This window comes from Roseibium porphyridii, assembly GCF_026191725.2.
GTDB classification, from domain to species: domain Bacteria; phylum Pseudomonadota; class Alphaproteobacteria; order Rhizobiales; family Stappiaceae; genus Roseibium; species Roseibium porphyridii.
Genome location: NZ_CP120863.1, coordinates 5105736 through 5567108, shown reverse-complemented (window position 1 = coordinate 5567108; position 461373 = coordinate 5105736). Strand labels below are relative to the sequence as shown.

Genomic DNA, 461373 nt, shown 5'->3' with positions numbered 1-461373 from the left:
TTCGAAACTGTCGATAGTGAAACCACCGAGTTGGGCAAGCAACCGGCCCGACTTGTCTTCCCGATAGTCGACATGATCGGGCGGCGAGCAGACCCCGGTCAGGTTGGGCGACTTTCCAGTTGCGTAGGATGACAGCGAACAGCGTCCCTCGGTCATAACGCAAAGCCCGCCAAAGACGAACACTTCGGTTTCGACGTCGATGTCCCGATTGAGTGCTGCGATTTCCGGAACTGAGAAAACACGGGGTAGCACCACGCGCTTGACGCCGAACGTATCGGCATAAAAATGGATTGCTTCAGGTGAGTTTGCTGCCGCCTGTACCGACAAATGAAGCCGCCGCTCCGGGTGCTTTTCAGCCGCGTGTTCAAGCACGGCAAGATCGGCGGCTATGATTGCATCTGCGTTACACGCCGCGGCATCATCCACCGCCTGGCGCCAGAGATCGATATTGCCCGCCCTGGCAAAGGTATTGATTGCGACAAGCACCTTGGCGCCCTTTGCGTGCGCATAGACAACACCTTCAGCAAGCTCTTTCGGCGAGAAATTCAGGCCTGGAAAGTTTCGGGCATTCGTCTCATTGGCAAACCCGCAATAGATGGCATCGGCACCGGCGTCCGCCGCCGCTCGCAATGCGGCAGGTGTTCCGGCCGGGCAGACAAGCTCCATCCGCGTTTTTTCGTTGCTCACCACTGCCCGCCCTGCTCAAGAGAGCTGGTGTGCCGGCTTTGGTTCCCGGTTAGCCTCTTGGCTTTGTCGAGCAACGTTCCGCTAAAGCCATTCATCCACTGCGCCGGTTTTCCACTCAAACCGAAAAATTCTCCAGGCGTCAGATCAGCTTCTTCCAGTGTGTTGCGCAGTGCCAGCACATGTTCGGTCCTGCCCTCGATTCTAAGGTCCCGCGTGAAGAACAGGGCGTCGGCGTCATATGTTCCATCAAGCAGTCCCAATAGGACCAGGAAGGGTGCCCTGACAACAGCCTTGGCTCGCGTGATTTGGTCCTTGTTGCAGATTTCGACGTTGGATTTGTCATTGTCCAAAGACAGAAGAAATGCATGTGGCATATCATCTGGAACAATGGCGATCGGCACTTTGACAACAGCACCTAGCCTTTGAAGCAGCTCCGGTCGGCGCGCTAACAGGCGCCGCGTAAATCTTGTCAGAAGAACCTCCATCGGCGTTTTCGGCAAGGGAGCGATCAAGGTTGAAATAAGGGGGGGCAGACTGAGGGCAGGCGCAGTGGTTTGCATTTGGGGTCTCACTTTCAGCGCCGAATGTAATTCGCGCAAACGCCCGAATGACTTGACAAAGATCAAGGTTCAACCCCGTCCGTTCAGGACAATCGATCGTCTTGAGTGAGGGCATAAGCATCAGAGCTGAATGCTTGAAAACTCCTTTGACAGCAAAGCGATACGATGTCCGGCCGCGACTTGCCGAAATTTCATAACCTTCAGGAATTTATGACGTTTTTAGCTTCCGAAGAGGAGTTGAAACATCTTTCTGAACCCGTTGATATTCATCTGGAAGCGACAGCTTTGCACCAGCGGGTCATCCGTGACGGTGGGCCTGCATTGCTGCTGAAGGCTCCCAGAAGTGGGGCCCGGGTGCAATTTGCCGCATCCCTGCTTGTGAACATTTTCGGGACGCGAAAAAGGGTCGCAAACGGTCTTGGCGTCCATCCTGATCAATTGCCGGACCTGGGACGGTTTCTGGCCGCATTGCGCGCGCCAGAACCCCCGGCGTCTCTGCGTGATCTGCCAAGCCTGTTTCCTGTGGCCAAAGCCGGGTGGAACACCCGTCCCAAAAAAGTTGCTGCCTCCAAAGATCTGCATGATGTTGCACCGAACCTTTCGAGCCTACCCGTTCAGACCTGTTGGCCAGAAGACGCCGGACCGCTGATCACCTGGGGGCTTGTCATCACAAGGCCACCCGGGGAAGACGATCCACGGCTGTATAATCTGGGCATTTACCGAATGCAGGTTCTGGACGGCCAACGTGCCATCGTGCGCTGGCTACCGTTTCGCGGTGGGGCGCAGCACTACAGGCAATGGCAGGGCAAGGGCCAAGCGATGCCCGTTGCCGTCGTCATCGGTTGCGATCCAGCGACACTTCTTGCCGCCGTGATCCCGGCTCCGGGCAATATCAGTGAACTGGCGCTCGCTGGCATTTTTAACGGCAGGCCCGCGCGTCTTGCGCCCTGCCGCAGCATTCAGATGCATGTTCCAGAAGGTGCGGAAATCATACTGGAAGGTGAGATCCATCCTGATGAGACGGCTGTCGAGGGTCCATTCGGTGATCACACCGGCTATTACAATGACCCTGCCGATTATCCGGTCTTTCATCTGAAGGCGCTCCGAATGCGCGAAAATGCGGTTTATCTATCGACCTTCACAGGGCGTGCGCCCGACGAACCATCGGTTATCGGCGAGGCCATGACAGATCTCTTTCGCCCGATCCTGCAGCAGGCCTTGCCGGAAATTCTGGATGTCTTTCTGCCACCGGCGACCTGTTCCTACCGGTTTGCCATTCTCAAGCTCGACAAGTCATATCCGGGACAGGCACGACGCGCGATGATGGGTTTCTGGTCGTTGCTGCCGCAATTCTCGATGACCAAATACGTCATCGTGGTCGACGCCGACATCGACATTCGAAACTGGGACGAGGTGATGTGGGCCGTCGCGACCCGATCCGACCCGGAACGCGATCTTCTTGTTCTCAACTCCACGCCGGTTGACCAGCTCGATTTTGCAAGTCCAAGAGAAGGCCTGGGCGGTAAACTCGGGTTGGATGCAACCATCAAGATCGGTTCAGAAACCGCGCGGCCATTTTCGAAGAAACTTGTGATGCCGCGGGATGTGGAAACGCGAGCGGAAGGTCTCTTCCGCAAACTGAATTCTCCTAAGTGTGTGGAATCCCCAAGACTATGACTTCATCAAGACGCGTCATCATCGGCATATCCGGGGCGTCGGGCGCTGCCATTGCACTTGAGATGCTGCGCGTGTTGGCGGCCCTTCAGGTTGAACGATATGTCATCGTTACCCGCGGGGCGGAGCACACAATCAATCACGAACTGGGTCCAGATGGCCGCGAGCAGATCGGTGCATTGGCGACAGTTGAACATCCACAGTCGGATCTTTTCGCACCTGTCGCAAGTGGGTCGTACGTAATGGACGCGATGCTGGTTGCACCATGTTCCATGCGAAGTCTTGCCTCGATCGCCTATGGAACAGGCGAGGGGCTCTTGTGCCGCGCTGCGGATGTGACGCTGAAAGAGCGTCGGCCTCTAGTTCTATTGGCCCGCGAAGCGCCACTCCACGAAGGACACCTGGAAGCCATGCTGAAAGTAACGCGCATGGGAGCAATCGTCTCGCCGCCCGTGCCGCCCTTTTATGCCGGTTTGACCGATCTGGACGATCTTGTCCGCCAGACCGCCGCCAGGGCCCTGGCAACTGCCGGTATCGATCCACAGACAAACCTGCGCAGATGGCAGGGTGCCACTGAGCAGGTTGTCAGCCCCTTGCTGAAAGGATCTGAGTCAGCTTGACGATGGCCAGAAACGGACAACCCGGTAGGCGCTTTAAACCCGGATTGCTGGTTGCCAACCGGAATATCTGAGAGCCGTTGAATCGATTTTGTTCTTGTTTTATTCTCCTCTTTTTCAGGAGAAACAACAATGTCAGTGATCAGTCATATCACGCTCGGCACCAACGATATCGAACGCGCTGGTGGTTTCTACGATAAAGTTCTCGGGGTCCTTGGTTTCGAAAGACTGCCCAAGCCACCCGGTAAGCCGCCGGCTTATGAAAAAGGCGGCATGCCGACCATTTATCTCTATCCGCCCGAAGATGGTCGGCCAGCCACCTGGGGAAATGGCACTCACGTTGCGTTCGTCGCTGAAACGAACGAAGCCGTCAGAGCTTTCCACCAAGCCGCATTGCGCTTGGGAGGAAGCTGCGAAGGTGAACCTGGTAGGCGTCCACACTATGGGGACAAATATTACGCTGCCTATGTTCGAGACCCTGACGGCAACAAACTCCAGGCCGTCTGTTACGCAGACGTGGACGAGTAACACAAGGTCGCTGGTGTCAGAGAACCACCGAAATTTGAATAAAATGGGTAAGTTCCTGAAATGCTTGCGCCCAGTGGACTGAGATCGTGCAAGTCTGGCACTTGGGTGCTTCTGATACAGTGACCAGGTCGTTGTTTTTTACACAATTGATGACCGTCACAATGCTCGAAGATGAAGAATAGTATCGATTGACTGTTGAGTGATCCTGATCGGTTTATTTTAATTCGTCTATGTCTAGCGCTCAACCCCATTCACGTTCAGAAAAACCGAATAGAGCGAGCTTGTGCCGGTGATGAACAGGCGGTTGAGTTTGTCGCCGCCGAAGCAGACGTTGGAGACGATTTCGGGGATGTGGATCTTGCCGATGAGGTCACCGCGGGGATTGAGGCAGTGGACGCCGTCGGCGGCGGATGTCCAGATGCGGCCATCCCTGTCGAACCGGAAACCATCGAAAAAGCCGTTGGTGCAGTGTGCGAAAACCTCGCCGCCGTGAAGCGTCTTGCCGTCGCTGCCGATCTCGAATTTCCGGATATGCGCCGGCCCGTCTTCCTGGTGGGTCCCGCCCGTGTCGGCGATGAACAGGGACTTTTCATCCGGAGAAAAGGCCAGGCCATTCGGCTTGACGAAGTCAGTGGAAACCGTCTCGACGATGCCGGTGTCAGGGTCTGCACGGTAGACGTGGCAGGCTCCGATTTCACTCTCCGCGCGTTCGCCTTCATAGTCCATCAGGATGCCGTAGGAAGGATCGGTGAACCAAACCGAACCATCGGATTTCACAACGACATCATTGGGCGAGTTCAACCTTTTGCCGTCCCACGTGTCGGCAAGAACCTTGATGGATCCATCGTGTTCGGTCCGCGTCACGCGCCGGGTCAGGTGTTCACAGGAGACAAGGCGGCCCTGTCTATCCGTCGTGTTGCCGTTTGAGTTGTTGGACGGCGCGCGAAAGACGGAGACAGAACCATCAGTTTCGTCCCATCGCATCATCCGATTGTTCGGAATATCCGACCAGACCAGATAGCGGCCTGCCGGAAACCAGGCAGGGCCTTCAGACCATCTGGCACCGGTCCACAGCCGTTCAACCCTTGCATGACCGATAAAGCAGGCTGCGAACTCGGGTTCGATGACTTCAAATCCGGTTCCTTCAAGCACGCCGAACATTACATATCTCGCTTCTTGCTATAAGGCTCAATGCTGGAATGAGGCGCTTGCACCTTGTCCTTGAGCCTTGTCATCCGATTGCCCGGGTGAGACGGGTCAGGCCCCCAAATCGCCTGATAGGTGTCAAAGGCCCAGCCTCTTTTTTCAAGGACAAAGGCCACAAAGAGCAAGCCCAGCCACCACGATGACAGAAAAATCCACATCCATTTGGGGGCATTTGCCTGCCAGAGGCCACTGACAAAAGCACCTATCATCAGGATCAGTGCGATGTAACCCAAAAGCTTGTGATAGGTCTCGAAGAGTTGTCTGCGCAGCGTCATGTCATAGTGGTCACCACGCAGTGACCCGTCTGCTGCACGGCTTGTCGGCCCGCCCTTGCTGCCGCGCAAGAGGCCGGAAAGCGCCTGGAAGAGACCAAGCACCAGAACGCTGTAGCCAAATGTCCGGTGCAGGAGGGCAGCACCGGTATTTTGTTCCGACACCAGGATCAGGCCGAGGCCAATGGCGGATAGCACCAGAACCAGGCTTTGCGATATCCAGTGCCAGCGCCACCAGGTCTTGTTGTCCAGTTCCTTCGGCCATTTCTGCCCCGGCAGCACCTTGAAATATCGCGCGGCGATCACCGCCGATGGTGCCAGCACTCCCCAGCCGAGGACCATGGTGCGGGCGTGCCAGGACAAGGCCACTCCCACATCATGGGCCCGGGCCGGGTCCGCCGGGGAGAGCAGCCAGTCCCAGATCATCCCTTGACGGCCCCTGCCGTCATTCCGGTGATGATCTGCTTTGATGCAACAAAGGTGAAGAGGATCGGCGGAATCGCCAGCAACATGCCGGTCGCCATGATCACTCCCCAATCAATGTCATATTCGGTAATCGAGTTCACGATCGTGACCGGTACTGTTCTGGTTGATCTGCCGGAGAGAGCGTTGGCCAGAAGAAACTCGTTCCAGGCGATGCGGAACGTGAAGATCGCCGCAGCTGCGAGCCCGGGCTGAATAATCGGCAGCACCACCAGAAAGAAGACCTGGAAGGGGTTGGCCCCGTCCATGCGGGCAGCCTCTTCCAGCTGGATCGGTACCTGTACAATGAAACTCTGCAGGATCCAGATCACGAATGGCAGGTTCATGGCCGTATAGATCAGAATGATGCCGGTGTAGGTCTGGTCCAGACCGAACTGGAAGGTCCAGATACCGAATACAGGCACCAACAGAACCGCCGGTGGAACCATGCGCATCAATAGGGTGGTCATGGAGACCGTACCGCGTCCCATGAAGCGGAAGCGCACCAGCGCATAGGCCGCCATGCAGCCGATCACCAGCGTCAGCCCAGTTGAGATCAGGCCGACGATCAGGGAGTTCTTCAAGGCGCGCCCGAAGGTCGGGTCGCAATAGTCCACATGCGCCGGCTCATACCACAGAACATTGCACAAAACGGTTTCGTAGTTCTGGATTGTCGGCGTGAAGAAGAATGCGGAAACCGAAGCGTCGTAGACGTCGACATTGGTCTTGAACGAGGTTGCCAGCATGAGCGCAATCGGGCCCGCGCTCATGAACACAAGTGCTGCGATCAGGGCGTAAAAGGCAGGATTGCGGGTCTGTGTTTGGGACGCCATCAGTCATCTCCCTTTTCGGCAATCGCCCGTTGCCTGGCAGCGCGCGCTTCCTGCACGCGGTTGTAAGCAAACATCCCGATTGTGATGGCCATGAGCAGCATCAGGAGGACATTCGACATGGCCGCGGCCTCGCCGAGCTCCTGAAATTCCTGAGCGGTTCTGAAGATCCTCAGCGCAAGAATTTCAGTTGAAAGACCAGGACCGCCATTTGTCAGAACCAGAATGACTTCCAGAACCTTGAACGCATCAATAAGGCGCAGAAGCAGCGTCACGATCAGGACCGGCATCATCAGGGGAAGTTTGATGAGAATGATCTTCTGCCACTCGCTCGCCCCGTCGATCTCGGCAGCCTCCAGCGCGGACCGGGGCAGGGATTGCATTGCAGCGAGAGCGAGGATGAAAATGAAGGGGGTCCATTGCCAGACATCGGCGATCACGACTGCAATGAACGACCATGTACTGTCGGAAAGCCAGGGGATGCCTTCCAGTCCCATGTCCTTGAGGGTGCGGTTGAAAATCCCGACGGTCGGGTGGTACATATAGCGCCACATGAGACCGACAACGATGGGCGCGATCATCATCGGCAGGATGAAAACCGTGCGCAGGACGGCCATTCCGGGAATGTTGCGATCCAGAAGCAGTGCCAGCCCGACGCCTAACGCCATTTCCAACGTCACGACAACCGCAGCAAATCGGATGGTGACCCAGAAACTCTCGCGAAAGGCTTCATCGCTCATCAGATTGATGTAGTTGCGCAATCCGATGAATTCGGCCTGGCCGATCCGTTGGCTGGGGCTCCAGTCCAGAAAACTGGCATACACCATGTAGCCGATCGGATAGAGCAGCGCGATGATGAGGATGATCCCGGCAGGCGCCAGAAACAGATAGGGGGTCAGCCTGTTGGCCTTGATCGCAACGCTCATTGCTGATCGCTTTCAATGTCACGATTGAATTGGAGGCCCCCACGGCTGGGCCGTGGGGGACAGGATTTTATTGGGTCCAGGTGTAGTAACCGGCCTCATCCATGAGGGCACGGGTCCGTACCGAGACGCCTTCGAGGGATTCCTGGATCGGGAAGTCGTCGACGATGATCTTGGAGAGCGTGGTGCCCAGATCAGCGTTGATCTTACCCCAGACAGGGATAATCGGACGCCAGTCGGGATCGGCATTCTTCAATGCTTCGCCGAAGGTTTCCATGTGCGGAAACTTCTCGTTCACTTCAGGATCAGAGTGCGTCGAATAACGGGACGGATTGCCACCTGCGAGCGCAATCAGTTTGTCGGCTTTTTTCGATGTCAGCCACTGCATCAGCAGGAAGGCTGCGTCTTTGTTCGGCGCGTTTTTCGGAATGCCGATGCCAAAGCCACCGGTTTGGGAGCCGGCGCGCACGCCAACGGGGTGCGGAGCCCAGCCAATCTTGCCAACCACCTTAGATTTGTCGGGATTGTTGACCTGACCGGCAAAGACGGTGGAGTCGAGGAACATTGCGGAATTGCCCTGCAGGAAAGAAGCGCCTGCTTCAGCAAAGCCGAATGTCTTGGATCCTTCAGCACCGCAGTTCACGATCTTTTTCAACGCCTCGGCCGCTTTGACACCGGCTTCGTTGTCGACGATCGGGTTCCACTCGTCATCGAAAATTCTGCCGCCAAGCGGAGCAAGGTGAAGCAGGAAGGCGTGGCTGGCGTGGTGACCTGAAGCGGCACGTGAGGCCAAACCGCCCATGCCTGGTTCCAGTTCGGGGATCAGGCAGGCAAGTTCGAGAAGCTCATCATAGGTTTCGGGAACCTTGAGGTCATGCTTTTCGAAAATGTCCTTCCGGTAACCGAGGATGGATGTTTCCGATCCAAACGGCAGGCCGAACAACGAGCCGGTCGGGCCCGGAAGATATCCCTTTTTGCCACCCGCGACGCCGATATTGGCGACGTATCCATCGATCAGATCTTCTGCGTCGAAATTCGGGTCAGCAAGCTTCGGGTTCATGAAATAGCGTGCAAGATTTTCCAGCTGATCGGCATAAACATAGTCAGCCTTGGAAAAGACGACATAGGCGATCAGGTCGTAGTCGCCCTTGTTCTTGGTCAGCTCAAGCGTCTGACGTTCGCGCATTTTCAGATATTGAAGCTGGTCGACTTCAACATTGATGCCTGTTTCCTTGGTGAATTCCGGCAGCACCTTCATGACCGCATCGAAATGCGGGTGAGCAGGAAAATTCACGACCAGTGTTTCACCGCTATAATCCGCGTAAGGGTCTGCGATGGCCGAAGTCGCGGCCATGGCCAGCCCGGCGGCAGCGCATACGGTTGTTTTCAGATAACTCAGCATATTACTCCTCCCTTGCAACAATTCTCAGATCACCGAATGGCAACCTCTGTCTCGCGGTCGAACATGTGAATACCTTCCGTGTTGACCGCAAATCTCAGTGTTTCACCCAAGTCGATAGGTGTTTCCGACTTCAATTCGACTTCGACATTCTGGTCGCCGCACGCGCACAACAGCACTGACTGTGCGCCGATGTATTCAGAGACGATTACCTTGAGATCGATGGAACTTTCGTCCGGTGCGTCCGGGTTGAAATGAAGATCCGACGGCCGGATGCCCAACGTGAGGGTGGCATCGCTATGGGCCTTGGCCGCGGCGATCTTGTCTTCCGGCAACGCGATGTCGAAACCTGCTCCTTGCACAAAAAGCTGGCCGTCGCGCTCCTCCAGATTGGCATCCAGAAAATTCATGGGCGGAGACCCCAGAAATCCGGCAACGAATTTGTTGACCGGTCGTTTGAAGAGTTCTTCCGGTGTTCCCTGTTGCTGGATATAGCCGCCATGCATGACGACGATCCGATCAGCCAACGTCATGGCTTCGATCTGGTCGTGGGTCACATAAATCATGTTCTTGCGCACCTTTTGACGCATGAGCGCCAATTCGGCACGCATCTGGCCGCGAAGCTTGGCGTCCAGGTTCGATAGCGGTTCATCGAAAAGAAACGTGCCGGCGTCGCGGGTCAGGGCCCGCCCCATGGCAACGCGCTGCCGTTGTCCGCCGGAAAGTTCTCCCGGCTTTCTGTGCAGGAACTTGGTCAGGCCGAGCATATCCGCAACGGCGCCGACTTTTTGGTCGATTTCCGCTTTGGGCCGCCTTTGCAGTCTCAATGCGAACGACATGTTCTTGGCGACATTCATATGCGGATAAAGCGCATAGTCCTGGAAGACCATTGCCAGGTCACGGGCCTTTGGCTCCAGATGACTGACCGGCTTTTCGTTGATATAGATTTCGCCGGAGCTCACGGTCTCCAGGCCCGCGATCATGCGCAATGTTGTCGACTTACCGCAGCCCGATGGCCCGACAAGAACGGTGAACTCGTTCTCGTGCATTTCCAGATTGATACCGTGCAGGACTTCAAAGTCGCCGTATCGCTTCACCAGATTTTCCAGATGAATACGAGGCATGTTTCCTCCCGAGCCGCCAAACTCTTCATTGGCACTGTTATGTTACCGGTCACATTAGCAGAAATGTTATCGGTAACAAGTATTTTTTTGACGCTAAGGGAAGATTCTTCGTTGGAGAGTGGGCTCAGCAGCTCTGTCGAAAGGCGACGGTCGCCGGCACATCGATGTGTTGGGGCGCGCTAAGCAACGGATCGCTTGAGGAAAACAGCTTCTTCAAAAGCTTGCCTGTTTCCCGACCGATCCCTTCAGGATTGACGACCACTGTCGAGATGCTCGGGGTGGCAAAGCGGGACACTTCGAAGTTACCAAAGCCAGCAACAGCAATATCGCTGGGGATCTTGTATCCCTGCGACAAGAGCCAGCTTTGCGCCCCGAACGCAGCAACGTCCGAAACACAGATCAGACATTGCGTGTCCGGATGGTCTCGCATCAACTGCGACGCGGCAGCAGCACCGCTCTCAATGGAAAGTGGCGGCATGCCGAAGCCGATCAGCCGATGACAATCCAGTCCGGCGTGTTCCATGGCGGAAACAAAGCCCATGCGCCGCGCCGCGCCACGGGTCCAGTCATCCTGGCTTTCGCCCACAAAGGCAATCCGTTCATATCCTTTTGCGATGACTTGCTCAGTCATTTTCTTCGCGGCTTCGAAGTTGGAAAACCCGACTGTATGCGCAATCGGACGGTCAGGCTTCTCCCAGATTTCAACAACGGGAACTGCTGAGTCTTCCATCAAGCGCCTTGTCCTGTCGGTGTGACCGTCATAGGAAAGAACTATGGCTTCGGGCCGACGCCGAAGCATTGTTTCAAGCAGCTCTTCTTCCCTGTCAGCCGAGTAAGCCGTGTGGCCGAGCAGGATCTGCAATCCGATTTCCTCAAGCTCTTCGGTGAGCGATTGCACTGTCAGCGCAAAATGAAGGTTGTTGAGGGAAGGCAGGAGAGTTGCGACGAAGCCGGACTTCTTGGTTGTCAGGCTGCCTGCCATCTGGTCGGGAACATAGTTCATGTCCCGAACGATTTTCAGGATATGCGCTCGTGTTTCCGGAGAAACGGGGCTGTCCTTTCGCAGGGCGCGGGACACAGTCATTCGGGAAACGCCCGCAGCTTTTGCGACATCCCGCATCGTGACCGGACTTGGTTTACCGCTTTGCTCCGTCACCCCTTTGCCTCCAGGTAGTCTCAGCACACCGGTGCAATTCCATCACATGCTCTGGCGCCCATCAGGAACAAAGATCCTGAAGGGGTGTCGGGTGTCCTCAGCAAGCGATGGAGGCTTGCCTGGATACCGGTACCACCCCCCAATGGCAGGGTAGGACAAACTGTCCTTCCGACAAAGAGATGGGATGTTATCGATCACATATGTGAGCGGAAACATCCCACCAGTCAAGTGAAGGTAAAGGCTTTTATCCAGCCCCGGGCAGGTGTCCAGGGCTTCGTTCAGGCCGGTTAGCGCTCAAGCGCACCAATGCCGGAGAAGCGGAAGGCTTCTTGTTGAAGAGCATCAAGTTCTGCCGCCTCAAGCTGATCATGGGCAACCGTGATCCTGCCGAGGAAAACAAGTGGCAGTTCGCTCGCGCGATCTTCCAGATCGGCCTTGATCGCTTCAGCTGTCGCAGCACCGACATCGTCACCCATGCGCATGGGCGTTGCGTCCAACTCGCCACGGCGAATGGCATCAAGCTCAAGGCCTGTACCGCCCCAGCCGGTCGAAAAGACTTCCTTTTCCTTGCCAACCGAAACTTGCGCCTCAACGCTGCCCATCGCCATGGCGGTGTTGGCGTTGTGGATGATAGTTGCTTCCGGATAGGCCTGAAGGATCAGGCTTGTGCCTTCAAATCCACCTTCACGCTGATATTCGCCATAGTGCTCGTAAGCGACTTTCCAGTTGCCTTTTTCCATGACGCAGTCTTTGAAATCACCGGACCGTTGATCGTCTGTGATACCCGGAATACCCCGGTTCATTGCCATGGTGACATCCGACCCGAGACGCTCCAGCATATAGTCGCACATGACAAGAGCACCTGCTGCCGACGAGAAGTCGAACCACACGTCAGGCTGGTTCTTCAGATCCTTTAGCGGCGTGTGGAATGCCCAAACGTACGTTGTGAAGTCTTCATTCTCGGCCAGTTTGTCGATGTTGTCGGCCTGAATGGCCAGTTCGGACGGACCGAAGATCACATAGTCATAAATGTCTCCATCCTGGAGCACCTGATTGGCGTAGGTCGACTGAAGCGAATGTTCGATCTGACGGCTGGCAAACTCAGTGGTGTTGTATTTGATGCCGAGTTCATCCAGGCGCTTTGTCAAAGCCAGATAGTTTCTCGCCCAGAAGTCGGATGTGTCCGCCGACGGGTAGATCAACGCGATTTCCACCGGCTTTTCCTGCGTTCCGGTAAAGGGGACGCCTTCAGCACCGACAACCGCCTGCAGTGCCTCCAGTTTTCCTTCCGCGTTTACCTCACCGGGGACCCAGTAGTCGCGGTCTGCGATACCGGGCAGCTCCTTCAAAGGCAATTTGTCTTCAGCAAGTGCGCTCGTGCCGGATAGCAGCAGGAGAGCGAGTGTGGACTTAAGCAGTGTATTCATCATCTTTTCCTCCCTGTGATGAATGCCGCGGTAAGGGATCTCAGCCACTGGCAACGGGTGCGCCAGACAACAGAGATCCAATGAGAAGCAGAAGCAGCAGTCCTCCGCCGGTCAGGCCGCACAGCCGTAGCAGCCTGAGGCTTTCGGGCGTCGTCAGACCGGCCACGAAACCTTTGGCTCCGTCACGGTCCTTCTTTTGAAGCCATGTGTAGAGTGCTACCGATGAAACGATCACGACCCCGGAGGCAACGGATTGCCAGAAGAACTCGATCCTGAGCGTGACCAAAGCATTGATCATCATCGACAGAAGCAGAACACCTGCCAGTGAGCCGAGCATGGAAGCCCGCCCGCCAAACAGAGACGTTCCGCCAACGACAACCGCCGCAATGACATGAAGGTTGAAATAAGGTGCTGACGTTGCCTGGATCGCGTTCAGTTTGCCTGTCAGCATGACGCCGGCGAGTGCTGCTGACGCACCCATGAGAACATAGGCATAAATCTTGTAGCGATCGACAGCGATCCCGGTCATTTCAGCAGCTTCCGGATTGGAGCCGATAGCAACTGTGTAGCGCCCGAAATAGGTCTTCTTCAGCAGCCAGTAGCCGAGTGCCATTGTCAAAAGGCCAATGATCACCGGCACGGGAATGAAACCCGGGATCTGTCCTCTGCCGATGTCGGTCATAAGATCCGGAAATCTGGCCAGCACAAGGCCCTTGGCAATGACAAGAGCAAGTCCGCGATAGACAAGGTCCATGGCCAGGGTGCCGATCAAATCAGGAACCTTGAACTTGGTGATCACCAGACCGTTGATCAGACCAAACAGGGCGCCGAGCATCAGTGCAAATGCAATTGCGATAGGCGTTGAAAATCCATATTGCTTGATCAGGAACGCCATCACGATGCTCGACAGAGCCGCGATCGAGCCAATGGAAAGGTCGATGCCTCGCTGGGTTATGACGAATGTCATCGCCATTGCCATCGGCATATAAAGAGCAGCGTCCAAAAGGATCAGGTTCAGGTTTGAAAGCCTGAAATACCGTGCCGGTTCGGCCACGCCCATGAAGAGAAGTATGGCCAGGATCATGACCATCGGACCGATTATGGCCAGGAACGGCTCGATGCGTTCTGAAAGCTTCATCGGTGTTCCAGGATGTGTGGTTGTTGCCATCTTGTCCTCCTAAGCCGCTTCTTCCGCGCCGACGATCAGACCCAGCACATCCTGCTGGGAACTGTCGGCTACCTTGACCACGCCGGCACATTTGCCGCGGCGCTGGACATGAACGCGGTCGGCGACTTCAAAAACGTCGTCCAGGGAGTGGGAGATCAAAATGACCACCAGGCCCTGTTCCTTCAGTGTCTTGATGAGTTTCAGCGTGCGCGCTGTTTCCTGGGGCCCGAGAGCCGCAGTCGGTTCGTCCATCACGAGGACCCGAAGGCCCTCGTGATAGACGGCCCGCGCGATGGCCACCGCCTGTCGCTGACCTCCAGACAGGCTTGCTGTGGGAACATCGAGCGAGCGTAACCGAACGCCGAGACGTTCAAACAGCACGCGCTCCGTTTCGGTGCGCATCTTCTTGTTGTCGAGCGTTGTTATGCCGAGGAAAGAACGGGTGAGCTCGTTTCCAAGGAACATATTCGCTGCCGGATCGAGGTGATCTGCAAGAGCCAGTGTCTGATACACAGCATCGATGCCCTGATCGATTGCATCGGAGTGGCTGTTCATGACGAGTTGTTCGCCGCCGACGAATATTTCGCCCTCGGTCGGTTGATAAACGCCGGTTAGAATCTTGATCAGTGTCGATTTGCCTGCCCCGTTGTCGCCGACAATCGCAAGGACTTCGCCTGCATAAGCCTCCAGATTGACTTGCGAGAGCGCGTGGACCCCGCCAAATCGCTTGGAGATGTTGCGCATAACGACCAAGGGTTCTGCATCTTTGGTGCCCGAAGACATTGTTTCACCCTGAATTTTAGACAAAGCTCTCCTGTCCACGGCAGCGCCACGGCAAAAAAGACCTTCAGTTGTTGCTTTGCTCGGTTGTCAGCAGGTCGCCTGGCGGCTGCGTCAGGCGACCCGCTTCGTGATTGCTTACTTGCCCCAGATGGCGGAGTAAGCCTCACGGTAAGGCGTATCGGGATCGAAGGAGTTGCTGTCACCCATCTTCTCAAGTCCTGCTTTCGTCACAAGAGCCGGTGAAGTGACGTAACCGGAACAAGGCTGCCCTTGCACGGCACGATTCAACTCGTCGACAAGTTGCCAGCCTTGCAGGTTAAGCGGTTCAGCAACGGTGATCGTCTGGTAGCCACCGGTTCGGATACGTTGGAAAGCGGCTTCCGAACCGTCTCCGGCGGAACCCGCCTGCGGGCCGTCAGCGGCGGAAATTCCTGCAGATGTCAACGCCGGTCCCATGAAATCGAAATACAGATCATTGATCGCGAGCGCATGTGTCCAGCTGTCTCCGTATTTCTGCAAAAGACTTGTGGTGAGTGGGCCCATACGGGTCGATGTGTCGGCAATTGGGGTGTCGACATATTCCAGAACCTTGCCACCGGCGGCTTCAACGGTTTCTTTCAGCCGATCAGCCTTGTCGATCGCGATCTGATAGGTGGAGTCGGTGAAGATAATGACACCGATATCCTTGCCGCCGTCGTCGATGGCCCAATTCGCAGCGACTTCAGAAACGGTCATCGCATCGGTTGAGATGTTGGCGAAGATGCCTCCAGGTGCGTCACAGCCGATCTTGGGACCGGAGTGCCATGCAACCATTGGAATATTTGCTGAGACAACACCTTCAAGTGCAGCTTGCTGCTCAACAGCGTCAAAGCCGTTAATGACAATCCCGTCGGGCTGAAGTGCCAGAGCCTGACCGATGGCAGCGGTCCGGCCTTGGATAGAGCCTGCGCCGTCCAGGACGCGGACTTCCCAACCGATTTTGTCGGCAGCTTCTTCAACACCATTGGTCACGCCCAGGATGCCGCCGTTCTTGAGGTCGGCTGCGACTACTACGATGGTCTTGCCATCAGCACCCGCCGGGCCACTTGTCGGGCCGTCCCATGCAGCCTCTGCAAATGCAGGCAACACGGAACCGGCAAGCATTGTTGTTGCCAAGATGGTCTTTAGAAAATCACGCTTTTGCATTCTATCCTCCCTATGCAAAATTCTTATTTTTTCGCAGCGCCTTTGCGGCGTTGCGCATAGCCGGCAATGCCGATCGCGATCAGCAACGTCACGCCATTGAAGAGCGGCTCGACCCAGAACGATCCGCCAAATTGCTGGATGCCAGAGATCCCGACAGCCAGGATGGCAACACCGACAACGGTGCCCCAAACATTGACCCTCCCGGGTTTGATAGTCGTCGATCCAAGGAACGCACCGACCAGAGCAGGCAGCAGGAATTCAAGGCCGACGCTCGCCTGACCAATCCGAAGCTTTGAAGCCAGCAATACTCCGGCAAGCGCAGTCATCATCCCGGACGCCATGAAGGATCCGATGACGTATTTGCGTGTGGGAATGCCGTTGAGTTGCGCAGCACGCTGGTTGGCGCCGATGGCATAAAGGTATCGGCCAATGGGTGTGTATTCGAGCACCAGCCACATAGCGATGGTAATGGCAAGCACGTAAAACCCTGTAATCGGCAGGCCGAACAGGAACGTGCCATTAACTGCATAAAACCCTTCCGGCAAGACACCGACCACCTGGCGACCACCTGTGTGCCAAAGTGCAATCGCGTAAAGTACCGTGCCGGTGCCGAGGGTTGCGATGAAACTGTCAATCTTGGCGACTTCCACGAGCAGTCCGTTGAAGAAGCCGGTCATTGCACCGAGCATCAGAACGATCATGACTGCAGCCGGCCAGGGGATGCCGAACATGGTTTGCAGGCTGATAGCCAGAATATGCCAGAGCACGATGCCGTAACCGACCGTCAGGTCGATCCGTCCAGCCGCCATCGGGATCATTGCCCCTAGAGACAGGAGCGCAATGATGGCTTTGTCGGAAATGATCGCACGCAGGTTCAAGAGCGTTGGGAACGTCCGCGGCAACAGGATCGAAAACAGCAGGATAAGAAGCAGGGTCAGGATCACGAGCCCATAAACGGGCAGGAGCCTGAAAAGCCTGCTGCGCAGCGACAGGCCTTCCATTTCCGCCTTGGTCGGCTCCAGTGCATTGGATTCAAGAGATTGCATGTTTCTTATCCTTAGGCAGCTGCGGCATTGCTGGCCGAAGCCGCTTGAATCAGGTTTTCCGTGGACAGTTTGGTGCCCGAGAGTTCTTCAACGATCTTGCCCTGGCTGAAGACGATCGCGCGATGGCAGATCGTTGCGACTTCTTCAAAATCGGTCGACACGAGCAAAAGCCCGACGCCTTCGCGCAGTGCCTTGTTCAGGAGCGCATAGATTTCCGCCTTGGCGCCAACATCAACGCCGGCAGTCGGGTCTTCGCAGATCAGGAGCTTGCGTTTTGTCGCCAGCCATCTGGCGATCACAACCTTTTGCTGGTTGCCGCCCGAGAGCGCTTCAATGGCAAGCGACTGGTCGTTTGGGCTCAGTGCGACTTCCCGGCCGATCTCCTCCGCCATCTTTGTTTCCTTGTCCGGTGACAGGAAAGACAGGAGGCCCCGTCCGGTCGATGCCGGGTTCAAAAACGTGTTCTCGCGAATGGAGAGGGGAAGGGCAACGGACTCTTCGGTACGGTCTCGGGCGACCAGACCAATGCCGGAATCAAGCGCTGTTTTGGCGTTGCGAAGGTCCGGGCTGCCCTGACCGTTCAGGACAACCTCGCCTTCATGATCTTCCATGCCGTAAAGGGCCCTGGCAATCTGCTCATGACCTGCGCCGCGCAACCCGACCAGCCCGACCAGCTCGTTCTGGTGCAGCGTGAAATCAACCGGTCCCGCATTGTGTGTTTTCAGGTTCGACACGCTAAGGACGGGTTTCCCGGGAGCTTCGGCAAGTTTGCTGACCTGACGGGTCTTGCGCCCGACAATCATGTGAACGAGTTCTTCCGTTGTCGTGTGCTGTATGGCCCGTACGCCAACAAGCACACCGTCGCGAAGAACCGCAACACGGTCGGCGATCTGGAAAATCTCGTCCAGCCTGTGGGACACATAGATCATGCCGACACCGCGTTCACGAAGCGGCCTGAGTGCATTGAACAGGCGGTTGACCTCATCTGCCGGAAGAGAAGCAGTCGGTTCGTCCAGAACAAGGAAATCACAATCGACCGCAAGGGCACGGGCAATCGCCACGAGGGACTTCTCCGTTCTGGAAAGGTCCTGCACCCGGGTCGTTGGATCGAAATCGCAACCAACTTTCTTAAGGGCTTCAGCAGCGAAATTTTCTGCGTTGCCCCAATTGATCAGACCGAGTTTTTTGGAAAAGCCAAGCGCAAGAGACATGTTCTCGGCAACGGTCATCCACTCGATCATGCCCAGATCCTGGTGGATGAAGGCGACGGATTGACGTTGCCCAAACCCACCCGGGCGATGCTCGTAAGGCTCGCCGTCGATCAAAACACGCCCTGCGTCGGGTTTGTGAATACCGCCGAGAATCTTGATGAGTGTTGATTTACCGGCGCCGTTCTCGCCCAAAAGCGCGACGATTTCGCCGCGGTCTACGGCAAGGGAAACGTCCCGAACGGCGTAAGTCCCACCGAAATGCTTTTGGATGCCGTCAAAGAACAGCCGGTTTTGTAAACTGCCTGGCACTATCTTCCTCCCGCCGCGACCGGACTGTGCATCTTCTCCCAAGACAGACATTGAGTTACCGGTAACGTGGCATTATCATTGACTCGTCATATGGGTAAGTCAATCAAAAAAGTTACCGGTAACTTAAATTTTGTCTGAACAGAAAATTGCTAGTAAAAACAATAAAGTAAGCCTTGCTGAGGTTGCCAGGGCGGCCGGCGTCTCCAAGATGACCGCCAGTCGCGTCCTCAGAGATGAAGGTGGTTTTTCCGAAAAGACACGCGTCAAGGTTTTGGCAGAGGTCGAGCGGCTCGGGTATCTGCCCAACCGACTGGCGACCGTCTTTGCCGGCGACAAGAAATCGACTTTTATAGGGGTGAGCATTCCCGACCTTGGCAATGAGGTGTTCACACACGTTTTGGAGGGGATCGACCGGAAGCTGGTGAGCTTCAATCATCAGACTGTTCTGGGCATGACACAGCATGTCCTTGCAGAAGAGGAAAGCTGGGTTGAGACCGTGTTGTCCTGGCAACCGGCAGGCTTGATCCTGACAGGCCGCGCGCATACGCCAAGAGCTTTGCAACTGCTCGTCGGGTCCGGTGTGCCGCTGGTAGAAATCTGGGATCTGAATTCCAGCCCGATCGACATGTGCGTCGGCCTCAACCACTTTGACAGCGGCTATGACATGGGCCGTTTTCTTTTGTCCAAGGGCTATCAGAAATTTGGTTATGTGGGCACGTCTCACGACACCGCGAATGCGGCAACAGCCCGGCTTCACGGATATGCGAAGGCTATTGAAGATGGCGGAGGCCGCCTGACAAAACAGCTGTGCCTGAATGATATTCCGGGGTTTTACCCCGGCTTTTACGGAACGGAGCAGCTTCTGTCCGCGGATCCGTCAGTAGAGGTTGTATTCTTTCAGAACGACAATATGGCGGTGGGTGCAGTCCAGTTCTGTGAAGCGCAGAAAATTTCCATACCGGGCGACCTGGGAATTGCAGGTTGGGGCGAGTTGCCGATTGCGTCGGTCCTGCCGTATCGATTGACCACGGTACAGGTAAATCATCTCCGCATCGGACAGCTGGCGGCTGAAAAACTGCTTTTGCGGATCAATGGCGACCTGCTTGAGCCTGTCTCTGATGTCGGCTTCACGCTTGTCGCCGGAGATACGGTTTGAGGTTATGTGAGCTTCGGGTTAGGTGGTGTTGCCCAAATCCAGCGTGACAGGGCAAAGCGTGCAGCTTTTCGGCAATCGGCCGCCGATGTTTTCGAGAATAGCCTTCGCGACAGTCTGCCCGAGCTCGTGCCCATTTGTGCTGATTGTTGTCAGTCTTGTGTTGATCGTCTGTTCTCTCGACGTTCCGTTGAAGCCCATGACCCGCACATCCTCGGGTACTCGGAAGCCTGCCTTCAGGAGGACTCTCAATCCTCCGATGGCCATTGCATCATTCAGATAAAAAATCCCGTCAACTTGCAAACCGTCTTCTAGCAGGCGATGTGTCAGGAGCTCTCCACTCTCTGCCTGACGCGGAAGGTCGGGTTCCGTCAGAACGTGCGTTTCCGCACCGGCTGCGGTCATGTCACCTATGAAACTCTCCATGCGCCGGGATGCACAAATGTCTTTATGCGTTTCAGCGCCTATGTAAGCGACCTTGCGCAGCCCGAGTTCCAGAAAGTGGCTTGCTGCAATTTTCCCGGCTTCCACATGTGACGGGCCGACGGTGGCTTGCCCTTGCGGGTCATCTCCATCCCAGATTTGAATGTGAGGAACTCCGAACCGCTGAAGCAGTATTTGTGTGCGCTCAGTGGAGGCGATGCCGCCACTGCGTACCAGAAATGCCGGTCGCAGGCTCAGGAGTTCCTGGACCTGACGTTCTTCCACTTCAGGGTCCATGAGACTTTCCGCAATGAAGATTGAGAGCGAGGCTTGATCGAGGAGGCTGTGAAGGCTGCTTATGATCTCGGCATAAACCGTATCGGCTATGGAGGGGATCAGCACCGCGACCAACATGCTCTTGCGCGCACTGAGCGAGCCGGCGAGCCGGTTTGGAACATATCCGAGTTGGTCGGCAGCTTCGAAAACGCGTGTTCGCGTCTGCTTGGAGATAGCGCCAGTCCCCCGCAAAACCTTCGAAACAGTCATGGTGCTGACATTCGCCAACTTGGCGACGTCCTCTAGCGTGACCATACATTTTCCTCCAACCCGGGTGCCCGTCCTCTGTGACAAAATAACTGTCTTAGCTGAGTTGACAATCGAATTTGTTATCGATAACTCGTAATAAGGTTATCGATAACCTAAAGGCAAGTTTGCACTTGAGTGATCGATTTTCGGGAGGAAAGATTGGTTTATTGGCGGTGGCTATGGCGCTTCATTGACTGGACGATGGCAGCGCTGCTCCTGGCGATGATTGTGCTGGTTTTTACGAATGTGGTCTTGCGATACGGCTTTTCATCCGGATTGCGACCATCTGTCGAGCTGTCACGATTGGGACTTGTCTGGGTTGTCATGCTTGGCGCGGCTGTGGTTCTGCGCCGAAGTGAACACCTTGCAGTGACGGAATTTTCCGAGGTGCTGTTTCCAAAGCTTGTGCCGCTGCTGCGTCGCTTGGCCTACCTCGTCATTCTGGTCGCAGTCTTGATGCTGTTCTGGGGTGCGTTTCGTCAGATGAACGCAAACTGGAACAATATCTCGCAGCTGACAGGATTGCCGTCCGCCCTGTTTTATCTTGCCGGCGTTGTCTCCGCCGTCTTGATGACCATCATCGCAGCGGTACGTGTGTTTTTTCCCAACGCGTTGGACTTCGATGAAGAACAGGAGGAAAGTCATTGACCCTCCTTCTGTTTCTGAGCGTCCTTATCGGCGCTATTCTTCTCGGATTGCCGGTTGCTTTTGCCCTGCTCCTGGCGGCAATCGCGCTGATGCTTCAACTGAACCTGTTCAGCGCCGACATCCTTGCCCAGGCGCTCATCAACGGTGTCGACAGTTTCCCGCTGCTTGCAATTCCGTTCTTTCTGGTCGCTGGCGAAGTGATGTCCACCGGCGGATTGTCCAAGCGCATAGTGCGCATGGCGGTTTCCTTGATCGGTCACAAGCGTGGCGGCCTTGGCTACGTCGCCATTCTGACGGCGATCCTTCTTGCGGGCCTTTCAGGTTCGGCTGTCGCTGACGCGGCAGCGCTCGTCGCGATCCTTTATCCGATGATGCAAAAGGCCGGATATCCAAGCGGTCGTTCGGTTGGCCTGCTGGCGTCAGGCGGGATCATTGCGCCCGTGATCCCACCTTCACTGCCGCTGATCCTGATCGGGGTTGCCGGAAATATTTCGATCAAGAACCTCTTCCTGGGCGGCATCGTTCCCGGCCTGATGATGGGTGTCGCGCTGATGCTGGTCTGGAATGTGCTCATGCGGCACGAAAACATCGAAACGCTGGAGCGGGCGACGACTGAAGAACGGATCGCCGCATTCAAGGATGGCATCTGGGCGCTGTTGTTGCCGGTCATCATCATTGGAGGCATCCGCTTCGGTGTCTTCACACCAACGGAAGCAGCAGTGGTTGCAGCCGTCTACGCGATCCTGGTTTCAACGGTGATCTACCGTGAAATGACGCTGCAGGGGTTCTTCCAGATACTCGTGAACGCGGGACGTTCGACGGCCATGGTGATGTTTCTGGTCGGCTGCGCCATGGTGGCCGCTTGGCTCATCACCGTTGCGCAACTGCCGCAACAACTGGCGACCTTGCTCGGCCCCTTGGTTGAGAACCCGCGTCTGCTGATGGCCGTGATCATGATACTGGTGCTGTGCGTCGGGATGGTGATGGATCTGTCGCCAACGATCCTCATCCTGGTACCGCTGCTCATGCCGGTGGTCAAACTGGCCAACATCGATCCTGTCTATTTCGGACTGATGTTCGTCATCAACTGCTCCATCGGACTGATCACTCCTCCAGTTGGAACTGTCCTGAACGTCGTTTGCGGCGTCGGCCGTGTGCCGATGTCAGCGGCGGTCAAAGGCTCTTGGCCTTTCATCGCTGCATATCTGGTGCTCCTCGCACTCTTCGTTGCGTTCCCGAGCATCATCACAGTCCCGATGAAATGGTTCATCGGCTGAGTAGGGAGGAATTCTCAATGAAAAATCACCTGACAAAAATTGGTCTGGCCACGTTCCTGACACTGAGCATGGCAACATCGTCGCTAGCAGAAGTCACACTCAAGTTTGCACACGCAGCACCTGAGACCGATCTGCAGCAGGATCTTGCGAAGTTCTTTCAAAAGGAAGTCGATGCGCGCACCAACGGCGAGGTCAAGGTTCAGATCTTTCCTCAAGGGCAGCTTGGAAATGACGCGACCATGATCGATGGCGCGCGCGCGGGCATCATCGATGTCGTCATGGTCGGCCTCAATAACTTTTCCGGCCTGATGCCGGAGTCGGCTGCCTTCACGCTGCCATTCATGTTCCCGACGCGCGAGACAGCTTACTCGGTTCTGGATGGAGACGTTGGTCAGAGCGTTCTTGCAAAATTCGAAGATCATGGCCTGAAGGGGCTTGGGTTTCCCGAAAACGGCTACCGCAACATGACCAACAACAAAGGCCCTATCCGCACACCTGACGATGTTGCGGGATTGCGTATGCGTGTCAACAATTCCAAAGCGCTCAACGACATGTTCGCCGCGCTGGATGCGAACCCACAGCAAATCCCGGTGGCAGAGCTTTATACCGCCCTGGAAACTGGAGTTGTCGACAGTCAGGACCATCCGATTGGGGTCACACTGTCTTTCAAGTTCTATGAGGTTCAGGACTATCTGAGCATGACACAGCATGCCTATTCACCCTTGGCAGTTGCCATGAACCTGAGCAAGTTCAATGGATTGACCGAAGAGCAGCAAAAGACTGTACTTGAGGTTGCCGCTGAAGCGGTCGCTATGCAGCGCGAGTTGAGCATCTCCAAGGAAGACGAAATGATCACCGCGCTTGAGGAAGCCGGAATGAAAGTCAACCGCGACGTGGATGGAGCGGCATTTCAGGACAAGGTAAAGCCTGTATGGGACGCCTTTATCGAGCAAAATGGCGACACGCTTGTAAACGCCATTCTCGCAGCGTCGCAAAATTAATCGACGCCTAAGAACTCGATTGTCTAATGCTCAGCTGTGGCCCGATCTCCAAGCGGATCGGGCCGCTGTCATTGTCACCCGTGCCGCGCAGCAGCGAGACAATGATTTCTCCTGCCTTTTGACCGATTTCGACCGGATGTGGATCGACCGTCGTTAGTGTCGGCACACAGACCGATGAGATATCGTAAGCGCCGAAGCCGGCAATGGCGATGTCTTCAGGCACTCTTACGTCTTTGCGCATGCATTCTGTCAAAGCACCGAACGCCGACAGATCCGAAACGCAAATAACAGCGTCCGTATCCGGGTAATCCTTCAAGAGCAGGGACATCGCATCAGCGCCTTCGCGCATTGAAATCGGTGGTTCTCCTGCGCCGATCAATCGATCCTTCGACAGATTGTGCCGGTTCATGGCGTCGATGAAACCGCGGCGACGGTCAGCACCACGCGTGTCGCCGTCGGTATCCCCTCCGATAAAGGCGATGCGTTTTCGGCCGGTTTTGACCAGATGCCCGACAAGGTCATGCATGGTGGCCGAATTGGAAAACCCGACGACGTGGCCTATCGGGTCTTCAGGCAGATCCCAGGTCTCGATGACGGGGATTTTGGCTCTTTCAAGGAGTTGGCGTGTTCGCGTTGTGTGGCGCCCGCCTGTGAGCACAATGGCTTCAGGCCGCCGTTTCAGGAACTGCTCGACAATCCGCTCCTCTTCTCGAATGTCGTAGTTGGAATACCCAAGGAGCACTTGCAAATCCGAATTCTTGAGAACTTCGGAAAGCGCGCCCACCGTATCGGCAAAGTTGGCATTGTTGATGGAAGGGATCGTCACGGCGACAAATCCGGTGCGCTGAGACTTGAAGGTCGCCGCAGTGCTGTCGAAAACATATCCGAGATCGTCGGCGATCTGCAGGATGCGTTTCCGCGTCTTCTCACCGACCGATGCATGCTTTTTGAAGGCACGGCTGACGGTCATCACGGAAACGCCCGCCTTTTCAGCGACATCCTTCATTGTAACAGGTCGTTGCATACGCCCTCCGCTCTCAAAACAGGCGTAAAACTGTCAGAACGCACAAGCAACTGCAAACAAGACTGCCGCCGGCTGACCATGCGCTCTGAAGAAACCAAGAATTCGGCGGTTTCAGCCTGTGTATTCGTTGGCCTCGGTTACGTGGTGATGAATGCGGCCATCGAAAAACTCAGCCACTATTTCGCCGGTGACTTCGCGCGATTCGTTGCGGGCTGCGCTTTCCAGTGCACCCGCCATCGCGGTTTTGTCAGGATAGGTTATGGCCAGGATAAGCGGGAATTCCGGAGCGCCTTCGTCCCGTTCTTCACCGAACATTACCCGCACATCCGTATTGCCGGGAAATTGCCGCCACAGAGGAACAAGGCGTTCGGTTACCGCAGATCTGAACGCGTCTGTCCGGCCTGTCTTGATGCTGCCCTCGAAAAGCGCGAAACGGGTGATCATTTAAATTGCTCCTTGTCGGGTCCCTTGAAAAATTCCATCAGCGCGGCCTGGTCTTCACCGCCAAGTCCGGCAGATGTCAGCATCCTGTGCACCTCAGCGCACAAGGCCGTCAGCGGCATTGCGGTATGGGTCCGGCGTGCCAGATCCTGCGCGCCGTTGAGATCCTTGACCATGTTGTCGATCCGACCCGTGCGCCGGTAATCCTTGTCGACGAAACGGGGCATGTATTCCTGCAGGATGGCACTGTCTGCCCGGCCACCTTTCAGCGCAGTTGGGATCTTTTGTGCATCGACTCCCGCATCCAGCGCGAGCTGGGTTGCTTCTGCGACGGCCAGAAAACCGAGGCCGCAAAGGACCTGGTTGATAAGCTTGGTCGTCTGACCGGCGCCAACCGGGCCCATATGAGTGTAGTTGCTGGAGACATGTTTCAGGAGCCGGTGTGCATCCTGAACGTCAGCTTCAGCACCACCGGCCATCAGCGTCAGCTCGCCGATCAAGGCCTTTGGCGCACCGCCAGACAGTGGGCTGTCCACCCATCGCAAACCTGCGTCGGCGGCCTGTGCCGCCAGAGCCTTGGTCGCATCCGGGTCGATGGACGACATGTCGATGATGAGAGTGCCAGGTCGTGCGCCGGAAGAAACGCCGTTTTCGCCAAAAACGGCGATCTCGACGATCTTGGGCGAATTCAGGCTTGTGACCACAAAGTCCGCCTGGGACGCCGCTTCGGCAGCCGAGGCCGCGGCAATGGCACCTTTTTCGACCAGCGCAGAAACTTTTTCGGCGTCCAGATCGAATACGGTCAGTGAATTGCCGGTTTCCAGAAGGCGCATTCCGATTGCACCTCCCATGGCACCAGCGCCGATTAGAGCTGCTTTTTCGCTCATTTTGTTTCCCTTCGAAGTCCGGACAACAAGGCGGCAATCACCATGTCCGGCGTTTGATCGATTGACGCAGAGACGAACATTTCGTCCGCGGCAGGCGGTTCCAGCGTCGCGAGCTGGCTGTCCAGCAAGGCAACAGGCATGAAGTGCCCCGATCGGTTCTTCATGCGGCTGGTGAGAATGTCACGCGAGCCTTCCAGATAAAGAAAAGTCACAGGTCGTTCGGCTCTGTCGGAAATACGTTCGCGGTAGATACGCTTGAGTGCTGAACAGGCGATGACTGTTGGTGTGTCTGCGTCCTTCAGCCTGTCTCCGACCTTGTCCAGCCAAGGTGCGCGATCATCATCCGTCAGAGGCTCGCCGCGGCCCATTTTTGCAATGTTCTCTTCTGGGTGGAGGTCGTCTCCATCAACAAATGTCCCACCGATCGCACGCGCGAAACCACGACCTATTTCCGATTTGCCGCAGCCCGACACGCCCATGACGACATAGGCAACCATCACAGACACGCCGAAATGCCACCGTCGACAAAGACGGTCGTGCCGTTGACGAAGGAGGAAGCATCGGAGGACAGGAACACACAGGTTCCGACCAGCTCTTCAACTTTGCCCCAGCGGCCGGCCGGTGTGCGTTTTTCCAGCCAGGCGCTGAATTCAGGATCATTCACCAGGGCTGCGTTCAGTGGCGTGTCGAAATACCCTGGTGCGAGCCCGTTGCACTGCAGACCATGCTTGGCCCAGTCGGTCGCCATACCTTTGGTCAGGTTCGCTACCGCTCCCTTTGTCGCTGTATAGGGTGCGATGCCGGGACGTGCGAGCGCCGTTTGAACGGAACAGATATTGACGATCTTGCCGGCTCCGCGCGTGATCATGTGGCGTGCAACCGCCTGTCCGACATGGAAAACAGAGGCAATGTTGGTCTGGAGCAAGCGCTCAAACGCATCTGCCGGAAAGTCTTCCAGCTGTGTGCGGTGTTGCATGCCCGCATTGTTGACGAGAATATCGATGGGACCTGTGGCCGCTTCGAAATCATCGACAGCTTTGCGAACGGCATCGTGATCGGTCACATCGAACAACAGCTCTTCAACGCTGAAGCCCTCCGAGCGAAGCTGAGTGGCTGCCGCAGCAAGTTTGTCCGCCGAACGGCCGTTCAAAACGATCTTGGCGCCTGAAGCCGCGAGGCCACGCGCCAGAGCAAAGCCGATTCCTTGCGAAGAGCCGGTAATCAGCGCCCGTTTACCGGACAGATCAAACAGTGAAAGGCTCATCGAATTTCCTTTTTGTCGCGAATTGATTGACAGTTTTTTCGAATATGTTATCGATAACATTAGTTGTCAAGTAGGGAGCGTGCCAATGAGCAAACCCGACATTCTTCAAGTCGGTCCGTATCCGGAGTGGGATCAGATCCCGCTTCAGGAAAGTTTTCACATGCATAAGCTGTTCGAGGCATCAGACGCTGCAGCCTTTCTGTCTTCGGTTGGCGAGAGCATCCGAGGGATCGCAACGCGCGGAGAGCTGGGTGCAGACAGGGCGATGATCGAGGCCTGTCCCAACCTGGAGGTCATTTCTGTTTATGGCGTCGGGTTTGATGCGGTGGATCTTCAGGCCTGCCGGGAACGCAATATACGCGTGACCAACACACCTGACGTGCTGACCAACGATGTGGCCGACCTTGGTGTTGCCATGATGCTCGCGCAATCGCGCGGAATTGTCGGAGCAGAAACCTGGGTCAAGGATGGCAGTTGGGCCGCAAAGGGGCTCTATCCTCTCAAAAGCCGCGTCTGGGGCAAGAAGGCCGGCATTCTCGGCCTCGGCCGGATTGGTTATGAAGTTGGCAAAAGGCTTGCCGGCTTCGATCTTGATATCGCCTACAGCGACATCGGCCCGAAGGATTATGCTGCAGATTGGACATTTGTGCCCGATGCCGTCGAACTGGCACGTCACTCGGACTTCCTCTTTGTCACTCTCGCAGCCTCAGCGGAAACCCGGCATATCGTCAACAGTCAGGTGATCGAGGCGGTCGGCCCGCAAGGCATGGTGATCAATATCAGCCGTGCGTCGAATATCGACGAGGACGCATTGCTGGATGCGCTTGAAAACGGACGCCTCGGAGCAGCTGCCCTTGACGTGTTTGAGGGCGAGCCAGCACTGAATCCGCGGTTTCTGGAATTGAACAACGTGCTCTTACAGCCGCACCACGCCTCCGGTACCGTCGAAACCAGAAAGGCCATGGGCAAGCTGGTACGTGACAATCTGAAAGCTCATTTCGATGGTCGCGATCTATTGACGCCTGTGCTGTGAGGACATCATGAAAGCCATAGTGATACACGCAGCCGAAGACCTGCGCATTGAGGAGCAGAGCGTTGTGCCTCCCGGTCCGGGTGAGGTTCAGATCGAACTTGCGAGAGGCGGCATTTGCGGCTCCGATCTGCACTACTACAACCATGGCGGCTTTGGACCTGTTCGCCTGAAAGAGCCAATGATCCTCGGTCATGAAGTTGCAGGCCATATCACCGCGCTGGGCGAAGGCGTTTCAGGCCTGTCCATTGGACAGCTGCTCGCCGTATCGCCGTCACGACCGTGCGGGAATTGCCGGTTCTGCAACGAGGGGCAATTCAATCAGTGCCTGAATATGCGGTTCTACGGCAGCGCTATGCCCTTTCCGCACATTCAGGGAGCATTTCGCGAAGTTCTTGTCGCAGATGCTTCGCAATGCGCACCAGCTGACGGACTGTCTCCTGGAGAAGCGGCCATGGCAGAGCCGCTCGCCGTGTGTCTGCATGCCGTGCGCAATGCCGGCAGCATGCTTGGAAAGTCTGTCCTGGTGACAGGGTGCGGCCCGATCGGGATCTTGTGCATCCTCGCGGCGCGTCGCGCCGGTGCGGACCTCATCGTTGCAACGGATCTCAGTGCCTTCACGCTGTCCAAGGCTGAAGCCGCTGGTGCCGATCGCGTCATCAACATGGCTGAAACTCCGGAAGGGCTTGAAGGTTATTTCGCCGACAAGGGTACGTTCGATGTTCTCTTTGAGTGTTCAGGAGCCGCTCCGGCACTCGCATCCGGTATTTCGGCCATGCGTCCGGGAGGCACAATTGTTCAGCTTGGTCTAGGCGGTGACATGCCGGTGCCAATGATGGCGTTGACGGCCAAGGAGCTTTCGTTGAAGGGCTCTTTTCGGTTCCACGAAGAGTTCTTCACCGGTGTCAGTCTGATGCAAAAGGGCCTGATTGATGTCAAGCCGTTCATCACCCAGACATTCCCGCTCAGCGATGCCGTCGCGGCTTTCAAGACAGCCGGGGATCGCAGCCAGGCCGTGAAGGCGCAGATCGCGTTTAACTGAGAAACTGCGACACAGCTGCTCTGACATATCGTTCTGGCCGGGCCTTCCTTTTGAGAGGCCCGGCCTGGACAGCGCAAACGGGCAAGATACTCGTTAGAGCGACCCGTAATTTGTGTTTAAGCGGCGCTCCATCAACAAGCTGGCACCCTCAGGTTTCAGCTCCAATGGCCGCAAGCGCGGCACGCGCGACTTCAATGTCTTGTTGCCCCGACCCGGAGCCAACACCGATCCCGCCAAGCACCGTGCCGTCGACGACAATCGGCATTCCGCCCGGAAGTCCTGTCACGTTTCCACCAGTTGCGAGCCCGATCAGTGTGCGGACCTCTTCTGGAATATTGACGGTGGCAGAGCCAATGGAGGACGCTGTCAATGCTTTCGCAAGAGCACTTTTTCGGCTCAGGAATTTTGCTCCGGTCATGCGGATTTCCGCCAGGACTTCACCACTGGCATCCACAATAACGATGCATTGTGGCTGACCGATTTCTTCAGCTTTGGCGACAGCAGCCGTCAAGAGTTTCAAGGCACCCTGATGGGTCAGGATTTGGGTTGTCTGTGTCGTTTCCACGGCGCTTTCTCCGAAATGATATCGATAACATTTTGCCGTTTTGTGCGTGACTTGCAAGCCCTGAAAGGTGCAAGCCGGTGCCCGTGGTGGTCGGAAAAGCTGGTGGCGAAATATCGCCTGCCAAGTGGTTGCCACGGGACCACGACTTTTCAGTTGCATGTGGAGCAGAATTTGTTTACAAATTAAACAAATAAGATACAAATTTTACAAATAGGCGGCGACATGATTGTAAATTCCGATGCAGCCTCTGAATGGATGGACAGTGGACCAGGCGCGAAACGGCGCATTCTTTGTGAAGACAAGGACATTATGATGGTCGAGTTCCGATTTGAAAAAGGCGGTGAGGGCGCAGCGCACAATCATCCTCATCTGCAAACGACCTATGTTGCCTCCGGACGCTTTCGGTTCACGGTGGAGGGGCAGACCAAAGTGCTTGGTCCTGGCGATGCGATGGTCATTCCGTCAAACGCCGTTCATTCCTGTGTCTGTGAAGAGGCCGGCAGCCTCCTGGACGCCTTCACACCGCGCCGCGACGACTTTCTGGAAGCTCATGGGTGGCCTCAAACCTAACCCAATTGATTTCCCTCCCGAGGAAAGAACAGCTGTCGTTGGTCCTGCACTTGTGTAAGGGCTGGCGGCAGCTGCTTCGGTTTCCGGCCTCTCGGCTCAAGACTTGCTCACGCAGTCCGTTGCGGTGTATTGGTTTCGATCCAACGGGAACGACTAGCCTTCAAAAATGCGCTTGCGTGCGTTTTCAACATGGGCCCGCATAGCGTTGCGCGCTGAGTCTCGGTCGCCTTTTTCGATGGCTTCGAAAATCTCATAGTGCTCAGCTTGAACCAGCTTCATACGGTCTTGTGGCTTGGTGAGTGAAAGATTGCGGGTCAAGTTCATGCCCGTCAGGATATTTGACTTCATGGAAGACCGTGCTGCGACAAAATACTTGTTGTCTGCAGCGTTGCAGACCGCAACATGAAAGACCTCGTCTGCAGCTACGCCCAGTTCACCCTCGGCGATACAGCGGTCAAGTTCCGCAAGAGAAGCGCGCAGTTCGTTCAGATCTGAATCCGTGCGCCTTTCAGCGGCCAGATAGGCGGCTTCCCCTTCCACGGCTGCCCGGAATTCGAAAGTACGCTGAATGTCGGCAATCGAGCCGATTGGGGCAAAATCGAGAATAGCGCCTTCAGGGCGCCGTTTCACAAAAGATCCCGACCCTTGGCGGGACACGATCACATCATCTTCGCGCAACTGTTTCAGCGCCTGGCGCAGGACGGGGCGGGAAACTCCGAGTTCACTTGAAAGAACCTGCTCAGTTGGAAGTTTGCCGCCAACTGGAATGTCACCATCCATGATTTTGGACAGGATGTTTTCATAGGCGCGATCGGACAGGGTTCTGTCCCGCACCTGTCGTTCACTCAAGTGGGTTTGATTTACCGTCCGTTTTTCTGCCGCCACACTATAAACCTGTCTTCGGTAGACGGATCAGTCGGGGGATAGAGCCCGAATGTTGATGCGCCTTGTTTCACCATCTCCATCACGAAGTCTTCGAAGACCGTCATTTCGGCAGCTTCGTTCGCAACTTCATTTGCCATATGTTTCGGTATGCAAACAACTCCCTCGTTGTCGCCAACAATAATATCGCCCGGAAACACGGAAACGCCGCCGCATGCAATCGGATCATTTACCGCAACAGCATGATGCTTCGTCAGGTTGGTCGGTGCGCTCGGTCTAGAATGATAACCGGGCATATCGAGTTCGGCAATTTCCGGCGTGTCGCGAAATCCGCCATCGGTGACGACACCGGCGCATCCTCTGGCCTGAAGGCGCATGGCAAGGATACAGCCGGCGGATGCTGCGGAGGCATCCCCTCGGGAATCAATGACAAAAACAGCTCCGTGAGGGCATTCCTCGACACCCTTGCGCTGGGCATTTGTCCTGTCGGCAAAGGAATCCAGATTGTCCAGGTCTTCACGTGCCGGAATGTAGCGCAGCGTATAGGCCGGACCAACCATGTTCGGTCCTTTGCGAAGCCGGTGCAGGCCTTGCAGGAATATGTTCCGAAGTCCACGTTTGAACATGACTGTTGTCAGAGTTGCTGTGCTCACTCGCAGCAGTTTCTCGTGAGTTTCGGTGCTCAATCCGCTCATGGCGTGGGTGCCACCGTTTCGGCAGTTTTCGCTTGGCTGGGTCATATCCCGATGAATAACTGTCGCTTTCCAACTTGTCAATAATTTGTAAAAATCGAAATTCGACGAGAGACTTGTCGCCAATTCATCGGCATTTGAAGCGCGTTGTATAATTTCATCAATTAAAACATACGTTTAATAGGTAACAGAAGCTTTCTCAAGCGTTTAGCGACTTTGTTTTAAGTGGTGATTTTGTTCTGAAGTTTTTTATGAAAGGCATTTTTGTAATTTATTTGTAAAAATTAGTCTTGATATGTGCTCCTGCATCTTGTAAGGCTGAATGCGTGGCGCACCGAAAGGCGAGATGATGTGTCGCTGTGCCGCGCGAACGACCAGACGCGATGATCGTCAAAGGCGAAGGTCTGAAACGTGAATTAAAACAAATGTCTGGCTCAACTCAAAGGTTGGGTCTGGCTGGTGGTCAAAAAACGTGCGAGCGGTCTCTTGATACGCGGCGGAGCCTGATTGGGAGTCGGGTCAGGGCCAGGAGATCGAAAAATGTTTGAATTTGTAAGTCGGACAGTGCCGGGCGAGCCTCTATCGCCCGAACGATGAGCTATGGCTGATTGGCGGTTGTCCGGCTTCCAGGGAGGAAGCATGTCCGGAGTTGTCCTTAGCAAAATTGTGAAGAAATACGGGGCGCTTCAGGTCGTGCATGGGATAGATCTGAGGATTGATCCCAAGGAGTTTGTGGTGCTGGTCGGTCCCTCCGGCTGCGGTAAATCCACGACACTGCGCATGATTGCCGGACTGGAAACAATCACCGGCGGGACACTCACCATTGATGACCGCGTCATGAACAAGGTTGCGCCCAAGGATCGGGACGTTGCCATGGTCTTTCAGAATTACGCTCTCTATCCGCATTTGAATGTTGCCGAGAATATTGCGTTTGGTCTCAGGATCCGAAAGGTTCCAAAAGCTGAAATCAGGAAGGCCGTGCACGACGTTGCGGAGATCCTGGGTCTGACGGAATACCTTGCGCGCAGACCTTCTGACCTTTCTGGTGGACAGCGTCAGCGTGTTGCCATGGGCCGGGCAATTGTACGGCACCCGAAGGTCTTCCTGTTCGACGAACCACTTTCCAACCTCGACGCCAAGCTAAGGACCCAGATGCGTGCCGAAATCAAGCGGCTTCACAAACGGCTCGGCGTCACGAGCATTTACGTGACCCACGATCAGGTCGAGGCCATGACGCTCGCCGATCGTATCGTGGTGATGAACCAGGGTGTGATCGAACAGATCGGAACACCGATGGATTTGTTCAACAACCCTGCAAACAGGTTTGTAGCCGGATTTATCGGCTCACCGCCGATGAACCAGCTTCATGGATTTCTGGAAGCTGGTGATAGCGGCCCTCTGGCGCAGGTTGGACGAATAAAAGTCAAGTTGCCCCGATCGGAAACCCTCAGACATGAAACAGGCAGACCGGTCATTCTGGGAATTCGCCCGGAACATGTCACCGTCAACGAAGTTCCGGGATCCTTCCCGATCAATGTCAATCTCGACCTGGTGGAAACGCTGGGATCGGAAGCCTTGTTGCACACAGATCTCGACGGCATGTCCTTTGTTGCGCGTGTCGAAACACTTGGCGACGTGGGCCATCTGAACGGCGTGGACACGCTTCATGTCAGACCCGATCTCATGAAGTTGTTTGACGCAGAAACAGGTCGCTCCCTTCCTCTTGAGGCGGGAGCTTGATCATGTTGGTCCATGAAAAGGAGCGACAGCTAACGCCAAGCGACGTCACAAGCTCTGAAGAACACGAGGCCGTCAATGACCGTTTCGAAGCAATCGTCGAGCATCTGAGGCGCGAATGGCAACTCTACCTCATGCTCTTGCCGATGATCATCTGGTTCATCGTCTTCCTCTACAAGCCGATGTACGGTCTGCAGATCGCGTTCAAGGACTACTCGATCTTTCGCGGCATTGCAGGCAGTCCCTGGGTCGGGTTGGAGCATTTCGAGACACTCTTTGCCAATGATCAGTTCCTTCGTGCGATCAAGAACACGGTCACGATCAGCGCGCTCAACCTCCTGTTCGGTTTCCCGGCGCCGATTATTCTGGCGTTGATGTTCAACGAGGTTCTGAACGCGAGCTACAAGAGGACAGCGCAGACCATTGTCTATCTGCCGCATTTCATCTCTTCGGTGATTATTGCCGGCATCGTCATCACTGCCTTCTCGCCGACCGCCGGCATCGTGAACACTGTCATCAGTTGGTTCGGACTTGACCCGATTTACTTCCTCACCCAGCCGGAATGGTTTCGGCCGATCTTCATAGGGACGGGCATCTGGCAGGAGGCGGGCTTTGGGTCGATCGTGTTCCTGGCAGCAATCGCGGGCGTGAATCCATCGCTCTATGAAAGTGCGGTCGTGGACGGCGCTAACCGGTGGCAAATGATGTGGAAGATCACGATCCCGTCGATCCTGCCGACGATCCTGATCATGCTGATCATCCGTATCGGAAACATCATGGAAGTGTCTTTCGAGCTGGTCATTCTGCTTTACCAGCCCGCAACCTATGAAACTGCCGATGTCGTGAATACCTGGATCTATCGGCAGGGTCTGCAATCGGGTCAGTACGACCTGGCTGCAGCAGCAGGTCTCTTCAACGCAGTTGTCGCCTTTGTTCTGGTGATGACGGCCAACACCTTGTCGCGGCGCTTCTCGCGCACGTCGCTTTGGTAGAGGAGGCGGATCAATGATGAATTGGAACCTTTACTCTCGCGGCGACAAATTCTTTGCCATCGTGGTCTCGGTCCTGATCGGCATGTTCACGGTCGCGACGCTTTACCCGTTTATCTATATCGCGGCGGTGTCTTTCAGTTCCGGATTTGCAGCGCAGGCAGGAAAGGTGGTTCTCACACCGATCGATGCGACGCTCGAGGCCTATGGATATATCCTCAAGGACCCGCAATTCTGGATCTCCTACCGCAACACCTTCATCTACACGATCGGCGGAACAGTGATGAGCCTTGCGTTCATCATTCCAGGCGCGTACGCGCTGTCGCGGCCGCAACTGAAGGGGCGCAGGTTCTTCAACCTCTTCATCGCCTTCACCATGTGGTTCAACGCGGGGCTGATACCGTTTTTCCTGAATATGCGGGACCTGAACCTGCTGGACAGCATGTTTGGCATCATTCTCGCCTTCGCCGTGAATGCCTTCAACGTCATCTTGCTGAGAAATTTCTTCGAAGCGATACCGAAAAGCTTTGAAGAGGCCGCACGGATGGATGGGGCCAATGACTTTCAGGTTCTTTGGAAGGTGTTTGTGCCCCTCAGCAAACCGGCCATCGCGACCATCACACTTTTCTGCATCGTGTCGCGCTGGAACGGGTTCTTCTGGGCGATGGTGCTCTTGCAGAGTGAGGACAAGATCCCGCTGCAGGTATTTCTGCGGCACACGATTTCAAATCTCAGCGATGACGACGAATTCGCAATCGTGCAAACCGCGGCAGGGTTCAGCGCTGAAACCGTGACTGCCGCAATCATCGTCTGCTCCATCATCCCGGTTTTGATCGTCTACCCCTTCATTCAGAAATATTTCGAGAAGGGAATTCTTCTCGGAGGGGTCAAAGAGTAGTCGCAATGAGCGCAAAGGGAGGAAACCATGCGTAAACTTACCTTGTCGGCAGCTGTCTTGGCCGCAACTGCCCTGACGACACCCTCGTTGGCGGAAGACCACCTCAAGATTGTCGAAGGTGAGCCGTTGGAACTGACGATCCAGATGAACCACGCACGATATCCAGTCTACAAGGAAGACTGGCCGGTGGAACAACAGGCCCGGGAATGGACCAACGTTCACCTGATTGACGTGACAGTTGGCGCTAACATGCGCACCGATGAGAACACCGGACGCACGGAAGCCCTGAACCTGATGCTCGCCGGGGGAAAGATCCCGGACATCGTCGGCTCCAGCCGGATCAAGGATTTTGTCAATCAGTATGGCCCTGAAGGCGCATTCCTGCCGCTGAACGACCTGATTGAAGAGCACGCGCCTAACCTGAAGGCGTATTTCGACGAGCGACCGGAGATTGCTGCTGCGATTTCGGCGGCCGACGGCCAGATGTACTACATCCCCTATCTGCCGGACGGGAAGTACGGCCGCGCCTACTGGATCCGAACCGATTGGCTCGAAAAACTGGGGCTGGACGTTCCGGAAACGGTCGAAGACTTCGAAGCGGTGCTGCGTGCGTTCAAGACCCAGGACCCCAACGGCAACGGCGAAGCGGATGAAGTGCCTTATTTCGCCCGTCAGTGGCCTGAGCTCATTCGCCTCGTCACGCTTTGGGATGGCCGGTCGTCCGGCTCCGATACCTACCACGATTTCTATGTCGACAATGGCCAGTTGAAACACCCTTACGCGGAAGAAGGCTACCGCGAAGGTGTCAAGAACCTGGCGCGTTGGTATGCCGAAGGGCTCATTGATGCGGAGATCTTTACCCGTGGCAGCTCGGCGCGTGATTTCCTCCTGTCGGAAAACCTCGGAGGAGCAACCCACGACTGGTTTGCGTCGACCTCCGGCTACAATCGTTTGTCCTCGGATATCGAAGGGTTCGAATTCAAGGCAATGGCGCCACCTGCCTCGATCTCGGGCAAGCGCATCGAGGAGCATCGCCGTATCCCGATCAAACCGGACGGATGGGCGATCGGTCACACCAACGAACACCCTATCGAGACCATCAAGTATTTTGACTTCTGGTTCACAGAAGAAGGCCGTCGTCTGGCGAACTTCGGCGTTGAGGGCATGCATTACGACATGGTCGACGGCAAGGCGGTCTTCAAGCAGGAGTTTCTGGATGCTGGCCCTGTAAACCGTTCGCTCTACCAGATCGGCTCACAGCTACAGAGCCGCGGCTACTTCCAGGATTATGGTTATGAGATCCAGTGGTCGAACGAATATGCCCTCGAGGGCATCGCGCTTTACGACGAAGGAGACTACCTGATCGATCAGTTCCTTGGCGTGGCTTTCGATGCGGACGAGCAGAAAGTCTATGACAAACACTGGAGCTCGATCCGAGACTACATGCTGGAGCGGCAGCAAAGCTGGATCCTGGGCAATGGTGACGTGGAGGCCGAATGGGACGACTACCTCGCCCAGTTGGAAAAACTCGGTCTGAACGACGTGCTTGAAGTCATGCAGTCCGCTTATGAACGTCAGTATAATAAGTAAAACAATCGCTTAACAGGTCGTTCGCCACAAGGCGGATGACCTTTTCCTGCGAGCAAAGAAGTGTCATGTCAGTGAATCGTGATCTGAAACCGGGATTTTTGGACCAGCCGAAAGCTGGGCGTCTGAACATTCAATACGGGCCTGCCAACGGCGCGACTGTCGACGAAGTTCCTCCCAGATTTACCTGGATCCCGGACATCGAAGAGAGTGCGCGTTACGTTTTGCGGGTTTCCTCAAGTCCGGATTTTCCCGCAGGTGACACGACCATCTTTGAAAACCTGAAACGAAATTTCTTCACGCCCGACCAGGTGCTGGAACCTGGAACATACTATTGGAGCTATGCGATCTGGGACGAAGGCGCCAGGTGTCCCGCCTCTCAATGGAGCACCATTCGGCAATTTGAAATTCCAGCCGATCTGCCTCGCTCACCGCTTGCCGCTGCTGCCACGCGATACGATCACTGCAGCCGCGCGCACCCGCGGCTTTGGCTTACGATCGAGACCTTGCCGACTTTCCGCAAAGCCGTTGCTGCTGATGCCGATCATTGCGGCTGGTCAGTCTTTTTTGAAAAATCGGTCCGGCCCTGGATGGATCGTCCGGTCATGGCTGAACCGTCTCCTTATCCGAACAACCAGCGCACCGCACCGATCTGGCGTCAGACCTATATCGACTGCCAGGAACTCATTTACGCGATCCGGCATCTTGCCATTGCAGGGCATGTCCTGGAAGAAGAGCCCTTGCGGCTTAAGGCGAAGGACTGGTTGCTCGCTGCTGCAAGTTGGGATCCTGCGGGCACGACGTCGCGCGCTTATACCGATGAATGGGCTTTCCGCGTCACGCTTGCTCTCGCATGGGGGTATGACTGGCTTCACGGTGACTTAAGTGAAACTGAGCGTGAAGAAGTTAGAACCGCATTGCTGACGCGCACGCGCGAAATAGCCCATCACGTTTTCAAGCACGCCAACATTCACATCTTTCCCTTTGACAGCCATGCCGTGCGTGCGGTCTCCGCTGTCCTGATCCCTGCCAGTCTCGTTCTGCTGGACGAAGAAGGCTGCGAGGAGGCAAGGGACTGGCTCGACTGTTCGATCGAGTTTCTGTTCAGCGTCTATTCGCCCTGGGGCGATGCGGATGGTGGCTGGGCCGAAGGGCCGCATTACTGGATGACCGGTATGGCCTATCTGATCGATGCGGCCAACCTTCTGAAGAACTACACGGGTATAGATCTTTACAGTCGTCCTTTCTTCCACAAGACCGGAGATTTCCCGCTCTATACCAAAGCGCCCGATACGCGCCGTGCCACTTTCGGCGATGACAGCACCATGGGTGACCTGCCGTGTCTGAAGGTAGGCTACAATTTGCGGCAATTCGCCGGTGTGACCGGCAGTCCGGCCTATCAATGGTTTTTTGAAGAGGTGAAACGGAACGATCCCGGCACTGAAATGGCTTTCTACAATTACGGTTGGTGGGACCTCAATTTTGACGACCTGATGTATCGAAGTGATTGGCCATCGATTGAACCGTCAGCGCCAGGTGACAACGACAAGCTGAGGTGGTTCAAGGGCATCGGTTGGGCTGCGATCCAGCACAAGATGGACGATCCGGACGAGCACATTCACTTCGTGATGAAGTCATCGCCCTTCGGCTCCATCAGTCACAGCCACGGTGACCAGAACGCCTTCTGTCTGTCGGCCTTCGGCGAGGACCTTGCGATACAGTCCGGACACTACGTTGCCTTCAACAGCTCCATGCACCGAAACTGGCGGCGTCAAACCCGTTCCAAAAACGCGATCCTGATCGACGGAAAGGGCCAATATGCCGATCGGGACAAGGCCAGGGCGATGCAGGCAACAGGTTGCATCGAAATCGCAGAGCAGCGCGAAGATCACATCTATATGCGCGGCAATGCGACCGCTGCCTATCGGAGCCTGACCCCTTCTCTCCAGAAAGTGGAGCGGGAAATCTATTTCGTGCATGAAAGCTATTTCGTGATTGTCGACAGCATCGACAGCGATGCTCCGGTCTCGGTGGATTGGCTGCTGCATGCCAATGCACCGTTCGAACTGGGCGATACCAGTTTCAGGTACTCCGGTGACAAGGCCGGATTCTATGGCCAGTTTCTGTGGTCGGAAGCAGGAGCTGCAACGCTTTCGCAGGAAACCGGATTCCCGGGTGTGGATGAGGGCGACTATGAAGGATTGCCGGTCAGCACTTGCCTGAAGGCGAGTTTTCCGAAGTCGACAAGACACCGCGTCGCTGCACTGCTGGTTCCCTATCCGGCAGATGATCCCAGACGCGTATTTCACTTCCTCGACGACCAGGGATACGACTGCGACCTCTATTTCTCCGACGCGCAGGAGAGGTCCTTCAAGGTTGTCATCGAGAAACTGGCGAAAGCCTGAACCAAAGAACACGAGACCGGCAGGTCTGTGAACAACACCCTAGGCATTACAAGGAGCCTCTAATGGACCTCAAGGGAAAAACAGCAATCGTCACTGGCGGTGGCCGGGATATCGGTCGGGCATGCGTTATGGCGCTTGCAGCACGTGGCGCGAATGTCGCCATCAACTATTTCAGCAGCAGCAAGGGCGCGGACAGCGCTGTCTCGGAGATCACATCGGCTGGCGGCAAGGCCCTTGCCATGCAGGGCGACATGACAAAGCCCGACGATGTTGCGGCGCTGGTCAACCGAACGGTTGAGGAGTTTGGCGGCGTCGATATTGTCATGCCGATCACAGGCGGCATCGTCGCACGCCGGCCGCTGTCGGAGATTTCTCTCGATTACTGGCAGTCCGTATTCGACCTCAACACCACATCGGCGCTGCTCGTCATCAAGGAAGCCGTTCCGCATATGAAAAATGGCGGCGCCATTGTGACGATGGCCTCACAGGCCGGCAGAGATGGCGGCGGTCCGGGAGCTCTTGCCTACGGAATGTCGAAAGGCGCGGTCATGACGCTCACACGCGGATTGGCCAAGGAATTGGGCCCTGACATTCGCGTCAATGCGATGTGCCCGGGAATGATCGACACCGACTTCCATAATATCTTTACGAAACCAGAAGTGCGCAAACACGTGGCTGGCGTGACGCCATTGAAACGGGAAGGCGCTTCTGAAGATGTTGCAAATCTTGCTGTTTTCCTGGCGTCCGAGCAGTCCGCCTTTATCACCGGCGCTTGTGTCGACATCAACGGCGGGATGCTTTTTTCCTGACGATTGGCGAGGGGGCTTCTGAGGCCCCCATATGCCGGCCTGCAATCTCCCGCGACCCGATTGGCGCAATGCTGAGATGCTCCAATCAATGAAGCAGATGCGAGAGGTCGGAGTAATTTATCTCAAATAAAACAATCGCTTAAACAAGTCGCGAAATTAATTTGTTTTATTGATTTTTTAACTTGTAAATATTTGTAAATTGCGTATCGTTTTATCAGGTCAAAAGGGAGGAACCAATGACCCTGTTCAATTCAAAGAAAGCTGGCATGCTGTTTGGTTCAGTCGTTGCCGCAAGCCTTGCATTCGCAACCGTTGCTGCCGAAGCACGTGACTTGCGCGGCTGGAATATCCATGTCGAGGACTACCCTGTTTCACACGGAATGGAAGCATTCCTGAAAGAGGTCGACGAAAAAACCGGCGGCGAAATAAGCGGTAAAGTCTTCCATGCGGGCGTGCTTGGTTCGCAGCCCGACGCAATCGAGCAAACCCGTCTCGGCGTGATCGATTTCGGAGTCTTCAGCCTTGGGCCGATGGGTCAGGTTGTTCCGGAAGCAAACGTGGTGTCGCTGCCGTTCATCTTCAAAAGCGTTTCGCAAATGTATGAAGTCATGGACGGTGAGCCGGGCAAGGCGCTCAGCAAAGGTCTGGAGGCCAAAGGCCTTGTTGCGCTCGGATATTATGATGCCGGCGCCCGTTCATTCTACACATCCGCAAAAGCGATCACGGAACCTGCTGATCTGACAGGCATGAAGATCCGCGTCATGAACAACGATCTCTTCGTCGGCATGGTTGACTCCATGGGTGGAAACGCAACCCCAATGGCCTTCGCGGAAGTCTATCAGGCAATCAAGACCGGCGTCGTGGACGGCGCAGAGAACAATCCACCGTCCTACGAATCCACCAACCATTTCGAGGTTGCTCAATTTTATTCCCTGACACAGCACCTGATCATTCCCGAGTGCCTGTGCATGAGCAAGCGGACCTTCGATTCCCTGACGCCTGAGCAGCAGGCAATTGTCATTGAGGCCGGCCGCAACAGCACCGAGCTTCAGCGCAAGCTGTGGCAGGAGCGGGAAGCTGCAAGCATGGCCAAAGTCGCTGAAGGTGGTGTTGCCGTGAACGAGATTGCTGACAAGGCAGCATTCCAGGCAGCCATGGAACCGGTTTATGCGCAATTCCTTGAGCAAAGCCCGGATCTGGCCGGACTTGTCGAGATGTTCAAAAACGCAGAATAATAGCGGATAGGGGCCGTGCTGAATCTTCCGGCACGGCCCCTTTCTATTTGGGGGAATATGATGTCGCACACCGGAAGCTTACTGGACCGGCTCGAACTTTGGCTGGTCTGGTTGAAACGTGTCTGCGTGTTGGTAGGGTCTGTGGCTCTCGTCGTTCTCGTTGCAACGTTCGGCTGGCTCGTGTTCGGGCGATACGTTCTCAATCAAACCCCCACCTGGGTCGAACAGCTCGCTCTTCTTCTCATTTGTTACATCACTTTCCTTGGTGCTGCCGTAGGCATTCACGAGGAGTCCCACCTTGGCGTCACCCTTGTTCGCGATGCTCTTCCGCCAAAGATCAGACAATTGCTGCTGCTTCTGACGGATTTCGTGCTTGCCGTCTTTGGTGGCGTGATGCTGGTCGCTGGTCTTGAGCTCTTCAACTTCGGCTGGTCGACGTTGCTGCCCATGCTCAACATTCCTGAAAGCATAAGAACCGCAGCTGCGGTTGCCTGCGGCGGATTGATGGTTGTCTTTGCCGGAGCCCGCTTTCTGCTGCGCGGACGATGCGCCTTGCGCGGTGAGATCTACGAAAACAAAGAAAAGGTAAGCTGAGATGGGTCTCGCAATTTTGCTGGGTGTTTTTGCCGTCAGCGTCGTTCTTGGTGTGCCTGTTGCGTTTGCCATGGGAATATCTGCGGCGGCGGCATTCTGGTACGAAGGCTTCCCCTTGCTGATGACCTTTCAGCGGACCATTTCGGGGGTCACCACCTTTTCTTTGCTGGCCATCCCGTTTTTCGTGTTTGCCGGAGAACTGATGCTGCATGGAGGGATCGCCGTCCGGCTTGTTAAATTCGCATCCTCACTGGTCGGCCATATTCGCGGCGGTCTGGCGTCGGTCAATATATTCTCAAGCATGCTGTTCGGCGGCATTTCCGGCTCTGCCATTGCAGATATCTCGGCGCTTGGGTCGCTGCTCATTCCTGTCATGAAGGAAAAGGGCTACCGGCCGGACTACGCGGTTAACGTGACCGTGACATCGTCTATCGCAGGCATTGTTATTCCGCCGAGCCACAACATGATCATTTTCGTTGTTGCCGCCGGTGGGGGCATCTCGATCTCCAAATTGTTTCTGGCTGGCGTGATTCCGGGCATTCTCATGTGCCTGTGTCTGGCTATTGCCGCCTACTTCGTGGCTTTGAAACACAATTACGGATCTGAACCTTTCCCTGGCTGGCAGGTCGTTGCGCAAACGGCCATCACTGCAATCCCGGGCCTGATCACAGCCGTGATCATTGTCGGCGGCGTGTTGTCCGGCATCTTCACCGTCACTGAGTCTGGCGCCTTCGGTGCCATCTATGCGCTCGTTCTGACAGCCGTTGCCTATCGAACGCTCGGATGGAACGAATTTGTCGTCTCCGTCACCTCAGCCCTCAGAACAACCGCGATGGTGATGATCCTGATCGGGTTTGCGAGCTCTTTTGCCTATCTTCTGGCGCTTTATCAGGTGCCGACAAAACTCAGCGAATTTCTCCTTGGTATCTCCGAAAACAAGATCGCCATCCTGTTGATGATCAATCTGATGTTGCTCATGCTCGGAATGATCATGGACATGGCTGCCCTGATCCTGATCTGCACACCGATTTTCCTGCCAATCGCTCGTGACCTTGGTATGGACCCGGTGCAGTTCGGCATCATGATGCTGGTCAATCTTGGTCTCGGACTGTGCACACCGCCTGTCGGCACCTGTCTTTTCGTTGGCTGCGCCGTCGGCAAGATCAAGATCGAAGAGGCCCTGAAATCCATCTGGCCGTTCTATCTGGCACTGTTCGTGGCCCTTATGCTGATCACGTATGTACCTGCGTTCTCAATGTACCTGCCGTCGCTGTTCGAATAGGTCCAAAAAAGCGGGTGCTTCTGCGCTTTGAAATCATGCTCAAACACCAAGTCCGATCCTGTTGAGACCCGGAGGTCAAAATCCAATGCCCACGGCTAACTGAGAAGTCGAAGTTCACCAAACACAGTGTATCTCAATACTTCAGCACACAATTTGGGTATTCTCCCTGAGCGGTTCATTTTGTGTGTTAAACAACTATTTAAGCACTTCACTCTGCAAATCTCTTGCAAGTGAATAGAATGCTTTGTGTGTACTTCCTGTTGTCTTTATTTGCCATATGCAACACTTTAAGGATGCGAGTCAGTGCGAAATACATATTTTTTGGCATAAGCGGTCTCCCTCACCAATTCGGGACTAGCCGCAGTGTGATGCAATGTTTGGAAACCAAGAAGTGTCTTCTTATCATAAAATTACGTAAGGATTATTAGAATTACGTATTACATTGAACGTAATAAATAAAAATAAAATTTTTACATGTTCGGATTAAGCTCAAGTATTTTAGTTTGCATTATTCTTAGATATTTGATGATTATCTATTAAGAATTGAAAATCTCGCTCTTACTTAGTCTGTCAATTTGCCGCTGCCGATCCTGAAGAAAGTCGGTCTTGGTCAGGTCCATTGGCCTTTCCAAGAACTCTAAGATCAGGAAATCATGCTGCGATCAGTCCCGTCCGGGCTCATCAGGATTGCTGGAGAAAAGTGCAATCTTGTTGCCCTGCGGATCGCGAAGGTAGCCGACGTAAAAACGGGGACCGTATGAGGCACGGAAGCCCGGCTGGCCCTCGTCAGTGCCGCCGGCGGCGAGCGCAGCGGCGTGAAGGTCTCGAACCTGCTGCTGACTGCGAGCTTCAAAGGCAATCATGGCGCCGTTGCCAGCGGACGCCGTATTTCCGTCAAAGGGAGGTTTGACATAGAATTCCGGCTGAACGGCAGACTGTCCTGATTTGACAGGCAGCGTATAGCTCAGGCCCTCGGGACTCTCTTCCAGCGTATAGTCAAGGGCCGGCAGAATCGCGGAGTAGAACTGCTTTGCCCGCGCGATGTCATCAGCACCAACAGTGACGTATGCAATCATGCTGTGACTGCCCTTCCAGAGGTATTTGTGCAACGAGTTTGTTGCCTTATTAAGTAGAGCAACACACATTTGGGCTCAATTGCGATCTGACCTCACGGCGGTCTCTTGCGCGCTCGCACACGCCCGCCAAAATGCCTGTTGGTTGAATGCCGCACCAAAGCAGACATTGATGTGATCAGGCTGAGAGCACTTTTGTAGGCCATTTGGCCATTCAGATTTCGGACGGATGGAAAAAGTAACGTCTAAAATTCACCGCAGCTTTTGACAAACGCTCAACAGACTGGCTCTCCAAATTGCGCCTGGCCACCACATATGAGTGGATGAAATGGTCAACTTAAGACTGCGCTGTTCGCTGCTCGAGCAGGACACCCCTAGTCCATCATTTAACTGCCAAGGGAACTTGCCTTGAGACACAACATCGCTTTTGCCCGTCTGCCTGACATTGAGCCCGCCGAGATTGAGTCTCACATGTCTGACCCAAGGGTCGCGGAACACATGCCGCTTTTGACATTCGAATGGGACGCGGCAGCTGTGGCGAATTTTGTTACTCAGAAGGAAAAGTGCTGGGAGCGCGATGGGCTCGGCCACTGGGCGATATTGTCAGATGGCCGCTATGTTGGTTGGGGCGGTTTTCAGAAAGAGGGTGATGAGTGGGATTTCGGACTGGTTCTGCGGCCCGATGCCTTCGGTCTGGGAACTTCGATATCGAAAAAGGCGTTGGAGTTTGCGAAAGCAGACGAACGCATTCCATTCGTGACATTTCTTTTGCCGCCATCCCGCAAGAACCTGGGGGCTCTCAAGCGGATTGGAGCGCACTGTATCGGCGAGATTGAGTATGACGGTGCAAAATTCCTTAAGTTCCGACTTGAGACCGATCAATAACAACCAGACTTGATCGCCAGGTAAACGCTCAAATTTGGCTTCAAAGGGAAAGCGTTCGTTCCACGCGAATGTTCTGCAGAAATGCTTCATCGTGACTGACAACCAGGATCGCGCCATCGTAGTCGGTCAACGCCCTTTCAAGAATTTCGATCGCCTCGATGTCGAGATGATTGTTCGGCTCATCCAGCAGCAGGAGTTGGCGTGGTCTGCTATGCCCGAGCGTGCAGGCAAGACCAGCGCGCAAGCGCTGTCCGCCGCTGAGAGATCCGACCTTCTGCTTTGCGTCATCTCCTCGAAACAGAAATCGCGCCAGGATCGCCCGTCGCTCATTCTCGCCGGCATCCGGGTCGAGCCGCGCAAAGGCGTCTCGTACGGTCTCTTCCGGTTTCAGCAGGCTAAGATCCTGATCCAAAAGTGCCGTTGGAACATGAACCGAGACAGATCCGCTTTGTGGTTGAAGATCGCCGTGGATGCACGCAAGTAAAGTCGATTTGCCCGACCCATTCCTGCCTTCAATCGCGACACGTTCCGGTCCGCGAACCGCAAAGGATACGTCCTGAAGCAGGGGTGCCCCACCTGAATATCGGAACCTGAGGTCCTCAACGCGCAGCACATCACGACCGGCAGCAAGTCCGGATGGAGGAATATCCATCTTGAGGGGCTGCAAGATCTCGACGGACTTCTGCGCCGCTTCCAAAACATCAGCGGCGGCCTGGGCCTGGCGGCGTTTAAGACGTGCTGCAGCACTGCCTGAAGACTGACTTCGTTCTTTTGCAGCATTTAGAATGAGCTTGGACTGGCTGCCGGATGCGCGGAGTTGTTTGCCTTGCCGGTCGGTGCGGGCCTTTCGTTCCATGGCCAGCTGCGCACGTGCTTGCGTATGTGTGACGGCCTGTTCTGCCCGCGCGAGTTCGGCTTCGGAGTGTGCCAATTCAGCGGCTTTCTTTTGGCGATAGGTTTCGTAATTGCCACCGTAGCTGCGCGCACCAAGGCTCGTCAGCTCGACGATTGCGTCCATCGCCCCCAGCAAAATCCGGTCGTGGCTGGCAATAATCGCGCAACCGTTCCACGCCCGTAGTGCGTCGATCACACTGCGGCGTCCCGCTTCGTCGAGGTGATTGGTTGGTTCATCCAGCAAGAGTACATCCGGTTCTGCGAACATCAGCGCGGCGAGAGCCGCACGCGTGCGCTGCCCACCGGAGAGGGAACTGACCGGCAGGTCGATAGGCTGTTCGAGCCCCAGGTTTGAGAGGGCTGCGCCCAGTCGGGCCTCCAATGTCCAATCAGTATTTGCCAGATCTTCCGCCGTTGCCTCACCGCGTTCCGCACGATCCAGAAGGGCGAGTTGATCACGAACATCGAATAGATCGGCTAGCGTCTCGTTGGGGTGCTGTGCAGGATCCTGCCGGAGGAAACCGACCGATGGCGGTTTAATGATCTTGCCGCTCACAGGAGCGATCTCACCGCAGATCAGACGCAAGAGGGTCGTCTTGCCTGTACCGTTTCGACCGACAAGTCCCGTTCGGACCGGCCCGAAAGTCAGATTCAAATTGTCGAAAAGAAAGGTGTTGTCAGGAGTTTGCCAACTCAGGTTGGCGATAACGATAGAAGACATGGAAGATGCTCACGATTGCAAACCTCTGGGTTCAGGTGGTGAGCGTGTGGTCCATCGTCTTGTTCCAGTTCCTTGTATCTCTACCGGATCTCGTGTCTCTGCTGAATATAGGAACGGCCTTACAGAACCTCAATACACAGGGCGCGTTGTTCAGAAGCTGTTTTCGCAGGCGGTAGTTGATGCGAATGTCCACGTTTCCAAGACACACGGTAGTTTTGTTCGGAAAGAAGGCACTTGCGTATGATGAAAAAACCTTACGGCCTGCATTTGATGGCTCAACTGGACGTCGGAAAATGGGTTTTGAAAAACGAGAAGTCATTGATCTGGAGCGGCTATGAATATCGCAAACAATAGCGCATTTTTGGAAAATGGCGGACCTGCTGGGAGAATGTCGGAACCTTTTTGGCGACATTTCCGGAGAGCTGGAGCGCTGGGGAGCAATTCTAACGGCCCTAGCGGAGCCAGACGAGGAATACGCTGAAGTATCTCCCATGTAGGAATTGAACAAGAGTCAAAGTCTGCAATCAGCTCAAAGTACCAAATGGTGCAAGTGGCACGAATGTCGGCTAATCGGTCACCCGAGAGAGAAGAATAAAATGCTAAAAGGCGCAGTTTTATATGCAAAGAGCCTCGAAAACCTGACTCAGTTTTACCTTCAAATTGGTGGTCAGATTACCGACGAAAGAAAAGGAGAGTTCTCTGCCATTACGAATAGAGGTTCCGAGCTCATTATACTTCAAGCACCAAGCGAAATTGCGTCTCAGATCGTCATCAACGACCCTCCTGCCATTCGCTCAGCAACACCGTTGAAGCTAATACTTGAGACGTCTTCGATTGAAGACACTTTGCACGAAATATTGAAGTTCGGCGGCAGACCTGTTCCGGGCGCAAAGCTCTGGAAATTCCGACAGTATCTTGTTCAGGACATAGTAGATCCAGAAGGAAACGTCGTTCAACTCTGGCAATCAGAATAGGGTCTAAGCGAGCGCTAGTTTGTCATGCTGCAAGGTTCGATTGGTCCGAGTTCGGTCCATTTGGCAGATGTTTGCCCAACATACGCCCGATGGATAAGTTGAGTGACCTAAACTCGACCTTGAAGATTATGAATTAGTTGTTCTGGTACCGCTATATGTGCAGCAAACGCCAGAGCTTCATGAAAAATGGCGGAGAGAGGGGGATTCGAACCCCCGGAACGCTTGCGCGCTCAACGGTTTTCGAGACCGCCCCGTTCAACCACTCCGGCACCTCTCCGCGGCACTTTGAGAAAAACGGGTCTCAAGTGGCGCGGAACATAGACAAGCTCCGTACAGCCCGCAAGTCCGGATTTCAGTTCTTCACCCCGATTGTCGATATCGGTGGAAACCGATTGGAATCCGCGCGCGGATACGCACGGTTGAGCCTGTTTTCAGGCCGTTCTTGACATAGTTGGACCCGGTTCGGGACACGAAAGCACTACGAGTGAGCTTTGTGCGTAGACAAGCGAATTGCAGCCTCTCAGTTGACTTGCCGGAAGAAAGCCGGCTCACTTGCACCAAGCGATTCATTCCGCTGCGCTTTTTAGCAGCGCTCGACCGTATTTCCGTTTGACATCCTCCGCGTGCCGATTATATTGCGCGGGCTCGAAAAGGTTAGCTTTTTCGGGTTTTCTTTGTCGTTCTAGGCCTGCCGGGCAATCAAGCTTTAAGCGAAACCCGTCACAAAGACCTGTCAACCGTTCGCGGGGAGACTGGCGCCTGAGGTCGACCTGAATACAGCCGGATCAACGATCCATCAGGATCTTGAACGGCATGTCAAAAACGAAAAGAAGGACGTGCGAGACATGTTCGCAGTGATCAAAACCGGTGGCAAACAGTATACTGTTGCCGCAGATGACCTCCTGAAGGTCGAAAAACTTGAAGCCGAAGCCGGCAGCACCGTCACTTTTGATGAAGTGCTTATGGTTGGCAACGACACCGACACAACCGTTGGCGCACCGACTGTTGAAGGTGCCAGCGTAGTTGCAGAAGTGGTCGAGCAGGGCCGCGGCCGCAAGGTAATAATTTTCAAGAAGCGCCGGCGTCAGAATTCACGCCGCCGCAATGGCCACCGTCAGTCCTTCACCCTGGTAAAGGTGACCGACATCCTGACCGGTGGTGCAAAGCCGGCCAAGAAGGCTGCGCCGAAAAAGGCAGCGCCGAAAAAAGCCGAAGAGCCGAAAGCTGAAGAAGCCAAGGCTGCAGAGAAAAAAGAAGACGCAGCTGTTGAGCCGCTCTTCACCGCACCGGAAGGCAAGGACGATCTGAAGAAGATCTCCGGCGTTGGCCCGGTACTTGAGAAGAAACTGAACGCTCTGGGCATCACCACCTATGAGCAGATCGTCAACTTCTCAGCGGAAGACATCGCCCGCGTTGATGAGGTCCTGAACTTCAAGGGCCGTATCGAACGCGACAACTGGGTTGATCAGGCCAAGGAACTGGCTGGCAAATAAGCCACCGTTTTCTTAGAGACTGACTAAAAGTATTCGAAGAACGAGGAGTTCTAACGATGGCACATAAAAAGGCAGGCGGTTCATCCCGCAACGGCCGCGACTCAGCTGGCCGCCGTCTTGGCATCAAAAAATACGGCGGGGAAGCAGTGATTCCCGGCAACATTATCGCTCGTCAGCGTGGCACACAGTGGCACCCGGGCAACGGCGTGGGCATGGGTAAGGACCATACCATTTTCGCGACCGTGGAAGGCAAGGTTGAGTTTCAGGCGAAAGCCAACAAACGAACCTACATCAATGTGGTCCCAGTGGCGGAAGCTGCGGAGTAAAGCCGACGTGAAGTTTCGAAGCGCCGGCGTCCCACAAGACCCCGGCAATTCGAGACAGGTCAGCAACCAAAGACCAGTCGAAGATCCAAGGGGGAGATGGGGCGCCATCTCCCCCTTGATTTGTTCTGACTGGAGGAAAAGATGGTTGTTGAAAGTGATGGACTGTTAGACGAAAGCTGTTTGGTTGCGGCCCCGTTGCCGCAGGAAGCGGTTCATGTGCGGCTCGACAAACCGCGAATGGACGATCTGGCCGATCTTGTGTTTTTGGCCAACAACAAGACCGTTGCGGCAAACCTCGCCGCAATGCCTCACCCCTATACGATTGAAAACGCCCGTACGCTTGTGAAACAGGCGGCCCGGGTTCGTGACAAGTCGGCTATGTTTGCGATCCGGCTGAAGAGCACGGGCCGGTTGATTGGTGTTGCCAAATATGCGCCCGTGGACGCGGAAGGTCCGGTCCATATCGGCTATTGGCTCGGCGAGCCTTTCTGGGGGCAGGGACTGGCGACTGAGGCCGTGCATGCGCTGGTCGATCATGCCTTCACCTATCACGACATCAATGAACTGCAGGGCTCCTGCAGGGTCACCAATCCGGCGTCCCGTCGGGTGCTTGTCAAATCCGGGTTCCAGTTCAGGGACCAGGCGATGATTCGGTCGATCGGCGCAGGCGGCTCCGTACCGATTGAACGCTACACGCTGGAACGCACCGTTTGGAAGTCTTTGAAAGGATGGGGGCAGGGACGATGACTGGACTGCAGGAATTGAAGACGCGACGACTGGTTCTGCGACCGATTGCCATGTCGGATGCTGATGCGATCGTGGAGCTTGGCGGCAAGGATTTTGCTGTTGCCCGCTGGATCAGCTCCTTTGCCTGGCCTTATGAGGAAGGCTCTGCCGAAGCTTTCCTGAAAACGGTGGTTGGAAAGGACCCGCTGAAAACGGAAGCCGTTTTCGCGATCACGCTTGGTGGTGTTTTCATTGGCGTTGCTGCAGTTGAGGCACCGGGAGATCTGGAAGATCTGCCTGACCTGCCGACCATCGGGTATTGGATCGGCCGCGCGTTCCAGGGCCATGGTTATGCCAGTGAAGCGGTGGAAGCGGTGATTGATTGGGCGTTTGCCAGCTACCGGACGGAGGCTATCGCTGCGCGGGCGTTTGAGGACAATTTCCGGTCTCGTGGACTGCTGCGCAAGATGGGTTTCAAGCCTTACAGCATGACAGAGCGGTTCTCCAGAGCGCTCGACAGGCGGGTGTCCAATGTCGTCGTGCGTCTGGCGCGAGCCGATTTCGAGGCGCGGAAGGAAGCGGCGTGAAACTGCCGAGTATGAGAACCGGACGTCTTTCGCTGCGTCCGGTTCTGGAAAAGGATCTCTCGGATCTGGTCCGTCTCATCGACGACTATGATGTCGCCAAGATGCTCACGACTGTGCCGCATCCTTATGCGCTTTCCGATGCGCGCGACTGGCACGGGCAAACCGCGGTAGAAGGACGGGACGGGGAGCGAGCATTTGCGATCGACAAGGGTCAGGGACTGATCGGTGTTGTGTCTTGCGGCAAACCAGACGGGACACCTGAGTTCGGATACTGGCTTGCCAGAAGATACTGGGGTCAGGGCATCATGACTGAGGCGGGCAAGGCGGTGTTGGCGTGGCATTTTGACTGTTCGCCCGGCGCACCGGTCTTGAGCGGGGCACTGGACGAAAATCGGGCGTCGCTCAATGTTCTCACCAAGCTCGGATTCACCGAGATCGGGCCATATCGCCTTTCTATCAGGTCGCGGGGAGAAACGCTCCCAGCAACACGTATGAAACTGGAACCGGAAGCTTTTGAGCGGATGCGGGAAGGTAATCATGAGCGCGGTTAGCCTGAAAACAAGCCGGCTTGAGTTGCGGCCGCCAGAGCCGGACGATCTGGAGCGCTGTGCTGAACTCCTCGGTGACTATGAAGTCGTCAAAATGCTCTCACGCGTCCCTTATCCCTACGACCTGGAAGCCGGAAAGGACTATCTTGCTCGGTCAGTGGAACGCTGGCGAGACGTGGCATCAGCTGACGAGTTGGGGTTTCATATTGACCATGACGGCCAAATGATCGGGGCGATTGGCTTCAAGACATTGCAGGAGACCCCGAAGATCGGCTATTGGCTTGGGCGCTCCTATTGGGGCAACGGGTTTATGAGCGAGGCGGTCCAGGCTGCTGTAACCTGGCTGTTCCGGAATACCGCGCATGATCTTCTGGCCGGCGAAGCCATGATTGAGAATTCCGGTTCGCTGAAAGTGCTGGAAAAACTTGGCTTTCGTGGGGTTTCAAAAGTTGACTGCGAAAGCGTTTCGCGCGGCAGCTCCGTGCCGGCACTTCGAACGGAAGTCACTCGAACTGAATTTCTGAACGGCCACTGACCGTCGCTGGACCAGGGCCTGACAGCAGGACAAGAAAAAAGAGAAGAAAATGAAATTCCTCGATCAGGCCAAGATTTATGTGCGTTCCGGCAATGGGGGCGCCGGGTGTGTGTCGTTTCGCCGAGAAAAATACATTGAATATGGCGGCCCGGACGGCGGAGACGGCGGTAAGGGCGGCGATGTGATTGTAGAGTGTGTTGATGGTCTCAATACCCTGATCGACTATCGCTACAAACAGCATTTCAAAGCAGGGACAGGCATCCATGGCATGGGGCGCAACCGAACAGGTGCCCATGGTGATGACGTGGTTCTGAAAGTTCCGGTCGGCACCCAGATCCTTGAAGAGGACAACGAAACGCTGATTGCCGATCTGACGGAGCTTGGCCAGCGTGTTCTTCTGATGAAGGGCGGCAATGGCGGTTTCGGCAATGCGCATTTCAAATCGTCCGTAAACCAGGCGCCACGCCGGGCAAATCCGGGTCTGGAAGGAGAGGAGAAGTGGATCTGGCTTCGTCTCAAGCTGATTGCAGACGCGGGGCTGGTTGGACTGCCGAATGCCGGTAAGTCCACTTTTCTGGCAACGGTCTCGGCCGCAAAGCCGAAAATCGCCGACTACCCGTTCACCACCCTCCACCCCAATCTCGGTATCGTCCAGATCGATGGACACAGCTTTGCAATGGCCGATATTCCCGGCCTGATCGAAGGCGCGCATGAAGGCACGGGCCTTGGCGACCGGTTTCTCGGACATGTCGAACGTACACGGGTGTTGCTGCATCTCGTTGACGGGTCGGGCGAAGAAGACCCTGGCGAAGCCTACCGTGTCGTGCGCGGTGAACTTGAGGCCTATGGTGCAGGGCTCATGGACAAGCCGGAGATCGTCGCCTTGTCGAAATGTGATGCACTCACGGACGACCTGATTGCTGAAAGGTCGGCGAGCCTGGAGGTTGCCTGTGGCCAGAAGCCGTTGGTGCTGTCATCGGCAAGTGGCCAGAATGTCGATCGGGCTTTGCGCATGATCGTGCGTGCAATCGACAAGGACAAGGAAGATGCCGCCAATCAGGTGCCTGCGCCTGAACAGGAGGGCTGGCACCCCTGATGTCCAGAAGTCTGAAATCTTTCAATCGGATCGTCGTCAAGATCGGATCTGCCCTGCTGGTTGATCAGGGCGAATTGAAACGGGCCTGGCTCGACGCGCTTGTCTCCGACATTGTGTCTTTGTCGGAGGCAGGAGCGGACATCCTGATCGTTTCTTCGGGCTCGATTGCACTCGGGCGGGGTGTCTTGGGGTTACCGGCAGGCCCGTTGAAACTTGAGGAAAGTCAGGCAGCAGCAGCAGCCGGACAGATTGCGCTTGCACAGGCCTATGCGGATGCACTCGGTAGGCATGGTAAAAAGGCCGGCCAGATCCTGTTGACGCTCGGCGATACGGAAGAACGCAGGCGGTACCTGAACGCGCGCGCCACCATTGGCATGCTGTTGAAGATGGGTGCCGTGCCAATCGTCAACGAGAACGATTCTGTCGCGACCTCGGAAATTCGATATGGCGACAATGACAGGTTGGCCGCACGGGTTGCCACCATGGCCAGCGCGGATTGTCTCGTGCTCCTGTCAGATATCGATGGGCTGTACACCGCGCCGCCGAGTGAAGATCCTGATGCTGTCTTTCTGCCTGAAGTGCCGCGTATCACGCGAGAGATCGAAGCCATGGCGGGCAGTGCCGGGTCAGAACTCTCCCGCGGAGGAATGAAGACCAAGATCGATGCGGGCAAGATCGCGACAGCGGCCGGAACAACAATGATCATTACCTCCGGCAAGGAACTCAATCCATTGAAGCGCTTGGCTGAGGGTGGGCGGGGAACATGGTTTCCCGCTCTCGGTTCTCCCGCAAGCGCCCGCAAGGCCTGGATTGGCGGGCACCTGGAGCCGCGTGGACGGATAACGTTGGACGAAGGTGCGGTTCAGGCCATGAAATCCGGCAAAAGCCTGCTGCCCGCCGGGGTTTCATCCGTGTCGGGTGCGTTTACGCGTGGGGATGCCGTAATCGTGGAGACCCTGCAGGGGCGCATCATTGGTCGTGGGCTGATCGCATATGACGCAGATGAGGCAAGGCTGATTGCGGGACGCAACAGCCGTGAGATTGAAGCAATTGTCGGATACCCGGGCCGGGCTGAGATGATCCACCGGGACGATCTTGTGCTGGATGATGTCTTTTTGCACGGAAAAGGCTAAAAAGTCACAAAACAGGCGGTCTGGTAACCGCAATTTGGGAGTTTGGAAGAATGTTGGAAGCGGTCGAAGCAATGACGACTGAGGATCTGATGGCGGAGATCGGGCAGCGCGCCCGAGCCGCCGGGCATGTCCTGGCGACCGCACCAGCTGATCAGAAAAACGATGCGCTGCGCAAAATGGCGGAGGCCGTTCGTCAGGCAACACCAGACATTCTGGCTGGCAACAAGCTGGACGTCGACGCCATGACCGCAAATGGTCAGACGGCGGCGTTTCTCGATCGCGGCACGTTGACGGCCGAGCGCATCGAAGCCATTGCAGCCGCGCTGGAAGACATCGTTGCGCTTGACGATCCTGTGGGCAGCGTCATGGCGGCATGGGAGCGGCCCAACGGACTGAAGATCGAACGGGTTCGGACACCTCTTGGAGTGATCGGCGTTATTTATGAGAGCCGCCCCAATGTGACAGCCGACGCCGGTGCACTGTGTCTTAAAGCCGGGAACGCTGTCGTTCTTCGCGGTGGTTCTGACACGATCCACTCCAACAGGGCCATTCATGCGGCGCTGCAAAAGGGCCTGTCCGCCGCAGGGCTGCCGGAAGATGCGATCCAGATTGTGCCGGTAACGGATAGGGCTGCAGTCGGCGAGATGCTGCGTGGCCTTGGTGGCAATCTTGATGTGATTGTTCCGCGCGGCGGCCGGAGCCTGGTTGAACGCGTGCAAACTGAAGCGCGCGTGCCGGTATTTGCTCATTTGGAAGGTCTGGTTCACATTTTCCTCGACAAGTCGGCGGATCTGGAGAAATCACTGGACATTGTCGTCAATTCAAAGCTGCGCCGCACCGGCATTTGCGGTGCGCTTGAGACGCTACTGGTGCATGAGGGTGTCGCAAACAGCCATATGCCTCAGATCATCAGGGCTCTTCAGGAAAAGGGATGTGAAATTCGAGGCGACGACCGTGTGCGCGACATTTGTGAAGGCGTTGTGCCGGCAAGTGAAGAGGACTGGTCCACTGAATATCTCGACAAGATCCTGTCGGTGAAGGTCGTGCCGGATCTGAATGCGGCGATGTCTCATATCAGCCGGCATGGGTCCAGCCACACCGACTGTATCCTGTCTGAAGATCAGGCAGCAGCGGACCGTTTTCAGAGCGAGGTCGATTCAGCGATTGTTCTGCACAATGCGTCAACGCAATTTGCCGACGGCGGTGAGTTCGGCATGGGCGCTGAAATTGGCATTGCGACAGGCCGTATGCATGCGCGTGGTCCGGTTGGCGTCGAACAGCTTACCAGCTTCAAATACAAGGTTCGTGGTACGGGTCAGACCCGTCCATGAGACTTCGCGCATGAGTGAAGGAAATCCGGTCTCAGAACTTGACTGGCAGTGGCTGAAATTGCCTCACGCCGAAGCTGGCAATCGCATCGGCATTTTCGGCGGATCCTTCAATCCCCCTCATTCGGGGCACCGTCTGGTTGCGATCACCGCTTTGAAAAGGCTTGGTCTCGATCAGATCTGGTGGCTGGTGACGCCGGGAAACCCTCTCAAGAGCCATTCAGATCTGGCGCCTCTTGATTTGCGGCTGCGTAAGACAAGAGCGCTTGCAGATCATCCGCGCATGAAAGTGACTGCATTTGAGAAAGTGCTCGGATCAGCCTACACCGCGAAAACCGTCACGTCGCTGAGGGCAATAAGGCCGAAAGTCCGATTCGTTTGGGTCATGGGTGCTGACAATCTTGCAAGCTTTCATCACTGGCAGGATTGGCGAGAAATCGTTGGTTCGGTTCCGATCGCGGTGGTTGACCGGCCTGGTGCTTCCTTGTCGACAGTGTCTGCACCTATGGCAAAAGCGTTTGAAAAATATAGGCTTCCGGAGAAGAGTGCGGCCATGCTTCCGGACTTGCAACCACCGGTCTGGACTTTCTTGCACACGCCCCTCGATCAAACGTCATCCACTGATCTGAGGCTAACGAAATCCGGGGTGTGACCGGCAATTTTGCCAAGAAAACCCGCTTGTCTTGAAAATGCCAAAAGGGAAGCGGTATTATAGGGTCGGTCGCGACGAGCGCGGCCGAGGTACGGTCAACCGGTCCTGTCTCCAAAACGGGTGACGTACGAAACCGAAACCATCGGTTCGTGACGACGTTGGGAACAGGGCGGACAAACGGCGAAAGGCACTACATCTGACCATGACCTTTGACAGTGAGCGGGCAACCATGTCCACTCCTCTGAAGGCTTCCGTAAGCAAAGATCTTGCGGCAGACCTCCTCGATACGGTCCTCACCAGTCTTGACGATTCCAAAGCTGAGGACGTCGTTACTCTAAACATCGCAGGAAAAAGCTCCCTGGCAGATCACATGGTGATCGTGTCCGGACGCTCCCATCGACATGTGGGCGCGATCGCGGATCATCTGCTCAAGGACCTGAAATCGGCTGGCGCACGCACCTCAACGGTGGAAGGCCAGGCGACATGCGATTGGGTGCTGATTGATGCGGGCGATGTGATCGTTCACATTTTCCGTCCGGAAGTTCGCGGCTTCTACAATTTGGAGAAGATGTGGGCGCCGGATTCGGATGACGCGCCGCAGTATGTTGGCTGACATACGGCTTTGAAGTCCTGACTTGGCCGGCGGTTGAGCCTGGGCTTCGCGATGCCGATGGAGTGATAACCGGAAACTTCGTTCCGGCGAGGAATTTATGCGCTTTACGCTTTCCTGCATTGGCCGGATGAAGGCCGGTGCGGACAAAGACCTTTTCGACCGATATCTGGACCGGGCGCGCAAATCCGGACGGGGTCTGGGTATTACCGGCGTCTCTCTCTCTGAACATCCTGAAAGCCGTGCGCAGCGGCCTGAAGATCGTAAGGCGGAAGAGGCAAAGGTCATCCAGCAGTCGCTGCCGCCGGGCGCTCGCCTGATTGTTCTCGATGAGCATGGCAAGAACCTGACCAGTCCGGCTTTCAGCCAGAAGCTTGAAGGTTGGAAGGATGAGGGCATTTCGGAAGTTGTCTTTGCTATCGGTGGGGCTGATGGGCACGGTCAGGAGCTTTTGGAACGGGCAGACCTGAAACTGGCGCTGGGTGCGATGACATGGCCGCATCAGATTGCGCGGATCCTGCTTGCAGAGCAGATCTATCGGGCCATAACCATCCAGGCCGGACATCCTTACCACCGGGTCTGACCCATATATGTGCTTCTCAGGAGACAGGGCAACATGCCGCCAATTCTGACGACCGACCGCTTGACGTTGCGGCCGATGAAAATGGACGATTGGCCGAGCTACGAGCAGTTGATGCTATCCGATCGGTCGCGATTCATGGGGGGGCCATTCACCCGCTTCAATGCCTGGGGGCTGTTCTGTCAGGATGTCGCACAGTGGCACCTGATGGATCACGGTGCACTGATGATCGACGACAGTCAGACAGGTGAGTGTCTGGGTCAGGTCGGTATCAATCACGGACCTCTCTTTCCCGAACATGAGCTTGGCTGGTTCGTTTACGCACATGCCGAAGGCAGGGGAATTGCGTTCGAAGCTGCAAGTGCCTTTCGCGATTGGGCGAGAAACCAGCGCCGTCTGCCGGGATTGGTGAGTTATATGGACCCTGAAAACGAACGCTCCGCCTGCCTTGCAAAACGCCTGGGTGCGACGCTGGACAACGATGCGCCGCGACCTGATCCACAGGATATCGTCTATCGCCACTTTGGCGGTTAGGGCGTAAGCTTGGAAGCTAAGACTCCATGCCGCCGGGTTCGGCGGGCCTTGCCGAGCGTTCGAAATGGCGGAAATCTTGGCTTCTGCCCGTATCTCGCCGCATTCGGCGATTATCGCTCAAAGATTACCGGACAAACAAGGTTACGCGATACACCGGTGGAAGGCGTCGTTAGTGAACTATTTATTAGGGTAAACGGTTCGTTAACGCAGACTGTGTATCGGTGAATAAGATAACCTTTTGGGAGCTTAGGCAGGTTGTTACCGGATCGCATCAGATTTGCGAGACCTGGACTTGAGATGCGGATAGTCAAACGACCGCTCTTGAGCTGCCTGCTTGTGGCTGCACTGGCGCTGCCTGCAAACGGATTGGCGACGGAAAGCGTCGACGAGAGTTCTCAGGAGCAGACAGAACTTGCCCCGGAAGTGAACGCAGCTCTGGAGCGGAAGAAACAACGCGAGCAGGAACTGGCCGCGCTCTCTCGTGACATCGACGTATCAACTGATCGGCAGGCCGCCATCGCGCGCGAAATCAGGGCGCTTGATCGGGATCGTGAAACGCTGAATGCGAAAATCATCAGCACGTCCGACACGATCAAAGGGCTTGAAACCGAGCTGACGGCAACGGAACGTCGGTTGCGCGCACTTGGTGAGAACGAAGACGCGGTTCGACTGTCTTTGATTGCACGGCGGGATATTTTGGCAGAAGTGCTGGCAGCCCTGCAGCGAATTGGCAAACGGCCTCCGCCCGCACTTGCCGTGCGCCCCAGTGATGCTCTGTCTGCCGTACGTAGCGCCATTTTGTTGAACGCCGTTATGCCCGAGCTGAAGGTCGAAACCGAGGCGCTTGCCGCCGACCTTGAAGAATTGCACCGGCTGAAAACGGTGATCGCGGATGAAAAGAACCGACTGCGCGGCGATGCCATGCGGTTGGCTGAGGAAAGGTCGCGTCTGGAATTGCTGTTGAGCGCAAAGCGGCAGGAACATCAAAAATCGGTACGCGTGCTGGAACAAGAGCAAAAGCGCGCGGAAGAACTGGCCAACAAAGCCGGGTCCCTGCAGGAGCTGATCGCAAGTCTGGAAGCCGAAATCGAGAGTGCACGTGAGGCTGCGGAAAAGTCGCGCCAGGCTGCTCTGGACGCAAAACAACAAGATTCGCGGAAATTTGATCCGTTCTCTGACCCCGGCCGTCTTGCGCCGGCAATCGCATTTGATGATGCTGTCGGGCAGCTGCCGCAACCGGTCGTCGGCACGTTGTTGAAGGATTTCGGTGAAGAAGATGATTTTGGTGGGGAGACCGAAGGTCAATCTATCGCCACAAGGCCGGGCTCTAATGTAACCTCACCTGCAGACGGTTGGGTTGTTTATTCAGGTCCGTTCCGATCTTTCGGACAGCTCTTGATCCTGAATACGGGTGATGGCTACCATGTGCTCCTGGCCGGTATGGACCGGATAGACGCGGAATTGGGGCAGTTTGTTTTGACCGGGGAACCGGTCGGTGTGATGGGCGCGACCCAATGGGCGAGCGCTTCGACTTTCGGCTTGGGTTCAACCCAACCGATCCTATATGTTGAATTTCGAAAAGACGGCCGTGCGATAAACCCCACACCTTGGTGGGCGCGCACAGAAGAGGAAAAGGCTCGCGGATGATACGGAAAGCTTCCTTGCTGGTTGTCGGTGCTCTGATGGGTGCTGTGGCAGTCACGACCATGTCCCAGATGCCGCTGAACGTTTCAGTGGCGGCCAATGCGGCCGCGACGGACACTTATCGGCAGCTCAATCTGTTCGGTGACGTTTTCGAAAGAGTGCGCTCGGACTATGTGGAAGTGCCTGACGATGCGCAGCTGATCGAAAGCGCCATCAACGGAATGCTGACTTCCCTCGACCCGCACTCCAGCTACATGTCTCCAAAAAGCTTCCGGGACATGCAGGTGCAGACCCGCGGTGAATTCGGTGGCCTTGGCATCGAAGTGACGATGGAAGAGGGCCTCGTGAAAGTGGTGTCTCCGATCGATGAGACACCGGCTGCCAAAGCAGGCGTTCTTGCGGGTGACCTGATCACCTATATTGACGGCGAGCAGGTTCAGGGACTGACCCTGAATGAGGCCGTTGAAAAAATGCGCGGTCCGGTCAACACCGATATCGTTGTGACCATCCGCCGTAAGGGTGCCGCTGAACCGTTCGACATCACAATCACGCGTGACGTCATCCGCATTCGCTCTGTTCGCTGGCGCGAAGAAGACGACGTCGGATATGTGCGCGTCACGCAATTCAACGAGCAAACTTTCGACGGCTTGAAGAAAGGCATCGAGCAGATGTCTGAGAGCATCGGTGAAGACAAGCTGAAAGGCTTCATCATCGATTTGCGCAACAATCCAGGCGGATTGCTGGATCAGGCGATTGCCGTTTCAGACGCTTTCCTGGATCGCGGTGAAATTGTCTCCACGCGAGGCCGTGAGGCAGATGAAACGCAGCGCTACAATGCGCGTGCTGGCGATCTGACCACAGGCAAGCCTGTGATCATTCTGGTCAACGGTGGCTCCGCATCGGCATCCGAGATCGTTGCAGGCGCTCTTCAGGATCACCGTCGTGCCACTATTCTCGGCACCCGGTCCTTCGGCAAAGGGTCCGTGCAGACCATCATCCCGCTTGGCGCTAACGGCGCGATCCGTCTGACAACGGCTCGTTACTACACGCCGTCCGGCAATTCGATCCAGGCAAAGGGCATCGTTCCGGACATTGAAGCTTTGCAGGAACTGCCGGAAGAGCTGGTCGGTCGTGTCGACACCAAAGGTGAGGCTGGACTTCGCGGTCACCTGGAAGCCGACGGTGAAGAGGAAAGCGGCAGCCAGGCCTACGTGCCGGCAGATCCGGAAGACGACACCCAATTGAAACTCGCGCTGGATCTCCTGCGCGGCGTTCAGGTCGACAGCGCATTCCCGCCTGTCTCAGACAGCGCTGCTGTCAAAAACTAACAAGTAACACGCGCTGGTCCGCCAGCGCGTGCCCTCCGTTTCGTTCTGCGTATCAAAACAACAATGATGACGCCGGTAGCTGGTGCGAGTCTCAGCCAGACCCGGTCAACGGGCTCAGGACGGTATGTCGAGCGAAGATCTCACAGCTCCCTTAGGCATGGGCAAACGGCGGCTCGTGAAGCTGCCGTTTGGCCTTATCGGTGCAGGTATCCTCAGTGTCGCAATTACGACCATTGTGGTGTGGGTCGCAGTGGTGGACGATCCCATTGGCGGCGAACCTGTCGCACTCCTGCCGCTGGATGCAGTCGTCGAGGGCGTCACGTCTCACGACATCGAAGTTGTCGAAATCCGACCTGGACTCACCGGTGATCTTGGCCCCAACCTGCGGCCTGAAACGAGCGAGGATCTCCTCGGTCCGCGTTATCAGATGATCGAGCGCCCGGATGGTCTGAGCCACGATGCTCCGGTTGCGAACCTTTCGATCAATCCGGACAACAGGGTTTTTGAGCGAACCGACTACGGTTTCCTTCCCAAGATCAGCGATGCCGGAGTGCGGCCGCTCGATGCTTATTCCCGCCCTGTGGTGAGCGAATTCAAGTCGATCCCGAAAATCGCAGTTGTGTTGAACGGCATGGGGTTGAGTGAAACCGGAACGCAAAACGCAATCGACAGCCTTCCGGCAGACATAACCTTTGCCATGGCCCCTTACGGCGACGATCTTGACCTTTGGATGCAGCAGGCGCGCACCAGAGGCCATGAGCTTTTGCTGCAATTACCGCTGGAGCCGTTTGATTTCCCGGACAACGATCCAGGTCCACACACGCTGCTGGTCAGTCTGAAACCCGTGGAAATGATGGATCGGTTGGCTTACCTCCTGACCCGAGCAACCAACTATGTCGGCGTCATTCCTGAAATGGGTGCACGGTTCACCTCCACGAAGCCATCCATGGACTATCTCATGGAGAAGCTTAAGTCCCGTGGACTGATGTTTGTCGACAATGGAGCATCTTCGCGCAGCCTTGCGCCCCAGGTGGCCGGCGATCAGCGCATACCCTATAGCGGGGTCGACGTTGTTCTGGACGAAGTTCCGCGGGACGATCACATTGATGCCAAGCTGCTTCAGCTTGAAAGTATTGCTCGCGCACGGGGTGTCGCGGTGGCATCCGGATCTGCGCTACCCGTTACGGTTCGCCAGCTCAAAGAATGGGTTCAGGACCTTGAACAACGCGGTTTGCAGTTGGTACCGATCAGCGCGACCATTGATCGATAGAGTGTTTGCGGCCATGGGCCCCGATATTCAGGGTTTGATTTGATCGTGTCGCTAACAGTGTGTGTTTCCAATAGGTGATTTCGTGACAAAGCTTGAACTTGGCCCCGGTTTTCCAGAGCCTTCTGGAGGCCTGCCCTACCGCCCTTGTGTCGGTATCATGCTGATTAACAAGCACGGCATGGTTTGGATCGGCAGTCGCGACGATGGCGGAAGTTCCGCTAACTATGAATTCTCGTGGCAAATGCCCCAAGGCGGGATCGACAAGGGCGAAACCCCTGAACGGGCGGCCCGGCGCGAGCTCTATGAGGAAACTTCCGTCAGGACGATCAGTCTGCTCGAAGAAGCGCCGGAATGGTTCGCGTATGACTATCCTCCGGAAGTGGTGCAACGGAGCCGCAAGGGTAAATACAGAGGTCAGGCGCAGCGTTGGGTTGCTTATCGTTTCGATGGGGACGACGACGAAATCAACATTCTGGTACCGCCGGACGGACACTCAGCGGAATTCAGCAAGTGGCGCTGGGAACATGCAGCACAGCTTCCCGGTCTGATTGTTCCGTTCAAGCGCCCGGTCTATGAACGCGTCGTCGCAGCATTCTCACACCTGACCGACTGAATAGCCTGCGGTTGGTACGAGCGTTCGCTCGAATGGCCGCGGGCTTTGATGACCCGCGTCCTGCAACGCTACGGTGAAATTTGCCGTGACTAAAAATTGTGCTGAACCGGTGACGAAGTCATCGTCAAAGCGTCAGCAATTGAAGTCCGTTTGACGTTTTTGAAACAGACAGGCCATAGACGCCTCGCTAACATCCTGCCGAATTGAGACGTTTTGAAGCAAAACCGCCTTACGGATTTGAAATTTCAGGACGTAACCGACATATGCTGAAGCACACACCCGGTTGAGCCGGTATGCTGCGGAACACTTGGGAGGAACGCCAATGTCTTTCGGCAAGGGGCTTTCACGGAAGCCGTCCCAGCCAAAAGGGCGTCAGTTGGAAGATGCGGCCTTAAGCGAAGTCCAGGCATTGCTGGGCGACGAACCGCGCCGCGCCGATCTGCTCATCGAGCACCTTCACAAAATTCAGGATGCCTATGGCTGCCTGGAAGCCCGACATTTGCGTGCATTGGCAGAAGAAATGCGGCTTTCACAGGCCGAGGTCTATGAAGTCGCCAGTTTCTATCATCATTTCGACATCGTTCGCGAAGGTGATGCCAAACCCGCCCCGTTGACCATTCGCGTCTGTGACAGCGTTGCATGCTCGCTAAGGGGTGCAGACGCACTTGCTGGCGTTCTTGAGAGTGGACTGGATCCGTCAAAGGTCCGCGTGCAAAAAGTTCCGTGCATCGGCCGTTGTGCTGGGGCTCCTGCTGTTCAGGTCGGCAAGCGTGCCGTTGACAATGCCACCGAGATTTCAGTCCGTTCGATCCTGTTCGAAGGTGAAACGTCTCCTGAAATGCCTGACTATATCGGCCTTGAGGAATACCGTGCAAACGGTGGTTACAAACTGCTGGACCGTGTTCGGGCAGGTGACCTCGACGCTGCTGCCATTGCCGACAAGGCGCTCGAAGCGGGTCTCCGTGGGCTCGGCGGCGCCGGTTTTCCAACGGGTACAAAATGGAAAATCGTCAACGATCTGCCCGGACCGAAATATCTGACGATCAATGGTGATGAGGGCGAACCGGGCACGTTCAAGGATCGTCATCATCTTGAACGGGATCCTCATCGCCTTCTGGAAGGGGCCCTGATTGCTGCCCACGCAATTTCTGCGGATCGCGTCTATCTCTATATGCGCGATGAATACCCGGCAGTTCTTGAAATCCTGAAGACCGAAATTTCCGCACTGAACGATGCTGGCGTCATCACGACAATCGGGATCGAATTGCGACGTGGTGCCGGTGCATATATTTGCGGCGAAGAAAGCGCGATGATCGAGTCCATTGAAGGCAAGCGGGGCCTTCCGCGCCATCGCCCACCTTTCATCGCGCAGGTCGGCCTCTTTGGTCGGCCCACATTGAACCATAACGTCGAGACGCTCTATTGGATCCGGGACATTATCGAAAAAGGACCTGACTGGTTTGCATCGCAGGGGCGGCGGGACAAAAAGGGTTTCCGCTCCTTCTCGGTCTCTGGCCGGGTTCGCGATCCGGGGGTCAAGCTCGCGCCTGCCGGTATCACGATGAACGAACTGCTGGAAGAGTTCTGCGGTGGCATGGATGAAGGGCATGTCTTCAAGGGATATCTGCCGGGTGGTGCTTCGGGTGGTATTCTGCCGGCATCGCTTGCCGATGAACCACTGGATTTCGGAACTCTCGACAAGCACGGCTGTTTTATCGGAAGTCATGCTATCGTTGTCTTCTCCGATCAGGACGATATGCGCGACGTGGCGCTGAATCTGATGCGCTTCTTCAAGCACGAGAGCTGTGGTCAGTGTACGCCGTGCCGCTCCGGAACCGAGAAGATGGAGCAACTGCTTTCGGATGGCGATTGGGACAAAGGCAAGATTGCGGACCTTGATGAAGTCATGCGCACTGCATCGATCTGCGGTCTCGGTCAGGCGGCCAGCAATCCGGTCGCGTCGGTGCTTAAATTCTTCCCTGAGGAGTTTGACAAATGAGCCAGGTCACATTCTCTCTCGACGGCAAGACTGTAACAGCGGAAGACGGTGAAACCATCTGGCAGGTTGCCAAGCGTGAAGGCGTCGCCATCCCGCATCTGTGCCACAAGGATGCGCCGGGCTATCGCTCCGACGGCAATTGCCGTGCATGCATGGTGGATATCGAAGGCGAACGGGTGCTTGCGGCGTCCTGTATCCGGACACCCGCAGAAGGCATGGTTGTCAACACTGAGACCGAGCGTGCTTCAAAGGCACGCGAAATGGTGTTTGAGCTACTTGCCTCTGATCAGCCAGGTCGCGACCACCATCCTGACCCGCAAAGTGATTTCTGGAAGTGGTCGGATGCCATCGGTGTTTCCACCGGCCGGTTCGCAGCCGGTTCCAAGCCGGATCAGGACGTTTCGCACCCCGCAATTGCAGTCAACCTCGACGCCTGTATCGCATGCAATCTGTGTGAAAGGGCCTGCCGTGAAGTTCAGGTCAATGATGTGATCGGGATGGCCGATCGCGGCTCTCACACGATGCCGGTATTCGATCTGGCCGACCCGATGGGCATCTCCACCTGCGTCGCCTGCGGAGAATGCGTCTCCGCTTGTCCCACCGGGGCATTGATGGAAAAGAGCCTCCTGGACGAGACGGCAACCAAACGTGAGATTTTCGCGGAAGAAACGATCGACAGTGTTTGTCCGTTCTGCGGTGTCGGTTGCCTGACGTCGGTTTCGGTTGCCGACGGCCGGATTGTCAGTGTTGAAGGCCGCAACGGGCCGGCCAACGAGAACAGGCTCTGCGTCAAGGGTCGTTTCGGCTTTGACTATGTCTCCAGCCCGGAGCGTCTTACCAAGCCGCTTATCCGCCGGGACGATGCGCCCAAGCGCGGCGACATTTCCATGACACTTGAAAATCATCTTGATTTCTTCCGTGAAGCAACCTGGGAAGAAGCGCTTGAAAAGGCCGCCGGTGGTCTGAAGGCGAGTTTCGAGGCCAAAGGCGGTGCAGGTGTTGCCGGTTTTGGGTCCGCCAAGGGCTCAAATGAAGAAGCTTACCTGTTCCAGAAATTGATCCGCCAAGGCTTTCAAACCAACAACGTTGACCATTGCACGCGCCTTTGCCACGCATCATCGGTGGCAGCGCTCATGGAAGGGATCGGGTCCGGTGCTGTCACGGCACCTTTCAATGCTGCAGAAGATGCCGATTGCATGATCGTCATCGGTGCCAGACCGGAGCAGAACCATCCGGTTGCCGCAACCTATATCAAGCAAGCCGCCAAAAAGGGCACGAAACTCATCGTCATGGACCCACGTGGCCAGGGCCTCATGCGACACGCTGACTATGGTTTGAAATTCAAGCCGGGCACGGATGTCGCGATGCTGAACGCAATCCTCAACGTGATCATCACGGAGGAGCTGTATGACAGCCAATATATCGCGGCTCATGTTGACGGCTTCGAAACGCTGAAGGAAAAAATCCGAGACTTCACGCCTGAGGCTATGGAGCCTGTCTGTGGTATCGGGGCTGATACTCTTCGCGAAGTCGCGCGCCTTTATGCGACCAGCGCTAAATCGATCATCTACTGGGGAATGGGCGTTTCGCAGCATGTTCACGGCACGGACAACGTCCGTTGCCTGATTGCCATGGCGCTGACAACTGGACAGATCGGCCGGCCCGGAACCGGCTTGCATCCCTTGCGCGGACAGAACAATGTTCAAGGTGCCTCCGATGCTGGCCTGATCCCGATGGTTTTCCCGGATTACCGGTCTGTTGAGAGCGCAGATATCCGGTCGGAATTCGAAGATGCTTGGGGACGAACGCTGGATCCCGTGAGGGGCCTGACGGTCGTTGAAATCATGAATGACATTCTCTCTGGCGGCATCGAGGCGATGTATATCCAGGGTGAAAATCCGGCAATGTCGGATCCCGATCAAAGCCACGCCCGCAAGGCGCTTGCGAGCCTGAAGCATCTGGTGGTTCAGGACATTTTCCTGACCGAAACAGCCTGGCATGCAGATGTCATTTTGCCTGCATCTGCACATGCGGAAAAACTTGGCACCTATACCAACACCAACCGCCAGGTTCAGATTGGCAGACCTTGTGTTCCAATGCCTGGTGAAGCGCGTGAAGACTGGACAATCCTGATCGACATAGCCAATCGGCTTGGGCTTGACTGGTCCTACGACGGAGTTCCGGCGATCTATGAGGAAATGCGTTCGCACATGGCCTCTCTCAAGAATATTTCCTGGGAGCGGCTGGAACGTGAAGGCACGGTGACCTACCCCGCAGATGCGCCTGATGTGCCTGGCAACGAAATCCTGTTCGGTCAGTCTTTCCCAACGGCTGACGGACGCGGAAAAATCGTTCCGACAGATTTGGTGCCGCCGGACGAGTTGCCCGATGACGATTTCCCTTTGGTGCTGACCACAGGCCGAATGCTGGAACATTGGCACACAGGTGCTATGACCCGGCGGGCAGCAGTTCTCGATGCAATCGAGCCGGAGCCCGTGGTGTCCATGAACCCCCGCGACATCAAACTGGCGGGATTGGATATTGGGCAACAGGTAACGGTCGAGACGCGCCGGGGCGCGATCACGCTGACTTTGCGGGCTGATCGGGACGTTTCAGCAGGGATGCTGTTCGTGCCATTCTGTTTCTTTGAAGCACCGGCCAACTTCCTGACCAATCCGCAGCTTGACCCGTTCGGAAAAATTCCCGAATTCAAATTCTGTGCAGCACGCATCGGTCCGGCACAACAGCAAGAAGCTGCCGAATAGCGGTTCCCAAACATCCGAGTCTCATAGGCTAGAACTATGCGAGCGGGGCTGACGAGTTGCTGCGAATTTTATATTTCAGCGGTAGGGTTTGCGAACAGAGCGCTGTCGGCAGACTTTGGAGCTTACATGAGCAGGCCGAAGGAACTTTGCCATTGAAACGAATTCTGGATCAAAAAGGGCGGCCATTTGGCCGCCCTTTGTGTGTCAGTGGAATATCGTCCGATCAATTCGCGGTGACGGTGACATTCAGAAGATCCGGGATCGTTTGAGGTGCGGCCATGCTGCCGAGAATTTGCGCGAGCGGCACCGGATTGGCCGGAACGAGCGTGACCTTCAACTCACCCGGGTTCTCAAGGAACTTGGAGACCGCTTCGCTCACCATGTTCGTGAAGGCTTCGTTCTGGATCGGTCTCGTCGCTTCGGTGGCCTGAGCAACCAGGGCCTCGCGGAAGACGTTTTCCGGAATGCCTTCAGCATCCGCAATATGCTTCAGGCCCTTGGCCGTAATGCCGGCATCGTTGATTACAAGCGAAGCATCAACGAACTGCGCCGTGATCGCTGCCATCTGACCCTGACCTTCCGGATCTTCAAACAAGGCTTTCGGGACGTTTGCAAAACGAGCCGATGCTTCGGCTCGCCCGACACCTTCAATGTTCACCATCAGGCGCTCCAGGCGCAGCTCAAGAGTGGTTTCGTCCCAGTAGAGCCGGGTTTCATCAGACCAGACAATCTCTTCAAGCCCGAGCGCCCGAAGCATGTCTTCAACGTCCTTGTCATCGACGGCGCTGATCGGGGCGCGGATACCGTCGCTCTTAAAGAAGAGGCTTGTCGGGATCGGCGGCACCGTTGTGGACGCTTTGAACTCGGTTTTGCCAATCTGAATACGCCCTTCGTCAGGAACGTTGACATCCAAGCCCTGCACTTCATAACCGAATGAGCGCGGCATGAAGGCGCGGGCAACTTCCAGCGGATTGTTTTCGCCATAGCTCGGATCGGCCATCAGTGTGCTGATCATGGCTTTCATCGGCGTGTATTCGGCAAACTCGATATCGCCGATCGCAGCCCAGTCGAGTTTGACAGAAGCGCCTTCCGGCAGCTCCGGGGCATCCACTCCGACAATCATCATCTCGCCAATGCCATCGGAATTGACGTTGGTCATCGCCATTTCCTTGATATTGACATCAAAGCCGCCATCCGTGTCCGGCGAAGGCACATTCAGGGAGACGCCGCTGACACGGGCATCGGAAATGCCGAATGAGCGATAAAGCTGAAACACGCTGGTGATGATCTTTTCAGGAGAAGGTTCCTTGGTGTCCAGCAGCTCGTCAAAAACGGCGAGGAAATCATGGTCGCGCTTGGTGACCGTCATTTCGCCCATGGTGGCACTCTCGACATTCATCTTGAGCGTCATCCCCGGGAGAATTTCCTGGGTGTTTTCGTAGTCAACGGCAGACCCTGAACCGATCATGACAATTTCGTCGCCGGTCACAGGAACATCCGGGTCAAAAAGATCAACGAACGCGGCCGCGTCGATGTTTTCGTAGATGGTTTTGCCCTGGCTGGTGGTCTGGTTGACCATGTTGCCAGATCCGGGTTCGAGCGTCTGCAGGTTCTGTGTGACCTTGTCGATGGAATAGGACCCGATGAAGCCGTCTTTGGCATCGGCCATGACGTATCCATCCATCTGCATGGTACCGGTGACCACAGGCGTTTCCTGACCGTCCTCGATAGCGTAGGCCTCGAAGGTCATGGCTGTGCTGTCGACCTTGACTTCCTCATATGAGGTCAGAACAGTGGCCTTGAGGAACGGCAGCCAGCGGCTTGCCTGGCGCTTGGGATCTTCAGCCGGAATTTCCGGCATATTGAAGCTGTAGCCGGTCGCGGATATTCCCGCCATGCGGCCTTCTGCACGCAGGCGGCCTTCCCCTTTCACCGAACCGGTGACGATCAGAACACTGTCATCGGAATAGGTCCAGGTGTCGGCGGAGAACGCGCCGGCATCATGTGTCAGACCGGTAATGGTGACGGTGCCCGACTCCATGGATAGTGAATATTCTAGGTCCTGGGTCGTGGTGTCGTCGCCGTCGTCCGACGGCAAATCGGAAATTGTGCCTGCAAAAACAAGTTTGCTGTCGGTCAGGGTCAGCGTGTCACTGCCCTCGTCGTAGTTGACGGATCCATTTTCAACGTCAAGACCCAGCGCTGACAACCCCGCGACATATGCGTTGAAGGCGGCTATTCCGTTGTCCTGCGCCAAGGCAGGCCCCGTCACCAGAGCCATAGCCGTGGTGAGGCATAGGATCTGAGCGCGGGCTCGGAGGGAAGAGCGTGAAGACGGAAGCGTAGTTTGTGAAATCAATGTTTTGGCTCCAAATCGGATGATCGGAAATGACCGGGAAAGAGATGGTCAGACCCGATATAGGGAGACGTCCATGGCCATTCCATGACTATGAACCATTCTCTTGCCGAGGTCGAATCAAGTCCGGCTGTATCAGCGGCTTATCTCTGCCATTCCTGGCGAACGGTTTCATCGGTTTCTGAGGAGAGAGCCTTCGATTTCAGGCCATCCACAAGGTGATCTTGGCCGAGCCGGCGAAACGCCCAGACCGCAGCACCTCTGACAACCGGGTCTGGGTCGTCCAGAAGAGTCATAATGATTTGAACGAGATCCGGTGTCTTCGAGTTGCCTGCCGCGATCAGGACATTTCTTAGGAAACGGTTCCGTCCGATCCGCTTTATCGGCGAGCCGGAAAACAATTTTCGGAACGCGCCGTCGTCCAATTCGAGGAGGTCGGCCAGCCGGGGGCTCTTGAGATCATTTCGCGCCACGAGCTTGGCTTCTCTGGCGGTGTCAGCGAACTTGTTCCAGGGACAAGCGGCCAGGCAGTCATCGCAGCCATAGATACGGTTGCCCATGGCTTCGCGGAATTCATGCGGTATGGGGCCTGCGTGCTCGATGGTCAGATACGAGATGCAGCGCCGGGCATCAAGCTGGTAAGGCGCGGGGAAGGCATCGGTCGGACAACTGTCGAGACAAGCACGGCATGACCCGCAGTGATCGATCTCCGCACCATCGGGTGGCAAATCGAGCGTTGTGAAGATCGAACCGAGAAAGAACCAGGACCCGAGTTCGCGCGAGACCAGATTGGTGTGTTTGCCTTGCCAGCCGAGGCCCGCGGCCTGACCGAGCGGCTTCTCCATCACCGGGGCCGTATCGACGAATACCTTGACATCTCCTCCGGCTCTGGAGACGAGAAAACTTGCAAGCTCCTTCAGGCGTCCCTTGATGACGTCATGATAATCGCGATGCCTGGCATAGACCGAGATGCCACCTTTAGTGGGATCTTCCAGATGGGCCAATGGATGGCTTTCCGGTGCGCCGTCCGGGCTGTAGTTCATGGCCAGCATGATGACCGAATTCACATCAGACCAAAGCGCAGGTGGTGCTGCACGGCGATCCGCCGTGTCGGCCATCCATGTCATAGTGCCGTGAAAATCATTCTTCAAAAAACGGCGCAGTCTTTCTCCGGCTTCAGGAATGCTGTCGGCAGCGGCTATTTTCGCGGCATCGAAACCGAGCTGGTCTGCCTTTTCCCTGAAGGCAGTCAGAACTTTATGTGTTTTTGCGTCCAAACCAAACGAACTGCCGGTCTAAAAATCCAGGTCCGCGTAGGTAGGGGCAGGCGGCATGCCGAGCACCTTTTCGCCGAGGAGTGGCCGCATGCTGGGGCGGGATTTGACCCGCGCATACCAGGACTTGATGTCCTCCTCGTCGCCCCACGGGACTTCTCCGAGATAATCGGCGCAGGAAAGCCCTGCAGCAAGTGCAAAATCGGCAAAGGTCAAACGGTCACCGGCGATCCAGCGGCGGGAGGCAACCAGATAGCCGAAGTATCTCAAATGATGGTTGATGTTTGCGCGCGCCACCCGAAGCGCCGCTGAATCGGGCTCACCGCCGCCGGCTGATTTCGGCATGATCTGCTTGTAGATACGTTCGCGCACAAAATGGCCGACAACCTCAGCATCGAGTTTGGTAAGGCTCCATTCCACCAGCCGTCTGGTTTCAGCTCTGGCTTCGGGATGGTCAGGCATCAGGCGCTTGTCGGCAACCGCATATCCCCGGGTCTCGTCGAGATATTCCATGATCGGTCCCGGACCACAGATCGCGGGGCCTTCATTTTCCACCAGAACCGGAACGGTACCGGCGGCATTCAGCATCAAGAGCTCCTGTGGCCTGTCCCATGGATCAACGTGATGCTCCTCGAAGGCTGCTCCGTATTCGGCCAGGATAAGCCGCACAAATCGGGACGACGGCGAGAAAGGGTGATGATAGAGCGTAAGCATTAAAGCGTTTAGAGCCTGAACTGTGGCAAGACTAGGGTGCAGACCCTGAGCCCGAAGGGAAATTCGCGTTAACGTCCAGTTTGCCCGGATATGGTTATCAAGGATTTGACGGCACGAAATTGCTCCGGCAAACAGGCCGCATTGAATAGCAATCTGAGTCGCGAGACATACCCGCTCGGGCCGGAATGTAGCAAGCCATTTGGAGACCTGTGACAAAATGGATGGCCAAACGATTGTCAGCGCTCTCATTCTGGGGATTGTCGAGGGGCTGACAGAGTTCATTCCTGTCTCGTCCACTGGTCATATCCTGTTGCTTGGGCACTTTCTTGGGTTCGAAAGCACGGGCAAGACCTTCGAGGTTTTGATCCAGTTGGGCGCGATCCTGGCCATATTGTCAGTCTATTTCGCTCGCTTGTGGAACCTGGCAATCACATTGCCGAGCGATCCGACAAGCCGCCGCTTCGTGTTTGGTATTCTGGTTGCGTTTCTTCCCGCCGCCGTCATCGGGGTTATGCTGCATAGCTTCATCAAGGAGGTGTTGTTCGAAACACCCGCCCTGATTTGTGCGACTTTGCTGATTGGCGGGGTCATCCTTCTGTGGATCGACAGATTGCCTTTGTCTCCGCGCTACACCAATGTCATGGACTACCCGTTGTCACTTTGCCTCAAGATCGGCTTCTGCCAGTGCCTCGCCATGGTGCCGGGCGTTTCGCGCTCGGGTGCCACAATCGCCGGCGCATTGCTGATGGGAACCGACAAGAGATCAGCTGCAGAGTTTTCTTTCTTTCTCGCCATGCCGACCATGGCCGGTGCATTCACCTATGATCTTTACAAGAACCGGAATGTGCTCTCGATGGATGATGCGGTGATCATCGCGATCGGGTTCGTTGCCTCGTTCATCGCCGGGGTTTTTGTTGTGAAGGGTCTTCTGGACTTTGTATCCCGGCACGGTTTTGCTCCGTTCGCCTGGTGGCGTATCGGGGTTGGTATCGCCGGTTTTGCAGGGCTTTATTTCCTAGGCTGATTTATCCAGCGGCGACCGTTCATAGAGCGACTTGAGCGCGCTGAGTTCCTCGGCCATCTCCCGCCGCAGATTTTCCGGACCAAGCAGTTCCGCACCAGGTCCCAGCCAGCGGACCAGCGGCAGGATACGCGCGCGCTCGGTGGAAGGAATGCTGATCAGCACTCTGCCGTCCTCTGCGGGTGTAAAGATCGCATGCCGGTAGTACCAGTCGGCACTGAGTTTGCGGGCCTGATGCGGGGTGATCAGGATCTTGGCGATGTCTTCCTCTTTCTCCCATCGACGCATGGCCTGCGATAGCCAGGCACCGCCCGTAAGGCTCTTGATGGAGAAATCCTTGTCTGGCCGAAAGAAGAGCCCGCTGACCTCCAGCGAACGTACTCTGTCTGCCCGGTAGACCTTCAACAGGTCCGTGTCGACACAGCGACCGGCCAGGTACCAAAGATCACGGTCGAACATGACGCCAAAGGGTTCGACGTCATGCGACTTGACGGTTCGTCTGGACGGATTGACGTGTTCAAATCGCACGCGCTTGCTGTCCAGAATACCTGCCATGAAGCCATCCAGCGCGGTTTGCCAGTCTTCAGTCGGTTCCGCCTTGGTTCCGGAATGAAAAATATCGGGTGGTATAGGTTCGATGCCGACGATCCTGTCGGCGTCCTTAAGAAGGCCGTGCACGGATTTGGGCAGCGACGCGAGTAGTTTCTTTTCCGCAGCGCCAAGTTCGGCAGCAAGGGGTACAGTGCGGCTCGAGCGCACAAGGGCCATGGCAGCCAGCAGGGCCGCCGTTTCATTGCGTGTCAACGCCACCGGCGGCTGAAGATAGCCGCTCGCAAGGCGGTAACCGCCTTCCGCTCCACGTTCTGCATCGACCGGGACACCGAGGGCAATCAGCCTGTCGATGTCGCGATAGATTGTGCGCAGCGAAACCTGAAAGCGTTCGGCAAGCGCGGTGGCAGGGACAAGTTTGCCTCCGGTCAGCAACAGCAAAATGCCGAGCGCACGTTCGATTGGGTTCATGGATTGAGGTCCTGATCCAGGCTGGAAAAATGAATCTCAAAAAAAATGATAACCTGAGAACAGAACGGGATCAAACCTGACTCGCTGTTGTCAGGATTGCTTTGGCATTCTCCTCTCGTCCCCGGAAAGCGGGGCTTCCAGATCCCTTAGGAGAAGTGAGATGAGTCTTGAGATCGATACCGTTTTTCGCAGCCGTGCGCATAGCCGCGGTCTTCTGCTTTCCGCCCTTCGTGTATTTGTTGCTGAGTTCAACAGCTATTTCCGCCGCAGAGCAACTCACAAAGCTCTGTCACATCTGAACCATGATGAACTGCGGGACATTGGCCTTGTGCGCACGACAACCGGGTATCGCGAATTGCACCACGACCGCTTGGGCGCGGAATTCTGGAACTAATGATGAATTCGGCGGCTGACCTTGGGTTTCAGCCGCCGGTCCTTCTGGTAAGCGCCTTGATTTCAGGTTTGTTCCAGGCAAGGAACATGACAGCCAGGGCAAGGATGGCGGCGATGATGACGCCGTAAAAAGGCAAGTCCAGGTCGAGCCCAATCAGTTCTCCACCGATCAGGGAGATGACGCCAGCGACCAATGTGAACACGGCTATTGTAACGCCCATCACCCAGCCTTGCTCTTCGTCACCGACCGCAGCCGAATAAAGCCCGAGAAATGTCGGGTAGGCGATCCCGAACACAAAATAGAAACAGAACACCGGAATGAAGGTGAGTATGGCCACCGGAGACGCAACGAATGCCGCCGCCGAAAGGGCCCAGACAGTAAAGGTGATCCCCAAGATCGCTTCTTTGCTAAGCCGCTTTTGTGCCGGCACAACAAGAAACGTGCTGGAAAAGGCAAGGGCTGCCCCAATTGTCAGCATCACCATGGAGCCGCCAAGGGTGCCGTAGCCAAAGCGGCTGGTCAGGTAGTTGTCGACAAAAATATAGAAGGAGAGGTTGGCAATGTGAAAGAAGAAGAACACAAAGGTCAGCCGCATCACCTTCGGATATTTGGTAATTTGCCACAACAGCTCGAATATTTCAGCCGGGCGGAACACGAATGGCTGTTTTTCGGCAACAGCATCTTCCTTGTCCTCAAAGCCGAAGACCACCAGAAATATTGCAATCGCCACCAGTCCGAAGCAGGCATAAAATGGTAGTTTGATGCTGGCAATGCTGCCAATCAGGATCGGGTCGGATAGAAAGCCGCCGATCAATGGGCCACCAACCAGACCGAAGCTGACGCCCGTGATGATGTAGCCCATGTTGCGGTTTCGGTCTTCGTCATCGACGCTGCCGTCGATCATCGCCGCCTGGGCAATGGGCTGATTGCCTGCCGTCAAACCGGTGATGGCACGGCCGAGAATGAGCAGCAGAAAACTGTTGAGGTAGAGGGCGATGATTGTCAGGGCGTAGCCGCCAAGCGCACCGAACAGACAGATCAGAATGGCATTCTTCCGACCGATCACATCTGAGAGCTTTGAGATGTATGGTGCGCCGAAAAACCAGCACAGAAAAAAGACGCCGATGATCAGGCCGTAGTTGAAATGACGGACCGCATCCGACGTGTCCTTCGGCAACATCGAGGTCGACGGTTCCATGATCAGGCTGTTGATGATCGGAAACACCAGGCCCTGACCGAGAAGGTCTACGAAAACAACGAAAAGCAAAGTGACTTTGGTAAGAAATGACACAATGGGAGCCTCCCAACTGGTCACAAGCCTAAGACATGCGCAAATTCGCGGCAATCGAAAGCTTGGGCGATCCATTCAGCCGTTAACGATTGTCCTGGAACAGGCACTTGTTTCCGGTGCCGCAGACGTGAAAAAGGCGGACCGAAGCCCGCCTTCTGAAACTAAAATTGATGACCGTCAAGCTGGCCGGTGCGCGTCGTATTGGCCGCGTTCGCGAAACCGGTCGAGGTAAGTTGGCAGCACCGAGGCAAGTGTTGCCGGCGTGATGCCAAGGCCTTCAAGCGTCCGCCCGTCGGATTTTGCGGTTTCGGAGACCACATTGTCGGTTTTCAGAAGTTCTACCTGGTCTGCCGTAAGGGGGGCATAGGGGAACAGTTGAAAGATCTTGCCCATCGCGGATGCGACCGGGAACGGGATTGGCAACAGCAGGCGGGAGCGGCGTGTGACGCTCAGCATGTCTTCAAGGCAGGCCTTGAAGCTCTTGATTTCCGGCCCGCCAAGCTCATAGACGGTACCAGGGTTGAGCTGACCATCGACAGCGCGCGCCACAGCCTCGGCGACATCGCACACATATACAGGCTGGAAATTGGTTTCACCGCCGCCAACAAGAGGCAGGCTTGGCGAGAAGCGTGCCATATCCGCAAACTTGTTGAAGAAGTCGTCTTCCGGTCCGAAAACTATCGAAGGGCGCAAAATGACACTTTCCGGCAGCGTCTCCAGGACACCGACTTCTCCGGCTGCCTTTGAGCGGGCATAGGCGGAGCTGCTGTCCGGATCTGCTCCGATTGCCGAAATATGTGTCACGCTTGAAAGGCCGGCTCCGCGAGCAGCTTCAGCGATTGCTCTCGGACCGAAAGCCTGAACCGCATCAAATGACTGTTTTCCGGATGGAGCCAGGATGCCGACTGCGTTCACCACGGCATCTGCACCGAGAACAGCACGTTCGACTGACCAGCGGTAACGAAGGTTTGCCTGGATGGGCATGATCTGGCCGGGTGCACCGAGCGGCTGCAGATGGGTCGCCAGGTCCGGACGTCGCACGGCTGCGCGGACACGATAGCCCCGCTTGGCAAGGGCCTGAACAATATGACGGCCTAGAAAACCGGAGCCACCGAAAATCGTGACGAGTTTGCCGTTAAGTGGTGTGGACATTGTGAAAATGCCTTCTGTCGCGTCCAAAAGGTTTGACTGATCCGCCATCAAGCAGGTCTGTCTTCCAGTGTCTTAGCCCTTTGAAGAGCGTGTGTGAAGGGCTGGCTTGGAATGAGGAAAAATAGTCGCGCAATAATGATTGACAAGCCCAGGTCCGGCGCTTACAAGCCCCCCCACAGCCCAGGTGGCGGAACTGGTAGACGCGCTAGCTTCAGGTGCTAGTGCCCTAACGGGCGTGGAGGTTCGAGTCCTCTCCTGGGCACCAAAATCCGATCTCAGACAATCCAGTTCAGTCTGATTTCTCCGAAAAAGCTCCGGTTTTCCGGGGCTTTTTTCGTTTTGGGTTATCTTTTGAAACTCCAGTTCTGCGAATGCGCTGCCAGATCGAAGCCCTGGCTAGCGGTTCAGGATGGGATCGAGATAAATTCCCGGCACAAACCCGGTCATTCCATAGTGGTCGATCTGGCACCAGGCGCCGCCGAGAAGTTCGCGTTTCCCCTCCGGTGATGCATCTTCGAAAGTCAGCGGGACGATCTCGGGCGAGCAGTTGAGAACAAGCACTTCGCTGGCTGATCGCGCAAGACTTCCAACAGTCTCTGCAGAGCGGCTTCCTTGCGCGCGAACGACGAGGCGCATCCCGTTTGGAACATTTCGAAGTTTGTAGGCTGGTCCCCAGATGCCAAATCCTGGCAAGTCACCGGTGTCGGCCGGGTCGGGCTCATTTGCGGAAACCGTTTGTAGTCCCGTCAGGAAAACGGCAGCTGCGGCCAGGACACGGAAAAATGGGCTTCTTGTGCTCATGTGTTGCATTCCTTCCAACCGGCTGTCAGCGCGCCAGACCGGCCTGGCGCGCGCTGTTCAGGGCGGCCAGGCATTGAGGTGCTGACGCTGGAGCGAGCGTTTCAACGCCATGGGTCTTCAAGAGATCAGCAAAAGCCGAAAGATCGCCTGGGAAACCGACACGAACAGCGATCACCAATGCGTTGCCCAGCAATATGCAGGGGTCTTCGGCGCTTGAAGGGCTGGTTGGCTGAGGCGGAGGTGCCGGGTTGGCAGCCTGTCCGTCCGGATTGAACTCAGGTATGAAATCAGAAGGGTCTATGCCGATTTCGCGTCCGCCTGCGATCATTGTCGCAGGGTCCTCGCCGCCAAAGCCCGGCGCGCCAGACTGGGCAATGGCGGCCCAGGGGCGATTGTCATTGGCAACAAGCCCGCTGGACATCAGACCAGCCAAAATGAGTGCGCATTGAACGGGTTGTGCTCCGGATACGCTGACCAAACCTTGCGCGGTCAAAAGCGCCAGAACCTGTTCTCGTTCGGCCCGCGAACCACCACGCAGCAAAGGGCTGATCAGGGGTTGCAATATGCTGCAGGCCTGAGCCAGCAAGCCTTGCGGATCGGATTGGTGCTGGGAAGACTGGTTCGTTGTTGTTGTGGGCTGTGGTGTCGGGCGCGGTGCGGGCACCGTGCTGGGACGCACTTGTTGACTGGCCACTGGTGCAGGAGGAGGTGGTGGTGCGGCTGGACCCAGTCCGGCCTGTTCTTCGACCAGAACCCAGAGCCCGGCATCCTGGGAAATCAGGTCGAGCGCTTTTTGACAGGCGGCCTGATCAGCGGTCGGTTCCGTGCTCTTGACCCCCGAAATTACGTAAATGCTGCGCATATCTTGGATTTGCTTGGTTCCGGCGCGGCTGTTGATCTCCTTGGTCAGCCGGTCCAGCTCGGAACATGCATTGAAACGGGACCCGGCAGGAGAAGGTGTTGCCGGTGCCGGGCGGCCAGATTGTTGAACTTCTGGCAAGGACCGTGCAGCAAGGTCGAGACGTATTGTCATCGCTGCGAGCTGGTTGTTGCCCTTAAGCTCGAGTGTGGCTGTCTGAGCGCCGAGACCGTTGAAGGTAACGGTGACGGCCATCGGCATGCCGCCCCAACTGCCAAAGCCGCCGGTCCAGGGTCCGGCGCCATTGCCGCTTAAGGGAATTGGGCCGGGCGTAACTTCCTGTGGCAGCGTCAGTGTTGCTGTCGATGGACCGGTCTTTTGCACCCTGACCTCACCATTGGCATCAACAGGCGTGGGTTGTGTGCGGCCTGCCGCTGTGACAGAGCCAGCGCCGCCGGTGACACCGTAGACGTAGCTGCCGGTTCCAGCTCCGCTGCTCATGAGTCCGGGCGCAACGACAGGACTGTTTGAAATGTGCTGCATTTCCACCCAGCCGTTCAGCCCGGCAAGCACAATCACGCACATCGTGCCTTCACACTGGTTCGTGACCTGAATTCCGCAGGTTCCAACACCGATGCCTCCAAGGACCGGACTGTTGGTGGAGGCACTGTCATAAACCCGGAGAGATTGCCCGTTCGGGGCCGAAGTTACACAGGTGTCGTCAGACGCCTTGGCAGGCAGGAGTGCGAAGGACAGCACGACCAGGCTGATGAGAAGACGCAACATGGGCTCAGGTCCTGTCTTGCTGAGGAGGAACGGCAAGTTCAAGGGCATCTAGCGAAGGATCCTTTGAGACTTCCTTCATTTCGGCCGCATCGAGTTCGAACATTTGAGACGGTTTCAGTTTGTTGAGGCCTGCAACAAAATTCCATGGAATGGAGGCGACACGGGTGTTGTAGGCCTGTACATTGCCGTTGTAGATCCGCCTTGCAGCGGCCACCTGGTCTTCTGTCTCTTCAAGCTGTTTCTGCAATACGAGCAGGTTTTCGTTGGCGGTTATTTCAGGGTTGTCTTCCGTGTAGGCAATGAACTGCCCAAGCGCCTGACTTAAACCGGCTTCAGCCTTGGCAATATCCGCCTGTTTGTCGCTTGCCAATGCTTCGAGAGCAGCAGATCGCGCCGTGACGATCTTGTCGATGATTGCCTGCTCGTGGCCGATCGCCGTCTTGGCAGCCTGAACCAGATTGGGCACAAGTGCGTGCCGTCGCTTGAGCTGAACCGTTATGCCGGACCAGGCTTCATCCACGCGGAACTTGGCCGACATAAGCGTATTGTAGCAAAGGACATAAGTTCCAATGACCACGCCAACCAATAAGATCAATATCATGAAAAACGACATATGCCGGGTCACTCCGCGTAGCGTTTGAAGGAGGTCGACGCTGCCGCAAATGCAGCGACGATCTCCTTGACGAAGGATTGAAGTACTGTGTCATCCAGACTTTGCAGGTTGTGAAAACCGCCGAAATAGACGGTATCGCGATCCACGATGACACGTGCTGCGAAACGGTCCGCGAGCTCCAGCAGCGTGGTTTGAAATGCTGGTGTCAGCACTTGCAGCACGTTGACGGAAATCTGATCCAGGTCCCCATCGTCCGCCCGGGATGTCACTCTGATGTTGAAGGTGTCGTTAAACGCCACGCTTTCCGTCTTCAGGTCACGGTCGAATGGTCCGACAGCTCCGAGCGATTCCGGCATCAGCGCGATCCGAATACCCGTATCCCGATCCAGCTTGTATGCCGCAATCATCATCACGACGTTGCCCTGTGCACCTGCATTTGCCAATTTGGTGGTCTGTTTGGGCCCGCCAAAAAAAGCAGCTGACGAAAAAGCGCCAAGACCGAGCCACAAAGGCGTGCCGCTTTCCGACCGGCCCCACATTTCACTTTCAATGTTCAGCGGAATCGACCCGCCAATTCGCAGTTTGAAAAGTTCGGGAATCTTTTGCCGTATGTCGCGCAATCGGCTGGCCGGTATTTCCGGGCGAAACCGAAATCCGAGATGCTCCCCTGTTTTCCAAAGGCGCTCTAGTCGATCTTCGGTAGCGCCGGTGAAGTGGTTGATTGCAAATCCGCCGGCCATGCCGAATGTCACGAGCGCTATGCCGTAAGGCAAAAGACTGTCGCCGAGAAAAGCGAGAATGAAACCCGGGAAAGCCAGAAAGAAAAGCGGAAGTTCCAGTTTTTTGAAGGATGCCGGAAGCTTCGAGGGTTCACGCTCCGGTCTTCGCCTGAATTCCGGTGCTACCGCGCCTTCTATCGGATCCCAGAATGCGTCCTGCCCACTCATGGGAAGGTCACATTGATGGTCTGTTCAGATGCTGGGCTGACCGTTATTGACTGGAAGACCGGCTCCCGTTTGCTGCCGTCCCATGCCTCGGCGCGAACGGAATATTGTCCAGGCAGAAGAAAAAGCGCTCCGCCGCCAAGCACCATCTTAACGAACGCCTCATTTTCAGTTTTTTCTCCCTGAAAGACGTTCAGCCGGGAATCGTGTGCCTTCAGCTCGGAACCGTCAGCATTGAAGGCACGCAGAGTGACCTTCGACGTTTGGGCGATCACTTCGGCCTGTGCCGTTTCTCCGGTAACCACATCCAGTTCAACGCTGCCGGGCGACATCTTTTCAAGGCGCGTGATAATGAGCTTCGCCTTGTATTGGCCACTTGGAACGACCGCTTCCATCGCCTGGGTATAGGCCGTGAACTGTTCACCCGTGATTTTGTTTTCCACCTGCCAGAGGAAATCCGTATCCGAGAGACCAAGATCCTGGTTGGCCATCACCGCATAGAGATCGATCTTGCCGGCTCCAAGCGATAGGCTGACTTCTGTCAGCTCGCTGTCGGTCACCGTGATGTCCGCAACCGCTGAACTGCCTTTGTCCGTTCGGGCTGCGAGACGATAGGCGCCAGGTTCCAGTCGTTCAGTAATGTCAGGGCGGGTGGTCAGGCGAATTTCTTCCCCGCCGCCGGCGGGCGTCGCCGACCAGTAGACTCGAATGCCGTCAGCATCGGTTAACGGGGCCGAACCTTCCTCCAGGCTGACCGTCGCTTTGATATTTTTAGCAAGCGAGGGCGCTGGTTCAGGAGCCGGGGCAGGAGCTGGTGAAAGCGAAACTGTTTGCTGAAGAGCATCGGCCAGATCACCCTCATTGTCCGCCTGCAGATAGAGGCCACCCGTATTTTCCGCAAGGCACGCGACCTGGCGGCCTTCTTCCTCGTTCAGTCCGAAGCCGATTACGTGTGTCGTAAAGTTGATCCCAAGTGCTTCCAGCTCGTTCGCGACAGCACATGGGTCTGCTTCACAGGTTTCAATTCCGTCTGTCACCAGAATGACGGTGGCTTTGTCTTCCTGAAACTGAAGTTCCCGTGCGGCGCGGCGCACGGCTGCGGTCAGAGGCGTTTTGCCCTTTGGCTTGAGTGCAGCCACAGATGCAACAAGTTTGCTCGACTGCGTCGAGGCAGGCCCGACCGGGACCAGGGTTTCAATGTCGCTGCAGTCGCCCTTGCGGTTATGACCATAGGCAATCAATCCAACCTCAAGTGCTGGCGGCAGCTGGCCGACGACGCGCGCCAGCGTGTCACGTGCCGTCACGATCTTGGGGGTGCCGCTTATTTGTCCCCACATGGAACCCGACCCGTCAAAGACGATCATCGCCCTGCCGGGATCAGTCTCCTGTGCCTGTGGCGCTTGCAGCGTTAAAATTGGGCAACACAGTAAAAAAGCAAACCTTGAAATAAAACGCATCGCAATCTGTCCTGAAGTCTCAAAGGAACTCAGGAGAGCACGTGTCCCGGAGCGGAAACAGCTATGGATTTTGATAGGTGGGTTGTTTACGTCAGTCGAGAAAACGGACCCAGTCTCGCCAGTGACTGAACGGGAGACTGTGGCCGGCATTTTCGACAAGAGAGACCTGCGCTTCAATGCGCTCGGCAAAGGCCAGAATGCGTTCCGGGCGTATCGACCGATTTTGTGTTCCGTGAATAAAATGAATGGGAACATCCGTTGGTTTGATCAGCTTCTCCCAATCAGAAGCAACAAACCGGCAATCGTTGATGAAGCTGTCCGAGCCGCGTTCGACATGAAACAGGTGACCTTGCCAGAAAAGGTCCAGCAAATGCGGATCGTTGCACGCCTCGAGATCCGCCTGTGCACCTCCAAAAACGGTTTGCGCAAAGCCGCCCGGCCCATCGCGTTTCAACCGTTTGTCACCCAGTTTTGCCATGTAGCTCAAAAGCGGCACTGAGACACGCGGCAACAAGGCAAACAGTTTTTGCTGCGGCGGTGCTCCGGAAAAGTCCTGAAAGCTCCGCATGGGGGGTTGAGCGGAAATGCAAATAAGTTGCGCTACACGGTCCCGGAGATGGGGAAGACAGACCAGTGCGAAAATAGCGCCAACGTCAAAAGCAACCAGCTGGACCTGTTCAAGATCCAGCTGGTCCAGCCAGTCGCATATGTCATGCGCGTAACGAGCGGGATCATGAAGCAGAATTCCGTGACCGTCGCTCTGGCCGTGCCAGGGGCGGGCAGGGGAAAGCAGACGGATACCGTTTTCGGAAAAATATCTGCTTGCGGTGTTCGGCAGCCTGTTGCCGCAAAGACAGCCGTGGAGAAAGACAACGGCTTTACCGGTCGTGTCTCCCTGCTCCAGATAGTCGATCTTGCGCCCGTCCCGAAGTTTGAGCTCCGCGCGCGTGTGGTCTGCCGATGTGGTCTGAGGTTTTCGCCGTTGTGCAGAATTGGCGATGGCTCTGGCAACTGCAACAAGCTCCCCGCTGCCCCGTGAGCGGGTTTTCGTGATCATCGATTTGATTTGCTGACGAACTGTTTCGACCGATCGATCGCGCGCTTGCGCAATCTCGGCTGGCGTATGTCCGCTGACCAGCATGGACAGGACATCGGTTTCTGATTGCGTGAGACCATAAAGGCTCTGCATGGCCAGGCTCGCGCCCTGTTGCCAGACACGTTCAACGCCCGTCAGTAACCAGATTTTGCCGTTGTGTGGATCTTCTTCAGCGGACAAGACCAACAGAACCTGCTTGCCTGTCGCAGCGTGTGGGACGCGAACAATCGGCCAGTCCTCGGTTCGGCCCGAAACAGCTTCGTTGAGATGACCCAATGCGTCGCCATCGATATCCAGTTCCTCAAGTGATCGACCGGCAGTAATTTGCAGAATTCGTTCGGCGGTTTCATTGGCCTGCAGAACCGTAAGATCCCGTCCCAGCCTGATCACCGGCCGGTCATTGTCTTCTGCAGGTTTCTGCAGGCTCGACAGCAGCTTCTCCGCAGTTTCGAAATGCGCTTCGATATCGCGTTTTCTGCGCAAAAGCTCGCGGTGTGCACTCCTGTTCGTAATGCTGCTTTCCGCGAGTGTGATCAGTTCATCGAAGCGATCCTGGTCAAGTACGGCTTCATAGACATTGGCAATCATGTCATCCAGTCGGGAAGGTGTTTCGCCGTTCTTGTTATCTTTCAAGGCTTTTCAATGCTCCGTACTGGACAATCACTTGTGTTTCCCGAGAGCGAATCGAAAACCGCACCGACGCCCGTTCCATGTTTCGCTCGTGCATACCCAATTTTGGTCATGCCCTAAGGGAAGTAAGTTGTTACGTAGATTCGACAAGGTCAATGTCAGGAGGGTCGAGCAAGACCATGGGAGCATTTGCACGGATCGAAAGCGCGTTTGAGCCTCTCACGCAGCGGGAATGCGAATGCCTGATTGAACTGGCTTCTGGTGAACGCCCGCAACGCATTGCATCCACCCTTGGTATCGCTCCGATTACCGTGGAATTTCATATCCGAAACGCGCGGCGTAAGCTTGGTGCGAAAACCCGGGAACACGCCATCGCGATTGCTTTGACAAACAATCTTCTCGCGTCTTAGCTCTGTGTTTTCCTGCGAACGGATCTTCACTTGTTCCAGTAAGAGCCTTCCTTGCGGCCGATATGCCTGATCATCACGTCAATGGCTTCATCTGTTTTTTCGTTTTCCAGAAGCGACGCGATTTCAACGTGTTCCGCGAAGGACTTTTCCATGTGTTCAGGGTGATTGCCCAACTTGTTCCTTAAACAGGCCATCTTCGCCGCGATTGTCTGATAAGCGTCGTTCAGGAACTGGTTTTTTGCGTGATCGAACAGCCTTTGGTGGAACTCCGTATCCAAGCCGAGATAGTCGCGTTCGTCGCCCTTCTTTCGGGCCCTGGTCATCTTCTTGGTGATTTCCTTCAGGCTTTTCGCAAGTCCTTTCGGATCCCGTTCCATTGCCTTTTTCAAGGCGGCTGTTTCCAGGCTTACACGCACATCGCAAATATCAAGCAATGAACATCGGTCGAGCGTGAAAACGAATGTTCCCCGTTGCGGTTCCGTGTGTACCAGCCCTTCCAGTTCCAGTCTGGCAAAGGCCTCCCTGACCGGTGTTCTGCTTACTCCGAGTTCCTTTGCAATCTTCGTTTCCGACAGGGCTTCGCCCATGTCCCGCTCACCGCTGATGATTTGAGCACGCAGCACGTCAGAGACCTGTTCGGCAAACGATTTCGGTCGCTCGATTTTCAACATGACACCATGAAACCTCCGATTGGAGACGGCTTATAGACCGGATTCGTGACTGGCGCACAGTATTTTTGTCATTGACATACTGTATGCCAGTATGCCAGTACTCCGAAAATCGGAGGCCACGTCGGATCGGCACTCCACACTTGGGAGGAACCTGATGGCGCAATTCGAACGCGTCCTGATAGCCGTGAACCGTTTCCTGGTCGCAAGCTCGCTGGCGATTGTGTTTTTGATCGTGATTGCCAATGTCATCGGCCGCTATCTGTTCGGATCTTCCCTCGCGTGGGGCGAGGAAGTTGCGCGCTTTCTGATGATTTTCGGTGTTTTTGCCGGTGCCGGACTGGCTCTGAGAAGTGGCCGGCTGGTCGAGATCGATCTGTTTGTTGCGCTGCTGCCAAAGGCGGTGCGGTTGACGATCCGGTGGTGTGCCGTCGTTGTCATGGCAGCCTTTATGGGTCTCGTTCTTTGGTTTGGAATTCAGTTTGTCGAGTTCGGCTGGAACAAGGAAACCATGGCGACCGGTATCTCGCGCGGTATTCCCTATCTTGCCATTCCGTTCGGATCATTCCTGTTCCTGTGCCACCTGGTGCTGACATGCCGGAAATTCGTTGCCGGAGACTTTGAAACCGACACTCATCTTGATGAGGTCGACGTTCAATCATGATGGCAAAAACCCTCATCATATTGTTCTTCGCCACCCTTGTGCTCGGGATGCCGGTCGTTTTCACAATGGGTGTCGCCTCGACGGTTGCAATCCTGGTGGATGGAGCGCTGAACCCGCTGCTCATTCCGCAGCGATTGTTTGGCGGCATCAATTCCTTCCCCTTGATGGCCGTGCCGTTTTTCATTCTCGCGTCGGAACTCATGACGGCCTGTGGCTTGACGGCGGCCTTGCTGCGGTTCGCCAACGATCTCGTCGGTCACATTCGGGGTGGCTTGGGCCATGTGAACGTACTGGTTTCCATGCTCTTTGCCGGTATCTCCGGTTCTGCATTGGCCGATGCTGCCGGTCCCTCGGCAATTGTCATGCGCATGATGCGCAATGCAGGCTACGAGCCCAACTATGCCGGTGCTCTGTCCGCGGCCACGGCAACCATCGGGCCGATCATTCCGCCTTCGATCCTGATGGTCATTTACGCGATCTCAGACAATCGCGTTACGGTCGCTGGGCTGTTCATGGCAGGCATCGTTCCCGGTCTTCTCATGGGCTTGGCGCTGGCCGCAGCCAATCATTACGTGTCGGTGAAGAAAGGTTACCGCGGGCGCGAGAAGAGAGCGTCCGGTTCCGAGGTCACCAGAAGTGCCCTGGCTGCTGGTCCGGCAATGCTGATGCCCCTGATCATTCTCGGTGGGATCTTGGGTGGCGTATTCACACCGACAGAAGCAGGAGCGGTCGCAACCGCTTATGCATTGCTGCTTGGTCTGGCAATGCGCACTTTGAATGGGTCAAAGCTTTACACCGTGCTTGTAAGGGCCAGTGTAACCACGTCGTCCGTGCTTTTGATTGTCGCCATGGCATCCGTCTTTGGATGGCTGCTGACATATTTGCAGATACCGCAAAGCCTGGCTGCACTCATATCTGGCGCAACGACGGATCGTTTGACGGTTCTGTTCCTGCTTGCCGGTTTTGCCCTTGTTTGCGGCCTCTTCATCGACACGCTGCCAGCTCTCATCATTCTCACCCCGGTTCTGGGGCCTATCGCACTGCAGTTCGGCATCGATCCCTTGCAGTTCGCGATGATGCTCGTGCTCAACCTGACCATAGGCATGATCACGCCTCCGGTCGGACCGGTTCTCTTCGTCATCGCGACGGTTGGCCGCCTCAAAATCGAGGGCCTGTCGCGCGCTGTTCTGCCGCTCCTTGCCGCAGAAATTCTGGTTCTGTTGCTCGTCATTCTCGTGCCGGACATCAGCACCGCTTTACCTCGCTTTTTCGGATTTTCGAATTAGCAACCCGGGAGGAAACCTATGAAACGGACTTCAAGACTATTGGGTGCAACAGCGGCACTCGCCATCATCGCCGCGGCAGGTGCCGCCCAGGCAAAGGAGCTGAAATACGCTCACTTTCAGGCGGCTGACATGTCGTCGCCCAAACATGCTGCTGCGCTTGCATTTGAAACCTGCGTTGAAGGCAAGACGTCCGGAAGCATCGATGTTCAGGTGTTTCCAGCCTCGCAGCTCGGTGACGGGGGGCAGGTCATAGAGGGCCTTCAGCTCGGAGCAATCCAGATGGGCGTCGTCCACGATGGTCCGATTTCTGCGGTCTACAAACCCTTTGCCGTATTCGCAATGCCGTACCTCTTTGACGATCAGGCTATGGCCTGGTCGATCGTGGACGGGGCATTTGGCGAGGAACTGTTCGATGACATGCGCAGCCAGACCGGCATTCGTGTTCTTGGTCTGGCGGACAACGGCGTCCGCAACTTTACCAACTCAAAAGTCCCGGTAGCTGAGCCCGATGACATGAAGGGTCTGAAGATGCGCGTCATGACAGCGCCTGTCTGGACCAAACTCGTGGAATCGCTGGGTGCTTCTGCAACGCCTGTTCCCTGGCCGGAATTGCCTGGCGCCCTGCAACAAGGTGTTGTTGATGGCCAGGAAAACGGCGTTACCAACATCGTCAATGCGTCGCTCTATCAGCACCAGAAGTATGTGTCCCTCGATGGTCACGTTTTCTCCTGGCACGCTTACATGATCAACGATGCCTTCTATGAAGGGCTTACCGATGCCGAAAGGCAGGCCGTCAATGAGTGCGTCGAAATCTCGAAAGTCATACATCGAGGCATGACGGCTGCACAGGATGCCAATGCAGCAACAATCCTGGGTGAGAAAGGCCTCGAGGTCGTGCCGGTCAGTCCGGAACAGAAGGCGAAGTTTCGTGAACTGGCGCAGCCGGCAGTGCGCGAATACATCGTTGGCGAGATCGGCGAAGACTGGCCGAACAAGCTCGACGCCGCAGTAGCTGACTACAGGGGTCAGTGATATGCGGGCGGAGGCTGTTTCCCTAGAAGCGACACCCTTTGCGGCAGTGCTTGAGCCTGGGTACGCGGACTATAAGCTGGAACAAGAAGCCATTGAGCCGTTCGGTGCAAAGGTACTTCCGGTTTCACCCAATCAGGATGCGGTCTCCGCCTTGTCCAACAAGAACGTCTTTGCGGTGCTCATAAGAGAGCGCCGCATCGACCCCGCGCTTTATGACGATTTTCCAAGCCTGAAGCTGATCCTGCGTTACGGCGTCGGGGTTGACAATGTGAACCTGAAGAAAGCCACGGAACGTGGCATTTACATAGCCAACATCCCCGATTACGGCGCTGAGAACGAAGTCAGCGACCACGCGCTCGCTCTTTACCTTGCCGTCGCAAGACGGATCGTCACGCGAGACGCTGAGGTCAGAAAAGGGCTTTGGGGCATCGGCCAGAAACATCCCGTGCCAGGCCACCGCGGGGCAACGCTGGGGCTGATCGGTTTTGGGCGCATCGCCCGCGCTGCATGCCAACGCTTCAGGGCCCTTGGCTTTTCTCGGGTCATCGTAAGTGACCCGAACCTCGATGAAGCGACGCGACAGGATTGGGACGTTGAACGTCATGATCCCGACAGCCTTTGTCGTGAAGCCGATGTGGTCAGTCTGCATACGCCTTTGACGCCCGATACACGCAACATCATCGATGCAAAACGCATTGCCATGATGAAACCCCAGACAATTCTTCTGAATGTATCGCGTGGGGGCCTGATTGATGAAAACGCTCTCGCAGAAGCCTTGCATGCAAGGCGCATTTTCGGCGCCGGCATAGACGTTTTTCAGGTCGAACCGCCTTCTGCGGACAACCCGTTGCTTGGCGCACCGAACGCCGTGCTCAGCGATCATTGTGGCTGGTATTCGGAAGCGTCCGTCAGCGAGCTTCAAAGGCGTGCAGGTGCAGAACTGGCGCGTGTACTTCGAGGACTTCCCCCCAATAACTGGGTCAATCCGTGGTGAGCAAAGGGCCGCCATCCAAGAACTTACCGTTTCAGGACGGTTCAACAGGAGTGTCTGTAATGGAACTTAAAGACTTGATTGAAGGTTTCCGCGAAACCGCGACCGCCTCGGTCGCTGATGCGGTGGACAAGGTGACTGGGCGCAAGGGATACCTGGACGGCGCTATAAAGCCCCGCATCAATGACAAGAAAATTGTCGGTCCCGCAGTCACTGTGCTGGAAGGACCAACCGATGAGTTTGTCCCACCACAGCATGCGCTTGATGCGATTGACGATTCCGCGCCCGGATCGGTCATCGTCATATCTATTGCAAGCGACGCAAATGTTGCCGTTTGGGGTGGACTGATGACCGCAGGAGCTGTGGCCAACAAACACGAAGGTGCCGTGCTTGACGGTGCGGTTCGGGACATCACGGAAATTCGCCGTGACTACGATTTTCCGGTCTTTGCACGTGCAACGTCGCCAGGAACGACGCTCGGACGTCACAAAACCCTGGCCGCCAATGAACCGGTTCCCGTGGGTGATGTGATCGTCCATCCCGGTGACATTGTGGTCGGGGACATTGATGGCGTTGTCGTCGTGCCAATTGGAAAGGCTGAGGAAGTGCTTGAAATGGCACGAGAAATCGATGTTCGCGAAGCCGAGCAGGCCAAATTGATCATGCAGGCAGGCTCCTTGCGTGAAGGCCTGGCGAAATACGGCCGGATCTGACCGGAAATCAAAACGGAGGACACGCGAAATGAGACAGCTGAAATCGACTATCGCGGCATTGGCGGTGACAGCTCTGGGTGCTGGAGGGGCCTTCGCAGAGGGCGCTCCCGATCTGGAAGTGATCGCAGAATGGAACAAGCTGCCCTACAAGGTCGTTTCTGAAGATGTGCAATCTGCATGGGAAAAGAGCGACATCTTCGGCAAGGCGCTCATCCAGGGAGCCAAGCTCGACAGCGACGGCAATATATATGTTTCAACAGCGCGTTGGGCCGGGCCTGAGATGCCTGCGACCTTATCCAGGTTGGTGAAGGAAGGCGACCAATGGGTTCTGGAGCCCTATCCGTCGGAGGAAATGAACGCTGTCGGCAATCCGTCCGGGCTTAAAGCTGTACTTGGCTTTGAAATCGATCGAAACGATGTGATGTGGATCCTCGATCAGGGCCATATGGCAGGCAAGATGGCCGAAGGTGATGCGAAGCTGGTTCTTTGGGATATCAAGGCTGGCGAGGAAGTTGGTAGGTACGTCTTTTCTGCCGACGAAGCCGATCCAAAGTGTTCGTTTCTGAACGACATCGCGGTCGATAACGACACCGGATTTGCCTATATCACGGACAGTGGGATTTTCTGTAATCCCCTGCACGGCGGACTGATTGCCTACGATAGCAATTCAAATACCGCCAGACGGCTGCTGGACCAGCACAAATTCACCAACGATGAGCCGCATTTCTTTTTCAACATCGATGACCGTCAGGTTTTGAAGAACGGCGGTATGAAAACCGGTGCCGACGGAATTGCTCTGTCCGGTGACAAGGGAACGCTGTACTGGACCAATCTTACGGGCAATACTCTTTACAGCCTCGATACCGACCTGTTGCGCGATTTCGACACCAGCGAGACGGTTCTTGAAAATGCGGTTCGCGTGGAGACCAGTTTGCCGTCGAACACGGACGGCATGACAGCGGATCGGGACGGGAACGTCTATATGACGGCGCTCTCGCTCGATGGATTGATGAAACTCGATGGCAAGACCGGCCAATTGTCCAGGTTTGCTCATCATCCCGAAATGAACTGGCCGGACACACTCGCTTGGGGTCCTGATGGCGCCCTTTACGTTGTTTCCAACCATCTTCACGTTTGGGTGGATGGCGACATGAATTTCGAGGACCCGCAGATCCCGAACTTCAGAATTTGGCGAATCCCAGGCGTTGGGCAAAGCTACACGGCTGAATAATTGTTCCCACACGGTCGCGAGCGTGTGCTCGCGGCCGATTTTCCCGACAAAGAGTACCAATCATGCAACCTGACATCATTTGCCTGGGGGAACCCATGCTCGAATTCAACGAGCAAACTGATGGCCGATATCTGAAGGGGCACGGTGGGGACACCTCCAACGCCGCTATCGCTGCCGCGCGGCAAAATGCGTCCGTCGGCTACCTGACTCAGCTGGGTAAGGATGCCTTTGGCAAGGAATTTCTGGAGCTTTGGCAAAGTGAGGGTGTCGACACTTGTCACGTGAAACAGCGTGGGGACGCGCGTACCGGGATTTATTTTGTCAGCCATGACGAGCGCGGACATTCTTTCACCTATATGCGAAAGGGATCAGCTGCCAGCTTGATGTCGCCTTCGGACCTGCCTCTGGAGTATATTTCCGGAGCGCGCATTTTGCATGTGTCGGGGATCAGTCAGGCGATTTCCGCAACAGCGGCAGATACTGTTTTTGCAGCCATGGAAATTTGCCGGAATGCTGGTGGCTGGGTTTCATACGATACCAATCTCAGGCTCAACCTGTGGCCTCTGGAAAGGGCGCGTGCGGTCACCCACGCCGCCATGGCAAGAGCACATATTGCACTTCCCGGATTGGAAGATGCAGTGCAACTGACCGGTCTTACGGATCCTGACGCGATTGCCGATTTCTATTTGAATCTTGGATGTGAAATCGTTGCCTTGACGCTCGGCAAGGAGGGAACACTCATTGCGCTGCCCAACGAACGACGTCGTGTGCCCGGGTTGCCGGTCAAGCCGGTTGACGCGACCGCAGCCGGCGATACTTTTGACGGAGCCTTTCTTGCGGAAATGGCGGCGGGACGGGATCCATACGAGGCTGCAAGATACGCGAATGCCGCAGCGGCCTTGTCAACGCAAGGCTTTGGCGCAGTTGCTCCAATGCCCAAAAGACAGGACGTGGAAAAGTTCATGAACGAAGGTAGAGCCGCATGAAACGAGCCTTGGTTACCGGTGGCACCAGCGGTATCGGCTTTGGCGTCGCTCAGGAACTGATCAACAGCGGATGGCAAGTGACGGCAACGGGCGTGTCCGACCACGAGGTTGCCCAATGTCCTCAAATCGAACATCTCACCGCCGTCAGGTTGGATGTGACAGACGACCTGTCGGTATCGAACTGCATCGCTGGACTTGACGGCCTTGACGGTCTCGTCAATTGCGCTGGTGTTTTGATGCGTGGCAAAGAATACGAACTGTCGAATTTCATGACGGTCCTGGACGTCAATCTGACCGGCACAATGCGCATGTGTCTTGCGGCCAAGCCAATCTTGGAAAAGTCAGGTGGAGCGATCGTCAACACGGCATCAATGCTCAGTTATTTCGGCGGGGCCCTGGTTCCGGCCTATTCTGCCTCCAAAGGCGGAGTTGCGCAGCTTACCAAGGCACTTGCCGCCAATTGGGCAGCCGATGGTGTTCGTGTCAATGCGGTTGCCCCCGGCTGGATCGAGACTGGTATGACAGAAGGACTTCGGGAGGATGTCAGCCGAGAAGGAACCATCCTCGCCCGGACGCCAATGGATAGATGGGGCCAACCGCGAGAGGTTGGTGCGCTCGTCGCCTGGCTATTGAGCGAAAAAGCAAGTTTTGTCACCGGATCGGTCTATCCGGTCGATGGCGGCTATTCAGCCGTCTGAAGTCATTGAAACCGGATACTATTGGGAGAGAAGCCATGCCGGTCACCGAGAAGGATGAAAATCCTCGAATTCCTTATCAGCTTCCATTCCCGAAAGATGCCCAGGCGGAAATCGTCGTGCCGAGTGCCATTCCCGATGACGAGCGCGTTTGGGTCCCGCAGACCGCAAACGTCTGGTTCCGGCCCTTGTGCCTGAACCGGAGCCAAGGCTACTGGGTCAATTTGCTAAGGGTGCGGAAATCCGGAGTTCTTTCAAGGCACCGCCATCCAAATCCCGTGCACGGATATGTTTTGAAGGGCCGTTGGCACTATCTCGAACATGACTGGGTCGCCCAGGAGGGCGGCTATGTCTACGAACCGCCGGGCGAAACACATACTCTGGTCGTTCCTGATGACGTCGATGAGATGATCACTTTGTTCCAGGTAAACGGCATCATGTATTACGTCGATCCATACGGAAAACATCTCGGCTATGAGGACGTATTCACCAAGATCGACATGTGCCGGAAGCACTATCAGTCTGTCGGGCTTGGTGCGGACTATGTGGATCAGTTCCTGCGATAAGTTACGCAACGACAAGTAGTGATGCTGGATGAAAGACTTCGGAGCGGCAAGTTTGACACGCTCCGGGCCGGACATCGGCAGTCTTCAGGTTGTCCGACAAAGGAAAATGAGCTTTGATGATGCTTTGAGCAGACACGCGTCTTGATCGCCCGGTTTTCGGCGTGAACGCAGTTTGGTGAAGGTGAGCAGATGAAACTCAGAATTCCGGCGGGCTTGGTGTTGTTGTTTACGCTCGCAGTTGGCCAGATCTGGGTTCAACAGGCACAAGCGGCTGCGGACAGGATCGCGGTCGTTGTCGGAAACACCAAATACGACACATCCCCCCTGGCGAATGCATCAAATGACGCGGCGCTTGTTGCCGAAGTCCTCGCGCAGGCGGGTTTTGAGGTCAATCTGTTTTTTGACCTCAAGAAAGATGAATTCACCACCCTCATTGAGGAAATGGACAAAACTTTTGACGGCGCTCAGATTGGTGTTTTCTATTTTGCCGGTCATGGCTTTCAGGTGGATGGCCAGAACAAGCTGCTGTCCGTCGATGTGGATACGTCTTCTGCGGAATCGGTAAATCTGAAAGCGGTTCAATTGCGTGATGTCATTGACGCGGCATCGACCGGGAAAGGTGGCGGACTGCGTTTGATCATTATCGACGCTTGCCGCGACGACCCGTTTTCCGGGTTGGATCCGCGTTTTCAGGCAGGACTATCCTATTCAGAAGCGAGTGGTGAGGAAACGTTGCTGGCATTTTCCACCAGTGCTGGAAAACTCGCCTTTGATGGTCCCGCAGGTGGTAACGGACCTTACGCGATTGCATTGAGCCGGGCGTTCGAATCTCCGGGAATCTCGCTCTTTTCCGCATTTCGCCGCGTTCGCCAGCAGGTGAGGGTCTCAACCGAAGGATTGCAGATCCCTTGGGTCATCGGGTCTGTCGAGCGAGAGCATGTGCTGAGGGGGAATTCGGGATCTGCGACACCTGAACCCCAGGTCGAGGCCGGAGACTATGATCTCGACACTGTTCTTTGGTATTTTCTGAGTAAATACGGAACAGAAGACGAGCTTGAGCGCTTCGTCCGATCCTTCCCGTCCAGTCGGCATATTTCGGCGGTGCGAACCCTCATGCGCAATTTGGACACAGGCGAAAGACAAGTCGCAGAGGCATCGCGCAGCGTGAGCGTGCGTACGGCTGCAATCAACCAGCAGGATGTCATTGAACGAGCCAGACAAAAGCGTCAGGAGCGTCTGGCATTTCAGCCTCAGACAAATATTCCCGCAGAACTGTTCAGACTGTGGCCCGAAGACCTGCCGAATGCTGCAGGAGGTTTGAGAGATATCGTGACAGCCTGCGATCTCCTGGCTGCCCATCCCGCAGACCCGCAACGTGTTGCCCCTTCGATCCGCGACGGACTGATCAACATTCGAGATGCCGTCATTTTATGCGGTTTTGCACTCGTGGAAGACCCAGGGAACCCTAGGCTGCAGTTCCAGCTGGGGCGTGTTCTTGATGTCGCCAAACGGTTTGAATGGGCCAAGGCCTTTTACAAGCTCGCTGCGGATCAGAACTACTCGGCTGCTCTGACAAATCTGGGCTACATGTACTATTCAGGTCGCGGTTCCGATGTGAATTATGAGGAGGCCCGCCGGTACTATCTGAGGGCGGCCGGTCTGGGCAACCTTCGTGCACGAACCAATGTCGGCACCCTGTATATCAAGGGTCGTGGCGTCGCCCAGCAACCGGCCGAAGGCATACTCTGGTATCGCCTGGCTTCCGCCATGGGATGGGTCAACGCACAAAACGCCTTGGCGGATCTCTATCGGAAGGGGATCGGGGTCGAAAAGAACTATGACGCCTCCGCCGCGCTCTACCGGCTTGCAGCAGAAAACGGTCAGCGTGAGGCCATGAACAGTTTGGGCCGAAGTTATCTCTCAGGCTGGGGTGTCGAAAAAGATCGTACGACCGCACATCTTTGGCTGATGCGGGCGATTGACGCCGGGGACCGTTTCTCACCTTATTTTCTCGCCCGGGATCTGATGGGGCAAAAACCCGATGCAGCAGGAAAAGAGAAGATCCTCGAGCTTCTCAATTTGTCTGCTGATCGGGGCTTCGGTCAGGCTTACTTCGAGCTGGGTCGGGTCCATGAGGAAGGTGCTCTTGTTTCGCAGGACCCGCTGGAAGCCTTCTTCTTCTATCGGATCGCCGATCTGAAGAAATACAAGAAAGCTGCAGAAGAAGTCGAACGATTGAAGGCGTTGCTCAGTTCGGACGACATTGCCAAGGTCGAAGAACGCATCGAGCAGCGACTTCAGCTGAACGGCCTCTGACCTATGGACGCTGTGTGTATTGAAGATCAGACGGCAAGGTTCCAAAAAGCGGCCGACTTTCTAAATGCCGGTAACAGTTCGTACCTGGATGCCCGCAGGAACCCGGCCTCGGGCAAGAAAGCAGCGCTTGATTTGATTGCAGCGGCTGCAGGTGAAATTGGTTCACGTGTCGGTGGGCAATCGTTACAGGGTTTCGGTGAGTGGCTTTTGAAGGATGCCGGTAAAGTCAGAATCTCAACTCTGAATGCGGCATCATTGGCCTGTATCCAGTCAGAGAACTGGGACCTTGCCAAGCGGCTTGCGAACGCGGTGAACAGTGTTGACCATCACGACTTGCTCGCTCAGCGCTTGCATGATGCAGCCGCAATCAAAAGCAGTGACCTGTCGCTCCCGGTTGATGATTGGCTTAAGGACAAATTCTGCAAAGCGCCATTTGAGCAGATTGAAACGCGAGCGAACGAGACGGTTCACTTTTGCTGCTCGGCGTGGCAACCGGTTCCGATTGGAAGACTTGACCAGAAACCGGAGCGTGTCTGGAACTCGGACGTAGCAAAAGAAATCAGACGCTCGATCCTGGACGGAGACTACTCCTACTGCAGCCGCTGGCATTGCCCGATGATCAGTGGTCGCAGGCTGCGCAAGCTTGAGCAAATGGGCGCTTCTTCAGAGGTCATGACAATTGCCAAAGGACGAAACGCGCCTGAAAAACCGGATACGTTTTCTCTGAAGCAAACACCGAACCGAGCGATCCTGTCTCACGACAGGAGTTGCAACCTGTCCTGCCCAAGTTGCCGGACAAAGGTCATCCAGATCAATCGTAAGCAGTCGGCAGATCTCGATAGTCTGATCAACAAAGACTATGCCGATTTCCTGTCGGCGGCCTCAAGGATCAAGGTGACAGGGTCTGGCGATCCATTCGCCAGCCGGCATTTTCTCAATTTCCTGAAGCATTTCACGGCGACCAATACCCGCGCGCAGAGGCTTCAATTGCACACCAATGGCCTCCTGCTTGATGAGGCCACATGGAATAGACTGGACCTCTGGGGTCATGTCGACAGCATCTGGATTTCGGCCGATGCCGCCGACGCTGAAACCTATTCTGTCGTCAGACGTGGTGGAACCTTCGAGCGTCTTTTGAGTAATTTGCGCTTTCTCGGCAATATGCGGCGTGCAGGCGCCTTCTCTAAGCTGCGGCTGGATTTTGTTGTCCAGAAACAGAATTTCCGTGAAGTTCCCGCATTTGCAAGCCTGGCGCAACATGTTGGCGCCAATGGTGTCTATTTCCTGCGATTACGCAATTGGGGCACGTTCACACAGCAGGAGTTTGAAGATCAGAATGTCTGCGATCCCAGCCACCCCGACCATCCGGAACTACTTTCGGTTCTAGCGGACCAAAGGCTGAGAAACCCGCTGGTTGAGCTCGGGTCCTTGCAGCCCTTTGTTCGCGATGCCCTGGATAGACAGCACAAGTCCGCGTGCTGACGATCAACAAATTGGTTCTGATTGCCGAGAGGTGAGTGCGTCAGGACGCATAGTCTTCGAGATATTCAAGCTCTTCAGTCATCGTGTTGTTGGGCGTTGTCAGCTGCTTGCCTTTGCAGGTCTCAACAAACTCTTCTGGATCTGCCGCCAGCGTGAACTCAAAGTCAGGAGCCCAGTTGTTCCGAATACGGCTGATGCGCCGCGACAGGTACGTTGCCCACGGCAAGTCGCAAAAGTGAATTTTCTGTTCTTCATGGCTTGGCACGGCTTCAACGCGAAAACCCATCTGCAGCAAACTTGAAAAAGTGTTGCTGTCACAGACGACAACGACCGTATGAAAGGCATCAAGGTGATCCTTCATGTCCTGCAATTTGGCGTCACGCTGCGCTTCGGATATGCCAAATGCCCAGACGAGCGCCACGGGCTTGGACTTCGCTGTTCCGGACAAAAGAACGGCCGTATCCTTTCGGGAACCGGCGAAACGGCAATAGAGAGAAATTGCGGGTTTTAGCAATCGGCTTCTGATCTTGTCTGAAAACTTCATGTCAGGCGCCGATCCTTTTTCTGCCGGAGAAAGAGCCGGTCGGCAAACCCGCAGTCACCGCGAAGTAATCTGCAATTTGGTTTGCACCTCTCCAGCTTTCGGACAGGATGCGACACTTTTCTTGCAAGTCCTGCCGTGTCTGCGTTTGCAAAATTTCGTCCAGGCAACCTTCCAGGTTGAATGGATCGTCTGTATCGCACGTCAGACACCAACCGGCCTTTACAGCATATTCGGCCCTCGTTTCCTGGAGATCCATCTCTGGTGCTTTGTTGGGAACAAATACAGTCGGCAAGGACGACGCGAGAAACTCGTGAAAGGAGTTATATCCGGCTGCCGAAACCGCGAAGTCGAAACCGTTCAGATAGAGCCCGAGCGGGTATGCGGTCCGCCGATGGTATCTTTCGTTCGGCTCCCTGTCGTAGTCCGGGCTGATTGGCGATTTGATTTCAACAAAATGGACGTGTCTGTTGCGTTCAAGAACGGCGTCGATTGCCTGTCGGGCAAAGGACATGTCGGAGTTTCGCTCCGAACCCAGCTGAACCAGACCAAGGGTGGCATCCTGCGGCAGGTCCAATAGGCGTCGCGCAGTCGCCCGCGTCATCATTTCCGCCTGGTCTACAAGCAGAACAGGGTCCGTGTGAACAAGATGATCACTCCCGATCCTGGCATATCCAGGATCCATTGGTGCAGCGACTTCGCCGGGTTCGACAACAAGGTCAAAGTGCGATGCGCGCCGGGATATCTCAGGTGCTTCTGCGCGCCACATTCCGCGCCGGATCCAGGCGGAACTCGCATCACCATAGTCTGATATTGCCTCGAGCAATCCGGAATAGGGTGTGTTGCCGTCGAAACTGACAAGTTCCGGACGGTAAAACGAGAGAGCGTCGCGCAGTTCCCGATAAAAGAAGTCGTTCCAGTCATCGACACGGCAGCCCAATCGGCGATGAAACGGGCGAAACTCGACAAGGTGTCCCATCTTCTGAGCAACTTTGACTGCTTCAGAAAGGGAAAAGAAAACTGTTTTGACGTCCGGCCCGAGTGCCTTTGCCACCGCCAGCTGTCTTGTCAGATGGCCAAGGCCTATCCCGTTTGAAGTCACAGCAAGCACAACATGTTGCCTGGGTGGTCGCGTCTTCAGCGATGGTCCTGCAGCATGCAGGTTGTGAACCTTGCCGGCCAGCTTTTCAAAGCGTTCTTCAAACTGTTCCAATCCGAAACGGGCCGACGCAAACTTTCTGGCATTTGTTGACACTTCCAGTCGATAGGTTTTGTCATCCAGGATCCGATCATAGTGCTCCGGCGCCTGCGAGGGGGGGGCGTAGAGCGCTGCGTCCTCAAACCAATCGCGGAAATAGTTCGGCAGTACGGTCGGCAATCCCGCGGACAGCGCTTCCAGAACGCAGTAACCGAACGCTTCGATCCAGGCAGGGCTGTGAAAATAACTGTAGGCGTCAAGCCCCTTCAGGAATCCGGAAACCGGTTGCGTTGTAAATGGAAGACAGTGCCAATTGGATGGAATCTTCTCCAGTTCACTCAGATATTCCGGCCCCACGCCGAGCATGCGGAACTGATACCTGTTGTTCTCCGGATAGGCGAGCACAGCTTCTTCCGGGTCGGGCCACTTTTCGCGACCTGGGCGGGAGTGCCGCCCAATGATAAGAGGTCCGTCGATCTCACGGTTGTCGCAAATCGGAAAGTCATTCACATCTATCAGGTTGAGCCAGTCATCGGCACTGAGTTGTGCGGATAACCCTTGCGCTTCAAACCCCTGCCTCACCGTCGGTCCGACCGGAAGTATCGTCAATCCGTGACCAAAAAGGTCTCCGGCAACCCGTGACAGCTGATCGGCGTCATAGGCCTTTTCGCCAAACCGGTTCAAGGGTGGTTGGTGCGCAACAAGTGCGAACGTGTCCGCCTTGAAGCGCGGCACTTGCTTGAGCTGGCCGTCGAGCAATGTCGGGTGATATGCAAGGCAAAGGCGGCACTGCGGCGTCACGCCTTGGGGAACAATAGTTGTTTTCGTCCTGCGGATTTCGTTGAGCAGTTTCAAATTGGGGGGGCGTGATTTGGTCAGGATTGGCGAAGCGACCGGGATCAGTCCGACTTTTAGTCCTGCCTTTGCTGCTGCCCTTAACTCGTAAAACAGTGCAGTCGAGGTTCCGCCGGGAAATCGAATATCCGCAAGATAGACCAGGTCAAAAAACACGAACGAAAGCCTGCATGCCGGGCTGAAAAAGTTGTCTTTTCAATATGATCAGTAAGCCGGATTTCCGACACGGCCCTGGCTCAAAGTCGTGGACCGGCCTATGGAATCATTGTCAGAACCGCCATTGCCCACTGTGGTGTTTGTGTTGCACGCACTCGCGAGCGCCACCGTCAGACCATATGCAACGAGTTGTTTTAAATACGACATCCGAAATCCGCCTGACAGACAACACTATTGGTGAAATTTACATGGAGAAACCCGAACTGTTCAACCGAAAATTCCGCAGCGTCACTCATTCCGTTCAAAGAACATGGCCTAACCGGTTGAAAAAGCTGTGAGGCCCTCTGTCAGTTCGCAAGGTGCGGAAGAGGATTGCGTCTATTGAAACCCGAAATGCCCTGCTTCAGTGTCCAACAACATCTGAGAAGACATTGATCACAACAACTCCGGCGATGATGAGGCCAAGGCCCAGAATCGCGGGCAGGTCGAGTTTTTGATTGAAGACCAGCCAGGCAACGAGTGTGATCAGTACAATGCCGGCACCGGACCAGATGGCATAAACAATCCCGGTCGGCAGGACACGGATGGGGAATGACAAGAGCCAGAAGGAAACAGCGTATCCGACAATTGTAATGATCGAAGGCCCTAAGCGGGTGAAGTTTTCGGTTCTTGCCAGGGCCGAGGTCGCGATTACCTCGGCGACGATGGCCGCGATAAGAAACAGGTAAGTGGCAACAGGCGTGGCAGGCATCGACGTTCTCTGGCGTTCGGACTTTGTTGTTCCTGCCAGAAGGTCTGGACGGTGGTGAACCGTATTGCAAGCAGTTTAAAAGGCGTACTTGGTCTCCAAGAGCAACCCGTAGCGATGGTAGTTCTGATCAAAGACGACTTTCTCGTTGGTATAGATGTTGCGTCGGTCGAAGTTGGAATGAAGCCACCAATAACGGCCGCCAACGCCAAGCTTCCAGTTTTGGGTGAGATCTACGTTGAGCATTGCGTCCGCTTCCAGACCGTAGGTCCAGTCGCTTTCCCAGGTTTCAATCTGATTGTAGCTCCAAGGAACGCCGGCCACATCGACTGACCATCCGACCCGTTCGCCAATGTCACCTTCCGCCGTCATTCCCAAACGGATTGCGTGCCAGTCTCGTGACTGCTCAACCGTGACGGAACGATAGGACGCCTTCAGGTCGTCGGAAAGATATTGGTAGCCGAGAAATCCTTTCAGCCGCACCTGGTTGTTCGCGAATTGAGCGAACTGCCAACCACCGTCCAGTACAACATAGCTGAGCGTGGTCTGACTGGTGTTGTCCATGTCCAAACCGACGAAATCGGTACTGCCGTCAACATTGCGACCAAGGCCAACATATCCGCGAAAAAAGGTTCCTTCGGTCACGTCTTCAAGCGTTCCGACAATTTCGGCGGTATGGGACGTGACATCGGCGGTGCTGGAAATATCATATCGGGCGTTGTCCAGATCCGATTTCGATCTGCTGTACCAATAGCGGAGCCCGATGCTGCCGCGCAGACTTGAGGTCTGATAAATGCCGTCTGGACCTTGATGGGCATCGGCAGCAACCGAAGGGGTTGCAATACCCGCTGACAGGCAGATAACCGCAGACAGCGACCAGAAAAGTTTTTGCATCACCGAAACACCATTGGTTCTAACAGAAAGAGATTCGCGTTATTGGTGTGTCAGAATAGTGCTACTTATGGTTAATGGAGCGTGAAGATGCACTCAAATATGGCGAGGCGCCAATCCATTAAGGTGGCCCGTGTTGGGCTCCCGCTGACCACCATTGCGATGCGTGCATTCAGAATGTGGACGATGCTCGTGCGATCAAAAAATCTGAAAGGCGTTACGGTCTGGAACCCGACTAGAATCGAGCGACTATGCCGACCAGTGGGCCATGTGTGATCGTGTCATATTCAAAACTGGATCTTCCGGACTTGTCATTGTCATAGTCGACACTGAGAGCCTTGTATTGCAGATGTGCTGACCAGGTCTTGTTGAAGTGATAGCCAGCGCCGGCTTGCACATTCCAGGTGAAGTCGGAACCGGCACCGAAGCCGCCGATGTCGCCACGGCCGTTTACCGACCATTTGTCATTCAGCATGTGAAAGGCGCGAATACCGACCACCGGATCGATCCAGTTGTCTCCTCTGGTGATGTCGAAGTTGCCCGCAATTGTGCCGGTGGCATCAAGGTCAAGGTCGATATCCCAATAACGCCCACCCGCATACACATCAATTGACGTTTGCGAAGTGCTGTAGGCTCTGTAAAAAAGCATGCCCTCAACTATCAGTTGGCCAACTCCGACACGAATACGTCCACCTGATCTGGGGGTATCCGTCGCTCCACCCAGGTTCATATAGGCGACATCAAGCATGCCGCCGAATTTCTGATTGTATAGCGCTTCAGCGTGGATCATCCCGCCAAAGCGGAGGTTTTCCAGAATGTCACCCGTGCCGATGTCAATGTCGGTGCTCGGAAGTCGCCCAACCTGTGATGTCCCCGAAATATTGGCCGCTATGAAATAGGGAGCGAACATAAATTCCCAGGTCCGATTGATCCTCTCATTGACGAGTGGCTCCGTGACATTTGGCTTGTTGGATAAATCGGCAGCTGACGCGCTGGCAATACATGCGCTTAACAAAAATGAAGCGGAACTAAGCAAATTCAGAGAAGTAGTGAGTTTTCTGCCGATTTTCATAAAACTGATCCGTATTTTTATCAATTGTTTTCTTGCTCAGGGCTTTATTTTTATTTGAAGTCATCATGATTTTAACTTCGAAGGATGGCAAGGAAATTGTCATTCGGTATTTTTGATGGGCATCAGCCCTTGTTTTGAAGGCCTGCGCCCAGTTGACATTTGGAAGTCACATGGGCGTAGGCCAGAGAATGCGAGGTGTTCGCCTATTGAGCATCTGCTGTCTACGCGTTTCCCCGTCTTGACCTTCCAGTGACTGGAAGCCCTAACTGACGGCTTCATGACAAGATCGGAGTCATCAGGATAATGCAGGAAGTCTTGGATCAAGCCGCTCAGGAAAATGTTGGTCAGGCGACCGACCCGGTATGCGGCATGTCCGTAACGCTCGGAAAAGGCAAACCTTCCCTCAAATACAAAGGTAAGGACTACCATTTCTGCAATCCGAAGTGTCATGACAGGTTTGACGCCGATCCTTATTTCTTTTTGTCGGGCAACAACGACCGGAAAAAAGCCCAAGAGGCGGAACGCAGCTCAGGCGAAGCGCTCTTCACCTGCCCGATGGACCCGGAAATCGTCCAGGAAGGGCCGGGAACATGTCCGATCTGCGGGATGGCTCTTGAACCGATGAGCGGTGTCTCCGATGAGCCCAATCACGAACTGATCGATTTTACCAAGCGGCTCTGGGTGAGTGCACTGGCCGCCATTCCCTTACTTATTCTGACTATGGGACCGATGGTCGGTGTTCCAATTCGTGACTGGATTGGCGAAAGCGTCGCAATTTACCTGGAGGTTCTGCTGGCGACACCGGTGGTTCTCTGGGCAGCGTTGCCGTTTTTTCAGCGCGGCTGGACATCGTTGACCAAGCGTCACTTCAATATGTGGACGCTGATCATGATAGGCGTGGGAACCGCCTATGCCTATTCCATGGTGGCAGCATTCCTTCCATTTCTCTTTCCCGACAACTTGAAGAGCGCAAGCGGGCACCTTCCGGTTTATTTCGAAGCGTCCGTAGTCATTGTGGCACTGGTGTTTGTCGGGCAGGTGTTGGAACTGAGGGCGCGGGAACGCACCGGCGACGCCATTCGCGCACTTCTCGACTTGGCACCAAAGACCGCGCGACGGGTCACGCCGGAAGGTGATGAATATGATGCGCCGCTGGAAAACATTCTGGCAGGAGACAGGTTGCGGGTCAGGCCGGGTGAGGCAGTGCCGGTCGACGGAAGGGTTTTTGAGGGGAATTCATCGGTCGATGAAAGCCTGGTCACTGGCGAGCCTGTACCGGTCGCAAAGACGGACGGTGACAAGGTAACCGGTGGCACTTTGAACAAATCGGGTTCCTTCGTAATGCAGGCCGAGCTGGTTGGTGCCGATACCATGCTCGCCAAGATCGTTGATATGGTTGCGTCAGCACAGCGCTCAAGGGCTCCCATTCAGGGCCTTGCTGACCGTGTTGCCGGCATCTTCGTTCCCACAGTTGTAGCAGTTGCCTTTCTGGCATTTGTCGTCTGGCTGGCAGTCGGGCCAAGCCCGTCCTTCGTGCATGCCGTTATTGCAGCTGTATCGGTGCTCATTATCGCCTGCCCCTGCGCGCTTGGCCTTGCAACACCGATGTCAATCATGACGGCGACCGGCCGAGGTGCCCAGGCAGGCGTCCTGGTAAAAACGGCTGAAGCTTTGGAACGACTAGCGTCCGTTGATACGATCGTGGTCGACAAGACGGGAACGCTTACGGAAGGCCGACCCATTGTGAGCGATGTGCTGACGGCAGATGGTGTTAACGAAAACACGGTTTTGCAACTTGCAGGAGCATTGGAGAAAGGCTCTGAACACCCGCTGGCAGAGGCCATTCTTGATGCCATCGCGCATCGAGATATCGATTTGCCGGACGCCCGGGAATTCCAGGCGATGACGGGCAAGGGCGTGACGGCAAGTGTCATGGGCGAGAGTGTTGTTTTCGGAAATGCGGCTTTCGCGCAGGAGGCCGGAGCCGATTTGTCCGAATTGCAGGAACGGGCGGAGGAACTGGCGCATCTTGGCAAGACGGCGATGTATCTCGTGCGCGGAAAAGGCGACAAGGCGGCCCTTCTGGGCGTGATTGCCGTTGCTGATCCGGTCAAACCCAATGCGAAAGCTGCTATCGGCGCGCTGCACAAGGACAATATCAGGATTGTCATGGCAACCGGCGACGCTCCGCGAACCGCGGAAGCGGTCGCAAAAACACTCGGGATCGATGACGTGCGGGCTGGTGTCCTGCCGGAAGGAAAGCAAAAGCTGATAGAAGAGCTGAAAGCTGCGGGTCACATTGTGGCAATGGCCGGAGACGGCGTGAATGATGCGCCTGCACTCGCGGCAGCCGATGTCGGCCTGGCGATGGGAACGGGAGCCGATGTTGCCGTTGAAAGCGCCGGTCTCACACTCTTGAAAGGTGACCTGGAGGGTATCCTGCGGGCGCGCAACTTGGCTCGCGAGACGGTGCGCAATATCCGCCAGAACCTCTTTTTCGCGTTTATCTACAATTCCGTCGGTGTGCCGATTGCTGCTGGGGTTCTTTATCCCATTTTTGGTATTCTGCTTTCACCAATGCTGGCGGCAGCAGCCATGAGCCTGTCATCAGTGTCCGTGATCAGCAATGCGTTGCGTTTGCGCACTCTGAAACTGTGAGGCGGTCAGATGAATATCGGATCAGCAGCTGAACAAAGCGGGTTACCGGTCAAGACCATCCGATATTATGAAGACATCGGACTGGTGCTCCCGCAGCGGAGCGAAAACGGTTACCGGGAATTCTCAAGTTCTGATCTGGAGCGGCTTAAATTTCTTCAAAGGGCGCGAAGCCTCGGATTTTCAATAGAAGAGTGCCGTGAGTTGCTGTCGCTTTATGGCGACAGGAACCGTGCCAGTGCGGACGTCAAGAAACTGACACAGGCGAAAATCCGTGAGGTCGATCGCAAGATTGGCGAGCTGAAATCGTTGAAACGGGTTCTCTCTGATCTTGCGGAAGCCTGTCACGGCGACAATCGGCCCGACTGCCCGATAATTGATGATCTCGCAGGGCAAAGGCCTGCCGCAGTTGACGGCCTCAAGGAAAAGGGCAAGTGACGGTGCGGAGATTGGCTGTTGTCGCGGTTGGGCTGGCGACAATTCTGGTCTTGGCTCTCGCCACACAATTCAATGACACCGGTGAACGTAAATATCCAGGGCAAGGTGTGCCGATGGTCAAAGTCACCATTCCGGCGTTGTCGGAACAGGCCAGAACGGGGCAAAAATTGTTTCAGGAAAACTGTTCGGCGTGCCATGGCGACAATGCCGTAGGAAAAGAAGGTTTCGGCCCACCGCTCGTTCACAGGATCTACGAGCCAAATCACCACAGTGACGGAGCATTCTTTGTTGCGGCCAAACAAGGCGTCAGAGCGCATCATTGGCCGTTTGGCGACATGCCTCCGGTGCAAAACGCCAGCCCGCGGGACGTTGAGCGCATTGTGGTCTTTGTTCGAGAACTCCAACGCGCGAACGGGATCTACTAGGAGCCAATGAATGAAATTGGGACAAACAGGAATTGCACTGCTGGGTACCCTGGTTGCGGTGGGGACGGCATTGGCGCATACCGGCGCAACTGGCATCGTCAAGGAGCGCATGGATGCAATGTCCGAAATCGGAGATCACGTGAAGGCTGTCGGCACCATGTTGAAGTCCGGCGAGCTGGATCTGGCCCGGGTATCGGTTGCTGGTGAAGCTATTGCAAAACATGGCGGTGCAGCCATGTTGAAGCTCTTCCCTGAAGACAGCCTGCATCCGCCAACAGAGGCAAGTTCCGCGATCTGGACGGAATGGGCGAAGTTTCAAACACTTGCCGATGATCTTCAGGTTGCCGCGTTGACTTTGAAAAGCACGGCCGACGAAGGTGGAGACAAATCACAGGTCGCCGAGGCCTTCGGCACACTCGGGAACACCTGCAAAAGCTGTCACGAGGCGTTTCGCATCAAGAAGTGAAGGTCGCATTTCCCCTGCGGAAATTGATCCAGCTACCAATCCGCTTGCCACACGTCGTTCCATGTTTTACCTGACGGTCAAACATTTTGATGCTTTGGCCGTATGGGCGACAGGAGACAATTCGACATGACCATCCGCTACCACAAGGGAGATCTCCCTGATCTGAGCGCTTACGAAAAGGCAAGTGCAGTAGCGGTCGATTCCGAAACGCTTGGCCTCAATCCTCATCGTGACAGGCTCTGTGTCGTTCAGCTTTCACCTGGCGACGGGTCCGCAGATGTGGTTCAGATCGCGCGCGGTCAGGCAGATGCGCCCAACCTTGCCGCATTGATGACAGATCCATCGAAACCGAAGATTTTTCATTTTGCCAGATTTGATGTTGCCGTCTTGAAGCACTATCTGGATATCCGTGTGTCACCTGTCTGGTGCACCAAAATTGCGTCGAAGCTGGTGCGCACATACACAGATCGTCATGGTTTGAAGGACATTACCCGCGAGCTGCTTGGAGTGGAACTTTCCAAACAGCAGCAGAGTTCCGATTGGGCGGCCGAGACTTTGTCTGATGCACAATTGGCCTATGCGGCGTCAGATGTGCTCTATCTTCATGATCTGAGGGATCGGCTCCAGGCGATGCTCAAGCGGGAAGAACGTGAACACATCGCCAAAGCATGCTTTGACTTTTTGCCGACGCGTGCCGAACTTGATCTTAAGGGATGGGAAGACAATGACATCTTTGCGCATTCCTGATCTTTCCGGTTCTGCTTGACGGGCGGTGCCGGCGACAAATCGGAGACTTTTTTGACAGCAGTCACTGAATTCCCTGCAGAAGCAACTCACAGGCGGAAGCCAAGCAAGGCGCAGCGCGTTGCGAGAAGGCACAGCCTGATGGTGCGCATATTACGCTGGCTGCTACCGGGAATAGGTCTTCTTATCCTCGGGGGGATGGTCGCACTTGTGGTGTTGTTCAATTTTCTGAACAGTTTTGGCGCTGCCAACATGATGCTGACCAGCGAAGGTCTGGTGATGGATCACCCTGAGCTCTCAGGGCATGATGGCGAGCGCTCTTACAAGGTGACCGCAAGCAGAGCGATACAACGGTTGAGCGACCCCCGGATCATCGATCTTGAGACAATACGCGCCGATATCGTGCTGAGCGCTGATGAAAGCGCGGAAATCATCGCCTTGAAAGGCACCTACAACAACGCAGCGGAAACGCTGCGCCTTTATGAGGGTATCCAGCTGGAGTGGAGCGAAGGCTACACAGTGGATCTCTCGGAAGTACAAGTGGACCTGAACAACGGCGCCCTGTCCACATCGGAGCCCATCTCTATCCGTTCCGACCAGGGTCACGTTGTTGCCGGTAAGCTTTCTTATGATCAGAACAAGGGTCTCGTCCGGTTTTCGGACGGCATTAAAATGACGCTCAATCCGGCTGCTGAGGACGGGAACCAATGAAATCTCTCAAACTATTCGCGATCGCTGCTGTGTCCGTGCTCTTCGCCAGCGCAGCAGGGGCGCAGACTTTTTCCGACGCTTTTGCCGGGTTCGGGTCGAACGACGGACAGCCCATTGAGATTGAAGCAAGTGAACTTCGGGTGGAAGACAACAACAGCACTGCGACATTTGTTGGCGATGTGGTTGTTACCCAGGGGGAAACAAGCCTCAAAACGGAGCGGCTAAAGGTCTTTTATGCGGGCTCTGCGAGTGACACGACAAATGAATCGGCCGTCCAGCAGAAGATCTCGCGTCTGGAGGCCGCAGGTGGTGTCTATATCGCCTCCAAGGATCAAACGGCAAAGGGCGATGCGGCGAGTTTCGATATGAACCGCGAAATTATGGTCATGACCGGCCGGGAAGTTGTGCTCAGTCAAGGGCCTAACGTTGTGGTTGGCAACAAGCTGACAGTCAATTTGAAAACGGGTCAGGCGAACCTGACCGCCGGTCAGGGCAACGTATCGGCGGAAAGCGGCGGCGGAAGCGGCCGGGTGAAGGTCCGAATTCTACCTAACAGCGTAGAAGGCAATTGAGTTGCTTGTTTATCTGACTCGACAGCTCCCCTCGCAGCACCTATGTGAAGCTGCGGTAAGGATCGGACGGACGGCGCATCGGTGAAAAAAACCTCCACGGAATTTGACGACTTGACGGTTGGCGCACCGGGGCAGCGTGGTGAGCACGAGGATCTCTCCCGTTCACTGGTGGTAGACGGGATAGGCAAGACCTATGGCCGTCGTCAGGTGGTCAAATATGTGAGCTTGACTGTCAAGCCGGGGGAAGCGGTGGGTCTTCTCGGTCCGAACGGTGCGGGCAAGACTACGACCTTTTATATGATCACAGGGCTGATCCGGCCTGATCAGGGCCAGATTTCCCTTGAAGGCTTCAACATCACCCGGATGCCGATGTATCGGCGCGCGCGTCTCGGCATCGGATATCTGCCGCAGGAAGCATCCATTTTCCGGGGGTTGACTGTTGAGGAAAACATCCGGGCCGTTCTTGAGGTGATTGAGCCAAACCGGCAGAAACGGCGCGAAGAGCTGGACTCTCTGTTGGCGGAATTCGGCCTGACACACTTGCGCAAATCACCCAGTATAGCGTTGTCAGGTGGTGAGCGCCGGCGTGTTGAAATTGCACGCGCACTGGCGAGCCGCCCATCCTTCATGTTGCTTGATGAGCCTTTCGCGGGTATTGACCCGATCGCTGTTGGCGACATTCAGCAGCTTGTGCGGCATCTGACACAGCGCGGCATCGGTGTCTTGATCACCGACCACAATGTTCGCGAAACGCTCGGTCTGATCGACCGCGCTTATATTATCGCTGCAGGCGAAGTGCTTACAGAAGGCCTGCCGCAGGAAATTGTCACCAATCCTGATGTCCGCAGGCTCTATTTGGGTGAACAATTTACGCTTTGATGACTCGTGACCCGCTAGGTTATACACTCGGTCTGAAACGAATAAGCAAAAACCAGACCACTTAGGTAACGCGGGCACCCTAGAAGCATATGGCCATTTCAACAAAGCTGGAGATGCGACAAAGCCAGTCGCTGATCATGACGCCGCAGCTGATGCAGGCGATCAAGCTTTTGCAGATGTCCAACCTAGATCTCGTTGCCTACGTCGAAGCCGAACTGGAACGAAACCCGCTTTTAGAAAAAGGTGAAGGCGAACCAGGCGAACAGGGGACTTCCTCCGAACCGGTTCAGGAAAACGCTTCCGACGCCAGCGCCAGCACTTCGGATGGGTTTGACGGGGCAACTGAGGAGCCAAATAGCGGCGACTGGATGCAAAGCGACCTTGAAACAGGCTCTGAAGCTATTGCCTCTCGCATGGACACTGACCTCGGCAACGTTTTTCCAGATGAACCTGGTGTTCCGGCCTCTCCGGATCCGGCTCTACTCAAAGCTGGCGACAGTTACAAAAACGTGAGCAGCGGCGGTGCTTCGGAAGACTATAACCTGGAGGCATTTGTTGCCGATGAAGCGTCTCTCGGCACAACACTCGAAGAGCAGATGAACCTTGCTCTCAGTGACGAGGCAGACAAACTCATCGCCGGTCACCTGATCAACTCCCTGGATGAAAACGGCTATCTTTATATTGACCTTGGTGAAGCCGCCGAGCAACTCGGCGTTGATATTGCGCGGATCGAGAGCGTGCTTGCCGTGCTTCAGACATTTGAGCCTGCAGGGGTGTTTGCACGGGGTCTCGCCGAGTGCCTGAAACTGCAGCTGATCGACAAGAACAGGTTCGATCCGGCCATGGAAGCGCTGATTGAGAACATTGAACTGCTCGCCAAGCGTGACCTTGCGGGCCTGAAGAAAATCTGCGGCGTAGATGACGAAGATCTCGTTGAGATGATCGCCGAGATCCGTGCGCTGGACCCCAAGCCGGGAAGCGTATTTGGTTCTTCTCTGGTTCAACCGGTCGTACCGGACGTCTTCGTCAAAAAGGCAAATGACGGCACCTGGACGGTGGAACTGAATTCCGACACCTTGCCGAAGGTCCTCGTCAACCAGACCTACTATGCACGGATCGTCAAAACTGCACGGGAAGAGACGGAAAAGGAATACCTGACGGAATCGCTGCAGACCGCCAACTGGCTGGCCAAAAGCCTCGACCAACGGGCAAAGACGATCTTGAAGGTATCGACGGAAATCGTTCGTCAACAGGACGGGTTTCTGACCTATGGCATTGAACATCTGCGCCCGCTCAACCTGAAGACCATCGCAGAAGCGATCGGAATGCATGAATCGACCGTTAGCCGTGTGACGTCCAACAAGTACATGGCGACTTCGAGAGGCATTTTTGAACTGAAGTATTTCTTCTCCTCTGCGATCTCCGCAACAGTTGGCGGCGATGCCCATTCCGCCGAATCTGTCCGTCACAGAATCAAGCAGATGATTGACGCAGAAGACCCGAAATCGATCCTTTCCGACGATACGATTGTCAAAATTCTGAAGGATGACGGCGTCGACATTGCCCGCCGGACGGTGGCCAAGTATCGCGAGGCGATGAAAATCGGCTCGTCGGTACAAAGGCGGCGCGAGAAAAATGTCAGGCTATGACGCTGGTGACGACATTTTGAAGCGTTCGTTTGATGCAATTTCCAAAATGAACCAGACGGTTTCACTGAAACAATACACTGATTTTACACAGTAGTTCGGCAACGAATGCTGGCCGAATTGTTATTAATTGACTCTTTGAGCTGCCGCAATTATAGGACCGCCCTCATGAGTTAAACAGGGGATGGCGCTTCGGCACTGACTGGTCCATTCTGTACGCTTGAAACGTTACGCGTTTCAGCATCGGCAGAGGGCCGGTGTATCAGACAATACAAAAGAAGAGGTCCCCATGGCTTTGCGGATTTCGGGTAAGCATGTTGATGTGGGCGATGCATTGCGCGAGCACATCACTGACCGAATCGAGGACGCCTTATCGAAGTATTTCACAGGCGGCTTCACAGGCCACGTCACACTCAGCAGGGAAGGTAACGGCTTCAAGTCAGAATGCAGCCTGCATCTGGACACCGGCATTGTGCTTCAGGTGTCCGCACAGGATCAGGACCCGCGGAACAGCTTTGACGCTGCTGCTGACAAGATTGAAAAACGTTTGCGGCGCTACAAGCGCAAACTGAAGGACCATCACGGCCATAATGGCAATGGCCGGGAAGCTTTTGAGGCAGCATCCTACGTTCTGGCGTCCCCGGACGAGGATGAGGAAGTGCCGGCAGACTTCAATCCACTTGTGATTGCAGAAACCTCGGCAAAAGTGAAGACAATGACTGTCGGAATGGCGGTCATGGAGCTTGATTTGACCGAAGCACCGGTTGTCCTGTTCAAAAATGCGGCAAATGGCGGTGTCAATGTTGTTTATCGCCGGTCCGATGGCAATATTGGGTGGATAGACCCGGCACTGGTAGCCAATGAGGCTGCCGAATAAAGATGCGGACGGGACCGGCTTCCAGCTGGGAGCCGGTTTCCGAAAACTGTAGGCGATAGTATGGATCTTAGTGATCTTCTGGGTAAAGACGCAGTCATTGCCGGACTGAAAGCGAAGAGCAAGAAACAGGCAATTCAAGAGTTGGCCGCAAAGGCGGCGGAACTGACTGGTCTTTCCGAACGTGAGATTTTCGATACGCTGCTGCAACGCGAGCGTTTGGGCTCTACGGGTGTCGGTCACGGCATAGCGATCCCGCATGGCAAGCTGACGCGTCTCGACAAACTGGTTGGCCTCTTCGCCAAACTGACGAAGCCGGTTGATTTCGATTCCCTGGATGACCAACCTGTCGATCTGGTTTTCCTGCTGCTCGCGCCAGAGAGCGCGGGTGCTGATCATCTGAAGGCGCTGGCACGCATCGCGCGCCAGTTGCGAGATGTCGACGTAACCCAGGGCTTGCGCGCGTCTGGCGATGCGGAAGAGATTTATGCGTTGTTGACCCAGCCGATTGCGTCATCCAACGCGGCTTGAACCATCTGACATGCGCTGAAACAAAAAAGGACCGGCAGTCAAGCCGGTCCTTTTTGTGTGTACCTTAAATGTATCTGCCTCAAGCCTCTGCTGGCTTGGCGTCTCCCTGGACAAGGCCCTGTTGGTCTGCAGGAGGGACCTGGCCTTTGGTGAGCGCCGGCAGATGCAGGTCAGCGAGTTCCGGTGGTGGAGAGCTTTCCTCCGGTATGCGCCAGAGCGTCGACCGTATTGCAAGCTTGCCCAGTGTCTTGGTTGAAGTGCCAACCGCAATGACCGATGCCAGCAACGGACCGACGGCGACCGGAATGACTGGCCAGACGAGCCCGATAGGCTGACCGGTCAGCCAGAGAAGTCCTGCACTGCCGAAAAGCGTTTGCGGCCAGAGTTTTTGAAGTGCGAGGGCCACGGGCAACCGACGGACACCGCGCGCCTGGGCGCCCCATCCGATGGTTTTTCCGAACAGCAAGCCGCCCATGAAGAGTGTATGGGCAACGGCCATCACCGGCGCGATCATCGCGGCATAAAGGATTTCAGCGCCAACGCTGAGCAGCACGCGCACCGGACCGCCAAATGCCTTGCGCAGGTCTGCGCGTGCAAGCACATCGGCGACCGTAGCCAGCTTGGGCGCAAACACCATGGTCAACACCGAGAAAAAGAGCAGTGCTCCGGTATCCGGGCGATAGGGCATATAGTCGGTCACCATGCCAAGGACAGCCGCCGCGGTCATGAAGCCGATCCAGGCCGGAGACCCGAGGAACATCAAAATGGCGAGTGCCAATTGCGCACGGCTGACAGGCTTGAGATCCGGCATGTTCAAAAGCCGGCGGTATTGCAGGTTACCCTGACACCAGCGCAGGTCGCGGCGGATAAACTCCAGAAGATGAGGAGGATTGACCTCATAGCTGCCGGTTTCGAGCGGCAGAACCCGAACTTCGTAGCCAGCGCGCCGCATCAGAACAGCTTCCACCTGGTCATGGGACAGGATCGCGCCGGAAAGTGGCCCCTTGCCGGGTAACTCAGGCAACCGGCAATGTTCCTTGAAAGGCTTTAGGCGCAAAACCGCATTGTGACCCCAGTAAGGTCCGCAATCGCCTTGCCACCAGGCGCTGCCAATAGTGTAGGAGCGCATGCCAAGCCGCATGCCGAACTGGAAAATACGTGCAAACGCACTGTCGGTCGGCAGGCCGACCACAAGGCTTTGCAGGATGCCAACATTCGGATTGGCTTCCATACGTCTGACGAGCCCGGTAATCGCTTCGACAGACATGAAACTGTCAGCATCCAGCACCAGCGCGAAGTCATGTTGGTCGCCCCACCGATCACAGAAATCTTCGATGTTGCCTGCCTTGAAGCCTTTGTTGTCGGTGCGCCGCCGGTAAACCACGTCCATCTGGCCTTCGAAGCGCTCGGACAGGCGGGCCGTCATCTGCTGCTCCTGCAACGCGATGTCGTCCATCGACGTGTCACTCAAGACGTAAAGCGTAAAGTTCTCTGCCTGGCCTGCCCGGATCAGTTGGGAGACCATGGCGCTCAGATTGACTTCAAGGCTTTCTGCGTCTTCATCGCGCACACAGGAAAGCAAAGCCGTGGAGCTATTAAGGCGTGCGTTGGGATCGCCATGGTCGATCGGGCAGACAGCCTCTACAGGGTTCTTGGAGAGCCGCATGATCGAAAGGCCGATCACCGCATTCCAGAAGCCGATGATCGTCCAGGGAAGCGTGATCATGAAACAGACGAGAATAAACAGATCGAGCGCGGAATAGCCGCCCGGTGAAAGGGTCACTGTCATCAGCGCCGCGAGGCCCACAAAGCTCACGAGAAGAAGGAAAGAGAAGACAATCCTTCGCGTCGTCATATTCGCGGCTGTTTTTTCGGAAATAGACATGTCAGAGACCTGAAACACTTATTTGAATTCCATTCACGGCAATCATCGCAATAGTGCGCATGTCAAAATGTCCTAATGTTGACAGAAGCATGGCGAATGAGAGGGGACTTTATTTCATGACGGGCGATCCGCTGGTGACCGCGGTCACACGTGCGCCAAGAGCGCTTTGGTATGCTGGTCGAGAGCAGTGTTCGCTCGAGGGAGTGACGACGGAGGCCTTGCGACCGGGTGACGTTCGTATTCAAACTCTCTTTAGCGGCGTCAGTCGCGGCACAGAAGGACTGGTCTTCCGAGGCGAGGTGCCTGGAAGCGAATGGCAGCGTATGCGCGCGCCCTTTCAGGAAGGAGAATTTCCGTTCCCCGTCAAATATGGATATGCCAATGTCGGCAGGGTTCTGGAAGGCGATCCCACGCTTGAGGGGCGTATCGTTTTTTCGCTCTTTCCACATCAAAGCGATTTCACTCTTCCATCCGGTTACTGTGCTCCCATTCCTGACGCTGTCAGCGCGGAGCGGGCGGTTCTCGCCGCCAATATGGAAACGGCACTTAACGCTATATGGGACGGAAAACCATCACCTGGGGATCACATCTGCGTGGTTGGCGCGGGAGTTGTCGGTCTTTTGACTGCATACGTTGCATCTCGTTTGCCCGGATCAGTGGTCACGATTATCGACACCAATGGCGAGCGGTCTGCCATAGCCGAAGTACTTGGATTTGAGTTTGCTTTGCCGGATGCCGCGCCGGCCAACCAGGATCTTGTGTTTCACACAAGCGCATCCGCTGCCGGCCTTGAAACGGCGTTGAAGGCCTGTGGCGATGGTGCCTCTGTTGTCGAAATGAGCTGGTATGGGGCCAAAGGCGTTCAGGCACCGTTGGGTGCCGATTTTCATTGTCGCCGGTTAAAACTCATCTCAAGCCAGGTCGGAACCATTCCGGTGGACCGGCAGGCACGCTGGTCTTACCGGCGCCGCCTGGAGACGGCGCTCCATTTGCTTCAAGATCCGGTGCTGGACGCGCTGATAAGCCATCGTATAAGGTTTGACGACCTGCCTGATAAGCTTCCCGATTTGTTGAACAAAGCGTCAGATGTGCTGGCTGCGCTCGTCGTTTATGACGGTGCAAACGACTAAATCCCTTTCGTCTCACTTACCTCCACACTTTCAGGACTATCGAAATGTTTGCAGTTGAAGTTCGCGATCACGTGATGATTGCCCATTCGTTCAAGGGAGAGCTGTTCGGCCCGGCTCAGGCGCTGCATGGCGCAACATTCGTGATCGATGCGGCGTTTCTGGCTGACAGCCTCGATGAAAACGGTGTGGTCATCGATATTGGCCGCGCGCACGATGCCTTGAAGGAAGTGCTGCAGCCTCTGAACTACAAGAACCTCGACGAAGTGCCGGAGTTTGAAGGCATCAACACCACGACAGAGTTTCTGACGAAGCACATTCACGATCACCTCGCCAAGGCAGCGCGCAACGACAAACTGGGCCGCCCGGGGTCAGAACTTGGTGCGATCCGCGTGACAATTTCAGAATCGCACGTGGCGCGTGCCTGGTACGAAGCCAAGATCTGAGCCTCGATGAAAAGTCTATGTTTCGCCTATCCGGGCGACTTGGAAACACCAACCGGTGGTTACGGTTACGACCGGCAAATCATCGCAGGTCTGAAACGTGACGGCTGGAAGGTTGATCTTTTGCCGCTCGGAGATGGATTTCCGTTTCCCGATGACCAGACATTGGCGACTGCCAGGAAGCGCCTGAATGACCTTCCTGGTGGTCGTCTGGTGGTCGTTGACGGTCTGGCCTTCGGGGTTATGCCCGACGCCGCCATCGAGCTAAAGGACCGATTGAAGCTGGTTGCGCTTGTTCATCATCCTCTTTGCCGTGAGAACGGTTTGAGCAACGCTCAGGCGCACACGCTGGAAAGCAGCGAGCGGGCAGCGCTATCCGGTGCAAGTCATGTGATTGTCACCAGCCCAGCCACCGGCGATCAGGTTTCCGATCTCTTTGAGATTCAAAAGAAGAAAATCAGCGTCGTCTTGCCTGGTACAGATTTGCCCGCACCGCGACAGAAAAATGAGCAGACACCTGTTCGCTTGCTCGCAGTTGGAACGCTGGTTTACCGAAAGGGATACGATCTGTTGCTAATGGCGCTGTCCCGCCTGAAGCAATTTGACTGGCAGTTGGATATCGTCGGTGGCCTTGAGGCGGATCCTGCCTGCGCGAATGAAATTCAGCGTCTGGCCCAGGATTTCGGTCTTGAGGAACGGCTTGTTTTTCATGGTGCCATACCCTCGGATGAGCTGAAGAATTTCTATCAGTCTGCAGATGTATTCGTTCTTGCCAGCCGCTACGAGGGGTATGGGATGGCGTATACCGAGGCGATGGCGCATGGGCTTGCCGTCATAGGAAGTGGCGGAGGCGCTGTTCGGGATACGCTTCCGCAAGGCGCCGCGCTTTATTGCCCTCCGGACGATATCACCTCCTTGCAATCGGCTTTGGAAAGTCTGATCACAGATCGGGATCTGCGCCAAAAGCTGTCTGTTGGAGCGCGCCAGGCTGCAGAAAAACTCCCGGGTTGGCACGATGCGTCCGAAAGGTTCTCGCAGATACTTCAAAGGGTGTCGGAATGAGTGGATTTTCATCGCATTGGTTGGCGTTGCGGGAGCCGCTCGATTTGGCTGCCAGAAACACCGTTGTGGAGCGGGCTTTTCTTGACGCACTGCCCACTTCCGAAGTTCGTGTTCTTGACCTTGCCAGCGGAGCCGGCTCGACCGTTGCCGCATTGAAAGACAAGTTTCAAATGCCGGTCAGCTGGCAACTGACGGATTTTGATGTGTCGTTGCTGGACGTGGCTTCGAGCCGATTTCAGGGTGACCTCAAAGTGCAGCAAGTCGATTTGCAAGCCGATCTGGAGAAACTACCCTTTGATCGGTTCGATGCGATCACCACTTCGGCATTTCTCGATTTGACCTCGAAAGCGTTCCTGGAGCGTCTGATCGACAAGGTTGTCGAGGCGGGGAAGCCGTTTCTGGCAAGCCTGACCTACGACGGGCGGACGGAGTTCTCTCCCGGTCATGGTATGGACGAAACTCTGCGCGAAGCGCTCAACCGGCATCAGCAAACCGACAAGGGGTTTGGCCCTGCACTTGGTCCTGAGGCCGCCAGGGTGGCGATTGAGCTGTTCAGGGCGCGCGATTGTCGTGTCGTTCAGGGCACTTCAGACTGGCAGGCAGGTGATGACACTCAAGATTTTCTGCTTGAGTTCCTGAGCGGATGGCAGCGGGTTGGTCGTGAGGTGGGGCTCGAAGCCGAGCAACTGGAAAGCTGGTGGCAGGACAGACAGATAAAGATTGGTGCAGCGCAGCTACATGTCATGGTCGGCCACGTGGACTTTGTGGTTCTGCCTTAAAGCCGCCGTCGCCCAAAACCAGCGTTGGGCATAGGATTTGTGTAACATGGAAGCTGGTCGCGGCACGTTGATGTGTGGCTGGTCCGGTTAATCTGCCGGTAAGCATAAAATCAACGAATTTACGGATTTGGCTGCTTTTGCGCAATCTTCGTACCACCGAAGCTTCCCGTATAAATGGCATGATAAGGAATTTGCGTTAGCGAGAACTGTAATACAGGAAGCGTTTGCACTATTCTTGAATTGCATTTGGTTCGCAGAAATCTTCGTCTAACAGAAGAGTGCCAGATGTTTGGGGTAGTGCTCAAACTGAAGGTTCCCGCGTGATGGATCAGCGCTGTGAAACGACAAACCGAGCTATCTACGTAGACTTGGATGGCACGCTCATTAAAGGCGATCTTCTTTGGGAGAGCCTTTTTCAGGCGCTTCGCAGAAAGCCTTTTGTTGTTTTCCTGATCTTCGGTTGGTTGCGCCACGGCATTGCCTTCACAAAGGCGAGGCTTGCCGAGGCTGCAGAAATTGACGTCAAAACCCTGCCATACAGATCAGATGTCGTTGAACGGTTGAAGACAGAAAAAGCGGCAGGCCGACGGCTCGTGCTGGCGACCGGGTCGAATGAAACCCTTGCTGATGCCGTTGCCGAGCATTTGGCGATCTTCGATGAAGTGCTTGCGTCCGATGAAACGACCAACCTGACGGCGCATCGTAAGCTCGATCGGATAAGGGATCGGATCGGCGACGAAGGCTTCGACTATTACGGCAACTCACATCACGATGTCTGCCTGTTTGAGGAAGCGTCTGAAGCGACGGTCGTGGCACCTGACAGGGTTGCGCACAACTGGCAACGCAAAACAGGTGCTGAACGAATTGATGCGACAGAGAGTGAAGTCAAAGCTGCGCTACAGGCAATGCGACCGCATCAATGGCTTAAAAATGCTCTGATTTTCGTGCCTGCGGTTCTGGCGCACGAGATTTTTGTCGGGTCCGTCTTTGTCAGCAGTTTGCTGGCTTTCATAGCCTTTTCACTCACGGCTTCGGCCATTTATGTGGTCAATGACCTCTTGGACCTTGAAGCGGATCGCCGTCACCGCACCAAGTGCAATCGTCCATTCGCAAGCGGCCGGTTGAGCGTTCCAAACGGCTTGCTTCTGGCAGCTGGCTCGATTGTGATTGCTTTCACTATCTCCGCTTTCCTTCCCTTGGCCTTTACCGGGATCTTGGTGCTTTACCTGTTTATTACAACGGCGTATTCGGTCGCCATAAAGCGCATGCTCCTGCTCGATGTATTTGTCCTGGCCGGTCTTTACACCGTACGTGTCCTTGCCGGTGGGGCTGCGGCAGATATCGAGTATTCGTTCTGGTTGCTCGCATTTTCTGTGTTCTTTTTCCTGTCACTTGCTCTGGTGAAACGCTTCACCGAGTTGCAGCAAGTCGGCGAAGTTGCCTCCAGGGAAGTTACCGGTCGCGGTTACCGTCATGTTGATCTGGAACCCATCTCGCAAGCAGGGATGACATCCGGCTTTGCAGCAGTGTTGGTTCTCGCGCTTTATATTCAAAGTCCAGTAATCGAAGAAGCTTATGCCATTCCGCAGCTAATCTGGCTTTTGTGCCCGCTGGTGCTCTACATCATCATGCGTATCTGGATCCTCGCACGCAGAGGCGAGATGCATGAAGATCCGATCGTCTTCATCCTGAAGGACTGGCGTAGTCAATTCATGATCGGCTGCGGTGCCGTCCTTTTCCTGATTGCTGCAGCCTGGTAAACCCACATGGCTAAAGAAATGCGGCGGATTGCCAGTTGGGGCGGATTGTCCGTCAAAAACCCGCGTCTTCTCGCACCTGATCAGTATCTGACCAGTGAGGTCAAATCGGATGGCGCTTTGCCCTTTGGCAATGGCAGAAGCTATGGCGATAGCTGTTTGAATGCAGCCGGGAGCGCGATCACGTCACAATCCGCAAATCGAATCCTGTCTTTTGACAGGTCTTCGGGTCTGTTGGAGGCGGACGCTGGCATCCTTTTGAGCGATATCATCGCAGCCGTAGCACCGCATGGCTGGTTTCCTGTGGTGGTTCCCGGCACCCAGTTCGTGACGCTTGGCGGCGCCATTGCCAATGACATTCATGGCAAGAACCACCACAGGCGTGGGACATTCGGCTGTCACGTCGTGGAACTGCTGCTCGAAAGATCGGACCAGGGTTCCGTGCTGTTGAAGTCAGATGAGGAGAGTGGTCTTTTCGATGCAACGATCGGGGGCATGGGCCTCACGGGCCTGATCCGCAAGGCGACCATTCAGTTGATGAAAATTGGGTCCTCTTCGATCAACCAGGTGACGACCCGGTTTGACAATCTGGAAGCTTACTTCGGGTTGGCCGATGAGGCAGATGCGCGGCACGAATATGCGGTCGCCTGGATCGATTCTCTGGTCAAAGGGAAGCACTTTGGTCGAGGGCACTTGATTGCCGGCGACCATGCGGCTAACGGCGAGCATCCGCAACGCAAATCGGCGCCGCGTTTGAATATCCCATTAACTCCGCCGATCTCACCCCTTCAAGGGCCATTCCTGAAGCTCTTCAACGAAAGCTACTTCAGAAGCGCTCCTGTTGGCCGATCCGAGCAACTGGTCGCCTTTGACAAGTTCTTTTTTCCGTTGGACCGCATTGGACGATGGAACCGGCTTTATGGGCCAAGGGGCCTGCATCAGCACCAGAGCGTAATCCCGCCCGAAAATGCATTTGAGGTCATAAAATCTCTCCTCGAGTGCACCCAAAGAAATCATCATGGATCCTTTCTGACAGTCCTGAAACGCTTTGGTTCACTGCCAAGCCCGGGGATCTTGAGCTTTCCGCGTCCGGGTTTCACGCTGACGCTTGATTTTCCGGACAAGGGTGGTGTGACACACCGGTTGCTGGAGCAACTCGATGACATCACCATTCAGGCTGGGGGGGCGGTGAACCCTTACAAGGATCGGAGAATGTCGAGTGCGACTTTCAGGGCCTCCTTTCCCAATTGGCAAGAGATCGAGGAACTGAGGGATCCGGCGCTTATGTCGGACTTCTGGCGCAGAACCGTCCTGGATGGCAGGTAACATGGTGAATCAAACAATAATAACATGAAGAAAATTTAAGTATTAGAGTCACTCATTATTATTCATACAGTGATATCAAAGTTAAATAGCGCCAGAATTAAGATAATTTAATCAAATTAGATCGATAGTTGCGTTGGTAGAATTTACAGTGAGTGGAGACGATGGGGTATGGCTAAGTTCCTCCCTTTTATTTTATTTACCGTACTGACGAATGCAGCTGCACAAATAATGTTAAAGTACGGGATGACCAGACTGGGCGATTTCAGCGGGTTGTCCAGTAATCTGATTATCAAACTACTTCAGGTCGTGTTCTCGCCATTCGTCTTTTTGGGTCTTTGCACCTTTGTGATCTCAATGGCATCACATCTATATGTCCTGTCGAAGGTAGAGCTGTCTTACGCCTATCCGTTTTTGTCACTCGCTTATGTGGTTGTGGCTGTCTACGCCTATTTCATTTTCCAGGAAGACCTGAACGCAATGCGCGTCATCGGGATCGCCTTTATCTGCGTTGGCACGATCTTCATCGCGCAGGGTGGATCCAACCACGATCAGAACCACGCAAAATCCCAGGTTGAAACTGCGGCCCTGAAGGAGACTTCGAAGTGAAACATATTCTTTTCGGCGGCGACGGTTTCGTCGGTCGCCAGCTTGCAAAAAAGCTCCTGGAAGACGGGGAAGAGGTCATTGTTGCCGATATCGTCAATGACAATCAGTCTGTCTATCTGAAGGCAACTTTTCTTACCTGCGATGTGACCGATCCGGCCTCTATCGCCGCGGTTCCGATAGCTGCGGAAGACATGGTTTACAATCTGTCAGCCAAGATGCTTTCACCGATCCAGGTGCGCGCAAAACGCCACGACTTTTTCTATCCGGTCAATTACGACGGAACCAAAAACATCATCGAAGCGATGGACCGTGCTGGCGCCAAGAAATTGGTGCACTACACGACCGACATGGTCTATGGCCACACCGTCACCTATCCAATGACCGAAGATCATCCTGTTGCACCTCTCGGTGAGTATGGTCAATCCAAGTTGGATACGGAGTTTCTTGCAGCCGACTGGCGCGAGCGTGGTATGGATATCACTCTGTTTCGACCTAGACTGATCATCGGTCCGGGCCGTCTTGGCATCCTGACCAAGCTCTTCAAGCTCGTCGACATGAACCTTCCGGTGCCCATGATCGGGTCCGGCAAGAACCCTTATCAGTTCATTTCAGTGTTCGACTGTGCAGATGCCGCTTACCGCGCCTGGAAAGCAGGTGTCCCGAACGAAGCCTATAATCTGGGCTCCATCAATCCGCCTCCGGTCAAGAAGCTACTTGGCGACCTCGTGAAGCATGCGGGATCCAAATCCATATTGCTGCCGACCTGGGGATTTGCGGTCAAGCGCACCCTGGATTTCCTTGACGCCATCAACATGCCCCTGATGGATCCGGAACAGTATCTCATTGCTGACGAGATGTGCGTTCTCGATGTTTCAAAAGGCGAACGTGACCTTGGCTGGGTTCCAGCCTATCGCGACGAAGACATGCTGATCGCCGCATATGACGAATACCGATCACAGAAAACGGCCGGAAACGGTGCCAATCACGGCAGCGTTCAGCCTGCAGAATAGGACTATCCATGTTAGCTAATGTTGCGACAAAGCAGGACATGCCTGAGGCAGAACCGATGCAAAGCACCAAACCGGACCTGATGACGGTTGAAGAGGCGAAGGCTCTCGACACCAAGTCAATGGCTGAGCTGTTCAAAGACCATATCAATCCCGGACAGTTTCATTTCATGAAGTTGCTCGGCTTCCACAAGGTCAAGATCGAGACCGCCGAAGGGATGTATTACACCGACCAGAACGGTAGAAAGATCCTGGACTTTTTCGGTGGGTTCGGCTCGCTTGCCCATGGGCACAATCATCCGCGTGTGATCGCCGCGCGCAAGCAGTTTCAGGACGAAAACAGGCACGAGATCGCCATTGCGTTTCTCTCTCAGTATGCAACAGCTCTTGCCAAGAACCTGGCAGCCTGTTCGCCGGGCGACCTTGACATGGTTTTCCTCGGTTCGACCGGTTCAGAAGCCATGGAAGCTGCCGTCAAGGTGGCCGAGCGGGCCTCGGGCAGGAAAAACTGCAAGATTGTGTACGCTGAGAACTCGTTTCACGGAAAGACGAAGGGCGTTCTGTCGCTGACGGATTCTGAACTCTATCAAGGCGACTTCCAGTTGGTCGGCAACCGGGTGAAGGTTCCGTTTGGTGATCTGCAGGCCCTGAGCAATGCCATTAAGTCTGATCCAGACATCGGCGTCGTTGTTTTGGAAACCGTCCAGGGCGGCGGTGGCATTATCTCGGCACCTGAAGCCTATTGGAGAGGCGTCAGAGACTTGTGCGATGAGCACAATGTGCTTTGGGTGGCCGACGAAGTTCAATGCGGTTACGGCCGGACGGGAAAATTCTACGCTTTCGAACACTATGGCGTTGTTCCGGACGTCACGGCGCTGGCAAAATCGCTCGGTGCGGGCAAGGCTGCTGTTGGTGCAATGATTGCCAAGCGCGATGTTTACATGAAAGCCTACGGCTCTCCCAAAACAGCGATGATCCACGCGCAGGCGACATTTGGCGGCATTGGCGAGGCAAGCGTCACAGCCATGGAAGGTCTGAATGTTCTTTACGATGAGGATCTGATTGAAAACTCCGCACAGGTCGGCGCTCATCTGATCTCGCGCCTGAAGCAGATCCAGGAAAAGTACCCGAAGATCATCAAGGATGTCCGTGGACAAGGATTGATGGTCGGACTGGAATTTCAGGATTTCTCAAAGACGATGCCTATGGTTTTGCGTCCGGTTCTCGCCATGCTTGATGAAAAGCTGAAAGGTTCGCTCTCTGGCTTCATTGGAGCTCAGCTTCTGCGCGATTACGACATTCTGGTGGCCTTCACCGAGTACAATCGCAATGTCATTCGCCTCGAGCCACCACTCGTCTGCACCATGGACAACGTTGATACGTTCTGTGATGCGCTGGACGACCTCTTGTCGAAAGGCATTGTCAGCATCGTGAACGGCTTTATCAAATCGCAGGCCGGTTAGTTTTGAGCAAATTGAGTGCGATCTGGCAGTCAATGTCAGTGCGCTTCAAATATGAAAACCCGCTTCATTCGAAGCGGGTTTTTTGTCTTTCAGGTCGTGTCTCTGCTTGCCATGGCTTGGCAGTTCGGACAGTCACGATAACCAGCCTCCCGTCTGCAAGGCTTCCAAGTGGACAATGGCTTGGCATTCAGGCATCTGCCCGAGTGAGCAGTTTGAAAGCAATATCGGCCTATGAAACCCGTTTGGTTCCGGACTGCGCGACAGAAAATTCCGGCTTCCAGATTTCCATCAGGACCAGCAACAGGGGCAACATGTAGGGCAGATAAACGCGATCATCCGGGAGCGGAAAGGTGACGAATTTTCCGCCAATACAAAGTGTTAAGGCGATAACCGCCATCCATTGACCGCGTGAGATCTCGAAACCGTTGCGGATAAACAGCGCAAATCCGAGCAGAAAGACTGCCAGTAACATCAGCCAATCATAGGCCTGTACCGTGCGCGCAAGGTTGATCAGCAGCGCTTTGATGAAAAGGACGGCGTCAAAGGCTGGGTTGAACCCGCGCATGTCGTCCTGGTATTCAATGTTTGAGAAATAGAAATGAGGCCACCAGCCCGGATGCTCCGCAGAGCCCGTCACAGGGAAATAAAGACACACGCAGGCAATAAAGAGGGCCAGATAGGCCAGCCGATATTTACTCACCGCGAGCGCTGCCAGGAGCAATGCGAAGAACAATAGAATACCATCCGGCCGGACCAGAAAGGCAAGGATGAGAAACGGTGCTGCAAAGAATGGCTTTTCCCTGCAGACAAAATAGATCGCTGGCAGGGTAAATACCGCCATCATCAGGTCAGGTGTCGCTTCTCTGGCAGAAAAGACATAGCCGATCAGTATCGAGACGGGTCCGATGATCAGAAGGCCTTGAACGAAGTTTCGCCGAAAACTCCAGGCAATGACAAAGACACCGACCAACGCTGCTGAAATCGTAGAAATCAGCGTTGTGGCATGCACGCGGCCAGCGACGTCTCCAAGATGCTTGATTGCTTCGACATAGGCCAGTTTCACCCGGTACATGGGGAACAGCGACACAAAGTGGTCAGGGTTCTCATATTGGCCAACCCTATAGGGAATAGATGCAGTCACTTTATAGAATTGAAGCTCCGAAGCGGCTTCCTGAACTTCACCGTAAGCGGTCGCGTGAATTTCTTCCGCCGTTTCAAGCCTGTCTTCCACCGCGATCCCGACATAGGCCAGGATGTCCCAATTGTAGACCGGATTGAAATAGGCGAGCGCCAGGGTTCCAAGAATGATGACCGAGTAGAAGCCGACGGAGAGTGTATTCAAAACACGCTTTGAAAGCAGGGTTCCGATCGATTGCAAAATGGGTCCAAAGCGTTCGCCGAATACGGTTCCGATAGACATTGCTTCAATAGTTCCGATTTGCATTGTTTTCAGATCGTCGCAAAGACTTGTGCTCGATGTTCTTAAGCAAAACGCAAATGCGCCGATCAGTTGATCTCGCACTGATGCGAAAACCAATAGAGTTGGCTTCAATTTAGAAATCTCAGGCTAATAACGCATTAATAGAAGTTGCAAAGAGCAGGAACCACGAGCCAGGTCAGTCAGCTTTTGACGATCTCATGCGAGTTTTCAACCCATCGAACAGCGGTCGGATTTCCTTCCAGGTGACCGCCCTTAGAAGAAACAGTGCCAGGAAATAAACTGGTGCGGCAGCGCTGACGGCGATCAGAAGACCGATCAGTCCGGAGACGATGGTAAGCATGTAGGCTGCTGTTGCCCCGCAAATAGCCGCCGCCAAGGTCGATTTCATCAGGGCAAGCACGGGCAGACGGAGCTGAAGGACGCGATGGCAATAGATACTCAGCATCAGTAACAGAAGAATGCTGGCACCGCCGCGAATCCAGGCGGCTCCCAACTGACCGTAAGACGGTACGGTGATCAGCAGCGACACAGTGGTTGCGCCACACCAAACCAGCATCATGCGAAGCTCGTCAGTGCTCCGGTTTTTGGCGAGGATCGCGCGTGAAATGACAGATGCAAGTGCCTGTGCGATTGCAAATGCAAGCAATATGACCGCTGGCCAGACCGCGGGGGCGAAGTCTTCCCCGAAGACGACCGGAATGAGCTCGCTCGCGATGGAGGCACCGCCAATGGCGATGGGAGCGATGACAATTCCAAGCCATCTAATCGTTTCCTGAAAGGCACTGGCGAAGGCAGTGTCGTCGGCGTTGTCGTGCATTGCTCCGAATTGGGGAACCACGAAGGCGAGAATGAACACGGCCAATTGCGCAATCATGCCAGACATTGTCAGGCCGATGGAATAGTAACCCACTTGGGCGATAGAGAAAAAGAAACCAATAAGTGCAAGCTCGATCCGGGCTCCGAAAAGGGCAAAGACGCTGCCCGATATCCAGTTGTTGCGCGCGTAGATTTTGACATCAGCCGGGATCTCGCGGACACGCTCGGCTGTTTGACCAAGGTAGCGCCTGAGATCGAGAGCCTGCGGCAGGTGCCGTGTGGCATGTCCGAGAATTGCGCCGACGGGGCCGAAAAGCAAAGCACCGCCCAGCACCGAGAAAAACTGCAAGACACAGCCCGTCAACGTCATCTTCGCAGCGCGATCGAACTGACCAAGACCCTGTGCTGCGCCGATGGAAATTGTCGAATAGGCGTAACTTAAAAAGAGAACGATTGTGGCAAGCCAGACGGATGATCCGCGTGCGTCATTCCCACTGGCAAGCCAAAGTGCATAGGTTCCTATTCCGACTGCCATGATCGCCGTTGTGACAACAAAACGGGACAGCAAAGTCTGCAATAGGGCGCTGTGAAGATGATCGCCGGATACGTCACGCGCAATGAAGCGCAATGTTGCTTGCGGCATGCCATAATCCGAGACAACGGTGGCAACGGTCATGAACCAAAGGGCGTAAGCCACGATGCCAGTGCCTTCGACGCCAAGCGTGCGGGCCACAATGATGCTGCAGATGAACCCCATGAACATGGAGAGAACGCCAGCTGTGGTGTTCACCACCGAATTTCGAAGCATGGACGCCATCAGGCCATACTCTTCGCAGTCGAAATTACAGTCATCTGAATCCGGGCCAGACTTGTTCTTGGGCCCAGGGGCCTCTGCATCAAGGATCGGAGACGAATGCCCTCCGACTTGTAACGTGGTGTGCTTATTTGGGTCTTGTTTATGCGTATTCGTTTAAGATTTCGTATGGCCGTTTTTCTTGAATGTCGCCGATGAGTGTGCGGGAGATTTCGCAAAAACAGGACGGAACAGTGCTGCTTTTCGGTAGAACAGGCTGTGTTCGAACAAGCTGTAAAACACACGTTGAGCAACAGGTCGGTCAAAAGTCCCTGTATCTGATTGCCACATCTTTCCAATCGAGAACCTCGGTATTGCCTTCCGTGTAAGGCCTGCCAAGAGCGTTTTCGATTGCGAAGGTCACGGAGGCCGTGTCGCCGGGTCTATAGCCATAGCGATTTGGTTTTTCGCCAGCCGCAAAATCCGGGCAAATGGCATTGAGTTTCAGATAGTCGTACTGCATGAGCTTCATGCTGCTATCGACCAGGTAGTCTGCATGCTCCATGTCGTGATAGGGCGCGACGCCAGCATCGGCATATTTCAGATAGGGAAGCGTTTCCGTAAACTCCATCCGACCATACTCGGTGATGTTTTCTGCACCGTTTTCAAGTTTGGGCGTACCGATCAGATGAAAGTGAATGTCCGGAAAGTTTTCGGATGCGACTTCGAAAAACGTCGGATCGAAAAGCATTGATCCGACTGTGACGATGTTTTTGCCTCCTGAATAGGGACTCGGGCCAATTGTATCGAAATCTGATTTTGAAATGCCATGTGTCACGAAGTGAACTGGACAGCCAAAATCCTGGAAGTGCTTGGCCATGGCCCGGGCGACGACAACTATGTGGCTGATGGCGGATCGGTCGCGGTAGAGCTGCTCTTCAATAAAGGGATGAGCGTTCACGGTTTCCAGAAGATCGGATGCCACGTAAATGAGCTTTGCATTTGGCGCGCAGCGCCTGATCCGCCCGACCAACGCCGCCGCTATTCCCGATTCCACGATGATAATGTCGGCTGTCCCACACGCCCGGTCCATTTCGGAGCAAGACGAGTTGATCCACCATTTGAAAAGACTGTTGGTCAGGAAAGCGAGGCTGCCGAGCCCTCGGTTGAACGGATGTATCGGAGAGCGCCACAAGAAACACTCTATACCGTTCCTGGTTTGCCATCTGTTGGAATCGCTTGAGAGCGCTTTGCGGTGATCATGAGACAACAAGGATAGTGGGCTGAAACCGACGGACACGAATTTTACCGAGCTGCCCAAAGCGTGATAAGCGTCCGCAAGGAAGTGCAGGCTGGCTCGCCACTCGGTTCGATAATCGTGTCGGGAAACGATGAGGATCTTATCTGCCATAAACCTCTTCCGTATTCAGCCTCAGTCGCTGCTCAGGTTTCACCCGCATTGCTGGTCCAGATCCTGAAAATATGGTTTGAGGACTTCAATCTGGGGTTTGTCGATCCCGTTGTCCGGTTGCAGGGACAGGGGATAATCTCCCCACCAGTCACCGGCTGCCCAGGCTGTCCAGCCAATCCAGATGTCGCTCTGACTGGTCAGGTAGTCGCCAAAATCGTCCAGTCCTTCCAGGCAATCGGGTGAACTGGTCCCACCGAATTCACCCAGGAAACCTTTGTACCCATATTGCCGCATCCAACCCGTTACGCCTTCAAGCGCCAGAATTGCGTCTTTGACCCTTGGACAGGTGGGATTGGTACCGGAAAAATTGTCGTCCATATATTGGTGAAATTCGAAGGCGAAATTGTCGGCGCTGTCTGAAATGTGCTGGAACAGTTCGGCATTGGAGCCACCTTCCTGATCATCGAACCAGTGCGAAGCGCCGCTCCAGACATTACCCGGTACAAGAACAAGATTGTTCGCACCAGTCGCTCGAACGGCATCGAGACCCGCCTGCGCCGCTTCGAACCACACCGCAGATTCAATGTCCGTTGGTTCGTTCATCAATCCGTAAACGACCAGCGGGTTTCCGGAAAAGATGCGTGCCAGTTGCGACCAGAAATTTGCGAAGTCGGCCGCTGTCAGTTTGCCTTTGCCCAGGCGATCGTTCTCGTACTCGGCGTAATTGTGCGGATCGAGAACAACTGTGAGTCCGCGTCCGTTTGCCCGCCGGACCACATCAACCAGGCGCGTAAGCTCCGCGCTGTCAAACGGACCGTTCAACTGGGGTTGCAGTCTTTCCCATTTTAAGGGAAGCCGAATGGCAGTCATCTGCCGAGATGCAGCCCAGTCCAGAGTTTCGTCAGAGGGATAAATGTAGCTTTGCCCGTACTCGCCCTGCGATCCGCCAAACTCACCTCCCGCAAGGTTGACACCACGAAGGCATCTTTGTGCGGAAGCCGGATGCGAAATAGCCGCGACGAGCAGGGTAGTAGCAAGAGCGCCGGCAACGAAACGTCCCGGAAGCGGGATGCGTTTTGATGAGGTCAGTTTTGGGCGGTGATATTTCATAAAGGCTATGGACGGGTAAGCGCTGTTTGGCGATATGATCATAAAGATCTTGTTGAAGGACGGATGTTACCTTGCGCGGAAAGTGCTTGAGCACAAATGTTTTCGCCGGAAAAGATATATGAAACATGAACCCGACACAGACGAGATACTAAACGGCGTTGCTGATTTCTCCGATGTGCGTGTTGTTCACGTGGTTCGGCAATATGCTCCCAATATAGGTGGCCTTGAAGACGTTGTCCGGAACCTGGCGGCCAAGCAAAATGGGCGGTTTGCCGGTCTCAAGGTTGTCACGCTGGACAGATTGTTCACGGACTTAAGCGCCAGACTTCCGGAACGGGAGAGCATTGACGGCATCGAGGTGTGTCGCATTCCGTTTCGCGGAAGCACGAGATACCCTCTTGCTCCGTCGGTCCTGGGTGAAATCAAGAACGCTGATCTGGTGCACGTTCATGCCGTGGATTTTTTTTACGATGCGCTTGCTCTGAGCAGGTTCTGGCACCGGAAAACCCTGGTTGCGACGACGCATGGCGGCTTTTTTCACACAGCCCGGTTTGCGCGTTTGAAGCAGGTCTGGTTCAATTCGCTGACACGATTGTCCTCATCCCAGTATTCGGGCATTGCCTGTTGCAGCCAAAGCGACTTCGATCTGTTTCGAAAGATCGCACCAAGGCGCACCGAACTGATCGAAAACGGAGTTGATCTTGAAAAGTTCGGCGAAGCGGCTTCGGTTGAACCCCGGAAAACACTCTTGACGCTCGGACGGTTTTCCACGAACAAGCGCTTGAACTTGTTGCTGGATCTTATGAAATCCCTGTCGACTTCTGAAGACAACTGGACCCTGCATGTGGCGGGTGTTGAATCCGATCTCACAAAGAATGACATTCTGTCACGAGCACAGTCTCTCGGGCTGGGCAGCCGGGTTTATGTCCATGTTGGTCTCAGCAACCAACAGCTGCGTGACCTGATCGGTCAATGCAGCCTGTTCGTCAGCGCTTCAGATTATGAGGGATTTGGCCTGGTGTTGATTGAAGCCTTGAGTGCGGGTCTCATTCCCGTTGTTCATGCAAATCAGGCCTTTCAATCGCTTTCCGACAGCAACCCACTCATCCGGCTATGTGACTTTGAAGACGCGAAGAAGACGGCAAGTGCTGTAGACTCGGCCTTACAGGACCTTCTTTCCGATCAGAGTTTGCGCGAGCGTGCGGTTCAATCCGTTCAACGGTATGGCTGGTCACACACGGCGAAAAAATATGACGACCTTTATACTCGTGCTCTGAGGCTCTGACGGTTTTGCTCCCGCGTGCTCCAAAAGCTTCGGGTCTCGTGGTTCGATGGACGGGGTTTTGCGGTGACATCTTGTCGTCGCGTGATGGTTGTTGACGACTTCATGATGTCTGCCGCTCCTGCAGCGACCCAGAAAAGGGCTGCCAGCTTGATCGAATAAAACGAGTTGGAAACGGTCATGAGCAAGGAAATATAGACAACGGCCAAGGCCTTGAAGTGAAGCGCTTGCGGGCTGTTGGAAGGCGCAAAGACAAAGAGCGTCCAGAGGGCCAGCAAACCGATAATCCCGCACTTGACGATGGAATAGGCAAAACCGTTGTCGGCAAGAAAGGGAACATCCGGCTGCAAACCGAACAATGCATCCAGAGTGATCAGCTGCTGCAGGTGACTGGCATGGATGAGCCGTCCAATGAAGTTGTCAGCCCAGGGCAAGTCGGGAAAGAGACCACCGAAAACAGCCAGCGCAAATACGATCAACGGCGGCAGGCACCACCAAAGAAATCTTGGGACGAGATAGGCAGCGCCTGCTGCAACGAACAGGAAGAAACACACGAACATTCCGAACCGGGCGTCCGCGAGGACAATGACGACAAAGGCCAGTACCAGGAGCAGAATACGGTGATGCATGCCTTTTCGAAAGAGCGCCCAAAGGCATAGAAATGCTCCGAAATTGCCCATCGTAACGGGTTCCAGGAAGACCGAAGAAGCTCTGATCTGACCGAGAAAGTCAAAGAAGTTCCGTCCTCCGACGCGGGTGCTCGAGACAAACAAATTCGAACCTTCGATAAAGTTGTCATCGATTTCCAAGGTGCCACGCGCAACGTAATATCCAAAGATATCAACGACCTGCGTGTACAGATCCAGGAAAAGGAATTCGAAGAATCCGATTGCCAGAACAATGAAGGTACAGGTCCAAACCAGCCTGTCAGCGTCTTCTATCCGTTGGAATTTGCGTCCAATGAAATAGAAGATAATCGGGATGAGAAAGTCGCGAATGGCTTTCAGATCAAGTTCCGGACGCAAGGCAAGAATGAAGGCCATGTAACTCAGGTAAAGCGCCAGAATGACATAGAGCGCAGGATTGCGGCTCATGGCGAGCAGCAGCGCGCAGCCAATCAAGGCTAGCTCGGTCAAGATGACGTGGCTTTCAGAGATTCCGATCAAGTTTGTGTTGAAAACCGCCAGCAGGAAGTTGAAGGTCAGGGTCGCGATAACAACTGCGCTGACAGCTTTCAGCCAGAGTTGGTAGCGACGCTCTTCAATGTCCTGCAGTGTTCCGGCAAAAGCCGGCCGGTCAGACAGCTGAGAGTACAACATTGCCGATGATCCGGTCTTGCCAGGGCTCCAGATAGGCCGTTGTGCGCTCAAAGTCACTGGATCTGGTTTCGCCAAGCGCTGTGATCAGTATGATACCATCACAATGGCGCAAAAGGACAGGCAGCAGGGGGCTGGCATCAATGTTACCGGCGTCGATCAGCAGAAAGTCGTCATAGCTGGAAGCAAGATCTGCGTTGGCTGCGTATTTTCGTCTTGTATCGATTTGCTCGACACGCAAATAACTCGATAAGCCTTTCCTCTGCGACACCGAACCGAGGTCGCTATCGTTGGCCGCGATTGCAAGGCCCTGATCGGAAAGGTTCATGGCCAACTTATTGAGGGTATTTACTCTTGGGTTGGCCGAGGCCTCGGTACTGTCTGACGATTGATCTGCACGGCGTTTTCCGACGGTATGAGCAAAGAGCACCTCTTCACCCATGTCATGCAATTCAACAGCGACATTCCGGATGAAGCGAGATGTGTTGCCCGTGTTCCCGATAGACAGAACGAGCACGTTGGCTGGCTTTTCGTCTGCAAATGCCTGCCGGAGAGCATAGGCCACCCGGGTGCGTGCAATTCCGTTCTGCTTTTGAATTGACGACCCGGGTTTTCCCAACCATCCGGTCAGTGCGGACCCGCTTCCGCGGTCATTGGCCGGCGCGGAGATATTGGCCAGGATCGGAGCGCCTGTTCCGGTCACGACAGCGCGTTCGCTGGTCAGGTTACCGCGCAGAAGGGCCAGGCCGATCACACCGGCAGCCGCAAATACAAACCCGAACAGGCTACCCGCACCAAGGGCAACGATCTTGTTGGGTCCGGTTGGTGAGGATGGCACCGGAGCTTCTGAAAGTATCCTGGAGCTGTTGGCGTCCAGTTCCGGAAGTTCTTCCAGTTCTCTTGAGCGCTTCAGGAATGCCTCATAGATACTGCGGCTGGCATCAGCCTCGCTTTGCAGCTGGCGCAATTCAATAAGTGCTTTGCCCTGCAGTGTGTTCTGCGACTGCAAGTTCTTGGATTGCTGCTCCAGGCCGCTCAAGGTGAGGCGTGCTTGCTCGAACTGGCCTTTGACAGTTTGCTTGATACGTTGAAGTTCGGACTGGATCTGACGTCCGGTATTGTTCATTTGCGATCGTAATTCGCGCAAGGTCGGGTGATTGGCGCCAAGCGTTGTTGCAGCCTCAGCTTCCTGCTGGGCAATACGCGAATACTGGACCCTCAACGAATTCAGAACCGAACTGATCGCATCTTGGGGAACGACGCCCGCTTCGACGTCCGCCAGAGTTAGAGATGCCATCTGATCATTGATGACCTTGGCCCTTTCCATCGCAACCCGGGCTTCTGTGATCTGGTTGTTGAGAGCGTCGAGCTGCTGGTCGACAACCGACCCGCCGGCGGTGCTGATCAGGCCTTGCCGTGCCTTGTAGGCTTCCACGGCGGCCTCGGCTGTTTCGACGCGGCCACGCAACTGTTCTGCCTGTTCACTCAGGCTTTCGCTTGCTCGTGCTAGCGACTGGGTGCGGTTCGTTCTGGATTGCTCGATATAAGCGTTTGCGGTCTCGTTCGCGATTGCCGCCGCAAGTTGCGCATCCGTGTGCTTGACCACGATAACGAACACCAGTGATCTTTCGATCCGGTAGACGTTGAGCGCTTCGCGAAGGGCTTCAAGCGTCGCCTCTCTTGATTCCGCAGATGACCGGTTGGAGCTGAAGCCGCCGAGAATTTTTTGTCTCAGCCCCGGTTGCTGGAATTGGGGCGAATCGTCCAGTCCAAGAGAGTTGGCGACTTGGTTCAGAACGGCTGCAGACAATATGATGTGCGTTTGGCTGTCCAGATCCATGCTCTGGAGGGATTGGTTGCTGGCCGTCCCCACCGGATTGTTGGATATGATCTGCGCTCCTTCCGGCTGCACAAGAAGTTCGGCTCTCGTCTCGTAGACGGGGGTCTTCAAGGCAACAAAGACAAACGCTATTCCGGCAAAAAGGACTGGAAACAGAAGCAGCCAGAAGATATTGCGTTTCAGAAGTGCAGGTATGTCCGTGATATCGATCATGATGTTGTCTGCACTGTTGCGTCAGGAGCAATTTCGGGTCTTGTCGTGTTTCCGGCCAGTCAAAGATGCGTGAGCATGCTTCAACCATCTTTGGTCAGGAAATTCGTAAACAAACATGATTAACGCATCGCAAATATTCGGCAGGCGTCTGCCGGTGTGCGATCTCGGAACATGGTATATGTTCGGTTACTTCTGCCTAATAAAACATGACGGCCCTAAGAATAGGCCATTAATCCTAAAAGCAAATAGGGAGAGGAATTAAATAAATTTAATAATGTTCGACATAAGAATCTCGTAACTTACATAAGAACAATCGTTAGCTCGGCAATTGGCCGTCATTGGAATTTTTTTGGCAATGAACAAGGTTGAGTTGGATCTGCAACCGTGGATCAACACAATGGAAATTGGACCGTTGGAAATTTCGCGCCTGAATCGTCGGGAAGCGATTGGACTGATCCGGTCGGCCGTCCTTCGGGGCGAGCGATTGGATGTTGCCATTTGCAATGCTCATACGGTTCTGACCGCAATTGACGATCCGGAATATGCGGCGACACTCAATCGCATGACCTTGTTGAACGACGGGATCGGGATTGATCTCGCCAGCCGGTTTCTGAACGGGAGCCCTTTTCCTGACAATCTCAATGGCACGGACTTTGTGCCCGATGTCTTGAAAGACATTGGTCTTTCCCTGCGCATCTACCTGCTCGGAGCTGAGGAAACGCAATTACAGCGGGCTCGGAAACATATCGAGAAAACCTACCCTGCACACGAAGTCGTCGGCTGCAGAAACGGCTATTTCGATATGGATGATTGCCAGGAGGTATGCGCGGAGATCAGTGCGCTAAGGCCTGATCTTATTCTGATTGCCATGGGCAATCCGAGACAGGAAAAGTTCATCGTTCAAAATCGACAGAATCTAGATGTGAAAGTAGCGATCGGTGTTGGAGCGCTTTTCGATTTCATGTCGGGGTCCGTTGCCCGCGCGCCGAAGATTGTTCGCGCAGCTGGATTGGAATGGCTCTTCAGGTTGCTTCAGGAGCCGAGACGTTTGTTTCGCCGCTACGTCGTTGGAATTCCGAGATTTGCGTCCGCTGTGTTCAAATTCAGATTTGGCGGCTAGTCGCGACAATCCACGAACTGTTCGATAAATTTCAGGACCTCGGCTGTCGAGGCAGCCGTGTTGGCGTCCGGTAACGCCGGTCTCTTGATCATGAGAAGAGGGACCTCGAGTTGCCGGGCTGCTTCGATCTTGGCGTAGGAGGAGGCTCCACCGCTGTTTTTCGTCACCAGATGCGTGATCTTGTGGTGCTTGAGCAAGTGTCGTTCGGCATCGACGCTTTTGGAAGGACGTTCGAGAACCAAGTGCCAGTGATCGGGCAACGGTCGTTCGGGCGGCTCAATCATTCGTACCAATGCAAAGCAGTCGTCTCGATTGGTGAACTTGTCAATTTCCTTTCGCCCGACTGAAAGAAACGCGCGCGACTTTTCGGGCAGCGCCTCAGCTGCAGCGGTTGTCGAGGCAACATGTTGCCAGGTGTCACCGTCAACTTCATGCCATATGGGCCGCTCTAGGCGGATGAGATGCGTATCGGTCTGACCGGCAGCGTCAACGGCATGTCGGCTCATTTGGGCAGCGAAGGGGTGCGTCGCATCAATGATCAGGTCGACACCTTCCTCTTGAAGATAGCTGACAAGACCATCAACGCCTCCAAATCCGCCTACCCGGGTCGGAACACCGAGATCGGGCAGATCTTTGACAACTCCCGCAAAGGATACTGTCAGTCTGACCGCGGCAAAACGTTGAGCAATAGACTTTGCTAGTTGTCGTGCCTCGGAGGTTCCGGCAAGCAGCAAGATGTGGTCAAGTGTTCGTGTCAAATCCACATTCTCCGAGAACAAGTCCCTGCCGATCCGTGATCAGGACCTCGATCGCAACAGGAGCGTCCCTCAGGATCCGGCGCACCGCTGCCTTTGACCTGCGCGCCAACGGCAAGCTCAGGTCGATATTTTCTGCCAGAGACGCATCAAGCACTTCTTTGGCGGTATTGGCCGATGCGGCGGCTTCGATCAGGGATGCGGGAGCCGCCGCTTCGCTGAGAAGGTCCTGCAGAAACGAGAAATCGACGGAACTGCGCGCTGAATGCAGGTCGAGCGCGCCTTGGGCCAGTTTCGACATCTTGGCAAATCCGCCGGCCATCGTCAGCTTGTCCACGGGATGGGCGCGCAAGTATTTCAAAAGGCCGCCCGCAAAATCGCCCATATCCAGATAGGCAGCCTCATCCAGTTGGTAGCGGCAGCGAACAGCGTCTTCCGAAGATGATCCGGTGGCACCGACCACATGCGTCAATCCGATCGCCCGGGCAACATCAATACCCCGATGGATCGAGGCAATCCATGCGGCGCAGGAAAATGGGCGCACGATGCCTGTCGTGCCAAGAACCGAGAGCCCTCCCACGATACCCAGGCGGGGGTTCATGGTTTTCTGCGCGAGCTCAGCTCCACCTTCGATGGAAACGGTGATTTCAACGTCGCCGGCAGCTTGGTGTCTGGTGGCGACTTCCGCAATGGCCGCCTGCATCATCTGGCGCGGCACGGGGTTGATCGCGGGTTCGCCCGGGGGAACCGGCAAGCCGGGCCGTGTCACCGTGCCAACCCCTTCTCCGGCCCTGAACTTCACACCTTCAGTCGGTGGCAATCTCGTGACAGCTGATGTGATCAGCGCGCCATGCGTCACATCAGGGTCGTCGCCCGCATCCTTTGTTATGGAAGCGGTTGCTGTATTGCCTGATAGTGCGTGGCGCGTCAGCGCGAATTGCGTTGTGCCGCCCTTTGGCAGCGTGATTTCAACGGGGTCCGGAAAGGTGCCCGTGAGAAGTGCTTCATAGGCCGCTTTCGCTGCGGCCGTTGCACAGGCGCCGGTCGTCCAACCGCGTCGCAACTCTTTGGGCTCATTTCTCGACATCGTTCCTCTATAGCGGAAGATGCCGTGCTTTGCGCGCCCGTCAATATATACGCGATGAAATGTCGTATTCGGGCCGATTTTGATCGTGGAATCGCTTGGCGCTTGCGTCCAAGACAGATAAACAGGAATGATGAACGCAGAGAGCGACAACAACAGCTTGCCCAACGGCTTACCGGATTTTGAGCCGGGTTGGGTCTGGCTGGCCGGTGCGGGCCCGGGTGACCCTGGATTGCTGACGTTGCATGCCTTGAACGGCCTGCGCCAGGCGGACGTGGTGGTTTACGATGCGCTTGTCGACAGCAGCATCCTTGCCTGGGTCAAACCGGATGCGGTTACGGACTTTGCGGGAAAGCGGGGCGGCAAACCCAGTCCCAAGCAGCGTGACATCACCCTGAAGCTGATCGATTACGCGCGTCAGGGCAAAAGGGTGTTGCGACTGAAGGGGGGTGACCCATTCGTTTTCGGCCGTGGCGGTGAGGAAGCGCTCGGACTGGTCGAGGCTGGAATTCCGTTTCGGATCATACCTGGAATAACAGCAGGTATCGGCGGTCTTGCCTATGCCGGAATTCCAGCGACACACCGCGACTGCAATCAGGCCGTCACGTTTCTGACAGGACACGACCAGTCCGGACTGACGCCGGACGCCATCAACTGGGAGGGCATCGCCAAAGGTTCGCCGGTTATTGTCATGTATATGGCAATGAAGCATCTGGAAACGATTGCCGGAAAACTCATGGCGGGTGGACGATCCGCAGCTGAGCCGGTTGGCATTGTCTGCAACGCTTCTCTTGACGGCCAGGAAATCCTCGAAACCAGCCTGGGTCGGTGTGCCGAAGACGCCAAGGCTTCAGGGATGGCTCCGCCGGCAATTGTGGTCGTTGGCGAAGTCGTACGGCTGCGCAGTGGCCTTGACTGGCTCGGAGCAATGACCGGCAAGATGCTGGATAGTGATCCGCTGGAGCTGCGGTCCGGCCGCTGTTCGGCCGATGCGGGTTGAAGCTGCACCTGTCACGACAAAGGGCCTGATGATTGCCGCACCGACGTCCGGTGCCGGCAAGACAACTCTGACGCTTGCGCTTCTTCGGGCCTTTAAAGACGCTAGCAAGGTGATCGTCTCAGCCAAGTCGGGTCCGGACTATATCGACCCACGCTTTCACCAGGCGGCCAGTGGAAAACCTTGCGTCAATCTGGACGCCTGGGCCATGACACCTGACACGCTCAATTCTCTGGCTCTTTCTCAGACAGACAACGCCGAACTGATGATCGTTGAGGCAGCCATGGGCCTCTTCGACGGTGCTGCAAATGGCAAAGGCTCTGCAGCAGATCTCGCCGTTGCGCTGGGTATTCCCGTCGTTCTCGTCATTGACTGCGCAAAACAGGCTCAGTCGGTCGCCGCACTTGTTCACGGCTTTCGCACTTTCCGGTCAGACATCGATTTGGCGGGTGTCATCTTGAACCGGGTGGGCAGTGCCCGGCACGAAAAGATGCTGCGTGATGCGCTCGCACCGCTCGAGGTCGAGGTGTTTGGGGCCATCGAAAGGTCTGATGCTCTTGGTCTTCCCGCACGCCACCTTGGGCTGGTGCAGGCGAACGAACACCCGGACCTAGACGCTTTTTTGAAGGGGGCTGCAGGCGTTTGTCGGGACAGAATAGATCTGGACCTTTTGGCGCATAAGGCAGTTCAACTCAGTGACGCGAAGCGGCGGTCCCGCGATCTGCCTGAGCCGCTTGGCCAGCGAATTGCCGTTGCGCAAGATGTTGCCTTCGCCTTTGCCTATCCGCATCTCCTGAAACACTGGCAGGAAAGTGGAGCTGAGCTATCCTTTTTTTCACCGCTTGCCGATGAAGCGCCAGACAACAGCGCGGATGCGGTTTATCTTCCTGGCGGTTATCCGGAACTGCATGCGGGAAAGCTCGCCAGCGCGACACGGTTTTTCGCCGGCATGACAGAAGCAGCGAATGCCGAGCGCCTCATCTACGGCGAGTGCGGCGGCTACATGACACTCGGCGAAGGAATGATCGATGCAGAGGGCATTCGCCACCGGATGCTCGGGCTTCTTCCGTTGGAAACGTCGTTCAAGGCGCGCAAGCGCCACCTCGGATACCGCAAGCTGCGCCCGCTGAAAGGTGCTCCCTGGACCCGTCCCCTGACGGCACATGAATTTCACTATGCAAGCATCATGTCGGAAGGAAAGGCCGCACGATTGTTTGCTGCTGAGGATGCCGCTGGCAATCAACTTGGCGATCTTGGGCAAACCATAGGGACGGTCAGCGGCTCCTTTGCACATGTGATCGCCTGCAGTTGAGTGCCGCTCGCAGCTGCACAAAATCTCGCCGTTTCTCCTGAAAACATCGACAGTTGACGCAAAGCGTCTGCAAGACCGGATGCGCCTGATGGCACGGGGCGCAATGGAGAACCGGTTACATGAAAGTGCTCATCGTCAATCCGCCACATACGGCCATCGGCAGCCGTATACCTGATGACCATCTGCCACCACTTGGTCTTCTTTCCATCGCAGGGCCTCTGATCGACGATGATCATGAAGTAGATTTTCTGGATGCGGAATTCGGTCCATTGCCGATTTCTGACATCGTTTCCGCAATAGAAAAATCCGGTTGCGAAGCTCTGTTACTCGGCCATTCCGGGTCAACGTCCGCCCATCCGACAAGTTCCGAAATTGCAAGGCGTGCCAAAGAGTGCTGTCCGGGGTTGCTGGTCATCTATGGGGGTGTTTTCCCGACTTATCACTGGCGGGACATTCTGCGCGAAGCACCAGAGTTCGACATTCTGGTCAGGGGCGAAGGCGAGGAAACCTGCCGACAGCTCGTCAATGCTCTTGGTCGAAACCAACCGATTGCCGGCATAAGAGGCATAGCGTTTCGAGCAGAAGGGAAGGTTGTCTCAACACCGCCGCAGCCGATGATTCGAGACCTCGACGCCTACCGAATCGCATGGGAACTGATCGACTTTGATCGCTATTCCTACTGGGGAGGAAAGCGCGCGGTGGTCGTCCAGTTTTCAAGGGGGTGCCCACATCCTTGTACCTATTGTGGCCAGCGCGGGTTCTGGACACAGTGGCGCCATCGTAACCCGGAGGTTTTTGCAGCCGAATTGGCCTGGCTTCATCGCAAGTATGGCATCGAGGTTTTCAATTTTGCCGACGAAAACCCAACGTCCTCGAAGAAAATGTGGAAACGGTTTCTGGAGGCGATCATCTCGGAGAATGTTGAAATCACTTTGGTTGGCTCAACGAGAGCAGACGATATTGTTCGTGATCGTGACCATCTTCATCTTTACAAGAAAGCGGGCGTGGAACGGTTCCTGATGGGCATGGAACACACGGATGAGAAGGTTCTTGCCAAGATCCGCAAAGGCGCGACACCCAGTACGGACCGTGAAGCGATCCGGCTCATGCGGCAGCACGGCATGCTGTCCCTCGCAACCTGGGTGGTCGGTTTTGAAGAGGAACGGGATAGTGACTACTGGCGGGTTCTTCGTCTACTGCTCAGCTATGACCCGGATCAGATTCAATCGCTTTACGTGACGCCGCATCGCTGGACACCACTGTTTGGCGATATCCGGCACCGCCGGGTCATCCAGTTGGATCAGCGCAAGTGGGACTATAAACACCAGGTCCTTGCCACACGGCATGTACCGCCCTGGCGGGTATTTCTTTGGGTGAAGGCAATCGAATTCATCGTGCAATCCCGTCCACGTGCGCTTTGGCGGCTTTGGTCAATGCGCGATCCAAAGCTCAGGCACGCCCACAAATGGTACTATGCAATGGGCCGAAGGGTGTGGATACACGAGGTGCTCGGGTTCCTGTTTCGCGACAAGCGCATCAAAAATGGGCCAAGCGTGGCTGAATATTGGGGTGCAAATCACGAGAGCGAGGAAGCGTTGTCACGAAGTCGATCGGCGGCTCCTTCTATCTCCGACGCTGAGCCATTGCAGTTGAACAGTGCGAGCTAGACAAAACGAATGCCTTACCAAAAGCTCTTCTTCGGCCGCTTTCGCAGCTGACACATTTAGGAGACCATTCAGGCTGTCAGATGAGACGGCAGCGGTTTTCTTCCCGTTCGATCCGCTTGCTTTTGTCGAGCAATGCGAGTGCACGATAACAGGCCTCATGCGATAGGCCGAGCGTCCGAGAAACGTCTTTCCAGGAAAGATGCGGGTCGCGCCAGCCCTTCGCATCGGGTGGTAAAGATTGAAGATAGGAATAAACCCTGTCGTCGGCACGTTTGATGTTGCGCAGCTCGATCTGATTGCGCAGGCCGCGGATCTGAATCGAGTAGGCTTTCAGCATCAGCATCGCCATGGCTGGATCATTGAGCGCTTCCAGCACAGCAGCCTTGTCATAAGCCGTGCAACGAACGTCCGTTTCACCAACGGCATCGCAATGGTAACGGTCTGAAAAAAGGGACGCCTCTGCGAAGAGGTCGCCGGGGTCGGCGCGCTGTACGACGAGTTCCTGGCCGCTTTCAAGGATACGAACCATGACCAGTCGGCCCGTCCGTACAAAAAACATGCGCTTGACCTGATCGCCTGTTCGAAAAAGAAAGTTGTGTTTTTTCAATACGACATCAGTGGCTTGCAATCCGGCAGCGTCAAACGCCGCGCGTATGTCTTCTTGGCCACTCATCAACAGAACACCTCGCAAGCATATGATTATGATCATATACCTTTTGCGACAAGTTTGCGAGACTAGGCCAGAACGGCCCCATCGGTCGGCGTGAAGCAACAGATGCCGAAAAACTCAAACAACGGCCAGAGCCAAATCGGACATTGCAAGTGCTTCACGCCTTGGCCTTCTTCTTGGGCCTCAAAACGTGAACATGATCGGCGTCATAGAGCGCGCTGTCGCGGAAGTCCTCACCCGGCTTTAAGGCATGACCGACAAATATCAGGGCGGTTCGGGTAATTTTGGAGGCCCGGACCTTTCCTGCAATGGTCGACAAGGTTCCATGGATGAAGCTTTCATCCGGCCATCCGACGCGGAAGGCGACAATCACAGGGCAATCCGGACCGTAGTGTGGTGTCAATTGTCGCTCGATCTCGCGCAGATTTCTGACAGAGAGATGGATTGCGAGTGTGGCACCGCTTCGGCCAAGCGTGTCCAGATCCTCATTGTTCGGCATGGCGGACGACTGCATGGCCGTTCTGGTGACAATAACTGTCTGCGCCACCTCTGGTATTGTCAGTTCAGTCTTTAGGGCTGCCGCGGCTGCCGCAAAGGCTGGTACGCCCGGCGTCACATCATAATCAATGCCAAGGGCATCAAGACGTCGCATTTGCTCAGCGGTTGCGCCATAAATGGACGGGTCTCCGGAATGGACGCGGGCGACATCCAGGCCTTTGTCATGGGCAGACTTGATTTCCTCGATGATCTCGTCAAGCGTCAACGGCGCGGTATCAACGACCCGGGCACCCTCTGGAGCTGCTGCAACAATCTGTTCCGGAACCAGAGATCCGGCATAGAGGCAGACCGGACAGGACTGGATGAGCCTCAGTCCTCTAACCGTGATGAGGTCCGGATCGCCCGGACCGGCGCCGACAAAATGAACAGTCATGCCTGGTTTTCCGCTTCAGTTTCGTGTGAGCTGTCGTCTGCTGGGGATGACGTATCTTGAGATACATCGGTCGGCTTTGGAGCATCTATGCGTTTGGAGTAGCCGCGCGGGGTATAGACGAAGGGATGGCCGTCGCCGCGCAGTACCGAGCGGGTCGTTGACGAGCCGACGAGCACCGTCGTCAGCATATCAACGTCGTCAACGGAAAGTGCTTCCAGCGAAAGCACTCTGATCGTCTCATCCGGGCGGCCGAGATTGACACCGAGAATGACCGGTGTGGCACCCGAGCGATGCTCCAGCAGAATCTCTTTGGCCGCAGCGAGTTGGGTACGTCTGCGCTGCGACACCGGGTTGTAGAATGCGATCACGAAGTCGCCTTCAGCGGCGGCCTTGAGACGTTTTTCAATGACTTCCCAGGGCGTCAGCAGATCGGACAGGGAAATTGCGCAAAAGTCGTGACCGAGCGGAGCGCCGATCAACGCCGAACATGCCTGCAATGCCGAAATGCCCGGTGCATTGGTGATCGTAACGCGTTTTGCCGCATCGGAAACACCGCCGAATTCCTGGTTTCGATGCAGCAATTCGTAGACAAGCGTTCCCATCGCGTAGATGCCGGCATCGCCGGAAGAAATCAGTGCGACATTCTTGCCTTTACCTGCTTCCTCAAGTGCGAACCGAACCCGGTCTTCTTCTGCACCAAGCGGAAAATTGTGATGGGTCTTGCCGGTGATGTGGTTTTCGACAATGTCGAGGTACAGCGAATACCCGACGACGTCCGATGCCTCGGACAGCAGTTTGGTTGCCTGCGGTGTGCGCCAATCATCCTTGCCGGGTCCGATGCCGATCACCGACAGGTGCCCTCTTGCCTGACCCACGGCCGACGTGTCGATTGCCTTTGGAGATCTGGCAATGGCGCAGGTCGCATTTTCGGTTTTCTGCTTTTCAACCGTCAGTGCAGCGAAGGGACCGGCCGCCGCAAGCGCGCCACCTTCCGCAACGCCATAACAACCCACCTCATCGAAGACCACATTTGAGGGGTTTCTCAGCCGAGGCGTTTCACGCTGCAGTTCCACGGCGGAAAAAAGCCGCACTGGCACACCGAGATGATCGGCCAGGTCATTGACGGCAGTCTCATCGGCCTTCAGGTCAATTGTTGCAACACATGCAACGGCTCCGGGGGCGATTTTGGCTTCTGCGAGTTGTGTCTCGACAAGGTCGATCAATTCCTGGCTGGCACATCCTCTTGCACAGCCGACGCCGACGGCGAACTTCTGTGGATGGTAGACCAACCGGGTCGGTCCGCTGACCTCCGGTTGCTCACTGGCAACGAGGGAAATGGCCGCGTCGTCTGAGTGCACAAGGTCGGCTTCCGACAACCAATCCGCATTGCCTTCCAGGCGGACCGACGCGCCTGAGATAAGCTCGGCCATGACCGGTTTGGCATCTTCGGGGTTGATCAGCCGCCAGCCGGAAGGAGGAGCATCAAGCGCGACGCCAAGCTTAAGATCGCCGGCGGTTGTGATCGCCGCATGGCCGCGAAGCCCACGGGCCAACACACGGGCCAGCTCGTTGGCGCCCCTGTGACCGCCGAGCAGCGGCACAATGCTTGAACCGTCCTCTGAAATGGCGATGACTGGAGGTTCTGATGTCTTGTCCGAGAGAACCGGAGCCAGCGCGCGGATCAGGATCCCGCTCGCGCAGAAGCCGACGATCGGATGGCCAGCCTTGAACAGGAGCTGAATGTGCTCGATCGTTTCGTTGAATTGGGTATCGGCCATCGGCACACGGCCGGCCAGACCGTGAATGCGCGCAGTCGAAAACCGCTTGGCAACGTCTTGTGCCGTTTCAAAGCCGGTCTCGTTCAGGACGAGAAGGATGGGGGAAGCGTCCACGCTTCGTCTCCCTTGTAGATAAGGATCATGGAAAAATAGGGTGCAGTTTCCGCCTCTAGGTCAACAAGGCGGTGAACCTTTTGTTCGGGAAGGCTGGCGCGTTCCACATAGCCGGCGCGATCGAGCAACCCCATTTCGGACAAAAGCGCCTTCAATCGTGCCAGATGTCGCCCGACCTTCATGATGGCGACAGCCTGGGCCTCTTCGACCTTGCGACGGATCTCATTGTCGGGAAGGGGTCCCGGGATGATGGTCAGAACGTCGTTTCGCGATGTTAGCGGGCGTCCGAGCTGTGCCGCACAGGTTGTCAGTGATGTGACCCCGGGCACGATTTCAACCTCGAACCGATCTGCCAAACGTTCAAAAAGATACATGAACGATCCGAAGAAAAACGGGTCGCCTTCACAAAGAGTGACAACATCCAGGCCACTCTCAAGCACTTCGGCAATGTCTGCAGAGGCCTTGTCATATATTTCCTTGGCGGGAAACCGGTCCACGCGCATGGGCACAATGATCGGGATTTCCCGCGCCTCGTTGCCGATCAGGCCATCGGCGATTGAACGTGCGAAACTTGTTCCAGAATCTGGGGCTGGATAGGCCACCACCTTCGCCGACGTGATCAATCGATGCGCCTTGAGGGTCATCAGCTCCGGATCCCCGGGGCCGAGGCCGACGCCAAAAAGCTTGCCGCTCATGACTTGGTGACACTCCACTGGGTTACGGTCATCTGCGGGCGCCACCCCGTCAGGCCACCCACTGCGCTTGCCTTCTGTACGGAAAGCCGTTTCAAGGCTCCTCCAAGCGTTCGATATGCTTCAAGCAGCACGGCTTCGCTTTCAAGGGTGACCGCGTTGGCCACAAGCTGTCCGCCAGTTTTCAGCGCAGCCATGGCACCTGTAACAGTGCCGGGAGTTGTGAGACCCCCGCCGATGAAAACAGCATCAGGTTCAGGCAAATCGGCAAGTCCATCCGGCGCAGATGCATCTTTGAGCTCAAGATGCGGTACGCCGAGTGCGAGCGCATTGTCCGCAGCCATTTGGCGCCGGTCGGCATTTGGTTCCAGCCCAATGGCTTGCGTGCGATCAGCTGCGCGCAACCACTCTATGGCAACTGATCCGCAACCCGAACCGATATCCCAGAGGAGCGCGCCCGGAAAGGGTTTCAATTCAGCAAGCGTCGCTGCGCGGATGTCCTGTTTGGTCATCTTTCCGTCGTGTCGAAAGGCGTCGTCGGCAAGTCCGGCTGTCCGGCCACGGAACCTTGAGTTCGGGTCGGCGACGACGTCGAGCGCGAGCGTGTGAAGGTCCACAACCGCGTGAGACCAGTCTTCCGCCGTCCCATGCACGATGCGCTCCTTTTCACCGCCAAGATGCTCCAGAACCGTCAGCTTTGTACGTCCATAACCTTCATCCGCCAAAATGTCGGCGACCTGGCGTGGCGTGTCGCTATTGCTGGTCAGAAGCAGGATCCGAGCCCCCGGATAAAGGGCTGCCCGTACCAAGTCGACAGGCCGGCCGTGTACCGACAGACATTCTGTTTCCTGAAGAGACCAGCCCTTGCGCGCGGCCGCCAGTTGGAAGGCGGAAAGAGAAGGCAAGACCCTCATTTCATCCGCTGAAAAGTGCCTTAGAAGCGAAGCGCCAATGCCGAACCACATCGGATCTCCGCTTGCGAGAACAGCAACTTTTTTGCCGGATTGCTGCTTCAGGTCCTCATAGACGTCTGCGAACGGGCTGGGCCAGGACTTCGCCTCAGCACCAGCCGGGACGTTTGCCAGCGCCAGATGACGCTTGCCTCCGAAAACGAGGTCAGCCTGATCGAGTGCATCCCGCCCACCTGGAGCCAGCGCACCGTCTTCGCCTATGCCAATCAGGGTTAGCCAGGAAGTCATTCTTCTTCCTTCAGGCTGTACGGTTTTATAGAGGGCCTTACGGATAGATCCTTTGGTTTTCCGTCTTGCGGAAGCACAACCTTGCGGCCACCTCTGGATCGGTGATGCTGCTTTTCAGCCGAGGTTGCCTCGCTTGTGCCCGAGCCTTTGTTTGGGAATAGCGCTGCGGTGCCGCCGGGTCGAGAGAGAAACCCGCGAGAGCGCATTGGCTCTTTTGTCCCAACCGATCTGAATTTGGGTTTTCCGATTTCGTCGCTCAAGTCAGTCTTCCTCCGGGAGACCGGCCACAAGCGCGTTTACCGCTGCCGCAGCCATCGCCGAACCGCCGCGCCTGCCGGCAACGGCAAGATAGGGGATCTCAAATGGATTGTTGACCAATGCGTCCTTGGATTCTGCAGCGCCGACAAAACCAACCGGGAACCCCAAAATCGCTGCTGGGCGAGGTCCGCCATCAGCGATGAGTTCCAACAGGTGAAAGAGCGCGGTCGGCGCATTGCCGATGGCAACGATCGCTCCGTCCAGTCGTTCACGCCATAATTCAACGGCCGCCGCCGATCTGGTCGTTCCGAGCTGCCCGGCAAGGTGAGGCACCTGTTGATCGTTCAATTTGCATATCACCTCTGACCGGTCTGGAAGCCGGGACTTGATAATGCCGTGAGAGACCATTTCCACATCACAGAACACCGGTGCAGCGGAAGCGATGGCGGAATGCGCAGCCTCCAGAATACCGCTTGACCAGCGCAGGTCCTTTGGCAGATCCGTCATACCGCAGGCATGGATGAGGCGGATGGCCACCGGATGCAAGTTTTCTGGAAGACTTGCAAAATCAGTCTCTGCACGCACTGTTGAAAAGGACTGGCGATAGATCGCTGCAGGGTCCTTTTCATAGTCGTAGGACGGTTTCGTATCTGTGCTCACTGCCCTGTGCTTACCCGTCTCGGTTCAAAGATTTTGGCCCGTGCGGATGGTCCGCGTGAGGATAGGGATGGTGATGATGATCGTGGCTGTGATCGTGACTATGGCCATGCCCGTGATCATGACTATGCCCGTGATCATGGTAATGATGACCAGCGGCACGAACCTGCTTCTCACAGGCTCCTGTGCAGATTTCATCGCAAAGTTGACACTCTGCTTCCGCACCAAGACCTTCCACGTGGTGGTGATGGCTTTCTTGCGCCAGTCCCACCTCCGCTTCGAAGCCAAGCACCTGCTCGCGGTATTTGCACATCTGACAGTTCATCAGATTGGCACCTTGCAGAATTTCCTGCACACGATCCGCCATTGTATCAATGACCTGCGGATGGTCGTTCAGATATCCAGCCTTGATGAACTCAATGTCCGGATGGTTGGCAGCAACCTCATCCGTGTTTGAATAGATCCTTTGAACGAGAACCCCGGTAAACAGGAAATACGGGAAGACGATAATACGCTTGTATCCAAGCTTGGCCGCGTGTTCGAGACCGGCCCCGACAAGGGGAAATGTCACGCCGGAGTAACAGGTTTCCGCCCAGCCGAAACCGAACCCTTCCCAAAGGAGGCGCGTGATCTTGGTAACGTTCGAATTTGCATCGGGATCAGATGCACCGCGGCCTACCACCATAAGCAGCGTTTCATGCAACGGCACGTCGCCTTCTGCTGCATCGATGGCTTCCTGGATGCGCGCACCGGCTGCCTTGACCATGCGCATATCGACCGCAAGTTCCCGGCCATAGGAAATTTTCATTTCCGGGTGCATGGCCTGATAGGTGTTCAGCACCGAAGGGATGTCATTTTTGGCGTGGCCTGCCGCAAAAAGCATTCCTGGAACCGCCAGAACATGCGTGCACCCCTGTTCGCGCAGCTTGGTCAGACCATCATGGATGACCGGATTGGCGAATTCCAGGTAGCCGTACTCTACCGGCCAAACTGGAAAACGCGCCTTTAGCCCTTCAGCCAGCTGGGCAAACTGCTTGACCGCGCCTTTGTTGCGACTTCCATGGCCGCAGATCATCAAACCGAGTTTTTCACTCATTGAGCAGCTTCCCCGGCAGTTTTCGTGTCTTCAACATCTGCATCAGTCGGATCTTCGGATTTCTTTTGCTTGCGGTCCTTCAAAGCGACAAGGCCGGCAACCAGAGCAGCGCCGGCAATCGCTGCGACCCCAACCCAGTGGGAGTGTCCGGCAAGTTCGCCAAGGTGACCACCATGTGCAAACGCAGATGTCGGCAACATCGAGGTGGTAAGGCCGGTTAAAACGGTCCGGTGAAACATCTCTCTCTCCCCCTCAAAAGGCAGGTTATCGTCGACAATCCTGTTGGGGAGATGAAAGCAAACACGCGCAAGGGTCCGGCGCTTTACCGGATCATCGCTTGTGCCTTGGACAGCTCCGGCATTGGTCCCCTGTTTGGGTCAACCGCATCCGGAATCGCTCTCAGTCCCTTCAAAAGGACGCCGTCAGGTCGCGGCACATTAGGGGAGGGCCGCAGGAGGATCAAGCGCGAAAGCGACATCTTGAGGCGCATACAGACAACTTGTGAAAAATGGCCGGAAATGCTGATGCGACTATCAAAAGTTGTGGTTCGTTGAGGTTGCGTTTGTGTTCGTATGGGCACTGGTCTAGAGATCGACCTGCGTGAAGAGAGGAGCATCGACGGCGTGGAACGTTTCCGGAAAACAGGCCCGGATTCGATAAAGGTGATCAGAACACTGCTTCTGCTGCCTTTTCTTTTTGTTGCCCTCTTGCCGAAGGGCTTTATGCCCGCAGTGCAGGCGGATGGCACCTTCACCGTTACACTTTGTACGGCTGAAGGGTTGAGAACTGTCACTCTGGACGCCAACGGTGCCGAAATCCCCTCCGATAGCGATTCGGACGACGACGCACTAAAGCACTGTGTTTTTGCTGTTGCTGGTGTGTTTGCACTTCTTCATGCTTGTGCGGGTTGCTGGGACGCGCCACGGAACTCCGAGCAACATGTGCCCTTCCAGACAATGGTTTGGGTGACGAGAAGCTCGACAGGCCAGCATGGTGCGCGAGCGCCTCCCAGATTGGTTTGACCGACTTTCCTCAATCAAAAATTCAGTCTGACCAGAAGCCGCACCTGCAGAAAGCAATGGTGATCGACTTCGCTATGGAGTTCTCATGTCAATCAATACTGAGGATGCTGGAAACGCATCCGCACCCAGCCGGTTTTACCTGGCCGCCTGGCGCTGGCACTTTTATGCGGGCCTGTTTGTCATACCCTTTCTGATGACCTTGGCGGTCACCGGAATGACGATGATGTATGTCGGTTATTTCGACGGAAGGGATGGCGAAAACATTCATGTGCCAAAGGTGGGCGAAACGCCGATGCCCATATCCGACCAGGCCGCCGCTGCTTTGGCGAGCCAGCCCGGCAGCACGCTTGTGGAGTGGCTGAAAGGCCGGAGCGCTGAAAGTGTATCCGTCTTCAGGATCAACTCCGACGGTGTCCAGTCCATGGTGGCCGTCGACCCGTATCAAGGTGACATTGTCGAGACCTGGGTGCGCCGGGATGGCTGGTATGATTTTGCCGACAGCATTCACAGCGATCTTCTTCTCGGAACGACAGGTGACCGCCTTCTGGAAATAGCAGCCGGCTTTGCCATCGTGCTCACCGTGACAGGCCTTTACCTGTGGTGGCCGCGCGACAGATCCTTTGTTCGTGCGCTCCTCCCGTTCATTGAGGGTCGTGGTCGCCCGGTTTGGAAGATACTTCACGAAAGTATCGGGATATACGTCTCGCTTCTTTTGGTTCTTTTCCTGATCACCGGTATGGCCTGGACAGGCATCTGGGGTGACAAACTGGTTCAGGCCTGGAACACGTTTCCAGCTGAAAAATGGAACGAAGTTCCGCTCTCCGACAAAACGCATGCCTCGATGAACCACGGAGCGATTTCGGATGTTCCCTGGGCGCTTGAGCAAACGCCAATGCCGGCGTCGGGCTCTGATGCGGGAATTGTCGGGATCGCCTCCGGTGTTCCGGTGACCATCGACAGCATCGCCAGTCTGGCTGAAGAAATCGGGTTCAATGCGCGCTTTCGTGTCGCCTATCCCGGTGGAGAATCGGGCGTCTGGACAATCAACCAGGACACCATGAGCGCGGATGCCAAAGATCCTTTTTCGGATCGCACAGTCCATGTGGACCAATACACGGGCCGTGTTCTGGCAAATGTATTCTTCGCCGACTATTCGCTCGCCGGTAAGGCGATGGCCGTTGGCATACCGCTCCACATGGGCCTTGTCGGGTTGTGGAACCTGATACTCAACACGCTTGTGTGCTTGTCGGTGATCTTTTTATGTGTCAGTGGACTTATGATGTGGTGGCTCCGCCGCCCAAAAGGGTCTGCCTTCAGAGTTTTTGCGCCCAAAACACCTGAAAACCTGCCGCATTGGCGTGGGGCGATGATCCTGATGCTGTTTCTCTCGTTGGCATTCCCGCTTGTTGGCGTAACGCTCCTGACGGTCCTGGTACTGGACTATCTGATTGTCAAACGCGTCCCGATGCTCAGGCGGGCGCTCGGATAAAACGTATGTTCGGGGTCATGATCGGTCCTGGGTGCTCTCAAGTCTGGTCTTTGACTGGATTTGAGGGCTTGAGCCTGAATGGATCAAAACGCACCGCGGAGAGTTGACGGCTCCCCGCGGTGAGCGCCATATGGCATCAGGACAATCCGGCTGCTTGTGTTCAGCATTCCGGAATTGTCCGGATGCCGGAGCGCGGCGCTGAACTGGAGCACTAGGAACATGCAGACCCATCTTGTATTTACGGTGATCGCAAAAGATCGGCCAGGGCTCGTGGAACGGATGGCCGAGGTCATTGCCGGATTGGGCGGCAACTGGATCGAAAGCTCCATGGCCCGTCTTGGAGGTGAATTTGCCGGCATTGTTCGCGTTGCCATTGCCGGTGACAGTGCAACTGAACTGGTGAGCCAGCTCAAAGCGCTATCCGACGACGGCATCGACATCACGCTGCGTTCCGATAAGGCAGGAGATGACGCGCCTGCGGGAGCATCTGCTCATCTTGATCTGGTTTCACAAGACCATCCCGGCATTTTGCGCGACATCAGCAGCGTTTTGAGTGACAAGGGTGTCAGCATCGAAAACCTGGAGACTGAAGTTGTCTCAGGTTCCATGCAGGGCGAAGCCTTGTTCAAGGCGTCTGCCGATCTTCGGCTGCCCGCAGGCCTCGATCCAACTGACTTGAGCGATGCCCTGCAGGAAACGGCAGGTGATCTGATGGCCGATATCAACCTGGTGGACTGATGAGCTTCCGGCAGCTTGAAACAACCTGCGAACTGTAAGTCACAACAATCAGGATATTTTCCGGAGCGTTTCATGCTTGATCGCTTGTCCTTTTCCGCATGTCTTTGGGTCTACCCGGGCAAGGGTGGCTGGACGTTCGTGACGCTGCCAAAGGACTGTGCTGACCAGATCCGTTTTGTGAACGGGCACGGCAAGGGCAAGGCCTTTGGCATGGTCAAGGTCAAGGCGCAATTGGGGTCAAGCGTCTGGCAAACGACCATCTGGCCGGACAAAACGTCCGGATCCTTTCTTTTGCCTGTCAAATCAGCAGTGCGAAAAAAACAGAGGGTTGGTGCCGGCGACAAAGTGGATATTGATCTGACCTTGAAATCACCGCCGGACCTTTGAGCCAGCGCTTGGCGGGATCACGCGGCCAGTGCCCAATCGGAAGCGTCTTCGCGCGCTCCGATCAACGCAAGACCGTTCGCGACAGAGGTAAGTTCATTGCCGCCGGAGATCCTGTCCGCGCCAAAGCGCTCGCTGAATTGCCGTCGTACGGCCGGAACAAAGGAAGTGCCGCCGGTCATGAAAACCCGGTCAATGTCATTATTTTCAAGTCCGGCTCTTTCAAGCGTTCTGTCCAGCACCAGATCCATTTTCTTTAGATCCGGCGCAATCCAGCTTTCAAAATCCGATCGTACTATTCGCGCCCTGAAATTGCTTCCAAGCGGCGTGAACAAAAGATCGGCCTCGTCTTGCTCTGAAAGCTGTGCTTTGGTTTCTGAAACGGCCTTATAGAGCGGATAGCCCTGGTCTTCCTCGACAAGATCGATGAACAACTCGATTTTATCTGGCTCCAGACACCAGCGGAGCAGTTTTTTCATTTCCTTGAAATCATCGGAAGTCTTGAAGATCGACAACATGTGCCAGCGTGCAAAATTTGAAAAGAGATTGGGCGGGATCTCGAGCACCTTACCCATGCTTTTATAGGCTGACCCTTTGCCGAGTTCTGGCAAGACGACGTTGTCGATGATGCGGTAGTCAAACGTGTCGCCGGCGATACCGACACCGCCGCGCCCGAGCGGCGTCGCCTTCATGTGCCCTGCCTGCGTTTCGAACCGCATCAAGGAATAATCCGTCGTGCCACCACCAAGGTCGGCCACGAGAATGGTCGTGTCCTCGCCAAGCGATTGTGCATAGGCAAATGCCGCACCGACCGGCTCCATCACAAAGAGAATGTCTTCAAATCCGAGTCTTTGAAAAGCTCTCCGGTATCTGGCCATGGCAAGCTGATCGTCTGGCTTGTAGCCTGCAAACTCCACCGGCCGCCCGACGACAAGCCGGGTCGAGGCCGGGTCAATAACGGTTCCCGAGCGCTCAAAAGCGCACTTCAAAAACGTTGCCATCAGCGCTTCGAAATCAAACGGTATGCCGTAAATCCCCGTCCCCTTGAACGCCGCGCTGGCCGCAAAGGTCTTGAGCGACTGGATAAACCGCACATCCCCAAAACTCTCCAAAAACTGCCTGATCGCCCAAGGCCCAACCTCCGCATGCGGCGCTTTCGCCGCACCCTTGTCAAGAAAACTCAGAACAGTCGGCAGGGAGGTTAAGGTGCCGTTGCCATCCTGGAAATGGACGGGCGTTGTGGCAGATCGACCACTTGCGAGAACAGCAACGGTGTTGGAGGTGCCGAAATCAAGGCCGATGGTGGGCATACCGGTTCACATATCAAATCGAGGACGTCCAAACGTCGGAGACCTATGGCAGCTTGGTCGGAATAATGAGACCTGATGTTGGAGCGAGCCAGTAGATATGCGGGAGCGGCACTAATTGCAACAGGTCAGCGAATAAGTATTGCGTCCGAGTTGTTGACTGAAAGTCAGGTTTTCCTAATGTGGGAGTGTCTGCTGTGATAATCCATGTAGTAGTGCGTTTGCCAACTGCAATAATGGTTACAGAAGTGTGGATATCAGACGAAATTGAAATCATCGACAGTCAGTAGGGCAAAGTTGAAATTCTCCAGCAGGATCGATCCCGCAGCATAACTGATCAGAGCATTTCCACTGCTGTTCGTAATCACCAGGTCACCGAATGTGGTGGCTCCCACGGAAATCTCGATCACATCGATCGTGTCCTGAAAATCTGTGATCGTGTCATCGTATCCGGTTTCGTTGAAGACGAATGTGTCGGCAGCGCCACCACCCTTCAGCGTGTCGTCACCCGCTCTGCCAACGAGACGATTGGCGTTACCGTCGCCTGCAAGCGTATCGGCAAATCCGCTCCCGGTGAGGTTTTCGATGCCGATCAAGCGGTCGCCCTGGGCATCGCCGCCGCTTTCGACGGTGGAATCGCCGATATTGACGGTGACCGCCGAACCGGAGGTGCTGTAGTCCGCCGTGTCGGTGCCCGCGCCGCCTTCAAGTCGGTCCGAGGAACTGCCTCCGATCAGAAGATCGTTGCCGTCACCACCCCTAAGGGTGTCATTGCCAGCCAGGCCCGAGAGCGTGTCGTTGCCGCCGCGGCCTTCCAGGACGTTGCTACCGCTTGAACCGGTCAGCGTGTCATTGAAAGCGGACCCAAACACCGCCTCGATGCTGATCAGGCGGTCGCCCTGGGCATCGCCGCCACTTTCAACGCTGCTGTCGCTCAGATTGACCGTGACCGCGGACGAGGAGGCGCTGTAGTCGGCATAGTCATAACCGGACCCGCCATCGAGCCTGTCGGAAGACGCACCGCCGGCGAGATAGTCATTGCCGCCCAGGCCGCGCAGCGTGTCATTGCCGGCGCCGCCGGAAAAGGTGTTGGAACCGGAATCGCCGTCGAACATGTCATTGTAGTTCGATCCGCTGGCGCCCTCGATGCCGATCAGCCGGTCGCCCTGGGCCCAGCCGCCTTTTTCAACCTTGTTGTCGCTCAGATGGATCGTGACACCGCTGGTCGACTGGGCATAGTCGGCAATATCGTTGCCGTTGCCGCCTTCAAGGCGGTCATTGCCGGCGCCGCCGCGCAGAAAGTCGTCACCTTCACCGCCGCGCAGGGTGTCATTGCCGTACCAGCCGTAGAGCATGTCGTGGCCGCCGGCACCTACAATCGTGTTGGAACCGGAGGAGCCGGTGATGACGTCGTTGTGGTGCGATCCGTAAACGCCTTCGATGCTGATCAGCTTGTCGCCCGCCGCATCGCTGCCGGCTTCAACGCTGCTGCTGCTCAGATTGATGAAGACGCTGCCGCCTGCATTCAGGTAGTCGGCGATGTCAAAGCCCGCCCCCCCGTCGAGGCGGTCTGTCGAGGCGCCACCGCGCAGGATGTCGTTCCCACCATTGCCGAGCAGCGTGTCATTGCCGGACAGGCCGTAGAGCATGTCGTTGCCGGACCGTCCGTCAAGCGTGTTGGCGTTTGAATCCCCGACGACAAGGTCATTGTAGTTGGAGCCGGTCACATGTTCGACGCTGGTCAGCGTGTCCCCTTGGGCATGACCGCCGCTTTCGGTATAGGCATCGCCGAGATTGAGGAGGATCCTGCTGTTGGATTGGCTGTAATCGGCAGTGTCATTTCCGCCGCCGCCGTTCAGCGTGTCCGACCCCAGTCCGCCGCGCAACTGATCGTCGCCGCCATTGCCCAGAAGCGTGTCATTGCCGTTGCCACCCGATAACAGATTGGCGACGCCATTGCCGGTCAGCGTATCGTTGCCGCTGCCCGATGTTGCGTTTTCAATCACGGTCCCACGCGAAATGATCAGGTTGCCGGTATAACCGCGGACGCTCGAAATGCTCTCCGCATTCAGGTTGATCGACTGGTTTCCGCCGTAGGAACTGAAATTGAGCGTGTCCGTGCCGCCGTCATCAACGATTGTGTAGCTGATATAGCTGTTCATCGAACTGACTTGCTGCATCACATCGCCGGAATTGGCTCCATCGCCGTAGACCGTGTTGCCGGTGCGTGTCGTGCCCGTCGTTCCGTAGAGATTTCGCACAGCGATGATGTCGGCAATTTGTGGTGAAATCGCATACACATAGCTGGCATTGATGTAGGTGTTTTCGTATTGGCTGAAATACGACATCACCGATGCTTGCCAGGAATCGTTGGCGTAATGGTTGTCGGTGCCATAGGTCGCCGATCCATTGTAGTTGCCGCCATGACCGAGCCCGAGCGCATGGCCGATTTCGTGAATGTATGTTTGGAAGGAATAGGTGTTCAGGCCAGTCCCGTACGCCCCAATCCAGTTTGTGCCCACATTTACATAGCTGTAGGTAATATTGGATCCGCTGACGGAGGACCAGCAGTAAGCACTGTTGACGTCCGAGTCGCCAAAATCGATCTGGGCACTGCCTCCGGTATATGTGAAATTCAAGCCTGTCGCGTCAGACCAGAATTCCAGGGCGCTGCGTGCCAGTGTCTGTACCGCGCTGGGAAGGGCAGAGATGTTCACGGAAATCGTTCCGCCGACACCGACGTTAAACGATCGGTCCGAACCACCCCAAAAGACATTGGTCAACTGGTTGGCGATCTGATCGTTGGTGAAGACGGGTGTCGAGGAGGCGACCGGCGAGCCGGCAGGGGCTTCTGCGTCGCTGCAGGAAAAACCGGCGACCACAGGAATATCTCTCGTGCGTCCGGTCGCATCGCAAAGTGTACACATTCAAACAGCTCTCAGGTTTTGAGACGTTGTGTCTCAGTCCAAAACAGGCCGGCGACACGTCATAAAGCACCGCAGCCGATAGTCTCTGAACACGCGGCTACGTCTCCTTCATGCGTGATTATACAAAAGTCGTGAAATAAAGTTGTTCGGTTGTTAACAGGTCAAATTAATTCCTGCCGCATCCGCTAACCGTATGATCACCTGTTTGGCAGGGCTCACGTCGCACCTAACCCGCCGGACGGATTGAAACTCTTGATGCGGACATGCTTCAGCTGGCTGATGGCGACTTTGTAGTGCATGAACACTGCAGTGGCAGGGAAACACACGTGACTTCAATGGCTTTTCGGACCCGCACTCGAGGGCGTTGCGAGATTGTGCTCCGCGTCATAGCGATCTTGCTCACTACACTTGCATTTTTCATAAAAAGCTGGACAAGGAGGCTAGCAGCTTGCTGCCGGCAGCATTTGTACTGGCCGCACTGAAGCAGACTGCGCCGCACCAAATTTTTTCGGAGAACCCGCGTGCAGTATTCAAGGGTATTGGACACATTTAAGAGATTTAGAAAACGCGGGCTGGAGCCCGTCACCACCATGGCGCCGGTGCGACTTGGCAGCGATGACTTGCTCTGTATCGCCCTGCCAAGCAATCTTGCCCGCTGTTTCAAACAGCTGGCTGGGGTTTCGGGGCAGGTCGCTTTCTGTGACCAGGTCGAGTTTCTTTCTGCGCAGTCCCGGAAGCCGTTTGAGCATGCCGGTCACCTTGTTGTCAGCGAATTCGTCGCAGGATTGCTCTGCGACGAGATCGAGGCCCTGAGAAAACGCGGCACCAAGGTTCACGTCGCCGTCTGGTCGCCATTGAACGATCACATCAGAAACATTGAACATTGTGCGCCGGTCGATTTCTGGTCCGGACGGCTTGCCCGGGTGCCCGACAATACGGATCTGGGAACCTTCCTGAAGACCGGCCACCTAGCGGTTGAAGATCCGCACAGTCTCAGCGACGTTTCGCATGACGGGACCAGGGAGGCGGACGTCTTCCAGAGAATTAGGGGCCTTGCGCAGAACAATATTTCCGTGACCTCCGGATTGGCGCGATCGTACGCAAAAAGTTACAGCGACGTGCTCGCTGAATTTTTTCCCGCAGGAGAAGACTACGACCTGGTTGTCCTGAATTGTGGAGGCCAGAGCGGCAACAGCAGAAAAAAGCGCACCAGAATTGCAGAGGAACTGGCGGCCAGGGGAAACAGCCGCAAGCTGATTTTCCTGCTTTATCACGACTGGGGTATCAAGAGCCGGGTGGAAAGCTTTGGCTATGCCAGGGAAAATGACCATCTTGTGGTGAGAAATGTCCCTGCCAGTGCACTTTTTTCTTTGGCTGGAACGGTTTACAGCGACATCCCGAACCTGTGCATTGAAGCCGGGCTACACGGAAAACCGTCCCAGGACCTTCGGGATCTGACCGCCTTCATCGCAGGCGAAGCAGACAGCCCTGTCTGGAAGGCAGAAGACGCCAAAGTTTCAAGCGATGCGTTCGCTGCGAAGATGCTGGATCCGGAAACCTACATTTTTGACTGCACTGCCCAGGAATTTGTTGCCTTGGAGACCATGTTGGCCCGTTTGGAAGAGCTCAACTCGCTGGAGCCGGTTGACGATATCGGTCAATTTGTCAGTGAAACGGCATTCCGGATCTGGCCGGAGAGGGTGTTCGTTCTTGGACGGGCCGGCTATCTGGATCAGGCGGTCGAACTGGCGGCTTATCTGTCACGGCACTACCCGGGCACGAATATCGGGCCTGGTGCCATTCACGCAAAGGCCGTGCTGCAGTATCTCAACGAGGAGTATGGAGAGCTCACGCAGAACCTGTCGGCTGTCGATGATGCGTCGACATTTGACCGCTATCTGCCAATCATCCTGTACGCCCGTTTTCAGTCGGGTGATTTCGACGAAATCCAGAACATCTCGAATGCCATTGTCCGGCACAGAGTGGAGCAGATCCACAAGGACACTTCAGTCAAGAACCTGAAGAGCCTCGAGCGGGTCCTGAACTGTCTCTACGAACTCGACCAGCTGCTGTCGTCTTATGGCCGCTGCTGCATGACCCATGAGACCCGTGTGGCGGTGGCCGATTGTTTGGCGGCCTTGTTCACGAGCTGGTCCAAGCTGTGGGTTGCCCAGCGCATCGCGGCGCGATCACTGTCACGTTCCACGATCAAGCTGCTGCACCGTGAAGACTTCGACATTCCGGAAAGTCTTGTGAAGCTGTTTGTTCAGCACAACAAGAATGCGCTGATGTATCACGTGTCCTTGCTGAATCTCCTGAACAACAACGAGATCATTACCGAAGAACACATGGCTGGCCGGCAGCGGATCATGGCCTATGTTGGCGAGCACACCGCAAAGGAATTTCAGCGTCAGGGTCTGGCCAGAAAACTCGACCCGGTCTTCTGGGCCAATCTGATGTCCTTCATTGCTGTCGGTTACGATTGCAGCGCCATGCGGACCGAGCGTTTTTTCGAATTGGAAAAGACCCTTGAAAAGCACCTGACAGGCGGGCCGTCACCGGTAGAAACCGCGTTTCTCTACTCCGGCATCGCCAAATTGATGAGCGGGTACATCAGGGCGCTGGAACAGTTGTCGGTGTCCAATTCACCGACGTCTGCGCTGGCTTGTGATTTCCTGAGGGAAGTCGTGAAGATTGCTCAGAAACGGTTCAAGTCGAACGCGACGATCCAGCAGGATCTGATCCGGGTCTATACGCGGCTGCGCGAACCGGACGAAGTTGAAAAAAGACTTGTGTTCGCCGGCCGCGGGTTCTGGCCCAACGTTCATATCAAACGCATGTTCAGCGATCACCTTTTCGCAGACGGGCGCATGTCGGACGGCCTTCGGGAGCTCGAGCAGGGGGAGACCCTGGTCCGGAACAACATGTTGAAACGGGCGGACAATCCGTCCTTCTTCAAGCAGATGAACGATCTCTCCAGCGACCATGCCCGCAAGAAGTTTTACCGGTCCTGCGCAGATCTCTTGTCGTCCTGTCCGCAACCGCAGGATCCGAAGGGCGTGGTGTTCGTTCTGCCTTATGATGCGCAGAACACCATGGCCATGGGCGTTCCGGTCATGGGCGAGCTGCGCAAGCGGGGTTATGCGACCCATTATCTGGGGACCGGCATCTTGCCGAAGGACCCGACCGGCATCGCCGAAATCGACAAGTATCATGGCATAATCAGCTACGATTACACGACGCTGAGCGACGAACCCTACTACGAGCGCACACTCAGGAATGAGTGGAAGATCGACTGGAAGAACAAGGTTCTGGAATGCGACGGGGTCAATTATTTCCAGGGCGTCTTTGAGTATCTGGCGAACCGGTACCGGCGTTTCGACATCGATATCGAAAAAGCGCCGATCCAGAAATTCTTCTACACCCAGCTTCTGAAATGCGACCGGGCGGTCTCGATCTGCAAGGACATTCAGAGCAACCCTGCACTGAAGGGGGTGCCTGTCCGGTTCATGGCGGTCTCCGCGCAGACGTCGCCATCCTACATCTACAAGGAGTTCTGTGCGGAAGTCGGCTACAAGGACGACATGCATCTGATCTTCCACATCAACGGATACGAGAACTACTTCTCCAACCTTGGTACGAAGGTCGCCTCCACAATGGGGGTCAGGGACATGACCGTGCGCCCGTTCATCCGCTCCCCGCTCATCGTGCGCCGAGATATGCTTGAACTTCCGGCCGACAGCGAGGTCGAGAAGGAACGCCTCAAAACCGTGTTGACGGCAGACCGGGTTGGGGTGGTCGGCCAGACACCGGTCGTCGCCGCCGTGGAAAAGCGCATCCGTGAGCATCGGGCAAAGGGGGGCAAGGTCATCGTCTGCTATGGCAAGGTCCTCTGTGACCTTGGTGTGCCTTATGACGGTGGACCGGCGCATCGGGACATCCTCGATTGGGTCAACCACACGATTGAATGTGCACGCAAGAGCGACGCGCTGGTGCTGATCAAGCCCCATCCGCATGAGCTGCGGCCGGAAATCGCCCGGCACCTGACCCAGACGCTGTTCGATGGCATTACCGTTGAGCTGCCGGACAACGTCATTCTGCTGGGCCATGACTGGTTCAACAATTCCCGGCTCAAGGACATGATGGACGTTGCCATCTTGTGGAACGGAACGTCCTGTCTCGAGATGAGTGTCTGGGGACTTCCGGTCGTGATTTGTGCGCATTTCGGCATGATCGACTATCCGGTCGAACTGATCGCACCGGAGAGCAGAGCCGATTATGAAAGAATGATCTGTGCTCCTGAGTCCCTGAAGCAACATCCCGACAGCGCCGGCCTGGCGATCGACTATCTGCAGAAGATGGGCGGTGAGACGGTCTTCTCACCCTACAAGTACTGTCCGCGGCCAGCCACCAACGACCCCGTTGGGCATTACTACTGGATGAAGGACGACATTAAAAAATGGCAGGGCCCCGGGGATCCATGGGTCGAAAAAATGGCGGAAGAATACCTGCGCAGCTTCACGCCGGGCGAAAGGGGCGTTGCCGGCGACCAGGACTACGAGCGTTATCGTGCCTACAAGCACGGGCATGGCACGGCCATCTAGGAAAGCGCCCGGCCGGAGCGGAGGAGCCTCGTACAGTTTCAGTCAGGCGCTGCAAGGCAGCGGCAGGCTTCGCTTGCATCGGGCGGAAATACCGCTTAGGTGAAACACACTTTTGGGAGCACGGAAGGCTGTTTGGGCGCCGGCCGGCCGTGTCGGGATCATATGGGTCAGTCCGGAACTGACGCACGGGATATTTGATATGAATCTTTTGGACACCACTCTTCGCGACGGTTCCTACGTCATCAACTTTCAGTTTTCGTCGGATGATACCCGCCAGATCGCCAAGGAACTGGATCAGGCCGGGATAGAGTTCATCGAGGTTGGCCACGGTGTCGGCCTGGGGGCGAGCCGCAAGGGCGAAGGTGTCGCGCGTGAGACCGATGAGGCCTATATGGCGGCAACGGCCGAAGTGGTCAAAAACGCGTCCTGGGGAATGTTCTGCATTCCCGGAATCGCCGAGATGTCAGATCTTGAAGCCGCAATCGCTCACGACATGGGCTTCGTGCGTGTCGGCGTGTCCATCGACAGGGTCGATGCTGCCGAGCCGTTTGTTGCCCGGGCGAAAAAGGCCGGCCTGTACGTCGCGGTCAATTTCATGAAAAGCTACACCCGGCCACCGGCCGAATTCGCGCAAGCCTGCGCGACTGCAGGCTCCTTCGGTGCCGACATCGCCTATCTCGTCGATTCCGCCGGCAACATGTTGCCGCAGACCGTCGAGGAATATCTCGTGGCAACCAAGGAGACGACCGACGTTGCGTTGGGGTTCCACGCGCATAACAACCTCGGCATGGCAAATGCGAATGCTCTCAGGGCCATGGAGCTGGGGGTGGAGATCATCGATGCCTCGCTGCAGGGCATGGGTCGCTGCACCGGCAACACCATCACCGAGCATTTTGTCGCGATGCTCGACCGGATGGGACACAAGCACAGCTACGATCTTTTCCGCCTGATGGACACTTCGGAGCTTTACGTGCGGCCCTTCCTGACGCAAGTGGGGCTGGACTCGGTCGATCTTGCCTGCGGCCTGGCCGGCTTTCACTCCAGTTACATGTCAGTCATCCGGGATGCCTGCATCGCTCACAATGTCGATCCGCGCGCTCTGATCATGGAACTGTGTGAGCAGACCCGCGACGTTGCGCCTGTTGACCTTGTTGACGAACTTGCCCGGAAGATTGCCGCGAAGAACACGGAAAACAATTATCGTCACCGCTTCCCGCTTCGTCAGTATTTCGGGCACGAACAGGACATTCTCTGAGGCGGTTGACCAGCAAGATGATGCGATCCTCGTTTTTCGACAAGATCCGGGCTGCGGCTGAGCGTGAAACCGTCGTGTCGCTGATCGACGACCGATCCGTGACTGGGTCACAGTTGCTGCATGCCGCGGATTGTGTTGCCGCCCACCTCACTGGCCTTGGAGCCGCGCCTCAGAGCCGTGTCCTCGCAGTGCTGCCTAATGGGTTGGCGCTTCTGGTGCTCTATGTCAGTTGCCTGCGGCACCGTTTCGTTGTCTGTCCCGTCAGTCCGGACAGCCCGCAACAGGATATCGACTACATCCGCTCCGTCTATCGTCCGGACGTGACCGTCGACCCCGCTGCCCTGGAAGCCTGCCTGAGGGAGGCGCTGGAGGAAACCCCGGCCACGCCGGTACTTCCTGAAGATGTCGCCTATGACGAGCGCGATATCTTTTCGGTGAATTTCACCTCCGGCACGACAGGTCGACCGAAGGGAGTGGCCCATTTTGCCGAGCAGATTTTGGCGAATGCCGACGCGTTCAACAGCCAGTTTGGCTGCCACGAAGATCAGCGCATGATGCATGTCATGCCGATGTATTACATGGCCGGTCTTCTGAACACGATCTTGTGCCCGCTCATGACCGGTGGTGCGGTTGTTGTGGCTCCGGCGCTGCTGCCGCGAACGGCCCTGTCTTTCTGGCGCCAGTTCATTGACAACGGCGCGACGGCCTTCTGGCTGTCTCCGACCATGCTGCGCATGGTGATGAAGCTGGACCGCACCAAGGATTCCAAAACCTATGCGGCTGAAAACCTGAGGCACGCGTTTGTCGGCACCGCGCCGATGGCGCCCGCACTCGGACAGGAATTCCTGGACGGATACGGTGTCAGGCCCTTGCAGAGTTACGGGTTGTCGGAGCTGCTGCTTGTTTCTTGCGACGACACGGCTGCCGGCACGTTCGGAGGTGTCGGCATGACCCTGTCGGGTATTTCGATCCACCTGGCCGAAGACCATGAACTGCAAATCAGCACTCCGTATCTCTTTGCCGGATATCTGGATCCGGACAGCGGCGCGATTGACTTTGCAGACAGGCAAAAGCCCTTCGACTCCGGTGACTTGGCCGAAATCGACGCGCATTCCCGCCTTCGGATCACGGGCCGCAAAAAGGACCTTGTCGTGGTCGGCGGCATCAATGTCAGCCCGGCCGCGATTGAAGAACGTCTGCAAGCCGTTGCCGGCGTGACGGACATCGCTGTTGTTGGCGAGTGCGATGACGTCTATGGCGAAGTTCCGGTAGCCTTTGTGCAGCTGGAAGCCGGGGCCGAGGAAGCAGCGGTGCTTGATATGCTTCGGGCCGGTGCTCAGGATCAGCTGCCGGCGGCAAGCCGTCCGGCGCGCTATTACATGGTCGAGAAAATGCCCACCGGCCCGACAGGCAAGGTGCAAAAGCGCCTCTTGAAGCGGCCGGACGTGTCATGATCGTCGGCGTCGATCATATTGCGCTTGCTTGCACCGATCTTGAGGCGGGGCAGCGTGCGCTTGAAAGTTTGGGACTGGACCAGCGATTTGCTGATCGCGGTGTCATGAACGCGCCGCAAAAGAAGGACCTTCTGAACGCATACGGGCCGCTGCACGATATCGCTGTTTTTGATCCTCAATCCGGCACGGCAATTGAAATCACGGCGCACGACGTTGCGCAGGCGAGCACCCATAACGGGTTCACGCCGGTTTTGGATCTCAGTGTCGAGAGGAAGGGTGAGCGAGAGGGGGCGGAACTCGACTGTGTGACCGCCGCTTATGGCGAAGGCTACGAATTGTATCGGTTGCCGGATCTCGACACCTATTGTTTTCTGCGTTCCGGGCAGGAGAAAAGCGCGCTGCGGGCGGGTATTCTCACCGTCTCGGATTTTGAGGGCAGCCTTGCCTTTTTCACCGGGGGGCTTTCGGCAAAGGTCGAGCGACAGGACGTAGTTGCCGAAAGGCGATGGGCTGTCGTCAAGCTTCCCGGGGTCATGCCGAAATGGCGTCTGGAACTGCTAATCGTCGAGGACCCGATTTCCCACAAGCGCACAATGCGCCTGGACGATGCCGGCTGGCCGTGCCTCGCCTGCCTGACCACGTCGATTGAAGCGGACGGCGAAAAACTGAGGCAGGCTTCGGCAGGCCGGGTCGGGGAAATCTTCGACCTGGAAGTGAATGGCAAGGCGCTGCGAATTCTTCTAGCTACCGGACCAAGCGGTGAACTGGTAGAGCTAATCGAAATTTCGAAGAAATAAGGTCATAGAACATGTCTGAAGTGGTGGATCTTACGCTGACGTTACGTGAAGGAATGACAACGTTCCCGGTATATTGGCATCCGCTCGTTGAAATCAGCCAGCTTGGGCGGCTGCACTACGAAAAACGGGAAACCCGCAAGCTCGTGATCGGAACGCATACCGGAACCCACATGGATGCGCCACGCCATTTCATTGTCGGCGGTAAGACCATCGATCAGCTTGATCCGTCGCTGTTCGTCGGCGAGTGTGCGTTGCTGGATATGACCGATTTCGGCCCTTTTACGGAAGTCAGCAAGGCCGACATGGAGCAACGTCTGGCGGGCCGGGAACCGGAGCGTCTCATGTTGCGCTTCGACTGGTCTGACCACATCAATTCGGAAGAGTATTACACGGACCATCCGTTCCTGTCGGAAGAATGTGCACAGTATCTTGTCGATATCGGTGTCAAGGTCCTGGCCATGGATACCCCCATGCCCGACAACCCGAAGAACGGCCGCAACTCTGACAATGACTCCCCCAATCACTACATTCTCCTGGGCCAGGACGTGATACTGGTGGAATACGTGACAAACCTCCGCGCTCTTGGAGATGTCGAAACATTCGAACTCTTTGTTCTGCCCCTCAAGATTCACGAGGGTGATGGTGCGCCGGTTCGCTGTCTTGGCAGAATAGGTTAAGGGGGGCAGAAGATGGAAACTGGAGTACAGGAGCGAGCAGTGGAACTGTCGTGGCTGATCAATTGGTTTCGTGAACAGAACCCGTTGCTGGCATCCCGGACGGATCAGGAAATGGAAGCTGCCGATTTCTTTGCGGCGGAATATATCGATTCGTTCGGCGTCATCATGCTGATTGAGGCTGCCGAGCAGGAATTCGGCATCTCGTTTGATGAAGACGATTTCCAGAATCGCGACTTCTCCAAGGTGAGTGGCCTCGCGGATCTCATTCAGGGCAAGCGGGCGGCATGAGCGCCGCCTACACAGCGCAAGACCTGGTAGATGCCGTTACAAGCTGCGGTATCAAGGCAGGTGACGTGATCTTCGTCCACTCCAATGTCGGCTATTCCGGGAGAATGGACGGGGTCCGGTCGCTTGATGAACTGTGCGCCAAGACTGTCGAAGCCCTTCTGGAGGTCACCGGACCGGAAGGCACGCTTGTGGTGCCGACCTTCAGCTATTCCTTTGGTTCCGACAAGCCGGAACGCCGCTACGACCCGGCTGAAACGCCCTCTGCATGCGGCGCCCTGTCAGAGTACCTGCGTAAACTGCCGGAGGCAGTCAGGTCGGCGGAACCGATGTTCTCCGTCGCGGCCGTCGGGGCGAAAAAAGACGAACTGACACGCGATGTGTCTGCCGAATGCTTCGGTGCGGGAAGTTTTTGGGAGCGGTTTCTGGATGCTGACGGCAAGGTCTGCAATCTCAATTTCGATGCCGGATCGACGTTTATACACCATGTCGAGCGCAAACTTGGCGTTCCATATCGTCAGGACAGGCCGATGTCCGGAGAGATATGGGATGGCAATGGCTGGATCGAGGCGGAATTTGTGTTCTTTTGCCGCGACATGAACGACCCAGGTGCAACCGCACGCTTTGAACTGTTTGACAAGCTGGCTCGCGAAGCAGAAATCGTTGCAACACAACCAGTTGGGCGAGGGAGTGTGGTTGTCATCAGTGCAAGGGATACCGAAGACTTCATCCGCAACCAGATCACCCGCACGCCCGATTTTTTGACTTCGCGCGGGATGCCCACTTGACAGGTCCCGGCTAATACGGGATGCAAGCGCCGCTCGCGATCACCTATAGAGAAGTAGATTTCAATGTATCGTATTTTTGACGCCGAACATTCTGCCAAGTTCGATGATGCCACGATTCTGGTCACCGGGGGCACGGGGTCCTTTGGCAAGGAATTTGTGAAGACGGTGTTGCGGCACCACAATCCCCACAAGATCATTGTCTTTTCGCGGGACGAGTTGAAGCAGTTCGATTTCAACCAGGAACTTCAGTCTCTTTTCCCGCAGGACAAACTTCGCGCCGTTCGGTTCTTCATTGGCGATGTCAGGGACCAGGCCCGGCTTCAGTTCGCCATGCGTGAAGTGGATTACGTGGTTCATGCCGCGGCCCTGAAGCAGGTGCCGGCGGCGGAGTATAATCCGCAGGAATGCGTGCGCACCAACATCCAGGGCGCCGAAAACGTCGTCTCTGCCGCGCTGGCCAACCGGGTCAAGAACGTTGTCGCACTGTCAACCGACAAGGCAGCCAACCCGATCAATCTCTATGGAGCGACCAAGCTCGCGTCGGACAAGATCTTCGTCGCAGCCAATAACTTCAGCGGCAACATCGGCACCCGTTTCTCGGTCGTGCGCTACGGCAACGTCGTCGGCTCGCGCGGCTCGGTCGTTCCGTTCTTCCGGGGCCTGCTTGAGCGCGGCGTCACCGAGCTGCCCATCACTGACGAGCGCATGACCCGGTTCTGGATCACCCTGGAACAGGGTGTTGCCTTTGTGATGTCTTCCTTTGCCATGATGCGCGGTGGCGAAATCTTCATTCCGAAGATCCCGAGCATGAAGATCACCGATCTTGCCGAAGTGCTTGCACCTGGTCTTCCGCACAAGGTCGTCGGCATCCGTCCCGGTGAAAAGCTGCACGAGATCATGATCTCGGAAGACGATTCCTACGTCACCGTCGAGTTCCCGGACCGGTACGCCATCGAGCCGGCCTTCAACGAATTCAATCGGGAAAGCTTCCTGGATCTGGCGCATGTGCAGCGTGTCACTGACCGTTTCTCCTACACCAGCGACAACAATTCTGAGTGGCTTGACGCTGCCGGTCTTGAGGATCTGCTGAGCAAAAGCATGCTCTGAGATCTTCGACCGCCGTCGTTTGATCCTTAGCGCGAGGCGTGATGAATGGCTGATTTCCTGCCCTATGGTCGTCAGATGATTGACGATGAGGACATCGCTGCCGTGTGCGATGTCCTGCGTGGTGACTTCCTGACATCGGGGCCGGCCATTGCCGGCTTCGAGACGGCATTGTCGCAAGTGTTTGGCGACCCGCATGTCGTTGCGTCGGCGAATGGCACAACCGCTCTTCATTTATCGATGCTGGCGCTTGGGGTTGGACCCGGCGATGTCTGCATCGTTCCCACGGTCACCTTCCTGGCCACGGCGAACGCCGCGCGCTATGTCGGGGCCGATGTGGTGTTCTCCGATGTCTGCCCCGACACTGGCGTGATGCGCGCTCAGGATCTGGAAGAGGCTCTGCAACGAGCAGCAGGTCGTAACGTCAAGGCCGTATTGCCGGTGCACCTCGGTGGACATGTCGCGCCGATGGAGCAGCTGGCCGCGATTGTTGCAGCCGTTCCGCAGGACCAGGCGCCCGCGATCGTCGAGGATGCCTGCCATGCCCTTGGCAGCCGTTACAAGACGTCTGAAGGCGAGTTCACCGTTGGGGACTGCCGTCATTCCACGATGGCGAATTTCTCCTTCCATCCGGTCAAGACCATTGCCTGCGGCGAGGGCGGCGCGACCTCGACCCGTGATCCGGATCTGGCAAAGGCACTGGCTGAACTACGCTCCCACGGAATGGTGCGGGAGGCCGGCCGGTTCCAGAATAAGGACCTTGGTTTCGACGGTGACGAGGCCAATCCTTGGTTCTATGAGATGCCGACGATCGGCTACAATTTCCGCATCACTGACATGCAAGCCGCTCTTGGAGCAAGCCAGTTGAAAAAACTGCCGGACTTTGTCGCCAAGCGCCAGGCACTGGTCTCGCATTACAATGAACGGCTGTGGGATTGCGGCCCGCTGATTGAACCCAATGCCGCGCTTGCCGGCAGCATTCCGGCCCAGCACCTCTACGCGGCACGCATCGACTTTGAGGCTGCCGGCAGGTCCCGTCGCCAGGTGATCGCCACCTTGCGCGAAGCGGGGATCGGTACCCAGGTCCATTACATTCCGGTGCACACCCAGCCTTACTACAGGGATTTGTACGGCAAGGTGGAGTTGCCCGGGGCTGACCAGTTCTATGCCAGAACCTTGTCGCTTCCGCTCTTCCCGGGAATGGAGCCGGGAGATGTGGATCGTGTCGTCGAGGCCCTGAAAAACGCCGTCGGCGTGAATTCATGAGCGGCGGACCGCAGCAGCGGACCGTTGCGATTGTGCAGGCTCGCATGGGCTCGAGCCGGCTGCCGGGCAAGGTGATGAAGCAACTGGGGCCGAAAACGGTGCTGGCGCATTGTCTGGACAGGTGCAAGGCCATCGCAAATGTCGACGAAGTCGTCTGTGCCACCGTCGACACGCCCGACTGCGATCCGATTGCAATTGAGGCGGAGCGGCTCGGCTGCTCGGTGTTCCGAGGGGACGAAGCGGACGTCCTTTCACGCTATGTCGGCGCCGCCGGCGCCGCGAAGGCGGATGTCGTTCTGAGGGTAACCTCGGACTGCCCGGTGATCGATCCAGAGGTTTGCGGGGCTGTGGTGGACGCAATGCTGCGGCACGAAGCGGATTTCGCGACCAACAACGCGCCGCCGAGTTTTCCGCATGGCATGGATGTGGAAGTGGTTCGCGCCAAGGTGCTTGAAGCGGCGTGGACCAACGCGCCGTGTGCGCATGATCGCGAACACGTCATGCCAGCGGTGCGCCGAAACCCGGCCCTGAAAAAACTGAACATGCATGCCGAAGGCGTCCCCGGCGCGGAAACCCTGCGCTGGACGCTCGATACGCCCGAGGATCTTGCCTTTTTTGAACGTCTGATGCACGCCGTGCCGGATCTTCCGGACCGCAGATGGCGCGAGCTGGTCGACATCTGCAATGCGGCGCCCGATCTGATGCGGCAAAACCCGCATGTGGACCAGGACACGCGTCAGCGTGTTTTCGAAGGCTTTGAACAGATCGCCTGCCAGGCCAGGGCCTGAAGAAACGGTAACCGGGGACAAGGGGTCGATGGCCAGTTGGGTTGGGTTCAGGGTTGATGCAGCCGCCACTTTAGGAGGCGGCCATGTCATGCGTTGCCTGACACTGGCGCGGACCTTTCGCAGCCTCGCCCATCACTGCGTCTTCCTGTGCTCGGAAGAAACGATAGAGGTCATTCCGGACGACCTCTGGGACGGTTTCGATGTCCGAACCGTGTCGGCAGGTTTGCCGGCCGAAACGGAGGAGCGGTTTGATCTACTGGTGTTCGACCATTACGGCCTGTCTGCACCGGATGAACGGGACTGGCGCAACCGGGCCGGAACATTGATGGTAATCGACGACCTCGCCGACCGTCCCCATGACTGCGACCTGCTTCTCGACCAGACATACGGGGTCAGGGCCGCGGATTATGAGGCCCTATTGCCCGACGGCTGCCGCTTGCTGCTCGGCTCGCATTACGCGTTGTTGCGCGAGGAGTTCGCGACCCATCGTCAGGCGTCGCTCGAACGCAGGCTCAGCGACCCGGCCGGCGGCCGGGTTCTGGTGTCTCTCGGCATGACGGATGTCAGCGGCATTGCGGGCCGGGTCTGCAACTTGCTGACTGCCATCGGGGGTCTTCAGCGTGTCGATGTGGTCCTGGGCCACAAGGCACCGAGCTATGGCCGGATTCAGGAGATCTGCGCGCTGGACGCCCGGTTTCAGCTGCACAGCGACGTGCGCAACATGGCCGAGCTGATGCTGTTGGCGGATGTCGGCATTGGTGCTGGCGGGACCACGACCTGGGAACGGTGCGCCATGGGGTTGCCGTCACTTGTCGTGGTGGTGGCAGACAACCAGATCAAGATCGCCGATCTGATGAACAAGGCAGGCGCCATCGGTCTTCTCGGTGACGCACGCACCGACACCGATCAGCATCTGTCGGACCAGCTGACTCGGTTCCTGTCCGACACCGAACGCTTGAGGGCCTTCGGCAGAAAGAGTGCCGATCTGTGCGACGGCGCCGGGGCAAGGCGCGTCGTGGACGACGTTCTGCAGCTTGTTGCAGCAAGGGAAAGGGCCAACGGATATGTCTGAAGATTGGTGGACACATAAGCGCACCGTTTCGGTCGTGACCGATACCGAAGGATGGTTCGATCCCTTCGCGCTGAACCTGGTGAGGCGCATAAACGACAGCGGCGACCATGCGCAATTCGTCCGCGATCAAAACCAGGTGCCCGAAGGCGATGTGGCCTTCTATCTGAGCTGCCTGAAACTGACGCCGGATGCAATCCTGGCCCGTAACAGGATCAATCTGGTGGTGCATGCCAGCGCGCTGCCCAAGGGACGCGGCTTTTCGCCGGTGGTCTGGCAGATCCTGGAAGGCCTGAACGAGATTCCGTTGACCCTGTTTGAAATGGACGGAACCGCCGACACCGGCCCGATCGTCCGGCAGAGCACGATCAGTTTTGAAGGGCACGAACTCAACGACGAGATCAGGGATGCTCTGGGGCGCAGTATTGTCGACATCTGCGTGGAGTATCTGACAGCCGAGACACGGCCTGTCGCCGTGGCTCAGACAGGCGAACCCACGTGGTACCCGAGGCGCCGGCCGGCGGACAGCGAACTGGATCCGGAGAAAACAATTGCGGAACAGTTCCAGCTGTTGCGGGTGGTGGACAATGAGCGTTATCCGGCCTTTTTTACCATTGGTGGTCAGACATACACATTGAAGATTGCGAAAGCGGATTAACCGCGTCACTCAGTTGGAGGTAGCAAACATGTCACAGCCGAAAGAGGCACGGTTTATCGAGATCGACGGTCGCAAGATCGGTCCTGATTATCCGCCCTATATCATCGCCGAAATGTCCGGAAACCATAACCGTGACATCAACCGCGCGTTTCGCCTGATCGATGCTGCCAAGGAAGCCGGCGCGGATGCGGTGAAACTGCAGACCTACACGGCCGATACGATCACGATCGACCATGATGGTCCGGGCTTCACCCTGGAAGGCGGGCTTTGGGACGGCCGCAAGCTTTTTGAGCTCTACCAGGAAGCCAACACGCCCTGGGAATGGCACAAGCAGCTCTTCGACTATGCCAAATCCGTCGGCATCACTGTGTTTTCCTCGCCCTTTGATTTCACGGCGATCGACTTTCTGGAGGAACTCGGGGCACCGGCCTACAAGATCGCGTCTTTCGAGGCCATGGACATTCCTCTGGTCAAGAAAGCGGCCAGCACCGGCAAGCCCGTGATCATTTCCATTGGCGTGTCCAGCCTCGCCGAAGCCGCCGAAACCGTCGATGCGGTGCGCGAGACCGGGCATGACGACATCTGTCTGCTGCATTGCGTCAGCGCCTATCCGAGCAAGCCGGAAGACGCCAATCTGGCGACCGTTCCGCATCTCGGTGCGGCGTTCGATGTTGTGGTCGGCCTGTCTGATCATTCTCCCGGCACCGCGCTGCCGTCGGCGGCGGTCGCGCTCGGCGCCTGCGTGATCGAAAAGCACTTCACGCTTGCCCGCGCGGACGGAGGCCCGGATTCGGCCTTTTCGCTTGAGCCGGACGAGTTGAAACGCCTGGTCGAGGATACGCGGGCCGCGTGGGCCGCCAAAGGGACCGTCAATTACGGCACCAAGGGCTCGGACGAGGCAAAAATGGGCATGCTGCGCCGCTCTCTCTACATCGTTGAGGACATTGCCGCCGGTGAGCCGTTGACGGAGACGAATGTCCGGTCGATCCGCCCGGGGCATGGTCTCAATCCGAAATATCTTCCCGATGTGATGGGCCGGACCGCAAAGCGCGACCTGAAGCGCGGTGAGCCACTTGCATGGGATCTGCTCGGCTGAGGCCGGTACCGTCGAAAAGGACACAGAATGCCGCTCGGATTTGACACCCCGTCCATCGGCGAAGTCGCCCATGGCCGAGCCCGGGACCTTTGGCCGATCTGCCGGTCCCTGACCGGTCCGGGCGTGCGTGAAACACTCGCCTATCTCAAGGCGATCCTGCCCGGCTTGCAGATCCACGAGGTCGCCAGCGGAACGAAGGTCTTCGACTGGACGGTGCCCAGGGAATGGCACATGCGCTCCGGCCGGCTGACAGGGCCGGACGGCAAGATCATTGCGGATTTCGCCGACAACAACCTGCATGTGGTCGGATATTCCGTCGGTGTGGACACGGAGCTGTCGCTGGAGGATCTCCAGGGGCATCTTTATTCGCTGCCCGATCAGCCCGAGGCCATTCCCTATATCACCTCCTACTACAATCCCCACTGGGGATTTTGCGTCCCGCAACAGGTCCGCGACACGATGCAGCCGGGCACCTATCGCGCGGTCATCGATGCGGACCATGTGGATGGTGTGCTCAACTACGCGGATCTGGTCGTTCCCGGAAAGACGGACGAGGAGGTGCTGATTTCCACCTATGTCTGTCATCCCTCCATGGCCAACAACGAGTTGTCCGGCCCCGTCGTGGCAACGGCGGTCGCCGAATGGATTGCCGCCCAGGATAATCACTACACCTACCGCTTCGTGTTCGTGCCGGAGACCATCGGTGCCATCGCCTATATCCACGAACGGCTCGAGGCGCTGCGGGCAAAAACCGTCGCAGGCTATGTTCTGACCTGCATCGGCGATGACCGGTCCTATTCCTTCATGCCCTCGCGCGAAGACGGGACCTTGTCGGATCGGGCAGGGCGCCTGGCACTCGCGTCGGTCGCGCCGGACTATGAGGAATACAGTTTTCTGACCCGCGGCAGCGACGAACGGCAGTATTGCAGTCCGGGCGTCGATTTGCCGATCGCCTCGATCATGCGCACCAAATACACGGTCTATCCGGAATATCACACCTCTCTGGACGACCTGACGCTGGTCACACCGTCTGGTTTGCAGGGCGGATTCGAGGCTGTCGCACAGGTCCTTGCCATCATCGACAACAACCGGGTCTGGAAAATCAAGCGGCCGTGCGAGCCGCAGCTCGGCGCCCGTGGTCTTTATCCGTCCGTCAGCACCAAGAACAAGGCCCGGCAAGTGCGCACGCTGCTGAACATCAACGCCTATGCGGACGGCACGCGCGATTTCATTGACCTGTGCCAGACCATTGAGGCGGATCCCGCGGAGGTCTTGCCGCTGTTGCACAAGCTGATTGACGGGGATGTGCTGGAGGAGGTCGCCGGCCCGACGGTAGCCTGAGCCGTTCCCCGATAGCTGAGGGGGGCGGACTGTTGAACGGGCGGCGAGGAACGCCGCCGGAGCAGGCATGGAAAGGTCGGGCCGGGTTCAGCGCGTGCACCCTGTTCCATGGACCTTACGCGGAGGGGCCAAGGATCTGATGACCTTGGTCACCGGGGGGAACATCATTTCATGGTCAGGAAATACGGGTCCGTCTCGATGAGCTCCGTTGTCAGATCGTAATAGTCCCGCGTTCGAATGCCGCAGATGAACCCTCTACCAACCTTTGCGGATATCGCGATGTCTCTGCTATGCGCAATTCCGTTGATGGTCCGGCAGTCAGTCCGGCTGTTCGCCTGGGTAATGTCGCGCGAGTTGAAGACGGAAACGGTGTGATACTTGTTGCCGTCATAATCGATGCAGGTCCCCGAGAAGGTGCGGTCGACACGGTAGGGAACCTTGTTCCTAGCTTCGACGTAGTGGATATAGGTCGACGTAATGTCGATGTTGAGGTTGATGATAATCGCGTTCAAGTCGGTCAGGCGCGCCCAGACCGAGCGTTCACCAAAAACCTCGGTATCGGCGTCCTGTGTCAGTTCAATCTTGCGATTGCCGATCGCGCAGACTGAGAACATGGGATCCAGACTACGGATACTGTCTTCTTTCTGCCTGACTTGTTCGGGGAAAGTGCCACCGACACCCGGTGTGTTGCGCACGTCAAACAGTTTCTCTGGATGGTCGCTTCCAAAGGAATAGGAGAAGGTCGGCACCAGCAGCGTGCCCTCTGCACCGATGACATCGAAAATCGCATCCAGCCAGAGCGAGCAGACCTGCTTTGCACTACCGGCATCTTTCGCCCGCCCGAAAAAACCGAGATTGGAGTGCGAATAGATGACGTCGCCCTGTTTCAGACCGACGCGCCTGAGTGAGTCGACGATGTGATCAAATCGGTAGTCTGCCTCACTCATTCAGATCAGCCCAGCACCGGAAAGTTGTTGTTCGATTGTTTTCGTGCCAGATCTTACACCTCTTGTGAATTCCGCGTCTTGCAATTTGATGAACAAGGACCTGGTCTGGTCGGAGCAATAGCTTTCTTTGCTGTGTTCAAACACGTCTGCAAACAGTTTGGTGATGTTCGGGTCCTTTCCCTGCAACAGCTTTTCTATGTCTTGTTCGCGCCAGTGCTCTTGCGGGATGGGATCGTTCGTCATTTTCACCGCAGTGTATGGCTGTGGCACGGACAACGGCCCCGTTGACGATTGCATCAGGATCAGGCGTTGCGCCGCAAGCTTTGTGGCGTCGTCCACCTTGAGCGAGGGGGGATCGGTCAGCACCCGCTCGTAGTGCGCTCGGGACTCCGGGTAAACCATCTTGACCGGATAATCGAAGCGTCCAGCATAGGAGCACATGATGACCGGGCAGCCCTGCGACAGGAGTTCTAGGGAGGAAGAGCCGTTCCACAAAATGGCGGTGTCGATGATGCCCAGCAGCTGCTGGATGTTGAACCAGGTCTTGTCCAGCATGATGACATTGGGATTAGATTGAACATGCGCTGCCATGCTTGTGACCGGATACCGTGTGATCGAGCGGTTGCTCTCGTGCGGATGCGGTTTGATCAGGACGACCGTATTGCTGTCGGCGACGGCACTTGTATGCATGATCCAATCGAGCTGATCGACATGCGCCGGACCGCCGTCGGTCGATACGCCGAGATCGGTCAGGACCTTGCCGAATACGCAAAGAATTTTCTTCCCCGAGCGCTTTTCCTGTTTCAGTCTGCTCAACACCTTCTGAGCCTCAGGGCCAAGAGCGGCCTGTCCCGTCCGGTTCAAGCGAAGGATCTGATCGAGATTTTTCCGGACCTCGGTTTTCAGCTCCGCATTGTCCTTCGCCCAGTCTTCAAAAGCCTTGCGTGTTGTGAAAATCGGACCCCGACGAAACGGGAACGCGGTAATGTTTGCTGCCGCAACGGTGCTGCTTCTGAGCTTGCTTTCCTGTGATGAATAGTTTTCGTACCCGGTCGAGACCGAGATGAAATTCACATCGGATGCATAGCCTCGCGCAGAGCAATAGGCCATCGCGGATTGAGCGGGAGCGGATTGTCCCTCGTTGCCTATGATGTAGCAGGGCCGGCCGCTGATCTGAGCCAGTTTCTCCACCGCCCGGGAAAGAAAGATCATTCGGTCGGCAAGTGAGACTTGCGCATTCGCGTAGTTTCGGGTGGAGAGCGACGAGACCTTGAATTCCGGCGTTCGATAATAGTTCTGCAGTTTCTCGGCAATGCCTGCGTAACATTCAACGCCGTCGAGTTTGATCGACTTCCGCTCCCAGTTCACGGCATTGTCGTTCAACAGCGGCCGGTAGAGCCGCGGACGGCCCCTTGAGTGGATCTGGCTGTTGCTGACGTGATTGCGGATAAACGCCAACAATGAGTCGGCATCCTCCAGGCACTCAAGCTGTTCCGCCTCGGCGTAAAAGTCCTTTATGCCTTCGGAAACGCTTCTTGCGTTCTGCTTGACCGCGATTTCCGCGCTCACGCCAAGCTGGGATGAGATGAACGCGACGCGATACCCCTTGCGCTTCGCTTCGATACTGAGCGGCATTGCCAGATCCAGCGTATCCGCAGCATAGGTCAGGACAAACACATAACCGCGCGGCGCGTCCGGTTCTGGCAACGCTCCAAGTATCTCCTTCGATTTTGAAACGAACTTTAGTCTGTCAAAGTAATTTGAAAGTTCTTTGAGAAGGATGTGATTTCGAAGATTGCCTTCAGGTGTCAATTCTTCGATCCGGTTCTGGCATTTCTGGCAGAACTCTCGGAATTTGGCTTGCTCGCAATTGTCCGACGCCCAGATCAGCAAAGGTTTGAGCCAGAAGCTGACGCGCAGCGGCTGCTGGTTCAAGAGCAGGTCGATGACGGCATCCAGGTGTTTGTTGGCGCCCAGGGTCAGCAGAAGATTGGTAAATGCTTCCACGCAACGGTCGTTGAGCGAGAATTTTTCAAAGAAGGCGGTCGCGATTTTTGAAACGATGTCGTCGAGATAGTCCAGAACGGCGGACGACATCGTGTATTCCGTGCTCAGAAAGCTGTTCAAGTGACCGCAGACGTCGCAGAACCGCGACGAATTGAGATCCGTTTCGAGGCTTTGGGCCAGGTATTGCAGACACCGGGTCTTGAAGTCCTGGGAAACAGGTCTTGATTCGGCCTGCTCGATGATGCTTGTCGCCAGCAGCACGTTGGCAATCAGACGTTGGCCCGGCGCTTGGGCCTCGGGCTGCTCCTCATGGGCCTGAAGCTCGTCGAGCCTTTGATGGCACTGCGGCAGGATTTTTTCGCGCAGCAGGTCGCTGGCCAGCGCCTCAAGTTGCGAGCGGGTCGCATCCCGGCAGATCTGGCGTGTCTTGAGGATGTTGTAATAGGAGACAGCCCGGTCAAATCCGGTGTTTGCCTGTTGGGTGATGATGCGCGCGGCTTCATGACCCGGGGCGGCATCGCACCGGCACGAGACACGCGTCAGGTGATGAACAAAGGGCTCGATAACCGATAGAAGCTTGGAATACTGGCGTTCGGAGGGACAGGTTTCGAAAAGGTTCTGAATCGATTGCCAGATCAGTTCAACATGACCTGGCTGCAAGACTTTGTAGCCGAACAGCTCGAGCTTGTCCTGGGTAAAGCTGAGGCTGGAAAGCAACTGGACGCCCAGGGTGACAGCGTGCTGAAAGTCGGTATGCGCGTAGCCCGTGCCGTTGTGCCACAGTTTCGCGATCAGCTGCCGAAACACCGCAAAACAGCGGTTGTTGTAATCGGAAACAGCGTCGAACATGCGATGCTCGATGAGGCGCATCGCGACGACGTGGTTTTTCAGGCCGATTGTTCCGGCATCCGTCGTTTCAGCGGCGATGACAATGGTCGAGAAATCCGCGGTCGAAGGTGGCGTATTGCCGTTTGGGCCATGCGAATGGGTGCGAAATGTCAGGAGACAGAGCTTCTCCGACAGGGCAGACGCAGCAGCGGATTTGTCTTTTTCTCGAGAATATTCTTCCAGAACCGTGTTTAGAAATGTCTGGCCGTCCAGGCCGAATACGTCATCAGATTTCATACTGTGCCTGTTCGAATGTTGCTTAGCGAAATGAAACTTGCTTTTTCCGCTGGCAGATCAAAGGTCATTTTAGACAGTTTAAGGAGAGTTCCACGGTCCGGTGTGCGATGAAATCTGTGATACAGAATTCCAAAATCCTTTGGAAGGTGTTTTCCATTGCGAATGAACATCGGCACCGCGGCTGCGTGACCCGGTTTTATCTGTCCAGTTCGCTCGCGTGGATTAAGGTCCAGGTTCAAACGTCTGGAGCGCGCAACTGTTCGGGGGAGCGGTGTCGCCGGTAGACGTTGCCGCAGGCCCGGTCCGGCCCTTCAGCTACGTGCGCAGCTGGTCTGTCAGGATCCGCACGACGGCAAAGATGTCCGTCGTCTGACCGTTCTCCGTCAGATACAGCGGGTATTCGCCATAGGCGGCCCAAAGCAGGCTTTCGGGCGTCAGATCCGCCACCTCTTCGCCTGGCACGTTGCGGTCGTCCGTCAGCCCCCAGGCGGCATACCAGGGACCGCCGAGCGTCGTGACGGGGGCACCGCGCAACAGCATCTCGAAGCCCGCCAACGAGGAAATCGTGTAGATGCGTTTAAAGGCATCGGCATAGGCGAACATGTTGACGGCCTGCGGAAATTCGCGGAGCTCGGGAAACCGCCGGAACGGTGCGCTATAGGGTTCGGCGATGCCGCGATGGACTTCGGGATGCGGCTTGAAATAGATGGTCGCCCCGGGGTTTTCCCGGATCGCGAGTTCGACCAGCTGCTCACAGGTGACATACGGATCCGGTCCGCGGCGGATCGACTCGTCACGTTCCACCTGCCCCAGCACCAGCACACTCTGGTCGGCGACCTCAAAACGCGCCCCGGTGTCCTTGAAGTTATATTTGGACAGGTTCTGTTCCAGGATAAGCTGTTTGAGTTCGCTGCCCTTGTCATGGAACTGCGTCTTCTGGTCCGCGGTGAGGGAGCGCAGCATCTTGTGAAGGGTGCTGGTCCGGGACTTGTGAAAATAGAGGTCGGTTTCGCGCTCGATGATGATCGACAACGGCTTGATGCGCTGTGCACCCAGACCGACGGAGCGCAGAAAACCGTCTTCGACCCGGCAGATGCGGCAGTTGTTGGTGTTGCTCAGCGCGGAAAGCCAGTAAGGATCCTTGTAGGACCAGACATGGACGTCCTGGTTCCGGACACAGTCGAAGGCCGCCTCGATGAGCTTGGGGCCGTTGTAGTGTTCCTCGCCCACGAAGAGAATGTCCCGATCGCTGAACACCGACTGGTAGAAGGCGCGTTTCCATCCGGTGAAGCCGAAGAAAAGCACCTTGTCGCCCTGCCTGAGGGATTTGGCGAGCCTGCGGTCGATTTCGCTCGAAATCAGATCTGCGGACAGCGACACCGCCCGTTCAGCAATTTTGAACAACATGGCTGCTGTGCTCGTTCAGTGGTCGTTGGCGGGCAGGCGAAAGGCCAGGGCTTCCTGGCCCTGACCGTGTCGCCGGATGCAACGGGTCACGTTCTGTCGCGGATGTTGTAGTACATCAGGACGCAGACGATCCAGACCCCCAGCAGCAGCAGGAAGAAGCTGAGAGAATGGATGGCCCTGTTCGGATATTGCGCCGCCTCGGAGAGCGTCGGCTCAATGAAAGTTGCAAGATAGAGATGCTTGCTGTCGGCGTCCTGGCGCGCTTTTTCAAGCCCTGCCAGGGCTGTGGTGTAAAGCTTCTGCGCGAATTCTTCCTCAAGCGCCAGCTCCGAATAGTCGGCGATGCGGTAGGAAATCGAGTCCCGGCCTGAGCCGTCTTCGGCGCGGCCGCCACCGAGCCGCTGGCGCTCCTTGGCAATCTGTGCCTTCAGGGCGTTGATCTCGCCGGTGAGCAGCCGGATCTTTGGCGAATCTGCATCCAGGTGATCGCTCAAGGTGGCCCGTTCGGCTTCTTTGGCCGCGACTTCCTGATCAAGCCGCGCGATCATTTCCATGGCCAATTCGGCGTTGCTTTCCGGATTGACCTCCTGGGTCGCCTCCCGATAGGCGATCATCTGTTTCCGGATCGCCTTCAGCCGGGCCTCGGCCCTTGCGACGGCTTCTTCGGCATACTTGACCGATTGCCTGCGGTTTTCCAGCGACAGCTGGTTCACGAGGGTTTCCGACCGGTCGAGAACGGTCTGCGCCAGAAGAAGCGAATCCTGCGGGTCGAAACTGCGGGTTTGGATGTAGATCACGCCGGACGTGGAATCGTAATCCACGTCCACCTTGCTGTTCCAGTAGCTGACTTTCTCCTCGATCGACAGGTCTGATCCCATCCGGAACAGCCAGTCGGCGCCGTCACGATTGTAGATCGCGTCCAGACTGACATTGTCCGGCAGATCCTGAACGATCGCCTGGCTTTGGAGGTAGTCATGAACGATGTAGCTGTTGGATGCGGTGGATTCGCCGCCGGAATCGAGCACCATTCCGAGAATCTCGGTCGCGGGCGTCTGATTGGCGCTGCGCAGCGCAAAGGCCGTCACGCTGTGGTACTGGTCGCTGGCCACGAAGAACATGTAGAACGTGAAGGCCATTGACGGCAGCGCGACCATGAGGGCAAAGCCGAACGCAATCAGCCTGTGCCGCGTTTTGGTCGACGCTTTCCCGGACGACCCGGGCAACGTCAGATCGAGCAGTTTCTGGGGGTCGAGCCCCGACTTCTTCAGCCGCTCGACGATCGAACGTTCCTTGGGCGCGACAACGGCGCCGCCCTTTTGCGGCATTTGCACAATGGAACTGTCTGTTTCTGCCACGTTGTCAGCTTTGGCAGGCTTTGCTGATCCCGACATTTCGTCACCTTACCTTCAATTCTGCTGACTGCTAGCGGCGTGCCATATTTTCATCGTGCATTCGAATTGCATCATCAATATTCGCAAAATAGCTTAACTGTCCATCCTCAAGCACGACGCCGGTCGTGCAGTAGTCCTTAAGAGCGCCGGCTGCGTGCGACACCATGATAATATCTGACGTTTGTAGTTTCTCTCTGAAAACGCGTTTGCATTTCTGCTGAAAGTTCTTATCACCTACCGCTGTGATCTCGTCCACTAGATAGTAGTCGAAACTAATCCCCATACTTACTCCAAAAGCAAGACGTGCCTTCATACCAGACGAATAGGTTTTTACAGGCATTTGATAGGCTTTGCCAAGTTCAGCAAAATCTTGAACATACTGAACAAGGTCTTCGGTATCGTGGCCATAGATTCTGGCAACAAAACGAACATTCTGTTCGCCAGTTAGACTAGGATTGAAACTACCCTGAAAACCCAGGGGGAAGGAAACGTTTGCGCGCCGGATGATCCGACCGGATGTGGGCTTGATGGTGCCGGAAATTAGTTTCAGTAGCGTCGATTTACCGGCCCCGTTTCGACCGAGCAGCCCGATACTCTCACCCCTGGGGATCGTGAACGAGACATCCTTGGCGATGTAACGGAATTCACCCTTGTGCTTGAAAGCTTTGGTCATGTTTTCAAGACGGATCATTTAGGCTCCCTCAGGCGGGCATCGAACAGCCACACAAGAAACAGACCAAACACAACAGAAAATACAGCCAAACCTATCACATAGGGTAAGTCGACATAGGAGGCGCGATAGGTGGGGTAGAAGCCCATTCGGAACAGCCCAACCAAGTGTACCAGCGGGTTCCACATCAGAACATCGCGATAGGGCAGCGGAATGGCTTCGGGAAGAAAGAACACACCCGAGACCATGAAGGCGGGTCGGTTGATAACACCCCAGATATGTTGGTACGTGCTGTTGAGGTGGAACCAGACGATGTTGGAGATACCGACGCCGGCGCCAAGCGTCAGACCAATGGCACTGGCGGCCAAGATAGGTCCCATCCGAATGGGTCCGATTTCGACAAAAAACGACATCACACCGAACAGCAGCAGGTTGACCACGAAGAGGGTTGCTGCCTGCAGCAAGACGCGCGAAACAATCGCGTCATAGGGACGAACGATTGGATAGTTGAGCAAGGCCCGATTGGCTTCGACCGCGTTGGCGACTTGGTCCGCAGTCGAACGGTAGATGTAAAACGATGCGTATCCAGTCGCGAAAAACAACATGAAGCTGCGGCCGAGCGGCGGTATGTGCGCAACAGCGGAAAACACGATCGTGAGGATCGCGATGAACAGCACCGGGTCCAGAACCGCCCACATATAGCCGCCGAACTTGTTGCCATATCGGGTGGTCATCTCGCGAATGATCAATGCGGAAATGATCGCGAACTGTTGTTTCAGGCTATCGTTGAACGGTTTTGAATACATAAAGCTGTTTTGTGTCGTCGTTCGGATCGTGGGATGCAGCGTCAGGTGCCATTAAATGAATGACCTTTCTAGCTATTTTGAGCCGGGTAGCTGCTTTTCCTCGCGATAACAACTAATCCAGTTTCATCTTGAGATCTGACTATGCCATCAATAATTGATCCGAGCCCGTTGTGCAATTGGCTGATAACGGGACGCAGGACCGCATTGTGCCGACGCGGCGGCAGTCCTAATTCGCAGCACGGTTGGCTATCGACATAGGCAATTGCAAGGACGCTGCAGCCAACAAGACGATCACCATGTTAGACGGCGATACCAACTATAGTTCTGGATACAAACTCCTTGGGGTGACCATCAGCATTCCACTTCGTCCCGGGCAGGTGAACGTGAATTGGCAGAATACACAGGAATAAATATTGATTGTGGGCCACTCGCACACGTTCTGTGTGGGTTTAAAACTGTCGCTCGTAGAAACGATTGAGAACCGATTGTCATTCATTTGCGAAGGCAAATCTGGCCTGAGCTGGTCACTTTCATGAAATGCGTCCTATTGGAGATGCGTTGATCTCGCCCGCATTAAAATCGCTTCGTTGCAATTTTCAGCCAAGGCAATCAACAGTATTTTTGTTTCATATTCGAATTCGACAGGCCTTTCAATGTAGTCTGTTCGCAGTTCCCTGAACTACCGTTTTAGAACGATGCACAAGTTTTGCCTAAAGAGATAGTTTGCTATTTCTTTCGTGCATGGACAATTTTGATTGTTGGTGCATGACTGGGCTTTGGTCCATCCGGACGATGGTTTCTGGTGCCGGGATCGGTGGCCCAAGGCGCTGTGTGGACGCTTGGTATTGCAAGGTTTCCTCCATTGTTCAATCAGGATTTGCGCTTCCTTTAGGCTGTAGAAGATTTCTCCGTCCAGCAGCTCATCTCGGAGGCTGGCGTTGAACCTCTCGCAGTATCCACTTCCCATGGCGAACCCGGTTCGATATACGCGGTCTTTGCACCCACAGCGTTGATCCAGTCCCTGACGGCTTGAGCAGCAAACTCAGGCCCGTGTTCCGATCTGACGTAGGCTGGTGGTCCACGCAGGATGAAGAGATCTGTCAGCACGTCAATCACGTGGGTGGAGTTCAGCTTTCGCTGCACTCGGATTGCCAGGCACCCCCGGGGTATACTCGTCCAGGATGTTCAGTGTCCGGAGACCTTTCCTTCATTGGTTCGGCAATGCACGAAGTCGTAGCTCCAGACATGATCAGGATACTCTGGTCGCAACCGGACACACGATCCGTCGTTCAGCCTGAGCCGCCCTCTCTTCGCATGTTTCATTGGTACTTTCTGCTTCCTCTCGTCGCCACAGATGCTCGACGCGCTTGTCATTCACATGTTAACCGGCTTCTCTGAGCAGAGCTGCAATCCGACGGTACCCGTAACGGCCATACTGGCGGGTCAGCTCAATCATGTCGGCCTCGAGACGCTCTTCGTAATCGCGCCCGATGGGAATCTTCCTCTGCGTGGACCGGTGCTGACTCAGAACACGACAGGTTCGGCGCTCTAACACGCCGAGATGCTGACGAATGTGATTGATGCAGGCGCGACGACGGGCGGGGCTCAGAAGTTTCCCTTTGCAGCTTGCGACAAGATCAGCTTTTCCAGAGTCAGGTCAGAGACCGCCTTGCGCAAACGTTCCTTCTCTTTCTGAAGGCGATTGAGTTCTTTCAGTTGGTCGGTTCTCATCCCATCATTTTGCTTCCGCCAACGATAATAAGTCTGCTCGGTGATGCGAACTTGCCGATTGGCATCAATGCGCGGCATTCCTTGGCCGACAAGGACTTCAACCTGCCGCAACTTCGAGACAATTTCTTTTGGCTTGTGAGGTTTCGCAGCCATTTTGATCCTTCGCTTTTCTAAACATAACGATGGACCACTTCAAAGGGGGAGGATCAACCAACTTGAAGACAAAAGAACGGCCCTCAAACTCGCTCTTAATGAGCCTTTGGCCTGTTGCCGAAAAGAAGGACTTCGAACCCCTAAATCACCTTGCCGTTCAATGTGTTAGGAAATGATCACATGGGAAAGTGTGATATGGCGGACAGAGAGGGATTCGAACCCTCGATACGGTTGCCCGTATACACGCGTTCCAGGCGTGCGCCTTCAGCCACTCGGCCACCTGTCCGTTCGCAAGCGGTAGCCGCTTGGAGTGGGCGCAATATACTCATGACGTGTTATTGCGCAAGCGCTTGCAGGAGTTTTTTTTGAGAACTCTGTGGCTTGTGGATTCTGTGGCAATCAAGGGCCTTCAAAGGCAGCCACATGGATCCTGTTTGCGCCAGAAAATGCGAACGGCCAAATCAGATCTGGAGCATGTTTGGGCCTAAAACTGCGTCGACAGATTTGCTGCATACATCAGGCTTCCGCTGCTGTTTGCCGGTGAATTGCAGCAAAATTCGTGACCGGGTCGCAAAAATCTCACAAGAATGTGTTGCATATCAATTCTTGTGCAAATTTTGTCGCTTATTTATCTAAGGAATACTCCGAGAGCAGAGAGTGCGTTTTTTCAAAGCACTCCATGGAGAGTATTAACTAGCTTAGACCGACAGAGCCGAAAGAATATCCATGACGAGTGTTTTTAAGTTTTTATTCCGCGTTTTGGGATACGCTTGTATTGCGATTGCGATTGTCGCCGGTATTTCCGATGCCAGCAGTTCCATTGCCTTGTCACAGGTGGAACTGCAACCGCTTGGAAAGCTTCTTTTTGATCTCTTTCCAGACAGCTTCCCTATTCTGCAGCCCGCTATTGAGCGGCATATCCATCCGGCCCTTTGGGACCCGGGCATTCTGACCGTGTTGACCTGGCCGGTCTGGGCGTTCTTTGCACCACTTGGTTTGCTTTTTCTTTGGATTGGCGCACGCCGCCGCAGGCAAACCGTTCAGTTCGCATAACGGCCACCTTGGGCCTGTAGCTCAAGAGGCCCTTGGAATATGGACATAACTGCTCCACATTCATGAAGATGAACGCGATTGGAATTGAGCCGTCCCGGCTGGACCGGAGACGGCTCAGCGCAGGAGAGTGCCATGTCCTTCATGACGATGTTGAGCAAGAAATTTTCGCTTCCCGCACAAGATGAAGCATTGCCGGGCCGGTCGGACGCAATTGTGCCAGGTGAGGCCCACTTCGTGAACGGTCGCTCGCTTCAGGGGCCTTACCCTGAAACTTTCAAAACTGTTTTGTTCGGCATGGGCTGCTTCTGGGGTGCTGAGCGGTTGTTCTGGCAGCTCCCGGGCGTTCATGTAACCGCTGTTGGATATGCGGGCGGTCATACGCCCAACCCGACCTATCATGAAACCTGTACCGGGAGGACGGGTCACACCGAGGCCGTTTTTGTTGTTTACGATCCGGATCAGACCAGTCTCTCCGATCTCCTGAAGGTGTTTTGGGAAAACCACGACCCGACGCAGGGAATGCGTCAGGGCAACGATACCGGCACCCAGTACCGTTCGGCGATCTATGTGGGTTCCGAAGAAGACCTTGCACTGGCCGAACAGTCCAGAGACACCTACCAGTCGGCATTGAAAGCCGGAAGCCATATGGCATCGATCACAACCGAAATCCGGCAGCTCGACGAATTCTATTTCGCAGAGGACTATCACCAGCAATATTTGGCGAAAAATCCAGCCGGCTATTGCGGCATTGGCGGGACGGGCGTTTCGTGCCCGACAGGTCTTTGATAACGGGTCTTTGACAATAGGCGGCTTCACTCCGGTGCTGGAAACGGCTCCGGGGTGTTATGTTGTTGTCTTGTCTGATCTAAGTATTTTTGACGAGACTATTAGGCGCGAATACAGCGACTTCCGCGTGTAATTTGTTTTTCGACTGCCAGGTTGCATAGAATTGCCGACAACCTCTTTTAATTTCAGATTTTATTAAAGTTACATGGCCAGAGTTAACTCATAGCGCTTCCGCGTTGAGGGTAAGGTTCATGTCTAAATCCGCAAAAGTTTTTGCGGCCGTTTATTTCCTGCTTTGCAGCACGATTGTGGTCATCGGGTCATTGATACCCGGCAGCCAGGGGTTGGTTGCCGTCTTTGCAAAGCCTTGGGGTGAAAACGCTCTTGAGGTCATTGCACAATCTGACGGTCAGGTGATCTTTGTAAACGATTCAACCTGGATCGCTCTCACGGAAGTCAGAAATTCAGACGATGTCGCCAGGCTTTACAAGTCTGGCGCCGGTTTCGTTGCCTCCTCGTTGGTGGCGCAGGCATGCGCCCGCTGGAGTGCAATTTCATTGGGGAGCTCAACATGACTGATACGGCAAGCCCAGCTTCGGGCCTGGACGCCTTCCGGGACAGTTTTGCCCGGATCGCGGTCTATTTTACCTGGTTCAACGTGCTGCTGGTCGTGGGGACGGCCTGGTGGAACGGATTTGTGTCAATGACGGCGGTCGGTGGTGCTGCGATTCTTCTTGGTCTTGCGGCAACCGCGTCCTGGGTCAAGTTTGGGGCGGGCGTTGAAACACGCCTGGCAACATCCATGTCCCTTGCGGGCCTCGTCGCCTTGTTCGTCGCCGCTCTTGCGACGCCTGCCGGTGAGGTGTCCTATCAGCTCGACGGTCACATGTACTTCTTCGCGGTTCTGGCCATGCTGGCCTGCTGGGTGGATTGGCGTGCGCTGGTCGCCTATGCCGGCGTCGTTGCCGTGCACCACCTTGTGCTGAACTTTGCCATGCCGTGGGCGGTCTTCCCGAATGGGGCTGATTTTGCCCGCGTGGTTTTCCACGCGACGATTGTTGTCGCTGAAGTTGCCGTCCTGTGGTGGATGGCCGACAGCCTTGCCAAAGCCTTCCAGGCTTCTGATCAGGCGCGCCATGAAGCGGAAACCGCGCGTTCGGAAGCTGAGTTGCTGCAACAGCAGACAAGCGAACATGACGAGATGGAGCACCATCGCCGCGAGGCAGTCAGTCAGCGCATCGATGCCTTCCGGGACGAAATCTCAGGTGCACTGAACAATGTCGGCGAAAGAGTGCGCGACATGCGCGGCTCCGCTGAAGAGCTTGGCGTTGTTGCAGAAGACACGACGGAACGCGCCTCCTCCGTGTCCGATGCCTCTGAAACCGCGTCCTCGAACGTTCAGATGGTCGCCTCTGCCGCCGAAGAGCTCTCATCTTCGATTTCCGAGATTACACGTCAGGTTGAGCAGACCACTGAAATCGTCCACCAGGCGACGGAAAACGCACAGACCAGCAACCAGAAAGTTGCTGGGCTGGCGGAAGCCGCCAACCGAATTGGTGAGGTTGTCACCTTGATCCAGGCGATTGCAGAGCAAACCAATCTCTTGGCGCTCAATGCCACAATCGAGGCAGCACGCGCTGGTGAAGCAGGTAAAGGATTTGCGGTTGTTGCCTCTGAAGTGAAAGAGCTGGCAACCCAGACATCCAAAGCGACGGAAGAGATCGGTTCTCAGATCGCAGCCATTCAGGCCGAGACGAAAGATGCCGTCAATTCCATTGGGGTCATTGCGGCGACCATGGACGAAGTCAACAGCTATACTGCTGCCATTGCCTCCGCGGTCGACCAACAGGGTTCCGCTACAGCTGAGATTTCCAGAAACGTTGCCGAAGCAGCCGATGGAACAGGCCGTGTTGCGACAAATATCGGCGGTGTACGGGAAGCGGTTGAACGCACAGGCCAATCCGCATCGTCTCTGACAGGTTCAGCCGATGTTCTTGAAACGGAAACAGAGGATATGCGCCGGGCGATCGACAGTTTCCTGAAGGATGTCGCCGCAGCCTGATGCTGCGAGGATAAAACGATGAAACAAGAGACCGGCTGGTGACCAGCCGGTCTTTTTTGTTTGGGGTCTGGAAGCCTCAAACCTTGACCGGATGACGCTTGGATGTCATGAGCCGCTTCTTATGAGACATTCGCGCCCAAAATGCGTGACACACTTGTCTCAAGTGTCTTGAGCAGTTCCAGAACCGGCCCATCCAGATGTCAGCCAATGCGTTGCAGCCAGGATCAATCCTGCTTGTTGATCTCCTCAAGCAGAAGTCCGCGCTTTTGTTCAAAAAGCCCTTTGAAGTTGTCTCCTGCACGCGTCTGGAAGACGTGCTCGACTGTTTGTCGAGGCTCGAGACCGCGCAGCAAGACGGCAGCTATGCCGCTGGTTTTCTGGCATATGAGCTTGGCTTTGCCTTTGAACAAAAGCTGCAGGACCGATTTGTCGAAACTGGTGAACCGCTCATGTGGTTCGGGCTCTATGATGCCCCGACCGAGCTGAGCCTTGATGAAGCCAGATCCTTTCTTGCCGGTATCGCTGCAGGGCAGGGGGCGGAGACAACAGCTCCGCAATTCGACATGAGCCGGCCGCAATACGAAGAGGCGTTTTCGCGTGCTCAGAAGCATCTGGCCCAAGGCGATATCTATCAGGTCAATCTGACGATGCGTGCCCGGTTCACGCACAAGGGCTGTGCTGAAAGACTGTTCCTGGATCTCATGCGAAGACAACCTGTCGAGTTTGCGGCGCTTGTCAGGATGAACGGCAGGACGGTGGTGTCCTTGTCGCCGGAGCTTTTTCTCGAACGCAGTGGAACTCGTCTTCGCACGAAACCGATGAAGGGCACCGCCCCAAGGGGCAGATCGGGTTCCGAGGACATGAGGATTGGCAAAGAGTTGGCCTCAGATCCGAAACAACGGTCCGAGAACACGATGATCGTTGATCTGATGCGAAACGATCTGTCGCGCATTTCCGAGACCGGCTCTGTTCGCGTGACGAAACTGTGCGAAGTTGAACGCTACCTAAGCCTTCACCAGATGACGTCGACAGTCGAGGCGCGTGTTCCGCCCGATGTCGGTTTTAGCGATATCATCAGTCGTCTCTTTCCTTGTGGCTCCATCACTGGAGCGCCAAAATTAAGCGCGATGCAGATCGCGGATGATCTGGAGACTGGTCCACGGGGCGTCTATACCGGCTCCATTGGATATCTGAAGCCCGGTGGTGATTTCCGGCTGAACGTCGCAATCCGAACGCTTCAACTGCGCGATGATGGAACGGGCGTGGCCGGAACGGGGTCCGGTGTTGTTTTTGAGTCCGGCGCTGCACCGGAATATGATGAATGCGCCTTGAAACTCAGGTTCATGAGCGAAGACTTCCCTGACTTTGAATTGTTGGAGACACTGGCATTCGATCCTGTGGATGGTTTATTGTTGCTGGAGCGTCACCTGCAGCGCCTCGAGAAATCCGCAAATTATTTCGGCTTTCCCTTCAACGAGGCGGAAATCAGATCCAGCCTTGCAGCAGGTGCAAGAGGATATGCTGGGCCTATGCGTGTGCGGTTGCTGCTCAGTGCAGAAGGTGACCTGTCCGTCACTGCTACCGACTTGACGCCGGTAGACGAGAAAACCGTCTTCAATCTTGTATTGGCTAGTGAGACAATCGATCCAAGCAATCGGTTCCTCTATCACAAAACCACGCACCGCGCCTTCTATGACGAGACCAGAACGCGTTATCAGGCAGAGACAGGCTGTCAGGAAGTTCTGTTTGAAAATGAAATGGGGTTTCTGACCGAGGGCAGCTACACCACGCTGTTTGTCAAAAAGGGCGGCCGGTTGATGACACCGTCTCTGAGGCATGGTCTGCTGCCGGGAACTTTCCGTGCAGGGCTCCTCGAACGCGGCCTTGCCTTTGAAGCTGATCTTAGACCGGCAGATCTGGAAACGGCCGATGAGATGTTCGTCGGCAATTCCGTGCGCGGCCTGGTAAGGGCAAGGCTTTTGACCAGGCAAGCATCACGACCAAGCGATGTTAGCGCTTCAGATGCTGTGCACGAAACACGCAAGGCCGGTTGAACGAAAGATGACAAGTGGTGATTGGCAGTTTGAGGTCGGGTTGCCGTCACCCTGTCCAAGGCAAGACAGTTAGCTCAGGCCACAACTCTTTCATGCGATCTGCTTTCTCAACATAGGTCTTTTCGTTTGGTTGCACATAATTGGGCACCAGACGCATGCCGAAAAGATTGGCAAGTCCAAAGGGAGCGTATGGTTTCAGGGTTCCGTCTTCGTTTATGCAGGCTGCAACCGCGTGCGTGCGTGCGGCATAGGTCGTCAGGGAGTCCATCGCGCAATCAAGCGGCCGGTAAGGCCGACCAAACCGTTGCTCGTACCACAAATGTACCCGGGCCTGGTTCCTGACTTCCAGAAGGTTAGCAAGGTCCGGCAGGGCTCTGTTGACCCTTTTGATGACGGTATCTTCGGCTTCATAGGAAAGATCGCTGCCGTCAAAATAGATGATGTCGAAATCCTTGATGCCATGAAGGACCGGACGACCCGTCATGACGTTCCAGACGGTTTGATAGATACCCCCCGAAACAAGCCAGGCGTCCGGCAGCTTGAGATCGCGCACCGCGGCAAGAATGTCGATCACATGCGGGATCGCTTGAAGGATTGCGACCAGAGCGGCGAGCCGCTCTTCTTCGGTTGACGCATAAGGGTCGCCCAACCGATCCCAGTCGGGAGTTCGTTCTGCATTTGTCATTCGGGATACCAATCGGCGAAAAGGGAAAGCAAAGCATATCCGATTCTGAAAGACGAGAAAGCCTGCCGGGACCTTCTTGCTGCTGGCCTCCCAATGATCTCACCCGGGCTGCACCAGATTCTGGTGTTAAAATCGGGCGACATCTAAGCAATCTTGCGGAGCTTGACAGCAACAGGCCTGACGCCATCTCATCAAGAGGACAAACCAACCAGGACTCTAGAGATGCGACCAGTTTCAGTTTCGTTTCCAGCCGCCGCTGCGGGAAAGTGTTTCGCGATTGCCATCGCTGGAACGGCGCTTTTGCTACCCACAATTCTGGACGCCGAGGCTCAATCAAGAAGGCCTTTGTCGACATCCATGACCTGTTCACAGGCGCAGTCAATGATCAACCAGCGCGGGGCCGTTGTCATGAGCACTGGTCAATATACGTTCGACCGATATGTCTCCAACCGGAACTTCTGTGAGCGGGGCGAATTCCTGGTGCGTGCCAACATTCCGACAAAGGACAAACGGCGGTGCACGGTGCAGCGCTGCGACAGTGCCAGCCCGTTTGAATTCAATCGATAGACGCTGTTTGCAGCATTTGAAGGAGCGGAGATGGCTTTTGAAGCCAACAGATCTTGCGTCATGAAGACGATCGGGAGTTTTGTGAGCGGTTTTCTCATCCTGCAGACTTCCGTCACCGCAATGGCGCAGACCGGAAGACCGGATACGCGCCAATTGACCTGTTCTCAGGCGCAGTCTCTGGTGAAGGATCGCGGCAGTGTCGTCATGACAACCGGTCCAACCACCTTCGACAAATTTGTTGCGAACGCCGGATTTTGCGAGTCCCGGTCAAACTCGCTCCGAGCGAGATATGCACCTACAAAAGACAATCCCAAATGTGCCGTCGGCTTCAGATGTTTTCAAAACAGAGACAACAGGTGACGGGCTGAGCACCGTTCAAAAACGGCACCCCGAAGCCGAATTGACTTTATAACCACTGCTCAATGCCACAGCGGCATTGCATTTCCTGTCCTTTTCACAAATATGAAAAGGGATGATCCACCTCGGGTAATCATTTTCATTTGAATAGTATTATTTGCCTGAAAGATCAGGAAAGGCCTTGCAATGCGCGGGAAAAATACAAAAAAACACCAAAAAAGTGCAGGGTCTTTGGCGGTAGGAGTGAGCATGTTGCTTGCGCCTTTGTGGGCCGCATCTTCAACAGAGGCACAAACACGACGGCAACCTGATACGACGCAGCTCACATGCGCGCAGACAACAGATCTCATCAACAGGTTCGGTGCGATTAATCTGAAATCCGGCCCGGTCAAATTCGACAGATATGTCGCCAGCCGCAATCAGTGTTTTCCCGGGCAGAATGTAAGGACGACGACCGTCCCGACCAAGGACACGATGCACTGTGGTGTCAGTGTCTGTGTTGAGCCGCGCGAAAACAACAACTAGGCCAAATAGTTCGGCCTTGTCGGCAATGGCAGACGTTCCAGTGACGCTGCGTGGCGGACCGCGCAGCGTCTGCTACCTTGCAAATTAGCCGCGGAGTGTCCCGCCAGTCGCTTTTTCGACATTGGCGATGATCTTCTTGGCGACAGCATCAATGTCTTCGTCGGTCAGGGTCTTCTGGCGCGGCTGCAGCATCACATCGATCGCGACCGACTTTTGATCTTCCGGCACGCCCTGTCCTTCATAAACATCAAACAGGGTCACGTCGCTGATCAGGTTCTTTTCCGCACCACGGGCTGCCTTCAACAGTGTTTCCGCAACAACGTCCTTGCCGACCAGGAATGCAAAATCTCGACGCACCGGCATCAGATCGCTTGCGTTCAATGCACCCTTGGAGCGCCCGCCTTTGCCTTTTGGCAGTGGCAGGGCTTCCAGATAGATCTCGAAGGCGACCAACGGACCTTCAATGTCGAGCTTCTGCAGGAGGCGCGGATGGATTTCTCCGAAAACGGCCAGTGTATTCTTCGGGCCGAGTTTCAGGCAGCCTGACCGTCCCGGATGGAAGGTGTCAGGAGCATCCGTATAAACCTGCAATCTCTCGACCGGGGCACCGATGGCCGCCAATGCTGCCTCGGCGTCCGCCTTGGCATCAAAGACATCAACACTCGATGCAGCACCTGACCAGTGCCGACCTGACCCCTGAGGTTTTGCGGTCCCGCGACGAGCGCCGCTCGCCACCATCTTCTGTCCCTCGGGCGTGTCGTCCAGAAACACCTGTCCGACCTCGAAAAGGGCCACATCGCCGAAGCCACGATCCGCATTGCGCTGGGCAGCAGCCAGCAGACCCGGCAGCAGGCTGGGGCGCATGTCCGACATCTCTGGCGAGATTGGATTGGCAAGTGCCAGCTCCGGCGCGCCACCGCCGAACAGGTCTGCCTGTTCAGCCGAAATGAATGACCAGGTCACGGCCTCGTTGAACCCGCGTGCGGCAAGCGCCCGACGGGCCCTGTTGCGGCGGATCTGGCTTGTCGTCAGCACTTTCTGGTTCACGGTGCCTGTGCGTGGCAACGGGGTGAACGGCACTCGGTCGAGGCCGATGATACGCACCACTTCTTCGACCAGATCGGCTTTGCCTTCAATGTCCGGGCGCCAGCTCGGTGCTGCCACTTTCACGGTGTCACCGGAGCCGGAAATCCAGAAGCCAAGGGACTTCAGCGCGAGATTGATTTCTGCAAGCGAGAATTCAACGCCGGCGAGACGTTTCACTTCCGAATAGGGGAAATCAACGATGTTGGTGCTGTCTGGTACAGCGCCAGCCTGGGTCGCCTCTGAAGCTTCTCCGCCACAAAGATCCATCACCATGCGTGTCGCATATTCAAGGCCGGGCATCATGTAGTCCGGGTCGACGCCACGCTCGAAGCGATACCGCGCATCAGTGTTCACACCAAGCTTCCGGCCCGTGGCGGCAATATCGTCTTCATCCCAAAGGGCCGATTCAATCAGCACATTGACGGTGTCTTCGGTGCATCCGGACGGTTCGCCGCCGAGAATGCCTCCGAGGCTCTCCACGCCGTTATCATCTGCTATGACGCAGATCGTGTCGTCGACGTCGTACGATTTGCCATTGAGGCCATCGATCTTCTCACCGGTCCTACCGCGGCGGACGACCAGATTGCCGTACACTTTGTCCGCGTCAAAAACGTGAAGCGGACGACCCTGATCGAATGTGATGTAGTTGGTCATGTCGACGAGCGCGTTGATCGGTCGAAGGCCGATAGCCGTCAGACGATCCTGAAGCCATTTTGGTGAGGGGCCGTTCTTGACACCCTTGACCATACGCAGGCCGAACGCCTTGCACATCGCCTTGGTGTCGCTGAAGTCGAGCGAGATATCGACGGGACAAGGATATCCGCCGCGGATCTGTTCGTGGCTGCGTTCTTTCAGTTTACCGAGGCCGGCAGCTGCCAGATCGCGCGCAATGCCGTAAACGCCGGTACAGTCCGGGCGGTTTGGGGTCAGGCCGATTTCGATGACCGGTTCGTCAAGGCCTGCCCATTCGGCATAACTCATGCCGACCGGGGCGTCTTCGGCCAGATCGATGATGCCAGTGTGCTCGTCCGAAAGCTCCAGCTCACGTTCGGAGCACATCATGCCAAAGCTCTCGACATCGCGGATCTTGCCGACGGACAGCGTCACATCAAGACCGGGAATATAGTCGCCGGGTTTCCCCAGAACACCAACCAGTCCGGCACGGGCATTAGGAGCTCCGCAAACGATCTGGATCGGGTCGCCTTCGCCCGTGTCCACCTTCAGAACGCGCAAACGGTCGGCATTGGGATGCTGTTCAGCTTCCAGAACCTTGGCAATCCTGAACGGCTTCAGCCGGTCGGCCCTGTTGGTGACTTCTTCAACTTCCAGGCCGATCATGGTCAAACGTTCCACGATCTCTTCCAGGCTGGCGTCGGTGTCCAAATGGTCCTTGAGCCAGGACAAGGTGAATTTCATAATCTTTACTCTTCAATCGGTCATGCGGCGCTAGTGGGCCGCAAATCTGGTCAAATTGCCGGTCAGTTACTCAGTCGGTGAACTTCGGGCAGCAACGTGGCGTCGGCATAGCTCACTGCAAAGCGGCGGCCGATGTCGGAAAAGTCCTCGGTCCAGCGACGCACCATGTCCGGCGTGATCTGATTGCCGGTTGCGATTGCCTGCGCCGCTTCTGTCTCGATCCGGTCGCGAAGGATGCCGAGCTCAAACTGAGCCGCATATTCCGCGCGGTACTTTCCGAGCCAGCCCATGGCGACGATCACAACCATCACCAGAAGAGCCGCGGTGCTTGTCAGTCCCGCCCATTTGGCAGTGCCACCGATGCGGCGGTCGCTTGCAATCAGGACGATCGAGGCGATGGTCAGAAAGGCCACGATATAAATCGCCTGAAGAAAGCTCTGATACTTTTCCGTGGAGCTTGCCTCATGGCTCGCTCTCAGGCGGGTGATGCGGTCTCTGAGATACAGCAGCGAATCGGCTTCCGTTCCGAGCTTGTCGCGAAAATAGGTATCGCAGAACCGCAGTCGCCCACGGCTTTCGATTTTTTCAGCACAGGCTTCCAAAAAGGATGTTGGCGTTGGTACGCGCGCGTCCTTGTCGGTGGTCTGCGCTGCAGCTGGCAAAACAGCTGCGAACGAAAGCGCTAAAGCGAGAAAGAGCCGGGTCAGCAGTGACATGGATGATCGCCCCCCAAAGGTCCAGAAGATTAACTCGACAACCCGCCGAACAATGTCGGCAGGTCAAGCGGGCGGAAGCCGTAGTGCTGTATCCAGCGCACATCCGCGTCAAAGAAGGCCCGAAGGTCCGGCATGCCATATTTGAGCATGGCTATCCGGTCGATACCCATGCCCCAGGCAAAGCCCTGATAGACATCGGGATCGAGGCCGCAGTTGCGGATGACGTTCGGATGCACCATGCCGCAGCCTAGAATCTCAAGCCAGTCTTCGCCCTGGCCGATTTTCACTTCACCGCCGGACCGATCGCACTGGATGTCAACTTCCATGGACGGCTCGGTGAACGGGAAGAAACTTGGCCGGAACCGCATCTTTATGTCATCCACCTCGAAGAACGACTTGCAGAATTCGCGCAGGACCCATTTCAGGTGGCCGAAGTGGCTGCCCTTGTCGATGACAAGACCTTCCACCTGGTGGAACATCGGCGTGTGGGTTTGGTCACTGTCACAGCGATAGGTTCGTCCGGGAATGATGACGCGGATCGGCGGTTCCTGTGTCCGCATGGTCCGGATCTGAACCGGAGAGGTGTGCGTGCGCAGGAGCAACCGTTCGCCATCGGCCTTCTCGTTGAAGAAGAACGTGTCGTGCATTTCGCGCGCCGGGTGGCCCTCCGGGAAGTTCAGCGCGGTGAAGTTCAGTTCATCGGTTTCAACATCCGGACCTTCGGCAATGGAAAACCCCATATCGGCGAAGATCGCCGTGAGTTCATCAATCACCTGGCTGACCGGGTGTATGCGGCCCGTCTCGGTTGCTGCCGGGCGTAGCGGAAGGCTCACATCGACCTTTTCGCTTGCAAGGCGCGCCTCGAGAGCGGCTTCCGCCAGAACATCCTTGCGAGCGGATATAGCGTCAGTGATCTTTGCCTTGAGGCCGTTAAGCGCCGGCCCCATGACCTGGCGTTCATCGGGCGTCATCTTGCCAAGCGTCTTCATTTGCTCGGAAATCTTGCCCTTTTTTCCAAGGGCCTGGACGCGGACGTCCTCCAGAGTGGCTTCATCATCCGCACCGTCAATGGCGGTCAGAAGTTCGGATTCAAGTGTGTCGAGATTGGACATGCGTGCTCGGTGGTCGGTTCGCGCTGAGTTGCGCGCATCTGTGTCGAAACTGAAAGTCGGGACCTTTTAGCGAATAATGGCGCACAATGCCACGGCCTCAAACGCATTATTGCGTGAGCCCCGAGTGAAAAGAAAAGCGCCGGAAGAAGAGCGCGTTAGCGCATAAATCGCCCGCAAGCGGGGCCCTGCAGCTCACGCAGACGCACACAAACACCCGGCTGCGACAGCAGAGCGTTGGCTTGGCCGGAACGGCAAATATGTGCGATGCGGTAAATCATGGCCGCCAATTTACCGAATGAACGGGGGAAGGCAAGCGGAAAAGGTGCAAGGTGAATTCAGGCGCAGACCGCTTTCACCCTAACAGTGCTGGGTCACGCACCCGCACAAGACTAATCAACCACCACATCCGCCCCTTTCGGTCGGCCTATCGACGTTTGCAGCTCTTCCTTGAGCCAGTTCCCGAAGGCCTGTTTCGCCCTGGTTCTTGGAGCGTTTTTGCCGCTGATCAGCCAGTACCCCAATCCGGTTGCCGGTCTTTGCGGAAAAGGGGAAACAAGCTGGCCGGACTTCACAGCGTAGACGGCTAACGTTTCCCAGGCGAGAAAGACCCCCTGGCCGGCAATGGCAGCGTCAAGGCAAAGCGAGCCATCCGAAAAGGTTGGCCCGTCCTGAAGGATGCTCTCGTTAAGACCAAAAAGGTCTAGCCATGTCTGCCAGGAAAACATCTGGCCCGGGTCGCGAATGATGGGCAAACGGCCGATGTCTTCAGGGCCTTTGATCTGATCTGCCAATGCTGGGCTGCAGACAGGGAAAACTCGCTGGTTCAACAGCTTTTCTGCGTTCAGCCCTGGATAGGGTCCTTCACCAACACGAATGCACAGGTCGACATCGCTGGCGTCCGGATCAACCAGATCGACGGTCGCCTCGACGCGGACACGCACATCCGGGAATGCGCGGTTGAATTTTTTCAGGTGCCAGACCAGCCACTTGCCGGCGAAGACAGGCGCGACAGAGATCGTTAGGGCATCTTCACGACCTCTTTGCGTCGTAGCGATCGCGGTCGATAGCGAGGACATTGCGGACGTGAGATGTGGCTGCATGGCCAGGAGATGAGGCGTCGGCAGCAACAAACGGTTTTGCCGTTCAAAAAGCTGAACGCCAAGCTGGGCTTCGGTCCTTTGAACCTGTTGACTGACAGCACCCATCGTTACGCCAAGTTCCTCTGAAGCGGTTTTGATTGAGCCCAGACGCCCAACTGCTTCGACAGCTCGTAGGCCTGACAAGTGTATGGAGTTCAGATTTTTCATTTTAGAAAAACTATACTGAAAATCACAAAAAGTCGATTTATTTATCGAAATTCAGAGCATATATATGAAGTCAAGCTAAATTCAAAAGAAGGATTTGGCGATGAGAAAAACAATAAAAAGGAGACTTAAACTCATGATGAAACTGTTTATGCGACGCCAATTCAGAGCACGGCCAGCTTCCGCTTACGATCGGACCGACCCGCTCTCCCATCCGGCGATCCAGCGTATGAGCCAGCGTGAATTGGCAGACTTGCCACTCGGCAGGCTTTAACAGCAACCGACCGGCTGAAACGTCGGTCGATACAAAATTGATCGACCCGAAAGGGTCGGTTGGAAACACAGAAAACGGCGCTTGGATCCCTTCCGGCGCCGTTTCTGGTTTTGCCGATAGCTCAACACGCAGCCGCTTTGCATTTCATGCCTGACACACTTGACTTGGAGTGACTTCAACCCGGTAGGATTTTTACAAATCCAGCAGGTGAGGGATATGAGGATATCGGAAGCATCGGCGAAGTCAGGCTTGAGCGCGGACACTATCAGATACTACGAGAAATCCGGGCTCGTTCCTGCAATTGAACGCGGCCCCGACGGCTTGCGCCAGTTTACGGGCGAGAACATCGAGTGGCTCACACTGCTGTACTGGCTTCGAAAAACCGGAATGCCGATGAAGGAGATGCAGCGTTTTGCGGCGCTCTACCGCCAGGGCGAGACCACCATCGGTGAGCGCAAAGATGTCTTGTTGAAACATGAGAAGCGCCTGCGCCAGCGGAGGCTCGATCTGGATCGATGCCAAGAAGTGCTGGCCCACAAGATTGCGACCTACAAAAAGATTGAAGGAGGCCTTTCATGAAGATCATTTTGGTCGGCGCGTCCGGTGACGTTGGAAGAGCCGCTTATGCAGAGCTCGCTTCGCGCCATGATGTCGTTTCAGCCGGACGTTCATCTGGAGATATTCAGGTCGACTTGACCTCTGGAGACAGTATCGAGGCAATGTACCGGCAAATCGGCCCCGTCGATGCTGTTATCTCGGCCGCCGGTGAGGTGGAATTCGGGCGTGTGAGCGACATGACGACAGATAAGTTTCGTTTTGGTCTGGAGAACAAGGTGCTCACTCAAATCAACCTCGTTCTGTTCGGGTTGGAGACGGTCCGCGAAGGTGGGTCCTTCACGTTGACGAGCGGCATCCTGGACCGTGACCCAGTTCGGATGGGAACGGGAGCGGCAATCGCCAATGGAGCTCTGGGTGGGTTCGTGACTTCAGCTGCAATCGATTTGCCACGAAACCTGCGACTTAACGCGGTCAGCCCGGGTTTGCTTGACGTCTCCGCTGATCAATACGGGGCCTGGTTCCCGGGCCATGATCCCGTATCGTCCAAGAGGGTTGGTCTTGCCTACGCCAAATGCGTTGAAGGCGGGATTACCGGCAAGGTGGTCGCCGTTGATTAGCATTAAGGCCGGTATCCTTTGATCTCTCAGGTCGGAAGCGCTTTTTCCGCATATTGCGCTATGCCATGCCCGAACGACCAGTTTTCCGGATTGGTCTCGACCAGACTGATGAAGACATCTTCCGGCCGTACGCCCAATTCACGCACCAGACCGTCCGCAATGCGCTTGAAGAGTGCTTGTTTCTGATCGGCGCTCCGCGTGTTGCTGACGGTCAAACGGATCAAGATCAGGTCGTCGGACCGGGCGATATTCATGTAGTGTCGGCCGAAGTCAAAGTCCTCGGTGGCATATTCAGTCAAGGTCATGAACCGATCGTCCTCCGGAACATCGATCGTCTCTCGCATGGATAAGTAAATCTCATTGAAAAGCGTGCGTTTTTGAGTCTCGGTTTTTGAGCCCTTACGAATGGAAATCTGGGTGAGCGGCATATCGACCTCTTAGTGTTCATGGCTGTAAGAGGACGCTAATCGGCACCTATGCATGAATGAAACAAATCTTTGATATATTTATAATTCGAATTTATAATAGATAAATGACTGATCTCGATCCGGACCTTCTTCGGGCCTTCATTGGCGTTGCAGAAACCAACAGTTTTACCAAGGCTGGCTTGTTAACCGGTGCGAGCCAGTCGGCTGTCAGCATCAAGATCAAGAAGCTGGAAGAGCGGCTCGGGAATACATTGCTTGCACGGTCTCCTCGATCTGTTCAGCTGACGGCATTCGGCGCAAGGTTTTTGAACGATGCGCGCGAATTGATTACGTTGCACGATCGGGTGATATCGCGGGCTAACGGCAAGGACACCCCCAAACAGGTTTTATTGGGCATCAGTGACCACGCAGCCGGAGCCCGACTTCCAGAAATCATCGCGAAGCTCAGTCTCGAACTGCCGGAGTGCCGCTGGCACGTAACGGTTGGGCTTTCTGGCAGTCTTTTTAGTGACTACAAGTCGGGTCTGTTCAATGCCGTCTTGGTCCGCTTTGAAGATGTTGAAGCCACGGGTCAGACAGCCTTTGAGGAAGAACTCGTCTGGACGGCCTCAAACGACTTTCAATGGCAAGCGGGCAGTAACTTGCCGCTGGTGGCGTTGGCCAGCAGTTGCGCATTGAGACAGCTTGCCACAAATGCTTTGAACACGGCAGGAGTGGGGTTTGAGGACGCCTTTGTCGGCACGGGTGTCGGCGCGGTTCAAGCGGCCGTCAGCTCTGGCCTCGGCATAGCCTGTCTCGACAAGCGCAACGTACCAGGTGGTTGCCGGGATATCGGTGCAGAGTACCAGCTTCCAAAGTTGCCCAAGACCAGAATGACCCTCTACAGCCGGGAAAAAGCAGCAATCGGTTCTGCGATCCTGAGGGCGTTTCGGGCCGCTTGAGCGGCCCGGAATTTTGAGGGTGACATAGCAGCTGCCGACGATCCCGACCGTTTGAAAGCAGCCGACGGTTCACCGGCACATGGACAGTCTAATGAACCGGCAGCTCTCTCACTCTTCCATCTTCAGGGCCTGGATAAAGGCATCCTGCGGGATTTCCACCTTGCCGAACTGGCGCATCTTCTTTTTGCCGGCCTTCTGTTTTTCCAGAAGTTTGCGCTTACGCGTGGCATCACCGCCGTAACACTTGGCGGTCACGTCCTTGCGCATTGCGGAGATGGTTTCGCGGGCGATAACCCTGCCTCCGATCGCTGCCTGGATCGGAATCTTGAACATGTGCCGGGGGATCAGCTCTTTCAGCTTTTCGCACATGGCCCGCCCACGCCGGTCGGCCTGACTGCGGTGTACCAGGACCGAAAGCGCGTCGACCGGTTCCTCGTTGACGAGGATGGACATTTTCACCAGATCGCCGGCCCGATAGTCTGACAGCTGATAGTCGAAGGAGGCATAGCCTTTTGAGATTGATTTCAATCGGTCGTAGAAATCGAACACGACTTCATTGAGCGGCAGGTCGTAGGCGACCATGGCGCGAGACCCCACATAGGATAGTTCGACCTGAATGCCCCGACGCTCCTGACAAAGTTTCAAGATGCCACCGAGATAGTCGTCTGGTGTCATGATGGTGGCCCGGATCCAGGGTTCGCGGATCTCGGAGATCTTGACGATATCCGGCATGTCGGCCGGATTGTGCAGCTCAACGTCCGACCCATCGGTCAATGACATCTGATAGACAACGGACGGCGCGGTCGCGATCAGGTCGAGATTGAATTCGCGTGAAAGACGTTCCTGGATGATCTCCAGGTGCAGCAGCCCCAGGAAGCCGCAACGAAAACCAAAACCGAGTGCAGCAGACGTTTCCATCTCAAAGGAAAAACTGGCGTCGTTGAGGCGCAGTTTGCCCATCGCCGCACGTAAATCCTCAAAGTCATTGGCATCGACAGGAAACAGCCCACAAAAGACCACCGGCTGCGCAGGCTTAAAGCCCGGCAATGGTTCATCGCAGGGTTTCTTGTCGAGCGTAATCGTGTCACCGACACGCGTGTCGGCCACTTCCTTGATCGACCCGGTAATCACCCCGATCTCGCCGGCTTTCAACTCTTCGACCTGAAGGAATTTGGGCGTCATGACGCCGACCCTGTCGACGTCATAAGAAGCGCCGGTCCCCATCATCTTGATCTTCTGGCCCTTCTTGAGAGAGCCATTGATGATGCGCACCAGGACCATCACACCAAGATAAGTATCGTACCAGCTGTCGACCAACATCGCCTTGAGCGTGTCATCAGGATCACCATTGGGTGCCGGAAGCTTTTGAACGATTGCTTCCAAAACGTCTTCAACACCAAGACCCGTCTTGGCCGAAATCATGCAGGCTTCAGACGCATCGATGCCGATCACGTCCTCGATCTGTTCCTTGATGCGATCAGGTTCAGCGGCAGGCAGATCGATCTTGTTCAGGACCGTGACAATTTCGTGGTCGTTGTCGATGGCCTGATAGACGTTGGCAAGCGTCTGGGCCTCGACGCCCTGAGAGGCATCGACCACCAGCAACGATCCCTCACAGGCAGCAAGCGACCGGGAGACTTCATAGGCAAAGTCCACATGGCCAGGAGTATCGATCAGGTTCAGCGTGTATTGCTCGCCGTCCTTGGCATTGTAAACGAGCCGGACTGTCTGGGCCTTGATCGTGATGCCGCGCTCGCGCTCGATATCCATGGAATCGAGGACCTGTTCGGTCATTTCCCGATCGGTCATGGTGCCGGTCATCTGGATCAGCCGGTCAGCCAGGGTCGACTTGCCATGATCGATGTGGGCTACGATGGAAAAGTTTCTGATGTTGGAAAGCGTCTTCGTCGTCATGGCCGCCCCTTTACCACTGCAATTCGATTTCGCCTAGTGGATTGAGGGCATTGAGCGCCGAAATCCGTTGGTTTTTTGACGATCAACTTTTTCCTTGAAGCACCATTCAATGCAAAGCGCCGTCAATACGTGAATTGACGGCGGCAAGAGCGCTAGAAACATGATGTGACTGTTTCGGTGCTCGACTATGTTTTGTTGGCAGGGCAGTGCGGAAAATCGCACGAAGAAGACAAGAGATCGATGATGAAAATTCGCAACGCCGACCCGAAAGACATTCCAGAAATCCTCGCGCTCTATAATCATGCCGTCAGAGAGACAACGGCTGCCTGGACGACAAGAGAGGAAACCCTCGAAGAGCGCCTCAACTGGTTCGAAAATCGTCAATTGGCAGGTTTGCCGGTGTTGGTGGCGGAAACGGAAGAGGGCAGCGTCGCCGGTTTTGCCAGTTACGGATCCTTCCGTGCAAAGGAAGGCTATCGTCTGACGGCCGAACACACGGTCTATGTTGATCCGAGGGTGCAAAGGCGGGGAGTTGGGCGCAAGCTTCTGACACAGTTGATCTCAACCGCAACGGCAAACGGATATCATGTTCTGGTCGGCGTGGTAGATGGCGACAACGCTGCATCAATTGCCTTACACAGTGCTGTTGGTTTTGAGGTCACCGGACGCTTGCCGCAGCTCGGAACCAAGTTCGGACGCTGGCTGGATCTGGTATTCCTGACAAAGGTGCTCGACGAAAAGGCGGCAGCTCCGGTGGGCTAGTTCGCTTTCAGCACCGTTCTGCAATCTCGGGGCAAGGCTGCCAGGGCCATCGGGCGTTTCTTGACCACCTTCGGCTTCTCGCCTTTCTTGGGCGGGTTCTTCGGCACCCAGGGTTCGTCCGACAGCCAATAGGTCAGATGTTCGCCACAGCCATCGCCGGGCGGTGGCGGGTTCTGGTTCTTGCAGCCAACACTGCCGGCCGGGCAAGATAGTCGCACATGGAAATGATAGTGGTGGCCCCACCAAGGCCGGATCTTTCGAAGCCAAGCCCGGTTCTGTCCTTCCTCAAATTCGCACAAGGCTTTCTTGATTGTCGGATTGACGAATATCCGCGCGACCCGCTTGTCGGAGGCGGCCCGGCGGATCAGGCGGGCGTGGACGTCGGTCCATTTGTTCGGGTCGACACGGCGATCGGCACCTTTCACATCCAGTGGACCTTTCAACATTGAGATTGCCGAAATTTGTTCACGTTCCTCGGTGCTCAAGCGCCGGTTGGGCATTTCCCTGAGCCAGATGTCAGCATCCAGGCCAATCTGATGGCTGGCATGCCCGGACAGCATCGGTCCTCCTCGAGGCTGTGCCAGATCACCGACCAAAAGGCCATTCCAGCCGACCTTTGGGGCATCTGCTGCAAGATCCTTCAGGTAGGCGATCAGTTCGGGATGGCCCCAGTTGCGGTTCCTGGAAAGCCGCATGGCCTGCCATGTTGGACCATCGGCAGGCAGGACAGTTCCGCCGGCAAGGCACCCTTTTGCATAGGAGCCTATGGCACGGGCTTTTAACGACGCCGGACCGTTTGCAGCGCCGAAATAGTTCTTGGCTGGAAAATCGGGGTAAAGCACCAGCTCAGGTTTGCTGGCAACGTAGCCTTCAGGGACTGCACGCTTTCGTGCGGGCACCGGGGTGCCCGCAATTACCTTCAGGCTTGGTGTGTCGTCCGTCTGTTCAGCGGATGTCGGTTTGACGGCTGGGACGGGGACAACAGCCGCCAATGACGGGGGCGACAGCACGAAAAATGCAGCACCTGCGCAAGCGGTGAGTGCGGGCTTCAAATTGCTGGCTGCCGATCTCCAGTCCATGACCACTTTGGAACCTCGTGCATCAATGCCTCAGTGGAGCCAGTGCACGCCGGAGGGGTTTCCGGCGCCCGGTTCCACCTTTTTGCTTCAGGCAGCATGCACTAATTCTGTTGGTCCTGCATCCGTTTCCCTGTTTTCCGCGTGCTCTTTCAACATGTCAGCAAGGTCATCGAGGAATATCGTATTGTCACGAATGACAACGTCGGCTGCACCGTTAAGCGCAATGATGTTGCCGGGTCGGGCATTGTCCATGTCTTCGCCATCCGGCGCCAGTTCCGCATTCAGCCGGTAGTAGGTGACATTTGGCAGGTCGCCGAAGAGATGCGCCGCTTGATAGGCCGCAGTCTGGCTCTGGCCGTCGGAGAATATCGACAGGATCGGTACACCTTTTGAAGGCTGCATCCAGCCGAGGCCACCCCAGCCGATAGCTTCCTTGTAGGGGAAGGGTCGTTCAGGCGCCTTTCCGGTCCCGAGTGACAGGATGACGATTTCATCCTGATCCCATCCGATCTTGCGCGCTTCGAGATAGGCGGCAACGGCCGGGTCGTTCATGAAGACACCGCCATCGACTAGGGCTTCATCTCGCTTGCGGGTCAGATTCTCGACCCTGGCCGGCTCAAAGAAGGAAGGCGCTGCCGTGGTCGCACGCACGGCCTGCCAGAAATAGTAGTCATCGGGACGGCTGCCATTTTCCTCCAGCCCGTTGGTCATGAACACCGCCTTGCGCTGTTCAATGTCGTAAGCTGTCAGCACCAGCTTTGTGAGTGCGCTGGCCATGGAAGTCCATCCGAAACGCTCCTTCAGGAGTTTTTCAAGTGGCCGTGCATCATAGGTCTCGTCAAACAGGCCGTAAGGGTTGGTGACGGCGCGCGCCAGTCTGGTCGTGATCGAGTTGTTGAAGATATCACGCGCGTCACGTTCATAGAAAGCTCTGAGCTCGGCAATTGTCGCTGCCGCTTCACCCATGTTGCCACCAGGACGTGGTGCACTCAGACCGGCGGCAATCAGGCCGCCTGTAGACGTGCCTGCCATCAGGTCGAAGACTTTGTGCAAGCCTGCGCCAATGCCTCGCTGGTTGAGCCTGTTTTCAAGCGTTTCGAGAATACGCAATGGAATAAGGCCGCGAACACCGCCGCCATCTATAGAGAGAATAAAACGTCTTTTCTGGGCCATGATCCGTCCCCGAGTGGTCTAATCGAAAGGGGCTACGTCTTTTCGCAAAAGCGATAGGCGTCTTTTGTATCTAGGAACAATTTTTCGCGATAAAATACGACACCGCAATGGCAAAGCATAAACTGCAGGTTCGAAATTGCGAATTTGACGACCAATCGGTTAAGGCGTAGCAGAGATTATCTTCAAAAAAGACAGGTCCTAATTACTGCTTTACGCTGTTTCTTGCCGCTTATGCTCTTTATCCGTGTGGGGATTTTGGCATAGGATCGGATCTGGAAATCAACCCCGACAGGATGCCCCATGAATATCGAACTGCTCCGCAACCTTTGTGAGACACCGGGTGTACCGGGTCACGAACACCGCGTTCGCGACTTGATCCAGGCCGAAATCAAGGATCTTTTCGACGAAGTGACAGTCGATCCCATGGGTTCGCTTTTGTGCAAGCGGAACAGCCGCAAGGCATTGAAAAAAGGCGAACCGAAGAAGGTCATGCTGCTCTGTCATATGGACGAGATCGGGTTTCTGGTCTCCCATGTCACGGACAAGGGCTTCGCGCATGTCCAGCCGGTCGGAGGTTTTGATGCTCGCAACCTGTTCTCCCGGCGCGTGCTCGTGTCCACAGATGAGGGGGACTATAAGGGTGTGATGAACCCGGGCGGCAAACCAATCCACATTTCTTCACCGGAAGAACGCAAAAAAGTCCCTGAACCCAAGGAATTCGTGATCGATCTGGGCCTTGGGGAAAAGACCAAGGATGTCGTCAAGGTCGGTGACATGGTCACCATGGATGAACCCTTGATCGAAATCGGTGACAAGATCGTCTCGAAAGCGCTCGACAACCGTATTGCCTGCTGGCTGGGTATTGAGGCGATCAAGGGGCTCGGCAAGGTCAAACACGCTTGTGAAATCCACGTAGCCTTCACCTGCCAGGAAGAAGTTGGTCTGCGCGGTGCCCGCACAGCATCCTTTGCCATAAAGCCCGACATTGGCCTCGGCATCGATACGACCCTTTCCTGCGATACACCTGGCGTTCCGGAGCAGGATCGAACCACGGTTCAGGGCGCAGGCTTTGGTCTTCACGTGAAGGATTCAAGTTTCATTGCCGACCGGGATCTGGTGAAGGAATTTGAAGCGCTTGCGGAAAAAGAAAAAATTCCGTTCCAGCGCACGATGCTGGCCGCCGGTGGCCAGGATGGCGCCGCCGCTCAGCAAGCCGCAGCCGGTGCCAAGGCAGTCGGTATCGTCGTCGGCACCCGCTACATCCACACTGTCACTGAAATGATCCACAAATCGGACCTTCAGGCCGCACTGGATGTTCTGGTCGCCTACCTGAAGAAGGCATGATCTGGCAGGTCTTTCCTGTCCGGCTGGCATGAAGCTGGGCTGAGATTGGAAAAAGTGTAAGGCCCTGGGTCAAGTCCGGGGCCTTTGCCATTTGCGTATGATGTCCGGCTTTGTCGCGTTCAAGTGACCGGGCGCAGAAAGTGGCGGTCGTAGCGCCGAATGCAGGCTGTTTCTTCTGCGAACCGAAATGCCTTTTGGCAGTCCGCATCCTCCATACTCTTGGCACGATAGACCTCGTAGTCGGCAAGGGAGGAGAAGGAAAAAAGACAGACTGCAAGATCGCTCGGGCTTTCATGCGGCAGATAATAGCCATGATGTGTGCCGCCGAACTTTTCCACCAGCGGGATCCACATCCGCGCATATTCTTCAAATTCGTTCAGCTTCGCCGGTTCGATTTCATACTTGATGTAACAGGTAATCATCACGTGTCTCCCGTTGCTGCTGAACGACAACCATTTGTGCGTGCCGACACAAACTTTACAAGGTCAAACCGAAAAACCCCGCCAATGAGCGGGGCTTGGTGCTGTGTCAATTGCGGCTCATAAGATGAAAGTCTTGGCAGCGATCAGGCAATAGTTCCCAGGAGATTGGAGACCTGTTCACCGTTTCCCGCATAAAGCTCGCTCACAGACGCGCTCTGATAGCTGAAGGAGCTGTTCCCAAAGTCGCCTTCAATAGTGGAGGCGCTGGCTGAGCGAACGGAAAGCCCGGTTTCGCTGTCGAAGGAGACCCGCTCGAAGGAGACGAATTGAGCCGATAAGGTCTCACCGCCGATTTCCGCTTCAATTGTTGTCGTCGAGATCGTCGCACTCTCATAGGCAACAGACGCCGATGGACCTGCAGTCTCTTCGCCCAGGGCCACCTTCAGCTTGCCTGCTGTTTTCTGATAGTCCTCGACGGTTGCCAACGCACCCTCTTTGGCGTCTTCTTCGTCTTCACCTTTGCCCTTTTCGACGGCCGCTTGCAGCGCGGCAATCACCACCGCATCTTCTTCGGCCTTTTTGCTGGCAGTTTCCAGAAGGCTTTCTGCCGGTGCGGCCTGCTGTCCCTTACGCTGGCCGATTTCATGGCCGTGAGCATGGCCTTTTGGGCCATCCTGGACGCCATTCGAAAAACTGGCTGAAAATAGACTTGCGCTCTGGGTGGTGGTTTCGATCGAAATCTGCATTGTGCGTGGATCCTCGGCTCCCGGCCCGTTCTGGGCCGGCAAAGGTGCACAGAGGATCGCTCAATAGGGTTAACAGGCCATTAACCAATTGGTATCGGACAAGACGTCTTGGAAAGCTGCTCCTTCAGGAATTTACCGCCCAATGCCAGACCGCGCTCGTCGATGCTGTGGGGAAGACCGGCGAGTTTGTGCAAGTCACACGCAATCCCTGCCTGGGTGAGCGCAGCATGTGCAGTATCGGCGTGATAGCAGGGGACGACATCATCCTCAGTGCCATGCACGATCAGTACGGGACAGCTGGTTCTCACCTCGCCAAGGCGATCTGCGCCCGGCAGAAGGCCGGAAAATCCAACAATGGCGGAAGGTGAAGACTTTCGGCGTAATCCGCATTGCAATGCCATCATTGTGCCCTGACTGAAGCCGACAAGTGCGAGGGAGCTGTCATCCAGGTTATGCCGACGGAGTTCAGTGTCGAGAAATCTGTCGAGTATCGATTGCGCGGCCTCGGCTCCAATGCGGTATTCGTGCAAGGAGCGTTCCGTCAAGGCAAACCATTGGCGCCCGCCAAAAGCCTCGAAAGGCAAAGGTTCGGGAGCATTGGGGGCTATGAAAGCAGCCTCTGGCAACAGGCTTTGCCAGGCTCGACCCAGTTCGATCAGATCGCTGCCGTCTGCACCATACCCGTGCAATAAGACAACCAATTGGCTGGCTGTGTTGCCTGAGAGTGGATCAAGGCGCGGGCCATCCAGGACAAGGTCATTCAGTGGATCTGTCATCTCATTCCGCCGGGTTTTCTTTCTTTTCGTTACGAGCGCTAGCGGGCGTTTTTTCCTGGAGACGCATGAAGGGCAGGGCAATCAGCATGGAGGCCAGGATCAGGAGGCCTGCAAGGGCGAAAGGCGCGCCCGGAAAATAAACGGCAGCATCCGGTCCGGAGAAGTGGGAAAAGACCTGTGTCATCACAAATGGACTGAAGACCATGGAAAGACCTGCCGCACTGGAGATCAGCCCCTGAAGTTCGCCCTGCGCGTTGTCCGGAATACGATTGGACATAAGGCCGGTAAAGGCTGGTGTCGCCAAAGCACCGAAGGAGGCAAACGCGACCATGGCATAGGCCATCCAACCGGACTGCGCGAAGGAAAGTCCTGTAAATGCGATCAAATTGGCAACCAACCCGATCAAAAGTGTTCTGCCCGGTCCGAGTTTCGGCTCCAGGACGCGAATGAGGTATCCCTGAACAAAGGCGAAGCCGACGCCGACGAATGCCAGGGACAGGCCGATATCACCCGGGCTCCAGCGAAACACTTCCTCTGTGTAGTAGCTCCAGATAGCAGGGTAGACATAGTGCGCGATATCGAACAGGAAGACCGCAAGCAGGAGCGTCCTAACTGCGGGATAATGGGCGATCTGTTTCAGGGCGCCGAGGGGATTGGCACGCTTCCATTTAAACTTGCGTTTGTTTTCTACTTTGAGTGTTTCAGGCAGAACGAAATAGCCAAACAGGAAGTTGACAAACGACAGTGCAGCCGCAGCGTAAAACGGTGCGCGCGGGCCCCATTCGCCAAGAAATCCGCCGATCATGGGACCGAGCACAAAACCGACACCGAAACCGGCGCCAATCAGGCCGAAATTCTTGGCGCGATCTTCTTTGGAGGACACGTCGGCGATATAGGCTGACGCGGCAGCGAACGTGGCGCCGGCCACGCCCGAAAGCGTCCTGCCGATGAAGAGAATTGCCAGGCTCCAGGACAGTGCCATGATGAGATAGTCCACGGCCATGGCAAACATGGAGGCAAGCAGCACAGGCCGTCGTCCGAACCGGTCTGAGAGGTTGCCGAGGGTCGGGCCGCACGCAAACTGCATAAGCGCGTAAACAACGCTCAAAGCGCCGCCCCACCGCGCGGCATCACTGACAGGCAACTCGGTCAGTTCGGTCAACAGCGACGGCATGACGGGCATCATCAGCCCGATGCCCATCGAGTTGATGGTCAGCGTTACGAGTATGAAGCCGAGCGCACTGCGTTTTGAAAGACCGGTTTGCACAAAGCCTTCCTGGTCTGGTGTTGGATCCGACCGGAATGCTTTAGCGCAACTACTCTGCGGCGACCAGAGTTGGCTGCTCCCAGTTGCCCTTTTCGATATCCGCGATCTGTTGATCGATCTGTGTCATGACAAACCGGGAGAACGGGCCAAGGTGAACGTAGAGCGCAAGCATCATCATGACCGGTTTAAGCGCACGGAAGTTCGTAAAGGCCGTCTTTGCCAAGGTCTTCCAGAACGGACCGCGATAGGTCGTTTCCTCGAACGTCATGGCATACATCAGCCTGCCGAACTGCTTCATGTCGTGGAAAAAACCTGCGCCGAAGATCGAACCGTTGGCGCCTTTCATGTCCAGCATTTCCGCAACTTTCTGAACGCGACCAAAATAGGCTTCCGGACTGTAAACCCTGTCAATGACCTTCTTGAAATCCTCAAGGATCTGTTCGCGGGGACGAACGGTCGTGAAGTTGAGACCTGCTGTGCACTGGTCACCATGGACCGTATCTGGATCGTCCATGCCGAAATCCGCGTGCAGACGGCCTTCCTTGGCAAGCCGGCGCGTCAGCTGGGTATTGGGGAGCGCATAGAGAAGACCGGTCATGGCAACCGGAATGGCGGCCTCTTCGATCAGAGCGGAGATTTCATCTGCAACCTTGTCGCTTTCTTCGTCGAAGCCGACGATGAAGCCAGCCAGGACGAATATCCCTGCGTCATAGATCTTGTGAACGCTCTTTGCGATATCCCTGCGCGTGTTCTGTTTCTTGCGCGTTGCGACAAGAACTTCTGGGTCCGGGCTCTCGATGCCGATAAAGACGGAAAAATATCCGGCGTCCTGCATCATTTTCAGAAGTGCTTCGTCATCCGCCAGATTGAGGGAGGCTTCGGTCGACATTTCAAACGGATAGTTCCGTTCTTTTTGCCAGGCTGCCAATTCGGGCAGAAATCCCTTAACGGCACGCTTGTTGCCGATCAGATTGTCATCGACGAAATCGACATGGCCGCGGTAGCCAAGTTCATGGAGACGGTCGAGCTCAGCCAGAATCTGTTTGTTGGATTTGGTGCGCGGCACACGACCATAGAGTTCAATGATATCGCAAAATTCGCACGTGAACGGGCAGCCGCGCGAATATTGAACGCCGATCTGAACATAGTCGTCGAATTTCAGAAGATCGAAACGCGGGATCGGGCTTGAAGTGACGTCGGCCTTAAACTTTTCCGCAGTAAAGCGTCCTTTGCGGTCACCCTCGTTCCAGGCGTCAATGAAAGTGCTCAAGATGCCTTCCGCTTCGCCGAGCACTAGAAAATCGGCGGCTTCATAAACTTCAGGAGACGATGTGGCATCAGGTCCGCCAACAGCGACCGGAACACCCTTTTCCTGAGCTTTGCGGATCACGGAAAGGCAATCGGCCTGCTGTGGCAGCATGCCGCCGGTCATGATCATGTCGGCCCAGTTGAAATCTTCTTCTTCAAGCTCGCCTGTGTTGCGATCGACCAGACGAACATTCCAGTTCTTTGGCAACATGGCTGCAACGGTGATCAGTCCAAGGGGTGGTGCCGGATATTTAGCGCCAACCATCTCGCAGGTTTTGCCGTAGTTCCAAAAGGAACCGGCATTAAACCGCGGATAGACCAATAATACGTTGCATTCTGTCATGCTGAATTTCCTTTCGAACGGGCAATCCGTCCTAAAACTGGCGACACATTATCAAGTTTACACGTGGGCACAACAGTTGAAGTGTCAACGGTTGCTGCGACAAATGATTGTTGATGTGATCAGGTCGTTACTCAACTGGTGCGTTGATCTTCTGCAAATGAAAAATAAGTCCGTGCACATCCTTGCCAAGTTCGCGGCGTAGAACAACAGGTTCTTCCTTCGTGTAAGAAAGTCCTGCAGCCTCTGCGCTTCGTCTCAGGTAATCCGGCGTATGGGCATATCGCCCGGTTGGATCGACCCGATAATCGGGGCCTGAAGTATCAGCCAAATGCTCGACGCTTGCGATCAAAAGCCCACCTGGTTTGAGTGCCCCGCTCAAGGCTTTCATGAACGGGTCGAGATCTCCGAGGTAACACAGCGTATCGACGCAAACTGCAAGGTCAAAGCGGGTCGGCAGGTCCGAATTCAAGAACTCGACAAGTTCGACTTCAAGCAGGAAATCATAGGCATTGAGCGCAGCTGCTTTTTTCAGCATCCCGGGCGACAGATCGATCCCGGTCAGTTTGTCACAATGATCGCGGATCAATGGTCCACACAAACCGGTCCCGCAACCAAGGTCAACCACGTCCTGAAAAGCCTTGTCACCTTGTTTCGCCAGTGCAATCACTTCATCGGCGACCAGCTCCGGCGCCCGGTATCCAAGGTTCTTGAGAACATCATCAAAACTCTCGGAGAAGCTGTCAAAGTGCTCTTTGACGTAGGCTTCAGGCGCTTGGTCGAGCGCGTCGCCGCGTACCGCTGCAAGCTGATATTGTGCGACCTTGTTGTCCGGGTCGGCCGCGACAATCGATTCCAAGTGTCTGACTGCACGGTCCTGCCGTCCGAGCGCGCATAGAACGCGCGCATGCCAGACAGGGTCCGACCAAACTTCCGAGCCGAATTCCAGGCACCGCTCCAGGGCCTCGGCGGCCTCTTCTTTCTTTCCGGCAAGCATCAACGACAAGCCGTAATTGTGCCAGGCATTGGGATTTTCCGGATCCAGGCGAACAACTTCCGTCAGGATCGGCAGAAGGTCTTCATTGTTGTCCGCACCTTCGAGCATAAGACTGATATTTTTCCAGGCATCCTCATGGCGTGGTTCCAATTCGACCGCACGCACATAGGCTTCGAGCGCCTGGTCGGATTGTCCGCCGATTTTCAGGATATTGCCGAGATTGTTGTAGGCCGCAGCGTTTTTCGAATTCTGTTCAAGGGATTTGCGGATCAGGATCACCGCATTGTCCGCCTTGCCGGCCTCAAAATGAAGAAGTCCTAGAAAATGAAGCCCGTCCGCATGGTCAGGGTCTTCGGTCAGGACGTCCTTGTATGCCGCCAGGGCTCCTTCGAGATTTCCGCTGCGATGTGCATCAATGCCTTCCTGCAGCCTTGCATCTATCTGCATGTCGTCACTCGTTCTGCCAATAAAAAAGGGCGGTCAGACCGCCCTTGTTTTCGGAAAGACCTGCGAGTGACCTTACAGGACTTTCAAATCTTCAGCCACCATTTGCCCGCGGCGCCACTCCAGATCAAAGGCAACGAGCTGCCCTTCTTTCAAAGTGTCGATACCCGATCGGTGAAGGGCTGAGATTTCGACGGGGATGTCCTCACCGTCTTCGGGTTCGATGCTGCCGATACCTCGGCGCTGATCAAACCATTTTACGTTTCCATGTTGCATGGATCTTGCTTTCCAATTCTCCGTATCAAGGCGCATGTCCGGCATTGATAATCGCCGATTTCAACGCCTTGATGACAATGTTGAAGTTAAAACTAAAGTACTTGTCAGATCCGATCCGGAATAAAGGGTCGGTTACGCAGTCTAACAGGACCGCTTTTCACCGAATTGCAGTTCCGATATGGAAGGGATCTTTTGCCCGGCTAATGTGCGTGGGCTAATACATAGCTTCTATTAGTATGGTAACTAAATAATTAATGTCAAGGCAGGCCTACAGCTTGCCCAAGATGACATATTGTAGAATATCGACGACTTGCGCTGGTGTTTCCGTCACTGCGAGTGCTGCGGCATCCACCTCTTTCAACGGGTGCGTCAGCGACGGGTCGTGCATCACAACAAGTGACTTGCCAAGCGCTGAAGCGTAACCCGCATCGAACGCCGCATTCCATTGTTTGTACTTGTCACCAAAACGAACGATGACGACATCCGCCTTCTCGATGAGAGTTCGGGTTCGGATTGCGTTTAACTTCGCGCCCTTGTGATCGTACCAGAATTTCTTGTCTTCCCCACCCAGAATGCTGGCGCCACAATCGTCGCTGGCGGCATGATCGGTTACCGGCGCGGAAAAGGTCACCGGGAGATTGAGCGCCTTTACACCTTCCACAATCTGGTCGCGCCAGTCCGTATGAATTTCACCCGAAAGGTAGACGTTCCAATTGCTCATGATTTTGCCCGTTCAGGATTATGAGTTCAGTATTGAAAGCCGGTCGGCCGTGCTTTCAAGCTGGGGAGCATTGATGCAGCCGTCAAGTGCAGATGGGACGGGGGCGAGGATGCATTTTCCAAATCGGACGTTATAAGCTTCGAAATCGTTGCTATTTCGAGGTCAGATGCCAGACGCCATCCCACCTGTCAGGAACGCCCTGAGTTTCGATGATTTGAAGCCGGTTCAAGAACACCCGCGCAATTCTGTCGTCGGGATCTTTCGCGAGAATAGTTGCAAACAGCTTGTGTGCGTCACTCCAAAGACCGGCAGCAAATGCGTGGAGAGCCTCTTCGGATGTGGCTTGCAGCTCCTTCAGGAAAGGGGTCATGTCGTTTGAACGCGCCAGGGCGGTAAACACACTGGTCGGTTCGGTCTTGCCCTTCACCTGGATCCGGTCGACGGCCCTGAATTCAATACCCGACGCCGTGTCACGTGTCCTTTGACAGACCAGCAACTGGGTGCCGTAGATCTTGTTGGCACTTTCCAGACGGGCGCCGAGGTTCACCGTGTCGCCCATGATCGTGTAGTTCTTGGTTTTCTCCGATCCGATCGACCCGATAACAGCATCTCCGGTTGCTATTCCGATGCGCTGTCTGATCTGGGGAAGATTTTTCTGTAGCCCGGTCAATTCCGGCAGTTCATCCTGGAATGCTTGCATGTGCTCGATATTGCGGAGCGCGCTCTCCACCGCGAGCGTTGTCTGTCCGCCATCATCGCAAAATGGCTGCGCCCAGAAAGCCATGATCGCGTCGCCGATATACTTGTCGATCACGCCTTGCCGATCAGTGATTTCCGAGGACATCAAGTCCAGATACCGGTTGAGCACCCGAACGAGGCCGGATGGTGTGAACTGCTCGGATATGCTGGTGAAGTCCGCCAGGTCCGAAAAATAGGCGGTCACAACTTTCTTCTCACCGGCCGTTGCATCTTCATGATCGGCAATCAGTCCGGACACGACGCGAGGATCCAGATATTGCCCGAAAGTGTCCTTGATTTTTTGCGTCGACCGCAATCCGTCCACCATGGTGTTGAAGCTGCGGGTCAGTGTACCGATTTCATCTTGCGTACGCGGTTCCAGCTCGACACTGAAGTCTCCCTGCTCAACGCGCTTTGCACTCAAGGTCAAAAGCTTCATGGGGCGCAAAATGCCGGAGATCACGAGAGAAGAGAGCAGCAATGCAAGGGCTCCTCCTGACGCCGTTGCGGCGATGCTCGCATAAAGGGCCTGTTGCTCATGAAGCGCCGCCGTGGCGATCGACTGGTCCGTAAACTGGCTGACATGCTTGTGCAGCTCATCGAGATGCGCCGTCAGCTTGTCTTCCTCCTGCTCAAGCTGTTCTTCCAGTTTTTCACGTGTTGCCGGTGGCAGGTCGGCCGTATTCACCAGAGTCGATGCATGCGTATGGAAATTGTTGTGCTGCGTTTCGATGGCCACAAGCGCTGGATATAGCGCTGCCAGTTCCAGCTTGTCCTGCAGCGACGCCGACTGATCCTGCGCGGCTTTGACACGTGTTTCCGCTGATTTCAGCAGGCCTTCAACCTTGTTGGCGTGTTCCTCGAACCGTGTGAAATCGTCAGCGAGGCGTTCTTCGAGATGCTTGATCCTGGTTTGAAGCTCGGGGTGATCCCGCAGGAGCGCATCGATTTCTTCAACAGATTTGTCGTAGCTTAGAACTTCCAGCCGGTCAGCCCGCAACTCCGCCTGATATTTCTCGGCGCGTTCCAGATCGATTTCTTCCTGCAGCGTCACGACTTCAATTTGCGCGATCTCGTTACGCAGTGGCGAATAGACCTTTGAAATCAGTTGCAACTCGTTGTTGATCTCAAAAATCTTGTAGATCGAGAACGCCGCTGCGGCGGCCATAACAGCAAAAACAATGAGGGAAATGCCAAATATTTTCCAGGCAATACGCATCAGGCAGATCCTCCATAGGCACAGCTGACGACTGGCAATAGTACTTAAATATAGGCGTGCAGGTCCCGGAGCGCGACACGATAGTTGGGAAAGCGGAAAGAATACCCAAGCTCGTCCTTTATGCGCTGATTGGAAACCCTTTTGTTTTCCCCATAAAAGGAGCGCGCCATCGGTGTCAGGTCCGCGGTCTCGAAGGGAATTTCAGGTGGGGGTTCAACCCCGAGAAGTTCCGCTGCAAAGGTGACCACATCCTGAGGTGGAGCGGGTTCGTCATCCGTGACGTTGTAAATGCGCGTTACAGGATTTGCCATGGCAAGCGACACCGCACCAGCGATATCAGAAACATGTATGCGGTTGAACACCTGTCCCGCCTTGACAAGGCGGCGGGCTTTGCCCTTTCGGAAGTTTTCAAACGCATTTCGGCCTGGGCCGTAGATCCCTGAAAGACGAAAAATCTGAACAGGACAATCGTTCGATCTCGCGAACTCCAGCCATGCGTTTTCTGCGGCGACCCTTTGCACCGATCTTTTCGAAACCGGTTTGCAAGGCGTGTCCTCATTCACCCAATCACCATCGTGATTGCCGTATACGCCAACGGTGGAGAGATACCCGACCCATTCCGGTCGACCGGCGGCAACATCTTCGCGGTGCATGTTCAGCACGGGATCACCGGCATCATTCGGTCCGATGGAGACGAGAACATGCGTTGCCGATGCAAGCGCTTCGGCAATGCCTTCGCCTTTGGCGGTGCCGTCGAACAGGAAAGGTTCGATGCCAGCCGCCTTGAGCGTTTCCGCCTTTGCGGCAGATCGTGTGGTGCCGCCGATCCAGTCAAACCGGTCCCGGATCTCTTCAATGAAGGCCTTTGAGGAAAACCCGACACCGAAAACAAAAAGGCGCATGGTCACAACTCCAGATGCTTGCGGCGAACTTCGTAAAGGGCGATGCCGGTCGCAACAGCAAGGTTCAAACTGTCGGCCTGACCGACCTGTGGAATTCGGATCAATGTCGAACAGGCATCCGCCATGTCGTCCTCCATCCCCTTCTGCTCATTGCCCATGACCAGTAGCACCGGCTCCTTGTAGTCCGGTGTCCGGTAGTCGACAGAACCTTTGAGGTGCGTCGCTGCAACTGTGCCTGACCATTTTTCAGCCAGCGCTTTGAATTCGTCCTTGGTCATTCGGGCCAGAGGCACGTGAAAGAGCGAACCCATGGTGGCGCGCACCGCTTCAACCGCAAAGGGGTCCGTGCAATCACCAACCAGCATGACACCGGCTCCACCGACCGCATCAACCGTGCGAATGATCGTGCCGAGATTGCCCGGGTCCCGTATCCGATCAAGTGCGACCCAAAGGTTTGAACCCTTCGGATCAACTTCCGTGGCTGAAAGGAGCTTTTGTCCATAGACACCGACAACCATTTGCGGATTGTCCTTGCGCGTCATGGCGGACATGACAGCCGTGGAAACTTCCAGGATCAAGGCGCCGCGTGCCTTGGCGGTTGCGGCAGCTTTTTGTGCTATGGGGTTGTCACGCCCTGCCGGACCAAGGGCGAGATAGCGAACATCCCAACCGGCTTCCAGCGCATCGGTTGCCAGCTTCAGTCCTTCAGCAACAAACAGGCCCGATTGGCTTCGATGCTTGCGTTGAGCGACAAGCCCTTTGATTTCCTTGACGATCGGATTGGAGTGACTGGTGATCTGTTTCACCGCGCCGATGCGCTGAGATTTGCCGGATTGAGGCATTCTTTGCTCCGGGAGCTCATCAGGAGCCAGGGACGGGATTTGAACAATTTACGCTGGAGTATGCGCTGGCCCTTGTCGGGTCAAGGTTTTTGGCGCTGATCTTGTGGCGGGAGCAGTCTCTGTGTTGCCAGCAAAACCGAGTCGTTGATGTCTACCGGAAACGAAGTCACATCCAGCTTGCCGTCAATCGAGAGGAAGGACAGACCATGGACCTGCGTCCAGAGCGGAAATGCAGTCTTGATAACCCCCTCGGTGATGTCGTCTTCGCCAAGATAGCGCGCAACCTCTGCAAGCAGGACACCATAGCAACCGCGCCCAACCTGTTTGAGCTCTTCAATCCGCCCCGAATGGCTTCTGGTGCTGAACATGAGACGAAACGTGTGCGGCTCCCGAATAGCGAATGCAACGTAAACCCGGCCGATTGCAGAGATCGATTCAAGGGACCCGCGCGGATGTTCTGAGGCGCTTTGCGACATTTCCGCACCAAGGCGTTGAAGTCCGTCTTTGGCGACATCCGTCAAAAGATCGTCTTTGGAGGAAAAGTGCCGGTAGGGCGCAGCTGTACTCACCCCGGCCAGACGGCAGGCGTCCGACATGGAGAACCCGTCGGGGCCGTGTTCCTCGATCAATCGCCTCGCGGCAGCGATCAGTTGACCGCGCAAATCGCCATGGTGATAGGCGCTTTTCTTCTGGATCTTTTTCCTGGCCATTCTCAATGCTTCTAAATTTTTTCCGGCGAATCCCCTTGCGGAAGTTAATTCTTCTAACATATGTTAACAACAGTAACATAGTTAGTAATGTTCACATTCGGGCATCTGTCTGCACGAACGTAGATCGAAAATGCGATTACCGGACGAAAAGCGAGGGTGCGGCATGTCGGGAAAAACTCATGCACAGGATGCGGGAACGCAAAAGACTGGCCGTTTTCGTCGCCTAGCCCGGGGATTTGCAAGTCTGGCGACATTTTCCGTAAATGTCGGTATGGCGGCAGCTGCTGTGGTTATTGGCGTCACCACGATCCAGATGCGGGCAGCGGAAAGGCCGGACGTACAACCAGCGCCCCTCACCGAAGTGATCACGATCAACCCGGACTTTCAGACAGGATACGATGTCACGCGAAGTTTTGTCGGACGTCTGGAACCGGCGCGCAGGACAGACCTCGGATTTGAACTGTCCGGAACGGTTCGCGAAATTCAAGTGGACGAGGGCGGCAGCGTTCAAAAGGGCGATATCATCGCGGTTTTGGACACAAGATCGCTTGAAGCCGAGCGCCGTCGGCAGCAAGCCAATCGTCAGGCGACAGAAAGTGACCGGGAATTGGCCCAGTTAACGCTCGACCGCCGAACAAAGCTTAAGGATTCCGGGCATGTGAGCGATCAGGTGCTGGACGAGGCACGGCTGTCGCTCAGCCGGCTGGACGCTTCCCTTGCGCAGATTGATGCGGCAATCGAGGCGATCGAAATCAGTCTGGACAAATCGGTGTTGCGGGCACCTTTTGATGGCCATATCGGTGAACGCCTGCTTGACGAAGGAGCAACCGTCGCCCCGGGGCAAGCGGTTCTGCGGGTTCTTGAAAGCGCCCGCCCAACCGTTCGAATTGGTTTGGCACCGGAAGTGGTTGACCGGCTTCAGCATGAAGATACCTATGAAATCCGCATTGGGGACGTGATTTACGCTGCAGCGTTGTCTGGCCTCAGACCGGATCTTGAGACACGCACGCGGACGGTTGAATCTCTGTTTGAACTCGAGAACAGCACTGCTGCCCCGGGGTTCGGCAGGCTGGCTGAGCTCTCTCTGACGGAGCGGATCGCGTCTGAAGGGTACTGGGTGCCGACCACGGCCCTCAAAGAAGGTCCGCGAGGCCTTTGGACACTTCTGACCGTTGTTTCCCTGTCTTCGGAAGGTGCCGCTGTGGAATACAAGGTCGCCCGCGAGGCGGTTGAGGTGATCCACGCCGATGGAGGTCGCTCATTTGTCCGCGGTACGATCTCCAAGAACAGCGTCATTGTTGCTAAAGGCGTGCACAGAGTGGTCACCGGCCAATCGGTCCGTCTTGCGTCAAGTGGGGTTTAAGCGATGGAAACGCTGTTCTTTCGCCAGCCGCGACTGGTCGCCCTCACCATTTTGGTCATTGTCGCTGCGGGGCTGTCTGCACTCGTCGGGATCGGACGCCAGGAAGATCCGACGATCACCAACATCTTTGCAACTGTTACGACGGTTTATCCCGGCGCAGACCCTGCTCGCGTCGAAGCATTGGTGACGGAAAAGATTGAAGAGGAACTAAGGGAAGTGGAGGAGATCGATGTGATCGAATCCACCTCAGGCTCGTCGATTTCAATCATCCAGATCGAATTGCTTGACACCTTGTCGGAGGAGGTCATCGAACAGACGTGGTCTGAAATTCGTGACAAGATTTCTGATGCGACACGGGAATTTCCGCAAAGTGTGCAGGAACCTGAATTTGACACGGAAGGTGCAGGTGCATTCGCGTCGATTAGCGCTCTTGTCCCCAAACATGACAATGTCAGCCAGGCGGTCATGCTGCGCTATGCAGAGGCGCTCTCTGACATTTTGCGGAATGCGCCGGGCACTAAACAGGTTGAGATTTTCGGCGGCATTGATGAGGAAATACTTGTTCGGATCGACCCGGCCTTGCTGACGTCCCTTTCGTTGACAGTCGATCAGGTCTCTTCGGCGATCAGGGCCGCGGATGCCAAGGTGCAGGCCGGCCGTCTGCGCAATTCCGAAAGCGAATTCCTGATTGAGGTTGAAGGCGAAATCGCAACCCTCGACCGTATTCGCCAGATCCCGGTTTCCACTGGCACTTCGGGAATTGTCACACGAGTTGGTGATGTTGCGACCGTAACCAAAGGGATCCGGCAGCCTGCAGAAGAGCTCGCCTATTCCGATGGACGCTCTGCGCTGTTGATTGCTGCCAAGATTGCCGATGGACTGCAAGTCGACACCTGGATGGAGCGTGTCCGGGACAGGCTCGCGCAGTTTGAACGCGACATGCCATATTCCATCGAACACCAATTGGTCTTCGATCAAAGCACCTATACGATCAATCGCTTGTCGAATGTAGGCCTCAATATCGCAATCGGCATGTCGCTTGTGGTGGTCGTTCTGCTGGTAACGATGGGATTGCGCTCTGCTTTGATCGTCGCCATGGTTTTGCCGGTCGTGACGCTCGCATCGTTTTCGACCATGAGCATGATCGGCTTACCGCTGCACCAGATGTCCTTGACGGGGATGATCGTTGCACTGGGGCTGCTGGTGGATGCCGGCATCGTGATGACGGACGAAATCGGTCAGGCTCTGGACAAGGGCCTGTCGCGGCGCGATGCCGTTGGCAAGGCCGTGCGCCGTCTGTTTGCACCGCTCCTTGCTTCCACGGTAACCACGGCTCTTTCCTTCATGCCCATGGTGCTCCTACCGGGACCTCCGGGCGACTTCGTTGGATCTATCGCAATCGCGGTGATCGTGATGCTGCTCTGGTCCTTTGTAGTTGCTGTCACGTTGACGGCGGCAATTGCCGGTTGGGTGCTGCCGGCCGGAGGAGTGAGCAAAAAGAAGCGTTCTCTCTGGCCAACGTCGCTCGTGTCTGTTCCCTTTCGATACTCGCTAAAGCTGGCCATGCGAAACCCGGCGAGTTCCGTTGCCTATGCGCTCATACTCCCGGTCGTCGGTTTTCTGAGTATGCCCACCTTGACCGCCCAGTTCTTCCCGGGCGTCGACAGGGATCAGTTCCACATCGAGGTGGAACTTGCCGACGGGACCGCAATTGCGCAAACCTCGGCCACGGCGCTTGAAATCGACCGTTTTCTGTCCGCGACCGATGGCATTGAAAAAGTTTCCTGGGTGGTCGGGAAAAGTGCGCCGGCCTTTTACTACAACATCGTCGGCAGCCGGGACCGGGCGCCGGCATTTGCCCAGGCTCTGGTAACGTCAAGTTCACCTGAAGCCACCACGGATCTGGTACCAGCGCTTCAGGCGGATCTTTCCAGCAGGTTTCCGGAAGCCCGCATTCTTGTGCGCGACCTGGTGCAGGGGCCGCCGGTCGATGCGCCTGTCGAATTGCGCTTGGTGGGACCGTCGTTGGAGGTGCTCCGAGAGCAGGGTAATGCCATTCGACAGCTGGCTGCCAATGTCGACGAGATCACGGTTGTCAGGACAACAATGGATGGCGGGGCACCCAAGCTGAAGTTTGAGGTCAATGAAGACAAGGCCCGCCTTGTCGGTCTCGGGCTGTCGGATGTAGCCCGTCAGCTGGAGGCGACCCTCGAGGGATCTACCGGTGGCAGTCTTATCGAAAGCACGGAAGAGCTACCGGTCCGGGTCCGAATTGGCGATGAGGCGCGGGGCAGTCTTGCTGAGATCATCAGCCTGCCTTTGCTCCCCTCGGGCGGTGTGTCGGGAAATGTTGACTACGATGGCGTACCGCTTTCTGCGATTGCAGATATCCGGGTTGAACCCTCCGAGGGACAGATCAATCGTCGCAACGGCGAACGTACAAACACGGTCCAGGCTTTCGTTCAATATGGCGTGCTTCCGGAAGAAGCGCTGAAGACACTCCAGGCCAGGATGGCAGCGGCAGGCTATTCCCTGCCTGACGGTTACCGGATCGAAACCGGTGGCGATTCCGATGCGCGCGATGAAACGCTGACCAACCTCATCGGATCGTTGGGGCTGATCGTTCCCTTGTCCATTGCCGCGATTGTCTTGACCTTCAATTCATTTCGTCTGTCCGTTGTCACTTTCATGGTTGCCATTTTGTCGGCGGGCCTCAGCATTCTCTCACTTGCCGTCTTTCAGTATCCCTTCGGTATCAATGCAATCATCGGTGTGATCGGCTCAATCGGTGTGTCGATCAACGCCGCAATCATCATTCTGACCGGGATGCAACAGAACCAGAACGCGGTGAACGGCGAGAGCGAGGCTATGGTTGACGTCGTGATGGGGTCCAGTCGGCACATCGTTTCGACGACGCTGACAACCTTTGGGGGCTTTCTCCCGCTGATCCTGGACGGAGGTGGCTTCTGGCCACCGTTTGCAATGTCCATTGCCGGTGGCGTTCTGCTGTCGACGGTGATCTCGTTCTACTTCGCACCGCCCATGTTCGCTCTGATCTATGCCGGGCGGAAAGCGCCTTCAAAGAACGCAATCGAAAGACAAGACGCAGGCGACGAGAGCCTGGACGTTCGGGCGTCAAATTGGAGCAACGACAATCGGCAGGTCTCGATCGCGGCAGAATGATGCGCAATGCGGAGGTACGGTCTCCCTTGACGCTGCATCTGGGACCCAGGCTTTTCGGGAGTAAGTCTAACGACTGCTCCAACGCGAAAAGAGCGACGTCGACAGCGCCCGATTGCCGGCCTCTTCGCGGATGACAAGTTCGCCGGACTCCAGCAAGCCGCCCTGGGCATTCAGCGTTTCTGCCATCAACTCGTGAATGGAGACAAAACTGGAGCGAATGGCGTAGGCCGTCAAAATCATGAAGAGTGCATCGTCGCTCAGCAGTTTCTGCAAGTCGTTCAGCATCCCAGGCAAAGAAGTATAAAGATCCCAGACTTCGCCTTTGGGGCCTCGGCCATATTTGGGCGGGTCCAGGATGATGCCGTCATAGGTGTTGCCACGGCGAACTTCACGGGCAACAAACTTGGACGCATCCTCGCAAATCCAACGGATCGGCAGGTCTTCAAGTTCGGAGAGGGACTGGTTTTCCCTGGCATATCCGATTGCCTTCTTGGATGCGTCCACATGAGTTACCTGCGCGCCTTCCGTTGCCGGCAAGAGTGATGCCAGACCGGTATACCCGAAAAGGTTCAGGATTTTCAGCGGCTTGTCCGGCGAACGGTTCCTTTCAGCGCGAACCTTGCTGTTGACCCATTCCCAATGTGCGGCTTGTTCGGGGAAGACGCCAACATGCCGAAATGACATGAAACGGCCATTGTATCGAACCGGACCAAAAGCCATCTCCCAAGTCTCCGGAACGTTGCCCGAAAACTTCCAACGGCCGGGTCCTTCTTCTTCCGTGTCACCTGAAAAGACGGCATCGGCACGGTTCCAGAAAGTATCTTTCAGACGTCGCGCACCCATGGCTTGCGGTTCCGGCCGCACGATCGTGAACCGACCATATCGCTCCAGCTTTTGGCCAGCACCCATGTCGAGAAGTTTGTAGTCTTTCCAGCCGTTCGTTTCCAAAACAACTGGCCAGGACTGGCTCGGAGGCTTGCCGGTCGGGGCAAAGGAGGAGGCGTTGGTCTGGTCCGCCACTTTTCTCTCTCTGACGTCTGGTGAAGGGAGGCTTTCCGCCTTAGTCGCGTATCGCGTCAAGGTCAACGCTGACGAGCGCCTGAAAATCAAAAAAGGGTCGGAAGCGGCTGCGCTTCCGACCCTTTTCAAGGAATGCAAATGAAATCAGGCTGCGGCCACTTCCGATAGGAACTGTTCGACTTCCTGTTTCAGTTCGCTTGTCTTCTCGGTGAGTTCACCGGAGGCGGAGAGAACCATGTCGGCCGAAGAGGATGTCTGATCGACGGCCTGTGACAACTCCGACATGGACGAGGATACCGCGCCTGTGCCTTCTGCTGCACGCTGGACGTTCTGTGAGATTTCAGCGGTTGCCGAACCCTGTTGCTCCACGGCCGAGGCAATCGCCGTGGTGTAGGAGTTGACTTCTGTCATCGTCTCGGCGATTTCGCCGATCGCAACAACAGACTCCTTGGTCGCGTTCTGGATCTCGGTGATCTGTGAGCTGATCTCTTCAGTTGCCTTGGAGGTCTGGGTCGCAAGCTCCTTGACTTCAGCGGCGACGACCGCAAAACCCTTGCCGGCTTCGCCAGCGCGGGCCGCTTCAATGGTTGCGTTGAGCGCAAGCAGATTGGTCTGTTCCGCGATTGCCTGAATAAGTGTTACGACTTCGCCGATCTTGTTGGCGGCTTCTGCCAGGCCCTCAACCTTTTCGTTGGTGACCCGAGTTCCCGTAGTTGCCCGGTCGACAATCTCGGTGGTTTGAGCAACCTGGCGGGATATTTCCCCGATCGATGCTGCAAGTTCTTCTGCTGCACTCGCAACGGTCTGCACATTGTTGGTCGTCTCATTAGAGGCCGACTGCGTCTCGGAGGCATAACCCGCGCTGTCACGGGCGATTTCCGTCAGTGCCTGTGCAGTTGAGTCCAGACTGCCGGCAGTTGCCTCGACAGAACCAAGAGCGTCTTCAGCCGTGGAGCGGAAGCTCTGGATCAGGTTGTCGATACGCTGCTGACGTTCCTGGCGAGAGGCTTCTTCGTTGGCGTTGTGCGCCTGAAGCTCCGCGCGTTCAACGGCGTTATCCCGGAAGACCTGGACCGTGCGGCTCATGTCACCGATTTCATCACCGCGGTCGAGGCCCGGAATGTGCACTTCATTGTCGCCATCGGCCAGACGAGCCATCACGTTGGTGATGGTGCGGATCGGGCGCGTGATCGCAAGGTTGAGCACAAAGGCAAGTCCGATGCCGCCAAGGATGGCAAGCAGGATCGTGATGGCAATCTGGACTTCCGCCGAGCTCGATGCGGTCTTTGCCTGTTCGGACTGAACCTCGGAAATCGCAGCAATATCCGCACTGACCGTGCGGGTCAGGTTGTCGAGTTGCTTTCTTTGACCTGCAAGGCTTTCCTTGGTGGTGCGCATCTCCTTGAACGACTTGTCCAGAGTTGCGATCGATGTCGGAATAGCATTGATTGCGTCTGCCGCTGCAGGCAACACCTTGGCATACTTGACCAGGTCTGCTTCCAGCTTGGCAAGAGCCGCGATGCCTTCTTCAACTTTTGCCGGATCGGTGGCGCCAAATGCGCCGAAGAGCAAGAGGGTCTCTGCACGCGCTCCAAGCGAAAGCTGGTTCAGGTTGGTGGCCTTGTCGGCAATCGTCCGGATTGTTGCCAGCCGCGTCGCGGCGGTCAGGGCATCCGTTTTGGCTTTTGAGACAACCGGATTGACCTGACCCAGGATTTCATTCGTCAGAACATCCATGCCTTCAATATTCGTTCCGACTGCCAGGCGTGCCTCATAACCTTCCGAGAAACCAAGATCGGTTGTCAGTTTTTCGAGCGAGACAAGCAGGTTCTTGGCCTGCGCTGCCAGTTTGCTGACGGTTTTGCTGTCGATGCCCTCGATCTGCTTGTACTTCATCTGTTTGGTGTCGCTGACGAGCCCGCGCGCAATACCAATGGAAGCCGTCAAGTCATCGCCTTCAATGTTGCCGCTGCCCTTCAGGTAAAACATGTGGATTTTCACGACATCGTCTTTGAGCGTGAAAACGCCTCTTTCGAGCTGATTGGCATCGTCAAGCCGACCATCGGCCGAGAAAGCTTCGGCGCTGACCTGTTTTTCTTCTGTCAAGACAGCGTCGGTGATGAGAGCGGCAAGTGCTCCCAGGTCGTCGGTGCTTTTTTGAAGGGTCGCAAGACGTTCGGCCTGCTGGTTGGTCTCATCGACAACTTGTCTGAATGTGGCTTCAAACTCCCGGACTGCGTCTTGCGCGCCGGCAAGCTGACTTGCTGCCTGCGGGTCGTTGGCGACCTCGGTCGACAGGACGTCGAGAGACGACTTGAGATCAACAATCTTATTGCTGACGGACTGGCCCAATTCCGGAGTCGGATTGTTGAGATAGTCTTCGCGTTCAAGCGATGTTGCCTGTACCTGGCTCGCGACCTGCGCGGCAAGATCTGCAACGACAAAACGAGAGGAGAGCTTATGCAATGCCAGGAAACCGACACCGCCTACCACCGCCGTTAGCAGCAGCACAGCCAGAAAACCTCCGCCGACCTTGAACCCGAATTTCAGGTCGACCAGAATTTTCAAAATTCGATTCATTTGATCCCCACACAGCTGGATAATCAGCATAATTGTTTAGGCACTATTACGTGGGGCAATGAATATTAGGTAAATCCTCTTCGAAGATGTAGGTCTTTCCTAGATTAAAAGACTAAATCAGGATTCTAAACGAATCTGCACAGGATTGTTTCTTATATTGATCAAATAAATCAATTTAAGAGTGTGCTCCCAATTTACACATGTTGTCCGCCGTTTATGTGTATTTCGGAGCCGCTGACATAAGACGAGCTTTCCGAGCAAAGGTAAAAAATCGTATCCGCAACTTCCTCGGTCCGGCCAAGCCTGCGAAGAGGAATATCCTGAATGAGCTTCTCTGTGCCGGGTGACAGGATCGAGGTATCGATTTCCCCCGGTGCAATGGCATTGACGCGAATACCGTAAGGTCCGAAGTCCGCAGCCATCTCCCGGGTCAGCGATGCAAGTGCAGCCTTGGATGTCGCATAAGCGGTTCCGGCGAATGGATGAACCCGCATGCCTGCAATGGAGGTCACATTTACAACGGACCCTTTTGTGCTCTTCAATTCCTCAAACAAACCACGGGCAAGCAGAATTGGCGCGAAGAAGTTGACCTGAAAAACGGTGCGCCATTCATGCATGGCAGTGGAGAGGGAATTGAGGCGTTCACCTTCGGAGCCCTTCGGGCTGATGCCGGCGTTGTTGACAAGCGCATTCAGTCTGGAGCCGTTGGCCTCAAGCCTTTTTCGGATTTCCTGTGTTGCAAACCCAAGGTTTTCAGGGTCGGACAGGTCAACCTGAATATGGTCCTCCGGTCCCATGGGCCAGGGGCATTTGTCGGAGAACGCCTGCCGGGAGCAGGTGATGACACGCCAGCCTTCCGACGAAAATCGTTTGACGGTTGCGTGGCCAATGCCGCGACTGGCTCCGGTCAGGACAAGTGTCGGGCGGGTGTCGTTTGCTTCGTTGACGCTCATACGGTGTCCTTAGCCGGGGTGCAGAAGGCTCAGAAAAAGTTGACTTTTATAGTTGAGTTTAGTTATTGCGCTGGAAATCGTCCATGCCAATATGTCCCAATATGAGGACATGCACCGGATCCTGCAATGATCATTTGCTCATGTAACATTCTGTCCGAAAAGCAGCTTCGCGAAGCGGCGGAGGAAATGCGTGCGGATCCGAATGGGAAAGTGCCGACGCCAGGTGCGGTGTTTCGTCACCTGGGTTGCCGGCCAAAGTGCGGCAGCTGCTTTCCTTCGGTCATTGACATCATTCACCAGAAAGGCTCTGAAGAGGGTTCTGAGTCTGAGACAGAGCCTGCACCCGCAAAGAGGGTGGCAAGCCGCTAGCCAGGAGAGGGCTAATGAAGGGCGATCCACGCGTCATTGAATATCTGAACAAGTCGCTTCGTCACGAGTTGACTGTCGTCAATCAGTTCTGGGTGCATTCCCGGCTGCTGGCTGACTGGGGCTTCCAAAAACTGGCAGACAAGGAACTGGAAGAAGCCGACGAAGAACGTCAGCATTCCCAAGATCTGATTGACCGGATCATCTTCCTGGAAGGCCTGCCCAACCTTCAGACACTGGATCCACTGCGCATTGGTCAGTCCTTGAAGGAATGTCTGGAGTGTGACCTTGCCGCTGAATATGTTGCGCGCGCCCTTTACAAGGAAGCGCGGGAAGTGTGCCGGGAGATCGGCGATTACGTTACCATGAGCCTTTTCGAGCGCCTTCTCGGCGACGAAGAAGGCCACATTGATTTTCTGGAAACGCAATTGGAATTGATCGAGCAAATCGGCATCGACAATTACTCGCTTCTTCAGGCCAAGTCGGCGGACCAGGCGGAATAGTCGACATTTATCGGTTTCTATCGTTGCGGCTGCCCATTCAAAGGGCAGCCGTTTTCTGTCTCGTTAGCACCGAGATAATGCACCACCCCTCCGGCTGCACGCGCGTCTTCCTCGTCATGGGTAACAAGCAGAACAGGCAACCCGTTTTTCCGGGCAAGATCAAAAACGAGGGTCCGTACTTCGGCCCGGCGTGTCTGGTCCAGGCTGGAAAAAGGTTCGTCCAGCAACAATGCTTCCGGTTCTGCTAGCAGTGTGCGCATCAGGGCAACGCGTGTCTGTTGACCGCCCGACAAAGTGGCTGGATCCCGCGTTCCAAAGCCAGATAGACCGACATCCACAAGCGCTTGTTCTGCAATTTCACGCCGACTTTGCCGTCCTTTGACATTGGGCGGAATAGCAAAGGTCAGATTCTGAAGAACCGACATATGTGGGAACAACAGGGGTGATTGGAACATGAGGCCGATATGCCGGTCTTGCGCGGCTACATTCGACAAGTTACGTCCGCGCAGGACGACCTCTCCTTCGGCCTCAAAGTCCGGTTTCAGGAAGCCTGCAATGAAATCGAGCAGGCTCGACTTTCCGCTGCCGCTCTCTCCCATGATGGTAAGAATAGACCCCGGCGGAATGTCGCAATCAATCGACAGCAAAACAGATCCGTTCAGTCGAAGGGAAACGTTCTGAAGGATAAGACCGGGTGCCGAGTCAGGTGCGATCATCGTGGACATTCATTTCTCGAGCCGCATGGCCGCACGGTTGCGGTGAACAAGGGACGGCACAAGGGCCGCCAGTAAAAACCCGATGAGCGGAACAATTAGCTGGAGCAGGGCATAAAGCGCGGCAAACTGGCGGCTGCCGCCGCTCGCGAGTGCAACGCTTTCCGTTGTGATCGTGACGATCCGGCCGGCACCGATCATGAGTGTCGGCAGGTATTGGCCGACCGAAACTGCGGCAGCAACCGCAAGCGTTACCAGAACCGGGCGCAGAAGCAGGGGCAGTTGAATTTTCCAGAACACCTTCGCGCGGGATACGCCGATAGACCTTGCTGCACGCGCGTAACGCGGGTCCAGCTGGCCCCAGGGGTCGCTCAGGGCGAGGAAGGCATAGGGAAAGACAAAAATCAGATGGGACACTAGAACTGCAAGGAATGTTCCGCTCATGCCAAATACGAGAAAGAGCATCTGCAGGCCGAAGAGAAAAGCAATCTGTGGCACGAGGAGTGGCAGAAAGATGTAGCTTTTCAATCGGTTGGTGACCGCGAGGTTGCGGTGACTTCGTGCTTCCAGCAGCCAAAGCGTGAGCGCCGTTGCCAAGAGAGCTGAAACGAGGGCGAGAAGAAGCGTCGCGACAAGACTGCCGCTACCCATCTGGATGGCTTCAATCATTTTCGACAGGCTCCAGGCCTGAGGCAACACGGCTGGAAACCACCAGGATCTTGCCGCAGACCAGATCGCAAGCAGGCAAAGTGACAAAACCATTACGATGATGATCAGCAACATCGGCAATAGGGTGCCGAGGCGACTGAAATTTTCCTGTCGAAACCGAGAACCGCTTTGATACTGACGGTGAGCCAAAGCGCGCGCCAGTTTTTCCAGGCATAGGTAAATGACAAGTGCGCTCACAGTTACGGCAAGTTGCAGCAAGGCACCAGCGGATGCCATCAGCCGTTTGGCAAGATCAGGATCGTTCATCCAGGAAACGAGACGGGGTGCCAGGGGCGGCGGGGTTGTCGGTCCTAGGATCGTTGCCACATCGACCACTGAAGTGGAATAGGCGACGACTGCGAGCATCGGCAGGCGGATCATCGGATAGATCTGCGGCAGAACGATCTTGAAGAACGTCGCCATACGGCCATAGCCCAGCCCCGCACCTGCTTTGAAAAAGTCCTGGGTTCTCGGCCTGTTCAGCGCTGCGAGCGTCATCAGAAACAGAAACGGTACTTCTTTGGCGACAAGCCCGACCGTCATCGCAACACCGTAGGGGTCGTTCAGGATCAGGAGATCGGGTGGACGCGACCAACCTGTTGCCCAGGGCGACACCAGCCGCACCAGAAACCCCGATGGGGCAATCAGAAAGGCTAGCCCGATTGCTGCCGCTGCATGCGGGACAGACAGAAGTGGCGACAAGAACCGCGTCAGTCGCTGAAACGTTTTTGTACCTGACCATCCTGCGGTGAAGCCAAGGACGATCGCGAGCGAGATCAGTGAAGCTGTCAACCCTGTCGTCAGGCTGAGCAATGCAGATGTTGCAAGTCCGGGTGTTTCAATCAGCTGCTGAAACGGTGCGAGAGAGAATTGCTCATAGCCCAGTACCGGCAGAAACCCGAATGCCGGAAGTGCTGTGCCCGCGAGGCCTGCAAGGACCGGGCCTGCCAGCAACATCGTTACGAGAATGGTAGGGGCATCCAAACGGAACCCGGTTGCCTGCGACAAGCGATCAACCTCACTCGGCACCGTACCTCTGGACCCAGGCTTCTTCCAGGGCCTTGACCCAGCTTGGGTGTGGTTCGGGTAAAACCGGTCCCAGATCTTCCGGTGACAAGGTGGCCGGACCCAGATCCATGGCGTCGAACAGGGCCTTTTCATTTGCAGGCAGGCCTGCAACGTCGAGCACCGTCGGATCTCCCCAGATCTCCGGCTCTTGCTTGCGTGTTTGTGCCATTGGGGACAGCAGGAAATTCGCAAAGACCTGCGCGCCTTCCTGGGCAGAGCTGTTGAAGGGGATGGCTACAAAGTGCGTGTTGCCGATCGTGCCACCTTCAAAAACGAAAGTCCGAACAGTCGGCGGCAGTTCGCCATTGGCGATCGCCCCGGACGCATCGCCGGGATTAAAGGAAAAAGCTATGTCCAGTTCACCGTCCGCGAGCAGCTGTCGCATATGCGAGGCATTCTTGGGAAAGGCCTGTCCTTCCCGCCATAAGGCAGGATGCAATTTATCAAGATATGCAAAGAGCGGTGCAACCGCTTCTTCAAATTTTGTTTCGTCTACAGGCTTGGAAAGCAGTTCGGCATTGGCAACCGTACCGGCAAGAACCTGCTTCAGAAATGTCGTTCCGTAGAAGTTGGGGGGCTGCGGATAGGCAAACCGCCCCGGGTTGGCCGTTGCATATGCCAGAAGCTCATCAAGAGATGCAGGAGGGGTCTCAAGGCGTGCACTGTCATGCATGAAAACGAGTTTCGCCATGCCCCAAGGGCTTTCCTGACCGTCGGTTGGGACGGTGAAATCAACCAGCACTGTCGGCTTGTTCTCAACATCGACATATGCCCAGTTTGGCAGGGTTTCCACCCAACCAGGCGCAGCCAGCAGCGCGTTTTCTTTCATGGAGGCGAAATTCTCACCATTGATCCAGATGAGGTCAACGGCACCACCAGACGCTTTGCCGACCGATTTCTCCGCCAAAACCTGGGACACAACTGTCGCCGTGTCGCTGACCTTCACATGTATGACACGCACATCGTAATCTCGCGCGACTTCACGAGCCGCCCATTGAATGTAGGCGTTGATCCTAGGCTCGCCGCCCCAGGCATGGAAATAGACCGTCTGGCCTTTTGCTTTGTTCAGCACGGCTTGCCAGGCAGGGTCTTCCTGCGTGGCCTGAGCAAGTGCGGTCAGTGGCACAAGAACGAGCGCGAAAAGGCCAAGACCGGCAGCGAGAAGACGAGTCATCTGAAGTCCTTTTGATCTGAACAGCGTTCCCCTCGCAAAGACGGTACGACACGGTCAAGACAAGGCTTTGTGAACCGGCGCTGCGAGGACCAAGGCATGCTCTGCATCAAGTCTAGACTGGCAGCACATGCGTGTCCTTTATTTCCTCCATGACAGCATATGTATGTGTCTCTCGAACGCCCGGAAAGGCCAGCACCACATCTGACAGAAAGCTGCGATAGGCTTCCATGTCCTTGACCCGGCTTTTCATGAGATAGTCAAATCCTCCGGCAACCATGTGACACTCAAGAATATCGGGTGAACGTTCGACCGCGATCTTGAAAGCGTCGAAGATATCCGGTGTCGTTCTTTCCAGTCGAATTTCGACAAAGACAAGTAGCCCGCGGTCAACCTTCTTGGGGTCGAGGTTTGCTGAAAAACCTTCGATGAAACCCTCGCGAATGAGCCGCTTGGTTCGCTCAGCCGTGGCCGTTGGCGAAAGCCGAACACGATCCGAAAGCTCGGTATTGGTGATGCGGCCATCTTCCTGCAGCACCCTCAATATCCGCCTGTCAGTAGCATCAAGCATAGTGAAAAACCTCTTAGAAATTTAATTTTGGCGGAGTTAGCACGGAAATACCAGTAAAAAACAGAGAAAAAATCCTAAGAAACTCGTCTATTTTAGAGAAATGTATTGATCCATGTCCGGAAGCGGACGTTTGGGAGGTTTTCATGACTGCCACTGCTGCTGCCGCGATGATGGGTGATGGTGACATTCTGGTTCCGTTTCGTGCGGACTACGCGCCCGAGGACAAGGCGCTTGTCGAGGCACTTCTGAAAGAAGCCGCGTCAGATCCAGTTGTCGAGAAGTTGATCGATCAGCGCGCGCGCGGCCTTATAGAAGATATGCGTTCCGTGCAGGTCGGGCTTGGCGGTGTCGAGGATTTCATGCGTGAGTTTGGCCTGACCACGCGCGAAGGTCTCGCGATGATGGTTCTGGCCGAGGCACTGTTGCGCGTACCGGACGCGGAAACAGCAGACAAACTGATTGAGGACAAGCTGGCGGCTGCCCGTTTTGACGAACCCTCAGATCAGAAATCGGACACCTGGCTGGTCTCTGCATCCTCCTGGGCCCTTGGGATCACCTCTCGTTTGCTGCATCCCGGTGACACGCCGCAGAGTATTCTGTCGAGCCTTGTCAAACGCATGGGAATGCCGACTGTCCGCGTGGCTACCCGTAAGGCGATGCAGCTTCTCGGGCATCAGTTCGTGCTGGGCGAAACCATACAAAAGGCTCTGGAACGCGCGAAAGCGCAAGAAACCAAAGGTTACAGGTATTCCTACGACATGCTGGGTGAAGGCGCGCGTACGGCAAGAGATGCGGAGCGCTATTTCCAGTCCTACGCGAACGCCATTGAGGCCATTGGCAAGTCTGCCGGCGACGAGGACCTGCCGGACCGTCCCGGCATATCGGTGAAGCTTTCAGCGCTTCATCCTCGCTATGAGGCTGTTAATGGTGACAGGGTGCGCGATGAATTGCTTCCGCGACTGCGTGAACTGGTGCAAATGGCCAAGGACCGCAATCTCAATTTCACGATCGATGCCGAGGAAGCCGATCGGCTTGAAATCTCACTGGATGTCATCGCCGCCTTGCTCGCCGATCCGGTTACTGCGAATTGGGATGGTTTTGGACTGGCCGTGCAGGCCTACCAAAAACGAAGCGTGGAGACGATCGACTGGCTGGTGAATGCGGCCAGAACGACAAAGCGCAAGATGATGGTGCGTCTTGTGAAGGGCGCTTATTGGGACACGGAAATCAAGCACGCACAGGAAAACGGAGCTAACGGCTATCCGGTCTTCACGCGCAAGGCCGCTACCGATGTTTCCTATTTGTGTTGCGCCAAGCGGATGCTGGCGGCCCGCGATGTGCTTTATCCTCAGTTTGCTACCCACAATGCCCTTACGGTTGCACAGATCATCGAATTGTCTGGCGGCAAGGCTGAAGGCTACGAGTTCCAGCGTCTGCATGGCATGGGTGAAAGTCTCTATAAGTCTGTGTGTGAGAGAGACGGTTTCCCATGCCGCATATATGCGCCGGTCGGTGGTCACAAGGATCTTCTGGCCTATCTGGTTCGTCGCCTTTTGGAAAACGGTGCGAACTCGTCCTTTGTCACCATTGTCGGTGATGCGTCAGTGCCGACAGAAGCCTTGCTGAAAAGGCCGAAGGACATTCTCGACAATGGTCATCACGCCACAAACAGGTCTATTCCCTTGCCGTCGGATCTCTACGGCTCAAGCCGGCAGAACTCCGACGGTGTCGAATTCGGTCATGCGGTTGAACGCAACCTTTTGGTTGAAGGCATGCGCAAAACCTCTGCTCCATTCACGCAGGCAGCACCCTTGGGAACAGGGCTCTCCAGCGGCGGTGAAGCGCATCCAGTTTTTTCTCCTATGGACGGAACAACCCGCGTTGGCACAGTGAGATTTGCAACCCGGGAAACTGCACAAGAGGCAGTTGCCGCTGCGAGGAAGGGCTTTGAAGCCTGGTCGCGAAGGCCGGTGCATGAACGGGCGGAAGCATTGGCCAGACTTGGCGATTTGCTTGAAGAAAACCGGGACCGGTTGATGATGATCCTGTCCATGGAAGCCGGGAAATGCCTGACCGATGGTATTGCGGAGATCCGGGAGGCCGTCGATTTTTGCCGCTATTACGCGCACGAGGCGCGGACGCTTTTCGGCGAAGGCAGGTTGATGCCGGGACCGACAGGCGAGGAGAACCGATATCGCTATCGCGGCCGAGGTGTTTTTGTCTGTATTTCGCCATGGAACTTCCCATTGGCGATCTTTCTGGGCCAGATCAGTGCAGCGCTTCTGGGAGGCAATGCTGTGGTTGCCAAACCGGCGGAGCAAACTCCGCTGATTGCCTTTGAAACCGCGAAGCTGATGTATGAAGCAGGCGTCCCGGAAGATGCCTTCTATCTGTTGCCGGGTGAGGGTGATGTCGGCGCCGCGCTCACCTCTCATCCTGCCGTTGCCGGTGTGGCCTTCACTGGATCGACCGAAACAGCCTGGGCAATAAACGGAACGCTCGCGGCCAAACGCGGGCCGATCGTACCTCTGATTGCCGAGACGGGCGGCATAAATGCGATGATCGTCGACGCGACCGCTTTGCCCGAACAGGTCTGCGACGATGTCATGATGTCCGCTTTCCGCTCGGCAGGCCAACGCTGTTCTGCCCTGCGCCTTTTATACGTGCAGGAAGATGTCGCCGACACACTGCTCAAGATGCTGGAAGGTGCTGCGAAAGAACTCAAACTTGGGGATCCAAGACTGCCGTCAACGGATATCGGCCCGGTGATTGACGAGGAAGCGCGCGACAACATTATGGCGCACATCCATGAAATGTCTGAAAGTCAGACGTTGCGATTTGCAGGCGATTTGCCGAGCGGCTCCCTGTCAAACGGCTCTTGGGTTTCACCGCATATTATCGAACTTGATCAGGCAGAAGCGCTGACCCGCGAAGTGTTCGGCCCGGTGCTGCATGTGGTGCGCTACAAGGCAAAGGACATCGACAAGGTTCTCGATCAGATCGCCGACACTGGCTATGGCCTGACGCTTGGAGTGCATAGCCGCATCGACGCGACTGTAAAAAAGGTGGTCGACCGTTTGTCTGTCGGCAATGTCTATGTCAATCGCAACACAATCGGTGCCGTCGTCGGCACTCAGCCTTTTGGCGGATCGGGCCTTTCCGGCACTGGCCCCAAGGCGGGTGGTCCGGTTTACCTAACCCGGTTCGCACTGGAACAGGTGGTGTCGATCAACACGGCAGCAGCCGGCGGCAACGCAAGCCTGGTGGCAGCCTCAGATGATTGAACAAGCTTTTTGATGCACAGCGTTCCCGAAACCGCGACCGCGATTGTGGACTACCAAAACGGGAATACTATTTTCCGCGTGGCTTCACCCGTCTCGTTGCTTCCGCAGACGTTGGATCATCAGGCCAGGGGTGCTTAGGATAGCGTCCCTTCATGTCGGCCTTCACGTCTTTCCAGGACCCGGCCCAGAAACCGGGAAGGTCCTTCGTGATCTGGATTGGCCGTTGCGCGGGCGACAACAATTCGAGGATCAGCGGCAGTTTACCGTCGCAAACGCTTGGGTGACGGGTCGTGCCGAAAAGTTCCTGAACACGGATCGAAAGCGTTGGACCAGCCTCCGCACCATAGTCAATCGGAACCTTCCTGCCGGTCGGGGCTGTGAAGTGCGAGGGCGCAAGTGCGTTAAGACGCGACTGGGCATCGAAAGGAAGCAACACGCTGAGGGCATTGCCGAGCACGGCCACATCGATCGCGCTGGTTCTGGTGATACCGGCCAGAAAGGGTTGCAGCCAGGTCTCCAGTGTTTCACCTAGAAACGTGTCTGAAAGGTCAGGCAGATCCGACGCGCCGTTTGCGCGTGCATAGGCAACTCGTTTTCGAAGACGCTGTTGGTCCTTGCTCCAGTTAAGACGAGCGGCACCACGGCGCCGGACTTCATCAACAAGCGCTTTTTCGACCGAGGTCGCGTCCGGTGATTGAACGACAAATGATTGAAGCTCAACAGCTTTGTAGCGTTTTACGCGCCTTGCTTTGATTGTACCTTCCGCCGTCAATTGAACTTCGTCTTCCTCAATTATGTCTTCATTGAAAAGGTCCTCGATATCCTCTCTGGAGATCGGCGCACAGAGTTGGATGCGCCCGTTGGCGGCCTTTCCTTGAATATCCGCAACAGTGAGAAAGGGTTCAGCTGCAAGGGCGTGACCGATATCAAGTTCGGCACCACGTCTGTTGGCGAGGCGGAAGCGCCCGGTCTTGCCACGGGCTTGGGCCACGCGGTCTGGATAAGCGAGCGCCAGGAGAAGTCCGGCGCTTTCAGGGTCGATGTCCGATCCCGATCCACCTGCCTGGTGCAGCCAGCGTGCGGCAAGTGTTCGCCCGTCTCTGGCGCGTTGTCCCTTGTCGTTGCGTAGCGATCGCAAACGGGAGCGAAGATCGGGGTCCCTGCCGCCAAGCCCCGGTTCTGAGAGCAGCAGCGCAATCAGTGCGGCTGTCATTCCGAGATCGCGCGCAATTCCTTCCAGCAGCATATGTGCAAGACGGGGGTGAAGTGGCAGGTTTGCAAGTGCCTTTCCCGCAGGCGCTAAGCGCCCGGCATTGTCGAGAGCATTCAGATCGGAGAGCAGGCTTTTGGCTTCATTCCAGGCGGCTGCCGGCGGTGCATCCATGAAGCTGAGGCTTGTTGGATCGAGCGTTCCCCAGGCTGCGAGATCCAGAACCAATCCGGTCAGATCCGCTTCCAAAATTTCCGGTGCTTCCGCCTCTGGCAAGGCCACCGTTTGCGCCTCGTCCCAAAGCCGGTAGCAGATGCCGGCTTCAGTGCGCCCGGCTCGACCTCGGCGCTGATCAGCCGTCGCCCGTGATACACGCACCGTTTCAAGGCGCGTCAAACCGGTTTGCGGTTCATATCTGGGAACCCTTGCAAGGCCACTGTCAATGACCACGCGTACGCCTTCAATGGTGAGCGAAGTCTGGGCGATGGCACTTGCCAGTACAATCTTGCGAGCGTTGGGCGCCGCGGGTTTGATTGCCGCATCCTGTGCTTTGGCATCAAGTCCGCCATAAAGTGGCGCAATCTGACAATTGGCGGGAAGTTTGCCGTCCAGTAAGTCGGCGGTTCGTTTGATTTCACCCTGACCGGGAAGGAACACGAGGACGGACCCGTTTTCCTCCTCTACGGCTTGCCGGATAGCGCGTACGATTTGGGGTTCTATGCGTTCTGAGGTCGACCGGCCGAGGTACCGTGTTTCAACTGGAAAGCTGCGTCCTTTGCTTGCAATGACCGGAGCTGCGCCCAGAAGATCTGCGACGCCCACGGCATCGAGAGTGGCAGACATTGGCAGAAGGCGCAGATCGTCTCTGAGTGCGGACTGAACATCAAGGGCAAGTGCAAGTCCCAGGTCTCCGTCGAGCGAACGTTCATGAAATTCATCAAATAGAACTGCGGCCACGCCGGTCAGTTCGGGATCCTCCAGTATCAACCGGGTGAATACACCTTCGGTGATGACTTCAATCCGCGTTTTTGCGCTGATTTTGGAGTCCATTCGAACCCGGTAACCAACCGTTTCTCCCGGTTTTTCGCCTAACTCCTCGGCCATGCGCCGTGCCGCCGCGCGAGCAGCCAATCGCCGAGGTTCAAGAACCAGGATTTTGCAGTCGCCGCGCCACGAGGCGTCAAGAAGCGCAAGAGGAACGCGCGTCGTCTTACCGGCGCCTGGGTCAGCAACAAGAACAGCGTTCGCATTGTCTTCAAGCGCGCGCAACAAGTCCTGCAATACACTGTCTATCGGCAATGCGGTCTTGAAGCCAGGCGCGGAAGTCATGGCGTCAGGTCAATTGTCGTTGGCGGAAACCGGTCCGGTCCACTGCCGGCCCTGCATGTCCACCGCAAAAGCGTCTGGCGTCCTGGCAAAGGACGCAAGCCCCTCCAGAGCAGGATTTGGATGGCGAACGATGAAGGTCGGTATCTTGGCCATCAGCGCCTCGTGTGGCGCTTTGGCTTCAAAGGCAGCCCGGAAGTTGCCGTCAGTCAGGAATCGGGTAATCCGGGGCGTCACCCCTCCGGTGAGATAAACCCCGCCGCGAGACAGAACGGTCAGGGCGCAATCACCGGCAACCCGGCCAAGCGCGCGGGCAAATACTTCAAGCGTTTTGACGGCAACCGCGTCATTCTCTTCAGCCGCTTCTGTAATGCTTGCCGGCGTTTCCAATTGTCGCTCGGCCTGCATCCATTCCGCCACGGCGCGCGCGAGGCGGGGCAATCCGGTGCCACTGAGCAATTGTTCCGCACCTACGCGGCCGCCAACCCGTTCAATGTGTGGCCAGATTTCGAAGTCTTCCTTTGTAACCGGGCCGAGCTCCACGTGACCGCCTTCGCCAGGAACCGGGATCCATGTGGCGGCAGCGTGGATCATGGCGGCTGCGCCCAGGCCAGTGCCGGGTCCGAGCACGAATTTTGTGCTGGCCGGACGGACCGCGCCGGACCCTACCTGTTCGACATCTTCACCTGAATAGCCCGGCAGAGCGAGAGCCTGAGCTTCGAAATCATTGAGGACAACAACCTCTTCAAGGCCCAGTTCCGATATCATCTTGAGCGGCTCAATCACCCAGGCTGCGTTGGTCAGGGGAATTTTGTCGCCCGTAACGGGACCGGCCACTGCAATGATCGCTGTCCGTGGTTTGATGTCTGTTTCCGGGAAAACAGTGCCGCGAATTGCAGAACAAATATCAATATGGTCGGCGGTTGCCGTCTTGCCACACATGCGTGTTGGGGCGTCCGGTCCGTCGACAAGCGCAAAACGGGCATTCGTACCACCAATATCGGCAACCAGAACCGGATAGGCAAAAGCCTTGGAACTTTCAGAAAAACTCATGATGCGGTGGAGCCAACTTCAGGTGTCTCAGATGTTGTCTGCAGCCCGGTGAGGCGCGCGGAGCGCAGCAGTATGTCTGCGGTTGACGGGTTCAGAGCCATAGGCATGTCGTAAACAGTGGCAAGGCGCATTAGGGCCTTGACGTCAACATCGTGAGGCATGGGAGAGAGCGGGTCGACAAAAAAGATCAAACCCTGCAATTTGCCTTCCGCGATCATCGCGCCGAGTTGCTGATCACCACCCAACGGTCCGCTTTTCAGCCTTGACAGCTTGAGAGACGGGCAGGCTTCCAAAACGCGGCCGCCTGTCGTGCCTGTTCCGACCAGATCAAACGCAGCAAGCTTGTCCTCATGCCGCTTGGCAAACTCGACCATGGCGTCCTTTTTGGCATCGTGCGCAACAAGTGCGAGCGTAGCTGGCATGAGGTGTCCTTCTGTTCAGTCACGTACGGCGGGATGTGTTTAGCCCCATTGATCCGATTGCGCAAAGGCAGATCCGCAGTTTATGCAAGATCTGCGCGAATGTAATCGATTACTTCAGGCATTGTACAAGGAAAAAAGCCGCGCTCCGGTTGGGAGCGCGGCCTTTGAAACTGGAGAAGACGTGGCTGGGTCAGTCGAAGAGGTCACACCGGATACGTTCGCGCCCCGAAGCTTTCTGGACATGGGGCGCGGGCTTCGGCAAATGGAGGCCCGCAATTTCCATGACCAGTTTCATGCGAATTGCGTCGGCAAAACCTTCCTGTGACCTGACGGGGATGGCAAATGAGCCCGGACCACCGATCACGCAGTCCTCGTAATAATGGTCGAGATGCAGCATGGCTTGCCAGGTGTTCTTGTTGGATTTCATCATCAGCGGAAGACCGTTGATCGTTACGCCGGCTGCGATCATGCGGTCGCGCATTTTCGTCACCGATCCGCCCTGATTGTTCGGGCCGTCTCCTGAAATGTCGATAACCTGGCGCAGGCCGGTATATTCGTTGCTTTGCACCAGTTGAACGGATTTCTCCAGGGCTGACGCAATAGATGTGCGTTGAACCTGCCTGAGGGGTGCCTCAGCAATCTTGGAAGCAAAATGAGAGGCAGAGGAGGCGTCCTGGATCACGGTCCAGTCGGCGACGATGAAGTGCTCGTCTACGCCGCCCCATTCCATGTAGGTGACTGCAACTCGGCCGATGGGACCGACTTGAATGGCGTCCAGAAATTCACTTGAAGTGAGCGCGGCAACATATCCGGCTCGCTGAACTTCCTGTTCGTCCGTATCCATGGATTGGGAGATGTCGACGGCCAGCACAAGTTCAACGTCCACTTCCTTGGCTGGATCATAACTGTAGGCTGTCGAGGAGGTTAGGGCCGGTCGAAAATCACGGGCGGCCGAAGGTGCGGCGAATATAATGGCCGCACAGAAGAGGGACAGTATTGCAGAGACTGTCTGTGCACAGAGCTTCGTCATTATGTCGAGACGCATTGTTTTCTCCTTAAGTCAGCCTTTCGGCTGGTTGCCACGTCTCCCCTGTTATTTTGTCGTTGTATTCCTCATCTAAACATCCCTCGTAATTATTCACGAGGAATGGGCGAATGCCTTGGCTCAGCTTGATATTTTACTTAGCAAGCTACATGCCAACCGTAACGTAATTCGGGTTGGCTGGCAAAATGAATGTGCACGGAGTGCGGCTTCTATCCACAAGTGGTGAGCCCGAAGTCGAATTGCTAGGCAAAATTTTCTGACCAGCCAGCTCGTGAAAGATTACCTATACGTAAGCCTATGAAATCGCGGTTGGATCCGCTGTGTTTAACGGCTTCAATTTTTATTGAGTGACGACGTTTGGAAAAGAAAAACCAGAATTGTTGTAAGTGCTCGGACAGAACCCATCTTGAACGCGCGCTTGAAGCAAGAAAAAATGGTTAATCGAGTGTTAACTCTAAAAGGAAAGCGTTCAGGTTCGAGTTGAATAAAGGATTGGTTCCGGGCCTGTATTTCACCCCCTTTTTTGCTAGTCAAAAAACAACTTGAGTTTCCATTTGAAAGCTTTTGGGGTGATCCGGCTTTGTCGGTTCATTTGCGAGGGGATTTGCAGATGGAACGGAAGTGTTGGCCTCCGATGTCGCTTTGTTTGGTTGGCTGTCTGTTGCGCCGAACTGCTCAAGCGAGAAAATCGCTTGAGGTCATTGAAAGTCTCGGATTGGCTGAAATATCCCTGAATGAGAGGGGCATGGAGTGTTTCGGTAAGTCGTTTGCAAAATGAAAGAGGCTGCTCCGTCTATTTGCAAATCGATGGCGCAATCGGCTGCAACGCGGCAGAATTTGCCCAAGGACTGGGCAACTATTTCCGGCTTTTGTTGCAGAATGACGTTGCCTGGGCAGAATTTTCCACCCTGCAGGAGACGGGGTTGTAGCGATCTGCTGCTTTAAAATGCGCCCATTGGCCAGAATTTCGGCAGTTTTTTAGTTGACGACAGCGGTAAGGCTGGTCATGATCTGAATAAATTCTCACTGTGTGAAGAATTTTTCGGAAGCTCGGGAAGCCGGGCCCGCAAAGACAAGGCTCCAAAGAGAGCTTGGCGCAGCCACCGCCGGTCCAAAGGACAGGCGGCAGAGGGGAAGGTTTCGACGCGGATGCAAGCGCGCGACGACGACTGGACATCTTACATGGCCATACGTGCGGCCTGGTTGTCATTCGTGGGCGGCCGGACGCAAGGCGAAATCGCTTCCCAGCTCGGTGTGTCTCCCGCCAAGGTTCACCGCCTCATTGCACATGCCCAGCGCGAAGGCTACGTGAAGTTCCAGGTGGATGGCCGGCCAATGGAATGCCTGAAGCTGGAAAAAGAACTGTCCCATCATTTCGACCTTACAAATTGTATCGTTGCGCCGGACCTTGGTGGGGGTGATGACGAAAGCGCGCTGAGAGCAGTTGCAGTTTCCGCAGCGCAGTTTCTGAGCGGCCTCTTGAGTGGCACGAGCGTCAAACGACTTGGCGTCGGAATGGGACGTACGCTGACAGCTGCCGTGGAGGCGCTGCCGAAGGTCTCGCGCACGGACCTGGAAATCATGTCGATCTGCGGATCGCTGACCCGGACGCTTGCGGCAAACCCCTATGACATTGTGCAGAAGATGCAGGAACGCACCGGCGGTATCGGCTACTACCTGCCAGTGCCTTATTTTGCCGAAAATCAGGACGAGAGGGCGATGTTCCTCACCCAGCGAAGTGTTCAGGATCTGATGGAACGTGCGCGTCAGTCAGATGCATTTCTGATTGGAATTGGCTCGGTCGAAAACGAAGGCCACCTGGTTCAACGCGGCATGATTACAAAGACGGAACAGGAAGGTCTGCTGTCAGGAGGCGCTGTGTGCGACCTGATGGGCCGTTTCCTGACGATAGATGGAGAATTGGCGCCGGACCCGCTGGGCGATTGTGCCGTGGGTTTGCATTTTGAGGAAGTGCGCGGGCGCAGACTGATTGCGCTGGTGGGCGGAGAGAGCAAGGTGGATGCCACGCTTGCTGCTTTGCGCACTGGTGTCATTACCGACCTTGTAACAGACGAGACCCTTGCGAGGGCTTTGAGTGCACGGGTCGGATCGCAACTGGCACAGTCCGCATGAATGCGGCTGGGTCACGAGGGGAAATGGGCAAGCTGAACGCTAAGCCCTGCATGTCGGAGGACATAAACGTGAAAAAGCTTCTTACCATGGGCACGGCGCTCGCCGGTCTGGCCTTTTCTGTCGCTGGCGCGATGGCGGCTGAAATCAAGCCGGCAGTGCTCTACGACCTTGGTGGCCGTTTTGATAAGTCGTTCAACGAGGCGGCCTACACAGGTGCCGAGAAGTTCAAGGAAGACAACGGCGTCGAATACCGTGACTTTGAAATCCAGAACGACAGCCAGCGCGAGCAGGCACTGCGCAACTTTGCAAAGCGCGGCATGAGCCCGATCGTTGCCATCGGTTTCTCGCAAGCCAACGCCGTTGAAAAAGTCGCTAAGGAATTTCCTGACCTTCAGTTTGCTATCGTCGACATGGTCGTGGATCTGCCAAATGTGCGTTCCATCCTCTTCAAGGAGCACGAAGGTTCCTATGTCGTCGGCATGCTGGCTGCAATGGCTTCCGAAACCGGCAAAGTCGGCTTCGTTGGCGGCATGGACATTCCGCTGATCAGCAAATTCGCTTGCGGCTACAAACAGGGCGTCATGTCCGTTAATGCCGATGCTGAAATCTTTGAAAACATGACCGGCACCACCGGCGCGGCCTGGAACGACCCGGTCAAGGGTGGCGAGTTGGCAAAGTCCCAATTCGACCGTGGCGCGGACGTTGTCTACCACGCAGCCGGCGGCACGGGCATCGGTGTTCTTCAGGCAGCAGCTGACGCCGGCAAGCTCGGTATTGGCGTGGACAGCAATCAGAATGCGTTGCATCCCGGTTCCGTTCTGACGTCGATGCTGAAGCGTGTTGATATTGCCGTATATCAGGCATTTGAGGACGCCCAGAACGACGCATGGTCTTCAGGCTTCGAAGTGCTCGGCCTCAAAGAAGGCGGTGTCGACTGGGCACTGGATGACAACAATGCCGAACTCGTCAACGATGAGATGAAGGCAGCTGTTGAGCTTGCTTCCCAGAAAATCATCTCAGGTGAGATTGAAGTCCACGACTACATGTCCGATCAGTCCTGCCCGTTCTAAGGCAGAGTTGAAAAATGACCTCCGTGCTTTTTGTACGGAGGTCACTACTCCTTGAATTTCAAGACCGCTCAACCAGCGTTGCGGGGAGCCGGATGTTCTCTTTCAGGTCAGTTCTTTTTTCCGCTTTGATGGCCACTACGCTATCAGCCACGTCCGCTCTGGCCGATCCGGCGATCGTCTATTCGGTTGGCGGCAAGTTCGACGGATCCTTCAACGAAAGCGCGTTCACAGGCGTTAAGCGCTTCCAGGAGGCCGGTGGCGAAAGCGTTCGCGAATTCGAACTCGAGCGCGATGCCCAAAGTCTGCAGGCACTGCGCAATTTTGCCAGTCGGGGCAGTTCGCCGGTGGTCGCAATCGGATTCAATCAAGCCAATGCGCTTGATCAGGTTGCGCCATCGTTTCCGGAAACGGAATTCGCAATTGTCGACATGGTTGTCGATCAGCCAAATGTCCGCTCGTATGTCTTTAAGGAGCACGAAGGCGCCTATATCGGCGGCCTGCTCGCGGCCATGGCGTCGAAAAGCGGCACCATCGGCTTTGTTGGCGGCATGGATATCCCGATCATTCAACGGTTCCTCTGCGGCTACAAGCAGGGGGCGCTTGATGCAAACTCCGACATCAAGGTCGTCTCGAACATGACCGGCGACACGCCTGCCGCTTTTGCCGATCCGGTGCGCGGCGGTGAATTGGCGACGGGGCAGATCCAGCAAGGTGCAGACGTTATTATTCAGGCTGCAGGCGGCACCGGCATCGGTGTTCTGCAGGCAGCTGCGGATGCCGGCATTTTGGGCGTCGGGACGGATAGCAATCAGAACGGACTGCATCCAGGCAAGGTGCTGACCTCCATCCGCAAACGGGTAGACAACGCCGTTTTCGACAGTTTCACCTCCGCCAAGAACGGAGACTTCAAGCCCGGAATTCAGGTGCTGGGTGTTGCTGATGGCGGCATGGATTGGGTTTTGGATGACGATAACAAGGATCTGATCACTTCAGAGATGAAAGCAGCCGCCGACAAGGCGGTCGCCGGAATTTCAGACGGATCGATCAAGGTTCACGACGTCGTTGCTGATGGAAACTGTCCTTTCTGAGCGAAAGGCCCGTCAGCGGTGAGGGGGCAAGAATGACAAGCAAGAAATGTCAGGCCTGGGGGAAGGCATGAGCGAAACGCCGGCAATTGAACTGCGCAAGATCAACAAGAGCTTTGGAGCGGTCCACGCCAACAAGGATATCGACCTTGTTGTGAAGAAGGGCTCAATTCACGGCATCATCGGGGAAAACGGCGCGGGCAAATCGACGCTCATGTCCATTCTCTATGGCTTCTATTCAGCCGATGACGGCGACATTCTCATCAATGGTGAAAAAGTCACCATTTCAGATTCCAAGGCTGCCATTGGCATGGGGATCGGTATGGTCCACCAGCATTTCATGCTGGTCGATAATTTCTCAGTGCTGGAAAACGTTGTCCTGGGGGCAGAAGACAGTGCCTTGCTCGCCGGCGGACTGTCACGGGCACGCACCACGCTCAAGCATCTTGAAGAAGAATATGAACTGCGCGTCGATCCGGATGCGTTGATCCAGGACCTTCCAGTGGGGTTGCAGCAAAGGGTCGAAATTCTGAAGGCGCTCTACCGCAGTGCTGAGGTCCTGATCCTGGATGAGCCAACCGGCGTCCTGACACCCGCTGAAGCGGACCACCTCTTCAAGATCCTTGAAGTTCTGAAGAACGAAGGCAAAACGGTCCTTCTGATCACCCACAAGCTGCGCGAAATCATGAAAGTGACCGACACCGTGTCCGTCATGCGGCGCGGAGAGATGGTCGCGACGCGCGAAACCGCAAAAACCTCAATGGAAGAGTTGGCCGAACTGATGGTTGGCAGAAGCGTCCTTCTGCGTGTCGACAAGGACCCGGCCACGCCGGAAGCGCCGGTCATGGAGGTTGAAAACCTGACCGTGACCGACAGCCGCGGAGTGCAGGTGGTAAAGGATGTCAGCTTCACTGTGCGAGCTGGTGAAATCGTCGGCATTGCGGGCGTGTCCGGCAACGGACAGTCGGAACTGCTTGAAACCTTGTCCGGCATTCGTCAGGCCACCAGCGGTACGCTGAAGATAAACGGCGAAACGATCGACCTTGGCACCAGCAGGCTGGACGCCGCCGATATGCGGGCCAAAAGCATGGGGCATGTCCCTGAAGACAGACACCGGATGGGACTGATCAACTCCTTCTCCGAATATGAAAACTCCATACTCGGTTATCACCGGGATCCGGCCTATTCGAAGGGCGTCCTGATGGATCTTGCCGCGATCAAGAAAAATGCCGTCGCTGAAATAGAAAAATACGATATCCGACCACCGAACCCGATGCTCAAAACGGCCAATTTTTCCGGCGGAAATCAGCAGAAGATCGTGCTTGCACGCGAAATTGAGCGTGACCCTGAAGTCCTGTTGGTCGGGCAACCGACACGCGGCGTCGACATCGGCGCTATCGAGTTCATCCATCGCCGCCTCGTGGAAATGCGTGACGCAGGCAAGGGGGTGCTCCTGGTGTCTGTTGAGCTGGATGAAATTCGCGCCCTCTCAGACAGAGTTCTTGTGATGTTTGACGGCAAGATTGTCGGCGAACGTGGTGCCAATGCAGAAGAAGGCGAATTGGGCCTGCTGATGGCCGGTGTAGAAGACAACCAAACCGCGGCAGCAGGAGGCACTCAATGAACTCCGGACAGCTTCCCCGCTGGGTCGATTTCGGCCTTATTCCGTTCCTGAACCTGGCCGCTGCCTTTCTGGTTTCAGGTCTTGTTGTGGTTCTGATTGGTGAAAACCCCCTGGAGGCCGTGAAGATCCTGGTTTGGGGGTCTCTCGGTTATGGTGAAGGCATTGGCTTCACACTGTTTTATGCCACGAACTTCATATTTACCGGCCTTGCTGTTGCCGTTGCCTTTCATGCCGGGCTCTTCAACATCGGAGGCGAAGGTCAGGCGTATATAGGTGGTCTCGGCGTGGCCTTTGCCTGTCTCGCACTGGACCATTATGTGCCCTGGTACGTGACACTGCCCTTCGCGATCCTCGGGTCCGCACTGATGGGCGCTGCCTGGGCATTGATCCCTGGCTGGCTTCAGGCGACCCGCGGCAGTCACGTTGTTATCACGACCATCATGTTCAACTTCATTGCATCGTCTCTGATGGTCTATCTGCTGAACAATATCTTGAAGAAACCGGGGTCGATGCAATCGGAAACCCGCACTTTCGAGGAAGGTGGCCGCTTGCCGTTTCTCAATGACATCTTCCCGTCCTTCGGCTTCGGCTATGCACCGGTCAATCTGTCGCTCTTCGTTGCGCTGGGAGCCTGCGTCCTTGTCTGGCTTCTGATCTGGCGTACCAAGCTCGGGTTCGAAATCCGCTCATTTGGTGCCAATGCGACAGCAGCCGTCTATGCAGGCATTTCGCCCGTAAAGACCATTGTGGTCACAATGCTGATTTCTGGCGGTCTCGCCGGCATGATGGCGATCAATGAGATCATGGGATCTCAGCATCGGCTTCTGATCGACTTCGTGACCGGTTATGGCTTTGTCGGCATCGCAGTTGCGCTTATGGGCCGCGCCCACCCGGTCGGCATCGTTCTCGCGTCGGTTCTGTTCGGGATGCTCTATCAGGGTGGCGCGGAATTGTCCTTCGAAATGCCAAGCATCACGCGTGACATGATTATCGTCATTCAGGGCCTCGTTATTCTGTTCGCCGGTGCGCTGGAACACATGTTCCGGCCAACGATTGTCCGATTGTTTACGCCCTCTAGGGCGCTCAAGGCGAAGGAGGCGTAGACATGTTCGAAGTTTTGATCCTGACGCTTGATTCCACTGTCCGTCTCTCAACTCCGCTGCTTCTGGCCTGTCTGGCTGGTCTTTATTCCGAACGCTCCGGCGTCGTTGACATCGGCCTTGAAGGCAAGATGCTGGGAGCCGCGTTCGGTGCCGGTGCCGTAGCCTATATCACGGCAAACGCCTGGCTTGGCCTGATGGCGGGCATCGCCGTCTCCGTCGCACTTGGTCTGTTGCACGGCTTTGCCTCGATAAGCAATCGCGGCAATCAGATCGTTTCCGGTGTTGCCATCAATTTCCTGGCGGCTGGTCTGACGGCGCTGCTCGGCCAGACATGGTTCCAGCAGGGAGGCCGGACACCCTCCTTGCCAGATGGCGGACGTTTCAGGGATATCGTCTGGCCGTTTGCCGAACAGATCCGCGAAGTACCATTTATCGGCCCGCTCTATGGCGAGTTGATTTCGGGACACAACATCCTCGTCTATGCAGCATTTCTTGCTGTGCCGCTGACTTGGTGGGTGCTGTTCCGCAGCCGCTTTGGCCTGCGCCTGCGTGCAGTTGGTGAAAGTCCGGCTGCTGTGGATACCGCGGGCATCTCCGTTACCTGGCTGCGCTACCGCGCTGTTATCGCCTGCGGCATCCTGTGCGGATTTGCCGGTGCCTATCTGTCGATTGCCCAGGGCTCGGGTTTTGGTGTGAATATGACTGCGGGCAAGGGCTTTATTGCACTGGCCGCCCTCATATTTGCCAAGTGGCGCCCGGCCAGTGCAATGTTTGCCTGTCTGCTCTTCGGTTTCCTGGACGCCGTTTCCATCCGCATGCAGGGACAGGAGTTGCCCGGTATCGGTGAAATTCCCGTTCAGTTCTTCCAGGCGTTGCCTTACATCCTGACAGTGATCCTCTTGGCCGGCTTCATCGGCAAGGCGATCCCGCCGAAGGCTGCGGGCATACCGTATCTGAAGGAACGTTCATGAGCGATTTGAACGCCCTCTTTGAAGCTGCAAAGGCGGTTCGCGAAAAAGCCTATGCGCCATATTCGAATTTTCTGGTTGGGGCAGCATTGCGGACCCCCGACGGGGAGGTTTTCACCGGATGCAACGTTGAAAACGCGTCCTATCCGGTGAGCGTTTGTGCGGAAGGTGGTGCTGTCAGTGCTATGATCGCCGCTGGCCATCGCCAGATTGCTGAAGCGGTCGTGATTGGCGATGCGGCTCTATGCACACCTTGCGGCATGTGCCGCCAGCGCTTGAAGGAATTCGGCACGGACGATCTGATTGTCCATGTCGCCGACTTAAACGGCATTCGACGCAGTTTCTCAATGGATGAGCTGCTGCCGGCTGCATTCGAACTCGAAGACAAGAAGGACTGACCCTCCATGAGTGGTTATGGCCGTGAATGTGCGGATATTGTCCGCGCTGCCCGTGAGGGATCCTATAAAATTGGCATGATCCTTGGCTCCGGTCTCGGAGCTCTTGCAGAGGAAATTGAAGACGCCGTGCGAATTCCCTATTCGCACCTGACCGAGTTTCCGATCTCCACTGTGACGTCTCATTCCAGTGAACTGGTCGCGGGGTCGCTTGCAGGTGTACCGGTGGTCATTCTTTCAGGGCGCGCGCACTACTATGAGAGCGGTGATCCGACGGTGATGCGCACACCTGTTGAAACGCTGAAGGAACTCGGCTGCGAGGTCCTGCTTGCGACCAATGCGGCGGGCTCATTGCGGGAAGAAGTTGCACCGGGGTCTCCGATGCTGATTTCCGACCACATCAATTGGTCAGGCAAGAACCCGCTGATCGGCGAGGAAGACGAAAAACGGTTTCTTGACATGAGTGCCGCGTATGACCCGGAACTCCGAGCTGCTATGAAAAAGGTAGCTGCTGAAACCGGCGATCCGGTCGCGGAAGGGGTTTATATGTGGTTCTCCGGTCCATCCTTCGAGACGCCAGCCGAAATTCGCATGGCCAAGATGCTCGGGGCTGATGCGGTCGGCATGTCCACAGTGCCGGAAGTCATCATGGCAAGGTTCCTTGGAATGAAAGTGGCCGCGATGTCGATCATCACCAATTACGGTGCAGGTTTGCAGGCCCATGCGCTGTCGCACGATGAAACCAAATCGGTTGCCCTTCAGGGCATGGAACGCATGAAAGAGCTGGTGCGGGCATTTGTGAAGGAGGTCGGTGAATGAGTGACATGATCGAAATCGCAGCACGTGCTCTCGGATTGGTTGATCTCACCAATCTGAATGACGATTGCACGGCTGACGATATCACCAAGCTTTGCGCACGAACGGTCACAGACCACGGCTCTGTCGCAGCCGTTTGTGTCTGGCCGCGCTTTGTTGCACAGGCAGCCCGGGAACTGACAGGCACAGGTGTCAAAGTGGCAACTGTGGTCAATTTTCCAGCTGGCGGTGAAGATACCGAGGCCGTGATTGCGGAAACCAAACAGGCGATTGCCGACGGCGCAGACGAAATCGACCTTGTCATGCCCTACAAGGCCTTTGCCTCTGGCAGGAAAGGCTTTGCGGAAGAACAGATCATTCGCGTCAAGGCGGTTGTTCCAGATGGAGCGCTCTTGAAGGTGATCCTGGAAACCGGCGAGATCAAGGACCCGTTGCTGATCCATGCTGCATCAAACCTGGCCATTGCCGCTGGTGCAGATTTCATCAAGACCTCAACCGGCAAGGTGGCTGTCAACGCGACCCTTGAAGCAGCGGAAATCATGTTGACCGCAATTGAAGAAGCCCGTCGTGACGACGGAGAACGCGTAATCGGCTTCAAGCCTGCTGGCGGTATCAAGACGGCTGAAGACGCGGCTGCGTATCTGGCTATCGCGGACAGGATCATGGGCCATAACTGGGTTTCGGCGCATACGTTCCGTTTCGGTGCGAGTGGATTGTTGGATTCTCTGATTTCCACGATCGAAGGTCAGGAAATCGTAGATCATTCCCATCACGGCTACTAGGACGGCTTCAAAAAGGACAAAAAATGCTGCCGCAAGAAATTATCCGGAAAAAGCGCGACGGGGGAACGCTCGACGCGGAGGAGATTGCATTCTTCGTCAAGGGGCTTGCTGACGGCTCGGTCACGGAAGGTCAGGTTTCAGCGCTTGCAATGGCGGTCTTTTTCAAGGGCCTAACCGTAGACGAGCGCGTGGCTTTGACCCTCGCGATGCGCGACAGCGGCGATGTCCTGGACTGGTCGGATGTCGAAGCGCCCGTTCTCGACAAACACTCAACAGGCGGTGTTGGTGACAATGTTTCACTGATGCTTGCACCGGCGCTCGCAGCCTGTGGTGCGGCTGTTCCGATGATTTCAGGCCGCGGTCTTGGTCACACTGGTGGCACGCTCGACAAGTTCGACAGCATTCCGGGCTATCAGACCCAACCGGACAATGTGCTTTTCAAGAAAGTGGTGAAGGAAGTCGGTTGCGCGATCATTGGCCAGACAGGAAACCTCGCACCCGCTGACAAGCGGTTCTATGCCATTCGTGATGTGACCGGCACCGTGGAGAGCGTGGATCTCATCACAGCCTCCATCTTGTCGAAAAAACTGGCGGCGGGTCTGCAAGGTCTGGTGCTCGACGTCAAATGGGGCACCGGTGCTTTCATGGCGAGCCTGGAAGAAGCGCGTGCGTTGGCTGAAAGTCTTGTTCTTGTTGCAAATGGCGCCGGACTGAAGACCACTGCGCTTCTCACTGATATGAACGAGCCCTTGGCATCTGCAGCCGGTAACGCAGTGGAGATGCAAAATGCTGTCGATTTTCTGAAAGGCACCGCTGTCGACAACCGGTTGTGGGACGTCACGGTGGCGCAGGGTGGAGAACTGCTCGCGTCCGGTCGCCTTGCAGCCTCAGCTGAAGATGGCGCGCGAATGATGCGCCAGGCCTTCGAAAGCGGCAGCGCAGCAGAGAAGTTCGGTCAGATGGTAAGTGCACTCGGGGGACCGACAGACTTTCTAGAAAAAACTGAACTTTATTTGCCGAAAGCGCCAGTGGTCGCCCCGGTCTATGCCCAGCATGACGGGGTTGTCACACAAGTGGATGCACGGGCTGTCGGCGTCTGCGTGGTGGCGCTTGGCGGTGGCCGTACGGCTGCCGCGGATGTCATCGATCACTCTGTTGGCCTCACCAGCTTGGCTGGTGTCGGAAATGCGGTCGATGCCGACGCGCCGCTTGCAATTGTGCATGCCAAGTCGGAAGCGGACGCGGAAACGGCGGCTGCTGCCCTGCGCGATGCCTATACGGTTGGATCTGCGGGCGACGTCGTCGATCGTGAGAGTGTCGTCGACCGCATCGCTCCTTAACAGACGACTGACGGTTGGCAAATGGTTGCCAGTCGCCCACCGGTCATCGAAGAACCGGCAACAACAACAACTGAGGAGATGCCCATGCCTCGTGCAATTCTGTGCGTATTGGACAGTTTCGGCATTGGCGGCGCAGCGGACGCCGAAGCTTTCGGCGATGCCGGATCCGACACATTGGGTCACATCGCTGAGCAGTGTGCGGTGGGAAAGGCAGACAAGGATGGTCTTCGCAGCGGTCCCTTGAACGTGCCCAATATGGATAGGCTCGGTCTGGGCGCCGCGGGAAGGCTGTCGACCGGCAAGGACGTTCCCGGTCTCAGTTTTTCAGGAGATCCCGAGGGGCTCTGGGGCTATGCGGCTGAAGTTTCAAACGGCAAGGACACACCATCCGGGCATTGGGAAATAGCCGGTGTTCCGGTCCGGTTCGACTGGGGCTATTTTCCTGAAACGGTGCCGACTTTTCCGCAAGAACTGATCGAGAAAATCAGCGAAAAAGCAGGTATGAACGGGATCCTCGGCAACAAACATGCGTCGGGTACCGTCATCATTGCCGAACTCGGTGAAGAGCATGTCAGGACCGGCAAGCCGATTTTCTACACCTCGGCAGATTCCGTAATCCAGATTGCCGCACATGAAGACCACTACGGTCTCGAAAGGCTCTATGAGCTTTGCGAGATCACGCGAGAATTCGCTGACCCTTATAATATTGGTCGTGTGATCGCTCGGCCATTTGTCGGTGATAGTGCCGACACATTCGAGCGCACTGCAAACAGGCGCGACTACTCGGTTCTGCCACCAGAACCGACGCTGTTGGATCGGCTGACTTCGGCGGGTCGAACAGTTTATGGCATCGGCAAGATATCCGACATCTTTGCGCATCAGGGCGTTTCCAGAGTCTTGAAAGGCGCCGGAAACGACCAGCTCTTCGACAAAACGCTCGAAGCCATGGATTTGGCACAGGATGGAGATCTTGTTTTTGCAAACTTCATAGACTTTGACTCGCTTTACGGTCATCGCCGTGATGTGCCCGGCTATGCTGCTGCGCTTGAGCATTTCGATCGTCGACTGCCTGAAATGGTGGCGGCCTTGCGCGAAGGCGATCTGCTGTTGCTGACCGCCGACCATGGCTGTGACCCGACATGGAAAGGTACCGATCACACGCGCGAAAACGTGCCTGTTATCGGAACCGGTCCGGGAATTTCAGGGCGCAGCGTTGGCGGGCGCACGACTTATGCCGATATTGGCGAAAGCATAGCAGTTCATTTGGGTGTCGCCGCCGGTCCAAACGGTGCCAGTTTTCTGTAGTCTGTTTGCAAAAGTCAGTCGCGGAAGGCCCTGACCAACTTGAGGATCTGCCGGAAATGAATGTTTCAAGCCTTGTGCCGAAGGCGGAATTGCATTGTCACATCGAGGGAGCTGCGCCGCCGTCGCTGGTCAAGCGTCTTGCCGAAACGCACGGACATGACGTGTCCGAGGTGATCGACGGCAACGGGAAATACATCTGGTCGGATTTCACGACTTTTCTAAGGGCCTATGACGTTTCCAGCGGGGTCTTCAAGACACCGGCAGACTATGCTTTGCTTGCCGAAACCTACTTTCGGATGCTGGCTGCAGAAGGCGCGATCTACGGGGAAATATTCGTTTCGCCCGACCACGCACAGGCCGCTGGCCTTTCTTACCGTTCCTATATCGAAGGCCTGGCGACAGGCATGGAGAGAGCCAAGAACGAAACGGCGATTGAGGGGCGCATGATTGCCATTGGTGTTCGCCATTTCGGGGCGTCCTCCGTAGAGCGTGTCATCAAGGAAGTCATCGGCAACCCGCATCCATTGGTGACAGGTTTTGGATTGGCAGGAGACGAACGATCAGGTCATCCGGCCAATTTTGCCAAGGCTTTTCGAATGGCAGCCGAAGCCGGACTTGGAACCACTGCCCATGCCGGGGAATTTGGGGGACCTGAGAGCGTAACAGCCGCGTTGGAGTTCCTGCGTGTCAAACGGCTCGGACATGGGGTACGTGCGATTGAGGACAAGGATCTTGTCAAGCGTCTGATCGAGGAAGAAGTTGTCCTGGAAGTCTGCCCAGGTTCCAATACCGCACTTGGTGTCTATTCGCATCTGCGCTTTCATCCGGTAAACATCTTGCGCAAGGAAGGCGTCAAGATAACTCTGAATTCCGATGATCCTCCGTTCTTCGGTACAACGCTGGGCAAGGAGTATTCCTCGGTTTCCGAGACTTTTGACTGGACCTTTGAAGACCAGATGGAAATAACGCGCACAGCTCTTGATGCAGCCTTCTGTGACGATGCCACCCGCAATCGGTTGCTTGTGCGCCTCGACAGCGCCAGAGAGCGACCCGTTGAATGAACCACAAGAGATTTTCGTGCCAAGAGGGTTTCACTTTAGATTGGTAAGTCTAAGTTCATGAGTGCCGAATTTTCCGCTCCGATCCTTTTCCAGCCACAGGAAGTGCGCCGCAGGGCTCACGCGTTTCTGGACATGGGGATCGCGGGTAAACTGAACCATGTTGGCCTGGATCTGACAAAGCTTGACGATGCACTCGGCCTGGTTCTTGAAACGACCAAAGAAATCTACCCTGATTTCCAGATACCGCCATACGGAATCTGGCGCGCCTTTGAAACAGGTGGCATCGACCGCTGGTCCGCGATGGCAAGTGCCAGAGAATTTGAATCGGCGCAGGAAATGCTTTTGGCTGCTGCCGATCTCGCCTTGCTCGCGTTGTTCATGAAAACGCGGCGCCCGGGAAACTGGGTTTTTGAAGACCCTATGACCGGCTCGAAAGTGGCCGGAGATGATGCGCTGGCACTCGCCGCCTTTCACATGTTCGCTTCCGGGTCATTTTCTGGTGAAATGACCGATCCCTACCGCGTGGACGCCGAAACGCTTGTTCGGCTTGACCTGAACGAACTGACTTCCGGCCTTCAGTGGGATCGGGATGCGGATCAGGAGTTACTCAGTGCAATGCAGGCCCACCTCAAACGTTTTGGCGAGGCCATGGCGTTGAGGCCCGATCTGTTTTCGGAAGGCAACGTCACACGACCAGGCGTTCTTGCGCTTCGTCTTGCAGGTGAAGCCGATGCCGGCATCGATGCCAGCAAGCTGCTTGATAATTTGCTGGAGACATTCGCTCCGGTCTGGGACGGTGGCGCGAAGGCTGGTGACGTTGGTCTTGGCGACAGTTTCGATTACACCGGTAAGTCTGCCGGTTCAGAGACCACGACGGTTCCGTTTCATTTGTGCGCCCAGGAAATGGTCTATTCGCTGGTGGAACCTTTTGCCTGGGCAGGATTTGAGGTGACCGGCCTCCAAGACTTAACGCCGCCATCAGATCTCGCTCATGCCGCTTTGTTTGTTCAAACAGGCGTCCTGGCCATCAGTTCTGAAAACGATGAGGCGTTGCCGGAAGAGACGAAAACTGACCGCATGGTTGAACTGCGCGCAGTGAGCGCAGCCTTGGCCGACAAACTTGCAGACAGGCTGCGCAGCGAACTTGATGTCAGTGCGGATCAAGTGCCTCTGACATGCATCCTGGAAGGCGGGACAAGGCGGGCCGGGCTTCGGATTTTGAGCCAGAATGCAAATCTTTTCAAAAAACTCGGGCAATACTTGAATCCCCGGACTGTTTTTTGGTTGCCGTTCGGGGCATAGGTCCTGAACATGCAGTGAAGTCACAAACAGACCGTGGGCGAACGGTCGTTAGTATCAAGAGAGGCAGACATGTCCGGAGCAAATGTCATCAGTCACCCGCTGGTTCAGCATAAGCTGACCATCATGCGCAACAAGGGGACATCCACACAGGGTTTCCGGCGGTTACTTCGTGAAATCTCGACGCTGCTCTGCTACGAGGTCACCCGCGACCTGCCGCTTATTCGCCAGACCATCGAAACACCGCTTGCCGAGATGCAAGCGCCGATGCTCGCCGGCAAGAAGCTGGTCTTTGCATCTGTCCTTCGGGCCGGCAATGGGCTTCTGGAAGGGATGCTTGAATTGGTTCCATCCGCACGCGTTGCTCATGTCGGGCTCTATCGTGATCCTGAAACACTGCAGCCGGTTGAATATTACTTCAAAGCCCCGGAAGATCTGAACGAGCGTTTGGTGATCGTTGTTGATCCGATGCTGGCAACGGCCAATTCGGCAATCGCCGCGGTTCAGAAGCTGAAGGAAAGAGGGGCAAACAACATTCGGTTCCTCTGCCTCCTGGCAGCTCCCGAAGGTGTTGCAAAGTTCAACGAGATGCACCCGGATGTGCCGATCTACACAGCGGCCATAGACGAGAAGCTCAATGAAAAAGGCTATATTGTCCCGGGCTTGGGAGACGCTGGCGACCGCATGTACGGTACGAAATAGATTTTGTATTCACGATGTGGCAGTTACGATTGCGCGGCAGGTTCCTGCCGCGCATTTTTCTTGCGCTTGGCGATGGGGCTTTTAACCTCTGGCTCAAACGGGGAGGCAATGAATGATCACGGTATTCGGATCCATTAATCTGGATCTGGTTGTTGCTGTGCCGCGCTTGCCGCGGGCCGGAGAGACTGTAAGCGGTCCAGATCATCAAATGTTCCCGGGTGGCAAAGGCGCAAACCAGGCGCTGGCTGCACGGCGCGCTGGATCGGCTGTGACGATGATCAGTGCCGTCGGACAAGATGCATTCGCGGATCTGGCGCTGCGCAATCTGCGCGAAGCAGATGTCGACCTGTCCGGCATCAGATCGCTTCCCGGAACGACTGGCATCGCTTTGATCGGCATCGACCCGGCGGGCGAAAACCAGATCATCGTTGCCAGCGGAACGAACGCGCGCGTTGATGCCGAATGGCTTTCAGAAGTGCTCATACCGAATGGCATCCTGCTGTTGCAGGGCGAAATCCCTTTCACCGAAAACGTCACCTCAATGCAAATGGCCAAAGCCGAAGGGTCTCGTGTGATCTGGAACCCGGCACCCGTTCCTGAAGGCAATCTGCGCGCTGCCTTGGAAGCGACGGATGTATTGGTTGTGAATGAAAGTGAAGCAGCGCTGATCGCGGCCTCGTTAGGGCTAGCTGGCGAACCGGAGGCATTTCTGGCTCATTTCGCATCTGACGGACATGTTGCAGTTGTCACTCAAGGATCCCAGGGCATCGTGGCCGATGATGGCAATGGACCGGTTCGGATTGGCGCTCCAAAGATAGAGGCTGTCGATACGACTGGGGCCGGCGATGCCTTCTGCGGTGCATTGGCGTCTGCGTTGGATCGCAACATTCCCTTTCCCCGTGCACTAAGGGAAGGGATCGCCGCCGGTGCGCTTGCCTGCACGGTAACGGGTGCTCAGACGAGTGCACCACACCATGAAGACATCATGCGTCTTGCCGATCAAATTCTCTGAAGCGGCTTTACAGCCCGCTAAGGAAACCGTGCTAATCAGGCTGACCGATTGTTGTGTCGAGTTCGGACTAAAGGTCAGCCATGGCGCGATTTGTGCTGATATTGCTGTTTTTCATCGGGATAACCCCGTTTCTGCCCAATCTGCTGCAGAAGTTTGCACCTCAGCTTGCGGCGGGTAACATCCAGTCTGCGAAAACGGCTGACATTGATGAAACGCCCGGAGGCGATCGCAAACATCGTATCTCTGCCAACTATCAGGGCCAGTTCGTCGACTTGTTCAAGGTGAATGGACAGACGGTAGAAATGTTGGTGGACACCGGCGCAACACATACCGTGTTGCCTGAATCGGTTGCCCGAGACGTTGGCATTTTCCCGAAGGCAGCGGACTACAAATACGCTATTCGTACAGCCAATGGCACGGTTTATGGTGCCATGGCGGTCATCGATGGGATGCGGATCGGAAGCATTCGATTGAAAAACCTGGATGCCCTGGTCTTGAAAGACCAAAGTCTTGGTCAACCCCTGCTGGGAATGTCTGCTCTCAATCAATTGGACCGGTTTGACATATCAAACGGGACACTAGTACTGGTTCAGTAGTCAATTGAAGCTTTTGAGTTTAATCCAATCCGTTCGGCCGAGTGGCCCCGAAACAAGTTCATTTGCGAGGTATTGATGTTCCCGAAACCTGTGGCAAGCCTGACGCCGAACACGCTCGAATACGAATCCTTGCCGATGGTCAAGCCGACGGGATTCCGGGAGTACGATGCCCGTTGGCTCTTCGAAGAAGAAATCAATCTGATGGGCATGCAGGCGCTTGGCATGGGTATCGGAACCCTGATCCATGAGCGGGGCGTGCGACCGGATATTGCCGTTGGACATGATTTTCGCGGCTATTCCGCTTCCATCAAGATGGCCGTGATCAATGGGTTGCTGGCGGCTGGCGTCAACGTACATGATATCGGGCTGGCTTTGTCGCCTATGGCCTATTTTTCGCAATTCGCATTGGATGTTCCTGCTGTTGCCATGATCACGGCATCCCACAATGACAACGGATGGACCGGTGTCAAAATGGGGATCGACAGGCCTTTGACATTTGGTCCTGATGAAATGAGTCGCCTCAGGGAAATCGTCCTGGGTGCCGCGTTCGATCTGAAAGGTGGTGGCAGCTACCGGTTCGTTGACGGTTTCCCGGAGCTTTATGCCAAAGACCTGACGGACAGGCCCAAACTGAAACGCCCGATCAAGGTGGTTGCAGCTTGCGGCAACGGCACCGCCGGAGCTTTCGCTCCAAAGATCCTTGAGGCACTTGGGGCAGAAGTCTTTCCGTTGGATGCGGAACTGGATCATACGTTTCCGCGATACAATCCGAACCCGGAAGATATGCAGATGCTTCATGCATTACGGGACAAAGTTCTGGAAGTTGGCGCAGAGGTTGGACTGGGTTTCGATGGGGATGGTGACCGTTGTGGCGTCGTCGACAATGAAGGCGAAGAAATCTTCGCCGACAAGGTTGGCGTCATGCTGGCGCGTGACATTTCCGCCCTGCATCCGAACAGCCAGTTTGTGGTCGATGTGAAATCGACCGGGCTTTACCATACTGACCCCGTCCTTCAGGCCAATGGTGCAAAGACCGACTACTACAAAACCGGTCATTCCTATATCAAACGTCGCGTCAGGGATTTGAACGCAGTCGTTGGATTTGAAAAGTCTGGGCACTACTTTTTCAATCAGCCGATTGGACGCGGTTATGACGATGGTCTCGTGTCCGCTATCGCAATTCTCGACATGCTGCACCGCAATCCGAACAAGACAATGGCCGACCTGCGGCGCGATTTGCCCAAGACCTGGGGCTCGCCGACCATGTCTCCGAAATGTGCCGATGAAATCAAATACGATGTTATCGAACGTGTCGTGTCGAGATTTCAGGACATGAAGGAACGGGGCGAAACTGTTGCGGGACAGGCGATAACCGACCTGATTACGGTCAATGGTGTGCGTGTAGTCAGCGAGGACGGAACCTGGGGACTGGTTCGTGCCTCTTCGAACAAGCCCGAACTGGTTGTCGTGGTCGAAAGTCCCGTTTCTGAAGATCGTCTGCACGCCATGTTCAAGGCCGTCGACGGCATCCTGCGTGAGAACCCCGAAGTCGGCGACTACAACCAGACGATTTGAGACCGGTAGTTGAGACTTGCCTATGAGAGTTTCGGTGAAGACTTGAGCTTGAGGGCAGGGGCAACGAATGATCCTGTCGGCTTGCGGCGCTCGGAAAACGGACCTGAGATGGGTCTACGGAGAATTGCATGATCAATGAATTCGGGTTTCTTCCGGACGGAACTGCTGTTCAGGAGATCACCCTTAAGAAAGGTGTCTTGGAGGCTTCGATCCTGACACTTGGCGCGGTTATCCGGGACTTGAAAGTGGATGGGCAAACAGTTGTGCTCGGTTTTGATGACCTGCAAAGCTATCTGGATCATTCGCCTTATTTCGGGGTAATTGCCGGGCGATGCGCCAATCGCATCGCCGGCGGTAAAATGAGCATTGACGGAAACGAATACCAGTTGGACTGCAATGATGGAGGCCGCAATCATCTTCACGGCGGCTCAGATGGGTTTTCAAACCGCATCTGGCAGATCGAGCAAAGCGACAAGGCCAGTGTGCTCTTGAAGTTGGTTTCTGAAGACGGTGAAATGGGATATCCAGGCCGCGTTGAAGCACTCGTTCGATATACGCTTACCGGTTCTGGAGCATTGCGCGTCAAGATTACGGCAACAACCGACAAAACCACCCCGGTCAACCTCACACAGCACGCATATTTTAATCTGGATGGCAGTGAGACTATCCTGGGTCACACGCTTGAAATTGCGGCAGAAAGCTATTTGCCGGTAGACGAGCATTTGATCCCGACAGGGGAAGTCAGGAATGTTGCCTGGACAGCGTTTGATTTTCAGGATGGCCGTAAACTGAAACGAAAATCCGGTGAAGAGGACGTTTTTTACGACCACAATTTCTGTTTGGCGGACGCGCCGCGCGACCAGGTCGCCTTTGCGGCAGCACTTGAAGACAGCGCAGGTGACAGGCGCATGGAAGTCTGGACCACGGAGCCCGGACTTCAGTTATACGATGCCGGCAAACTGACTGTTGCTGTTCCCGGGTTGGACGGAAAACACTACGGCCCACATGCCGGACTGTGCCTGGAAGCGCAGCGTTGGCCCGACAGCGTCAACAGGTCAAACTTCACAAATGTTCTGTTGCGGCCGACTGAGACTTATAGTCATGTGACGGAATTCCGTTTTTCGTGAGATCGGATACACTAGGATCTGCGGGTGAGGCCAAGGCGGGACTGGGGAGAAGTATTTGAAGACCGTTTTTTCAGACACCCAGCTTGCCCATGCGCCGAAGCAGGAGATTTCAGACGGCGAATTGAAACCCGCTGTCGAAGTTCCGAGCCGGGCCGAAATGGTCCTGGAAACCGTCAAAAGTCGAAAAGTCGGCGAGATTGTTTCACCGGATGATTTTCCGATCAGGCCGCTCCATAGAGTACATGCACCGGACTATGTCGGCTTTTTGGAAGACTTCTGGGATAAGTGGCTGGCGGCAGGCCGCTCCAACGAAGCTTTCCCGTTTGTGTGGCCGATCAGAAGTCTGCGGCAGGACATTGATGTGAACCACATTGATGGATTGCTCGGTCGATATTCAATGGACGCGGGCACTCCGCTTGGTGAAAACACTTTCAAGGCGGCGCGCGCCTCTGCCGATACCGCGCTGACGGCTGCAAAATTCCTTCTGGATGGAGAACAATCCGCATTCGCACTGTGCCGGCCGCCGGGACACCACGCCGGTTTTGATTTTTTCGGAGGGTATTGCTTCCTCAACAATGCGGCCATCGCAGCACAGTATCTGCGCGACTACGGATTGCATCGCATCGCCATTCTGGATGTCGATTACCATCATGGAAACGGAACCCAGGCTCTTTTCTACGACCGGCCTGACATCCTGTTTTTGTCCATTCACGCCGATCCGAAGGATGAATATCCTTATTTCCTGGGTTATGCCGACGAGACGGGAGAACACGCGGGCACAGGTTTCACGCGCAACTGGCCGCTTCCGCTTGGTACGGATTGGGATAGCTATACTCCTGCACTCGAAGAGGCCTGCCGTTGGCTGCTGGTTTACAAGCCGGATGCGATGGTCGTGTCGCTTGGCATGGATTGTTATGAGAACGACCCGATTTCCGGTTTCCGCTTCAAGAGCGAGGACTTCAGTCGTCTCGGCGAACGACTGAAGAAAGTCGGCGTGCCAACCTTGTTCGTCATGGAAGGTGGCTATGCCGTCGACGCACTGGGCACCAACTGTGTCAATGTGCTTGAAGGATTTGCCGGCTAAGGAAGCTTAGTTAGTGAGCAAACCGCGATTCTTGAGGTCCTGCCGCAAAGCGTGCGCCTCTTTAAAATGATGCGCTTGCATCCCGACATTGCGGGCAGCCTCAACATTGGCCGCTGAATCGTCGATGAACAGGCACGTGCCGGGTTCAAGTCCATTTCGATTAAACAGGACCTGATAGATCCTGGGGTCCGGTTTGATCAAACGCTCTTCTGCAGACACCACAGTGTCGACAAAGCTGGTCTTGAGAAACGGGAATCGTACCAGGCACTCTGCGAATTTTTCGTTCGAAAAATTGGTGACTGCAAAAAGCGGGGTGTTCTTTTCTTGGAGCTCCTGGAGGATTTGGCGTGTCCCGGAAACTTCACCGGGGATCATCTCGTGCCATTGATCTGAATACGCCGCAATCAGATCTGCTTTGTCGGGATGAAGTGCGCAAAGCGTATCAACGGCCTCTGCCCAGGAGCGTCCAAGGTCCTGTTCAAGGTTCCAGTTCATGTTGCAAACGTTTTGGAGAAAATCTGCTCTTTCGACTTCATCCGGAATGAGACGACGATAAAGATGTTCAGGATTCCATTCGATCAGGACATTTCCTATATCGAACACCACGGTCGTGATAACGTCATTCATGGGCCGCTCCGGTCAATGTTGTCAGGGTGCAAGATAGGTGAGATAGGAATTTGCGTTTTCTCCCAAAAGCTTATGTCGGAATTGCGACGTGGACAGGAAACGCCGTCGGGTTGATTGCACTTATTTTCCTTGTGTTTGTGTTTGCCGGTTCAACACTTGCTCAGGAAAGCGCTGACTTGCCGGATCGTCTTCGACTTGGTGTTGTGGTGGCCGGGGATGAGAACGCCAGGGACAGAGTTGAGCCGTTTCGGCTGGCGCTTGAAGATATTGCCGATCTGCCGGTTGACCTCTTTTTGATGGATACAATGGGTGACGCCGTAGAAGCTATAGCTGAAGGGCGAATTGACTACGCACGCCTGTCACCCTCCGCCTATGCGGCAGCATACAGGCTTTGCAGCTGCATTGAACCTCTCGTTACCGCTGGTCCGGATGACTTTCCAGCGCGTTTTTATGCCATCCTTGTCGGCAAAAGTGGTACCGAGAAAATATCGCTTGCGGACCTGAAAGACGTCCGTCTGGCCGTTGGTGGCAAGAACAGTTCAACGGGCTATCGCGTTCCCTTGGCGAACTTGGCGGCAGACGGTATCGACGTGAGGGCACATTTCAGCACGCTGGTGGAAGTTCAGGATCCCGTTGACGGTATTCGCGCGTTGCTGGATGGACGGGTACAGGCGGCACTCGCCTGGTCGACCCTGGCTGGAGAGGCAAAAAACGGCTACACGGCCGGAACGCTCAACGACTACTACGTGAGCGGCGGGCGCGGATTTAAGGATCTGGAGATTGTTTGGCGTTCGCCCCCCATTCCCTATTCCGCTCATAGTCTGGGAAAAGATCTGCCGGATGTGTTGAAACGCCGTTTGAGAGCTGGGTTGATGGATATGCGACGCGAGGACCCCGGCGCTTATCTTGCGATTGAACCCGACTTGCCAGGTGGCTTTGAGCCGGTTGTACATGCTGACTATCGCCCGGTGGTCCGCACTTACGAAGACGCCTTTGCAAGCGTGTTAGAACCGTCTGGCCGATAGATAATCGAGTATTTTGAGAGTCAACTTGTTAGAGTGCCGCCTTCAAGAGTGTTTCCGTGTGTCGACGGATCATTTCTTCTTCATTGGTTGGAATGACCAGTACCTTGATCTGAGAAGTGGCGGCGGAAATGTCTTCTTCCCGCGCTTTGTTTCGAGCCTCATCAATCAACATGCCGAGCCAATCCTGCTCTGCACACACACGCTTCCGGATGAGCGCTGCGTTTTCGCCGATTCCGCCTGTGAATACGAGCGTGTCCAGACCGTTCAGGACTGCTGCCATGGCACCAAGTTCACGCCGAATGCGAAACACGAAATAGTCGATTGCCTCGGCGGCGCGCGGATCGGTGCTTTCGCTTAACCTGCGCATGTCCTGGCTGATGCCGGACAGGCCCTTGAGACCGGAGTTCTTGTAGAGCAGATCTGAGACTGCGTCAGCGCTCATGCCTTTGGTGGTCAAAAGATAAAGGACGACGCCCGGGTCGAGTTGGCCGCATCGCGTGCCCATCGGTAACCCGTCCAGTGCCGTAAAGCCCATTGTCGATCCGATGCTTTGGCCATCACGGATGGCACACATGGACGCGCCATTTCCCAAGTGGGCGACAACAACCCTGCCTCGGAAAACGTCTGGACGTGTCTCCTTCAAATGACTGCAGATGAACTCATAGGAAAGCCCATGAAACCCGTATCGACGGACACCTTCGTCATAAAGAGATCTGGGAAGAGCGAATGTATCGTTGACCCACGGATGCTTGCGGTGGAAGGCAGTATCGAAACATGCAGTTTGCAAAGCGCCTGGAAATGCCGCGCGCGCGGCTTCCACACCGGCAAGGTTGTGAGGTTGATGCAGCGGCGCCAAGGGTTCGAGCGCCTTGAGATCCTGAAGAACTGTGTCGGTTATCTTCAAGGGGCTGGTGTGATAAACGCCTCCATGGACAACCCGGTGACCAACGGCGTCAACCGGACGACCACCAAGCTCTCGTTCAAGAATGGGTAGGAGGGCAGCCAGCGCCGTCTTGTGGCTTGTTCCTTCGTCGTCTTGAAGGTTGCGGTCAATTGTCAGACCGGAGGCATGAGATACCAGCGCAAGATGAGGCTCGGCACCCAACCCCGAGATCTGTCCTTTGAGTTGCTCGCACTTACCAGAGTAGAGCGAAAACTTGATTGAAGAAGAACCGGAATTCAGGACGAGGATAACCGGAACCACGATCACTCTTCCTCGCGGTCGAGCATTCCGGCTGGAAGGCCGTTCTTCTGCCAATGCACATAAAGCATTGCCAACGCGCAGGATGCGAGGCGGGCACGGCCGTCATCCGCGCGACTGGTCAGCATGACCGGAACCTTTGCCCCTATGACAAGGCCAGCGGCTTCTGCGTGGGCGATGAATGTGAGCTCCTTGGCCAGCATGTTACCGGATTCCAGATTAGGCACGATCAGGACTTCTGCGTGTCCGGCGACCAGCGAGGTGATACCCTTTGTCCGTGCCGCCTGGACATCGATTGCGTTGTCCATTGCGAGAGGACCATCCACAACGGCCCCGCTGATTTGGCCTCGCTCGGCCATCTTTGAAAGAACCGCTGCATCAAGGCTGGAAGGGATGGCGGGATTGACGGTTTCGATTGCGGACAAAATGCCGACACGGGGTGTGTCCAAACCGAGCGACCGCGCCGCATCAATCGCGTTTTGTGTAATGTCGACCTTGGTGTTGAGGTCAGGCGAAATGTTGATCGCTGCGTCCGAAATCAGCACCGGCGTTTTGCGTCCTGGAATATCCATGACAAATACGTGGCTGATCCGACGTTTGGTTCTGAGGCCTCCGTCTCGCTTGACCACATGTTTCAGCAGGTGATCGGTGTGAAGGTGGCCTTTCATGACCGCCTTGACCCGCCCTTCATGAACCATTTCTACCGCGCGTCCGGCCGCTTCAGACTCGTCTTCGATATCAATCAGCTCAAATTGGCTGATATCTTCATTCAGTTCGTTTGCTGCGGTTTCAATCCGGTCTCTTGCGCCGATCAAGACAGGATCGATCAACCCCTCCCTTGCAGCTAGGAGGGCACCTTCCAGCGAGTTCGGATCATCGGGCGCCGCGACTGCGGTCGGCAAGGCTGGCAGGGTTTTGGCCAACTCAATCATCCGATTGAAATGGCGATGTCGTTGGACAAGAAGCGCAGGAATTTCGCTGGCATCGAATTCAATTGTTTCCGTCGGGGCGCGGACTTCGGAAATACCCTCAACAAGTCTGACGCCGTCTTCGCGGGTGACGGACATGTCAAAGAGAACGATATTGTCAGGCCGTTTCTCGGTGGCAGTCACTTTGACGGTCAGTTTGTCACCGACAGCCGCACGACCCAGGAAACGGAAGGACTGGGCCTTATAGACGCTGCCTGGGCCGGGCAGAATGTTGCCAAGTACGGCAGACGCGAGGCCGCCAACCCACATGGCTGGGGCCATCGGTTTGTCGATCTTGCCGTCTCCGGTCCAATCGGTATCGGGTAAATGAATTGGATTGCGATTTCCCGAGGCGTGGGCAAAAACCAGGAGATCGTTGGATGAACACTCCCGGACAATCTCGGCCGTATCACCAATCTCGATCTGTTCATACGTCTTGTTTGTCGCCATCGACTAATGTTCCCGAGTTCAAATTGCGTATTGCAACGCAACATCCTGCGGGAGAGTAGCGGGATTGTATGACGAAACAAGTGGGATGAGTAAATTGCCGTTGCTGCTGCTCAAAGCAAGCTGATACTGCCTGTTGTCAACAATCGGAACAGGCAACGGTGTTGGTCAGACGCGGCCGTAGATAATAGGTGTCGCCTAGGTCTATGGCAGAGTCACGGTCAAAGACCTCGGTGAAGATTCCGGCAAAGGTCGGTGTATAAGTTAGGCTCACTTGTCCAACGACTATGGATGTGTTCGCGACAGAGACAGTGCCCGGAAGTGTTACCGGGGGCACAGCTCCTGGTGCCCATGGTTCGCCGCCTGACTTGTTTAAACTCCAGTCAACGGAGGCATCGCCGTCTTCGTCAAAGGTAACACTCGCTAGCACAATATCCAGAGTATCAGCGGGGTAGGGGGTCAAGATCTTTTCGCCTAGATCCATAATGCCCTGAAGATCGTTCTTGTCGACAGTCTGTGCTTGGGCGACAAGGTCGGTAACGGAGTTTGCGATACGGCTGACTTTGCGGTCCTGATTCAGGGCTCCCGTAGCTTCCTCCATGCCGATTAGAATGATCAGCATCAACGGGAGGATCAGAGCAAACTCAACTGCAGAAACAGCACGGGTGTCGACCTGAAGCCTACGCCAGATGGAGACTATCGTCTGTGCAGGGTTAGGCCTGCGAGCGTTCATGCTATTCCCACGGTTCATTTCGAAACACCAATGTTGATGTGAGATGACGTTCGGTTCCATGGTCAGCTAGGTTAAGCGACAGCAGGGACGTGATCATTGGCCAGCGGTACACGACATTCACCATGACAATTTCACCAGAATTGTTGGCTTCAGCGGTGTAGCTAGAATCTTCGACGAGGTCGCCATCGGCATCGTACATGTCGTTCGTTGAAGCTGCGGCCGAAAAGCTGTCAATCTGATCGACAACGACGACAATGCGTTCTGTGCTGCAAAGGAAGGCTGGCAGGGCGTTGCAAATTTCACCTTCGAAATCGTCGGCGCCGAAACCAGATGTTTGCGCTTGGCCAGTCCTGATCATTCTCGACGCTTCGATGACAGCATTGTCCAGCATTCGGTTCACCATGTGAATGAGACCGACTTCAACAATTCCGAACAGGATCAGAAAAAACGGAATTGCGACGAGACCGAACTCTATCGCTGTCGCACCGCTTTCGTCTTTGCGGATAGAAAAGAAACGTCGCCTAAAACGTGGCATTGTATTTCTTTTACTCAAACGCATGTCACTAAGACTCCAGAATCAAAACTCAAGACCCGCCGCCGGCCGCCTGAACGGCGAGCTCGTTGCGGGCGGTTGCTTGTTCGGCGGTCTGCTTGAAGGCGTCGTTGTTGTCCCCGAGACGAAGCGTTGGTTCGCAGGTTGGACTACAGGACAACGTCATGCGAGAGGATTTTTTGTAAACGGAGACAACACCTTCTTCAGACGCGCGAACCGTAATGATTTCGTCAACAATCGGCTTGTTGTTCTCGTCGAGAATGACAAGGTTAGTCGTGCCGTAACTCTTACCGGTAATGACGACCGTGTTTTGGTCAAACATTGAAACATCGGCAATGAAGGGATTTCCGACGATAACGGCAGATGCGCCATCGTCAATGCGGAAGACCTTTGCACGGTCGACGGTGACCATGACTGGCCCATCTTGGGCGATAGCGACGCCAGCTTGAAACACAAATGCGAACAGGCTCGTCCATTTGATCAGCTTCTTAAACATGCCTATGGGTACTCCATATCGGGCTTTTCTCGCGATATCATGCAACAAACGTGGTGAACGATCTGCTAACGGCGCTCGAATTTCAGAATTGCTTGCGAGTTTCGCATGCATTTAAAGAAGAACAGATCACGGTCGATTTTGAGTTGGACAGCAATCAATTCCGTTGCCCAGGTTTAATGAATTGACCTTGAGACAATTGTTTGATTCATTTTGAGTTGATATTCCATAAAAATGAAGGTGACGCCGTTCCGGCTGATGAATTGTAAGTAAAACATGAAATATGCGCACCAAAAGTATGTAATATATTGAATATTAAATGATTCAAATTCCAGATTAACTATTTTTTATCTATACTCATTATTAACTATAGATGTATTTGTGGCGACTTTCACAAAGATAGATGTCAAATTTAACTGGTTGGAAAGCTCTCTGTCCTAGGGTGAGCTCATGTCCGATCGGACTAACAAAAGATCCGGCGGGCTTTTGAAGCTGTCAACTAAGTGGTACTTGGAGCAAAAACATGAAATCTCTTATCAACCGTTTCGTAAAAGACGAATCTGGCGCAACTGCTATTGAATACGGCCTGATTGCTGGCCTGCTGTCCATCATCATTCTCGCTGCTGTGACTGCAACCGGTACGTCTTTGTCCGCTATCTTCACGTCCATCTCGACAACTCTGAAGACTGCTGACACCGCCATCAAGTAATGGACCGGAACGGCGCTTTGGCGCCGACGTCTTGAAACGTGAAACGGGCGGTTTACCGCCCGTTTTTCATTTGAGCCGCCCTTTGCGCGTTCTTAACGAATGTCTGCGACCATCAGTCCAATGAAAATACTGTATTGACGGGTTCGAAATGATCCAAGCAGCTGTTCTAGTGATTTTCCCGATGTTGGTTGCCTTTGGAGGCATCTCGGATCTGTTGACCATGACGATCCAGAACCGTGTCGCTATTCTTCTTGTCGCCGGGTTTTGCATTCTGGCGCTTGCGACGGGGCTTCCCATGCAGGCCTGGGGTTTGCATGCGCTGGGAATGGCAGTGTTTTTCGTCCCTTGTTTTGTGTTTTTCGCATTTAACTGGATGGGTGGTGGCGACGTGAAGTTCATAAGTGCCATTGCACTTTGGATCGGATTTACGCCTGAGCTTGCCGCCTTCGCCGTGCTTGTCGCCATATACGGGATGGTGTTGACTGTCGGTATGTTGCTGATGCGGCAAAAGCTGATCGTGCCGACACTTCTGTTTCAGCAAGACTGGTTTTTGCGTTTGCATGACAGCAAAAGCGGAATCCCTTACGGTGTTGCCATTGCGATAGCTGGTTTGCAAATCTATTCGCACACAGCTTGGTTCCAGCTGATCGGCTAAGAGAATCAGACCTTTCTGATCCGCAATTTTCTTCATCAAATAAAGTTTCAAAATCTCGCAAGGTAAAAACAGGCGAGATTTCTGGCTTTTGAAGTGCAAAATGCACTCTTTTAATAAGTTATTTAGTAAAGTTAACAGAAATTAACCAAAAACATGCAGATCTGGTTAACCATGTTTTGACCAATTCACCCGCACACTACGCGAGGTAGCGCAAAAGCGCAGTGAATTATTGGGTAATGGTCATGAAACTGGCACGCATATTTGTTTTGGCAATCGCTGTGGTTGCCGGCTTCATCGCTTTCCGCTTGGTCATGTCCTCCGGCGGCGAGAGTGAGCCGCAAATCGTTCAAGAACCTGTTTCAGAAAAGAATTCCAAGGTTCTGGTAGCGGCAAAGGACATAAGCCTTGGCGGAAAGCTAACGGAAGAAGATCTTTCGTGGGCCGATTGGCCAGAAGACACGGTTCCACTTGGGGCCGTGACCGAAAAATCGAATCCTTCCGCTGATACCGAGTATCAAGGCCGAATCGCGCGAGTGCCGATTTTTGCAGGGGAACCTGTTCGCCCAGAGCGATTGATCAATACGGATAAAGGTTTCATGGCAGCGATCCTCCCGAAAGGAAAGAGAGCAATCGCTGTCAGTGTGGAAGCTGAAACCACCGCAGGTGGGTTCATCTTACCAGGTGACAAAGTAGACGTCATTCTGACGCGATCGTCGGACGCTGGTGGTGCACTTAGTGAGACAATTCTAGAAAATATCAGAGTTCTGGCCATCGACAGCACAACTGCAGGCGAACAAGACCAAAAAAATCTTTCGCCAAAGAAAACGGCAACTCTCGAATTAACTCTGGCTGAATCGGAAATCGTAGCTCAATCGCAGCAGGTCGGGACGATAGATCTGGCGCTGCGGAGCGCCCAAGATTCGGCAGATGATGCGGAAGCGGACAATTCCCGACGTCGCGGTGTCAGCTACGTCAAATACGGCGTAACGAGCCAGGCAGGTGCGCAATGAATCCCGGTGACAAAGGAACGTCCAGTGTGAGGGGCGCAATGAAAAAGCAGATAGTCAAATTTGCAGCGGCAGCTTTGCTGTTGGGAGCTTCGGTCGCGATTCCGGCAAGCACGGCACTGGCTGAAGGGAACTTTCCGAGCCAGGTCCATATAGCTGCTGGGGAGAGAGCAAGCGGTCGCATCCTAAACGTGGGTGTCGGGCGCTCCGTTGTCGTTAATCTTGCAGAAGATGCAGCTGATGTACTGGTGTCCAATCCGGAAATTGCTGATGCGGTTCTAAGAACACCTCGCAGGATATTCGTCATCGGCAACACGGCGGGACAATCAAGACTGGTTCTCTTCAGTCGCAGCGGCCGCGAACTTGCAAGTTTCAATATTCGAGTTGAAAAAGATACGTCAGATCTGACCCGGATTATTCGAAAACTGATCCCTGGAAGTAGAATTTCTGCAGAATCAGTGAATGGAAATGTGGTACTAAGTGGTTCCGCCAAAAGCACGCTTGAAGCTCAACAGGCTGCTGACATAGCTGCGAAATTTCAAGGTGCTGACTCAGCGAAAGCTGTTGTGAACCTCATCGCTGTTGAGGGTAAGGACCAAGTCCACCTGAAAGTCACTGTTGCCGAGGTCGAGCGTACCATCATCAAGCAGCTCGGTGTTCAATTCTCTGGATCCGTAGGAACCGGAAGTTTTACCCCATTCTTTTCAAGTCTTCCCAATTTCACTGTCAACCCCTCCATCGTCAATCAGGCGACGGGCGGCACACAGTTTATTAGTGGTGCAAGCAACATCACGGCCCAGGTTCAGATGCTTCAGCGCGAGGGTGTCATTCGAACCCTGGCAGAACCAACACTAACGGCCATCTCCGGTGAAAATGCGAGTTTCCTGGCAGGCGGTGAATTCCCGATCCCGATTTCTCGCGATGACGGGGAAATCTCGGTAGAGTTCAAGAAGTTCGGTGTTGGCCTCGATTTCACACCTGTTGTTCTCTCCGGCGGCAGAATTAGCCTTCGCGTTAAAACCGAAGTCAGTGAACTCAGTAACGAAGGCGCTGTCTCCGCAGGCGGTATCACAATTTCCGCCCTGAAAGTCCGCCGCGCAGAATCAACCATGGAACTGCCATCAGGTGGAACTCTGGTCATGGCGGGGCTGCTCAAGGAGTCCTATTCGCAAGCGGTTGAGGGAGTGCCGGGATTGATGCAGATTCCAATCTTGGGAGCACTGTTCAAAAGCCGTGATTTCTTGCGGGACCAGACCGAATTGGCGGTGTTCGTAACCCCTTATGTGGTTCGTCCCGTTGCCGCGAGCAAAATGGTGCGGCCAGACAAGAACCTTTTACCGGCTTCTGATGCAGAGACGATTTTCCTGAATCGGTTGAACAAAATCTACAACCCGACTGGTGACGTGGCCGGCACGTATCACGGCCAGGTCGGCTTCATCTACAAGTGAGGACGGACGGATGAGTAAACAAACGAAAGTCCGGTTTGCAGCCGTATCAAAGCCTGTTCTTGTCTTCCTCGGTTGTCTGACGATCGTGGGCTGTCAGAGTCAGTCACAAAATCCGGACGGCCTTTTGGCTTCCAACGATTATCGCCTGCGCCATCCCATTGTGATCACCGAAGAGCCCGAAACCCTCGATCTTCCTATCGGTCGAAACACACGAAACCTTTACGGCCCAATCGAACACACGATTTCTGCATTCGCGGCCGAATCCCGTAACAAGGGTAATGGTGCCGTCGAAATTCTGGTGCCTTCAGGGGGTGCAAATGACGTCGCTGTTCATGCGGTAACGCCTGACATCCGCAAAGCCCTGCAAGACGGTGGATTGAGCCGGTCTAAGATCAGCACGCGTACTTACGCAGTGCAGGACCCCTCTGCGGATGCTCCAATTCGCCTTTCCTACGCGCGAATGCAGGCGACTGCAGGAAAATGTGGTGCCTGGCCGAGAAACATCGGTGGTGGCATCGGTGAAAACACAGACTACGAAAACTTCGGCTGTGCTTCTCAGGCGAACCTGGCTGTGATGGTTGACAACCCGTCTGATCTGATCACGCCAAGAGCATCGACACCGTCTGATCAGGCGCGTCGCGCTGTTGTTTTTGAGAACTACCGTGAAGGCAAGAAGACTGCATCTGAGTTTGAAGAAGGTGTCGGAGCTTCTGTTTCCGAATAGGTGAAAGTATGAGCGCTAATCAGGATTTCAACGATATGGCCGGATATCTCGAGGCTGCGTCAACGCCGTTCGAACAGCAGCAAACGGTAAATGAAGAAGGTATGCAGATAAATGCCATACCCCGCATAACCGTGCACGCGTTCTGTCTAAGTGATGCCACCATGCGTGTTGCGGAAGCTGCGATGGAAGATCGGCGTATGGCCAAGGCACACCTGAAGCTTGATTCAGGTGGGATTCCGGCTGCAATTTCAACATTCGAACAAGCGCCGACGCCCAATCTGATTATCGTCGAAACAATAGGTCAGCGTGAGGAATTGCTGACAAATCTCGACCACCTCGCCGAGTTCTGCGATGCGGGTACAAAGGTGATCGTGATCGGTGATGTGAACGACGTCACGCTGTATCGCGAACTGATTGCAAGGGGAGTGAGTGAGTACCTCATTGCACCCGTGAGCGTTTTTCAGCTGATTGGGTCAGTCGGCAATCTCTACGCGGATCCGGAAGCTGAACCGCTCGGACGAACCATTGCCTTTTTTGGCGTGAAGGGCGGATGCGGCTCTTCGACCGTTGCCCATAACGGTGCCTGGTCGCTTGCCCGAAGCTTCCAGACTGAAGTTGTCGTGACTGACTTGGACTTGCCATTCGGCACAGCGGGCCTGGACTACAACCAGGATCCGTTACAAGGGGTCTTCGAGGCGGTCTCTTCGCCCGAGCGTCTGGATGAAACCTACCTTGATCGCATCTTGTCCAAATGCAGTGATCACCTGAGCCTTTTGGCAGCTCCGGCAACGCTTGAGCGCACCTATGATCAAAATGAAAAAGCGTTCGAGCCGCTTCTTGAGACCATGCGATCAAGCGTGCCGCTTGTCGTGCTTGATGTACCGCATGTCTGGAATGCTTGGGTCAAGGATACGCTTCTAAGTGTCGACGAAATTGTTCTGGTTGCGGAGCCTGATCTTGCAAATCTGCGCAATGCAAAGAACACCGTCGACATGCTGAAGCAGTTGCGGCCCAACGATCGACCACCGCACCTGATCATGAACAAGGTCAACGTTCCGAAGCGACCTGAAATCAAGCCCGATGAGTTTGCCAGTGCATTAGGACTTCAAGTTCAGGCCTCCATTCCGTTTGAGCCGCAACTGTTTGGCACTGCGGCCAACAATGGGCAGATGATCGGTGAAATGGACAACAAGCACGCAATTGCACGCATGTTCGAAGACTTGGCACAGTCGGTATCCGGCAAGGCTCAGCCCAGCAGACCGTCGCGCTCAAGCCTTGGTGGTTTGTTGTCAAAACTGAAACGGAAAGCTGGATAAACCGGTTTTCGACGGAGCAGATAGTTCGTTATGTTTGGAAGACGTGGCAGTTCATCCTCTGGACCTCAGACCCTCCGCCCGGCAGGTGTGCCAGGGTTGCAGGAAACTCCTGTTCCGGCACAAGAAACCGCTAGAGCAGAAGAACCTGCTCCCCTAAAGGTCCAGGCTGAGCCGGCTGCCCAGCCGGCAGCGGCGGCGGCGCCACCGCCTCCGCCACCAGAGCCTGCCCAGCCGGCACCCCAAGCGCGGAAGAAAAACAGCGAGTATTACGAAACCAAGGCACAAATATTCAATGCTTTGGTAGAGGCGATCGACCTGTCTCAACTGGCCAGGTTGGACGCGGAAGATGCGCGTGACGAAATTCGAGATGTCGTAAATGACATCATTGCGCTCAAGAACGTGGTCATGTCGATTTCCGAGCAGGAAGACCTGCTGGAAGACATCTGTAACGATGTTCTGGGCTATGGACCGCTTGAACCACTCTTGGCGCGTGACGACATCGCCGATATCATGGTCAACGGCGCTCAAACCGTCTACATCGAAACACAGGGCAAGGTGGAGCAGACCGGCGTTTCCTTCCGCGACAACGCTCAGCTGATGAACATTTGTCAGCGGATTGTGAGCCAGGTTGGTCGCCGCGTGGACGACTCAAGTCCGATCTGTGACGCCCGTCTGCCTGATGGTTCTCGTGTTAACGTCATCGCCCCGCCACTGGCAATCGATGGACCTGCACTCACCATTCGTAAGTTCAAGCGGGACAAACTCACCCTCGATCAGTTGACAAAATTTGGGTCAATTACGCCCGAAGGTTCGACGATCCTACAAATCATTGGGCGGTCACGATGTAACGTCTTGATTTCGGGTGGTACGGGGTCAGGTAAAACCACGCTGCTCAATTGCCTGACCGCGTATATCGAAAATACAGAACGCATCATCACTTGTGAAGATTCTGCCGAGTTGCAGCTGCAGCAGCCTCATGTTGTTCGCCTGGAGACGCGTCCGCCAAACCTTGAAGGTGAAGGCGAGATCACAATGCGCGACCTTGTGAAGAACTGCCTGCGTATGCGCCCAGAACGCATCATCGTGGGTGAGGTTCGTGGCCCAGAGGCGTTTGACCTCTTGCAGGCCATGAACACCGGTCACGATGGTTCAATGGGTACGTTGCACGCCAACTCACCACGTGAGGCGCTGTCGAGACTTGAGTCCATGATCACAATGGGTGGCTTCTCGCTCCCGTCCCGAACTCTTCGGGAAATGATTGTATCCTCGATTGACGTTGTCGTTCAGGCAGCGCGCCTGCGTGATGGGTCTCGTCGTATCACCCATGTGACCGAAGTCATGGGAATGGAAGGGGACATCATCACCACTCAGGACGTCTTCCTCTACGACATGATTGGTGAGGATCCGAACGGCAACATCATTGGCCGCCACCGTTCAACTGGAATCGGCCGCCCGAAATTCTGGGAACGCGCAAGGTACTTTGGCGAAGAAAGTCGTTTGGCCCAGGCGCTGGATGCGGCGGAAATGCCCGAATAGGTAACGGAATACTGTCTATGTCTGGACTTGAAGAATTTCTTACGCCCGAAGTCACCGGTATCGCCGTTGCACTGCTCGTCATGTTCGCGGTTGGCGGGATCATTTATAGCCTGTTTCAGCCAACGCTTTCCGGCAGCAAGAAGCGCGACCAGCGTATAGAAGCCGTAGCAACACGGCCTCAAAATGAAAACCAACGCAGTCAGGCGCGCGACACGGATCGGCGCAAGAGATCCATTCAGGATCAGTTGAAAGACTTTGAAGACCGCCAAAAGGCCAAACAGGACAAACAACAAAAAGTCTCGCTCAAAGTCTTGATGGAGCAGGCTGGTTTAAGCTGGGAAATGAAACACTTCATTATTTTCAGCATTATTTCTAGCCTGATATTCTTCGTGGTTTCCTTAATTGCTTCGGGGAATCTTTGGATCGGGATTGCATTTGCCTTTGCCGGACTGCTCGGTTTTCCGCGCTGGTATATCGGTAACAAACGCAAGCGTCGGTTCAACGCGTTTCTGGATGAATTGCCAAACGGTGTGGATATTATTGTCCGCGGTGTGAAAGCAGGCCTTCCGTTGAGCGACTGCATCAAAGTTGTGGCAAGGGAAGCGCGCGAGCCGGTTGCCACTGAATTCCGAAAGATTACGGAAACCCAGGTGATGGGGATTTCACTTGGCGAGGCTGTCGGCAGATTGCCGGATCGCGTGCCTGTTGCGGAAGCAAATTTCTTCGCCATCGTGGTCGCGATCCAGCAAAAAGCCGGTGGTGGACTGGCGGAGGCACTCAGCAACCTGTCCAGGGTTCTGCGTGGTCGCAAGGCAATGAAGCGGAAAATCAAGGCACTCAGTGCGGAAGCGAAGTCTTCTGCTGCGATTATCGGTTCGTTGCCGTTTTTCGTCGGCGGCATCATCTATTTCATCGCACCCAATTACGTGATGATCCTTTTTGAAACAACAACAGGCAACATCATCATTGCCGGCGGCCTGATATGGATGTTTACAGGCATCATGGTCATGCGGCAGATGATCAACTTCGATTTCTAGGGGCGTCGGCATGGACCTTGATACAATCGTTTCGACGCAATTTGCCGCCGCTGTCCTCGCTATGATCGCGGTCACGGGCACGATTTTCTCTCTTGTGATGCCGCTCCTTTCGCGTGACACCCTGAAATCACGCATGAAGTCGGTTGCATTGGAGCGAGATCAGATGCGCGCGCGTGAGCGTGCCCGTCTTCAGGCAGGTCAAGGTGATGCGAAAGCAGCATTGCGCAACCAGCCAAAAGCACAAATGAAGAGCCTGGTTGACCGCTTGAATCTGAAGGAAATGCTTTCAGATGAGAACACGATCCAGAACCTAAGAATGGCGGGCTATCGTGGTTCTGCACCGCTTTATTACTTCCTGACTGCTCGAATTGCGCTGCCGCTCGTTATTTTCGTGTTTGCGACCTTCTATGCATTTGTGATCATGCCGGACACGTTGCCGGCATTCTCAAAACTTTGTTTTTGCATCGCGTTTGCCGGTGTCGGAGCATTTGCGCCCAATATTTATCTCAAAAACAAGATCGACAAACGTAAGCTCATAATTCAACGCGCTTGGCCGGATGCGCTCGACTTGATGCTGATCTGCGTCGAGTCCGGTATGTCCATCGAAGAGGGCTTCAAGCGTGTTGCGGAGGAAGTCGGCGTCCAGTCCGTTGAGTTGGCAGAGGAATTGACGCTCACGACCGCAGAACTCTCTTATTTGAGCGACCGCCGCATTGCCTACGAAAACCTTGCAAAGAGAACAGGCGTTGACGGTGTGAAAAACGTGATGATGGCGCTTATACAGGCTGAGCGTTACGGGACACCGATTGGGACCGCACTGCGCACGATGGCAGACGATACACGCGAACAACGCATGCAGTTGGCAGAGCAGAAAGCTGCGTCCCTGCCGCCGAAGCTGACGGTTCCAATGATCATGTTCTTCCTGCCGGTCCTGTTCCTTATCATCATGGGACCAGCTGTAATCCAGGTTATCGAAACCTTCTCCGAGTAGCCATCAGGCCTTCGACCTTCTGAACTCTGCGAGGCGCGTTCCACTTGAGTTGGAACGTGCCTCTTTTGCATTGGGCTGAGTTGCTCGTCTCAACTCTTGCTAACAACGTTGCGAAGCATCCTCCTTCTAGGCAGGCAATCTGATGAGTAAACTTGTATTCGGTTTTGCGGAACACCCGCGCAGATGCGGATTTGCTGAACACACCATTTGATAGCCAGGTTCGAAAAGCAGAAAGGGCGCCCGATATCGGACGCCCATTCCCGGCATAAGCCTAAAACATGTTCGTGGGAGGCTCTCCGCCTAGCCCTGTCGCTTTTTCATCATTTCCTGAAGATAGGCGATGTTGGCCTGAGCCTGCCGCGGATCCAGTTCCGCTTGGGCGACTTGAATGGCTTCGTCGTACTTTCCTTGAATGCCAAGCACCAGTGCCAGGTTCTGCCGAACGCGGCTGTCTGCGCCTGGCAAGGTTGAGGCGCGGCGCAGTGTATATTCTGCGTCCGGCAGCTCGTTGGAAAGCAGATAGGAAAGTCCGAGATTGTTGAGCAGGGTCGGATCATCGGGCGCGATCTTCAACGCTTGTTTGTAAAGGCTGCGTGCCTTTGCGTGTTCACCGGTCTGATCATAGATCGCCGCCTGTGCGGACATCAGCTTCCAATCCGGTGTTGCTGGTTGCTGCGCACCTTGCAAAACATTGAGTGCTTCGCTGAACCGACCGTTCATCGCCAGAACTTTGCCGTAGGCCGACGCGATTTCCCGATCTTTGGGATGGGCTATCACGCCCCCACGCAGCACCGCCATCGCCTGCGGCATCTGGCCATTCTGACTGAGGGCGTTGGAATACCCGAGAATCGCTGTTCGATTCTTCCGGTCCTTTTCGTAGGCTTTCGACCATTTGGTAACGGCAGCCCGAGCGGAACCTGAGCCTGGTGTTGTGTAATGACCACCTGTGGCAGGTGAGTGCGTTCCTGTGTTGGACTTGTTGGACGCACATCCCGCAAGCAGCACAACCGCAGTCATTGCCAACAGTGTGGCATTCAGGCGTGAGCGTCGTTTTACGGATCCGGTTCTGGGCGCGTGCATCTTCAACATCCTTGTTGTCCGCAGCATTCTCGTTCCTCATGAGAAATAGATAATTAACCCTAATGGATGGTTAAGCGGCGTTGCGAAATGCGAAAATGCCAATCCTTTGGTGCACGATGTTGCGCCCGCGTCCTCATCGTCCTAGGTCTTGTTGTTGAAGACCTGTCTCAAATTTCGGAGTGCCAGACGTGCGCCAGTGCCTCGTTCGCAAAAGCGAAGTTGAAACCTCAACCCCTATCATCGCGGTCACAGAGGAAAGCCTGCCCGGCATTCTGGCCAAGTTGGGGGACCAGGCGCGAGGCTGGTGCGAAGCCAACGATTTCGCCGGAAAAGCATCTACTGTTCTGCTCGTGCCGTCTCTAAATGGCGGATTTGCAGCTGTATTGTTCGGCGTCTTGGAAGCAGGCCTGCCACAAGCCCTGGCACTGGGAAGTCTGGCAAAAACGCTTCCCGAGGGAGACTACCATCTGGCGGATGGCTTTCCGGATCCCGAGCAGGCAGCTCTTGGGTTTGCACTCTCCAGCTATTCATTTGCCCGATATCGCAGCAAAGACGCAAAGGAACGACGTCTTGCAGTTCCCGACGATATTGATCTGGAGCGAATCGGAACCATCCTCGATGGGGTTCAACTGACCCGTGACCTGATCAACACACCGGCTAACGATTTGGGTCCAGAGGAGCTTGCAAAGTCAGCAGCTGATCTTTTTGAAGCGCATGGCGGTAGCGGACGGATTGTCATCGGTGACGACCTGCTTGAGGAAGGCTTCCCAATGGTACATGCCGTTGGTCGGGCCAGTTCACGCGTGCCCTGCCTTGCCGATTTCAGTTGGGGTCGGGAGGATGATCCCAAGGTTACACTTGTTGGCAAAGGTGTGATTTTCGATACGGGTGGATTGAACCTGAAACCCGGCTCTTCAATGAGCTTGATGAAAAAAGATATGGGCGGCGGTGCGAATGTGCTCGGACTGGCATCCATGATCATGGGTGCCAAGCTACCTGTCAGACTTCGGGTGATCATCCCCTGTGTCGAAAATGCAGTCTCTGGTTCGGCGTTCCGGCCGGGCGACATTCTGCAAAGTCGAAAGGGCCTCTCGGTTGAAATCGGCAATACAGACGCTGAGGGCCGGCTGGTGCTCGGTGACGCGTTAACCCTGGCAGATGAAGAAAAGCCCGATCTTCTTGTCGATATGGCAACGCTGACGGGAGCTGCACGCGTTGCCCTTGGGCCTGATTTACCGCCCTATTTCACCGACGATGAGGAACTCGCCGAGGATGTGTCTGTTTTCGCGGAAGCAGCCAGTGACCCGTTGTGGCGGCTCCCGCTCTGGAAGCCATATCTGAAATATCTCGACAGCAAGATCGCCGATATCAATCATATAAACACGGTCGGGACCGGCTTTGCCGGTTCGATCACAGCAGCGCTGTTCCTGTCCCGCTTTGTCGAAAACACCGAAAGCTGGATCCATTTTGACATCTACGGCTGGACGCCAATGGAAAAACCGGGAAGACCAACAGGTGGCGAGGCTCAGGGTATCAGGTGTCTGTTCGACCTGATCACCGAAAAGTTTGCATCTGCAAAATAACGGCTCCGAAACGTTTTTGTGCGCTTATGGTTGTGGTAACGGGATGGAACCATTGATCCATGGCTGTCGAAATTCGCGCGTCGCAAGCGCTGAAATTGCTGCATGAAGTCAATCTGGCGCTGGTTCGCGACAGCGAACAGGACTTGTCTGCGCGCCAGATGACGATCTTGCTCACCGTTTATCTGGAACCGCCTCCGCATACAGTGCGCGGACTTGCAGCGAAACTGAATGTCACGAAGCCGGCCATCACGCGTGCACTCGACACGCTGGGCGGCATGCGCCTTCTCTCGCGGAAGCGGGACGAAGCCGACAAACGCAATGTAATTATCACCCGTACGGTTGAAGGCGCGCTTTATTTGGAGCAGCTTGGAGATCTTGTGGTTGAAAAGGCGCAGGAACTGCCTCGCTGAATTTTTGAATTCTGGCCCGTGTTGAGAAACTATGAATGAGACCCTTGATCGCCGCCGACATCCTGTCCGGCCTGACCTTGCCTCAATTGACTATGACGGCCGTGTGCAGGTGGACCGGTTCGTCGAAGGAGAGATCTTTCAAGTAACGGCGGACCGACTGGCCTTTCGGGCAGATCCCAGGTTTGACCGCTCGATTGACACCGAAGCTCTATGCGGTGAGTGGGTAACAGTGTTCGAGCAAACGACCGAAGGCTGGGCTTGGGGGCAATTGGACACTGATGGATATGTCGGCTGGTTTTCATCGGACGGCATTGGACCAATCAAAGCGGCAACCCACCGCGTGCGGGCCTTGCGCACATTCCGGTACCCGGGTCCAGACTTGAAGTTTCCGCAGCTCGGGTTCCTGTCGATGGGGTCGCTGGTCACTGTTGTCGGCGAGGCAGTAACGCGGGGACTGAATTACGCTCTCCTGAGTGATGGGTCCGCGGTCGTTGCAAAGCATCTGGTTCCGCTTGATGCACGGGACGGTGACTGGGTCGCTGCTGCAGAGGAGTTTCTCGGCACACCATACCTTTGGGGTGGGCGGACAAGTCTGGGACTTGATTGCTCGGCATTGGTCCAGTTGGCGGCACAAACAGCCGGCATAGATACTCCACGAGACAGTGACATGCAGGAAGTTGAAGTCGGCGAAGAGATCCCTCATGAAGATCCGTCGGCGTTCCGGCGAGGGGACCTGATTTTCTGGCGCGGTCATGTCGGTATTGTGGCCGGCCCCAACGTCTTGCTGCATGCAAACGGAAACACAATGACCGTTTCCCATGAACCAATGGATCAGGCCATCAAAAGGATTGCGGACACCGAATGGGGAGCAATCACGCGCGCGCGGCGCTTGCCGGCGGTCGGGTCTGAATAGCTTATCCGGAGCGCCCCATTTTCAGCGCCAGATCAAATCGATTCCGCAATTTCCTGCCAAAGCGCGGCGATGTCATTGGTGCTGTTTGGTCGACCGGCGCGGCGAAACCAATAAGCTGCATTTCCAGGGTCGTTTTCGATCAGATGGCACAATCCATGGACCCAGTCATGCGCGGCTTCCCCTTCCGAGGCTTGACAGATTCCATGCGCTTTTTCCCATTCAGGGCCCAGCACAAGCGCTCCTTTCTTCAGCCACCAGAGTGCTTGTTGAGGCGGCGAAAAAGTGGTCGGCGGCTCAGTTTGGGAAACATCCATTGGCAGTGTTACGGGCATGGACCACTCCTATGATGGGACGTGAAAAACCGCACTGAGGTCGGGCTTGTGCTCTCGGCATGCAGGCTCAAGGGACGCGCGGAGGTTGGCCAGTTTACGTTTCAAGGCCAACAGGTATAGACCCGAAACAAGTTGTCATGATTTGGGCGTTAACGCCAACTGGGGCTCGGATGCGGAAACATCCTGGCCTTTGCCTTCAGGCTCACCGAGTTCCAGGTCTTCAATCTTGCGGCTGCGCTTGGAGATCTTGTCGGTTGAAATAAGGATCTGATCGATGTCCTTGTTTGCCTGCGCAAAGTGGGACTGAAGCTTGCCAACCCGGTCATTCAATCTGCTGACATCGGCGATCAGGTGTCCAACCTCGGCTTGAATGAGGTGTGCTTGTTCCCGCATTTTCGCGTCGCGCAGGACCGATTGTATGACCTGGATCGACAGCATGAGCAAAGATGGTGATACGATCACCACTCGTGCCCGGTGCGCTTTCTGGACGAGGTCCTCAAAGCTTTCGTTCAGTTCCGCAAAGACGCTCTCCGAAGGCACGAACAAAAACGCTGTGTCCTGGGTTTCCCCAGGCAAGAGATATTTTTCGCCGATATCCTGAATATGCTTTGAAAAGTCTCGTCGAAACTGGGCTTGTGCATATTTGAGCTGATCGTCGCTTTCCGCTTTGCGGAGCAGGTTGAAGGCCTCCAACGGGAACTTTGCGTCAACGGCAAGGGAAGGGGCCCCGTTCGGCATGTGGATCAGACAGTCCGGACGGCTGTTGTTGGAAAGAGTTGCCTGAAACGAATAGGTGCTGGGTGCCATCTGGTCCTGAATGATGGCCTCCATTCGACCTTGCCCAAAAGCACCTCGCGTCTGCTTGCTGGACAAAATCGCCTGCAATTGGCCGACCTGACCGGACAGGTCGGTAATCGTCCGCTGGGCGCGGTCGATGACGGCCAGCCGTTCGTGTACATGGCGCAAGCCTTCCTGCGTCTGCTTGCTGGTATCGGCCATGGAAAGTCCAAGTTTGTGACCCATGCCGTCGAGTCGTTCGTTGACGGCGCGCATCATGTCCGATTGCCGCGACCCGAAGACTTCTGCCATTGTCTGCATGCGCCCGGTCATCTCACCCTGGCTTTTCAGCAATTGAGACAAATGACTTTCAAGTTCGTGGATGCGTTCCGCGGAAGCAGTGTCGGTCTCGGCACGCAGCCGGATTTCGCGCATGGTCTTCAGGACCAGCCAGACAATAAGCGTCAGCAGCAGCAAGCCACCCGCGATCGCGGTTTCAAGAACCGTGACGGGACGTCCGCCAAACTCAAACAGGATCTCATTCATGAAACAAACATAGAACGATTCGGAAGGAAGGCCCATCCAGCACCCTGCCGAAGGGCGTTGAAAACGGTTAGGGAGCAGCGGAATTCCGCGTTGACCGGCGCGGCGCGATTGCCTATGTCAGTCGCATGACGATACGCCCTATTATCACCATTCCGGATCCGGTCCTGCGCGAGATCTGCGCGCCCATCGATACAGTCGATGATGATGCCCGTGCGCTTGCTGATGACATGCTGGAAACAATGTATGACGCCCCGGGCATCGGCCTTGCGGCCAGCCAGATCGGCATCTTGAAACGTATCTTTGTGCTGGATGTCGCGAAGGAAGATGCCCCTAAGGAACCAATGGTGTTCATCAACCCGAAAATCGTCTGGTCCAGCGAGGACATGTCGGTTTATCAGGAAGGCTGTCTTTCGATCCCGGAGTATTTCGAGGATGTTGAGCGGCCGGCTGAAGTGACAATACAGTTTCTGAACCGGGAGGGGGCTGAACAGGAAATCAAGGCCGACGGCCTTTTGGCGACTTGCATTCAGCATGAGCTCGATCACCTGAACGGCAAACTGTTCATTGACTATCTGTCAAAACTGAAGCGTGATCGGGTCGTGAAGAAATTCACGAAACAGGCAAAACAGGCCGGACGAATCTAATCTCCGGGGAATGAGAAGGGGCAAAGCATATGGATCAGGAGTTCTTCCTGAAAATCTTTGCCGCGCTTTTCGCCATCATGAGCCCGATTGCCAATTTGCCGGTATTCCTGTCGCTGACCGCTGACAAGGGGCCGGCGTTTGAACGCAAGGTTGCGTTCACGCTTTTGATCAGTCTCAGCATCGGTGCGATTTTCATTGGGCTGAGTGGTGACATCGTGCTGAAGGTCTTCGGAATTTCGCTGGACGCATTCAGGCTCGCCGGCGGTTTTTTGATCCTGTTGATTGCGCTTGACCTCATTCGCGGTCAGAAGACGCAGGCCCATCATGGTACGACTTCTGAAAAGGAGCACATGAAGTCACAGGACAATCCTGCAATCTATCCTTTGACAGTCCCAATTCTGCTCGGACCCGGGTCGATCTCGACCATGATCATTTTCAGAGGGCAAGTCAGCGGATTGGAGCAGGAAATTGCCTATGTCGCGGGTGTGTCGGCCGCAATCGCGCTGCTTGTCGGGACTTTCTTTGCTGCGCCGTTTCTGTCTCGCTTCATCGGTCAAACCGCAAACAGTGTGATGAGTCGCCTGATGGGTATGATCCTGGCGGCGATTGCCATGGAAATGATGGCAGAAAGTCTCAAGGTTTTGTTACCCGGCCTGGCATAGCCCGCAGCGTAAGGGGATGCCGCTTTCCTTCGCTGCAATCGCTTGAACAACCTGACTCAAACGCTTGCAAGGCACGCCCCAAAACGCAATAAGGGGCAAAATCCTTTTAAGCCTCAGGACCCCCATGTCTCTTCGTGTTGTTTTTATGGGCACTCCGGATTTCTCGGTGCCGACCCTGATGGAAATCGTCGGTCAGGGCCATGATCTGGTCGCCTGCTATTCGCAGCCGCCACGCCCGGCAGGACGCGGAATGGAGCTCAAGAAGTCTCCAGTTCACGAAGCTGCGGAATCATTTGGTATCCCGGTGTTCACACCCACCAGTCTGAAGAGCGAAGACGAACAGGAGCGTTTTGCGGGCCTTGATGCGGATGTTGCGGTCGTCGTTGCCTATGGCCTTCTGCTGCCGAAGGCGGTTTTGGACGCACCGCAATTCGGTTGCCTCAACCTGCACGCTTCCCTCTTGCCGCGCTGGCGCGGCGCAGCACCGATAAACCGGGCTATCATGGCCGGTGACAAGGAAAGCGCTGTGCAGGTGATGCGGATGGAAGAAGGGCTTGATACCGGCCCGGTCTGCATGTCTGAGTCAGTTGCGATTACCGAAAACATGACCGCAGGTGAACTGCATGATCACCTCTCAGCCTTGGGCGGAGATCTTATGGTGCGTGCGCTAGCAGCGCTCTCAAGAGGCGCGCTTGGTGAACAGGCGCAGGCGGAAGAGGGTGTCACTTACGCTGCCAAACTTTCAAAGCAGGAGACGCGCATCAATTGGTCACAGACAGCAGGCGATGTTCACAATCACATTCGGGGATTGTCGCCATTTCCCGGTGCCTGGTGCGAAATGACTCTTGGCACCAAACCTGAAAGGGTGAAGATCCTGCGCAGCGCACTATCTGAAGGCTCCGGCACACCGGGGACCGTGATATCTGCAAATGGAGCACCCGTGATTGCTTGTGCCGAAGGGGCCGTGCGACTGGACGAAGTTCAACGGGCTGGAAAAAGGCCGATGAGTGGCGAGGACTTCCTGCGAGGAGTTTCCCTATCTGAAGGGGTGGTTCTGGACTAGTCTGGAACGACAGGAGAAAGAACGATGCCGCCGACCGCCATTCCCAACCTGACCGTCCGAAACGTTACCCCGGCTGATGAAAGCGAAATCCGGGCTCTGATCTCGGCTGCCTTTCCGTCTGACCGGGAAGCTCGGTTGGTAAACACCCTGCGTCACTGCGGAGCGCTTGTTCTGGAGCAGGTGGCATTGGATGAAACCAAACGGATTGTCGGCCATGTTGCCTATAGCAGGGTAACACCGGCTGCTATTGGTGCGGGACAGGCCATGCAGATTGCCTGCCTTGCGCCTGTGTCCGTCTTACCCGACAAGCAAAACAAGGGCATCGGCACGACGCTGACGCGCGTTTCACTGGAGGCCTTGAAGGAAAACGGCGAAGACCTGGTTCTGGTGCTCGGCCCACCGGCCTTCTTCCCAAGGTTCGGTTTTGATGCCGAATTGGCCCAGAAGGTCCAAGGGCCCTATGCCGGAGCGGCATTCATGGCCTTGGCTTTGACGGATGCCGGTACCCGCGACCTGCCGATCGAAGTGGCGTTTGCAACACCGTTTCAAGAATTCGAATAGATCGGCGCCGGGAATGCCACGCTACAAGCTGACGGTTGAATATGATGGCCGGCCCTTTTGCGGCTGGCAACGCCAGGCCAACGGACCGTCTGTACAGGCCGTGATCGAACGTGCCATCAAGGCGTTCACGGGTGAAGTGGTAACGATTGGCGGCGCAGGGCGTACAGACACCGGGGTGCACGCGACAGGTCAGGCCTGTCATGCGGATCTGAGCAAATCATGGCCGACAAAAACCATTATGGGCGCCATGAATTTTCACTGTCAGCCGGACCCGGTTGTGATCCTGGATGTTGAAGAAATGCATGAGGGCTTCGATGCGCGTTTCTCTGCAATTCGCAGATCCTATCGGTACCGGATCCACAACCGATTGCCACCGCTGACCCATCAGTTGGGGCTCGCGTGGCATGTGAAGCCCGAACTGGACGCGGCCGCCATGCACGGCGCTGCGCAGGAGTTTGTTGGCCATCATGATTTTACGACCTTTCGCCATTCGCGCTGCCAGGCCAAGAGCCCGGAAAAGACACTTGAGGAATTCAGCGTCTATCGAGAGGGAGAATTCGTCATTGCCGAGTGCTCCTCACGGTCGTTCCTGCACAATCAGGTCCGTTCGATGGTTGGCACCTTACGCTTGGTTGGCGAGGGGAAGTGGGGCGCAGGAGACATCACAAGTGCGCTGCAAGCACGTGACCGCAAGGCCTGCGGACCGGTTGCCCCGGCGGACGGACTGTATCTCACTCGCGTCGACTATCGTCCGCCAGAGATGGACATTGAGCTTCTGAACGAATGGCGGGAGCGCAAGGCTGCGATGGAAGCGGAAGTAGAGGGCGAAGCCTAGTCTCCTGTGCCGGTCGTTGCCGGATCCAACAAGCCTATAGTTCAGAACTTTCCGGAGTTGCCCCAGGTCTCGCGTGGGCCAATTGTTTCTTCGTTCATCCAGTGCTCCGCGATTACACCATTTGCAATCCGGTAAACGTCGAACACCGCGATATCTTTTCCTGAAGCGCGGCGTTTGCCATAGGTTACGACGAAATCTCCTTGTCCAATCAGCTTGAAGAGCATCTGATAGGACCCTGCTGCTTCGGAAGCGAACCAGTCCGCCAAGCCTCGTCCTCCAGGGCCGATGGAGGGACTGTGCTGAATGAGGTCCATCGCAACGAATTGGTCGAGACGGTTCAGATGTCCTTCCTGTCGGACCTGTTTCGTAAACTCCAGCACCAATTCCTTGTTCGTGGCTGTATCCGCGCTGTGATCAATCGCCGTTGTTCCACCTACCATGTCCGCACCCGATTTGGTCTTGGCAGCATACGGAGCAATCGTGTCCCAATGCTCCAGGATGAGCCCATCTGCCCCGGTATAGAACATGTCCATGGTCACCCAACGAGCGGCCCCGTCGTTGAGCGACTGAAAGGCGCTGCAAAAGATCCAGGGCCCATCTTCGAGAATGCGGACAATCTCGATTTCCCGCTTTGGATTTCGTTCAAGGAACGGTTCGAAAAAGGTCAGGAACCCCTCAACACCGTCTCCGACACCTGTTGAATGCTGTGTGTAGCGATGTCCGGTGTATTTTTGGACAGCTTCTCGAGCGTTCCCGGCGGCAATGCCCTCCAGGTAAATCTTGCGAACGTTGTCGAGACCTGTTCCCATATTGGTTTTCCCTGTGTTTGAACGAGATTCAGTTGCGAACTTTACTGCCAGGTTGCTTAGGCATGCCATGCGGCGGAAGGTGCTAGCCGTGATAGGCCTTGCTGACCGCGTAACTGTCCTCGAACCAGTTCCAGAGTACGACCTTGCCGTCGCGGACCTTGGCGCGTAGCGCGAATGTGAACTCGCCGATGTTCTTACCGGACTTTGTCGTTATACCGTTCATCTTTCCAAAGACGGCAACGGTATCAGCCGAGGCAAAAGCATCTGTGTTCGTCCATTCCGTTGTCTGAAAATTCTCGCCGAAAAGCCCCATGAATTCGAAGATCTTTTCTTTGCCCTGCCAAGTGCCGATCCAGGGAAGAGCCGGATCACCTTCGTTGTGCCAGACCATGTCGTCTGCCATCAGGCTAGCGACCTTTGCACTATCCCCACCGCCCATGGCACCCATGAAGTCCATGACGGTCTTGAGGGAGCTCTGTGTCGCGTTCTCGGCATTGGCTGGCTGCTGCGCCAGTGCCATCGACAGAGCGGTCAGGCCGGTGGCTTTTAAAGCGGATCTGCGATTCATTGGGGGCCTCACAAGTTTGGTGTCAGTGCTGAATGCGTTGAAATAGGCTCGGATCTGGTCTCAAACGGATCGCTTGGCGTTGAGAGGACAACCTGTTCCGTGCACACGGCTTATCTATTGACAGTCGATTGATTTGAGTATTCGTTGAAATCAGATTTGATAAGTCCGAAAAACAGAACAATGATCGAATATCTCAGGCATATGGCTGTTTTTGCGCGAGTTGTGGATGAAGGATCTTTTCGAGCCGCGGCGAAAGACTTCGGCCTCGCACCTTCCAGAATAAGTCAGACAGTGTCCGATCTGGAAAGGTATTTGGGTGTCACGCTGCTTCATCGAACCACGCGAAAAATCGCACTGACCAGCGAGGGGCGCATCTTTTACCCTCGCGTGGTCGACATGCTGCACAGTGCCGAAACTGGCTTGAACGAGCTGAATGCTCTGTCGATAGACCCAGTTGGAGATTTGCGGATATCCATCCCGACCTTCCTGGCGTCGTCTCCGCTCTCCACGCTGGTTGGCGAGTTTATCAAGGACCATCCGGGCGTAACACTCTCCGTCTGTTATTCAGACCATCCGCTTGGTCTTATTCAGGATGGCATTGACCTCAACATTCGTGTCGGCTGGCTTGACGACAGCTCGATGATGTCTCGGAAACTTGGGGAGTATCAGCGTGTGCTAGTCGCAGGTGCCGAATATGCAGCGTCGCGCTCTGCCCCCGACCATCCGGACGATCTGAAGCATTGGCACTGGATCCGCTACGAGCAACGCGCGGACCTGATCGAGTTTTCAAACCGGGATGGCAGGACTGCCAGAGTATCCGGGATTTCGCAGCTGACTGTCGACAGCTTGGATGCCCTCTACCACTTTACGCATCAAAACCTCGGGATCACGGTCCTGCCGAGACATGTTGCCGAACAGGGACTGGGCAACGGTGAGTTTGTGGAGCTGCTGCCTGATTGGACCCTGCGGTCACTTGGTTGTTACGCCGTGTGGCCAGACAAATCGCGTCGTGAGAGCCTGACTTTGTTGCTTGTTCGATTTCTTGCTGAGCACTATTCAACCTGATCCGGATGACAGTTCAGTATTAGGTTTCATCCGGCAGAACCACGCACTTCTTGTAAAGGTGCCAGGTTGTATGACCGAGGATCGGCAGGGTCACGATCAGACCGAGAAACGCCGGAACCATGGACACGATCAGGACCGCAGTTACGACAATCGCCCAGCCGATCATCGGCACAGGCGACGTCACGACGGCGCGGACGCTGGTGATCATCGCAGTGATGAAGTCGCGATCGTCTTCCAGAAGCAGCGGGAAGGACACGACGGTCAAAGAGAAGAGGAGCAGCGACAGGATCGCGCCGACAACATGGCCGACGGCCAGGAACATCAGGCCTTCAGGCGTTGTGATCACCTGGGTCAGGAATTCATCGAATGAGGCGAATGAGCGAAACCCCAGAAACAGCGCCAGCAACAGCCGAACCTGGTACATCCACATGATCTGGATGAAGAGCACAACGAAGGCCATCCAGGAAAGCTCGCGGCCTTTTTGTGCCCAGATGGTTCCAAGCACCGTTTTCCAGGAGACTTCGTCGCCGCTTTCCAGGCGGCGGCTTACTTCATAAAGTCCGACCGCGGCAAATGGCCCGATGAGCACGAAACCGGCGGCTGCCGGATAGGACAAGTAACTCATTTCAAGTGCTGCAGCGCTCAAGACCACAAACAGGCCCCCGGCAGCAAACAGGGCACCGATCGTCAGTCCATAAACCGGAGCGCGCCGTATATCCGCAAGACCAGCCGCCAATGCATCTATCACGTCGTTCGCGGTAATCTTCCTGACCTGGGGCATGGGCCGCAGTCCGGTTGCGCCCGTTGCATCCTTTTCGGTAGCTGGCGCATTTTTTTCCGGAGTGGTCGTGTTTTCAGTCATCCGACAGCTTCCTCCCAAAAGCTTCAATCTTTTTGCCCGCCTCCAACGGACATCCAATTTTAGGCACGGATGGAGACCGGGCTCAATCGGGAGAAGGACTTACGTTCTAAAGTCTGAGACTGAGATGCCGCTGCTTCTTTGTGGCGGAGACATCCGAGGGTCGCTTCAATGTCCGCCGTACCACATGCGCGCAATTGATCCATCCTTCTTGATGAACTGGTGAAAGAGTGCGCCGCCAATATGAAACGCGAGTAGCAAAAGCAAGACGCGTGCACCGATGCCGTGGGGTATGCGTGGTGCGTAGTCGGAAAAGTCGGCAAGCGGAGCGGTGGCGCCACCAAAAAGGACTGAGCCTGCACCTGAGAGAACCAGCATGCCAATGCCGCTGGCAGCCATGCCGAATATCACGATGTAAAACAGTCCGTGAACGAATTTGGCCAAGAGATTTTGCCAGGCCGGACTGCTTGCGAGGGCAACAGGTTTGCGATCGGCAAGTGCCCACCACACAAGCCTGGCCACCGTCAAAAGCAAGATCGTAATGCCCAGAGACGCATGGATCGTCAGGATCTCCTCCTTCGAAAGGGTGTCGGTCGTTGCTGCCGCACGAAATCCGGTGCCCAAAAGCACCAGGATCAAAAAGGCGCTCAGCCAATGAATTGTGACGGCAACGGATCCGTATTTTTCAGATGTGCTTTTCATAGTGTCATTCGCTCGGGAGGCGTTCAGGCTGATTGCTCGGTCCAACCAATTTCGGAATGGGAGCCATCGCAAAAAGGTTTGTTATTGGATGCTCCGCATCGGCAGAGTACGTATTTGTCTTCTGAAGCGCCCTCGGCTTTCACGCCTGAGGCGAGCTGGATCCTCGTAACGCGAAACGGCCCGTTGTGCTCAATTGCGATTTCCGGGGCATCGCCGCAGATGTGCATCGCTGTCCCTCCTGGTTCACTCCAGGAAAGTGCGCCTGAGGGACAAGCTTTGACCGTATCTCTGATCTGATCCGGAGTGGCTTTGTCGGGAGCAATCCATGGGTCTCGGGTGGTGTCGAATACGGCTTTCAAGCGCTTTCCGCATCCACCGGCATGGGAGCAAAGAAGCCGATTGTAGTGCACATCAAGCTGCTTGCCCTTGAAGACCCTCAGTTCGTCCGGTGTCCGCTCCGGCGCAGGTTCGCTCGAAAACCCAATGTCGTTATGGGATCCGTCACAATAGGGCTTGTTCTTCGAGTGACCGCACCGGCACAACGCCATTACCGGTTGGACATCGAGCTTCTCTCCATTGGTACCAGTGAACCGTGGAATGTTCTTGGCAACCAGTGGCCCGGAAGGACGTTCTTCGATACTCGGATGTTGACTACCGGCATTGGAGGCGTTGAAGCGCCCAATTCTCCCCGTCATTGTGAGCCCGTCACGAATGTTGAGGCCCATCATGGTCAGATTTGCTGCTCCCGCGCACAGCTCAACCACCTGGACAAAATAGAACACGGTGTCGAATTCGCCCGCAGCAGCCTTTCCCGCCAGGAACCACGCGGCTGAGAGCAGGATCAGCAAACCGTTGGCTGCGATTACCGGCATCCGCTTCTTCTTCGCATTCGCCAGGGCATCGGTCCGGTTTTTGCCCAAAGTCATTCCCGATCCGCCTGCAATGACCATCGCCGGGATGAGTATGAACATGCCCCTTAATATCAGGGCTTTGACCGTCGCGACCGTTTCGTGACTGGTGAACAGTTCAGTGAATGCGGTTGATGTCCAAAAGAGCAGGATCATCAGGAAGCCGATGCCGCCTGCTATCGCGTGAACCCGAGTTTTCATCGGAATATCCTCGTTAAGTCGCTGTGAGAAAAGCGTTTCAGGCCGTGCAACAGTTTGGAACGGCAATCTTTTCAAACAGATGCGGTGCAGATACAGCGCTGGAAGGATAGTGGCTGAGCGCTTGTTGAAACTCAGGATTGGCAAAGGCATTGCGGAAGTCTTCAACGCTGTCCCAAACGGCGTAGTTGAAATACATCCCGCTTTCGCCGACTGCCTTGTGCAGCTGCGTGCTGATGTAGCCGGGCTGCTTCTTCATCCACAGGGCGTCATTGCGCCATGCTTCTACCAATGCCTCCTGATCTTTCGGGTCAACTGTGAAGAGGTTGACCAGAACCACCGGCCCGGCCTCCACGCCAAGTTGGTGTTCGATTGGAAAGGCGGGATCAAGCGGCTTGAATTGGACCATCAGGGTCACTCCTTGATTGCATCGACAATTTGGTGTCATGTTGTCAATAAGGATAGTTTTAAACATAATGACAACATGTTGTCAAATAGCATGAGGAATTGGCATGCCACACGAGCAATGGACAAAGGCAGGAGAAGCCGTGACAACGCTGATATTGGATGTGTTTCGGTTAAACGGTCGTCTGCAGTTGGCGGGCGACAGGCTCGTAGCGGAACTCGGATTGACCAGTGCGAGATGGCAGATACTCGGGGCAATTGCCTATGCTGAACGGACAGAGACTGTTGCCTGGCACGCGCGCACCATGGGCGTTCATCGGCAGGGCGTTCAGCGCATCGTCAACGAGTTGGAAAAGGAAGGCATTGTCGCGTTTCAGCCAAACCCGCATCACAAACGAGCCCATTTGGTTGCGCTGACATCAAAAGGTCAGACCCTGTTTGAAGCTGCAATCGCGTTACAGGTCCCCTGGGTAAATGACCTTTCAAAGGACCTTTCCCTCACAGACATCGCGACGGCGCAACAGGTCATCAGTCAGATGACAAAACACATCGAAGATACTTCAAACGCACAAGGTGAAGGTTCTCCATGAGGGCCTATTGCCGCGACACAGGGCGGCTGGTTCTCAAGACGTAACGAGATCGGACTTAATAGCGGGAGAACTTGCCGGGCTGATAGTCGAAAATGGGCTGGAAGCAGTCGTTCGCGACGGAACAAAAAAGACTGGAGTTAGTTTTGCCCAGGGTCCATCAGCTTGCAGCATAGACTTTTAGGTTTGCTAGCTGAATGAAAGCACTCAACTGTGGCACGCAAGACGGCGGATCTGTCTCAAACTCTCAATCGCTAAGACTCGCCATGAAGCAGCTGCCATTCCCGTTTCTCAATTTCGAGTTTCTTTATGCGCGAATAAAGCGTCGTCGGTTCGACGCCAAGCAACGCAGCGGCGCCGGTTTTGCCAGACACCTTGCCTTGTGTCTCTTTGAGAGCAGATACGATGTTGGCGCGTATTTCCAACTGCATTTCGTATTCGGTTCTGACCGTCTTGGCGCTCTGCGTGCGCGGTCCGACCGCACCACCGAGTTCCACAATCAATTTCTCGCCTCGAGACACAATCGCCGCGCGTTCTATGACATTGCGCAGCTCTTTCACATTACCTGGCCACGTATACTCTTTCAGCATTCGCATGGTGCGCTCTGTCACTTTAGGCACAGGTCGATTGAGGCGTTCACAGGCTACCGACAACAAATGCGTTACGAGGTCGGGAATATCGTCTTTGCGATCGCGCAGAGGAACGCAGCTGATGGGAAAGACATTCAGTGCCAAAAAGAGTTCTTCGCTAAATCTGCCAGCTGAAACTTCGCGTTCGATGTCGATGATGCTTGCAGCAATGACCCGTACATCGAGGTTCTTGAATTGATTGTCTCCTATACGCTTGAACCTGCCGTCTTGCAGAACACCCAAGAGCTTGTTTTGAATTTCGAGAGGCAGCTCACACACATTTTCGATATACAGCGTTCCACCATGTGCCAACTCAATGGCGCCCGAGGTCATCTTCGGTTTTTCACCTACTGCAGCGTTATCATAGTGCCCGAACAATTCTGCCTCGATCGCGGTCCGGCTAATCGAACCAGATTTGAAGCGAATGAGAGGCCGCCCTTTCCGGAGGCTATTCTTGTGTATCGCATTAGCGACGATTGATTTGCCGGTTCCCGTTTCACCGGTGATCAGCACCGGTGCGCTGGTGGGCGCAACCAGATCAATCTTGGCATGAAGCTGCTGGATCGAGGCAGAGCGGCCGATTACATGGTGATGGGCACGTTCTTTGGTTATCTCCAGCTGCAGATACGCGTTTTCCTGTTCCAGGCGATCTCTGAGATCCGCCACCTCATTCATGGCATCAATGAGCTTGTTCTCATTGATCTTCCGTTCCGTAACGTCTCGAAAGACAATCACTGCGCCAGCCAAGACTTTTTGATTGTAGATTGGGGTTGAAACGTATTCCACCTGTATTGGTTTCCCGTCCTTCTTCCAGAATACATCATCATCAACCCGCATCACCTGTTCAAAGCGAAACGATTTGTAGATGGGGCAATCATGTGCGTGATGGACACTGCCATCGGTATGGTGATGGTGGATGATGTCGTGAATGACATTTCCCACAAGGTCCTCAAGCGTCCAACCAAGCATTTCTTGCGCTGCACGATTGACGAATGTGGCTTGTCCTTGAGTGTTGACACCATAAATGCCTTCTCCGGCTGCGTTGAGGATGAGCTGGTTCTGCAGCTCCAACTCTGCAAAGAACTCTTCCGCATGCTTCCATGCCACAATACCTTCACGTTGAAGCTGACCGGTCTCATATTGTTTCTCGTGCTGAGACAGTTCGCTGAGTTCCAAGATCAGCAGCGTGAAAAGGGGGGCATGCGTGTCGTGTTCCTGCACATTCGCTCGAATTTCGCATTCGATGGACATTCCATTTCGACTGGTGAGCACTGTCTTGCGCGTCCATGCTGACCCGCGATGGAAAACTTCATCCAGAAATACGACGAATTCGGCAATGTCCGATCCGATCAAAGCTGAAAACCGGACGTCGTCTGACTGCGAAACAGCCAGCAGGCGGCGTGCAGCCGCATTCAAACTGAAAACACGATCTTCTTTCGCATCGAGCACCAATAGTGGAAGCGGGATGGCTTCAAGTTGGAGCGACAAATTCTGATCCGTCGGACTGCTATCCATTCCACCCATCCGGCTTGATGCGCAACTTCGGCATTTTATACGAAATTTGGTAAATTATGAAATTTCGTATTTTTTTGGCTATTCTTTAGTGAATTAAATTATTGAAATCATTCAAATTTAAAAAAATTCTGAAAATTTCGAAAGTGGCTATTTTTATAGTCAAAGCCCTCGCATTGTTTGGTCTCACAACCTCCCGCTTGCGGCGCACGTTTCCAGGTTCTGATGAAAGCAGGTTCGTCGTGAGGGTGTCTCGTCAGTCCATGCAGTATCGTGAGAGGTAACACATGACCCACTTCAAAGACCCGTTTAATCCAAACATCGATGTTTGGAACGAATGTGGTGAGGCTTCAGAAAGCCCTGCCGATCCCTATGCGGGGCTCTCGAAGGCAGATGCCGACATATTGAAGCGTCGCGCGAAGCAATCGTTGAACGCGGAAGTCGGAATGGCGCGCGCGCTCGAAAGTTCCGTCATGCAGGGACTGTTCAAAACGGACATTTCACGTCGTGCGTTCTTGCGCAGCGCCGGTGTGACAGGCGCACTTGCCGCCGTCTCGACAGTTTTCCCGCTGACGTCTCTTCAGGCTATGGCCGAAGAAGCCATGAAAAACCTCGAGAAGACAAAGTTGACGCTGGGCTTTGTACCGATCACCTGCGCCACGCCAATCATCGGCGGCCATGCGCTGGGCTTCTATCAACGCTATGGTCTTGATGTTGATATTGTCAAAACGGCTGGTTGGGCAGTGTCGCGCGACAAGTGTCTGAACGGTGAATACGATGGTTCGCACCTGCTTTTCCCGATGCCGATGGCCATGTCACTTGGCATTGGGTCCACAGCGCAACCGTGGAAAGTGGTGTCGAACGTGAACACCAACGGCCAGGCGATCGTTCTGGCAAACAAGCACCGCGACAATCAGGATCCAAAGAACTGGAAAGGGTTCAAGTTCGCGGTTCCGTTTGAATACTCGATGCACAACCTGCTTCTGCGCAACTACGTCGCCGCTGCAGGCCTCGACCCGGATCGTGACATCCAGATCCGTGTGGTTCCGCCGCCTGAAATGGTCGCAAACCTGCGCTCGGAAAACGTCGATGGCTATCTCGCGCCCGACCCATTCTGTCAGCGTGCTGTCTACGACCAGGTTGGATTCATTCATAAACTGACACTGGATCTGTGGAAGCAACATCCGTGCTGTGTGTTCGGTTTGTCTGAAAAATTCATCACGGAAAACCCGAACACGACCATGGCTTTGACGACCTCCATCCTGGAAGCCACGGCTTCAGCGGAAACGTCAGAAGGCCGCGTTGCATTCGCGGAATCGATGGCGCCGGCAAACTACCTCAACCAGCCAGTCGAAATTCTGAAACAGATCCTGACTGGTGTGTTCCCCGATGGCCAAGGCAACATCAAAAACGTTCCTGACCGGATTTCGTTCATGCCGTTGCCAACCCAGACGATGGGGACCTGGGTGCTTTCGCAATTGCGGCGCTGGAACTACATCGACACGGACACCAACTACGCAACCCTTGCGGAAGAACTGGTCATGACAACCACCACTCGTGAGCGGATGCGCGCGATGATGGCGGCAGACCCGAACCTGACCTTCGCTGATGCTGAACAGGATGTCTACGCGCCCGTCGATATTCAGGGCCACGAGTTTGCGCCCGCTGCAGCGCAGGAGTTCATAGACAGCCAGCCGTTCACCCGCACCATCGGTTGAACCAGACCCAAAGTAACGGAGACGGAGCAAGCATGCTTGCCCCGTCTTAACTTATGAGTTTTGGGAACATTTTCATGGTTCAGAAAATAGATATACGCAGCACTTTGCTGTCGTTGACCATCTTGTTGGCTGGCATCTTCATTTGGCATGCAGCAACACATGTTCCGGACACCGGCCCTGCAGGTGTCGAGTTGTCACAGGCCGAGATGGATACGCTGCTTGGGAACAATATGCTTCCCGAGGACATTGAGTACTATTCGGCTCAAGGCGTCGCGTTTGCCCAATTGGAGCAAATCGCCTCTTTGAATCTGTCGCGTTCAATGATCGAAGCTGCCGGTGGCATCCGCGCGCTCGGCATCAGCGTCCCCGATGAAAACAGCGCGCCAGCGCCCGGTTCGCTTTTCCCTTCGCCTACCCAGATCGGCAGCGAATTGTGGGCAACGATAGCTGACCCATTCTACGTCGCTGGCACAAACGACATGGGGTACGGCATTCAGATGGGATACTCGTTACTGCGGGTCCTGATTGGGTATACGCTTTCGGCCGCAGTGGCTATTCCGCTCGGCTTTCTCATTGGCATGTCGCCGATGTTCTATAAAGCCCTTGATCCCTTCATTCAGGTATTGAAACCCATCTCGCCGTTAGCCTGGATGCCGATCGCGCTCTTCACCATTGGTGACAGCGAATTGTCATCGATTTTCGTGATCTTTATCTGCTCGCTTTGGCCAATGCTGACAAACACAGCCTTTGGTGTGGCCAATGTTCGCTCAGACTGGGTCAATGTCGCGCGCACACATGAATTGAGCACTGCCAAGACCGCACTGACCGTCATCTTGCCGGCGGCAGCGCCGACCATCATCACTGGAATGCGCATTTCCATCGGCATCGCGTGGCTCGTGATCGTCGCTGCCGAGATGCTCGTTGGCGGCACTGGCATTGGATACGTGGTGTGGAACGAATGGAATGGCCTGCGTCTCGACCGGATGATCGTCGCAATTCTGCTGATTGGCGTGGTGGGCATGCTGCTCGATGCGGCCTTTGCCCGACTGCAACGCGCCGTTGCTTACGCTGAATGAGGACTGAATTGATGACAAAGCCATTTCTTTCCATCGAACTTCTAACACAGCAATTTCCGGACGGCGCCGGGGGGACGCTGACCGTTTTCGAAAACAGCAGCTTTGGTGTTGAGGAAGGCGAATTCGTCTGCATTCTTGGCCATTCCGGTTGCGGCAAATCAACGATCATGAACGTACTGGCCGGTTTGGCGGAGCCAACGAGCGGCACGGTCATCATGGATGGCCAGGAAGTTTCTGGCCCGAGCCTCGATCGCGGCGTGGTGTTCCAGAACTATTCGCTCCTGCCGTGGCTTTCAGCCCTAAAGAACGTCATGTTTGGTGTGGCTGCGCGGCATCCGGACTGGAGCAAACCGGACGTCCAAGCACATTCTGAAAAGTACCTCGCCATGGTGGGGCTGGATGGTGATGCCACCCACAGGAAACCATCCCAGCTGTCGGGAGGTATGCGCCAGCGCGTGTCTATCGCAAGGGCATTCGCCAATCATCCCAAACTGCTTCTTCTCGATGAACCTTTTGGTGCGCTTGACGCTCTGACGCGCGGAACGATCCAAGACGAACTGTTGAAAATCTGGAGCGGGACCAATCAAACCGTCTTCATGATCACTCATGATATTGATGAAGCCATTCTGCTTGCGGACCGCATTCTGCTGATGACCAACGGGCCGTTCGCACGTGTCGCAGAGGCTGTGGAGATTACCATTCCGCGACCGCGTCGGCGTGAAGAAATCATCGAGCACCCGAACTACTACGCCATTAGAAATCATCTTGTGCACTTCCTCGGCTCACGATCCAAAGAACTGGCGGGACAGTCCGGCGGCAGCGGAGCCAACACGCCTGAAACCATCCGTATCGATCGCACTGAGAACAGCACACTCGAAAGCGATGATGACCCAACCCATCATGCGCATTTGCGCGCCGTAAATGATTGACGAAACAGGAGCGAACCATGACCATCGAAGTTCCGCAAATGCTCACCAAAGACGACGTGGCTCAAATCATTTTGGCCGCAAAAAAGAAAACCGGCATGTCCTGGGAGGACATTGCCGACAAGATCTCGATGTCACCGGTCTGGACCCACTCAGCCTGCGTCGGGATGAATGCCATGCCCGAGGACAAAGCCAAGGCGCTTGTTCAGGTGCTTGGCTTGCCGCAGGAAGTGATCGACGTCCTTGCCGACAGCCCCACAAAAGTCTGGGAGCAAACGGTGCCAACCGACCCGTGCATTTATCGGCTTTATGAAATTGTCGGTGTCTACGGCCCGACCATCAAGGCGCTGATCCATGAAGAATTCGGTGATGGCATCATGTCAGCCATTGATTTTGACATGAGCATCACGCGTGTCGCCAACCCCAAAGGGGACAGGGTGAAGGTCGAAATGTCCGGCAAATTTCTCGGCTACAACAGCTGGTAAGGCCAACGCAATTGTTTTGGCGGGCTCGGAGCGGTGTCCGGCTCGTCACCTCATTCAGGAACACATGGAATCAACACTTTGACCAGACCCCCGATACCACCATTTACATTTGAGGATGCCGTCAAAAAGGTTCGAATGGCGGAAAACGCCTGGAACTTGAAAGATCCGGCCAAAGTCGCATTGGCCTACACACCAGATTCGAAATGGCGCAATCGCTCCGAGTTTGTTCACGGCCGGGCAGAGATAGAGGCCTTCCTGACGCGCAAATGGGCGAGGGAACTCGATTATCGCCTGATCAAGGAAATCTGGGCCCATGGTGACGATAAAATAGCAGTGCGCTTTGTCTACGAATGCCATGATGCTGACGGCAATTGGTATCGATCCCACGGCAACGAAAACTGGCGCTTCGACGCGCAAGGACTGATGGCAGAGCGCCATGCGTCAATCAATGATGTCGCAATCCAAGAAGGTGACAGACTTTTTCGGTGGCCGAGTGGTATCCGCCCGGACGATCATCCCGGCCTTACGGACTTGGGGCTGTAAAGCAAGCAAAGGATTGATTTGGCTCGACGATTGGCAGGTACTCGGGGCGACCGTCTGTGCCGAACGCGCGGAGACGGTTGCCTGACATGCGCACTATGGGCGTTCATCGGCAGGGCGTTCAGCGCATCGTCAACGAGTTGGAAAAGGAAGGCATTGTCGGGTTTCAGCCAAACCCGCATCACAAACGAGCCCATTTGGTTGCGCTGACATCAAAAGGTCAGACCCTGTTTGAAGCTGCAATCGCGTTACAGGTCCCCTGGGTAAATGACCTTTCAAAGGACCTTTCCCTCACAGACATCGCAACGGCGCAACAGGTCATCAGTCAGATGACAAAACACATCGAAGATACTTCAAACGCACCAGGTGAAGGATCTCCATGACGGCCGATTGCCGCGACACAAGGCGGCTGGTTCTCAAGACGTATCGTAACCGGACTTAAAAGCGGGAGAACTTGCGGGGCTGAATTCTGGTCAGGTGGGCTGCAACGCATCCACTGATGCCCTACGACACTTCCTGGACAGGCCTTTTTGCGTCTTTCCCGCACCTGCTACTCTCCAGGCTATGGCTGGAGATAATCCATGCCTGAATTGGCTACACCTGGAACAAATGACAGTTTCGCGGCGCTAATTTGGACTGTGAGCTATCGAAGGTCGACGTACCGAAGCGCACTTTCAATTGAGATTCAGCGGCTTAGAGGTAGGGGATTAGGTAGGTATTCGCTGCAAGGGCAAACTCACAACCTTGTTCCATTATTGCCGAAAATGGTCAGTGCGCGGCGATTACTTCTATCACAGCCTTCCTGGCTGACGCATTAACCTCACGGACGCAGCCGGGAAGTTTGAGACTGCGCAGTAGCGGTCAGTCGACTCGCCGCGTTTAGACGCGTTCAGCGAAATCCTTCAACCATTCCTGCTTCCACGCTTGGTTAAAAGTCGATATGGATATGCGTACCCATTGGATCGCGTAAGTTGTATTGCACAATGTCAACATCGATCTCAGTGAGATCGACTCTTTCATACTGCAGGTCGTGCTGCTTGAGTGTCGCCTCGAAGGCCGCCATACCCTCGGCGCGAAACGCGAAGTGCTCCAGCGAGACGGCGGCGTGCTCTGGAGGTTGATCGACTTCAACCACATGAACGACCGGCTGGTCGTTGAGATAGAGCCAAATGCCAGGAATTGAAAAGTTTGGGCGCGGGCCTCGTTCGAGGCCAAGGATGTTCTCGTACCATTGTGCGAGAGCATCGGGTTTATCGGTATGCAGGTTGACATGGTCAAGCGCGGTCAACATTGGGGGGGCTCCCTTTCGATCTAGCGTCGCTCCCGCAACTTCAACATTCTTAAACCTAGACGTCTTTCGATCGTCGACAGTTCAGCGCTGTTCTTAGCGCGAGCAATTCATATGTCTGACACGATCCCTGTCGTGCCGAGCCTCATTGGCAAGCCAAAGGACGACATCCCGCTCGATCCCAGAAAGCGCAGCGTTCCCAGATCAATCAACGTCGCACCTCCGCACGAGCCATAAGGTTGTCCATTGAGAGGATCGCTCGGGCGATACGGCCTTTTCCAATAAGGCCGCCAGGATCCTTCGCGCTCACGTCAAACCAATAAAGTGGTCCTTCGCGGTCAGTGAACCGCGCTGTAGTCAGAACCTCAACGCCAACCGGGGACGGCGCTACGTGTGAGACGTCGATCTTGGCACCGACCGAAACGTCGCCATCTTCTAGAGTGGTAGAGAGAATAGCGGCACAGGCGCGCTCCATCGCGGCTATCATAAACGGTGTCGCAAAAACGGGGGGCAGAGTTTCACCATTCTCGGCCAGATGTGCTGCGGTGTTCGCATCTGTGACAAGAACGTCGAGCGTATGGGTCGCGCCAACCTCAAGTGTTTGAACCATAGCTTCATGTTCTCCAATTGGTGTGAGAAAGCGCGTTGAACCCTGCCGCGTGAAACCTGACAAGGACGTCGATGCTTTTTTTGGCTGCGCGAGCGCGGTCAGTATTGGCCAGTCTTTCCCGACGGCCTGTTTTTGCGCAGATACCTAGCATTGCGGCCACCATGGCGGAAAAACCATCTACGATGTCCTCAAGTTCGACCCCGGGCAGCGTGCGCTGAAACTCGCAGAGGTAGGTGCGGGCTGTATCGTCGTAGTGGCGGGCGATGATTTCGGTGCCAAGCGGAGAGTTAGCCAGGCGTCCCATCAATGCAGCATAGTTCCTCCAGCCCGGTTCGCCGTGGTCAGCGCTTTCGATGAAGGGGCGAACATACGCGCGGATAAGGATTTCCACCGGGATCGGAGCTTCTCCGGCGGTGCGACGGGCGTCCGCGAGCGCGTCGAGTCGAAGCGCCTCCATGACAGCTGCCCGCCGTGCGATGACAGTGTCGAAGAGATCTTCCTTCGGGCCGAAATGGTAGCCTACCGCGTTGATCTGCACGTCTGCAGCCGCGGCGACATCTCGGATTGACGCACCATCATAGCCACGATCAGCGAAAAGACTTTCCGCTGCGTTCAGAATCCGATCGCGAGTCTCGTCGGGACGGCCACCCTTTGGTCGACCGGGTTTTCCCTGCAGTTTGCGTGCAGGCGCAGGCGGCGTACCCTCCAGCAGAAAAACTGATGAGGCTGTGCTCTTCTCCTTCATGCGGCAACCCTAATCGGCGTTAGACTGAGGATGTGCTGCGCCTCGGCTGGCGTCGCCGGGCGCAAGCCCAGACCGTCCAGCATGACCTTTGCGGCCTCTACTTGCTCAGCGTTTGAGGCTGCCAGTTGGCCGGGTCCTGCCCACAGAGAATCCTCAAGACCAACCCGCACATGCCCTCCTGAGGCGGCGACCGTCGCAGCAACCCGCATCTGATGCGCACCGGCGCCGAGCGCAGACCACACAAGATCGTCACCAAATAGACGCAACGCCGTTCTGCGCATATGGGAGATGTCGTCGGGATGCGCGCCAATGCCACCAAGAAGGCCAAAGACTGTCTGGACGAAGAAAGGCGGTTCGATCGCACCGGCCTCAACAAAATACGCGAGTGTGTAGAGATGAGACGTGTCGTAGCATTCGAACTCGAACCGTGTGCCGTTGGCGCGGCATGCATCAAGCACGTAGGCGATGTCTTTGAACGTGTTGCGGAAGATCAGCTCCCGTGAGTTCTCGAGATGCTCCCGCTCCCACCCTGCAATCTTTGGATGGCGCTTGAGCATGGGGAAAAGCCCCATATTCATCGAACCCATGTTAAGCGATGCAAGCTGAGGTGCAAGCATCTGTGCCGGCTTCACCCGATCCTCGACGGTCATGTAGGGGCTCCCACCCGTGGTGAGGTTCAGGACCGCGTCGGTTTGCGCTGCAATAGGTTCCACAATGCGCCGGAAAGCCTCCACGCCCTGATCGGGTCGTCCGGTCGCGCCATCCCGGGCGTGGAGATGCAGGATTGCGGCTCCCGCGGTGGCTGCCTCAACAGCCTGCGCCACGATCGCGTCCGATGTCACCGGCAGATACGGCGACATCGAAGGGGTATGAATTGCGCCTGTCAGTGCGCAGGTGATGATGACGGGTTGGCGGTCAGCCATATCTGCTCCTATTCCGCCGCGACGGCCTGTTCGCGCTCACGGATCAATCCACGCAAGATCGGTGGTGTTACCGGTAGCGTGCTGATTGTGACCCCGAAAGAAGACAGAGCGTCCTCGATCGCCGTCGTCAATGCAGAGGGGGCACCCAACCGGCCGCCTTCCCCACCTCCCTTGATGCCGTATTCAGTAAAAGGAGAAGGTGTCTCGATGTGACCCAGCTTGAAGTTGCGAGGCATCTCGTTGGCCGTTGGCATGGCGAACTCTGCAAAGTTGGGGTTTGTGAACTGGCCATCGCGGTCATAGACAAACTGCTCGAACAGCGTTGAGCCTATCCCGTTGGCCGTACCGCCCCAGACTTGCCCACCGAGCGTACGGGGGTTCACAATCGTTCCGTTGTCGTGGACCGCTGCATAATCGAGGATTTCCACCTTGCCTGTACCCGGATCGACTTCGACCGCCACAATATGACAGATATGGCCGACGATTGGGTAGAAGATGCCAAGGTGTTTCCGGTCGGGATCTGGATCTGTGGAGACCGGGTGATCATAGACGGCGGTGGTTTCGAGGCCACTGTCGAACACCTCCTCATCCGGAAAACTCAAGCGGAAGAAACTCGACGTCAGCGCGATCTCAGCAAAGGACTTCTCCTGATCCGGCACTCCCTTGACGCCTACCGAGCCGTTGCGCAGCTCCAGATCTTCTGGCCTGCGCTGCAGCATACTCGCACCAAAGCGCAGCAGACGCTCCTCCAACTTGATCGACGCGCTGACGCAGGCTCCCGCGATCATGGCGGTGAAACGACTGCCCTGCGGGCCCACGCCGTTAAAGCCTGACTGGCTGTCGGCGTAGTTGATCACCACGTCTTCCGGAGCAATGGTCAACCGCTCGGCCAAAACCTGCGTTACCACGGTCTCGGGGGAGTTGCCGACCATCGGCGAGTTCAGTGTGACAAACAGTTTGCCGGATGGGTCGATCCGCGCGCTGATGCCCTCTGGCGTTGAGGTCAGTGTGAAGCCAGGCGTTTCCTTGTTGTTGAGCGACCACCACTCTGTCGGTCCATAGACACTGCGCTCCATACAGGTGGCGAGGCCTATTCCCACGCAACGGCCCTGCGCTCGCATTTCAGCGGCCTTCGTATGCCAAGCATCGTAGTCGAACAGTTGCTTTGCCTCGCTTAGGACGGCCTGGAAGTTGCCGCTGTCATAGATGTTGCCGGTCGAGATCATGTAGGGGAACTGATCGGGCTGTATCATATTCTGTTCGCGCAACTCCACTCCATCGCGCCCAAGCTCTTCGGCGGCAGCGTCGACCATGCGCTCCATCACCCAGTTGGTCACCTCGGAGCCGAAGCCGCGATAAGGGCCTTGCTGGCACTTGTTGGTAAGCACCGCGATGACCCTCATCCCGAAACTGGGGATCTGATAAGGACCGGTTACTTGTGCCATGGCGTTGCCGTGGGTGCCGACGCCGAACTGGAGATAGGCACCGTAGTCATCCAGCACCGTGAAGCGCATGGATTTGAAAGTGCCATCATTCATTACCGCAAGTTCGGCGTCATATAGCCGGTCCGAGCCGTGGCTGTCGCAATTGGTGAAATGCTCGAGCCGATCCTCGATGTATTTCACCGGAACGCCTGCTAGCCTGGCGAGGCCCGCGGTCAGGATAATGATTTTGTGGATGAATACCTTGGAGCCGAAGCTGCCGCCGGCGAGCACGGGGATAATCCTCAGCTCTCCCGGACTTACCCGTAGCGACCCGCCTATCACGAATGGGATGAAGTTGTAGAAGTTGGTGTTTGCGTGGATCGTGAAACCGCCCTTGAACGCATCATAATCCGCAACTACGCCGCAAGTCTCTATGGCCTGCGCTGAAGAACGGTTCCAGCGCAGACGGCGCTTGATGATGCGGTCGGCACCGGCAAAATCTTCGTCGACGGAACCGAACTTGAAGCTTTCATCGAGTGCGCAGTTACTCTCTCGATCGTCCGGATGGATGACCGCGTCGCCGGTTGCCTCCAGCGAAGCTTCGATGTCGACATTAGCCGGCAGCACCTCGTAGGTCACCTCGACAAGCTCCGCCGCATCCTCGGCAATGTATCTATCCTCGGCGACGACGGCAGCGACCACTTCCCCCACATGCCGAACCTTGTCGATAACCATGGCGTGCTGGGGCACCGGTGGAGAAGCGAAGCTGGGGCATGGGTCGACGACGCTGGCAAGGTCCTCGCCGGTATAGACCCCGATTACGCCCGGCAATGCCTTGGCCTTGGACGTGTCGATACTGACGATGCGCGCATGGGCGTGGGGACTGCTGACCATGGCCGCATGCGCCATTCCGGGCACGACGACGTCGTCAATATAGCCGCCCTTGCCGGAAAGAATACGCGGGTCCTCCACGCGCTTCATGCTCTGGCCGATCCAAGTCAGGCCCTGGCGGGGAAGCTCACGCTGGCGGCTGGGCGGAATGACGTTGTTGTCGAGATGTGATGCCACGGGTCTCTCCCTCATGCCGCTTCTGTTTCGGCCGTGCGCAGCTTCGCGGCGGCGGAACGGATGGCGTTGATTATGTATTGGTAGCCGGTGCAGCGGCAAAGATTACCGGCGATGGCTTCGCGGATTTCTTCGTCCGTCGGGTCGGGGTTGTGGTCGAGCAGCTCCTTCGCCGCGGCCAGCATGCCCGGCGTACAGAAACCGCATTGCAGGCCATGCTCTTCCCAGAAGGCGTGCTGGATCGGATGGAGATCATCCTGACCGAAGCCTTCGACCGTGGTAATCGTCGAGCCATCCAACTGTACCGCGAACATAAGGCAGGAGCGGACAGCCTTACCGTCGACCAGCAGATTGCACGCACCGCATACCCCGTGTTCGCAACCCACATGGGTGCCCGGCAATGCCAGCTCATGACGGATGAAGTCCGACAGCAGCATCCGTGACGGGACCAAGGCCTGCCTTAAGCGCCCGTTCACGGTCAGCGAAATCGCGATCTTATCCATGTTATCCTCCCTTTTTATCTGGCGCGTGTGACCGCAGCGCTCAGAACGCGCGGTATAAGTGTGCGCACCAAGTCGCGGCGATAATCGGCGCTGGCACCAATGGTGTTGGCGGGGTTCATCGCCGATGCGGCGTCTGCGGCGACCGCCGCGAACAGATCGTCCGAGGGCGCTTGCCCGTTCAAGGCAGTTTCCGCCTGTCTCAGGCGGAGTGAGCGTTCGCCGATCCCCGCGGCAGCGACATGTGCACCGGTTATCCGCCGGGCATCCAGTCGCAACGTCGCCGCGCAGGCGGTCCAGGCGAAGTCACCCTTGCGCATAGAGACTTCCTCAAAGCCCCAGCCGGTGCCTGTCGCTGGCACGGGAATGCGCACCTCCGAGAGCATCTCACCAGGTTGCAACGCAGTTTCATAGACACCTGTAAAGAAGGCTGTTGCCGGCACCTCACGGTGACCGCTTTGGCTTGCGACAATCATCACTGCGTCGAGTAGCTGCATGAGTGCGGGCATCTCCGATGCCGGATCGGCATGGCACAGGTTGCCGCAAAGGGTGCCGCGGTTGCGCACTGCCGAATGCGCGACCCAGTCGTAAGCGTCGGCGACAATTGGCAGGTGCTCGGCAATGAGCGGCGCGCTTTTGACATCCGCATGGCGAGCGAGCGCGCCGATGGCGATCATGTCGCCTTCCAGGCGGATATAGTCGATGTCGGGCACGCGGTTGATATCGATGAGGTGCGACGGTTGAGCCATGCGATAATTCATCATGGGCACAAGGCTTTGCCCTCCGGCCAGTATGCGTGCGTCTTCCTTTTCCGCCAGGAGTGCCAACACGGTGGGCAGGTCTTCAGGCCGACTATAGTCGAATTTTGCGGGTTTCATGTTTCCTCCCTTTCAGACGCGCTCATCCGGCGAACCGAGGCTCCGGCACGCCGCGGATACCCAAGCCCCGGATGCGGAACAACGCACCCGCGGCGAATTGAGGTTTGGTCTGTTTTTCGAAATTGTCGTGAGCTGCAGGGTGGCTGACGCGCGCCATGGACGTAACGTAGATGTCCATCAGGTCCGGCCCGCCGAACATTACCGATGTGATGTTACGCACTGGCATGGTGATCTTGCGCTCGATACTGCCGTCGGGGGCATAGCGGATCAGATCACCCGAAATTACCTGCGCATTCCAGAGGCAGCCTTCCTCATCGACTGTGGAGCCATCGGCGAAGCCGCTGTCGTCGGCCGTCGAAGCAAAGACCCGGCGGTTCGCGAGCGATCCTGCGCCTAAGTCGTAGTCGTAAGCCCAGATCTCATTCTTGAACGTGTCCGCGAAGTAGAAGGTCTTGTCGTCTGGGCTCCAGCACGGCCCGTTCGAGCAAATGATGCCGCTTTCAATCTTGCTAAGCGTCATGTCGGGGTCGAGCCTCCAGAGCCCGCAAATGCCGAGCTCCTCTTGATCATCCATGCCACCGGCGAAGAAGCGTCCTGCACGATCGCACTTTCCATCATTGAGGCGCGCACGCGAAGGATCGTCATTCACCTGGGCGATCAACTCAGTGCGCCCTGTATCAAAGTCGAAGGTGTAGAAGCCGTCGCTAAGCGCCAGGACCGCGCCGCCATTCTTGCGCAGCGCTATGGCGCCGACATCTTGTTCGAGCGGCCACGAGCGGACATCGCCGTTCTCGGGGTCGAAGCGCCAGATAGCATCCTTTCCAACCCTGGACCCTGTGCTGTCCACCCAATACAGCGTGCCGGAACCATGATCCCATACAGGCCCTTCACCAAGATGGTTCTCACAATCCAGCACGCATTCAATTGTAAAATGTCGAGCCACATGATCCTCCGCTCATCATTGCATTCGATTATTATATTATACGTACGTATAAATCAAGTATCTTCGCATCATGGGCATCCCGCATCGCCTGTCGCAAGGCGCGCAGCGCTCTCCTCGTTTGGTTACTGATATCGTGTTTGGACTACGCCCTACGTTCGGTGGAAAGTTGTAGTAAAGGCTTCGGAAAGTATAATTTAGAAATATCTGTATTATTATTTAATTTGATAAATAAAAACTTGGATCGAAACCGTTCAAGAAGTAAAAACTAAGAAAATGCAATTCGAAATATCGGAGGTGCTATTAACACTGGTCGCGGCTCTGAAGTCTGCATCACGTGTGCGAAGTTAGGCAACGAATCAAAGGAGGTTGGTGCTGCGAAAAAAATCCGATCTTCGGGATCGCTGCGAATACTTGAAAAATTTCTCAAGACGTCAGAATCTCTTGATTTGACAGTGTCCTAAAAGGACCAGGATTAGTGACTTGTCAGCCATATTCTTATGTCCGCTTACCTGCCAGTAGTACCTAAAATCTGTTCGTCTACGGCGAGAGCTTGAAAGCTGCCGCGAGAGTATTTGTAGCCTTTCTTCTCCAGGTCCATAGCGACTTGAACGCTAATACGAAGAGACGCGTGCCATTACCTGACTCTCCATTGCAAACACCTGAGAGTGTAACCGGCTTACACCTTGTGGACACAGCACCGCGTTGGTTTTACCGATATGACCGACCCTCCAGAAGAATTGCCGGACTTCTCTTGAGTTTATGTGCGTAAGAGCATTTGCCGCGTTGTCCGCAACCACTTGGCGACTTCCATACCCAGGCTCGCTTCGATCGCGATCTGTAAACTGGAATTGCGTGAAAATTTGGAGGTCAATTCCTTAAAGCTCCATGTCAGCAGTGTTGTCGGAGCCGACACCCGAACAGTAACTGGGGCAGAGAATTTGCTTTTCTGACTGAGGAGCGCGACCGCGCCAACAAAATTTCCTTCTGAGAGATCGTCAACACGTTTGCCGTCCTGCTCAACCACGAGTTCGCCTTCGACCACAAGGGACAATTCTTCAACCGAATTGCCTTGCATCACCAGGATCGTACCGGCGGGAACCGTTTTACGCTCCGCCATTCGAAGGAACTTGAATGCGTCGCGTTCGGACAGGTTCTGCAGAGCGATTGCGAAGAGGCGCTGTTCTTCGTTCGTAAAAGGAGCTGGTCGCATCTCTGCCAAGAGGCGGGCAATCCAGTAAAGATTGATACAGAAAAAGAAGGTATTCCAGCCAATGGGAGCCCAAAGGGGTGACGGTTGGAGGTAGTAGTAAGGCATTAACAATGAAATCCCGACCAATGTCAGGATTCTCAACCAGAAAATGTCGCGAACCGAATAGGAAAAGAGATAAATGACATTCGCGACATTCACCAAAACATCAAGGCCGGCCATTGCTAAGCCCTTTTATTATTGAGCGATGTAGGTTTAACCTAGTCGACCGTAAGGCTTGGCGATAGATGGGAAAAGCCATGTCGGAAACTGCCAGCAACCAGCTAACGCGCACGCTCGACGCGGTCGCGAGAACCGAAGATAAGGTCCACGCCTATCGGCACGTATTGGAGCTGGAGGCTCGATCCTCCGCCAGCGACGTCGACCTCAGCAAGGCATCTTCGCCGATAGCCGGTTGGGCGTTCGCTGTGAAGGAGGTGTTCGACGTTGCAGGTGTTGTGACCTCGGGAGGGTCGCAAGCCTACGAAGATCGTGTCGCAACGTTAGACGCAACAGTGGTGGCTCGGCTGCGTGCTGCCGGTGGTACGCTAGTCGGTACGCAGGTTGCACATGAGTTGACCTGCGGTCTTGACCAACCGCTAACACGCAATCCGTGGAATCTTTCATACTATCCTGGTGGATCGAGTGCCGGAGCTGGTGTCTCGGTCGCTGTCGGATCGGCGCGCTTCGCCTTAGGCACCGATGCTGCCGGTTCTGTGCGCATTCCAGAGGCAATGACTGGAACGACGGGCCTTAAACCGACTTGGGGACTGATCAGTTCGCACGGTGTGATGCGTGAGGCATCAGCACCATCGATTGATCATGTCGGAATCATTGCCCGGTCAGCGGCGGAAATCGGCAAAGTTCTTCCAATCCTGACCGATCCCGACCCTTGGGACGCGGCAACATTGCAAGCACGCTGTGACCAGGACCAACGACCGCAACACAACAACAGGATTGCTGTTCTCGGCGAAACTACCCTTTCGGCTCTTACAGATGCCTATCCTCTAGATCCGGAAATCAAAATCGCGTTAGCCGATTCGTGTAAAGTCTTCCGACAAGCTGGCGCGGAAATCGTCGAACTGGAGCTGCCAACACTGCCGATGGCCGTTGATGCAATTGTGACGCTCTTCTCTGCGGAGCTGGCATGGGCCAATACGGCCGCTCTCGCAAAACGTCGCGACCGTTTCAATCCCAAGGTTGCAGAGATGATTGAAACTGGATTGGGCATACCTGCGGACCGATTGATGGATGCGGTGCGAGTGCGCTCAAAATTACAGAAGGAACTATCTGCTGCTTTTGCCGCTGTCAGCACACACTTTCTGCTCACACCAACCACGCCGCGTCCGGCAATGTCCCTGGCGGAATTTGATCCGACACAGGAACTTGGGACACTCATCCCTTTTACTTGCGGCTTTAATCTGACAGGAAATCCTGCAATCAGTATTCCTTGTGGCCAGACCAAAGAAGGCCTGCCTATTGGGCTACAAACTGTCGGCAGCCACTACATGGAAACAGAACTGCTTGACCTTGCCATGGAGTTTCAGCGTCAAACGCATTGGCATGAATTGCGTTGTCCCATTTGAAGCTGGGTATAGTGTTGCTTTTGCCTTTGCCGTACGAGAATGGACGAATGGTAGGGAAGAAGAGCAAACTCAAAGTGTTGATGAGATCCGCCTGAGTATTATCGGGACCGGGCCGTTGCGCGTGCGGTTTGCATTCCTCAATTCACTTGTCAAACCTGCCAGCCCGCTCCTGCCCACGAAGCCGTCAGTCCACGCCTACCCAATTTGAACGTTTGTTCGTCTACGGTGAAACCTTGAAAGCTGCCGTGAGAGTTTTTGTAGCCTTTCTTCACCGGCTGCATAGCGACTGGCATTCGAAGCGATCTGCTCCATTGCAAACTCTCCTTCGCAATGAGCTGGCCATGCGAAGCCGCCACCACCTTGTGGACACAGCGCCGTGTTGGTTTTACCCATATGATCGAAGCTACGAAGGCACATCGCACGCCCGAAGATCGAGGCTGGACAGGTGAATTCTCAGTCAAGTCTGATTTGACATTGGGGGCGAAGGTTTGACTGAATTTGTCTCAGCGACACTGACCGGCATTACTTTGGGACTGGCCGCCGGCCTGGCGCCCGGCCCATTGATGACCATTGTCATCGCTCAAACCATACGTCACGGCTTCAAGGAAGGACTGTTGGTTGCCGCTGCGCCGCTTGTCACGGACGTCCCTATTGTTCTGACGTTGTTCTTTGTGCTTCGGGAACTCCCAAACCAGGCGCTGGGTCTGCTCGGGATTGTTGGCGCTCTCTATGCTCTCTATTTGGCCTACGAGACCGCCAAGGCGGACACTGTCGGGGAAATCGCTGCGGCTACGGCACCAGCATCTTTGAAAAAAGGGGTTCTTGCCAATTTCCTGAGCCCTCACCCCTACCTGTTCTGGATCACAGTCGGTGTGCCTTATGTGCTTGCAGCTTCTGAAAAATCATCCCTGGCCCCCTGGGGGTTTGTTGTCGGTTTCTATCTTCTTCTGGTCGGCTCAAAAGTTGGCGTTGCCGCTCTTACGGGGCGATACCGCCATCTGCTCACCGGTCGGGCTTACCCCTACATCATGCGTGGGCTGGCAATCGTGCTTGTCATCTTCGCTGTACTTCTGTTCCGCGAAGGCCTGAATTTGCTAACCAGCAGTGGCCGCTAAGCCAAACCCGCCATTCATGCAGGGCGCTAGATCAAAGACATCGGGTGGAACCGAACCTTCGCTGTGACGACTTGCACAACCGCTTCGCGTTTTAAACGTCGGCAAGAAGCAGCTGAAGTATTGCTTATGTTGCATGATTGCCTGCCAATAGCGCATGGTGCGAGGGTCCAGATATCTCAATCGGAAAGACGTCTAAGAGGTGCTCCGCGCACCAAAGTCCAACGACCGAATGCACATCGGAAACGTAAGGTGAAATCGCTTGTGACACACTATTTATTCGTCCCCGGGGGGAAACGCACCAAAGAAGATTTCGACAAGGTTCGCACCTTGCTGGAGACCGATGGTCATCAGACAGATGCCCTCACATTATCCGATCCCGAAAGAGCAACCCTGTCGGATCATATTGAAGAGCTTTGCGAGCGCATCGAGGGAGCCGGAGTGCAGCGGTTGCACCTCGTCGGGCACAGCTATGCCAGCTTTGTCATCACTGGCGCTGCGGATCGAGTGCCTGAGAAAATCGAAAGGCTGGTCTTTCTGGACACGCTCATTCCCGAGAGCGGTAAGTCACTGTTGGACTTCTTCGAGATTGCAGGGATCGACCCGGTTGATTTCGGAGTGCCAAACTGGCCGCCCTTTGTTCAGAAGCTTGTCTTCAATGCCACCAGGTTCAAGGCGATCCCGAAGACGTATATTCACTGCCTGAACAGCCAGTTTCTGGTCATGACCGAAAATGAGGTCGGCCACGTCAAAGCGCATTTGGAGCAGGAGCACTGGACCTATCTTGAGATTGAGGCGGACCACTATTGCATGATCAAGGTGCCCGAACTGGTCGCAAAGGCAGTCGTTAAGCAGAGCATGACCTGAGCTTCCATCCAGGCTTACACTGTGTTGGTCCCCATGACATTTTGGATTTGAGTGTCTGCTGACGCCGCCATCAATTTAAGAAGACCTTCGAAGGTCTATTGGCAGGGAATTTGCCTCCCGCCTGTGCTGGTTCAGACAAATGCAAAGTCGTCGGCTCCGACGGTTTCAAGGTTCGTTCCTGCGAGAAACACTTCGTAGCGAACCTGTGTTTCAGCAACCGGTCCATCGAGTTGCAGCTCGGTAATCCGGACCCAGGTGCCGGTGACGCCATCTACGGTCGTCTCATAGGCCGACCAATCAGCCAGATTCGGGTCATAGACCTGGAACTGCAGGATGTCGTCATCGAGATCAAAGTCCCTGATTGTGTCGAAATTTGACGTGCCTCCAGGGCTGTCGCCAAGATTGAAGGCAAAGGTGTCGCTTTCCGTCCCGCCCCAAAGAATATCTGCGCCGAGACCTCCAACAATAGTGTCGGTGCCACCGCCGCCTTCGAGGACGTCATTTCCTGCGCCGCCAAAGAGGTGATTTCCAATCTGGCGGTCGTCGCCGACAATGGCATCGTCGTGGCTGGTTCCGATGACACTTTCGATATCGGTTATGTATTCTTTGACCGTGAAAGTATTCGGATCCAGCGCGCCGCCCATCCTCAACGACACCACGATACCTTTGTCCATCCCGGAATAGCTTATCGTGTCGTGACCACTGCCTCCGTCGATCTTGTTTCCATCAAGCTCGCCCCAGAAAAAGTCGTCACCTGCTTCGCCGAACATTTCGTCCGCGCCTTCACCACCGATAAAGGTGTCGTTTCCTTCGCCTCCATAGAGAAAATCTCTGCCGCCTCCGCCGTGCAGCCCATCGTTACCACCGTTCCCGTACATGGTGTCGGAAAAGGCGTCCCCAAAAATGTAGTCAGCTCCCTCGGAGCCGATGAAAACGGCTTTCCAACCCTTGTCGACCGTCTCGGTGTCCGGCTTTGCATACTGATAGTACGGGTTGTTTTCCTGCGGCAGTTTCAGCTTGATTGGAGCAGTAAACGTGATCATTTTCAGACACCTGTTGGAGCGAAAGTGACCCAACGTTATTGCCGGGGAGTGCTTCAGTCTGTTACTGCCGTCACATCCGGTCGACTTCCAACTTTTCTTTCATTCATGGTGCTTCAATGTGAGGCAAATGACCGGGTTTTACATTAGCGAAAGGTCCCCTCGGTAAACTGGTCGAAACCTTCTATTGATGAGAGATAGATGCCGTCCTCCAGTACCACCGCCCTTGATATTTCCAACCTTCATAAGCGCTTCAGCGAACCCGCAGTCAACGGTCTTTCGCTGACTGTGCAGGATGGTGAATTCTATGCCTTGCTGGGTCCGAATGGCGCAGGCAAAACAACGACGTTGCGGATGGTCGCAGGATTGCTCGAGGCCGATAGCGGCTCCGTCAAAGTCTGCGGCGTCGACGCTTTTTCAGACCCGATTGCTGCCAAACAGGTTTTGGCTTGGGTCCCGGACGAACCCATGGTTTATGACAAGCTGACGCCGCTTGAATATCTTGAGTTTGTGGCTGGCCTCTGGAGCATGCAGCCGGACCTGGCGCGCTTCAAGGCCGATACTTTCCTGGAGTCTTTTGGACTTGAGCCCCATGCCAATGAACGTTGTGGCGGGTTCTCCAAGGGAATGCGTCAGAAAGTGGCGCTTGCCGGTGCCTTGATCCATGAACCGCGCTTGATAATCCTCGATGAACCGCTCACCGGACTTGATGCTGGGTCTGCGCGGCAGGTGAAGAAGGTTTTGTCCGGGCTTGTTGCGCAGGGAGTGTCGATCATCATGACGACGCATATCCTTGAAGTCGCAGAGCGCATGGCCGACCGGATCGGGATTATCGCCGGCGGGCAGCTTGTTGCTGAGGGAACGCTGGAAGAGTTGCGCAAACAAGCAAGCGCAGAAGGCAATTCTCTAGAGGACATTTTCCTCGACATCGTAGGTGGCGTTTCCGAAGGTGATACGCAACCGGGCATGGCAAATCTCCTTGATGAGAAAGTGGCATGAGTGCGACAGCGGCCCGTTCCGCTTTGATGCGTTTTTCAAAGCATGAATTGCGGCTCGCTTGGCGCGACTGGGCCTGGATGTTCTCAGGTTGGCGCAACACAAGTCTGCGGCGCGCATTGATCGGCATGAGTTTGTTCTATGCAGTCATGCATCTGATCGCATATGCGGTGCTTTCACCCCATTTGACCGCCGGGTTTGTGCTCGATCAGACCGCGTTGGCAATGCTGTCGGTCACGGTTCTGCTCAGCTTCACCATGATGCTGTCACAGGCGATGGAATCGGTAACGCGTGCGTTCTATGCCCGCGATGATCTTGATCTGATACTTTCTTCACCCGCCCCCTCCCGTGACCTCTTTCTTGTGCGCATCGTCATGATGGCTCTGACAAGCTGGGTGATGTCGGCGTTGGTCATTTCGCCATTCCTCAATGTTGCCGTGGTGCTTGGCGGGGTGCATTGGCTTGGGGGCTATATGGTGCTCCTTGCAGCATCGCTGACAGCAACTGGAGCAGGTGTGTTGATCACACTCGCACTGTTCAAGACGGTCGGAGCGCAGCGTACGCGCCTCTGCGCACAAATCTTGGCTGCGGTGGTCGGTGCGGCCTTTCTGATCGGTATGCAAGTCGTAGCCATACTTTCCTTCGGGTCGATGTCCAGGTTCACGCTTTTCGATCCAGCGTTTGTGGCCAACCATGCGCCAGCTGCAGGCTCCGCGTGGTGGTTCCTCGCTCACGCGGTGGCCGGACAGACTGCCACTGTGCTTTTGCTTTTCGCTGTTTCTCTCTTGTTTTTTGCGGCGGGGGCCTGGTGCGGCGCCGTACAGTTTCGCCGCATTGTCGTGTTGGCACTTGGCGTCACGGAAAAGGCTCCGCGCGAACGCGCAACGGAACGGACCTTTCGCTGTTACTCGCCTCTTGGCGCGCTCGTTTTCAAGGAGCTTAAGCTCATCGCCCGCGATCCCTGGCTGGTTTCCCAGACACTGATGCAGGTTCTCTATCTTATCCCGCCAGCTGTTATGCTGTGGGTCAGTTTTGGCGAGAACGCCGAAATTTCCGTGATCATCGCCCCTGTAATTGTTATGGCAGTCGGTCAGCTTGCAGGCGGCCTTGCCTGGCTGACCATCTCCGGAGAAGATTCACCCGATCTGATCGTTACGGCCCCCATCTCCGCGTTCACGCGTCTCTGGGCGAAGGTCTTGTCAGTTCTGATGCTTATCGCCGCAATAATGCTGCCGATCGTTTTGGGCCTGGCGCTCATATCGGTATGGGGCGCAGTTGTTACCTTTGCCGGTGCAATGATCGCGGCATCTAGCGCAATCCTGGTTCAACTCTGGTTCCGTGCGCAAGCCAAGCGCACCAATTTCAGACGCCGGCAAGTCGCTTCGAAAGCCTCGACACTCGCGGAAGCCGCAGCGTCCATCGCGTGCGCGGCTGGCACTGCACTCGTCGCGGCAGGGAGCCCGTTGGCGCTCCTCCCCGTCGTGCTGCTCTTAACTGTGCTTGGGATCTCGTGGAGCATTCGCCCGAAACACAGCGCAAATGCCTAAGGGACTTGCGCAAGCATTGAATGAGCAGTTTTGCAGTTTCCCCCTCCCAAACGTCTCCGCTTGGCAAACGCGCGACATGGGCAGATCCAACCCGTTTCGGTGCGCGCGTTCCCGGTGAAATCCATACTAGATCAACTGATCAGGCGAACCTAAGACGGGCAGGGATGATTGTCCTGGAAACAGATTACTTTGCTGTTCTGCTAGGGCCTGCGTTGGCCATCAATGCGCCATGCAATCGATTTGCCGCATAAACAGTGCCGCATTGTCCCAAAAGCCTGCTCATAAGTGTCGTTTTGAAACGGAACAAGGCAGGTGAGTTCCGGTGGGCTCAAACGATAGCAATTCAAGCAAAATAGCGAAACAAAATTGCCCTCGAAGATCTGTTCGTTGAAACTCACGGGCAGCTCTGTTGCACCGACGGATATCGGTGAGGAAGCGTTATCCATTTTCCTGACCCGGTCCTGGAAAGCTATTAGCCGTCTAAGCTCCACCACCTTTTGTGATTTGCTGTTCGCTTCACCAGGGTACTTTTCAAAGTGAGCAGTGAAGCGGGCAATTGCGGTATCGAGTTGCTCTTCCAGATTTTCAACTCGCAGCCACACTGTGAATTCATGCGGAAGTTCACTGAAGTTCCAGCTGTCGTTTCGGACGACAAGATATGAGGGCACGTTCATCGCCGAAATTTCCAGAATAAACTGAACATGAACACGGTTGCTCTTGTACCAACCCACCTCTGAAAGAGAAGTGTCAGTGCCGGGATCATCTGCGAATGGCACTGATGAGACAGATGACACCCAGGACCCAGGGTAGCGAGGCGAGGGTGAGAAATTCACTGTCCAGATAGTCTGCAAGGCGAACGCTGCAGTTTGTCGTATTGGTTTTGAACCCACACCCAAGGGCAACAACGAAACCCCAGGCAACAACTGGTCCAATCAGAAAAACTGCTGACACAACGAATAGAAAAATTTTCAATGAAAAACTCTGATTGATGATTGCAAGACTGGGTCTTCAGCCTGGTTGTATAGCTTGGATAGATACGAACTTGAAGTAGCTGAGGGAACAAGGCTCGCAACTAAGACACGTCCTATCAGATGCTCGATTCTTGTCCGGCTTTGCGGTTCTGCATTGTTGGCTATGGAAGCCTCTCACGTGACATCGGGAGGCGTATCGGGTCACCCCTGGAGTGTCCGCACGACCGGTCGGGTGGTCAAAACATTCCAGTTCGCTTCCAGCTCCGAGTTGTGAGCCGGTAAAGCGCCTCCTTTGTGGTCGTGAAGAAGCTTGTGAGCAACTCCCACAACCGGAACGACAGCGACTAGGGCTAGTGGCGATGATATTGACTTTGTTGACCTCAAACCCACGCGTTTCTACACAAGGCTCCAAATCAGTTACGACCGTCAATCGCGTGAATTTTCCTTGAGGTGGTATGGCGCTCCAACTCCAGGCACCGGGTGATCGCTGAGGAAAACATGCAAATAGTATTGATGAGACACGGCAAACCGGAACTCGATCTCGACGCTTGCAAGAAGGAATGGGTTTCTCCAAAAACAGTAGGAGAGATTGTAAAGCGCTATGAGACAGCAGCTTTGTCCAGCGACAGTATTCCTCCGTTGGCCTCCAAGGCAATCGCCGGCTCATGCGCGATCGCGCTGAGCAGCAACCTGCCCAGAGCCACCCTGTCGATTGAAAGGCTTGGACTGAAAGATAGAGCAGTGATCGACCCGGAATTTCGAGAATCCGATTTGCCCTTTCTGGAATGGAAACGTCCCAAATTGTCTTTCTTCAGTTGGGCTCTCATTTTTAGGCTGCTCTGGTTCTTTGGATTTTCGCAGAACGGGGAGTCCATTCAAGATGCAAAAATTCGCGCCCAAAAATGCGCCGCCTCGCTGTGCGACGCAGCAGCGAAACATAGCAGCGCTGTTTTACTGGGTCATGGAATTATCAACCGTCTGATTGCGCGCGAACTGACAGGTTTGGGCTGGCAAAAGGTTCAGCGCACATCTGAGGACTACTGGTCGTTCTCAATTTATGAAAAGTGAGGCACGGGACGCGGTGTCGGCCCATTTTTCGAGACAGTCCCCCAAGGCGGAAGTCCAATTCGGGGTCGAAACAGGACTTCGCCGCAAACAGGTGAAGCTCTCCTTGGCGCTTTTTCGAGGGCGCCAGGCTCAGTCCATTAGGGCAAATACGTGTTGATTATTTCGAAACGAGAAAATAGTTTGCCCGCTGATGGTTCTTGCAGAATGAACATGGCTGCAAGATGAAAAGGGAACACGGTGAGGAAGAGCCGCAAGGGCGCTAAATCCGTGACTGCCCCCGCAACTGTGAGCGGTGAGCGACCCCGATAATGCCACTGGGCCCTGTCAATCAACGGCCCGGGAAGGAACGGGAAAGCTTCGACCCGCGAGTCAGGAGACCTGCCATCGCAATCTTAACTTGACCGGGCGGGGTGTCCCGGTGGGAGACGACCATGTGCAAAGCGGCTCAGCCGTTCAATAGTGTGGTGCTGCCAGATCCCCGTCCAGACGGAGAGGGCGATGCGCCAGACCACAAGACCAATACTATCGCGGCAAAACCGGAGCAGGCCTAGTTTCGAGGCCCTGCTGACCTTGATCGTTGCGTCACGTTCCGGAGCGGACTGATGGCTCAACGTGATCCCCTTCGCGAAATGCACGACACGCGGCTTCCATGCCTGACCGAGATGAGTGTCGTTGCCCTGGCCGCAGGTGCAATTGCCCTGTCGGGCCTTCTTTGGTTTTTCATTCTGGCGGTACTCTGATGGCACCCGTCCTGGAGCTGCGAAATCTGTCCCTCGGATATCCCGGTCTAACTTTGTTCAAGCACCTGTCCCTGGATGTCGACAGGGGGGCGACACTGGCGGTGCTCGGTGCGAATGGTTCCGGCAAGAGTACCTTCGTCAAAATGCTGCTTGGCTTGATGGAGCCTCTTTGCGGACGCCTGAACTGGCCGTCGGGACGTCCACTTGAGATTGGCTACCTGGCGCAGTTGACTGAGTTTGACAGGCGCTTTCCGATCCGTGTCCGCGACCTTGCTGCGATGGGGGCGTGGCGTGGCTTTGGCCTTTGGTCGGGTCTGGGCCGCAGCGGCCGCAATCGGGTGGCAGCGGCGCTGGATGAGGCTGGCATTCTTGAACTGGCAGACCGCTCGCTTCATACGCTTTCCGGTGGGCAATTGCAGCGTGCTCTTTTTGCTCGTGTCATTCTGCAAGACGCCCCTTTGATCCTGCTGGACGAGCCTTTCGCGGCGGTCGACCAGAGCACTGAGGCGCATCTCCTGTCGATCATCAAGCGATGGCGCCAAGAGGGCCGGGCAGTGGTGCTGGTTGTCCATGACCTGTCTTCGGTCCTTGACCATTGCAGTCATGCGCTGCTCCTCGGCAACGGAACAGCCACTCATGGTTTGGTGAAAGACGTTCTCACGCAAGATCAGCTGGTTGCTCAAGGCTATCTGTCTCAAAGCCAGGCATCCTGGATGTTCAAGGGCTCCTATGACCACAGGGAACCCACCCATGTTTGAACTCTTTGCCGAGATGTGGAGCTTCGCTTTCATGCGGCGTGCATTCGTGGCAACGACTGTGCTGTCTGCTTCCGTTGCACCAATTGGAGCTTTTCTCGTTCTGCGACGCCTGTCTCTTGCCGGCGAGGCCATGGCCCATGCGATCACGCCGGGCATCGTCATCGGGTTCGTTGCCGCCGGATTGTCAGTGATGTCGCTGCTCATTGGCGGGCTGGTTGCCGGGGTCGGCGTTGCCATTCTGACGGCATTGCTCGCGCGCAAAACGATCTTGCGCAGCGATGCAAGTCTCGCCTCGCTTTATCTTATTGCTCTTGCCGTCGGCATTTTCATTCTTTCAGCTGCCGGTTCAGCGGTCCCTCTCAAGAGTTTCCTGTTCGGCTCAATCCTTGGGATTGATGATGGGTCGATGATACTGGTCGGCGGAGTCGCAACGGTGACGCTAGCTGCATTTGCCGTTCTCCTGCGTCCGTTGATCGTCAGCACATGCGATCCGATCTTCTTTGAAGCGCAAACACGCCGACCTTGGCTGGTCGATCAGGGGTTCATGCTGCTTCTGGTTTTGAACCTGCTCGCGGCGTTCAAGACATTGGGTACGTTAATGGCCGTAGGCCTGATGATCCTGCCGGCAACGGCTGCCCGGTATTGGGCAAGCACTATTACTGGCCAGCTCGTTCTTGGTTTTCTGTTTGCGTTGGCGAGTTGCTGGATCGGATTGACGTTGTCGTACCTCTTTCCCGAAACCCCATCCGGCCCGGCAATTGTTCTGGTTGCCGGGGGCTTCTTTCTGATTTCGGCCCTTTTCGGGCCGCTTGGCCTCGGCGGCCGGTTCCGCAAACCGTCGCCGGGAAAAAAACCGTCTGTTGAACAATCCTATACTGAAGAGAGGATACAATGACCCTTTTGAAAACCCTGGCTGCTGGTTTCGTGGCAACAACGTTGATGGCCGGCGTAGTGCCAGCCAATGCACACGACGATCTCAAGATTGTTGCCAGTTTCTCGATCCTGGGGGACATGGTGGAACAAGTGGTCGGCGATCATGCCAAGGTAACCACGATTGTTGGCCCGGATGCCGATGCGCATGTCTATCAGCCCTCTGTTGCGGATGCGCGCGCCGTGGCTGAGTCTGATGTCATCTTCGTCAACGGTCTCGGTTTTGAGACCTGGTCCGAAACGCTGATTTCAGAATCCGGCACCGAAGCCACGGTCCACGTTGCCACAGAAGGTGTGACGCCCGTCATGGTCGATGGCGAAACAGATCCGCACGCCTGGAATTCCTTGTCGAACGGGGTGATCTATGTGCGGAACATTGCCGACGCATTGGGTAAGGCAATGCCGGACCATGCTGATGATTTCAACGCGAATGCAGAAGCCTACATTGCAAAGCTGGAAGCACTCGACAAGGAAACACGTACCCGACTGGCAACTCTTCCAGAAGACCGCCGCACGGTTGTCACCGCACATGATGCCTTCGGTTACCTTGCCGACGCTTATGGCCTGACCTTTCTCGCGCCGGTCGGCATCGACACTGAAGCAGAGCCGTCCGCGCGTGACCTGGCTGTCCTTATCACGCAGCTCAAGGAGCAGGGCGCGGCTGCGCTGTTCGTCGAAAACATCACCAGCCCCGCTCTCGTGCAGCAGATTTCAGATGAAACAGGGATCGAGATCGGCGGCCGTCTGTTCTCAGACGCCCTGTCAGAGCGCGGTGGACCCGCCACCAGCTACCTTGCCATGTTCGAGCATAATCTCGGAACGCTGATTGAAGCGCTTGGCAAGAAAAACAACAGCTGAAAGCACTAGATGCGAAGGCGGTGTTGAGAAACACCGCCTTCGCATCGTTTGGATCTTTGTCTGGTCAATCCCATTTTTGCTATGTCGAAATGAGGACGGAAATGCGGAATGTGAATTATAGGCAAGGTCAAGAAAAAGACTGTCAAGAAATCGCAGAGCTGAGCTACATGGCATCTGATGGCGCGGTAGAGTATCTTTTTCGGGATCTCGTGCCCAACATGACCGCTACTGAAGTTTTGTCCAATGGACTCAAACGGGATGTATATCCGCACACTTTTCGAAGCACTATTGTTGCTGAATGCGAAGACAAAATTATTGGAATGGCTATGTCATATCCGGCTGAGTTTCATCGAATTACCAGTGAACTCAGAGAGTTTTTGCCTGAAAGCCGATTGGAACGGTTCACAGATTTCTATTCGTCGAAGGTTGAAGGTAGCTATTTTCTGGATGCAATTGGAGTTTATCCGGAACACAGGGGGAGCGGGATCGGCAAGCACCTGTTGGACGAGACGAAGAAAAAGGCTGTTATTGAAGGATACAATGAGCTCAGTCTTATCGTGTTTGCTGACAATCAAGCTGCAATTGGATTTTACAAGAAAAACGACTTTCACTATGTCGAGTCGATCGAGCTAATGCGGCATGAACTCATGCCACATGACGGGGGTTGTTGTTTGTTAAATTGCAAAATTTAGGAGCTTTGTCTTTGCAGCTGGCAGATTGGGCCAGCGGTCGCACGCACTAACATTGGTGTTTGGCCGAGTTTTGCTTTGTATTTAATGGAAGGTCGCCGCCAAAATGCTGTGCCGTCTGTAAACGTCATCCGTCTTCCGGCCGCTTTCCTGGTGCCGCAAAATGCCGATGATCTGTTCCTCCGCGAACCGTGAAAGCTTCATTCCGTCCCTCTCCTGATTGCGACGGGCTCTATACTAGCTTGAGGAATTCTTGGGTCTTGGGTCAGTCGTTGACGTTGTTCCCAATAAACTCTCTTAAACGCGACAGCCCACTAGAGGCACTCAAAAATGCCTTTGGAACATGGGCTTGATGCGCCCATATCGAACTTCGCATGGCCACCCTGAGGCATAGGTCACCAATTGCAGATGCTGAATTGGTGACCAGTTTGACATCGAACAAATACTACAGTCAGCGCCAACGACCGTTTCGCGCCTCCATCTTGAACGTTCGACGTCTATCGAACCGTCCTCCAAAGCGGTATGTCAGTTTTGGAGATCTAGCGGCAGGATATCAGCTGGAATGTTTTGATAGCAGACCGGCCGCAAAAAACGACGGATTGCAAGAGTGCCCACTGACGTTGCACCAAAATTGGTTGAGGCTGGGTATGGCCCGCCATGGACCATCGCGTCGCAAACTTCAACGCCGGTCGGGAATCCGTTTGCGAGCACACGGCCTGCTTTACGCTCCAGAATTGGCAGCAATTTCAGTGCGCTGGACGTATCACCCGCATCCATGTGAAGCGTGGCAGTGAGTTGACCTTGAAGTTTCTTTGCAACAGCCAGCATTTCATCCATATCCCGCGCAACAACAATGAGACCGAGCGGCCCGAATATCTCCTCGCCCAGATCTTCGCTCTCCAGCCAGGCCTCTGCGGACGTGGACAGGAGACAAGGGGACGCTTCACGGGCGCGATCTTCTGCAGAAATCAGAACAGCCGTTGCCGTGTGCGAGCAGAACTGCTTCCGTCCCTCGGCGAAGACGGAGGCGATCCCGCTGGTCAGCATGGTCTGGGCGTCGACAGCGCCAAGTGCCTCAGTCACCGCTTCTGTGAAGGCCTCCGCCCGCTCGCCTGCCGTAAGAACAACAATGCCCGGATTGGTGCAGAACTGGCCGCACCCTTGCGTCAACGACCCCGCCCAATTCCGGGCGATGGCGTCTGCCCGATTGGCCAGAGCCTCCGGCAGGATGAACATCGGATTCGTGGATCCCAATTCTCCAAAGAACGGGATAGGGATCGGCCGCTGCGCACACAGGTCGAAAAGTGCACGCCCTCCGCGTAGAGAACCGGTAAAGCCGATGGCGGAGATCAGAGGATGTTTGACGAGCGTTTCCCCAGCAATCCGGCCACCGTCATGAACCATGCTGAAGACACCGGGATGAACACCCGACGCTTTAATCGCAGCATCAAACGCCTGCGCGATCAGTGAGGAAAGTCCCGGATGCGCAGGGTGTCCTTTCACCACAACAGGACAGCCCGCAGCCAGAGCGGAGGCTGTATCGCCACCTGCCACTGAGAATGCGAGCGGAAAGTTTGAGGCACCGAAGATGCCAACCGGTCCGACGGGCCGTTGAATGAGCCTAAGGTCCGGACGCGGCAGAGGCGAGCGGTCAGGCAATGCTGCTTCGTGACGCTCGTCGAGATAGTCACCGGCTTCAATGTGATCCGCAAACAAGCGGATTTGCGCGACCGTACGGCCCCGCTCACCCTCCAGCCGGGCTTCCGGCAGTCCGGTCTCTTTGGAGCCCATCGCCGTGATTTCACCACCGAGAGCGTCAATTTGAGTGGCCACGTTGCGCAGAAAGGCGGCGCGTTCAGTTCGAGGCAAGGAGCCATAACTCCAGAATGCCTCTTCCGCTGCCTCACATGCCCGGTTGATCATCTCAGGCGTGCCCTGGGCGAACTGATCCGCCGTTCCACTCACGGGTTCATTGGAAAACACCGTGTCCGATGTGAGCCACTCTCCAGCAACCAGCGACTGCGTTTTTACCATATGAGAACCTCACTCGAATTCGGTAATTTGAACACCGGCTTCACACAGCATTTGCTGCGAAACCTGAAAGCTGTAATCGAGCGCACCATCTGCTACCGGGATAGGCGGTGCAACGATATGGGGAATGCCGGCCTGAATGATCGCCCGTCCGCAATCCGCGCAGGGAAACCGATTGACGTAGAGTGTGCAGCCGGCAAGAGAGACACCCGAACGGGCTGCATTGTAAATCGCATTGCGCTCGGCATGTTCGAACCAGAAAAACTTCTCGCCGCTTTTACGGTCATAGCGTGCGGGTTGATCAGATTTGACACCACGTGCAAAGCCATTGTAACCGGTCGACCGGATCTCGTGCCCCTCAGGCGAGATGATCACGCATCCGACCTGAAAATCCGGGTCCTCAGACCACTCCGCGATATGATTGCAAAGCGTCATGAAGCGCTTTGTCCAGATCAGCTCTTTCATAAATCAGATGCACTCCGGTTAAGCTCCTGGTGCAGATCCTGGCCGGTCTTTGCATCCAGGGCTACGAATGGCGGAAGCACGCGCTGCCATTGCAAATTTCCGGATCGCTCAGCGACTAGATACTTGATGGTCGGGATCAGCGCAGGGCCTGCGATTAAGCCTCTTTGTCTTGCAATTTCCGTACAAACCGTCTCAGAGGGTTTCGCACGATCTGCCCAAACCTGCGCGGCAAGGGGTGCGGTCACGTTAACGCTTGCCGATATGCAGCCCGCAAAACCATCATCCCCTGCAGTTTGCAGCGCTGTTTCGGAGCTGGGAAACACCTTGAGAGAAGGTGCGGCTGCGACAATCGCGCGGCAATAGGCCAGATCACCCGAAGAATCCTTGATCCCGGTGAACCGATCCGGCAGGTTCAAAGCCAATTCGGCAATCATTTCAACAGGAAGGGTGAGGCCCGTCATTTGCGGGAAGTTATAGAAATAGATTTGTATTGAGCGCTCGCCCAAAGCCTCATGAAGCGCCAAGTACCAGGCTTTCAGACCAAGGTTGCTCAACGGCTTGTAATAGTATGGTGGCAACACCAGAGCGACCGGGTAGCCCAGATCGTCGGCCTTGATCGTCAGACCGATGGTTTCGGCCAGCGAGGGAGTGCCCGTACCGACCATGAGCTTGGTATGTGGAACAGCCTCGGCGGCCCACGCCATAATCTGGCTGCGGCTGCTTACGTCAAACGAATTGGCTTCTCCGGTCGACCCGAGAATGTTGAGACCGTCGCAACCGTTTTCCAGCGCCCACTTGCAGTGCTCCAGAAAGGGCGCTTTCAACGGCTTCAAGCCACTATCCACTGGTGTGGGAACAGCTGCAATCACGCCTTGCATCAAGCCACTCCTTCTTTGATGTATTTTTTGGCGAGCACTGCGAGACTGGGAGGGTCTCGGAGCGGCTTGTCCCCCTTGCTCCATCCGCCGGGTTCACTCACAGCTCCTGTGGCGTCGTGAAAGGCTGCCTCATTCAACGCCAGGAACGGCCTCTGACTTTCCTCGACTTCATCTGCATATCGAATGGCATCCACAGGGCAGATGCTTTCGCACATGCCACACTCAATGCATTCGGTCGGGTGGATGTAGAACATCCGTTCGCCTTCGTAGATGCAGTCAACCGGGCATGCTGTGGTGCAAATTCCATCCTTGACGTCAATGCAGGTGCTGGTGATGACAAGGGTCATTGTTTCAACGTCCCCTCCAGACGGCCGGCCTTTTCGCACGGAATGCGGCGACACCCTCATCAGCATCATCGGACACGAGTGCGGCTTCCAACTCTTGCGCCGGATACCGGAAAGCATCCTGGACCGGCAAATGAGACGTTTGCCGGGACACAGCTTTGATGGCTTTCAGACTAAGCGGTGCGCAGCTTAAGACATCCTCGACCCAGAGTTCGACTTCTGCATCAAGCTCTTCTGGTTCCACCACCGAATTGATCAAACCGTGGGATGCAATCTCCGCAGCCGGGATCAAACGGCCGGTCATCATCATGCCCATGGCGATATTTCGCGGCAGGATCCGTGGCAACAGCACCATGCCACCATCCAAGGGCACACGACCAACTCTGGCTTCGGGCAAACCGAACCGGGCGGTGCTTGCGGCTACCACGATGTCGCATCCGAGCACCATTTCCAAACCACCGCCGAGCGCCAAACCATTGACCCGTGCGATCACCGGCGTCGTCATCTCGCGGAGTGCAATCCCGGAAAACCCGGCATCACTGATGCTCTTCCAATATTCAACACCAGTCATCCCGGTGTTTTCTTTCAGATCCGCGCCGGCGCAAAAAGACTTCGTGCCGGCGCCCGTCAGAACAGCACAACGAATATCCGGGTTGGCCTCCACTTCGGTCCAGATCTCACCGAGCCTTGAATGGCTTGCCAAATCAACCGCATTCATGCTTTCGGGCCGGTTGATTGTGACCCTTGCAACATGCCCTTCGACGTCGAATTCGATGCTCATTCAGCCGCCTCTTGGGCCAGGAGCACTGCCAGTTCCTGGAGCACTTCTTCAGTATGCTCGCCCAACCGGGGCGGAAGATGGCGGATGAGAACCGGTGCGTCACTCAGGTGTACGGGTGAACCTGTTAATGTGATGTCGCCGAGAACCGGGTGCTGGACTTCATGCAGCATCCCGTTGATTTTTGTCTGTGGATCAGCAAGCGCTTCCCCGAGGGAACGAACCGGTGCGCAAAGAAGATCCTGCTCCTCAAGCCGTTCGAGCCAATAGGCCGAAGTGTTTTCGGCAATGGCGTCACGGAAGCGCTGCTGCAGAAATGGCTTGTGCTGGCGTTGAACATCGAGCGTCGGATACTCCGGCGACAGATCTTCGATCTCAAGTGCGGTGCAAATGTCTTGCAGCGGATTGGCCTTGAATGCTCCGACAATGACGATCGCTCCATCAGCCGTGTCGAAGACGCCGGTTAGAGGCATGGCGGCCCAGTTCAACACTTCTCTATGCTTGGACCACTGTGCTGCTTCCTGCATCTGCATCGCGATCATGCTGTCATAGAGCGATACCTCGACCTTCTGACCGTGGCCGGTCTTGTCCCGCATCAGCAACGCTGCCAGGATTCCCTGGACAAGATGCATGCCCGCCGAATAATCGCACAAGGTGGTTGGGTAGATGGATTTCGGTATCGACGGGTCCTGCGTCTTTTCCATAACGCCAGTCATGGCTTGCGCCAGCACATCCTGCCCGCCTTTATGTGCGTAAGGACCACTCGAACCGAAACCCGTTCCGGAGGCGCAAATAATCCTCGGATTTAGCTTTGACAACGCCGCATAGCCAAAGCCGAGGCGATCCATTACGCCTGCCCGGAAGTTGTCGACAACAACATCAGCTGTCTTCACCAGGTCTAGAACCTGCTGGTGCCCTTCCGCCGACTTGGTGTCAATTTCGACAGATCGCTTGTTGCGGTTCAGCGAGGCAAAAACCGCATTGTTCATCGCTTCTTCCGTATGCTTTCCGTAAAAGCCACGGCTGAGATCGCCTGCACCGGGACGTTCGACCTTGATGACGTCGGCGCCCAGGTCACCCAATGTCTGTGTCGCGCAGGGACCTAGCATGACTTGTGTGAAATCGATGACGCGGATGCCATCGAGCGGCATGGTTTTCTCTGACATTTGAGCCTCTGTTATTCCGCCGCTACCGGATCTTCGATCAGTGCATTTGGCGACGGTCTGTCTCCCGGATCTGCGCCTTGAGAGCGCATTTGTTTTTGGATTGCCTTGTAGTCAACGGCGCGGAGCGGGATGTCGCCATTCAGGGCCAAGGCCGCCGCAATGCCAGCCGCCTCTCCCTGTGCCATGCAGGGCGGAATCTCGCGCGAGAGTTTCTGTGCGTCGCTTTCAACGGAGTAGTGGCGGCCGGCAACGATCAAGTTGTCGATGCCTTTCGGCAGCAGGGCGCGATAGGGCGTGTAGTAATCTCTACCTCGGCACACCGTGTCCTCAAAATACCGCCGTGACTTCACATCGTCTTTGCTGACGACATACTCTCCCTGCAGGAGCCGCGTCTGACGGATGCCCATCTGCTCAGCAGCACCCAACATGGTTGCATTCTCAAAGCCGGGAATATTCTCCTTTGCGAATTGATGAAGTTTCATCATGCGTTCGCGGCCCTCGATCTCGGAAGTCACCATATCTTCCACGGACAAACCGTCGTATCCGGGCATATGCGGGCAATTGCACCATACAATGCCCGGGAGAGGTGTTTTCAGCCACCACATACCCCAAGCACCACCGATCCGGCGACGGGCCTCACGATCAAGGCGCTTGTATTCTTCCGGGTCGGAGAATTCGAACGCGATCGCCTTGTCCGTGTCGACATTGGCCATGCGGAACACTGTCGTAACAATGTACTGCCCGGTGGTGTATGTCGCCCCAGCAGCAACACCCACGTCCAAATCACCGGTTGCGTCGACCATATACCGTGCGCGAATGGCCTGACGGCCCAATTTGGTCTGAGCGATAACACCTGTGATGCGGCCGCCTTCCATCAATACATCGGAAAACCAGCTGTGCGTTCGCAGGTTGACCTTTGCTTCGACAACCATGTCCAGGCTGACGCGCTTCCATGCATCGGGATCAAAAGCGACGGCGTGAATGATCGGCTGAGGCATCATGGCCTTGTGAAAATCGATGCATCCCCAGCGGGACCATTTTTGCCACGCGTCCCAATTGGTTTGGCATTCTTCTGGCGGTGGATACACAGCAGCGTCTTGACGCTCCATCCGCTCCACAAATTCGCTCACAATTCCGGTGGTGACGATCTCGTTGCCTTCGTTGACCATATCGTCGAGCACAAGCACCATCCCGCCGGAGGCCATGCCGCCCAAGTGGTGATAGCGCTCAAGTAGGGTGACGGACGCACCGTTGCGCGCGGCAGACACCGCTGCGGCATGACCGGCAGGGCCTGCGCCAATCACGACGACATCACAGTCTGCAACCACGGGGAGTTGCGCCCCTTCCACCTGTACGGTTGTTGTATGACGTTCTGTCATAAGCTTGTTCCTTGTTTCACATTCTGAACAGCTGATGCTTCGAGCAGCTACCAGCGAATGACGAGTTTCTCTGTGACCGAAACGGCAGTGAACAGCAGCACCGACAGGCCCGAGGAAACGAAAACGGTTGCGTATAGAAGCGGAGAACGGAAATTGAACGTGCTGTCGATTATCAACGCACCGAGGCCGACATCAGCCCCGATCCATTCGCCAACGATTGCACCAATCACGCAGGTTGTTGCCGCGATCTTCAGCGCTGAAAACAAAAATGGAAGCGATGACGGCAGTCTCATCTTCCAGAACACTTCTGCCTTGGATGCCGACAATATCCTGGCCAACTCCAAGGTCTGAGGGGATACGGCTTGCAATCCCCGAACCATATTGACCAAGGTTGGGAAGAAGCAGATCAAAGCGGCAATCACCACCTTGGCAGTCATGCCCGCACCGAAAATCAAGACCAGGATCGGCGCAATGGCCAGGATCGGGATCGTGTTGATGAAGACGGCAATCGGGAAGAAGGCCCTTTCGACGGTCCGGCTGTGAACAAATGCAACTGCAATCAGGATCGCTGCCAAGTTCCCCACGACAAACCCTGACAGGCTTTCGATCAAAGTCGGCCAGAAATTTCGCAGAAGCAGCGAAAATTCGTTCACAAACACAGCCAAAACATCTGTCGGTGCAGGCGCGATATAGGTCGGAACTTCGAACAACCGGACACCGAGTTGCCAAATCAGCAACAATGAAACTGCAGTGCCGAGCGGAATGGCAACGTTGCCCGCGCGTTTGCGCATCTCGTTCAGCCGTTCAGCTCTTTCTTCGTCAGCATCTAAAGATATCTGAACCAGGGACATCAGCAGTCCTCCAGAAGTTGCCGAAGCTGCCCGCAATAGCGGTTGAACTCCGGTGTCTCACGCAAGGCGATCTGACGTCCGTCCGGCAGGTCGATGTCGACAACCTCCTTGACCCGGCCAGGGTTGGCTCGCAGCATCAAGACCTTTTGTCCGAGGAAGACAGCTTCGGGTATCGAGTGTGTCACGAACAAAATGGTGACGCCTGTTTCCCGCCATATGTCACGTAGCTGAATGTTCAAATGATCGCGCGTCATTTCATCAAGCGCGCCGAAGGGTTCGTCCATCAGTAAGAGCTTTGGTTTGCAAACCAATGCGCGCGCGATCGCAACGCGTTGACGCATGCCTCCGGAAAGCTCATGGGGCAACGCATCCTCACGGCCCTTCAATCCGACAAGTTCCAGAAGCTCGCTTGGGCTCTTGTCAGATTTGGGTAGTTGAACGCCCCGCTTGCGGCCAATTTCCAGCGGCAATTGCACGTTTTCGATCGCACTGCGCCAAGGCAACAAGGTTGCGTCCTGGAAAACAAAGGCGAATTCCCGGGCCAACCTTGCCTCTTCAGTGGTTTTGCCGAGAATCTCAACATTGCCTTTTGCAGCAGGGACCAAGTCGGACACCAACCTCAACATGGTTGATTTACCGCATCCTGATGGTCCCAATATTGTCCAGAATTCGCCTTCGCCGATTTCCAGGCTGATGTCTTCAAGGGCAGTGAAACGTCCGAATTTCACCGAAGCGTGGGAGAGGCAGGCCGCAATCTCGCGGCTTGCCAAATCCTGTTGCGGCTCAACGTCCGCAACCTTAGCCAAATGTTGGACGGACATCTTTGGTGGCTTCCAGAATGTCCAACGTCATGATGTCTGACAGTTCCGGCGCACCGTTGGTGAATTGGCCCAGGCTGTCGTAGGTATCGATCTGTTCCTGCCAGTTATCTGCACTCATGATGCCCCAGCCGCCAGCCTTCGTCTTGTCGTTAAAGGAGAAACCAAGGACGAGGTCGACCGCGTTCATTTCGCTCGCCTTGTCGAGATTTGGATACCGTTCGACAAGCGCATCGACGCCGGCTGTCGGATCTTCATACACGGCACCCCATCCCTTTGAGATGGCCCGAATAGCACCGACGATTTTGTCGCTGTTTTCCTGCAGTACGCTGTCGGTCGTGTAGTAGGGATTTGCGTAGAGCTGGATACCGGCATCCCAGAGTTTCATATCCACGCGCTCGTCTCCAAGCACGGAGAGCGCGCCAACATTGGTTTGCCACCCGGTTGCCACGTCGACCTGCCCAACCTTGAGCGGTGCCATGTCACCGCCCATGACTGAGACTTCAACCTGGCTCTCGTCAATGCCGTTTTTGGCCAGGAGCGCACGCAGAAGGATGCGCGCGGTTCCTTGAGTGGCCACCTTCTTGCCTATCAAGTCTTCCGGTTTGCGCACCGGATTGGCTTCCATGGAGAAGTAAGTGAAAGGGTGTTGCTGATAGCCAGCCGCGACACATTTGATCGGCAGTCCGGCGGAGCGCGCCAGCATCAGAGACGGAGAGGACGAAATCGAACCGAAGTTGTTCGCGCCCGAAGCAACCGAAGCCACACCATCAATGTTTGGGCCGCCAGGGACAATTTCCAGTTCGAGCCCCTCCTCGGCGAAATAGCCAAGCTTGTCGGCCATCACTTCGCCGAGAATACCGTTGGATGCAAGCCAGCCGAGTTGCATCTTGATTTTGAAGTCGGCTGCCGTTGAAGGGCCGATTGAAAGAAATGTTCCCGTTGCCGCCAATCCTGCGGCTGTGCCAAATCCCTGAAGAAGATGCCGGCGGTTTAGTCCCCTGTTCGTCATGTTTCCCGTCTCCTGGTAGGTAATTTTTGTATCTCCCAGTTTTCTTTTCAGCCTAGACGGAGCGTTAGCGCTGCGAATAGAATTTGTTTCGGCGCATAGCGATGCCTTTTTTGCATCACCTAAGGACCTCCTCGAATGCACAGCAAGTTTTTGAGCTATTTTGATGAAGTCGCTCGGCAAGGATCGATCCGGCGGGCTGCAGCTGTTCTGCACGTGTCCTCGTCCTCCGTTAATCGCAAGATCCTTGATATCGAAGAACGATTGGGGGTCAGATTGTTTGACAGGCATGCAGAAGGTGTTGAGTTGACAGCGGCTGGTGCTGTCGTGCTGGAACACTGCCGACAAACAATCTTCGACTATGAAAAGATCATGCATGTCGTCGCCGACATTCGAGAGATGCGCGCAGGGCACATCGATATTGCATCCTTGGACTCTGTAGCGCTCAGTTTGTTGCCTTCAACGATTGATCAATTTTCCCGTGACTATCCGAGCATCACCTATACGATCCGCACGGCTCAGCCGGACAACATTGTCCGGGCCGTTGCGGAAGGAGAGGCGGGGATCGGCATTTCATTTAGCAATGACCTGCACCCCGGTGTCCGCGTGCACACTGAGAAATCTGCACCGATTGGCGCGATACTGAACAACGACCACCCGCTTGCAGAACGCGATGCGCTGGAAATCGAAGATCTCATCCCATTTCCTCTAATACGGTCCTACGACGCGCTGTCGGAACGATCCCTGGTCAATCTTGCTCTTGCCGACAATACCATCCCGCTCAAGACGGCCTGTTTCACGAATTCGCTTCCGCTCGCAAGGTCGATGATCTTGAAGGGTCATGGCATTGGGCTCTATTCCAAGATCGGTTTTCTGGATGAAATCGAAGCAGGAAAACTGCGTTATATTCACTTGAAGTCGAACTTCTTGAAGGACCTGAAAATCGGCCTGCTTATCCCGTCGCGCAGCAATCAGACGCCTGTCGAAAACGCGCTTTGCCGGATACTCTCCAAGTCTCTTAGAATACTTCGTCTGGATTCTTAGGCTCTCAGAATTTGCTTCTGCAGCCAGCTCAAATGTCAAAACTGAAAATGTGCATCACCAGCACATTCGAAATGATATCGATCTCTCTACAGATAACCGGCAAGAAGTTTCGTTTTGACGCTTTTTCCCAAAACGCAACAGTCTACATCCGGCTTCAAAGTTGTCGACGGAATTTGACCCTAACGCGACCGCATCAAACGTCGCATGGGCACTCTGAGGCATAGGTCACCAATTGCAGATCCTGAATTGGTGACCAGTTTGGTTCGAACAAACGCTGCCGTCGCTGCTTTGACTGCAGGCCGAGAATTGGGATGCCTTGAACCCGCTGCGCTATTGTGCTGCGGGTTTCGTTTCTGTGGCGGCGGCGGCTGCGGCACCGGCGGCGACTGCTTCCTTCTGCTTGTCGTCCAGGTCCGTGTTTTCGGGTAGCTGTACACGCACTTCCTTGCGGGCAAACTGGATGCCGTTTTCCTCAAAGACCTGTTGGACGCGTTTGTAGATCTCCTTGCGCACACCGAACTGCTTGCCGGGTTTCGTGGTGAACTTGCCGCGCACGACGATGCCGACATCGTCGACATCGGCAACGCCCTGGCCTTTGAAAGGTGCCAGAATGTCTTCTTTGAACTCCTCCATCTCCATGATGTCCTGGCCGATCCGCTTGAAGAGCTTGCGCACCTTTTCAACGTCCGTATCGAAGGGCACGGTGAATTTCAGCTTCATGATCACCCAGTCGCGGGAGAGGTTGGTGAGTTTCGGAATCTCGCCGTAAGGGACGATATGAACCGCGCCGCGCGTACCGCGCAGTTGCAGCGAGCGGATCGAGATCTTCTCGATGGAACCCTGGGTTCCGCCGGTGTCGATGAACTCGCCAAGACGGAATGCATCGTCCATCAGGAAGAAGATGCCCGAGACCACGTCCTTGACCAGTGTCTGTGCGCCAAACCCGACCGCAAGACCCACGACACCTGCACCCGCCAGAAGCGGTGTGATGTTGATGCCGAGCTGACTGAGGGCCAGCAATGCCGTCAGGACCAAAATGGTGATCTGCAGGATAATCCGGATGAGCGGCAGGATGGTTGCTGTGCGCGATTTACCGGCTCCTCCCATTTCGGCGTCGTCATCTTCCGACTGGGCCGGCGGCGAGTCCTTGGCCAACTGATGAGCAACCCAGAGATTGGTGATCTCCCAGGCGAGATAGCCCGCGGCAAGGATCAGCAGAAAGATGACGCTGTTGCGTGCAACGGCCGACCCGTCATTGGCACCGAGTGCCAGAAGGTTGAGACCGTAAATGCGGCCGACCATGAGAACTAGGAATGCAAGGAGTGCGACACGGGCAATGCGAACATAGCTGTGCCGGGTCTGCATGTGTGCGGCCTCGGCGACCGGTCCGTCACCCTGCATGGGGGGCACGACATGAGAGACAATGCCGCGCACCATCGTGTCAAGGAAAGGTGCAAAGACCACAAGCGCGATCACGGCCAGCGAGCGACCGGCGGTGAGGGCTTCGACACCCATGCTTGCTGTAAACTGAACAAGAAGCCAGTTGAAGGCGATAAAGGCCATGGAAAAATACGGCCAGAACCGGGCCATGCGTTCCAGGCCGGACGTCGTGTCGCCGTCATCGCCAAGGATGATGTTGGTCAATCCGTGACGCGCTTTCCAGATCACGGCAATGATCCAGGCGTTGACACCGAAACCGACAAAAAAGCGGAAGGTTCCACCGGCATCTTGCCCTGCGACCTGCATGATGTTGCGCAGGAAAAAGGCAACGCCGACCACGGCAAAGAGTGTGGTAAAGCTGCGGTAAAGCGACTTGGCTGTTTCGTCGTCTGCGGTCACGAGGCGCAACTCGCTTCTGTGCGGTGCGAGTGCAAAACGCAATAGTGCGGCTACGAGGCGCGGCAGGAAAACGATCCAGAAAACGGCTTGCAAGGCAACGCTGCGCGTGGCCGGATCAAAGACGGCCGCGCGCGCAACGATTACGGCCACAATTGCAAAAACCAGCAAGCCGCCGAGATCGAGCCCTGCACGCGTTGACACCAGCTTTACGGTTTCAAAAAGACTTTCCGGTGACCGTGCCTGGATTTTGTCGCGCCGGGCGGCAGTAAGGCGGTTGACCAGAAACTCTGCGGCAAAGCCTGCGGCGAGGATCAGCGCGATAGAGCCGATCAGGATATGAATAGGACCTCCGACGGACCCTGCGAGCAGCGCCGCGATGCCTGCAAAGAGACCGGTAAAGAGAGCCGGAAGGTTTTTGAAGTGACCCACGACCATGTCACCGAATCCGCTGAACGCTGATTGAAGCTGCTCGAGCAGACTTGGTTGAGGTTCACCCAGTGATGTGACCGAGGTCTTGTTGGCGGCACTTTCTTGCAACAGCAGCATCAGATCGGTGAGGGCTTCCACCTGCTCGGGGTCGAGATCCGAAACGAGTTTTTCCATCGCCGTTGGCTGCAGTGGTTCAGGCAGAGACGAGGCTGTGTCCTGGGCGTGTGCCGGTAAACTGGTAAAAAGAGCGATGGTGAGAAAAAGTGTGAGTGCACAAGATGTTATTTTGGCTTTCCAGACGCCGGTCATAAGCATACCCCCTCGGTGGCTCTGACTGTTATGCCCACAACTTAGACATGCCCGATCAGCAAAATCCATAAAATTTCCCTCGCGTTATTCCCCTGATCGACATTTCTTTGCCTGCGGATCGGCGACGGCCTCGGAAATGCCGCAGCAGGATCGCATGACAGAGCTTGATCCGGGCAGCTTATGCGTCTACCTCCTTGCCAGAACGATCAATGAAAGCGGCACTGAATGAACACCCCTCCGCAGAGCGCTAACATAACCCCCGGCCCCATCTGGGCACTGTTAAGTCCAATCGGGCGTATGGGACGGGAACCCTATTGGCTCAGCTTTGCGCTGGTGTGGATCATCATCGGCATCGCCATCCGGCTTTGGTGGATTTCCTCGCTTGTCGAAATCACGCCTGAAACGGTATCGCCAGCTGCCTTTGCGGAATCAAATGCGCTGTTTCCAATTCTCTTTTTCGTGTTGCAATGGTTCGAGTTGGCACTTGTGATCAAGCGGCTGCAAGACATCGGTCAAAGCGGGTTCCTCGCATTGCTGATCTTCGTACCCATTTTGAACGTGCTCATGGTGGTCTTCTTGGGGTTTGTTCCAAGTCAGTCGGACGCAAACCGCCACGGGCCGTTGCCAAACAGCTATTGGCGCAAAAGCTGACTATCCTCGATGACACCGAATTGACAAAAGAGCCTGAATTCCATGCCTTCCAACGCCGTCGCCATTGCCCAGGATCTGATCCGTTGTCCTTCGGTCACGCCAGCTGAGGGAGGGGCCCTGACGACACTTGAAAATCTGCTGACGTCGGCCGGGTTTGAAGTCACTCGGGTCACGTTTCAGGATGAGGATACGCCGGACGTCGAAAACCTTTTCGCAACGATCGGTTCCGGGAAACCGCATTTCGTGTTTGCCGGGCATACGGATGTTGTGCCCGCCGGTGCGGAAAATGACTGGAGCCACGGGCCATTTGCCGGAACTATACATGACGGCGTTTTGTTCGGACGTGGCGCTGTCGATATGAAGGGTGGCATCGCTGCTTTTGCAGCCGCCGCGATTGATCTGGTGCAGGAACTCGGCAAGGACTTCGGTGGAACGATTTCATTGCTGATCACAGGCGATGAAGAAGGTCCTGCGGTTAACGGCACCGTCAAGTTGTTGGAATGGGCCAAGGCTGAAGGTCATGAATTTGATGCCTGCATTGTCGGCGAGCCCACCAATCCTGCCAAACTGGGAGATGCCATCAAGGTTGGTCGCCGCGGCTCTCTTTCAGGGATCGTGACCGTGTCCGGAACCCAGGGGCACGCCGCCTATCCGCATCTTGCCGACAATCCCATACCCGGCCTTGTGCAGCTGCTTGCTGCGCTCAATGCACTTGAGCTGGACAAGGGCAACGAAAGATTTCAGCCCTCCAATCTCGAAGTCGTGACGGTAGATGTTGGCAACACGGCTTTCAATGTAATTCCGGCTCGGGCCGAGGCACGCTTCAACATTCGCTACAATGACGAGTGGACGCTGTCGACGCTACAGGCCAAGGTCCGGGAGACGCTGGAAAGTGTGGATCTCGGGTCCTTGAACCTGGAGCTTGTGTTCAAGCGAGATGCCAGCGAATCCTTCCTGACGCGGGACGAAAAACTGATTGCTGACCTCAGCGATGCGGTCCGGGAAGAAACGGGGCGTGTTCCGGAACTTTCCACGGGTGGCGGAACATCCGATGCACGGTTCATCAAGAATTATTGCCCGGTGGTTGAATTCGGCCTTGTCGGTCAGACAATGCACAAGGTGGACGAGTGCGTTGCAGTCGATGACCTTGACCAGCTGACGACGATCTATAAACGATTTCTGGTCAGCTATTTTGCACAATCTGCGGGAGCGGACTGACATTGATCACGATGGGTGAAATTCGTGCAGCGCTTGACGGCTCGTGGCTTTTGCTGCGCAGCCGCCCGGAAGGCATGGCGTTTTTTGACCAATCCCTTCAAGGCTTCTGGAGATCGTTTCTTGTGATTTTTCTGCTCGTGCCAGCGTTTTTGGCAAGCGGGCTGACTGAGAAGAAGCTCTTTCTTATCCAGAACCTCTATCATCCAGACCTCTTTCCCGACGGTGCCTATTGGACGGCTCAACTGGTCGGTCTCAGCATGGACTGGCTCGCTCTGCCGCTGCTTCTTGCCGTGGTCGCGGTCCCCATCGGCATTTCGCACCGATATGTGCCGTTTATTGTCGTGCGCAACTGGACCAGCCTTCTGGCATCCATGCCTTATCTGATCACCTATCTCTTGTTCCTGATGGGTTTCATCTCGCCCGCGATTACGGTTCTCCTGTCGCTTAGCTGTTTGGTGGCAATTGTCTGGTACCGGTACCTGATCGCCCGCATTGCGCTGCAGGCAACCATCAGTGTTTCCATTGGTGTGGTTGTGCTTGATCTGCTGCTGACGCTTGTCATCGGGCAGCTTGTCGGCCTCATGTGGGGATAGCAAAAAAACCCGCCGTTGGAACGGCGGGTTCGATGTCAGATCAGCAATGGCTCGGCGTTGCGCTTCAGTCGCGCAACAGCTCATTGATCGCTGTCTTTGAGCGTGTCCGTTCATCAACGGTTTTGACGATCACGGCGCAGTAGAGGTTCGGTGCCGCCTCGCCGTTGCCCATGAGGCTTGAGGTCGGCATGGAACCGGCAACGACCACCGAATAGGGGGGCACTTCACCATATGTGACTTCGCCCGTCATGCGGTTGACGATCCGGGTCGACTTGCCGATGAAAACACCCATGCCGAGAACGGACCCTTCGCGGACGATACAGCCTTCAACCACTTCGGAACGCGCGCCGATAAAGCAGTTGTCTTCAATGATGACGGGGCCAGCCTGAAGTGGCTCAAGCACTCCGCCGATTCCAACGCCGCCAGACAGGTGCACGTTCTTGCCGATCTGTGCGCAGGATCCGACTGTCGCCCAGGTGTCAACCATCGTACCTTCATCGACATAGGCACCAAGATTGACAAAAGACGGCATCAAAACGACGCCCTTGCCGATAAAGGCGGAGCGGCGGACAGTGCAATTCGGCACAGCACGAAAACCGGCGCTCTCAAATTCGTTTCCGCCCCAACCGTCAAACTTGGAAGGAACCTTGTCCCACCAGGTGGCATCTCCCGGTCCACCCTTGATGATGTCCATCGGGTTCAGACGGAAGGAAAGCAGAACCGCCTTCTTCGCCCACTGGTTGACCACCCAGTCACCATCCTTTTGTTCCGCGACCCGCAGCTCGCCCCGATCCAGAAGAGTCAATGTGGTTTCAACCGCATCGCGCACCTCACCGGTTGTTGAGGTGTCGATTGTCGCGCGATCTTCAAAGGCCGCGTCGATGGTTTGAGACAGGGAAGCGAGATCCTGGGTCATGTGTGCGAAGGTCTCCGAAGGTTGGTAAAAGCTGGCCGGACCTAAGCTGGCTGGCAAGGTGCTGTCAAGCACAGCTGCGCCTGTAGCTGTTCCAGGAGCGGCGCTCAGGTGTCCCTTCCGATGCTTTTTGTGCCCGGCAGGTGAAACAGGGAAATCTGTAATAGTTGAGAAAAAATAATCAAATTAGGAAAAAAGTGGCAATTTTTAGTGACTGTTAGATGTGTATGATGATGCAAATTCAATTAATTTGAGGAAGCCGGTTCCATGGAGTTATGGATTCCGATCACTGTTGCCGCAGCGTTCTGCCAGAACCTGCGTACCGCCATGCAGAAACACCTGAAGGGCCAGCTCGGTACGACAGGTGCGACCTTTGTGCGGTTTGGTTACGGGCTTCCCTTCGCGTTCCTCTATGCGCTCGTGCTGCATTTCGTGTTTGGCTTTCCTGTGCCTTCACTCAACGCCACAATGCTGATTGCCGGCGCACTGGGCGGTCTGGCTCAGATCCTGGGCACGTTCCTGCTGGTTTATCTGTTTTCGTTTCGAAATTTTGCGGTCGGAACGGCCTATTCCAAAACGGAACCAATCCAGGCGGCCCTGTTCGGGTTTCTGGTCCTGGGGGAACATATCTCTCTTGCGGTAGCCATCTGCATCCTGATCGGCATTATCGGCGTCGTCATGATCTCGCTTGCCCGCGTGCCATTGACCGTTTCTGCGGTCCGCTCGTCGCTGGCCGGGCGCCCCGCGCTTATCGGTCTGGCGTCAGCGGCGTTTTTCGGCGCATCCGCGGTTGCCTACCGAACGGCATCCCTTTCCTTGGAAGGGACGGGGGTGCCGATGCAGGCCGCCTGTGCCCTGGTCTTTGCGACGCTGTTCCAGACGATCGTGATGGTCAGCTGGATGTCGCTGCGCGATCCGGATCAACTGAAAGCCAGCCTAAAGGCCTGGCGCGCTGCCGTCTGGGTCGGCGCATCCGGTGTGGCCGGTTCAATCGGCTGGTTCACGGCAATGACGTTGCAAAATGTCGCCTATGTTCGCGCGCTTGCTCAGATAGAGCTGGTGTTTACATTTCTTGTGTCCTGGTTGGTCTTCAAGGAAGTCATTTCGCGTTCAGAAATTTTCGGCTGCCTGATGATCGTTGCAGCTGTTGTCGGGATCATTCTGCTCGGGTAGCGGAGCGGCGGGCCCTGTTTTCCGGTTCCAGGTCGGGGGACGTATGCGTGGTGTTGCCATAGCTCGGCGTGTGCACGGCGAGCTTGGGAGCCAGAAGCACCGCCAGCAGGGCCAGCAGGGCAAGCATCAGGAACGCGCTGTGTAGTCCGGCAAAGCTGGCAACGAAACCCACCAGCGGCGGACCCAGTAGCATTCCGCCATAGGCCAGCGTGGAGACAGCGGCTATTGCGTGACCGGGTTGTATCCTTTCGTCATTGGCCGCACGCGCAAAAACCAGCGGCATGACGACGGCATAACCAATTCCGACAAGGCTAAAACCGATCAAGCTAACTCCCAGCGTACTGGATGATACGGTCAGGAAAAGACCGGCGCAGGCAATGCCGCCACTCAGTCTCGTGGTCAGCGCAGGGCCGAGCGATGTGACGATACGGCTTCCCGCCAGTCGGGTGGCAACCATCGCGGCGCTGAATGCCGCATAACCGAGTGCTGCCTGTGCTTCACTTGTACCGGTACTGGCCTTCAAGAATACAGCACTCCAGTCTGCCATTGCGCCTTCACCCATTGAAACAGAAAAGGCGACAAGGCCAACAAGGAGCAGGGTCAACGGGGGCCATTCAAACCGGGATGCTCCCTGGTTGGCAGTGGTTGGCCGAGGCCGTTCGTCCTGAGGTTTCCCGATAGCGGCAAGGGTGAGTGCGGCGCCCAAGACAGAAATCGACGAAAAGTGCGTGAAGGTCGATATTTCCAGGCGTACTGCGAAGTATCCCGTTGTCGCCCCGATCCCGGCCCCAAGGCTGAACATGGCATGGAAAAATGGCATCACGGAACGACAAAGACGCCGTTCCACCTTGGCACCCCAGCCATTCATTGCAACGTCCATGGCACCGTGCAGCATTCCGAAAAGAAACAGGGCGGCAGCAAGCGTTGGCAAAGAGCTCGCTAGCGACACGGTGACGAGCGCCGGACCATAACCCCATGCGCAGATCGTGGTGAGTTTCTGGACGCCCAGCTTTTCCGACAGCATTCCGGCAACTGGAAACGAAACAATTGCACCACCGGCAAGGACAAGCAAAAGGACGCCGAGCGAGGAGCTGTCCAGCGAAAAGGTCTCCTTGATCGCGGGAATCCGGCCTGCCCAAACCCCAAACAGAAGACCGTTGAACGCGAATATGAAAACAACCGCCCACCGTTGCCGTGCGACGCCGGTCATTGCTTGGACAAGGGGGCGCGGCAGATTTCAATCAGGTTTCCATCCGGGTCGGTTACCATGGATTCAAAGAAACCATCTCCGGTCTGTTCCGGCTGCTTGATCACGGCAGACCCCAGATCGCGGGCTTCTTTTGTGAGCGCGATCACATCGTCATCGCTCTCAACCGCGATAGCAAGATGATGCAGGCCCACATGATGAATATCATCGTGGTCTGGTGTGGCGCGTGCAAGAACGCCAGGCATCTGCATGAGCTCCAGCACAGTCTTGTTTTTGAAACGCACCATGTACGAGCGGAAGTTTCTCTCGTCCTGGTACATTTCTCCGGCCTGCGCCTGGAAGAGGGCGACATAAAAGTCTTTCAGTCTTGAAATGTCCTTTGAAAAGAAAGCGATGTGATGAATGTGCATGTGCGGCTCCTGACCGAAAGGGGTGTCGAACTGGACAAATGCTTAGATATCGGTCACAGATTGATCAACAAAAGTTATTGAACTGGTGTTTCAAATTTGAATGACTTGAATTGGGATGATCTGAAGATATTTCGATTGGTGGCGTCGCTTGGAAGCCTTACCCGAGCGGCTGACAAGGCCGGTATTTCTGCTGCGACGGCCGGCCGTAAAGTCCAGAGGCTTGAAGGACATCTGGGTGCGGATCTCTTCAGCAAAACGCAGGCGGGCTACGAGCTGACACAATTCGGGCAGCAACTGCTGGAGCGCACGAGCGCAGTCGCCAGGACCGTCGGGGAATTGAAAAGCTGGCGAGACCGGGTATTGAATCTGCCTCTTGTCACCATCGCTGCGCCGGTGGAAATTCAGTGGCTTCTCTACAGAAGATTCCGTGAGCTCTGGAACCCGAGCGATCCTTTTCGCGTGGCCATCGAGGACTGTGTCGACGCTCACCTTCTGTTGCACAACAAGTCAGTTTTGCTGATTACCCCGGACGCACCGACAACCGGAAATTTGAAGACGGTCCAGATCGGAACGCTCAAGGGACGGCCTTATGTTGCAAAGGCATTCGACCAGAAAACCGACTGCAACTGGATTGGCCTTCATCAACGACCTGGCTCCATGACACTGTCGCAACCCGCTTCATTTGAAGCTGAGGATTGGGTAACGACATGGGCAGCTTCTTTTGATGGGCTTGTTTCACTGGTTCGTGGAAATACGGGACGTGCGCTGCTCCCGGATTTTGTTGGCGCTGAAGACGAGACCCTGGTTCTGGCCGATGACGATGTTCGTTCGTTTGCTTGCCCGCTCTACCTGGCAAGTCACGGAGACGCCAGCGCGAGGATGGAAATCGGCGTGCTCAAGCGTCGGTTGAAAAGCCTGCTCTCAACTGTATTGAAATAGTAGCACCAGTGAGTGCTTGCCTGCTGAAACCGACCCGGTGTTCCGGGTCGGTTTCGTTTGCGGGAACCATTTTGGGTCTGTTCAAGCAGCATCGGTCCATGCACCAGCCTGAGCGGCCTTGACGGTGAACTCCGAAAAATCCCTGGGTTTTTTGCCGATTGCACGTTCGACTCCGTTCGCCAGGTGAGCGTTGCGGCCGTCCAGCGTCTCGCGGGCAATGGCTTCAAAGACGTCTGCTATCGCCGGCCCGGCAACTTCGGCGACGCTTGCACGGAACTCATCGAAGCTGATCGGAATGTGCCGGATTGGGCGACCAAGAGCCGATCCGAGTTCGTCGGCCATTTGCGAGAAAGTCATCAAGCGCGGGCCGGTCACTTCATAGAGTTCATCGGAGTGACGGTCTTCCGTCAGCGCCGCCACGGCGACATCTGCAATATCATCAATATCGATGATTGGCTCCAACACGTCTCCGCCCGGCATTGGCAATACGCCCGCGAGGACCGGCTCACGCAAATAGCCTTCTGAAAAATTTTGCGCAAACCAGGAGGCGCGGATCAGCGTGTAGTCGACACCGGACGCACGGACGGCTTCTTCTCCCTGCATTGCATGGTGTTCCCCGCGTCCTGTCAGCATGACGAGGCGTTCGACACCTGCTGATTTCGCGGCAGCAGCCAAGGCCTCCACCTTTTCAACGGCGCCGGGGACAGCAATGTCGGGGAAGTAGGTGACATAGGCACGATTTACGTTTTCAAGCGCCGGCTTCCATGTCTCCGGGTTGTCCCAGTTAAATGGGATGTCAGCGCCACGCGATCCATGCCGGACCGGCAATCCTTTGTGTTTGAGGAGCGATGCGACGCGTGAGCCTGTTTTGCCGGTTGCACCGATGACGAGAGTTGGTCTTGACTGCATTTGATATCTCCTTCGCTAGAAGCAATTTTCGAAGGAAGGAATAGGAAAATGGGGTGCCGGACGTATTGACCTTGCGTGTCACAGTTTTGGCCTGTCATGCCAATTCTAGGCCTGTGCACTCCGGCGGAAGGAGGCGGGGGTTTCGCCTCGCCAACGCTTGAAGGCACGCGTAAAGGTGCTTTGTTCAGCAAAGCCTGTCAGAAACGCCACTTCTGCAAGAGCATAGTCCGTCCTTAAAAGCAGGCGGACGGCGAGTTCCTGACGGGTTTCATCGACAAGGTCCTGAAAGGCGCGCCCCTGCGCTGCAAGACGCCGTTGCAATGTGCGCGCACTCAGACCCAGATGCGCCGCAACGTCTGCAATACTTGGCACTCCCTGGCTCAACGCCCGAAGGATCAGGGGACGTACGCGTTGTTCGATCTCTTCATTGGCTGGCAAAACCGCAACTTCCTGATCCAGATAAGCATCGAAAAATGCGGAAATACTGGTATCGCCAAGCCGGTTCGGCGCATTCAGGTGTTCAGGTGAAACTTCAAGTGCGTCCCGGTCCGAGCTGAAATGAAGTGGACAACCGAAAAATGCGCGGTGCGCCGAAAGATCATCGGGAGCTGCATGCTTGAAGTGGACAGCCTTGGGCACAAAAGGCTGTACGCTGACCTCGCGGCTTATTTGCGTGATGGCTACGATGGTCTGTTCGTTCGAAATGCGCATACCCAGGCGGCGGTCACCTGTCCGGTGCAGCACCATAAAGTGCCTGCCCTCATCTTCTTCAAGCTCATATGTACTGACACTGGTCAAGACGCGCCCGTAGCGTTCTGAACGCTGGTAGGATCCTCTCAGATCAATAGCTGATTTCCAGGCCAGACCAAAAGCGCCGTAGTCATCGCAGCGCATTGACGAGCCGACACGAATACTGACCGAAGCACCCTCGGGGTCTTCCCGGACCACTCTTTCGCAAAGTGCATAATAAGCGTCGTCGGCAATCATGAACTTGGGATCGATCGCGGCATCCGGATCGACTCCGACGGACCGCAACAAGTGATGCCGGTGCCGCGCCTGATCCGCTTTCGAGCGCGATCCGACATCCACGACTTTTTGAACGAATACTGCCGATATTTGCCCCATGCCCAAACTATAGGGCAACGAATTGAGAGTTCGAGAGCGAACATGGTTACAAGGATTTGAGGACAAGGATTACAGACCTATTGGTTTCCATAGGTTGGCCCTGTCTGATGGCTTGACTAAGCTGAAACTGGGACTGGGCTGTGCCGTTTTTGTAGTCCTTGACTGGCTTTTGAATACCTTCTGTCGGCGAGCTGAGGCGCTCTACAAATTGCCTGGAGACCAATCGCTTTCAGAGCTTTGAGCCTGTTCATTCTCAATGAAACTAATGGAGGCCTCGAGCCTTGAGATTTTGTTTTTTGGTTCTTTTCTTCAGTGTCTTCACTTTGCTTGCGGCACAGGCGCAGGATCCCGATCAGGCCAAGCTCGATGAGATTGCTGCCGACATGAAGCGGGTGACCGAAGCCATTGTCGATGGCAGTATGTCGATCGAGGAGGCCAGCAAACTGCTTGAAGAGTTGGCGGACCTCGATTTCAAGATCCGAACCGGCATTGACATCGGAGCACCTCAACCGGACGAGGTCGAAAGTGAACCTCCGATATTTGCTGCTGATCTCGGACTGGATCCGAACATGGGGTCTGTCGTTCCGGCTGGATCTTTGGTGCGGGTGGACAATGTACCACTCGACTTTGAAGGCAAGATCTGGCTTCGGCCGGAGAAGGGGCCGGATCAGGAAATTGGTGGGCAGCTGGACTTCGACCGGCTGGAATTGGATCCGGGGTCCGGCGCGTCTGCGTGGCTGATCCGGTTACCGTTCGACGTTGAAGGGCCGGCCTATCTTGATTTCGAAGGACTGGCACATCCCGCTATTGCATTCGAAGTCACCGGAGCAGAACCCTTGAGCGGCTCCATCGGGGATCGTTTGGCAATACTGGATTATTTGCTTCGCTTGCGGCTTTCCCGGCTCGGCTGGACGGAAGAAAAGGCGGTCTCGGACTTCCTGAATGCACCGGCGACGCTGCCCGTCGAAGTGTCCCAGCTGGCAATGTACTATTTCGCGATGTTCTCTGATGAGAACCCAATCAATCTTGTTAGTCTGCTGGAAATCGAGCGAGAGCTTTCACCGCAACCGGAGCGCTTCGATCAGGATCTGGCACGCCTGTTCGATTTGTATTTTCCCGCAGCTCTTCTGAGAGATCGCGGAGACCTCAATCTGCAGTCCCCTGTAATTCAACATGCATCGATGCGACCGGTCGCCAAAACAAGAGTATGGCGGGCGTCCACAGGACCGGAGAAAATCTCCTTTGAGCGACTTTTGGAGATGCTGAAGGACAGGGACCTTAAGGAAACAGACAAGAAAGGCTACGACGCCGTTGGCAATTCCCTTTCTGCCACCGGCGCTGGCGCTGTCGCGGGAGGAGGTATTGGTGTGCTGGTTTCCGATGTCCTCTTTTCGGCAGTCAGCAACAAGCTGCGCGAGGAATTGCACAATTTGCCGAAGCATCTTGAGATTAGCGCAGATTTGGAACGTGGCGCGCAGCGCAAGATTAATGACAACAGCTGCATGCCACTGGTCGTGAAGGTCACCGCGTATTCTGATCCGAAAATCGACCTCGTCTACAGTCAGGGCGGTGCGGATGCGGAGCTGATGGCAAAAATCATCATACCGCTTGTTGAGGCAGCGCTTAACCATCCAAAGCTCAAGGGGACGCTCAAGACGCGTCTCAAATCCGCTCGTGCAAATCAGCTGCTGAATGCTGCTGACGGCTTTGAAAAGAAAGTTGGCAATCCATATGGGCGCATTGAACAAGCCACGAAGGCTCAACTTCTCAATATGGCAATCAAGGAAGCCCTATTGGAACTTGAAAAAAGCGGTGGCCCTGCATTTGAAATCCGACGCACGCCAGCCAAGGTCTGGGGTCCAATTACACTGACACCTGAGCAGATCAGCAAGCATGTTGAGCTTCGAACGCACCGGGGCCCTGTAAGCATAGGTAAGGATGGCTGCATTACGGCGTGTTGGCAGGGGAATGAGGAGGCCTTTTCTGTGTCTGCGACACTGCGCGTCAACAAGGACAATGCATTCGGGTATGGCTATCGCGTTGCGCCGAGCCTCGCGCGCGGTCAATTCGCCCCGGCTACCGGCCGTATCAAGCTTGAGGAGGCCACGATTGCACCAGGCGGCGGCATGTCGGTCGCACTGGAAATGGACAATGCCCTTCCAGGCACAGTCCGGTTCGGCGTGATTGGCGACAAAGGCAGTATCGGTCCGGTTGTCGGGCAAACCGGTACCTTCATCGCGCCTGAGACGATCGAGGGGTGTTCGCAACAGATCACTGTGACGGCCCAGTTGGAGCAGGATCCGGACAGCATGTGTGCACCGGCTCCGGTTTTCACCCGCGCAATTGATGTGCGTGATCCGGATGCACGGGTGTTCCTGCCCCAGGAACTGGTTTGTCAAGGCGCAGAAACCCTGCCTTTCTCTGTCGGTAGCCCTAGTGGTGAGGCCGCTTGTTCGGTTGCGGGTGCCGGGTCGGTAAGCGGCTCTGGCAGTGCGTTCACCTATAGCTGTCAGCCCGGCAGGAAGGCGGCAAGCGTCAGATGCACGGATGCCAAGGGTGGCAATTCAAAAAGCTGCGCCCCTGTCATGAATATTCGTTATGTCAAACAACCCGGCATAGCAGCTGCAGCTTATGTGGCAGCCGGTGCCAGCAACAACGCGAACTGGCAGCCCTCCTTTTCCGCAAAGCAGCTGCTGAAACCCCGACTTCGCGTCCTGGCAGATACGGAGCCGCCAAGGCCGGATGAACTTATGATGCCGGGCGGAGATCGTCTGGCAGCGGAATACCGTGAGCCGACGGCTGAAACAGCCGAGCATTTCGAAAGCGTCGTTGCGCCCGTTCGCGCGGAAGAAATTTCACTTTCCCGTTCTGCGCACAGACACAATGCCAATTGGCATCACTCAGAACAGAGCAGCAGCACTCTAACGGCAAATTTCTTCAACACCGACACGCCGGGTCTGTCTGTAAGGGCTTCCATCAAAGAAGACATCCAGACCTTCGAAAGCAACGATGACGCGAAACGGGCAACTGATATACCAAATTCAGAAGTGGATTTTGTGGCCTTTATCCCGATTGACGACGGCGGACCTGAAATCAATGCAGTTGCCATGCTGAATGGTGAAGTGAGCGGACGCGCTGGTTCTATTCTCGTCATGGGCTACAGCGACGATCCGGTCGGACTGTCGTTGCTCCCGCTCACAACGGCCGTACGCATCATTCCTTCCACGCAAGAAGGGCGGCGTGCAGCCCGTTTTGAGAATAGCGTGCTTGGTGGACAGGCACTCGCACCAGCTGCGCCCCACCTCGGACGCAAGAGAGGTTTGTCAACTTTCGTTATCCCTGAAGCTCCTGTCGGAACGCCTCGTGGAATTCTGGTGCAGATCGAAGGCAACAGCGGGCCACAAAACGTGACGAAACGCCAACCAGGTATCCTGAGAAATAGTCCGGCCCTGCTCGGGCGCGGAACCATGATCACTGTCGAGGCCCGCAACTCTATCAACCTCGAGTTAGAGCTTTTGGGAGTGTTCAAATCTGATTGAGTGGTTTGAGCGGATGTTGCGACACATAGGATGTTGCCCGCGCTAACAATACTGAACACCTGCCACGCCTTCACGAGACGGCAGAAACCAAATATGTCTGTTGGTGAGTTCTGACACACTAAGGGCCGCTTTCCGCTTCGTTTCAACTAAAGAGACAGAAGTGACTGGCAAGCGGGCTGCGACCTGGACACCTGGAATGGCCGACGAAGAAACGATACGGATCTACGATGACAAGGCGGGTGACTACGCCAAGCGGTTTGTTACGGATGCTCCCAGTGGCTCATTGTCGAAATTCATGTCGCTTTTGCCTGCCGGTGCAAATGTCCTTGATTGGGGATGCGGTCCGGCGGCGTCATCATTTCACTTGAAGGCTGCTGGCTTTAACCCGGATCCTGTCGACGCTTCTCCGGAGATGGTGGCAATTGCAAATGATAGATTTGGTCTTTCGGCAAGGGTCGGCACGTTTGATGATCCTGTCCCCGAAGGGCGTTATCAGGGCGTTTGGGCAAATTTCAGTCTGTTGCATGCACCCCGCCATGATCTTCCGTCGCATTTGACGAAATTGAACAAAGCGCTCCTTGGAGCAGGCGTTTTTCATATCGGCATGAAGCGTGGCAAAGGGGAAAGCCGGGACAGGTTCGGTCGCTTTTATACCTACTATGAGACAACAGAACTGGCCGGTCTTCTTGAAGACGCCGGATTCGAAATCACGCATCAAACGGAAGGTGAAGAGGCCGGCATGGCAGGCAGTGTCGATCCGTTTGTGCTGATCCTGTCGCGAAAAATCTGAGATGGGCAGATGAGGCTTTGTAACGCCATCGAGACTACACAATCCATTGAAACGCATAGCCTGCGGCAAGTGACCCGAGAACAGCCAGGATCAGGTATAGCAAGAATGGTTTCAGTTTCAGAATTGGGGCAATTGCCATCGCGCCCCAGATGCTGACCACGCCGCCGGAGACCAGAAAAGCCATCGCTGCGCCGGGCGCCATTCCATTGTCGATCAAACCTCTGGTCAGCGGCAGGGCCGCGTATCCATCGATATAAGCCGGTGCACCAACAAAGACGGCTGCCGGGATCGCCCACCATTGATCTTCACCGACGTAAGCGGCAAGCGCGTCCGGCGTAAGCGCGGCGTTCAGGGCATATTCGGCTGCGAATGCGGGAACCAGACAGATGACGATCAATCGTGATGTTGCCAGAAACTGCGCGGCGAACGCGCTCCTGCGCGAGGGTGTCTGCCAGACCCAAGGATCATAACTGACGTCACCGGCACAACGTTTGGTACTCAGCCGTTGAGCGAGCCCGGTATCACGCAACGCAGATTTGGCCCAGGGGCGCTGGGCAAAAAGGGCTGTTATCGCGCCGCCGAACAGTCCAAGGCCAAAGGCGGCAACAGTTTTGCCCACGGCAAAGGATAGTCCGAGTGTTGCAGCCGTGGTTGCAAGCATCGCCGGGTCGGTGACCGGAGACGAAAGCCAGAACGCCATGATCGGGGCAAGGGGCACGCCGGCAGCAAGCAGACCTGCCATCATCGGGAGCACCGTCACACCGCAAACCGGTGTAATTGCTCCGATCAGGGCAGCGGCGAAGATGGTTTTCCCGGTTCGCCCGTCAAATACGCTGGCAATATGGGCATCCGCTCCGCTGGCGATGATCCATGCCGTCAAGAGAATTCCCGGGATGACAATGGGAGCCACACTGATCAACCCCCAGGAAACGAAGACAGCCACGTTCAAGGCCTGTTCCGGCCAGTTGAAACCCGCGGCGATCAGGATCGCAAGACCACAACCGTAAACGGCCAGGTACCTTCTTCTTTGCGTCATCGGGACTGCGTGATCAGCCATGGCGAATTCTCCTTTGGCCTTGCAGCCTAAGGAACAAAGAGACATATATGAAACGGATAGTTTCAATATCAGGTATTGAAAAAACGAATGCAGAATCTCGACAGCGAATTGCTGCGTACCTTTCTGGCAGTTGCCCATACGGGCAGCGTGACAGACGGAGCAGCGAAAATTCACCGCTCGCAATCGGCCACCAGCATCCAGATCAAGCGGTTGGAAGAAATTCTTGGTCAACCCGTTTTCGAGCGCCACGGGCGGGGCGTTGTGTTGACCGAAGTCGGGCGGACGCTCGTACCCGTTGCGCAGGATGTTACCGCACGCCTTGATACGGTGTTGCGCGATCTTAAGGATGTCAGGATTGAGGGCAAACTTCGTCTCGGAATCCCCGACGATCATGGCCGGGCAAGGCTGACACGGATCATCGCAGACTTTGCTCGCCAGCACCCGGCAGTGGAACTCGATGTTACCTGCGCGATCAGCGCAGGGTTTCCGGAGGCACTTCACAAGAAAGATCTTGATCTGGCCATCTATGAAGTCAGTGCCCCAGGCGCAGGTGAAGAAGTTCTGGCCGAGGACCCCACATGCTGGGTATGTGCACGCGACCATGATTTTTCAGGCGTCGATGTGCTTCCGGTTGCCCTGTTCGATGTTTCCTGTTGGTGGCGTGACGCTGCTATCAAGTCTCTGGAAGACAGCGGCAAGTCCTATCGCATCGCCTATTCCAGTCAAAGCGTCTCCGGCGTTGTCGCCGCGGTCGAAGCGGGAATTGCAATAGGGGTTCTGGGTCGCTCCTCTCTCCATGCAGGACTGAAAGTCGTCAATCAAGCCTACAATCTTGCTCTGACGCCGACATCAAAACTGGTCATGGCGTCAGCCGACCTCAATGACAGCAAACCACGGGCAACGATGAAATCCACCATTCGCGCCGCGTTTCTTGATCAAAGCTCATAGAAACAAAGCGGTGCGATACCCTTTTTGCGATTTCAGCCTGAGCTTGAGTCGGTTTCAGATCTGAATTGCCGATGCGTAAAAGCGTGTTCGCGCTCCTCGTATTGTAAGAAATACGAAGAAAAAGATCGCTGAATTGAAGGATTGCACTCATAAGTTAGTTGGATTAGGGGTATTCTATTTTTGAGGGTGAGTTGGTTTTATTTGCTCCAAGTATTTACACTTAATTTAGGACAATGCCTGCAAGTTCTGCCTGTAGATTCTCTAGGGTGGGCTTCATGCGAAATTTCTTTTCCTCACTGAGCGTTACATCATCTCTGGCTCTGACCAGTGCGACCTTGCTGACGCTTTCAATGTTGATTGTGGGTGCGATCGTTTATCAGGTTGCCTCCAATCAGGCTCAGACGACCGCGATGCAAAAACAGGATGCCAACCTGCGGATTGCTGCCACGATCATGTCGAAAGAAATCGACGGCACGAAACTGGCGTGGACGGCGAACGACAAAGTCAAGCGCGTTGAATTGCCGGCGATTCCAGAGTTCGCAGACCACGCGATGATCGATTCCATCGGCAGAATGACCGGCGAAACAGCAACGGTCTTTGCCTGGGATCCTGAGTCACGAGATTTCTGGCGCAAGTCGACAAACATTATCAAGGGCGATGGCAAGCGAGCTGTCGGCACACCGCTGGGTCAGAACGGCGCTGTCTATCCGGTCGTGACCAACGGAAAGACATTTCACGGCCAGGCGACAATCCTCGGCAAGGACTACTACACGGTCTACCAGCCAATTTTCACCGCAGGCGGTGACATCATCGGCATTCTCTATGCCGGTGTTCTGAAGTCGGCAGTCCAGGCCAATGTGTCGGAGATCATGTCCCGGTTCCTGCTGCTGGCCTTGCCGGTTGTTCTCGTAGCTGTTGGTCTTTTGGTGTTTGTCATTCAGCGCCAGCTGCGCCCCATTGGCCGACTGACCAATGTGACAGAGGAAATTGCAGCAGACGCCACTGATATGGAGATACCGTTTACGGATCGTGAGGATCAGATCGGCAAGCTTGCTAATGCGTTGTCGACACTGCGGGCAAGGTCGCGGGAGCGTAATGCGCTGAGCGACCAGCAACAGCATGCAGAGGCTGCTGCGACGGAGCGCCAGGACCAGGTCAATCAGTTGGTCGAGCAGTTCCGGGCAAATGTCGCGAGCGTGCTTGGTCACGTGAATGAAAATGTTTCACAACTCGACCAGACTGCCGAAAAGCTGTCCAAACTTTCGGAAGAAAGTTCCGGTCGCGCGACCGAGACCCAGTCTTCTGCTGAAGAGACAACAAACAGTGTTCAGATGGTTGCCAGTGCCGCAGAAGAGCTTTCCGCATCCATTTCGGAAATCTCGCGCCAGGTTGCCCAGACAAGCGACGTGGTTGAACGCGCGACCGAGGAAACGCAGAACACCAATTCCAAGGTTGAGGGCCTTGCGGCATCTGCAACCAAGATCGGTGAAGTTGTCACTCTGATTCAGGCAATTGCCGAGCAGACAAACCTCCTTGCTCTCAACGCCACTATCGAGGCTGCCAGAGCGGGTGAGCACGGCAAGGGTTTTGCGGTCGTTGCATCCGAGGTCAAGGAACTGGCGACCCAGACATCGAAAGCCACCGAGGAAATCGGCGCCCAGATCGCCGCCATCCAGGACGCAACCAAAGAGTCTGTCCAGGCCATCACGGGCATTACCGAAATCATGGCCGAGGTAAACACCTATACAAACTCCATAGCAACGGCGGTCCAGGAGCAGGGTTCTGCGACACAGGAAATCACGCAGAACGCCCAATTGGCGGCCAATGGCACGACATTCGTGTCCAGCTGCATGACGGATTTGTCTGGTGCTGTTAATGAGACGTCCAACTCGGCCAGCGAAGTGCTTCAGGCGTCCGGAAGCCTGTCCAGCCGGACTGCGGAACTTGAAACTGAAGTGGACACGTTCCTGAAAAACGTCGCAGCGGCTTAGTTCAGGAAAAACTGACCTGAGTGCCTGCTGGTCAAACCGGCAGGAAAGGATCGAAACCGGGGGCAAAAGCCTCCGGTTTTTTGCGTCTTATCGACCGGCACATGAATGGAGAATTCTCCATATGCCCATTGAGACGGCGTTCAGTTCGTTGCGACTGCTTTCGCCCTTTCTGCCAGTCCTCTCAGGTTGCCGAACGTTTCGACAGTGCATTGCTGTGGCACGCCAACAGGGCGCGGTATCGCCTGCAACTGAGCTACACAGATTGGGACGGAAGTGCCAAGGACCGTATGGTTTGGCCCTTGCTGTTCGCCTTCTTAGGCAGGACGAGGTACCTCGTGGGCTGGTATGAGAAGAGAGAAGACTTCAGGCACTTCAAAACGGACCGGATCGAAGAGCTCAAGGTCCTCGCGGAGAAGTATCCCGGCAGGCGGGCTGTCCTGATGAAGGCTTGGGAGGAAGCAACTTCCAGGCAAAATCAGGGGTGAAGCAGTTCGCATACGAGCCGGCGCATTCGGCGACAAACCACGAACCCAATGCACCCTGCGCGGTTGGTATGGAAAGCGCCTCTTTCGTCCCGGCAGTCTTCAAATGGCCCGAACGCGATTGTTGCGAGCGTTGTGTTCCAGTTCAACCAGGCCCAGAAGTTCCATTGTCGGGCTCACATAGTTTGCGAAGCGACCTCGGTAACCCTTACGCAGGCCGTAATAGCCACCGACCGGATTGTTGTCCGACCTGGCCCAATGCTCCAACGTTCCCTCCTTGGTTGGTTTGCCTTCGTCGGCATTGCCGAGCGGCATCCAGTCACCATGGGCCTTCAGCATGGCATGGGCATCTTCCAGGGCACGCAATTGATAGGAGAGACGTGTCTTGCCAACCTGTACGACGAGTGCGGGAGGATCCAGTGTCTCGTCTTTCCAGACTTCAAACTCCGAGGAATGTGGTGGCGTCTTGAGGATCCAGGGATCGTCCTGCGTACCGGATCCATAGGTTACATCGGTCATTGCGTTTCTGCCTTTATTTTCAAAGCCTCGGCGAACTTGATGAAACTGGGTGTCAGGTCCGGCATTGATTTGGTGATCATGCCGGACATCGGCCCAGTGAAAACCTCTTTCATTGAAAAGGTGCATCCACTTGTAGCCGGGGTCAGGCTGAATGAGCGTGTGCCGGTGAAAAGTCCAAACGGCATGCCACCTGTCCAAACCATGCGGCCTGGCGGTTCAAAGGTTTGAACCCTCAGTGCGAATGTCCTCTCCGGTGCCACTTCGGATCTGATTTTTATTTTTGCACCAGGTGCCATGTCACCTTCAAAATGCAGAAGGCCGAAAGTCTCTGGAGCTCTGGGTAGTTCCTTGGTCAATATGTGCCAGACAGCGTCTGGCGATGCAGAAATTTCGATCTGAGTTTCATAGGTTTTCACGGCGTATCCTCAACTTGACGCCTGAGCCCTAGCATTTCTAATATGACATCTTCTGTCATGTTTGAAAGACTGCATGCGCGCTGCCCGTCTCCTCCAGATCCTGTTGCTGCTCCAAAATCGGGGCAGGCAAACCTCCGTGCAGCTTGCCGAGGAATTGGAAGTCGCACCGCGAACCATCCTCAGGGATGTCGATGCCATGACGGAAGCCGGGCTGCCCATTATCGTCTTCCAGGGCAATCAGGGCGGCATCGAGCTTGGTTTCAACTATCGCACCCGCTTGACCGGACTGGCGGAAGACGAGGCCAAGGCATTGGGGCTTATTCTCGCTGCGGAAAACCCGATGATCGATGCTTTGGGGTTGAGGCAGGCAGCCAAGCAGGCACGCGCCAAACTGATCGAGAGCTTCCCTGATCGGACGCGCGAACACATCGCGGCAATGACGGCGCGATTCACTCTTGTGCCTGAAACACTTGCGGATGATCCTCGTATCCGCGCGCTGGCTCTGGCGGTGCAGGACTGTAAGACAGTGAGGATACGGTTTACCTCCAGCGCCGAACAGACAATTCATCCAACAGCCATGGAAATGACCGCACAGGCCTGGAGGGTGAAAGACGAACTGACCGGATTGTGGATTGAACAATTCGACTGGGGGCGGGTGAATATCTCTGCAAAGCGCTTTTCGCCAGAATAGACTTCAGCGTATGCTCTTTTATACAAAAAAGGGCCGGAAGATGCAGATCAAGAGACCTAATTTCGCCGAACTAAGAAGGCTCGGCCAGTGTGCACTGCCAATTCGGTTTTGTGCATTTGGCTTGGTTATAGCTCTGTTGGTTTTGCCTGATAGCGTTGCTGCACAAAGTGGCTTTTCCTTCGGTGCAGACAATCAGGGAGCCCCGATCGTGCGCCCCGGCTTTGGCGATGCCGGGCTAACAGACAAAAATGATCGCCCTGAGCCCGGTACGGCTGGGCGCGGCGACTATGCAGCCTTTCTCGGACGCCTGTCCATAATTGAACCGGCAAAGGATGTTGGCGGGCTCTGGACCGTTTTCCGAGTGACCCAACTTTTGTGCAACGCGCTTCATACGGGTGAGGCGAGCCTTGCAGAAGTTGCCCCAAAAGGCTTTGTTCTCGCGCGCGCCGACATTCACGAACTCGGGTTTGGAGGGGACAACTGGAACAAGGACTGGTACGCGATCACGGTCACTGGAGATGCTGAAAAGGATGAAGCCGCTGGTCATCCGATTTGGCGGGTCAAATATGGCGAAGACGGACGCTTGAGCTCTTGCGGTGTTTCAATAGGCTCCCCTTCAGCGAACCAGGACAGCGACGCGGATGAGGCCGCCAGGGAGGGTGCGATCCGGTTCATGTATACCGGGTTGCCGCAATCACTCTTCGGGATCATTACGGAGCCGCGCTTTGCCGGCCTTTATCCTTTGAGCCCTTTTGAGGCGATAGAGATGGCGACCCCTTGCGGCGGCAGCTGGTGCCGGATCTCCACCATCTACAATTTTCAGCCTGACTATTGGCAGGTCTCAAGCATCATCAATTTCGGACTTGCTGTGAAGGCGGAATGAGAGGTTTCGTTGACGCGTCTGAGAGCGATCCACTCTTCAGCCTTGCTTGATAAGGTGAAATTTAAGCGAGACTTGCCATGCCCACCTTCGTGAAAGCGCTTGCCAGCTGCGTCCTGCTGCTCCTTCTCGGATCCTATGGGCTTGCCAAAGGTCTTTTGACTTCGACTGAAGCCGAAGAGCGGGTGGAAACCAGCTACTTGAAAGATCAGCCAATCGACTTGCGCGTTCGGCGGGAGCTGACCATCGAACGACCGTATGGATGGGTTGTCTATGTCGTGCCTGCAAGGTTTCTTGAAACTGGAAACAACAATGATCTCGCGCCGGGAATCGGACCGCTTTATGTTTTGAAGAACGGCACGGTCATACCACTGCCAACCCACCTGCCACCTGATGTCTCCATCAAGCAGTTTGAAAAATCACTCAAGTGACAGAGAACGAAGCAGGTCTGTAAGAAGCGCGGAATGTCCTTGCGACCAACGTCATCGATTGCCCGGGCTCTTCCCTCTTATTAGGCTGTCGGAATGAGTCGTATTTTGGAAACGGACCTTTATGGCCCCGTAAAGGACTTCCTGAGCAATCAGGGCTACGAGGTCAAAGGGGAAGTGGGATCTGCAGATATCGTCGCTTGCCGCGGCGAGGATGAGCCGGTCATCGTCGAACTCAAGACGGGCTTCACGTTGAGCCTTTTCCATCAGGCGATCGATCGTCAATCGATCACAGATGCTGTCTATGTTGCAGTCGCGCGAGGTAAGGGCCGCCGGTTTCAGGCTGCCCTCAAGAGCAATGTCAAACTTGCCCGCCGTTTGGGTGTGGGGCTCATCACTGTGCGGGTGTCCGATGGCCTTGTGGAAGTGCATCTCGATCCCGGGCCCTATGCACCGCGCAAATCCAAGCCGCGCAAGGCGCGCTTGCTCAGGGAGTTCTCGCGCCGTGTCGGTGATCCGAACAAGGGCGGCTCAACGCGAACCACATTGGTGACCGCCTATCGACAGGATGCGATGCGTTGCGCCACATATCTTGCTGCCAACGGGCCGAGCCGAGGTGCTGAAGTTGCGAAATCAACCGGCGTTGAACAGGCAACCAGAATGATGGCAGACGATCACTACGGGTGGTTTGAAAGAGTGGAGCGAGGCGTTTACGGGCTAAGCCCGAAAGGCCGGAAGACTGCCGAGAGCTGGACGAATGACGTTGCATCTTAGGTCTCCGCGATCAAAGGGTAAGTCGGGCAGCAAATCGTCCTTGCCTGATTAATCTCCAGCATTTCCAGCAAAGCTGCCGGATGCGATCTGGAACTATGCCGGTGATTTCAATCTTGCTGCGCAAATGGCAAGGAACAGGCCAGCCAGAACGGCAGCCAGCATCAGCACCAGAAGCGCCCGTGCGCTGTCGGTCTCCGGCATCAGAAAGCCGGTCGCAGCGGTCAGTATGGCACCGGCTGCCACGACCATAGCACCACTTATGCCGGCTGCGCTGCCCGCAAGTTCTTTGCGTATCGACATCGCACCGGTATTGCTTCCCGGCATCGTGATGCCATTGCCGATGCCAACAAAAATCGTACTGGCAAAAAACAACAAGGGCGAAGTGTGACCTGCACTGAAAAGCACAAGGCCGACTGTAAGCCCGGCGCAGGCTACCAATCGACCTGCAATCATCATTGTGGTGAGTTGAAAGCTTGCGCCGTAGCGGCCCGCGATAAAACCGCCAAACATGAAACCTAGCGTTATTGTCCCGATATAGATGCCGAGTTCAGCCGTCGAAACACTGAACGCGGCCATAGCGACAAGAGGCACCCCGGTCAAAAAGATGTAGAACGCGCCGACGGTGAATGCGCTGCAAAGTGAGTAGGCCCAAAACAACGGTTCCCGCATGAGAGCACTTGTTTTGGCCGGCGCAGCATCTGGTTGGTTCCGATTGATCCGTCTCGTTTCGCCCAGATCGAACCAGCAGATCACAAAAAGAATGAACCCGGACGCTGCATAGAAAACAAACGTCGCGCGCCACCCGAATGCTGTATCGAGCACACCCCCGACCACTGGCCCGAGCATGGGCGCCAGGGCCATTGACATGCCAATGTATCCAATCAGGCTGACCGCTTGGCCTTCAGAGCGGGTGTCTCGGACGATGGCCATGGAAAGCGTGTAACCGGCAGTCACGCCGCCTTGCAGCATTCGAAAAAACAGGAAGGTGCCGATGTCTTGCGACAAGACACAGCCGACGGAGGAAACTGCAAAGACCAAAACGGTGACCAGCAACACGGGCCGCCGTCCAATCCGGTCGGACAAGGGCCCGACAATGAGTTGAACAACAGCAGTGATCGCCAGATACCCGGAAATGGACCAACTGACTGTGGCGAAATCCGTTTCCAGATCCACAGCAATGCCGGTCAGCGACGGCATGAACATGTTGAGCGACAGCGGCGAGAAACCTGTCAACAGGATCAGCGTGAGCAAATGAGGTGGAGTCTTGATCTTGTTCATATTGGGTCAGAGCGCCGGAGACATAAAAAAACCCCGAACTTAGCCGGGGGCGCGGAAGGGCGGACAAGGAAAGCCTTATCGAACCACGCGTTTCACAAACACCACGCTGAGGACTGGAATTGCCACGTATTGTCTCCTGTTGAAACAAGGCTAATCACATGTCTGCCCTATTCACAACCGTAAGCTCAACACGGCTTTTGGTTTGGTGGTTCTCCAGATCCACCCTTTGCAGCGCGTCACGCTGTTGGTCGGTTTGTGAAAGACAAATGCAAGCAATCAAAAAAAGAGCTTGACCCTGACACTAGTGTCAAGCCGCTAGGCCTGTCTGCTCATCAAGGCAACAACGCATTGCAGACAGGACAAAAGAGAAATGAAACCGAACGACATCTGGCGGGATAGGGTCGCAATAATAACTGGCGGCAGCTCCGGCATAGGCAGAGCAACCGCACTATCGTTGGCGGAACAAGGGGCGAAGGTGCTGATAACGGGCCGCAACGAAAACAGGCTTGCCGAGGTGGCAAGTATCAGCGATGCAATTGAAACCTTGCGGGCCGACAGTGCAGACATCGAGAGTGGCGCACGCATCGTTGCGGCTGCTACCGATCGGTGGGGTCGCCTTGATCTGATCGTCAACAATTCAGGTGCCGGTCAACCTCTGCCTATCGAAGCCTATGATGCCGACGTCATTGCGAACATGTCCGCGGTAAATCTCGTGGCGCCGTCATTGTTGATAAAGGCGGCATTTGCGGCTCTGGCCGAAAGCAAGGGAGCTGTGGTGAACATCGGGACAGCGGTCTCTCGCAACGCTGCGCCGATGCTGGCGCACTATGCAGCAACCAAGGCGGCGCTGGAGCATTTGACGGCTTCTTGGGCCATTGAACTGGCGGGAGACGGTATTCGGGTGAACGCCGTTGCGCCAGGGCCGGTCAAAAGCGGAGCCTTGACCGGTATGATGGGATTGCCGGAAGAGATGGCTCAACAAATCGAAAAACAGGAAGCTGATCAGGTTCCGCTCGGCCGCAGAGGCGTGGTTGCCGACATTGTGCCTTGGATATTGCGATTGGGCAGTTCGGAAAACCAATGGCTGACAGGCCAGACGGTGACCATAGATGGTGGTTGGAGTTTGCGAGGCTGAGAGTGTTCGTGATCCGGGTGGACGGGTCTCATTCGCCCGGACCACCTGAAGCACGGACCACTTGAAGCACGGACCTGAGATTGACACATGTGTCGGGATCGTTCGAAAGGGGATTGAGATGCAGGCCAAAGAAGCAGCGGAAAGCCTCGGCATTACACAACGCATGTTGCGCCACTATGAGAATGAAGGCTTGATGGAGGTGGCGCGCACGGAGAACGGCTACCGACACTATAGTGAGGCTGACCTGCGCCGTGCAGCGCGTATCCGGGACTTTGTGGCAATCGGGTTTTCCACCCGCGAAATCCGCGCTATGCGCGCCTGTCTGTCGGATGAGGGAGCCGGTCCGTGTGAAGGTGGCATCGACAAACTGTTGGAAAAGCTTGAGCATATCGACCGGCTCAAGGCCGATCTGGACGAACGCCGTGCCGCAGTTCTGGAACGTCTTCAGGTATTGCGCCAGGGTCTTGCCGCTGCTGACACACAAGATGAACCACTGGCAAAAGCGGCTGACCGTCTTGCTTCCATGTATGGGCGTACTGAAACGGACCTTGGCGAACCAGGTCAAAACCGTGCAATGCTGGACTGACCGGAACCACTGATTTCCAAAGTGAACTCCGGTTCTCAGAAGGACGCCCATTGCTCGGATGCAAGCGCTTCGGCCTGAAGCCGAAGCGCTGATTACTCAACGATTGTAAACCGCGGTGATGGTTGAAGAGGCGAGGCTGTTGGCATTGACCATGAAGCCTGCCAGTGCGTTGCTGACGGAATTGTCCAGGTCCAGTTTCGTGCCCAGTGCATGAACAGTGAATTGGTAACGATGCACCTCTCCAGGAGGCGGGCATGCGCCGCCAAAACCGGTCGCACCATAGTCGTTGGAAAGTTCGATGCTGCCTGACGGCAATGCTTCACCTCCCGGCAACTCCGTGACACCGACTGGGATGTTGAACGCGAACCAGTGCCACCAACCAGAACCGGTCGGAGCATCCGGATCATAAACGGTCACAGCAAAGCTTTTGGTGCCTTCCGGGACACCCGACCAGGTGAGCGTCGGCGCGGTGTTGCTGCCTTCACAGCCAAAGCCTTGGAAGACATAGGCATTGCTGAGCTGTTGGCCTTCGGCGATGTCGGGGCTGGACAAGGTGAACTCGTTTGCCAGTGCCGGGCTGACCATCGTCGCGGCCAAAAGGGCAGAAAGAACCATATTTCGGATCATGTCGATTTCCTTTCCGGAAAGTTGCGAAGTTGATGAGGCCAAACTTAGTCTCCACAACAAACAGCCGCTTCCGGTTGGCAATCAGGAAATGTCGAATTTCGATCAATCTGGCGACAATCGAATGTCTTTTGGCTTTATTCCGAATCTTTTGCGAAAAGCGTCTGAAAAATGAGACGGTGTTTTGAACCCGCATTCCAGTGCGATCTCGGACACTTGTGCATCCGTCGTTTGCAGCAGACTCAATCCGTGTTCCAGGCGCGTGTTCAGGAGGATCTTTGCAAACCCCTGGCCTGTCGAAGCCAGCCATCGGCGCATTGTTGCTTCGCTCATGGCAAAGTGCTGCGCAACTTCCTTTGCCATCCAGGGATGGCTCAAATCGGCTTCGATCAAGCTGCGCACCTGACTGATCGGCTCATCCTGAACTTGCGTCGGCAACAGAAATCCTTTGCTGCGTAGCCATATCAACGGTTCAATCAGCCGATGCTGCCGTATGGGTTCCGGCAGATGCTCATTTGCCAGCGTTTCCTGGATCAATGTCAGGATTTCAGATGGGCAATGGTCTGCAGCATGCACGATCTGCACATCCGAAGCAGCCTTTGGCCTCGGCAGATCCGAAAATACGGCATCGACCAGATCATGCGTGAAACATACCCCTAAGGCGCGATAGTCATCATCCATCACCGGACGGTTTTCCATGGTGACGATGGAACCTGGCGGGAAGATCATCAGGTCGCCTTCCTCGCCCAGCATCTCACCCTGTCTCGGACTCACTATGAATTTGCTGCCGCGTTGGATGAAGAATAGAAAAGTCAGTCGGAAATAGAGCTCCGTAAAGGTCGCCGTTGTGGCTTGCGTGATCGGAAAGATCGAAACCTTCTGGGTTTCGGGCTGGTCGGCATCGCCTGTTTTTATTCTTCTATTCATCTGTGCGCCTGAAACTCGATTATGCCCGGCGCACTATAGAGCAGTTCATCGGTTTCAGGCGACGTCGCGCAAGGTTGCCGGCAGACCGTTAGACAAGAGCGCACCGCCTCCGGGAGCGACTTCTGTCAGATTGAGGTTGCGCAAGATCTGTCGCGTGGTCGCCACGGCCGCTGACAGCGTTGGCAAACCTGACGCACGCTCAATCATTTCAATGGACGGCAGCGATGGCATCTGCACACAGGCAGAGGCAACGATTGCATCAACACCACGCACATCCAACTTGCGCCACAGCTCGGAAGGGGCTGTCGGATCTTGTGAGGCGACATCCAGATTGTCGGGAATTTCCAGTGCCAGGAAGTCTTGCACCTCAATGCCCTCGTTTTCAATGTAGTCCACAACCATCCTGGTCAGCGGTTTCATGTAGGGGCAAATGATGGAGACCTTTTTTGCTCCCAATTCCTTCAAGCTGTCGATCAACGCGCCGGCTGAGTTTAAAACGGGTGTGACGCATCCGTTTTCTGCTGCCGCCGTTTCCAGCTTTACGCGTGAGTGTCGATGGTAACCAGGGCCCATCGACATGATGGCAACCAGGCAGGCGTAAGCCTGCACTTCGACCGCGGCATCAGACAGCTCCACGGCGCAGCGCTCGCTATCGGAATCCATCGCTTCAAGTTCTTCTTTTACGACGCTCTTCATGCGCATCCGGGAAGAATGAAAGGTGAAGCGGTCTGGAAGGATTGTTTCGCGAGCTTTCAGCAGTGCTGGAATTTCAGTTTCCATGGTCACGTTTGAACTGGGAACGATCAATCCGACGCGGCGGTATTGTGTGGCAAAGGACATGTTACTTCCTTTCAATGATGGATTTACAGAGCAGGGCCCATGACGGCTTCGGGCAGCCAGGTGGCAATGCCGGGGAAGACGCAAAGCAGCACAATCGCTATCACCATGCAGGCGACGAAAGGCAGTGAGCCGCGCAGGATTGTCCTGAGCGAGATATCAGGAGCGATACCGTTGATCACATAAAGGTTCAGACCGACGGGCGGGGAGATCAGTCCGATCTCCATATTGATTGTCAGGATCACAGCAAACCAGATGGGATCAAATCCAGCCGTTGTGATGATTGGCAAGAGGATTGGTGCCGCCATCAGGATCACGGCAACAGGTGGCAGAAAAAAGCCGGCAATGATGAGGAAGATGTTGATCGCGATCATCAAAACCCAAGGGTTCACATCCAGTGTGCCGATCCAGGTTGCGATGCTCTGCGTGATGAAGAGGCTCGACAACATGTATGAAAACACGCCTGCCGCCGCTATGATGAACAGGATCATCACGCTTTCTTTTGTGCTGTCCTGCAGGATCATCCAGATCTTGCGAACGTCCCACAATTTGTAGATCGCAATTGCAATTAAGAGGCACAAAACGGCACCGACAGCAGCAGTTTCAGATGGAGTGGCGACACCGCCATACATCGTGTAAAGCACACCGATAATGATGGCGATGAACGGCAATACTCTCGGCAAAACCTCGAACTTAGCGCGCCAGGAATAGGTTCGAGCAGTCAGCAATGACGTGTCACCGGACCTCCAGGTTGCATAAAGCGACCAGGCCATGAAAAGCCCGACCAACAAGAGCCCTGGAAACACTCCGGCCAGAAAGAGGCGACCAATCGAGGTTTCTGTTGCGATGCCATAGACGATCATCGTAACCGAAGGCGGGATCAGGATACCAAGCGTTCCGCCTGCTGCGATGGAACCTGTTGCAATTCCTTCAGGATAGCCACGCTTGCGCATCTCTGGAATCCCCATCTTGCCGATGGCAGCACAGGTGGCGGGGCTTGAGCCGGACATAGCTGCGAACAGCGCACAAGCGCCCAGGTTCGATATCACCAGGCCGCCCGGCACACGGGTCAGCCATCTTTCCAGAGCTTCGTATAGGTCCGCGCCGGCGCGGGTCGAGGCGATGGAGGCTCCCATGATGATGAACATCGGGATGGATAAAAGCGCAAAGCTGTCGAGTTTGGCGAAGAAGATTTCCGGCATCAGCTCAAGTGACCGCATTCCGTCGAAGACGACCAGAAAACCTGCCGAAACAATCATCAATCCAACGGCGACTGACACGCCCGAGAACAGAACAAGGATGGTGCACACGCCGACCAATGTGCCAAGAATGAGAGGGTCCATGGCTACGCCTCCAGGCCGAATGGCGTCTCGGATTTTGTCAGCAGCGCGACAAAATCTGCGGAAAGTTGCAACAGCAACAGACCAAATCCGACAGGGAGCGAAAGATAGGGAATCCATAGGGGAACGGCTGTAACCGTGTCCGATGTCCAACCCCGCGACAGAGCAAAGTGCCAATAGTCGTAGCCATAAAACAGCATCACCGCAGTGATGATGATAGATCCGCAAAGTGTGAGACACGCCAGGCCGAAGCGCGCCTGCACACGGAGCGCCATCGGGATCAGATCAACGTTCACGTGACCCCGCTGGCACTGCACGAAAGGCAGTCCAACCAGGGTCGCGGCAATGACGAGATAAACGACGATCTCGGTCTGCCAAACGGTTGAGCCATTCAAGACAAAACGAACGAAAATCATTTGGCAGGTCAGGAGCACTGCACCCAGTATCATTAAGGCAGACGCCCAGCCCGCAACGGTTGATATCTTTTGAACGATACGGACAAACGGATTTGTGCTTGCGGGTTGCACATAAGTGGAGGGAGCATGGCTAGCCATGTCGCGCGTCCTTTCAGTCTCGGGAGAGAAAGCCGGGACCCCGAAAGGAAGCCCCGGTATGGCCGGGTTTCACTCTACGGCCAGAGCCTTGTCCAGCAGGTCCTGGCCACCTGGAACATCATCAACAAAGGCCTTGTAGGACGTGTTCTGTGCAAGGGCTTGCCAAGCCGCGAAGTCTTCCGCTGTCATTTCCGCGATCTCGACACCTGCTTGCCGGAAAACCTCGACCGATGCGGCATCCTGCAGCTTGGCCTGTTCCAGGTAGAATGCTTCGGCCTTCTTTGCGGCATCAAGCAGAGCGGCTTGTTGCTCGCTTGTAAGACCCTCGAAAGTCGATTTGTTCATCAGCAACGGCTGATACAGAAACCAGAGAGCAATGTCGGAAGCAGGGGTGTAGCACGAGACCTGTTCAAAGATGCGATAGGACACAAACGAAGAAGACGATGTGTTCGCTGCATCCAAGACACCTGTCTGCATGGCCGAATAAATTTCGGATGACGCCATTGACGTGATCGATGCGCCTGCGCCCACGAGCATTTGTTCGAAGGATTTGCCAGCTGCACGCGTTTGCAGGCCTCCAACGTCGTTGGGATTGGTGATGCATTTGTCTTTGCCGACGAAACCACCGGCGAGATAGCCATGGACAAGCACCATGACGTCATCTTCGGCCATCTTTTCCTCCAGCGCCGCCATAAACGGAGACTGGCTCAGACGTGCAGCGTGGTCGTGGTTCTTAACCAGACCGGGCATGAGCGTAAGATTGAACGAAGGCTGCTGACCACCTGCATAGGACAGCGGGAAAACAGTCATATCCAATTGACCGCGAGATAGAGGCCGATACTGCTCCCTAGGCTTGAAGAGCGATTTCGACGGGAAAATCTTGATCTCCAGATCGACATCTGCTGCAGCCACTTCATCCGCAACGATCTGGGCCACCTCGTGGCGCACATCGCTCGTCGACCACTGATGGGACAAGCGAAGTTCCTCAGCCTGGGCTGTACCTCCCAGAAGCATCAGGGTCAGCGTCGAATATTTCAAAAGATTGTTCATGACGGGTCCTCCTTATGGATGCTTAAATATCTTATATGTATACATATAGCAATTAAAAATATTCATATAAGATTTTTTTGTATGGAAATGGCGGTCGACAATCTGTAGAAGAATCGAAGAAAGGACGGAAAATGGCGCGCGCATCCGACAAGCTCATCGAGCAACTAAAACATGAGATTTTCAGTGGTTTGCTGAAGCCGGGTGATCAACTCGAAGAGGCGGACCTGGCCAAACGTTTCGGTGTTAGCCGCACACCGATCCGCGAGGCCATAAGGTCGATGGTTGATACTGGCCTTCTGGAAACCCGGCCTCGTAAAGGGGCAATAGTGCGCGTTCTGACGGCCAAGGAGCTCAGCGATCTCTTTGAAGTCGCTGCCGAACTTGAAGGCATGGCTGCCCGACTGGCAAGCGAAAACCTGACCGCATCACATCGGGAAACGATCCAAAGTGGATTGCAGCAATGCGTGGACGCAGCCGAAGCAGAGGACATCCCTGAATACGCGAAAGCGAACCTGGCGTTTCACTCAGCCATTCATCATGCCAGTGGAAACGAATGGCTTTGCAATCAACTGGAGCAGATCCAGGCGCGCATCAATGTCTACAGGTTGATGCCATATAAAGTGGTCGGCCGATTGGAGAAGTCCGTTGAGGAGCACCAAGCCATCGCGGACGCGATTTTCGGCAAGGACGGCAAATCCGCAGATACGCTGATGCGTGACCATATGATGCTTCAAGGTGCACGGTTGCCAAGTCTCCTAAGAGCTATGGAAGAATTCTGAAATTTCAGACGGCTTTCTTTCTCGATTTTTTTAGTTTGAGGCGATCCAGGCGACCGCTCAATCAACCAGGTCCTGTTTGGACAGGATGCGGTCGACCAGGCCCCAGTCCAGGGCTTCTTCCGGCGTCATGAAGTGGTCCCGGTCCATGGCACGTTCAAACTCTTCAAATGAGCGGTTGCAGTGCTCGGCATAGAGACGTGTCATGTGCTGTTTTGTGCGTAGGATTTCTTCCGCATGGATTGCCATGTCGGAGGCCTGACCCTGGAAGCCACCTGATGGTTGATGGATCAAGATGTTGGCATTGGGCAGAATAGCCCGTTCGCCTGGTTCACCGGCCATCAGCAGAAACGACCCCATGGAACGTGCCGTTCCCATGCAGAGTGTGTGAACTGGCGCTTGGATGTGGTGCATTGTGTCGTACATCGCGAAACCGCTGGTGACCATGCCGCCGGGCGAATTGATATAGAGCTGAACGGGCTTCTTCGGACTTTCTGCTTCCAGAAACAACAGCTGTGCGCAGACAAGAGCTGACACGGTGTCGTTCACCTCACCGTTGAGAAATATGATCCGCTCCCGAAGCAGTCGGGAATAAATGTCGAAAGACCGTTCGCCTCGACTGGATTGTTCCACGACCATAGGGACGAGTTGTGCCGCTTCGCGCATGGGCGAACTCCTGTGTCTTGTTGATGTCGGTTGTCAGTACGGTGTCAGGCAGCGCACATCATGATCGGCTCGTTGTTGTTTGCGGCCTTTGTTTCCATCGGTATTTGCGTGTCGGCGAGACGATGAATGATCTTTAGAACACTGCGGCCATTTCCATCCGGCCTCAGCTGAAATGCCACAACACTTTCAAGATATGGCGGGGTGCTGTCCTTCATTCGGTAGGAGACCTCTTCACCTCCAACCTCCGCAAGAGGTTCAGCCTCCACGAGGTCTTTGCCGGGCAACCACTGCTCTCTGAATTCCCGGATCGTAATAGCGCGCCAAACCTTTTCCGGCGGAGCATCGAGTTCGTACTCCAGAATGAGATCGGTTGCCTCATTGCCGGCAGGGATTTTTACGACAGCATCTGCATCCGGTTCCTGGTTGCTCATTGATCCATGTCCTTCAAAAGGGTTCTCAACGCATCAACGCGTTCTGGCCAATAGGCACGATATTTCGCCAGCCAGTTCGCAATAAGAGCCAGACCGTCCGGGTCGACTTCGTAGTTGACGAACCGCCCGTTCCGTTCCTGCCTTACAAGCTTGGCCTGGTGAAGGACCGCGAGGTGTTGCGACATTGCAGGTTGGCTGATCTTCATGCCTTCGCGCAATGAACTCGCATTCATGCTTCCAGTCGCCAATTTCTCAAAAATTGCGCGCCGTGTCGGGTCTGCCAAAGCTTTGAATATGTCATTTTCAATCATGACAACACATAAGCATAGACTTATGTAATATGCAAGCACGTCTGTTCCGGTGCGTTTCAGGGTGCGAGCCCGGCACGTGAGGCGTCGTTTTGGTGCCCCGTGAGAATGCAGCGAACGCAGGAGTTTGGCCTATGACGCAAGATTGATCAAGCACAGCAATGGCAAGTAGGTGCCGTTTCCGGAGGCGTTGGACAATGCTCGCCAAAGCTTGCAACACCAGCCTTATCATCACCACGAAGTTTTGATTGGTTTGGCGCGCGAATTTGCGGTGCATTGCAACCGTTCAATAATTTATCTGGAGTCGATGATGTCTAAAACTACTCTTGCAGCGATGGTTGGCGCTGGTCTTATGGTCGCCAATGCGGGGACCGCGCTGGCGGAAGACAGCACGCTTGTCAGGGTTTCAAGCCCACATTCTGTTTCGGAAACGATCGACAAGTTGAGTGCCGCGGTCGAGAACGCCGGTGCCAAGGTCTTTGCACGCATTGATCATGCCAAAGGCGGCAAGAGTGTCGACATGGAGATACCCGACAACGAGGTTCTTATTTTTGGTAATCCGAAGCTCGGAACGCCAGTTATTCGCGACGCGCAGGCAGCCGGCCTTGATTTGCCTATCCGCGTGTCAGCAATCGAAACACCTGATGGAACCATCATTTTGTATCGCTCACCGGTTGCCTTCGCCGGTGCGCACGGTCTGCCGGAAGATCATCCGTCCGTCGTCGCCATGACCGGTGCGCTCAAAAAACTGACGTCAAAGGCGGCAGAATAGCGGTCTGAAACACTCTGCAATGCCAGACATCCGCCTGCCTTCAAACGCAGGCGGGTGCGTATAGCGGGACACGTTCTTTGCTGTGCTCGATTGCAAGCCAATGATCGGGCCCAAGCATCCGCCAATGTCTTCCCGCAACACTGTTTCCTTGCTTCGAGTTCGTTGTTGCAAGAAAAGCTTAGGCGGCTAAATTCCTAGGTCCTGGTTGTTTGCGCGTAATACCCTTTCAGAACCGATCTCCACATCTTGCCCGACGGCAATTGTGCCCGCCTTTAGAACTCTGGCATAAACGCCAAAGTCGACCTCAAAATCACGAGCGATCGACTTCAATATTCGAGGGTCGAATTCCAGATCCTCCTGCTCAGCTGTCACCATTCTGCACCGTTCTGTTTTGTGAGTGATCAGCAGTCGTGTGTCGCCGATCGTCAGGACGCTTCCCACAAGGTCACTTGCGCTCAGATGACCAATATCTTCCAGAATGACGTTGGCCCGAAATCGGCGCACGTCTATCTTGGAACCCGGCAGGGACTTTTGCAGTTTCTCAAGGTCTGAGGAAAGCAGCAGGTGAACCGGGCTGTCGTCAAAATGCGATTGCTCTGTTTCACGACGAATTTTCACCGGCTGTCCAAGGCATTCAGAAAGGCGGTGATCGATGTCATCTGCCGCGACGTCGATCGCTCGCCCGTCCGGGAATTCAACTGTCGGTGCGTCACCCTTCGTGACTGCGCGCAAAGACAGAAGATTGTCGATCCGCGTGAACCTTCGTGTGTTTTTGCCGCTGCCGAATTTACCGGTTTCATCGATGATGGCGTATTGGCGGTCGCCGACAACACCTCTTTCATCAATTGCGAGAGATTGGCGCTGTTCGCCCAGAAGGGATTTGACCGGATATCGCCAAAGCGCCTGAATTCTCACATCTGACCTCTTCGGGAAATTGAACTCTTTTTGCCGCTCACGGTGAGCTGAAGGAGATGGTGACGTAGATTGCATAGAGAAGTCCAGGAGATTGCAACCCTGGCAGTCAGATGTAGGGGATCTCCAGTGCATATCTTGCCATTGTAAAGGGGCGAGGTTGAAGGACCTCCACTTTGATAATCTGCTGTCAATCTGAGGGGATTGACATTCAGTCGGTTTCATCAGATATTTCTGTCATGACAGAAATTGCCGACATATCTGAAAACTCCTCGAAGGAAAAGTTCATCCTTTATTGGGGAGACATGGGTAGCCAATGGGGCGTTAATCGCTCTGTAGCGCAGATCCACGCGTTACTCTATCTCAGCGCAGGACCTTTGAATGCTGAGCAGATTTCAGAGGAACTCGGCATTGCCCGATCTAATGTGTCCAACTCTCTGAAGGAACTTGTCGGCTGGCGCCTCATTCAACGGGTTCCGGTTGCTGGCGACAGGAGAGAGCATTTTGTCGCCGAGACCGACGTATGGGAAATGGCGCTACTGATCGCAAGGGGGCGCAAGGAACGGGAAATCGACCCAGCTATCCGTGCAATTGAAATCTGCGTCGACCAGGCGGGTGGAGAAACAGGTCTTGACCCTGTGGCCTTGAAACGCATGCAGGAAATGCATGACTTCTTGACAACGGCTGACCGGTGGTCAGCTCAAATGCTGAGTGTTCCCAAATCGAAACTCGCCACTTTGATGAAGATGGGTGACAAAATCTTTTCACTCTTGAAGATTGGCGGCAAGTCCAAGAGTTAGCCGTTCTTTTTATTTAGATAGTTATTTCTCTTTATACAGAAATAACGGACACAACAGGAGGGAGTGCATAAAGTGAGGAAGGACAACTCAGCTTTACGCGATGTGGCAAACCCGATGCCGAAAACGTATCAGGATCGTCGCTTTAGCGACCTTCTGGGCGACGCGGCCTGGTCTGCACTTCCATCTTCGGTCAAACGCCGATTTGGCAAACGGCTCAGCAACGGCGCGAGTGTCGTCTACCAGGGGCGGGTGGTCTCGATCCGAATGAACCTTGTCGGGCGATTGCTGGCCCAGGTTGCGCGTTTGGTAGGTGGTCCGCTGCCCTTCGACCTGTCGTCGGCCAATCAACCCGCGGTCGTGTCGGTAACCGAAGACATTGCAGGTGATGGTCAGTTCTGGGTCCGTCAATATGGACGCGCCGCTGGCTTTCCTCAGGTCATTCACAGCTCGAAGCGTTTTGGCGGACCGACAGGCATCGAAGAATACATTGGGGCAGGGATCGGGATCGCCTTACAGGTAAGTGCCTCCAAAGAGGGGCTCATTTTTGAAAGCGATCATTACTTTGTGCAGTTAGGTGCAGCACGTTTGTGCCTGCCGGTCTGGTTTGCGCCCGGCAAGCTGACCATCACCCACCGTGATCTTGGAAAGAAGAGTTTCGTGTTTTCGCTGTCTTTGAAGAGCCGTCTGTTCGGTGAGCTGATCCAGCAGGACGCGCTATTTCATGATATGGAGGACGACTGATGGACAGTCCCTTGCTCTGGTCTTTGATTTCCGTTCAGATTTTCATGGGTGGTTTCGACACGATTGTGCATCACGAAGGCAGCGAGCGGCTGGCCTGGCGCACATCCCAGAAAACGGAATTGCGTTTGCACAGTATCCGCAATTTCTTCTACGCAATAATCTTCCTGTGTTTCGGTTGGACCGAGCCACATGGATTTTTCACAGTGGCCCTGTCGTTCATTCTCTTCCTTGAAGTGCTGATAACGCTTTGGGACTTTGTCGAAGAGGATCTGACGCGCAAACTGCCGTGGACCGAGCGCATCAACCACACTTTGCTGGCATTGAACTACGGTGCAATTCTAGCTCTGGCCGCGCCGGTTCTCTGGGAATGGTCATTGCGTTCCACCGCGATTTACCCAGCCAATTATGGTTGGTGGAGCGTGATGGCAACTCTGGCAGCCCTGGGGGTCGGCCTTTTCAGTGCGCGTGATTTGCTGGCGGCTACCAGAAGCGAAAGACTTGAAAGGGGGAACGCGGCTGCCCTGGCCGCAGGCCTGCCGCCGCGCCAGCATATTTTGGTCACTGGCGGGACGGGGTTTGTCGGCAGGCGGCTTGTGGAATGCCTCGTCGTTTCCGGCCATTATGTCACCGTTCTGACCCGAAATCTGAAGGGTCTTGATGAGCTTGCGCATCCCGTTCGCGTGATTACGAGCCTTGATCAAATTCACAACGCAGACCGTTTGGACGCTATCGTGAACCTTGCAGGAGAGCCTGTGGCAAACGGCCTCTGGACGGCAAGAAAACGGGCTCGGATCGTCAACTCACGGGTTAAGACCACGAAAGCACTTCAAGAGCTCATCAGACGATTGGACCGCAAACCGGCCTGTTTTGTCAGTGGATCTGCGGTTGGCTGGTACGGTCTTCGCGGAGATGAGCTTCTTACGGAAGACGCCGATCCAGATCCCGCATTCGTCCATGAAGTATGCGATCAATGGGAACGGTCAGCGGCTGCAATCGGCCAGTTAAATGTTCGTGTTGTCATCCTCCGGATCGGTCTCGTCCTTGGCGTGGAAGGTGGCATGCTCGCGAGGCTCTTGACGCCATTCGAGTTCTTCGGAGGAGGTGTGATGGGGACGGGCCGGCAATGGATGTCCTGGATCGAGCATGATGACCTGATCCGCGTCATTGTTCGTGCGATGTCTGACACCAGCTTGAGGGGTGTTGTCAATGCCACAGCGCCTGAACCCGTTCGGAACGTTGAATTCACTCAGGCACTTGCTCAAGCGCTACACCGGATCGCGTTACTGCATTTCCCCGCATGGCTTTTGTCCGGCACGCTTGGGGATATGGGCCGGGAGACCATGCTGGGAGGTCAGCGCGTTGTTCCGGCCAAACTGACAAGGTCAGGTTTCAGGTTCCGCCACCCACAAATGGAACCGATGCTGTTGGCAGTTGCCGGAGCCAGGAAACCGCGGCCAGGCAGCGTGGGTCAAGATGGCCGGTCTCCAGCGAGATCTGCACCATAGGAGAAGCTTCTTGTTGGCCTGCTGCGATAGAAGGCGTCACGGGGTGTCCGATGAGACAGCGCCTTTGGTGGGTGCGGCCATGATTTGCAGAAAAACGTGTCGTTTGGTGTGACAATGAAGTGTGACAGTGAAAACCAGGGTTTGGGTGTTTGATCCGTCGGTCCGATATTTTGCTTGTCGCAGCTGTTGAGGGCACGCTGAAATCGGTTACGCCTTGGGAGTGGCACTTACAAATCGAGCTACAAGCCGTTGCATAGGATGTCATCATATTCCGGTCGGCCAAGTGCGTCTGGCGCAGCCAGAATACGTTCCGTGACGCAGTCGCGTTGAAGCCAGCTGCCAATCCGCTTCGCCGCATCCGGGTGGTCTTCCAGAAACGCGTTGTCGTAATATACGGTACCATCCTTTGAGCCGAGCTCCATACGAAGACTCGCCAGATGAACCGCCACCAGGGCACCGGTGTTACGATCAATGATCTCAAGTGCCTTGTTCAGGTCGCCACCCGCCAGAACGATCATTGCAAGCACGCTTCCGATATCGAATTCCAGCCTAAGGCCAACGGGCCATTCCAGAAGGCGGCCCTGTTGAAGACAGGCTTCCAGAAAAGCATCGAAGAATGCATCAACCGCCTCTTTCTCGGTTTCCGGCCATACGTCGCGATAGCCTTTCAGCCTTGTCAGACAGACTTCCAGATCCAGGTAAGAGGGTGGTTGGCAGTGTCCGATCAGGTCAAAGTATTTTGGCAAAAAATATTTGAATTCAGTCTCTATCTGGTCCCTGTTGTAGCCGTGTGCGGAGTTGGTGTATTCCGACAGCAGATCGACACCGATATCCTTCAAGGGAAGGCTGGATAGTTTTGCGGCAACCTCAGGTGTCATGCATGAGGGGCAATCGCAGTAGACAATCGTCCCGGTAAGGCGGTACCGACCGAAAACCACGTAGGAATTATCGATGGCGTCTTGGAGAGGCGCTGTAATGACCGGTTCTATTTTATCCCAAAACATAACCGAAGCACTCCTTTGCGCGGTCCGCTAAAGGCTGTTTGCATGCCCGTGTAAGGTCCGGCGGCATCCCTAGGATCGCCCGATAAAGGGGATTGACCGCGCTGTGAAAGCCCGCAAACCAATCTGGGTTTCTTCGCTGTTTGCGCCTTGAGCACAATCGTTCACCGAGCGGCCGGAACGCAGATTATTATGAACGCATACCTTAACGCCAATGACTTTTCGGGTCGAGAGAACCCGGTTTCACGTTTGCGGCTAACAGCAGGCGAGGTGTCCCGATATCGTGGGTAGGCTGTGTTGTGCGCTAACACGCACGGGTGACGCTTGCGCGTGCAACGGAAGAAAACGTCGCAAGGGCTTTTTCTTTGTCGTTCCGGTATATGACCGTCGCCCCTTCGATTTCAGAGCCGGAAACGGTGATGGCCCGCTGTCCCTTCGTATCATCAACATCGATCGTGAAGGCGATTGCCGCGCCTGGGGCAAGATCTGAAATGCTCAGTTCGATCTTTGTCTGGCCGTCCAGCACATCGGGTACTTTTGCCAGAGCATCGGCCCCCTCGATCAGTTCGAACGGTTGGAACACTTCGACGCCGGCCCCTTGGTTCGTGACGTCAAAAATCAGACCAGCCGAAGACGTTGCAAGGTCAAGTGTGATGGATGAATTGGTTATGGAACACACTCCGATGTTTTCGAACCGAAACGCGTCCTTGGGAGCGCCTTCTTTAAAATCGACGCGCAAATCGGCTTGGGCGGCACTCGACAACAAGAGCGCAGCGGTTGCAATCGACGTTACCGCGAGGTGCTTTGTGAAATTCATGACGGCCTCCAGCATAAAACAAACAATGCTCGAGATACGTCCCGCTGCTGAAAGCGGATCATCGCATAGCCACCGGTATTGGCATAGTTGCCGCTCGTAACCTTACGGGTTGAGAACGATCACCTTGGTCTGGCCACCATTGCAGGTGTAACAGCAGCTTGAGCAACGGTTCCGGTTCTTGTAACCGACGCCCCAATAAAGGTTCGACCGGTTGCGAACCCAGGCGCCGTAGCAGATCTTCTCGCCGCTCCGGCACGAGATGCTGATCGTTTTGACGGAGTAATCGTCGAGCACGTAAATCTTGTTGTTGCCGGGCCAGACATGTCCGCGCCGGCTGTCTGAATAAAGTTCAACATCCACGATTTTTGAATGCTTGCTTTCAAATCGCCACATCAGCGTTTCTGCCGAAACAGGTACAACGCCGGTGACGAGATAAACAAATGAGAACACCAAAAAAGCGGCGCTCACCAGCCCCTTGCGCATATTATCCCCCCAATGAAACCTCACCGGCAGTTTTAGTTTCTTTCGTGCCGGCGCAGTTCAAGAGTATGAGGTTATTCAAAGGCTAACGCAAGGGAATGAACTGACTGCAGCGGTCTGAACAGCAGGTTCAAAGCATGCGGTGTGACAATATATGGCAATCATTTTTACCCTGTTTTGTGCGGTACGGGCTTAGGCTGCAATCAGTCAATGAGGATTAGAGCCTTTGTCTTCAGCTGTCAGATTGCTTGTAAGAGCTGATGATGCAGGATCGTGCCTGGCATCAAATGAGGGGTGCCTTGATGCCTGCCTCAACGGGATTGCCCGCAGCGTTGAGGTCATGATGCCATGTGCATGGATTCCGCACGCCGCCGAAATTTTCAATCAGCGGCCTCAGATTGACATCGGCATCCACCTGACGCTCACAAGCGAGTGGGATCGCATCAAGTGGCGTCCCCTGACGGCCGCCAGGAGCCTTGTCGATAGTTCCGGGAATTTCCATCCGCTTCTGTCACCGCGGGCAAGGGACGAACGCTGCGCCTTGCAAGATGTTGATTGGTGTTTCGACGAGGTCGTTGCAGAATTTCGAGCGCAAATCGAACTGGGCGTACGTACGTTTCGCAGCGCAAGTCACGTCAGTGCTCATATGGTCAGGCATTTTGCAGACTTTGATCCCCGGTTCAGTGAAATCGTGAGCGGCCTTTGCGAGGAGTTCGGCTTGAAGGATGATGCGTTCGGACACGGGCTTCCACGCTTTCAAGGGTATCCCCCGACACCGCGCATGACTGATGATCGTGTATCGGCGTTTTGCGAGAACTTGGCAGGATTGAGTGCGGGCACTTACATATTTATCGATCATCCAGCCGTTCAATCCGATGAACTCGGCTTGTTGGGGCATCGTGGTTATGAGGACGTCGATCAGGACAGAAGGACGTGCCTTGAAACGCTGAAAAGCCCTCTTGTCCGTGAAACGATCCAAAGACTGGGAACTGACTTGATCAGCTACCGTGATCTCTAGGTTTTTTAATGGTGCCTGCTTTCTTGCAGTCTAATGCCGTGCCTTGGCAAAGGCCGTCGTTTGATAGCCCCATAGACCAGCACAAGTTTTCTGGAAAAGGGATATTCGCCGTCAGTTTGAACCGAGACAAAACGGAGCGAAATTCAGTCTGTTGTCTGGAGCCAGTCCCGAAAAGCTGCCACTGGCCGGGTCAGCGTTCGAGCAGGTGATCGGGCAAACCAGTAACCGGTCTCCAGCTCAAGCACCTTCCAGTCCGGCATGATCAAATGCCCGGCTTCAAGTTCCTGCGAGACAAACCGCCTGTCGATCACGATAGCTCCCATTCCTGCTATGGCAGCCTGGATGGCAAGGTCCCGGCTTTGCAGGACCATTCCGGAATTCAGATCCGGGTGGCTTAGGCCGGCAGCATCCAGCCAGATTGTCCAATCGTTGCGTCTGGACGCGCTGTGGAGCAGCCTCAATTTGAGCAGAATGTCCGGATCGGCCGGATCCTTGCCGCTTAACAGGGCAGGTGCAAGGGCAACCGCCAAATGCTCTTGCCAAAGCAGGTGGCTTTCAACGCTGGGCCAGTTGCCGGTTCCCAGCCGAATGGCACAATCGTAGTTCTCGCGGTCGAGATCGACCATGCGCGTTGAGGCCGACAGCAGCAGCTCAACATCCGGTTGGCTCGCCTGAAAGGAGGGCAAACGCGGGATTAGCCAACGGGTAGCGAATGTCGAAACCGTGCTGATCCTGAGTTCGGTACGTCCACGCCGCTTGAAACTGTCGACGGCCTCTTCAATGCGGTCGAACGCATCACCAAGGCTCAGTGCAAGCCGTTGCCCTTCCTCCGTCAGTGTCAGGCCGCGCCCATCCCGATTGACGAGTGTCGCGCCAAGCTCACTCTCAAGCTTGCGCATCAGGTGTGACAATGCGGAGGGAGAGACACCGAGTTTTTCCGCTGCCATAGCGGCGCGGCCATGGCGGGCCAACAGGGAAAAGGCGTGAAGTGCGCGCAGGGACGCCATGAGCGGTTGAACTCCGTCGTTGAGTTTTCCTCAATCTAACGAAGTTGGCACCTGACCACCAGAGCCGCAGATCAGGCTTGTGCCAGAGCACCCAGGACGGATTTTAAGAATCCGGTCAGATCATCGGTAGCGAAGTCCACGTGCGGATAGGGATCGCCTTCCATGTCCCAACTTTCGCGAAAGAGTTCCCTGGAACCGGTTGGCACGATCAGTGTCGTGCACATGCCGAGTTGGTGCGGCACTTTCAGGTTCTTTGAAAGGTCCTCGAACATGGCTGAGCGGGCAGACGACACGCCGGTTCGCTCCAGAAACTTGTCGTAGGTTTCCCGGTTTGGTTTCGGAATCAGGTCCGCTGACACAATGTCGAAGATATCTTCAAAATGATCGGAAATGCCAAGTGCAGCTGCGGTTCGCTCCGCATGCGGGCGGTCGCCATTGGTGAAAATGAACTTCTTGCCCGGCAAGGCTTCAATCGCGCCACCGAGTTCTGGGTTCGGCGCCAGGTTTGAATAATCAATGTCATGAACGAAGCGGAGATAGGCATCAGGGTCGATGCTGTGCTCGCTCATCAGGCCACGCAGCGTCGTTCCATGTGCGTGATAAAGCGCTTTCTGGTGCGCCATCGCCTCCTCACGCGGAAGTCCCAGCAGGTCTTGAACAAACTGCGCGATCTGTTCGTTGATCTGCGAGAACAGGTCCGCATCATGGGGATAAAGCGTGTTATCGAGATCAAAGATCCAGGCTTCGACTCCCTGAAAGAGGCGGAGGTCATGACGGTGCGCGTGCGGGCCCTCATGGGGCAGGGGGCGTTTTCCCGTCACGGTTTGATCAACGTTCCGGCGCCGCCATCTGTGAACAGCTCCAGAAGCACAGCATGCGAAACCTTGCCGTTCAGAATCACAACCCCTTCCACGCCCCGGTCGAGCGCTTCAATGCAGGTTTCGACCTTGGGTATCATGCCGCCTGAAATCGTGCCGTCGGCGATCAACGCCCGAGCATTGGCGACCGTCAGCTGTTTGATAAGCTTGCCGTCCTTGTCGAGAACGCCCGGCACATCTGTCAGGAACAGCAGACGCGTGGCATTCAGCGCCCCGGCGATAGCACCGGCTGCGGTGTCGGCATTGATGTTGTAGGTTTCTCCGTCCTCACCCGGGGCAACCGGTGCTATGACCGGAATGATATCTTCCTTCAGAACCAGCCTGAGTACTGTCGGATTCACATTGGCCGGTTCGCCGACAAAACCCAGATCCACAACGCTTTCGATATTGCTGTCGGGATCGACCACGGTTCGCTGCAGTTTGCGCGCCGTTACGAGATTTCCGTCCTTGCCGCATAATCCGACGGCCCGGCCACCCTCGGAGTTGATCATTTGAACGATTTCTTTGTTGATGGCACCGGCGAGCACCATTTCAACAACTTCAACCGTTGCCTTGTCGGTGACCCTCAGGCCGCCCTTGAATTCGCTGACGATGTTGAGCCTTTGCAGCATCTTGCCGATCTGCGGGCCGCCCCCATGAACCACGACCGGATTGACGCCTGATTGGCGCAGCAATGTAATGTCGCGCGCAAACGCCTGGCCCAACTCGGGATCACCCATGGCGTGGCCGCCATATTTCACGACAACGGTCTTGTTGTCGTAGCGCTGCATATAGGGCAGCGCGTGAGCAATGATATGAGCGCGATTGGCGGTTTCGGGGGTGGTCATAGGTGTGGAATACTCAACAACTTCTCGGAACGGAACGCGAAGGATCCCTGCTATAGCTGGTTTGCCGGGTGTTCACAATCTCCAGCTCCGCGTGCTTGGCGGCACAATCGTGCTGTTACTATTGATTGGCCAGCAGGCAGAGTTCGGCGCGCAGCTCATCGACCCCGTGGTTCTTCTCTGAAGATGTGGCGATGATCTGCGGGTGCGCGGCAACGCGTTTTGCAAGGGCGGCCTGGGTGTCGGCGATCAGACGTTTCAGCTGTGGAGGCTTGATCTTGTCAGCCTTGGTCAGAACCACCTGATAGACAACAGCTGCCTTGTCGAGCAGGTCCATCGCTTCAAGGTCGTTTTTCTTGATGCCGTGGCGGCTGTCGATCAACAGGATGACCCGGCGAAGGTTAGGGCGGCCCCTGAGGTAGGAAAACACGAGTTGGGTCCAGGCTTCGACAAGCTCCTTGGGCGCTTGGGCATAACCATAGCCGGGCATGTCGACGATCGTCAGTGGTGTGTCCGGCGCGACAAAGAAGTTCAGCATCTGGGTTCGCCCGGGCGTCGACGATGTCCGTGCCAGTCCCTTTCGCCCCGTCAGGGCGTTGATCAGGCTGGATTTGCCCACATTGGAGCGTCCTGCAAATGCAATTTCCGCTTCCGCCGCATCCGGCAGATTGGCCATGTCGGTTACGCTGGTCAGAAACTCCCAGGGGCGAGCAAAAAGCAATCTGCCCGCCTCCAGATCTTCAGGAGAAAAGTCTTGATCGTCTGTCATGACCGGCCTTCTACCCTGCTTCAGCTTTCACGTCGAGATCACCTTCTGGCTCGCACTCAGCGCGTTCGAGGGCGGCAATGTCGGCACCCCAGATGGCTCTCAGATGCCGGCTGACCTTGGCTATTGGCCAATTCCACCAGGCAATTTCCAGCAGTCGCTCAATTGTTGCTTCGTCAAAGCGAAGCCTGACGACGCGTGCCGGGTTGCCTACGACGATTGCGTAGGGCGGCACATCCGATGCGACCACGGAATGGGCACCTATGATAGCGCCTGAGCAAATTGTGACACCTGGCATTACCGTGGCATTGGTGCCGAACCAGACATCGTTCTCAACAAGCGTATCACCACGCAGGTGGTCGAAAATGCTGCCCGGTTCGAATTGCTCATGCCAGGCCTCATCAAAGATGTGGAAGGGATAGGTCGAAAACCCGGTCATCGCATGGTTGGCGCCGTTCATGATGAAGGTGGTGCCCTGTGCAAGCGCGCAGAACCTGCCGATTTTCAACCGGTCACCGATGAATTCAAAATGATACCGTACGTTGCGATTCTCAAAATCGGTCGCGTCCTGTGCATCATGGTAATAGGAATAGTCGCCAACCTCGATATTCGGTCGCGTGATCGTGTTTTTAAGGAAAACCGTGTGCGGTTCGCCTTTGAATGGATGAAGTGTATCAGGGGATGGGCCGTGCATGTGACCTCCAATTGGCAAGATTCAAGGGAAGAGAGAACTGCGCTGATTGCGCGGACGACCTGCCGGCCGGCGACTTCGCCTTGTTGGTCAGGTCTTGCTTCATCGGATCATTGGTCGATGCACTCCTCTAAGAACAAAAAAGGCCCCGCCAGTTGGCGAGGCCTTGGTGTTTAGCAGTTCAACCAGGACTTGTCAGCCCCTCTAGCTCTTGTCGTTTGCGGCCGGTTTCTTTTTCTTGAACATGGCGCCGAGATTGTCCCAAAGCTCAACTTTGGCACCTTGCCGGCGCATGATCACATATTGCTGGGCAATCGAGAGCGAGTTGTTCCAGGCCCAGTAGATCACCAGTCCGGCTGGGAAAGATGCCAGCATGAAAGTGAACACGACAGGCATCCAGGTGAAGATCATCTGCTGAGTGGGATCGGGCGGAGCCGGGTTCATTTTCATCTGGACGAACATGGTGATGCCCATGATCAGCGGCCACACGCCGAGCATAAGCAGTTGCGGTGGGTCCCAGGGGATCAGTCCGAAGAGATTGAAAAGTGAGGTCGGATCTGGCGCCGAAAGATCCTGGATCCAGCCGAAGAAGGGCGCATGGCGCATTTCGATCGTGACGAACAGGACCTTGTAGAGCGCAAAGAAGACGGGGATCTGAATCAGGATCGGCAGACAGCCTGCCAACGGGTTGATCTTTTCCTGCTTGTAGAGCTCCATTAATGCCTGCTGCTGCTTTTGACGGTCGTCCGCGTATTTTTCGCGTATTTCGGTCATCTGCGGCTGAACAAGTTTCATCTTGCTCATCGACACGTAGGACTTGTTGGCGAGCGGGAAGAAGACCAGTTTGATCAACACCGTCACCACGAGAATGGCCACACCGAAGTTGCCGATCAGGTGGAAGAAGTAGTCGATGGCAAAGAACATCGGCTTGGTCAGAAAGTAGAACCAGCCCCAGTCGATCAGAAGTTCGAACTGCTTGATGCTGAGGGCTTCCTCGTAAGCATCCAGGAGCTTGGTCTCCTTGGCACCTGCAAAGAGATAGGAGCTGGTTTCTCCGCTGCCACCTGCGGCAACAACCACGCCATTGCCGAGATAGTCGGCCTGGAAATTTCCGGTCGCTGCCGAATGGCTGAAGCCGGGTTGGAATTCCTGACCCGGAACGGGAATCAGTGTTGCGGCCCAGTATTTGTCGGTGATGCCGAGCCAACCCTGGTCGACTTTGGCCGGGCGGACAGAGCCTTCGTCTTCAAGGTCGGAATAATCGACTTCCTGAAGGCCTTCTTCACCGAAGACCCCGAGAAGCCCCTCATGCAGGATCCAGATGCCGCTGGTTTCCGGAATGCCGTTGCGGGCAATCAATCCATACGGATAGAGCGTGACCTCGTTTGACGAGGCGTTCTCAACGGATTGATCGACGGTGAACATGTAGTTCTCGTCGACCGAATAGGTCCGCTTGAAGGTCAGGCCTTCGCCATTGTCCCAGGACAGCGTAAGAGGCGTGGTTGGCGTGAGGGATGCAGAGCCTTCAACGGACCAGAGCGTGTCAGGTCCCGGGAGTGTGACCTCGGCACCCGGATCGGCGACCCAGCCGTAGTCGGTGTAATAAGGCGTGGGGCTGCCCTTGGGCGAAAACAGCACAATGGTTGGGCTGCTCTTGTCGACTGTCTCGTGATAGTCCTTCAAACGCAGGTCATCCAGCCGGCCGCCGGTCAGACTGATCGATCCTTCAAGGCGGGGCGTGTCGATGACCACGCGCTGGGAAGCGGCAAGGGCCTGGTCGCGATTGGCGAAATTGACCTGCCCGCCCGCTGTTTGACCCGGCGCAGTGGTTCCGGCGCCTGGGGTGGCCGTTGACGGTTGCGGTGCATCCGGATTGACTCCGGTCGCTGCCGTCTGGCTTGTGCCTTGCGCGCGCTGCTGGGCCTCAAGGTCTGCCTGTTGGCGTTCTTGATAAGGCACGGCGATGAACATCTGCCAGCCAATCAGAACAATCAGGGACAGAACGACCGCGAGAATCGTATTTCGGTTATCTGACGTCAACTGGAGTTACCCCTGTTTCCTGCGCGATGTCGTTTGCGCTTGCTTTGGTCCCCGGCGCGGCTTTCCCCGTCCGCGTGGCGTCCCCGGATCCAAGACTTGGCCTAGGCCAGATTTAAGGTCTGCAACGAGATTTTGAAAGGGAAGAGTGAGCGCACTTGAGCGTGCAACCAGCACAAAATCGGCGTTTTGCGGAATTTCTTTGGTGTCGAGCTCGGCAATGGCCGCCCTGAGGCGCCTTTTGATCCGGCTGCGTGCGACGGAATTACCGGTCTTCTTCGTGACCGTGTAGCCCACACGCGGTGCATCATTGCTCTTTCGCTCCAGCCCCTGAACGACAAAAGCGCGCCGACCCAGCCGGCCGCCTTTGGCGACCGCCAGGAATTCGGAGCGCTTTTTAAGTGTGTCCATAGCCGCGGATTGGTGTTGGCAGACGCCGCCAACCCGGCGCGCTGCGGGCAGGGCGCCGATTAAGCGCTAAGGCTCTTGCGGCCCTTTGCGCGGCGGCGAGCAAGCACCTGACGACCGTTTTTGGTGGCCATACGTGCGCGGAAGCCGTGGCGGCGCTTGCGGACAAGACGGCTCGGTTGATACGTACGCTTCATTGTTCTTCCCCGCGCTGCTTACTGCGCGGCCCTTGTTCATTTATAAATTCTATGGAGGAAGCACTCGAAGCGCTTGAAGAGCGCGGCTCTATAAGCCTTGGGTCCGAATGCATGTCCCGATCGAGCGCGCTTATACGGTCCATGCAGCCGCAAGTCAACTTTGCGTGTCAAAATTCTGAAGAAATTCACCCGATCACGTACAGGTGAACCGAAGGCGGGAAAGCGTCACTTATCGGTGATCCACGCTTCTTTTTAGAAGATTTAAGGTACATCTGCATATTTGTAACAAGTCACGGGCAAGCGCCCAGCAAAAAAGATAAAGCAGGAACAGGTATGTCGGGGGACGAGGCCAAAACCATGACAGCAGAAAAGGACCAGGACCCGCCAGTCGTTTCAACGGCGGATCGTTCTGTGTTCGCGTCCGTCAAGAGATGGCTTCCGGTTGCCGTGCTCGTTGGACTGATGGTGCTGGCATTTTCGCAAGGGCTGCACAAGCAGTTGACCTTGTCCAACCTGATCATGGAGCGACAGGAACTTGCGGCCTTCGTCGACCAGAACATCGTTCTGGCGATTCTCGCCTATGTCGCGATCTACACCATTGCTGTTGCACTTTCCTTTCCCGGTGCATCGCTCCTGACGATTGCCGGTGGCTTTCTGTTCGGCTGGATAGTCGGTGGCTTTGCAACGGTCTTTGGCGCCACGATCGGTGCCTGCGCGCTGTTTCTCGTGGCCCGTTCATCGATCGGCGAGGTTCTGACCAAACGTGCAGGGCCGTTCTTGTCGAAACTTGCCGAAGGGTTTCGCAAGGACGCCTTCAACTATCTCCTGTTCCTGCGGCTGACACCCCTTTTCCCCTTCTGGCTTGTCAATATTGCGCCGGCGATCTTTCAGATGGCTTTGCCGTCTTACGCGCTGGCGACCTTTATTGGTATCGTTCCGGGCACTTTTGCCTTCGCCTTTATCGGGTCCGGGCTCGACAGTGTCATCGAAGCCCAGGAGGCTGCGGATCCCGGCTGTGCAGCTGCCGGCACATGCCAGGTCGATATTTCCGCACTCGTGACACCGCAGTTGCTTGCCGCCTTTTTCGCCCTCGGACTGGCCAGCCTCATTCCCGTTGTCATGAAGAAATTGCGCGGGCGGTGAGAAAGCGGATCCCGGATGAAAAACCGAGCCAGGCCTTTCGGGCATGCCGACCAGATCGTGCCGAGCACCAAGTACACGGCTTGATCCCTCCCACCCTAGCCAGGGCAATAAAAACTCAATTAAATGGATACTGATATGGCGAATGTGCTGACCCCGGATATTTGTGTGATCGGTGCCGGTTCCGGTGGCCTGTCGGTTGCGGCCGCTGCAGCTGCATTCGGGGTCGACGTTGTTCTCATCGAAAAGGGCCTGATGGGCGGTGATTGCCTGAACTATGGCTGCGTACCGTCAAAGGCGCTGATTGCCGCCGGCAAGGCGGCGCAGGCAAACGTCAAGGGCGAAAAATTTGGCGTCCATGCAGGCACACCACCGACCATTGAGTTTGCCGAGGCAAACGATCATGTCCGCAATGTCATCGCCGCAATCGAGCCTCACGATTCGCAAGAAAGGTTCGAGGGCCTGGGTGTGACGGTTCTGCGCGACGAGGCAAGATTTACTGCGCCCGACACAGTTGTTTCAGGGGAGACGGAAATCAAGGCACGCCGTTTTGTGGTGGCAACCGGCTCAAGCGCGCTTGTTCCTCCGATCCCCGGCCTGGACGGCGTCCCCTACCTGACCAATGAGACGCTTTTCGAGTTGCGCGAAAAGCCGGATCACCTCGTCATAATCGGCGGCGGCCCGATCGGGTTGGAAATGGCCCAGGCGCACAGGCGGCTGGGCGCGAAGGTGACTGTCTTTGAGGCCGCAAAAGCTCTTGGCAAGGATGATGCGGAACTTGCCGGGGTCGTGCTGGCGCAGCTGAAAAGCGACGGTGTCGAAATCCTGGAAGAAACCGGCGTTGAAGCAGTTTCCGAAACGGACGCTGGTGTGACGGTGAAAGGCAAGACCAAATCGGGTGAGGAGATCGAGGTTTCGGCTAGCCACTTGCTGGTTGCCGCTGGTCGCCGTCCGAATGTCGACAATCTTGGATTGGAGCAGGCAGGTATCGACTTTGACCGGCGCGGCATCAAGGTTGACAAGGGACTGCGCACGACCAACCGCAAGGTCTATGCAATCGGTGATGTTGCCGGTGGACTGCAATTCACCCATGTGGCGGGATATCAGGCCGGTCTTGTCATTCGGTCTATCCTCTTCAGGTTGCCGATTGCCATGAACGATGATGTTGTTCCGTGGGTTACCTACACCTCTCCGGAACTTGGTCATGTCGGTCTCAGCGAAGCTGACGCGCTCAAGAAGCATGGCGACAAGATCAAAGTGCTCACGGCGGAATATGACCGCAATGACCGGGCTCTTGCCGAAGGGGAGACGATCGGAAAGCTCAAGCTGATTGCCGGACCCGGCGGGCGGCTGCTGGGTGCCGATATCGTCGGTGCTCAGGCCGGGGAAATCGTCAACCTCCTTTCGCTGGCTGTGTCAAAAAAGATGGCGATGAAAGATCTTGCCGGGTTTATCTCACCTTATCCGACCCTGGGAGAGCTGGTGCGCCGCGCCGCAATTTCCTACTATGCGGATGCACCGAAAAATGTTTGGGTGCGCCGCGCAATCGGTTTGCTGCGCAAATTTGGATAGTCGATTGCTGCAAGGGCCGCGTATTGGCCGACGAGTTTGGGAAGATCAGACATGAAGCATGAGGGCGCACCGCAAGGGTCGGTTGTCCCATCCAAAGATGAAGCCGGCTCCTCCGGCCAGAGCGATCTTGTCGGTCGCTATATGTTCGGTGGCCTTTCGGGCAAGCTGTTGATGATGACGGTGCTGTTCGTCATGCTTGCCGAGGTATTCATCTATGTTCCGTCGATAGCAAACTTCCGCAACACCTGGCTGATGGATCGCTTGACGACCGCGGGCGTGGCCGCCTCCGTTCTGGCGGAGACCAACACAATCGCGCCGCGGCTTCAGGAAGAGCTCTTGCGCACCACGGGCGCCGTTGCGATCTCGCTTGACCAGGGAACGCGCCGCAGCCTGATTGCCATGAGCGACGTGCCCGGTGACGTCGATGTTGTCATCGATATGGCCAACGTGACCCCCTGGGCATCCATTGTGGGCAGTTTCGAGGTGCTCTTCTATCGCGGCAACGGTGTCATGCGGGTGATTGGCGCCGGGCAGATGGGGCACACCGAGCGTGTCGACGTCGTGCTGCCGATTGCGCTTCTTCAACAGGACATGCTGGCCTTTTCCGGGCGCATTTTGGCGTTGTCCCTGGTGATCTCCGTTATCACGGCAAGCCTTGTCTACATCACGCTGCGTGCACTCTTCATCAGGCCGCTGCGCCGGCTGACGCGGTCCATGGAACGCTTTGCTGAAAGTCCTGAAGACAGTTCGCGCATCATGCGCATTTCAGGCCGTCGCGACGAACTTGGGGACGCGGAAATCCGCCTTGCCGCCATGGAAGAGGCCCTTTCAAGGGCGTTGCACCAAAAGCAGCGTCTTGCCGATCTTGGTCTCGCGGTTTCCAAGATCAATCACGACCTGAGAAACCTTCTGGCCTCCGCGCAATTGTTCCTGGAACGCCTGGAACATGTACCCGACCCGACGGTCAGCCGACTTGCTCCAAAGATCCTGGCAACGCTTGACCGCGCCGTCGGTTACACGCAGGCCGTCATGTCTTACGGCAAGGCCCAGGAAAGCGCTCCGCAACGCAGGCTCCTTGCGTTGCAGCGGGTAGGGGACGATGTCGCCGACGTGCTTGGTCTGGTGGATCATGAGAACGTGGCCTTTGAAAACAAGGTGCCGGTCGAAATCGAGATCGACGCGGATCCTGAGCAGATTTTCCGTGTTCTTCTCAACCTTGTTCGCAATGCAGTTCAGGCCCTGGAAACCGAAAAAGACGAAACGCTGGTACGGCGGATCACGCTGGAAGCCGAGCGCAGGGGAACATGCGTTCATGTGACCGTATCCGACACCGGCCCCGGCATCCCGGACAACATCAAATCGGCGCTCTTCAAGGCATTTCACTCCGGGTCCAAGCAGGGTGGCATCGGGCTTGGCCTGGCTATCGTTGCGGAGCTCCTGAAGGCACACGGCGGCAAGATCAAACTCGATGACACAAGGCCCGGCACCTGTTTCTGTCTTGAAGTGCCCGATCGTGCAATCTGAGGCGCAGGCTGTGTACAATCCCTGGCTTCAAGCGGTGGATCGAAGGAAATCAAGGGCTTTGCTTGGGATGTGACAATTCCTTGAAAAAAAGTTCAAAAAGTTCCTTGCATTCCCCGCCTGTCCGCAGTAGGTAAGCGCCCTGTCCGGGGCACACAAAGCGGCCCTGAACACCGCAAGACGATCATCTGAAAATGCCAGTCTGGCCGATGATACGATCTTCGCCCTATAAGCACCGGTAGCTCAGCTGGATAGAGCACCAGACTACGAATCTGGGGGTCGGGGGTTCGAATCCTCCCCGGTGCGCCATATTTCCCATGTTGAACGTCAGACGAAATTGACCTTCGCGTCATAAACTGAGTCAGCGTCCCCATTTTGCTTCCGCGGACTGTGTCGATTGATCTGACTTCCCATTCAGAAAATCAGGTCTGATTTGCAGGTTCAGACGGCGAAACCGCCTGTTCTGCTGATCTGCCACGTGGTGAACGCGGGAGGGGGCGAGGCAATGCTATTCGACAAGGGTAGTGTGGCCCACAGGCGCAGCCGCGGACACGGCCCTGTCTAATGGGGTTGCCTGTAGGGAAGGGCGGCGGCTTCCCCTTGACGGCCAGGGGCGTTTGGCTTGCCCAAATCCCGCTGGCCCAAGAAGTAAGAGCGGCGGGACCATCGGCTCCGACTCAATTCATGTCGCAATGCAGAAGATGGCCGGTCAGAGCCCTTTGTGGCCCGGCTTCATGTTGTGTAATAGGCTCGTCTCAGCCCCACGGGCGCAGAAGCCCAAGGATCGCGCTGGGACGGTCGATCATGGGCGCTGCATAGGTGTTACGGTTAAGGCGTCCCAGGTGTCTTCTTGTGTTCGCGCGGCCTGCAAGCTGTCCCAGACCTCTGCCACAAAGGGGTCGGCCGCGGCCATCTCGGAGACAAGCGTGTCCCAGGCTACCCGGAGGCTGTCCAGGGTCTCGGGGCTGTAAAGGCGGACGTCCACGCCCTGTTCTGCCATTTGCTCGACGGCGGCGGCTTGTGAGTATTCCATCCGCAGGACCGAACGCATCGCGTTGGTTCTGGCCGCCATGTCGATGATCGTGCGCTGGCTGTCTGTCAGGCCGTCCCAAACGTCGCGGTTGATGACCAACTCAATCATCGTCGAGGGTTGGTGCCAGCCGGGGAAATAGTTGAAAGAAGCCACGTCCGGAAAACCAAGCGCAAGATCCACCTGGGGAAAGCTGAACTCGGTCCCGTCGATGACGCCACCTTCAAGCGATGGAAAGATCTCTCCACCTGCGATCAGCACGGTATCCGCACCCAGGCTTGCCAGCACTTCCGAGGCAAGCCCGGACCAGCGCAGCTTGAGCCCGGCAAAATCGTTGGTCCCTTCGATGGGTGAGTTGAACCAGCCGCCCGATTCCATACCGGTGAAGGTTAGTGGCATAGTCACGAGGTCAAAGCCCGCATCGTCATACATGCGCTGATTGAGCTCGAGCCCGCCGCCTTCGTAGAACCAAGCCATATAATCGAGCGCTTGCGGCCCGAACGGCATCGACGTGAAAAACGACGCAACGGGCAAGGACCCATGAAGGTAGGCCGCAGCGGTATAGCCCGCTTCGATCTTGCCGTCAGAGACCGCTTGTTGAATGTCGAACGGTGGGACAATCGCACCAGGTTCCGCCAGCTCGATCTGGATTGTCCCGCCGGAGGCTGCCTCGACCTCTGCTTCGAACTGCCGGATCGTATTGATGACGGGAAGGCTGGTCGGAAAAGCCGATTGCAGGGTGATTGTGACATCCTGCGCAAGGCTCGGCCCGCTCATGGCCATAAAGGGTAAGACAGCTAGGGCCAGTTTGGTCATCTTTGTCATGTCGTCCTCCGGGATTGGTGCGTTCGTTTTTTGAGGTGCGCAATTGTCGATGCGGCGCATTGGGTCATGCTATTTCGAAGAGCTGGCTGATGAACTGGATCTCGCCGCGGATGCCTGGATTTCTGTTCTGGATGTAACCGCGTTTGATTGTTCTTATCGTCTCGATCCCGCTCAGTGTCGTTTTGGCTGATTTCAAAGACTGAAAGCTCTGACGATACCCAAACAGCGGCTTCATAGCGGCATGATCGCTCTCGTTCCGGTTGCTCCGCGACTTTTTGTCGATCATGCTCGGCTACTGGCTGTACTATCACTGACATCTCTACCTCAAATTCGCGTCTTGAAATGAGCTTCCGCTACAACTCTAAAGATCGCAAGGGCCGGAAAAGCTGGCCTTGGCGAAACGCGCAGCATCACGCAATTTGGGCTCAGAACGGACCTTTTATGCACAAGAGAGCAGAGACTGCTTCGCGGACTTTGCTGCCGTAGGTTCAATGGTTGTTGAGGACCGGTCTCAGCCCAAAGCGGACATGACGTTTGCCGCCACAGCATCTGAGCGATCCGAAAGAGCCCGCGAAAAGCGGTCATTCGCTGCGGATGTGGTTTTGCAATCGTTTCGAACTAAAGGAGACATTATGCAGCACGCTAGACCACTGATATCCTGAGTTCCGGAATGGCTGGACAAAACCGATCCGCCAGACGTTGGTCACTTGTTACCAGTAGGTAGTCTCGCTCAATGGCCTGCGCCACAATCCAAAGGTCATTTTCATCTACTTGAAGGGTTTTGCTGGAAGCTCGATCCGACCAATCTTCCAACCATCTCGGTATGCGGCGTGACATATCTAAGTAGTGATCTGCAAGCCGAGACTTGACGTCTCCGTAGGCCTCGGAAGTGTGGCGGCCGACTTCTGCTAGCGGAAATGATCCAGCTTGAGTGAGGATTCTGCGGATATTGGAGACGTCTTGTCCAAGGCGTTGAGCCGCTTCCATTCCGTAGCGAAGCTCCGCCAAAACAATGGCTGAGAGATAGACAAGGTCAGTTTTTCCAAATGCTTGGGCACGAGCCTCAACGGCGTTGTAATTTGGGCGTCGAGGATCAAACAGTACGGACACAAAATTCGTGTCGAGAAGAATGTGGTCCATCAAGCGATAAACCTTGCAATTGCGTCATTCTCTTCATCAGGCACGGGTTTGAACACATCAAGCACCCAGCTTCCACGGTTGGTTTTTTCGTCGCTTGTTAGTCGTTCATATAGAGGAACATATCCCTTCGTATCCTCCGGTAACCAGCCTTGAAAATTATGTTGAACTGGCCGTTCATGGCCGTCAAAAAAGGTGAGTAGTTGTCGCTCGAGGCGCGGCGGAAGATCATAACCGTCTAGGATGAGCGCATCGATCCACAAAAGGAGGCTATTCAGTCTTTCGTTGTAATCATCGTTGGAGAGCAGTGTTTGCTGCTGTTGGTCAATAGCATCTTGATACTCAAGAACTGCTTCCTTGATCGCTTCAGTATCCAACTTAGTCGGCAACGGCATGCTTGAGAGCATCACGTTGGTGAAGTCGTGATCAGTTGAGTGTTCAGTGACAAATGCATTAGCTAATGGTCCATTAAGGACCGCTGCGAGCACATAAATATCATACTCAGCGGAAGGCCAAACTCCAATGAACTTCTGGGATGCCCAAAGTCCATTCTCATCAGCCGCTGCGGCAAGTCGCCAATGACCTCGAGAAACACGGCTTTTATTAATAAGGACCTTCGGCGCATCCCAAGGCCTCCCCAAAGGTCCTCGTCTGTAATTTTGAGCAGGATCTGAGTTGAGCCAAACTGGATTTCTCAGACGGTATGGAGCAAGGCTGTCGATGGGTCTATAGACCCCGCGCTTTGCCATTGGTCCCGGTTCGTCTAATACACCAGCCCTTTGAGAACGCCATTCCAGACCCCGAGCAATTTCCGCGTAGTTTCCCAGCCGTGGGTTGTCTTCAAGATATGTCCATAGTGAGGCCAGTTCCCCGATCCATAAATCACCTGTCTGTGCGGTCCGAAATACTTGGCGTGTTGACGTCACCGCGCCACAAGTAAGGAATTTCTTTCCGTCTGCATCCGACACAGCTTTCGATGTTAGTCTTACAGGTTTCGAAATGTCTGCTTTTTGTCGGCGGTCCGTTGCGATTACCAGAGCACACGGAAACGAAGCTTTTTCGAAGATTCGATCAGGTAGCGAAACCAGCTCGATGCTTTCAAAGGTGGCTGCAAGCCGCTTTCGAAGCTTTTTGTATTTGCTCTGCTGAAGTACACCGCGTGGCAACACAAAACCGAGGGCCTCCGGTGCGGCGTCTATGGCGGCGCTAAGCGCGACCATTCCTTTAGACGGCGAGGTAGTAACGGCTTTCGGATAATCATTTCTTTCAGCCTTCGAAAAGTCTTCAAATGGTGGATTGCAGAGAACGATGGTTGAGTCCGTGAGGAACTCTTCGAGTTCGTTCTGCTCAAATAGGTCTATCGAACCCACGTGCCAGCCATTGGCGTTAGGGTAATCGGCCAAAATAAGTGAAAGCGTTGCAACTTCGCACGCGAATACGTCGAGTTCAGCTCCTATCAGACGTTCCACTAAGAACTGATGACGCCGTTCTGCAGACCAACTGTGAGGCAATAGATCACGAAGTTCACGAATGGCTGCAACTAAAAATATACCAGCACCAGCAAAAGGCTCAGCAATCCTCACAGCTTTAGGGTCGAAGCGTGATAGATTGATCCGCCGGAGCACATACTCTGCAATTGACCGGGGCGTGCTATGCGTACCAAAGAGCTTTCGGGTATCAGCGGTTACCAGTGTATTTTCATAGACAAATGCAAGACTGTCCGAGGATATGTTCCGCAAAGTAATCGCGCTTCTCAATCGCGCCCAAGCTGCTGAAACATGATCTGCTTTGACATTAGCCACGTCAGCTCCAAGGAGCTTGAGACCGTAGTAGCCTTGTATTCCTTCCAAGACCGTTTCTACATCATCAGCCTCCCAACCTGCGGCCGCTGGGTGCTCTCGGTCAATGAGGATTTTTGCAGCAAGCAAACGGAAAGTTAGCCGGAAAGCTGCTTTTTCATCATCTTGATCGCTGTTCTGGGGCATTAGTAGTTCGAGGACTTCTGCCATAGTTTGGTGGAGCTTAAGCTGCACTTCTTGCTCAATCGCAGGCAGCAAGCCCAAATCGATAAAATCAGTCTGAACTGCATCGCGGGGAAGGCTTACGGATTTTGCCCGATGTAACGCCTGTGGGCTCCAAATTTCGCGATTGCGTGCGAACAGGTCGGGCAATTTCTCAACTGGCAGACGTTCGATGAGACGAGGCGCATTGCGTGCGTCCACTGCCCACACCCCAACATCTTCATCGTCAATGGAAAAAAAGATGGGAGCGCCAAGAGCTCTGTTTGCCATGATCGCGGAGGCGCTGTTCGGTTCATTCTGAACAACCCCAAATGCTGCTGACCGAAAGGATTCAGGTGTTTGAGTGAAGGCTGCAAGGGCAACCGTTCGAGTGGTCGCGCCTTGTTCGAGTACATCTGCAAAACTATAGGCATGATGCATCGCCTCGGCTTCATAGCCGATTTCACGAAGTCCACTCTTTATGGAGGCAAGCGCGTTCATCGAACCTGCACCGCACGAAACAATGGAAACTGGTCGCTTTGATCTTGTGGCGAAAATTCGGCCTCCAAAACGTCGAGATGCGGATCAAGACGCAGGAACAGGGTATCTGCGTCATCACTACCCACGCGGACCATACCCTCTGGGACTATCTCGCCGTGCTCCATGGCACGGAGAGCAAGCATGGAGCCACGCAGTGTTGGAAACGGAGCACCGGAAAAGAGATCACGCAATGCGTGGAGTAGATCTTTATGAGCTTGCAACTCAATTTTAAACTTCTCTCGCAAGACGACAGCCAACCGAAGCAACAATACTGTCTGCCAGCTATAAAGAGCTGGGCGACCCGGCCCCTGTGCTTCGACGTCTGGTGGTACAAGGTCGCGCCGTTGTGACCACTCACGCAACTGGTTGGCGGTCAAATCAGTAAGTTTCTGGACCTGTCCTGCTGCGATCATGAATAACCCTTCTCAACTGGTAGAAGTCCGTTGCCTTGCTTGAGTGGGTACAATACCCACCTTCATTTCTTAAGCGGTTATGGTGACCACTTCAAGTTCTGATGTTGAATTTAGGGAAGCTCTGGCCAGGTCACGAGGATACACAATTCCCAAAATTGGGGTCGTCTAAAGCGCGTGAATGGTTCTGGTTCGACTAGGGTCCGCTTCGAAGAAACTGCATTGCAGCATCGGAGGCTGCGATCAACGACAGCTTCGGGGCCACATCGAATGAGATTGGTAGTGCCGTCTACGAGTTTGCAAAGTCCGGTTCCTGCGCACTTCCGGCATTGATACACGGTGCAGTAATTTGCACTTTGGGCTCGAAGTGGACGTTTGTTGCACGAGACACCAATGACCGCTTTGGGCCGAAATCTACCGCGAACTCGTTATGGGTGAACGTCTGCTTCTACAACTTTTTTGGACGCAACCCGTCATTCCGCATGCGGTCCCCAAACTGTCGTTATGTAGTCGATGCTTCAGAGCCACTGGTTGCACTGCTGCATTCGCAGCGAGGCGAAGACTACCGTGTAACCAAGCAGAAGGAGTGAGTCATTCGCGTGCTGCGGACACACCGCCGCGCGCGCTTGCAGAGTGAGAATGCGGATGGCTTGCCGTGCCGGGATGAGGATCGGAGAACAGACCTTCGACGCCCATCGTGGAGAACCGCAATGTCCAGACAAAAACCCAAATCTGGCACCCGTCGCGCCTAGCTGGGTTCAAAGGCGCTGACGTAAGATCGTCTCAGTCTCAAATAGCCTCCTTTCACATAGTCCGAAGACAAAAGCAGTGTGCCTGAGAGGAGCCCGGTGAGGTGGGCGCCGATATGGGGGGGCCATTCGAGACTGCTTGAAAAGACCGAGCCAAACAGAGCTTCATATCCAGTTTTTGCGAACAGGAGGCCGAGGCCAACAAGCCATATCCGGCTGCGTGTTTCACGCCACATTGCAATCATCGTGACCATGTAAAGCGCATTCAGGATTGCCGATAAGCCACAATAGAACTGTGTCTTGAGGTCACCAAGAAACAAGACGGAAGAAACCAGGCTGCCGGAAAGAACGAAGCAACCCAATATGAGCCTGCGCGCACCACCATGCGGGGAGGTTTCATAAAGAAATCCGAGTGCGATCAGGGCACCGACATTCATGAGTAGATGCTGGTGGTCCAGGTGAACGAAATGGCCAGTCACGAGCCGCCAGACCTCTCCGTTTTCAATCAGCTCCCGGTCATAGATGAGAGCCTCAGGTTTACCGCCGAGTACAGCGAAGAAAGCCAGGCAAATCGCAGCCAGGGCGAAGGAAACCCATGGCAGCTTTGAGCCGCCATGGGAGAGAGAGGAAAGAATACCGGTCATCATGCGTTCCGACGGCGCATTTTGAGGCCGATGGTCAATGCAGAGAGTGCCAACAGCAGACCCAGGATGCCCAGTGATCCGGAGCCGCCGCCACCACCACCCGAGTGGCTTGGTTGGTTGCCCTTGAACATTGGCTTCTTCGTGTCGACACGGGTCGATTGGACCGGCTTTGACTTGCGCTCCTGTTGGGCAACCTGCTCGGTGGCAAGACGCTCTTTGTTGGTCTGGTCAATCGCAAGTTCTTCAAACCGCGCTTCTTCAACGATCAACATCGACGTATAGGGAGACAGAATTCCGTATTCCTTCGACGTGTCGACAATGGACGTTTTCAGGTCCGCGTCGGGGCCAAGAAGAGCGAGGGTCTGCATGTCCTTTTCGATTTGCGCATAGCCCCATAGACGTTCGATTTCAGGGTTGCGTTTGGCTGTTTCGGGAAAGGTGAAGCTGGTTTCGTAACTGACAGGAGACCCTGAGATTTCGCCAGTGAGTTTGAACGAAGCCTCGCCGTTTCCCCAATAGTGACCAAACAGAACCAGCTGCTCACCGCGATAGAGCGACGGATTGTTGCGCCGCCTGATATCGTTGATACGCAGCGACCCGTCCTTCTGTGTCAAATCCAGTTTCAGGCCATGGAGGGCTTCGTGCGTAACCTTTGATGTTGCCTGCAGGAGGGTGCCGACAATGTCGTCAGCATTCGAAACTCTGAGCGCAAAGCCGCCGGAAGCATCCGTCATCGGTTGAAGCAAGGGTTCATTGGCGCTGTTGCCCATGATCGCAGTGAACAGACGAACATCCTTTTGCTGCGCCAGCTCCAGGAATTTTTTGGTCTCCGTGGTGCCCACATTTGCAACGCCGTCAGTCACCAGGACAATGGCGCCCGTGCGATCGGAATCCAGGGCATCGAGACCTCTCTTCAGTCCGGCATAAAGGTTGGTGCCGCCACCGGCTTGAACGCTGTGGATGCTGTTCAGCGCATGTGTGATCTGGTCGGGGGATGCCGGAGTGAAACCGTTTGTAAGCTCAGTTGTATCGTTGTTGAAAAAGATGATCCGGAATCGGTCTTCTGGCCTTAGTTTTCCGAGCGCTTTCGCGACGCCTTCGCTCAACGTTGCGATCTTGCCTCCCATGGATCCTGACTGGTCCAGAACAAAGATCCAGTCACGCCCTTCGGTGATAGGCTTGAGATCCATCCCCGGCGTTAAAGTCAGCATGAACGTTCCGCGACCGGATGGATCTGTCTTGTAGGGCACCAGATCGACGCGCGCCGGTTGATTTTGCGCTTGCCGCCAATAGACGACGATGTCCTGATCCAGTGTCACTGGGATGCGGCTTGCCGTTGCTTCGCCCTCGTTGATGCCGGTTTCATCGATGGGCTGGGACGGTTGCAAATCCAAGTCGGCGTCTTTCGCCAGACCGTCTGCCAGGTCCGTATTACTCATGTGAATGCGCCAGCTCCCATCCTGCTCCTGTGTAATTTGAGCTCCAGGGTGCTTCGGCAGGCGAACGGCTTCGACCGGATAATCCGTCCGCAAATGCAAATCAAAACTGAACGTCCCGGTTACGGTTTGCTTGGCGGTCCAGAAGGCGAGTTTTTCCTCGTCGACGCCGCCTTCTTCGAGCGGATAAAGGTATCGGCCAATACCTGTGTCGAGTTTTGCCGGTTGGATGTAAGAGAAGCGAATATCAACGTCATCATTGCCGCGCACCGGCCAGACACTGATGTCGAAAGTCTTGTAGTCATCCTGCTCCGCAAGCGCGGTGTTCCGGCCTGCCTGTTTCTCACCTTCATAAATTTGACGGGCCTTTTCCTTGTCGACGACCTCGGCCGATACCGGTTTTCCGTCAATCCAGTAGGTAAACTCCGAAACAGCGGCCTTGTGCGGAACTGGAAACGAATAAGTCGCTTCCATGTCACTTGTGTGCGGATTGCTGAACGTTTGATTGACCGTGGTCATCACGTAACCGTCTTCCACCACCACACTCACCCTGTGATCGAGAAGATCCAGCGACTGCGATTGATCAGATGGCGTGAGCAGGCCAACAGCATTGGCCGGTGATACAGCTGAGACGCTCAAGCAGAGCCCTGCAGCAAATGCCGTTGCGGCACACCAGTCTCTTGAGATCTGAACCATGATGAATACTCCCGTTCGTGAAGTTTCGAAGTGCAATGACTGATAATTGATCAGTGCTCATTTAAATAAATTGAACGATGTTCAATTTCAAGATAAAATATGAACAATGTTCATTTTTTTGATGATTCTTGGAGAAAGACGTGGCCCGACGGTCTGATCATACGCGCGAAGAGCTGTGGTGGCTTGCCATAGATGCATCAAGGAAGATCGTTGAAAAAGAAGGCCTTAGAGGCCTTCGTGCCCGACAGATTGCGCGTGATATCGGGTATACGATTGGGACTTTGTACAATTTGTTCGAGGATCTCGATGATCTCATCATGCATATGAATGGGGAGACTTTGGATCAGCTCATGGAGGCAGTTTCAAAGGTCGAGCTCACACAGAACCCGACTATGGACCTGGAAAGGCTCGTACATTGCTATTTGAGTTTCACACATGAATACCCAAAGCTGTGGAACGCGATCTTTGAACATAAATTGCCCGAAGACCGGCCGGTGCCCGAATGGTTTTCAGAGAAGGTCTCCAGGCTGCTTGCCATCATCGAAAGCACGCTCGCACCCATTCTGTCGGATCAAAGCGAAACCGAAATTCATCAACATGCACGTGTTTTGTGGATGAGCCTTTTTGGCATGACTATCCTGGAAGGCTCCGGTCGACTTCAAGACGGTGAAACCGCGTTTACTCTGGCAAAAACACTGATCAAGACCTATGTCGACGGCCTGAAAAGCGAACAGAATATGAGCGTCAGCAATGGGCTTTGAGCGATGACGACGCAACCAGGCCGCATGTCAGAACAGGACCAAAACGGACGTTTCTTGGGAATTCGATGCACGACGGAAAGGTGGGTTTTGTTGGTGTGCGTCGAACGTCCGGTCGGAAAGAAATTTGGATTTAGCACCACAGCAAATCAGGGGACTGCATTGCCCTCATGCGCTTGATGTCTCGACCTATTGCAATGGAAGCCGGATATCTGTTCTCAGGTCTGACGACGGCGTCGCTCTTGGATCATTCAGATATACCTCTAGTGGAGGCAGATCACGTGGTTCCAAGCCAGAGTTAGGCAGCCAATTTCCATACAGCCAATCATAAGCTGACTTGAGCGTCGGATACGGTCCTGTGTGTTCCAGAACAGCATATTTTCCGCCGCTGACATCGAAATAGTCAAAACCATTCAACTGGTCTGGAAATCCACTCAGGATTGAAACTGCAACATGAGACCGTAGCTCTGCATCCGGTTTGGATTCTGGCAGATCGTGGTAGATGCAAAAAAGCTCGCCAACGTTATCCATCAGAGAATTGGCCATGAGCGAGCAGCCTAGTTTTTTGAAAGCGCTGCCAATCAGCCGGTAAGGACCAATGTGTGCAACGCCTGCCGCTTGAGCGCCTTCAAATTCCATCACGGTGACAGGATACATACCGTCTTCTTTGGGATTTACGGTCAAGAAACTGTTGATCTTGTTGCCTTGCTCGCGAAATGCGTTCGGGGAAACACCGTGCGTGAGTTTGAAAGCACGGGAAAAGCTCGCCAAGTTCTTGTAGCCAACTTGCTCAGCAATAGCCCGAACAGGAGTGTTATCCTCAATCAGCGCATTGGCTGCCTTGTTCAGCCGCAGCCTTCGCACAACTTCGGACAATGTTTCACCCGTCATTGCACGAAAGACACGGTGCCAGTGATACCTGGACATGCAGGCTACATCGGCGAGTTTGTCGAGGTTCAGATCCTCATCCAGGTTCTCATAGATGTAGGATAGGACGCGATTGAGCCTATCTTCATATCCAACAAACGGGCGGTCGTCCGCTGCCATTCCAATATCTCCCGAATTTGCTCCGAAAAACATATTTCGGGTCGAGTATGCTTGTATTGCTGAATCTGAATTGTTCGCGACGTCTTAGCCGCCATTTGTGCCCAACGCTACATCGGCCGAAATGAGCGCACGGCCGACCTTCGCCGCACAATGCACGAAGGTCCGAATTGTCCGGTCACAAATACTCTCTCTCGCAAAAGGTAACTTGGCGGCGTCGGCAGTTTATGAGCCATTTTGGATCAATGACTAAGGTGCCCCGAATGGCGAAACTGCGCGTCGCTCCAATTCAAATGACCGGTCCATTTGTCTGGGTCGATCATCTGGTCTGTCGCAGGCACCGCGTCTGCGAGGTGCTCAATGTTGACAGTTAGATTGCGAAGATTGCGGCATAGCTTGCCAGCATGACCGATGCTTCCCTGCGGCTGAGCGTGAAACCCGTGCGCAGGAAGAACAGCGACGCCGTTGTCGCTAGGATCATGACCGGTATCCAGAAATCGAGAAAACTTTGCGCCACAGCCACAGGAGCGACAAAGGCAGCGCCTCCGATCACGAGGCTACCGTTGAAGACATTGCTGCCCAGAATCCCGCCGAGGATAACGCCGGATTTTTGCCTCAGAGCTGCAGCAACACAGGCAGCCATCTCTGGCAAGGATGTACCGATTGCCACAACCGTCAGTCCGATCACGGCATCGGATGCTCCGAGCATGCCGGCGATTTCGACGGCGGCCTCTATGAACACATGCGCCCCGACAGGCAGTGCAACCAACGCAAGGCCGCACTTGGCAAGGCAAGGAAACAGACCCTTTTCGCAGGTGTCCGGAACCTCATCCCGGAGTTCAAGGCTGCGCCACCGCAGGGTCAGGTAGGTCAGCATTGCCATGACCAGCAGCAGCGCATCCATCCTGGAAACAGACCCGTCATACGCGGTTGTCCAGAATAGAAGCGCTCCAACGAGCATCGCACTGCCGTCGATCCGAAGCACATCCCGGTCGATGGTCAGAGGTGCGATCAGTCCGGTCAAGGCCAAAACGAGCAACAGATTGGCTATATTGCTGCCAACTATATTGCCGACCGCGATATCGGGTTTGTTGGCCATCATTGCGTCGGCCGCAACAAAGAGTTCAGGAGCGGATGTTCCGAAGCCCATGACGACAAATGCCACGACAATCGGAGAGACGCGCAGCCGGTTGGCCAGGCCTGCAATCCCGTCAACAAGCCAGTCACCACCATAAAAAAGCAGGGTGCAACCAGCGACAAGGAACAACATTTCCATCAGCATCAATCGGGTGCTCCGAATTCCAGGCTATCGGGCAAATAATTGAAGAGTTCCAGTCGGGGAGGTTTGCCGTTTCCCAGTCGCAAGGCATTCAGGCTGGCCGGAGCGACCGGTATCACGCAAGCAGGAGCAAGACCGAGGTAGCGCTGCAAGATCGCGCGGATTACCCCACCATGGCAAACGACAAGCAGGTTCTGGCAGGGGGTTTGGCGCTCATCTTCGATGACAGAGCAAATGCGGTCTGCGAAGGCGTCCCACTCTTCGCCTCCAGGCGGTGCGAACGTGCCCGCGCGCCATCCAAGATAGGCAGCATCGTCTTCGGCCCGAATGTCATCGATCGGGCGCCCGGTCCAGTCCCCGACATCAATTTCCCGCAGGCCTTCCGTGAAACGAGGTTCTTCCGCGCCTATTCGCTGAGCCGTTTCGGTTACCCGCCTGAGATCGGAGGACACCGCCCGGCAGTGGCCAATGCCTGTGATGACACTCCGCAGTGCATCGGCTTGCGACTTACCGAGTTCGGACAACCCGATATCGGCCTGTCCCTGAAGACGCCTTGAGGCATTCCATTCTGATTGTCCGTGTCGTACGAGCAGCAGTCGCATCAGCCCAGCCTCTCGCCAGTGCGGCTAAACCAGCAATCCGGTTCAGGCGGCAGTGAAAACTGAACTGTGTCGCCAATTCGCATAGGTGGCGCGCTGTCCACGATGGCTGTCAGGCGCAGGCCATCACGCAAGCCCGTAACCATGGTGCGTCCGGCAATAGCGCTGGTTTCAACAAGTTCCATTGGCAAGGTCATCGCGCTTTCCGTCTCGCTTACCGACATCTTTTCGGCCCGGTACATAGCCAGGCAATCATCTGAGGGCGGGGACAGCTGCATGGCCCGCCCGCCGACCTTGTAGCCACTTCCGTTCTTGACCACAGGGACCATGTTGTTGGGAGGTGTGCCGACAAATGTCGCAACGAATGCGGTTTCAGGGGTGTTGATCAAATCGGCAGGCGTTCCGAATTGTTGCACCGTGCCGTGGTTCATTACCGCAACATGGGTGGCCATCGTCATGGCTTCAATCTGATCATGTGTGACATAGACAGTCGTTGCGCCGGTTGCGCGATGCAGACGCATCAGTTCGGTACGCATTTCGACCCGAAGTTTAGCATCGAGATTTGAAAGCGGTTCGTCAAACAACAGAACAGACGGTTTGGGTGCAATTGTGCGGGCAATGGCAACCCGCTGTTGCTGGCCGCCCGAAATCTCGTTTGGATACCTGTCGGCCAGTTGATTGATTTCAAGCAGGTTCAGAACTTCGTTGATCCGTGCCGCGCGCTCGACCTTCGGCATCTTCATGACCTTCAACGGCCACTCAACATTGCCGCGCACGGACATGTGTGGCCAAAGTGCGTATGACTGGAAAACCAGTCCCGAATTGCGTTTCGCCGGATCGACAGCCCAGCTCCGATCTCCGTCCGACACGGTCTGGCCGTCAAATATGATTTGCCCTTCAGACGGCAATTCCAGACCTGCCAACATGCGGAGCAAAGTTGTCTTGCCGCAACCGGATGGCCCCAGCAGAACAAGGAAAGCGCCATCGGGGACCTTGAGCGATACATTTTTAACAGCCTCGAAAGCACCGAAGCGTTTGCACAGATTGCAAATTTCCAGCATGGACTACCTTCAGTTCTTCAGCCAGGGCTGCGATTTGGCTTGTAGCCAGTTTGCTATCAGCGTGGCTGCGATGGATATGAACAGGATGACGACTGTGATCGCGTTGGCGAATTGTCCGAACCCTTCAGACGCATAGCGATAAGCCAGAACAGACAGTACCGGCATCGTTGGCGTGAAGAGCAGAACAACCAGCGACAGATCACGGATGATTTTCACAAAGATCAAAATGCCGCCCGCCGTCAGGCCGCGTATCGCAAGCGGCACGGTGATGGCAGACAACCGGCGGGCAAAGCTTGCTCCCGTGATGCGTGCGCTTTCCTCCAGTTCGCCGCCAACTTGCTGGATGACGGCGCGTCCTGTCTGCACCGAAAAAGGCAGCAGATACGCAGTCGCTGCGATCACGAGCAACGCGAAGGTTCCATAGAGCGCTGGAAACGGCCCGATAGGAGCACCCAGATAAGCGATGTACGCAGCACCAAATGCGATCCCGGGCACCAACAGTGGAAGAAAGCTGACCTGTGTGATGACAGCCGACATCCAGCCCTTGCGAAACCGAGCTGTGGTGTAGGACGCCAGGAGCCCCACGAACATGCCCGTGAAGGCCACTGCCAGGCCGAGACCCAGGGTAACGGTTAACGCCCGCACGATATCTTGGTTGTGAACAATGCCCGGAATGCCCTGTGCGATCGACTGACTGCTCGGACCGATCCAGTAATGCAGCGTCCAGTTTGAAAACAGATTTGCAGATGATGGAGCAAGGCTTGACGCGGACAAGATGACGACCGGCAGAATGGTGGAGCTGATCAGGATCACCATGGCCACGGCGCAGAGCGGCCAGCGTGCACTACGCAGGTCGAAACGTTTTGCACGTCCTCCCTTTCCGGTGATCGTGGCATAGGACCTGCGCCCCGACACAATCCGGTTTCCGGCCCAGAGGAAAGCGCCGGATATGAGTACGAGCAGAATGCCGATGACATAACCTCTTCCAACCTGACCTACCTCGATCATGCCGAACAGGCGGGTCGACAGGGTTTGCATTCGAACCGGCAGTCCAAGCAGCGCCGGTGTTGCGAAATTTGAAACCGCACCGGCAAAACAAAGCGACCCTGCAGCGACCAGGGCAGGGGTCGTGACCGGCAGAATAATACCCATAAGGATCCGGCCACCTTTGGCTCCCGCGATCTGTGCAGCTTCCACAAGGTCGGAGTTCACGGTGGCGAGTGCTGCAGCGATAATCGTAAAGGCGAGGCTGAAATAGTGCAGGGTCAACACGATTAGCGTCGGGGTGATGCCCCATGCCAGCCAGTCCGGAATATCCAGACCCATGCCTTGCAGCCAGCCAACCTGGCCTCCGACCCTGTCATTGCGGAAGAGTGCGCCCCAGGCGAGAGCTGCCGCGAAGGACGGAATCATAAATGGCAGCGTGGCCATGACACCGATTGTCTTGCGGAACGGCACGTTGGTCATGACGACAAGCCAGGCAAGAAAACCGCCGAGAAGGACACAGCCTGACGCCACCACAACGCCGATCAGAAGTGTGTTGCCCAGTGGTTTATAAAACAGATTGGTCGACAAGCGCCCCGTCAGCACGTCCGACCACGCTTTCACGGTGTCAGGCTGCAGCGTGAACAGGACTGTTCTGAGAAGCGGCAAAACGATCAGCGCGATCAACAGTGCAAGCACGACAGTTTTCAGCACCGTTCCGTGCTTGAAAAGCACACGTCTTCCCTGCCTGTTCATGGTGACATCCACCATCAACGTCATCCTTGTTGGTCATTTCAGGGTAGACAGGAAACAGGCGTATGGCCACGCCTGCTCCTGGTCGGGGAGTTTTATTGCAGTGTCAGGATCAGGTCGCCGATTTCGGATCTGATCTTGGCGGTCTCGTTCGGTGCAATGCGCCAGGCGGTAAAGTCGCTCAGTGAAACTGCGTCCGGGTGCGGCGGGATATCAGTGCGTGTCACGTAATCGCCGGCAACATAAAACGGTGCGAGGCCTGCACCACCGGTCTCACTTTCGTCTCCCATCAGGAAATCGATCACAAGCCGTGCTGCGGCAGGGTTGTTGGGTTCTGCGGCCAGCGCAAGCACGGCAGGAAAGATGATGCCGGGTGCAGGCTCTACACTGTTGGCCACTTGAAGCGCCCAGCCTTCTTCCTCGTTGTCCCGGCGGTCGGAATAACTGGTGAAGCCGACAGGTGGGTTTTCCTGCCCCTTTGCGCCGACAGCCACATTCACATCATCGGTGGAGCCGACAAGGATCACATCGTTTGCAAAGAGATCCATGATGAATTTTTCACCGGCATTGGCAGCATCTCCGAGTTCAATTGCTTTTCCGAATTGCTCTTCATAAGCGGCGGCCATTGCGTCGGAACGCAATACGATTTCTGTCATCAGATCGAGGTAGTCACCTCTTTGCAGGGGATCGACCATGACCACCCGGCCGCGCCAGTCGCCGGTTGTCAGTTGCCAAAGATTCGTGACCGGCGCACCGTCCGGGTTGGCTTCTTCGTTGTACATCAGCACTTTGGTCGACAAACGTTGCGCCAGCAGCGGCGATTGGTACTCCTGCGGGACACGATCGGCGACGCGCGGCGGCACAAAGGGTGCGATGATGCCGGTCTCCAAGAGTTCTGTCAGTACGACGGGAGTATCGGAAATGTAGATAACGTCGGCATTGGTGACGCCAGCCTGCGCTTCCGCCTGGAGGCGTGCGATCTGTTCTGTGGACGAGATGTCGAAACCTTGCAGGTCAATATCTGGATAGGTCTCTTCAAACGCGGCCTCCACTTTGCCTATCCGGCTGGTAAAGGAATAAACGGTCACTTTGCCTTCCTCCTGGGCAAGTGGCAGCAGTTCCTCAGGTCCCATTTCGTTCAGATGCCCATCAGCCAAGGCAGCTGAAGACAAAAATATACCGATCACGCCGAGGCGTGTTGCTCCGAGAACATTCATGTATCCCTCCCTAAGGGTTTCTTTCGTTATTCAAAACGCTCGATCAGCTGTCCCAGTCGATCGAGTTTTTTCAGCGATTCCTCTTTCGCTGTCAGTCCGGCCGCGATGACGATGGCGTTGCAGATTGTCATCGGTACGGTCAGGGTCTGGAAGGCATCCTGATCACCTGAGCGTGGTGCGGCCAAAAGGCGGTCGGGGCGCGGCGTTAGCAATGCGCCCGACTTGCCGGAAATCATGACTGTCTTTGCACCCACTTCTTTTGCGGTTTCCATCAACGCCGCATAGCCGCGAGGCGGTCGACGGAAGGCAAAGCTCAAAACAGCATCGTCTGAATCGAGACCCAGCATTTGTTCGGCGAGGCCGCGCGGATCTGTATCGAGCTGGTGGGTGTCTTTGCCGAAACGGCGGAACCGTTTGACCATCATGAGCGCGAGCACTTCCGCGTTGCCGTAGCCATAGACAAAGATCCGTCTCGCGCTCATCAAGATCTGTGCAGCTTCTGCGATCTGCTCCGGTGTAATGAATTCTTCGATCCGTCCGAGTGCCTGAGTTTCTTCCCTGGCCAGTTCGCCAAGAATTGTATCGGACGTGCTCTCTGCGATGGTTTTTTCAAACCGGGTTGCGGTTTCGCGGGTAGCGATGAATTCGTCGCGCAATGCGTCACGAAAGGCTGCGTAACTTTCAAACCCCAGCTTTTTGGCAAGGCGCGACGCCGTTGCTTCATGAACGCCTGCGGCCCGGGCAAGTTCACCGGCCGTGCCGAGCGCTGCGGTTGTCGGGCTGTCGATCACGTTCTCAACGAGCCTGCGCTCACTGGGTGTGAGTGTGGTTGCCTGATGTGAAATTTTCTCAAACAGCGACATGATCTTCCTTCGTCAATCTGCAAGTAAAATTGCATGATTCAGATTCGATTGCAATATTACTTGCAGATTCATTTTTCCTTCCGATACAGAAGGCCCCGATTGTCTTCAGCCGATTGCGGGTCTAGCGTGACAGTCTGGGTGGAGTGGCAATTTGAGTCGCTTGTGACCCTAGAACCTTCACCACTTTGCAAGTGAGGCCGCAATGGCGCAGCTCCCCAATTCTCTTGAGGCTCGAGATACGGCCTTTCAGCTTCATTCTTATGCCAATGCTCGCCGACAGGAAGAAACGGGCGCAATGGTGATCGAAAAGGGTGAAGGGATCTACGTCGAGGACATTTCCGGCAAACGATACATTGAGGGAATGGCCGGCCTTTGGAGCGTCGCGGTCGGGTTTGGCGAAAAGCGTCTGGTGGACGCAGCAACACGGCAGATGGAGAAGCTGCCCTACTATCACACCTTCACATACAAGACCCACGGGCCATCGATCGAACTTGCTGAAAAGCTGATCGAGATGGCGCCGGTTCCAATGTCGAAAGTGTATTTCACCAATTCCGGATCAGAAGCGAATGACACAGCGATAAAGCTGATCTGGTACCGCTCCAATGCGCTCGGCCAGCCGGACCGCAAGAAAATCATCTCGCGCGTGCGCGGCTATCACGGTGTGACGATTGCATCCGCAAGCCTGACGGGACTGCCCAACAACCACAAATCCTTTGATCTGCCGCTGCCGCAGGTCCTGCACACCACATGTCCGCACTACCGGACCATGAAAAGAGACGGCGAAAGCGAGGCCGACTTCGCCCGGCGCTGTGCCGTGGATCTGGAAGACCTGATTCTTTCTGAGGGGCCGGAAACCATCGCCGCTTTCTTCGCGGAACCTGTCATGGGTGCGGGCGGTGTCGTTGTGCCACCGGACGGCTATTGGCAGGCCGTACAACCGGTCTTGAAGAAATACGGCATCCTCTTTGTTGCCGACGAAGTTATTTGCGGCTTCGGCCGCACAGGCAACATGTTCGGCACGCAGACTTACGGCCTTGAACCAGACATGATGACCCTTTCAAAGGCCCTCTCGTCATCTTACCAACCGATTTCCGCGTTATTGATCAACGATGCTGTCTACCAGACGATCGCGGACGAAAGTGACAGGATCGGCGTACTGGGCCATGGCTATACCGGAAGCGGGCACCCGGTCGCGGCAGCGGTCGCACTGGAGAACCTAAAGATCATCGAGGAGCGCGACCTTGTCGGTCATGTGAGGAACGTTGCACCGGTTTTTCAAAAACGTCTGGCCGAGCTGGGAGAAAACCCGCTCGTGATCGAAACCCGCGGTGTCGGTTTGATCGGCGCGGCGGAGCTTTCCCATGACGCCCTTGCGCAGACGCCGGGTGCGCTTGGAGCAAGAGCCAATGCCGCGTTTCAGGAAAAGGGTCTGATCTCCCGTGCCATGCTTGACGCGATGGCTTTTTGCCCGCCATTGATCATCACAGAAAACCAGATCAACGAGCTTTTCGACATTGCAGAAGCAGGTCTCAAGACAGTATCGGACAGTCTGAAATGAGTTGGTCCATCGTCGGAACGATCAGCGGCACGTCCGCGGATGGCATCGATCTGGCTTCCATTGAGACCGACGGCCAGCGCGTGACGAAGTTCGGCCCGGCAACAACCACTTCCTATAGGCCTGAAACGCGCCGCAGTGTATTGGATGCCGCTGCAAAAAAGGGGACGGACCGGGAGCAGTGGCCTGAAATTGCAAGGGCTGTCACCGATGGCCATGCCACGGCAATCCAACGTTTCTTGAACGACAACAAACTGTCTCCTGACGCTGTCGTGTTCCACGGCCAGACTGTGTGGCACGATCCAAAGGCAGGAGAAACGATACAGCTGGGTGACCCGCAGTCTCTGGCTGATGCGCTGGATCTGCCTGTGATCGGTGATGTGCGTCTGGCCGATATGGCTGCCGGAGGAGAAGGAGCGCCACTGGTACCTGTCTATCATCAGGCACTTTGCAAGACGCTTTTGGGTGAGCGCAGGGAACCGCTTTGCTTTCTCAATATCGGCGGTGTGTCGAACCTCACCTACATTGAGGGTGAAGACCTGTTGGCCTTTGATATCGGGCCTGGCAACGCATTGCTCGATGACTGGATAAACCGCCTCGGTGCTGGAGAATATGATGCTGGCGGTGAGATTTCCAAAAAAGGCACTGTCGACGAGAAGCGGCTGGCCCGCGCGCTCAATCATCCGTTTCTTTCCGAGCCTGGGCCAAAGTCTCTGGATCGCTACAGTTTTTCCGGAGAATTTGCAGATGGACTGGGTCTGGAAGATGGTGCAGCAACCCTGCTTGCTTTTACGGCCGAAGCCATAGCCAAGGCCGAGACATTGTTGCCGCAACCTGCAAAGCTCTGGCTGGTCTGTGGCGGTGGGCGTCACAATCCTGTGCTGATGAGCGCGCTGTCGGATTTGCTTTCAGGAGAAGTTGTCTCCTCCGACGATCACCACATCAATGGAGATGCGCTTGAAGCACAGGCGATGGCGTTTCTGGGTGCTCGTCTGAAAGCAGACTTACCTACAACATTTCCAGGCACCACCGGCGTGAGCCGGCCCACCATTGGCGGGAAGCTTTTTCATCCGATGACGTAACCAGACAGATGACGCATGAATTGGAGACAGCGTGAAGAGGATAACCGAGCCCGCGCGCGACATTGACGTTGTTCATGAAACCGACGTGCTGGTGGTTGGTTCGGGTCCTGGCGGTCTTGCTGCAGCGCTTGGGGCGGCTCGCGCGGGTGTGGATGTCTCACTGGTCGAGCGGTTCGGGTGTTTTGGCGGAAACATTACAGCGGTCGGTGTTGAAGGGTTTGCCTGGTACAGGCATGAGCAAACAATCGACACGGAAGGGGTTGGCAGGGAATTTGAAGATCGGGCGCGCGCTGCTGGAGCAGCAACGCCGGAACCGCAATCAGACAGCCACGCAATCGACGCAGAAGGCTTCAAACTGGTTGCCGACAATCTTGTGGAAGAGGCCGGTATACACCCGATGCTGCACAGGTCTTTCGCTGCGCCAATCATGAATGGCGATGAGATCTGCGGCATCATCACCGAAAGCAAAGCGGGCAGGGAAGCGATCCTGGCAAAACGGGTAATCGATGCCTCCGGGGATGCCGATGTCGCGTTTCGTGCCGGTGCCGCCACGAAGAAAACCCCGGTCGAAGAAATGCAGGCGGCCTCGGTGATGTTTTCCATGACAGGTGTCGACAAGAAGAAGTTCATGGACGCCGTCAAGGCCGACCCACAAACCTATAAGGACTGGGAAAGCGGGGAATGGTCGGTGGAAACAACCGGCAAGGAAGACCAGATGTTTTCACCCTTTCTGCGTAAGCCGTTCGAACAGGCCATGGACGCGGGGCTCATTCCGGCATCCCTGTCCACCATCTCCGGCACTTGGGGGGCCGTTTATGACAGTGGTGACCTGACCTATTTGAATCTCGTTCACCTCCCTGAGTGCGATGGTACCGACCCGGCATCAATGACACGGAATGAAATTGAAGGGCGACGCCAGGCAATGCTGGCCGTGGAAGCCCTGAAGCGCTTTCAGCCAGGCTGCAGCGGCGCAAAACTCAGAAATTTTGGAATGACTGTCGGGATCCGCGACACCCGAAAAATTCTGGCCGCCTATGACATGACTGAGACTGATGTTCGTGAACAAGGCCGCTTCGAGGATAGCATCGGGATCTTTCCGGAATTCATCGATGGCTATGGCATCTTGATCCTGCCGACAACGGGCCGCTATTTTCAGCTCCCATATAGAACGTTGCTTCCAAAGGGCGTTAAGAATCTTCTGGTTGCCGGCCGGGCCACAGGTGGTGACAAGGTCAGCCACGCCGCCACACGCAACATGATGTGCTGCACCGTGACCGGGCAAGGTGCGGGCGTTGCCGCTGCGCTCTCGATCAAGTACGGCATGGATCTGGCCTCAATGGACATTGTCCGTCTGCAGGCGGAGCTAGTGCGTCAGGGTGTGCGTTTGCACTAGGCGATGCCAATTGTTCAAGCTGAAGCCATCAGGTTCCGGTGCGTCTCTTGCGCAATCCCCGGCAAGCAGCTAACCAGATTGCATGAATGGATCTGAAATCTATCGGCGGCTTATTGGCCTCATTGAAGAACGGGTTTTGAAACCCGGTGATCGCCTGCGAGAGGCCGATCTTGCCGAAGAATTCGGCGTCTCTCGCACACCGATCCGCGAAGGATTGAAGCGTCTGGAAGCACAGGGGCTTGCCGTCCATGAGCCAAACAGGGGCATGGTCGTTCCGACGCTCGATCACGGGCAGATCAATGAGGTCTATTTCATGCGCGAGGTCCTGGAAGGAACAGCTGCAGGACTGGCGGCCAAACATGCCTCCCGTCCCGAAATCGAGATACTGCAGGACCTTGTCGAGGCAGACCGCAAGCGTATTGCCGACAAAGAAGGCCTCGTGCGTTCAAACAGGGAGTTTCATCGCCGCCTGTGTCTGGCGTCGCACAACCGATATCTGGTCGATCAGATCGAGCACCTGCGCCTTTCACTGATCCTGATGGCAGGCACGACGCTTGATACGCCTGAGCGCCGTGAAACTGCGGTTGAAGAACATGCGGCCATCGTTGAGGCAATCGCCGAGGGCGATTGCACAGCTGCCGAAACTGCTGCGCGCCGTCACATTTCCCACGCGCACAAGACCCGCCTGCAACAGAATTGATGTTCTTGTGCACAACGCTTCATTTGGCTTGCGAGCAGACCGACTGTTCGCCTGGATAAATCTCTTCCAGGGCAGCTCAAAGCACTAAATACAGGCTGCTGTAGTCCTCGCGTATGACAGGCTGTCGGCGTCGCACCTTCTATCCTCGTGTTCATCAAAATTGGGACAGGAGGTTTCAAATGGACCTGCAAGCACTCACCGCCGTTGGGCTTCACCAGCACAAAATGAACAGCTTCGATCCTGCCGGAGAAGACGAATATTATGTGCAATCTGGCAAAATGACCGGCCTTGTGGATGGTATGGTTGAGGCGGTTGCCAGCTTGAAACGGTTTGTCCGGTTCTTGCGATCATCAGAAGCTGCAAGGTTTCGAAGACTGGAAAAACAAAGGGCTGCAATTTGACACTGGACCCCGCAGATGATCGTTCTGCCATCATGCAAGTTATTGAGGCTGAAACGGAGGCCTATCTGCAGCGTAACTACGAGGCCTGGCAAAGCTATTGGCTCGAGTCCCCTGAAATCCGGCGTATACAAACGCATGTACGTACCGGTGTCACCGTCACGGCCGGCGCTGAAATACGGGCGCAGATGAAGCGCATCACGTCCGGCCCGTTCGAGTGGCAACCACCCTGGAGATTCCAGCGAAAGAATTTCAATGTTGTGTTGAGCCCTGAAATGGCATGGGTCAGCTACGATCAAATCGGAGATATGTCCGAAATTCCGAAGGCCTGCCCCGGACAGTATCACGAGGTAAAGATCTTGCAGAAGGTCAAGGGGACCTGGAAGATCTCATGTGTCGTCAGCACTCAGATACACGTCAACCATGTCAACGCCCCTTTGGTGGAGGTTGACGAAACTGGACGGTTGCTTTGGCAAAACGAAGCGGCCAAGGAACGGCTTCCCCATCATCCAAGGCTTTGTGCAAGGGCTGGCAAGCTCTGGGCAAAAGAACCGGAAGCCCTGAATGAATTGCAAGACGCAATAACCTGGATTGCCCAGATGCGGGCCCATCACACGCCGCGTGTCGGTGAAGAGGCGGTCACCCGTGTCGTGGCGCTGGGACAGGATGATGAAGGTTTTGCGCATGTTTGCTGGGCTATGTTGAGAGACGGGAAGCTTCTGGTAACGTTTGACGATTCTGAGCGTCTCAGTTTGCAGATAACCACTGCCTCTGAGGTTTATCGCCTCTCTGAGACACAGGAGAAACTGTCACGTCAACTCGTCGACGGTCAGGACCTGACCACAGCAGCCCTTGCCTTAGATATGAGCCCGAATACGGCGAAAACCCACTTGCAGCGCATCTATGACAAAGTCGGTGTCAGGTCACAGCCCGCACTCGTACGCGTGCTGCTCAGTGCCGACAGACATGATGTGTGATGTGTTTCGGCAGGTAAGAAACTGACACAGCCAGAAAGAGTGCAATTATGTGCGCAAACCGGCCTCAATGTGTGATGGCCCGGTTCAATACTCAAACAATTGCCATTCAGATCTTCGTTGTCCAGAGACGCAGCGGTTCCTGTTTTCCGTGGGCTTTATAATCGGGCAGCCGGCGAAGGCTCGTTCGGGCCTGTTCAGGTAAATGTTTTACGAGCGCATCCGAAAGCACTGTGTCACTGCCAAGAGAGTTCGCTGCGCGTTCTATTCTCGCCGTGGTGTTCATCGTGTCGCCGAGCAGGGCAATTTCTTTCTTCCAGTCACCAATTTCACCTGCGGCCACCTGGCCGCAATGCAGGGCGACACGCAGGCTTGGTTCGGTGCCGAACCTTTTGCGATAGCGGCTGGCATGTGTGGCCAGCGTCCTATGCATTTCCAGTGCGCAACTCAGGCAGTCAGCCTGTTTCACCCCGCTTTCCAGCGGCCAGGTCACAATCACCGCGTCGCCGACATATCGGTGGACAGCGCCACGCGTGTCTTCGATGGGGCCGGCAAGGTCAAGGGCGACATCTTGCAGAAACACATGGAACTCAAGTTCGCCGATCTTTTCGGCCAGGGCGGTCGAGCCGACAAGATCTGCAAAGAGGACGACACGGGTTTCAAGTCGGGGCGTGTTGTAGCGTCCCGACACCAGCGAAAGTGTTGCTTCCGAACCCAGCAGCCGGGTGACTTCCACAGCGCCGGACATGAAAAATGCAACGGTCGCGGATATCAGGAAGACTTCAGAAAATTCAGGCTCCTGCCAGGGCAGGACGTCCCCTACCAGGACACTCGAGATGCCGAGACCAAAGAGGATAACCAGACTGTAGGCAAGGGTTCTTCCAATCAGGAGTGCAACAGGTGGAAGGCGCCGCGCAGCGCGCAGTCTGGAGTTCGAGAAACCGATAAACTCAAAACATGTGCAACCGCAACCGATGATCGTGCCAGTCAACGCACCATATGCCGCTTCGATTGCGAAGTTGTTTTCGCCTGCGCGAACCACACCAATCATGAGACCGGCCAGCCCCGACAAGGCAGTGATCAGCAGAATTTTTCGCAAATTCCGACTAAGTCTGTTGGCGGCAGGCATTCCGGCGTCGGCTCAGCATTCAACGATGTTGACTGCCAGTCCGCCTTTCGACGTTTCCTTGTATTGTTCCATCATATCCATACCGGTCTGCCGCATGGTTTCTATACAACCATCAAGCGGAACGAAGTGTGAGCCATCACCGCGCAAGGCAAGGGAGGCCGCCGTAACAGCCTTCACCGCACCAAGTGCGTTTCGCTCAATACAAGGGACTTGAACAAGACCTCCAATGGGATCGCAGGTCATACCGAGGTGATGCTCCAGGGCAATTTCCGCCGCATTTTCGATTTGCTCGTTGGTGCCGCCAAGTGCAGCGCACAGACCTGCGGCAGCCATAGCTGAGGCAGAGCCGACTTCTCCCTGGCATCCGACTTCCGCGCCTGAAATGGAGGCATTCGCCTTGATGATGCCGCCGACAGCCGCAGCCGTCAGGAGAAATGTGCGAATGCCGGCCTGGTCGGCGTCCGCGCAATGATCGAGGTAATATCGCGTCACGGCCGGGATGACGCCTGCAGCGCCATTTGTCGGCGCTGTCACAACCCGGCCTCCGGCGGCATTTTCCTCATTAACAGCCATGGCATAGACCCCGAGCCAGTCGACGACATTATGCTCGAAAGGCGGGTTCGTCCGGCCTTCGCGGATGAGTTTTTGATAAATGTCGGCTGCTCTGCGTTTGACCTTCAGTCCACCGGGCAGGATGCCCGTCTGAGTGATGCCGCGATTGATGCAGGCGTCCATTGCCGACCAGAGCCGGTCGATACCCTCTTCGACCTCATGCTGAGGTATGTCGCTGCACTCGTTTTGCAGTTTCATTTCCGCAATCGACAGCTCTGCTTCTTTCCCCATTTCCAGCATCTCTTTGGCGCTGGTGAAGGGATGCGGCACATCCTGGGTGGCCAGCTCATTCACTGGTTCGTTTGTGGTTTTGCGCAGTTCCGCTTCACTGACCACGAAACCTCCACCGATCGAGTAATAGACAAACGTATCGATAAGAGCGCCGCTTGCATCCAAGAGATGGAATGTCATGCCATTGGCATGGAGAGGCAACGAAGGACCGTAGTCGAAAATCACGTCACGGTCCGGATCGAACTGTAGTTCGGGAAGTCCCGGTATCTGGAGCGTCTTCCTTTGCGCCAACACGTCAAGCTGCGGTTCAACGTCATCGGGATCAAGCGTGTCCGGTTTGGCACCGAGCAGTCCCAGGCAGACAGCCTTGTCCGTGGCATGGCCTTTGCCTGTGAATGCGAGCGAACCATGAAGTGTCACTGTAAGACGCGAGGCCTTGGCCTCTGCACCGGCAAGACCCCGGACCCGGTCAAGGTAACGAGCTACAGCCACCATTGGACCAACCGTGTGTGAGCTGGACGGCCCAATGCCGATTTTGAAGATGTCGAAGACGCTTATGAACATGTCACCAGAGCCATCAAGGAAGAAGAAATATGGGGTTTGAACTACGTATTGACACTACCAGATAGAGTATGTGGCTGGAGCGTTCAAACGCGAAAATTTGTGCCATTTGCGACATTGCACGAAACAGTCGCGCGCTTCTGCCGGATTTTTCAGGAAAAAATGCAAATACCCGAACGAACCGGGAAAGCACCCGACTTCGCCTTCTTCAGGCGATGACTGTGGTTCGTTTCTGGCGCGCCTACATCGTCGCGATACGCGATTGCGTATGGAGCATAGAAAGAAACCGGTCTTCCGGAACAGGTTTTGAATAAAGGTAACCCTGAAACCGATGACAACCGTTCTCAGACAACCATCGGCGCTGTTCGATGGTTTCGACACCTTCCGCCACAACATCTGCGCCAAGTGCCGACGCCAAGGAGAGGACCAGCTTCACGATCGCACCACCGGCTTCAACATCTTCCATGAAAACCCGGTCTATCTTAATGCCGTCAATCGGGTAGTTGTGCAGATAGGCAAGGTTGGAGTAACCCGTTCCGAAATCATCAATGACAATCCGGTAGCCAGCTTCTTTCAAACTGGAAAGTGTTTCCAGCGCATTTGGTATGTCACCCAGCAGCACACCCTCGGTGATTTCAATCGAAAGCATAGAAGGATCGCACCCTGTTTCCATTGGCAGGGCCTTCATCTTGCTGACAAAATCAGGATCTGAAAGTTGGCGCGGTGAAACATTGAGCGCCAGCGGAAGCGGCAGCGACATTTCCGCCAGACGCGCCTGCATGGAACAGACCTGCCGGTTGACCCATTCGCCGATCTCATTGATCAGCCCGGTTTCCTCCGCAACGGGAATGAAGTCATCTGGCGCTACAAGGCCTCTTTCGGGATGTTGCCAGCGGATCAGGGCCTCGGCGCTGATCACCCGATCTGTCTGCGTGCAGGCTATCGGCTGGAAATGAAGCGTGAATTCATGTTCGCGGATAGCGCGTTCAAGATCCTTTTTGATTGCCAGGTGCTGATCTCTCAGCAGGCGCATGTGTTGCTGAAACTGGACGCATTTTTCTTTCGGGTCCGTTTTCGCCTGATAGAGGGCAAGGTCCGCGTGCCGCATCAATTCATCAATGGTCTGGCCATCGCCCGGAAAATGTGCGTAACCGATGCTCAGTCCGATATGTCGGGGTTTGCCGTCGATCAGTTGCGGCGCCGCGAAGGCTTGCAACAGGTCCTGGCCGAACCAGTCCGCACTGCGACCTCCGGGCTTCTCGATGTGGCAGATCAGAAACTCGTCACCGCCAAGACGAGCTGCGATATCGTCCGGGCCGGCGAGTTCCGTCAGCTTGTTGGCGATCAGCTGCAGCAACGCATCTCCGGCTGCGTGGCCGAGCGAGTCGTTGACCATTTTAAAGTCGTCGAGGTCGACCAGATAGAGCGTCGCACTCTGTCCCCAATCGGACGCCGTCTTGAGCACCTGAGCAAGACGCTCTTTCAGGTAGGTTCTGTTTGAAAGGCCTGTCAGCGTATCGTGGCTGGCAAGATACTGGGCTCTCTCCTTGGTTTCATGCAATTCGGTGACGTCAATTTCGCTGACTAGATAGGCCTGTTGGCCAGAAACCGCATCGTGGCATGTGCGCACTGTCAATTCATGCCAGCGATTGCCTCCGCGGGTTTTCACACGCGAGACACGCCTGGACGACCGTTCTTCCTCGAGGAGTTGAATGAGGTGAGCTTCTTCACCAGGATCGACAAATTGGTCCGCGAAAGTGGTTTCAAACGTGCAGCAAACCGCACGCGATGCGGTGTTGCGGTAAATCGGATGGCCGTCCATCGAAAACAGCGAAATCATGACAGGTGTATGCAGAAGCGCTTCTGCACTGCGCAGTGTTTCAGGTTGCTGCTCGTGGTGGGGGCGGCCTTCGCAGAGCATTGCAACACGCCCATCGAGAAGATGAATGCCGCTGAAAACAACTTGGAGAACCTGAGCCTTCCCTCGGGGATAGAGTGTCCAGATTTCCGAAAAGCTGACGTCGCGGTTGGTGAAGTCCTGTTGGTACTGCCTGAGCCGCTGATCCACTGAATGAGACATGTCGGCACCCAGGTCGCGGGACTTGAGTTCCTCGAGCGTCGACGCGTCATAGACTTCAAGCGCTTTGCGATTGGCCCACAAAACCCGTTTCTGGTCGAAATCAAAGATCCAGACGGCGGTATCAAGCCGGTCATAGATTGACCCGATCAAACCAGTATCAATCAAATGACCGGCGGTGGTGTCCGTCGGCAGATGCCCGGCTTCAGCATCGAGGTAACGCAGGTTTACTGTATCGGCCAGTTTGGTGCCTCGCGATTGGGTGCCAAATGCTAAATGGACTGGGCCCACAAGTCCGAGTGAATCACCAATTCAGTTTAGCTGGCGTAAACAGCTGCGCAATTCCAAATAAGAAGAACTGCAGAGAAACCGGACCTTATCTGTACACAAAAGACGCTTTTTAAAGCAGAGAGGCCGGGTATTGTAATTTTTGCCAGTATCAAAAAAGCCGAAGTCTCTGACTTTCCAAGGAGAGTGTCATCGAAGTCTGTCACTCATGTGCACTTGCTCATCGCCAGACCGATCGAAGAAGTCCCCCTTCAAGAGTGACGTGAGCCAAGGCAATGATGGGCGTTTTTGGGTGCGCTCTTTCGCTCGCAGCAACTATGCGCGAAGTGCAGGCGGTAGAAACCACCAGGTGGCGGTGTTGCTTCTTGTGCGCCGTAAGTTTTTGATGACCGACGCAGTAACTGGATTGAACGTTCCAGAGTTCTTGGGAATTTGAAAAATCTTGCCCTTTCTGTAGTGGAACCTGGAGATTTTGAGTTGATTGCCCTGACAATGAAGTTAGAAGGGCTGAATGCCGCGCTGATGCGGGCCGTTTTGCGCCCTGTTTGAAGAACTGTTCGCCGATACGCTGCGGTCAATGAAAGAAAAAAACAGGCCGTGGGATCGGCGGGGAGCATGAATGCTTGAGCTTGAAGAGCTCGTTATGGATTTCAGCGGATTCAAGGCGGTCAATGGCTGCTCGTTCCGTGTCGAGAAGGGCAGTATTACTGGGCTGATCGGTCCGAACGGCGCGGGCAAGACCACCTTGTTCAATTTGATAGCCGGTGCTCTGCAGCCGACAAACGGGCGTATTCGGTTCCTCGGCGAAGACGTCACTCCGCTGGCAAGCCACCAACTGTTTCACAAAGGCCTGGTGCGCACCTTTCAGATACCGCACGAATTCCACAAGCTTACCGCTCTGGAAAACCTGATGGTGGTGCCGCCGTCACAGCCTGGGGAGCGCCTCTTTTCCAACTGGTTCGCTTGGGGAAGCGTCAGGGTATCAGAGTCAGATGTCGAGAAAAGAGCGTATGAAACACTTGAGTTTCTGGAGCTGAGCCATGTCGCTCACGAGCCGGCCGGCAACCTGTCCGGCGGGCAGAAGAAGCTTTTGGAACTGGGTCGGACAATGATGACCGACGCCAAACTGGTTCTGCTTGATGAGCCGGCTGCTGGTGTCAACAGAACCTTGTTGCGCAAACTGGAAGCAAAGATTGATATCCTGAATAAGGAGCGCGGTTACACTTTCATTCTGATCGAACACGACATGGAAATGATTGAAAAACTCTGCGCGCCGGTTGTGTGCATGGCAGAGGGTCAGGTCCTTATCCAGGGGGATTTTCAAACCGTACGCTCGAACCCGCAGGTGCTGGAAGCTTATCTTGGCGAAACCACGGGAGATGCTGCATGAACGCACTTCTTTCGATGGACAAAATCACGGGTGGCTACGGCGAAGCCGACATCCTGCAGGACGTGACCATCCATGTGGATCAGGACGAGATCGTTGTCATCGTTGGTCCAAACGGAGCCGGGAAATCCACAGCGATGAAATCCGTCTTCGGTCTTTTGAACATCCGGGGCGGCAAGATGCTGTTCGACGGTGACGACATCACCGGATGGGCACCCAACAGGATCGTTCAGCGTGGTATCTGCTATGTACCCCAGGTCGACAATATCTTCCGGGAAATGACGATCCACGAAAATCTCGAAATGGGCGGGTTTCTGAAGCAGGGTGACCTCTCGGCGGCCTATGATCGCGTCTATGCCTTGTTTCCGGACCTGAAAGAACGACGCAAGACACTGGCCGGAAGTTTGTCTGGCGGCCAGCGCCAGATGGTGGCCATGGGCCGGTCCCTGATGCTGGACCCGAAGCTGCTGCTGTTGGACGAACCGACAGCAGGTCTGTCGCCGAAATACATGGAACAGATTTTTCAGATCTGCCGCGATGTGCGTGATACCGGTGTTGCCATTTTGCTGGTCGAGCAGCACGCCAAGCAGGCACTCGCTTTTGCCGATCGTGGCTATGTCCTTGCAGCTGGTAAAAACAGGCACGAAGGCTCCGGGGGCGAACTCCTTGCCGACCGTGAAGTCGCCGAAATGTTCTTGGGAGGCTGACCGGAATGGACCTCTTGGAGCTGATAAATTTCTATCTCATTCCAGGTATCGTGCTGGGATCCATCTATGCGCTCGGCGCTGTTGGCATCACGTTGATTTTCGCCATTCTGCGCTACGCCCACCTTGCGCACGGGGATCTGGCGACGCTTGGTGCGTTCATCGCTCTGGCCGTTGTGACAAGTTTGGGCATATCGCCGCTTGTGGCTCTGCCATTTGCCATCATTGCAACGGGAGCCGTCGCAATTGGCATCGACAAGGTCTTTTATGAGCACCTGCGCGAGCGCCCGAAAATCGTCACTGTGATGGCCTCGCTCGGCATTGCGCTTATGGTCAGGTCGGTGGTTCAGGTCGTCTGGGGTGTCGACACTCAAACCTACACGCGCGGGATTGTGCGACCGGAAGACTATTTCGGCCTGCGCATTCGCGACCGTGAAATCTATACGGTTCTGGCGATGGTCGCCCTTGTGGGTGTCCTGCAACTGTTTCTGACCCGGTCGAAATGGGGCAAGGCGATGCGTGCCATGTCGGACAATCCGAACCTTGCGCTACTGTCCGGCATAGACAACAAAAAGGTGGTCATGCTGACTTGGGGGATCGCCGGTGGGTTGTGTGCGGCTTCCGGTTTCTTCCTCGGCCTGAACACCGAGCTGAAATCCATGATGGGTTGGCACATGCTGCTGCCGATGTTCGCAGCCGCCATTCTTGGGGGTGTTGGGCGGGTTGAAGGCGCCGTGCTTGGCGGACTGATCGTCGGCATCGCGGAAGAGATGTCGGTTCTCTTCATTCCGAGCGAATACAAGGCCGCAATGGCCTTTGCCATCTTGTTGTTCATGCTGCTTGTGCGCCCCACGGGGCTGCTCAAGGGCAAGGTCTTGTAAGAGGAGGGTCGGACATGGAAATTCTGGGTCTTGTCAACTACGCCCTCTTCATGGCGATCTTTATCGCGATCTATGCGCTCCTTGCGCTTGGTCTTAATATCCAATGGGGTTTCGCCGGTCTCTTCAACGCTGGTATTGCCGGGTTCTTTGCTGTTGGCGCCTATACATCTGCAATCCTGTCGACGGCCGCCGATGACGGGCGTATTGGCGGTTTCGATCTGCACTTCGTGCTTGGCTGGTTCGGTGCGATGCTTGCCGCTGGGCTGATTGCATGGCCGATCGGTAAGATATGTCTTCGCTTTCGTTCGGACTATCTGGCAATTGCCACCATTGGCGTTGCCGAAATCATTCGCCTGGTGATCAAGTCCGAACCGGCGCTCACAAATGGTGCGCGGGGCATATCCAGCATTCCGCGCCCGGCTGGCGACATTGGCTACATGGAGTCCCAGATTGCCTATCTCGCCATCGTGCTTGCGGTTCTGGCCGCAGCGTATTTTCTGGTGGAGCGTCAGTTCAATGCTCCCTGGGGGCGCATGATGCGGGCGATCCGTGACAATGAAAGCGCGGCCAAGGCGATGGGCAAGGACGTTGAGTTCCGCCGTCTTGAAGCATTCATTTTCGGCGCAGCCCTGATGGGGCTCGCCGGGGCGATGTTCGCCCATTTCAACCGCTCGATCACGCCTGAGGCGATCGACCCAATGGTTGCCACGTTCCTCGTCTGGATCATGTTGATCCTCGGCGGGTCAGGCAACAATCGGGGCGCGATTTTGGGTGCTGCGGTTGTGTGGATCATTTGGTCTGTTTCAGAGATTGCAACGGACCGACTTCCGCATGAATATGCGGTCCAGGCGAAATACATCCGCCTGTTCCTGATCGGCCTGATGCTGCAGCTGGTTCTGCGGTTTCGGCCAGAGGGCCTGTTACCGGAGCCTTTGCGAGGCGACAGGCGGACATCGCAATCGGGTACGGAGCCACACTAGTCCGTTCCCAGGTCCCGTGCCTGCAACACTGCGACACGGGGGCAAAAGAACCCAAAGACCCGGCAAAGACCGGATTTATGAGGAGGTACTCATTATGAAAACCAAGCTTATTGCGCTTGCAGCTGGCCTGATGACCGCGACTGCGCTTGCGTCTGTTCCTGCAAAGGCAGATGTCAAGATTGGCCTGATCGGCGGTATTTCAGGACCGATCGCCGCCATGGCGCCAGCCATGGTCGACGCTGCGCAGCTTGCGATCCAGCAGGTGAACGAACAAGGCGGCATCGGCGACGGCGAAAAGCTGGTCGGCGTTGTCGGCGATAGTGCCTGCAATCCGCAAAATGGTACGGACGCCGCCACCAAAGCGGTCAACATTGAAGGCGTTGCCGGTATTGTCGGCCCGCATTGCTCCGGCGCAGTTCTGGCGGCTGCCGGGTCCGTCACCATTCCTGCAGGCATCACGCTGATCACCCCGTCCGGCACGTCTCCGGAAATCACAAGCCTTGAGGACAAGGGAACTGTTTTCCGCACTGTGCCGTCCGATGACTATCAGGGTCGTGCCTTGGCGCGTACCTTGAAAGAACAGGGCTATGGCAAGGTTGCGGTTGCTTACCTCAACAACGACTACGGCACCGGCCTCGCCAATGCGTTCAAGGCCGAATATGTCGATGAACTCGGCGGTGACATCACCCAGTTTGCAGCCCATGAAGAGGGCAAGGCGTCTTATCGCTCGAACCTTGCAGAACTTGTGAAGGGTGGCGCTGACACGCTGGTCATCTTCGACTATGGCGATGGCACAGGTCTCACGATCCTGCGTCAGGCACTGGAAAACGGCTTCTTCGACAAGTTTGTCGGTGGTGATGGCATGAAATCCGACGCCATCATCAATGAACTGGGCGCTGAAAACCTCGGCACTTTTGTGGCCTCTTCACCGGTCGGTGAACAGTCTCAGTCGCTTGATGTCTTCAACGAAGCTTTCAAGGCTGTCGGTGGCGATCCGGATGCGATCTTCGTCAGCACGTCGTATGATGCAGCTTTCCTGATGGCGCTTGCGCTTGAAAAGGCCGGCGGCGACAAGGCCGGTGCGGCTGCTGCCATGGTCGAGGTTTCCAACGGCGAAGGTGAAGCCATTCTGCCGGGTGAGTGGAAAAAGGCGAAAGAGCTGATCGCAGCCGGCACTGCCATCGACTACAAGGGTGCTGCGGGCGACCATAATTTCGACGCCAATGGCGATGTCCCGGGCACTTATGCGCTCTGGGAAGTCGGCTCCAACGGTTTCGAGATGCTGACGGAAATGAAGTAAGCCCTTTCAAGCAATAAGGCGAAGCAACGAAACCGGCGACCTTAAAGGGTCGCCGGTTTTTTGCTGTCCTTGGCTTTGCAGAGTGTCTTGACCCGCAGACTTGAATTTCGCATGACAAACATGTTCCGGAGGTGCATGTGAACCATCAAATTGCAAACGTCAGACGTATCGGAAGCAATGAAGTTGAGGTTTTCAAGCGCATCCGATTGGAAGCTCTCCAATTGGAACCGGCGTCTTTCGCAAGCAGCTATGAAGACTGGACAAAACTTTCAGACGATGAATGGCGCCGACGTCTGGAAAGTCCCGTATTTGTAGCTTTCCTCAATGAAGAGCCTGTGGGCATCACCGGTTTGCTTCGACAAAGCGCAAGCAAGATGGCGCACCGTGCCACGATTGTGATGGTCTATGTCCGTGCGGGTCTGCGCGGCAAGGGGGTTGCCAAGGATCTTCTGGAGGCTGTCGTAGCATATGCGGTTGCGCATGGCGTGCAGCAGCTGGAACTCTCCGCAAGTGCGGAAAATCAGTCGGCTCTTCGGTTTTATCGGCGTGAAGGCTTTGTCGAAGCAGGTCGAATCCCCGCTGGTTTCGTGCACGAGGGCCGCCAGGTAGATGACATCATCATGGTTCGAAGACTGGAAGCGATCGAGCTAGGCTCATAGCGACAATTGACCGCCGAACTTTGATCCGGAACGAGATGAAGTTATCTCTTACCGCTGCCTCTGAAAGCCGCTATACAGCCGCCCATGCGTGATCTGGATGTATTGGTGCTCGGCGGCGGAGCCGCGGGTTTGATGTGCGGGATTGAGGCGGCCAAGCGTGGGCGCAAGGTGATGGTGATCGACCATGCCAAACGACCCGCCGACAAGATCCGCATTTCCGGTGGCGGGCGGTGCAATTTCACCAACCTTCATTGTACGCCTGCGAATTTCCTGTCTCAGAATCCGCGTTTTTGTGTCTCTGCTTTGAAGCGCTACACACAGCATGACTTTCTGGCACTTGTTGATCAGCACCGCATTGCCTGGCATGAGAAAACGCTTGGCCAGCTCTTTTGCGATGAGAGTGCAAAGGACATCATCCGGATGTTACTTGACGAACTGGAACGCGCCGGTGGCAAGCTTCAGTTGGAAACGGATATCAAAGCCGTTGAAAAACCGGATGACAGGTTTTCCGTTTCAACCTCCAAAGGACCTCTCAGGACGCAGTCGCTGGTTATTGCAACGGGTGGGCCCTCCATCCCGAAAATGGGGGCGACGGGGTTCGGCTACGATCTGGCAAAACAGTTCGGCTTGAAAGTTATTGCTCCGCGCGCCGCTCTCGTTCCCTTGACCTTTTCTGATGCGAACAAAGACCTGTGTGGCCGCCTGGCTGGTGTTTCACTGGACGCGAATGTGTCGTTTCAGAAAACGACCTTCCGCGAAGGGCTTTTGTTTACGCACCGCGGGCTCTCTGGTCCGTCGATCCTGCAGATTTCATCCTATTGGGAGGAAGGCAAGCCGATTTCGGTCAATCTTGTTCCCGAGGCGGATGTGTTCGATGTCTTGAAGACAGCGCGGCACGAGGTGCCAAGACAGGACCTCAAGACTGCTCTTGGCTCCCTGCTGCCGAACAGGCTGGCAGATGAACTCGCAGAAGTTTACAAGCTCAAGGGCCGGCTTGCGGACCAATCAGACAAGGTTCTGCGCCGGGCCGGTGAGCAAATGAACCGCTGGCAACTGACACCGGTCGGAACAGAAGGGTATCGAACCGCGGAAGTGACGCTTGGCGGTATCGACACCAGGGAATTGTCGTCAAAAACCATGGAGGCCAGCAAGGTATCAGGCCTTTACTTCATTGGCGAAGTGGTCGATGTCACCGGGCATCTTGGCGGATTTAACTTCCAGTGGGCCTGGTCTTCGGGCCATGCAGCGGGGCAGGTCGTCTGACCCAGAAATAATTAATAGCTACAGCAGTTTACGCAGATGCGTATTTTTTGATGACCGCACCTCATTCGTCGGTATACTTGCGCCGGAGAAGAGGTCGGAATGAAGCGCGTAACGATACACGATGTGGCCGAAACAGCCGGCGTTAGCCTTGCAACCGTTGACAGGGTGCTGAACGGACGCCCGGGTGTGCGCAAAACAACCATCGAAAAGGTCAAGAAGGCTGTCGACACGTTAAACTACAAGCCCGATGTGTTTGCTGCCGGGCTTGCGAAGAAGCGCCTTTACCGTTTCCATTTCCTGATCCCCAACGGTCCGAATGCCTTCATGGAAGACCTGACCCGCGAAGCTGCCACCCATGCGCAATCCTTGAGCAGCGACCGGATGCATGTCCATGTCGAGCCGATTGATGCGTTCGATGGCCACCGTGTCGCTGGGACCCTGGCCATTCTGGACAGTTCGGTTTGCGACGGTGTTGCGGTCGTTGCTCCGGCTTTCCCGGAAGTGCGCGCGGCAATTGACAGGCTTCAGGATCGTGGAGTGCCGGTGGTCACGCTTGTGTCGGATCATCCATCTTCGACACGTCAACATTTTGTGGGCATCGACAATGTGGCCGCCGGCAGGACAGCAGGGCGGCTTCTTGGGCGTTTCCTACCAAGTCAGCCGGCAAAGATTGGTCTTATAGCGGGCTCACTCGGGTTGCGGGATCATGCGGATCGCTTTGCCGGTTGCCGGTCCGTGATCGAGGCGGATTTCCCTCATCTGGAGCTTTTGAAAGTGCGCGAAGGGCGCGATGACAACGCGCGCAACCAGGATCTGGTTCAAAGGCTTTTGAACGACCACCCGGATGTGGCCGGTCTTTACAACATTGGCGCAGGAAACCGTGGCGCGATTGCTGCTTTGCAGGCCTCAGGGCGTGCGCGTGACATCGTCTTTGTGGGGCATGAACTGACACCCTATACCAGCCAGGCCCTGAGATTGAACATTCTTGACGCCGTGATAGCGCAGGATCCTGGACACGAAATTCGCAGTGCGATCCGGGTTCTGAAGGCGCTCAGCGATGGCGCACCGATCATTGAGGGGCAGGAACGCATCGGTATCGATGTGTTTTTGAAGGACAATTTGCCGGAAAGTCCCGAACTCACCCAACCAGTCTGAGAACAACGCCCTACACTCCGTGAGACCCTGGAATATGAGCGTGAGCATTTTGGAGACAATGAATGAGTAACGCACCTCAGGATATTCAAAACCCCATCCTGCCCGGATTCAATCCTGATCCGTCCATTTGCCGGGTGGGAAACGACTACTACATCGCAACGTCAACCTTCGAATGGTTTCCGGGCGTTCAAATCCATCATTCCAGGGATTTGAAAAACTGGCGGCTCGTTATGCGTCCGTTGACCCGGCCCGAGCAATTGGACATGCGCGGCAATCCGGACTCCTGCGGTATCTGGGCACCTTGCCTCACCTATGCCGATGGTCTTTTCTGGCTTGTTTACACAGATGTGAAACGCAAAGACGGATCCTTCAAGGATGCGCACAATTATATTGTTACCGCTCCTGACATCGAGGGTCCCTGGTCAGATCCTGTCTACACAAATTCCTCAGGCTTTGATCCGTCGCTATTCCATGATGAAGACGGACGCAAATGGTTTTTGAACATGATCTGGGACCATCGGGTGGGCCACAATTCCTTCGCCGGCATCGCGCTTCAGGAATACGATCCCGTCAAACAGGCATTGATCGGACCCATCCAGAATATTTTCAAGGGCACTCCGCTCGCCCTGACCGAAGGCCCGCATCTTTATAAGCGTGATGGTTGGTACTACCTGCTGACCGCAGAGGGAGGGACTGCCTATGATCACGCGGTGACACTAGCCAGATCCCGGCAAATTGGTGGGCCATATGACGTCCATCCTGAACAACATGTTGTCACGGCACGGTTCGATCCGGACAACCCGATCCAAAGGGCTGGGCACGGTGATTTTGTCGAAACCCAGACTGGTGAAACCTATCTGGTGCATTTGATGGGGCGACCACGTCTTGGTCAGGATCGTTGTCAGATGGGTCGAGAGACCGCGATCCAGAAATGCGTCTGGGGCGATGATGGATGGTTGCGGCTGGAAGCTGGCGGTGTTGCGCCACAATCGAGCGTACCAGGACCGAACCTGCCGGAACATGTATTCCCAGAGGAAATCGCTCGACATGAATTCGACAGTCCTGAACTCCCGGATGTTTTTCAGTGGCTACGCACACCCTATCCTGACCGTTTGTTTTCGCTCAGGGAGCGGCCGGGTCATTTGAGGCTCTTTGGACGCGAATCCGTTGGCAGCTGGTTCGAACAGGCGTTTGTTGCCAGGCGGCAGACACACTACGACTACGAGGCTGAAACTCTTGTCGATTTTCAACCGGAAACGTTTCAACAGACAGCCGGACTGATCGCATACTACGGTCAATTGCAGTTTTTCTATCTTGCTGTAACGCATGACGAGGTTAAGGGGCGCGTTCTGACAATTCTGAGCTCTCCCGGTGACGATCCGGAGGGACATATCAAAGCGCCTCTGCAAGAATCCGTTTCGTTGCCGGAAAGCGGTCCCGTTGCATTGAAAGTCACAGTTGAGGAAATGGCTCTGCGATTCTGGTATCGGACATCCGGAAGTGACTGGGACCGGATCGGTCCGGCATTTGATGCAACTCTGTTGTCCGACGAAGCTGCGGGCCGCGGTGCTCATGGCAATTTCACCGGTGCTTTTGTCGGAATGCACGCGATGGATACGTCCGGTCAGGCCAAAACGGCAGACTTTGACTATTTCAGCTATCGAAACCTTGTCTGAAGTAACAGGGAAGCAATGATAAAGTGGCGGCTAGGACGAAAAGTCGCCTCTAATACTCAAATTTTGAATTGACCTTTGTGACAGCGCACCGCATATCTATGCCATGCGCTTGACACAACAAACCAACTATGCCGTTCGTGCGCTCATGTATTGCGCCGTGAACCCGGACAAACCAAGCAAGGTCGCAGATATTGCCGCCAGCTTCGATATGTCCGAAACCCATCTGTTCAAAATCATGAAGGTGCTGGTCGATGCCAATCTGATCAGAACCATTCGTGGACGAAATGGCGGCGTCATGCTTGCCCGCTCGGCCGAGCAGATCACAGTCGGTGAGGTGGTGCGTGCTGCGGAAGAAAGCTTCCTGCTGGCAGAGTGCTTTGACAGCGGCCGCAAGGATTGCCCATTGATCGTGTCCTGTGGTTTCAATGGTCTCCTGCATGAAGCGCTTGAAGCGTTCATGGAAGTCCTCGACGGAAAGTCGATTGCGGATTTGTCGGAAGACCGGTTTGGCATGCGCGACCTGTTGAAGATCGATAACGCAAAAACACCGATCGCTGCCAACGCCTGATACTTAGACGCTCATGAAAACGCAAAAGGCGCTACCAATCGGTAAGCGCCTTTTTTGATATGCCTTTGGAGAAAAGGCCGGGCTGGCTTGCCGCTGAGGGAGAGGAGAGGGCGGTTGGCTGGCCTGGCATTTTTACCCCCGATTGCTCGGGGGTCCTGTCCGAAACGAAACCAGAGGACGCGATTTCCAATTCCGTTTCGATCAGGCATTGCTTTGATAGGAAAACTTGAGTATGAGTGTCAAGTATAAAGTGGAGTTAAAAACTCATCTTTTGTTTTTGCCGTCGAAATCGCCCGCTGTTGCTCCTCTAGGAGGCCTTAGCGGGCAGCACAATAAGGGCCAAGGACCGTTTGCGCGCCATGACACTGATCGCTAACAGCCAGAAGCAACGTCTGTCTCTCGCTTCCTCCAGCCGGAACAGGCCGCCATTGCCTGCAAGCTCGAAAAGAGAAAAAACTGAGCTGGATACCCGTGAGCTATTCGGAAATCTCCGTCAGATCGAGATCCAGCACAACGACGAAACCTACCGGCTATCCATTACCAAACAGGGCAAGCTCATTCTGACGAAATAGCAGTACCTGAGCCGACAAGAATGCGGGTCGCCTAAGTCAGTGTTAGGCGACCGAATGTTGATCAGGCTGCAAAAATGGCAACTGGCTTGCCAACACCGCGCAACGCATGTTCTCCCATCTCATTCAAATCCGTGCGCAAGTCTCCTGATAAGGATGCACGAACAGGTTCGGTCAGTAGAAGTTCCCGGCCAAGTGGTTTGCAAAGTGATTCCACGCGGCTGGTTTCATTCACCGCCCGACCAATAACTGTGAAGTCCAGACGTTCTTCGCCTCCGACATTGCCAAAGAAAACTTCGCCCCGGTGCAGACCGATACCGATCTTCAGTGGGTGCCAGAGTGCCGGATCCGGCAATTCATCCAATGGCGCTTCATTCAGTTCATCTATTGCGTTCAGCGCTGCCTTGGAGGCTTTCACCGCAGCGTTGGCCGCTGCCGTTTCCCCCATCGCTTTCTGATCGAAGACGGCAAGGATGCCGTCCCCCATGAATTTCAGGATGTCGCCGCCATGGGACAAGACGGCTTCGGACACTCGGTCGAAATATGCGTTGAGGATCGCTGTGACTTCCGGGCCGCTGAGCCGATCGGCGAGCTGCGTGAACCCGCGCATATCCGACATGAAAACGACGGCTTCGATTGCCTCTCCGTCTCCACGGCGAATTTCCCCGTCCAGGACACGTCGACCTGCAATCGGGCCGAGATACGTGTCAGCGACGTTGCGTGCTATCCGCTGGACGATGTGACGCTCGACATGCAGCGCCAGAAGGTCGATCAGGCCACGGATTTTTTCCTTGCCATCGACAGGGAAACCACCGGGCTTGGTGGATGCGAAAGTCATCGCGTTGAACGTCTGTCCGGTCGCGCTCAGGGGCACCGCGGCATAGACAGTGAAGCCTTGCTCCGCAAGCTCGCCCATGAGAGGCGCTGAGTTTCGACCTTCTTCCGATTCAAGGTCAACCTTGATCGTCTCACCCTGCATGATGACTTTGTAGAGTGGATTGCGGGTGAAGGCCTCTTGATTGATGGCATTTGAATCTGCTGCGATCTCATCGCAAATTTCGTCTTTGCTGCTCCAGAACCACGAAAAGCCGATGACACGCGGATGAAGCGTCCCGATGTGAAGGGTACAGCGGTCAATGCCGAGATCGGCCGCCTTGCAGCGCCACATGAACTCTTCGAACATCAGCATGACATTGTCGATCTTGGTGGCGTCGTGCAAAAGCCAGCCGTGAAGATCGTCAAGTGTCTGTTTTGCTGGAGCGCTGGAAGGACCTCGTTGGGAGCGGTTCAGAAGATGCACATGCGGGGCATAGCTGCGTGGGGTGGGGTCAAGCATTGCCTGGTTCATGCGGGCTCCGATGGTGTCGCCGGGATCAGATGGGTCAACAGGACATATAGTTCAAACTCAGGTTCGCAAAATAGCTGGGCAAACAAAATCCCCGGCGTTTCGTGCCGGGGATGATCGAGAGTGCCACTTGGTCGTTGTGGTCAGAATGCAGCTTCGACCCCGCCCATTTCCACATAGACGCTTTTGATCTGGCTGTAATAGTCGATCGCAGCATGACCGTTTTCGCGACCGATACCAGATTTCTTGTAACCGCCAAACGGCATTTCGATGGGGGTGAGGTTGTAGGTGTTGATCCAGCAGGTACCTGCTTGCAAGCGGTCGATGACCCGGTGTGCGCGCTGAATATCTCGGGTGAAAACGCCGGCGGCGAGGCCGAACTCCGTGTCGTTTGCCCGGTCAACGACATCCGTCTCGTCGTCAAAATCAAGAACGCTCAGCACTGGGCCGAAGATTTCTTCACGCGCGATGGTCATATCGTCGCTGACATCCGCAAAGACTGTTGGTTCGACGAAATAACCATCAGGGAAACTGTCTACCTTTGCCGCATTCCCACCGCAGACAAGCCGGGCCCCTTCATTCTGACCGACCTTGAGGTAGTGCATCACCTTGTCCAGCTGCTGCCGGGAAACCAGTGGTCCGATGGAAGTCGCTTCGTCCAGTGGATCACCAAGAATGGCTGTCTTGGTGCGCTCCGCGAGCCGCTTCAGGAATTCTTCCTTGATGCCGCTATGAACGAAAACCCGGGTGCCGTTCGAGCAGATTTGACCCGTTGAATAGAAGTTTGCGTTGATTGCTGCGGAAATAGCGTTCTCGATATCCGCATCGTCGAAAATGATCAGCGGTGACTTGCCGCCAAGTTCCAGGGTTGTTTTCTTGAGATGTTCACCGGCAAGGGCCGCGACTTTGGCACCTGTCGGCACAGATCCTGTCAACGACACCTTGGCAATGTCCGGATGGGCCACCATTTTTGCGCCGACGTCTCCAAAGCCCTGCAAGACGTTGAAAACACCGTCCGGCAGACCGGCTTCCGAGAAAGCTTCCGCAAGCTTCAGGGCGCTCAGTGGCGTCACTTCGGAAGGTTTGAAAATCATGGCATTGCCGCAGACAAGCGCAGGAGCGGCTTTCCAGCACGCGATCTGGATTGGGTAGTTCCAGGCACCGATACCGAAGCAGATACCGAGCGGCTCACGCTTGGTATAGGCAAAGGCACCGCCGAGCTCGATATGTTCGCCTGTCAGTGTCGCGGCAAGACCGCCATAATATTCAAGACAGTCGGCACCAGATGCGGCATCGGCAATCAGCGTCTCCTGAAGGGGTTTGCCTGTGTCCAGAGTTTCAAGGATCGACAGTTCGCGGTTTTTCTCACGCAGGATTTCTGCAGTGCGGCGCAAGATGCGGCCACGCTCGGCCGGCGGTGTCGCCGCCCAGACTTTCTGACCCTCTTTTGCGGACTTTATCGCCGCGTCGACAATCGCGTCATCGGCCGAGACGATGCGTGCAATGACTTCTCCGGTCGCCGGATAAAGCGAATCGAATGGCGTGCCGGACTGGCTTTCAAGGTATGAGCCACCGACATAGTGCGAGGCTTGAGGTTGGGCGCGCATGAAATGGCTCCTGATCTTTTTTGGTACCGGCGCACCGGTTGGTCGTTTCAGCGTTGGGACGTTTCCCAGTCCGGATGGATCCAGGGTTCCTGATTGGATGCCGGAAGAGGGTCGATGCCCAGAATATGGTCGGAGGCTTTCTCTCCGACCATTATCGAAGGTGCATTCAAGTTGCCATTGGTGATTAACGGAAAGATGGAGCTGTCTGCAACTCGCAATCCATCGACGCCGATCACACGGCATTCAGGATCGACAACCGCCATCGGATCGTCCTTTGCACCCATCCGACAGGTGCCGCAGGGGTGATAAGCACTTTCCGCGTGTTCCCGGATGAAATCATCCAGAGCTTCATCGCTTTGAACATGGTCACCGGGCTGGATTTCCTTGCCGCGGTAGTCCGCAAAGGCTTCCTGACCGAAGAGCTCACGGGTCAACCTGATGCATTTGCGGAAATCTTCCCAGTCTTCCTCGTGAGACATGTAGTTGAAGAAGATTGAGGGTTTTGAGCGCGGGTCGCTGGACGTCAGTTTTACGGCCCCGCGTGACTTTGACCGCATCGGACCAACATGGGCCTGGAATCCGTGGCCCTCAGCGGCGGCCTGTCCGTCGTAGCGGACTGCAAATGGCAGGAAGTGATACTGGATGTCGGGATATTTCACCCCGGCTTTTGAGCGAATGAAGGCAGCGGCTTCGAACTGGTTTGACGCGCCAAGGCCTTTCTTGAAAAACAGCCACTGTGCTCCGATCACGGCCTTTGAGATAAGGTTCCAGTGCTTATAGAGCGTGATCGGCTGAACGCAGGCCTGCTGAATGTAGAGCTCCAGATGGTCTTGAAGGTTGGCACCAACACCCGGCCTGTCGGCGACGACATCGATCCCAAGCGCACTCAGGTCAGCAGCTGCGCCGATGCCCGACTGCATAAGGATTTTGGGAGAATTGATGGAGGAAGCCGCCAGCACGACTTCGCGTTCCGCGCGCGCCGTGCGAATTTCCCCGCCTGTCTCGAATTCCACGCCGACTGCGCGATTGTTTTCGATCAGGACCTTGCGCACAAGCGCGCCCTTGATCAGATCAAGGTTTCCGCGTTTCAGAGCCGGCTTCAGATAAGCATTCGCTGCGGACCATCGGCGTCCCCGATGGACCGTCATCTCCATATCGGCAAAGCCTTCCTGGCGCTCGCCATTATAATCGCCTGTCACACCGTAGCCGGCCTGTTCACCCGCATCCTTGAATGCCTGAAACAGTGGGTTCCACTTTGATCCCCGCTGGACATGAAGGGGACCGTTGCTCCCGCGCCAACCTGTCTGGCCGCCGTGGCTCGTTTCCAGTCGCTTGTAGTAGGGCAGAACATGCCGATAACCCCAGCCGGCGGCCCCCATTTCCTCCCAGGTGTCGAAATCGCAGGCATGACCGCGAACATAGACCATGCCATTGACGGAGGACGAGCCACCGATGACTTTGCCCCGGGGTGTGGCCAAGCGTCGACCGCCCAAATGCGGTTCGGGTTCGCTGGAATAACCCCAGTCGTATAGCGACATGTTCATCGGGTAAGAAAGAGCCGCTGGCATCTGAATCAGCGGCCCAGCATCTGTGCCGCCAAATTCCAGTACCAGAACGCGATTGGTGCCGTCTTCCGACAGTCTGGATGCCATGGCGCAACCGGCCGAGCCCGCACCAACAATGATAAAATCGAACGTGTCCGTCATCTGCGCTCCGCGCGGCTAATCATGTGTTTGAAGTTCGTGCGACATGCGCCGCGATTTGCGTTTCGACATAGTCTTCGACCATGGCGATTGCCGCCTGTCGGTCGGTCTTTGTGTCGCTGAGAGCCTGGCGGATCCAGACACCGTCGATCATGGAGGCGGTACCTTCGGCAACGCGTCGCGCCTCATCCCGTGGCAGGAAGGCGCGCAGCGCGTGCGTGAGATTTGAGGCGAGCCTGGCTGCATAAATGCGCAGCAAGCGTCGGTTGCTGTCTGTCGTCCGGGACTGAACATAAAAGGCCAGCCAGGCCGCAATGACCGTCGGCTGGAACTGATCAACGGCGAAATTGCCGGCAATGATGGCGGAGATGCGCTGCCGCGGCGTTTCCGCCATCGCAAGGCCATCGCTGATTGCGCGGCCGAGCTCCGTCAGAAGATGGCGCATCGTCGCTGCAAGTAATTGATCTTTCGACCCGAAGTAATGGTGCACCAGACCACCAGAAACGCCGGCGCGTTTGGCGATCTGAGCCATCGTTATGTCACTGTATCCGCGCTCATGAATAGCATCGACAGTTGCGTCAATAAGGCTTCGCCGCCGCTCCGCTTCCATTCCGACCTTGGGCATAATGATCTCCACATCTCAGCGAAATCTATTTTTAATTGACTAATCAATCAATGAAAACTTGCAAATTTTCCCGGTGGATGTTTGGATCGCGTTCATTCAAGCTGTAGTGAGGGGAACGAGACAGCTGAACGCTGGGCAGTACTCACTTTCCACTGCACATACAAAAAGCGACTTTCCGAAGGAGGTACTCAAATGAAAATTGCAGCGAAACTCGCTGGGGCACTTGCAATTGGACTGATGATGTCCGGAACCGCACTGGCAAATGACCCGGAAGCCTGCAAGACCGTTCGTTTCTCTGATGTAGGCTGGACCGACATCACAGCAACGACCGCTGCCACATCCGTCGTGCTCGAAGCGCTTGGCTATGAGCCGGAAGTGAAAATCCTTTCCGTGCCGGTTACCTACGCCTCCTTGAAGAACAAGGACATCGATATTTTCCTCGGCAACTGGATGCCGACCATGGAAGGTGACATCAAGGCGTATCGCGAAGACGGTTCCGTCGAGACGGTCCGCGCCAACCTTGAAGGCGCGAAATACACGCTTGCTGTTCCGAAATACACCTACGACAAGGGCCTGAAGAGCTTTTCGGATATTGCCAAGTTCCGCGACGATCTCGACGGCAAGATATACGGCATCGAGCCGGGCAACGATGGCAACCGCCTCATCATCGGAATGATCGACGAAAACCTTTTTGAACTGAAGGGCTTTGAAGTCGTCGAGTCCTCCGAACAAGGCATGCTCGCTCAGGTCGCTCGTGCGAACCGCCGTGAGAATGACATTGTCTTCCTCGGTTGGGAGCCGCATCCGATGAACGCCAGCTTCGAAATGGCGTATCTTGAAGGTGGCGATGACATCTTTGGCCCCAACTACGGTGGAGCGACCGTCTACACAAACGTGCGCGCTGGCTACACCGGCGAGTGCCCGAATGTGGGCAAGCTTCTTGAAAACCTTGAGTTCTCGCTGGCCATGGAAAATGAGATCATGGGTGCGATCCTGATTGATGGCGAGGATCCCAACAAGGCAGCCGCTGCGTGGCTGAAAGAGCATCCGGCAACCTTCGAAAACTGGCTTGTCGGCGTAAAAACGTTTGATGGCGGTGACAGCTTCGCTGCCGTTAAAGGGGCACTTGGCCTCTAACCTGAAGCGAAATCAGCGCCGGCGTGGATCACCCCGCCGGCGTTTTCCTTTTTAAGAACAAAAAGAACGGAGAGGCGGGTTGGACTGGCTGACAGACAATAAACTTCCGATCGGCCCATGGGCACGGTCCGTGGTCGACTGGTTGACTGACAATGCCTATTGGGTATTCGACGGCATCTCGTTATTCCTGGAAACACTGATCGATGGGATCTTGTGGTTGTTGCAGACGCCGCATCCTCTGGTCATTGTCGTTGTGGCTGTGGCCATCGGTTACGCGGTTCATCGCACGCTCGCCTTCGCGGTGTTCGTTGCTGTGTCGCTGCTGCTCATCATCAATCAGGGCTACTGGGAAGAAACAACCGAAACGCTGGCGCTGGTCATTGCGGCCTCAGTCGTATGTATGGCAGTCGGCGTGCCGATCGGTGTGCTCGGCGCGCATAATCCGCGCTTTTATGCAGCGATCCGCCCGGTGTTGGATCTCATGCAGACAATCCCGACCTTTGTTTATCTTATCCCGGCACTCATTCTTTTTGGGCTTGGTATGGTGCCTGGACTGATCGCGACAGTGATCTTTGCCATTCCGGCTCCCATTCGCCTGACCCAGCTTGGTGTGTCCTCCACCCCTACAGCGCTTTTGGAAGCCGGTCAGGCATTCGGGGCAACGAAACGCCAGCTTCTCTGGAAGATCGAATTGCCCTACGCGCTGCCGCAAATCATGGCCGGCCTGACGCAGACCATCATGCTGTCGCTGTCGATGGTGGTGATTGCCGCACTTGTTGGCGCTGACGGTCTCGGTGTGCCGACCCTCAGGGCGCTGAATACCGTCAACATTGCACAGGGTTTTGAAGTCGGTGTCTGCATCGTTCTGATTGCCATCGTGCTTGACCGGTTTTTCCGGGCTCAGGAAGGAGGCAAACGATGAGTGTAGAACAATCGACCCCGGTCGTTTCCTTCAAAGATGTCGACATCGTCTTTGGCGACAAACCCGCGAGCGCTCTTCCTCTGATCGATGCAGGGAAAACGCGGCAGGATATCCAGGCTGAAACAGGTCAGATTCTTGGTGTTGCCGGTGCGAGTTTTGACATTCATGAGGGTGAGGTCATCGTCCTCATGGGGTTGTCCGGTTCCGGCAAGTCAACGCTCTTGCGGGCCGTCAACGGACTGAACCCGGTCATTCGCGGTGAAGTCCAGGTTCATGACGGCAAGCAGTTCGTGAACCCGGAAACCTGTTCGGAAAACGATCTGCGTGAATTGCGACGACACCGGATTGCGATGGTGTTCCAGCAGTTCGGCTTGCTGCCATGGCGTACGGTCGCCGAAAATGTCGGCTTTGGTCTGGAACTTGCCGGTATGTCAGCGAAGGAACGACTGGCGAAGGTTGAGGAACAACTGAAGCTGGTCGGGCTGTCCGGTTGGGGCGAGAAATTCGTTCATGAACTTTCCGGCGGCATGCAGCAGCGCGTCGGTCTGGCCAGGGCATTTGCAACCGACGCTCCGATCCTGTTGATGGATGAACCTTTCTCGGCGCTGGATCCGCTGATCCGTGACAAGTTGCAGGACGAGCTCCTTGATCTTCAGAAGGAACTCAATCGAACCATTATTTTCGTGAGCCACGATCTCGACGAAGCCGCCAAGATCGGTTCGCGTATTGCCATCATGGAAGGCGGAAGGGTCATCCAGCTGGGAACTCCTCAGGAGATCGTCAAATCGCCGGCAACTGAATACGTCGCCGATTTTGTCAGTCACATGAACCCGCTGAATGTTCTGAGGGCGCGTGACATCATGGTGCCTCCAGGGAGCCTTGCCGGATCGCTGGCCAGTGCCCTGTCCTGTGAAGATGGAACGCCGATCCGCGAAGTCGCCAAACTGAAAAAGTCGAGCACCGAACCTGTTGTCGTTCAAAAGGACGGTGCGATTGTCGGTGTGATCGGGGAAAACGAGCTGCTCGATTGCATGCTCTAAAGAAACCGAACGCCGTCGTCATGCTGAAGTTGCACGCGTGATGTGGCAAAACAAAAACGGGGCCAATCGGCCCCGTTTTCGCGTTTTCGACCCATAGCCACTCGATCTGAGCGGCAAAGCCTCTGAACTTAGAGAAGCTCGAGCTGAGCAGCCTGCTTGCCGCGGCCGCGACGATCGTCTTCGGCGACGAACGAGATTTTTGCGCCTTCAACCGGCGTACCGATACCAGCCTGCTCAAATGCAGTGACGTGAACGAATACGTCCTTGCCGCCGTTTTCAGGCGTGATGAAGCCGAAGCCGCGGTCGTGGTTGAAGAATTTGATTGTGCCGTTCTCACGCATGGAGAAACCTTTCCGTTGGTTAAATGCGCCCGTCCGTTTCCGGCAGAGCGCGGATAAACGAGAAGTCAAATAAGAAACGGAAAGCTTTGTAATTCAGAGCGTAGCTTGATGAAGCCGTTGCCGAAGTCGTCAGTCTCACCGGGTCTTTCGTCATGTCCCGTACGACGCAGCTTGCGCCGACGCTGCATAATGTAAGGCGCGCAGCCTGTTCCGACAAGTGAAAGATGCGTAAGTTGGTCAAACAAACGTTTTTCAGCCCTTTTTTTGGAAAGTGACAGCTTGTGACCCCGGTCACAGAGACAAATTGCTGCCGTGGCTATTGTCCATTCATGAACTGAGGCACGCAGGGGCCTCGGAAAAACGAAGGGACACCGTCATGTTCAAGAAAGTAGCTAACACCACAATCGCGCTGGCTCTTGTTGCCGGTGCAGCCCTCACCACTCAGACGCAATCTGCAAATGCCGCCGAAGGCTGGCAGGTCGGCGTTGGCATCGCAGGTGGCCTTGCTGCCGGTGCGATCCTTGGCTCCGCATTGTCGCAGCCGCGCTATGTTGCACCGCCGCCGGCCTATTACCCGGCACCGGCCCCGGTCGTGACCTACCGCCCGGCGCCCTGGTCTCCGGCTTGGTACAACTACTGCAGCCGCAAGTATCGCTCGTTTAATCCGAACACCGGCTACTTTCTGGCGTATTCAGGTCAGTACACGTTCTGCCGATAAACGAAACACCCGTCATTGGAACGGGCTTGGACAAAGCAACATAAAGCCGGGGCGTAATCCCCAAGAATGGGTTTCCGGCTCTACTCCCTGCAAGGTATTCCTCCCAACCTTGCGGGGAGTTTTCATTTGATCAGCGGTTTGCAGCCGGATCTGACAAAGGCGTTAGCCTTAAGTTACAGCGCGCTTTGCTGCCCGCATGATTGTTTCCAACTGATTTAAGAACCGCGATCTGTCGGCTTTGGTAAAGGAGGGGCCACCTTCCCGGATTTCACCAATTTCGCGCAAGTGCGTTTTCAAGTCCCGCATCGCGAGACGCATACCGATCCCGTCTTCACTGAAAGGCTTGCCGGTCGGCCCGATTACCAGTGCGCCTGCCTTGACGCATCTGGACGCCAGCGGCACATCAGCTGTCACGACGACGTCGCCTGTCTGAGCGCGCTCCGCAATCCAATTGTCTGCTTCATCCGGGCCTTCCGGCACGACAACTCGCTCGACCAGATCACCTTCCGGCAAACGCATCCAGCTGTTGGACACAAACTTGATTGCAACATTGTGCCGTTCACCAACACGGACGGCTTCGTTCTTTACCGGACAGGCATCGGCGTCCACATAAAGCACAGTCATGCGCGTTCGCCCTCCACGATATTGCTTAGATAGTTTTGAATGCCGATTGCGGCCTGTCGACCGGTGGCAAAACAGGCTTGAAGCAGATAGCCGCCGGTTGGCGCCTCCCAGTCGAGCATTTCGCCGGCCACAAACACACCAGGTTGAGCGCGCAACATCAGTCCATCGTCAATGTCGCCAAGTGCGATGCCACCAGCCGATGAAATCGCGCGGTCAATGTCGTAAGGGGCGGAGCACAGAACGGGCAAGGCCTTGATCCGCGCGGCAAGGCCTTCTGGATCTTCGGGAAGGGGGCCAACTTCGCGCAAGAGCGCTTGTTCGACAGGGTTCAGTTTCAGCGCCTTTTTCAAAAAAGTCGAGATGGATTGTTTGCGCCGCGGCCGGGAGAGTTTCTGGCGCACCGTGTCTATCGACATAGCTGGGCGCAGATCAATCAAGAGCTCTGCGGAGCCGTTGCTGTTGATCTTCTCGCGTAATTCTGCGGAAAGAGCATAAACCGCGCCGCCTTCGATCCCCTTTGCTGACAGCAGCGCTTCTCCACTGCATTGGCTGCCATCGAGGCTCAGAGCAATGCGCTTCAAGGGCGTACCCGCAAACCTGTCTTTCAGGATCTCGCTCCAGGCGACGAGAAAGCCGCAATTGGAGGGCTGAAACCGGGATATGTTGATCTGGTGTTCTTCAAGTGCCGGGGTCCATGCCGCGTCGGAACCCAGCCTTGGCCAACTTGCCCCGCCAAGGGCAAGCAGAAGGGCGCGACAAGGAAAGGTTTTCGGCTCTCCACCCTCGGGTTTCAAGAGTGCCGCGCCTTCTGCGGTCAGTCCGGTGAAGGTGTGGCGTGTCAGCAGTTTGACACCGCGTTGGTCGAGCCGCCGAAGCCATGCACGCAGCAGGGGCGAGGCTTTCATGGACTTTGGAAACACCCTGCCGCTGCTGCCGACAAAGGTCTCTTCGCCAAGGCTATGACACCAGTCGCGAAGATCATTTGGCGAAAAAGCACGGATCATGGGGTCCAGGAAGTTGCGTGCCTCGCGATACCGACCCAGAAAAACATCAATGTCTTCGCTGTGGGTCAGGTTTAGACCACCACGTCCGGCCATCAGAAACTTGCGGGCTGGCGAAGGCATCTTGTCGGCAACGGTCACCTCAAGGCCCTTCGCCGATAGTTGCTCGGCAGCGAACAGCCCGGCCGGTCCGGCACCTATGATCAGAACATCGGTCATGGCGCTTTATTAGTTGGACTGGCCTTGCTTGGCCACCGGCATTTTCATGTTCAGCAAAGACTTGCATCTCAGGCGTATGGCAGGTTGCTTCCAAGTGCTCTGCAGCCGTGCCTTTGCGCAAGATGAACTTCTCAAGTTTTTGTTATCCGTCTCATGAGACTATCCGGTCCAACGGTTGGATGTTCCGGCCTGAGCTGAAGTGGCAAGGGTATTTGGCATGGAAAAAACCAGGGACCTCATCGTCGTCGCCGACCCGGATCCCAATGTTCAATCCGGTTTCCAGAAACTGTTTGGCGGTCAGATGGAAGTCGCCTGCTTTTCTGACTCTGACTCAGCTTTGATTTTCCTGAAGCAGCAACCCAGTGCTGCCATCGTCTGTTCCTGCTTCAACTTGCCGGGTCGCGGTGGGTCCGCGTTTTTGAGAGCTTCGGAAATCATTGCGCCAATGGCGGCAAGAGTGATGTTGACGCGGGAGCGTTCTGCAGAAGCTGTCAAACAGGCGCTGAATGAAGGCCATGCTTTCATGTTTCTGGACAAGCCGAGTCAGCCGGCAGATCTCGTTGCGGCCATGGAAACGGCACTTGCGCATCACCGTCAGCTGTTCAAGGACCGGGCGTTGCTTGAACGAACCTTGGCAGGTTCTGTCAAACTTCTCATAGACATGATGGCCCTTTTTCACCCCGAAGCCTTCCGGCGTACGGGCGTCGTGCGCAAACAAGCCTTAAAGCTTGCCAAGGCATTGGGCATGAAAAAGACCTGGGAACTTGAAATGGCGGTCATGCTGTCGCCCCTGGGTGAAGCGTTGCTGCCCAAACAGGTCCTTGCCCGCTATCGCGCCGCGCGCAGCCTGACCGAACAGGAGCGTGATGTGCTCGACAAATCTCCTGCCCAGACGCAGGAACTTTTGAAAAACATCCCGCAATTGGAGCGGGTGTCGGACTATCTCTATTTGTCCGCACGCGGGTACGATGGCTCCGGTTTTCCTAAGGACGGGCCGACGGGATCAGATATTCCCCAAATCTCCAGAATACTGAAGTTGCTGACAGATCTCTGGTATGCCAGTCCCGAAGCCGGACCGGATGCTGCAGCGTTTGAGGCTGTGACCATCAATCGTCGGAAATACGACCCCAAGCTGTTGGAGCTGGCCAAGAATGTTCTGATGGACGATGTTCCCGAAGAACGGAAAAAGCATGTGGCAGAATGCCATATCCGGTCGCTGCGGCCCGGCGATATCCTTGTTGATGATGCATTGACCGAAAGCAGCCATGAATTGGTTCTGTCTCGTGGGCACACCTTGACCCCGACGACGATCCGCCGCCTTGAGCATTTCCATCAGACAACGGGTGTTCGCCAACCAATTCGTGTCGAGCGCCATGAAGTTGTACAAAAAGCCGTACCTGATCCGGCTTAGGGTGCGTTCTTTTTATTCCGCAACTCGGCCTCATAGGCCTTGGCGACACGCAAGAAACGGGCATGGGCATAATTCATGGACAGGATTAGTCCCCACCAGCCGTATTTCCGGTATCTGCGCACGAAATAGGCTTTAAAAAAGCTGACGGGAAATTCCGTTATCAAGCGGCTTTTAGGCAGTCGCCTGCCGCGGCTTCGCATGTCTTCCACCTGCATGGCGGAATAGCGGTTGTATTTTTCGACCTGAAAATCAAGAGATCGGATCGACCGGTGCGCCATGATGCCTGACAGGTTTTCGATCTTGGCACCAGGTTCAGGCCGGACGGTGTCGTGAACCGTGGAGTCTGAAAACCGTCCTTTGCGCCGGTCATAAAGCCGTATCTGGTGATATCCGTAAGCCCACGGTGCTGGTGTGCTTTCGTGCGCGTACATATCCCGGATCATGATCCGCCAGCCATCGGCGTCATTGTAAGTTTGGTCTGCGAATTTCGCTTTGATCTCCGCCGCCAGTTCCGGTGTCACCTCTTCATCGGCATCGAGGTTCAAAATCCAGTCATGTTTGCACTGGTCTTCGCCATGGCGCTTCTGTGGACCGTATCCAAGCCACTCGTGAAACACCACGCGAGCACCAAGGTTTTCGGCAATTGCAACCGTGTCGTCGCTCGACCCGCTGTCGACCACAATGACCTCGTGCACCCAGTCGATCACGCTCTCGATCGGCCGGGCGATGCGGTCGGCCTCATTTCGAGCGATGATGAATACGGAGAGGGGAAGGCGGCTTGTCATCGGTGTTCCGGCTTGTTGATCGCCGGAAGACCCCGGCGCGACTATTTAGCCGCGCCGGACACCGATTTGAAGAACAGATTTCAGGATTTTACTCGTGCAAACAGTGCATCGTGCCCAGCCAAGGCGACCTTGGTGCCTTCAAATGTGCCGGAAAAACCGGGTGCGTCGAGGTTTTCAAGATCAAGCGCGCCAACTTCGACAGTCGCTGCCGCCGACCCCAGGTTGAAGGCGCACAGGATGGTTTCGTCATTGTAAGAACGCGTAAACACAAGAGTTTCGCCAGCGCTGTCGAGAAAATGCATATCGCCTTTCTTGAGAGGAGCGTGCTTCTGCCGCCAAGCGTAAAACGCGCGATTACGGTTCAAAATGGACGCGTCATCCTTGTCCTGTTCAAAGGCCGCAAGCTCAAGATGTTCAGGCGCGACAGGCAACCAGGGTTCAGCTTCGGAGAAACCGGCATACCCGTTGTCTCTCACCCAGGGCATCGGAGTTCGACAACCGTCGCGGCCCTTGTAATCGGGCCAGAAACGTATGCCATAGGGGTCTTGCAGTTTCTCGAAAGGTACATCGGCCTGCGGCAGGCCCAGTTCCTCGCCTTGATATAGGCAGGGCGTGCCGCGCAAAGATGCGCAAAGGGCGGTTTCGAAAGGAGCAAATCTGGCAACATCCTGACCGGCGCCCCACCGGGTGCCCACCCGTTGCACATCATGGTTGGACAGAGCCCAACTGGCCCAGCCCGATCCGATGCCGTCGTTCATTTCTTCCACGATGCGGCGAATATAGGCAGCGGAATGCTGCGGCGTCAGCAGATCGAAGCTGTAAGCCATATGAATTCGCTTGCCGGCTTCCGTATAGGATGCGGTCAGTTCCACAGCCTGTCCGTCGGCACCGATTTCGCCAACTGATGTCGCGCCTGGATATTGGTCGAGCAAAGCCCGCAGTCGTTCCAGGAATGTCAGGTTTTCCGGCCGTGTCTTGTCGTAAACATGGTCCTGGTAGCCATATGGGTTGGACGGATCCACGGTGGATGGAAGTTCGTGGGCGCTGAGTGGTGGATTGTCTCTCAGTTCTTTGTCATGCACGTAGAAATTCACCGTGTCGAGGCGGAAGCCGTCGACACCTCTGTCGAGCCAGAACTTGGCGACATCCAGAACCGCATCCTGAACGTCCATGTTGTGAAAGTTGAGATCCGGCTGGCTGGCGAGGAAATTGTGCATGTAGTACTGGCGACGGTGGCTGTCCCACTCCCAGGCGGGGCCGCCGAAAATCGAGAGCCAGTTGTTGGGCACGTTTCCGTCCGGCTTTGCATCAGCCCACACAAACCAGTCGGCCTTCGGATTGTTTTTTGAAGACCGGCTTTCAACGAACCAGGGGTGCTGGTCGGACGTGTGCGAGATCACGAGGTCGATGATGACTTTCAGACCGCGATCATGCGCGGCGGCAAGCATTCGGTCAAAATCCGCAAGTGAGCCGAACATCGGATCGACATCCACATAGTTGGAAACGTCGTAGCCGAAATCCGCCATTGGGGACGTGAAAAACGGAGACAGCCAGATGGCATCGACACCAAGCGAGGCAACATAGTCCATACGTTCGGTCACACCGTTCAGGTCGCCGATACCATCGCCATTCGTGTCGTTAAACGAGCGAGGGTAGATCTGATAGATCACAGCTCCGCGCCACCAGTCCTGGTCCTTGATCGCGTTTTCAGACATTTCGACCTCCTGGCCTGTTTCGACTTCTTCGAACATTGCCGGTCTCCCTTCCGCCGACTGAGCATCCGTTTCTGCTCGGTTGGCTTGAAACGGGCTTGGTAAATCTGGACGGTTCATTAGAATTCAAAGCGCTTTGAATGGCTATATACCGCGGATCGCAAGGTCAAGGTGTCGCTCACAAAAAGTCGTGAGATTTTTTTCAAGTCGGATGAGAGATCCGACCTTGAGACGAATGTACGCAAAATCAAAAACCGGCCCTGCGAAGTAGAACCGGCAAAATGACAGAAAGGTCTTTAAACAGCATTCGGTCAGAAACACCTGCGAATACCCGCGTGTTCATGACGCTGAGATGAATGCCCTGCGTGAAGGGCATTTATATGAGCAGAAACCGAGGATTGGTGATCTCTGATCATAAAAAAGCGTGTCTTGAGTGGTAGTGTTAGATCAATTAATATATTGAAAAATAACATAAAAATAAAAAGTTATGACGTTTAGGTAACTTTCTTCTTGCAAAGCAGTATGGAAGCTGGAACTGTCCGGCAATGCCAAATTCAGTGAAGCGGTGAATGAGCCGGGCACGTATCCGTGCCGTTGTGATGCGACAAGCCGCTTTGCGCGAGGAAACCTGGAGGAAGTGTCATGACGGCAGCAATGGTGGGATGGGCACATATGCCCTTCGGCAAGCATGCGGAAGAAACAGTCGAAAGCATGATCGTCAAAGTCGCAGTGGACGCCATCCACGATGCCGGCATTGCGCCGGAAGATGTCGACGAAATTTTGCTGGGGCACTTCAATGCCGGTTTTTCCGTTCAGGACTTTACAGCCTCACTTGTCCTGCAGGCCGATCCGGCCCTTCGTTTCAAACCGGCAACACGGGTTGAGAATGCGTGCGCGACGGGTTCGGCAGCAGTTCATCAGGGTGTGAGAGCCATCGCATCCGGAGATGCCCGCTTCGTGCTTGTTGTTGGTGTCGAACAGATGACGACGACCCCGGGCCCGGAAATCGGGAAGAACCTGTTGAAGGCCTCCTACCTGAAGGAAGAAGGCGATATTCCAGCAGGATTTGCCGGAGTTTTCGGAAAGATAGCAGATGCCTATTTCCAGAAATTTGGCGACCAGTCCGACGCGTTGGCCAAGATTGCCGCCAAGAACCACAAGAACGGCGTCAACAATCCCTACGCTCAAATGCGCAAGGATCTAGGTTTCGAGTTCTGCCGCGCCGAAAGCGAGAAAAACCCGTTTGTCGCTGGTCCCCTGAAGCGGACCGACTGTTCATTGGTTTCTGACGGCGCTGCGGCACTTGTGCTGACGGACCCTGCCACGGCACTCGGCATGAAAAAGGCGGTTGCGTTCCGCGGTATGTCGCACGTGCAGGATTTCCTTCCGATGTCCAAGCGCGACATCCTGAAATTTGAAGGCTGTTCCAAGGCCTGGGGCGAAGCTCTCGGCGACGCGAATCTGGCGTTAGAGGATCTTTCCTTTGTTGAAACCCATGACTGTTTCACAATTGCGGAGTTGCTCGAATATGAAGCCATGGGTCTGACTGCTGAAGGTGAAGGCGCTAGGGCTGTTCTTGAAGGCTGGACTGAAATGGACGGCAAGCTGCCGGTCAATCCGTCCGGCGGGTTGAAGGCAAAGGGGCACCCGATCGGCGCAACAGGCGTCTCCATGCATGTTTTGACGGCTATGCAGCTGACCGACACGGCAGGTGACATTCAGGTCAAGAATGCTGAAATCGGTGGTATTTTCAACATGGGCGGTGCCGCGGTCGCCAACTTCGTTTCCGTGTTGCAGGCGATGAAATAAGTCAGCCAACCTCAACTCAATGGGGATGATTTCGATCATCCTCATTTGAGCGCCATGGCACTCGATCGCCAATCCATTTGGCCATGATGCGGCAGCTTCGAGACCGGCTGTGTTAACGCCCGCCAGTTTCCAAAATAGCGAGTTGATTGACTGAAGCAGCGCTGCCCGTCGATTTCTCTTGCAACTTAGGCGATTGAACTGGTTCAAGGGTTTTGGCCGCACGAGAGTGCGGCGGGACATGATCTTGCCATCTCGCTTTGTCATCAGGCGGCGCGGATGCAATGCGTCCTGAATTAAGGTGACCGGTCTCAGGTTGTTCGAATGGATGTCTCGCAGCACACGCTGGTGTTGATTTCAACGATGGCGATGACAGTGCCGTTGTTCGGCGCACTGTGCTGTTTGCTGCAAGATCGGAACAAAACTCTCTTTCGGGTCCTGGCTGCGTTTTTTCTGGCAGCGGCAGTCACGGAGCTGCCCACGGCCTTGCAGATGGTTGTCACCGGCGCGGGTATTGTCACGCTGCTTGAAGCGCTCTGGTTGACAGCCATGGCATGCGTCACGCCCCTGATCTGGCTCTATGTCTGGATACTGACCTCAGAAGACGAAGCCCTTCCGAAAAATCTCTACCGGCATATGGTTTTGCCAGGCTTCACTCTGCTGACAAGCGTTTCCATTGTGCTTTACTTGGTGGTGGCGGATCTCCGGTTCTTCGGGCTTTCGGAACAAGTGCTGCAGCAGGTGGCAGTCGCGATCAATTGGGTGTTCTGGGTCCTTGTGACCGTTGCAATCAAGCTCCAATGGGGCGTTTACATTTTGCTGGTTTATAGCCGGCTTGTGTCTTATCGAGTTCGCCTGAAAGACCTTTTTGCAAGCACTGAACGAAAAGAGCTCCGCTGGATTGCCTTTGTGATTGGCGTCAGCGGATTCTACTGGGTCCTCAGCCTGATCTCGTCACTCCTGAGCTACATGGTCCCGGACTATGACGGACTTCCAAGCCTTGTCTATTTTCTGCTGAACCTGACGCTTCAGACGATCATGGCTGTTTGGGGCTTGAGGCAACGACCGGGACTGAGACCCAAAGAAAACCTAACGCGGGTACCCGAGCAGCGCTACGCAAACTCAGCGTTGACAGAAGAAGCAACGGATCGCATTGCTGCCAAGCTGCGCAAGGCAATGACAACCGACAAGCTCTATCTCAATCCAAACCTGTCGCTCTGGATACTCGCCCGGCACACAGGCGTGAGCGAGAACTACATTTCCCAGGTTCTGAACGAGGTGATCGGTCAGAATTTTTTCGACTTTGTGAACAGCCACCGCATCGAGGCAGCAAAGATCAATCTGAGGGAAAGCGACGAGACGATCCTCACGGTCGCGCTTGATGCCGGTTTCAACTCCCGCTCGTCCTTTTACACCGCGTTCAAAAAAGTGACTGGGCAAACACCGACAGCTTATCGAAAGGCACAAGGTGCGGTCGACAAGCTGTCGACAAATCTGTCCGTCTGAGCTGAATCGGACGACATATTCCGGCAGCAGGGACTATCCGGCGAAATCTCAACCGGAGAAAGCTTTATGAAACGACTACCCATTTTTCTAGCAACAGCAGTCTATGCAGTCCCCGCAATCGCGGACCTTCCAGCCGAACTCAACGGTTTCTGGCAGACCGATGGATATGGCACGGTCGCAAAGGTACAGGACGGCAATATCAAATTCTATCAATCGGCCGGTGACATCTGCATCGAGGAGAGCGGAGATGCTGAAGCGCTTTCGGCTTTGATCGACAACAGCAATCTTGTGCTCACCAAGGACGGACGCACCGTCACTGTAACGCTGCCGTTTGCGCAACATCAGATCCGTGCTGAGAGGCTCGATGCGCTACCTGATGCCTGTCAAACCCAGTCCGAGAACACGCCCGAAGCCAATTTCGCGGCCTTTGCCGCGTTTCTTGAACACAACTATCCCTTCCACGACATTCATGGCGTTGACTGGCAATCAATTGTCGCAACCGCTCGGGAAAAAATCAGATCTGAGATGTCGGATGAAGAGCTGTTTGAGGTGTTCAAGCAAATGATGGCGCCTTTGCAGGATGGGCATCTGGACCTCACTGCCCGGATCGATGAGGAATATGTCCGTTTTGAACCTTATCTCGGCGATACGCTCAGTCGGTTGTTTCAGGAAGCAAAGGACAAAGGTGTTCCTGAAAAACAGGCAGTCGAAGCATTTTTTGGACCGCTCTGGTACGAAAGCATCCCTAATACCATCTTGAGCGGCCAAGGCCGGGTCGTTGGAAATCAGCGGATACAATATGGCGTCTTGAATGGCGACACAGGCTATTTGGCGCTCGCCACCGTCGGATATTTTGATCGGCGCGGTGCGTCACCGGATGAGGAAATGGCAGCGACAAACGCCATCATGGAAGAAATAATGCAGTTCTTTCAAGCGTCCGGCGTGCGGTCCGTCATCATTGATCTCAGCGCGAATTTCGGTGGCTACAATCATTTTGGAGGATATGAGTTCGTTGCCCGCGCAATAGCAGAACGCTTTGCATCTGAACCGGTTCAAGCCTTTACGAAATATGCTGCCGATGCTGAAAAGTCGCCCCGCACGGTAGTGACCCTGATGCCCAGTAACGGAACCCGGTTCGAAGGTCCGGTCCATGTTCTGACAAGTGACATTACGGTCAGTGCTGCCGAGGTGTTGGTGCTGTCGCTGCGGGCCCTTCCAAATGTCAGGCATATCGGGAAGGCCACGCGAGGGGCCGCATCCGACGTTCTCGGGCGGACCTTGCCGAACGGCTGGTATCTGTCCTTGGCCAATGAAGTCCACGTGGACAACGACGGGCGTTTCTGGGAAGGCCGCGGCATCGAGCCCGATGTCGAAATGACCGTCTTTGAAGAGGCTTCACCCGTTGAAGCGCATGCGAACCTGATCAGGAAACTGGCGACCCAGAACTGATAAAGTCTGGGGTTCTGACCAGAGCAGTCGCAAAAGCCGCTGAGTGTTTGCCTATGGCTGGCAGTCAGCGCGCTTGCACTGCTCGATTTTCATTTAAAAAACTTAACCTAAGCGTCTTCTGGCCGGTAATTTCACGGGTCTTGGCGATTAGAAGACCCGGAACAGGTGTGCGGATTTGACGCCTGGGCGACACTTGCGGGCAAAACATACCGTTGGTTATGTTTTGCCCGCAAGTGTTCGTGACGCGGACCGATCCACTGAAGCTGAGACAGATCCCATGACCGGCAAACAACAACGGCTCGTTGACGAGAGCGAAAACGGTATCCTCCTTATACCGGAAGGCCTTCGCGTGTTTGCCGGGGCGAAGGCTGTCATGACTGCAGGGCAGGCGGGAATTTTTCACAAGTTGCTGGATAAGGACGCCTTCGGAACGGAGTTTTTCACCAATGCACCGTGCCTTGCCTATGTCCTGCGAGGGCAGGAAACCTTTTTTGATGCCGATGGCGCGAAGACGGTCGTTGCATCCGGCGACACATTGCTGCTTCCCAGGCACCATCACATGGTCTCGGATTTCCGAGCGGAAAAAGGGCCATTGGAGGCATGGTTGTTCTTCTTCAGCGACGCCGTCATTGACGAATTCCTGAGGGCGACGTCCCTGGCAAGTGTTCCCCCTTCCAAAAGCCGGACAGCATTGTTTGAAGGGTCCGCAAGCCTGCGGGCTTACATCGATGCGCTTCCGAAGGTCTATGGCACGGTCCAGTCACCGCCTGCATTGGTAAAAGCGAAGCTCCTAGAAGTTCTGTTTCTTTTGCAGATGCATGATCGAAAGAGGCAATTACAGAGCTTTCTCGCCAATGAGAATGCGGGGCGCTCCCGGCGGAACATCAAGCAGCTGATGCGCGTTTATGCCTTGGCGGACCTTTCCATCGCAGACTACGCAACCCTTTCTGGGCGTTCGGTTTCTTCCTTTCAACGTGATTTCAAACGGGAGTTCGGCGAAGCTCCAAGCGTCTGGCTACGAAGAGCGAAGCTGGAGCATGCCCACGAAATGGTGATCAACAGCCGCGTTTCAATTTCCGAAATCGCTCATGCAGCGGGCTACGCCGATACGTCTCATTTCATCAAGGCCTACAAGAGCTGTTTTCAGCAGACGCCCAAGCAACTGCGCCAGAGCCTGGCCTGACCTTGCCGGGGAGCAGGGAAGAAAGCGCCGCATAATCCCTATTTTCGCCGCGAGTTTTCTATCCGGCACCTGTGTGGACGGAAATACTGTGCGCATCACAGTGAAGGAGACCACGAATGACCACATGGGTAACTCTCGAGATGACCGTAAAGGACGGAGCATTCGAGGCACTTTCGGAGTTCTTGAAAGCCAATCTCGCAAATGTGCGCGGCTTTGATGGTGCACTGAGTGTCACACTATTTTATGACACAGCCACACGCGCATTTCTCATTCATGAAGAATGGATGAGCCGGGAACATCACCAGGCGTATCTGGCCTTTATAGAAGAGAAGGGCGTCATGGCCGCATTGCTAGGCTTCATGGAGGGGCCGCCCTCGGTAACCTACTACAAGAAGCTGGTGATGTGATGATCCACAGAACCGATGTAAGCCGTCGCACGGTGCTGATCGCTTTGCCGCTCCTTGCCGCAGAAAGTCAGGCAAAGGCCTGGGGGCCTACGAGCGTACCCGTATCCATGGGTGAGCCGGTTTATCGACGAGACAGCATCGTTTCGTCTGCCAGGACCGCAGATTTGCTCAGCCGCTTGCGAAAAACCGAAGGCTGCATGCGTGCGGATGGTTTCATGGACGAAACCGGCGTCATTGCAATCTGGCAGGAATGGGTATCTGTGCAAGCTTCAACGGCATTCTGGCGTCGGCACGGCACTGAATACGGAACATCCACCTTGCGAAAACTTAGAGCTCTGAGGCCAATGACCACACACGTGCAACTTGTCCATGACTATCCCTTTCCTGCACGCGACGTGTGGCGGGTTGCGACAGACCTCGATCATCTGAAGACAGTTACGGAGGGCCTGTTGGCCTTTCGTAACCTGCCGCACGGTGAAATCCACCAGGGCCAGGAAATGCGCGTGGAAGTTTCGCTGTTCGGCAGACTTCCCTACCAGCCGTATGAAATGAGAGTCGTAGAATTTGACGATGCCAACATGGCTTTTACGTCAGAGGAGAAAGGAGCAGGTGTGAAAACCTGGCGGCACAGTCTGTCTGTTGCAACAACGCCGACAGGAAGCCGACTGACCGAACGCATCGAAATCGATGGCGGACTTTTGACACCACTATTTGCAGCGTGGGCGCGATACATGTACCGGCAACGGCACCCACGCAGACTTCGCATTCTTGAAACGTCTGTCAGCAGGAGAAATGGATGACGACTGGTCTCGCCCTGATCGTGGCAGGTATTCTTTTACCGGTTGCCGGGTTGCACTTTCTCTGGGCCTTGGGCAGTCCTTGGCCTTTCAAATCGGAAAAAATGCTGGCGCAGGCTGTTGGTGGCCCCGGTCTCAATCCAAAAATCAGTCCTCTCACCAAATGCGGTGTTACGATGGTCGCGGCAGGTGCCATTTTGACGTCGGCTATTCTTCCGCTTTTTTATGCCAATGTTCTGCCGGACCCGCTTCCCCAGAAGCTGGTTTTCTGGCTGCTGTTTGTTCAGGCCGCCGTTTTCCTGCTGCGTGGATGCCTTGGCTATCTGAGCGTTTCGGCCATGCCTCAGATCGAACCGTTTCGCACCTACAATCGGCGCTTCTTCAACCCGCTGATAATTGCGCTCGGGTTAGCTTGTGCCGTCATTCTTCTGGCTCAATGAGACAAGGCCTCCCTTAAGGGGCCTAGTTGGCAGCTGTGGCCGCAGCCGCATGGAAATCCGGGTCGGTCAACTCCGGAGGCGAAACCGGCGCGCCGCCACCTTCGCCGACATAAGTATCAGCGACACCATAGACAAAGATCCCGCCGGAATTCCTCTTGACGATTGCCACCCGCTCTATCAGCTGAAAATCGCCGGCCTCGCAATTGGCATAACTTGTGTAGAGATCCTTGCCACCTTCGGTTAGTCGCTCGGTACCGGACGAAAAACTTCCATCTGTGCAGGACTTCTGACTGTCTGCGACCACCAGAGACATCAGTTCCTCTTCCGATTGATAGCTGCCAGGTGAGAAAATATGCGCAACGACAGTACGCGCATCATTGGCGGCAACAGCATGCAGTCCATTGAGGTCCTCTTCACGCTGGCCATCGGGAATGAGCTTTAGTCCAGAGAGTCCTGCGCTTCCCATGAGGTTAAAGAGTGCCTGGGTCGCTTCCACCGCGAGCTGTGGGTCCGAGGCCGTATTTGTTGGCGCTGTCCCTTGAGATTCAGGCTTTTGCCCCAGACCACCAGAGGGACTTGCTGCTGCAGTATCGCCCATACCCGGTGCAGCTCCATACCGGGCGATGTTTTGTTCGACGCATTTTGCAAGTCGGGCCATCAGTCTGGATGTTCCCGTCAGGCGGAATTCATAGTTGTAGGCACCATCATAGACATAGAGTGTCCTGCCACGGCGAAAGCGGGTGATGATGTAGCCACCTTGGGGCATCTGCATGCGTGCCAGATCTTTGGATGTCGCCTTCGCGACTCCGCTTTGCCATCCGCCTCTGTCGATACGGTACTGAAGGGGAATGTCCGAACCGACTTCCATGTCCCAATGGGGTGCGGAAAAGCCGATTGCCCAACTGTAGCTCGTATCAACCTGCACATAGAGCGTGATGCCGCTTTTGTAGGTTGCCGATGCAACGCAGGTGGAAAACCTTCCGCTGTCGTCTTCGGTAAACGCGCTCCCGTTCCAGCCGCCAAGACGGAAGTTTTCCACGATGGCCGCCGCGGCAATGCCCGTGCCTGCGAATATGATTGCGCTGGCGATCGCCAGCAGTCGAAACAGTCGCATCAATCCCCCCAACAAATCACTGCTTCGCCAGGAGCGGAGCAGCCAGTGTTCAGGAAAGGCTAAGCGAATTCCGTAGCGGCATCAAGAAAGCGTGGGCCCTGCGTTCTGGCTAGGAATTTTTCGCAAGGAGCTACTGGATGGCCTCCATCGCCCGGGTAAAGCCGGTCAGTGGAACATTGATTTTTTGCCGCCTTTCGGCGCTCGGGGCAAAATCGATTTCCAGGTTGGCGCCCGCTTTCATGGCGTCAATCATCTCCGGCGTTGCTTCAATATTCAAAAAACACCCGCGTTGATCGCATGTCCCTACATCAAGTTCGCCAAGTGCAGTCCCGTCTACAGTCAGTTTGACTTTGCCCGGCAGATAGAAACCAAGCGGGGCTTGCATTTGCAGTATGGGCGCTTCCTTTTGAGCGGGAAAAACAATGTCTACCTTGAAGAGAAGCTGACCGCTTTCCTTTACTCTGATGCTTTGTGTGGCTTCGCACACCAATGCTTCCAGGTTGCGCGAGGGACCTGCGCAGCGAGTTTGCCACAGGCCGTCCTGACCCTGCTGTTGAGCGGAGACAGGGCTCGCGAAAGATGCTCCAAATAGCGTTGCGGCAAGGAAGAGTTTCATTTTGAAATGAGGCATTTGAGTCTGCTTTGTCGGATTGAACGCGCCCGACACTTTCCATAGCCGTTCGCGTGTTTCACGTCATCCATTATTGCTGGAATGCTAAGCTTTAAGGGGCTTCATAGAGACTGAAACGATACGAGACCCTGAGGGCAGCTTCCATTGTTCAGGAATTGAAGTCGGCAAAACAGGGGTTTGGCAAAAAACTTTTCCGCTTGATGGGAAAGCTTTGAAAACCGGTGCCCGGCGTGTCTGGTCGGCACCCATTACATTTAAGCCATCAAACTGGGATTGGAGACCCTAAAGATGGCCACGCGCCTGACCACTACATCAAAATCACGCAAAAGGCCGGAAGACCGGCTCGACGTGTTCCCGACCTTCATGAAGGTCGCTGGACAGCGTGTGCTTGTGGTTGGGCATGGAGCGGAGGCTGCCGCGAAAGTTCGTTTGTTGGGTGAGACCAATGCAAGCATTGTCGTCATCTCCGCCTCCGTTGAAGCCGATCTTGCAGAAGCTATTGAGCGTTTCGACGCAGAGCACGTCAGCGAGGATTTCCGCCCCGCGCACTTGAATGGCGCTGCGCTTGTGTTTTCGGCGCGAGAGGATTGGGCCCTGGACAAAGCGGTGGTTGATGCGGCGCGCATCATGGGTGTTCCGGTCAATGCGGTCGACAAACCAGAACTTTGCGACTTTTATACCGGTGCTCTCGTCAATCGCGCCCCAATCGCAGTTGCGATCACCTCCACCGGCGTTGGTCCGGTACTCTCTCGTCATATTCGCGCCCGTATCGAGGCCATGTTGCCACGTGCGACAGGTGACTTGGCAAGGCTTGCCGAGAGCTTTCGGGACGCGGCGACGAAGGTTATCCGTGACGGCGCGTTGCGCCGCAATTTCTGGGCGCGGTTCTTTTCCGGGTCAGTGGCCGCAAATCTTTATGCCGGCAAGGCCGATGTTGCCAGGTCCGAGGCGCAACGCCTTTTGAACAGCATGGCCGACGAACCAGGATTTGTCTGGCTGGTGGGTGCGGGCCCCGGTGCTGAAGATCTCCTAACTTTGCGCGCGCAGCGCTTGCTGCAGGAAGCGGACGTCATCGTTCATGATGCGCTCGTTCCCGCAGGTGTCATTGCCATGGGGCGGCGGGACGCGGAGCGAATTTCTGTCGGCAAGCGCAAAGGTGCCCATTCGGTGCGCCAGAGCGAGATCTGCGATTTGCTGGTTGAGCTTGGTCGCAGTGGCCAAAAGGTCGTTCGGTTGAAGGCCGGTGACCCGATGATATTCGGACGCGCTGCTGAGGAAATGGATGCGCTTCGCGAAAACGAGATCGGATTTGAGGTTGTGCCAGGTGTGACTGCGGCCTTTGCGGCTGCTGCATCTGCACAGATCCCACTGACACTACGCGGTGTGGCTTCCAATCTGGTTTTTGCGACAGGCCACAACGCGAAATCCGAAACGCTTCCGGACTGGGCCGGATTGGCACTGATGGGCGCAACCGTTGCCGTTTACATGGGTCGGACCGTGTCAGCCGCTGTCGCGGCCAAACTGATTTCTGCTGGGATGAATGCCCGGACCCCGGTCGCGGTCATCGAGAACGCAGCCCATCCGGATGAGCGCCAGTTCTCCGGAAACCTGTCAGAACTCGCTGTTCTTTCGAACCGCACGGAGATCGACGGACCGGTCCTGATTGTCATCGGCGAAGCCGTTGGGCACGCCGCTTTGGAAAACGCCGAACCTCTGGCGCTGCAAGATGCAGCCCGGTTCGCTGCAGCCTGATTGTTGAAGAGAGTGGACGCAATGAAAGTCATAACTGCCAACCGTCTTTTGAATGGTGATGTCGTCTGGCTTGGAGACAACCGAAGCTGGGTTGAACGGATCACCCTGGCCAAGGTCTTTGAAGGTAAGGACGAAGTTGCCGATGGGCTCTCCCAAGGGGCTGAAGGTGAGAAAAACCAGGAAGTCGTCGGCGTCTATGACATGGCCGTGACGGTTGAAGAGGGTGTGATTGTCCCGGTCCGCTTGCGCGAAAAAATCCGTGCAGCCGGCCCGACCACGCATCCAGATTTCGGCAAACAGGCGCAAGCCGTATCCGCCTGACAGGACCTTAAACGGGCAGCGCCTGAAACGGCAGCGCCCAGCCAGGAGTAAGAAGATGTACCGTTACGATGAATTCGATGCCAGCTTCGTTAACCAGCGCACGGAGCAGTTCAAAGACCAGGTGCGGCGCCGGCTGTCGGGAGAACTCAGTGAAGACGAGTTCAAGCCGCTGCGTTTGATGAATGGCCTTTATCTCCAGCTGCACGCCTACATGCTGCGGGTTGCGATCCCTTACGGAACCCTCAACGGCCGGCAGATGCGCAAGCTTGCCCACATCGCTCGGACCTACGACAAGGGTTACGGCCACTTCACCACCCGTCAGAACATTCAGTTCAACTGGCCGAAACTGGAAGACACGCCAAAAATCCTGGAAGAGCTGGCCGAAGTGGAGATGCACGCGATCCAGACGTCAGGCAACTGCATTCGCAACGTGACTGCAGATCATTTCGCGGGTGCTGCGGCTGATGAAATTGCTGATCCGCGCCCCTACGCAGAAATCTTGCGTCAGTGGTCCTCGCTGCATCCGGAATTCTCCTTCCTGCCGCGCAAGTTCAAGATCGCGATCACGGGTGCACCCAATGATCGTGCCGCTGTTCAGGTCCATGACATCGGTTTGCAACTGGCACGGAACGCCGAGGGTGAGATCGGCTTTGTTGTCTTTGTTGGCGGTGGACTCGGCCGCACGCCCATGATTGGCCGTAAGGTGCGTGATTTCCTGCCGGAAGAGGATCTTCTGGCCTATTCCGAAGCGATCCTGCGCGTCTATAACCGCTACGGCCGCCGGGACAACAAATACAAGGCGCGCATCAAGATCCTGGTTCATGAAACGGGGTTGGATGAGCTGAAGGCTGATATCGAAGCGGAATTTGAAAAGATCCGTTTCGGTGTGCTGCGCTTGCCTGATGAGGAAGTTCGCCGGATCGAAGCTTACTTCACACCGCCACCGCTTGAAGTCGGTGCTTCGACATCTCAAGCCGTGGAAGCTCGCAAGGCTTCTGATGCAGCTTTTGCACAATTCGTGGCGCATAACCTCAACCCGCACCGGGTGCCGGGTTATACGTCGGTGACACTGTCCATGAAACCGATTGGTGGCATTCCAGGCGATGCGTCGGATGCGCAGATGGACGTGATTGCAGACCTTGCAGAGAAATACGGTCAGGATGAAATTCGCATTTCTCACGAGCAGAATGTCATTCTTCCGCACGTCAAACTGGAAGATCTTCCGGCCCTGTTCGATCAGCTCGTGGCAGCCGAAATTGCTGAAGGCAATGCAGGCCTCGTTACCGACATCATCGCGTGCCCGGGCATGGACTATTGTGCGTTGGCAACTGCCCGCTCCATTCCGGTTGCACAACGTATTTCCGAGCGTTTTGGTGCCGCTGGACGTCAGGCGGAAATCGGAGAGTTGAAGATCAAGATTTCCGGCTGCATCAATGCCTGTGGCCACCACCACGTTGGCCACATCGGCATTCTTGGTCTGGAAAAGAAAGGCGAGGAATTCTACCAGGTCACGCTTGGCGGTTCCGCGAACGAGAATGCATCCATTGGCGAAATCGTTGGACGCGGTTTCTCGTCTGATGAAGTGGTCGATGCGATTGAAAAACTGGTCGACACCTATGTCGATCTCAGATCAGGCAAAGAAGAAACCTTCCTGGAGGCCTATCGCCGGGTCGGGGAGGCACCCTTCAAGGAGGCTCTTTATGGGGCTGCATGAGACATTCAGCCTCGGTGTTGATCCGGAGCTGGGCCTTCAGGCGGAAGTTGCCACTCTGAATACCCAGTTCGAGGATGCGACGGCGCAGGAAATTCTGATGTCTTCCATCCGGCATCAGTTTGCCGGTGATATTGCCATGGTTTCAAGCTTTGGTGCGGATTCAGCGGTGCTTTTGCACATGGTCGCACAGATCGATCCATCAACACCGGTTCTGTTTGTCGATACAGTCAAGCTGTTCCCGGCCACGCTGCTCTACCGCGAGGAGCTGATCGAGACGCTGGGTCTGACGGATGTGCGGACGCATAAACCGTTGCAGGAAGAGCTCGCCAAAACCGACCCGGCCGGAATGCTCTGGATGACTGATACCGACGCTTGCTGCCACATGCGCAAAGTCGTTCCGCTGGAACGGGCACTGAGTGGATTTGGGTCCTGGATCTCGGGTCGCAAACGTCACCAGAGCTCTACACGCTCCAATCTCGACACGTTCGAAATCGATGATGGCCGCGTGAAGATCAATCCGCTTGCTGATTGGACTGCCACCGAGGTTCTGGACTACGCACAATCTCATGATCTTCCACCGCATCCGCTGGTCGCTCAAGGTTATCCATCGATTGGGTGTCTGCCTTGCACAAGCAAGGTTGCACCGGGCGAGGACCCGCGCGCCGGGCGTTGGCGCGGCCAGGACAAGACGGAATGCGGCATTCATTGGCCAACGCATGGCAAAGAAATTGACGGTAGTGGCATCTGACAGTTGCCGGGGATACGAATTTGAGGACGCAAGAAATGGCTACGATCTACAAGGACGGTGAGTTTGTCGAAGAAACCTGGAACCGCGCGGACGCGGAAACAGGTGAAACGATTGAAGGTGATGCGATTGTTCCGCTTTCGCTCTTCATCGAAGAGGCAGACAGGTTTCTGACCCGCTCAGCAAAGACTGCCGTGCTGGTTGAAGCTGGCGATGACGTTGAGCCCTTGCAGCCGCATCTTGACCGACTGGCATTCGTCGCAGTTGATTTCCCGAGTTTTGCTGATGGCCGCGGGTTCTCTGCCGCACGCGTTTTGCGGGAGCAACTGGGCTATCAGGGCGACATACGGGCGGTTGGCAAATACATTCTCGACCAGGTTCCCCTGGCCCGTCGGTGCGGCGTCTCCTCGTTCGAGATCTCAAAGCCAGAAGTCTTGAAGGCCTTGAAGGCCGGTGAATGGCCTGAAGTCACAAAATACTTGCAGCCTGTTGGAACAGTTGAAGAAATTCCTGTCGGTACTCGCCCCTGGGCACGCCGGTCCTTCCGCGACGTTGCGGTTGCCGCCGAGTAACAAGATTCAGTCTCCCGGTTTGTGCCAAAACCGGGGATTACTGTCTGTAAAAGGTGCGCACTGCGTTCTCGCGCCTTCAGATCTAAAAAGTTTGACCCGGTTACAGGAAGCTGTGACCGGGTTTTCTTTTCCGTTTTTTTTGCAGCGAGAGCAATACAGCGCGTCAAGATGTTTGTACTGACAGGTAGCCCAAGCCTTTGTTTCTAATCTGAATTTGAAGAAGTCGCTCTCTCCATCCAACTGATAACGCGAGTGTGAGAGCCCTGTCGATTGACAATAAATAGACCGGTCTATTATTTATTGAATTACCGATAACAGCCTCTCGCCCGACCACCTCCCTGGCGCATCTGTTTTTTTGGAAAGTCTGAACAAATGGCACGAACTCGAAACGAAGCCGCATATGAAACCGCCAGAAGCAAGTTGTTGGACACCGGTCTGGATTTGATCCGGGAAAATAGCTTCGCCAGCGTTGGTATCAACGATGTGTTGAAAGCTTGTGGCGTTCCAAAAGGGTCTTTTTACCATTACTTCGACACCAAGGAAGCTTTCGGCATCGCGGTTGCCCGTCACTACAACGCACAGGAAGTGGCAACCGCGCAGAGCATTCTTTCTGACGTTTCGATACCACCTCTCAAGCGCCTGAAATCCTTTTTCGAAGGAGCCCGCCAAGGCATGAAGGATCGTGCCTTCGCGCAGGGTTGTCTGATGTGCAACCTGTCGACGGAGCTTGCAGATGAAAAACCGGAGTTTCAGGCTGAGCTGGACACGCATTGGCAGGCAATGGTTCGCGAGTTGACGGCTTGCCTGAAAGAAATGGACACATCCGACATCGGCCTTGGCCATCTCTCGGCCCATGAGGCTGCGGACTGGCTCATGAATTCGTGGAGTGGCGCGCTGACCAGAATGAAGGCGTGCCGCGACGACGAACCCCTGGCGCTTTTCATGCGCACAATCTTCAAGAATGAAGGAATTTGAAATGGCAGCTCCGAAAACCGTTTTGATTACCGGCGCCAGCCGAGGGATTGGTCTTTTGACCGCCAAACGTTTGGCGGACCGTGGGCACGTGGTCTATGCAGGCATGCGGGGACTGACAACACGAAACGAGGGAGCCGCCGCTGAACTTGCGGCATATGCCCCAGGCGCTTCCGGAACGATTGTCCCCATCGACCTTGATGTAACCGATGCGACAAGTGTCGACAGAGCCATCGAGGGCATTGAAAAGGATCGCGCGATTGATGTCCTGGTGAACAATGCCGGCGTGATGCCGGTCGGCCTGACCGAGGGTTTCACCATGAAGCAGGCAGAGGATCTGTTCGACGTGAACGTCTATGGCGTCATGCGGACAACAAAAGCAGTGCTTCCGCAAATGCGGAAACGTAGAACCGGTCTTGTTGTCAGCCTCAGTTCGGTAGCTGGCCGGTTTGGCATGCCGTATTTCGGTCTCTACTGTTCCAGCAAATGGGCGATGGAAGCCTATTGTGAGGCTTTGCACTACGAGCTTGAGCCATTCGGCATTGAATCGGTTCTTGTGGAACCGAGCGGTCACGGCACCGACCTCGTAACAACGGCACCGGCACCGGGAGATACAAGCACGGTGGGAGAATATGGCGATCTCTCAAATGGGCGAGACCGGTTGCTCGGCATGTTCCAAGGCATGTTTGATCAACGAGATGCGAGCACGGATGCCAACAATGTTGCAATGAAGATTGTTGAACTGGTGGACATGGACGGCCCTCGTCCCATCCGCACGCAGGTCGGCCATGACATGGGCGTTTCCGCACTCAACGATGCCGTCGCCCCCATCCAGGCAGAACTCGTGAACAGTCTGAAACCGGTTTATACCGGGGCAGCACAATAAGCGCACTGAGTTAGGTTTGCTGAAATCTCAAGCATGTTGTCGAATGGAATAGGCCGCATGGTCCGAAGAGTTAGCAAATGACCTTTAAGCGCCGCGAGGGATATCCTTCGCGGCGTTTGTTCTGATCAAAGCTTGAAACTCAAAATGCAGGTTCGGCAACCTGCATTCCGCCTGCAGCTCTGGACAGGCTCAAGCGCTGACGCCAACGAGCGCCCACAGGACAAAGCCTGGGAAAATGAGCATCGGTGCAAGCGTCAGCAACATGCCGACGGCTCTGCCGTTGCCAAACCCGGAATTCACCAGAGTGCCATAGTGAACGAGCCTGCCCAAAAGAAGGGAACAGCCGCCAGCCCAGAGAAGTGAGGTTGGAGCTCCGCAATATTCTGCGGCAGCCATTGCAAGCAACACGATCGGAACCGTTTCGGTGAAATTCCCGTGCGCGCGCATACGCTTGAGCAGCAGTTCATCGCCGCCATCCAGAAAATGTGTTTCCGTTTTCAGACGCCGAAGACCGACGGCAACCGTCATGGGGATCTGTACCAGCGCCAATAGGGCTATGAACAAGAGTGTCACTGGAAATGTAGAAACAATGTTCATGTCAAAACTCCTTCGGGAGTAGGGCGGCCGACCGGTCTGATCGACCCACCGGGACGCTTATTCCGCCGAAGGCGCTTCATAGGTGATCAGGGCGATTACGCCGCCAACCGGATCAACAAGTGTTGCCATCCGGCCGACACCTGGCACGCTCATTGGCTCGCTTGCGATTGTTGCTCCGAGTGACTTGGCCTTTTCAATGCGTGCATCAACATCATCGACCGTGACATATGGCAGCCAGCGGGAGGTGTCTGACTGTTCAGGTGGAAAACCACCAATCTTTTCGTCGCCATTGGCAATCACCGTGTAGGTCATGCCGGGCATTTCGATCTCTTCCGTGCCCCAGCCCAGAAGGTCTGTGTAAAACGCTTTGGCTTTTGATCCGTCGCCGCTGTGCAGCTCCATCCAGCTGAAGGCACCATGTGTTTGCATCGGATTGCTCATATCTCTTGTCCTCGTCGTTTGAAGTCCACCTGAAATGGCCAGGTGTTCTAAGAACGAATGAAGTTCGGCGATTCCGACAGGGTGTCGTATTTTTTTGAAAAAAGCAGGCGTCAGGCGCCTTTGGAGAGTTTCTGCAGTTTCTGTTCTATGTGCAGCCGTTCAGCATCCGTACCTGCCAGATCAAAGGCGCGCTTCAAGGCATCATAAGCGTCCTGTGTGCGGGCGAGGTCCGTCAACAGCGAGCCTTTGACTGCAAAATAGCCGGCATATCTCTCAAGCGATGACTGTAGGCCGTCCAGTCTTTCAAGTGCGAATTCCGGTCCGTGAAGTTTGGCAAGCACAACAGTATGATTGAGCGCGACCACGGGTGAGGGGCGAATGTGCTGCAGGGCTCGATAGAGCCGTTCGATTTCTTGCCAGTCTGTCTGGTCATAGGTTGCCGCCCGTGCGTGCGTGGCCGCAATGGCTGCTTCGATCTGAAGGTGACCAGGCTTCGCACGACGCAAGGCTGCCTCGAGAAGAACGGTTCCTTCGGCAACCAGTTTCCTGTCCCACAGGGATCGGTCCTGCAATTCCAGCGTCACCGCCTGACCGTCGGCTGTCAGCCTTGCAATTCGTCTGGAATGCTGGATGAGGCAGAGGGCGAGAAGACCGCGCAATTCCGGTATTTCGGGAAAGAGGCGCACAAGTAACCGGGCAAGGCGGATGGCCTCTTCACACAATGGTTCCTTGATCAGGGCAGTTCCCTGAGAGGCGGAATAACCTTCGTTAAAAACAAGGTAAATCGCATTGGCGACGGTACTCAGGCGGTCGGCCCGTTCGGCAGCATCAGGTTCTTCATAGGAAAGTCTGGCGGCCTGGAGCCGTTTCTTCGCACGCGTGATCCTTTGTTCCATTGTCTTTGGCTGCACCAGAAAGGCACGGGCGATTTCTTCCACCGTCAGACCTGCGACAACCTTGAGCGCGAGGGCAATTTGCTGGTCGCGGCGCAGCACTGGATGACAACACGTAAAGAGGAGCCGCAGGATATCGTCGCGGTAGACAGAACGATCAAGCGCTTCCGTCAGGTCTTCTTCCGGATTGTTTTCTTCATGTGCCGGTTCCAGATCTTCCGGCGCTGATAGGGTTTCCCTTCGCCGTTTGCGCAGTGCGTCTATGGCGGAATTCCGACCGGTGACGATCAGCCAGGCAACAGGGTCCTTTGGCAGGTCGTGTGGTTGCCAAATGCGAACCGCCTTGAGGGAAGCTTCCTGAAAAGCATCC

The 461373-nt window shown here is 55.5% G+C and carries 436 protein-coding genes, 4 tRNA genes, 1 pseudogene and 1 riboswitch (2 of these 442 running past the window's edge); of the genes and pseudogenes, 237 read left to right on the top strand and 204 right to left on the bottom strand.

Annotated elements, in window-relative coordinates; translation table 11 throughout:
- Both ubiU and ubiT read right to left on the bottom strand, forming a co-directional pair.
- Positions 1-666: the 5' portion of a ubiquinone anaerobic biosynthesis protein UbiU gene (gene ubiU / locus K1718_RS25665; protein ID WP_265682465.1), read on the bottom strand. The gene continues 321 nt to the left of window position 1, outside the view; 666 of the gene's 987 nt are visible here — the first part of the coding sequence; it begins with the start codon at positions 664-666; its stop codon lies off the left edge, out of view.
- A gap of 17 nt (positions 667-683) precedes the next feature.
- Complete coding sequence (gene ubiT / locus K1718_RS25660; protein WP_152503776.1) at positions 684-1247, bottom strand: ubiquinone anaerobic biosynthesis accessory factor UbiT; 564 nt, start codon at positions 1245-1247, stop codon at positions 684-686.
- Positions 1248-1457: 210 nt separating this feature from the next.
- Between ubiT and K1718_RS25655 the strand changes: the two genes are divergently transcribed.
- The 3 genes from K1718_RS25655 (at position 1458) to K1718_RS25645 (ending at position 4066) form a co-directional block, all read left to right on the top strand.
- Positions 1458-2924 (top strand): UbiD family decarboxylase, encoded by a 1467-nt coding sequence (locus tag K1718_RS25655; RefSeq protein ID WP_265680353.1) that lies wholly within the window; start codon positions 1458-1460, stop codon positions 2922-2924.
- Complete coding sequence (locus K1718_RS25650; RefSeq protein ID WP_265680354.1) at positions 2921-3541, top strand: UbiX family flavin prenyltransferase; 621 nt, start codon at positions 2921-2923, stop codon at positions 3539-3541. Before K1718_RS25655 ends, K1718_RS25650 begins: the two co-directional genes overlap by 4 nt.
- A 129-nt stretch (positions 3542-3670) precedes the next feature.
- Positions 3671-4066, top strand: coding sequence for a VOC family protein (locus tag K1718_RS25645; protein WP_265680355.1), 396 nt, complete (start codon positions 3671-3673; stop codon positions 4064-4066).
- A 234-nt stretch (positions 4067-4300) separates the two neighbouring features.
- Here the strand turns inward: K1718_RS25645 and K1718_RS25640 are convergent, their stop codons facing one another.
- The 13 genes from K1718_RS25640 to K1718_RS25580 all read right to left on the bottom strand — a co-directional run bounded on the left by K1718_RS25640 (position 4301) and on the right by K1718_RS25580 (position 18567).
- Positions 4301-5227 carry an SMP-30/gluconolactonase/LRE family protein gene (locus K1718_RS25640; protein WP_265680356.1) on the bottom strand — a complete coding sequence of 309 codons (927 nt, stop codon included), beginning with the start codon at positions 5225-5227 and terminating at the stop codon, positions 4301-4303.
- Entirely contained in the window at positions 5227-5970 is a 744-nt protein-coding gene (locus K1718_RS25635) for a cytochrome b561 domain-containing protein (protein ID WP_265680357.1), read from the bottom strand. Before K1718_RS25635 ends, K1718_RS25640 begins: the two co-directional genes overlap by 1 nt.
- Positions 5967-6839 (bottom strand): carbohydrate ABC transporter permease, encoded by an 873-nt coding sequence (locus tag K1718_RS25630; protein ID WP_152503771.1) that lies wholly within the window; start codon positions 6837-6839, stop codon positions 5967-5969. Before K1718_RS25630 ends, K1718_RS25635 begins: the two co-directional genes overlap by 4 nt.
- Positions 6839-7762, bottom strand: coding sequence for a carbohydrate ABC transporter permease (locus tag K1718_RS25625; protein WP_152503770.1), 924 nt, complete (start codon positions 7760-7762; stop codon positions 6839-6841). The genes K1718_RS25630 and K1718_RS25625 overlap by 1 nt, the downstream gene beginning before the upstream one ends.
- Before the next feature lie 67 nt (positions 7763-7829).
- Complete coding sequence (locus tag K1718_RS25620; protein WP_152503769.1) at positions 7830-9161, bottom strand: extracellular solute-binding protein; 1332 nt, start codon at positions 9159-9161, stop codon at positions 7830-7832.
- A gap of 29 nt (positions 9162-9190) precedes the next feature.
- Positions 9191-10282 (bottom strand): ABC transporter ATP-binding protein, encoded by a 1092-nt coding sequence (locus K1718_RS25615; RefSeq protein ID WP_152503768.1) that lies wholly within the window; start codon positions 10280-10282, stop codon positions 9191-9193.
- Positions 10283-10406: 124 nt separating this feature from the next.
- Positions 10407-11438, bottom strand: coding sequence for a LacI family DNA-binding transcriptional regulator (locus tag K1718_RS25610; RefSeq protein ID WP_265680358.1), 1032 nt, complete (start codon positions 11436-11438; stop codon positions 10407-10409).
- Positions 11439-11725: 287 nt separating this feature from the next.
- Positions 11726-12868 (bottom strand): substrate-binding domain-containing protein, encoded by a 1143-nt coding sequence (locus K1718_RS25605; protein ID WP_247649302.1) that lies wholly within the window; start codon positions 12866-12868, stop codon positions 11726-11728.
- Positions 12869-12905: 37 nt separating this feature from the next.
- Entirely contained in the window at positions 12906-14033 is a 1128-nt protein-coding gene (locus K1718_RS25600; protein ID WP_265680359.1) for an ABC transporter permease, read from the bottom strand.
- 9 nt (positions 14034-14042) lie between these two features.
- Complete coding sequence (locus tag K1718_RS25595) at positions 14043-14816, bottom strand: ATP-binding cassette domain-containing protein (protein ID WP_285806044.1); 774 nt, start codon at positions 14814-14816, stop codon at positions 14043-14045.
- 135 nt (positions 14817-14951) lie between these two features.
- Positions 14952-16001, bottom strand: coding sequence for a substrate-binding domain-containing protein (locus K1718_RS25590; RefSeq protein ID WP_152503767.1), 1050 nt, complete (start codon positions 15999-16001; stop codon positions 14952-14954).
- Between the two features lie 23 nt (positions 16002-16024).
- A complete protein-coding gene (locus K1718_RS25585; RefSeq protein ID WP_152503766.1) occupies positions 16025-17047 on the bottom strand; it encodes an ABC transporter permease in 1023 nt (340 codons plus the stop codon).
- An 11-nt stretch (positions 17048-17058) separates the two neighbouring features.
- Entirely contained in the window at positions 17059-18567 is a 1509-nt protein-coding gene (locus tag K1718_RS25580; RefSeq protein ID WP_265680360.1) for a sugar ABC transporter ATP-binding protein, read from the bottom strand.
- 208 nt (positions 18568-18775) lie between these two features.
- Between K1718_RS25580 and K1718_RS25575 the strand changes: the two genes are divergently transcribed.
- Complete coding sequence (locus K1718_RS25575) at positions 18776-19723, top strand: LacI family DNA-binding transcriptional regulator (RefSeq protein ID WP_152503764.1); 948 nt, start codon at positions 18776-18778, stop codon at positions 19721-19723.
- A gap of 18 nt (positions 19724-19741) precedes the next feature.
- Here K1718_RS25575 and K1718_RS25570 read toward each other — a convergent pair whose 3' ends face one another.
- A complete protein-coding gene (locus K1718_RS25570) occupies positions 19742-20734 on the bottom strand; it encodes a LacI family DNA-binding transcriptional regulator (RefSeq protein WP_265680362.1) in 993 nt (330 codons plus the stop codon).
- Positions 20735-20887: 153 nt separating this feature from the next.
- Between K1718_RS25570 and K1718_RS25565 the strand changes: the two genes are divergently transcribed.
- The 3 genes from K1718_RS25565 to K1718_RS25555 are packed head-to-tail and all read left to right on the top strand — an operon-like array spanning position 20888 to position 23654.
- On the top strand, positions 20888-21376 hold the full coding sequence (locus K1718_RS25565; protein WP_265680363.1) for a TRAP transporter small permease: 489 nt from the start codon (positions 20888-20890) through the stop codon (positions 21374-21376).
- Entirely contained in the window at positions 21373-22653 is a 1281-nt protein-coding gene (locus K1718_RS25560) for a TRAP transporter large permease subunit (protein WP_152503762.1), read from the top strand. The genes K1718_RS25565 and K1718_RS25560 overlap by 4 nt, the downstream gene beginning before the upstream one ends.
- A 17-nt stretch (positions 22654-22670) precedes the next feature.
- Positions 22671-23654, top strand: coding sequence for a TRAP transporter substrate-binding protein (locus K1718_RS25555; protein WP_152503761.1), 984 nt, complete (start codon positions 22671-22673; stop codon positions 23652-23654).
- 7 nt (positions 23655-23661) lie between these two features.
- On the opposite strand, the gene K1718_RS25550 is transcribed toward K1718_RS25555, so the two are convergent.
- From K1718_RS25550 to K1718_RS25530, 5 genes are all read right to left on the bottom strand, one after another.
- Complete coding sequence (locus tag K1718_RS25550; protein ID WP_265680364.1) at positions 23662-24678, bottom strand: LacI family DNA-binding transcriptional regulator; 1017 nt, start codon at positions 24676-24678, stop codon at positions 23662-23664.
- A gap of 111 nt (positions 24679-24789) precedes the next feature.
- On the bottom strand, positions 24790-25122 hold the full coding sequence (locus tag K1718_RS25545) for a hypothetical protein (RefSeq protein WP_152503759.1): 333 nt from the start codon (positions 25120-25122) through the stop codon (positions 24790-24792).
- Positions 25119-26006 (bottom strand): NAD(P)-dependent oxidoreductase, encoded by an 888-nt coding sequence (locus K1718_RS25540; protein WP_265680365.1) that lies wholly within the window; start codon positions 26004-26006, stop codon positions 25119-25121. Before K1718_RS25540 ends, K1718_RS25545 begins: the two co-directional genes overlap by 4 nt.
- A complete protein-coding gene (locus tag K1718_RS25535) occupies positions 26003-26503 on the bottom strand; it encodes a gluconokinase (RefSeq protein WP_265682467.1) in 501 nt (166 codons plus the stop codon). The genes K1718_RS25540 and K1718_RS25535 overlap by 4 nt, the downstream gene beginning before the upstream one ends.
- Positions 26503-27270 carry an SDR family oxidoreductase gene (locus tag K1718_RS25530; RefSeq protein WP_265680366.1) on the bottom strand — a complete coding sequence of 256 codons (768 nt, stop codon included), beginning with the start codon at positions 27268-27270 and terminating at the stop codon, positions 26503-26505. Before K1718_RS25530 ends, K1718_RS25535 begins: the two co-directional genes overlap by 1 nt.
- Positions 27271-27355: 85 nt before the next feature.
- On the opposite strand from K1718_RS25530, the gene K1718_RS25525 reads away from it, so the two are divergent.
- Together K1718_RS25525 and K1718_RS25520 are read left to right on the top strand one after the other, a co-directional pair.
- The gene (locus K1718_RS25525) at positions 27356-28303 is read left to right on the top strand and encodes a 2-hydroxyacid dehydrogenase (RefSeq protein WP_265680367.1); all 948 of its coding nucleotides are present in this window, start codon (positions 27356-27358) and stop codon (positions 28301-28303) included.
- Between the two features lie 7 nt (positions 28304-28310).
- Positions 28311-29342, top strand: coding sequence for an L-idonate 5-dehydrogenase (locus K1718_RS25520; protein ID WP_265680368.1), 1032 nt, complete (start codon positions 28311-28313; stop codon positions 29340-29342).
- Between the two features lie 148 nt (positions 29343-29490).
- Here the strand turns inward: K1718_RS25520 and K1718_RS25515 are convergent, their stop codons facing one another.
- On the bottom strand, positions 29491-29907 hold the full coding sequence (locus K1718_RS25515; RefSeq protein WP_265680369.1) for a GlcG/HbpS family heme-binding protein: 417 nt from the start codon (positions 29905-29907) through the stop codon (positions 29491-29493).
- Between the two features lie 222 nt (positions 29908-30129).
- On the opposite strand from K1718_RS25515, the gene K1718_RS25510 reads away from it, so the two are divergent.
- The gene (locus K1718_RS25510; protein WP_152503753.1) at positions 30130-30477 is read left to right on the top strand and encodes a cupin domain-containing protein; all 348 of its coding nucleotides are present in this window, start codon (positions 30130-30132) and stop codon (positions 30475-30477) included.
- Positions 30478-30630: 153 nt separating this feature from the next.
- Here the strand turns inward: K1718_RS25510 and K1718_RS25505 are convergent, their stop codons facing one another.
- Both K1718_RS25505 and K1718_RS25500 read right to left on the bottom strand, forming a co-directional pair.
- A complete protein-coding gene (locus tag K1718_RS25505) occupies positions 30631-31311 on the bottom strand; it encodes a FadR/GntR family transcriptional regulator (RefSeq protein ID WP_209006736.1) in 681 nt (226 codons plus the stop codon).
- A gap of 26 nt (positions 31312-31337) precedes the next feature.
- Positions 31338-32054, bottom strand: a complete 717-nt coding sequence (locus K1718_RS25500) for a ribonuclease activity regulator RraA (RefSeq protein WP_152503752.1) — start codon at positions 32052-32054, stop codon at positions 31338-31340.
- A 636-nt stretch (positions 32055-32690) separates the two neighbouring features.
- On the opposite strand from K1718_RS25500, the gene K1718_RS25495 reads away from it, so the two are divergent.
- The 9 genes from K1718_RS25495 to K1718_RS25455 all read left to right on the top strand — a co-directional run bounded on the left by K1718_RS25495 (position 32691) and on the right by K1718_RS25455 (position 43587).
- Positions 32691-33791, top strand: a complete 1101-nt coding sequence (locus K1718_RS25495; protein WP_265680370.1) for an ABC transporter ATP-binding protein — start codon at positions 32691-32693, stop codon at positions 33789-33791.
- A gap of 2 nt (positions 33792-33793) precedes the next feature.
- Entirely contained in the window at positions 33794-34780 is a 987-nt protein-coding gene (locus K1718_RS25490) for an ABC transporter permease (RefSeq protein WP_265680371.1), read from the top strand.
- A gap of 13 nt (positions 34781-34793) precedes the next feature.
- Positions 34794-35675: a carbohydrate ABC transporter permease gene (locus tag K1718_RS25485; RefSeq protein WP_152503749.1), complete on the top strand. Its 882-nt coding sequence runs from the start codon at positions 34794-34796 to the stop codon at positions 35673-35675.
- A 27-nt stretch (positions 35676-35702) separates the two neighbouring features.
- Positions 35703-37265, top strand: a complete 1563-nt coding sequence (locus tag K1718_RS25480; protein WP_265680372.1) for a type 2 periplasmic-binding domain-containing protein — start codon at positions 35703-35705, stop codon at positions 37263-37265.
- Between the two features lie 65 nt (positions 37266-37330).
- A complete protein-coding gene (locus tag K1718_RS25475) occupies positions 37331-39667 on the top strand; it encodes a DUF4962 domain-containing protein (protein WP_265680373.1) in 2337 nt (778 codons plus the stop codon).
- 62 nt (positions 39668-39729) lie between these two features.
- Positions 39730-40476: an SDR family NAD(P)-dependent oxidoreductase gene (locus tag K1718_RS25470; protein WP_152503746.1), complete on the top strand. Its 747-nt coding sequence runs from the start codon at positions 39730-39732 to the stop codon at positions 40474-40476.
- A 236-nt stretch (positions 40477-40712) separates the two neighbouring features.
- A complete protein-coding gene (locus K1718_RS25465; RefSeq protein ID WP_247649298.1) occupies positions 40713-41711 on the top strand; it encodes a TRAP transporter substrate-binding protein in 999 nt (332 codons plus the stop codon).
- A 57-nt stretch (positions 41712-41768) separates the two neighbouring features.
- The gene (locus K1718_RS25460) at positions 41769-42305 is read left to right on the top strand and encodes a TRAP transporter small permease (protein ID WP_209006735.1); all 537 of its coding nucleotides are present in this window, start codon (positions 41769-41771) and stop codon (positions 42303-42305) included.
- A gap of 1 nt (position 42306) precedes the next feature.
- Entirely contained in the window at positions 42307-43587 is a 1281-nt protein-coding gene (locus K1718_RS25455) for a TRAP transporter large permease (protein WP_265680374.1), read from the top strand.
- Between the two features lie 662 nt (positions 43588-44249).
- Here K1718_RS25455 and K1718_RS25450 read toward each other — a convergent pair.
- Complete coding sequence (locus K1718_RS25450; protein WP_265680375.1) at positions 44250-44663, bottom strand: VOC family protein; 414 nt, start codon at positions 44661-44663, stop codon at positions 44250-44252.
- Positions 44664-45068: 405 nt separating this feature from the next.
- Here K1718_RS25450 and K1718_RS25445 point away from each other — a divergent pair, with 405 nt between their 5' ends.
- Entirely contained in the window at positions 45069-45545 is a 477-nt protein-coding gene (locus K1718_RS25445; RefSeq protein ID WP_265680376.1) for a GNAT family N-acetyltransferase, read from the top strand.
- A gap of 40 nt (positions 45546-45585) precedes the next feature.
- On the opposite strand, the gene K1718_RS25440 is transcribed toward K1718_RS25445, so the two are convergent.
- Entirely contained in the window at positions 45586-47160 is a 1575-nt protein-coding gene (locus K1718_RS25440) for an ABC-F family ATP-binding cassette domain-containing protein (RefSeq protein ID WP_265680377.1), read from the bottom strand.
- Positions 47161-47756: 596 nt separating this feature from the next.
- Between K1718_RS25440 and K1718_RS25435 the strand changes: the two genes are divergently transcribed.
- Positions 47757-48134 carry a VOC family protein gene (locus tag K1718_RS25435; RefSeq protein WP_152503741.1) on the top strand — a complete coding sequence of 126 codons (378 nt, stop codon included), beginning with the start codon at positions 47757-47759 and terminating at the stop codon, positions 48132-48134.
- A 187-nt stretch (positions 48135-48321) separates the two neighbouring features.
- Here K1718_RS25435 and K1718_RS25430 read toward each other — a convergent pair.
- A tRNA-Ser gene (locus K1718_RS25430) sits at positions 48322-48411 on the bottom strand.
- A gap of 568 nt (positions 48412-48979) precedes the next feature.
- On the opposite strand from K1718_RS25430, the gene K1718_RS25425 reads away from it, so the two are divergent.
- The 19 genes from K1718_RS25425 to fdhF all read left to right on the top strand — a co-directional run bounded on the left by K1718_RS25425 (position 48980) and on the right by fdhF (position 67901).
- Positions 48980-49627, top strand: a complete 648-nt coding sequence (locus K1718_RS25425) for a 50S ribosomal protein L21 (RefSeq protein WP_152503740.1) — start codon at positions 48980-48982, stop codon at positions 49625-49627.
- 56 nt (positions 49628-49683) lie between these two features.
- Positions 49684-49953: a 50S ribosomal protein L27 gene (gene rpmA, locus K1718_RS25420; protein WP_152503739.1), complete on the top strand. Its 270-nt coding sequence runs from the start codon at positions 49684-49686 to the stop codon at positions 49951-49953.
- Positions 49954-50094: 141 nt separating this feature from the next.
- On the top strand, positions 50095-50700 hold the full coding sequence (locus K1718_RS25415; RefSeq protein ID WP_265680378.1) for a GNAT family N-acetyltransferase: 606 nt from the start codon (positions 50095-50097) through the stop codon (positions 50698-50700).
- Complete coding sequence (locus tag K1718_RS25410) at positions 50697-51266, top strand: GNAT family N-acetyltransferase (protein WP_152503738.1); 570 nt, start codon at positions 50697-50699, stop codon at positions 51264-51266. The genes K1718_RS25415 and K1718_RS25410 overlap by 4 nt, the downstream gene beginning before the upstream one ends.
- Complete coding sequence (locus K1718_RS25405; RefSeq protein ID WP_265680379.1) at positions 51263-51817, top strand: GNAT family N-acetyltransferase; 555 nt, start codon at positions 51263-51265, stop codon at positions 51815-51817. The genes K1718_RS25410 and K1718_RS25405 overlap by 4 nt, the downstream gene beginning before the upstream one ends.
- Entirely contained in the window at positions 51804-52349 is a 546-nt protein-coding gene (locus tag K1718_RS25400) for a GNAT family N-acetyltransferase (RefSeq protein WP_152503736.1), read from the top strand. Before K1718_RS25405 ends, K1718_RS25400 begins: the two co-directional genes overlap by 14 nt.
- A 49-nt stretch (positions 52350-52398) precedes the next feature.
- Positions 52399-53445 carry a GTPase ObgE gene (obgE, locus tag K1718_RS25395; protein WP_265680380.1) on the top strand — a complete coding sequence of 349 codons (1047 nt, stop codon included), beginning with the start codon at positions 52399-52401 and terminating at the stop codon, positions 53443-53445.
- Positions 53442-54578 carry a glutamate 5-kinase gene (proB, locus tag K1718_RS25390; protein WP_418068146.1) on the top strand — a complete coding sequence of 379 codons (1137 nt, stop codon included), beginning with the start codon at positions 53442-53444 and terminating at the stop codon, positions 54576-54578. Before obgE ends, proB begins: the two co-directional genes overlap by 4 nt.
- A 50-nt stretch (positions 54579-54628) precedes the next feature.
- Complete coding sequence (locus K1718_RS25385; protein WP_265680382.1) at positions 54629-55909, top strand: glutamate-5-semialdehyde dehydrogenase; 1281 nt, start codon at positions 54629-54631, stop codon at positions 55907-55909.
- A gap of 10 nt (positions 55910-55919) precedes the next feature.
- Positions 55920-56558: a nicotinate-nucleotide adenylyltransferase gene (locus K1718_RS25380; protein WP_152503732.1), complete on the top strand. Its 639-nt coding sequence runs from the start codon at positions 55920-55922 to the stop codon at positions 56556-56558.
- A 202-nt stretch (positions 56559-56760) separates the two neighbouring features.
- Positions 56761-57171, top strand: a complete 411-nt coding sequence (gene rsfS, locus K1718_RS25375; protein WP_209006734.1) for a ribosome silencing factor — start codon at positions 56761-56763, stop codon at positions 57169-57171.
- Between the two features lie 97 nt (positions 57172-57268).
- The gene (gene rlmH, locus K1718_RS25370) at positions 57269-57751 is read left to right on the top strand and encodes a 23S rRNA (pseudouridine(1915)-N(3))-methyltransferase RlmH (RefSeq protein WP_152503731.1); all 483 of its coding nucleotides are present in this window, start codon (positions 57269-57271) and stop codon (positions 57749-57751) included.
- 33 nt (positions 57752-57784) lie between these two features.
- A complete protein-coding gene (locus K1718_RS25365) occupies positions 57785-58282 on the top strand; it encodes a GNAT family N-acetyltransferase (RefSeq protein ID WP_152503730.1) in 498 nt (165 codons plus the stop codon).
- A 297-nt stretch (positions 58283-58579) separates the two neighbouring features.
- Positions 58580-59929, top strand: coding sequence for a murein hydrolase activator EnvC family protein (locus K1718_RS25360; protein ID WP_152503729.1), 1350 nt, complete (start codon positions 58580-58582; stop codon positions 59927-59929).
- Positions 59926-61254: a S41 family peptidase gene (locus K1718_RS25355; protein ID WP_152503728.1), complete on the top strand. Its 1329-nt coding sequence runs from the start codon at positions 59926-59928 to the stop codon at positions 61252-61254. Before K1718_RS25360 ends, K1718_RS25355 begins: the two co-directional genes overlap by 4 nt.
- A gap of 124 nt (positions 61255-61378) precedes the next feature.
- Positions 61379-62524 carry a divergent polysaccharide deacetylase family protein gene (locus K1718_RS25350; RefSeq protein ID WP_209006733.1) on the top strand — a complete coding sequence of 382 codons (1146 nt, stop codon included), beginning with the start codon at positions 61379-61381 and terminating at the stop codon, positions 62522-62524.
- Between the two features lie 82 nt (positions 62525-62606).
- Positions 62607-63137 carry an RNA pyrophosphohydrolase gene (locus K1718_RS25345; RefSeq protein WP_152503727.1) on the top strand — a complete coding sequence of 177 codons (531 nt, stop codon included), beginning with the start codon at positions 62607-62609 and terminating at the stop codon, positions 63135-63137.
- Positions 63138-63459: 322 nt separating this feature from the next.
- Positions 63460-65136 carry an NAD(P)H-dependent oxidoreductase subunit E gene (locus K1718_RS25340; protein ID WP_265680383.1) on the top strand — a complete coding sequence of 559 codons (1677 nt, stop codon included), beginning with the start codon at positions 63460-63462 and terminating at the stop codon, positions 65134-65136.
- Entirely contained in the window at positions 65133-67901 is a 2769-nt protein-coding gene (gene fdhF / locus K1718_RS25335) for a formate dehydrogenase subunit alpha (protein ID WP_265680384.1), read from the top strand. The genes K1718_RS25340 and fdhF overlap by 4 nt, the downstream gene beginning before the upstream one ends.
- A 223-nt stretch (positions 67902-68124) precedes the next feature.
- Here fdhF and K1718_RS25330 read toward each other — a convergent pair whose 3' ends face one another.
- The 3 genes from K1718_RS25330 to K1718_RS25320 form a co-directional block, all read right to left on the bottom strand.
- The gene (locus tag K1718_RS25330; RefSeq protein ID WP_265680385.1) at positions 68125-70260 is read right to left on the bottom strand and encodes a hypothetical protein; all 2136 of its coding nucleotides are present in this window, start codon (positions 70258-70260) and stop codon (positions 68125-68127) included.
- A gap of 140 nt (positions 70261-70400) precedes the next feature.
- The gene (gene queG / locus K1718_RS25325) at positions 70401-71534 is read right to left on the bottom strand and encodes a tRNA epoxyqueuosine(34) reductase QueG (protein ID WP_265680386.1); all 1134 of its coding nucleotides are present in this window, start codon (positions 71532-71534) and stop codon (positions 70401-70403) included.
- Between the two features lie 18 nt (positions 71535-71552).
- A complete protein-coding gene (locus K1718_RS25320; RefSeq protein WP_152503722.1) occupies positions 71553-72245 on the bottom strand; it encodes a glutathione S-transferase family protein in 693 nt (230 codons plus the stop codon).
- Positions 72246-72462: 217 nt separating this feature from the next.
- Here K1718_RS25320 and K1718_RS25315 point away from each other — a divergent pair, with 217 nt between their 5' ends.
- Positions 72463-73269: an undecaprenyl-diphosphate phosphatase gene (locus K1718_RS25315; RefSeq protein ID WP_265680387.1), complete on the top strand. Its 807-nt coding sequence runs from the start codon at positions 72463-72465 to the stop codon at positions 73267-73269.
- On the opposite strand, the gene K1718_RS25310 is transcribed toward K1718_RS25315, so the two are convergent.
- Positions 73261-74286 (bottom strand): helix-turn-helix transcriptional regulator, encoded by a 1026-nt coding sequence (locus tag K1718_RS25310; RefSeq protein ID WP_265680388.1) that lies wholly within the window; start codon positions 74284-74286, stop codon positions 73261-73263. The genes K1718_RS25315 and K1718_RS25310 overlap by 9 nt on opposite strands.
- Positions 74287-74446: 160 nt before the next feature.
- Here K1718_RS25310 and K1718_RS25305 point away from each other — a divergent pair, with 160 nt between their 5' ends.
- Positions 74447-74680: a DUF1127 domain-containing protein gene (locus K1718_RS25305; protein ID WP_152503719.1), complete on the top strand. Its 234-nt coding sequence runs from the start codon at positions 74447-74449 to the stop codon at positions 74678-74680.
- A gap of 28 nt (positions 74681-74708) precedes the next feature.
- On the opposite strand, the gene K1718_RS25300 is transcribed toward K1718_RS25305, so the two are convergent.
- Positions 74709-75971 carry an MFS transporter gene (locus K1718_RS25300; RefSeq protein ID WP_265680389.1) on the bottom strand — a complete coding sequence of 421 codons (1263 nt, stop codon included), beginning with the start codon at positions 75969-75971 and terminating at the stop codon, positions 74709-74711.
- Positions 75972-76148: 177 nt separating this feature from the next.
- On the bottom strand, positions 76149-77123 hold the full coding sequence (locus K1718_RS25295) for a complex I NDUFA9 subunit family protein (protein ID WP_265680390.1): 975 nt from the start codon (positions 77121-77123) through the stop codon (positions 76149-76151).
- Positions 77124-77301: 178 nt separating this feature from the next.
- Between K1718_RS25295 and K1718_RS25290 the strand changes: the two genes are divergently transcribed.
- Positions 77302-77388: transfer RNA gene (locus K1718_RS25290), tRNA-Leu, on the top strand.
- A gap of 131 nt (positions 77389-77519) precedes the next feature.
- On the opposite strand, the gene K1718_RS25285 is transcribed toward K1718_RS25290, so the two are convergent.
- From K1718_RS25285 to K1718_RS25260, 6 genes are all read right to left on the bottom strand, one after another.
- Positions 77520-77924 (bottom strand): SH3 domain-containing protein, encoded by a 405-nt coding sequence (locus K1718_RS25285; RefSeq protein ID WP_265680392.1) that lies wholly within the window; start codon positions 77922-77924, stop codon positions 77520-77522.
- Between the two features lie 25 nt (positions 77925-77949).
- On the bottom strand, positions 77950-79569 hold the full coding sequence (locus K1718_RS25280) for a hypothetical protein (protein WP_265680393.1): 1620 nt from the start codon (positions 79567-79569) through the stop codon (positions 77950-77952).
- Between the two features lie 4 nt (positions 79570-79573).
- Positions 79574-80182 (bottom strand): LemA family protein, encoded by a 609-nt coding sequence (locus tag K1718_RS25275; RefSeq protein ID WP_152503715.1) that lies wholly within the window; start codon positions 80180-80182, stop codon positions 79574-79576.
- 8 nt (positions 80183-80190) lie between these two features.
- Positions 80191-81129 (bottom strand): hypothetical protein, encoded by a 939-nt coding sequence (locus K1718_RS25270; RefSeq protein ID WP_265680394.1) that lies wholly within the window; start codon positions 81127-81129, stop codon positions 80191-80193.
- Entirely contained in the window at positions 81126-82490 is a 1365-nt protein-coding gene (locus tag K1718_RS25265) for a vWA domain-containing protein (protein WP_265680395.1), read from the bottom strand. The genes K1718_RS25270 and K1718_RS25265 overlap by 4 nt, the downstream gene beginning before the upstream one ends.
- A gap of 184 nt (positions 82491-82674) precedes the next feature.
- A complete protein-coding gene (locus K1718_RS25260; protein WP_265680396.1) occupies positions 82675-84312 on the bottom strand; it encodes a bifunctional helix-turn-helix transcriptional regulator/alpha/beta hydrolase in 1638 nt (545 codons plus the stop codon).
- A gap of 176 nt (positions 84313-84488) precedes the next feature.
- On the opposite strand from K1718_RS25260, the gene K1718_RS25255 reads away from it, so the two are divergent.
- Positions 84489-84719, top strand: a complete 231-nt coding sequence (locus K1718_RS25255) for a LuxR family transcriptional regulator (protein ID WP_152503711.1) — start codon at positions 84489-84491, stop codon at positions 84717-84719.
- 26 nt (positions 84720-84745) lie between these two features.
- Here K1718_RS25255 and K1718_RS25250 read toward each other — a convergent pair whose 3' ends face one another.
- Entirely contained in the window at positions 84746-85390 is a 645-nt protein-coding gene (locus K1718_RS25250; RefSeq protein ID WP_152503710.1) for a GntR family transcriptional regulator, read from the bottom strand.
- A 154-nt stretch (positions 85391-85544) separates the two neighbouring features.
- Here K1718_RS25250 and K1718_RS25245 point away from each other — a divergent pair, with 154 nt between their 5' ends.
- From K1718_RS25245 to K1718_RS25195, 11 genes are all read left to right on the top strand, one after another.
- Positions 85545-86051 carry a TRAP transporter small permease gene (locus K1718_RS25245; RefSeq protein WP_173006190.1) on the top strand — a complete coding sequence of 169 codons (507 nt, stop codon included), beginning with the start codon at positions 85545-85547 and terminating at the stop codon, positions 86049-86051.
- A complete protein-coding gene (locus tag K1718_RS25240) occupies positions 86048-87337 on the top strand; it encodes a TRAP transporter large permease (protein WP_265680397.1) in 1290 nt (429 codons plus the stop codon). Before K1718_RS25245 ends, K1718_RS25240 begins: the two co-directional genes overlap by 4 nt.
- A gap of 18 nt (positions 87338-87355) precedes the next feature.
- A complete protein-coding gene (locus K1718_RS25235) occupies positions 87356-88369 on the top strand; it encodes a DctP family TRAP transporter solute-binding subunit (RefSeq protein ID WP_152503708.1) in 1014 nt (337 codons plus the stop codon).
- A gap of 1 nt (position 88370) precedes the next feature.
- The gene (locus tag K1718_RS25230) at positions 88371-89363 is read left to right on the top strand and encodes a C-terminal binding protein (RefSeq protein WP_265680398.1); all 993 of its coding nucleotides are present in this window, start codon (positions 88371-88373) and stop codon (positions 89361-89363) included.
- A 59-nt stretch (positions 89364-89422) separates the two neighbouring features.
- A complete protein-coding gene (locus K1718_RS25225; protein ID WP_265680399.1) occupies positions 89423-90073 on the top strand; it encodes an RraA family protein in 651 nt (216 codons plus the stop codon).
- A gap of 28 nt (positions 90074-90101) precedes the next feature.
- Positions 90102-91304 carry an L-dopachrome tautomerase-related protein gene (locus tag K1718_RS25220; RefSeq protein WP_265680400.1) on the top strand — a complete coding sequence of 401 codons (1203 nt, stop codon included), beginning with the start codon at positions 90102-90104 and terminating at the stop codon, positions 91302-91304.
- A gap of 62 nt (positions 91305-91366) precedes the next feature.
- On the top strand, positions 91367-92290 hold the full coding sequence (locus tag K1718_RS25215) for a sugar kinase (RefSeq protein ID WP_265680401.1): 924 nt from the start codon (positions 91367-91369) through the stop codon (positions 92288-92290).
- Positions 92287-92988 (top strand): SDR family NAD(P)-dependent oxidoreductase, encoded by a 702-nt coding sequence (locus K1718_RS25210; protein ID WP_152503703.1) that lies wholly within the window; start codon positions 92287-92289, stop codon positions 92986-92988. Before K1718_RS25215 ends, K1718_RS25210 begins: the two co-directional genes overlap by 4 nt.
- Before the next feature lie 35 nt (positions 92989-93023).
- Positions 93024-93551, top strand: a complete 528-nt coding sequence (locus tag K1718_RS25205; RefSeq protein WP_152503702.1) for a 2,4'-dihydroxyacetophenone dioxygenase family protein — start codon at positions 93024-93026, stop codon at positions 93549-93551.
- A gap of 189 nt (positions 93552-93740) precedes the next feature.
- A complete protein-coding gene (locus K1718_RS25200) occupies positions 93741-95867 on the top strand; it encodes a caspase family protein (protein ID WP_265680402.1) in 2127 nt (708 codons plus the stop codon).
- A gap of 3 nt (positions 95868-95870) precedes the next feature.
- Entirely contained in the window at positions 95871-97349 is a 1479-nt protein-coding gene (locus K1718_RS25195) for a radical SAM/SPASM domain-containing protein (RefSeq protein WP_265680403.1), read from the top strand.
- 40 nt (positions 97350-97389) lie between these two features.
- Here the strand turns inward: K1718_RS25195 and K1718_RS25190 are convergent, their stop codons facing one another.
- The 5 genes from K1718_RS25190 to K1718_RS25170 form a co-directional block, all read right to left on the bottom strand.
- On the bottom strand, positions 97390-97893 hold the full coding sequence (locus K1718_RS25190) for a hypothetical protein (RefSeq protein ID WP_265680404.1): 504 nt from the start codon (positions 97891-97893) through the stop codon (positions 97390-97392).
- A gap of 1 nt (position 97894) precedes the next feature.
- A complete protein-coding gene (locus K1718_RS25185) occupies positions 97895-100099 on the bottom strand; it encodes a glycosyltransferase (RefSeq protein WP_265680405.1) in 2205 nt (734 codons plus the stop codon).
- A gap of 403 nt (positions 100100-100502) precedes the next feature.
- Positions 100503-100850: an SMR family transporter gene (locus tag K1718_RS25180; RefSeq protein ID WP_285806043.1), complete on the bottom strand. Its 348-nt coding sequence runs from the start codon at positions 100848-100850 to the stop codon at positions 100503-100505.
- A gap of 75 nt (positions 100851-100925) precedes the next feature.
- Positions 100926-101741, bottom strand: coding sequence for a hypothetical protein (locus K1718_RS25175; RefSeq protein WP_265680406.1), 816 nt, complete (start codon positions 101739-101741; stop codon positions 100926-100928).
- Between the two features lie 232 nt (positions 101742-101973).
- Positions 101974-102648: a hypothetical protein gene (locus K1718_RS25170; RefSeq protein WP_265680407.1), complete on the bottom strand. Its 675-nt coding sequence runs from the start codon at positions 102646-102648 to the stop codon at positions 101974-101976.
- Positions 102649-102691: 43 nt separating this feature from the next.
- Between K1718_RS25170 and K1718_RS25165 the strand changes: the two genes are divergently transcribed.
- From K1718_RS25165 to ptsN, 12 genes are all read left to right on the top strand, one after another.
- Positions 102692-102868, top strand: a complete 177-nt coding sequence (locus K1718_RS25165; RefSeq protein WP_265680408.1) for a hypothetical protein — start codon at positions 102692-102694, stop codon at positions 102866-102868.
- 245 nt (positions 102869-103113) lie between these two features.
- Positions 103114-105468, top strand: coding sequence for a heavy metal translocating P-type ATPase (locus tag K1718_RS25160; protein ID WP_265680409.1), 2355 nt, complete (start codon positions 103114-103116; stop codon positions 105466-105468).
- 9 nt (positions 105469-105477) lie between these two features.
- Positions 105478-105903 carry a Cu(I)-responsive transcriptional regulator gene (gene cueR / locus K1718_RS25155; RefSeq protein WP_265680410.1) on the top strand — a complete coding sequence of 142 codons (426 nt, stop codon included), beginning with the start codon at positions 105478-105480 and terminating at the stop codon, positions 105901-105903.
- The gene (locus K1718_RS25150; protein ID WP_265680411.1) at positions 105900-106328 is read left to right on the top strand and encodes a c-type cytochrome; all 429 of its coding nucleotides are present in this window, start codon (positions 105900-105902) and stop codon (positions 106326-106328) included. Before cueR ends, K1718_RS25150 begins: the two co-directional genes overlap by 4 nt.
- Before the next feature lie 10 nt (positions 106329-106338).
- Complete coding sequence (locus K1718_RS25145; RefSeq protein WP_265680412.1) at positions 106339-106794, top strand: c-type cytochrome; 456 nt, start codon at positions 106339-106341, stop codon at positions 106792-106794.
- Positions 106795-106920: 126 nt separating this feature from the next.
- Positions 106921-107541 (top strand): ribonuclease D, encoded by a 621-nt coding sequence (locus K1718_RS25140; RefSeq protein ID WP_265680413.1) that lies wholly within the window; start codon positions 106921-106923, stop codon positions 107539-107541.
- Between the two features lie 138 nt (positions 107542-107679).
- A complete protein-coding gene (lptC, locus tag K1718_RS25135; protein ID WP_152504481.1) occupies positions 107680-108249 on the top strand; it encodes an LPS export ABC transporter periplasmic protein LptC in 570 nt (189 codons plus the stop codon).
- Positions 108246-108821: an LptA/OstA family protein gene (locus K1718_RS25130; protein ID WP_152503690.1), complete on the top strand. Its 576-nt coding sequence runs from the start codon at positions 108246-108248 to the stop codon at positions 108819-108821. The genes lptC and K1718_RS25130 overlap by 4 nt, the downstream gene beginning before the upstream one ends.
- 111 nt (positions 108822-108932) lie before the next feature.
- Positions 108933-109700, top strand: coding sequence for an LPS export ABC transporter ATP-binding protein (lptB, locus tag K1718_RS25125; protein ID WP_152504480.1), 768 nt, complete (start codon positions 108933-108935; stop codon positions 109698-109700).
- 89 nt (positions 109701-109789) lie between these two features.
- Positions 109790-111349: an RNA polymerase factor sigma-54 gene (gene rpoN, locus K1718_RS25120; RefSeq protein WP_265680414.1), complete on the top strand. Its 1560-nt coding sequence runs from the start codon at positions 109790-109792 to the stop codon at positions 111347-111349.
- A gap of 286 nt (positions 111350-111635) precedes the next feature.
- Positions 111636-112223, top strand: a complete 588-nt coding sequence (hpf, locus tag K1718_RS25115) for a ribosome hibernation-promoting factor, HPF/YfiA family (RefSeq protein WP_152503688.1) — start codon at positions 111636-111638, stop codon at positions 112221-112223.
- Positions 112224-112283: 60 nt separating this feature from the next.
- Entirely contained in the window at positions 112284-112751 is a 468-nt protein-coding gene (gene ptsN / locus K1718_RS25110; RefSeq protein ID WP_152503687.1) for a PTS IIA-like nitrogen regulatory protein PtsN, read from the top strand.
- A 79-nt stretch (positions 112752-112830) separates the two neighbouring features.
- On the opposite strand, the gene mdoH is transcribed toward ptsN, so the two are convergent.
- Positions 112831-114636 (bottom strand): glucans biosynthesis glucosyltransferase MdoH, encoded by a 1806-nt coding sequence (gene mdoH, locus K1718_RS25105; RefSeq protein WP_265680415.1) that lies wholly within the window; start codon positions 114634-114636, stop codon positions 112831-112833.
- 89 nt (positions 114637-114725) lie between these two features.
- Between mdoH and K1718_RS25100 the strand changes: the two genes are divergently transcribed.
- The 9 genes from K1718_RS25100 (at position 114726) to K1718_RS25060 (ending at position 124206) form a co-directional block, all read left to right on the top strand.
- Positions 114726-115766 (top strand): zinc-dependent alcohol dehydrogenase, encoded by a 1041-nt coding sequence (locus tag K1718_RS25100; RefSeq protein WP_265680416.1) that lies wholly within the window; start codon positions 114726-114728, stop codon positions 115764-115766.
- Between the two features lie 44 nt (positions 115767-115810).
- Positions 115811-116209: a 6-pyruvoyl trahydropterin synthase family protein gene (locus tag K1718_RS25095; RefSeq protein WP_265680417.1), complete on the top strand. Its 399-nt coding sequence runs from the start codon at positions 115811-115813 to the stop codon at positions 116207-116209.
- Between the two features lie 6 nt (positions 116210-116215).
- The gene (locus K1718_RS25090; protein ID WP_265680418.1) at positions 116216-117268 is read left to right on the top strand and encodes a glycosyltransferase family 4 protein; all 1053 of its coding nucleotides are present in this window, start codon (positions 116216-116218) and stop codon (positions 117266-117268) included.
- Positions 117265-118047 carry a class I SAM-dependent methyltransferase gene (locus tag K1718_RS25085; protein WP_265680419.1) on the top strand — a complete coding sequence of 261 codons (783 nt, stop codon included), beginning with the start codon at positions 117265-117267 and terminating at the stop codon, positions 118045-118047. The genes K1718_RS25090 and K1718_RS25085 overlap by 4 nt, the downstream gene beginning before the upstream one ends.
- Before the next feature lie 323 nt (positions 118048-118370).
- Complete coding sequence (locus K1718_RS25080; RefSeq protein ID WP_265680420.1) at positions 118371-119807, top strand: UbiA family prenyltransferase; 1437 nt, start codon at positions 118371-118373, stop codon at positions 119805-119807.
- 6 nt (positions 119808-119813) lie between these two features.
- A complete protein-coding gene (locus K1718_RS25075) occupies positions 119814-121130 on the top strand; it encodes an FAD-binding oxidoreductase (protein WP_265680421.1) in 1317 nt (438 codons plus the stop codon).
- A 168-nt stretch (positions 121131-121298) separates the two neighbouring features.
- Positions 121299-121736, top strand: a complete 438-nt coding sequence (locus K1718_RS25070) for an EamA family transporter (RefSeq protein ID WP_152503681.1) — start codon at positions 121299-121301, stop codon at positions 121734-121736.
- Positions 121733-122746, top strand: a complete 1014-nt coding sequence (locus K1718_RS25065; protein ID WP_265680422.1) for an NAD-dependent epimerase/dehydratase family protein — start codon at positions 121733-121735, stop codon at positions 122744-122746. Before K1718_RS25070 ends, K1718_RS25065 begins: the two co-directional genes overlap by 4 nt.
- An 8-nt stretch (positions 122747-122754) precedes the next feature.
- Positions 122755-124206, top strand: coding sequence for an aspartate aminotransferase family protein (locus K1718_RS25060; RefSeq protein ID WP_152503679.1), 1452 nt, complete (start codon positions 122755-122757; stop codon positions 124204-124206).
- Positions 124207-124435: 229 nt separating this feature from the next.
- On the opposite strand, the gene K1718_RS25055 is transcribed toward K1718_RS25060, so the two are convergent.
- From K1718_RS25055 to K1718_RS25040, 4 genes are all read right to left on the bottom strand, one after another.
- Positions 124436-125626, bottom strand: coding sequence for a hypothetical protein (locus K1718_RS25055; protein ID WP_152503678.1), 1191 nt, complete (start codon positions 125624-125626; stop codon positions 124436-124438).
- A gap of 196 nt (positions 125627-125822) precedes the next feature.
- Positions 125823-127280, bottom strand: a complete 1458-nt coding sequence (locus K1718_RS25050; protein WP_265680423.1) for a lipopolysaccharide biosynthesis protein — start codon at positions 127278-127280, stop codon at positions 125823-125825.
- 298 nt (positions 127281-127578) lie between these two features.
- A complete protein-coding gene (locus K1718_RS25045; RefSeq protein ID WP_265680424.1) occupies positions 127579-128667 on the bottom strand; it encodes a GumK N-terminal domain-containing glycosyltransferase in 1089 nt (362 codons plus the stop codon).
- Between the two features lie 39 nt (positions 128668-128706).
- Positions 128707-129819 carry a glycoside hydrolase family 5 protein gene (locus K1718_RS25040; RefSeq protein WP_265680425.1) on the bottom strand — a complete coding sequence of 371 codons (1113 nt, stop codon included), beginning with the start codon at positions 129817-129819 and terminating at the stop codon, positions 128707-128709.
- 76 nt (positions 129820-129895) lie between these two features.
- Between K1718_RS25040 and K1718_RS25035 the strand changes: the two genes are divergently transcribed.
- Positions 129896-131062: a glycosyltransferase family 4 protein gene (locus K1718_RS25035; RefSeq protein WP_265680426.1), complete on the top strand. Its 1167-nt coding sequence runs from the start codon at positions 129896-129898 to the stop codon at positions 131060-131062.
- Here K1718_RS25035 and K1718_RS25030 read toward each other — a convergent pair.
- The gene (locus K1718_RS25030; protein WP_265680427.1) at positions 131038-132378 is read right to left on the bottom strand and encodes a UDP-phosphate alpha N-acetylglucosaminyltransferase; all 1341 of its coding nucleotides are present in this window, start codon (positions 132376-132378) and stop codon (positions 131038-131040) included. The two genes, K1718_RS25035 and K1718_RS25030, sit on opposite strands and share 25 nt — an antisense overlap.
- Positions 132356-134428: a GumC family protein gene (locus K1718_RS25025; RefSeq protein WP_265680428.1), complete on the bottom strand. Its 2073-nt coding sequence runs from the start codon at positions 134426-134428 to the stop codon at positions 132356-132358. The genes K1718_RS25030 and K1718_RS25025 overlap by 23 nt, the downstream gene beginning before the upstream one ends.
- Before the next feature lie 355 nt (positions 134429-134783).
- Here K1718_RS25025 and K1718_RS25020 point away from each other — a divergent pair, with 355 nt between their 5' ends.
- Positions 134784-135548: a WecB/TagA/CpsF family glycosyltransferase gene (locus tag K1718_RS25020; protein ID WP_265680429.1), complete on the top strand. Its 765-nt coding sequence runs from the start codon at positions 134784-134786 to the stop codon at positions 135546-135548.
- Here K1718_RS25020 and K1718_RS25015 read toward each other — a convergent pair.
- Both K1718_RS25015 and K1718_RS25010 read right to left on the bottom strand, forming a co-directional pair.
- Positions 135545-136312, bottom strand: a complete 768-nt coding sequence (locus tag K1718_RS25015; RefSeq protein ID WP_418068095.1) for a cobalt-precorrin-6A reductase — start codon at positions 136310-136312, stop codon at positions 135545-135547. The two genes, K1718_RS25020 and K1718_RS25015, sit on opposite strands and share 4 nt — an antisense overlap.
- Positions 136290-137390: a cobalt-precorrin-5B (C(1))-methyltransferase gene (locus K1718_RS25010; protein WP_265680431.1), complete on the bottom strand. Its 1101-nt coding sequence runs from the start codon at positions 137388-137390 to the stop codon at positions 136290-136292. Before K1718_RS25010 ends, K1718_RS25015 begins: the two co-directional genes overlap by 23 nt.
- Before the next feature lie 127 nt (positions 137391-137517).
- Between K1718_RS25010 and cobA the strand changes: the two genes are divergently transcribed.
- The 3 genes from cobA to bchE all read left to right on the top strand — a co-directional run bounded on the left by cobA (position 137518) and on the right by bchE (position 141363).
- On the top strand, positions 137518-138387 hold the full coding sequence (gene cobA / locus K1718_RS25005) for a uroporphyrinogen-III C-methyltransferase (RefSeq protein WP_418068094.1): 870 nt from the start codon (positions 137518-137520) through the stop codon (positions 138385-138387).
- Positions 138377-139696 (top strand): cobyrinate a,c-diamide synthase, encoded by a 1320-nt coding sequence (locus K1718_RS25000; protein ID WP_265682475.1) that lies wholly within the window; start codon positions 138377-138379, stop codon positions 139694-139696. Before cobA ends, K1718_RS25000 begins: the two co-directional genes overlap by 11 nt.
- Positions 139697-139815: 119 nt before the next feature.
- Positions 139816-141363, top strand: a complete 1548-nt coding sequence (bchE, locus tag K1718_RS24995; protein ID WP_265680432.1) for a magnesium-protoporphyrin IX monomethyl ester anaerobic oxidative cyclase — start codon at positions 139816-139818, stop codon at positions 141361-141363.
- Positions 141364-141439: 76 nt separating this feature from the next.
- Here the strand turns inward: bchE and K1718_RS24990 are convergent, their stop codons facing one another.
- From K1718_RS24990 to K1718_RS24955, 8 genes are all read right to left on the bottom strand, one after another.
- The gene (locus tag K1718_RS24990; RefSeq protein ID WP_265680433.1) at positions 141440-142036 is read right to left on the bottom strand and encodes a Crp/Fnr family transcriptional regulator; all 597 of its coding nucleotides are present in this window, start codon (positions 142034-142036) and stop codon (positions 141440-141442) included.
- 154 nt (positions 142037-142190) lie between these two features.
- The gene (gene cobM, locus K1718_RS24985; protein ID WP_265680434.1) at positions 142191-142964 is read right to left on the bottom strand and encodes a precorrin-4 C(11)-methyltransferase; all 774 of its coding nucleotides are present in this window, start codon (positions 142962-142964) and stop codon (positions 142191-142193) included.
- Positions 142961-144856, bottom strand: a complete 1896-nt coding sequence (gene cobJ / locus K1718_RS24980) for a precorrin-3B C(17)-methyltransferase (protein ID WP_265680435.1) — start codon at positions 144854-144856, stop codon at positions 142961-142963. Before cobJ ends, cobM begins: the two co-directional genes overlap by 4 nt.
- Positions 144826-145551 (bottom strand): precorrin-2 C(20)-methyltransferase, encoded by a 726-nt coding sequence (gene cobI / locus K1718_RS24975; protein WP_265680436.1) that lies wholly within the window; start codon positions 145549-145551, stop codon positions 144826-144828. The genes cobJ and cobI overlap by 31 nt, the downstream gene beginning before the upstream one ends.
- Positions 145548-146747, bottom strand: coding sequence for a precorrin-6y C5,15-methyltransferase (decarboxylating) subunit CbiE (gene cbiE, locus K1718_RS24970; protein WP_265680437.1), 1200 nt, complete (start codon positions 146745-146747; stop codon positions 145548-145550). The genes cobI and cbiE overlap by 4 nt, the downstream gene beginning before the upstream one ends.
- A 261-nt stretch (positions 146748-147008) precedes the next feature.
- Positions 147009-147665 carry a precorrin-8X methylmutase gene (locus K1718_RS24965; protein ID WP_265680438.1) on the bottom strand — a complete coding sequence of 219 codons (657 nt, stop codon included), beginning with the start codon at positions 147663-147665 and terminating at the stop codon, positions 147009-147011.
- Between the two features lie 10 nt (positions 147666-147675).
- Positions 147676-148758 carry a sirohydrochlorin chelatase gene (locus tag K1718_RS24960; protein WP_265680439.1) on the bottom strand — a complete coding sequence of 361 codons (1083 nt, stop codon included), beginning with the start codon at positions 148756-148758 and terminating at the stop codon, positions 147676-147678.
- The gene (locus K1718_RS24955; protein ID WP_265680440.1) at positions 148755-148997 is read right to left on the bottom strand and encodes a DUF6732 family protein; all 243 of its coding nucleotides are present in this window, start codon (positions 148995-148997) and stop codon (positions 148755-148757) included. The genes K1718_RS24960 and K1718_RS24955 overlap by 4 nt, the downstream gene beginning before the upstream one ends.
- 333 nt (positions 148998-149330) lie before the next feature.
- Here K1718_RS24955 and K1718_RS24950 point away from each other — a divergent pair, with 333 nt between their 5' ends.
- From K1718_RS24950 to K1718_RS24935, 4 genes are all read left to right on the top strand, one after another.
- Positions 149331-149780 carry a DUF2946 family protein gene (locus K1718_RS24950; protein WP_265680441.1) on the top strand — a complete coding sequence of 150 codons (450 nt, stop codon included), beginning with the start codon at positions 149331-149333 and terminating at the stop codon, positions 149778-149780.
- A gap of 85 nt (positions 149781-149865) precedes the next feature.
- Complete coding sequence (locus K1718_RS24945; RefSeq protein ID WP_265680442.1) at positions 149866-151269, top strand: PepSY-associated TM helix domain-containing protein; 1404 nt, start codon at positions 149866-149868, stop codon at positions 151267-151269.
- A 219-nt stretch (positions 151270-151488) separates the two neighbouring features.
- Positions 151489-152007: a glycine cleavage system transcriptional repressor gene (locus K1718_RS24940; RefSeq protein WP_152503658.1), complete on the top strand. Its 519-nt coding sequence runs from the start codon at positions 151489-151491 to the stop codon at positions 152005-152007.
- Between the two features lie 72 nt (positions 152008-152079).
- Positions 152080-152394 carry a DUF1905 domain-containing protein gene (locus K1718_RS24935; RefSeq protein WP_265680444.1) on the top strand — a complete coding sequence of 105 codons (315 nt, stop codon included), beginning with the start codon at positions 152080-152082 and terminating at the stop codon, positions 152392-152394.
- 17 nt (positions 152395-152411) lie between these two features.
- Here the strand turns inward: K1718_RS24935 and K1718_RS24930 are convergent, their stop codons facing one another.
- Entirely contained in the window at positions 152412-153701 is a 1290-nt protein-coding gene (locus tag K1718_RS24930; RefSeq protein WP_265680445.1) for an Hsp70 family protein, read from the bottom strand.
- A gap of 254 nt (positions 153702-153955) precedes the next feature.
- The gene (locus K1718_RS24925; protein ID WP_265680446.1) at positions 153956-156625 is read right to left on the bottom strand and encodes a M10 family metallopeptidase C-terminal domain-containing protein; all 2670 of its coding nucleotides are present in this window, start codon (positions 156623-156625) and stop codon (positions 153956-153958) included.
- A 590-nt stretch (positions 156626-157215) separates the two neighbouring features.
- On the opposite strand from K1718_RS24925, the gene K1718_RS24920 reads away from it, so the two are divergent.
- The 14 genes from K1718_RS24920 (at position 157216) to K1718_RS24855 (ending at position 173807) form a co-directional block, all read left to right on the top strand.
- Positions 157216-161229, top strand: a complete 4014-nt coding sequence (locus K1718_RS24920) for a hypothetical protein (RefSeq protein ID WP_265680447.1) — start codon at positions 157216-157218, stop codon at positions 161227-161229.
- Positions 161230-161428: 199 nt separating this feature from the next.
- Positions 161429-162484, top strand: coding sequence for a 4-hydroxy-2-oxovalerate aldolase (locus K1718_RS24915; RefSeq protein ID WP_265680448.1), 1056 nt, complete (start codon positions 161429-161431; stop codon positions 162482-162484).
- Positions 162485-162501: 17 nt separating this feature from the next.
- Positions 162502-163938, top strand: coding sequence for a class I adenylate-forming enzyme family protein (locus tag K1718_RS24910; protein WP_265680449.1), 1437 nt, complete (start codon positions 162502-162504; stop codon positions 163936-163938).
- Complete coding sequence (locus K1718_RS24905; RefSeq protein WP_265680450.1) at positions 163935-164735, top strand: hypothetical protein; 801 nt, start codon at positions 163935-163937, stop codon at positions 164733-164735. The genes K1718_RS24910 and K1718_RS24905 overlap by 4 nt, the downstream gene beginning before the upstream one ends.
- 11 nt (positions 164736-164746) lie before the next feature.
- Complete coding sequence (locus tag K1718_RS24900; protein WP_265680451.1) at positions 164747-165412, top strand: cyclase family protein; 666 nt, start codon at positions 164747-164749, stop codon at positions 165410-165412.
- Positions 165413-165424: 12 nt separating this feature from the next.
- The gene (locus K1718_RS24895) at positions 165425-165700 is read left to right on the top strand and encodes an acyl carrier protein (protein WP_265680452.1); all 276 of its coding nucleotides are present in this window, start codon (positions 165425-165427) and stop codon (positions 165698-165700) included.
- Positions 165697-166485: an AAC(3) family N-acetyltransferase gene (locus K1718_RS24890; RefSeq protein ID WP_265680453.1), complete on the top strand. Its 789-nt coding sequence runs from the start codon at positions 165697-165699 to the stop codon at positions 166483-166485. Before K1718_RS24895 ends, K1718_RS24890 begins: the two co-directional genes overlap by 4 nt.
- A 63-nt stretch (positions 166486-166548) precedes the next feature.
- Positions 166549-167592, top strand: a complete 1044-nt coding sequence (pseB, locus tag K1718_RS24885) for a UDP-N-acetylglucosamine 4,6-dehydratase (inverting) (protein WP_265680454.1) — start codon at positions 166549-166551, stop codon at positions 167590-167592.
- A gap of 45 nt (positions 167593-167637) precedes the next feature.
- Complete coding sequence (gene pseC, locus K1718_RS24880; RefSeq protein ID WP_265680455.1) at positions 167638-168855, top strand: UDP-4-amino-4,6-dideoxy-N-acetyl-beta-L-altrosamine transaminase; 1218 nt, start codon at positions 167638-167640, stop codon at positions 168853-168855.
- Positions 168852-169643: a glycosyltransferase family protein gene (locus tag K1718_RS24875; protein WP_265680456.1), complete on the top strand. Its 792-nt coding sequence runs from the start codon at positions 168852-168854 to the stop codon at positions 169641-169643. The genes pseC and K1718_RS24875 overlap by 4 nt, the downstream gene beginning before the upstream one ends.
- A gap of 28 nt (positions 169644-169671) precedes the next feature.
- A complete protein-coding gene (pseG, locus tag K1718_RS24870; protein ID WP_265680457.1) occupies positions 169672-170715 on the top strand; it encodes a UDP-2,4-diacetamido-2,4,6-trideoxy-beta-L-altropyranose hydrolase in 1044 nt (347 codons plus the stop codon).
- On the top strand, positions 170708-171370 hold the full coding sequence (locus tag K1718_RS24865) for a formyltransferase family protein (protein ID WP_265680458.1): 663 nt from the start codon (positions 170708-170710) through the stop codon (positions 171368-171370). Before pseG ends, K1718_RS24865 begins: the two co-directional genes overlap by 8 nt.
- Before the next feature lie 28 nt (positions 171371-171398).
- Positions 171399-172466: a pseudaminic acid synthase gene (gene pseI / locus K1718_RS24860; protein WP_265680459.1), complete on the top strand. Its 1068-nt coding sequence runs from the start codon at positions 171399-171401 to the stop codon at positions 172464-172466.
- Positions 172467-172493: 27 nt separating this feature from the next.
- Positions 172494-173807, top strand: coding sequence for a DUF4910 domain-containing protein (locus K1718_RS24855; protein WP_265680460.1), 1314 nt, complete (start codon positions 172494-172496; stop codon positions 173805-173807).
- A 164-nt stretch (positions 173808-173971) separates the two neighbouring features.
- Here the strand turns inward: K1718_RS24855 and K1718_RS24850 are convergent, their stop codons facing one another.
- From K1718_RS24850 to K1718_RS24815, 8 genes and pseudogenes are all read right to left on the bottom strand, one after another.
- Positions 173972-174754 carry an AAC(3) family N-acetyltransferase gene (locus K1718_RS24850; protein WP_265680461.1) on the bottom strand — a complete coding sequence of 261 codons (783 nt, stop codon included), beginning with the start codon at positions 174752-174754 and terminating at the stop codon, positions 173972-173974.
- Complete coding sequence (locus tag K1718_RS24845; RefSeq protein WP_265680462.1) at positions 174755-177886, bottom strand: hypothetical protein; 3132 nt, start codon at positions 177884-177886, stop codon at positions 174755-174757.
- A gap of 315 nt (positions 177887-178201) precedes the next feature.
- Positions 178202-179293 carry a capsular polysaccharide export protein, LipB/KpsS family gene (locus tag K1718_RS24840; protein ID WP_265680463.1) on the bottom strand — a complete coding sequence of 364 codons (1092 nt, stop codon included), beginning with the start codon at positions 179291-179293 and terminating at the stop codon, positions 178202-178204.
- Positions 179294-179379: 86 nt separating this feature from the next.
- The gene (locus K1718_RS24835) at positions 179380-180648 is read right to left on the bottom strand and encodes a KpsE/RkpR family capsule polysaccharide export protein (RefSeq protein ID WP_265680464.1); all 1269 of its coding nucleotides are present in this window, start codon (positions 180646-180648) and stop codon (positions 179380-179382) included.
- Positions 180649-180715: 67 nt separating this feature from the next.
- Positions 180716-181375 (bottom strand): ABC transporter ATP-binding protein, encoded by a 660-nt coding sequence (locus K1718_RS24830; RefSeq protein WP_265680465.1) that lies wholly within the window; start codon positions 181373-181375, stop codon positions 180716-180718.
- Positions 181372-182160, bottom strand: coding sequence for an ABC transporter permease (locus tag K1718_RS24825; RefSeq protein ID WP_265680466.1), 789 nt, complete (start codon positions 182158-182160; stop codon positions 181372-181374). The genes K1718_RS24830 and K1718_RS24825 overlap by 4 nt, the downstream gene beginning before the upstream one ends.
- 710 nt (positions 182161-182870) lie before the next feature.
- Positions 182871-184044: pseudogene (locus tag K1718_RS24820) on the bottom strand (IS3 family transposase).
- A gap of 196 nt (positions 184045-184240) precedes the next feature.
- A tRNA-Ser gene (locus K1718_RS24815) sits at positions 184241-184330 on the bottom strand.
- A gap of 440 nt (positions 184331-184770) precedes the next feature.
- Here K1718_RS24815 and K1718_RS24810 point away from each other — a divergent pair.
- The 5 genes from K1718_RS24810 (at position 184771) to pabB (ending at position 189999) form a co-directional block, all read left to right on the top strand.
- Complete coding sequence (locus K1718_RS24810; RefSeq protein WP_152503623.1) at positions 184771-185097, top strand: hypothetical protein; 327 nt, start codon at positions 184771-184773, stop codon at positions 185095-185097.
- A 132-nt stretch (positions 185098-185229) separates the two neighbouring features.
- Positions 185230-185883, top strand: a complete 654-nt coding sequence (gene msrA, locus K1718_RS24805) for a peptide-methionine (S)-S-oxide reductase MsrA (RefSeq protein ID WP_265680467.1) — start codon at positions 185230-185232, stop codon at positions 185881-185883.
- 251 nt (positions 185884-186134) lie between these two features.
- A complete protein-coding gene (locus tag K1718_RS24800) occupies positions 186135-186458 on the top strand; it encodes a hypothetical protein (protein ID WP_209006727.1) in 324 nt (107 codons plus the stop codon).
- Complete coding sequence (locus K1718_RS24795) at positions 186455-187945, top strand: methyl-accepting chemotaxis protein (RefSeq protein ID WP_265680468.1); 1491 nt, start codon at positions 186455-186457, stop codon at positions 187943-187945. The genes K1718_RS24800 and K1718_RS24795 overlap by 4 nt, the downstream gene beginning before the upstream one ends.
- A 197-nt stretch (positions 187946-188142) precedes the next feature.
- Positions 188143-189999, top strand: coding sequence for an aminodeoxychorismate synthase component I (gene pabB / locus K1718_RS24790; protein WP_265680469.1), 1857 nt, complete (start codon positions 188143-188145; stop codon positions 189997-189999).
- 46 nt (positions 190000-190045) lie between these two features.
- Here pabB and K1718_RS24785 read toward each other — a convergent pair whose 3' ends face one another.
- Positions 190046-190684, bottom strand: a complete 639-nt coding sequence (locus K1718_RS24785) for a nucleotidyltransferase family protein (RefSeq protein ID WP_265680470.1) — start codon at positions 190682-190684, stop codon at positions 190046-190048.
- Between the two features lie 222 nt (positions 190685-190906).
- Between K1718_RS24785 and K1718_RS24780 the strand changes: the two genes are divergently transcribed.
- Positions 190907-191251 (top strand): hypothetical protein, encoded by a 345-nt coding sequence (locus tag K1718_RS24780; RefSeq protein ID WP_152503618.1) that lies wholly within the window; start codon positions 190907-190909, stop codon positions 191249-191251.
- Positions 191252-191857: 606 nt separating this feature from the next.
- Positions 191858-192133: a hypothetical protein gene (locus K1718_RS24775; protein WP_152503617.1), complete on the top strand. Its 276-nt coding sequence runs from the start codon at positions 191858-191860 to the stop codon at positions 192131-192133.
- A gap of 84 nt (positions 192134-192217) precedes the next feature.
- Here K1718_RS24775 and pheT read toward each other — a convergent pair whose 3' ends face one another.
- From pheT to K1718_RS24755, 4 genes are all read right to left on the bottom strand, one after another.
- Positions 192218-194635, bottom strand: coding sequence for a phenylalanine--tRNA ligase subunit beta (pheT, locus tag K1718_RS24770; RefSeq protein WP_265680471.1), 2418 nt, complete (start codon positions 194633-194635; stop codon positions 192218-192220).
- Positions 194636-194697: 62 nt separating this feature from the next.
- Positions 194698-195351: a phenylalanyl-tRNA synthetase subunit alpha gene (locus K1718_RS24765; RefSeq protein WP_152503615.1), complete on the bottom strand. Its 654-nt coding sequence runs from the start codon at positions 195349-195351 to the stop codon at positions 194698-194700.
- A gap of 29 nt (positions 195352-195380) precedes the next feature.
- Positions 195381-196463 (bottom strand): phenylalanine--tRNA ligase subunit alpha, encoded by a 1083-nt coding sequence (pheS, locus tag K1718_RS24760; RefSeq protein WP_152503614.1) that lies wholly within the window; start codon positions 196461-196463, stop codon positions 195381-195383.
- Between the two features lie 389 nt (positions 196464-196852).
- Complete coding sequence (locus tag K1718_RS24755; RefSeq protein ID WP_265680472.1) at positions 196853-197770, bottom strand: LysR substrate-binding domain-containing protein; 918 nt, start codon at positions 197768-197770, stop codon at positions 196853-196855.
- A 133-nt stretch (positions 197771-197903) separates the two neighbouring features.
- On the opposite strand from K1718_RS24755, the gene K1718_RS24750 reads away from it, so the two are divergent.
- The 3 genes from K1718_RS24750 to K1718_RS24740 all read left to right on the top strand — a co-directional run bounded on the left by K1718_RS24750 (position 197904) and on the right by K1718_RS24740 (position 199216).
- Complete coding sequence (locus K1718_RS24750) at positions 197904-198041, top strand: hypothetical protein (protein WP_173006180.1); 138 nt, start codon at positions 197904-197906, stop codon at positions 198039-198041.
- A 216-nt stretch (positions 198042-198257) separates the two neighbouring features.
- Positions 198258-198620, top strand: a complete 363-nt coding sequence (locus K1718_RS24745; protein WP_152503612.1) for a MerR family transcriptional regulator — start codon at positions 198258-198260, stop codon at positions 198618-198620.
- Complete coding sequence (locus K1718_RS24740; protein WP_265680473.1) at positions 198617-199216, top strand: short chain dehydrogenase; 600 nt, start codon at positions 198617-198619, stop codon at positions 199214-199216. The genes K1718_RS24745 and K1718_RS24740 overlap by 4 nt, the downstream gene beginning before the upstream one ends.
- Positions 199217-199242: 26 nt before the next feature.
- Here K1718_RS24740 and K1718_RS24735 read toward each other — a convergent pair whose 3' ends face one another.
- A complete protein-coding gene (locus K1718_RS24735) occupies positions 199243-199644 on the bottom strand; it encodes a tautomerase family protein (RefSeq protein WP_265680474.1) in 402 nt (133 codons plus the stop codon).
- Between the two features lie 104 nt (positions 199645-199748).
- Between K1718_RS24735 and K1718_RS24730 the strand changes: the two genes are divergently transcribed.
- Positions 199749-200585 (top strand): LysR family transcriptional regulator, encoded by an 837-nt coding sequence (locus K1718_RS24730; RefSeq protein ID WP_265680475.1) that lies wholly within the window; start codon positions 199749-199751, stop codon positions 200583-200585.
- A gap of 108 nt (positions 200586-200693) precedes the next feature.
- Here K1718_RS24730 and lepA read toward each other — a convergent pair whose 3' ends face one another.
- On the bottom strand, positions 200694-202499 hold the full coding sequence (gene lepA / locus K1718_RS24725; RefSeq protein ID WP_152503608.1) for a translation elongation factor 4: 1806 nt from the start codon (positions 202497-202499) through the stop codon (positions 200694-200696).
- A gap of 165 nt (positions 202500-202664) precedes the next feature.
- Here lepA and K1718_RS24720 point away from each other — a divergent pair, with 165 nt between their 5' ends.
- On the top strand, positions 202665-203261 hold the full coding sequence (locus K1718_RS24720; RefSeq protein WP_265680476.1) for a GNAT family N-acetyltransferase: 597 nt from the start codon (positions 202665-202667) through the stop codon (positions 203259-203261).
- On the opposite strand, the gene mepA is transcribed toward K1718_RS24720, so the two are convergent.
- Complete coding sequence (gene mepA, locus K1718_RS24715; RefSeq protein ID WP_265680477.1) at positions 203258-204340, bottom strand: penicillin-insensitive murein endopeptidase; 1083 nt, start codon at positions 204338-204340, stop codon at positions 203258-203260. The two genes, K1718_RS24720 and mepA, sit on opposite strands and share 4 nt — an antisense overlap.
- A gap of 87 nt (positions 204341-204427) precedes the next feature.
- Positions 204428-205513 carry a patatin-like phospholipase family protein gene (locus K1718_RS24710; protein WP_265680478.1) on the bottom strand — a complete coding sequence of 362 codons (1086 nt, stop codon included), beginning with the start codon at positions 205511-205513 and terminating at the stop codon, positions 204428-204430.
- A 300-nt stretch (positions 205514-205813) separates the two neighbouring features.
- On the opposite strand from K1718_RS24710, the gene K1718_RS24705 reads away from it, so the two are divergent.
- Complete coding sequence (locus K1718_RS24705) at positions 205814-206857, top strand: M42 family metallopeptidase (protein WP_152503605.1); 1044 nt, start codon at positions 205814-205816, stop codon at positions 206855-206857.
- 119 nt (positions 206858-206976) lie between these two features.
- Here K1718_RS24705 and K1718_RS24700 read toward each other — a convergent pair whose 3' ends face one another.
- From K1718_RS24700 to K1718_RS24645, 12 genes are all read right to left on the bottom strand, one after another.
- Positions 206977-207279: an NIPSNAP family protein gene (locus K1718_RS24700; protein WP_265680479.1), complete on the bottom strand. Its 303-nt coding sequence runs from the start codon at positions 207277-207279 to the stop codon at positions 206977-206979.
- A 143-nt stretch (positions 207280-207422) separates the two neighbouring features.
- Positions 207423-208025: a hypothetical protein gene (locus K1718_RS24695; RefSeq protein WP_265680480.1), complete on the bottom strand. Its 603-nt coding sequence runs from the start codon at positions 208023-208025 to the stop codon at positions 207423-207425.
- 80 nt (positions 208026-208105) lie between these two features.
- Complete coding sequence (locus tag K1718_RS24690; protein ID WP_265680481.1) at positions 208106-208801, bottom strand: alpha/beta hydrolase; 696 nt, start codon at positions 208799-208801, stop codon at positions 208106-208108.
- 1 nt (position 208802) lies between these two features.
- Positions 208803-210068 carry a TCR/Tet family MFS transporter gene (locus tag K1718_RS24685; protein WP_265680482.1) on the bottom strand — a complete coding sequence of 422 codons (1266 nt, stop codon included), beginning with the start codon at positions 210066-210068 and terminating at the stop codon, positions 208803-208805.
- 49 nt (positions 210069-210117) lie between these two features.
- Positions 210118-211719: a B12-binding domain-containing radical SAM protein gene (locus K1718_RS24680; protein ID WP_265680483.1), complete on the bottom strand. Its 1602-nt coding sequence runs from the start codon at positions 211717-211719 to the stop codon at positions 210118-210120.
- A 127-nt stretch (positions 211720-211846) separates the two neighbouring features.
- A complete protein-coding gene (locus K1718_RS24675) occupies positions 211847-213160 on the bottom strand; it encodes a tetratricopeptide repeat protein (protein WP_265680484.1) in 1314 nt (437 codons plus the stop codon).
- Between the two features lie 72 nt (positions 213161-213232).
- Positions 213233-213433 (bottom strand): cold-shock protein, encoded by a 201-nt coding sequence (locus K1718_RS24670; RefSeq protein ID WP_152504471.1) that lies wholly within the window; start codon positions 213431-213433, stop codon positions 213233-213235.
- A 268-nt stretch (positions 213434-213701) separates the two neighbouring features.
- Positions 213702-214154 carry a YtoQ family protein gene (locus K1718_RS24665; protein WP_265680486.1) on the bottom strand — a complete coding sequence of 151 codons (453 nt, stop codon included), beginning with the start codon at positions 214152-214154 and terminating at the stop codon, positions 213702-213704.
- Between the two features lie 151 nt (positions 214155-214305).
- The gene (locus K1718_RS24660) at positions 214306-216111 is read right to left on the bottom strand and encodes an adenylate/guanylate cyclase domain-containing protein (protein ID WP_265680487.1); all 1806 of its coding nucleotides are present in this window, start codon (positions 216109-216111) and stop codon (positions 214306-214308) included.
- Positions 216112-216155: 44 nt separating this feature from the next.
- Positions 216156-217013, bottom strand: coding sequence for an SDR family oxidoreductase (locus K1718_RS24655; RefSeq protein ID WP_265680488.1), 858 nt, complete (start codon positions 217011-217013; stop codon positions 216156-216158).
- Between the two features lie 2 nt (positions 217014-217015).
- On the bottom strand, positions 217016-217855 hold the full coding sequence (locus K1718_RS24650) for a TrmH family RNA methyltransferase (RefSeq protein ID WP_265680489.1): 840 nt from the start codon (positions 217853-217855) through the stop codon (positions 217016-217018).
- A gap of 80 nt (positions 217856-217935) precedes the next feature.
- Positions 217936-218565: a TetR/AcrR family transcriptional regulator gene (locus tag K1718_RS24645; RefSeq protein ID WP_173006179.1), complete on the bottom strand. Its 630-nt coding sequence runs from the start codon at positions 218563-218565 to the stop codon at positions 217936-217938.
- Positions 218566-218728: 163 nt separating this feature from the next.
- On the opposite strand from K1718_RS24645, the gene K1718_RS24640 reads away from it, so the two are divergent.
- Entirely contained in the window at positions 218729-219928 is a 1200-nt protein-coding gene (locus K1718_RS24640; RefSeq protein ID WP_265680490.1) for an efflux RND transporter periplasmic adaptor subunit, read from the top strand.
- Positions 219929-219931: 3 nt separating this feature from the next.
- Positions 219932-223111, top strand: a complete 3180-nt coding sequence (locus K1718_RS24635) for an efflux RND transporter permease subunit (RefSeq protein ID WP_265680491.1) — start codon at positions 219932-219934, stop codon at positions 223109-223111.
- 66 nt (positions 223112-223177) lie between these two features.
- On the opposite strand, the gene K1718_RS24630 is transcribed toward K1718_RS24635, so the two are convergent.
- The 3 genes from K1718_RS24630 to K1718_RS24620 form a co-directional block, all read right to left on the bottom strand.
- The gene (locus tag K1718_RS24630; protein WP_152503591.1) at positions 223178-224131 is read right to left on the bottom strand and encodes a class I SAM-dependent methyltransferase; all 954 of its coding nucleotides are present in this window, start codon (positions 224129-224131) and stop codon (positions 223178-223180) included.
- A 144-nt stretch (positions 224132-224275) separates the two neighbouring features.
- Positions 224276-226711 (bottom strand): methyl-accepting chemotaxis protein, encoded by a 2436-nt coding sequence (locus K1718_RS24625; RefSeq protein WP_265680492.1) that lies wholly within the window; start codon positions 226709-226711, stop codon positions 224276-224278.
- Positions 226712-226905: 194 nt separating this feature from the next.
- On the bottom strand, positions 226906-227664 hold the full coding sequence (locus K1718_RS24620) for an SDR family oxidoreductase (RefSeq protein ID WP_152503589.1): 759 nt from the start codon (positions 227662-227664) through the stop codon (positions 226906-226908).
- Between the two features lie 126 nt (positions 227665-227790).
- On the opposite strand from K1718_RS24620, the gene K1718_RS24615 reads away from it, so the two are divergent.
- Complete coding sequence (locus tag K1718_RS24615) at positions 227791-228033, top strand: (2Fe-2S)-binding protein (protein ID WP_152503588.1); 243 nt, start codon at positions 227791-227793, stop codon at positions 228031-228033.
- A 14-nt stretch (positions 228034-228047) separates the two neighbouring features.
- Entirely contained in the window at positions 228048-228533 is a 486-nt protein-coding gene (bfr, locus tag K1718_RS24610; protein WP_152503587.1) for a bacterioferritin, read from the top strand.
- Between the two features lie 17 nt (positions 228534-228550).
- Here bfr and K1718_RS24605 read toward each other — a convergent pair whose 3' ends face one another.
- The 4 genes from K1718_RS24605 to K1718_RS24590 form a co-directional block, all read right to left on the bottom strand.
- Positions 228551-229258: an ATP-binding cassette domain-containing protein gene (locus K1718_RS24605; protein ID WP_265680493.1), complete on the bottom strand. Its 708-nt coding sequence runs from the start codon at positions 229256-229258 to the stop codon at positions 228551-228553.
- Positions 229259-230983 carry an ABC transporter permease gene (locus tag K1718_RS24600; RefSeq protein WP_335343012.1) on the bottom strand — a complete coding sequence of 575 codons (1725 nt, stop codon included), beginning with the start codon at positions 230981-230983 and terminating at the stop codon, positions 229259-229261.
- Entirely contained in the window at positions 230973-232196 is a 1224-nt protein-coding gene (locus K1718_RS24595; protein WP_265680494.1) for an ABC transporter substrate-binding protein, read from the bottom strand. The genes K1718_RS24600 and K1718_RS24595 overlap by 11 nt, the downstream gene beginning before the upstream one ends.
- A 112-nt stretch (positions 232197-232308) precedes the next feature.
- The gene (locus tag K1718_RS24590; protein WP_265680495.1) at positions 232309-232764 is read right to left on the bottom strand and encodes an Lrp/AsnC ligand binding domain-containing protein; all 456 of its coding nucleotides are present in this window, start codon (positions 232762-232764) and stop codon (positions 232309-232311) included.
- Between the two features lie 143 nt (positions 232765-232907).
- On the opposite strand from K1718_RS24590, the gene putA reads away from it, so the two are divergent.
- Positions 232908-236048, top strand: coding sequence for a bifunctional proline dehydrogenase/L-glutamate gamma-semialdehyde dehydrogenase PutA (gene putA, locus K1718_RS24585; protein WP_265680496.1), 3141 nt, complete (start codon positions 232908-232910; stop codon positions 236046-236048).
- Positions 236049-236115: 67 nt separating this feature from the next.
- On the opposite strand, the gene hrpB is transcribed toward putA, so the two are convergent.
- From hrpB to K1718_RS24565, 4 genes are all read right to left on the bottom strand, one after another.
- Positions 236116-238587 carry an ATP-dependent helicase HrpB gene (hrpB, locus tag K1718_RS24580; protein ID WP_265680497.1) on the bottom strand — a complete coding sequence of 824 codons (2472 nt, stop codon included), beginning with the start codon at positions 238585-238587 and terminating at the stop codon, positions 236116-236118.
- A gap of 9 nt (positions 238588-238596) precedes the next feature.
- Positions 238597-239637 (bottom strand): ROK family protein, encoded by a 1041-nt coding sequence (locus K1718_RS24575; RefSeq protein WP_152503581.1) that lies wholly within the window; start codon positions 239635-239637, stop codon positions 238597-238599.
- Positions 239634-240059 carry a methylglyoxal synthase gene (locus K1718_RS24570; protein WP_152503580.1) on the bottom strand — a complete coding sequence of 142 codons (426 nt, stop codon included), beginning with the start codon at positions 240057-240059 and terminating at the stop codon, positions 239634-239636. Before K1718_RS24570 ends, K1718_RS24575 begins: the two co-directional genes overlap by 4 nt.
- A gap of 190 nt (positions 240060-240249) precedes the next feature.
- Positions 240250-241104 (bottom strand): DUF1194 domain-containing protein, encoded by an 855-nt coding sequence (locus K1718_RS24565; protein WP_209006725.1) that lies wholly within the window; start codon positions 241102-241104, stop codon positions 240250-240252.
- Between the two features lie 1149 nt (positions 241105-242253).
- On the opposite strand from K1718_RS24565, the gene K1718_RS24560 reads away from it, so the two are divergent.
- The 19 genes from K1718_RS24560 to K1718_RS24470 all read left to right on the top strand — a co-directional run bounded on the left by K1718_RS24560 (position 242254) and on the right by K1718_RS24470 (position 262181).
- Complete coding sequence (locus tag K1718_RS24560; protein WP_285806042.1) at positions 242254-243237, top strand: sugar-binding transcriptional regulator; 984 nt, start codon at positions 242254-242256, stop codon at positions 243235-243237.
- Positions 243238-243323: 86 nt separating this feature from the next.
- On the top strand, positions 243324-244307 hold the full coding sequence (locus tag K1718_RS24555) for a BMP family lipoprotein (RefSeq protein ID WP_209007104.1): 984 nt from the start codon (positions 243324-243326) through the stop codon (positions 244305-244307).
- Between the two features lie 92 nt (positions 244308-244399).
- The gene (locus K1718_RS24550; RefSeq protein ID WP_265680499.1) at positions 244400-245395 is read left to right on the top strand and encodes a BMP family lipoprotein; all 996 of its coding nucleotides are present in this window, start codon (positions 244400-244402) and stop codon (positions 245393-245395) included.
- Between the two features lie 67 nt (positions 245396-245462).
- On the top strand, positions 245463-247016 hold the full coding sequence (locus K1718_RS24545) for an ABC transporter ATP-binding protein (protein ID WP_265680500.1): 1554 nt from the start codon (positions 245463-245465) through the stop codon (positions 247014-247016).
- Positions 247013-248119, top strand: coding sequence for an ABC transporter permease (locus K1718_RS24540; RefSeq protein WP_152503576.1), 1107 nt, complete (start codon positions 247013-247015; stop codon positions 248117-248119). Before K1718_RS24545 ends, K1718_RS24540 begins: the two co-directional genes overlap by 4 nt.
- Positions 248120-248121: 2 nt before the next feature.
- On the top strand, positions 248122-249090 hold the full coding sequence (locus K1718_RS24535) for an ABC transporter permease (protein WP_265680501.1): 969 nt from the start codon (positions 248122-248124) through the stop codon (positions 249088-249090).
- Complete coding sequence (locus tag K1718_RS24530; RefSeq protein ID WP_265680502.1) at positions 249087-249485, top strand: cytidine deaminase; 399 nt, start codon at positions 249087-249089, stop codon at positions 249483-249485. The genes K1718_RS24535 and K1718_RS24530 overlap by 4 nt, the downstream gene beginning before the upstream one ends.
- 6 nt (positions 249486-249491) lie before the next feature.
- Complete coding sequence (locus tag K1718_RS24525; protein ID WP_152503573.1) at positions 249492-250301, top strand: purine-nucleoside phosphorylase; 810 nt, start codon at positions 249492-249494, stop codon at positions 250299-250301.
- Positions 250298-251080: a deoxyribose-phosphate aldolase gene (gene deoC / locus K1718_RS24520; protein WP_265680503.1), complete on the top strand. Its 783-nt coding sequence runs from the start codon at positions 250298-250300 to the stop codon at positions 251078-251080. Before K1718_RS24525 ends, deoC begins: the two co-directional genes overlap by 4 nt.
- A 23-nt stretch (positions 251081-251103) precedes the next feature.
- Positions 251104-252420 (top strand): thymidine phosphorylase, encoded by a 1317-nt coding sequence (gene deoA / locus K1718_RS24515; protein ID WP_265680504.1) that lies wholly within the window; start codon positions 251104-251106, stop codon positions 252418-252420.
- A gap of 84 nt (positions 252421-252504) precedes the next feature.
- Positions 252505-253725 carry a phosphopentomutase gene (locus tag K1718_RS24510; protein ID WP_265680505.1) on the top strand — a complete coding sequence of 407 codons (1221 nt, stop codon included), beginning with the start codon at positions 252505-252507 and terminating at the stop codon, positions 253723-253725.
- Positions 253726-253781: 56 nt separating this feature from the next.
- Positions 253782-254786: an adenosine deaminase gene (locus K1718_RS24505; protein ID WP_265680506.1), complete on the top strand. Its 1005-nt coding sequence runs from the start codon at positions 253782-253784 to the stop codon at positions 254784-254786.
- Positions 254787-254843: 57 nt separating this feature from the next.
- Positions 254844-256088 carry a DUF1688 family protein gene (locus tag K1718_RS24500; protein ID WP_265680507.1) on the top strand — a complete coding sequence of 415 codons (1245 nt, stop codon included), beginning with the start codon at positions 254844-254846 and terminating at the stop codon, positions 256086-256088.
- A 69-nt stretch (positions 256089-256157) separates the two neighbouring features.
- Positions 256158-256787 carry a uracil phosphoribosyltransferase gene (gene upp, locus K1718_RS24495; protein WP_152503567.1) on the top strand — a complete coding sequence of 210 codons (630 nt, stop codon included), beginning with the start codon at positions 256158-256160 and terminating at the stop codon, positions 256785-256787.
- A gap of 112 nt (positions 256788-256899) precedes the next feature.
- A complete protein-coding gene (locus tag K1718_RS24490; RefSeq protein WP_265680508.1) occupies positions 256900-257799 on the top strand; it encodes a ribokinase in 900 nt (299 codons plus the stop codon).
- Positions 257800-257879: 80 nt separating this feature from the next.
- Positions 257880-258395, top strand: a complete 516-nt coding sequence (locus K1718_RS24485) for a retropepsin-like aspartic protease family protein (RefSeq protein ID WP_265680509.1) — start codon at positions 257880-257882, stop codon at positions 258393-258395.
- Positions 258396-258470: 75 nt separating this feature from the next.
- Positions 258471-259970 carry a phosphomannomutase/phosphoglucomutase gene (locus tag K1718_RS24480; protein WP_265680510.1) on the top strand — a complete coding sequence of 500 codons (1500 nt, stop codon included), beginning with the start codon at positions 258471-258473 and terminating at the stop codon, positions 259968-259970.
- 128 nt (positions 259971-260098) lie between these two features.
- A complete protein-coding gene (locus K1718_RS24475; RefSeq protein ID WP_265680511.1) occupies positions 260099-261097 on the top strand; it encodes an aldose epimerase family protein in 999 nt (332 codons plus the stop codon).
- A 55-nt stretch (positions 261098-261152) separates the two neighbouring features.
- Complete coding sequence (locus K1718_RS24470; RefSeq protein ID WP_265680512.1) at positions 261153-262181, top strand: histone deacetylase family protein; 1029 nt, start codon at positions 261153-261155, stop codon at positions 262179-262181.
- A gap of 6 nt (positions 262182-262187) precedes the next feature.
- Here K1718_RS24470 and K1718_RS24465 read toward each other — a convergent pair whose 3' ends face one another.
- Positions 262188-262808 carry an HAD family hydrolase gene (locus tag K1718_RS24465; RefSeq protein WP_265680513.1) on the bottom strand — a complete coding sequence of 207 codons (621 nt, stop codon included), beginning with the start codon at positions 262806-262808 and terminating at the stop codon, positions 262188-262190.
- 50 nt (positions 262809-262858) lie between these two features.
- On the opposite strand from K1718_RS24465, the gene K1718_RS24460 reads away from it, so the two are divergent.
- Positions 262859-263833: a phosphate/phosphite/phosphonate ABC transporter substrate-binding protein gene (locus tag K1718_RS24460; RefSeq protein WP_265680514.1), complete on the top strand. Its 975-nt coding sequence runs from the start codon at positions 262859-262861 to the stop codon at positions 263831-263833.
- 28 nt (positions 263834-263861) lie between these two features.
- On the opposite strand, the gene K1718_RS24455 is transcribed toward K1718_RS24460, so the two are convergent.
- From K1718_RS24455 to K1718_RS24435, 5 genes are all read right to left on the bottom strand, one after another.
- On the bottom strand, positions 263862-265037 hold the full coding sequence (locus K1718_RS24455) for an acetate/propionate family kinase (protein ID WP_265680515.1): 1176 nt from the start codon (positions 265035-265037) through the stop codon (positions 263862-263864).
- A 2-nt stretch (positions 265038-265039) separates the two neighbouring features.
- Positions 265040-266452: a bifunctional enoyl-CoA hydratase/phosphate acetyltransferase gene (locus tag K1718_RS24450; protein ID WP_265680516.1), complete on the bottom strand. Its 1413-nt coding sequence runs from the start codon at positions 266450-266452 to the stop codon at positions 265040-265042.
- 136 nt (positions 266453-266588) lie between these two features.
- Complete coding sequence (locus tag K1718_RS24445) at positions 266589-267182, bottom strand: TadE/TadG family type IV pilus assembly protein (RefSeq protein ID WP_265680517.1); 594 nt, start codon at positions 267180-267182, stop codon at positions 266589-266591.
- A gap of 1 nt (position 267183) precedes the next feature.
- Entirely contained in the window at positions 267184-267717 is a 534-nt protein-coding gene (locus tag K1718_RS24440; RefSeq protein WP_265680518.1) for a TadE/TadG family type IV pilus assembly protein, read from the bottom strand.
- Between the two features lie 49 nt (positions 267718-267766).
- On the bottom strand, positions 267767-268231 hold the full coding sequence (locus tag K1718_RS24435; RefSeq protein ID WP_265680519.1) for a pilus assembly protein N-terminal domain-containing protein: 465 nt from the start codon (positions 268229-268231) through the stop codon (positions 267767-267769).
- A 520-nt stretch (positions 268232-268751) separates the two neighbouring features.
- On the opposite strand from K1718_RS24435, the gene K1718_RS24430 reads away from it, so the two are divergent.
- From K1718_RS24430 to K1718_RS24390, 9 genes are all read left to right on the top strand, one after another.
- Positions 268752-268937, top strand: coding sequence for a Flp family type IVb pilin (locus tag K1718_RS24430; protein WP_265680520.1), 186 nt, complete (start codon positions 268752-268754; stop codon positions 268935-268937).
- A gap of 148 nt (positions 268938-269085) precedes the next feature.
- On the top strand, positions 269086-269592 hold the full coding sequence (locus K1718_RS24425) for an A24 family peptidase (RefSeq protein WP_265680521.1): 507 nt from the start codon (positions 269086-269088) through the stop codon (positions 269590-269592).
- A gap of 242 nt (positions 269593-269834) precedes the next feature.
- Positions 269835-270602 (top strand): Flp pilus assembly protein CpaB, encoded by a 768-nt coding sequence (cpaB, locus tag K1718_RS24420; protein WP_265680522.1) that lies wholly within the window; start codon positions 269835-269837, stop codon positions 270600-270602.
- A gap of 38 nt (positions 270603-270640) precedes the next feature.
- On the top strand, positions 270641-272047 hold the full coding sequence (locus K1718_RS24415; RefSeq protein ID WP_265680523.1) for a type II and III secretion system protein family protein: 1407 nt from the start codon (positions 270641-270643) through the stop codon (positions 272045-272047).
- A gap of 10 nt (positions 272048-272057) precedes the next feature.
- A complete protein-coding gene (locus K1718_RS24410) occupies positions 272058-272771 on the top strand; it encodes a CpaD family pilus assembly protein (RefSeq protein ID WP_152503550.1) in 714 nt (237 codons plus the stop codon).
- An 8-nt stretch (positions 272772-272779) separates the two neighbouring features.
- Positions 272780-274087 carry a CpaE/TadZ family protein gene (locus K1718_RS24405; protein ID WP_152503549.1) on the top strand — a complete coding sequence of 436 codons (1308 nt, stop codon included), beginning with the start codon at positions 272780-272782 and terminating at the stop codon, positions 274085-274087.
- A 30-nt stretch (positions 274088-274117) separates the two neighbouring features.
- A complete protein-coding gene (locus K1718_RS24400; RefSeq protein WP_173006175.1) occupies positions 274118-275623 on the top strand; it encodes a CpaF family protein in 1506 nt (501 codons plus the stop codon).
- A gap of 17 nt (positions 275624-275640) precedes the next feature.
- Complete coding sequence (locus K1718_RS24395) at positions 275641-276660, top strand: type II secretion system F family protein (RefSeq protein ID WP_265680524.1); 1020 nt, start codon at positions 275641-275643, stop codon at positions 276658-276660.
- 10 nt (positions 276661-276670) lie between these two features.
- Positions 276671-277651, top strand: coding sequence for a type II secretion system F family protein (locus tag K1718_RS24390; RefSeq protein WP_265680525.1), 981 nt, complete (start codon positions 276671-276673; stop codon positions 277649-277651).
- Between the two features lie 300 nt (positions 277652-277951).
- Here K1718_RS24390 and K1718_RS24385 read toward each other — a convergent pair whose 3' ends face one another.
- Positions 277952-278731 (bottom strand): tetratricopeptide repeat protein, encoded by a 780-nt coding sequence (locus K1718_RS24385; RefSeq protein ID WP_152503545.1) that lies wholly within the window; start codon positions 278729-278731, stop codon positions 277952-277954.
- A gap of 188 nt (positions 278732-278919) precedes the next feature.
- Between K1718_RS24385 and K1718_RS24380 the strand changes: the two genes are divergently transcribed.
- The 3 genes from K1718_RS24380 to K1718_RS24370 are packed head-to-tail and all read left to right on the top strand — an operon-like array spanning position 278920 to position 281637.
- Positions 278920-280314, top strand: a complete 1395-nt coding sequence (locus K1718_RS24380) for a leucyl aminopeptidase family protein (RefSeq protein ID WP_265680526.1) — start codon at positions 278920-278922, stop codon at positions 280312-280314.
- A 59-nt stretch (positions 280315-280373) separates the two neighbouring features.
- Positions 280374-280724, top strand: coding sequence for a MarR family transcriptional regulator (locus K1718_RS24375; RefSeq protein ID WP_152503543.1), 351 nt, complete (start codon positions 280374-280376; stop codon positions 280722-280724).
- Between the two features lie 31 nt (positions 280725-280755).
- A complete protein-coding gene (locus K1718_RS24370) occupies positions 280756-281637 on the top strand; it encodes a C40 family peptidase (protein WP_265680527.1) in 882 nt (293 codons plus the stop codon).
- A gap of 32 nt (positions 281638-281669) precedes the next feature.
- On the opposite strand, the gene K1718_RS24365 is transcribed toward K1718_RS24370, so the two are convergent.
- Positions 281670-281969: a hypothetical protein gene (locus K1718_RS24365; RefSeq protein ID WP_265680528.1), complete on the bottom strand. Its 300-nt coding sequence runs from the start codon at positions 281967-281969 to the stop codon at positions 281670-281672.
- A gap of 135 nt (positions 281970-282104) precedes the next feature.
- Positions 282105-283328, bottom strand: a complete 1224-nt coding sequence (locus K1718_RS24360; protein ID WP_265680529.1) for a DNA recombination protein RmuC — start codon at positions 283326-283328, stop codon at positions 282105-282107.
- A gap of 89 nt (positions 283329-283417) precedes the next feature.
- Here K1718_RS24360 and def point away from each other — a divergent pair, with 89 nt between their 5' ends.
- The 5 genes from def to truA all read left to right on the top strand — a co-directional run bounded on the left by def (position 283418) and on the right by truA (position 287057).
- Positions 283418-283936: a peptide deformylase gene (gene def, locus K1718_RS24355; protein ID WP_152503539.1), complete on the top strand. Its 519-nt coding sequence runs from the start codon at positions 283418-283420 to the stop codon at positions 283934-283936.
- Positions 283937-283965: 29 nt separating this feature from the next.
- Positions 283966-284598, top strand: coding sequence for a MarC family protein (locus K1718_RS24350; RefSeq protein WP_152503538.1), 633 nt, complete (start codon positions 283966-283968; stop codon positions 284596-284598).
- Between the two features lie 124 nt (positions 284599-284722).
- Complete coding sequence (gene fmt / locus K1718_RS24345; protein ID WP_152503537.1) at positions 284723-285661, top strand: methionyl-tRNA formyltransferase; 939 nt, start codon at positions 284723-284725, stop codon at positions 285659-285661.
- 24 nt (positions 285662-285685) lie between these two features.
- Positions 285686-286222, top strand: a complete 537-nt coding sequence (locus K1718_RS24340; RefSeq protein WP_152503536.1) for a GNAT family N-acetyltransferase — start codon at positions 285686-285688, stop codon at positions 286220-286222.
- Between the two features lie 13 nt (positions 286223-286235).
- Positions 286236-287057 (top strand): tRNA pseudouridine(38-40) synthase TruA, encoded by an 822-nt coding sequence (truA, locus tag K1718_RS24335; protein WP_152503535.1) that lies wholly within the window; start codon positions 286236-286238, stop codon positions 287055-287057.
- Between the two features lie 41 nt (positions 287058-287098).
- Here the strand turns inward: truA and K1718_RS24330 are convergent, their stop codons facing one another.
- Together K1718_RS24330 and K1718_RS24325 are read right to left on the bottom strand one after the other, a co-directional pair.
- Positions 287099-287866, bottom strand: a complete 768-nt coding sequence (locus tag K1718_RS24330) for a nuclear transport factor 2 family protein (protein ID WP_265680530.1) — start codon at positions 287864-287866, stop codon at positions 287099-287101.
- A gap of 82 nt (positions 287867-287948) precedes the next feature.
- Positions 287949-288434: a nuclear transport factor 2 family protein gene (locus K1718_RS24325; protein WP_265680531.1), complete on the bottom strand. Its 486-nt coding sequence runs from the start codon at positions 288432-288434 to the stop codon at positions 287949-287951.
- Positions 288435-288614: 180 nt separating this feature from the next.
- Between K1718_RS24325 and K1718_RS24320 the strand changes: the two genes are divergently transcribed.
- Complete coding sequence (locus K1718_RS24320) at positions 288615-289499, top strand: LysR family transcriptional regulator (protein WP_265680532.1); 885 nt, start codon at positions 288615-288617, stop codon at positions 289497-289499.
- 19 nt (positions 289500-289518) lie between these two features.
- On the opposite strand, the gene K1718_RS24315 is transcribed toward K1718_RS24320, so the two are convergent.
- The 4 genes from K1718_RS24315 to K1718_RS24300 form a co-directional block, all read right to left on the bottom strand.
- Positions 289519-290280: a DUF2189 domain-containing protein gene (locus K1718_RS24315; protein WP_265682478.1), complete on the bottom strand. Its 762-nt coding sequence runs from the start codon at positions 290278-290280 to the stop codon at positions 289519-289521.
- A 246-nt stretch (positions 290281-290526) separates the two neighbouring features.
- Positions 290527-291060, bottom strand: a complete 534-nt coding sequence (locus K1718_RS24310) for a cytochrome b (RefSeq protein ID WP_265680533.1) — start codon at positions 291058-291060, stop codon at positions 290527-290529.
- 23 nt (positions 291061-291083) lie between these two features.
- A complete protein-coding gene (locus tag K1718_RS24305) occupies positions 291084-292169 on the bottom strand; it encodes a CDGSH iron-sulfur domain-containing protein (protein ID WP_265680534.1) in 1086 nt (361 codons plus the stop codon).
- A 37-nt stretch (positions 292170-292206) separates the two neighbouring features.
- Positions 292207-292575 (bottom strand): antibiotic biosynthesis monooxygenase family protein, encoded by a 369-nt coding sequence (locus K1718_RS24300; RefSeq protein WP_152503530.1) that lies wholly within the window; start codon positions 292573-292575, stop codon positions 292207-292209.
- Between the two features lie 103 nt (positions 292576-292678).
- Here K1718_RS24300 and K1718_RS24295 point away from each other — a divergent pair, with 103 nt between their 5' ends.
- Positions 292679-293161 carry a MarR family winged helix-turn-helix transcriptional regulator gene (locus K1718_RS24295; RefSeq protein ID WP_152503529.1) on the top strand — a complete coding sequence of 161 codons (483 nt, stop codon included), beginning with the start codon at positions 292679-292681 and terminating at the stop codon, positions 293159-293161.
- Positions 293162-293412: 251 nt separating this feature from the next.
- On the opposite strand, the gene K1718_RS24290 is transcribed toward K1718_RS24295, so the two are convergent.
- Positions 293413-295302 carry a sigma-54-dependent Fis family transcriptional regulator gene (locus K1718_RS24290; RefSeq protein WP_265680535.1) on the bottom strand — a complete coding sequence of 630 codons (1890 nt, stop codon included), beginning with the start codon at positions 295300-295302 and terminating at the stop codon, positions 293413-293415.
- Positions 295303-295586: 284 nt separating this feature from the next.
- On the opposite strand from K1718_RS24290, the gene K1718_RS24285 reads away from it, so the two are divergent.
- From K1718_RS24285 to K1718_RS24260, 6 genes are all read left to right on the top strand, one after another.
- Entirely contained in the window at positions 295587-297017 is a 1431-nt protein-coding gene (locus K1718_RS24285; protein ID WP_152503527.1) for a CmpA/NrtA family ABC transporter substrate-binding protein, read from the top strand.
- A 74-nt stretch (positions 297018-297091) separates the two neighbouring features.
- Positions 297092-298093, top strand: a complete 1002-nt coding sequence (gene ntrB, locus K1718_RS24280) for a nitrate ABC transporter permease (protein ID WP_335343011.1) — start codon at positions 297092-297094, stop codon at positions 298091-298093.
- Positions 298094-298104: 11 nt separating this feature from the next.
- On the top strand, positions 298105-299022 hold the full coding sequence (locus K1718_RS24275; RefSeq protein ID WP_152503526.1) for an ABC transporter ATP-binding protein: 918 nt from the start codon (positions 298105-298107) through the stop codon (positions 299020-299022).
- Positions 299023-299039: 17 nt separating this feature from the next.
- A complete protein-coding gene (gene cynS, locus K1718_RS24270; protein ID WP_209006721.1) occupies positions 299040-299504 on the top strand; it encodes a cyanase in 465 nt (154 codons plus the stop codon).
- A 135-nt stretch (positions 299505-299639) separates the two neighbouring features.
- A complete protein-coding gene (locus K1718_RS24265; protein ID WP_247649449.1) occupies positions 299640-300047 on the top strand; it encodes a nuclear transport factor 2 family protein in 408 nt (135 codons plus the stop codon).
- An 86-nt stretch (positions 300048-300133) separates the two neighbouring features.
- Positions 300134-300427: a MarR family winged helix-turn-helix transcriptional regulator gene (locus tag K1718_RS24260; protein WP_265680536.1), complete on the top strand. Its 294-nt coding sequence runs from the start codon at positions 300134-300136 to the stop codon at positions 300425-300427.
- Between the two features lie 545 nt (positions 300428-300972).
- On the opposite strand, the gene K1718_RS24255 is transcribed toward K1718_RS24260, so the two are convergent.
- The 9 genes from K1718_RS24255 to K1718_RS24215 form a co-directional block, all read right to left on the bottom strand.
- The gene (locus K1718_RS24255; protein WP_265680537.1) at positions 300973-301335 is read right to left on the bottom strand and encodes a VOC family protein; all 363 of its coding nucleotides are present in this window, start codon (positions 301333-301335) and stop codon (positions 300973-300975) included.
- A 205-nt stretch (positions 301336-301540) separates the two neighbouring features.
- Positions 301541-301942 carry a thioesterase family protein gene (locus K1718_RS24250; protein ID WP_265680538.1) on the bottom strand — a complete coding sequence of 134 codons (402 nt, stop codon included), beginning with the start codon at positions 301940-301942 and terminating at the stop codon, positions 301541-301543.
- 4 nt (positions 301943-301946) lie between these two features.
- A complete protein-coding gene (locus K1718_RS24245; RefSeq protein ID WP_265680539.1) occupies positions 301947-302687 on the bottom strand; it encodes a TetR/AcrR family transcriptional regulator in 741 nt (246 codons plus the stop codon).
- Positions 302684-303610, bottom strand: coding sequence for a 3,5-dioxohexanoate:acetyl-CoA acetone transferase (kce, locus tag K1718_RS24240; protein ID WP_152503522.1), 927 nt, complete (start codon positions 303608-303610; stop codon positions 302684-302686). Before kce ends, K1718_RS24245 begins: the two co-directional genes overlap by 4 nt.
- Before the next feature lie 8 nt (positions 303611-303618).
- Positions 303619-306102, bottom strand: coding sequence for a xanthine dehydrogenase family protein molybdopterin-binding subunit (locus K1718_RS24235; protein WP_265680540.1), 2484 nt, complete (start codon positions 306100-306102; stop codon positions 303619-303621).
- Between the two features lie 11 nt (positions 306103-306113).
- Entirely contained in the window at positions 306114-306602 is a 489-nt protein-coding gene (locus tag K1718_RS24230) for a (2Fe-2S)-binding protein (protein ID WP_265680541.1), read from the bottom strand.
- A gap of 14 nt (positions 306603-306616) precedes the next feature.
- Positions 306617-307477 (bottom strand): FAD binding domain-containing protein, encoded by an 861-nt coding sequence (locus K1718_RS24225; protein ID WP_265680542.1) that lies wholly within the window; start codon positions 307475-307477, stop codon positions 306617-306619.
- Positions 307478-307499: 22 nt separating this feature from the next.
- Complete coding sequence (locus tag K1718_RS24220; protein WP_265680543.1) at positions 307500-308420, bottom strand: SMP-30/gluconolactonase/LRE family protein; 921 nt, start codon at positions 308418-308420, stop codon at positions 307500-307502.
- A gap of 757 nt (positions 308421-309177) precedes the next feature.
- Entirely contained in the window at positions 309178-309849 is a 672-nt protein-coding gene (locus K1718_RS24215) for a Crp/Fnr family transcriptional regulator (protein WP_265680544.1), read from the bottom strand.
- 77 nt (positions 309850-309926) lie between these two features.
- Here K1718_RS24215 and K1718_RS24210 point away from each other — a divergent pair, with 77 nt between their 5' ends.
- From K1718_RS24210 to K1718_RS24200, 3 genes are all read left to right on the top strand, one after another.
- Complete coding sequence (locus K1718_RS24210) at positions 309927-311252, top strand: amidase (protein ID WP_265680545.1); 1326 nt, start codon at positions 309927-309929, stop codon at positions 311250-311252.
- A gap of 488 nt (positions 311253-311740) precedes the next feature.
- Positions 311741-312367 (top strand): LysE family translocator, encoded by a 627-nt coding sequence (locus K1718_RS24205; RefSeq protein ID WP_265680546.1) that lies wholly within the window; start codon positions 311741-311743, stop codon positions 312365-312367.
- A 261-nt stretch (positions 312368-312628) separates the two neighbouring features.
- Positions 312629-313231: an alpha/beta fold hydrolase gene (locus K1718_RS24200; RefSeq protein WP_265680547.1), complete on the top strand. Its 603-nt coding sequence runs from the start codon at positions 312629-312631 to the stop codon at positions 313229-313231.
- Positions 313232-313362: 131 nt separating this feature from the next.
- On the opposite strand, the gene K1718_RS24195 is transcribed toward K1718_RS24200, so the two are convergent.
- Positions 313363-314274 (bottom strand): hypothetical protein, encoded by a 912-nt coding sequence (locus tag K1718_RS24195; protein WP_265680548.1) that lies wholly within the window; start codon positions 314272-314274, stop codon positions 313363-313365.
- 198 nt (positions 314275-314472) lie between these two features.
- On the opposite strand from K1718_RS24195, the gene K1718_RS24190 reads away from it, so the two are divergent.
- The gene (locus K1718_RS24190; RefSeq protein ID WP_265680549.1) at positions 314473-315270 is read left to right on the top strand and encodes an ABC transporter ATP-binding protein; all 798 of its coding nucleotides are present in this window, start codon (positions 314473-314475) and stop codon (positions 315268-315270) included.
- Complete coding sequence (locus K1718_RS24185; RefSeq protein WP_265680550.1) at positions 315267-316814, top strand: permease; 1548 nt, start codon at positions 315267-315269, stop codon at positions 316812-316814. The genes K1718_RS24190 and K1718_RS24185 overlap by 4 nt, the downstream gene beginning before the upstream one ends.
- A gap of 200 nt (positions 316815-317014) precedes the next feature.
- Here the strand turns inward: K1718_RS24185 and K1718_RS24180 are convergent, their stop codons facing one another.
- On the bottom strand, positions 317015-317488 hold the full coding sequence (locus K1718_RS24180; protein WP_265680551.1) for a hypothetical protein: 474 nt from the start codon (positions 317486-317488) through the stop codon (positions 317015-317017).
- 85 nt (positions 317489-317573) lie between these two features.
- Positions 317574-317786 (bottom strand): hypothetical protein, encoded by a 213-nt coding sequence (locus tag K1718_RS24175; protein ID WP_265680552.1) that lies wholly within the window; start codon positions 317784-317786, stop codon positions 317574-317576.
- Between the two features lie 479 nt (positions 317787-318265).
- Between K1718_RS24175 and K1718_RS24170 the strand changes: the two genes are divergently transcribed.
- The 6 genes from K1718_RS24170 to K1718_RS24145 all read left to right on the top strand — a co-directional run bounded on the left by K1718_RS24170 (position 318266) and on the right by K1718_RS24145 (position 322831).
- Positions 318266-318853, top strand: coding sequence for a histidine phosphatase family protein (locus K1718_RS24170; RefSeq protein WP_265680553.1), 588 nt, complete (start codon positions 318266-318268; stop codon positions 318851-318853).
- A gap of 174 nt (positions 318854-319027) precedes the next feature.
- A riboswitch (cobalamin riboswitch) is annotated at positions 319028-319253 on the top strand.
- Between the two features lie 202 nt (positions 319254-319455).
- Complete coding sequence (locus K1718_RS24165) at positions 319456-319593, top strand: hypothetical protein (RefSeq protein WP_173006171.1); 138 nt, start codon at positions 319456-319458, stop codon at positions 319591-319593.
- A complete protein-coding gene (locus tag K1718_RS24160; protein WP_265680554.1) occupies positions 319593-320351 on the top strand; it encodes a metal ABC transporter ATP-binding protein in 759 nt (252 codons plus the stop codon). The genes K1718_RS24165 and K1718_RS24160 overlap by 1 nt, the downstream gene beginning before the upstream one ends.
- Positions 320344-321246, top strand: coding sequence for a metal ABC transporter permease (locus K1718_RS24155; RefSeq protein WP_265680555.1), 903 nt, complete (start codon positions 320344-320346; stop codon positions 321244-321246). The genes K1718_RS24160 and K1718_RS24155 overlap by 8 nt, the downstream gene beginning before the upstream one ends.
- Positions 321243-322139 carry a metal ABC transporter substrate-binding protein gene (locus tag K1718_RS24150; RefSeq protein ID WP_265680556.1) on the top strand — a complete coding sequence of 299 codons (897 nt, stop codon included), beginning with the start codon at positions 321243-321245 and terminating at the stop codon, positions 322137-322139. Before K1718_RS24155 ends, K1718_RS24150 begins: the two co-directional genes overlap by 4 nt.
- Before the next feature lie 101 nt (positions 322140-322240).
- Positions 322241-322831, top strand: coding sequence for a GNAT family N-acetyltransferase (locus K1718_RS24145; RefSeq protein ID WP_265680557.1), 591 nt, complete (start codon positions 322241-322243; stop codon positions 322829-322831).
- A 522-nt stretch (positions 322832-323353) separates the two neighbouring features.
- On the opposite strand, the gene K1718_RS24135 is transcribed toward K1718_RS24145, so the two are convergent.
- From K1718_RS24135 to K1718_RS24090, 10 genes are read right to left on the bottom strand one after another with little or no spacing between them, the layout of a single operon-like run.
- Positions 323354-324862, bottom strand: coding sequence for an aldehyde dehydrogenase (NADP(+)) (locus K1718_RS24135; protein WP_265680558.1), 1509 nt, complete (start codon positions 324860-324862; stop codon positions 323354-323356).
- Between the two features lie 9 nt (positions 324863-324871).
- Positions 324872-325324: a deoxycytidylate deaminase gene (locus K1718_RS24130; protein ID WP_152503504.1), complete on the bottom strand. Its 453-nt coding sequence runs from the start codon at positions 325322-325324 to the stop codon at positions 324872-324874.
- Entirely contained in the window at positions 325321-326202 is an 882-nt protein-coding gene (locus K1718_RS24125; protein WP_265680559.1) for a dihydrodipicolinate synthase family protein, read from the bottom strand. The genes K1718_RS24130 and K1718_RS24125 overlap by 4 nt, the downstream gene beginning before the upstream one ends.
- Positions 326202-326549 carry a 4Fe-4S dicluster domain-containing protein gene (locus K1718_RS24120; protein WP_265680560.1) on the bottom strand — a complete coding sequence of 116 codons (348 nt, stop codon included), beginning with the start codon at positions 326547-326549 and terminating at the stop codon, positions 326202-326204. Before K1718_RS24120 ends, K1718_RS24125 begins: the two co-directional genes overlap by 1 nt.
- A gap of 4 nt (positions 326550-326553) precedes the next feature.
- A complete protein-coding gene (locus tag K1718_RS24115; protein WP_265680561.1) occupies positions 326554-327327 on the bottom strand; it encodes an enoyl-CoA hydratase-related protein in 774 nt (257 codons plus the stop codon).
- Positions 327324-328490, bottom strand: coding sequence for a CaiB/BaiF CoA transferase family protein (locus K1718_RS24110; protein ID WP_265680562.1), 1167 nt, complete (start codon positions 328488-328490; stop codon positions 327324-327326). Before K1718_RS24110 ends, K1718_RS24115 begins: the two co-directional genes overlap by 4 nt.
- 11 nt (positions 328491-328501) lie before the next feature.
- Entirely contained in the window at positions 328502-329869 is a 1368-nt protein-coding gene (locus K1718_RS24105) for an FAD-dependent oxidoreductase (RefSeq protein WP_265680563.1), read from the bottom strand.
- Positions 329870-329916: 47 nt separating this feature from the next.
- Positions 329917-330660: an ABC transporter permease gene (locus tag K1718_RS24100; protein ID WP_247649448.1), complete on the bottom strand. Its 744-nt coding sequence runs from the start codon at positions 330658-330660 to the stop codon at positions 329917-329919.
- A 59-nt stretch (positions 330661-330719) separates the two neighbouring features.
- Complete coding sequence (locus K1718_RS24095; RefSeq protein WP_265680564.1) at positions 330720-331541, bottom strand: ABC transporter ATP-binding protein; 822 nt, start codon at positions 331539-331541, stop codon at positions 330720-330722.
- Entirely contained in the window at positions 331519-332550 is a 1032-nt protein-coding gene (locus tag K1718_RS24090; RefSeq protein ID WP_152503496.1) for an ABC transporter substrate-binding protein, read from the bottom strand. Before K1718_RS24090 ends, K1718_RS24095 begins: the two co-directional genes overlap by 23 nt.
- Before the next feature lie 135 nt (positions 332551-332685).
- On the opposite strand from K1718_RS24090, the gene K1718_RS24085 reads away from it, so the two are divergent.
- Positions 332686-333591, top strand: coding sequence for a LysR family transcriptional regulator (locus tag K1718_RS24085; RefSeq protein WP_152503495.1), 906 nt, complete (start codon positions 332686-332688; stop codon positions 333589-333591).
- 330 nt (positions 333592-333921) lie between these two features.
- Here K1718_RS24085 and K1718_RS24080 read toward each other — a convergent pair whose 3' ends face one another.
- A complete protein-coding gene (locus K1718_RS24080) occupies positions 333922-336033 on the bottom strand; it encodes a mechanosensitive ion channel family protein (RefSeq protein WP_285806041.1) in 2112 nt (703 codons plus the stop codon).
- A 360-nt stretch (positions 336034-336393) separates the two neighbouring features.
- Here K1718_RS24080 and K1718_RS24075 point away from each other — a divergent pair, with 360 nt between their 5' ends.
- From K1718_RS24075 to K1718_RS24065, 3 genes are read left to right on the top strand one after another with little or no spacing between them, the layout of a single operon-like run.
- Positions 336394-336819, top strand: coding sequence for a DUF805 domain-containing protein (locus tag K1718_RS24075; RefSeq protein ID WP_265680566.1), 426 nt, complete (start codon positions 336394-336396; stop codon positions 336817-336819).
- Between the two features lie 42 nt (positions 336820-336861).
- Positions 336862-338037, top strand: a complete 1176-nt coding sequence (dapE, locus tag K1718_RS24070) for a succinyl-diaminopimelate desuccinylase (RefSeq protein WP_265680567.1) — start codon at positions 336862-336864, stop codon at positions 338035-338037.
- 11 nt (positions 338038-338048) lie between these two features.
- Complete coding sequence (locus K1718_RS24065; protein ID WP_247649447.1) at positions 338049-338630, top strand: hypothetical protein; 582 nt, start codon at positions 338049-338051, stop codon at positions 338628-338630.
- Positions 338631-338694: 64 nt separating this feature from the next.
- Here K1718_RS24065 and dapD read toward each other — a convergent pair whose 3' ends face one another.
- Positions 338695-339546, bottom strand: a complete 852-nt coding sequence (gene dapD / locus K1718_RS24060) for a 2,3,4,5-tetrahydropyridine-2,6-dicarboxylate N-succinyltransferase (RefSeq protein WP_152503491.1) — start codon at positions 339544-339546, stop codon at positions 338695-338697.
- A gap of 264 nt (positions 339547-339810) precedes the next feature.
- Between dapD and K1718_RS24055 the strand changes: the two genes are divergently transcribed.
- Entirely contained in the window at positions 339811-340716 is a 906-nt protein-coding gene (locus tag K1718_RS24055; RefSeq protein ID WP_265680568.1) for a DMT family transporter, read from the top strand.
- Here the strand turns inward: K1718_RS24055 and K1718_RS24050 are convergent.
- Both K1718_RS24050 and K1718_RS24045 read right to left on the bottom strand, forming a co-directional pair.
- Complete coding sequence (locus K1718_RS24050; protein ID WP_265680569.1) at positions 340700-341926, bottom strand: MFS transporter; 1227 nt, start codon at positions 341924-341926, stop codon at positions 340700-340702. The two genes, K1718_RS24055 and K1718_RS24050, sit on opposite strands and share 17 nt — an antisense overlap.
- Complete coding sequence (locus K1718_RS24045) at positions 341923-342333, bottom strand: VOC family protein (protein WP_265680570.1); 411 nt, start codon at positions 342331-342333, stop codon at positions 341923-341925. The genes K1718_RS24050 and K1718_RS24045 overlap by 4 nt, the downstream gene beginning before the upstream one ends.
- 96 nt (positions 342334-342429) lie before the next feature.
- On the opposite strand from K1718_RS24045, the gene K1718_RS24040 reads away from it, so the two are divergent.
- On the top strand, positions 342430-343272 hold the full coding sequence (locus tag K1718_RS24040) for a LysR family transcriptional regulator (protein WP_152503487.1): 843 nt from the start codon (positions 342430-342432) through the stop codon (positions 343270-343272).
- A gap of 81 nt (positions 343273-343353) precedes the next feature.
- Here K1718_RS24040 and K1718_RS24035 read toward each other — a convergent pair whose 3' ends face one another.
- Entirely contained in the window at positions 343354-344181 is an 828-nt protein-coding gene (locus K1718_RS24035) for an NAD(P)H-binding protein (RefSeq protein WP_265680571.1), read from the bottom strand.
- A gap of 105 nt (positions 344182-344286) precedes the next feature.
- On the bottom strand, positions 344287-345324 hold the full coding sequence (locus tag K1718_RS24030) for an AraC family transcriptional regulator (protein ID WP_265680572.1): 1038 nt from the start codon (positions 345322-345324) through the stop codon (positions 344287-344289).
- Between the two features lie 263 nt (positions 345325-345587).
- Between K1718_RS24030 and K1718_RS24025 the strand changes: the two genes are divergently transcribed.
- The gene (locus K1718_RS24025; RefSeq protein ID WP_265680573.1) at positions 345588-348845 is read left to right on the top strand and encodes a hypothetical protein; all 3258 of its coding nucleotides are present in this window, start codon (positions 345588-345590) and stop codon (positions 348843-348845) included.
- Positions 348846-349005: 160 nt separating this feature from the next.
- The gene (locus K1718_RS24020; RefSeq protein ID WP_265680574.1) at positions 349006-349635 is read left to right on the top strand and encodes a class I SAM-dependent DNA methyltransferase; all 630 of its coding nucleotides are present in this window, start codon (positions 349006-349008) and stop codon (positions 349633-349635) included.
- A 34-nt stretch (positions 349636-349669) separates the two neighbouring features.
- Here the strand turns inward: K1718_RS24020 and K1718_RS24015 are convergent, their stop codons facing one another.
- Entirely contained in the window at positions 349670-350692 is a 1023-nt protein-coding gene (locus tag K1718_RS24015) for a permease (RefSeq protein WP_265680575.1), read from the bottom strand.
- 87 nt (positions 350693-350779) lie between these two features.
- On the opposite strand from K1718_RS24015, the gene K1718_RS24010 reads away from it, so the two are divergent.
- From K1718_RS24010 to K1718_RS27580, 3 genes are all read left to right on the top strand, one after another.
- Positions 350780-351640, top strand: coding sequence for a LysR family transcriptional regulator (locus tag K1718_RS24010; protein WP_265680576.1), 861 nt, complete (start codon positions 350780-350782; stop codon positions 351638-351640).
- A 275-nt stretch (positions 351641-351915) separates the two neighbouring features.
- On the top strand, positions 351916-353631 hold the full coding sequence (locus K1718_RS24005) for a methyl-accepting chemotaxis protein (RefSeq protein ID WP_265680577.1): 1716 nt from the start codon (positions 351916-351918) through the stop codon (positions 353629-353631).
- Between the two features lie 101 nt (positions 353632-353732).
- On the top strand, positions 353733-354116 hold the full coding sequence (locus K1718_RS27580; protein WP_418068144.1) for a helix-turn-helix transcriptional regulator: 384 nt from the start codon (positions 353733-353735) through the stop codon (positions 354114-354116).
- Between the two features lie 99 nt (positions 354117-354215).
- On the opposite strand, the gene K1718_RS24000 is transcribed toward K1718_RS27580, so the two are convergent.
- Together K1718_RS24000 and K1718_RS23995 are read right to left on the bottom strand one after the other, a co-directional pair.
- On the bottom strand, positions 354216-354632 hold the full coding sequence (locus K1718_RS24000; RefSeq protein WP_265680578.1) for a DUF6855 family protein: 417 nt from the start codon (positions 354630-354632) through the stop codon (positions 354216-354218).
- Complete coding sequence (locus K1718_RS23995; RefSeq protein WP_265680579.1) at positions 354629-355048, bottom strand: SRPBCC domain-containing protein; 420 nt, start codon at positions 355046-355048, stop codon at positions 354629-354631. The genes K1718_RS24000 and K1718_RS23995 overlap by 4 nt, the downstream gene beginning before the upstream one ends.
- A gap of 73 nt (positions 355049-355121) precedes the next feature.
- Between K1718_RS23995 and K1718_RS23990 the strand changes: the two genes are divergently transcribed.
- From K1718_RS23990 to K1718_RS23975, 4 genes are all read left to right on the top strand, one after another.
- Positions 355122-355739: a helix-turn-helix transcriptional regulator gene (locus K1718_RS23990; RefSeq protein ID WP_265680580.1), complete on the top strand. Its 618-nt coding sequence runs from the start codon at positions 355122-355124 to the stop codon at positions 355737-355739.
- 208 nt (positions 355740-355947) lie between these two features.
- Positions 355948-356622, top strand: a complete 675-nt coding sequence (locus K1718_RS23985; RefSeq protein ID WP_265680581.1) for a hypothetical protein — start codon at positions 355948-355950, stop codon at positions 356620-356622.
- A 77-nt stretch (positions 356623-356699) separates the two neighbouring features.
- Entirely contained in the window at positions 356700-357050 is a 351-nt protein-coding gene (locus tag K1718_RS23980) for a hypothetical protein (RefSeq protein ID WP_265680582.1), read from the top strand.
- A 93-nt stretch (positions 357051-357143) separates the two neighbouring features.
- Positions 357144-357821, top strand: coding sequence for a DUF2161 domain-containing phosphodiesterase (locus K1718_RS23975; RefSeq protein ID WP_265680583.1), 678 nt, complete (start codon positions 357144-357146; stop codon positions 357819-357821).
- A gap of 93 nt (positions 357822-357914) precedes the next feature.
- Here the strand turns inward: K1718_RS23975 and K1718_RS23970 are convergent, their stop codons facing one another.
- Positions 357915-359099, bottom strand: coding sequence for a multidrug effflux MFS transporter (locus K1718_RS23970; RefSeq protein WP_265680584.1), 1185 nt, complete (start codon positions 359097-359099; stop codon positions 357915-357917).
- A gap of 370 nt (positions 359100-359469) precedes the next feature.
- On the opposite strand from K1718_RS23970, the gene K1718_RS23965 reads away from it, so the two are divergent.
- Together K1718_RS23965 and K1718_RS23960 are read left to right on the top strand one after the other, a co-directional pair.
- Positions 359470-360234 (top strand): SDR family NAD(P)-dependent oxidoreductase, encoded by a 765-nt coding sequence (locus K1718_RS23965; RefSeq protein WP_152503475.1) that lies wholly within the window; start codon positions 359470-359472, stop codon positions 360232-360234.
- Between the two features lie 118 nt (positions 360235-360352).
- Complete coding sequence (locus tag K1718_RS23960) at positions 360353-360820, top strand: MerR family transcriptional regulator (protein ID WP_152503474.1); 468 nt, start codon at positions 360353-360355, stop codon at positions 360818-360820.
- Between the two features lie 96 nt (positions 360821-360916).
- On the opposite strand, the gene K1718_RS23955 is transcribed toward K1718_RS23960, so the two are convergent.
- From K1718_RS23955 to dctP, 6 genes are all read right to left on the bottom strand, one after another.
- Complete coding sequence (locus K1718_RS23955; RefSeq protein WP_274706371.1) at positions 360917-361447, bottom strand: YbhB/YbcL family Raf kinase inhibitor-like protein; 531 nt, start codon at positions 361445-361447, stop codon at positions 360917-360919.
- A 102-nt stretch (positions 361448-361549) separates the two neighbouring features.
- The gene (locus K1718_RS23950) at positions 361550-362371 is read right to left on the bottom strand and encodes an AraC family transcriptional regulator (protein WP_265680585.1); all 822 of its coding nucleotides are present in this window, start codon (positions 362369-362371) and stop codon (positions 361550-361552) included.
- Positions 362372-362425: 54 nt separating this feature from the next.
- A complete protein-coding gene (locus tag K1718_RS23945; RefSeq protein ID WP_274706372.1) occupies positions 362426-363211 on the bottom strand; it encodes a maleate cis-trans isomerase family protein in 786 nt (261 codons plus the stop codon).
- 23 nt (positions 363212-363234) lie between these two features.
- Entirely contained in the window at positions 363235-364551 is a 1317-nt protein-coding gene (locus K1718_RS23940; RefSeq protein ID WP_265680586.1) for a TRAP transporter large permease, read from the bottom strand.
- A 2-nt stretch (positions 364552-364553) separates the two neighbouring features.
- Positions 364554-365102, bottom strand: a complete 549-nt coding sequence (locus tag K1718_RS23935) for a TRAP transporter small permease (protein ID WP_265680587.1) — start codon at positions 365100-365102, stop codon at positions 364554-364556.
- 69 nt (positions 365103-365171) lie between these two features.
- A complete protein-coding gene (dctP, locus tag K1718_RS23930) occupies positions 365172-366152 on the bottom strand; it encodes a TRAP transporter substrate-binding protein DctP (RefSeq protein WP_418068089.1) in 981 nt (326 codons plus the stop codon).
- 131 nt (positions 366153-366283) lie between these two features.
- Between dctP and K1718_RS23925 the strand changes: the two genes are divergently transcribed.
- A complete protein-coding gene (locus tag K1718_RS23925; RefSeq protein ID WP_265680588.1) occupies positions 366284-366931 on the top strand; it encodes a GntR family transcriptional regulator in 648 nt (215 codons plus the stop codon).
- Positions 366932-366988: 57 nt separating this feature from the next.
- On the opposite strand, the gene K1718_RS23920 is transcribed toward K1718_RS23925, so the two are convergent.
- Genes K1718_RS23920 through K1718_RS23910 form a run of 3 tightly spaced genes read right to left on the bottom strand, consistent with a single transcriptional unit; the run spans position 366989 to position 368336 of the window.
- Positions 366989-367594, bottom strand: coding sequence for an ATP-dependent Clp protease proteolytic subunit (locus K1718_RS23920; protein WP_152503467.1), 606 nt, complete (start codon positions 367592-367594; stop codon positions 366989-366991).
- Positions 367595-367638: 44 nt separating this feature from the next.
- Positions 367639-368025 carry an SRPBCC family protein gene (locus tag K1718_RS23915; RefSeq protein WP_265680589.1) on the bottom strand — a complete coding sequence of 129 codons (387 nt, stop codon included), beginning with the start codon at positions 368023-368025 and terminating at the stop codon, positions 367639-367641.
- Positions 368022-368336, bottom strand: a complete 315-nt coding sequence (locus tag K1718_RS23910; RefSeq protein WP_265680590.1) for an ArsR/SmtB family transcription factor — start codon at positions 368334-368336, stop codon at positions 368022-368024. The genes K1718_RS23915 and K1718_RS23910 overlap by 4 nt, the downstream gene beginning before the upstream one ends.
- Before the next feature lie 304 nt (positions 368337-368640).
- On the opposite strand from K1718_RS23910, the gene K1718_RS23905 reads away from it, so the two are divergent.
- Positions 368641-369105, top strand: a complete 465-nt coding sequence (locus K1718_RS23905) for a DUF302 domain-containing protein (RefSeq protein WP_285806040.1) — start codon at positions 368641-368643, stop codon at positions 369103-369105.
- Between the two features lie 186 nt (positions 369106-369291).
- On the opposite strand, the gene K1718_RS23900 is transcribed toward K1718_RS23905, so the two are convergent.
- On the bottom strand, positions 369292-370020 hold the full coding sequence (locus K1718_RS23900; protein WP_265680592.1) for an MOSC domain-containing protein: 729 nt from the start codon (positions 370018-370020) through the stop codon (positions 369292-369294).
- Positions 370021-370256: 236 nt separating this feature from the next.
- Here K1718_RS23900 and K1718_RS23895 point away from each other — a divergent pair, with 236 nt between their 5' ends.
- From K1718_RS23895 to K1718_RS23885, 3 genes are all read left to right on the top strand, one after another.
- The gene (locus K1718_RS23895) at positions 370257-370817 is read left to right on the top strand and encodes a GbsR/MarR family transcriptional regulator (RefSeq protein WP_265680593.1); all 561 of its coding nucleotides are present in this window, start codon (positions 370257-370259) and stop codon (positions 370815-370817) included.
- Between the two features lie 72 nt (positions 370818-370889).
- Positions 370890-371558, top strand: a complete 669-nt coding sequence (locus K1718_RS23890) for a DUF4166 domain-containing protein (RefSeq protein ID WP_247649289.1) — start codon at positions 370890-370892, stop codon at positions 371556-371558.
- Positions 371558-373063: a TIGR01777 family oxidoreductase gene (locus K1718_RS23885; RefSeq protein ID WP_265680594.1), complete on the top strand. Its 1506-nt coding sequence runs from the start codon at positions 371558-371560 to the stop codon at positions 373061-373063. Before K1718_RS23890 ends, K1718_RS23885 begins: the two co-directional genes overlap by 1 nt.
- Positions 373064-373302: 239 nt before the next feature.
- Here the strand turns inward: K1718_RS23885 and K1718_RS23880 are convergent, their stop codons facing one another.
- The 3 genes from K1718_RS23880 to K1718_RS23870 all read right to left on the bottom strand — a co-directional run bounded on the left by K1718_RS23880 (position 373303) and on the right by K1718_RS23870 (position 375364).
- Entirely contained in the window at positions 373303-374067 is a 765-nt protein-coding gene (locus K1718_RS23880; protein ID WP_152503460.1) for a hypothetical protein, read from the bottom strand.
- A 301-nt stretch (positions 374068-374368) separates the two neighbouring features.
- Positions 374369-374881, bottom strand: coding sequence for an aggregation factor core (locus tag K1718_RS23875; protein WP_265680595.1), 513 nt, complete (start codon positions 374879-374881; stop codon positions 374369-374371).
- A 102-nt stretch (positions 374882-374983) separates the two neighbouring features.
- Positions 374984-375364, bottom strand: coding sequence for a hypothetical protein (locus K1718_RS23870; RefSeq protein WP_209006713.1), 381 nt, complete (start codon positions 375362-375364; stop codon positions 374984-374986).
- Positions 375365-375587: 223 nt separating this feature from the next.
- Between K1718_RS23870 and K1718_RS23865 the strand changes: the two genes are divergently transcribed.
- Positions 375588-376379 (top strand): carbohydrate deacetylase, encoded by a 792-nt coding sequence (locus K1718_RS23865; RefSeq protein WP_335343010.1) that lies wholly within the window; start codon positions 375588-375590, stop codon positions 376377-376379.
- 143 nt (positions 376380-376522) lie between these two features.
- Here the strand turns inward: K1718_RS23865 and K1718_RS23860 are convergent, their stop codons facing one another.
- From K1718_RS23860 to rpmH, 8 genes are all read right to left on the bottom strand, one after another.
- Complete coding sequence (locus tag K1718_RS23860; RefSeq protein WP_152503457.1) at positions 376523-377386, bottom strand: LysR substrate-binding domain-containing protein; 864 nt, start codon at positions 377384-377386, stop codon at positions 376523-376525.
- Positions 377387-377457: 71 nt separating this feature from the next.
- Positions 377458-378207, bottom strand: coding sequence for a pyrimidine 5'-nucleotidase (locus tag K1718_RS23855; RefSeq protein WP_152503456.1), 750 nt, complete (start codon positions 378205-378207; stop codon positions 377458-377460).
- Positions 378204-379091 carry an acetylglutamate kinase gene (argB, locus tag K1718_RS23850; protein ID WP_265680596.1) on the bottom strand — a complete coding sequence of 296 codons (888 nt, stop codon included), beginning with the start codon at positions 379089-379091 and terminating at the stop codon, positions 378204-378206. Before argB ends, K1718_RS23855 begins: the two co-directional genes overlap by 4 nt.
- 118 nt (positions 379092-379209) lie before the next feature.
- Positions 379210-379857, bottom strand: a complete 648-nt coding sequence (gene yihA / locus K1718_RS23845) for a ribosome biogenesis GTP-binding protein YihA/YsxC (RefSeq protein WP_265680597.1) — start codon at positions 379855-379857, stop codon at positions 379210-379212.
- A gap of 10 nt (positions 379858-379867) precedes the next feature.
- Positions 379868-380548 carry a CatB-related O-acetyltransferase gene (locus K1718_RS23840; RefSeq protein WP_265680599.1) on the bottom strand — a complete coding sequence of 227 codons (681 nt, stop codon included), beginning with the start codon at positions 380546-380548 and terminating at the stop codon, positions 379868-379870.
- A gap of 201 nt (positions 380549-380749) precedes the next feature.
- Positions 380750-382585 (bottom strand): membrane protein insertase YidC, encoded by a 1836-nt coding sequence (gene yidC / locus K1718_RS23835; protein WP_265680600.1) that lies wholly within the window; start codon positions 382583-382585, stop codon positions 380750-380752.
- A gap of 6 nt (positions 382586-382591) precedes the next feature.
- Positions 382592-382993: a ribonuclease P protein component gene (gene rnpA, locus K1718_RS23830; RefSeq protein ID WP_152503451.1), complete on the bottom strand. Its 402-nt coding sequence runs from the start codon at positions 382991-382993 to the stop codon at positions 382592-382594.
- A 59-nt stretch (positions 382994-383052) separates the two neighbouring features.
- The gene (gene rpmH / locus K1718_RS23825; RefSeq protein ID WP_006934271.1) at positions 383053-383187 is read right to left on the bottom strand and encodes a 50S ribosomal protein L34; all 135 of its coding nucleotides are present in this window, start codon (positions 383185-383187) and stop codon (positions 383053-383055) included.
- 333 nt (positions 383188-383520) lie between these two features.
- On the opposite strand from rpmH, the gene K1718_RS23820 reads away from it, so the two are divergent.
- From K1718_RS23820 to K1718_RS23805, 4 genes are all read left to right on the top strand, one after another.
- Positions 383521-384330 (top strand): TVP38/TMEM64 family protein, encoded by an 810-nt coding sequence (locus K1718_RS23820; protein ID WP_152503450.1) that lies wholly within the window; start codon positions 383521-383523, stop codon positions 384328-384330.
- Positions 384331-384465: 135 nt separating this feature from the next.
- Positions 384466-385899: a dihydrolipoyl dehydrogenase family protein gene (locus tag K1718_RS23815; protein WP_265680602.1), complete on the top strand. Its 1434-nt coding sequence runs from the start codon at positions 384466-384468 to the stop codon at positions 385897-385899.
- Positions 385900-385950: 51 nt separating this feature from the next.
- Positions 385951-387423: a sensor histidine kinase gene (locus K1718_RS23810; protein ID WP_265680603.1), complete on the top strand. Its 1473-nt coding sequence runs from the start codon at positions 385951-385953 to the stop codon at positions 387421-387423.
- Positions 387424-387652: 229 nt separating this feature from the next.
- Positions 387653-387729, top strand: a tRNA-Arg gene (locus K1718_RS23805).
- Between the two features lie 493 nt (positions 387730-388222).
- Here the strand turns inward: K1718_RS23805 and K1718_RS23800 are convergent.
- The 7 genes from K1718_RS23800 to K1718_RS23770 form a co-directional block, all read right to left on the bottom strand.
- Positions 388223-389275: a TRAP transporter substrate-binding protein gene (locus K1718_RS23800; protein WP_265680604.1), complete on the bottom strand. Its 1053-nt coding sequence runs from the start codon at positions 389273-389275 to the stop codon at positions 388223-388225.
- Positions 389276-389339: 64 nt separating this feature from the next.
- Complete coding sequence (locus K1718_RS23795) at positions 389340-389561, bottom strand: DDE-type integrase/transposase/recombinase (protein WP_265680605.1); 222 nt, start codon at positions 389559-389561, stop codon at positions 389340-389342.
- A gap of 356 nt (positions 389562-389917) precedes the next feature.
- Positions 389918-390415, bottom strand: a complete 498-nt coding sequence (locus K1718_RS23790; RefSeq protein WP_265680606.1) for a PIN domain-containing protein — start codon at positions 390413-390415, stop codon at positions 389918-389920.
- Positions 390415-392913 (bottom strand): N-6 DNA methylase, encoded by a 2499-nt coding sequence (locus K1718_RS23785; protein WP_265680607.1) that lies wholly within the window; start codon positions 392911-392913, stop codon positions 390415-390417. The genes K1718_RS23790 and K1718_RS23785 overlap by 1 nt, the downstream gene beginning before the upstream one ends.
- Positions 392910-393365, bottom strand: a complete 456-nt coding sequence (locus tag K1718_RS23780; RefSeq protein ID WP_265680608.1) for a MerR family transcriptional regulator — start codon at positions 393363-393365, stop codon at positions 392910-392912. Before K1718_RS23780 ends, K1718_RS23785 begins: the two co-directional genes overlap by 4 nt.
- 745 nt (positions 393366-394110) lie before the next feature.
- A complete protein-coding gene (rrtA, locus tag K1718_RS23775) occupies positions 394111-394758 on the bottom strand; it encodes a rhombosortase (protein WP_265680609.1) in 648 nt (215 codons plus the stop codon).
- The gene (locus K1718_RS23770; protein WP_265680610.1) at positions 394755-396887 is read right to left on the bottom strand and encodes a VIT and vWA domain-containing protein; all 2133 of its coding nucleotides are present in this window, start codon (positions 396885-396887) and stop codon (positions 394755-394757) included. Before K1718_RS23770 ends, rrtA begins: the two co-directional genes overlap by 4 nt.
- Positions 396888-397027: 140 nt before the next feature.
- Between K1718_RS23770 and K1718_RS23765 the strand changes: the two genes are divergently transcribed.
- Positions 397028-397648 carry a TetR/AcrR family transcriptional regulator gene (locus tag K1718_RS23765; RefSeq protein WP_265680611.1) on the top strand — a complete coding sequence of 207 codons (621 nt, stop codon included), beginning with the start codon at positions 397028-397030 and terminating at the stop codon, positions 397646-397648.
- Positions 397649-397834: 186 nt separating this feature from the next.
- On the opposite strand, the gene K1718_RS23760 is transcribed toward K1718_RS23765, so the two are convergent.
- The 7 genes from K1718_RS23760 to K1718_RS23730 all read right to left on the bottom strand — a co-directional run bounded on the left by K1718_RS23760 (position 397835) and on the right by K1718_RS23730 (position 405445).
- Positions 397835-398692, bottom strand: a complete 858-nt coding sequence (locus tag K1718_RS23760; protein WP_265680612.1) for an AraC family transcriptional regulator — start codon at positions 398690-398692, stop codon at positions 397835-397837.
- Between the two features lie 367 nt (positions 398693-399059).
- Entirely contained in the window at positions 399060-399971 is a 912-nt protein-coding gene (locus tag K1718_RS23755) for a calcium/sodium antiporter (RefSeq protein WP_265680613.1), read from the bottom strand.
- A complete protein-coding gene (locus K1718_RS23750; protein WP_265680614.1) occupies positions 399971-400570 on the bottom strand; it encodes a histidine phosphatase family protein in 600 nt (199 codons plus the stop codon). Before K1718_RS23750 ends, K1718_RS23755 begins: the two co-directional genes overlap by 1 nt.
- Positions 400570-401628 carry an ABC transporter ATP-binding protein gene (locus tag K1718_RS23745; protein ID WP_265680616.1) on the bottom strand — a complete coding sequence of 353 codons (1059 nt, stop codon included), beginning with the start codon at positions 401626-401628 and terminating at the stop codon, positions 400570-400572. Before K1718_RS23745 ends, K1718_RS23750 begins: the two co-directional genes overlap by 1 nt.
- 9 nt (positions 401629-401637) lie before the next feature.
- On the bottom strand, positions 401638-403383 hold the full coding sequence (locus K1718_RS23740; protein WP_152503288.1) for an ABC transporter permease: 1746 nt from the start codon (positions 403381-403383) through the stop codon (positions 401638-401640).
- A 77-nt stretch (positions 403384-403460) separates the two neighbouring features.
- A complete protein-coding gene (locus K1718_RS23735; protein ID WP_418068142.1) occupies positions 403461-404498 on the bottom strand; it encodes an ABC transporter substrate-binding protein in 1038 nt (345 codons plus the stop codon).
- A 110-nt stretch (positions 404499-404608) separates the two neighbouring features.
- Complete coding sequence (locus K1718_RS23730) at positions 404609-405445, bottom strand: MurR/RpiR family transcriptional regulator (protein WP_152503286.1); 837 nt, start codon at positions 405443-405445, stop codon at positions 404609-404611.
- A gap of 202 nt (positions 405446-405647) precedes the next feature.
- Here K1718_RS23730 and K1718_RS23725 point away from each other — a divergent pair, with 202 nt between their 5' ends.
- The 6 genes from K1718_RS23725 (at position 405648) to K1718_RS23700 (ending at position 411550) form a co-directional block, all read left to right on the top strand.
- Positions 405648-407003, top strand: coding sequence for an aspartate aminotransferase family protein (locus tag K1718_RS23725; RefSeq protein ID WP_265680618.1), 1356 nt, complete (start codon positions 405648-405650; stop codon positions 407001-407003).
- On the top strand, positions 407000-408082 hold the full coding sequence (locus tag K1718_RS23720) for an anhydro-N-acetylmuramic acid kinase (RefSeq protein ID WP_265680619.1): 1083 nt from the start codon (positions 407000-407002) through the stop codon (positions 408080-408082). The genes K1718_RS23725 and K1718_RS23720 overlap by 4 nt, the downstream gene beginning before the upstream one ends.
- A gap of 31 nt (positions 408083-408113) precedes the next feature.
- Positions 408114-409475 (top strand): FAD-dependent oxidoreductase, encoded by a 1362-nt coding sequence (locus K1718_RS23715; protein WP_265680620.1) that lies wholly within the window; start codon positions 408114-408116, stop codon positions 409473-409475.
- 82 nt (positions 409476-409557) lie between these two features.
- Positions 409558-410175, top strand: a complete 618-nt coding sequence (locus K1718_RS23710; RefSeq protein WP_152503282.1) for a GntR family transcriptional regulator — start codon at positions 409558-409560, stop codon at positions 410173-410175.
- Positions 410176-410354: 179 nt separating this feature from the next.
- The gene (locus tag K1718_RS23705; RefSeq protein ID WP_265680621.1) at positions 410355-410576 is read left to right on the top strand and encodes a hypothetical protein; all 222 of its coding nucleotides are present in this window, start codon (positions 410355-410357) and stop codon (positions 410574-410576) included.
- Positions 410573-411550, top strand: a complete 978-nt coding sequence (locus K1718_RS23700) for a nuclear transport factor 2 family protein (RefSeq protein WP_265680622.1) — start codon at positions 410573-410575, stop codon at positions 411548-411550. The genes K1718_RS23705 and K1718_RS23700 overlap by 4 nt, the downstream gene beginning before the upstream one ends.
- Positions 411551-411656: 106 nt before the next feature.
- Here K1718_RS23700 and K1718_RS23695 read toward each other — a convergent pair whose 3' ends face one another.
- The 3 genes from K1718_RS23695 to K1718_RS23685 form a co-directional block, all read right to left on the bottom strand.
- Complete coding sequence (locus K1718_RS23695) at positions 411657-412676, bottom strand: adenylate/guanylate cyclase domain-containing protein (protein WP_265680623.1); 1020 nt, start codon at positions 412674-412676, stop codon at positions 411657-411659.
- A gap of 12 nt (positions 412677-412688) precedes the next feature.
- The gene (locus K1718_RS23690) at positions 412689-414083 is read right to left on the bottom strand and encodes an L-serine ammonia-lyase (protein ID WP_265680624.1); all 1395 of its coding nucleotides are present in this window, start codon (positions 414081-414083) and stop codon (positions 412689-412691) included.
- A 238-nt stretch (positions 414084-414321) separates the two neighbouring features.
- Positions 414322-416448, bottom strand: a complete 2127-nt coding sequence (locus K1718_RS23685) for a putative bifunctional diguanylate cyclase/phosphodiesterase (RefSeq protein WP_265680625.1) — start codon at positions 416446-416448, stop codon at positions 414322-414324.
- Positions 416449-417064: 616 nt separating this feature from the next.
- Here K1718_RS23685 and K1718_RS23680 point away from each other — a divergent pair.
- The 11 genes from K1718_RS23680 to hemP all read left to right on the top strand — a co-directional run bounded on the left by K1718_RS23680 (position 417065) and on the right by hemP (position 427590).
- Positions 417065-417835, top strand: coding sequence for an ABC transporter ATP-binding protein (locus K1718_RS23680; protein ID WP_152503277.1), 771 nt, complete (start codon positions 417065-417067; stop codon positions 417833-417835).
- On the top strand, positions 417832-418539 hold the full coding sequence (locus K1718_RS23675; RefSeq protein ID WP_152503276.1) for an ABC transporter ATP-binding protein: 708 nt from the start codon (positions 417832-417834) through the stop codon (positions 418537-418539). The genes K1718_RS23680 and K1718_RS23675 overlap by 4 nt, the downstream gene beginning before the upstream one ends.
- A 5-nt stretch (positions 418540-418544) precedes the next feature.
- Positions 418545-419417: a branched-chain amino acid ABC transporter permease gene (locus K1718_RS23670; protein WP_152503275.1), complete on the top strand. Its 873-nt coding sequence runs from the start codon at positions 418545-418547 to the stop codon at positions 419415-419417.
- A 14-nt stretch (positions 419418-419431) separates the two neighbouring features.
- Entirely contained in the window at positions 419432-420397 is a 966-nt protein-coding gene (locus K1718_RS23665; protein ID WP_265680626.1) for a branched-chain amino acid ABC transporter permease, read from the top strand.
- 94 nt (positions 420398-420491) lie between these two features.
- A complete protein-coding gene (locus K1718_RS23660) occupies positions 420492-421697 on the top strand; it encodes an ABC transporter substrate-binding protein (RefSeq protein WP_265680627.1) in 1206 nt (401 codons plus the stop codon).
- A 137-nt stretch (positions 421698-421834) separates the two neighbouring features.
- A complete protein-coding gene (locus K1718_RS23655) occupies positions 421835-422356 on the top strand; it encodes a GNAT family N-acetyltransferase (RefSeq protein ID WP_265680628.1) in 522 nt (173 codons plus the stop codon).
- An 84-nt stretch (positions 422357-422440) separates the two neighbouring features.
- On the top strand, positions 422441-423619 hold the full coding sequence (locus tag K1718_RS23650; RefSeq protein ID WP_265680629.1) for a BaiN/RdsA family NAD(P)/FAD-dependent oxidoreductase: 1179 nt from the start codon (positions 422441-422443) through the stop codon (positions 423617-423619).
- A 99-nt stretch (positions 423620-423718) separates the two neighbouring features.
- Positions 423719-424774: a LacI family DNA-binding transcriptional regulator gene (locus K1718_RS23645; RefSeq protein WP_265680630.1), complete on the top strand. Its 1056-nt coding sequence runs from the start codon at positions 423719-423721 to the stop codon at positions 424772-424774.
- Between the two features lie 62 nt (positions 424775-424836).
- On the top strand, positions 424837-426450 hold the full coding sequence (locus tag K1718_RS23640; protein WP_265680631.1) for a glycoside hydrolase family 43 protein: 1614 nt from the start codon (positions 424837-424839) through the stop codon (positions 426448-426450).
- 103 nt (positions 426451-426553) lie between these two features.
- On the top strand, positions 426554-427018 hold the full coding sequence (locus K1718_RS23635; protein ID WP_152503269.1) for an Rrf2 family transcriptional regulator: 465 nt from the start codon (positions 426554-426556) through the stop codon (positions 427016-427018).
- 359 nt (positions 427019-427377) lie between these two features.
- Positions 427378-427590: a hemin uptake protein HemP gene (gene hemP, locus K1718_RS23630; RefSeq protein WP_152503268.1), complete on the top strand. Its 213-nt coding sequence runs from the start codon at positions 427378-427380 to the stop codon at positions 427588-427590.
- Positions 427591-427651: 61 nt separating this feature from the next.
- Here the strand turns inward: hemP and K1718_RS23625 are convergent, their stop codons facing one another.
- From K1718_RS23625 to betI, 4 genes are all read right to left on the bottom strand, one after another.
- Complete coding sequence (locus tag K1718_RS23625) at positions 427652-428935, bottom strand: adenylate/guanylate cyclase domain-containing protein (protein WP_152503267.1); 1284 nt, start codon at positions 428933-428935, stop codon at positions 427652-427654.
- Between the two features lie 140 nt (positions 428936-429075).
- A complete protein-coding gene (gene betB / locus K1718_RS23620) occupies positions 429076-430539 on the bottom strand; it encodes a betaine-aldehyde dehydrogenase (protein WP_265680632.1) in 1464 nt (487 codons plus the stop codon).
- A gap of 47 nt (positions 430540-430586) precedes the next feature.
- Entirely contained in the window at positions 430587-432245 is a 1659-nt protein-coding gene (gene betA / locus K1718_RS23615) for a choline dehydrogenase (RefSeq protein ID WP_265680633.1), read from the bottom strand.
- 19 nt (positions 432246-432264) lie between these two features.
- On the bottom strand, positions 432265-432867 hold the full coding sequence (betI, locus tag K1718_RS23610) for a transcriptional regulator BetI (RefSeq protein WP_152503264.1): 603 nt from the start codon (positions 432865-432867) through the stop codon (positions 432265-432267).
- A 192-nt stretch (positions 432868-433059) separates the two neighbouring features.
- On the opposite strand from betI, the gene K1718_RS23605 reads away from it, so the two are divergent.
- From K1718_RS23605 to choV, 3 genes are all read left to right on the top strand, one after another.
- Entirely contained in the window at positions 433060-434004 is a 945-nt protein-coding gene (locus K1718_RS23605; protein WP_265680634.1) for a choline ABC transporter substrate-binding protein, read from the top strand.
- Positions 434005-434083: 79 nt separating this feature from the next.
- A complete protein-coding gene (gene choW, locus K1718_RS23600; protein ID WP_152503262.1) occupies positions 434084-434926 on the top strand; it encodes a choline ABC transporter permease subunit in 843 nt (280 codons plus the stop codon).
- Positions 434923-435966 carry a choline ABC transporter ATP-binding protein gene (gene choV, locus K1718_RS23595; protein WP_152503261.1) on the top strand — a complete coding sequence of 348 codons (1044 nt, stop codon included), beginning with the start codon at positions 434923-434925 and terminating at the stop codon, positions 435964-435966. Before choW ends, choV begins: the two co-directional genes overlap by 4 nt.
- Positions 435967-436094: 128 nt before the next feature.
- On the opposite strand, the gene K1718_RS23590 is transcribed toward choV, so the two are convergent.
- Positions 436095-436307 carry a cold-shock protein gene (locus K1718_RS23590; protein ID WP_141188395.1) on the bottom strand — a complete coding sequence of 71 codons (213 nt, stop codon included), beginning with the start codon at positions 436305-436307 and terminating at the stop codon, positions 436095-436097.
- Between the two features lie 376 nt (positions 436308-436683).
- Here K1718_RS23590 and K1718_RS23585 point away from each other — a divergent pair, with 376 nt between their 5' ends.
- Positions 436684-437025, top strand: a complete 342-nt coding sequence (locus tag K1718_RS23585; protein WP_265680635.1) for a BA14K family protein — start codon at positions 436684-436686, stop codon at positions 437023-437025.
- 168 nt (positions 437026-437193) lie between these two features.
- Here K1718_RS23585 and K1718_RS23580 read toward each other — a convergent pair whose 3' ends face one another.
- Complete coding sequence (locus K1718_RS23580; protein ID WP_152503259.1) at positions 437194-437649, bottom strand: YaiI/YqxD family protein; 456 nt, start codon at positions 437647-437649, stop codon at positions 437194-437196.
- Entirely contained in the window at positions 437646-438869 is a 1224-nt protein-coding gene (locus K1718_RS23575; RefSeq protein WP_265680636.1) for a TIGR03862 family flavoprotein, read from the bottom strand. The genes K1718_RS23580 and K1718_RS23575 overlap by 4 nt, the downstream gene beginning before the upstream one ends.
- A gap of 217 nt (positions 438870-439086) precedes the next feature.
- Here K1718_RS23575 and K1718_RS23570 point away from each other — a divergent pair, with 217 nt between their 5' ends.
- Positions 439087-440280 (top strand): HD domain-containing phosphohydrolase, encoded by a 1194-nt coding sequence (locus K1718_RS23570; protein WP_152503257.1) that lies wholly within the window; start codon positions 439087-439089, stop codon positions 440278-440280.
- Here K1718_RS23570 and K1718_RS23565 read toward each other — a convergent pair.
- The gene (locus K1718_RS23565) at positions 440277-441065 is read right to left on the bottom strand and encodes a glycosyltransferase family 2 protein (protein ID WP_265680637.1); all 789 of its coding nucleotides are present in this window, start codon (positions 441063-441065) and stop codon (positions 440277-440279) included. The two genes, K1718_RS23570 and K1718_RS23565, sit on opposite strands and share 4 nt — an antisense overlap.
- An 80-nt stretch (positions 441066-441145) precedes the next feature.
- Positions 441146-442816: an alpha-glucosidase gene (locus K1718_RS23560; RefSeq protein ID WP_265680638.1), complete on the bottom strand. Its 1671-nt coding sequence runs from the start codon at positions 442814-442816 to the stop codon at positions 441146-441148.
- Positions 442817-443419: 603 nt separating this feature from the next.
- Between K1718_RS23560 and K1718_RS23555 the strand changes: the two genes are divergently transcribed.
- The 7 genes from K1718_RS23555 to K1718_RS23525 all read left to right on the top strand — a co-directional run bounded on the left by K1718_RS23555 (position 443420) and on the right by K1718_RS23525 (position 450365).
- Positions 443420-444586, top strand: coding sequence for an acetyl-CoA acetyltransferase (locus K1718_RS23555; RefSeq protein ID WP_152503254.1), 1167 nt, complete (start codon positions 443420-443422; stop codon positions 444584-444586).
- A gap of 321 nt (positions 444587-444907) precedes the next feature.
- A complete protein-coding gene (locus tag K1718_RS23550) occupies positions 444908-446089 on the top strand; it encodes a helix-turn-helix domain-containing protein (RefSeq protein WP_265680639.1) in 1182 nt (393 codons plus the stop codon).
- A 66-nt stretch (positions 446090-446155) separates the two neighbouring features.
- A complete protein-coding gene (locus K1718_RS23545; protein ID WP_265680640.1) occupies positions 446156-447538 on the top strand; it encodes a S41 family peptidase in 1383 nt (460 codons plus the stop codon).
- 277 nt (positions 447539-447815) lie between these two features.
- Positions 447816-448721, top strand: a complete 906-nt coding sequence (locus K1718_RS23540; protein ID WP_265680641.1) for a helix-turn-helix domain-containing protein — start codon at positions 447816-447818, stop codon at positions 448719-448721.
- A gap of 116 nt (positions 448722-448837) precedes the next feature.
- Positions 448838-449128, top strand: coding sequence for a putative quinol monooxygenase (locus K1718_RS23535; RefSeq protein ID WP_152503250.1), 291 nt, complete (start codon positions 448838-448840; stop codon positions 449126-449128).
- Positions 449128-449928 (top strand): SRPBCC family protein, encoded by an 801-nt coding sequence (locus tag K1718_RS23530; protein WP_265680642.1) that lies wholly within the window; start codon positions 449128-449130, stop codon positions 449926-449928. The genes K1718_RS23535 and K1718_RS23530 overlap by 1 nt, the downstream gene beginning before the upstream one ends.
- Positions 449925-450365, top strand: coding sequence for a DUF3995 domain-containing protein (locus tag K1718_RS23525; protein WP_152503248.1), 441 nt, complete (start codon positions 449925-449927; stop codon positions 450363-450365). The genes K1718_RS23530 and K1718_RS23525 overlap by 4 nt, the downstream gene beginning before the upstream one ends.
- Positions 450366-450387: 22 nt before the next feature.
- On the opposite strand, the gene K1718_RS23520 is transcribed toward K1718_RS23525, so the two are convergent.
- Together K1718_RS23520 and K1718_RS23515 are read right to left on the bottom strand one after the other, a co-directional pair.
- Positions 450388-451479, bottom strand: a complete 1092-nt coding sequence (locus tag K1718_RS23520) for a hypothetical protein (protein ID WP_265680643.1) — start codon at positions 451477-451479, stop codon at positions 450388-450390.
- Between the two features lie 130 nt (positions 451480-451609).
- Positions 451610-452110 carry an invasion associated locus B family protein gene (locus K1718_RS23515; protein ID WP_265680644.1) on the bottom strand — a complete coding sequence of 167 codons (501 nt, stop codon included), beginning with the start codon at positions 452108-452110 and terminating at the stop codon, positions 451610-451612.
- 288 nt (positions 452111-452398) lie between these two features.
- Between K1718_RS23515 and cysG the strand changes: the two genes are divergently transcribed.
- The 7 genes from cysG to K1718_RS23480 all read left to right on the top strand — a co-directional run bounded on the left by cysG (position 452399) and on the right by K1718_RS23480 (position 459072).
- Complete coding sequence (gene cysG, locus K1718_RS23510; protein WP_265680645.1) at positions 452399-453862, top strand: siroheme synthase CysG; 1464 nt, start codon at positions 452399-452401, stop codon at positions 453860-453862.
- Positions 453863-453883: 21 nt separating this feature from the next.
- Positions 453884-454183, top strand: coding sequence for a DUF2849 domain-containing protein (locus K1718_RS23505; protein ID WP_265680646.1), 300 nt, complete (start codon positions 453884-453886; stop codon positions 454181-454183).
- A 55-nt stretch (positions 454184-454238) separates the two neighbouring features.
- Positions 454239-455897 carry a nitrite/sulfite reductase gene (locus K1718_RS23500; RefSeq protein WP_265680647.1) on the top strand — a complete coding sequence of 553 codons (1659 nt, stop codon included), beginning with the start codon at positions 454239-454241 and terminating at the stop codon, positions 455895-455897.
- On the top strand, positions 455884-456645 hold the full coding sequence (locus K1718_RS23495) for a phosphoadenylyl-sulfate reductase (RefSeq protein ID WP_265680648.1): 762 nt from the start codon (positions 455884-455886) through the stop codon (positions 456643-456645). The genes K1718_RS23500 and K1718_RS23495 overlap by 14 nt, the downstream gene beginning before the upstream one ends.
- A 35-nt stretch (positions 456646-456680) precedes the next feature.
- The gene (locus tag K1718_RS23490) at positions 456681-457214 is read left to right on the top strand and encodes a DUF934 domain-containing protein (protein ID WP_265680649.1); all 534 of its coding nucleotides are present in this window, start codon (positions 456681-456683) and stop codon (positions 457212-457214) included.
- Positions 457215-457586: 372 nt separating this feature from the next.
- Complete coding sequence (locus tag K1718_RS23485; RefSeq protein ID WP_265680650.1) at positions 457587-458189, top strand: TetR/AcrR family transcriptional regulator; 603 nt, start codon at positions 457587-457589, stop codon at positions 458187-458189.
- Between the two features lies 1 nt (position 458190).
- Entirely contained in the window at positions 458191-459072 is an 882-nt protein-coding gene (locus K1718_RS23480) for an SDR family oxidoreductase (RefSeq protein ID WP_265680651.1), read from the top strand.
- Between the two features lie 189 nt (positions 459073-459261).
- Here the strand turns inward: K1718_RS23480 and K1718_RS23475 are convergent, their stop codons facing one another.
- The 3 genes from K1718_RS23475 to K1718_RS23465 all read right to left on the bottom strand — a co-directional run.
- Positions 459262-459669 (bottom strand): MAPEG family protein, encoded by a 408-nt coding sequence (locus tag K1718_RS23475; RefSeq protein WP_265680652.1) that lies wholly within the window; start codon positions 459667-459669, stop codon positions 459262-459264.
- Positions 459670-459726: 57 nt separating this feature from the next.
- Complete coding sequence (locus K1718_RS23470; RefSeq protein WP_265680653.1) at positions 459727-460110, bottom strand: VOC family protein; 384 nt, start codon at positions 460108-460110, stop codon at positions 459727-459729.
- Positions 460111-460220: 110 nt separating this feature from the next.
- Positions 460221-461373, bottom strand: partial view of an RNA polymerase sigma factor gene (locus tag K1718_RS23465; RefSeq protein ID WP_265680654.1) — the 3' portion only. It continues 95 nt past the right edge of the window; the window shows 1153 of its 1248 coding nt (coding positions 96-1248); the start codon falls outside the window, past its right edge; its stop codon occupies positions 460221-460223.

What these genes read in the sequence shown, in the direction of transcription:
- K1718_RS25385 (WP_265680382.1), top strand. Translation starts at nt 54,629, where the DNA reads ATGTTGGAAGCGGTCGAAGCAATGACGACTGAGGATCTGATGGCGGAG.
- K1718_RS24700 (WP_265680479.1), bottom strand. Translation starts at nt 207,279, where the DNA reads ATGATTACCTGTTACATCAAGTATGAAATCGAACCGGCGAAGCTGAAC.
- K1718_RS24620 (WP_152503589.1), bottom strand. Translation starts at nt 227,664, where the DNA reads ATGAGCGTCAACGAAGCAAACGACACCCGCCCGACACTTGTCCTGACC.
- K1718_RS25520 (WP_265680368.1), top strand. Translation starts at nt 28,311, where the DNA reads ATGAAAGCCATAGTGATACACGCAGCCGAAGACCTGCGCATTGAGGAG.
- K1718_RS23870 (WP_209006713.1), bottom strand. Translation starts at nt 375,364, where the DNA reads ATGCGCAAGGGGCTGGTGAGCGCCGCTTTTTTGGTGTTCTCATTTGTT.
- K1718_RS25070 (WP_152503681.1), top strand. Translation starts at nt 121,299, where the DNA reads ATGGCTAAGTTCCTCCCTTTTATTTTATTTACCGTACTGACGAATGCA.
- pabB (WP_265680469.1), top strand. Translation starts at nt 188,143, where the DNA reads ATGTCAGCCAATGCGTTGCAGCCAGGATCAATCCTGCTTGTTGATCTC.
- K1718_RS24210 (WP_265680545.1), top strand. Translation starts at nt 309,927, where the DNA reads ATGTCGGAAACTGCCAGCAACCAGCTAACGCGCACGCTCGACGCGGTC.
- K1718_RS24250 (WP_265680538.1), bottom strand. Translation starts at nt 301,942, where the DNA reads ATGGTTCAAACACTTGAGGTTGGCGCGACCCATACGCTCGACGTTCTT.
- K1718_RS24730 (WP_265680475.1), top strand. Translation starts at nt 199,749, where the DNA reads ATGACTGATCTCGATCCGGACCTTCTTCGGGCCTTCATTGGCGTTGCA.
- K1718_RS24650 (WP_265680489.1), bottom strand. Translation starts at nt 217,855, where the DNA reads ATGCCTCAATCCGGCAAATCTCAGCGCATCGGCGCGGTGAAACAGATC.
- K1718_RS24320 (WP_265680532.1), top strand. Translation starts at nt 288,615, where the DNA reads ATGATCGAATATCTCAGGCATATGGCTGTTTTTGCGCGAGTTGTGGAT.
- K1718_RS24990 (WP_265680433.1), bottom strand. Translation starts at nt 142,036, where the DNA reads ATGAGTGGCCAAGAAGACATACGCGCGGCGTTTGACGCTGCCGGATTG.
- K1718_RS24875 (WP_265680456.1), top strand. Translation starts at nt 168,852, where the DNA reads ATGAGCGGCGGACCGCAGCAGCGGACCGTTGCGATTGTGCAGGCTCGC.
- K1718_RS24415 (WP_265680523.1), top strand. Translation starts at nt 270,641, where the DNA reads ATGAAAAAGCAGATAGTCAAATTTGCAGCGGCAGCTTTGCTGTTGGGA.
- K1718_RS25090 (WP_265680418.1), top strand. Translation starts at nt 116,216, where the DNA reads ATGAAAAGTCTATGTTTCGCCTATCCGGGCGACTTGGAAACACCAACC.
- cysG (WP_265680645.1), top strand. Translation starts at nt 452,399, where the DNA reads ATGGCCACGCGCCTGACCACTACATCAAAATCACGCAAAAGGCCGGAA.
- K1718_RS24310 (WP_265680533.1), bottom strand. Translation starts at nt 291,060, where the DNA reads ATGAAAAGCACATCTGAAAAATACGGATCCGTTGCCGTCACAATTCAT.
- K1718_RS24605 (WP_265680493.1), bottom strand. Translation starts at nt 229,258, where the DNA reads ATGTCCACGATGATCGCACCTGACTCGGCACCCGGTCTTATCCTTCAG.
- K1718_RS23520 (WP_265680643.1), bottom strand. Translation starts at nt 451,479, where the DNA reads ATGCGACTGTTTCGACTGCTGGCGATCGCCAGCGCAATCATATTCGCA.
- K1718_RS23555 (WP_152503254.1), top strand. Translation starts at nt 443,420, where the DNA reads ATGACGGCAGCAATGGTGGGATGGGCACATATGCCCTTCGGCAAGCAT.
- K1718_RS24325 (WP_265680531.1), bottom strand. Translation starts at nt 288,434, where the DNA reads ATGAATCGCAGATCCGCTTTAAAAGCCACCGGCCTGACCGCTCTGTCG.
- K1718_RS24350 (WP_152503538.1), top strand. Translation starts at nt 283,966, where the DNA reads ATGGATCAGGAGTTCTTCCTGAAAATCTTTGCCGCGCTTTTCGCCATC.
- upp (WP_152503567.1), top strand. Translation starts at nt 256,158, where the DNA reads ATGTCCGGAGCAAATGTCATCAGTCACCCGCTGGTTCAGCATAAGCTG.
- K1718_RS23565 (WP_265680637.1), bottom strand. Translation starts at nt 441,065, where the DNA reads ATGACAAGCCGCCTTCCCCTCTCCGTATTCATCATCGCTCGAAATGAG.
- K1718_RS24545 (WP_265680500.1), top strand. Translation starts at nt 245,463, where the DNA reads ATGAGCGAAACGCCGGCAATTGAACTGCGCAAGATCAACAAGAGCTTT.
- K1718_RS25635 (WP_265680357.1), bottom strand. Translation starts at nt 5,970, where the DNA reads ATGATCTGGGACTGGCTGCTCTCCCCGGCGGACCCGGCCCGGGCCCAT.
- K1718_RS24395 (WP_265680524.1), top strand. Translation starts at nt 275,641, where the DNA reads ATGTCTGGACTTGAAGAATTTCTTACGCCCGAAGTCACCGGTATCGCC.
- K1718_RS25410 (WP_152503738.1), top strand. Translation starts at nt 50,697, where the DNA reads ATGACTGGACTGCAGGAATTGAAGACGCGACGACTGGTTCTGCGACCG.
- lepA (WP_152503608.1), bottom strand. Translation starts at nt 202,499, where the DNA reads ATGACGACGAAGACGCTTTCCAACATCAGAAACTTTTCCATCGTAGCC.
- deoA (WP_265680504.1), top strand. Translation starts at nt 251,104, where the DNA reads ATGCTGCCGCAAGAAATTATCCGGAAAAAGCGCGACGGGGGAACGCTC.
- K1718_RS24895 (WP_265680452.1), top strand. Translation starts at nt 165,425, where the DNA reads ATGGAAACTGGAGTACAGGAGCGAGCAGTGGAACTGTCGTGGCTGATC.
- K1718_RS24475 (WP_265680511.1), top strand. Translation starts at nt 260,099, where the DNA reads ATGATCAATGAATTCGGGTTTCTTCCGGACGGAACTGCTGTTCAGGAG.
- K1718_RS23965 (WP_152503475.1), top strand. Translation starts at nt 359,470, where the DNA reads ATGAAACCGAACGACATCTGGCGGGATAGGGTCGCAATAATAACTGGC.
- K1718_RS24795 (WP_265680468.1), top strand. Translation starts at nt 186,455, where the DNA reads ATGACTGATACGGCAAGCCCAGCTTCGGGCCTGGACGCCTTCCGGGAC.
- K1718_RS25440 (WP_265680377.1), bottom strand. Translation starts at nt 47,160, where the DNA reads ATGTCTTCTATCGTTATCGCCAACCTGAGTTGGCAAACTCCTGACAAC.
- K1718_RS23910 (WP_265680590.1), bottom strand. Translation starts at nt 368,336, where the DNA reads ATGATTGAAAATGACATATTCAAAGCTTTGGCAGACCCGACACGGCGC.
- K1718_RS25415 (WP_265680378.1), top strand. Translation starts at nt 50,095, where the DNA reads ATGGTTGTTGAAAGTGATGGACTGTTAGACGAAAGCTGTTTGGTTGCG.
- K1718_RS25245 (WP_173006190.1), top strand. Translation starts at nt 85,545, where the DNA reads ATGGCGCAATTCGAACGCGTCCTGATAGCCGTGAACCGTTTCCTGGTC.
- argB (WP_265680596.1), bottom strand. Translation starts at nt 379,091, where the DNA reads ATGACCACCCCCGAAACCGCCAATCGCGCTCATATCATTGCTCACGCG.
- K1718_RS23915 (WP_265680589.1), bottom strand. Translation starts at nt 368,025, where the DNA reads ATGAGCAACCAGGAACCGGATGCAGATGCTGTCGTAAAAATCCCTGCC.
- K1718_RS24570 (WP_152503580.1), bottom strand. Translation starts at nt 240,059, where the DNA reads ATGCCAGCTACGCTCGCACTTGTTGCGCACGATGCCAAAAAGGACGCC.
- K1718_RS24500 (WP_265680507.1), top strand. Translation starts at nt 254,844, where the DNA reads ATGAGTGCCGAATTTTCCGCTCCGATCCTTTTCCAGCCACAGGAAGTG.
- K1718_RS25460 (WP_209006735.1), top strand. Translation starts at nt 41,769, where the DNA reads ATGATGTCGCACACCGGAAGCTTACTGGACCGGCTCGAACTTTGGCTG.
- K1718_RS24615 (WP_152503588.1), top strand. Translation starts at nt 227,791, where the DNA reads ATGATCATTTGCTCATGTAACATTCTGTCCGAAAAGCAGCTTCGCGAA.
- K1718_RS24410 (WP_152503550.1), top strand. Translation starts at nt 272,058, where the DNA reads ATGAGTAAACAAACGAAAGTCCGGTTTGCAGCCGTATCAAAGCCTGTT.
- K1718_RS24945 (WP_265680442.1), top strand. Translation starts at nt 149,866, where the DNA reads ATGTCAATCAATACTGAGGATGCTGGAAACGCATCCGCACCCAGCCGG.
- K1718_RS23525 (WP_152503248.1), top strand. Translation starts at nt 449,925, where the DNA reads ATGACGACTGGTCTCGCCCTGATCGTGGCAGGTATTCTTTTACCGGTT.
- K1718_RS25585 (WP_152503766.1), bottom strand. Translation starts at nt 17,047, where the DNA reads ATGCAATCTCTTGAATCCAATGCACTGGAGCCGACCAAGGCGGAAATG.
- K1718_RS23645 (WP_265680630.1), top strand. Translation starts at nt 423,719, where the DNA reads ATGAAGCGCGTAACGATACACGATGTGGCCGAAACAGCCGGCGTTAGC.
- K1718_RS23770 (WP_265680610.1), bottom strand. Translation starts at nt 396,887, where the DNA reads ATGGTTCAGATCTCAAGAGACTGGTGTGCCGCAACGGCATTTGCTGCA.
- K1718_RS25510 (WP_152503753.1), top strand. Translation starts at nt 30,130, where the DNA reads ATGATTGTAAATTCCGATGCAGCCTCTGAATGGATGGACAGTGGACCA.
- K1718_RS24705 (WP_152503605.1), top strand. Translation starts at nt 205,814, where the DNA reads ATGAATATCGAACTGCTCCGCAACCTTTGTGAGACACCGGGTGTACCG.
- K1718_RS24830 (WP_265680465.1), bottom strand. Translation starts at nt 181,375, where the DNA reads ATGATCCGTCTTGAAAACATGACCAAAGCTTTCAAGCACAAGGGTGAA.
- K1718_RS23580 (WP_152503259.1), bottom strand. Translation starts at nt 437,649, where the DNA reads ATGACTGTGCTTTATGTGGACGCCGATGCCTGTCCGGTAAAGAACGAA.
- K1718_RS25175 (WP_265680406.1), bottom strand. Translation starts at nt 101,741, where the DNA reads ATGCAAAAACTTTTCTGGTCGCTGTCTGCGGTTATCTGCCTGTCAGCG.
- K1718_RS23945 (WP_274706372.1), bottom strand. Translation starts at nt 363,211, where the DNA reads ATGTCCTTTGCCACACAATACCGCCGCGTCGGATTGATCGTTCCCAGT.
- K1718_RS25425 (WP_152503740.1), top strand. Translation starts at nt 48,980, where the DNA reads ATGTTCGCAGTGATCAAAACCGGTGGCAAACAGTATACTGTTGCCGCA.
- lptC (WP_152504481.1), top strand. Translation starts at nt 107,680, where the DNA reads ATGGTGCGCATATTACGCTGGCTGCTACCGGGAATAGGTCTTCTTATC.
- K1718_RS25240 (WP_265680397.1), top strand. Translation starts at nt 86,048, where the DNA reads ATGATGGCAAAAACCCTCATCATATTGTTCTTCGCCACCCTTGTGCTC.
- msrA (WP_265680467.1), top strand. Translation starts at nt 185,230, where the DNA reads ATGTCCTTCATGACGATGTTGAGCAAGAAATTTTCGCTTCCCGCACAA.
- K1718_RS25495 (WP_265680370.1), top strand. Translation starts at nt 32,691, where the DNA reads ATGTCCGGAGTTGTCCTTAGCAAAATTGTGAAGAAATACGGGGCGCTT.
- K1718_RS24165 (WP_173006171.1), top strand. Translation starts at nt 319,456, where the DNA reads ATGGCTCAACGTGATCCCCTTCGCGAAATGCACGACACGCGGCTTCCA.
- K1718_RS24375 (WP_152503543.1), top strand. Translation starts at nt 280,374, where the DNA reads ATGGCTGTCGAAATTCGCGCGTCGCAAGCGCTGAAATTGCTGCATGAA.
- K1718_RS24255 (WP_265680537.1), bottom strand. Translation starts at nt 301,335, where the DNA reads ATGTTGACCGCGCTTGACCATGTCAACCTGCATACCGATAAACCCGAT.
- K1718_RS24075 (WP_265680566.1), top strand. Translation starts at nt 336,394, where the DNA reads ATGAACACCCCTCCGCAGAGCGCTAACATAACCCCCGGCCCCATCTGG.
- K1718_RS24590 (WP_265680495.1), bottom strand. Translation starts at nt 232,764, where the DNA reads ATGCTTGATGCTACTGACAGGCGGATATTGAGGGTGCTGCAGGAAGAT.
- K1718_RS23795 (WP_265680605.1), bottom strand. Translation starts at nt 389,561, where the DNA reads ATGATCGACAAAAAGTCGCGGAGCAACCGGAACGAGAGCGATCATGCC.
- fdhF (WP_265680384.1), top strand. Translation starts at nt 65,133, where the DNA reads ATGAGCCAGGTCACATTCTCTCTCGACGGCAAGACTGTAACAGCGGAA.
- K1718_RS25470 (WP_152503746.1), top strand. Translation starts at nt 39,730, where the DNA reads ATGGACCTCAAGGGAAAAACAGCAATCGTCACTGGCGGTGGCCGGGAT.
- K1718_RS23880 (WP_152503460.1), bottom strand. Translation starts at nt 374,067, where the DNA reads ATGTTTTGGGATAAAATAGAACCGGTCATTACAGCGCCTCTCCAAGAC.
- K1718_RS25305 (WP_152503719.1), top strand. Translation starts at nt 74,447, where the DNA reads ATGAGTCTTGAGATCGATACCGTTTTTCGCAGCCGTGCGCATAGCCGC.
- K1718_RS25435 (WP_152503741.1), top strand. Translation starts at nt 47,757, where the DNA reads ATGCTAAAAGGCGCAGTTTTATATGCAAAGAGCCTCGAAAACCTGACT.
- K1718_RS24285 (WP_152503527.1), top strand. Translation starts at nt 295,587, where the DNA reads ATGACCCACTTCAAAGACCCGTTTAATCCAAACATCGATGTTTGGAAC.
- K1718_RS24890 (WP_265680453.1), top strand. Translation starts at nt 165,697, where the DNA reads ATGAGCGCCGCCTACACAGCGCAAGACCTGGTAGATGCCGTTACAAGC.
- K1718_RS23550 (WP_265680639.1), top strand. Translation starts at nt 444,908, where the DNA reads ATGGATGTCTCGCAGCACACGCTGGTGTTGATTTCAACGATGGCGATG.
- K1718_RS23545 (WP_265680640.1), top strand. Translation starts at nt 446,156, where the DNA reads ATGAAACGACTACCCATTTTTCTAGCAACAGCAGTCTATGCAGTCCCC.
- K1718_RS24850 (WP_265680461.1), bottom strand. Translation starts at nt 174,754, where the DNA reads ATGAGTGAGGCAGACTACCGATTTGATCACATCGTCGACTCACTCAGG.
- K1718_RS23960 (WP_152503474.1), top strand. Translation starts at nt 360,353, where the DNA reads ATGCAGGCCAAAGAAGCAGCGGAAAGCCTCGGCATTACACAACGCATG.
- dapE (WP_265680567.1), top strand. Translation starts at nt 336,862, where the DNA reads ATGCCTTCCAACGCCGTCGCCATTGCCCAGGATCTGATCCGTTGTCCT.
- K1718_RS23535 (WP_152503250.1), top strand. Translation starts at nt 448,838, where the DNA reads ATGACCACATGGGTAACTCTCGAGATGACCGTAAAGGACGGAGCATTC.
- K1718_RS24960 (WP_265680439.1), bottom strand. Translation starts at nt 148,758, where the DNA reads ATGAGTGAAAAACTCGGTTTGATGATCTGCGGCCATGGAAGTCGCAAC.
- K1718_RS23935 (WP_265680587.1), bottom strand. Translation starts at nt 365,102, where the DNA reads ATGGCTAGCCATGCTCCCTCCACTTATGTGCAACCCGCAAGCACAAAT.
- K1718_RS25380 (WP_152503732.1), top strand. Translation starts at nt 55,920, where the DNA reads ATGAGTGAAGGAAATCCGGTCTCAGAACTTGACTGGCAGTGGCTGAAA.
- K1718_RS24595 (WP_265680494.1), bottom strand. Translation starts at nt 232,196, where the DNA reads ATGACTCGTCTTCTCGCTGCCGGTCTTGGCCTTTTCGCGCTCGTTCTT.
- K1718_RS23905 (WP_285806040.1), top strand. Translation starts at nt 368,641, where the DNA reads ATGATGTCTAAAACTACTCTTGCAGCGATGGTTGGCGCTGGTCTTATG.
- K1718_RS24920 (WP_265680447.1), top strand. Translation starts at nt 157,216, where the DNA reads ATGGCGCCGGTGCGACTTGGCAGCGATGACTTGCTCTGTATCGCCCTG.
- K1718_RS25540 (WP_265680365.1), bottom strand. Translation starts at nt 26,006, where the DNA reads ATGAGCGAAAAAGCAGCTCTAATCGGCGCTGGTGCCATGGGAGGTGCA.
- K1718_RS23705 (WP_265680621.1), top strand. Translation starts at nt 410,355, where the DNA reads ATGGACCTGCAAGCACTCACCGCCGTTGGGCTTCACCAGCACAAAATG.
- K1718_RS25285 (WP_265680392.1), bottom strand. Translation starts at nt 77,924, where the DNA reads ATGAGCACAAGAAGCCCATTTTTCCGTGTCCTGGCCGCAGCTGCCGTT.
- K1718_RS24925 (WP_265680446.1), bottom strand. Translation starts at nt 156,625, where the DNA reads ATGTGTACACTTTGCGATGCGACCGGACGCACGAGAGATATTCCTGTG.
- K1718_RS24450 (WP_265680516.1), bottom strand. Translation starts at nt 266,452, where the DNA reads ATGGCGACAAACAAGACGTATGAACAGATCGAGATTGGTGATACGGCC.
- K1718_RS23505 (WP_265680646.1), top strand. Translation starts at nt 453,884, where the DNA reads ATGAAAGTCATAACTGCCAACCGTCTTTTGAATGGTGATGTCGTCTGG.
- K1718_RS25525 (WP_265680367.1), top strand. Translation starts at nt 27,356, where the DNA reads ATGAGCAAACCCGACATTCTTCAAGTCGGTCCGTATCCGGAGTGGGAT.
- K1718_RS25100 (WP_265680416.1), top strand. Translation starts at nt 114,726, where the DNA reads ATGGCGAATGAGAGGGGACTTTATTTCATGACGGGCGATCCGCTGGTG.
- K1718_RS24180 (WP_265680551.1), bottom strand. Translation starts at nt 317,488, where the DNA reads ATGAACGTGCCCTCATATCTTGTCGTCCGAAACGACAGCTGGAACTTC.
- K1718_RS24765 (WP_152503615.1), bottom strand. Translation starts at nt 195,351, where the DNA reads ATGTCACTGCTGACCCGGCTCTTTCTCGCTTTAGCGCTTTCGTTCGCA.
- K1718_RS23980 (WP_265680582.1), top strand. Translation starts at nt 356,700, where the DNA reads ATGCCCACCTTCGTGAAAGCGCTTGCCAGCTGCGTCCTGCTGCTCCTT.
- K1718_RS24785 (WP_265680470.1), bottom strand. Translation starts at nt 190,684, where the DNA reads ATGACAAATGCAGAACGAACTCCCGACTGGGATCGGTTGGGCGACCCT.
- K1718_RS23725 (WP_265680618.1), top strand. Translation starts at nt 405,648, where the DNA reads ATGGCGCAGCTCCCCAATTCTCTTGAGGCTCGAGATACGGCCTTTCAG.
- K1718_RS24425 (WP_265680521.1), top strand. Translation starts at nt 269,086, where the DNA reads ATGATCCAAGCAGCTGTTCTAGTGATTTTCCCGATGTTGGTTGCCTTT.
- K1718_RS23710 (WP_152503282.1), top strand. Translation starts at nt 409,558, where the DNA reads ATGAATGGATCTGAAATCTATCGGCGGCTTATTGGCCTCATTGAAGAA.
- K1718_RS25545 (WP_152503759.1), bottom strand. Translation starts at nt 25,122, where the DNA reads ATGATCACCCGTTTCGCGCTTTTCGAGGGCAGCATCAAGACAGGCCGG.
- K1718_RS23675 (WP_152503276.1), top strand. Translation starts at nt 417,832, where the DNA reads ATGAACGCACTTCTTTCGATGGACAAAATCACGGGTGGCTACGGCGAA.
- K1718_RS23895 (WP_265680593.1), top strand. Translation starts at nt 370,257, where the DNA reads ATGACAGAAATTGCCGACATATCTGAAAACTCCTCGAAGGAAAAGTTC.
- K1718_RS25530 (WP_265680366.1), bottom strand. Translation starts at nt 27,270, where the DNA reads ATGAGCCTTTCACTGTTTGATCTGTCCGGTAAACGGGCGCTGATTACC.
- K1718_RS23780 (WP_265680608.1), bottom strand. Translation starts at nt 393,365, where the DNA reads ATGATCGCAGCAGGACAGGTCCAGAAACTTACTGATTTGACCGCCAAC.
- K1718_RS25490 (WP_265680371.1), top strand. Translation starts at nt 33,794, where the DNA reads ATGTTGGTCCATGAAAAGGAGCGACAGCTAACGCCAAGCGACGTCACA.
- K1718_RS25450 (WP_265680375.1), bottom strand. Translation starts at nt 44,663, where the DNA reads ATGATTGCATACGTCACTGTTGGTGCTGATGACATCGCGCGGGCAAAG.
- K1718_RS23495 (WP_265680648.1), top strand. Translation starts at nt 455,884, where the DNA reads ATGGGGCTGCATGAGACATTCAGCCTCGGTGTTGATCCGGAGCTGGGC.
- K1718_RS24315 (WP_265682478.1), bottom strand. Translation starts at nt 290,280, where the DNA reads ATGCCCCAGGTCAGGAAGATTACCGCGAACGACGTGATAGATGCATTG.
- K1718_RS23585 (WP_265680635.1), top strand. Translation starts at nt 436,684, where the DNA reads ATGTTCAAGAAAGTAGCTAACACCACAATCGCGCTGGCTCTTGTTGCC.
- pheT (WP_265680471.1), bottom strand. Translation starts at nt 194,635, where the DNA reads ATGAAATTCACCTTGTCCTGGCTCAAGGACCATTTGGACACCGACGCC.
- pseB (WP_265680454.1), top strand. Translation starts at nt 166,549, where the DNA reads ATGTATCGTATTTTTGACGCCGAACATTCTGCCAAGTTCGATGATGCC.
- K1718_RS23730 (WP_152503286.1), bottom strand. Translation starts at nt 405,445, where the DNA reads ATGTCGCTGTTTGAGAAAATTTCACATCAGGCAACCACACTCACACCC.
- K1718_RS25625 (WP_152503770.1), bottom strand. Translation starts at nt 7,762, where the DNA reads ATGAGCGTTGCGATCAAGGCCAACAGGCTGACCCCCTATCTGTTTCTG.
- K1718_RS23755 (WP_265680613.1), bottom strand. Translation starts at nt 399,971, where the DNA reads ATGCTGATGGAAATGTTGTTCCTTGTCGCTGGTTGCACCCTGCTTTTT.
- K1718_RS24840 (WP_265680463.1), bottom strand. Translation starts at nt 179,293, where the DNA reads ATGTTGTTCAAAATTGCTGAACGGGCGGTGTCGCTGTCCGCAGATCTG.
- K1718_RS25640 (WP_265680356.1), bottom strand. Translation starts at nt 5,227, where the DNA reads ATGTTCGGCGTGCTTGAAGGAACCGGATTTGAAGTCATCGAACCCGAG.
- K1718_RS24900 (WP_265680451.1), top strand. Translation starts at nt 164,747, where the DNA reads ATGTCTGAAGTGGTGGATCTTACGCTGACGTTACGTGAAGGAATGACA.
- K1718_RS23815 (WP_265680602.1), top strand. Translation starts at nt 384,466, where the DNA reads ATGGCGAATGTGCTGACCCCGGATATTTGTGTGATCGGTGCCGGTTCC.
- K1718_RS24430 (WP_265680520.1), top strand. Translation starts at nt 268,752, where the DNA reads ATGAAATCTCTTATCAACCGTTTCGTAAAAGACGAATCTGGCGCAACT.
- ntrB (WP_335343011.1), top strand. Translation starts at nt 297,092, where the DNA reads ATGGTTCAGAAAATAGATATACGCAGCACTTTGCTGTCGTTGACCATC.
- K1718_RS23560 (WP_265680638.1), bottom strand. Translation starts at nt 442,816, where the DNA reads ATGTTCGAAGAAGTCGAAACAGGCCAGGAGGTCGAAATGTCTGAAAAC.
- K1718_RS24635 (WP_265680491.1), top strand. Translation starts at nt 219,932, where the DNA reads ATGGAAACGCTGTTCTTTCGCCAGCCGCGACTGGTCGCCCTCACCATT.
- K1718_RS25000 (WP_265682475.1), top strand. Translation starts at nt 138,377, where the DNA reads ATGCGGGTTGAAGCTGCACCTGTCACGACAAAGGGCCTGATGATTGCC.
- K1718_RS25575 (WP_152503764.1), top strand. Translation starts at nt 18,776, where the DNA reads ATGACCGCCAGTCGCGTCCTCAGAGATGAAGGTGGTTTTTCCGAAAAG.
- K1718_RS24935 (WP_265680444.1), top strand. Translation starts at nt 152,080, where the DNA reads ATGCTTGATCGCTTGTCCTTTTCCGCATGTCTTTGGGTCTACCCGGGC.
- putA (WP_265680496.1), top strand. Translation starts at nt 232,908, where the DNA reads ATGACTGCCACTGCTGCTGCCGCGATGATGGGTGATGGTGACATTCTG.
- K1718_RS24125 (WP_265680559.1), bottom strand. Translation starts at nt 326,202, where the DNA reads ATGCAAGGCGTGATTGCAGCTGTTCCCACACCAGTGGATAGTGGCTTG.
- K1718_RS24930 (WP_265680445.1), bottom strand. Translation starts at nt 153,701, where the DNA reads ATGCCCACCATCGGCCTTGATTTCGGCACCTCCAACACCGTTGCTGTT.
- K1718_RS25080 (WP_265680420.1), top strand. Translation starts at nt 118,371, where the DNA reads ATGGATCAGCGCTGTGAAACGACAAACCGAGCTATCTACGTAGACTTG.
- K1718_RS25295 (WP_265680390.1), bottom strand. Translation starts at nt 77,123, where the DNA reads ATGTCCACACCACTTAACGGCAAACTCGTCACGATTTTCGGTGGCTCC.
- K1718_RS24910 (WP_265680449.1), top strand. Translation starts at nt 162,502, where the DNA reads ATGATGCGATCCTCGTTTTTCGACAAGATCCGGGCTGCGGCTGAGCGT.
- K1718_RS23950 (WP_265680585.1), bottom strand. Translation starts at nt 362,371, where the DNA reads ATGAATAGAAGAATAAAAACAGGCGATGCCGACCAGCCCGAAACCCAG.
- K1718_RS24780 (WP_152503618.1), top strand. Translation starts at nt 190,907, where the DNA reads ATGCGACCAGTTTCAGTTTCGTTTCCAGCCGCCGCTGCGGGAAAGTGT.
- K1718_RS23570 (WP_152503257.1), top strand. Translation starts at nt 439,087, where the DNA reads ATGGAAAAAACCAGGGACCTCATCGTCGTCGCCGACCCGGATCCCAAT.
- K1718_RS25200 (WP_265680402.1), top strand. Translation starts at nt 93,741, where the DNA reads ATGAAACTCAGAATTCCGGCGGGCTTGGTGTTGTTGTTTACGCTCGCA.
- K1718_RS24405 (WP_152503549.1), top strand. Translation starts at nt 272,780, where the DNA reads ATGAGCGCTAATCAGGATTTCAACGATATGGCCGGATATCTCGAGGCT.
- K1718_RS25315 (WP_265680387.1), top strand. Translation starts at nt 72,463, where the DNA reads ATGGATGGCCAAACGATTGTCAGCGCTCTCATTCTGGGGATTGTCGAG.
- K1718_RS24340 (WP_152503536.1), top strand. Translation starts at nt 285,686, where the DNA reads ATGCCGCCGACCGCCATTCCCAACCTGACCGTCCGAAACGTTACCCCG.
- K1718_RS25230 (WP_265680398.1), top strand. Translation starts at nt 88,371, where the DNA reads ATGCGGGCGGAGGCTGTTTCCCTAGAAGCGACACCCTTTGCGGCAGTG.
- K1718_RS25010 (WP_265680431.1), bottom strand. Translation starts at nt 137,390, where the DNA reads ATGTCGAGAAATGAGCCCAAAGAGTTGCGACGCGGTTGGACGACCGGC.
- K1718_RS23500 (WP_265680647.1), top strand. Translation starts at nt 454,239, where the DNA reads ATGTACCGTTACGATGAATTCGATGCCAGCTTCGTTAACCAGCGCACG.
- K1718_RS24660 (WP_265680487.1), bottom strand. Translation starts at nt 216,111, where the DNA reads ATGCGTATTGCCTGGAAAATATTTGGCATTTCCCTCATTGTTTTTGCT.
- K1718_RS24855 (WP_265680460.1), top strand. Translation starts at nt 172,494, where the DNA reads ATGCCGCTCGGATTTGACACCCCGTCCATCGGCGAAGTCGCCCATGGC.
- rlmH (WP_152503731.1), top strand. Translation starts at nt 57,269, where the DNA reads ATGCGCTTTACGCTTTCCTGCATTGGCCGGATGAAGGCCGGTGCGGAC.
- K1718_RS25360 (WP_152503729.1), top strand. Translation starts at nt 58,580, where the DNA reads ATGCGGATAGTCAAACGACCGCTCTTGAGCTGCCTGCTTGTGGCTGCA.
- hpf (WP_152503688.1), top strand. Translation starts at nt 111,636, where the DNA reads ATGGCTTTGCGGATTTCGGGTAAGCATGTTGATGTGGGCGATGCATTG.
- K1718_RS23885 (WP_265680594.1), top strand. Translation starts at nt 371,558, where the DNA reads ATGGACAGTCCCTTGCTCTGGTCTTTGATTTCCGTTCAGATTTTCATG.
- K1718_RS24385 (WP_152503545.1), bottom strand. Translation starts at nt 278,731, where the DNA reads ATGCACGCGCCCAGAACCGGATCCGTAAAACGACGCTCACGCCTGAAT.
- pseI (WP_265680459.1), top strand. Translation starts at nt 171,399, where the DNA reads ATGTCACAGCCGAAAGAGGCACGGTTTATCGAGATCGACGGTCGCAAG.
- K1718_RS24150 (WP_265680556.1), top strand. Translation starts at nt 321,243, where the DNA reads ATGACCCTTTTGAAAACCCTGGCTGCTGGTTTCGTGGCAACAACGTTG.
- K1718_RS25310 (WP_265680388.1), bottom strand. Translation starts at nt 74,286, where the DNA reads ATGAACCCAATCGAACGTGCGCTCGGCATTTTGCTGTTGCTGACCGGA.
- K1718_RS23665 (WP_265680626.1), top strand. Translation starts at nt 419,432, where the DNA reads ATGGAAATTCTGGGTCTTGTCAACTACGCCCTCTTCATGGCGATCTTT.
- K1718_RS24015 (WP_265680575.1), bottom strand. Translation starts at nt 350,692, where the DNA reads ATGGCTGATCACGCAGTCCCGATGACGCAAAGAAGAAGGTACCTGGCC.
- K1718_RS24050 (WP_265680569.1), bottom strand. Translation starts at nt 341,926, where the DNA reads ATGACCGGCGTCGCACGGCAACGGTGGGCGGTTGTTTTCATATTCGCG.
- K1718_RS23925 (WP_265680588.1), top strand. Translation starts at nt 366,284, where the DNA reads ATGGCGCGCGCATCCGACAAGCTCATCGAGCAACTAAAACATGAGATT.
- K1718_RS25190 (WP_265680404.1), bottom strand. Translation starts at nt 97,893, where the DNA reads ATGAAGTTTTCAGACAAGATCAGAAGCCGATTGCTAAAACCCGCAATT.
- K1718_RS25655 (WP_265680353.1), top strand. Translation starts at nt 1,458, where the DNA reads ATGACGTTTTTAGCTTCCGAAGAGGAGTTGAAACATCTTTCTGAACCC.
- K1718_RS24130 (WP_152503504.1), bottom strand. Translation starts at nt 325,324, where the DNA reads ATGAAAGAGCTGATCTGGACAAAGCGCTTCATGACGCTTTGCAATCAT.
- K1718_RS23485 (WP_265680650.1), top strand. Translation starts at nt 457,587, where the DNA reads ATGGCACGAACTCGAAACGAAGCCGCATATGAAACCGCCAGAAGCAAG.
- K1718_RS24330 (WP_265680530.1), bottom strand. Translation starts at nt 287,866, where the DNA reads ATGGGAACAGGTCTCGACAACGTTCGCAAGATTTACCTGGAGGGCATT.
- K1718_RS24950 (WP_265680441.1), top strand. Translation starts at nt 149,331, where the DNA reads ATGGGCACTGGTCTAGAGATCGACCTGCGTGAAGAGAGGAGCATCGAC.
- K1718_RS23840 (WP_265680599.1), bottom strand. Translation starts at nt 380,548, where the DNA reads ATGCACGGCCCATCCCCTGATACACTTCATCCATTCAAAGGCGAACCG.
- K1718_RS23650 (WP_265680629.1), top strand. Translation starts at nt 422,441, where the DNA reads ATGCGTGATCTGGATGTATTGGTGCTCGGCGGCGGAGCCGCGGGTTTG.
- K1718_RS25590 (WP_152503767.1), bottom strand. Translation starts at nt 16,001, where the DNA reads ATGCAAAAGCGTGATTTTCTAAAGACCATCTTGGCAACAACAATGCTT.
- K1718_RS24300 (WP_152503530.1), bottom strand. Translation starts at nt 292,575, where the DNA reads ATGGTCCAATTCAAGCCGCTTGATCCCGCCTTTCCAATCGAACACCAA.
- K1718_RS24445 (WP_265680517.1), bottom strand. Translation starts at nt 267,182, where the DNA reads ATGAACGCTCGCAGGCCTAACCCTGCACAGACGATAGTCTCCATCTGG.
- K1718_RS24865 (WP_265680458.1), top strand. Translation starts at nt 170,708, where the DNA reads ATGTCTGAAGATTGGTGGACACATAAGCGCACCGTTTCGGTCGTGACC.
- K1718_RS25595 (WP_285806044.1), bottom strand. Translation starts at nt 14,816, where the DNA reads ATGTCTTCGGGCACCAAAGATGCAGAACCCTTGGTCGTTATGCGCAAC.
- K1718_RS24195 (WP_265680548.1), bottom strand. Translation starts at nt 314,274, where the DNA reads ATGATCACGTTTACTGCTCCAATCAAGCTGAAACTGCCGCAGGAAAAC.
- K1718_RS23970 (WP_265680584.1), bottom strand. Translation starts at nt 359,099, where the DNA reads ATGAACAAGATCAAGACTCCACCTCATTTGCTCACGCTGATCCTGTTG.
- K1718_RS25195 (WP_265680403.1), top strand. Translation starts at nt 95,871, where the DNA reads ATGGACGCTGTGTGTATTGAAGATCAGACGGCAAGGTTCCAAAAAGCG.
- K1718_RS23745 (WP_265680616.1), bottom strand. Translation starts at nt 401,628, where the DNA reads ATGCTGGAAATTTGCAATCTGTGCAAACGCTTCGGTGCTTTCGAGGCT.
- pseG (WP_265680457.1), top strand. Translation starts at nt 169,672, where the DNA reads ATGGCCAGTTGGGTTGGGTTCAGGGTTGATGCAGCCGCCACTTTAGGA.
- K1718_RS23695 (WP_265680623.1), bottom strand. Translation starts at nt 412,676, where the DNA reads ATGCCTGCCGCCAACAGACTTAGTCGGAATTTGCGAAAAATTCTGCTG.
- K1718_RS23660 (WP_265680627.1), top strand. Translation starts at nt 420,492, where the DNA reads ATGAAAACCAAGCTTATTGCGCTTGCAGCTGGCCTGATGACCGCGACT.
- K1718_RS24810 (WP_152503623.1), top strand. Translation starts at nt 184,771, where the DNA reads ATGACGAGTGTTTTTAAGTTTTTATTCCGCGTTTTGGGATACGCTTGT.
- K1718_RS25500 (WP_152503752.1), bottom strand. Translation starts at nt 32,054, where the DNA reads ATGAGCGGATTGAGCACCGAAACTCACGAGAAACTGCTGCGAGTGAGC.
- K1718_RS24695 (WP_265680480.1), bottom strand. Translation starts at nt 208,025, where the DNA reads ATGCAGATTTCGATCGAAACCACCACCCAGAGCGCAAGTCTATTTTCA.
- K1718_RS23760 (WP_265680612.1), bottom strand. Translation starts at nt 398,692, where the DNA reads ATGGCAGCGGACGACCGCCCGTTTGTTGGATATGAAGATAGGCTCAAT.
- K1718_RS24575 (WP_152503581.1), bottom strand. Translation starts at nt 239,637, where the DNA reads ATGAGTTTTTCTGAAAGTTCCAAGGCTTTTGCCTATCCGGTTCTGGTT.
- K1718_RS23860 (WP_152503457.1), bottom strand. Translation starts at nt 377,386, where the DNA reads ATGGCGTCCCTGCGCGCACTTCACGCCTTTTCCCTGTTGGCCCGCCAT.
- K1718_RS24490 (WP_265680508.1), top strand. Translation starts at nt 256,900, where the DNA reads ATGATCACGGTATTCGGATCCATTAATCTGGATCTGGTTGTTGCTGTG.
- K1718_RS24135 (WP_265680558.1), bottom strand. Translation starts at nt 324,862, where the DNA reads ATGGTAAAAACGCAGTCGCTGGTTGCTGGAGAGTGGCTCACATCGGAC.
- K1718_RS25180 (WP_285806043.1), bottom strand. Translation starts at nt 100,850, where the DNA reads ATGCCTGCCACGCCTGTTGCCACTTACCTGTTTCTTATCGCGGCCATC.
- K1718_RS24290 (WP_265680535.1), bottom strand. Translation starts at nt 295,302, where the DNA reads ATGGATAGCAGTCCGACGGATCAGAATTTGTCGCTCCAACTTGAAGCC.
- K1718_RS24625 (WP_265680492.1), bottom strand. Translation starts at nt 226,711, where the DNA reads ATGAATCGAATTTTGAAAATTCTGGTCGACCTGAAATTCGGGTTCAAG.
- K1718_RS24680 (WP_265680483.1), bottom strand. Translation starts at nt 211,719, where the DNA reads ATGACAGAATGCAACGTATTATTGGTCTATCCGCGGTTTAATGCCGGT.
- K1718_RS23940 (WP_265680586.1), bottom strand. Translation starts at nt 364,551, where the DNA reads ATGGACCCTCTCATTCTTGGCACATTGGTCGGCGTGTGCACCATCCTT.
- K1718_RS25170 (WP_265680407.1), bottom strand. Translation starts at nt 102,648, where the DNA reads ATGTTCGCTCCCTATTTCATAGCGGCCAATATTTCGGGGACATCACAG.
- K1718_RS24100 (WP_247649448.1), bottom strand. Translation starts at nt 330,660, where the DNA reads ATGCGCAAACGCGCGGGCAACGTTGCCATTCCGCTCGGCACTGCAGTT.
- ptsN (WP_152503687.1), top strand. Translation starts at nt 112,284, where the DNA reads ATGGATCTTAGTGATCTTCTGGGTAAAGACGCAGTCATTGCCGGACTG.
- K1718_RS24655 (WP_265680488.1), bottom strand. Translation starts at nt 217,013, where the DNA reads ATGCGCCTTTTTGTTTTCGGTGTCGGGTTTTCCTCAAAGGCCTTCATT.
- K1718_RS25045 (WP_265680424.1), bottom strand. Translation starts at nt 128,667, where the DNA reads ATGGCAGATAAGATCCTCATCGTTTCCCGACACGATTATCGAACCGAG.
- K1718_RS25455 (WP_265680374.1), top strand. Translation starts at nt 42,307, where the DNA reads ATGGGTCTCGCAATTTTGCTGGGTGTTTTTGCCGTCAGCGTCGTTCTT.
- rsfS (WP_209006734.1), top strand. Translation starts at nt 56,761, where the DNA reads ATGACCTTTGACAGTGAGCGGGCAACCATGTCCACTCCTCTGAAGGCT.
- K1718_RS25035 (WP_265680426.1), top strand. Translation starts at nt 129,896, where the DNA reads ATGAAACATGAACCCGACACAGACGAGATACTAAACGGCGTTGCTGAT.
- K1718_RS24755 (WP_265680472.1), bottom strand. Translation starts at nt 197,770, where the DNA reads ATGAAAAATCTGAACTCCATACACTTGTCAGGCCTACGAGCTGTCGAA.
- K1718_RS24940 (WP_152503658.1), top strand. Translation starts at nt 151,489, where the DNA reads ATGCAGACCCATCTTGTATTTACGGTGATCGCAAAAGATCGGCCAGGG.
- K1718_RS25030 (WP_265680427.1), bottom strand. Translation starts at nt 132,378, where the DNA reads ATGTTGTACTCTCAGCTGTCTGACCGGCCGGCTTTTGCCGGAACACTG.
- K1718_RS24690 (WP_265680481.1), bottom strand. Translation starts at nt 208,801, where the DNA reads ATGACAGATCCACTGAATGACCTTGTCCTGGATGGCCCGCGCCTTGAT.
- cueR (WP_265680410.1), top strand. Translation starts at nt 105,478, where the DNA reads ATGAATATCGGATCAGCAGCTGAACAAAGCGGGTTACCGGTCAAGACC.
- K1718_RS23530 (WP_265680642.1), top strand. Translation starts at nt 449,128, where the DNA reads ATGATCCACAGAACCGATGTAAGCCGTCGCACGGTGCTGATCGCTTTG.
- K1718_RS23590 (WP_141188395.1), bottom strand. Translation starts at nt 436,307, where the DNA reads ATGCGTGAGAACGGCACAATCAAATTCTTCAACCACGACCGCGGCTTC.
- K1718_RS24035 (WP_265680571.1), bottom strand. Translation starts at nt 344,181, where the DNA reads ATGCAGTCAAGACCAACTCTCGTCATCGGTGCAACCGGCAAAACAGGC.
- K1718_RS23480 (WP_265680651.1), top strand. Translation starts at nt 458,191, where the DNA reads ATGGCAGCTCCGAAAACCGTTTTGATTACCGGCGCCAGCCGAGGGATT.
- K1718_RS25550 (WP_265680364.1), bottom strand. Translation starts at nt 24,678, where the DNA reads ATGCAACGACCTGTTACAATGAAGGATGTCGCTGAAAAGGCGGGCGTT.
- K1718_RS24080 (WP_285806041.1), bottom strand. Translation starts at nt 336,033, where the DNA reads ATGGAAAAACTCGTTTCGGATCTCGACCCCGAGCAGGTGGAAGCCCTC.
- K1718_RS24010 (WP_265680576.1), top strand. Translation starts at nt 350,780, where the DNA reads ATGCAGAATCTCGACAGCGAATTGCTGCGTACCTTTCTGGCAGTTGCC.
- K1718_RS25650 (WP_265680354.1), top strand. Translation starts at nt 2,921, where the DNA reads ATGACTTCATCAAGACGCGTCATCATCGGCATATCCGGGGCGTCGGGC.
- K1718_RS24955 (WP_265680440.1), bottom strand. Translation starts at nt 148,997, where the DNA reads ATGTTTCACCGGACCGTTTTAACCGGCCTTACCACCTCGATGTTGCCG.
- K1718_RS24400 (WP_173006175.1), top strand. Translation starts at nt 274,118, where the DNA reads ATGTTTGGAAGACGTGGCAGTTCATCCTCTGGACCTCAGACCCTCCGC.
- K1718_RS25055 (WP_152503678.1), bottom strand. Translation starts at nt 125,626, where the DNA reads ATGTCTATCGGAACCGTATTCGGCGAACGCTTTGGACCCATTTTGCAA.
- K1718_RS25355 (WP_152503728.1), top strand. Translation starts at nt 59,926, where the DNA reads ATGATACGGAAAGCTTCCTTGCTGGTTGTCGGTGCTCTGATGGGTGCT.
- obgE (WP_265680380.1), top strand. Translation starts at nt 52,399, where the DNA reads ATGAAATTCCTCGATCAGGCCAAGATTTATGTGCGTTCCGGCAATGGG.
- K1718_RS24095 (WP_265680564.1), bottom strand. Translation starts at nt 331,541, where the DNA reads ATGTCCGTCCAACATTTGGCTAAGGTTGCGGACGTTGAGCCGCAACAG.
- K1718_RS24215 (WP_265680544.1), bottom strand. Translation starts at nt 309,849, where the DNA reads ATGGCCGGCCTTGATGTTTTGGTGAATGTCGCGAATGTCATTTATCTC.
- truA (WP_152503535.1), top strand. Translation starts at nt 286,236, where the DNA reads ATGCCACGCTACAAGCTGACGGTTGAATATGATGGCCGGCCCTTTTGC.
- choV (WP_152503261.1), top strand. Translation starts at nt 434,923, where the DNA reads ATGAGTGTAGAACAATCGACCCCGGTCGTTTCCTTCAAAGATGTCGAC.
- K1718_RS23515 (WP_265680644.1), bottom strand. Translation starts at nt 452,110, where the DNA reads ATGCCTCATTTCAAAATGAAACTCTTCCTTGCCGCAACGCTATTTGGA.
- K1718_RS24640 (WP_265680490.1), top strand. Translation starts at nt 218,729, where the DNA reads ATGTCGGGAAAAACTCATGCACAGGATGCGGGAACGCAAAAGACTGGC.
- K1718_RS23470 (WP_265680653.1), bottom strand. Translation starts at nt 460,110, where the DNA reads ATGAGCAATCCGATGCAAACACATGGTGCCTTCAGCTGGATGGAGCTG.
- K1718_RS23740 (WP_152503288.1), bottom strand. Translation starts at nt 403,383, where the DNA reads ATGGTGGATGTCACCATGAACAGGCAGGGAAGACGTGTGCTTTTCAAG.
- K1718_RS25620 (WP_152503769.1), bottom strand. Translation starts at nt 9,161, where the DNA reads ATGCTGAGTTATCTGAAAACAACCGTATGCGCTGCCGCCGGGCTGGCC.
- K1718_RS24800 (WP_209006727.1), top strand. Translation starts at nt 186,135, where the DNA reads ATGTCTAAATCCGCAAAAGTTTTTGCGGCCGTTTATTTCCTGCTTTGC.
- K1718_RS24665 (WP_265680486.1), bottom strand. Translation starts at nt 214,154, where the DNA reads ATGAGCAATTGGAACGTCTACCTTTCGGGTGAAATTCATACGGACTGG.
- K1718_RS25280 (WP_265680393.1), bottom strand. Translation starts at nt 79,569, where the DNA reads ATGTTGCGTCTTCTCATCAGCCTGGTCGTGCTGTCCTTCGCACTCCTG.
- K1718_RS25480 (WP_265680372.1), top strand. Translation starts at nt 35,703, where the DNA reads ATGCGTAAACTTACCTTGTCGGCAGCTGTCTTGGCCGCAACTGCCCTG.
- K1718_RS24305 (WP_265680534.1), bottom strand. Translation starts at nt 292,169, where the DNA reads ATGAAAACTCGGGTTCACGCGATAGCAGGCGGCATCGGCTTCCTGATG.
- K1718_RS25265 (WP_265680395.1), bottom strand. Translation starts at nt 82,490, where the DNA reads ATGATCGTCTTTGACGGGTCGGGTTCCATGTGGGGACAAATAAGCGGC.
- K1718_RS23800 (WP_265680604.1), bottom strand. Translation starts at nt 389,275, where the DNA reads ATGACAAAGATGACCAAACTGGCCCTAGCTGTCTTACCCTTTATGGCC.
- K1718_RS24740 (WP_265680473.1), top strand. Translation starts at nt 198,617, where the DNA reads ATGAAGATCATTTTGGTCGGCGCGTCCGGTGACGTTGGAAGAGCCGCT.
- cbiE (WP_265680437.1), bottom strand. Translation starts at nt 146,747, where the DNA reads ATGACTTCCTGGCTAACCCTGATTGGCATAGGCGAAGACGGTGCGCTG.
- K1718_RS23490 (WP_265680649.1), top strand. Translation starts at nt 456,681, where the DNA reads ATGGCTACGATCTACAAGGACGGTGAGTTTGTCGAAGAAACCTGGAAC.
- K1718_RS24360 (WP_265680529.1), bottom strand. Translation starts at nt 283,328, where the DNA reads ATGGGCCTTCCTTCCGAATCGTTCTATGTTTGTTTCATGAATGAGATC.
- K1718_RS24110 (WP_265680562.1), bottom strand. Translation starts at nt 328,490, where the DNA reads ATGTCAGAGAAAACCATGCCGCTCGATGGCATCCGCGTCATCGATTTC.
- K1718_RS24065 (WP_247649447.1), top strand. Translation starts at nt 338,049, where the DNA reads ATGGGTGAAATTCGTGCAGCGCTTGACGGCTCGTGGCTTTTGCTGCGC.
- K1718_RS25040 (WP_265680425.1), bottom strand. Translation starts at nt 129,819, where the DNA reads ATGATCATATCGCCAAACAGCGCTTACCCGTCCATAGCCTTTATGAAA.
- K1718_RS24090 (WP_152503496.1), bottom strand. Translation starts at nt 332,550, where the DNA reads ATGACGAACAGGGGACTAAACCGCCGGCATCTTCTTCAGGGATTTGGC.
- K1718_RS23955 (WP_274706371.1), bottom strand. Translation starts at nt 361,447, where the DNA reads ATGATCCGAAATATGGTTCTTTCTGCCCTTTTGGCCGCGACGATGGTC.
- K1718_RS24825 (WP_265680466.1), bottom strand. Translation starts at nt 182,160, where the DNA reads ATGTATTCAAAACCGTTCAACGATAGCCTGAAACAACAGTTCGCGATC.
- K1718_RS24485 (WP_265680509.1), top strand. Translation starts at nt 257,880, where the DNA reads ATGGCGCGATTTGTGCTGATATTGCTGTTTTTCATCGGGATAACCCCG.
- K1718_RS25140 (WP_265680413.1), top strand. Translation starts at nt 106,921, where the DNA reads ATGACCATCCGCTACCACAAGGGAGATCTCCCTGATCTGAGCGCTTAC.
- K1718_RS24510 (WP_265680505.1), top strand. Translation starts at nt 252,505, where the DNA reads ATGCCTCGTGCAATTCTGTGCGTATTGGACAGTTTCGGCATTGGCGGC.
- K1718_RS25075 (WP_265680421.1), top strand. Translation starts at nt 119,814, where the DNA reads ATGGCTAAAGAAATGCGGCGGATTGCCAGTTGGGGCGGATTGTCCGTC.
- betB (WP_265680632.1), bottom strand. Translation starts at nt 430,539, where the DNA reads ATGCGCGCCCAACCTCAAGCCTCGCACTATGTCGGTGGCTCATACCTT.
- K1718_RS24670 (WP_152504471.1), bottom strand. Translation starts at nt 213,433, where the DNA reads ATGCAACATGGAAACGTAAAATGGTTTGATCAGCGCCGAGGTATCGGC.
- K1718_RS25275 (WP_152503715.1), bottom strand. Translation starts at nt 80,182, where the DNA reads ATGTCGTTTTTCATGATATTGATCTTATTGGTTGGCGTGGTCATTGGA.
- K1718_RS24550 (WP_265680499.1), top strand. Translation starts at nt 244,400, where the DNA reads ATGTTCTCTTTCAGGTCAGTTCTTTTTTCCGCTTTGATGGCCACTACG.
- K1718_RS25130 (WP_152503690.1), top strand. Translation starts at nt 108,246, where the DNA reads ATGAAATCTCTCAAACTATTCGCGATCGCTGCTGTGTCCGTGCTCTTC.
- K1718_RS25205 (WP_152503702.1), top strand. Translation starts at nt 93,024, where the DNA reads ATGCCGGTCACCGAGAAGGATGAAAATCCTCGAATTCCTTATCAGCTT.
- K1718_RS24915 (WP_265680448.1), top strand. Translation starts at nt 161,429, where the DNA reads ATGAATCTTTTGGACACCACTCTTCGCGACGGTTCCTACGTCATCAAC.
- K1718_RS25255 (WP_152503711.1), top strand. Translation starts at nt 84,489, where the DNA reads ATGGGAGCATTTGCACGGATCGAAAGCGCGTTTGAGCCTCTCACGCAG.
- K1718_RS24540 (WP_152503576.1), top strand. Translation starts at nt 247,013, where the DNA reads ATGAACTCCGGACAGCTTCCCCGCTGGGTCGATTTCGGCCTTATTCCG.
- K1718_RS23820 (WP_152503450.1), top strand. Translation starts at nt 383,521, where the DNA reads ATGTCGGGGGACGAGGCCAAAACCATGACAGCAGAAAAGGACCAGGAC.
- K1718_RS25605 (WP_247649302.1), bottom strand. Translation starts at nt 12,868, where the DNA reads ATGATGAATACACTGCTTAAGTCCACACTCGCTCTCCTGCTGCTATCC.
- K1718_RS25215 (WP_265680401.1), top strand. Translation starts at nt 91,367, where the DNA reads ATGCAACCTGACATCATTTGCCTGGGGGAACCCATGCTCGAATTCAAC.
- K1718_RS24480 (WP_265680510.1), top strand. Translation starts at nt 258,471, where the DNA reads ATGTTCCCGAAACCTGTGGCAAGCCTGACGCCGAACACGCTCGAATAC.
- K1718_RS23680 (WP_152503277.1), top strand. Translation starts at nt 417,065, where the DNA reads ATGCTTGAGCTTGAAGAGCTCGTTATGGATTTCAGCGGATTCAAGGCG.
- K1718_RS23605 (WP_265680634.1), top strand. Translation starts at nt 433,060, where the DNA reads ATGAAAATTGCAGCGAAACTCGCTGGGGCACTTGCAATTGGACTGATG.
- K1718_RS25555 (WP_152503761.1), top strand. Translation starts at nt 22,671, where the DNA reads ATGAAAAATCACCTGACAAAAATTGGTCTGGCCACGTTCCTGACACTG.
- K1718_RS25060 (WP_152503679.1), top strand. Translation starts at nt 122,755, where the DNA reads ATGTTAGCTAATGTTGCGACAAAGCAGGACATGCCTGAGGCAGAACCG.
- K1718_RS23475 (WP_265680652.1), bottom strand. Translation starts at nt 459,669, where the DNA reads ATGAACATTGTTTCTACATTTCCAGTGACACTCTTGTTCATAGCCCTA.
- K1718_RS25615 (WP_152503768.1), bottom strand. Translation starts at nt 10,282, where the DNA reads ATGCCTCGTATTCATCTGGAAAATCTGGTGAAGCGATACGGCGACTTT.
- K1718_RS25485 (WP_152503749.1), top strand. Translation starts at nt 34,794, where the DNA reads ATGATGAATTGGAACCTTTACTCTCGCGGCGACAAATTCTTTGCCATC.
- K1718_RS24745 (WP_152503612.1), top strand. Translation starts at nt 198,258, where the DNA reads ATGAGGATATCGGAAGCATCGGCGAAGTCAGGCTTGAGCGCGGACACT.
- K1718_RS24365 (WP_265680528.1), bottom strand. Translation starts at nt 281,969, where the DNA reads ATGCCCGTAACACTGCCAATGGATGTTTCCCAAACTGAGCCGCCGACC.
- K1718_RS24675 (WP_265680484.1), bottom strand. Translation starts at nt 213,160, where the DNA reads ATGCAGATAGATGCAAGGCTGCAGGAAGGCATTGATGCACATCGCAGC.
- K1718_RS23920 (WP_152503467.1), bottom strand. Translation starts at nt 367,594, where the DNA reads ATGCGCGAAGCGGCACAACTCGTCCCTATGGTCGTGGAACAATCCAGT.
- K1718_RS24160 (WP_265680554.1), top strand. Translation starts at nt 319,593, where the DNA reads ATGGCACCCGTCCTGGAGCTGCGAAATCTGTCCCTCGGATATCCCGGT.
- K1718_RS24845 (WP_265680462.1), bottom strand. Translation starts at nt 177,886, where the DNA reads ATGAAATCTGATGACGTATTCGGCCTGGACGGCCAGACATTTCTAAAC.
- K1718_RS25025 (WP_265680428.1), bottom strand. Translation starts at nt 134,428, where the DNA reads ATGATCGATATCACGGACATACCTGCACTTCTGAAACGCAATATCTTC.
- K1718_RS24225 (WP_265680542.1), bottom strand. Translation starts at nt 307,477, where the DNA reads ATGAAACCCGCAAAATTCGACTATAGTCGGCCTGAAGACCTGCCCACC.
- K1718_RS24185 (WP_265680550.1), top strand. Translation starts at nt 315,267, where the DNA reads ATGAGTGCGACAGCGGCCCGTTCCGCTTTGATGCGTTTTTCAAAGCAT.
- K1718_RS24085 (WP_152503495.1), top strand. Translation starts at nt 332,686, where the DNA reads ATGCACAGCAAGTTTTTGAGCTATTTTGATGAAGTCGCTCGGCAAGGA.
- K1718_RS24505 (WP_265680506.1), top strand. Translation starts at nt 253,782, where the DNA reads ATGAATGTTTCAAGCCTTGTGCCGAAGGCGGAATTGCATTGTCACATC.
- K1718_RS24190 (WP_265680549.1), top strand. Translation starts at nt 314,473, where the DNA reads ATGCCGTCCTCCAGTACCACCGCCCTTGATATTTCCAACCTTCATAAG.
- bfr (WP_152503587.1), top strand. Translation starts at nt 228,048, where the DNA reads ATGAAGGGCGATCCACGCGTCATTGAATATCTGAACAAGTCGCTTCGT.
- K1718_RS23625 (WP_152503267.1), bottom strand. Translation starts at nt 428,935, where the DNA reads ATGAACCAGGCAATGCTTGACCCCACCCCACGCAGCTATGCCCCGCAT.
- cynS (WP_209006721.1), top strand. Translation starts at nt 299,040, where the DNA reads ATGACCATCGAAGTTCCGCAAATGCTCACCAAAGACGACGTGGCTCAA.
- K1718_RS25365 (WP_152503730.1), top strand. Translation starts at nt 57,785, where the DNA reads ATGCCGCCAATTCTGACGACCGACCGCTTGACGTTGCGGCCGATGAAA.
- K1718_RS25050 (WP_265680423.1), bottom strand. Translation starts at nt 127,280, where the DNA reads ATGGCGTCCATGCTTCGAAATTCGGTGGTGAACACCACAGCTGGCGTT.
- bchE (WP_265680432.1), top strand. Translation starts at nt 139,816, where the DNA reads ATGAAAGTGCTCATCGTCAATCCGCCACATACGGCCATCGGCAGCCGT.
- K1718_RS23720 (WP_265680619.1), top strand. Translation starts at nt 407,000, where the DNA reads ATGAGTTGGTCCATCGTCGGAACGATCAGCGGCACGTCCGCGGATGGC.
- K1718_RS25535 (WP_265682467.1), bottom strand. Translation starts at nt 26,503, where the DNA reads ATGGTTGCCTATGTCGTCATGGGCGTGTCGGGCTGCGGCAAATCGGAA.
- K1718_RS25085 (WP_265680419.1), top strand. Translation starts at nt 117,265, where the DNA reads ATGAGTGGATTTTCATCGCATTGGTTGGCGTTGCGGGAGCCGCTCGAT.
- K1718_RS24905 (WP_265680450.1), top strand. Translation starts at nt 163,935, where the DNA reads ATGATCGTCGGCGTCGATCATATTGCGCTTGCTTGCACCGATCTTGAG.
- yihA (WP_265680597.1), bottom strand. Translation starts at nt 379,857, where the DNA reads ATGACAGACGATCAAGACTTTTCTCCTGAAGATCTGGAGGCGGGCAGA.
- mdoH (WP_265680415.1), bottom strand. Translation starts at nt 114,636, where the DNA reads ATGTCTATTTCCGAAAAAACAGCCGCGAATATGACGACGCGAAGGATT.
- rpmA (WP_152503739.1), top strand. Translation starts at nt 49,684, where the DNA reads ATGGCACATAAAAAGGCAGGCGGTTCATCCCGCAACGGCCGCGACTCA.
- K1718_RS24775 (WP_152503617.1), top strand. Translation starts at nt 191,858, where the DNA reads ATGTTGCTTGCGCCTTTGTGGGCCGCATCTTCAACAGAGGCACAAACA.
- K1718_RS23875 (WP_265680595.1), bottom strand. Translation starts at nt 374,881, where the DNA reads ATGAATTTCACAAAGCACCTCGCGGTAACGTCGATTGCAACCGCTGCG.
- K1718_RS24535 (WP_265680501.1), top strand. Translation starts at nt 248,122, where the DNA reads ATGTTCGAAGTTTTGATCCTGACGCTTGATTCCACTGTCCGTCTCTCA.
- pseC (WP_265680455.1), top strand. Translation starts at nt 167,638, where the DNA reads ATGGCTGATTTCCTGCCCTATGGTCGTCAGATGATTGACGATGAGGAC.
- K1718_RS24155 (WP_265680555.1), top strand. Translation starts at nt 320,344, where the DNA reads ATGTTTGAACTCTTTGCCGAGATGTGGAGCTTCGCTTTCATGCGGCGT.
- cpaB (WP_265680522.1), top strand. Translation starts at nt 269,835, where the DNA reads ATGAAACTGGCACGCATATTTGTTTTGGCAATCGCTGTGGTTGCCGGC.
- K1718_RS23785 (WP_265680607.1), bottom strand. Translation starts at nt 392,913, where the DNA reads ATGAACGCGCTTGCCTCCATAAAGAGTGGACTTCGTGAAATCGGCTAT.
- rpoN (WP_265680414.1), top strand. Translation starts at nt 109,790, where the DNA reads ATGGCCATTTCAACAAAGCTGGAGATGCGACAAAGCCAGTCGCTGATC.
- betI (WP_152503264.1), bottom strand. Translation starts at nt 432,867, where the DNA reads ATGCCCAAGGTCGGAATGGAAGCGGAGCGGCGGCGAAGCCTTATTGAC.
- K1718_RS24055 (WP_265680568.1), top strand. Translation starts at nt 339,811, where the DNA reads ATGGAGTTATGGATTCCGATCACTGTTGCCGCAGCGTTCTGCCAGAAC.
- dctP (WP_418068089.1), bottom strand. Translation starts at nt 366,152, where the DNA reads ATGAACAATCTTTTGAAATATTCGACGCTGACCCTGATGCTTCTGGGA.
- deoC (WP_265680503.1), top strand. Translation starts at nt 250,298, where the DNA reads ATGAGTGACATGATCGAAATCGCAGCACGTGCTCTCGGATTGGTTGAT.
- K1718_RS25020 (WP_265680429.1), top strand. Translation starts at nt 134,784, where the DNA reads ATGAACAAGGTTGAGTTGGATCTGCAACCGTGGATCAACACAATGGAA.
- pheS (WP_152503614.1), bottom strand. Translation starts at nt 196,463, where the DNA reads ATGTCCAATCTCGACACACTTGAATCCGAACTTCTGACCGCCATTGAC.
- K1718_RS25630 (WP_152503771.1), bottom strand. Translation starts at nt 6,839, where the DNA reads ATGGCGTCCCAAACACAGACCCGCAATCCTGCCTTTTACGCCCTGATC.
- K1718_RS24145 (WP_265680557.1), top strand. Translation starts at nt 322,241, where the DNA reads ATGCGGAATGTGAATTATAGGCAAGGTCAAGAAAAAGACTGTCAAGAA.
- K1718_RS23735 (WP_418068142.1), bottom strand. Translation starts at nt 404,498, where the DNA reads ATGGGACCTGAGGAACTGCTGCCACTTGCCCAGGAGGAAGGCAAAGTG.
- K1718_RS23810 (WP_265680603.1), top strand. Translation starts at nt 385,951, where the DNA reads ATGAAGCATGAGGGCGCACCGCAAGGGTCGGTTGTCCCATCCAAAGAT.
- cobI (WP_265680436.1), bottom strand. Translation starts at nt 145,551, where the DNA reads ATGAGCGGCAAGCTTTTTGGCGTCGGCCTCGGCCCCGGGGATCCGGAG.
- K1718_RS24565 (WP_209006725.1), bottom strand. Translation starts at nt 241,104, where the DNA reads ATGCGTCTCGACATAATGACGAAGCTCTGTGCACAGACAGTCTCTGCA.
- K1718_RS25235 (WP_152503708.1), top strand. Translation starts at nt 87,356, where the DNA reads ATGAAACGGACTTCAAGACTATTGGGTGCAACAGCGGCACTCGCCATC.
- K1718_RS25095 (WP_265680417.1), top strand. Translation starts at nt 115,811, where the DNA reads ATGTTTGCAGTTGAAGTTCGCGATCACGTGATGATTGCCCATTCGTTC.
- K1718_RS24440 (WP_265680518.1), bottom strand. Translation starts at nt 267,717, where the DNA reads ATGCCACGTTTTAGGCGACGTTTCTTTTCTATCCGCAAAGACGAAAGC.
- K1718_RS24645 (WP_173006179.1), bottom strand. Translation starts at nt 218,565, where the DNA reads ATGGCCAGGAAAAAGATCCAGAAGAAAAGCGCCTATCACCATGGCGAT.
- rrtA (WP_265680609.1), bottom strand. Translation starts at nt 394,758, where the DNA reads ATGATGACCGGTATTCTTTCCTCTCTCTCCCATGGCGGCTCAAAGCTG.
- K1718_RS24120 (WP_265680560.1), bottom strand. Translation starts at nt 326,549, where the DNA reads ATGACCCTTGTCATCACCAGCACCTGCATTGACGTCAAGGATGGAATT.
- K1718_RS24230 (WP_265680541.1), bottom strand. Translation starts at nt 306,602, where the DNA reads ATGGATAAGATCGCGATTTCGCTGACCGTGAACGGGCGCTTAAGGCAG.
- K1718_RS25250 (WP_152503710.1), bottom strand. Translation starts at nt 85,390, where the DNA reads ATGTTGAAAATCGAGCGACCGAAATCGTTTGCCGAACAGGTCTCTGAC.
- K1718_RS24260 (WP_265680536.1), top strand. Translation starts at nt 300,134, where the DNA reads ATGCGCACTATGGGCGTTCATCGGCAGGGCGTTCAGCGCATCGTCAAC.
- K1718_RS24735 (WP_265680474.1), bottom strand. Translation starts at nt 199,644, where the DNA reads ATGCCGCTCACCCAGATTTCCATTCGTAAGGGCTCAAAAACCGAGACT.
- K1718_RS23990 (WP_265680580.1), top strand. Translation starts at nt 355,122, where the DNA reads ATGCGCGCTGCCCGTCTCCTCCAGATCCTGTTGCTGCTCCAAAATCGG.
- K1718_RS23575 (WP_265680636.1), bottom strand. Translation starts at nt 438,869, where the DNA reads ATGACCGATGTTCTGATCATAGGTGCCGGACCGGCCGGGCTGTTCGCT.
- K1718_RS24000 (WP_265680578.1), bottom strand. Translation starts at nt 354,632, where the DNA reads ATGACCGATGTAACCTATGGATCCGGTACGCAGGACGATCCCTGGATC.
- K1718_RS25600 (WP_265680359.1), bottom strand. Translation starts at nt 14,033, where the DNA reads ATGGCAACAACCACACATCCTGGAACACCGATGAAGCTTTCAGAACGC.
- K1718_RS25340 (WP_265680383.1), top strand. Translation starts at nt 63,460, where the DNA reads ATGTCTTTCGGCAAGGGGCTTTCACGGAAGCCGTCCCAGCCAAAAGGG.
- K1718_RS24105 (WP_265680563.1), bottom strand. Translation starts at nt 329,869, where the DNA reads ATGACAGAACGTCATACAACAACCGTACAGGTGGAAGGGGCGCAACTC.
- K1718_RS23790 (WP_265680606.1), bottom strand. Translation starts at nt 390,415, where the DNA reads ATGGACCACATTCTTCTCGACACGAATTTTGTGTCCGTACTGTTTGAT.
- K1718_RS23640 (WP_265680631.1), top strand. Translation starts at nt 424,837, where the DNA reads ATGAGTAACGCACCTCAGGATATTCAAAACCCCATCCTGCCCGGATTC.
- rpmH (WP_006934271.1), bottom strand. Translation starts at nt 383,187, where the DNA reads ATGAAGCGTACGTATCAACCGAGCCGTCTTGTCCGCAAGCGCCGCCAC.
- K1718_RS24560 (WP_285806042.1), top strand. Translation starts at nt 242,254, where the DNA reads ATGCAAGCGCGCGACGACGACTGGACATCTTACATGGCCATACGTGCG.
- K1718_RS25570 (WP_265680362.1), bottom strand. Translation starts at nt 20,734, where the DNA reads ATGGTCACGCTAGAGGACGTCGCCAAGTTGGCGAATGTCAGCACCATG.
- K1718_RS23670 (WP_152503275.1), top strand. Translation starts at nt 418,545, where the DNA reads ATGGACCTCTTGGAGCTGATAAATTTCTATCTCATTCCAGGTATCGTG.
- hrpB (WP_265680497.1), bottom strand. Translation starts at nt 238,587, where the DNA reads ATGACTTCCGCGCCTGGCTTCAAGACCGCATTGCCGATAGACAGTGTA.
- K1718_RS24390 (WP_265680525.1), top strand. Translation starts at nt 276,671, where the DNA reads ATGGACCTTGATACAATCGTTTCGACGCAATTTGCCGCCGCTGTCCTC.
- K1718_RS25220 (WP_265680400.1), top strand. Translation starts at nt 90,102, where the DNA reads ATGAGACAGCTGAAATCGACTATCGCGGCATTGGCGGTGACAGCTCTG.
- K1718_RS24245 (WP_265680539.1), bottom strand. Translation starts at nt 302,687, where the DNA reads ATGAAGGAGAAGAGCACAGCCTCATCAGTTTTTCTGCTGGAGGGTACG.
- K1718_RS23540 (WP_265680641.1), top strand. Translation starts at nt 447,816, where the DNA reads ATGACCGGCAAACAACAACGGCTCGTTGACGAGAGCGAAAACGGTATC.
- mepA (WP_265680477.1), bottom strand. Translation starts at nt 204,340, where the DNA reads ATGGACTGGAGATCGGCAGCCAGCAATTTGAAGCCCGCACTCACCGCT.
- K1718_RS25645 (WP_265680355.1), top strand. Translation starts at nt 3,671, where the DNA reads ATGTCAGTGATCAGTCATATCACGCTCGGCACCAACGATATCGAACGC.
- fmt (WP_152503537.1), top strand. Translation starts at nt 284,723, where the DNA reads ATGTCTCTTCGTGTTGTTTTTATGGGCACTCCGGATTTCTCGGTGCCG.
- K1718_RS25475 (WP_265680373.1), top strand. Translation starts at nt 37,331, where the DNA reads ATGTCAGTGAATCGTGATCTGAAACCGGGATTTTTGGACCAGCCGAAA.
- betA (WP_265680633.1), bottom strand. Translation starts at nt 432,245, where the DNA reads ATGACGGACACGTTCGATTTTATCATTGTTGGTGCGGGCTCGGCCGGT.
- def (WP_152503539.1), top strand. Translation starts at nt 283,418, where the DNA reads ATGACGATACGCCCTATTATCACCATTCCGGATCCGGTCCTGCGCGAG.
- K1718_RS24435 (WP_265680519.1), bottom strand. Translation starts at nt 268,231, where the DNA reads ATGTTTAAGAAGCTGATCAAATGGACGAGCCTGTTCGCATTTGTGTTT.
- K1718_RS27580 (WP_418068144.1), top strand. Translation starts at nt 353,733, where the DNA reads ATGAATGGAGAATTCTCCATATGCCCATTGAGACGGCGTTCAGTTCGT.
- K1718_RS23750 (WP_265680614.1), bottom strand. Translation starts at nt 400,570, where the DNA reads ATGCGACTGCTGCTCGTACGACACGGACAATCAGAATGGAATGCCTCA.
- K1718_RS24525 (WP_152503573.1), top strand. Translation starts at nt 249,492, where the DNA reads ATGAGTGGTTATGGCCGTGAATGTGCGGATATTGTCCGCGCTGCCCGT.
- K1718_RS25145 (WP_265680412.1), top strand. Translation starts at nt 106,339, where the DNA reads ATGAAATTGGGACAAACAGGAATTGCACTGCTGGGTACCCTGGTTGCG.
- K1718_RS24005 (WP_265680577.1), top strand. Translation starts at nt 351,916, where the DNA reads ATGCGAAATTTCTTTTCCTCACTGAGCGTTACATCATCTCTGGCTCTG.
- dapD (WP_152503491.1), bottom strand. Translation starts at nt 339,546, where the DNA reads ATGACCCAGGATCTCGCTTCCCTGTCTCAAACCATCGACGCGGCCTTT.
- K1718_RS24265 (WP_247649449.1), top strand. Translation starts at nt 299,640, where the DNA reads ATGGCGGAAAACGCCTGGAACTTGAAAGATCCGGCCAAAGTCGCATTG.
- rnpA (WP_152503451.1), bottom strand. Translation starts at nt 382,993, where the DNA reads ATGGACACACTTAAAAAGCGCTCCGAATTCCTGGCGGTCGCCAAAGGC.
- kce (WP_152503522.1), bottom strand. Translation starts at nt 303,610, where the DNA reads ATGGCTGACCGCCAACCCGTCATCATCACCTGCGCACTGACAGGCGCA.
- hemP (WP_152503268.1), top strand. Translation starts at nt 427,378, where the DNA reads ATGACACTGATCGCTAACAGCCAGAAGCAACGTCTGTCTCTCGCTTCC.
- K1718_RS25160 (WP_265680409.1), top strand. Translation starts at nt 103,114, where the DNA reads ATGCAGGAAGTCTTGGATCAAGCCGCTCAGGAAAATGTTGGTCAGGCG.
- K1718_RS23690 (WP_265680624.1), bottom strand. Translation starts at nt 414,083, where the DNA reads ATGTTCATAAGCGTCTTCGACATCTTCAAAATCGGCATTGGGCCGTCC.
- K1718_RS24115 (WP_265680561.1), bottom strand. Translation starts at nt 327,327, where the DNA reads ATGAGCATCGAATTCGACGTCGAAGGGCATGTTGCAAGGGTCACAATC.
- K1718_RS24750 (WP_173006180.1), top strand. Translation starts at nt 197,904, where the DNA reads ATGATGAAACTGTTTATGCGACGCCAATTCAGAGCACGGCCAGCTTCC.
- K1718_RS24275 (WP_152503526.1), top strand. Translation starts at nt 298,105, where the DNA reads ATGACAAAGCCATTTCTTTCCATCGAACTTCTAACACAGCAATTTCCG.
- K1718_RS24530 (WP_265680502.1), top strand. Translation starts at nt 249,087, where the DNA reads ATGAGCGATTTGAACGCCCTCTTTGAAGCTGCAAAGGCGGTTCGCGAA.
- K1718_RS24045 (WP_265680570.1), bottom strand. Translation starts at nt 342,333, where the DNA reads ATGCACATTCATCACATCGCTTTCTTTTCAAAGGACATTTCAAGACTG.
- K1718_RS25350 (WP_209006733.1), top strand. Translation starts at nt 61,379, where the DNA reads ATGTCGAGCGAAGATCTCACAGCTCCCTTAGGCATGGGCAAACGGCGG.
- K1718_RS25225 (WP_265680399.1), top strand. Translation starts at nt 89,423, where the DNA reads ATGGAACTTAAAGACTTGATTGAAGGTTTCCGCGAAACCGCGACCGCC.
- K1718_RS25320 (WP_152503722.1), bottom strand. Translation starts at nt 72,245, where the DNA reads ATGCTTACGCTCTATCATCACCCTTTCTCGCCGTCGTCCCGATTTGTG.
- K1718_RS25465 (WP_247649298.1), top strand. Translation starts at nt 40,713, where the DNA reads ATGACCCTGTTCAATTCAAAGAAAGCTGGCATGCTGTTTGGTTCAGTC.
- K1718_RS24710 (WP_265680478.1), bottom strand. Translation starts at nt 205,513, where the DNA reads ATGGCCCAGAAAAGACGTTTTATTCTCTCTATAGATGGCGGCGGTGTT.
- K1718_RS24370 (WP_265680527.1), top strand. Translation starts at nt 280,756, where the DNA reads ATGAATGAGACCCTTGATCGCCGCCGACATCCTGTCCGGCCTGACCTT.
- K1718_RS23635 (WP_152503269.1), top strand. Translation starts at nt 426,554, where the DNA reads ATGCGCTTGACACAACAAACCAACTATGCCGTTCGTGCGCTCATGTAT.
- K1718_RS23975 (WP_265680583.1), top strand. Translation starts at nt 357,144, where the DNA reads ATGAGTCGTATTTTGGAAACGGACCTTTATGGCCCCGTAAAGGACTTC.
- K1718_RS25400 (WP_152503736.1), top strand. Translation starts at nt 51,804, where the DNA reads ATGAGCGCGGTTAGCCTGAAAACAAGCCGGCTTGAGTTGCGGCCGCCA.
- K1718_RS25270 (WP_265680394.1), bottom strand. Translation starts at nt 81,129, where the DNA reads ATGAGTGGGCAGGACGCATTCTGGGATCCGATAGAAGGCGCGGTAGCA.
- K1718_RS25210 (WP_152503703.1), top strand. Translation starts at nt 92,287, where the DNA reads ATGAAACGAGCCTTGGTTACCGGTGGCACCAGCGGTATCGGCTTTGGC.
- cobA (WP_418068094.1), top strand. Translation starts at nt 137,518, where the DNA reads ATGATGAACGCAGAGAGCGACAACAACAGCTTGCCCAACGGCTTACCG.
- K1718_RS24465 (WP_265680513.1), bottom strand. Translation starts at nt 262,808, where the DNA reads ATGAATGACGTTATCACGACCGTGGTGTTCGATATAGGAAATGTCCTG.
- ubiT (WP_152503776.1), bottom strand. Translation starts at nt 1,247, where the DNA reads ATGCAAACCACTGCGCCTGCCCTCAGTCTGCCCCCCCTTATTTCAACC.
- cobM (WP_265680434.1), bottom strand. Translation starts at nt 142,964, where the DNA reads ATGACTGTTCATTTTGTCGGCGCCGGTCCGGGCGATCCGGACCTCATC.
- K1718_RS24295 (WP_152503529.1), top strand. Translation starts at nt 292,679, where the DNA reads ATGCCACACGAGCAATGGACAAAGGCAGGAGAAGCCGTGACAACGCTG.
- K1718_RS24555 (WP_209007104.1), top strand. Translation starts at nt 243,324, where the DNA reads ATGGGCACGGCGCTCGCCGGTCTGGCCTTTTCTGTCGCTGGCGCGATG.